The 440,415-nt window shown below is 58.9% G+C and carries 455 protein-coding genes, 7 tRNA genes, 3 pseudogenes and 1 riboswitch (2 of these 466 running past the window's edge); of the genes and pseudogenes, 292 read left to right on the top strand and 173 right to left on the bottom strand.

What is annotated here, in order from left to right:
• The 5 genes in view from murC to ftsZ are tightly spaced (at most 7 nt apart) and all read left to right on the top strand, a layout consistent with a single transcriptional unit that may run on beyond the window.
• On the top strand, positions 1–898 hold the 3' portion of the coding sequence (murC, locus tag FVE67_RS02635) for a UDP-N-acetylmuramate--L-alanine ligase (RefSeq protein ID WP_168719117.1). 500 nt of this gene lie to the left of the window's left edge; 898 of the gene's 1,398 nt are visible here — the last part of the coding sequence; the start codon falls outside the window, past its left edge; its stop codon occupies positions 896–898.
• Positions 895–1,788, top strand: coding sequence for a UDP-N-acetylmuramate dehydrogenase (murB, locus tag FVE67_RS02630; RefSeq protein WP_168719116.1), 894 nt, complete (start codon positions 895–897; stop codon positions 1,786–1,788). Before murC ends, murB begins: the two co-directional genes overlap by 4 nt.
• 7 nt (positions 1,789–1,795) lie before the next feature.
• Positions 1,796–2,509, top strand: a complete 714-nt coding sequence (locus tag FVE67_RS02625) for a cell division protein FtsQ/DivIB (RefSeq protein ID WP_168719115.1) — start codon at positions 1,796–1,798, stop codon at positions 2,507–2,509.
• Positions 2,506–3,720 (top strand): cell division protein FtsA, encoded by a 1,215-nt coding sequence (gene ftsA / locus FVE67_RS02620; protein ID WP_168719114.1) that lies wholly within the window; start codon positions 2,506–2,508, stop codon positions 3,718–3,720. Before FVE67_RS02625 ends, ftsA begins: the two co-directional genes overlap by 4 nt.
• Before the next feature lie 2 nt (positions 3,721–3,722).
• A complete protein-coding gene (gene ftsZ, locus FVE67_RS02615; RefSeq protein ID WP_168719113.1) occupies positions 3,723–4,853 on the top strand; it encodes a cell division protein FtsZ in 1,131 nt (376 codons plus the stop codon).
• Here the strand turns inward: ftsZ and FVE67_RS02610 are convergent.
• Positions 4,850–5,683, bottom strand: a complete 834-nt coding sequence (locus FVE67_RS02610) for a fumarate hydratase (RefSeq protein ID WP_168719112.1) — start codon at positions 5,681–5,683, stop codon at positions 4,850–4,852. The genes ftsZ and FVE67_RS02610 overlap by 4 nt on opposite strands.
• A gap of 266 nt (positions 5,684–5,949) precedes the next feature.
• Between FVE67_RS02610 and ftsH the strand changes: the two genes are divergently transcribed.
• Both ftsH and FVE67_RS02600 read left to right on the top strand, forming a co-directional pair.
• Entirely contained in the window at positions 5,950–7,827 is a 1,878-nt protein-coding gene (ftsH, locus tag FVE67_RS02605; RefSeq protein WP_168719111.1) for an ATP-dependent zinc metalloprotease FtsH, read from the top strand.
• 185 nt (positions 7,828–8,012) lie between these two features.
• Positions 8,013–8,171, top strand: a complete 159-nt coding sequence (locus FVE67_RS02600; RefSeq protein ID WP_168719110.1) for a cytochrome c3 family protein — start codon at positions 8,013–8,015, stop codon at positions 8,169–8,171.
• Here the strand turns inward: FVE67_RS02600 and FVE67_RS02595 are convergent.
• From FVE67_RS02595 to FVE67_RS02580, 5 genes are all read right to left on the bottom strand, one after another.
• On the bottom strand, positions 8,168–9,133 hold the full coding sequence (locus FVE67_RS02595; protein WP_168719109.1) for a tRNA dihydrouridine synthase: 966 nt from the start codon (positions 9,131–9,133) through the stop codon (positions 8,168–8,170). The genes FVE67_RS02600 and FVE67_RS02595 overlap by 4 nt on opposite strands.
• Positions 9,130–10,365, bottom strand: a complete 1,236-nt coding sequence (locus FVE67_RS02590; RefSeq protein ID WP_246167915.1) for a replication-associated recombination protein A — start codon at positions 10,363–10,365, stop codon at positions 9,130–9,132. Before FVE67_RS02590 ends, FVE67_RS02595 begins: the two co-directional genes overlap by 4 nt.
• Positions 10,366–10,436: 71 nt before the next feature.
• A complete protein-coding gene (locus FVE67_RS02585) occupies positions 10,437–10,733 on the bottom strand; it encodes a hypothetical protein (protein WP_168719108.1) in 297 nt (98 codons plus the stop codon).
• A 79-nt stretch (positions 10,734–10,812) separates the two neighbouring features.
• On the bottom strand, positions 10,813–10,941 hold the full coding sequence (locus tag FVE67_RS09440; RefSeq protein WP_281347179.1) for a hypothetical protein: 129 nt from the start codon (positions 10,939–10,941) through the stop codon (positions 10,813–10,815).
• Positions 10,938–12,461 carry a sodium-dependent transporter gene (locus FVE67_RS02580; RefSeq protein WP_168719107.1) on the bottom strand — a complete coding sequence of 508 codons (1,524 nt, stop codon included), beginning with the start codon at positions 12,459–12,461 and terminating at the stop codon, positions 10,938–10,940. The genes FVE67_RS09440 and FVE67_RS02580 overlap by 4 nt, the downstream gene beginning before the upstream one ends.
• A 74-nt stretch (positions 12,462–12,535) precedes the next feature.
• Here FVE67_RS02580 and FVE67_RS02575 point away from each other — a divergent pair, with 74 nt between their 5' ends.
• The 36 genes from FVE67_RS02575 (at position 12,536) to rplQ (ending at position 32,630) form a co-directional block, all read left to right on the top strand.
• Positions 12,536–12,937 carry a CBS domain-containing protein gene (locus FVE67_RS02575; RefSeq protein ID WP_168719106.1) on the top strand — a complete coding sequence of 134 codons (402 nt, stop codon included), beginning with the start codon at positions 12,536–12,538 and terminating at the stop codon, positions 12,935–12,937.
• Positions 12,938–13,035: 98 nt separating this feature from the next.
• Complete coding sequence (gene rpsL, locus FVE67_RS02570) at positions 13,036–13,407, top strand: 30S ribosomal protein S12 (protein ID WP_168719105.1); 372 nt, start codon at positions 13,036–13,038, stop codon at positions 13,405–13,407.
• 23 nt (positions 13,408–13,430) lie between these two features.
• Positions 13,431–13,904: a 30S ribosomal protein S7 gene (gene rpsG, locus FVE67_RS02565; protein WP_168719104.1), complete on the top strand. Its 474-nt coding sequence runs from the start codon at positions 13,431–13,433 to the stop codon at positions 13,902–13,904.
• Between the two features lie 87 nt (positions 13,905–13,991).
• Complete coding sequence (gene fusA, locus FVE67_RS02560; RefSeq protein ID WP_168719103.1) at positions 13,992–16,076, top strand: elongation factor G; 2,085 nt, start codon at positions 13,992–13,994, stop codon at positions 16,074–16,076.
• An 11-nt stretch (positions 16,077–16,087) separates the two neighbouring features.
• Positions 16,088–17,287, top strand: a complete 1,200-nt coding sequence (tuf, locus tag FVE67_RS02555) for an elongation factor Tu (RefSeq protein ID WP_168719102.1) — start codon at positions 16,088–16,090, stop codon at positions 17,285–17,287.
• A gap of 31 nt (positions 17,288–17,318) precedes the next feature.
• Positions 17,319–17,630 carry a 30S ribosomal protein S10 gene (gene rpsJ, locus FVE67_RS02550; protein WP_168719101.1) on the top strand — a complete coding sequence of 104 codons (312 nt, stop codon included), beginning with the start codon at positions 17,319–17,321 and terminating at the stop codon, positions 17,628–17,630.
• Positions 17,631–17,648: 18 nt separating this feature from the next.
• The gene (rplC, locus tag FVE67_RS02545; protein ID WP_246167930.1) at positions 17,649–18,278 is read left to right on the top strand and encodes a 50S ribosomal protein L3; all 630 of its coding nucleotides are present in this window, start codon (positions 17,649–17,651) and stop codon (positions 18,276–18,278) included.
• Positions 18,279–18,291: 13 nt separating this feature from the next.
• On the top strand, positions 18,292–18,924 hold the full coding sequence (gene rplD, locus FVE67_RS02540; protein WP_168719100.1) for a 50S ribosomal protein L4: 633 nt from the start codon (positions 18,292–18,294) through the stop codon (positions 18,922–18,924).
• Positions 18,921–19,214, top strand: a complete 294-nt coding sequence (gene rplW / locus FVE67_RS02535) for a 50S ribosomal protein L23 (RefSeq protein WP_168719099.1) — start codon at positions 18,921–18,923, stop codon at positions 19,212–19,214. The genes rplD and rplW overlap by 4 nt, the downstream gene beginning before the upstream one ends.
• A 10-nt stretch (positions 19,215–19,224) precedes the next feature.
• Positions 19,225–20,049: a 50S ribosomal protein L2 gene (gene rplB / locus FVE67_RS02530; protein WP_168719098.1), complete on the top strand. Its 825-nt coding sequence runs from the start codon at positions 19,225–19,227 to the stop codon at positions 20,047–20,049.
• A gap of 14 nt (positions 20,050–20,063) precedes the next feature.
• The gene (gene rpsS / locus FVE67_RS02525) at positions 20,064–20,351 is read left to right on the top strand and encodes a 30S ribosomal protein S19 (RefSeq protein ID WP_168719097.1); all 288 of its coding nucleotides are present in this window, start codon (positions 20,064–20,066) and stop codon (positions 20,349–20,351) included.
• 13 nt (positions 20,352–20,364) lie between these two features.
• Positions 20,365–20,700 (top strand): 50S ribosomal protein L22, encoded by a 336-nt coding sequence (rplV, locus tag FVE67_RS02520; protein WP_168719096.1) that lies wholly within the window; start codon positions 20,365–20,367, stop codon positions 20,698–20,700.
• A 13-nt stretch (positions 20,701–20,713) separates the two neighbouring features.
• Positions 20,714–21,376, top strand: coding sequence for a 30S ribosomal protein S3 (gene rpsC / locus FVE67_RS02515; RefSeq protein ID WP_168719095.1), 663 nt, complete (start codon positions 20,714–20,716; stop codon positions 21,374–21,376).
• A 15-nt stretch (positions 21,377–21,391) separates the two neighbouring features.
• Positions 21,392–21,811, top strand: coding sequence for a 50S ribosomal protein L16 (gene rplP, locus FVE67_RS02510; protein WP_168719094.1), 420 nt, complete (start codon positions 21,392–21,394; stop codon positions 21,809–21,811).
• On the top strand, positions 21,808–22,005 hold the full coding sequence (gene rpmC, locus FVE67_RS02505) for a 50S ribosomal protein L29 (protein ID WP_168719093.1): 198 nt from the start codon (positions 21,808–21,810) through the stop codon (positions 22,003–22,005). Before rplP ends, rpmC begins: the two co-directional genes overlap by 4 nt.
• Before the next feature lie 13 nt (positions 22,006–22,018).
• The gene (gene rpsQ, locus FVE67_RS02500; RefSeq protein ID WP_168719092.1) at positions 22,019–22,312 is read left to right on the top strand and encodes a 30S ribosomal protein S17; all 294 of its coding nucleotides are present in this window, start codon (positions 22,019–22,021) and stop codon (positions 22,310–22,312) included.
• A gap of 2 nt (positions 22,313–22,314) precedes the next feature.
• Entirely contained in the window at positions 22,315–22,683 is a 369-nt protein-coding gene (gene rplN, locus FVE67_RS02495) for a 50S ribosomal protein L14 (RefSeq protein WP_168719091.1), read from the top strand.
• Between the two features lie 12 nt (positions 22,684–22,695).
• Entirely contained in the window at positions 22,696–23,064 is a 369-nt protein-coding gene (rplX, locus tag FVE67_RS02490) for a 50S ribosomal protein L24 (protein WP_168719090.1), read from the top strand.
• A 4-nt stretch (positions 23,065–23,068) separates the two neighbouring features.
• Entirely contained in the window at positions 23,069–23,608 is a 540-nt protein-coding gene (rplE, locus tag FVE67_RS02485; RefSeq protein WP_168719089.1) for a 50S ribosomal protein L5, read from the top strand.
• A 2-nt stretch (positions 23,609–23,610) separates the two neighbouring features.
• Complete coding sequence (locus FVE67_RS02480) at positions 23,611–23,787, top strand: type Z 30S ribosomal protein S14 (protein ID WP_168719088.1); 177 nt, start codon at positions 23,611–23,613, stop codon at positions 23,785–23,787.
• A 13-nt stretch (positions 23,788–23,800) separates the two neighbouring features.
• A complete protein-coding gene (gene rpsH / locus FVE67_RS02475) occupies positions 23,801–24,196 on the top strand; it encodes a 30S ribosomal protein S8 (protein ID WP_210534635.1) in 396 nt (131 codons plus the stop codon).
• 13 nt (positions 24,197–24,209) lie between these two features.
• Positions 24,210–24,794, top strand: coding sequence for a 50S ribosomal protein L6 (gene rplF, locus FVE67_RS02470; protein WP_168719087.1), 585 nt, complete (start codon positions 24,210–24,212; stop codon positions 24,792–24,794).
• Positions 24,795–24,837: 43 nt separating this feature from the next.
• On the top strand, positions 24,838–25,224 hold the full coding sequence (gene rplR / locus FVE67_RS02465; RefSeq protein WP_168719086.1) for a 50S ribosomal protein L18: 387 nt from the start codon (positions 24,838–24,840) through the stop codon (positions 25,222–25,224).
• Between the two features lie 15 nt (positions 25,225–25,239).
• The gene (rpsE, locus tag FVE67_RS02460) at positions 25,240–25,761 is read left to right on the top strand and encodes a 30S ribosomal protein S5 (RefSeq protein ID WP_168719085.1); all 522 of its coding nucleotides are present in this window, start codon (positions 25,240–25,242) and stop codon (positions 25,759–25,761) included.
• Positions 25,745–25,933: a 50S ribosomal protein L30 gene (gene rpmD, locus FVE67_RS02455; RefSeq protein ID WP_168719084.1), complete on the top strand. Its 189-nt coding sequence runs from the start codon at positions 25,745–25,747 to the stop codon at positions 25,931–25,933. Before rpsE ends, rpmD begins: the two co-directional genes overlap by 17 nt.
• Complete coding sequence (gene rplO / locus FVE67_RS02450) at positions 25,926–26,390, top strand: 50S ribosomal protein L15 (protein ID WP_210534634.1); 465 nt, start codon at positions 25,926–25,928, stop codon at positions 26,388–26,390. Before rpmD ends, rplO begins: the two co-directional genes overlap by 8 nt.
• A gap of 3 nt (positions 26,391–26,393) precedes the next feature.
• Complete coding sequence (gene secY / locus FVE67_RS02445; protein WP_168719083.1) at positions 26,394–27,707, top strand: preprotein translocase subunit SecY; 1,314 nt, start codon at positions 26,394–26,396, stop codon at positions 27,705–27,707.
• A gap of 21 nt (positions 27,708–27,728) precedes the next feature.
• Complete coding sequence (locus FVE67_RS02440; RefSeq protein WP_168719082.1) at positions 27,729–28,370, top strand: adenylate kinase; 642 nt, start codon at positions 27,729–27,731, stop codon at positions 28,368–28,370.
• 3 nt (positions 28,371–28,373) lie between these two features.
• Positions 28,374–29,159 (top strand): type I methionyl aminopeptidase, encoded by a 786-nt coding sequence (gene map / locus FVE67_RS02435; protein WP_425505380.1) that lies wholly within the window; start codon positions 28,374–28,376, stop codon positions 29,157–29,159.
• Between the two features lie 12 nt (positions 29,160–29,171).
• Positions 29,172–29,414: a translation initiation factor IF-1 gene (gene infA, locus FVE67_RS02430; protein ID WP_168719080.1), complete on the top strand. Its 243-nt coding sequence runs from the start codon at positions 29,172–29,174 to the stop codon at positions 29,412–29,414.
• The gene (rpmJ, locus tag FVE67_RS02425) at positions 29,411–29,524 is read left to right on the top strand and encodes a 50S ribosomal protein L36 (RefSeq protein WP_168719079.1); all 114 of its coding nucleotides are present in this window, start codon (positions 29,411–29,413) and stop codon (positions 29,522–29,524) included. The genes infA and rpmJ overlap by 4 nt, the downstream gene beginning before the upstream one ends.
• A gap of 11 nt (positions 29,525–29,535) precedes the next feature.
• Positions 29,536–29,910: a 30S ribosomal protein S13 gene (rpsM, locus tag FVE67_RS02420; RefSeq protein ID WP_168719078.1), complete on the top strand. Its 375-nt coding sequence runs from the start codon at positions 29,536–29,538 to the stop codon at positions 29,908–29,910.
• Between the two features lie 13 nt (positions 29,911–29,923).
• Positions 29,924–30,310, top strand: coding sequence for a 30S ribosomal protein S11 (gene rpsK, locus FVE67_RS02415; protein ID WP_168719077.1), 387 nt, complete (start codon positions 29,924–29,926; stop codon positions 30,308–30,310).
• 23 nt (positions 30,311–30,333) lie between these two features.
• Positions 30,334–30,966 (top strand): 30S ribosomal protein S4, encoded by a 633-nt coding sequence (rpsD, locus tag FVE67_RS02410; protein ID WP_168719076.1) that lies wholly within the window; start codon positions 30,334–30,336, stop codon positions 30,964–30,966.
• Positions 30,967–31,000: 34 nt separating this feature from the next.
• The gene (locus FVE67_RS02405) at positions 31,001–31,981 is read left to right on the top strand and encodes a DNA-directed RNA polymerase subunit alpha (protein ID WP_246167913.1); all 981 of its coding nucleotides are present in this window, start codon (positions 31,001–31,003) and stop codon (positions 31,979–31,981) included.
• A 19-nt stretch (positions 31,982–32,000) separates the two neighbouring features.
• Entirely contained in the window at positions 32,001–32,630 is a 630-nt protein-coding gene (gene rplQ / locus FVE67_RS09535; protein ID WP_168719074.1) for a 50S ribosomal protein L17, read from the top strand.
• Positions 32,631–32,664: 34 nt separating this feature from the next.
• Here rplQ and FVE67_RS02395 read toward each other — a convergent pair.
• Together FVE67_RS02395 and FVE67_RS02390 are read right to left on the bottom strand one after the other, a co-directional pair.
• Positions 32,665–32,758, bottom strand: a tRNA-Ser gene (locus tag FVE67_RS02395).
• Positions 32,759–32,802: 44 nt separating this feature from the next.
• Positions 32,803–33,105, bottom strand: a complete 303-nt coding sequence (locus FVE67_RS02390) for an EscU/YscU/HrcU family type III secretion system export apparatus switch protein (RefSeq protein WP_168719073.1) — start codon at positions 33,103–33,105, stop codon at positions 32,803–32,805.
• Between the two features lie 87 nt (positions 33,106–33,192).
• On the opposite strand from FVE67_RS02390, the gene fbp reads away from it, so the two are divergent.
• The 13 genes from fbp to selB all read left to right on the top strand — a co-directional run bounded on the left by fbp (position 33,193) and on the right by selB (position 45,439).
• Positions 33,193–34,338, top strand: coding sequence for a fructose-1,6-bisphosphate aldolase/phosphatase (gene fbp, locus FVE67_RS02385; RefSeq protein ID WP_168719072.1), 1,146 nt, complete (start codon positions 33,193–33,195; stop codon positions 34,336–34,338).
• A gap of 69 nt (positions 34,339–34,407) precedes the next feature.
• The gene (gene cysS / locus FVE67_RS02380) at positions 34,408–35,874 is read left to right on the top strand and encodes a cysteine--tRNA ligase (protein WP_168719071.1); all 1,467 of its coding nucleotides are present in this window, start codon (positions 34,408–34,410) and stop codon (positions 35,872–35,874) included.
• Entirely contained in the window at positions 35,871–36,404 is a 534-nt protein-coding gene (locus FVE67_RS02375) for a CvpA family protein (protein ID WP_168719070.1), read from the top strand. The genes cysS and FVE67_RS02375 overlap by 4 nt, the downstream gene beginning before the upstream one ends.
• A 1-nt stretch (position 36,405) precedes the next feature.
• The gene (mazG, locus tag FVE67_RS02370; protein WP_168719069.1) at positions 36,406–37,191 is read left to right on the top strand and encodes a nucleoside triphosphate pyrophosphohydrolase; all 786 of its coding nucleotides are present in this window, start codon (positions 36,406–36,408) and stop codon (positions 37,189–37,191) included.
• The gene (locus FVE67_RS02365) at positions 37,188–37,925 is read left to right on the top strand and encodes a metal ABC transporter ATP-binding protein (protein ID WP_168719068.1); all 738 of its coding nucleotides are present in this window, start codon (positions 37,188–37,190) and stop codon (positions 37,923–37,925) included. Before mazG ends, FVE67_RS02365 begins: the two co-directional genes overlap by 4 nt.
• 23 nt (positions 37,926–37,948) lie before the next feature.
• On the top strand, positions 37,949–38,722 hold the full coding sequence (locus FVE67_RS02360; RefSeq protein ID WP_168719067.1) for a metal ABC transporter permease: 774 nt from the start codon (positions 37,949–37,951) through the stop codon (positions 38,720–38,722).
• A 6-nt stretch (positions 38,723–38,728) separates the two neighbouring features.
• Positions 38,729–39,496: a TatD family hydrolase gene (locus FVE67_RS02355; protein ID WP_168719066.1), complete on the top strand. Its 768-nt coding sequence runs from the start codon at positions 38,729–38,731 to the stop codon at positions 39,494–39,496.
• Positions 39,445–40,086 (top strand): Maf family protein, encoded by a 642-nt coding sequence (locus tag FVE67_RS02350; RefSeq protein ID WP_168720313.1) that lies wholly within the window; start codon positions 39,445–39,447, stop codon positions 40,084–40,086. The genes FVE67_RS02355 and FVE67_RS02350 overlap by 52 nt, the downstream gene beginning before the upstream one ends.
• Before the next feature lie 30 nt (positions 40,087–40,116).
• Entirely contained in the window at positions 40,117–41,160 is a 1,044-nt protein-coding gene (cobT, locus tag FVE67_RS02345; protein WP_168719065.1) for a nicotinate-nucleotide--dimethylbenzimidazole phosphoribosyltransferase, read from the top strand.
• Positions 41,150–41,869, top strand: coding sequence for an adenosylcobinamide-GDP ribazoletransferase (locus tag FVE67_RS02340; RefSeq protein ID WP_168719064.1), 720 nt, complete (start codon positions 41,150–41,152; stop codon positions 41,867–41,869). The genes cobT and FVE67_RS02340 overlap by 11 nt, the downstream gene beginning before the upstream one ends.
• A 302-nt stretch (positions 41,870–42,171) precedes the next feature.
• The gene (locus FVE67_RS02335; protein WP_168719063.1) at positions 42,172–42,726 is read left to right on the top strand and encodes a hypothetical protein; all 555 of its coding nucleotides are present in this window, start codon (positions 42,172–42,174) and stop codon (positions 42,724–42,726) included.
• Positions 42,723–43,514 (top strand): glutamate racemase, encoded by a 792-nt coding sequence (gene murI / locus FVE67_RS02330; protein ID WP_168719062.1) that lies wholly within the window; start codon positions 42,723–42,725, stop codon positions 43,512–43,514. The genes FVE67_RS02335 and murI overlap by 4 nt, the downstream gene beginning before the upstream one ends.
• The gene (selB, locus tag FVE67_RS02325) at positions 43,511–45,439 is read left to right on the top strand and encodes a selenocysteine-specific translation elongation factor (protein ID WP_168719061.1); all 1,929 of its coding nucleotides are present in this window, start codon (positions 43,511–43,513) and stop codon (positions 45,437–45,439) included. The genes murI and selB overlap by 4 nt, the downstream gene beginning before the upstream one ends.
• On the opposite strand, the gene FVE67_RS02320 is transcribed toward selB, so the two are convergent.
• Complete coding sequence (locus FVE67_RS02320) at positions 45,427–45,999, bottom strand: hypothetical protein (protein WP_168719060.1); 573 nt, start codon at positions 45,997–45,999, stop codon at positions 45,427–45,429. The two genes, selB and FVE67_RS02320, sit on opposite strands and share 13 nt — an antisense overlap.
• A 49-nt stretch (positions 46,000–46,048) precedes the next feature.
• On the opposite strand from FVE67_RS02320, the gene FVE67_RS02315 reads away from it, so the two are divergent.
• Positions 46,049–47,395 carry a M23 family metallopeptidase gene (locus tag FVE67_RS02315; protein ID WP_168719059.1) on the top strand — a complete coding sequence of 449 codons (1,347 nt, stop codon included), beginning with the start codon at positions 46,049–46,051 and terminating at the stop codon, positions 47,393–47,395.
• Here the strand turns inward: FVE67_RS02315 and FVE67_RS02310 are convergent.
• Genes FVE67_RS02310 through FVE67_RS02300 form a run of 3 tightly spaced genes read right to left on the bottom strand, consistent with a single transcriptional unit; the run spans position 47,392 to position 50,117 of the window.
• Positions 47,392–48,612, bottom strand: a complete 1,221-nt coding sequence (locus FVE67_RS02310; RefSeq protein ID WP_168719058.1) for a phenylacetate--CoA ligase family protein — start codon at positions 48,610–48,612, stop codon at positions 47,392–47,394. The genes FVE67_RS02315 and FVE67_RS02310 overlap by 4 nt on opposite strands.
• Before the next feature lie 9 nt (positions 48,613–48,621).
• A complete protein-coding gene (locus FVE67_RS02305) occupies positions 48,622–49,356 on the bottom strand; it encodes an ABC transporter ATP-binding protein (RefSeq protein ID WP_168719057.1) in 735 nt (244 codons plus the stop codon).
• Positions 49,350–50,117, bottom strand: a complete 768-nt coding sequence (locus FVE67_RS02300) for an ABC transporter ATP-binding protein (protein WP_168720312.1) — start codon at positions 50,115–50,117, stop codon at positions 49,350–49,352. The genes FVE67_RS02305 and FVE67_RS02300 overlap by 7 nt, the downstream gene beginning before the upstream one ends.
• A 241-nt stretch (positions 50,118–50,358) precedes the next feature.
• Between FVE67_RS02300 and FVE67_RS02295 the strand changes: the two genes are divergently transcribed.
• From FVE67_RS02295 to FVE67_RS02200, 17 genes and pseudogenes are all read left to right on the top strand, one after another.
• Positions 50,359–50,916 (top strand): TorD/DmsD family molecular chaperone, encoded by a 558-nt coding sequence (locus FVE67_RS02295; protein ID WP_168719056.1) that lies wholly within the window; start codon positions 50,359–50,361, stop codon positions 50,914–50,916.
• A complete protein-coding gene (locus FVE67_RS02290) occupies positions 50,894–53,281 on the top strand; it encodes a molybdopterin-containing oxidoreductase family protein (protein ID WP_168719055.1) in 2,388 nt (795 codons plus the stop codon). The genes FVE67_RS02295 and FVE67_RS02290 overlap by 23 nt, the downstream gene beginning before the upstream one ends.
• 25 nt (positions 53,282–53,306) lie before the next feature.
• Positions 53,307–54,137, top strand: a complete 831-nt coding sequence (locus FVE67_RS02285; protein WP_168719054.1) for a 4Fe-4S dicluster domain-containing protein — start codon at positions 53,307–53,309, stop codon at positions 54,135–54,137.
• Positions 54,138–54,287: 150 nt separating this feature from the next.
• Positions 54,288–59,090 carry a ribonucleoside triphosphate reductase gene (locus FVE67_RS09335; RefSeq protein WP_246167912.1) on the top strand — a complete coding sequence of 1,601 codons (4,803 nt, stop codon included), beginning with the start codon at positions 54,288–54,290 and terminating at the stop codon, positions 59,088–59,090.
• A 16-nt stretch (positions 59,091–59,106) separates the two neighbouring features.
• Positions 59,107–59,247 (top strand): annotated as a pseudogene (gene nrdD, locus FVE67_RS02260) (anaerobic ribonucleoside-triphosphate reductase); the annotation flags it as partial.
• Positions 59,248–59,946, top strand: a complete 699-nt coding sequence (locus tag FVE67_RS02255) for an anaerobic ribonucleoside-triphosphate reductase activating protein (RefSeq protein ID WP_168719052.1) — start codon at positions 59,248–59,250, stop codon at positions 59,944–59,946.
• 100 nt (positions 59,947–60,046) lie between these two features.
• A complete protein-coding gene (locus tag FVE67_RS02250; protein ID WP_168719051.1) occupies positions 60,047–60,622 on the top strand; it encodes a cytochrome c3 family protein in 576 nt (191 codons plus the stop codon).
• Complete coding sequence (locus FVE67_RS02245; RefSeq protein ID WP_210534632.1) at positions 60,615–61,382, top strand: 4Fe-4S dicluster domain-containing protein; 768 nt, start codon at positions 60,615–60,617, stop codon at positions 61,380–61,382. The genes FVE67_RS02250 and FVE67_RS02245 overlap by 8 nt, the downstream gene beginning before the upstream one ends.
• Positions 61,382–62,566, top strand: a complete 1,185-nt coding sequence (nrfD, locus tag FVE67_RS02240; RefSeq protein ID WP_168719050.1) for an NrfD/PsrC family molybdoenzyme membrane anchor subunit — start codon at positions 61,382–61,384, stop codon at positions 62,564–62,566. The genes FVE67_RS02245 and nrfD overlap by 1 nt, the downstream gene beginning before the upstream one ends.
• A gap of 12 nt (positions 62,567–62,578) precedes the next feature.
• A complete protein-coding gene (locus FVE67_RS02235) occupies positions 62,579–64,207 on the top strand; it encodes a multiheme c-type cytochrome (protein ID WP_168719049.1) in 1,629 nt (542 codons plus the stop codon).
• 42 nt (positions 64,208–64,249) lie between these two features.
• Entirely contained in the window at positions 64,250–64,804 is a 555-nt protein-coding gene (locus FVE67_RS02230; RefSeq protein ID WP_168719048.1) for a hypothetical protein, read from the top strand.
• Positions 64,805–64,821: 17 nt separating this feature from the next.
• On the top strand, positions 64,822–66,327 hold the full coding sequence (locus FVE67_RS02225) for an alginate export family protein (RefSeq protein ID WP_168719047.1): 1,506 nt from the start codon (positions 64,822–64,824) through the stop codon (positions 66,325–66,327).
• Positions 66,328–66,384: 57 nt separating this feature from the next.
• Positions 66,385–66,759, top strand: a complete 375-nt coding sequence (locus FVE67_RS02220) for a cytochrome c3 family protein (RefSeq protein WP_168719046.1) — start codon at positions 66,385–66,387, stop codon at positions 66,757–66,759.
• A gap of 17 nt (positions 66,760–66,776) precedes the next feature.
• Positions 66,777–69,206, top strand: a complete 2,430-nt coding sequence (locus FVE67_RS02215; protein WP_168719045.1) for a molybdopterin oxidoreductase family protein — start codon at positions 66,777–66,779, stop codon at positions 69,204–69,206.
• A 77-nt stretch (positions 69,207–69,283) separates the two neighbouring features.
• A complete protein-coding gene (locus FVE67_RS02210) occupies positions 69,284–69,574 on the top strand; it encodes a chaperone NapD (protein WP_168719044.1) in 291 nt (96 codons plus the stop codon).
• Entirely contained in the window at positions 69,571–70,146 is a 576-nt protein-coding gene (locus FVE67_RS02205) for a 4Fe-4S dicluster domain-containing protein (protein ID WP_168719043.1), read from the top strand. Before FVE67_RS02210 ends, FVE67_RS02205 begins: the two co-directional genes overlap by 4 nt.
• A 36-nt stretch (positions 70,147–70,182) precedes the next feature.
• Complete coding sequence (locus tag FVE67_RS02200) at positions 70,183–71,046, top strand: 4Fe-4S binding protein (RefSeq protein ID WP_168719042.1); 864 nt, start codon at positions 70,183–70,185, stop codon at positions 71,044–71,046.
• Here the strand turns inward: FVE67_RS02200 and FVE67_RS02195 are convergent.
• Entirely contained in the window at positions 71,009–71,698 is a 690-nt protein-coding gene (locus FVE67_RS02195) for a response regulator transcription factor (protein ID WP_168719041.1), read from the bottom strand. The genes FVE67_RS02200 and FVE67_RS02195 overlap by 38 nt on opposite strands.
• The gene (locus tag FVE67_RS02190) at positions 71,688–73,208 is read right to left on the bottom strand and encodes an ATP-binding protein (protein WP_168719040.1); all 1,521 of its coding nucleotides are present in this window, start codon (positions 73,206–73,208) and stop codon (positions 71,688–71,690) included. The genes FVE67_RS02195 and FVE67_RS02190 overlap by 11 nt, the downstream gene beginning before the upstream one ends.
• A 381-nt stretch (positions 73,209–73,589) precedes the next feature.
• Between FVE67_RS02190 and FVE67_RS02185 the strand changes: the two genes are divergently transcribed.
• The 9 genes and pseudogenes from FVE67_RS02185 to mobB all read left to right on the top strand — a co-directional run bounded on the left by FVE67_RS02185 (position 73,590) and on the right by mobB (position 79,690).
• Complete coding sequence (locus FVE67_RS02185; protein ID WP_425505379.1) at positions 73,590–74,738, top strand: IS256 family transposase; 1,149 nt, start codon at positions 73,590–73,592, stop codon at positions 74,736–74,738.
• A gap of 79 nt (positions 74,739–74,817) precedes the next feature.
• Positions 74,818–75,369: a pyruvate ferredoxin oxidoreductase subunit gamma gene (locus FVE67_RS02180; protein WP_168719038.1), complete on the top strand. Its 552-nt coding sequence runs from the start codon at positions 74,818–74,820 to the stop codon at positions 75,367–75,369.
• A gap of 14 nt (positions 75,370–75,383) precedes the next feature.
• On the top strand, positions 75,384–75,683 hold the full coding sequence (gene porD / locus FVE67_RS02175) for a pyruvate synthase subunit PorD (RefSeq protein WP_168719037.1): 300 nt from the start codon (positions 75,384–75,386) through the stop codon (positions 75,681–75,683).
• Between the two features lie 2 nt (positions 75,684–75,685).
• The gene (gene porA / locus FVE67_RS02170; RefSeq protein ID WP_168719036.1) at positions 75,686–76,861 is read left to right on the top strand and encodes a pyruvate ferredoxin oxidoreductase; all 1,176 of its coding nucleotides are present in this window, start codon (positions 75,686–75,688) and stop codon (positions 76,859–76,861) included.
• Between the two features lie 4 nt (positions 76,862–76,865).
• A complete protein-coding gene (gene porB, locus FVE67_RS02165) occupies positions 76,866–77,807 on the top strand; it encodes a pyruvate synthase subunit PorB (protein WP_168719035.1) in 942 nt (313 codons plus the stop codon).
• 48 nt (positions 77,808–77,855) lie between these two features.
• Positions 77,856–77,931, top strand: a tRNA-Gly gene (locus FVE67_RS02160).
• 23 nt (positions 77,932–77,954) lie between these two features.
• Positions 77,955–78,327, top strand: a pseudogene (locus FVE67_RS09530) (pepsin/retropepsin-like aspartic protease family protein).
• A 9-nt stretch (positions 78,328–78,336) separates the two neighbouring features.
• On the top strand, positions 78,337–79,017 hold the full coding sequence (locus FVE67_RS02150; RefSeq protein ID WP_168719034.1) for a metal-dependent hydrolase: 681 nt from the start codon (positions 78,337–78,339) through the stop codon (positions 79,015–79,017).
• A 10-nt stretch (positions 79,018–79,027) separates the two neighbouring features.
• Entirely contained in the window at positions 79,028–79,690 is a 663-nt protein-coding gene (gene mobB, locus FVE67_RS02145) for a molybdopterin-guanine dinucleotide biosynthesis protein B (protein ID WP_168719033.1), read from the top strand.
• On the opposite strand, the gene FVE67_RS02140 is transcribed toward mobB, so the two are convergent.
• Entirely contained in the window at positions 79,665–81,026 is a 1,362-nt protein-coding gene (locus FVE67_RS02140) for a 4Fe-4S binding protein (protein ID WP_168719032.1), read from the bottom strand. The two genes, mobB and FVE67_RS02140, sit on opposite strands and share 26 nt — an antisense overlap.
• A 116-nt stretch (positions 81,027–81,142) precedes the next feature.
• Here FVE67_RS02140 and FVE67_RS02135 point away from each other — a divergent pair, with 116 nt between their 5' ends.
• Genes FVE67_RS02135 through FVE67_RS02120 form a run of 4 tightly spaced genes read left to right on the top strand, consistent with a single transcriptional unit; the run spans position 81,143 to position 85,684 of the window.
• Positions 81,143–81,988, top strand: a complete 846-nt coding sequence (locus tag FVE67_RS02135; protein ID WP_168719031.1) for a PSP1 domain-containing protein — start codon at positions 81,143–81,145, stop codon at positions 81,986–81,988.
• Positions 81,989–83,878, top strand: coding sequence for a methionine--tRNA ligase (gene metG, locus FVE67_RS02130; RefSeq protein ID WP_168719030.1), 1,890 nt, complete (start codon positions 81,989–81,991; stop codon positions 83,876–83,878). It abuts the gene before it with no gap.
• A 1-nt stretch (position 83,879) separates the two neighbouring features.
• Positions 83,880–84,620, top strand: coding sequence for a DUF169 domain-containing protein (locus tag FVE67_RS02125; protein ID WP_168719029.1), 741 nt, complete (start codon positions 83,880–83,882; stop codon positions 84,618–84,620).
• Entirely contained in the window at positions 84,617–85,684 is a 1,068-nt protein-coding gene (locus tag FVE67_RS02120) for a M20 family metallopeptidase (protein WP_168719028.1), read from the top strand. The genes FVE67_RS02125 and FVE67_RS02120 overlap by 4 nt, the downstream gene beginning before the upstream one ends.
• Here FVE67_RS02120 and FVE67_RS02115 read toward each other — a convergent pair.
• Positions 85,600–86,127 carry a GNAT family N-acetyltransferase gene (locus FVE67_RS02115; protein WP_168719027.1) on the bottom strand — a complete coding sequence of 176 codons (528 nt, stop codon included), beginning with the start codon at positions 86,125–86,127 and terminating at the stop codon, positions 85,600–85,602. The two genes, FVE67_RS02120 and FVE67_RS02115, sit on opposite strands and share 85 nt — an antisense overlap.
• A gap of 47 nt (positions 86,128–86,174) precedes the next feature.
• On the opposite strand from FVE67_RS02115, the gene FVE67_RS02110 reads away from it, so the two are divergent.
• The 4 genes from FVE67_RS02110 (at position 86,175) to FVE67_RS02095 (ending at position 89,025) form a co-directional block, all read left to right on the top strand.
• Positions 86,175–86,262: transfer RNA gene (locus FVE67_RS02110), tRNA-Leu, on the top strand.
• Between the two features lie 89 nt (positions 86,263–86,351).
• The gene (locus FVE67_RS02105) at positions 86,352–86,813 is read left to right on the top strand and encodes a hypothetical protein (RefSeq protein WP_168719026.1); all 462 of its coding nucleotides are present in this window, start codon (positions 86,352–86,354) and stop codon (positions 86,811–86,813) included.
• Positions 86,814–88,010, top strand: coding sequence for a bifunctional phosphopantothenoylcysteine decarboxylase/phosphopantothenate--cysteine ligase CoaBC (gene coaBC / locus FVE67_RS02100; RefSeq protein WP_168719025.1), 1,197 nt, complete (start codon positions 86,814–86,816; stop codon positions 88,008–88,010). It begins immediately after the preceding gene.
• On the top strand, positions 87,988–89,025 hold the full coding sequence (locus tag FVE67_RS02095; RefSeq protein ID WP_168719024.1) for a M24 family metallopeptidase: 1,038 nt from the start codon (positions 87,988–87,990) through the stop codon (positions 89,023–89,025). Before coaBC ends, FVE67_RS02095 begins: the two co-directional genes overlap by 23 nt.
• Here FVE67_RS02095 and FVE67_RS02090 read toward each other — a convergent pair.
• Entirely contained in the window at positions 89,022–89,945 is a 924-nt protein-coding gene (locus FVE67_RS02090) for an HDOD domain-containing protein (RefSeq protein WP_168719023.1), read from the bottom strand. The genes FVE67_RS02095 and FVE67_RS02090 overlap by 4 nt on opposite strands.
• Before the next feature lie 56 nt (positions 89,946–90,001).
• On the opposite strand from FVE67_RS02090, the gene FVE67_RS02085 reads away from it, so the two are divergent.
• The gene (locus FVE67_RS02085; RefSeq protein ID WP_168719022.1) at positions 90,002–90,685 is read left to right on the top strand and encodes an HPP family protein; all 684 of its coding nucleotides are present in this window, start codon (positions 90,002–90,004) and stop codon (positions 90,683–90,685) included.
• A gap of 2 nt (positions 90,686–90,687) precedes the next feature.
• Here the strand turns inward: FVE67_RS02085 and dnaK are convergent, their stop codons facing one another.
• Genes dnaK through hrcA form a run of 3 tightly spaced genes read right to left on the bottom strand, consistent with a single transcriptional unit; the run spans position 90,688 to position 94,317 of the window.
• A complete protein-coding gene (gene dnaK / locus FVE67_RS02080) occupies positions 90,688–92,622 on the bottom strand; it encodes a molecular chaperone DnaK (protein WP_168719021.1) in 1,935 nt (644 codons plus the stop codon).
• A gap of 13 nt (positions 92,623–92,635) precedes the next feature.
• Entirely contained in the window at positions 92,636–93,235 is a 600-nt protein-coding gene (grpE, locus tag FVE67_RS02075; RefSeq protein ID WP_168719020.1) for a nucleotide exchange factor GrpE, read from the bottom strand.
• Between the two features lie 59 nt (positions 93,236–93,294).
• Positions 93,295–94,317 (bottom strand): heat-inducible transcriptional repressor HrcA, encoded by a 1,023-nt coding sequence (gene hrcA / locus FVE67_RS02070; RefSeq protein ID WP_168719019.1) that lies wholly within the window; start codon positions 94,315–94,317, stop codon positions 93,295–93,297.
• Positions 94,318–94,423: 106 nt separating this feature from the next.
• Between hrcA and FVE67_RS02065 the strand changes: the two genes are divergently transcribed.
• Genes FVE67_RS02065 through FVE67_RS02055 form a run of 3 tightly spaced genes read left to right on the top strand, consistent with a single transcriptional unit; the run spans position 94,424 to position 98,011 of the window.
• On the top strand, positions 94,424–95,281 hold the full coding sequence (locus tag FVE67_RS02065) for a zinc metalloprotease HtpX (protein ID WP_168719018.1): 858 nt from the start codon (positions 94,424–94,426) through the stop codon (positions 95,279–95,281).
• A 1-nt stretch (position 95,282) separates the two neighbouring features.
• The gene (locus FVE67_RS02060; protein ID WP_168719017.1) at positions 95,283–96,269 is read left to right on the top strand and encodes a M48 family metallopeptidase; all 987 of its coding nucleotides are present in this window, start codon (positions 95,283–95,285) and stop codon (positions 96,267–96,269) included.
• 2 nt (positions 96,270–96,271) lie between these two features.
• Positions 96,272–98,011 carry an ABC transporter ATP-binding protein gene (locus FVE67_RS02055; RefSeq protein WP_168719016.1) on the top strand — a complete coding sequence of 580 codons (1,740 nt, stop codon included), beginning with the start codon at positions 96,272–96,274 and terminating at the stop codon, positions 98,009–98,011.
• Here the strand turns inward: FVE67_RS02055 and FVE67_RS02050 are convergent.
• The 7 genes from FVE67_RS02050 to speD all read right to left on the bottom strand — a co-directional run bounded on the left by FVE67_RS02050 (position 97,978) and on the right by speD (position 103,002).
• Entirely contained in the window at positions 97,978–98,706 is a 729-nt protein-coding gene (locus FVE67_RS02050; protein ID WP_168719015.1) for an RsmE family RNA methyltransferase, read from the bottom strand. The two genes, FVE67_RS02055 and FVE67_RS02050, sit on opposite strands and share 34 nt — an antisense overlap.
• The gene (locus FVE67_RS02045) at positions 98,703–99,443 is read right to left on the bottom strand and encodes a DUF364 domain-containing protein (RefSeq protein ID WP_168719014.1); all 741 of its coding nucleotides are present in this window, start codon (positions 99,441–99,443) and stop codon (positions 98,703–98,705) included. The genes FVE67_RS02050 and FVE67_RS02045 overlap by 4 nt, the downstream gene beginning before the upstream one ends.
• Positions 99,433–100,488 (bottom strand): Mrp/NBP35 family ATP-binding protein, encoded by a 1,056-nt coding sequence (locus tag FVE67_RS02040; RefSeq protein ID WP_168719013.1) that lies wholly within the window; start codon positions 100,486–100,488, stop codon positions 99,433–99,435. Before FVE67_RS02040 ends, FVE67_RS02045 begins: the two co-directional genes overlap by 11 nt.
• 109 nt (positions 100,489–100,597) lie before the next feature.
• Positions 100,598–100,828: a HEPN domain-containing protein gene (locus FVE67_RS02035; RefSeq protein WP_168719012.1), complete on the bottom strand. Its 231-nt coding sequence runs from the start codon at positions 100,826–100,828 to the stop codon at positions 100,598–100,600.
• Positions 100,828–101,634, bottom strand: a complete 807-nt coding sequence (gene dapB, locus FVE67_RS02030) for a 4-hydroxy-tetrahydrodipicolinate reductase (RefSeq protein ID WP_168719011.1) — start codon at positions 101,632–101,634, stop codon at positions 100,828–100,830. Before dapB ends, FVE67_RS02035 begins: the two co-directional genes overlap by 1 nt.
• A gap of 51 nt (positions 101,635–101,685) precedes the next feature.
• Complete coding sequence (gene speB, locus FVE67_RS02025) at positions 101,686–102,543, bottom strand: agmatinase (protein WP_168719010.1); 858 nt, start codon at positions 102,541–102,543, stop codon at positions 101,686–101,688.
• Positions 102,544–103,002, bottom strand: a complete 459-nt coding sequence (speD, locus tag FVE67_RS02020; RefSeq protein ID WP_168719009.1) for an adenosylmethionine decarboxylase — start codon at positions 103,000–103,002, stop codon at positions 102,544–102,546. It lies immediately after the preceding gene.
• A gap of 275 nt (positions 103,003–103,277) precedes the next feature.
• Between speD and lgt the strand changes: the two genes are divergently transcribed.
• Positions 103,278–104,078 (top strand): prolipoprotein diacylglyceryl transferase, encoded by an 801-nt coding sequence (gene lgt, locus FVE67_RS02015; protein WP_168719008.1) that lies wholly within the window; start codon positions 103,278–103,280, stop codon positions 104,076–104,078.
• On the opposite strand, the gene FVE67_RS02010 is transcribed toward lgt, so the two are convergent.
• Both FVE67_RS02010 and FVE67_RS02005 read right to left on the bottom strand, forming a co-directional pair.
• Positions 103,959–104,798 (bottom strand): prephenate dehydrogenase/arogenate dehydrogenase family protein, encoded by an 840-nt coding sequence (locus tag FVE67_RS02010; protein ID WP_168719007.1) that lies wholly within the window; start codon positions 104,796–104,798, stop codon positions 103,959–103,961. The two genes, lgt and FVE67_RS02010, sit on opposite strands and share 120 nt — an antisense overlap.
• A gap of 38 nt (positions 104,799–104,836) precedes the next feature.
• Entirely contained in the window at positions 104,837–105,148 is a 312-nt protein-coding gene (locus FVE67_RS02005) for a hypothetical protein (protein ID WP_168719006.1), read from the bottom strand.
• A gap of 58 nt (positions 105,149–105,206) precedes the next feature.
• On the opposite strand from FVE67_RS02005, the gene FVE67_RS02000 reads away from it, so the two are divergent.
• The gene (locus tag FVE67_RS02000) at positions 105,207–105,914 is read left to right on the top strand and encodes a biotin--[acetyl-CoA-carboxylase] ligase (RefSeq protein ID WP_168719005.1); all 708 of its coding nucleotides are present in this window, start codon (positions 105,207–105,209) and stop codon (positions 105,912–105,914) included.
• On the opposite strand, the gene FVE67_RS01995 is transcribed toward FVE67_RS02000, so the two are convergent.
• Complete coding sequence (locus FVE67_RS01995; protein ID WP_168719004.1) at positions 105,911–107,716, bottom strand: adenosylcobalamin-dependent ribonucleoside-diphosphate reductase; 1,806 nt, start codon at positions 107,714–107,716, stop codon at positions 105,911–105,913. The two genes, FVE67_RS02000 and FVE67_RS01995, sit on opposite strands and share 4 nt — an antisense overlap.
• A gap of 72 nt (positions 107,717–107,788) precedes the next feature.
• Here FVE67_RS01995 and FVE67_RS01990 point away from each other — a divergent pair, with 72 nt between their 5' ends.
• The 10 genes from FVE67_RS01990 (at position 107,789) to FVE67_RS01945 (ending at position 115,674) form a co-directional block, all read left to right on the top strand.
• Entirely contained in the window at positions 107,789–108,763 is a 975-nt protein-coding gene (locus FVE67_RS01990; RefSeq protein WP_168719003.1) for a calcium/sodium antiporter, read from the top strand.
• A 30-nt stretch (positions 108,764–108,793) separates the two neighbouring features.
• Positions 108,794–110,125, top strand: coding sequence for a signal recognition particle protein (ffh, locus tag FVE67_RS01985; RefSeq protein ID WP_168719002.1), 1,332 nt, complete (start codon positions 108,794–108,796; stop codon positions 110,123–110,125).
• A gap of 72 nt (positions 110,126–110,197) precedes the next feature.
• A complete protein-coding gene (gene rpsP, locus FVE67_RS01980) occupies positions 110,198–110,464 on the top strand; it encodes a 30S ribosomal protein S16 (protein WP_168719001.1) in 267 nt (88 codons plus the stop codon).
• Between the two features lie 39 nt (positions 110,465–110,503).
• Positions 110,504–110,743, top strand: a complete 240-nt coding sequence (locus FVE67_RS01975; protein WP_068670175.1) for a KH domain-containing protein — start codon at positions 110,504–110,506, stop codon at positions 110,741–110,743.
• Positions 110,744–110,765: 22 nt separating this feature from the next.
• The gene (rimM, locus tag FVE67_RS01970; protein WP_168719000.1) at positions 110,766–111,284 is read left to right on the top strand and encodes a ribosome maturation factor RimM; all 519 of its coding nucleotides are present in this window, start codon (positions 110,766–110,768) and stop codon (positions 111,282–111,284) included.
• Positions 111,281–112,597 carry a tRNA (guanosine(37)-N1)-methyltransferase TrmD gene (gene trmD / locus FVE67_RS09330; protein ID WP_168718999.1) on the top strand — a complete coding sequence of 439 codons (1,317 nt, stop codon included), beginning with the start codon at positions 111,281–111,283 and terminating at the stop codon, positions 112,595–112,597. The genes rimM and trmD overlap by 4 nt, the downstream gene beginning before the upstream one ends.
• Positions 112,572–112,919: a 50S ribosomal protein L19 gene (gene rplS, locus FVE67_RS01960; RefSeq protein WP_168718998.1), complete on the top strand. Its 348-nt coding sequence runs from the start codon at positions 112,572–112,574 to the stop codon at positions 112,917–112,919. The genes trmD and rplS overlap by 26 nt, the downstream gene beginning before the upstream one ends.
• Positions 112,919–113,557, top strand: coding sequence for a ribonuclease HII (locus FVE67_RS01955; protein ID WP_168718997.1), 639 nt, complete (start codon positions 112,919–112,921; stop codon positions 113,555–113,557). The genes rplS and FVE67_RS01955 overlap by 1 nt, the downstream gene beginning before the upstream one ends.
• Complete coding sequence (locus tag FVE67_RS01950) at positions 113,496–113,906, top strand: YraN family protein (RefSeq protein ID WP_168718996.1); 411 nt, start codon at positions 113,496–113,498, stop codon at positions 113,904–113,906. The genes FVE67_RS01955 and FVE67_RS01950 overlap by 62 nt, the downstream gene beginning before the upstream one ends.
• Positions 113,899–115,674 carry a DUF6178 family protein gene (locus FVE67_RS01945; RefSeq protein WP_168718995.1) on the top strand — a complete coding sequence of 592 codons (1,776 nt, stop codon included), beginning with the start codon at positions 113,899–113,901 and terminating at the stop codon, positions 115,672–115,674. Before FVE67_RS01950 ends, FVE67_RS01945 begins: the two co-directional genes overlap by 8 nt.
• Here the strand turns inward: FVE67_RS01945 and FVE67_RS01940 are convergent.
• The 8 genes from FVE67_RS01940 to FVE67_RS01905 all read right to left on the bottom strand — a co-directional run bounded on the left by FVE67_RS01940 (position 115,654) and on the right by FVE67_RS01905 (position 124,329).
• Complete coding sequence (locus FVE67_RS01940; RefSeq protein ID WP_168718994.1) at positions 115,654–116,577, bottom strand: radical SAM protein; 924 nt, start codon at positions 116,575–116,577, stop codon at positions 115,654–115,656. The two genes, FVE67_RS01945 and FVE67_RS01940, sit on opposite strands and share 21 nt — an antisense overlap.
• 57 nt (positions 116,578–116,634) lie before the next feature.
• Positions 116,635–117,753: a 3-deoxy-7-phosphoheptulonate synthase gene (locus FVE67_RS01935; protein WP_168718993.1), complete on the bottom strand. Its 1,119-nt coding sequence runs from the start codon at positions 117,751–117,753 to the stop codon at positions 116,635–116,637.
• Between the two features lie 39 nt (positions 117,754–117,792).
• Positions 117,793–117,993 (bottom strand): hypothetical protein, encoded by a 201-nt coding sequence (locus FVE67_RS01930; protein ID WP_168718992.1) that lies wholly within the window; start codon positions 117,991–117,993, stop codon positions 117,793–117,795.
• A gap of 73 nt (positions 117,994–118,066) precedes the next feature.
• On the bottom strand, positions 118,067–118,687 hold the full coding sequence (locus FVE67_RS01925; protein WP_168718991.1) for a hypothetical protein: 621 nt from the start codon (positions 118,685–118,687) through the stop codon (positions 118,067–118,069).
• Positions 118,688–118,702: 15 nt separating this feature from the next.
• Complete coding sequence (locus FVE67_RS01920; RefSeq protein WP_168718990.1) at positions 118,703–119,752, bottom strand: PilW family protein; 1,050 nt, start codon at positions 119,750–119,752, stop codon at positions 118,703–118,705.
• On the bottom strand, positions 119,749–120,117 hold the full coding sequence (locus FVE67_RS01915) for a prepilin-type N-terminal cleavage/methylation domain-containing protein (RefSeq protein WP_168718989.1): 369 nt from the start codon (positions 120,115–120,117) through the stop codon (positions 119,749–119,751). Before FVE67_RS01915 ends, FVE67_RS01920 begins: the two co-directional genes overlap by 4 nt.
• Positions 120,117–120,659, bottom strand: a complete 543-nt coding sequence (locus FVE67_RS01910) for a prepilin-type N-terminal cleavage/methylation domain-containing protein (protein WP_168718988.1) — start codon at positions 120,657–120,659, stop codon at positions 120,117–120,119. The genes FVE67_RS01915 and FVE67_RS01910 overlap by 1 nt, the downstream gene beginning before the upstream one ends.
• Positions 120,643–124,329 carry a pilus assembly protein gene (locus FVE67_RS01905; RefSeq protein WP_210534630.1) on the bottom strand — a complete coding sequence of 1,229 codons (3,687 nt, stop codon included), beginning with the start codon at positions 124,327–124,329 and terminating at the stop codon, positions 120,643–120,645. The genes FVE67_RS01910 and FVE67_RS01905 overlap by 17 nt, the downstream gene beginning before the upstream one ends.
• A 13-nt stretch (positions 124,330–124,342) precedes the next feature.
• Between FVE67_RS01905 and FVE67_RS01900 the strand changes: the two genes are divergently transcribed.
• The 3 genes from FVE67_RS01900 (at position 124,343) to FVE67_RS09525 (ending at position 128,995) form a co-directional block, all read left to right on the top strand.
• Entirely contained in the window at positions 124,343–124,738 is a 396-nt protein-coding gene (locus tag FVE67_RS01900) for a hypothetical protein (RefSeq protein WP_168718986.1), read from the top strand.
• On the top strand, positions 124,735–126,102 hold the full coding sequence (locus FVE67_RS09325) for a cobyrinic acid a,c-diamide synthase CobB (RefSeq protein WP_246167911.1): 1,368 nt from the start codon (positions 124,735–124,737) through the stop codon (positions 126,100–126,102). The genes FVE67_RS01900 and FVE67_RS09325 overlap by 4 nt, the downstream gene beginning before the upstream one ends.
• 100 nt (positions 126,103–126,202) lie before the next feature.
• The gene (locus FVE67_RS09525) at positions 126,203–128,995 is read left to right on the top strand and encodes a ChaN family lipoprotein (RefSeq protein ID WP_343036320.1); all 2,793 of its coding nucleotides are present in this window, start codon (positions 126,203–126,205) and stop codon (positions 128,993–128,995) included.
• 31 nt (positions 128,996–129,026) lie between these two features.
• Here FVE67_RS09525 and FVE67_RS01890 read toward each other — a convergent pair whose 3' ends face one another.
• Complete coding sequence (locus FVE67_RS01890) at positions 129,027–129,329, bottom strand: HU family DNA-binding protein (protein ID WP_484600332.1); 303 nt, start codon at positions 129,327–129,329, stop codon at positions 129,027–129,029.
• 114 nt (positions 129,330–129,443) lie between these two features.
• Positions 129,444–129,860, bottom strand: a complete 417-nt coding sequence (locus tag FVE67_RS01885; protein WP_168718983.1) for a Fur family transcriptional regulator — start codon at positions 129,858–129,860, stop codon at positions 129,444–129,446.
• Positions 129,861–130,031: 171 nt separating this feature from the next.
• Between FVE67_RS01885 and FVE67_RS01880 the strand changes: the two genes are divergently transcribed.
• The 7 genes from FVE67_RS01880 (at position 130,032) to FVE67_RS01850 (ending at position 138,700) form a co-directional block, all read left to right on the top strand.
• On the top strand, positions 130,032–131,306 hold the full coding sequence (locus FVE67_RS01880) for an OmpP1/FadL family transporter (protein WP_168718982.1): 1,275 nt from the start codon (positions 130,032–130,034) through the stop codon (positions 131,304–131,306).
• Between the two features lies 1 nt (position 131,307).
• A complete protein-coding gene (locus FVE67_RS01875) occupies positions 131,308–133,050 on the top strand; it encodes an AMP-dependent synthetase/ligase (protein ID WP_168718981.1) in 1,743 nt (580 codons plus the stop codon).
• A 76-nt stretch (positions 133,051–133,126) separates the two neighbouring features.
• Complete coding sequence (locus FVE67_RS01870) at positions 133,127–134,152, top strand: aspartate-semialdehyde dehydrogenase (RefSeq protein WP_168718980.1); 1,026 nt, start codon at positions 133,127–133,129, stop codon at positions 134,150–134,152.
• A 12-nt stretch (positions 134,153–134,164) separates the two neighbouring features.
• On the top strand, positions 134,165–135,064 hold the full coding sequence (locus tag FVE67_RS01865) for a Wzz/FepE/Etk N-terminal domain-containing protein (protein ID WP_168718979.1): 900 nt from the start codon (positions 134,165–134,167) through the stop codon (positions 135,062–135,064).
• A complete protein-coding gene (locus FVE67_RS01860; protein WP_168718978.1) occupies positions 135,061–136,179 on the top strand; it encodes a spore photoproduct lyase family protein in 1,119 nt (372 codons plus the stop codon). Before FVE67_RS01865 ends, FVE67_RS01860 begins: the two co-directional genes overlap by 4 nt.
• An 80-nt stretch (positions 136,180–136,259) precedes the next feature.
• Positions 136,260–137,564, top strand: coding sequence for a cytochrome c3 family protein (locus FVE67_RS01855; RefSeq protein WP_168718977.1), 1,305 nt, complete (start codon positions 136,260–136,262; stop codon positions 137,562–137,564).
• Positions 137,543–138,700, top strand: a complete 1,158-nt coding sequence (locus FVE67_RS01850) for a class I SAM-dependent rRNA methyltransferase (RefSeq protein WP_168718976.1) — start codon at positions 137,543–137,545, stop codon at positions 138,698–138,700. Before FVE67_RS01855 ends, FVE67_RS01850 begins: the two co-directional genes overlap by 22 nt.
• On the opposite strand, the gene FVE67_RS01845 is transcribed toward FVE67_RS01850, so the two are convergent.
• Both FVE67_RS01845 and FVE67_RS01840 read right to left on the bottom strand, forming a co-directional pair.
• On the bottom strand, positions 138,690–139,853 hold the full coding sequence (locus tag FVE67_RS01845) for a P-loop NTPase (protein ID WP_168718975.1): 1,164 nt from the start codon (positions 139,851–139,853) through the stop codon (positions 138,690–138,692). The genes FVE67_RS01850 and FVE67_RS01845 overlap by 11 nt on opposite strands.
• A gap of 30 nt (positions 139,854–139,883) precedes the next feature.
• On the bottom strand, positions 139,884–140,222 hold the full coding sequence (locus FVE67_RS01840; RefSeq protein ID WP_168718974.1) for a DsrE family protein: 339 nt from the start codon (positions 140,220–140,222) through the stop codon (positions 139,884–139,886).
• An 81-nt stretch (positions 140,223–140,303) separates the two neighbouring features.
• Between FVE67_RS01840 and holA the strand changes: the two genes are divergently transcribed.
• A complete protein-coding gene (gene holA / locus FVE67_RS01835; protein ID WP_168718973.1) occupies positions 140,304–141,428 on the top strand; it encodes a DNA polymerase III subunit delta in 1,125 nt (374 codons plus the stop codon).
• On the opposite strand, the gene FVE67_RS01830 is transcribed toward holA, so the two are convergent.
• The 3 genes from FVE67_RS01830 to FVE67_RS01820 form a co-directional block, all read right to left on the bottom strand.
• Complete coding sequence (locus FVE67_RS01830; protein ID WP_168718972.1) at positions 141,340–142,248, bottom strand: ParB/RepB/Spo0J family partition protein; 909 nt, start codon at positions 142,246–142,248, stop codon at positions 141,340–141,342. The two genes, holA and FVE67_RS01830, sit on opposite strands and share 89 nt — an antisense overlap.
• 43 nt (positions 142,249–142,291) lie before the next feature.
• On the bottom strand, positions 142,292–143,185 hold the full coding sequence (locus FVE67_RS01825; RefSeq protein ID WP_168718971.1) for a phosphoribosylaminoimidazolesuccinocarboxamide synthase: 894 nt from the start codon (positions 143,183–143,185) through the stop codon (positions 142,292–142,294).
• A 309-nt stretch (positions 143,186–143,494) separates the two neighbouring features.
• The gene (locus tag FVE67_RS01820) at positions 143,495–143,875 is read right to left on the bottom strand and encodes a Rho termination factor N-terminal domain-containing protein (RefSeq protein ID WP_168718970.1); all 381 of its coding nucleotides are present in this window, start codon (positions 143,873–143,875) and stop codon (positions 143,495–143,497) included.
• 77 nt (positions 143,876–143,952) lie between these two features.
• Here FVE67_RS01820 and FVE67_RS01815 point away from each other — a divergent pair, with 77 nt between their 5' ends.
• Complete coding sequence (locus FVE67_RS01815) at positions 143,953–144,255, top strand: DUF2250 domain-containing protein (RefSeq protein ID WP_168718969.1); 303 nt, start codon at positions 143,953–143,955, stop codon at positions 144,253–144,255.
• On the top strand, positions 144,252–146,642 hold the full coding sequence (gene lon, locus FVE67_RS01810) for an endopeptidase La (protein ID WP_168718968.1): 2,391 nt from the start codon (positions 144,252–144,254) through the stop codon (positions 146,640–146,642). Before FVE67_RS01815 ends, lon begins: the two co-directional genes overlap by 4 nt.
• A 12-nt stretch (positions 146,643–146,654) precedes the next feature.
• On the opposite strand, the gene hemB is transcribed toward lon, so the two are convergent.
• Entirely contained in the window at positions 146,655–147,629 is a 975-nt protein-coding gene (hemB, locus tag FVE67_RS01805; RefSeq protein ID WP_168718967.1) for a porphobilinogen synthase, read from the bottom strand.
• A 79-nt stretch (positions 147,630–147,708) separates the two neighbouring features.
• Here hemB and FVE67_RS01800 point away from each other — a divergent pair, with 79 nt between their 5' ends.
• The 7 genes from FVE67_RS01800 to FVE67_RS01770 all read left to right on the top strand — a co-directional run bounded on the left by FVE67_RS01800 (position 147,709) and on the right by FVE67_RS01770 (position 156,290).
• On the top strand, positions 147,709–148,356 hold the full coding sequence (locus FVE67_RS01800; RefSeq protein ID WP_168718966.1) for a type II secretion system protein: 648 nt from the start codon (positions 147,709–147,711) through the stop codon (positions 148,354–148,356).
• A gap of 163 nt (positions 148,357–148,519) precedes the next feature.
• The gene (locus FVE67_RS01795; protein ID WP_210534629.1) at positions 148,520–148,840 is read left to right on the top strand and encodes a hypothetical protein; all 321 of its coding nucleotides are present in this window, start codon (positions 148,520–148,522) and stop codon (positions 148,838–148,840) included.
• A gap of 124 nt (positions 148,841–148,964) precedes the next feature.
• On the top strand, positions 148,965–149,591 hold the full coding sequence (locus FVE67_RS01790; protein ID WP_168718965.1) for a hypothetical protein: 627 nt from the start codon (positions 148,965–148,967) through the stop codon (positions 149,589–149,591).
• Positions 149,592–149,602: 11 nt separating this feature from the next.
• Positions 149,603–151,540, top strand: coding sequence for an aconitate hydratase (locus FVE67_RS01785; protein WP_210534628.1), 1,938 nt, complete (start codon positions 149,603–149,605; stop codon positions 151,538–151,540).
• A gap of 31 nt (positions 151,541–151,571) precedes the next feature.
• Positions 151,572–154,250, top strand: coding sequence for a UPF0182 family membrane protein (locus FVE67_RS01780; protein ID WP_168718963.1), 2,679 nt, complete (start codon positions 151,572–151,574; stop codon positions 154,248–154,250).
• Entirely contained in the window at positions 154,247–155,143 is an 897-nt protein-coding gene (locus tag FVE67_RS01775; RefSeq protein WP_168718962.1) for a lytic murein transglycosylase, read from the top strand. The genes FVE67_RS01780 and FVE67_RS01775 overlap by 4 nt, the downstream gene beginning before the upstream one ends.
• Positions 155,109–156,290, top strand: a complete 1,182-nt coding sequence (locus tag FVE67_RS01770; protein ID WP_168718961.1) for a M24 family metallopeptidase — start codon at positions 155,109–155,111, stop codon at positions 156,288–156,290. Before FVE67_RS01775 ends, FVE67_RS01770 begins: the two co-directional genes overlap by 35 nt.
• A gap of 75 nt (positions 156,291–156,365) precedes the next feature.
• On the opposite strand, the gene def is transcribed toward FVE67_RS01770, so the two are convergent.
• Genes def through FVE67_RS01750 form a run of 4 tightly spaced genes read right to left on the bottom strand, consistent with a single transcriptional unit; the run spans position 156,366 to position 159,805 of the window.
• Positions 156,366–156,881: a peptide deformylase gene (gene def / locus FVE67_RS01765; protein ID WP_168718960.1), complete on the bottom strand. Its 516-nt coding sequence runs from the start codon at positions 156,879–156,881 to the stop codon at positions 156,366–156,368.
• Positions 156,809–157,798 carry a branched-chain amino acid ABC transporter permease gene (locus FVE67_RS01760; RefSeq protein ID WP_168718959.1) on the bottom strand — a complete coding sequence of 330 codons (990 nt, stop codon included), beginning with the start codon at positions 157,796–157,798 and terminating at the stop codon, positions 156,809–156,811. Before FVE67_RS01760 ends, def begins: the two co-directional genes overlap by 73 nt.
• Position 157,799: 1 nt before the next feature.
• Positions 157,800–158,666 (bottom strand): branched-chain amino acid ABC transporter permease, encoded by an 867-nt coding sequence (locus tag FVE67_RS01755; protein ID WP_168718958.1) that lies wholly within the window; start codon positions 158,664–158,666, stop codon positions 157,800–157,802.
• A complete protein-coding gene (locus FVE67_RS01750; protein ID WP_168718957.1) occupies positions 158,663–159,805 on the bottom strand; it encodes an ABC transporter substrate-binding protein in 1,143 nt (380 codons plus the stop codon). The genes FVE67_RS01755 and FVE67_RS01750 overlap by 4 nt, the downstream gene beginning before the upstream one ends.
• A 108-nt stretch (positions 159,806–159,913) precedes the next feature.
• On the opposite strand from FVE67_RS01750, the gene iorA reads away from it, so the two are divergent.
• Both iorA and FVE67_RS01740 read left to right on the top strand, forming a co-directional pair.
• Positions 159,914–161,596 (top strand): indolepyruvate ferredoxin oxidoreductase subunit alpha, encoded by a 1,683-nt coding sequence (gene iorA / locus FVE67_RS01745; RefSeq protein WP_168718956.1) that lies wholly within the window; start codon positions 159,914–159,916, stop codon positions 161,594–161,596.
• Positions 161,597–161,606: 10 nt separating this feature from the next.
• On the top strand, positions 161,607–162,203 hold the full coding sequence (locus FVE67_RS01740) for an indolepyruvate oxidoreductase subunit beta (RefSeq protein ID WP_168718955.1): 597 nt from the start codon (positions 161,607–161,609) through the stop codon (positions 162,201–162,203).
• Here the strand turns inward: FVE67_RS01740 and FVE67_RS01735 are convergent.
• The 8 genes from FVE67_RS01735 to FVE67_RS01700 all read right to left on the bottom strand — a co-directional run bounded on the left by FVE67_RS01735 (position 162,200) and on the right by FVE67_RS01700 (position 169,049).
• Complete coding sequence (locus tag FVE67_RS01735; protein ID WP_168718954.1) at positions 162,200–162,862, bottom strand: pentapeptide repeat-containing protein; 663 nt, start codon at positions 162,860–162,862, stop codon at positions 162,200–162,202. The genes FVE67_RS01740 and FVE67_RS01735 overlap by 4 nt on opposite strands.
• Positions 162,859–164,103, bottom strand: coding sequence for a D-glycero-beta-D-manno-heptose 1-phosphate adenylyltransferase (gene rfaE2, locus FVE67_RS01730; protein ID WP_168718953.1), 1,245 nt, complete (start codon positions 164,101–164,103; stop codon positions 162,859–162,861). Before rfaE2 ends, FVE67_RS01735 begins: the two co-directional genes overlap by 4 nt.
• Positions 164,104–164,107: 4 nt before the next feature.
• On the bottom strand, positions 164,108–164,806 hold the full coding sequence (locus FVE67_RS01725) for a ComF family protein (RefSeq protein WP_168718952.1): 699 nt from the start codon (positions 164,804–164,806) through the stop codon (positions 164,108–164,110).
• The gene (locus FVE67_RS01720; RefSeq protein WP_168718951.1) at positions 164,760–165,902 is read right to left on the bottom strand and encodes a M20/M25/M40 family metallo-hydrolase; all 1,143 of its coding nucleotides are present in this window, start codon (positions 165,900–165,902) and stop codon (positions 164,760–164,762) included. The genes FVE67_RS01725 and FVE67_RS01720 overlap by 47 nt, the downstream gene beginning before the upstream one ends.
• Positions 165,903–165,906: 4 nt before the next feature.
• Complete coding sequence (locus FVE67_RS01715; RefSeq protein ID WP_168718950.1) at positions 165,907–166,182, bottom strand: acylphosphatase; 276 nt, start codon at positions 166,180–166,182, stop codon at positions 165,907–165,909.
• A 165-nt stretch (positions 166,183–166,347) separates the two neighbouring features.
• Positions 166,348–168,069: a DNA polymerase/3'-5' exonuclease PolX gene (gene polX / locus FVE67_RS01710; protein WP_168718949.1), complete on the bottom strand. Its 1,722-nt coding sequence runs from the start codon at positions 168,067–168,069 to the stop codon at positions 166,348–166,350.
• Between the two features lie 4 nt (positions 168,070–168,073).
• Positions 168,074–168,502: an EamA family transporter gene (locus FVE67_RS01705; RefSeq protein ID WP_168718948.1), complete on the bottom strand. Its 429-nt coding sequence runs from the start codon at positions 168,500–168,502 to the stop codon at positions 168,074–168,076.
• 1 nt (position 168,503) lies between these two features.
• Positions 168,504–169,049: a ferredoxin domain-containing protein gene (locus tag FVE67_RS01700; RefSeq protein ID WP_168718947.1), complete on the bottom strand. Its 546-nt coding sequence runs from the start codon at positions 169,047–169,049 to the stop codon at positions 168,504–168,506.
• 84 nt (positions 169,050–169,133) lie between these two features.
• On the opposite strand from FVE67_RS01700, the gene FVE67_RS01695 reads away from it, so the two are divergent.
• Together FVE67_RS01695 and FVE67_RS01690 are read left to right on the top strand one after the other, a co-directional pair.
• Positions 169,134–170,357, top strand: a complete 1,224-nt coding sequence (locus FVE67_RS01695) for an MFS transporter (RefSeq protein ID WP_168718946.1) — start codon at positions 169,134–169,136, stop codon at positions 170,355–170,357.
• Positions 170,347–170,997 (top strand): HD domain-containing protein, encoded by a 651-nt coding sequence (locus FVE67_RS01690; RefSeq protein ID WP_168718945.1) that lies wholly within the window; start codon positions 170,347–170,349, stop codon positions 170,995–170,997. The genes FVE67_RS01695 and FVE67_RS01690 overlap by 11 nt, the downstream gene beginning before the upstream one ends.
• Positions 170,998–171,002: 5 nt before the next feature.
• Here FVE67_RS01690 and FVE67_RS01685 read toward each other — a convergent pair.
• The 5 genes from FVE67_RS01685 to radC all read right to left on the bottom strand — a co-directional run bounded on the left by FVE67_RS01685 (position 171,003) and on the right by radC (position 174,190).
• Positions 171,003–171,079: transfer RNA gene (locus FVE67_RS01685), tRNA-Met, on the bottom strand.
• Between the two features lie 44 nt (positions 171,080–171,123).
• A complete protein-coding gene (locus FVE67_RS01680) occupies positions 171,124–171,345 on the bottom strand; it encodes a PEP-CTERM sorting domain-containing protein (RefSeq protein ID WP_168718944.1) in 222 nt (73 codons plus the stop codon).
• Between the two features lie 27 nt (positions 171,346–171,372).
• Positions 171,373–171,828, bottom strand: a complete 456-nt coding sequence (tadA, locus tag FVE67_RS01675; RefSeq protein WP_246167910.1) for a tRNA adenosine(34) deaminase TadA — start codon at positions 171,826–171,828, stop codon at positions 171,373–171,375.
• Positions 171,825–173,471, bottom strand: a complete 1,647-nt coding sequence (ispH, locus tag FVE67_RS09220) for a 4-hydroxy-3-methylbut-2-enyl diphosphate reductase (RefSeq protein ID WP_210534627.1) — start codon at positions 173,469–173,471, stop codon at positions 171,825–171,827. The genes tadA and ispH overlap by 4 nt, the downstream gene beginning before the upstream one ends.
• A complete protein-coding gene (radC, locus tag FVE67_RS01665; RefSeq protein WP_168718943.1) occupies positions 173,468–174,190 on the bottom strand; it encodes a RadC family protein in 723 nt (240 codons plus the stop codon). The genes ispH and radC overlap by 4 nt, the downstream gene beginning before the upstream one ends.
• A 20-nt stretch (positions 174,191–174,210) precedes the next feature.
• Here radC and tsaD point away from each other — a divergent pair, with 20 nt between their 5' ends.
• Positions 174,211–175,224 (top strand): tRNA (adenosine(37)-N6)-threonylcarbamoyltransferase complex transferase subunit TsaD, encoded by a 1,014-nt coding sequence (tsaD, locus tag FVE67_RS01660; protein WP_168718942.1) that lies wholly within the window; start codon positions 174,211–174,213, stop codon positions 175,222–175,224.
• Entirely contained in the window at positions 175,181–176,035 is an 855-nt protein-coding gene (gene rsmA, locus FVE67_RS01655) for a 16S rRNA (adenine(1518)-N(6)/adenine(1519)-N(6))-dimethyltransferase RsmA (RefSeq protein WP_168718941.1), read from the top strand. The genes tsaD and rsmA overlap by 44 nt, the downstream gene beginning before the upstream one ends.
• On the opposite strand, the gene FVE67_RS01650 is transcribed toward rsmA, so the two are convergent.
• The gene (locus FVE67_RS01650; RefSeq protein WP_168718940.1) at positions 176,003–176,701 is read right to left on the bottom strand and encodes a type 1 glutamine amidotransferase; all 699 of its coding nucleotides are present in this window, start codon (positions 176,699–176,701) and stop codon (positions 176,003–176,005) included. The genes rsmA and FVE67_RS01650 overlap by 33 nt on opposite strands.
• A complete protein-coding gene (locus FVE67_RS01645) occupies positions 176,667–177,836 on the bottom strand; it encodes a 3-deoxy-7-phosphoheptulonate synthase (RefSeq protein WP_168718939.1) in 1,170 nt (389 codons plus the stop codon). Before FVE67_RS01645 ends, FVE67_RS01650 begins: the two co-directional genes overlap by 35 nt.
• 37 nt (positions 177,837–177,873) lie before the next feature.
• Here FVE67_RS01645 and FVE67_RS01640 point away from each other — a divergent pair, with 37 nt between their 5' ends.
• Positions 177,874–179,118: a PD40 domain-containing protein gene (locus tag FVE67_RS01640; protein ID WP_168718938.1), complete on the top strand. Its 1,245-nt coding sequence runs from the start codon at positions 177,874–177,876 to the stop codon at positions 179,116–179,118.
• Here FVE67_RS01640 and lepB read toward each other — a convergent pair.
• Together lepB and lepA are read right to left on the bottom strand one after the other, a co-directional pair.
• Positions 179,112–179,765: a signal peptidase I gene (gene lepB / locus FVE67_RS01635; RefSeq protein WP_168718937.1), complete on the bottom strand. Its 654-nt coding sequence runs from the start codon at positions 179,763–179,765 to the stop codon at positions 179,112–179,114. The two genes, FVE67_RS01640 and lepB, sit on opposite strands and share 7 nt — an antisense overlap.
• A 14-nt stretch (positions 179,766–179,779) precedes the next feature.
• On the bottom strand, positions 179,780–181,579 hold the full coding sequence (gene lepA / locus FVE67_RS01630; RefSeq protein WP_168718936.1) for a translation elongation factor 4: 1,800 nt from the start codon (positions 181,577–181,579) through the stop codon (positions 179,780–179,782).
• 104 nt (positions 181,580–181,683) lie between these two features.
• Between lepA and pilM the strand changes: the two genes are divergently transcribed.
• From pilM to trmFO, 9 genes are read left to right on the top strand one after another with little or no spacing between them, the layout of a single operon-like run.
• A complete protein-coding gene (pilM, locus tag FVE67_RS01625) occupies positions 181,684–182,727 on the top strand; it encodes a pilus assembly protein PilM (protein ID WP_168718935.1) in 1,044 nt (347 codons plus the stop codon).
• Positions 182,724–183,260 (top strand): PilN domain-containing protein, encoded by a 537-nt coding sequence (locus FVE67_RS01620; protein ID WP_168718934.1) that lies wholly within the window; start codon positions 182,724–182,726, stop codon positions 183,258–183,260. The genes pilM and FVE67_RS01620 overlap by 4 nt, the downstream gene beginning before the upstream one ends.
• 1 nt (position 183,261) lies before the next feature.
• On the top strand, positions 183,262–183,924 hold the full coding sequence (locus tag FVE67_RS01615; protein ID WP_168718933.1) for a type IV pilus inner membrane component PilO: 663 nt from the start codon (positions 183,262–183,264) through the stop codon (positions 183,922–183,924).
• Positions 183,921–184,439 carry a pilus assembly protein PilP gene (locus tag FVE67_RS01610; protein ID WP_168718932.1) on the top strand — a complete coding sequence of 173 codons (519 nt, stop codon included), beginning with the start codon at positions 183,921–183,923 and terminating at the stop codon, positions 184,437–184,439. The genes FVE67_RS01615 and FVE67_RS01610 overlap by 4 nt, the downstream gene beginning before the upstream one ends.
• Positions 184,426–186,225 (top strand): type IV pilus secretin PilQ, encoded by a 1,800-nt coding sequence (locus FVE67_RS01605; protein WP_168718931.1) that lies wholly within the window; start codon positions 184,426–184,428, stop codon positions 186,223–186,225. Before FVE67_RS01610 ends, FVE67_RS01605 begins: the two co-directional genes overlap by 14 nt.
• Positions 186,226–186,234: 9 nt before the next feature.
• The gene (locus FVE67_RS01600) at positions 186,235–187,389 is read left to right on the top strand and encodes a M20 metallopeptidase family protein (RefSeq protein WP_168718930.1); all 1,155 of its coding nucleotides are present in this window, start codon (positions 186,235–186,237) and stop codon (positions 187,387–187,389) included.
• Positions 187,386–188,492 carry a carboxylate-amine ligase gene (locus FVE67_RS01595; RefSeq protein ID WP_168718929.1) on the top strand — a complete coding sequence of 369 codons (1,107 nt, stop codon included), beginning with the start codon at positions 187,386–187,388 and terminating at the stop codon, positions 188,490–188,492. The genes FVE67_RS01600 and FVE67_RS01595 overlap by 4 nt, the downstream gene beginning before the upstream one ends.
• On the top strand, positions 188,489–189,943 hold the full coding sequence (locus tag FVE67_RS01590; protein ID WP_168718928.1) for a gamma-glutamyltransferase: 1,455 nt from the start codon (positions 188,489–188,491) through the stop codon (positions 189,941–189,943). Before FVE67_RS01595 ends, FVE67_RS01590 begins: the two co-directional genes overlap by 4 nt.
• The gene (gene trmFO / locus FVE67_RS01585; protein ID WP_168718927.1) at positions 189,936–191,267 is read left to right on the top strand and encodes a methylenetetrahydrofolate--tRNA-(uracil(54)-C(5))-methyltransferase (FADH(2)-oxidizing) TrmFO; all 1,332 of its coding nucleotides are present in this window, start codon (positions 189,936–189,938) and stop codon (positions 191,265–191,267) included. The genes FVE67_RS01590 and trmFO overlap by 8 nt, the downstream gene beginning before the upstream one ends.
• Here the strand turns inward: trmFO and yajC are convergent.
• The 3 genes from yajC to FVE67_RS01570 are packed head-to-tail and all read right to left on the bottom strand — an operon-like array spanning position 191,264 to position 193,796.
• Complete coding sequence (yajC, locus tag FVE67_RS01580) at positions 191,264–191,575, bottom strand: preprotein translocase subunit YajC (protein WP_168718926.1); 312 nt, start codon at positions 191,573–191,575, stop codon at positions 191,264–191,266. The two genes, trmFO and yajC, sit on opposite strands and share 4 nt — an antisense overlap.
• Entirely contained in the window at positions 191,563–192,696 is a 1,134-nt protein-coding gene (tgt, locus tag FVE67_RS01575) for a tRNA guanosine(34) transglycosylase Tgt (protein ID WP_168718925.1), read from the bottom strand. Before tgt ends, yajC begins: the two co-directional genes overlap by 13 nt.
• Before the next feature lie 8 nt (positions 192,697–192,704).
• A complete protein-coding gene (locus FVE67_RS01570; protein WP_168718924.1) occupies positions 192,705–193,796 on the bottom strand; it encodes a class I SAM-dependent methyltransferase in 1,092 nt (363 codons plus the stop codon).
• A 58-nt stretch (positions 193,797–193,854) separates the two neighbouring features.
• Here FVE67_RS01570 and FVE67_RS01565 point away from each other — a divergent pair, with 58 nt between their 5' ends.
• Positions 193,855–194,961 (top strand): DegT/DnrJ/EryC1/StrS family aminotransferase, encoded by a 1,107-nt coding sequence (locus FVE67_RS01565; protein WP_168718923.1) that lies wholly within the window; start codon positions 193,855–193,857, stop codon positions 194,959–194,961.
• Complete coding sequence (locus FVE67_RS01560; protein ID WP_168718922.1) at positions 194,958–195,743, top strand: sugar phosphate isomerase/epimerase family protein; 786 nt, start codon at positions 194,958–194,960, stop codon at positions 195,741–195,743. The genes FVE67_RS01565 and FVE67_RS01560 overlap by 4 nt, the downstream gene beginning before the upstream one ends.
• A 4-nt stretch (positions 195,744–195,747) precedes the next feature.
• Here FVE67_RS01560 and FVE67_RS01555 read toward each other — a convergent pair whose 3' ends face one another.
• From FVE67_RS01555 to miaB, 4 genes are read right to left on the bottom strand one after another with little or no spacing between them, the layout of a single operon-like run.
• The gene (locus FVE67_RS01555; protein ID WP_168718921.1) at positions 195,748–196,173 is read right to left on the bottom strand and encodes a hypothetical protein; all 426 of its coding nucleotides are present in this window, start codon (positions 196,171–196,173) and stop codon (positions 195,748–195,750) included.
• Positions 196,163–196,810, bottom strand: a complete 648-nt coding sequence (locus FVE67_RS01550; RefSeq protein WP_168718920.1) for a histidinol phosphate phosphatase domain-containing protein — start codon at positions 196,808–196,810, stop codon at positions 196,163–196,165. Before FVE67_RS01550 ends, FVE67_RS01555 begins: the two co-directional genes overlap by 11 nt.
• A 2-nt stretch (positions 196,811–196,812) precedes the next feature.
• Positions 196,813–197,331, bottom strand: a complete 519-nt coding sequence (locus FVE67_RS01545; protein ID WP_168718919.1) for a bifunctional nuclease family protein — start codon at positions 197,329–197,331, stop codon at positions 196,813–196,815.
• 11 nt (positions 197,332–197,342) lie between these two features.
• Positions 197,343–198,677, bottom strand: a complete 1,335-nt coding sequence (gene miaB, locus FVE67_RS01540; RefSeq protein WP_168718918.1) for a tRNA (N6-isopentenyl adenosine(37)-C2)-methylthiotransferase MiaB — start codon at positions 198,675–198,677, stop codon at positions 197,343–197,345.
• A gap of 69 nt (positions 198,678–198,746) precedes the next feature.
• Here miaB and FVE67_RS01535 point away from each other — a divergent pair, with 69 nt between their 5' ends.
• Both FVE67_RS01535 and FVE67_RS01530 read left to right on the top strand, forming a co-directional pair.
• Positions 198,747–199,478, top strand: coding sequence for a creatininase family protein (locus FVE67_RS01535; RefSeq protein WP_168718917.1), 732 nt, complete (start codon positions 198,747–198,749; stop codon positions 199,476–199,478).
• Positions 199,463–199,948, top strand: a complete 486-nt coding sequence (locus FVE67_RS01530; protein ID WP_168718916.1) for a TlpA family protein disulfide reductase — start codon at positions 199,463–199,465, stop codon at positions 199,946–199,948. Before FVE67_RS01535 ends, FVE67_RS01530 begins: the two co-directional genes overlap by 16 nt.
• Here FVE67_RS01530 and selD read toward each other — a convergent pair.
• From selD to xseA, 8 genes are all read right to left on the bottom strand, one after another.
• Complete coding sequence (gene selD / locus FVE67_RS01525; protein ID WP_210534625.1) at positions 199,945–200,991, bottom strand: selenide, water dikinase SelD; 1,047 nt, start codon at positions 200,989–200,991, stop codon at positions 199,945–199,947. The genes FVE67_RS01530 and selD overlap by 4 nt on opposite strands.
• Complete coding sequence (locus tag FVE67_RS01520) at positions 200,978–201,466, bottom strand: MogA/MoaB family molybdenum cofactor biosynthesis protein (RefSeq protein ID WP_168718915.1); 489 nt, start codon at positions 201,464–201,466, stop codon at positions 200,978–200,980. Before FVE67_RS01520 ends, selD begins: the two co-directional genes overlap by 14 nt.
• Positions 201,463–203,472: an elongation factor G gene (locus FVE67_RS01515; protein ID WP_168718914.1), complete on the bottom strand. Its 2,010-nt coding sequence runs from the start codon at positions 203,470–203,472 to the stop codon at positions 201,463–201,465. Before FVE67_RS01515 ends, FVE67_RS01520 begins: the two co-directional genes overlap by 4 nt.
• A 63-nt stretch (positions 203,473–203,535) precedes the next feature.
• Entirely contained in the window at positions 203,536–205,401 is a 1,866-nt protein-coding gene (gene dxs / locus FVE67_RS01510) for a 1-deoxy-D-xylulose-5-phosphate synthase (RefSeq protein WP_168718913.1), read from the bottom strand.
• 5 nt (positions 205,402–205,406) lie between these two features.
• A complete protein-coding gene (locus FVE67_RS01505; RefSeq protein ID WP_168718912.1) occupies positions 205,407–206,306 on the bottom strand; it encodes a polyprenyl synthetase family protein in 900 nt (299 codons plus the stop codon).
• Positions 206,287–206,454 (bottom strand): exodeoxyribonuclease VII small subunit, encoded by a 168-nt coding sequence (gene xseB, locus FVE67_RS01500; protein ID WP_246167909.1) that lies wholly within the window; start codon positions 206,452–206,454, stop codon positions 206,287–206,289. Before xseB ends, FVE67_RS01505 begins: the two co-directional genes overlap by 20 nt.
• Complete coding sequence (locus tag FVE67_RS01495; protein ID WP_168718910.1) at positions 206,423–207,340, bottom strand: M23 family metallopeptidase; 918 nt, start codon at positions 207,338–207,340, stop codon at positions 206,423–206,425. Before FVE67_RS01495 ends, xseB begins: the two co-directional genes overlap by 32 nt.
• Positions 207,303–208,532 carry an exodeoxyribonuclease VII large subunit gene (gene xseA / locus FVE67_RS01490; protein ID WP_210534624.1) on the bottom strand — a complete coding sequence of 410 codons (1,230 nt, stop codon included), beginning with the start codon at positions 208,530–208,532 and terminating at the stop codon, positions 207,303–207,305. The genes FVE67_RS01495 and xseA overlap by 38 nt, the downstream gene beginning before the upstream one ends.
• Positions 208,533–208,586: 54 nt before the next feature.
• Between xseA and dnaJ the strand changes: the two genes are divergently transcribed.
• From dnaJ to FVE67_RS01425, 13 genes are all read left to right on the top strand, one after another.
• Positions 208,587–209,648, top strand: a complete 1,062-nt coding sequence (gene dnaJ / locus FVE67_RS01485; protein WP_168718909.1) for a molecular chaperone DnaJ — start codon at positions 208,587–208,589, stop codon at positions 209,646–209,648.
• A gap of 147 nt (positions 209,649–209,795) precedes the next feature.
• A complete protein-coding gene (gene nrdR / locus FVE67_RS01480) occupies positions 209,796–210,275 on the top strand; it encodes a transcriptional regulator NrdR (protein ID WP_168718908.1) in 480 nt (159 codons plus the stop codon).
• Complete coding sequence (gene pyrF / locus FVE67_RS01475; RefSeq protein ID WP_246167908.1) at positions 210,253–210,990, top strand: orotidine-5'-phosphate decarboxylase; 738 nt, start codon at positions 210,253–210,255, stop codon at positions 210,988–210,990. The genes nrdR and pyrF overlap by 23 nt, the downstream gene beginning before the upstream one ends.
• On the top strand, positions 210,987–212,066 hold the full coding sequence (locus tag FVE67_RS01470) for a DUF763 domain-containing protein (RefSeq protein ID WP_168718907.1): 1,080 nt from the start codon (positions 210,987–210,989) through the stop codon (positions 212,064–212,066). Before pyrF ends, FVE67_RS01470 begins: the two co-directional genes overlap by 4 nt.
• A gap of 128 nt (positions 212,067–212,194) precedes the next feature.
• Positions 212,195–212,764, top strand: a complete 570-nt coding sequence (locus FVE67_RS01465; RefSeq protein WP_168718906.1) for an RsbRD N-terminal domain-containing protein — start codon at positions 212,195–212,197, stop codon at positions 212,762–212,764.
• Positions 212,765–212,776: 12 nt separating this feature from the next.
• On the top strand, positions 212,777–213,793 hold the full coding sequence (gene dsrM, locus FVE67_RS01460) for a sulfate reduction electron transfer complex DsrMKJOP subunit DsrM (protein WP_168718905.1): 1,017 nt from the start codon (positions 212,777–212,779) through the stop codon (positions 213,791–213,793).
• A 15-nt stretch (positions 213,794–213,808) separates the two neighbouring features.
• Positions 213,809–215,431, top strand: coding sequence for a sulfate reduction electron transfer complex DsrMKJOP subunit DsrK (gene dsrK, locus FVE67_RS01455; protein ID WP_168718904.1), 1,623 nt, complete (start codon positions 213,809–213,811; stop codon positions 215,429–215,431).
• The gene (dsrJ, locus tag FVE67_RS01450) at positions 215,424–215,888 is read left to right on the top strand and encodes a sulfate reduction electron transfer complex DsrMKJOP subunit DsrJ (RefSeq protein WP_168718903.1); all 465 of its coding nucleotides are present in this window, start codon (positions 215,424–215,426) and stop codon (positions 215,886–215,888) included. The genes dsrK and dsrJ overlap by 8 nt, the downstream gene beginning before the upstream one ends.
• A gap of 21 nt (positions 215,889–215,909) precedes the next feature.
• Positions 215,910–216,677: a sulfate reduction electron transfer complex DsrMKJOP subunit DsrO gene (gene dsrO / locus FVE67_RS01445; protein ID WP_168718902.1), complete on the top strand. Its 768-nt coding sequence runs from the start codon at positions 215,910–215,912 to the stop codon at positions 216,675–216,677.
• A 23-nt stretch (positions 216,678–216,700) separates the two neighbouring features.
• Positions 216,701–217,858, top strand: a complete 1,158-nt coding sequence (dsrP, locus tag FVE67_RS01440) for a sulfate reduction electron transfer complex DsrMKJOP subunit DsrP (RefSeq protein ID WP_168718901.1) — start codon at positions 216,701–216,703, stop codon at positions 217,856–217,858.
• A gap of 107 nt (positions 217,859–217,965) precedes the next feature.
• A complete protein-coding gene (locus FVE67_RS01435; RefSeq protein ID WP_168718900.1) occupies positions 217,966–219,405 on the top strand; it encodes a cobyrinic acid a,c-diamide synthase CobB in 1,440 nt (479 codons plus the stop codon).
• A 14-nt stretch (positions 219,406–219,419) separates the two neighbouring features.
• Positions 219,420–219,608 carry a 4Fe-4S dicluster domain-containing protein gene (locus FVE67_RS01430; protein WP_168718899.1) on the top strand — a complete coding sequence of 63 codons (189 nt, stop codon included), beginning with the start codon at positions 219,420–219,422 and terminating at the stop codon, positions 219,606–219,608.
• A 41-nt stretch (positions 219,609–219,649) separates the two neighbouring features.
• Complete coding sequence (locus FVE67_RS01425) at positions 219,650–220,633, top strand: hypothetical protein (RefSeq protein ID WP_168718898.1); 984 nt, start codon at positions 219,650–219,652, stop codon at positions 220,631–220,633.
• Here the strand turns inward: FVE67_RS01425 and FVE67_RS01420 are convergent.
• Complete coding sequence (locus FVE67_RS01420; protein ID WP_168718897.1) at positions 220,630–221,196, bottom strand: macro domain-containing protein; 567 nt, start codon at positions 221,194–221,196, stop codon at positions 220,630–220,632. The two genes, FVE67_RS01425 and FVE67_RS01420, sit on opposite strands and share 4 nt — an antisense overlap.
• A 34-nt stretch (positions 221,197–221,230) precedes the next feature.
• Between FVE67_RS01420 and FVE67_RS01415 the strand changes: the two genes are divergently transcribed.
• The 25 genes from FVE67_RS01415 (at position 221,231) to FVE67_RS01295 (ending at position 240,843) form a co-directional block, all read left to right on the top strand.
• Positions 221,231–221,725 carry a methylated-DNA--[protein]-cysteine S-methyltransferase gene (locus FVE67_RS01415; protein WP_168718896.1) on the top strand — a complete coding sequence of 165 codons (495 nt, stop codon included), beginning with the start codon at positions 221,231–221,233 and terminating at the stop codon, positions 221,723–221,725.
• A 77-nt stretch (positions 221,726–221,802) separates the two neighbouring features.
• Positions 221,803–222,276, top strand: a complete 474-nt coding sequence (locus FVE67_RS01410) for a flagellar basal body-associated FliL family protein (RefSeq protein ID WP_168718895.1) — start codon at positions 221,803–221,805, stop codon at positions 222,274–222,276.
• A 2-nt stretch (positions 222,277–222,278) separates the two neighbouring features.
• Positions 222,279–223,253: a flagellar motor switch protein FliM gene (gene fliM, locus FVE67_RS01405; protein ID WP_168718894.1), complete on the top strand. Its 975-nt coding sequence runs from the start codon at positions 222,279–222,281 to the stop codon at positions 223,251–223,253.
• A gap of 9 nt (positions 223,254–223,262) precedes the next feature.
• Positions 223,263–223,796 (top strand): flagellar motor switch protein FliN, encoded by a 534-nt coding sequence (fliN, locus tag FVE67_RS01400; protein ID WP_168718893.1) that lies wholly within the window; start codon positions 223,263–223,265, stop codon positions 223,794–223,796.
• Positions 223,796–224,053 carry a flagellar biosynthetic protein FliO gene (locus FVE67_RS01395; protein WP_168718892.1) on the top strand — a complete coding sequence of 86 codons (258 nt, stop codon included), beginning with the start codon at positions 223,796–223,798 and terminating at the stop codon, positions 224,051–224,053. The genes fliN and FVE67_RS01395 overlap by 1 nt, the downstream gene beginning before the upstream one ends.
• Positions 224,040–224,783: a flagellar type III secretion system pore protein FliP gene (fliP, locus tag FVE67_RS01390; protein WP_168718891.1), complete on the top strand. Its 744-nt coding sequence runs from the start codon at positions 224,040–224,042 to the stop codon at positions 224,781–224,783. Before FVE67_RS01395 ends, fliP begins: the two co-directional genes overlap by 14 nt.
• An 11-nt stretch (positions 224,784–224,794) precedes the next feature.
• A complete protein-coding gene (gene fliQ, locus FVE67_RS01385; protein WP_168718890.1) occupies positions 224,795–225,064 on the top strand; it encodes a flagellar biosynthesis protein FliQ in 270 nt (89 codons plus the stop codon).
• A complete protein-coding gene (locus tag FVE67_RS01380) occupies positions 225,061–225,843 on the top strand; it encodes a flagellar biosynthetic protein FliR (protein ID WP_168718889.1) in 783 nt (260 codons plus the stop codon). Before fliQ ends, FVE67_RS01380 begins: the two co-directional genes overlap by 4 nt.
• A 1-nt stretch (position 225,844) precedes the next feature.
• Positions 225,845–226,912, top strand: a complete 1,068-nt coding sequence (gene flhB, locus FVE67_RS01375) for a flagellar biosynthesis protein FlhB (RefSeq protein ID WP_168718888.1) — start codon at positions 225,845–225,847, stop codon at positions 226,910–226,912.
• Complete coding sequence (flhA, locus tag FVE67_RS01370; protein WP_168718887.1) at positions 226,912–228,987, top strand: flagellar biosynthesis protein FlhA; 2,076 nt, start codon at positions 226,912–226,914, stop codon at positions 228,985–228,987. Before flhB ends, flhA begins: the two co-directional genes overlap by 1 nt.
• Positions 228,977–229,927, top strand: a complete 951-nt coding sequence (locus FVE67_RS01365) for a flagellar biosynthesis protein FlhF (protein WP_168718886.1) — start codon at positions 228,977–228,979, stop codon at positions 229,925–229,927. Before flhA ends, FVE67_RS01365 begins: the two co-directional genes overlap by 11 nt.
• Positions 229,928–229,942: 15 nt before the next feature.
• On the top strand, positions 229,943–230,740 hold the full coding sequence (locus FVE67_RS01360) for a MinD/ParA family protein (RefSeq protein WP_168718885.1): 798 nt from the start codon (positions 229,943–229,945) through the stop codon (positions 230,738–230,740).
• Positions 230,737–231,483: a FliA/WhiG family RNA polymerase sigma factor gene (locus tag FVE67_RS01355; RefSeq protein ID WP_168720305.1), complete on the top strand. Its 747-nt coding sequence runs from the start codon at positions 230,737–230,739 to the stop codon at positions 231,481–231,483. Before FVE67_RS01360 ends, FVE67_RS01355 begins: the two co-directional genes overlap by 4 nt.
• 10 nt (positions 231,484–231,493) lie before the next feature.
• On the top strand, positions 231,494–231,877 hold the full coding sequence (locus FVE67_RS01350; RefSeq protein ID WP_168718884.1) for a chemotaxis response regulator CheY: 384 nt from the start codon (positions 231,494–231,496) through the stop codon (positions 231,875–231,877).
• A gap of 44 nt (positions 231,878–231,921) precedes the next feature.
• Positions 231,922–232,599 (top strand): hypothetical protein, encoded by a 678-nt coding sequence (locus FVE67_RS01345; RefSeq protein WP_168718883.1) that lies wholly within the window; start codon positions 231,922–231,924, stop codon positions 232,597–232,599.
• Positions 232,600–232,616: 17 nt separating this feature from the next.
• On the top strand, positions 232,617–232,799 hold the full coding sequence (locus tag FVE67_RS01340; protein ID WP_168718882.1) for a hypothetical protein: 183 nt from the start codon (positions 232,617–232,619) through the stop codon (positions 232,797–232,799).
• Positions 232,786–233,184: a DUF6115 domain-containing protein gene (locus FVE67_RS01335; protein WP_168718881.1), complete on the top strand. Its 399-nt coding sequence runs from the start codon at positions 232,786–232,788 to the stop codon at positions 233,182–233,184. The genes FVE67_RS01340 and FVE67_RS01335 overlap by 14 nt, the downstream gene beginning before the upstream one ends.
• Positions 233,181–233,996, top strand: coding sequence for a flagellar hook-length control protein FliK (fliK, locus tag FVE67_RS01330; RefSeq protein ID WP_168718880.1), 816 nt, complete (start codon positions 233,181–233,183; stop codon positions 233,994–233,996). The genes FVE67_RS01335 and fliK overlap by 4 nt, the downstream gene beginning before the upstream one ends.
• A gap of 2 nt (positions 233,997–233,998) precedes the next feature.
• Complete coding sequence (locus FVE67_RS01325; RefSeq protein WP_168718879.1) at positions 233,999–234,553, top strand: pyruvate kinase alpha/beta domain-containing protein; 555 nt, start codon at positions 233,999–234,001, stop codon at positions 234,551–234,553.
• A 9-nt stretch (positions 234,554–234,562) separates the two neighbouring features.
• Positions 234,563–234,934 (top strand): response regulator, encoded by a 372-nt coding sequence (locus FVE67_RS01320; RefSeq protein ID WP_168718878.1) that lies wholly within the window; start codon positions 234,563–234,565, stop codon positions 234,932–234,934.
• Complete coding sequence (locus FVE67_RS01315; RefSeq protein ID WP_168718877.1) at positions 234,931–235,977, top strand: protein-glutamate methylesterase/protein-glutamine glutaminase; 1,047 nt, start codon at positions 234,931–234,933, stop codon at positions 235,975–235,977. The genes FVE67_RS01320 and FVE67_RS01315 overlap by 4 nt, the downstream gene beginning before the upstream one ends.
• A complete protein-coding gene (locus FVE67_RS01310) occupies positions 235,974–236,792 on the top strand; it encodes a CheR family methyltransferase (protein WP_168718876.1) in 819 nt (272 codons plus the stop codon). The genes FVE67_RS01315 and FVE67_RS01310 overlap by 4 nt, the downstream gene beginning before the upstream one ends.
• Positions 236,793–236,802: 10 nt before the next feature.
• On the top strand, positions 236,803–239,466 hold the full coding sequence (locus tag FVE67_RS01305; protein ID WP_168718875.1) for a hybrid sensor histidine kinase/response regulator: 2,664 nt from the start codon (positions 236,803–236,805) through the stop codon (positions 239,464–239,466).
• Positions 239,463–240,398: a DnaJ C-terminal domain-containing protein gene (locus FVE67_RS01300; protein ID WP_168718874.1), complete on the top strand. Its 936-nt coding sequence runs from the start codon at positions 239,463–239,465 to the stop codon at positions 240,396–240,398. Before FVE67_RS01305 ends, FVE67_RS01300 begins: the two co-directional genes overlap by 4 nt.
• A complete protein-coding gene (locus FVE67_RS01295) occupies positions 240,373–240,843 on the top strand; it encodes a chemotaxis protein CheW (RefSeq protein WP_168718873.1) in 471 nt (156 codons plus the stop codon). The genes FVE67_RS01300 and FVE67_RS01295 overlap by 26 nt, the downstream gene beginning before the upstream one ends.
• On the opposite strand, the gene FVE67_RS01290 is transcribed toward FVE67_RS01295, so the two are convergent.
• Complete coding sequence (locus tag FVE67_RS01290) at positions 240,828–241,430, bottom strand: HNH endonuclease (RefSeq protein WP_168718872.1); 603 nt, start codon at positions 241,428–241,430, stop codon at positions 240,828–240,830. The genes FVE67_RS01295 and FVE67_RS01290 overlap by 16 nt on opposite strands.
• A gap of 78 nt (positions 241,431–241,508) precedes the next feature.
• Between FVE67_RS01290 and ychF the strand changes: the two genes are divergently transcribed.
• The 5 genes from ychF to FVE67_RS01265 all read left to right on the top strand — a co-directional run bounded on the left by ychF (position 241,509) and on the right by FVE67_RS01265 (position 248,850).
• Positions 241,509–242,621 (top strand): redox-regulated ATPase YchF, encoded by a 1,113-nt coding sequence (gene ychF / locus FVE67_RS01285; RefSeq protein ID WP_168718871.1) that lies wholly within the window; start codon positions 241,509–241,511, stop codon positions 242,619–242,621.
• Between the two features lie 205 nt (positions 242,622–242,826).
• Positions 242,827–245,253: a phosphoenolpyruvate synthase gene (gene ppsA, locus FVE67_RS01280; protein ID WP_168718870.1), complete on the top strand. Its 2,427-nt coding sequence runs from the start codon at positions 242,827–242,829 to the stop codon at positions 245,251–245,253.
• A 38-nt stretch (positions 245,254–245,291) separates the two neighbouring features.
• Positions 245,292–245,593: riboswitch (cobalamin riboswitch) on the top strand.
• An 88-nt stretch (positions 245,594–245,681) separates the two neighbouring features.
• The gene (locus tag FVE67_RS01275; protein WP_168718869.1) at positions 245,682–246,623 is read left to right on the top strand and encodes a sirohydrochlorin cobaltochelatase; all 942 of its coding nucleotides are present in this window, start codon (positions 245,682–245,684) and stop codon (positions 246,621–246,623) included.
• 10 nt (positions 246,624–246,633) lie between these two features.
• Positions 246,634–247,344, top strand: a complete 711-nt coding sequence (gene cobI, locus FVE67_RS01270; RefSeq protein ID WP_168718868.1) for a precorrin-2 C(20)-methyltransferase — start codon at positions 246,634–246,636, stop codon at positions 247,342–247,344.
• 48 nt (positions 247,345–247,392) lie between these two features.
• Complete coding sequence (locus FVE67_RS01265; protein WP_168718867.1) at positions 247,393–248,850, top strand: carbohydrate porin; 1,458 nt, start codon at positions 247,393–247,395, stop codon at positions 248,848–248,850.
• A 27-nt stretch (positions 248,851–248,877) separates the two neighbouring features.
• On the opposite strand, the gene FVE67_RS01260 is transcribed toward FVE67_RS01265, so the two are convergent.
• Positions 248,878–249,528, bottom strand: coding sequence for a MarC family protein (locus FVE67_RS01260; RefSeq protein WP_168718866.1), 651 nt, complete (start codon positions 249,526–249,528; stop codon positions 248,878–248,880).
• Positions 249,529–249,626: 98 nt separating this feature from the next.
• Here FVE67_RS01260 and FVE67_RS01255 point away from each other — a divergent pair, with 98 nt between their 5' ends.
• Together FVE67_RS01255 and FVE67_RS01250 are read left to right on the top strand one after the other, a co-directional pair.
• The gene (locus FVE67_RS01255; RefSeq protein WP_168718865.1) at positions 249,627–251,084 is read left to right on the top strand and encodes an acetyl-CoA carboxylase biotin carboxylase subunit; all 1,458 of its coding nucleotides are present in this window, start codon (positions 249,627–249,629) and stop codon (positions 251,082–251,084) included.
• A 361-nt stretch (positions 251,085–251,445) separates the two neighbouring features.
• Positions 251,446–253,515 carry a biotin/lipoyl-containing protein gene (locus FVE67_RS01250; protein WP_168718864.1) on the top strand — a complete coding sequence of 690 codons (2,070 nt, stop codon included), beginning with the start codon at positions 251,446–251,448 and terminating at the stop codon, positions 253,513–253,515.
• A gap of 3 nt (positions 253,516–253,518) precedes the next feature.
• Here FVE67_RS01250 and flgM read toward each other — a convergent pair whose 3' ends face one another.
• Positions 253,519–253,830, bottom strand: coding sequence for a flagellar biosynthesis anti-sigma factor FlgM (gene flgM, locus FVE67_RS01245; protein ID WP_168718863.1), 312 nt, complete (start codon positions 253,828–253,830; stop codon positions 253,519–253,521).
• Positions 253,831–253,949: 119 nt separating this feature from the next.
• Between flgM and FVE67_RS01240 the strand changes: the two genes are divergently transcribed.
• The 4 genes from FVE67_RS01240 to FVE67_RS01225 are packed head-to-tail and all read left to right on the top strand — an operon-like array spanning position 253,950 to position 256,889.
• A complete protein-coding gene (locus tag FVE67_RS01240; protein ID WP_168718862.1) occupies positions 253,950–254,180 on the top strand; it encodes a hypothetical protein in 231 nt (76 codons plus the stop codon).
• 14 nt (positions 254,181–254,194) lie between these two features.
• A complete protein-coding gene (locus FVE67_RS01235) occupies positions 254,195–254,977 on the top strand; it encodes a ParB/RepB/Spo0J family partition protein (RefSeq protein WP_168718861.1) in 783 nt (260 codons plus the stop codon).
• Complete coding sequence (gene amrB, locus FVE67_RS01230; protein WP_168718860.1) at positions 254,974–256,164, top strand: AmmeMemoRadiSam system protein B; 1,191 nt, start codon at positions 254,974–254,976, stop codon at positions 256,162–256,164. The genes FVE67_RS01235 and amrB overlap by 4 nt, the downstream gene beginning before the upstream one ends.
• A gap of 2 nt (positions 256,165–256,166) precedes the next feature.
• Positions 256,167–256,889, top strand: a complete 723-nt coding sequence (locus FVE67_RS01225; RefSeq protein ID WP_168718859.1) for a pseudouridine synthase — start codon at positions 256,167–256,169, stop codon at positions 256,887–256,889.
• Here the strand turns inward: FVE67_RS01225 and FVE67_RS01220 are convergent.
• The 6 genes from FVE67_RS01220 to FVE67_RS01195 are packed head-to-tail and all read right to left on the bottom strand — an operon-like array spanning position 256,858 to position 261,220.
• On the bottom strand, positions 256,858–257,847 hold the full coding sequence (locus FVE67_RS01220; protein WP_168718858.1) for a beta-ketoacyl-ACP synthase III: 990 nt from the start codon (positions 257,845–257,847) through the stop codon (positions 256,858–256,860). The two genes, FVE67_RS01225 and FVE67_RS01220, sit on opposite strands and share 32 nt — an antisense overlap.
• Positions 257,844–258,848 carry a phosphate acyltransferase PlsX gene (gene plsX / locus FVE67_RS01215; RefSeq protein WP_168720304.1) on the bottom strand — a complete coding sequence of 335 codons (1,005 nt, stop codon included), beginning with the start codon at positions 258,846–258,848 and terminating at the stop codon, positions 257,844–257,846. The genes FVE67_RS01220 and plsX overlap by 4 nt, the downstream gene beginning before the upstream one ends.
• A 6-nt stretch (positions 258,849–258,854) precedes the next feature.
• Positions 258,855–259,037, bottom strand: a complete 183-nt coding sequence (gene rpmF, locus FVE67_RS01210; protein WP_168718857.1) for a 50S ribosomal protein L32 — start codon at positions 259,035–259,037, stop codon at positions 258,855–258,857.
• Between the two features lie 11 nt (positions 259,038–259,048).
• The gene (locus FVE67_RS01205) at positions 259,049–259,579 is read right to left on the bottom strand and encodes a YceD family protein (RefSeq protein WP_168718856.1); all 531 of its coding nucleotides are present in this window, start codon (positions 259,577–259,579) and stop codon (positions 259,049–259,051) included.
• Positions 259,580–259,610: 31 nt separating this feature from the next.
• Positions 259,611–260,249 (bottom strand): HAD family hydrolase, encoded by a 639-nt coding sequence (locus tag FVE67_RS01200; RefSeq protein WP_168718855.1) that lies wholly within the window; start codon positions 260,247–260,249, stop codon positions 259,611–259,613.
• Positions 260,246–261,220 (bottom strand): polyprenyl synthetase family protein, encoded by a 975-nt coding sequence (locus FVE67_RS01195; protein ID WP_168718854.1) that lies wholly within the window; start codon positions 261,218–261,220, stop codon positions 260,246–260,248. The genes FVE67_RS01200 and FVE67_RS01195 overlap by 4 nt, the downstream gene beginning before the upstream one ends.
• A 58-nt stretch (positions 261,221–261,278) precedes the next feature.
• Between FVE67_RS01195 and FVE67_RS01190 the strand changes: the two genes are divergently transcribed.
• From FVE67_RS01190 to FVE67_RS01110, 17 genes are all read left to right on the top strand, one after another.
• Complete coding sequence (locus FVE67_RS01190) at positions 261,279–262,478, top strand: argininosuccinate synthase (RefSeq protein WP_168718853.1); 1,200 nt, start codon at positions 261,279–261,281, stop codon at positions 262,476–262,478.
• 31 nt (positions 262,479–262,509) lie between these two features.
• Entirely contained in the window at positions 262,510–263,163 is a 654-nt protein-coding gene (gene fsa, locus FVE67_RS01185) for a fructose-6-phosphate aldolase (protein WP_168718852.1), read from the top strand.
• A complete protein-coding gene (locus tag FVE67_RS01180; protein ID WP_168718851.1) occupies positions 263,160–263,705 on the top strand; it encodes a phosphatase PAP2 family protein in 546 nt (181 codons plus the stop codon). The genes fsa and FVE67_RS01180 overlap by 4 nt, the downstream gene beginning before the upstream one ends.
• A complete protein-coding gene (locus FVE67_RS01175) occupies positions 263,672–265,162 on the top strand; it encodes an ArnT family glycosyltransferase (RefSeq protein ID WP_168718850.1) in 1,491 nt (496 codons plus the stop codon). Before FVE67_RS01180 ends, FVE67_RS01175 begins: the two co-directional genes overlap by 34 nt.
• 77 nt (positions 265,163–265,239) lie before the next feature.
• The gene (locus FVE67_RS01170) at positions 265,240–265,578 is read left to right on the top strand and encodes a hypothetical protein (protein WP_210534622.1); all 339 of its coding nucleotides are present in this window, start codon (positions 265,240–265,242) and stop codon (positions 265,576–265,578) included.
• A 190-nt stretch (positions 265,579–265,768) separates the two neighbouring features.
• Positions 265,769–267,124: a two-component system sensor histidine kinase NtrB gene (locus FVE67_RS01165; RefSeq protein ID WP_210534621.1), complete on the top strand. Its 1,356-nt coding sequence runs from the start codon at positions 265,769–265,771 to the stop codon at positions 267,122–267,124.
• On the top strand, positions 267,096–268,496 hold the full coding sequence (locus tag FVE67_RS01160; RefSeq protein WP_168718847.1) for a sigma-54-dependent transcriptional regulator: 1,401 nt from the start codon (positions 267,096–267,098) through the stop codon (positions 268,494–268,496). The genes FVE67_RS01165 and FVE67_RS01160 overlap by 29 nt, the downstream gene beginning before the upstream one ends.
• 241 nt (positions 268,497–268,737) lie before the next feature.
• Positions 268,738–271,197, top strand: a complete 2,460-nt coding sequence (locus FVE67_RS01155; protein WP_168718846.1) for a molybdopterin-containing oxidoreductase family protein — start codon at positions 268,738–268,740, stop codon at positions 271,195–271,197.
• A gap of 2 nt (positions 271,198–271,199) precedes the next feature.
• Positions 271,200–271,976, top strand: a complete 777-nt coding sequence (locus FVE67_RS01150) for a 4Fe-4S dicluster domain-containing protein (RefSeq protein WP_168718845.1) — start codon at positions 271,200–271,202, stop codon at positions 271,974–271,976.
• 23 nt (positions 271,977–271,999) lie between these two features.
• A complete protein-coding gene (locus FVE67_RS01145; protein ID WP_168718844.1) occupies positions 272,000–272,668 on the top strand; it encodes a cytochrome b/b6 domain-containing protein in 669 nt (222 codons plus the stop codon).
• A gap of 86 nt (positions 272,669–272,754) precedes the next feature.
• Positions 272,755–273,312, top strand: a complete 558-nt coding sequence (locus FVE67_RS01140) for a hypothetical protein (RefSeq protein ID WP_168718843.1) — start codon at positions 272,755–272,757, stop codon at positions 273,310–273,312.
• 171 nt (positions 273,313–273,483) lie between these two features.
• Positions 273,484–275,061: a hypothetical protein gene (locus FVE67_RS01135; RefSeq protein ID WP_168718842.1), complete on the top strand. Its 1,578-nt coding sequence runs from the start codon at positions 273,484–273,486 to the stop codon at positions 275,059–275,061.
• An 84-nt stretch (positions 275,062–275,145) separates the two neighbouring features.
• The gene (locus FVE67_RS01130) at positions 275,146–275,517 is read left to right on the top strand and encodes a PilZ domain-containing protein (RefSeq protein WP_168718841.1); all 372 of its coding nucleotides are present in this window, start codon (positions 275,146–275,148) and stop codon (positions 275,515–275,517) included.
• Between the two features lie 4 nt (positions 275,518–275,521).
• The gene (radA, locus tag FVE67_RS01125) at positions 275,522–276,823 is read left to right on the top strand and encodes a DNA repair protein RadA (RefSeq protein WP_168718840.1); all 1,302 of its coding nucleotides are present in this window, start codon (positions 275,522–275,524) and stop codon (positions 276,821–276,823) included.
• A gap of 70 nt (positions 276,824–276,893) precedes the next feature.
• Entirely contained in the window at positions 276,894–277,220 is a 327-nt protein-coding gene (trxA, locus tag FVE67_RS01120) for a thioredoxin (RefSeq protein ID WP_168718839.1), read from the top strand.
• Positions 277,221–278,153, top strand: a complete 933-nt coding sequence (trxB, locus tag FVE67_RS01115; RefSeq protein WP_168718838.1) for a thioredoxin-disulfide reductase — start codon at positions 277,221–277,223, stop codon at positions 278,151–278,153.
• Positions 278,150–278,893, top strand: coding sequence for an outer membrane protein assembly factor BamD (locus FVE67_RS01110; protein WP_168718837.1), 744 nt, complete (start codon positions 278,150–278,152; stop codon positions 278,891–278,893). Before trxB ends, FVE67_RS01110 begins: the two co-directional genes overlap by 4 nt.
• Here the strand turns inward: FVE67_RS01110 and FVE67_RS01105 are convergent.
• A complete protein-coding gene (locus FVE67_RS01105; protein WP_168718836.1) occupies positions 278,890–279,234 on the bottom strand; it encodes a hypothetical protein in 345 nt (114 codons plus the stop codon). The two genes, FVE67_RS01110 and FVE67_RS01105, sit on opposite strands and share 4 nt — an antisense overlap.
• 61 nt (positions 279,235–279,295) lie before the next feature.
• Here FVE67_RS01105 and FVE67_RS01100 point away from each other — a divergent pair, with 61 nt between their 5' ends.
• From FVE67_RS01100 to FVE67_RS01085, 4 genes are all read left to right on the top strand, one after another.
• Positions 279,296–279,625 carry a hypothetical protein gene (locus FVE67_RS01100; protein ID WP_168718835.1) on the top strand — a complete coding sequence of 110 codons (330 nt, stop codon included), beginning with the start codon at positions 279,296–279,298 and terminating at the stop codon, positions 279,623–279,625.
• Complete coding sequence (locus tag FVE67_RS01095; RefSeq protein ID WP_168718834.1) at positions 279,622–280,287, top strand: protein-L-isoaspartate(D-aspartate) O-methyltransferase; 666 nt, start codon at positions 279,622–279,624, stop codon at positions 280,285–280,287. Before FVE67_RS01100 ends, FVE67_RS01095 begins: the two co-directional genes overlap by 4 nt.
• Positions 280,271–280,744: a TIGR00725 family protein gene (locus FVE67_RS01090; RefSeq protein WP_168718833.1), complete on the top strand. Its 474-nt coding sequence runs from the start codon at positions 280,271–280,273 to the stop codon at positions 280,742–280,744. Before FVE67_RS01095 ends, FVE67_RS01090 begins: the two co-directional genes overlap by 17 nt.
• Before the next feature lie 191 nt (positions 280,745–280,935).
• On the top strand, positions 280,936–281,208 hold the full coding sequence (locus tag FVE67_RS01085; RefSeq protein ID WP_168718832.1) for a nucleotidyltransferase domain-containing protein: 273 nt from the start codon (positions 280,936–280,938) through the stop codon (positions 281,206–281,208).
• Here FVE67_RS01085 and FVE67_RS01080 read toward each other — a convergent pair.
• From FVE67_RS01080 to FVE67_RS01060, 5 genes are read right to left on the bottom strand one after another with little or no spacing between them, the layout of a single operon-like run.
• Complete coding sequence (locus FVE67_RS01080) at positions 281,205–281,978, bottom strand: biotin--[acetyl-CoA-carboxylase] ligase (protein ID WP_168718831.1); 774 nt, start codon at positions 281,976–281,978, stop codon at positions 281,205–281,207. The genes FVE67_RS01085 and FVE67_RS01080 overlap by 4 nt on opposite strands.
• Entirely contained in the window at positions 281,963–282,589 is a 627-nt protein-coding gene (locus FVE67_RS01075) for a biotin/lipoyl attachment domain-containing protein (protein WP_168718830.1), read from the bottom strand. The genes FVE67_RS01080 and FVE67_RS01075 overlap by 16 nt, the downstream gene beginning before the upstream one ends.
• 6 nt (positions 282,590–282,595) lie before the next feature.
• On the bottom strand, positions 282,596–284,830 hold the full coding sequence (locus FVE67_RS01070; RefSeq protein WP_168718829.1) for an acetyl-CoA carboxylase carboxyl transferase subunit alpha/beta: 2,235 nt from the start codon (positions 284,828–284,830) through the stop codon (positions 282,596–282,598).
• The gene (locus FVE67_RS01065) at positions 284,827–286,218 is read right to left on the bottom strand and encodes a biotin carboxylase N-terminal domain-containing protein (RefSeq protein WP_168718828.1); all 1,392 of its coding nucleotides are present in this window, start codon (positions 286,216–286,218) and stop codon (positions 284,827–284,829) included. The genes FVE67_RS01070 and FVE67_RS01065 overlap by 4 nt, the downstream gene beginning before the upstream one ends.
• Before the next feature lie 12 nt (positions 286,219–286,230).
• Positions 286,231–287,526, bottom strand: coding sequence for an adenylosuccinate synthase (locus tag FVE67_RS01060; protein WP_168718827.1), 1,296 nt, complete (start codon positions 287,524–287,526; stop codon positions 286,231–286,233).
• A gap of 155 nt (positions 287,527–287,681) precedes the next feature.
• Here FVE67_RS01060 and FVE67_RS01055 point away from each other — a divergent pair, with 155 nt between their 5' ends.
• Both FVE67_RS01055 and FVE67_RS01050 read left to right on the top strand, forming a co-directional pair.
• Positions 287,682–288,335, top strand: a complete 654-nt coding sequence (locus tag FVE67_RS01055) for an MBL fold metallo-hydrolase (protein WP_168718826.1) — start codon at positions 287,682–287,684, stop codon at positions 288,333–288,335.
• A gap of 41 nt (positions 288,336–288,376) precedes the next feature.
• Entirely contained in the window at positions 288,377–289,600 is a 1,224-nt protein-coding gene (locus FVE67_RS01050; protein WP_168718825.1) for an ATP-binding protein, read from the top strand.
• On the opposite strand, the gene FVE67_RS01045 is transcribed toward FVE67_RS01050, so the two are convergent.
• A complete protein-coding gene (locus FVE67_RS01045) occupies positions 289,601–290,908 on the bottom strand; it encodes a UDP-glucose dehydrogenase family protein (RefSeq protein WP_168718824.1) in 1,308 nt (435 codons plus the stop codon).
• Positions 290,909–290,962: 54 nt separating this feature from the next.
• Here FVE67_RS01045 and FVE67_RS01040 point away from each other — a divergent pair, with 54 nt between their 5' ends.
• Positions 290,963–291,607: an RNA methyltransferase gene (locus FVE67_RS01040; protein WP_168718823.1), complete on the top strand. Its 645-nt coding sequence runs from the start codon at positions 290,963–290,965 to the stop codon at positions 291,605–291,607.
• Here the strand turns inward: FVE67_RS01040 and glmS are convergent.
• Together glmS and FVE67_RS01030 are read right to left on the bottom strand one after the other, a co-directional pair.
• On the bottom strand, positions 291,594–293,441 hold the full coding sequence (gene glmS / locus FVE67_RS01035) for a glutamine--fructose-6-phosphate transaminase (isomerizing) (RefSeq protein WP_168718822.1): 1,848 nt from the start codon (positions 293,439–293,441) through the stop codon (positions 291,594–291,596). The genes FVE67_RS01040 and glmS overlap by 14 nt on opposite strands.
• Positions 293,402–293,773 carry an HNH endonuclease gene (locus FVE67_RS01030; RefSeq protein WP_168718821.1) on the bottom strand — a complete coding sequence of 124 codons (372 nt, stop codon included), beginning with the start codon at positions 293,771–293,773 and terminating at the stop codon, positions 293,402–293,404. Before FVE67_RS01030 ends, glmS begins: the two co-directional genes overlap by 40 nt.
• Positions 293,774–293,788: 15 nt before the next feature.
• Between FVE67_RS01030 and mqnE the strand changes: the two genes are divergently transcribed.
• Positions 293,789–294,874: an aminofutalosine synthase MqnE gene (mqnE, locus tag FVE67_RS01025; RefSeq protein WP_168718820.1), complete on the top strand. Its 1,086-nt coding sequence runs from the start codon at positions 293,789–293,791 to the stop codon at positions 294,872–294,874.
• On the opposite strand, the gene gyrA is transcribed toward mqnE, so the two are convergent.
• A complete protein-coding gene (gyrA, locus tag FVE67_RS01020) occupies positions 294,871–297,291 on the bottom strand; it encodes a DNA gyrase subunit A (RefSeq protein WP_168718819.1) in 2,421 nt (806 codons plus the stop codon). The genes mqnE and gyrA overlap by 4 nt on opposite strands.
• 91 nt (positions 297,292–297,382) lie before the next feature.
• Here gyrA and FVE67_RS01015 point away from each other — a divergent pair, with 91 nt between their 5' ends.
• The 4 genes from FVE67_RS01015 (at position 297,383) to bioB (ending at position 304,396) form a co-directional block, all read left to right on the top strand.
• A complete protein-coding gene (locus FVE67_RS01015; RefSeq protein WP_168718818.1) occupies positions 297,383–298,030 on the top strand; it encodes a histidine phosphatase family protein in 648 nt (215 codons plus the stop codon).
• On the top strand, positions 298,027–301,527 hold the full coding sequence (locus tag FVE67_RS01010; RefSeq protein WP_168718817.1) for an AsmA family protein: 3,501 nt from the start codon (positions 298,027–298,029) through the stop codon (positions 301,525–301,527). Before FVE67_RS01015 ends, FVE67_RS01010 begins: the two co-directional genes overlap by 4 nt.
• A gap of 172 nt (positions 301,528–301,699) precedes the next feature.
• Positions 301,700–303,358: a putative porin gene (locus FVE67_RS01005; RefSeq protein ID WP_168718816.1), complete on the top strand. Its 1,659-nt coding sequence runs from the start codon at positions 301,700–301,702 to the stop codon at positions 303,356–303,358.
• Positions 303,359–303,466: 108 nt separating this feature from the next.
• Positions 303,467–304,396, top strand: coding sequence for a biotin synthase BioB (gene bioB, locus FVE67_RS01000; protein ID WP_168718815.1), 930 nt, complete (start codon positions 303,467–303,469; stop codon positions 304,394–304,396).
• Here bioB and bioD read toward each other — a convergent pair.
• Genes bioD through FVE67_RS00955 form a run of 9 tightly spaced genes read right to left on the bottom strand, consistent with a single transcriptional unit; the run spans position 304,386 to position 313,182 of the window.
• Positions 304,386–305,084: a dethiobiotin synthase gene (gene bioD, locus FVE67_RS00995; protein ID WP_168718814.1), complete on the bottom strand. Its 699-nt coding sequence runs from the start codon at positions 305,082–305,084 to the stop codon at positions 304,386–304,388. The genes bioB and bioD overlap by 11 nt on opposite strands.
• Positions 305,066–305,779, bottom strand: coding sequence for a methyltransferase domain-containing protein (locus FVE67_RS00990; protein WP_246167948.1), 714 nt, complete (start codon positions 305,777–305,779; stop codon positions 305,066–305,068). The genes bioD and FVE67_RS00990 overlap by 19 nt, the downstream gene beginning before the upstream one ends.
• Positions 305,780–305,813: 34 nt before the next feature.
• Complete coding sequence (locus tag FVE67_RS00985) at positions 305,814–306,500, bottom strand: alpha/beta fold hydrolase (RefSeq protein WP_168718812.1); 687 nt, start codon at positions 306,498–306,500, stop codon at positions 305,814–305,816.
• Entirely contained in the window at positions 306,497–307,642 is a 1,146-nt protein-coding gene (locus FVE67_RS00980) for an aminotransferase class I/II-fold pyridoxal phosphate-dependent enzyme (RefSeq protein ID WP_168718811.1), read from the bottom strand. The genes FVE67_RS00985 and FVE67_RS00980 overlap by 4 nt, the downstream gene beginning before the upstream one ends.
• Entirely contained in the window at positions 307,642–309,027 is a 1,386-nt protein-coding gene (gene bioA, locus FVE67_RS00975; RefSeq protein ID WP_168718810.1) for an adenosylmethionine--8-amino-7-oxononanoate transaminase, read from the bottom strand. The genes FVE67_RS00980 and bioA overlap by 1 nt, the downstream gene beginning before the upstream one ends.
• A 45-nt stretch (positions 309,028–309,072) precedes the next feature.
• Positions 309,073–310,137 (bottom strand): ABC transporter ATP-binding protein, encoded by a 1,065-nt coding sequence (locus FVE67_RS00970; RefSeq protein ID WP_168718809.1) that lies wholly within the window; start codon positions 310,135–310,137, stop codon positions 309,073–309,075.
• Positions 310,130–310,885 (bottom strand): ABC transporter permease, encoded by a 756-nt coding sequence (locus FVE67_RS00965; protein ID WP_168718808.1) that lies wholly within the window; start codon positions 310,883–310,885, stop codon positions 310,130–310,132. The genes FVE67_RS00970 and FVE67_RS00965 overlap by 8 nt, the downstream gene beginning before the upstream one ends.
• Positions 310,875–311,732 (bottom strand): molybdate ABC transporter substrate-binding protein, encoded by an 858-nt coding sequence (gene modA / locus FVE67_RS00960; RefSeq protein ID WP_168718807.1) that lies wholly within the window; start codon positions 311,730–311,732, stop codon positions 310,875–310,877. Before modA ends, FVE67_RS00965 begins: the two co-directional genes overlap by 11 nt.
• Positions 311,725–313,182, bottom strand: a complete 1,458-nt coding sequence (locus tag FVE67_RS00955) for a CCA tRNA nucleotidyltransferase (RefSeq protein WP_168718806.1) — start codon at positions 313,180–313,182, stop codon at positions 311,725–311,727. Before FVE67_RS00955 ends, modA begins: the two co-directional genes overlap by 8 nt.
• Before the next feature lie 87 nt (positions 313,183–313,269).
• Between FVE67_RS00955 and FVE67_RS00950 the strand changes: the two genes are divergently transcribed.
• The 4 genes from FVE67_RS00950 (at position 313,270) to FVE67_RS00935 (ending at position 318,823) form a co-directional block, all read left to right on the top strand.
• The gene (locus FVE67_RS00950) at positions 313,270–314,352 is read left to right on the top strand and encodes a 3-isopropylmalate dehydrogenase (RefSeq protein WP_168718805.1); all 1,083 of its coding nucleotides are present in this window, start codon (positions 313,270–313,272) and stop codon (positions 314,350–314,352) included.
• The gene (gene thiC, locus FVE67_RS00945) at positions 314,349–315,653 is read left to right on the top strand and encodes a phosphomethylpyrimidine synthase ThiC (protein WP_168720303.1); all 1,305 of its coding nucleotides are present in this window, start codon (positions 314,349–314,351) and stop codon (positions 315,651–315,653) included. The genes FVE67_RS00950 and thiC overlap by 4 nt, the downstream gene beginning before the upstream one ends.
• 104 nt (positions 315,654–315,757) lie before the next feature.
• Complete coding sequence (gene topA, locus FVE67_RS00940) at positions 315,758–317,980, top strand: type I DNA topoisomerase (RefSeq protein WP_168718804.1); 2,223 nt, start codon at positions 315,758–315,760, stop codon at positions 317,978–317,980.
• Positions 317,981–318,124: 144 nt separating this feature from the next.
• Complete coding sequence (locus FVE67_RS00935; RefSeq protein WP_168718803.1) at positions 318,125–318,823, top strand: nucleoside phosphorylase; 699 nt, start codon at positions 318,125–318,127, stop codon at positions 318,821–318,823.
• Between the two features lie 37 nt (positions 318,824–318,860).
• Here the strand turns inward: FVE67_RS00935 and glnA are convergent, their stop codons facing one another.
• The 6 genes from glnA to FVE67_RS00905 all read right to left on the bottom strand — a co-directional run bounded on the left by glnA (position 318,861) and on the right by FVE67_RS00905 (position 325,661).
• Entirely contained in the window at positions 318,861–320,273 is a 1,413-nt protein-coding gene (glnA, locus tag FVE67_RS00930; RefSeq protein ID WP_168718802.1) for a type I glutamate--ammonia ligase, read from the bottom strand.
• Positions 320,270–322,663, bottom strand: coding sequence for a [protein-PII] uridylyltransferase family protein (locus tag FVE67_RS00925; RefSeq protein ID WP_168718801.1), 2,394 nt, complete (start codon positions 322,661–322,663; stop codon positions 320,270–320,272). The genes glnA and FVE67_RS00925 overlap by 4 nt, the downstream gene beginning before the upstream one ends.
• 4 nt (positions 322,664–322,667) lie before the next feature.
• On the bottom strand, positions 322,668–323,006 hold the full coding sequence (locus tag FVE67_RS00920) for a P-II family nitrogen regulator (RefSeq protein WP_168718800.1): 339 nt from the start codon (positions 323,004–323,006) through the stop codon (positions 322,668–322,670).
• A gap of 80 nt (positions 323,007–323,086) precedes the next feature.
• Positions 323,087–323,971, bottom strand: coding sequence for a J domain-containing protein (locus FVE67_RS00915; RefSeq protein WP_168718799.1), 885 nt, complete (start codon positions 323,969–323,971; stop codon positions 323,087–323,089).
• A gap of 35 nt (positions 323,972–324,006) precedes the next feature.
• On the bottom strand, positions 324,007–324,348 hold the full coding sequence (locus FVE67_RS00910; RefSeq protein WP_168718798.1) for a response regulator: 342 nt from the start codon (positions 324,346–324,348) through the stop codon (positions 324,007–324,009).
• Positions 324,345–325,661, bottom strand: a complete 1,317-nt coding sequence (locus FVE67_RS00905) for an ATP-binding protein (protein ID WP_168718797.1) — start codon at positions 325,659–325,661, stop codon at positions 324,345–324,347. The genes FVE67_RS00910 and FVE67_RS00905 overlap by 4 nt, the downstream gene beginning before the upstream one ends.
• A gap of 96 nt (positions 325,662–325,757) precedes the next feature.
• Here FVE67_RS00905 and ndk point away from each other — a divergent pair, with 96 nt between their 5' ends.
• Both ndk and thiL read left to right on the top strand, forming a co-directional pair.
• Entirely contained in the window at positions 325,758–326,183 is a 426-nt protein-coding gene (gene ndk, locus FVE67_RS00900) for a nucleoside-diphosphate kinase (RefSeq protein WP_168718796.1), read from the top strand.
• Entirely contained in the window at positions 326,180–327,076 is an 897-nt protein-coding gene (gene thiL / locus FVE67_RS00895) for a thiamine-phosphate kinase (RefSeq protein WP_168718795.1), read from the top strand. The genes ndk and thiL overlap by 4 nt, the downstream gene beginning before the upstream one ends.
• Here thiL and FVE67_RS00890 read toward each other — a convergent pair.
• Together FVE67_RS00890 and FVE67_RS00885 are read right to left on the bottom strand one after the other, a co-directional pair.
• Positions 327,073–327,414, bottom strand: a complete 342-nt coding sequence (locus tag FVE67_RS00890; protein WP_168718794.1) for a cupin domain-containing protein — start codon at positions 327,412–327,414, stop codon at positions 327,073–327,075. The two genes, thiL and FVE67_RS00890, sit on opposite strands and share 4 nt — an antisense overlap.
• 316 nt (positions 327,415–327,730) lie before the next feature.
• Complete coding sequence (locus FVE67_RS00885; RefSeq protein WP_246167906.1) at positions 327,731–330,796, bottom strand: phosphoribosylformylglycinamidine synthase subunit PurS; 3,066 nt, start codon at positions 330,794–330,796, stop codon at positions 327,731–327,733.
• On the opposite strand from FVE67_RS00885, the gene FVE67_RS00880 reads away from it, so the two are divergent.
• Entirely contained in the window at positions 330,777–331,373 is a 597-nt protein-coding gene (locus FVE67_RS00880; protein ID WP_168718636.1) for a diacylglycerol/polyprenol kinase family protein, read from the top strand. The two genes, FVE67_RS00885 and FVE67_RS00880, sit on opposite strands and share 20 nt — an antisense overlap.
• Here FVE67_RS00880 and FVE67_RS00875 read toward each other — a convergent pair.
• Both FVE67_RS00875 and trmB read right to left on the bottom strand, forming a co-directional pair.
• Positions 331,333–332,070 (bottom strand): DUF429 domain-containing protein, encoded by a 738-nt coding sequence (locus tag FVE67_RS00875; RefSeq protein WP_168718792.1) that lies wholly within the window; start codon positions 332,068–332,070, stop codon positions 331,333–331,335. The genes FVE67_RS00880 and FVE67_RS00875 overlap by 41 nt on opposite strands.
• Positions 332,067–332,963, bottom strand: a complete 897-nt coding sequence (gene trmB, locus FVE67_RS00870) for a tRNA (guanosine(46)-N7)-methyltransferase TrmB (RefSeq protein ID WP_168718791.1) — start codon at positions 332,961–332,963, stop codon at positions 332,067–332,069. The genes FVE67_RS00875 and trmB overlap by 4 nt, the downstream gene beginning before the upstream one ends.
• A gap of 42 nt (positions 332,964–333,005) precedes the next feature.
• Here trmB and FVE67_RS00865 point away from each other — a divergent pair, with 42 nt between their 5' ends.
• From FVE67_RS00865 to FVE67_RS00820, 10 genes are all read left to right on the top strand, one after another.
• Complete coding sequence (locus FVE67_RS00865) at positions 333,006–335,441, top strand: TIGR03960 family B12-binding radical SAM protein (RefSeq protein WP_168718790.1); 2,436 nt, start codon at positions 333,006–333,008, stop codon at positions 335,439–335,441.
• 30 nt (positions 335,442–335,471) lie between these two features.
• Positions 335,472–337,112 carry a GspE/PulE family protein gene (locus FVE67_RS00860; protein ID WP_168718789.1) on the top strand — a complete coding sequence of 547 codons (1,641 nt, stop codon included), beginning with the start codon at positions 335,472–335,474 and terminating at the stop codon, positions 337,110–337,112.
• A gap of 1 nt (position 337,113) precedes the next feature.
• Positions 337,114–338,319, top strand: a complete 1,206-nt coding sequence (locus FVE67_RS00855) for a type II secretion system F family protein (RefSeq protein WP_168718788.1) — start codon at positions 337,114–337,116, stop codon at positions 338,317–338,319.
• A 106-nt stretch (positions 338,320–338,425) separates the two neighbouring features.
• Positions 338,426–339,229, top strand: a complete 804-nt coding sequence (locus tag FVE67_RS00850; RefSeq protein ID WP_210534619.1) for an ExeA family protein — start codon at positions 338,426–338,428, stop codon at positions 339,227–339,229.
• Entirely contained in the window at positions 339,207–340,511 is a 1,305-nt protein-coding gene (locus FVE67_RS00845) for a hypothetical protein (RefSeq protein WP_168718786.1), read from the top strand. Before FVE67_RS00850 ends, FVE67_RS00845 begins: the two co-directional genes overlap by 23 nt.
• Positions 340,508–340,930 carry a hypothetical protein gene (locus FVE67_RS00840; protein ID WP_168718785.1) on the top strand — a complete coding sequence of 141 codons (423 nt, stop codon included), beginning with the start codon at positions 340,508–340,510 and terminating at the stop codon, positions 340,928–340,930. The genes FVE67_RS00845 and FVE67_RS00840 overlap by 4 nt, the downstream gene beginning before the upstream one ends.
• The gene (locus FVE67_RS00835; protein WP_168718784.1) at positions 340,930–341,367 is read left to right on the top strand and encodes a hypothetical protein; all 438 of its coding nucleotides are present in this window, start codon (positions 340,930–340,932) and stop codon (positions 341,365–341,367) included. Before FVE67_RS00840 ends, FVE67_RS00835 begins: the two co-directional genes overlap by 1 nt.
• Before the next feature lie 127 nt (positions 341,368–341,494).
• Entirely contained in the window at positions 341,495–342,859 is a 1,365-nt protein-coding gene (locus FVE67_RS00830) for a hypothetical protein (RefSeq protein ID WP_168718783.1), read from the top strand.
• Positions 342,860–343,285: 426 nt separating this feature from the next.
• Positions 343,286–343,687 (top strand): tetratricopeptide repeat protein, encoded by a 402-nt coding sequence (locus FVE67_RS00825; protein WP_168718782.1) that lies wholly within the window; start codon positions 343,286–343,288, stop codon positions 343,685–343,687.
• On the top strand, positions 343,684–344,691 hold the full coding sequence (locus FVE67_RS00820; RefSeq protein ID WP_168718781.1) for an NAD(P)H-dependent glycerol-3-phosphate dehydrogenase: 1,008 nt from the start codon (positions 343,684–343,686) through the stop codon (positions 344,689–344,691). The genes FVE67_RS00825 and FVE67_RS00820 overlap by 4 nt, the downstream gene beginning before the upstream one ends.
• Here FVE67_RS00820 and FVE67_RS00815 read toward each other — a convergent pair.
• The 9 genes from FVE67_RS00815 to FVE67_RS00775 form a co-directional block, all read right to left on the bottom strand.
• Positions 344,633–345,010, bottom strand: coding sequence for a bactofilin family protein (locus FVE67_RS00815; protein WP_168718780.1), 378 nt, complete (start codon positions 345,008–345,010; stop codon positions 344,633–344,635). The genes FVE67_RS00820 and FVE67_RS00815 overlap by 59 nt on opposite strands.
• 4 nt (positions 345,011–345,014) lie before the next feature.
• Positions 345,015–345,956 carry a M23 family metallopeptidase gene (locus tag FVE67_RS00810; protein ID WP_168718779.1) on the bottom strand — a complete coding sequence of 314 codons (942 nt, stop codon included), beginning with the start codon at positions 345,954–345,956 and terminating at the stop codon, positions 345,015–345,017.
• Between the two features lie 21 nt (positions 345,957–345,977).
• A complete protein-coding gene (amrA, locus tag FVE67_RS00805; RefSeq protein WP_168718778.1) occupies positions 345,978–346,544 on the bottom strand; it encodes an AmmeMemoRadiSam system protein A in 567 nt (188 codons plus the stop codon).
• A complete protein-coding gene (locus tag FVE67_RS00800; protein ID WP_168718777.1) occupies positions 346,541–347,305 on the bottom strand; it encodes a DsbC family protein in 765 nt (254 codons plus the stop codon). Before FVE67_RS00800 ends, amrA begins: the two co-directional genes overlap by 4 nt.
• A gap of 66 nt (positions 347,306–347,371) precedes the next feature.
• Positions 347,372–348,301 (bottom strand): cysteine synthase A, encoded by a 930-nt coding sequence (gene cysK, locus FVE67_RS00795; protein WP_168718776.1) that lies wholly within the window; start codon positions 348,299–348,301, stop codon positions 347,372–347,374.
• On the bottom strand, positions 348,298–349,242 hold the full coding sequence (gene epsC / locus FVE67_RS00790; RefSeq protein WP_168718775.1) for a serine O-acetyltransferase EpsC: 945 nt from the start codon (positions 349,240–349,242) through the stop codon (positions 348,298–348,300). Before epsC ends, cysK begins: the two co-directional genes overlap by 4 nt.
• Entirely contained in the window at positions 349,226–349,840 is a 615-nt protein-coding gene (gene metW, locus FVE67_RS00785; protein ID WP_168720302.1) for a methionine biosynthesis protein MetW, read from the bottom strand. Before metW ends, epsC begins: the two co-directional genes overlap by 17 nt.
• Positions 349,841–349,844: 4 nt before the next feature.
• Complete coding sequence (gene metX / locus FVE67_RS00780; RefSeq protein ID WP_168718774.1) at positions 349,845–351,017, bottom strand: homoserine O-acetyltransferase MetX; 1,173 nt, start codon at positions 351,015–351,017, stop codon at positions 349,845–349,847.
• Entirely contained in the window at positions 351,014–352,267 is a 1,254-nt protein-coding gene (locus tag FVE67_RS00775; protein WP_168718773.1) for an O-acetylhomoserine aminocarboxypropyltransferase/cysteine synthase family protein, read from the bottom strand. Before FVE67_RS00775 ends, metX begins: the two co-directional genes overlap by 4 nt.
• 106 nt (positions 352,268–352,373) lie before the next feature.
• Here FVE67_RS00775 and FVE67_RS00770 point away from each other — a divergent pair, with 106 nt between their 5' ends.
• The 4 genes from FVE67_RS00770 to rlmN are packed head-to-tail and all read left to right on the top strand — an operon-like array spanning position 352,374 to position 356,704.
• On the top strand, positions 352,374–352,832 hold the full coding sequence (locus FVE67_RS00770) for an RrF2 family transcriptional regulator (protein WP_168718772.1): 459 nt from the start codon (positions 352,374–352,376) through the stop codon (positions 352,830–352,832).
• 55 nt (positions 352,833–352,887) lie between these two features.
• The gene (locus tag FVE67_RS00765; RefSeq protein ID WP_168718771.1) at positions 352,888–354,045 is read left to right on the top strand and encodes a pyridoxal-phosphate-dependent aminotransferase family protein; all 1,158 of its coding nucleotides are present in this window, start codon (positions 352,888–352,890) and stop codon (positions 354,043–354,045) included.
• Positions 354,042–355,622, top strand: coding sequence for a phosphoglycerate dehydrogenase (serA, locus tag FVE67_RS00760; RefSeq protein ID WP_168718770.1), 1,581 nt, complete (start codon positions 354,042–354,044; stop codon positions 355,620–355,622). The genes FVE67_RS00765 and serA overlap by 4 nt, the downstream gene beginning before the upstream one ends.
• A 29-nt stretch (positions 355,623–355,651) precedes the next feature.
• On the top strand, positions 355,652–356,704 hold the full coding sequence (rlmN, locus tag FVE67_RS00755; protein WP_168718769.1) for a dual-specificity RNA methyltransferase RlmN: 1,053 nt from the start codon (positions 355,652–355,654) through the stop codon (positions 356,702–356,704).
• Here rlmN and dnaB read toward each other — a convergent pair.
• The 8 genes from dnaB to purB form a co-directional block, all read right to left on the bottom strand.
• A complete protein-coding gene (dnaB, locus tag FVE67_RS00750) occupies positions 356,701–358,065 on the bottom strand; it encodes a replicative DNA helicase (RefSeq protein WP_168718768.1) in 1,365 nt (454 codons plus the stop codon). The genes rlmN and dnaB overlap by 4 nt on opposite strands.
• A gap of 1 nt (position 358,066) precedes the next feature.
• Positions 358,067–358,516, bottom strand: coding sequence for a 50S ribosomal protein L9 (rplI, locus tag FVE67_RS00745; protein WP_168718767.1), 450 nt, complete (start codon positions 358,514–358,516; stop codon positions 358,067–358,069).
• 2 nt (positions 358,517–358,518) lie between these two features.
• Entirely contained in the window at positions 358,519–358,794 is a 276-nt protein-coding gene (gene rpsR, locus FVE67_RS00740; RefSeq protein WP_168718766.1) for a 30S ribosomal protein S18, read from the bottom strand.
• A gap of 15 nt (positions 358,795–358,809) precedes the next feature.
• Positions 358,810–359,133 (bottom strand): 30S ribosomal protein S6, encoded by a 324-nt coding sequence (rpsF, locus tag FVE67_RS00735; RefSeq protein WP_168720301.1) that lies wholly within the window; start codon positions 359,131–359,133, stop codon positions 358,810–358,812.
• Between the two features lie 97 nt (positions 359,134–359,230).
• Positions 359,231–359,305: transfer RNA gene (locus FVE67_RS00730), tRNA-Val, on the bottom strand.
• 42 nt (positions 359,306–359,347) lie between these two features.
• Positions 359,348–359,923 carry a Yip1 family protein gene (locus FVE67_RS00725; RefSeq protein WP_168718765.1) on the bottom strand — a complete coding sequence of 192 codons (576 nt, stop codon included), beginning with the start codon at positions 359,921–359,923 and terminating at the stop codon, positions 359,348–359,350.
• Between the two features lie 33 nt (positions 359,924–359,956).
• Positions 359,957–360,331, bottom strand: coding sequence for a (deoxy)nucleoside triphosphate pyrophosphohydrolase (locus tag FVE67_RS00720; RefSeq protein ID WP_210534616.1), 375 nt, complete (start codon positions 360,329–360,331; stop codon positions 359,957–359,959).
• A 10-nt stretch (positions 360,332–360,341) separates the two neighbouring features.
• On the bottom strand, positions 360,342–361,667 hold the full coding sequence (gene purB, locus FVE67_RS00715; protein WP_168718763.1) for an adenylosuccinate lyase: 1,326 nt from the start codon (positions 361,665–361,667) through the stop codon (positions 360,342–360,344).
• A 127-nt stretch (positions 361,668–361,794) separates the two neighbouring features.
• Here purB and FVE67_RS00710 point away from each other — a divergent pair.
• Positions 361,795–361,871 (top strand) — tRNA-His (locus FVE67_RS00710).
• Between the two features lie 125 nt (positions 361,872–361,996).
• On the opposite strand, the gene FVE67_RS00705 is transcribed toward FVE67_RS00710, so the two are convergent.
• Positions 361,997–362,085, bottom strand: a tRNA-Leu gene (locus tag FVE67_RS00705).
• Between the two features lie 62 nt (positions 362,086–362,147).
• Here FVE67_RS00705 and FVE67_RS09580 point away from each other — a divergent pair.
• A pseudogene (locus FVE67_RS09580) lies at positions 362,148–362,770 on the top strand (transposase); the annotation flags it as partial.
• A gap of 144 nt (positions 362,771–362,914) precedes the next feature.
• Here the strand turns inward: FVE67_RS09580 and FVE67_RS00690 are convergent.
• The gene (locus tag FVE67_RS00690) at positions 362,915–364,003 is read right to left on the bottom strand and encodes a mechanosensitive ion channel family protein (RefSeq protein ID WP_168718761.1); all 1,089 of its coding nucleotides are present in this window, start codon (positions 364,001–364,003) and stop codon (positions 362,915–362,917) included.
• A gap of 146 nt (positions 364,004–364,149) precedes the next feature.
• Here FVE67_RS00690 and FVE67_RS00685 point away from each other — a divergent pair, with 146 nt between their 5' ends.
• The 15 genes from FVE67_RS00685 to sfsA all read left to right on the top strand — a co-directional run bounded on the left by FVE67_RS00685 (position 364,150) and on the right by sfsA (position 375,838).
• A complete protein-coding gene (locus FVE67_RS00685; RefSeq protein ID WP_168718760.1) occupies positions 364,150–364,359 on the top strand; it encodes a heavy-metal-associated domain-containing protein in 210 nt (69 codons plus the stop codon).
• Positions 364,359–366,584 (top strand): heavy metal translocating P-type ATPase, encoded by a 2,226-nt coding sequence (locus FVE67_RS00680; RefSeq protein ID WP_168718759.1) that lies wholly within the window; start codon positions 364,359–364,361, stop codon positions 366,582–366,584. The genes FVE67_RS00685 and FVE67_RS00680 overlap by 1 nt, the downstream gene beginning before the upstream one ends.
• Before the next feature lie 18 nt (positions 366,585–366,602).
• Positions 366,603–367,385, top strand: a complete 783-nt coding sequence (locus tag FVE67_RS00675; RefSeq protein ID WP_168718758.1) for an HDOD domain-containing protein — start codon at positions 366,603–366,605, stop codon at positions 367,383–367,385.
• Between the two features lie 26 nt (positions 367,386–367,411).
• Positions 367,412–368,899, top strand: a complete 1,488-nt coding sequence (gene ppcA, locus FVE67_RS00670; RefSeq protein ID WP_168718757.1) for a phosphoenolpyruvate carboxylase — start codon at positions 367,412–367,414, stop codon at positions 368,897–368,899.
• Positions 368,896–369,048, top strand: coding sequence for a hypothetical protein (locus tag FVE67_RS00665; protein WP_168718756.1), 153 nt, complete (start codon positions 368,896–368,898; stop codon positions 369,046–369,048). The genes ppcA and FVE67_RS00665 overlap by 4 nt, the downstream gene beginning before the upstream one ends.
• A gap of 92 nt (positions 369,049–369,140) precedes the next feature.
• Entirely contained in the window at positions 369,141–370,301 is a 1,161-nt protein-coding gene (metK, locus tag FVE67_RS00660; protein WP_168718755.1) for a methionine adenosyltransferase, read from the top strand.
• Positions 370,302–370,314: 13 nt separating this feature from the next.
• Positions 370,315–371,568: an adenosylhomocysteinase gene (gene ahcY / locus FVE67_RS00655; protein WP_168718754.1), complete on the top strand. Its 1,254-nt coding sequence runs from the start codon at positions 370,315–370,317 to the stop codon at positions 371,566–371,568.
• Entirely contained in the window at positions 371,568–371,798 is a 231-nt protein-coding gene (locus FVE67_RS00650) for a type II toxin-antitoxin system HicB family antitoxin (RefSeq protein WP_168718753.1), read from the top strand. The genes ahcY and FVE67_RS00650 overlap by 1 nt, the downstream gene beginning before the upstream one ends.
• Positions 371,791–372,000, top strand: a complete 210-nt coding sequence (locus FVE67_RS00645; protein WP_168718752.1) for a type II toxin-antitoxin system HicA family toxin — start codon at positions 371,791–371,793, stop codon at positions 371,998–372,000. Before FVE67_RS00650 ends, FVE67_RS00645 begins: the two co-directional genes overlap by 8 nt.
• Complete coding sequence (gene queC, locus FVE67_RS00640) at positions 371,997–372,671, top strand: 7-cyano-7-deazaguanine synthase QueC (protein ID WP_168718751.1); 675 nt, start codon at positions 371,997–371,999, stop codon at positions 372,669–372,671. The genes FVE67_RS00645 and queC overlap by 4 nt, the downstream gene beginning before the upstream one ends.
• Entirely contained in the window at positions 372,655–373,038 is a 384-nt protein-coding gene (locus FVE67_RS00635; protein ID WP_168718750.1) for a YkgJ family cysteine cluster protein, read from the top strand. Before queC ends, FVE67_RS00635 begins: the two co-directional genes overlap by 17 nt.
• The gene (locus tag FVE67_RS00630; RefSeq protein ID WP_168718749.1) at positions 373,022–373,495 is read left to right on the top strand and encodes a chemotaxis protein CheX; all 474 of its coding nucleotides are present in this window, start codon (positions 373,022–373,024) and stop codon (positions 373,493–373,495) included. The genes FVE67_RS00635 and FVE67_RS00630 overlap by 17 nt, the downstream gene beginning before the upstream one ends.
• A gap of 33 nt (positions 373,496–373,528) precedes the next feature.
• Positions 373,529–374,155: a hypothetical protein gene (locus tag FVE67_RS00625; RefSeq protein WP_168718748.1), complete on the top strand. Its 627-nt coding sequence runs from the start codon at positions 373,529–373,531 to the stop codon at positions 374,153–374,155.
• The gene (gene dprA / locus FVE67_RS00620; protein WP_168718747.1) at positions 374,142–375,146 is read left to right on the top strand and encodes a DNA-processing protein DprA; all 1,005 of its coding nucleotides are present in this window, start codon (positions 374,142–374,144) and stop codon (positions 375,144–375,146) included. Before FVE67_RS00625 ends, dprA begins: the two co-directional genes overlap by 14 nt.
• 2 nt (positions 375,147–375,148) lie before the next feature.
• Entirely contained in the window at positions 375,149–375,838 is a 690-nt protein-coding gene (gene sfsA, locus FVE67_RS00615) for a DNA/RNA nuclease SfsA (protein ID WP_168718746.1), read from the top strand.
• Here sfsA and trpS read toward each other — a convergent pair.
• From trpS to FVE67_RS00565, 10 genes are all read right to left on the bottom strand, one after another.
• Positions 375,835–376,836 (bottom strand): tryptophan--tRNA ligase, encoded by a 1,002-nt coding sequence (gene trpS / locus FVE67_RS00610; protein WP_168718745.1) that lies wholly within the window; start codon positions 376,834–376,836, stop codon positions 375,835–375,837. The two genes, sfsA and trpS, sit on opposite strands and share 4 nt — an antisense overlap.
• A 5-nt stretch (positions 376,837–376,841) precedes the next feature.
• Entirely contained in the window at positions 376,842–377,447 is a 606-nt protein-coding gene (locus tag FVE67_RS00605) for a site-2 protease family protein (protein WP_168718744.1), read from the bottom strand.
• On the bottom strand, positions 377,444–378,685 hold the full coding sequence (locus FVE67_RS00600; RefSeq protein WP_168718743.1) for a CCA tRNA nucleotidyltransferase: 1,242 nt from the start codon (positions 378,683–378,685) through the stop codon (positions 377,444–377,446). The genes FVE67_RS00605 and FVE67_RS00600 overlap by 4 nt, the downstream gene beginning before the upstream one ends.
• The gene (gene xerD, locus FVE67_RS00595) at positions 378,660–379,544 is read right to left on the bottom strand and encodes a site-specific tyrosine recombinase XerD (RefSeq protein WP_168718742.1); all 885 of its coding nucleotides are present in this window, start codon (positions 379,542–379,544) and stop codon (positions 378,660–378,662) included. Before xerD ends, FVE67_RS00600 begins: the two co-directional genes overlap by 26 nt.
• On the bottom strand, positions 379,541–380,065 hold the full coding sequence (locus tag FVE67_RS00590) for a hypothetical protein (RefSeq protein WP_168718741.1): 525 nt from the start codon (positions 380,063–380,065) through the stop codon (positions 379,541–379,543). Before FVE67_RS00590 ends, xerD begins: the two co-directional genes overlap by 4 nt.
• Positions 380,062–380,706 (bottom strand): metallophosphoesterase family protein, encoded by a 645-nt coding sequence (locus FVE67_RS00585; protein WP_168718740.1) that lies wholly within the window; start codon positions 380,704–380,706, stop codon positions 380,062–380,064. The genes FVE67_RS00590 and FVE67_RS00585 overlap by 4 nt, the downstream gene beginning before the upstream one ends.
• Entirely contained in the window at positions 380,703–381,632 is a 930-nt protein-coding gene (locus FVE67_RS00580; RefSeq protein WP_168718739.1) for a radical SAM protein, read from the bottom strand. Before FVE67_RS00580 ends, FVE67_RS00585 begins: the two co-directional genes overlap by 4 nt.
• A complete protein-coding gene (locus tag FVE67_RS00575; protein WP_168718738.1) occupies positions 381,625–382,560 on the bottom strand; it encodes a (Fe-S)-binding protein in 936 nt (311 codons plus the stop codon). The genes FVE67_RS00580 and FVE67_RS00575 overlap by 8 nt, the downstream gene beginning before the upstream one ends.
• The gene (locus FVE67_RS00570) at positions 382,547–383,122 is read right to left on the bottom strand and encodes an HD domain-containing protein (protein WP_168718737.1); all 576 of its coding nucleotides are present in this window, start codon (positions 383,120–383,122) and stop codon (positions 382,547–382,549) included. Before FVE67_RS00570 ends, FVE67_RS00575 begins: the two co-directional genes overlap by 14 nt.
• A 162-nt stretch (positions 383,123–383,284) precedes the next feature.
• Complete coding sequence (locus tag FVE67_RS00565) at positions 383,285–384,970, bottom strand: thioredoxin domain-containing protein (RefSeq protein WP_168718736.1); 1,686 nt, start codon at positions 384,968–384,970, stop codon at positions 383,285–383,287.
• A gap of 96 nt (positions 384,971–385,066) precedes the next feature.
• On the opposite strand from FVE67_RS00565, the gene FVE67_RS00560 reads away from it, so the two are divergent.
• Positions 385,067–386,380 carry a phenylacetate--CoA ligase family protein gene (locus tag FVE67_RS00560; RefSeq protein WP_168718735.1) on the top strand — a complete coding sequence of 438 codons (1,314 nt, stop codon included), beginning with the start codon at positions 385,067–385,069 and terminating at the stop codon, positions 386,378–386,380.
• A gap of 6 nt (positions 386,381–386,386) precedes the next feature.
• Positions 386,387–386,833 (top strand): ACT domain-containing protein, encoded by a 447-nt coding sequence (locus FVE67_RS00555; protein WP_168718734.1) that lies wholly within the window; start codon positions 386,387–386,389, stop codon positions 386,831–386,833.
• On the opposite strand, the gene ligA is transcribed toward FVE67_RS00555, so the two are convergent.
• Together ligA and FVE67_RS00545 are read right to left on the bottom strand one after the other, a co-directional pair.
• Positions 386,830–388,875: an NAD-dependent DNA ligase LigA gene (gene ligA, locus FVE67_RS00550; protein ID WP_168718733.1), complete on the bottom strand. Its 2,046-nt coding sequence runs from the start codon at positions 388,873–388,875 to the stop codon at positions 386,830–386,832. The genes FVE67_RS00555 and ligA overlap by 4 nt on opposite strands.
• A 61-nt stretch (positions 388,876–388,936) precedes the next feature.
• Positions 388,937–390,151, bottom strand: a complete 1,215-nt coding sequence (locus tag FVE67_RS00545) for an ATP-binding protein (RefSeq protein ID WP_168718732.1) — start codon at positions 390,149–390,151, stop codon at positions 388,937–388,939.
• Positions 390,152–390,252: 101 nt separating this feature from the next.
• Between FVE67_RS00545 and FVE67_RS00540 the strand changes: the two genes are divergently transcribed.
• Positions 390,253–391,455 (top strand): 3-deoxy-D-manno-octulosonic acid transferase, encoded by a 1,203-nt coding sequence (locus FVE67_RS00540; protein WP_168718731.1) that lies wholly within the window; start codon positions 390,253–390,255, stop codon positions 391,453–391,455.
• Positions 391,456–391,465: 10 nt separating this feature from the next.
• The gene (gene paaI / locus FVE67_RS00535; RefSeq protein WP_168718730.1) at positions 391,466–391,888 is read left to right on the top strand and encodes a hydroxyphenylacetyl-CoA thioesterase PaaI; all 423 of its coding nucleotides are present in this window, start codon (positions 391,466–391,468) and stop codon (positions 391,886–391,888) included.
• On the opposite strand, the gene FVE67_RS00530 is transcribed toward paaI, so the two are convergent.
• Positions 391,885–393,654, bottom strand: coding sequence for a RiPP maturation radical SAM C-methyltransferase (locus FVE67_RS00530; protein WP_168718729.1), 1,770 nt, complete (start codon positions 393,652–393,654; stop codon positions 391,885–391,887). The two genes, paaI and FVE67_RS00530, sit on opposite strands and share 4 nt — an antisense overlap.
• A 66-nt stretch (positions 393,655–393,720) precedes the next feature.
• On the opposite strand from FVE67_RS00530, the gene FVE67_RS00525 reads away from it, so the two are divergent.
• Positions 393,721–396,135: a Lon protease family protein gene (locus FVE67_RS00525; protein ID WP_168718728.1), complete on the top strand. Its 2,415-nt coding sequence runs from the start codon at positions 393,721–393,723 to the stop codon at positions 396,133–396,135.
• Between the two features lie 2 nt (positions 396,136–396,137).
• On the opposite strand, the gene secD is transcribed toward FVE67_RS00525, so the two are convergent.
• The 14 genes from secD to FVE67_RS00455 all read right to left on the bottom strand — a co-directional run bounded on the left by secD (position 396,138) and on the right by FVE67_RS00455 (position 413,391).
• Complete coding sequence (gene secD, locus FVE67_RS00520) at positions 396,138–398,717, bottom strand: protein translocase subunit SecD (RefSeq protein ID WP_168718727.1); 2,580 nt, start codon at positions 398,715–398,717, stop codon at positions 396,138–396,140.
• Between the two features lie 62 nt (positions 398,718–398,779).
• Positions 398,780–399,589: a metal ABC transporter substrate-binding protein gene (locus FVE67_RS00515; protein WP_168718726.1), complete on the bottom strand. Its 810-nt coding sequence runs from the start codon at positions 399,587–399,589 to the stop codon at positions 398,780–398,782.
• Positions 399,590–399,604: 15 nt separating this feature from the next.
• Complete coding sequence (locus FVE67_RS00510) at positions 399,605–400,891, bottom strand: lytic transglycosylase domain-containing protein (protein ID WP_168718725.1); 1,287 nt, start codon at positions 400,889–400,891, stop codon at positions 399,605–399,607.
• Positions 400,892–400,939: 48 nt separating this feature from the next.
• Positions 400,940–403,024 (bottom strand): STT3 domain-containing protein, encoded by a 2,085-nt coding sequence (locus FVE67_RS00505; RefSeq protein ID WP_168718724.1) that lies wholly within the window; start codon positions 403,022–403,024, stop codon positions 400,940–400,942.
• Complete coding sequence (locus FVE67_RS00500; RefSeq protein WP_168718723.1) at positions 403,002–403,298, bottom strand: ferredoxin family protein; 297 nt, start codon at positions 403,296–403,298, stop codon at positions 403,002–403,004. Before FVE67_RS00500 ends, FVE67_RS00505 begins: the two co-directional genes overlap by 23 nt.
• Entirely contained in the window at positions 403,264–403,710 is a 447-nt protein-coding gene (locus tag FVE67_RS00495; RefSeq protein WP_210534615.1) for an HI0074 family nucleotidyltransferase substrate-binding subunit, read from the bottom strand. Before FVE67_RS00495 ends, FVE67_RS00500 begins: the two co-directional genes overlap by 35 nt.
• Positions 403,698–404,003, bottom strand: a complete 306-nt coding sequence (locus FVE67_RS00490; RefSeq protein ID WP_168718722.1) for a nucleotidyltransferase family protein — start codon at positions 404,001–404,003, stop codon at positions 403,698–403,700. Before FVE67_RS00490 ends, FVE67_RS00495 begins: the two co-directional genes overlap by 13 nt.
• Positions 403,997–405,334, bottom strand: a complete 1,338-nt coding sequence (locus FVE67_RS00485) for an FAD-dependent oxidoreductase (RefSeq protein ID WP_168718721.1) — start codon at positions 405,332–405,334, stop codon at positions 403,997–403,999. The genes FVE67_RS00490 and FVE67_RS00485 overlap by 7 nt, the downstream gene beginning before the upstream one ends.
• Positions 405,324–406,322: an electron transfer flavoprotein subunit alpha/FixB family protein gene (locus FVE67_RS00480; protein WP_168718720.1), complete on the bottom strand. Its 999-nt coding sequence runs from the start codon at positions 406,320–406,322 to the stop codon at positions 405,324–405,326. The genes FVE67_RS00485 and FVE67_RS00480 overlap by 11 nt, the downstream gene beginning before the upstream one ends.
• Positions 406,319–407,128: an electron transfer flavoprotein subunit beta/FixA family protein gene (locus tag FVE67_RS00475; RefSeq protein WP_168718719.1), complete on the bottom strand. Its 810-nt coding sequence runs from the start codon at positions 407,126–407,128 to the stop codon at positions 406,319–406,321. Before FVE67_RS00475 ends, FVE67_RS00480 begins: the two co-directional genes overlap by 4 nt.
• Positions 407,125–410,217 carry an efflux RND transporter permease subunit gene (locus FVE67_RS00470; RefSeq protein WP_168718718.1) on the bottom strand — a complete coding sequence of 1,031 codons (3,093 nt, stop codon included), beginning with the start codon at positions 410,215–410,217 and terminating at the stop codon, positions 407,125–407,127. Before FVE67_RS00470 ends, FVE67_RS00475 begins: the two co-directional genes overlap by 4 nt.
• Complete coding sequence (locus FVE67_RS00465; RefSeq protein WP_168718717.1) at positions 410,214–411,353, bottom strand: efflux RND transporter periplasmic adaptor subunit; 1,140 nt, start codon at positions 411,351–411,353, stop codon at positions 410,214–410,216. The genes FVE67_RS00470 and FVE67_RS00465 overlap by 4 nt, the downstream gene beginning before the upstream one ends.
• Positions 411,350–412,774 (bottom strand): efflux transporter outer membrane subunit, encoded by a 1,425-nt coding sequence (locus FVE67_RS00460; protein ID WP_168718716.1) that lies wholly within the window; start codon positions 412,772–412,774, stop codon positions 411,350–411,352. Before FVE67_RS00460 ends, FVE67_RS00465 begins: the two co-directional genes overlap by 4 nt.
• Entirely contained in the window at positions 412,759–413,391 is a 633-nt protein-coding gene (locus tag FVE67_RS00455) for a CerR family C-terminal domain-containing protein (protein ID WP_168718715.1), read from the bottom strand. The genes FVE67_RS00460 and FVE67_RS00455 overlap by 16 nt, the downstream gene beginning before the upstream one ends.
• 165 nt (positions 413,392–413,556) lie before the next feature.
• Here FVE67_RS00455 and rpsB point away from each other — a divergent pair, with 165 nt between their 5' ends.
• From rpsB to FVE67_RS00395, 12 genes are all read left to right on the top strand, one after another.
• The gene (rpsB, locus tag FVE67_RS00450; protein WP_168718714.1) at positions 413,557–414,399 is read left to right on the top strand and encodes a 30S ribosomal protein S2; all 843 of its coding nucleotides are present in this window, start codon (positions 413,557–413,559) and stop codon (positions 414,397–414,399) included.
• Between the two features lie 3 nt (positions 414,400–414,402).
• Positions 414,403–415,002: a translation elongation factor Ts gene (tsf, locus tag FVE67_RS00445; protein ID WP_168718713.1), complete on the top strand. Its 600-nt coding sequence runs from the start codon at positions 414,403–414,405 to the stop codon at positions 415,000–415,002.
• On the top strand, positions 415,002–415,703 hold the full coding sequence (pyrH, locus tag FVE67_RS00440; RefSeq protein ID WP_168718712.1) for a UMP kinase: 702 nt from the start codon (positions 415,002–415,004) through the stop codon (positions 415,701–415,703). Before tsf ends, pyrH begins: the two co-directional genes overlap by 1 nt.
• Before the next feature lie 4 nt (positions 415,704–415,707).
• Positions 415,708–416,262: a ribosome recycling factor gene (gene frr, locus FVE67_RS00435; RefSeq protein WP_168718711.1), complete on the top strand. Its 555-nt coding sequence runs from the start codon at positions 415,708–415,710 to the stop codon at positions 416,260–416,262.
• A gap of 4 nt (positions 416,263–416,266) precedes the next feature.
• Positions 416,267–416,983: an undecaprenyl pyrophosphate synthase gene (gene uppS / locus FVE67_RS00430; RefSeq protein ID WP_168718710.1), complete on the top strand. Its 717-nt coding sequence runs from the start codon at positions 416,267–416,269 to the stop codon at positions 416,981–416,983.
• A 5-nt stretch (positions 416,984–416,988) separates the two neighbouring features.
• On the top strand, positions 416,989–417,771 hold the full coding sequence (locus FVE67_RS00425) for a phosphatidate cytidylyltransferase (protein ID WP_168718709.1): 783 nt from the start codon (positions 416,989–416,991) through the stop codon (positions 417,769–417,771).
• Positions 417,768–418,934 (top strand): 1-deoxy-D-xylulose-5-phosphate reductoisomerase, encoded by a 1,167-nt coding sequence (locus FVE67_RS00420; protein ID WP_168718708.1) that lies wholly within the window; start codon positions 417,768–417,770, stop codon positions 418,932–418,934. The genes FVE67_RS00425 and FVE67_RS00420 overlap by 4 nt, the downstream gene beginning before the upstream one ends.
• Positions 418,922–420,004: an RIP metalloprotease RseP gene (gene rseP, locus FVE67_RS00415; RefSeq protein ID WP_168718707.1), complete on the top strand. Its 1,083-nt coding sequence runs from the start codon at positions 418,922–418,924 to the stop codon at positions 420,002–420,004. The genes FVE67_RS00420 and rseP overlap by 13 nt, the downstream gene beginning before the upstream one ends.
• Positions 419,983–420,687, top strand: coding sequence for a tRNA (adenosine(37)-N6)-threonylcarbamoyltransferase complex dimerization subunit type 1 TsaB (tsaB, locus tag FVE67_RS00410; protein ID WP_168718706.1), 705 nt, complete (start codon positions 419,983–419,985; stop codon positions 420,685–420,687). The genes rseP and tsaB overlap by 22 nt, the downstream gene beginning before the upstream one ends.
• Complete coding sequence (locus tag FVE67_RS00405) at positions 420,680–421,666, top strand: ABC transporter permease (RefSeq protein ID WP_168718705.1); 987 nt, start codon at positions 420,680–420,682, stop codon at positions 421,664–421,666. The genes tsaB and FVE67_RS00405 overlap by 8 nt, the downstream gene beginning before the upstream one ends.
• Positions 421,667–421,668: 2 nt before the next feature.
• Entirely contained in the window at positions 421,669–422,511 is an 843-nt protein-coding gene (locus FVE67_RS00400; protein ID WP_168718704.1) for an ABC transporter permease, read from the top strand.
• 69 nt (positions 422,512–422,580) lie between these two features.
• The gene (locus FVE67_RS00395) at positions 422,581–423,024 is read left to right on the top strand and encodes an Hsp20/alpha crystallin family protein (protein WP_168718703.1); all 444 of its coding nucleotides are present in this window, start codon (positions 422,581–422,583) and stop codon (positions 423,022–423,024) included.
• 63 nt (positions 423,025–423,087) lie between these two features.
• On the opposite strand, the gene FVE67_RS00390 is transcribed toward FVE67_RS00395, so the two are convergent.
• Genes FVE67_RS00390 through ftsE form a run of 6 tightly spaced genes read right to left on the bottom strand, consistent with a single transcriptional unit; the run spans position 423,088 to position 428,040 of the window.
• Positions 423,088–423,228: a hypothetical protein gene (locus tag FVE67_RS00390; RefSeq protein ID WP_168718702.1), complete on the bottom strand. Its 141-nt coding sequence runs from the start codon at positions 423,226–423,228 to the stop codon at positions 423,088–423,090.
• Positions 423,228–424,055: a divergent polysaccharide deacetylase family protein gene (locus FVE67_RS00385; RefSeq protein WP_281347178.1), complete on the bottom strand. Its 828-nt coding sequence runs from the start codon at positions 424,053–424,055 to the stop codon at positions 423,228–423,230. The genes FVE67_RS00390 and FVE67_RS00385 overlap by 1 nt, the downstream gene beginning before the upstream one ends.
• Before the next feature lie 52 nt (positions 424,056–424,107).
• Positions 424,108–425,373 carry a S41 family peptidase gene (locus FVE67_RS00380; protein WP_168718700.1) on the bottom strand — a complete coding sequence of 422 codons (1,266 nt, stop codon included), beginning with the start codon at positions 425,371–425,373 and terminating at the stop codon, positions 424,108–424,110.
• A 3-nt stretch (positions 425,374–425,376) separates the two neighbouring features.
• Positions 425,377–426,621: a murein hydrolase activator EnvC family protein gene (locus FVE67_RS00375; RefSeq protein ID WP_168718699.1), complete on the bottom strand. Its 1,245-nt coding sequence runs from the start codon at positions 426,619–426,621 to the stop codon at positions 425,377–425,379.
• On the bottom strand, positions 426,507–427,373 hold the full coding sequence (locus FVE67_RS00370) for a cell division protein FtsX (protein WP_168718698.1): 867 nt from the start codon (positions 427,371–427,373) through the stop codon (positions 426,507–426,509). Before FVE67_RS00370 ends, FVE67_RS00375 begins: the two co-directional genes overlap by 115 nt.
• Positions 427,366–428,040 (bottom strand): cell division ATP-binding protein FtsE, encoded by a 675-nt coding sequence (gene ftsE / locus FVE67_RS00365; RefSeq protein ID WP_168718697.1) that lies wholly within the window; start codon positions 428,038–428,040, stop codon positions 427,366–427,368. Before ftsE ends, FVE67_RS00370 begins: the two co-directional genes overlap by 8 nt.
• A 65-nt stretch (positions 428,041–428,105) precedes the next feature.
• Between ftsE and FVE67_RS00360 the strand changes: the two genes are divergently transcribed.
• The 12 genes in view from FVE67_RS00360 to aroA are tightly spaced (at most 12 nt apart) and all read left to right on the top strand, a layout consistent with a single transcriptional unit that may run on beyond the window.
• Positions 428,106–429,197, top strand: coding sequence for a type IV pilus twitching motility protein PilT (locus FVE67_RS00360; RefSeq protein ID WP_168718696.1), 1,092 nt, complete (start codon positions 428,106–428,108; stop codon positions 429,195–429,197).
• Positions 429,198–429,207: 10 nt separating this feature from the next.
• Positions 429,208–430,395: a type IV pilus twitching motility protein PilT gene (locus tag FVE67_RS00355; RefSeq protein ID WP_168718695.1), complete on the top strand. Its 1,188-nt coding sequence runs from the start codon at positions 429,208–429,210 to the stop codon at positions 430,393–430,395.
• Positions 430,377–430,985: a hypothetical protein gene (locus FVE67_RS00350; protein ID WP_168718694.1), complete on the top strand. Its 609-nt coding sequence runs from the start codon at positions 430,377–430,379 to the stop codon at positions 430,983–430,985. Before FVE67_RS00355 ends, FVE67_RS00350 begins: the two co-directional genes overlap by 19 nt.
• A complete protein-coding gene (gene galU / locus FVE67_RS00345) occupies positions 430,982–431,845 on the top strand; it encodes a UTP--glucose-1-phosphate uridylyltransferase GalU (protein ID WP_168718693.1) in 864 nt (287 codons plus the stop codon). The genes FVE67_RS00350 and galU overlap by 4 nt, the downstream gene beginning before the upstream one ends.
• Positions 431,846–431,848: 3 nt before the next feature.
• Complete coding sequence (gene priA, locus FVE67_RS00340; RefSeq protein ID WP_168718692.1) at positions 431,849–434,149, top strand: replication restart helicase PriA; 2,301 nt, start codon at positions 431,849–431,851, stop codon at positions 434,147–434,149.
• A gap of 9 nt (positions 434,150–434,158) precedes the next feature.
• Entirely contained in the window at positions 434,159–435,799 is a 1,641-nt protein-coding gene (locus FVE67_RS00335) for an AAA family ATPase (RefSeq protein ID WP_168718691.1), read from the top strand.
• Positions 435,800–435,801: 2 nt separating this feature from the next.
• Positions 435,802–436,173, top strand: a complete 372-nt coding sequence (locus tag FVE67_RS00330) for a response regulator (RefSeq protein WP_168718690.1) — start codon at positions 435,802–435,804, stop codon at positions 436,171–436,173.
• A gap of 4 nt (positions 436,174–436,177) precedes the next feature.
• The gene (gene ahbC, locus FVE67_RS00325; protein WP_168718689.1) at positions 436,178–437,362 is read left to right on the top strand and encodes a 12,18-didecarboxysiroheme deacetylase; all 1,185 of its coding nucleotides are present in this window, start codon (positions 436,178–436,180) and stop codon (positions 437,360–437,362) included.
• 12 nt (positions 437,363–437,374) lie between these two features.
• Entirely contained in the window at positions 437,375–437,977 is a 603-nt protein-coding gene (locus FVE67_RS00320; RefSeq protein WP_168718688.1) for an IMP cyclohydrolase, read from the top strand.
• On the top strand, positions 437,978–438,643 hold the full coding sequence (locus FVE67_RS00315; RefSeq protein ID WP_168718687.1) for a type I 3-dehydroquinate dehydratase: 666 nt from the start codon (positions 437,978–437,980) through the stop codon (positions 438,641–438,643).
• A complete protein-coding gene (locus FVE67_RS00310; RefSeq protein ID WP_168718686.1) occupies positions 438,644–439,462 on the top strand; it encodes a shikimate dehydrogenase in 819 nt (272 codons plus the stop codon). It abuts the gene before it with no gap.
• On the top strand, positions 439,443–440,415 hold the 5' portion of the coding sequence (gene aroA, locus FVE67_RS00305; RefSeq protein ID WP_168718685.1) for a 3-phosphoshikimate 1-carboxyvinyltransferase. The gene runs 302 nt beyond the window's last position; the window shows 973 of its 1,275 coding nt (coding positions 1–973); it begins with the start codon at positions 439,443–439,445; its stop codon lies off the right edge, out of view. Before FVE67_RS00310 ends, aroA begins: the two co-directional genes overlap by 20 nt.

Genomic DNA, 440,415 nt, shown 5'->3' with positions numbered 1-440,415 from the left:
CTTTCTCTATCTTCAACCCTATCTTGCGGTTATCACCAATGTGGATCGGGAGCACCTGGATTTTTACGCCGACTTCCGGGCGGTGAAGCGGGCCTTTGTGAAGTTCGCCCGCCGGGTCTCTCCGGAGGGGGCCCTGGTGGTCTGTGGGGACGATCCCGGGGTAAGGACCATTCTGCCCGAGCTTTCCGGGCGCTTGGTGACCTACGGCTTTTCCGAGGGGGCCGAGGTGCGGGGGGAGATCCTGGCGGAGGCCCCGCTTCCGCGGGTGCGGGTCTGGTGGAGGGGCCAGGCCCTGGGGGAGTTCTCCCTCCGGGTTCCGGGCCGACACAATGCGGAAAACGCCCTGGCCGCGGTGGCCGTAGGGCTTACGCTGGGGCTCCCGAGTGCGGTCATTCTTTCCGCCCTTTCGGGCTTTTCCGGGGTGGGCCGGAGGTTAGAGTTTAAGGGAGAGGTCCTCGGGGCCTTTATTTACGACGACTATGCCCACCATCCCCGGGAAATTGCGGCCACTTTGGCGGCGATAAGGGCCCTTCACCCGGAAAGGCGACTGCTGGCCGTATTCCAGCCCCATCGTTACAGCCGCACCCGGGCCCTCTGGCAGGAATTTGTCCGGGTTCTGGCCGAGCCGGAGGTGCTCTTTCTTACGGAAATCTATCCCGCGGCCGAAAGCCCCCTCCCCGGGGTCTCGGGAGAGAAATTCTTTCAGGCGGTCCGGAGGGTGCGGGGAGGAAAACCCACCCTTTTTGCCCCGGATCTCGAGACCCTTCGGGCCCAGGTGGAATTCTTTCTCTCTCCCGGGGATCTGCTCCTTACCCTGGGGGCTGGGGATGTCTATCAGTTGGGGGAAGCCTTGGTCCGCCAAATTAGTCCTTCCCGAAAGGAAAAAGTGGTGGGATGAAGGCCCTCTCGCGCGACCTGAAAAAGAAAGGGCTTAAGGTCCGGCTGGAAGAGCCGCTTTGGCGGTATACCACGGTGCGGGTGGGAGGCCCGGCGGACCTTATGGCCTATCCCGAGACCCTAGAGGAAGTACTCGAACTCTGGGAGTTTTCCCGGCGCCAAGGCTTAAGGATCTTCTGGCTTTCCGGAGGGAGCAAGGTCCTCTTTGCGGATGCGGGTTTTCGAGGGGTGGTGGTCAATCTCCGGGGCCTCAAGGGGGTGGTGGAGCTTTCTTCCGGGCACTTGGGGGTCATGTGCGGGACCCCGGTGGCGGTGCTTACGGCCTACGGGCTTAAACGGGGTTTTTCCGGCACAGAGTTTCTGGCCGGGGTCCCGGCCACGGTAGGCGGGGCCATAATGATGAACGCCGGGGCCTTCGGAGAGGAGTTCGGGGACCTGGTGGAATCCGTGACCATGCTCACCCCGGAGGGCCTGCGGGAATATTCCGGGAAGGACCTTTTCGGCTACCGGACCTTTCGGGGGCCTTCGGGGGTGGTCCTTTCGGCCCGACTGAGGCTTCGGCCCCGGGACCCGGAGGAGGTGCGGGCCCGGGTGAGGGATTTTCTAGCCCGCCGCCGGGCTACCCAGCCCTTGGGGAGACCCTCTTTCGGTTGCGCCTTCAAGAACCCCCCGGAGGGCCCTGCGGCGGGAGAACTTCTGGAGGCGGCCGGTCTCAAGGGATTCCGTCGGGGAGAGGCCATGATCAGCTCCAAACACGCCAACTTCATCCTGAATCTGGGTCGGGCCCGGGCCGAGGACATCCGGGCCCTCATGGAGGAGGCCCGGGAGCGGGTGCAGGCCCGCTTCGGGGTGGAACTCGAGCCGGAGGTGAGGATCGTTGCCGAGACTTAAGGCTTTTATGTTGATCCTGGCCCTTATTTCGGTGGGGCTTTCCGGGGTAGGGCTCTGGCGGCTTCTTCCCCATCTTTCCGTCTTCCGGCTGGAGACGGTGCGTATAGAAGGCCTCAAGCGTCTTTCCGAGGCCGAAGTGCGAGCCCTCCTTCCGGCTGCCCCGGGGGAGAATCTCTTTGTCCTCGATCTTGAGGCCCTGCGGCGGACCCTCGAGGCCCACCCCTGGGTGGCCCGGGCCCAGGTCTCTCGGGATCTTCCGCACACCCTGGTGGTGAGGATCCGAGAGGAAAGGCCCGTGGCCCTTACGAAGATCAAGGAAAAGCTTTATTACCTCAACGAAAAGGGGGAGGCCTTTGCCGAGGCCCCCAACGAGGCCCTCTTTCACTATCCGGTGGTAAGTTACGCCTCTTCGGAGCTTCTCCAGAAAGAGGCCTCCTTTTTCCGGCTCCTTTCCTGGTTGGACCGCACCGACCGCTACCTTCCCTGTTACGAGAGTCTCTCTCAAATCTATCTCGCCCCGGACCGCATCCTGGTCTACACCCGTGAGGGGCTCAAGATTCGTTTTGAGCCCGGGGATTTTTCCTCGCTCAAGGAGGCCTACCGCAGGCTCGATCGGGTGATGAGCTATCTCTACGACGAAAGACTTCTGCACCGGGCCCGTCTGGTGCGCCTGGATTATCCCGAGGGGCGGGCCCTGGTGGCCTATCGGGAGGGAAAATGAGCACCCGGCGCCTTATCGGAGCCCTGGATGTGGGAACCAGCAAGATCTGTTTTCTCCTGGGAGAGAAGAAGGATTCCACGCTTGCGGCCCTGGGGTTGGGGATGGTTCCCGCCCAAGGTTTGCGCAAGGGGCTTATCGTGAACATCGAAGAGGCCGCCCGGGGGATTCGCGAGGCCCGGCGCGAGGCCGAGGCCCAGGCCTACGAGGAGGTCTCCGGGGTGATCACCGGGGTGGCGGGCTCCCACATCGAAAGCCAGCTCAGCACCGGGGTGATTGCCCTTAAGGAGGGCGAGGTGCGGGAAGAAGAGGTGGAGCGGGTGCTGGAGGCCGCTCGGGCGGTGACCCTCCCCCCGGACCGGATCATCCTCCACGTCCTTCCCCAGGAATACAGTGTGGATCATCAGACCGGGATCCTTCAGCCCTTGGGGATGACCGGGGTACGGCTTGAGGTCAAGGCCCTTCTGGTCAAGGCCTCGGGGTCGGCGGTGCAGAACCTGGTCAAGACCATCGAGACCGCAGGGCTTTCCGTTTTCGGGGTGGTGCTTCAGGTGTTGGCCTCCGCGGAGGCGGTGCTCACCGAGGAGGAAAAGGAATTGGGGGTGGCCCTTATCGACTTCGGGGGCGGGACTACGGATCTAGCAGTCTTTCTGGAAGGGTCCCTGCGCTACACCTCCTCCATCCCGGTGGGCGGAGACCTTCTCACTACGGATCTCACCGTGGGTCTGCGGACCCCTCGTCGGGAGGCCGAAATCCTTAAAGAAAAATATGGGGTCTGTCTTCCGGAGCTGGTCTCTCCGGACGAGGAGATAGAGGTCCCCTCTCTTGGGGATCGGGCCCCGCGGCGGCTTTCCCGCAGGGTGCTGGCCGAGATTTTGGAGCCCCGGGTCCAGGAACTCCTGGAAATCATCAATACCAACCTGGAACATTCGGGCTACAAGCGTCGGCTATCTTCGGGCGTAGTGTTTACCGGGGGCTCTTCGCTCCTTTCCGGCCTTCCGGAGCTGGCGGAGCAGATCCTGGAGCTTCCGGTGCGGGTAGGCTATCCCGCGAGGCTTTCCGGCCTTTCCGAGGAGGTCAATCATCCCCGGCTGGCCACTGCCGTGGGGCTTTTTCTTTATGCCGCTCGCTATCTAGACCTTCCCCCGGAGGAGCCCTCGGAGGAGGCGGGGCTTCTCCGGAGACTCAAAAAATTCCTGGGATTAGGGGGGTAGCCATGACCTTTGAGCTGGTGGAAAACGAGCATCAGGCCCGTATCAAGGTGGTGGGGGTGGGCGGTGGTGGAGGCAACGCCGTGCGCAACATGATCCTTAAAGGACTGCGCGGGGTGGAATTTATCGCCGCCAATACCGACTACCGGGTGCTGGACCTTAATCCTGCTCCGGAAAAGATCCAGCTGGGAAAGGACCTTACCAAGGGACTGGGGGCCGGGGGCAATCCGGATATCGGCCGGGAGGCGGCTCTGGAGGCCGAGGAGGAGATCCGTCGGGCCTTATCCGGGGCGGACATGGTCTTTATCACCGCCGGTCTGGGAGGGGGTACGGGTACCGGGGCGGCCCCGGTCTTCGCCCGCATTTCCAAGGAACTGGGGGCCCTTACCGTGGCTGTGGTCACCAAGCCCTTTCGTTTCGAAGGCCGGCAGCGCATGGCTGTGGCCATGAAAGGGCTCGAGGAACTCCGCAAATATGTGGACACCATCATCACCATCCCCAACGATCGTCTTCTGGCCCTGGCCTCTCCCCAGACCAAACTCTACGAGATGTTTCAGAAGGCCGACGATGTGCTCTACTACGCCGTGCGGGGTATCTCGGATCTCATCCTCTTTCCGGGCTATATCAACCTGGACTTTGCCGACGTGCGGGCGGTGATGACCGACATGGGGGGGTTGGCCCTCATGGGCACCGGGATCGCCAGCGGGGACAACCGGGCCGAGGCCGCGGTCCAGAGCGCGGTCTCGAGCCCCCTCCTCGAGGACATCTCCATCGCCGGAGCCCGGGGGGTGCTCCTCAATATTACCGCTCACCAGGACACCCTTACCATGGAAGAGATTCAGCTCATCTCTGACCGGGTGGCCCGGGAGGCCCACGAGGACGCCCGCATCTTCTGGGGGGTGGTCTTCGACGAGGATCTGGGAGACGAATTGCGGGTCACGGTCATTGCCACGGGAATTGGCCAAGAACGGGAGAAAAAGCCCGAAAAGAAGGAACAGAAGGTCCTTCCCTTTGAAAAACCCAAGGAAGAGAAGGCCGAGGAGCCTCCGCGCCGGCGGGTAAGCCGCATTCTGGAGAGTCTGCCTACCGAGGAGGAGCTTGAGATTCCCACTTTCCTGCGGCGCAAGGCCGACTAAAGGCGTAGGTGCACCAGGCGGTGGGCGTGACACTGGAGATTGACGGCCACCGGGAGACTGGCGATGTGGGAGGGCTGGGTCTCGATATGGACCGCCAGAGCCGTAGTCCGACCCCCGAGGCCCAGGGGCCCGAGTCCCAAGGCGTTGATTTCTGCGAGCCACTCCTCCTCCAGGGAGGCCACTTCTGGCTGGGGATGCCGGTTTCCCAGAGGGCGCAGCAGGGCCTTTTTGGCCAGATAGGCCGCGGCCTCGAAATCTCCCCCGATGCCTACGCCCACCACCACCGGGGGGCAGGGATTGGCCCCGGCTCTCTCCACGGTCTCCACCACGAAACGTTTGAGTCCGGAAAGCCCCGCTGCAGGGGGAAGCATGGAAAGACGGCTCATGTTTTCACTCCCACACCCCTTGGGGAGGAGGAAGATCTCCAGCCGGTCTCCAGGGATCATCTCCAGGTGTATCACCCCAGGGGTGTTAGTGCCGGTGTTGCGCCGGGAAAGGACTTCGCAGACCGAGGCCCGGAGGTAGCCCTCCCGGGCTCCCCGGCGTAAGCCCTCCTCAAGGGCCCCGTAAAGGTCGCACACCCGGACCTCCTCTCCCAAGCGCACAAAGACCACCGGGATTCCGGTATCCTGACACAGAGGCAGTCCGGTTTCCCGGGCTAGGCGGGCGTTTTCTAGGAGGACAGAAAGGGCCGTCCGGGCCAGGGGTTCGGTCTCCTCTTCCCGGGCCCGAGCCAGGGCCTCCTCCACCCCCGGGGCCAGCTCCCGCACCGCTTGGGCCAGCCCCCGGGCCACGGCCTCCACTAAATCTTCCCGCCGGATCTCCCTCATCCTTCAAACTATTAAACCACAAAATCCCCCTTCTCCCAAAATAGGATCCGATCCTATTTTTATTCCTTTGATCCCTTGAAAATCAAAAGGAATAGACATTTTAAACCTTTCTATGGTCTAGCTTTTAAAGAGGTTTTGTAGCATAACTATTGATATTATCGTAAAAATTTTCAAAATTATAAGGATCAGATCCTATTTTATGGGGGATGGTATGGTTGGGGGAGGGATTGTTGACCGGGTTTTGAAAAGAGACTAATTTCTAGAAGATGGCGCAGCCCAGAAAACCGAAACCCCTTTTCGAAGAAAAGAATAACCGGTATCTTCCCTGGCTTCTCCTGGGGGGCCTTCTTTTAATCTTCTTCCTCTGGCCCTTCCTTTTTTCCTATCCCCGTTTCGAGTTGGCCTATAGCGAATTCAAGGCCCTAGCCCGTCAGGGACTGGTGGACAATCTCCTTATCGGCCGCGACTATATCGAGGGGGAGTTCAAGCCCGGGGCGGCGGAGGTCCTTTCCCGTCTGCGGGGTGCCCCTCAGAAGCCGGAAAAATACTTCCGCACCGGAAAGGTGGAGGATCCTGAACTGGTAAAGATCCTGGAAGAGCAGGGAATCCGTTTTAAGGCCCGTCCCGAGGCCGGCTGGTTCTCCTCCCTCCTTTCCTGGATGCTTCCCTTTTTCCTCCTTCTAGGACTCTGGATGCTCTTTTTCCGGCGCTTCGGTCCTCCGGAAGGGGGCATTATGGGCATTGCCAAGAGCAAGGCCCGCATTTACGTCCAGGAGGAAGTGGGGGTTACCTTCAAGGATGTGGCCGGGGTAGAGGAGGCCGTGGAGGAGCTCAAGGAGATCATTGAATTTCTTAAAAATCCCCAGCGTTTTACCGCCCTGGGCGGAAAGATCCCCAAGGGGGTCCTCCTGGTGGGCCCTCCGGGCACCGGTAAGACCCTGCTGGCCCGGGCGGTGGCCGGGGAGGCTGGAGTGCCTTTCATCTCCATTTCCGGCTCCTCATTTGTGGAGATGTTCGTGGGGGTGGGGGCGGCCCGGGTGCGGGATCTCTTTGCCACGGCCGAAAGCAAGGCCCCCTGTATTATCTTCATCGACGAAATAGATGCCCTGGGCAAGGTCCGCGGAGTCTCCCCCATGGCCGGGGTGGACGAGCGCGAGCAGACCCTGACCCAGCTCCTTACGGAGATGGACGGTTTTGATCCCAAAAAGGGGATCATCATCATTGCGGCCACCAACCGGCCGGAGATCCTGGATCCGGCCCTCCTGCGTCCCGGCCGTTTCGACCGGCACATTGTGGTGGATCGCCCGGATCTCAAAGGCCGGGAGGCCATCCTCCGGGTCCATACCCGGAACGTGAAACTGGCCCCGGATGTAGACCTTAAAGTCATTGCCGCCCGCACTCCGGGGATGGTGGGGGCGGATCTGGCCAACATTGTGAATGAGGCCTGTCTCTTGGCGGCCCGCAAGGGGAAGAATCAGGTGGAGATGGAGGACTTTGAGGAGGCGGTGGACCGGGTGATCGCCGGGCTAGAGCGCAAGAACCGCTATCTTTCGGCGGAGGAAAAGCGGCGGGTGGCCTACCATGAGACCGGTCACGCCCTGGTGGCGGCCTCGGTCCCCGGGGCGGACAAGGTCCATCGCATTTCCATCATTCCCCGGGGCATCGGAGCCCTGGGCTACACCCTACAACTTCCCACCGAGGATCGCTACCTTCTCACCCGGAGCGAGCTCCTGGATCGTCTGGCGGTCCTTCTGGGAGGGCGGGCCGCAGAGGAGCTCATCTTCGGAGAGATCTCCACCGGGGCCCAGAACGACCTGGAGAAGGCCACGGAGATCGCCCGGGCCATGGTCATGGACTACGGGATGAGCGAGCGCCTGGGGCCTCAGACCTTCCGCCGCCGGGAGCATCTTTTCCTGGAGGTCCCTTTCCGGGAGAGGGAACTTCTTTCTGAAGAGACGGCCCGGGCCATCGACGAGGAGGTCTCCCGGCTCCTGCGGGAGGCCTACCGCCGGGCTCAGGAGATCTTGGAAAGGAACCGGGAAAGGGTCTCGGAGATCGCCGAACTCCTCCTCGAAAGGGAGGTCCTCGAAGGCGAAGAACTGGAGAGGCTCCTTTATACCTCGGCAGGCCAAGATGGTAATTAAAAGGTCTATTTTCGGATTTTGGCCCGGGCTCTGCCCTTTTCCGGAAACAGAGCCCTTGACAGAAATTTGTCAAAGGTTTGATTTTTAGTTAAAAGGGGTCTCCCGGAAGGGAAGAAGGAGGGCCGGATTTAAAATCAGTTTTTAGAGGAAGTGAAGGGTTATGAAGGGATCAAGGGTATGGTTCGGTGACCCCGGGAAGCGACGCGGTGATGTGTCTTTCCTGTCACTATGCCCATGCGGGTCCCTATCCGGACATGTTGCGCTGGGACTATAGGACTTGTGTGGCCGGAGGGGGCGAGAACCCCAAGTGCGGCTGTTTCGTGTGTCATACGACGAAAGACTAACGGTGAAGGCGGGGGTGAGCCGGATAAGGGGGGAAGGCCTCCGAGGAAAGGAGTGCAGAGAGGGTCTTGAGCTTGGCTGAGAGACCGGAGATCTTCTTTACCTTTCCGAAATAGTAAAGGCCGTAAGGGAAGTTCTGGAGATACCAGAAAAGCCAGAGTTCGAGGCGCTTTTCCTGTAAACCTTCGGGAAGAAGCTTTAACTCCTCCGCGAAGAGCCGGGGCGGTTCAAGTGGTGGGGGAGGCTCTGGTATTCCCCGGCCTTCCAGGAAGGCCCGGAGATCCCGGAAGATAAAGGGACGCAAGAGGGCGACCCGGCCGAGCATGATCCCGTCGCAGCCGGTCTCTTCCAGCCTGCGGCGGGCCTCCTCCGGCGAGAAGATATCTCCGTTTCCGATGACCCGCGCCCCGGTTTTCTCTTTGAGTTCCCGGACCTCTTCCCAGCGGGGTGGCCTCCGGAAGCCCTCCTCCGGGGCCCGAGGGTGAAGGATTAGGGTGTCCACCCCTTCTTCCAGAAGGATTTCCGCCAAGCGAAAAAGTTTTCGCCGGTCATGTCCCGGGGGTGAGCGCAGCTTGGCCGAGAGGGGTTTGGCCGTGGCCCTGCGGGCGGCCCGGGCAATGGCCCGCACCAGATCGGGCTCCAAAAGGAGGGCCGCTCCCCAGCCCTGGCGCCGGGCCCTTCCCCGGGTGCAGCCGAGATTGAGATCGTAGCCGTAAAAATTGAAGCGCTCCTCCAGGCGCCTTAGGGCCTCCTCGAAGAGATCCGGTTCGCGGCCGGCCAGCTGGACCACCAAAGGTCGGTCGAGATCGGTGTGCCAGAGGTAGGGGTCACGCTCCGGGGGCTGAAAGACTACCGCCCGCACACTGACCATCTCCGTGTAAAAGAGATCCGGCGGCCCATAACGGGCCACCACCCTTCGGAAGGCCACATGCGTGAGCCCGTCCATAGGGGCGAGGAGAATCACCCCTTCTTCCCCCGCCACCACTTAAGGAGCCTTTCCCGGAGGGTGGACTCGAGGCCGCGGTCCGTAGGGCGATAGTAGCGGCGGTCCCGGAGCTGGTCGGGAAGATATTGCTGCTCTACAAAGCCCCCGGGATAATCATGGGCGTATTTGTAGCCCTGGCCGTAGCCCAGGGCCCGCATCAGGGTGGTCACCGGATTGCGCAGATGAAGGGGCACGGGGAGGGATCCGTGGCGCCGTACATCCTCTTTGGCCGCCGAAAGTCCCCGATAAGCAGCGTTACTCTTAGGGGCGCAGGCTATGTAGACCGTGGCCTGCGCCAGGGCCAGTTCTCCCTCCGGAAGTCCCAGAAATTCATAGGCCTCTTTGGCGGCCACCGCCACGAGGAGGGCCAGAGGATCGGCGTTTCCCACATCTTCCGAGGCTGCGGCTATAAGGCGACGAAGGATGACCCGCGGGTCCTCCCCGGCCTCAAGGAGCCGGGCCAGCCAGTAAAGGGCCGCGTCCGGATCGCTTCCCCGCAGGCTCTTATGAAAGGCCGAAAGGAGGTTGTAGTGCTCCTCCCCGTCCCGGTCGTGTCGCAGGGGTCTTTCGAGAAGGACCCGCTCCAGATCTTTAAGGCCCAGATGCCTTTTTCCGTGGGCCCCTGGGGAAGCACTTTCTACCAGCGTCTCCAGGAGATTTAAGGCCACCCGGGCGTCCCCTTCGGCGGCCTCGGCAAGGGCCGCAAGCACTTCGGGCTCCACTTCCAGGGCCTCCCGGCCATAGCCCCTTTCGGGGTCCGTAAGGGCCCGCTCCAGAAGACGCCGAAGATCTTCGGCCGAAAGGGGTTTCAGGACTAGGGTCTTACAGCGGGAAAGAAGGGGGGCGATGACCGAAAAGGAGGGGTTTTCCGTAGTGGCCCCGATGAGGGTGACCGTACCGTCTTCCACATAGGGAAGGAGGAAGTCCTGCTGGGCCTTGTTAAAGCGATGGATCTCGTCAATAAAAAGGACGGTCCTTTGACCCTGCTTTCGGGCCCGGCGGGCCTCCTCCACCACTTGCCGCAGATCTTTGACCCCGGAGTCCACTGCCGAAAGGGTTACCAGCCGGGCCCCGGTCTCCTGGGCTAGAAGCCGGGCCAGGGTGGTCTTGCCGCAGCCCGGAGGTCCCCAGAGGATGAGGGAGGAGAGCTTGCGGCTTTCCAGCATGCGCCGCAGGAGCCTTCCCTCTCCTAGGAGGTGCTCCTGGCCCAAGAATTCGGAGAAGTTGCGGGGCCTCAGTCTTTCGGCCAGCGGTGGACGGGGAGCAAAGAGTCCGGGCAGGGCTACCTCCGGCAGGGAGATTTTAAAGCAATCCGAAGGAGCGCAGGACCCGGGCCCGCCGGATGATGGTCCGCCGGTCCCACAGGGCGAACCCGATCACCACCGCGACAAGGGAGGTGAATTCCGGTGATGATCCAGAGGAAGGTATAAAGCTGTTCAAAGCGTTTGTCCATCTGTTGGAGCTTTCCTTTGATTTCTCCCAGGATCTCGAAGAGCCTTTTTTCCTCTGCCGGGGTCATTCCCCAGCCCCTTCCCACCAGGGTCCCTAAAAGGAGCAAAAAGAGCAGGAGTTTTTTCATGACCACCTCCGGACGTTTCCTTAAAGCTATTTTACCATAACCCTGGGCCCCCTTCGCTAAGGATTGGTTCGAGTCGGGGCTACCTCCGGCGGCGGGATTTGGGTGCGTTCTTTGGACCGGCGGCAAACATGCGGGTGAAACAGAAGGTGCAGAGCCCGGTGATGATATTCCAGGAGATGAGCATAAAAAGGAGGGCGCTGCCTTTCATCGGTTCCTCCTTCCACTGAGATAGACCAAAAGGCAAAGGGCCAGAAAGATCAAGATCAGGACTCCCCGGGTGATCCAGACATTAAAGGCCGTCTGTCGGAGATAACTCGGAAGTTCCTGGAAGAACCACCAGCCCATGATAAGGGCCAGGAAAAAGGGGGTCACATAGCGCATAATGAAGAAAAAGACCCGGGGAAGTTTGATCAGCCCCCCGCGGTTGATCTCCCTCCAGGCCGCCGAAGGATTAAACCCCCAGAAAAAGATGAGGACCTCCCCGAGGGCAAAGACCACTACCAGAAAGGTCCCGGCCCAGAAGTCCATCTCGTCCAGGGCCTTGGGAAGAAAGATGGGCAGATGGGCCGCCATAAAGAGGGCCAGCATGGTGGCCGTGACCGCCCGGGGCCGGGAAAGGCCGAATTCGTCCTCCAGGAAGGCGATCACCGGCTGGGTGATGGCCACCGAGGAGGTGATCCCGGCAAAAAAGAGGAGGATGAACCAGGCAAAGCCCAAAAGGTGCCCGAAAGGAAGGTTGGCGAAGATGGCCGGGAGACTCACGAAGGCCAGATTGAAGGCCCCGCTGGCGGCGATTACTTGGGCGGCCGCTACCCCGAAAAAGGCTGCGGCCGCGGGAATGGCGATGGAGCCTCCCAGGACCACCTCGGCAAATTCATTGAGGGAAGAAGCGGTAAGGGCCGAAAGGGTAATATCGTCGTTGCGCCGGAGATAGGAGGCGTAGGTGATGATGGCCCCAAAGCCCAGACTCAGGGTAAAAAAGACCTGCCCCGCTGCCGCCAGCCACACCCTGGGATTGCCCAGTTCATGCCACTTGGGCTCCCAGAGGAAGTTGAGCCCGGCCACCGCCGACCCGTAGGGAGTCTCCAGGGTCATGACCCGCATCATAAGGAGGATGGCCAGCCCGAAAAGGATGGGCATGGCCACCTTGGCGAAGCGCTCGATTCCTCCGGAAATGCCCCGCACCAGGATGAGATAATTGAGGACCATGGTAAGGAGGAAAAAGAGATAGGCCGCAAGGGAGGGCCGGTAGAGGGCCCCCCCACCCATACCCGTATAGTGGGTGAGAAAATCCCGAAAAGGACGCAGGTATTCCTCGGGAGAGGTTCCGGCGGTGGCCTTTACCTGAGGGAGTTTTCCGAAAAGGGCAAAGAGGGCGTAGCCCAGGGTCCAGCTCTCGATATAGACATAGTAGCAGGCCACCACGAAGGGCACGAAAAGTCCCAGCACTCCCACATAGCGGGAGAGGGGATGGCGCCAAAGGAGGCCAAAGATGGCCGGGGTGGTCCCGTGTCCGCGCACTCCTCCGTAGCGGCCGATCCCCCATTCCACCCACATGAGGGGAATGGCGATAAGAAGAAGGGAGATCATGTAAGGGATCATGAAGACCCCGCCTCCGTTTTGGGCGGCCTGGGTAGGGAAGCGCAAAAAGTTCCCCAGTCCTACCGCGTTTCCGGCCATGGCCAGGATGAGCCCGATGCGGGTGCCCCAGTGCTCTCGCTGAGCCATAAACCCCTCCGGAAGGTGTTTCCATTTTTATATTAAAGAGCTATAATCTTCGCAAGCACGAAAGGAGGCCTCTTATGGATTTTACCCAGACCAAAGTAAGAGAGGTCATGAGCCGGGAGGTCTTTCGGGTTCCTCTAGAGGCTAGCCTGGAGGAGATTCTGCGGGAGCTCCTGGAGCATCGCATCCACGCCGTTTTGGTAAGCGGGCCTGGCGGAGAGTTCATGGGGGTGGTGAGCCATTCGGATATTATTGAAGCCCTGGCCAAGCACGGCCCCCGCATCTTTGAGATGAAGGCCGAGGATCTTATGTGTCCCAAGCCCTATACCATCGAGGCCGAAGCCACCCTCAAGGAGGCGGCGGCCAAGATGATCGCCCATAGAGTGCACCGCCTTCTGGTGGTCACCTCCCACGGAGGGAAGTTCATTCCCGTAGGGGTCCTTTCGGCCACGGACCTGGTGCGCGCCGCCAGCCTTTAGCGCTTGACAAGGCCCGGAAGGGCCGTTATATAAAAGCCCGTCCCTGCGGGAAGCTTTCCCGAAGGGGGTCTTTTAGACTTTGAGTGAGCGAGGCGGAGATGCCGACTTTTAATCAGTTAGTAAGGTACGGGCGTAAAAAGCGAAAAAGCAAATCCAAGTCCCCGGCGCTGGAGGGGTGTCCCCAAAAGCGGGGGGTGTGTGTGCGGGTTTACACCACGACTCCCAAGAAGCCCAATTCCGCCCTGCGAAAGGTGGCTCGCGTGCGGCTTACTAACGGGATTGAGGTCACGGCTTATATTCCCGGGATTGGGCATAATCTTCAGGAACACTCCGTGGTCCTGGTGCGGGGAGGACGAGTAAAGGATCTTCCGGGAGTGCGTTACAAGATCATCCGTGGGGCCCTGGATGCGGCCGGGGTGCAGGATCGGCGGAAGTCTCGTTCCAAATACGGGGCTCCCAGACCTAAATAAAGGAATAAAGGAGCGGGTGAGTCATGCCGCGGCGAGGACCGGTTCCTAAACGTGAAGTTCTGCCGGACCCTAAGTACGGCACTGTGCTGGTGGCGAAATTCATCAACTGTCTCATGCGGGACGGGAAAAAGAGCGTGGCCCGCAAGATCTTTTACGGGGCCATGGATCTTTTGGCGAAGAAGTCCGGAGGGGAGGACCCTCTCCAGATCTTCGAGAAGGCGGTGGAAAACGTAAAGCCCTTGATGGAGACCCGTTCTCGGCGGGTGGGGGGGGCTACCTATCAGGTTCCTATGGAGGTGCGGCCGGAGCGGCAGCAGTCGCTGGCTATCCGGTGGATCATTCAGGCCGCCCGGGCCCGTTCGGAAAAGACCATGGTGGAGCGGTTGGCCAATGAGCTCTGGGATGCCTATAATGAGCGCGGGGCAGCCATAAAAAAGAAAGAAGATACGCACCGGATGGCGGAGTCCAACCGGGCCTTCGCCCATTACCGCTGGTAAGACCCGGCGGATTCGGATAATCAGCCCCCTCATAAGATGGAAGGGGGCCTTTATTTTGATGTTTGAAAAAGGAGGCGGGAAGGCGTTATGGATGCGGAATCTCTGAAAACTTTGAAGCTCACGCGAAATATAGGGTTCGTCGCCCACATCGACGCCGGAAAGACCACCACCACCGAGCGCGTCCTTTACTACACCGGCCGGACCCATAAGATCGGTGAGGTGCACGAGGGGACGGCCACCATGGACTTCCTGCCCCAGGAGCAGGAACGAGGCATTACCATCACTTCGGCGGCCACCACCTGCTTCTGGAAGGGACATAAGATCAACATCATCGATACCCCGGGGCACGTGGACTTCACCATCGAAGTGGAGCGGGCCCTGAGGGTGCTTGATGGGGCGGTGGTCATCTTCTGCGCGGTGGGGGGAGTGGAGCCCCAGTCGGAGACCGTCTGGCGTCAGGCCAACAAGTATAAGGTTCCCCGGATAGCCTTTGTGAACAAGATGGATCGTCTGGGGGCCAACTTCGAGCGGGTGGTGGAGGAGATCAAGACCCGCCTGGGGGCCACCCCGCTTCCTCTCCAGATCCCCATTGGGGCCGAGGACAGTTTTGTGGGGGTGGTGGACCTTATCGACATGAAGGCCATCGTCTGGGAAGAGGAAACCCTGGGGGCCAAGTACCATTTCGAGGAGATCCCGGCTGACCTCCGGGACAAGGCCGAGGAATACCGGACCAACCTCCTGGAGACCCTGGCGGACATCAACGATGAAATTATGGAAAAGTACCTCGAGGGAGAGGAGATCTCCCCGGAGGAGATCAAAAGGGCCGTCCGGGAAGGCACCCTGGCCTTTAAAATTGTGCCGGTGCTCTGTGGTTCGGCCTTCAAGAACAAAGGGGTGCAACCCCTTCTCGACGCCATCGTGGATTATCTTCCCTCTCCTCTGGATATTCCTCCGGTCAAGGGCTACAATCCCGAGACCGGGGAGGTGGAGGAGCGGACTACCGATCCCGAAGGTCCGCTGGCGGCCCTGGCCTTCAAGATCATGACCGATCCCTACGTGGGTACCCTCACCTTTCTGCGTATCTATTCCGGAAGGATTGAGTCCGGAATGACCGTATATAATTCCACCAAGCGCAAGCGGGAGCGGATCGGGCGCCTGGTGCGCATGCACGCCAAGCACCGGGAGGAGATCACCAGTGCCGAGGCCGGAGACATCGTGGCCGCCCTGGGTCTGCGGGTGACCACTACCGGAGATACCCTCTGTGACGAGACCAAGCCCATCGAGCTCGAAAAGCTGGAGATCCCCGAGCCGGTGATCTCCGTGGCTGTAGAGCCCAAGACCAAGGCTGATCAGGAAAAGCTGGCCAATGCTCTGCAGAAGATCGCCCTGGAAGACCCCTCCTTCCGGGTGCAGACCGATCCGGAGACCGGCCAGACCCTTATCTGGGGTATGGGGGAACTTCATCTGGAGATCATCGTGGACCGGCTGGTGCGGGAATTTAAGGTAGGGGTGAATGTAGGCCGTCCGGAGGTGGCTTACAAGGAGACCATTACCACGGTGGCCGAGGCCGAGGGGAAATACATCAAGCAGACCGGCGGTCGCGGGCAGTACGGACACGTGAAACTGGTGCTGGAGCCTGCCCCGGGCAAGGGCTTTGAGTTCGTCTCCGAGATTGTAGGGGGAGCCATTCCCAAGGAGTTTATCCCGGCGGTGGAAAAAGGGGTCCGGGAGGCCATGGAGCAGGGGGTGCTGGCGGGCTATCCGATGATCGACGTAAAGGTGCGGCTGGTGGATGGAAGTTATCACGAGGTGGACTCCTCGGAGCTGGCCTTTGCCATTGCCGGCTCTCTGGGCTTTAAGGAGGCGGCCAAAAAGGCCAATCCGGTGCTTCTCGAGCCCATCATGCGGCTCGAGGTAGTCACCCCTGAAGAATACCTGGGGGATGTCCTGGGAGATATTTCCTCCCGGCGGGGCAAGGTGGAGGGCATGGATACCCGAGGGAGTGTGAAGGTCATTCGGGCCTTCGTCCCCCTTGCGGAAATGTTTGGATATGCTACACAGTTGCGGTCCCTCACGCAGGGACGGGCCAATTTCACTATGCAGTTTTCGCATTACGAGAAGGTGCCGGCCCATTTGGCCGAAGAGATCATAAAGAAAGCCAAGGGAATGTAAGGAGGTAGGAGATGTCGAAGCCGAAGTTTGAGCGGAAGAAGCCGCATTTGAATGTAGGGACGATAGGGCATATTGACCATGGGAAGTCGACGTTGACGAGTGCGATTACCAAGGTGTTATCCACGAAGGGTTTGGCGGAGTATATTCCGTTTGAGAACATAGACAAGGCGCCGGAGGAGAGGCAGAGGGGGATCACGATTCAGCTGGCGCATGTGGAGTATGAGACGGAGAAGAGGCATTATGCGCATGTAGACTGTCCGGGTCATGCGGACTACATCAAGAACATGATTACGGGGGCGGCGCAGATGGACGGGGCGATATTGGTGGTGGCGGCCACGGATGGGCCGATGCCGCAGACCCGGGAGCACATATTGTTGGCGCGGCAGGTGAACGTGCCGGCGATTGTGGTGTTTATGAACAAGGTGGACATGGTGGACGATGAGGAGTTATTGGACTTGGTGGAGTTAGAGGTGAGGGAGTTGCTTTCGAAGTATGGGTATGATGGGGACAACACGCCGGTGATTAGGGGGAGTGCGTTGAAGGCGTTGGAGTGTGGGTGTGGGAAGGAGGATTGTCAGTGGTGTGGTCCGATATGGGAGTTGATGAGGGCGGTGGATGAGTACATACCGGAGCCGGTGAGGGAGGTAGACAAGCCGTTTTTGATGCCGATAGAGGATGTTTTTTCGATAAGTGGGCGAGGGACGGTGGTGACGGGGAAGGTAGAGAGGGGGGTGTTGAGGCCTGGGGATGAGGTAGAGATTGTGGGTTTGAGGCCGACGGTAAAGACGGTGGCCACCAGCGTGGAGATGTTTCGGAAGATCTTGGATGAGGCGTTACCTGGGGACAACATTGGGGTGTTGTTGAGGGGTATAGGCAAGGATGAGGTAGAGAGGGGGCAGGTGTTGGCGAAGCCTGGGAGCATAACGCCGCACAGGAAGTTCAAGGCGGAGGTATATGTATTGAAGAAGGAGGAGGGGGGGAGGCACACGCCGTTTTTCAATGGGTATAGGCCGCAGTTTTATTTTCGGACGACGGATGTGACGGGGGTGGTGAAGTTACCGGAGGGGGTGGAGATGGTGATGCCTGGGGACAATGTGGAGTTGGAGGTGGAGTTGATCAAGCCGGTGGCCATGGAGGAGGGATTGAGGTTTGCGATACGGGAGGGAGGCCGGACGGTAGGAGCCGGTGTGGTGACCAAGATCCTGGAATAAATAAAGTTATTGAGGGTGGGCGAGGCAAACCATGGTACCAGCGCAAAAGATACGCATAAAGCTTAAGGCTTATGATCATAAGGTTCTGGATCGCTCGGTGGCGGAGATCGTGCGGACGGCTCGGGATACCGGGGCCCGGGTGGTGGGGCCCATTCCCCTTCCCACCAAGATCAGCCGGTGGACCGTGTTGCGTTCGCCCCACATTGACAAGAATTCCCGGGAACAGTTCGAGATCCGCACGCACAAGCGGTTGCTCGACATCCTCGAGCCCACCCAACAGACCATCGACGCCCTGATGCAGCTCGAGCTTCCGGCCGGGGTGGAAGTGGAGATCAAGCTTTAAGGAGTTCGAGCCATGATGGTGGAAGGTCTCATCGGAAGAAAGTTGGGCATGACCCGGATCTTTAACGAGGCCGGCGAGGTGGTGCCGGTGACGGTGCTGGAGGTGGGGCCGTGTACCGTGGTTCAGGTAAAGACGGTGGAGACCGACGGCTACAACGCGGTGCAGCTGGGCTTTGCCCCGAAAAAACTCACCAAGTTTAACAAGCCCATGCGGGGCCACTTCCTCAGGGCGGGCCTTGATCACGGCTTTTATATCCTGCGGGAGTTTCGGGTGGAGGATCCTTCGCAGTTTCATCCCGGGCAGGTCCTGACCCTGGAGAGCCTGGGGGTGGAGAAGGGCCTTCGGGTAGATGTTACGGGAAAGAGCAAGGGGCGCGGCTTTACGGGAGCCATCAAGCGCTGGGGTTTCAGCCGCCAGCCCATGAGCCACGGAGCCAAACAAGTACACCGCAAGCCCGGATCCTCCGGGGCCAGCACCTTTCCGGGGCGGGTCATTAAGGGCAAAAAGATGCCTGGCCACTACGGGAATGAGACGGTGACCGTGAAGAATCTCTTGGTGGCCGAAGTGGTCCCGGAAAAGAATCTCCTCCTGGTCAAGGGGGCCGTTCCGGGCTGGCCCAACGGCTGGGTGATGGTGTATTTCAAGTAAGAGGTAAGGAGCCATGCCGGTGGTGGACCTTTATAACAGTCAGAGAGAAAAGGTGGGCGAGGTGGAGCTTCCGGACGACCTCTATGCTGTGCCGGTGAAGGTGGGCCTGTTGCACGAGGTGGTACGCTGGCAGAGGGCACGCTGGCGGGCGGGTACGGCCTGCACCAAGACCCGGGGAGAGGTTCGGGGCGGAGGGCGCAAACCCTGGCCCCAGAAGCACACCGGTCGGGCCCGGCAGGGATCCATTCGGGCCCCGCACTGGGTGGGGGGCGGGACGGTCTTTGGTCCCAAACCCCGGAGCTATGAATTCAAGCTCAACAAGAAGGTGCGTCGTCTGGCCCTGAAGATGGCCCTTTCTAACCGGGTCTCTGTGGGACACTGTTTTGTGGTTACCGACTTCGGACTTCAGGAAAGGCCGCGCACCAAGGACATGCTGGCCTTTCTGGAACGCTTCGGGACGCAGAACGCCCTTCTGGTGGTCCCGGAGAGGGATCTGGTGGCCGAGGCCAGTGCCCGCAATCTTCCCAAGGTGAAGGTGCTGGCGGTGGAGGGGCTCAACGTTTACGATATTCTGGATCACGAATACTTGATCCTTCGACAGGACGCCCTTCCCAAAATTGAAGAAAGACTGAGGAGAACGCGATGAGCAAGGATCCTCGGGAAATCATTCTGGCCCCGGTGATTACGGAAAAGTCTATGTGGCTTAAAGAAAAGTACAATCAGGTGACCTTCTGGGTACATCCGGAGGCCAACAAGATCGAGATCCGCAAGGCGGTGGAAGATCTTTTTAAGGTGAAGGTGGAGAAGGTGCAGACCGTAAGGGTGAAGGGTAAGCCCAAGGGGCGTTGGCCGCGCGAGGGGCGGAGATCGCTCCGCAAAAAGGCCATTGTGCGGCTGGCCCCGGGGCACAGCATAGAATTTTTCGAGACGGTATAAGGGGTGAGCCATGCCGATTAAGACCTGTAAACCTACTTCTCCGGGAAGGCGGTTTCAGACCTATCTGGTCAACCCGGAGCTTTCGGACAAGGAGCCGGAAAAGTCGCTGGTGGAGCCCCTTAAAAAGACCGGGGGCCGCAACTGTTACGGACGGATTACCGTGCGGCACCGGGGAGGCGGTCACAAGCGCCTTTACCGGATCATCGATTTCAAGCGGGACAAAGACGGGGTCCCGGCCAAGGTGGTGGCCCTGGAATATGACCCCAATCGTTCGGCCAACATTGCCCTCCTTCAGTATGCTGACGGAGAGAAACGTTACATCCTGGCCCCGGAAGGCCTCAAGGTGGGCGATGTGGTCATGAGCGGGGAAAGTGTAGAGGTTAAGGTGGGCAACTGCATGCCCCTCAAGAATATTCCCGTGGGCACGGTGGTCCATAACGTGGAGTTGCGTCCGGGCAAGGGAGGGCAGTTGGCCCGGGCCGCCGGGGCCTTTGCCCAGGTCCTGGGAAAGGATGGACATTATGTGCATCTGCGGCTGCCTTCGGGGGAGATCCGTATGGTGCACGAGCGTTGCCGGGCCACCATCGGTCAGGTGGGCAACCTGGACTGGGAGAACATCACCTGGGGCAAGGCCGGACGGAAGCGCTGGCTGGGGCGCCGGCCCCGGGTGCGTGGGGTGGCCATGAACCCCGTGGATCATCCCATGGGCGGTGGAGAGGGGCGCACCCACGGTGGGCGGCACCCCTGCTCGCCCTGGGGACAGTTGGCCAAGGGGCTTAAGACCCGAGGCAAGAAACCCTCGGACAAATTCATCATTCGGCGGCGTAAAGGCTAGGGGGTGAGGCGGAGATGCCCAGATCCAAGAAGAAAGGACCCTTTGTAGATGAGCACCTCCTGAAAAAGGTGCTCAAGGCCAAGGAGACCGGAGATAAAAAACCCATCAAGACTTGGAGCCGGCGCTCTACAATTGTGCCGGAGATGGTGGGGCTTACCTTTGCCGTGCACAATGGACATAAGTTCATTCCGGTCTATGTGACCGAGAACATGGTGGGCCACAAGTTGGGAGAGTTTGCCCCCACCCGGACCTATCGGGGGCACGCCGGAGACAAGGGCAAGGTTAAGGGCAAGAAAAAGTAGAGGGGTTTGAGCTATGGAGGCGAGGGCCACGGCCAGATACGTGCGGATTTCGCCCTACAAGGCGCGGCCGGTGATCGATCTCATTCGGGGAAAGCCGGTGCAGGAGGCCTTACAGATCCTGGAATTTACTCCCAAAAAGGCGGCGCGCATCATCAAAAAGGTGCTCGAGAGCGCCATTGCCAACGCGGAGCACAACTACAACATGGATCCGGATCGACTTTATGTGAAGCGGGCCTATGTGGATGAGGGGCCCCGTTGGAAGAGGATCTGGCCGCGGGCCTGGGGAAGAGCCAGCCGGATCCTCAAGCGTACCAGCCACATCACGGTGGTGGTGGAGGAAAAGTCTTAAAGGAGGGGAGGCCTTGGGTCAGAAGGTAAATCCCATAGGGCTTAGGATCGGGATCACCCGTACCTGGGATTCCCGCTGGTTTGGCAAGGGTAAAGAGTTTGCGGAGGCGGTTAAGGAAGACTATGAGATCCGCCGCCACATCAAAGAGCGGCTGAAGCACGCGGGGATCCCCCGCATAGAGATCGAAAGGGCCCCGGGGCGGGTGCGGATCATCATTCACGCCGCCCGGCCGGGGATCGTCATCGGGAAGAAAGGGGCGGAGATCGAGCGCTTGAAACAGGAACTTTCCCGGATCGTGGGGCAGAAAGAGATTGCCATCGACATTCAGGAGGTGCGGCGGCCGGAGCTTGAGGCCCAGCTGGTGGCGGAAAATATTGCCGTACAGCTTGAGCGTCGGGTGAGTTTCCGGCGGGCCATGAAACGCGCCGTGGCCCTGGCCCTGCGTTTCGGGGCCCAGGGAATTCGGGTACAATGTAAAGGCCGTCTGGGAGGAGCGGAGATCGCCCGCAAGGAGTGGTACCGGGAGGGGCGGGTGCCTCTCCACACCCTGCGGGCGGACATCGACTATGGCTTTGCCGAGGCCCTGACCAAATATGGGGTTATCGGGGTCAAGGTGTGGATCTTCAAGGGTGAGGTCCTGCCGGAAAAGGGCGGGGCCGAGGCCTTAACTATTTAAAAAGGGGTTTGAGCCATGCTTTTGCAGCCGCGAAAGGTCAAACACCGGAAGATGCAGAAGGGCCGGGTGCGGGGTAAGGCCACCCGGGGTTGTGCGGTGGAGTTCGGGGAGTTTGGGCTCAAGGCCCTGGAGGGCGGGTGGCTTACTTCCCAGCAGATTGAGGCCGGGCGAGTGGCCATCGTCCGGTGCGCCCGCAAAGGGGCCAAGATCTGGATCCGGGTCTTCCCGGACAAGCCCATAACCAAGAAGCCGGCCGAGACCCGTATGGGTAAGGGAAAGGGTTCGGTGGAAGGCTGGGTGGCGGTGATAAAACCGGGACGGATCATTTACGAGATCGAGGGGGTGCCGGAGGAGGTGGCGCGCGAGGCCCTGAGGCTTGCGGCGGACAAGTTGCCCTTTAAGTGCAAAATCGTCTCCCGGGAGGACCGGCTATGAAGGCCCGTGAACTGCGCGAGCTCTCCCTCCCGGAGCTCAAGGAGAAGCTGCGGGAGTTGCGGGAGGAGCTTTTTAACCTCCGCTTTCAGAAGACCATTCACCAGCTGGAGAATCCCATGCGCATCCGGCAGGTGAAGCGGGACATCGCGCGGGTGCTTACGGTCATCCGGGAGAAAGAACTCCATATTGGTTAAAGGGTTGGGAGCCATGGGCAGGAGAAAGGAATACATCGGCACGGTGGTGAGCAACAAGATGGACAAAACGGTGGTCGTGGTGGTGGAGCGCCTGGTGCAGCATCCGCTTTATAAGAAATACATCCGGCGGCGCAAGAAGTTCATGGCCCATGACGAGCGCAACGAATGCGAGATCGGGGACCGGGTCCTGATTGAGGAGACCCGTCCCCTTTCCCGGCACAAGCGCTGGCGGGTGAAAAAGATCCTGGAGAGGGCTCCCAAGCTTGAGGTGGTGGCCGAGGAAACCTCCTCGGGGGAGGTTAGCTAGCCATGATTCAGCAGGAGACCATGCTCAATGTGGCTGACAATTCCGGGGCCAAGCGGATCATGTGCATCCGGGTGCTGGGAGGTTCGGGAAGGCGCTATGCCCGGATCGGGGACGTGATCGTGGCCTCGGTGAAGGAGGCCCTTCCCAACTCCAAGGTCAAGGAAGGAGACGTGGTGCGGGCGGTGGTGGTGCGTACCCGGAAGGAGCAGCCCCGCCCGGACGGCACCACCATCCGTTTTGAAGAGAATGCGGCGGTGCTCATCAACCAGTACGGAGAGCCCATTGGGACGCGAATCTTCGGCCCGGTGGGCCGGGAGCTACGGGCCAGGAATTTCATGAAGATCATTTCACTGGCGCCGGAAGTCCTTTAAGGGAGAGGAGCCATGTTCTTTAAGAGGGCCAAGAGAAAACTCCCCAAGCCCCACGAGGCCAAGTGCCATATCCGCAAAGGGGACAAGGTGGTGGTGATTGCCGGCAGAGACCGGGGCAAGATCGGCAAGGTCCTGCAGGTCTTTCCCCGCCGGCAGCGGGCCATCGTGGAGGGGGTGAATATTGTCAAGAGGCACCTGCGTCCCACCCCTTATAGCGAAGGGGGTATTGTGGAAAAGCCCGCCCCCATCCACGTGTCCAATCTCATGCTCTTCTGTCCCAAGTGTAACCGGGGTGTGCGTATCGGACGCAAGTTTTTGGAAGATGGGACCAAGGTCCGCGTTTGCAAAAAGTGCGGTGAGATCATAGAGGCTGAGGAGTAGGGCTATGGCCTGGCTCAAGGAATACTATCAGGAGACGGTGGTGCCCAAACTCAAAGAGAAATTCGGTTATCGGAATCCCTTTGAAGTGCCGCGCCTGGAGAAGATCTGTGTGAACATGGGTCTGGGGGCGGCCACCCAGGAGCCTAAGTTGATTGACGAGGCTTTGAAGGAGCTGGCCATCATCACCGGACAGAAGCCCAAGGTCTGCCGGGCCCGCAAATCCATTGCGGCCTTTAAATTGCGGGCCGGGATGCCCATCGGGGTGATGGTTACCCTGCGCAAGGACCGCATGTACGATTTTCTGGCCCGACTGATTCATGTGGCTCTCCCCCGAGTACGGGACTTCCGGGGTCTTCCCCCTCGGGGTTTTGACGGCCGGGGTAATTACACCATAGGACTTGAGGATCACACCATCTTTCCCGAGCTCGATCCCAACGAGGTGGGACGGGTCAAGGGGATGAATATTACCATTGTGACCTCGGCGGAGACCGACGAAGAGGCCTACGAGCTTTTGAAACTCTTGGGAGTGCCTTTTAGGAGGTAGGGATGCCGCGGAAAGCGCAACTTTTCAAAAAGCCCAAGTTCAGGGTGCGCCATCGGAACCGTTGTTCCGTCTGTGGAAGGCCGCGGGGCTATATCCGGCGTTTCGGACTCTGCCGGATGTGTTTCCGGAAGCTGGCCTCGGAGGGAAAGATCCCCGGGGTCAGGAAAGCCAGCTGGTAGGAGGCGAGAGGAGATGATGACCGATCCCATTGCGGATATGCTGGCCCGTATTCGCAACGCGCTCATGGCCAGACACAAGACGGTGGAGATTCCGGCCTCCCGTATGAAGCGGGAGATTGCGCGCATCCTCAAGGAAGAGGGCTATATCGAGGACTATGAGTGGGTGGCCGAAGGGCCCCAGGGCAAGATCGTCATCACCTTAAAGTATGACGAGGGCCGCCGGCCGGTGATTTCCGGGCTCAAGCGGGTAAGCAAGCCCGGCCGGAGGGTCTATGCCGGAGCGAAGAAGCTTCCCCGGGTCCTGGGTGGGCTCGGGATTGCTATCATTTCTACTTCACAGGGGATCATGACCGACCACGAGGCCCGGCGTCGGGGCGTGGGCGGAGAGATCCTCTGTGAAGTCTGGTAAGGGGTGAGAGGCCATGGCAACGGAGTCCCGCATCGGCAGAAGACCGGTGCCCCTGCCCAAGGGGGTAAAGGTGGAGATAAAGGATGGACGGATCGTGGTGGAGGGTCCCAAGGGGCGCCTGGAAAAGCCCCTTCCGCCCATGGTGGACGTAGTTATTGAGGGCGAGGCCGTGAGGGTCAAGCCCCAGGAGGTGCGCAAGAAGCTCCAGCGCAAGGCCAAGGCCTTTCAGGGGCTGGCGCGGTCCCTGATCAACAACATGGTCCTGGGGGTGAGCCAGGGATTTACCCGGTCGCTGGACATTGTGGGGCTGGGTTATCGGGCGGAGCTTAAAGGGGAGGCCATCGAGTTTCACCTGGGCTACTCTCATCCCATTCTTTTTAGACTCCCCGAGGGCATAAAGGCCAAGGTGGAAAAGGGCTCTGGAGACGTTCAGGCCCGGGTAATCCTGGAAGGGATCGACAAGGAGCTCCTGGGGGAGACCGCGGCCCGCATTCGCCGTTTGCGTCCGCCCGAGCCTTACAAGGGCAAGGGTATTCGCTATACGGGTGAGCAGATCATTCGCAAGGCGGGCAAGGCCGGAAAGGCCGGCAAGAAATAAAACGCGTCGGGGGGAATAGGACCTCCCCGAAGGAGGAAAGGACATGTTGCGGAGGGAAAGGCTCAAGAAGTTGGAAAGGCGCCTGCGGCGCAAGAGGCGGGTGCGCAAAAAGGTCTTCGGCACCCCGGAGCGTCCGCGGCTTTCCGTTTACCGGAGTGTGAAGCACATCTACGCCCAGATTATTGACGATACTCGGGGACATACCCTGGTGGCGGCCTCTTCCCTTTCTCCGGAGATTCGGGCGCGCTGGGAGGAGCTCAAAAAGGAAGGGGGCAAGACGGCGGTGGCGCGGGCGGTAGGAGAGCTTCTGGGTAAGCGGGCGGTGGAGGCCGGGATCAAGAAGGTGGTTTTTGACCGCGGCGGTTTCAAATATCACGGTCGGGTGAAGGCCCTGGCCGAAGGGGCCCGGGCCGCGGGCCTAGAATTTTAATTAGGAGGCGCATAGGTGGCCACGGCGAAGCCAGGCGAGGAACTTATCGAAAAGATTATTTTCATCAATCGGGTGGCCAAGGTCCACAAGGGGGGGCGGCGTTTCCGGTTCTCGGCCATTGTGGTGGTGGGCGACGGCCAGGGCCGGGTGGGCTACGGCCTGGGCAAGGCCCCGGAGGTGCCGGAGGCCATCCGCAAGGCCCTGGACAAGGCCCGCCGCAACATGATCCAGGTTCCGGTGATCAACGGGACCATCCCCCACGAGATCACGGTGGATTTCGGGGCGGCCAAGGTGCTCCTTAAGCCGGGTCGTCCGGGAACCGGAGTGATCGCCGGCTCCACCATCCGGGCCATTATGGATGCCGCGGGCATCCGGGACGTGGTGACCAAGTGTATCGGAAGCACCAATCCCCACAACGTAGTCAAGGCCACCTTCAAGGCCCTGGAGAGCCTCCAGAGCCCGGAATATGTGGCTAAAAAGCGGGGATTTAGTCTGGAAGAACTGATGGAGAGGATGGGCCATGGGCAGAAAGCTTAAGATCACTCTGGTAAGAAGCAAATACGGCTGGTCCAAGAAGCAGCGGGCTACCATCGCGGGACTGGGCCTGCGCAAGATCGGGCACACAGTGGTGCGCCCGGACAATCCTTGCATCCGAGGGATGGTGGAGAAGGTCAAACACCTGGTAAGGGTGGAGGAAATCGATGAGTGAGGGGCTGATTACCCTTTCCAATCTCAAGCCTTTTGCGGGCTCCAAGCACAGGGAAAAGCGTGTAGGTCGAGGGCCGGGCTCCGGCCACGGTAAGACCTCCTGTCGGGGACAGAAGGGGCAGCGGTCCCGCAGCGGAGGCGGGGTGCCGCCCTGGTTCGAGGGCGGGCAGATGCCCCTCATTCGGCGGCTTCCCAAGCGGGGATTTAAGAACCCCTTCCGTGTAGAGTACGCGGTGGTCAATGTGCGGGATCTCGCCCGGCGGTTTTCCGCGGGGGCGGTCATAGATGTGGAGGCCCTGCGCCAGGCCGGTCTGGTCAAGGGCCGTGCGGTGCGGGTGAAACTTCTCGGTGACGGGGAGATCGACTTTGCGGTGACCGTGCGGGTGCACGCCGCCTCGAAAAGTGCTCGGGAGAAGATCGAACGGGCCGGGGGCTCGGTGGAGATCGTCGAGGCCTAAGGGATGCTGCGCGCCTCAGGGGTAGAGAGCCTGGCCAATATTCCGGAGCTTAGGCGCCGGATTTTCTTTTTGCTAGCGGCGCTGGCCATCTACCGGATCGCGGTCCACATTCCCACCCCGGGGATCAATGCCGAGGCCCTGGTGGCCCTTTTCAACCGGGCCGGGGGGACCATTTTCGGTTTTATTGACATGTTCTCCGGAGGGGCCCTGCGGCGCCTTTCGGTCTGTGCCCTGGGGGTGATGCCCTACATTAGTGCCTCCATTATCCTGGAGCTCCTTACCGTGGTCTATCCCTCGCTCAAGGAGTTACGGAAGGAGGGCCCGGAAGGGCGGCGCAAGATGGCTTACTACACCCGTTATCTCACGGTGGCCATCTGCCTTATCCAGGGTTTCGGGATTGCGGTGGGCCTGGAGAGGATGACCGCGCCCAACGGCGATCCCGTGGTCATGTTTCCGGGGTGGGGCTTTCGCTTCCTTACCATGCTCACCCTGACCACCGGGTCCATGTTTCTGGTATGGCTGGGAGAGCAAATTACGGAGCACGGGATCGGAAACGGGATTTCTATTCTCATCTTTGCGGGAATCGTGGCCCGACTCCCCTCGGCCCTCATCAACACCTTCCGCTTTGTAAAGACCGGGGAGCTTTCCGGGGCGGTGCTTCTTTTTATTCTGGTTCTGGTGGTGGCGGTCTTCGCCTTTACCTGTTTCATGGAGATGGCCCAGCGGCGCATCCCGGTGCATTACGCCCGGCGTATGGTGGGCCGCCAGATGGTGGGCGGCCAGAGCACCTATCTGCCCATCAAGGTGAACACCGCCGGGGTGATTCCACCCATCTTCGCCTCTTCGGTCCTCATGTTCCCGGCCACCATTTCCACCTTTGTGCCCTTGGCCTTCTTCCAGACCCTTTCCACCTATCTGCGTCCGGGGCACTGGCTTTACGAGATCCTTTATGTGATTTTGATCATTTTTTTCTGCTACTTCTATACGGCCATTATCTTCGATCCCAAGGATGTGGCGGAGAACCTCAAAAAATGGGGGGGTTTTATCCCGGGGATTCGGCCGGGCCGGGCCACGGAGGAGTTTCTGGACCGGGTCCTCAACCGAGTGACCCTGATCGGAGCCCTTTATGTGGCGGCCATTTGTGTGCTGCCCACGCTGCTCATTGTAAAATTCAACGTGCCCTTTTATTTCGGGGGTACAGCCCTTTTGATCGTAGTTGGGGTGGCCATGGACACCATGGCCCAACTGGAGGCCCATCTCCTTACCAGGCGTTACGACAGTCTGGTGCGGGAGGGGCGTCTTAGGCGTCGGCGTTAATTTCCAAAAGGAGGGGGTGTCATGAACATCGTCTTTTTAGGACCGCCAGGGGCAGGCAAGGGGACGCAGGCCAAGCGCATTACCGAAAGGTACGGCATTCCCCAGATTTCTACGGGGGACATGTTTCGGGAGCACCTTTCCAAGGGCACGGAGCTGGGCAAGAAGGCCAAAGAGTATATGGAAAAGGGGCAACTGGTGCCAGACGAGATTGTGCTCTCCATGGTGGAGGAGCGCCTCAAGCAGCCCGATTGTGAGAAGGGTTTTATTCTCGACGGTTTTCCGCGGACGGTGCCCCAGGCCGAGGCCCTAGACGAGATGCTTGCCCGTTGGGGAAAGAAGATCGATTATGCCATCGCCATCGAGGTCCCGGACGAGGAGTTGGTCAAGCGGCTTACCGGACGGCGCACTTGCAAAAACTGCGGCATGATGTATCATGTGATTTTCAAGCCCCCCAAGGTGGAGGGCAAGTGCGACGCCTGTGGAGGCGAGCTTTATCAGCGCCCGGACGACAACGAGGAGACGGTACGCAACCGCCTCAAGGTATATCATGAGTCTACAGCTCCCCTGCTGGACTACTATGAGAAGAAGGGCGTCCTTCATCGGGTGGACGGCCTGGGGAGCATAGACGAGATTTTTGAGCGGATCGTAAAGATCCTGGGGTAGTTGATTTTAGTGCGTAGAGTAGGCCGTTCGACTTCGCCGAAAATAAAAATCAAGGCCCCCTGGGAGATAGAGCTTCTCAGGCGGGCCAATGCTATTGTTATGGAGGTACTTTTGCGTTTGGCCGAGGAGGCTAAGCCCGGGGTCTCCACCTGGGACCTGGAGGTGCTGGCCGAAAGCCTCTGCCGGCGACGCGGGGGCCGGCCGGCCTTCAAGGGCTATAGGGGGTACCCCTACGCCCTCTGTATCTCGGTGAATGAGGAGATCATTCACGGGATGCCTCGGGAGGACAAGGTCCTCCAGGAAGGGGACCTGGTGAGTTTTGATTTCGGGGTGGAATACGAAGGTTACATCGGAGATGCGGCGTTGACCGTAGGGGTGGGGCAGGTCTCGGAGCTTGCCGAAAGACTGATGAAGGTCACGGAGGAAGCCCTTTATCGGGGGATTGAAAAGGCCCGGGTGGGAAACCGGGTGGGGGACATCTCCGCGGCCATTCAGCAACACGTAGAGGCCCACGGCTTTTCTGTGGTGCGGGACTTTGTGGGGCACGGGGTGGGGCGGAGTTTACACGAGCCCCCGGAGGTGCCCAATTTCGGGCGTCCGGGCAAGGGGCCGCGCCTTCAGGCAGGGATGGTGTTGGCCATAGAGCCCATGGTGGTTTCCGGGAGTCCCCGGGTGAAGGTCCTAGAGGACGGCTGGACGGCGGTAGCGGAAGATGGAGGACTGGCGGCCCACTTTGAACACTCGGTAGCCATTACGGCGCGGGGGCCAGAGATTCTTTCGAGGCTGTAGCGAGGAGGTCTTATGCCCAAGGAGGATCATATCGAGGTCGAGGGCACGGTGGTAGAGGCCCTGCCCAACGCCATGTTTCGGGTGGAACTGGAGACCGGGCACAAGGTGTTGGCCCATGTTTCGGGTAAGATGCGCATGCACTATATCCGCATTCTTCCCGGGGATAAGGTGGTGGTGGAGCTTTCGCCTTACGATCTCACCCGGGGCAGAATTGTCTATCGGGGATCTAAAAAAGATCGAGGAGGCCGGTCATGAAGGTTTCGGCTTCGGTGAAGCGTCGTTGTCGGAAGTGTCGCATTATTCGGCGCAAGGGTGTAGTGCGGGTGATCTGTGAAAATCCCCGCCACAAACAGCGTCAGGGTTAGGAGGTGAGAAGGTGGCGCGCGTAGCCGGTGTAGAGATTCCGGATCACAAACCCATCGAGATCGCCCTGACTTATATTTACGGGATCGGGCGGACCTCGGCCCAAAAGATCCTGGTCAAGGCCGGGGTGGACTGGTTCAAGAAGACGCGGGATCTTACGGAGGAGGAGCTTACCCGCATCCGACAGATCATCGAGAAGGAGTACAAGGTAGAGGGTGATCTGCGGCGCGAGGTGGCCCAGAACATTCGGCGGCTCATGGATATCGGATGTTACCGGGGGCTGCGCCACAAGATGGGGCTTCCCGTACGGGGGCAGCGCACCCGTTCCAATGCCCGCACCCGTAAGGGTCCTCGTCCGTCCTCGTTGCGGGGGCGCAAGAAAAAGTAAGGGGTGAGGCAAGATGGCGCGCAAGGCTCGTAGAAAGAAAAAGGTTAAAAAGAACGTTCCTGAGGGCATTGCCCACATTCACGCTACTTTTAATAACACCATCGTGACCATTACCGATCGGCAGGGCAATACCATTGCCTGGGCCAGCGGGGGGACGGTGGGTTTTAAGGGTACCCGTAAGGGCACTCCCTATGCCGCCCAGCTTGCGGCTCAGGACGCGGCCAAGAAGGCCATGGACCAGGGGATGAAGAAGGTCTGGGTCTATATCAAGGGACCTGGTCCGGGGCGGGAGGCCGCCCTGCGGGCCCTTCAGGCCTCGGGCCTCAAGATCACCTTTATTCGGGATGTGACCCCCATTCCCCACGACGGTTGCCGCCCACCCAAGCGGCGCCGGGTATAAAAACCTTTCGGGAGGGATAAGCCTTGGCCAGATATACCGGACCCAGATGTCGTTTGTGTCGCCGGGAAGGGATGAAGCTCTTCCTCAAGGGGGAGCGCTGTTATACGGACAAGTGTGCCTTTGAGCGTCGGAGCTATCCTCCGGGCCAGCACGGTCAGGCCCAGCTTCGGGTGAAGCTTTCGGACTACGGTATCCGTCTGCGCGAGAAGCAGAAGGTCAAACGGATCTATGGGGTCTCCGAGAAGCAGTTCCGGCGCTATTTTGAAAGGGCCACCCGCATGAAGGGACAGGCCGGACACAACCTCCTCCAGCTCCTCGAGCGTCGTCTGGACAATGTGGTCTATCGGTTAGGTTTTGCGGCCTCCCGTTCGCAGGCCCGGCAGATGGTGGCCCACGGATGGTTCAAGGTCAACGGGCGCACGGTGGACATTCCCTCCTATCTCGTGGATCCGGGGGAGGTCATTGAACTTAAGGAGAAGTACCGGAACAATCCTCAGATTCAGGAAAACCTTGAGGCCGTGGTGCGGCGGGGAGTTCCGCAGTGGCTGGAACTGGATGCGGAAAACTTCCGCGGGACGGTCAAGGCCCTGCCCACGCGGGAGGATATTACCATGCCTATCCAGGAGAGCCTCATCGTGGAGTTCTACTCCCGTTAAACCTATTTCCAAAAGCGGGGTGGAGAAAATGGAAATGCTTAGACCGCGGGTTGGTAATGTAAATCTCATTCGGCCGGAAGGCATCCGGACCCACAAGGATTCCCGACCGCCCTACTACGGCAAGTTTGTGATCGAACCTTTCGAGCGAGGCTTCGGGGTGACCATTGGCAATGCCCTGCGGCGAATTTTACTCTCCTCCATCCCAGGGGCGGCCATTACCGCGGTGAGGATTGAGGGGGCCCCGCATGAATTTACCAGTCTTCCCGGGGTCCTGGAGGACGTGACGGACATTATCCTCAATCTCAAAGGGGTGCGGTTTCGCCTTCAGGGAGACGGTCCCTATATTTTTCGTCTGGAAAGACGGGGCGAAGGCGAGGTCAAGGCCGGGGATATCGACACCCAGGGGCAGGCGAAGGTGGCCAATCCCGAACATCATATCGCCACCCTCACCAAAGACGGGCAGCTGGTGATGGAACTTCAGGTGGAAAGAGGTCGAGGGTATGTGCCGGCAGAGTTTTCTAAGGAAGCACACCAGATCGGGGTCATTCCTGTAGACGCGGTCTTCTCTCCCATTACCCGGGTCAATTTCTCCGTGACCCAGACCCGGGTGGGCAAAAGCAGCGAATTCGATCGTCTGGTGCTCGAGATCTGGACCGATGGGACCATCGATCCCGAAGAGGCTATGCTCTATGCCGCGGGGATCCTCCGGGACCAGCTGGTAGTCTTTGGAAGCGAACCTCTAGCGCTTGAGGCCTCGGAGGAGGAAAAGAAAGGGGGGGATCTCGCCGGGGTCCTCAACAAGAGTCTTGAGGAGTTGGACATATCCTCCCGGACCCTCAATTGCCTTCTCAGCGCCGGTCTTAAGTATGTGGGAGATCTGGTGGTGCGGAGCGAGCCGGAGATGCTCCGACTCAAGAACTTCGGCAAGAAGTCCTTGGAGGAGGTACGGGCCCGGCTTCGGGAGTTGGGCCTCGATTTCGGCATGAGCGTAGAGTGGCAGCCTCCGCAATCTTAGAGGTCAAAGGAGTAGAGCCATGAGACACCGGAAAAGGAGCCGTCGGCTGGTCACCAAGTGGGAGCATAGGGTTTCTCTCATGCGCAATCAAGTTACAGATCTTCTGCGCCACGGGCGCATCACCACCACCCTGGCCAAGGCCAAGGAGCTGCGTCGGGTGGCGGACCGGATGATCACCCTGGCCAAGCGGGGGGACTTGGCCTCTCGGCGCCGGGCCCTGGCCTTTATCCGGGACAAGGCTGTGGTGCGCAAACTCTTTACCGAATTGCGGGAGAAGTATATGGATCGGCCCGGGGGCTACACCCGGATCGTGAAGATCGGTCCTCGGCGGGGGGATGCGGCCATGATGGCCATCGTGGAGCTGGTGGAAGAAAAGCTCCAGCACAAGCGCTCCCGCAGGAAGATCGAGGCGGAAAGAAAGGCCGAAAAAGAGATAGAAAGGGCCCTGGGCCGTGGGAAGGAGGCCGAGGAGGTTTCGACCTCCGGAGAAGGAGAGGCCTCCGGGGTTGCGGAAGGTCCGGAGAGCCCTCCGGCCCAGGAGGCTTCAGGGGAGGTTGAGGCTCAGGAGGTCTCTTCTGCAGGGGGCCCTGAAGCCGCGGAGGAAAAAGAGCCCCCTTCGGAGAGTCCACCCGAAGAAAAATCCTCTTAAGGATTGCCTTTTTTGTTTAAAGGTGGGTTCTTACTGGCGGAGGGGGAGGGATTCGAACCCCCGGTGCGGGCTTTTACCCGCACAGCCGATTTCGAGTCGGCCCCCTTCGACCACTCGGGCACCCCTCCTAGCCCTGAATTATAAAGTCCTTTTTTTAACTGACAAGACGGGGTTAGTCTTTTCTTCCTCCGGCCCGCGGGCCGCTCGGAGAGGAGGCCTTGCGGTTTAGGCGATAGGCCCAGGCCAGAATGACCGCCACGGCCTCGTAAAGCTCCGGAGGAATTTCGGCCTCGATCTCCAGGTGATAGAGTTTTTCCAAGAGTTCGGTATCCCTCCGGATGGGAATCCCGTGCTCCCGGGCCACCTCCAGGATAAGCTCGGCCAGATAGCCCCGTCCCTTGGCCACCACCCGGGGGGCCCGGTCCTCCTCCGGCTCGTATTTCAGGGCCACCGCCCGCTTTTCTTCCTCTGGCATCTCGGTCGAGTCTTTTTATCTTTTATGTTAGACTTTTTCGGCAATCTGGGCTATCTAGTAAAATAACCAAAAGGAGGGAGGTGCAGGATGAAAATTACGCTTTCGGTAATCAAGGCCGACATCGGGGGTTATGTGGGACATTCCTCCACGCATCCCGAAGTAGTGGCCAAGGTAAGAGAGGTGGCGGAGGCGGGAAAGGAAAAGGGGACCATTCTGGACGTCTCCGTCATTACCTGTGGGGACGATATCGCTATGGTTATGACCCACACCCACGGGGTGGACGCCGAGCCGGTGCACAAGCTGGCCTGGGAGGCCTTCCTGGCCGGGACAGAGGTAGCCCGCAAGCTCAAGCTTTATGGCGCCGGGCAGGATCTCCTCTCGGACGCCTTTTCCGGGAACGTTAAGGGTATGGGCCCCGGGGTGGCGGAGATGGAATTTGAGGAGCGCAAGAGCGAGCCGGTAATCGTCTTCTTTGCCGACAAGACCGCCCCCAGTGCTTGGAATCTACCCCTTTACGAGATGTTCGCCGACCCCATGAATACCGCGGGTCTGGTTATCGATCCCTCCATGCACGATGGTTTTACCTTCGAGGTCATGGATGTCTATTCCGGAAAGGCCATCCGCCTTAAGACTCCGGCCGAACTTTACGATCTTCTGGTCTTCATCGGGGCCACCAGCCGTTACGTGGTAAGGGCGGTTTACCGGAATTCTGACGGAGAGATCGCTGCGACGGCCTCCACCCAGAAACTTTCCCTTATGGCCGGCCGTTATGTGGGCAAAGACGATCCGGTCCTTATCGTCCGGGCCCAGAGCGGATTCCCTGCGGTGGGAGAAATCCTCGAGCCCTTCGGTCGGCCCTGGTTGGTGGAGGGCTGGATGCGGGGCTCCCACACCGGACCTCTTATGCCGGTCTCCTTTGCCCAGGCCAAGCCCACCCGCTTTGACGGGCCACCACGGGTTATCGCCGCCGGGTATCAGATCTGTGAAGGGCGCCTTATCGGACCTAACGATCTTTTTGATGATCCGGCCTTTGATGTGGCCCGGGAACGGGCGGCGCATCTGGCCAACTTCCTGCGCCGTCAGGGGATCTTTGAGCCGCACCGACTGCCCCCGGAGGAGATGGAGTACACCACCCTGCCCAAGGTGCTCGAAAAACTCAAGGACCGCTTTAGGGATATCGGAGAACCCAAGGCCAAGGCCCCGGGCTCCGGAGAGGGCGAGATCCACGAATAATGACCGATTGTTCGGGCCCGGGCCTTTAAGGCCTGGGCCCCGGTGTGGTCTTGGGGAAAGGAGGCGTCCTTGCCCAGGGTTTTCCGGATCTATAACACCCTTACCCGGAGGAAGGAGGACTTCGAGCCCCTCAATCCTCCCCGGGTGACCATGTATGTGTGTGGAATTACGGCCTACGATGAGGCCCATCTGGGACACGCTCGGGCAGCGGTGATCTTTGACGTGCTCTATCGCTTCCTGCAGTACCTGGGCTATCAGGTGACCTACGTGCGTAACTACACGGATATCGACGACAAAATCATCAACCGGGCCTTCAGGGAGGGGCGTCCCTGGTATGAGATCGCCGAACAATATATCCGGGAGTATCAGGAGGAGACCGCGGCCCTAGGGGTGCGGCCTCCCACTTACGAGCCCCGGGCCACGGAGCACATCCCGGAAATGATTGCCCTGGTAAAAAAGCTCCTTGCGCGAGGGGTGGCCTATGTGGTCGACGGAGAGGTCTACTTTGCGGTGGAGAAATTTCCGGGCTACGGAAAGCTTTCCGGACGCAGGTTAGAAGACATGCTGGCCGGGGCCCGGGTGGAGGTCTCGGAGAAGAAACGCAACCCCCTGGACTTTGCCCTCTGGAAGGCGGCCAAGCCCGGGGAACCCTTCTGGGAGAGTCCCTGGGGGCCGGGGCGGCCGGGCTGGCACCTGGAATGTTCGGCCATGAGCCTCAAGTACTGCGGAGAGACCCTGGACCTTCACGGAGGAGGGCTGGACCTCATCTTTCCCCATCACGAAAATGAGATCGCCCAGAGCGAGGCCGCTACCGGAAAACCCTTCGTGCGCTACTTCGTGCACAACGGCCTCATCACCGTAAACGGGGAAAAGATGGCCAAGAGCCTGGGCAACTATGTGAGTCTGAAAAGCCTGCTTTCCCGCTATCATCCGGAGGTCATCCGCCTCTTTCTCCTTACCAAACACTATCGGAGCCCTTTGGACTACACCGAACAGGCCCTGAGCGAGGCCGAAAAGGCCCTTTACGGGCTTTACGGAAGCCTTTACTTCCTGAAGAAGGCCGAGCCGGTGGAAGAGGGGGGGCTGCGTAAGGCGGCTCGGAGGCTCGCCGAGGCCCTTTCCCGCTTTCGGGAAGAATTTGTAGCGGCCCTGGCCGACGACCTCAACACTGCCGAGGCCATCGGGGCGCTTTTTAGACTTCTTTCCGAGGTCAACCGCTTTCTGCCCGGGGCCCGCAGGGCCACCGGGGAAGAGGTCCGGCTGGCCGAGGAGGTGCTGGCCACGGTCAGGGATCTTTCCGGAGAAATCCTGGGCCTGGGCGGAAGTGAGCCGGAAGACTTTGTGGAGAAGGAAAGAAGACGTAAACTAGAACTCAAAGGCCTGGATCCCCGGGAGGTGGAGGAGCGTCTTTCGGCCCGAGAGGAGGCCCGGCGAGCCAAGGATTTTGCCCGGGCAGATGCCCTGCGGGAGGAACTTTTGGCCCTAGGGGTAGAGGTGCGGGATACCCCCTGGGGGCCCTTTTGGATGGTCCTATGAAGCTTCCCTGGTTTGATCTGGTGGCTCTGGCGGTGATGGCCTGGTTTGTGGTGCGCACGGCCTGGATCGGCTTCTTTCGGGGTCTTTCCTCCCTGGTAGGCCTTCTTTTGGCCTTTTTTACCGCCGGGGACCTGGAGCCTCATGTGAGAAACATCCTGGCCCCCTGGTTCCGGGGTTATGCCTGGTTTGAGCCGGTATCCTGGTTGATTTCCTTCATTTTGATCTTCCTTGCGGTTTTCATCCTGGCGGAGGTCTTTACCCGTATCTTTGAGGCCGCTCAGCTTTCGGCCCTGAATCGCCTCCTGGGGGCCCTTCTGGGCTTTGTCAAGGCCTGCGTCTTTCTTTCGGTCTTTTTGTTCTTCCTGGTAACCTTTTTCCCGGGCTCTCGGGACTGGGTCAACCGCTCCCGCGTGGCTCCCCTGATCTTTCGCACCACCCGGATGCTCATCGAATTCGTCCCTCCGGAGATCAAGCACCGCTTCAACTACCAGTGGCGGCGCTATTTCGGGGCCCCTTCCCGGGAGACCTGAGATGGGAAAGGAGGGGGAACTTTTTGAAAGCCTGCTTCAGATTGTGGCCCGCCTGCGGGGTCCCGAGGGCTGTCCCTGGGATCGCCAGCAGACCCCGGAGAGCCTGCGGAAATATCTGGTGGAAGAGGCCTATGAGGCTTACGAGGCCGTAGGGGAAGGGCGACCGGAGGAGGTGCGCGAGGAGCTGGGAGATCTTCTCTTCCTTATCTTGATGGTGGCCTACATCTATCAGGAAAAGGGTCTCTTTCGGGTGGCGGAGATGTTGGAGCTCTGTGCGGAAAAGATGATTCGCCGGCACCCTCATGTCTTTGGGGAAGAGCGGGCCCGGGATGCGGAGGAGGTGCTGGCGCGCTGGCAGGCGGTAAAGGCCCGGGAGGCCCGGGAGAAGGCCGAGGAGCACAGCGTGCTCGGCAACCTTCCCCGAAGCCTTCCGGCCCTCCAGAGGGCCTATCGCCTGGGAGAGCGGGCTTCCCGGGTGGGTTTCGACTGGGCTTCGGCCGAGGAGGTCCTCCCCAAACTGGAGGAGGAGCGGCGGGAGTTGGAGGAGGCCCTGCGGGAGGGCCACCGGGAGCGGATAGCCGAAGAGATCGGGGACCTCCTCTTTACCGTGGCCAACCTGGCTCGCAAGCTGGGAGTGAATCCGGAAGAAGCCCTTAAAAAGACCCTTATCAAGTTCGAGAGTCGCTTTCGGACCATGGAAAGGAGCTTCCGGGAGCAAGGCCGGGAATTGGCCGAGGTCCCTCTTTCGGAAATGGACGCCCTCTGGGAGGAATTGAAAAAAAGATGACCCCGGTGGTGGAAGCGGAGAAGGTCAGCTTCGCCTATGACGGAGAGCCGGTGCTCGAGGAGGTCACCCTTAAGCTCTTTCTTGGGGACTTCTGTGCCCTGATCGGGCCCAACGGTTCGGGAAAGTCCACCCTTCTCAAGATCCTGGTGGGGCTCCTTCGGCCTCAGGAGGGGCGGGTGCGCCTTTTCGGAAAGGATCTGGAAGAATTCCGGGAATGGCACCGGGTGGGCTATGTGCCCCAGAAGGTCACCGCCCTGGTGGACCGGGTGCTTCCCCTTACGGTGGCGGAGGCCGTGGCCCTGGGGCTGGTAGCCCGCAGGGGACTTTCCGCGAAGGAACGCCGGTTGCGGGTCGCCCGGGCCCTGGAAAGGGTAGGGCTTTCGGGGATGGAGGGCCGTCTTCTTCGGGAACTTTCCGGGGGACAGCAGCAGCGGGTCTTTCTGGCTCGGGCCCTGGTGGGAGAGCCGGAGCTTCTCCTCCTGGACGAGCCCACCACCGGGGTGGATTTCGCCTCTCAGGAGAGGTTTTACGAGCTTTTGGGAAATCTCAACCGTGAGGGAATAACCATCCTCATCGTAACCCACGACATCGGAGTGGTGGACCGGCACGTCAAGCAGGTGGCCTGTCTCAACCGGCGCCTGGTCTTCCACGGGGATCACCTGGAGTTTTGCCGGCATCCGGAGGTCTGCGGTTTCACCGGGGCCGGACACCACCTGGTGGGGCATCGCCATTGACCTGGTTGGCCGAGTACGCCTTTTTGTGGCCCGCCCTCTTAGGGGGGCTGGCCCTGGCCGTGGCCGGGGCCCTGGTGGGGCTTTTCCTCATTATCCGGCGCGACAGCCTTCTTCCTCACGCCTTAACCCACGTGGCCTTTGTGGGGGTGGCCCTGGGTTTTCTTACAGCCCGCTGGCCCCTCCTCTGGGCCCTGGGGGTTACGGTCCTGGCGGCCTTTGTGGTGCTCGAGATCCGGGAGCGGGCCGGCATCTACGAGGATACCGCGGTGGGGATCCTGGCCGGTCTGGGGATGGCCCTGGCCCTGGTGCTGGCCTCCTTGGCCGGAAGTTACGATGTGCGCCTCCTGAGCTACCTTTTCGGGAATATTCTGGCCCTTTCGACCTCCGAGGCCCTGCTGGCCGGGGGTCTGGCCCTTCTGGTGGTGGGGGTGGTGGCCTTCCGGGGGGAGGCCTTTTTTTTCGTGGCCTTCGACGAGGAGTCTGCAGCCACCTGTGGTCTTCCGGTAAGGGCCCTCAAATTCTGGCTTGCGGCCCTGGTGGCGGCCCTGGTAGTTCTGGGCATGCGCATGGTGGGGCTCCTTCTGGTCTCGGCCCTCATGGTTATTCCCGGGGCCGCCGCCCTGGAGGTCGCCCGGGGTCTGCGCCAGTGCTACCTCCTTTCGGCCCTTTTCGGGGCCCTTTCGGTGTTGGGAGGGCTGGCGGCGGCCGTGCTTTTCAACCTCCCTCCTTCCGGGGCCATCGTCCTCTTTTCCGGAGGACTTTTCCTTTTGAGTTTCGGCGCCCGAAGATTAAAATAGTCCGCCATGGAACTGGTGGACACCCACGCCCACCTAAACCTCCGGGAAAGTTATCGGGACCTTCCCGAGGTGGTGCAGAGGGCCCGAAAGACCGGCCTTTCGGCCATCGTGGTGGTGGGAATCGACCTCAAGACCTCCCGGGAGGCCCTTTCCCTGGCCGAGACCTATCCGGGGTTTATCTATCCCACCGCCGGGGTACATCCCCACGAGGTGCGCAAACTCACCGAGGAGGCTTATCGGGAACTGGAGGCCCTGGCCTCCCGGGCCGTGGCCCTGGGGGAGATCGGGCTAGACTACGCCAAGGAGTATTCGCCCCGCAAGCTTCAACAAGAACACTTCGAAAGACAGCTGGCCCTGGCCAAGAGCCTGGGACTTCCGGTAGTCCTCCATGTGCGTGAGGCCTATGCGGAGGCCCTGGAGATCCTCCGGAAATACCTTCCCCTCCCGGCGGTCTTTCACTGCTTTGCCGGAGGGATCCCCGAGGCTTGCAAGGCCCTCGACCTCGGGGCCTATATCTCCGTGACCGGGATAGTGACCTTTCCTAAGGCGGAAAATATTCGGGAGGTGGTGCGCTTCGTGCCCCTGGAACGCCTGCTTCTCGAGACCGACTGTCCCTTTCTTGCCCCGGTCCCTTATCGGGGAAAGCGCAACGAGCCGGCCTATGTCCGTTATGTCTGTGAAAAGGTGGCGGAGGTGAAGGGAATTCCGGTGGAGGAGTGCGCATGGCAGACCACGGAAAACGCCCGGCGCTTTTTCGGAATCGGGTCCCGCTAGTCCTGGCCTCTAAAAGCCCTCGGAGAAGGGAGCTTCTTTCCTCGGTGGGGCTTTCCTTTGAAGTCTTCCCGGCGGAAGTGGACGAAAGTCTTCCCCCGGGGGTTTCTCCGGAGGAGGCAGTAAAGGGGCTTGCCCGGCGTAAGGCGCAAGCGGTGGCCCAAAGGGCGGGGTCGGAGGCCGCGGTCCTGGCCGCAGACACCCTGGTGGTCCAGGCGGGACGTTTCCTGGGAAAGCCCCGGGATCTGGCCGAGGCCCGCAGGATGCTCAAGTCCCTTTCCGGCGCCTGGCACGAGGTCTTTACCGGGGTGGCCCTGGCCTTTCGGCAAAAGGAGAAGGTCTTTTTCACCTGCACCCGGGTGCGCTTCCGGGACCTGCTTCCGGAGGAGATCGAAGCCTATCTGGCCACCGGAGAGCCTCTGGGCAAGGCCGGAGCCTACGCCATTCAAGGATTGGCGGCGGCCTTTGTGGTCGAGGTGCAGGGCTCGGTCACCGGGGTGGTGGGGCTTCCCCTGGCCGAAACCCTGAAGCTCCTCCTGGAGGAGGCCTTAATAGAGCCCACCCCTTGTGAAGGATTTAAAGACGGGGCATAAAAATATCTAAAACCGGTCTCGGAGGTGGAGATGGAATATAAACTTCCCGAACTGGATAGCGGGCTCTACGAGGAGGCTACCCGAAGGCTCGACAACAAGACCAAACCCCGGGGGAGCCTGGGTTATCTTGAGGAGATCGCCCGGCGCTTCGTGACCATCACCGGGAATCTGGAGCCGGAACTCCCTCTCAAAAAGAGGGTTTACGTCTTTGCCGGAGACCACGGGGTGGTGGAGGAAGGGGTGAGCACCTATCCCCAGGAGGTCACCCGGCAGATGATCTATAACTTTCTTTCCGGTGGGGCGGGGATCAATGTTATCGCCCGGGCCGCGGGGGCGGAGGTCTTTGTGGTGGATGTGGGGGTGGCCGGAGAGGTGGAGGCCCCGGGTCTTGTCCGGCGCAAGGTGGTCTCCGGGACCCGAAATCTGGCCCGGGAGCCGGCTATGACCCGGGAGGAGGCCGAGGCCGCCTTGAAGGTGGGAATGGAACTGGCTGAGGAGGCCGCCCGGGAAGGCGCGCAACTCCTCATTCCCGGAGATATGGGGATCGGGAACACCACCCCTTCTGCCTGTCTCATCTGTCATTTTCTGGGAGAGCCTCCGGAGCGCATCGTAGGCCGGGGCACCGGGGTGGACGAAGAAGGCCTGAAGCGAAAGATCGAGGTGGTGCGGCGGGCCCTAGAGCTTCACCAGCCTACGGATCCGCTTTCGGCTCTGGCGGCCTTCGGCGGGGCGGAGATCGGGGCCATTGCCGGGCTCTTTCTAGGTGGGGCCCGGAATCGTATCCCGGTGGTCATGGACGGCTTCATTTCCCTGGCTGGCTTTTTGGTGGCCCGGGCCCTGGCTCCAGGCCTGGAGAATTATATCTTCTGTGGACACGTCTCTGCGGAAAACGGGGCCCGGCCGGCCTTTCAAAAGCTGGGCCTAAGGCCCATCCTGGACCTGGATATGCGTCTTGGAGAAGGGACCGGGGCGGCGCTGGCCAGCCAGATCATTGAGACCGCCCTGCGTATCTACCGGGAGATGGCCACCTTCGAGTCTGCCGGGGTCTCCAAAGGGAGGGAATTTGCCTCTTAAAGAGGAATGGTCCGCCCTCTGGGGGGCCTTTTCCTTTTTTACGCGCCTTCCCCTGCGCCCCCTGGCTTTTTCTCCGGACCGCTTCGTGCTCTATCTCCCTCTGGTGGGAGCCTTTCTCGGCGGGGTCAATTTCCTTTTAGGAAAGACCCTCCTTTCCCCTTACGGACCGGAGGCCCTGGCCTTCGGTCTCCTCTTGGTTCAGTACTTCCTGGCCAACTATTTTCACTTCGACGGTTTGCTGGACACCCTGGACGCCCTGGCCGCCCAAGGGGACCGGAGGCGGCGCCTGGAGATCCTCAAAGGGCCGGAGATCGGGGCCCTAGGCTTCCTTTTCGGTTTTTTTCACCTCCTGGGGCAATTTCTGGCCCTGAAGGCCCTCCTGGTCCGCGGCCTGGGACCGGTCTTTTTTAAGCCCCTCTTGGGCCGATGGTTTATCCTCTGGGGTCTGATTTTCGGAAGACCCGCCAAAGAGGAGGGCCTGGGGGCCCTCTTTTTCGGCAAAAGGGCCCTCTTTCGGGCCGGCCTGGCCCTGGTTCCTTTGAGCCTTTTCCTCTTCTGGTTCTACCCCTGGGAGACCGTAGTCCTCTGGTTTTTGGCCTACGGAATAACCAAATTCCTGGAGCGGGTCTTCGGAGGGCTTACCGGGGATCACCTCGGGGCCCTCTGTGAACTGGGGGAGGCCCTTTTCCTGTTAAGCCTCCTGCGATAGATTGTTTGGTAATGATCTGGTATGAAGTAGGCAAATTTTTCTTACACGCAACCTTGGTAATTTTTTGGGTCTTTGGTCCTTCAGCCGCTTTTGATGGATCGTCCGCGGCCAGAATTGATCCTGGGTGGCGTGGTATGGTTGTGGCCTTTTGTCTTTCGCTTTATTGTTTTAAAAGAGGGGAGGGGAAAGATGGATGCCGTTGAGGCTTACTTTATAGCTCTTTCTAGTTTGGTGCTGCTTTTAATTATCGCTTGGCTTTGGCTCTCTCATCGTCCCGAAAGCAAACCTTCTTAGGGTGGAAGATGCGACGGGTTCTGGTGGTGCCCATAGGGAGGGTCTTTGGGCCCTGGTTGGAAAGGTTCCTACAAGACCTTTCCAATTTCTGGCAGGCTCAGCTGGAACTGGCCCATCCGGTCACTCCTCCGCCGGCGGCCTTTCATCCCCGTCTGCGCAAATTTTTTGCCCCTTACCTGGTGGAATATCTGCGGACCCTTTCGCGAGAGGTGGATTTTGTCCTCGGGGTCTGTGGGGAGGAGCTTTACTCCCCTCGGGCTCCGGTGGTCTTCACCGAGGTGAGTTTTTCCTCCCGGTCGGCCCTGATTTCCGCCCGCCAGCTCCAGGAGTTTCTCTTCGGCCCTGAACCGGAGAGGGTCTTTGTGGAGCGTTTGCATAAGGAGGCCGTCCGGGCCCTGGGGCATCTTTTGGGCCTCGGTCCCTGCCCCAATCCCCGTTGCGTAATGCATCCTCCCTCCTCCCTTATGGAATTGGACCTTAAGGGTCCGGAGTTCTGTCCAGAGTGTCGTATGCGGCTCAGGCTCCTTCAGGTCCTGCGTGGAGAGCTTCGAGGGCTCGCTTGATCGGGGTTTTCGATTCCGGAATTGGGGGGCTGACGGTCCTTAAGGAGTTGTTGCGGCGTTTGCCCGGCTACCGTTTTATCTATTTTGGGGACACGGCCCGCACTCCTTACGGGACCAAGAGCCCCGAGACCATTATCCGTTATGCCTTAGAGGATACGGAGTTTCTCCTGCGCCACGGGGCCCGGGTGATCGTGGTGGCCTGCCATTCGGCCTCCTCCGTGGCCACCGAGGCCCTGAAGGCCCATTTTCCGGAGATTCCCATCTTTGAGGTGGTTACTCCCTCGGTGGAAAGGGCCCTGGCCGTTACCCGACGCAAGGTGATCGGGGTTATCGGGACCCGAGCCACCATCGAAAGCCGTGTTTACGAAAGACTCCTTACCGAAAGAGACCCGGGGGTGAAGGTCTATGGCCGGGCCTGTCCCCTCCTGGTCCCCCTGGTGGAGGAGGGCTGGCTTAACAAACCCGAGACCCGCATGATCGTGAAAAAGTGCCTTCTTCCCCTCAAGATGCGCGGAATAGATACCCTTATTTTGGGCTGCACCCATTATCCGGTCCTGAGAAAGGTCATCGCCGCCAAGGCCGGACGCCGGGTCACCATGGTGGACCCTGCAGAAGAGGTGGCCGAAAGGGTGCGGGCCTACGTGGAGGAGAATGCCCCGCCCCCTCTTGAAAAGGACGGGGAACCCCTTATTTTCGTTTCCGACTTCACTCCGGCCTTTGAGGAGGTGGCCCGTCTTTTCCTGGGACGCCGGGTAAAACTCCTCAAGGCCGAGGACGCTCCGGTATGAAACGGGTCATCCTGGGGACCGCGGGGCATGTAGATCACGGGAAGACCACCCTGGTCAAGGCCCTGACCGGGGTGGATACGGACCGTCTCAAAGAAGAAAAGGAGCGGGGAATCACCATCGAGTTAGGCTTTGCCCGGCTGGATCTTCCCTCCGGGGCCCGGGTGGGGATCGTGGATGTCCCGGGGCACGAGCGTTTTGTGCGCACCATGGTGGCCGGGGCCGCGGGGATCGATCTGGTGGCCCTGGTGGTGGCTGCCGACGAGGGGGTGCGCCCCCAGACCCGGGAACACCTTGAGATCTGTGAACTTCTGGGAGTGAAATCCGGTCTGGTGGTCCTCACCAAGAAGGATCTGGTGGATGAAGAATGGCTGGAGCTGGTGGCCGAGGAGGTGCGGGAGGCCCTGCGGGGAAGCTTTTTGGAGGGGGCGCCCCTGGTAGCCGTCTCTGCGGTCACCGGGGAGGGCCTGGCCGAGCTGGTGCGGGTGCTGGATGAGTTGGTGCAGAAGGTCCCCGACCGCTCGGTGGAGGGCCCCTTCCGGCTTCCGGTAGACCGGGTCTTTACCGTCAAGGGTTTTGGCACCGTGGTAACCGGGACCGCCCTTTCGGGGCGCCTCCGGGTGGGGGAAGAGGTGGAGATCCATCCCGGAGGGCTCACGGCCCGGGTGCGGCGCATCCAGAGTCACGGAGAGGATCGAGAGGAGGCCCTGGCCGGGATGCGCACGGCCCTAAATCTCCAGGGGGTGGAAAAGGAGGCCCTTTCCCGGGGAGCGGTGGTCTTTGAACCCGGGACCCTCAAACCCTCCCGGATCCTGGACGTGGAACTGCAGTATCTCTCGAGCGCTCCGCGCCCTCTCAAAAACTTAGAAAAAGTCCATTTCCATCTGGGCACCGCCGAACTCATGGCCGAGGTGGTCCTCTTTGGTAAGGATAAGCTGGAGCCGGGAAGAAGGGATGTGGCCCAGCTGCGCCTCGCGGAGCCGGTGGTCTGCCTGCGGGGAGATCGTTTTGTCATCCGGGCGGGCTCCCCTCTGGTCACCGTGGGAGGCGGGCGAGTGCTCAACCCCCTGGCCCACCGCCGCAAGCGGACCAAGCCCTGGGAGCGGGAGGAACTGGAAGGCCTGGCGGCGGCCGGGCCGGAAGAAACTCTGCGTTACCACCTTCAGAGGGCCGGAATTTCCGGCCTCAAGACCTCTACCCTGCGCCCCCGCCTCCCGGCCTATGGTCCGCAATGGGAGGCCTTGGTGCGGAAATTTTCTTCCGCGCTAGTCCGGGTCCCCGGAGAGGGAGAAGACCTCTGGCTCCTGCGTGAGAGATTCGAGGCCTTCAAGGAAGAAATTTTGACCGCGCTGAGAAAATTCCACGAGCGCTTCCCCCTTAAGCCCGGACTTGGCCGGGAGGAGCTCCGGGCCCGGGTCTCTTCCTCCGCCCATCCCCGGACCTTTGAATTGGCCCTCTCCGATCTCCTTTCCGAGGGCCGAGTGGTGGCCGAAAAAGAGTATCTGCGGCTTGCCGAACACCGTCCGGTCCTTCCGGAAGAGGCCGAGGCCTTAAAAAGAGAGATCGAAAAGATATTCCTGAAAGGAGGGTTCACCCCGCCGGAGCCGGACGAGGCCCTTTCCCGCTTTCGGGAAAAGCCCCGTCTGGCGCTCGATATGTTTCAGGTTCTGGTCCAGGAGGGGACCCTGGTGCGGCTTTCAGAAAAACTTTACTTCCACCGGAAGATCCTGGAGCGGGCCAAGGAATTGGTCCGGAAACATTTCGAGACTCATCCCGAACTTTCGGTGGCCGATTTTCGGGAGATGACCGGAGGGGCCTCCCGGAAATACCTCATTCCCCTATTGGAGTATCTGGATCGGGAAAAGATCACCCTCCGAGTGGGGGACAAGCGGGTCCTCCGGAAGGGACTGCGTCCTCAGAGGGGATAGTTCTTCTCGAAGGCCTTGATCTCTCTTTCAAATTCTTCAAAACGTTCGAGTTCGATTAGAAGTTCCAGGCGCCATAGAGCCAAAGAGAGGCGAACCCGTTTCTCCAGAGGAAGGTCCTTCTTGCGGGCCTGGAGACGCCGACGCAGTTTGCGCAGTTTCTGGTAAGCCCTGGCCTTTCTTTCCTGGCGGACCTTTTGGGCCTGCTTCAGGGCCTCCTGGGCCAGCTCCTGAATCTTCCGGAAATATTCTTCGGCCCAGTCGTAATGGCCGCTCTGGTAAAAAGAACGAGCCCTTTCCCACTTTTTCTGGATCTCCGCGTAGAGATCAGGGGCGTAGAGATCGGCCCGGGCCTCGTAAAGCTCCTTGACCAGCTTTTCGGTTTCCAAATAGGCCTTTTCCGGAGGGGTGGGGGGAGTGATGAAACGTCCGAGAAGGGGAAGTTTGGAGAGTTGATAGCGCGCATAGGGAGAAAGTTCAAGCTTAGGCCAGCTAAAACCCAGGACCAAAACGGCCGCTAGAGCCAGAAGGAGAGGTCTCCGGGGCCCTTTGGGAATCTTCATGAGTCCTGTTATAGTAAAAAATTCAAACCTGTGGTAGGGGTCCTCAAAGATGGGCAAATTCTTCAAGACCTTGCTTTGGCTACTGCTTCTGGGAGGGTTGCTGGCCGGAGGAGGGCTCTTCTTTTATCGCTACGAAAGCAGCCCTCCGGAGGTGAAAATCTCCGGTATTTCCGAACTCCTCGGCCGGGAATTCAAAGTCCGGGTGGAGGTGCGGGATCCCCGTTCCGGTCTGCGCTCGGTAAGGATCGCTTTAAGACAAAAGGACCGCGCGGCGGTCCTCAGGGAGGAGACCTTCCCGGTTTCTTTTTTGAAGGGCTCGCCGGTAAAAGAAAAGGTCTATGAGTTTGCGGTAAGGCCCCTTGAGGTCGGTCTTTCCGAAGGGCCGGTGGAGCTGGTGGTCCAGGCCCGGGATGGGTCCTGGCAGCAGGCCTTTAGGGGAAATCTTCGGCAGAAGGTCCTTAAGGCCCGGCTCGATCTTACCCCGCCGGCGGTGGCCCTCCTTTCGGCCCGGGTCTATCTGGCCCGAGGGGGCTCGGCCCTGGTGCTTTATCGGGTGGGAGAACCCGTGGCCCGGACCGGGGTCTACCTGAACGAGCACTTTTTCCGGGGCTATCCGGTCAAGGATCACCTCTACGCGGCCCTGGTGGGACTTCCGGTGACCGAAAAGGGTATTTCCCGCTTTGTGGTCCTGGCCCAGGACGAGGCCGGAAACCGTCTGGAGATCCCGGTAAATTATTTCTACCAGCGCCGGAAGTATCCGGTCTATCGCCTGCGGATAAGTGAGGCCTTTCTTTCCCGCAAGATGCCCGAATTTTTGAGCCGTTATCCCGAGGCCCAGAAGGGAAGCCTTCTTGAGACCTTTGTCTGGGTGAACGAGACCCTGCGGCAGCGGAACAACCAAAAGATTGCCGAGATCACTTCTCAGGTCTCGCAGGAGCCCTTCCGCATTAAGGGGGCCCTTAGGGCCCTTCCGCGGGCAGCCAAGCGCTCGGATTTCGGGGAATATCGCCTCTACTACTACAAGGGGCGCAAGGTCTCCGAGTCCTGGCATCTGGGGCTGGACCTGGCCTCGGTGGCCGGGGCGGAGGTGCCGGCGGCGGCCGCCGGAAAGGTGGTCTTTGCGGGCTATCTGGGCATTTACGGCAACACGGTAATCCTGGACCACGGTCTGGGGCTCTACACCGTTTACGCCCATCTTGCAGGAATTGAGGTCTCCGTGGGCCAGGAGGTGGAGGCCGGGCAGACCATCGGCCATACGGACACCACGGGACTGGCCGGTGGAGATCACTTACATTTTTCGGTCCTGGTCCAGGGGGTCTTTGTTCAGCCGCTGGAGTGGCTAGACCCTCACTGGGTGAGGGTCCGGATCCTGGGCCCCCTTTCGGCCCTGCCTTAGGCTTCTACCCACTTCACCCGGCAGGGCAGCCCAAAGAATTCCCGAAAGGCCCGTTCAAAGCGATGGGCCTCCTCATGAAGGGCCACGATGCTCGGCCGGAAAAGGTCTTCGTTCATCCGGATTTCCAGCAGGGGCTCTTCCTCCGGATCTTCGGCCGTCCGAAAGCGGTACTCCGGTAAATGTCCGTAGGTCTCCCGGAGGAGACCCTCCAGGGCCTGGCGGTAGATCTTGACTCCGCGGAAGGACCAGCGTTCTTCATAGCCCGGCTCAAGGATCTCCAGCCGCGGGGTGGTGCGCCCGCAGGGGCATTTTTCCCGCAAGAGGCGCACGCGGTCCCCGGTGCGGAAACGCAGCAGGGGATTGGCCCTTACCCGGAGGGTGGTGAGGAGGAGCTCCCCTTCCGGGGCGGTCCTTCCGGTCTCCGGGTCCACCACTTCGGGATAGAGGTGGTCTGCGGCCAGATGCAACCCCTGACGCCTCTCACATTCATAGGCCATCCCCGGCCCTAGAATTTCGGCAATTCCGTAGGCCACAAGGGTTTGGACCCCGAAGACCTCCTCCAGAAGGGCGCGGTCCCGAGGGGAGACGGGCTCTCCCAGGAGAAGGAGAAGACGCAGACTCCGGGGAAGGGGCAGTCCTAACCTTTCCGAAACCCGGAGAAATCTCCGGGCCAGAGAGGGGGTGGTGGCCAGGACCGAGGCCCGAAAATCTTTCATGATCCGGAGGTCGGTCTCCGGTCGGCGGGGCGAAGGGGGGATGACCGTGGCCCCCAGGACCTCGGCCCCCTCCTTGAGGTCCTCGATCCAGACCGCCATCCCCGGCTCCAGGGCGATATAAAGGATATCGTCGCTTCGGAGACCCGCCGCCGAAAGAAAGCGCACGGTAAGCCCCCTCAGGGCCTCCAGATCCTGACGGGTATAGCCCTTGACGATGGGATTAGGATGCCAGGGAAAAACATGTAGGCGCACGATCTCTCTCAGGGGCACGGCAAAGAGTTCATAGGGGTAATGTTCGGCAAGGTCTTTTCGGGTGGTGGGGGGAAAGCGCGAGAGATCCTCGGGTACGGCGAGGTCTTCTGGAAGAAGTCCGGCGGCCTCCAGGCTCTCCCGGTAAAAGGGCACTCGCTGGTAAAGACGGGTTAGTGTGGCCTGAAGGAGCTCGATATGCCACTGTCTCCAGTCTTCCAAGGAGAGATATTCCAGATCCTTCTGTTCCATGGCCTCACCTCAGGCGGTGAATTCGCGGTAGTCCTTGCCCAAATAGGCCCGTTTGACCTCTTCGTCGTGAAGAAGCTCCCGGGCCGGACCCTCAAGCACGATGCGTCCGGTCTCAAGCACATAGGCCCGGTGGGCGATCTCCAGGGCCTTGCGGGCGTTCTGTTCTACCAGAAGGACCGTAAGCCCCTCCTGGTTGAGCCTCACGATGGTGCGCATGATGAGGTCCACAATCTTGGGGGCCAGTCCCAGGGAGGGTTCATCGAGGAGGAGAAGACGGGGGCGGGCCATGAAGGCCCGGGCCAGGGCCAGCATCTGCTGTTCCCCTCCGGAAAGGGTTCCGGCCTTCTGTCGGCGCCGCTCCTTGAGGCGGGGAAAGAGCGCATAGACCCTTTCGAGATCGGCCTGAACGGCCCTGCGCCCCTCCTGGCGCCAGCGATGATAGGCCCCGAGCTCTAGGTTTTCTTCCACGGTGAGGGGATAGAAGATCTGGCGCCCCTCAGGGACCAGGGCCACCCCCTTTCGGACCAGGTACTGGGGCGAGGCCCCGGTGATATCCTCTCCCTCAAAGAGGATCTGCCCCTTTAAGGGCCGGTTAAGCCCCATGATGGTAAGGAGGAGGCTGGTCTTTCCGGCTCCGTTGCTTCCCAGAAGACAGACGATTTCTCCCGGGGCCACATGGAGCGAGATCCCCCGCAGGACCACCAGCTTGCCGTAGGAGAGGTGGAGGTTGCGGATCTCTAGCATAGCTCCTCCCCCAAGTATACCCGAATGACCTCCGGATGCCGTTGAATGGCGTGCGGGTCCCCTTCGGCGATTTTGGTGCCCTGGTGGAGCACAATGACCCTTTCGGCAAGGCCCATGAGGAGATGAAGATCGTGTTCCACCCAGAAAAGGGTTATGCCTTCCGCGGGAAGGCCCTTTAAGGTCGCGGCCAGATCTTCCTTTTCCCGGGGGGAGAGTCCGGAAGCCACCTCGTCTAGAAGCAGGAGTTTGGGCCTCAGGGCCAGGGCCCGGGCCAATTCCAGATAACGGAGTTTTCCTAAGGGAAGATCCCGGGCCGATTTCCGGGCTTCCTCGGCCAGGGAACATTTTTCAAGATAACCGAAGGCCTCCTCCCGGGCCCTTTTTTCTTCCCGGAAAAAGCCCGGAGTTCGAGCCAGCGAGGCCCAGAGCCCCGGTCGGCGGCGCTGGTAGATGGCCAGAAGTACGTTTTCGAGCACGCTGAGGTGTCCAAAGATTTGCGGGGTCTGAAAGGTGCGGGCTATACCTAGGCGGGCAATGTTTTCCGGGGGCAGAGCCGAGAGGGGATGTCCCTCAAAGAGGACCTCGCCTTGGTCCGGAGACAGAAATCCGCAGATGAGGTTGAAAGTGGTGCTTTTTCCGGAGCCGTTGGGTCCGATGAGGGCGGTGAGGGAGCCGCGTTCCACGGAGAAGGAAAGATCCCGCACCGCCCACAGGGCCCCGAAGCGTTTGGAGAGATTTCGAACTTCCAGGATGCGCCCCATTTCGCTATACAAACCAGAAAAATTACACCTTTACAACCTTCGGGGGTTACTCTTTAGGTAATAGCATTTCCAAAAAAAATAGAAAAAATTATTTCCACCATAGCTCTTATCTTATAAATCATAAATTCTCTAATTTCGGCCCCAAACCCTTCAAGGAATCCTCCAAAATTTTATAATCCACTTTTATCGGAAGACATTAGATTTGCCAAAGAAAGGCTTCCATTGTAAAAAGTGATTCACCATGGTGCAAAGTAAGGATCTACGGGCAGTGGCGGAGGCCTTTCTTTACCCTGAGGATCCCTCTTTTCTAGGAATTGTTTCCTATCTGACCCATCTGGCCCGCTCCCTGGGGCTCAATCTCAACGGGGATTTTCAGGTCAAGGATCTCGAAGAACTCAAGGTGGAATACACCCGGCTTTTTGTTACTTCCCCCTATCGTACTCCGGCCCCGCCCTATGCCTCGGTCTATCTTTCCTCCGATCGGCGCCTCAAAGGGGAAGGTTATGATCAGGCCTTAGCCTTCTATCGGGAGGCCGGTCTGGAACCGGTGGAGGAGGGGGAACTGGCCGACCACGTGGCCTATGAGCTTTCTTTTATGGCCCTTCTCCTGGAGGAAGGAAGGCTCGATCTCCTGGAGCGCTTTCTTTCCGAACATTTTCTTCTTTGGTATCCCCGATTCCTGGTGGCCCTGAAGCAAGCCGATCCCCAGCCCTTTTACCGGGCTTTAGGGGATCTGGTACTGGCTATCACCAATAGATTGCGGGAGGAGGTATCTCATGAGAAGACGCGATTTTCTTAAACTTTCGGCCGGCGCCTCTTTGGCTCTGGCGGGGCTTAAGCTCCGCTCCGAGGGGCTTTTTCGGAAGGCCCACGCCCAGTGTCAAAGCGCCCAGGATCTCCCCGGGAGCCTGGGGGCCAAAGAAGTTCCCTCGGTCTGCGAGATGTGCTTCTGGCGCTGTCCCATCGTGGCCAAGGTCAAGGGCGGCAAGGTGGTCAAGATCGAAGGCAATCCCAAGAGCCCGACCAACGGCCGCGGGGACAAGGCCCGGGTCTGTGCCCGGGGCAACTCCGGGATAAAGCTTCTCTACGACCCGGACCGGGTGTTGCATCCTTTGAAGAGAGTGGGGGAACGCGGTGAGGGTAAGTTTGTGAAGATTTCCTGGGACGAAGCCTTAGACGAAGTGGCCGAAAATCTCAAAAGGGTGCGAGATAAATACGGACCGCACGCCATCGCCTATTTTGATCATGGGGCCTCGGCCGAAGCCCTGCGCGAGGTCTTTAAGGGGCTGGGTACGGAGAACTATTCTAACGAGCCGGCCTTTTTCCAGTGTGTAGGGCCGGTGGCCGTGGCCTATATTAACGCCATGGGCTACCTCGCTTCCGGGACCATGCAGTATACGGACATGGCCAACGCTAAGGCCATCCTCTTGGTGGGCTCCCACGTGGGAGAAAACGTCCACGTCTCTCACGTGATGGATTTTGTGGAGGGCCTTTCTAAAGGGGCTAAGTTGGTGGTAGTGGATCCCCGGTTTTCCGTGGCTGCGGCTAAGGCCGACATCTGGCTCCCCATCCGCCCCGGGACAGATACGGCCCTTCTTTTGGCCTGGATTAACTACGTGATCGAACACGGCCTTTACGACCGCGAGTTCGTCTCCAAGTACTGTGAGGGCTTTGAGGCCGTGAAAAAGGCGGTAAAAGACTGGACCCTGGAGCGGGCGGCCCGGATCTGCGATCTTCCCAAGGACAAGATGGAAGAGGCCATCAAGATCCTGGCCTCGGCGCGGCCGCATGTATGCATCCACCCAGGGCGGCATTCTACCTGGTACGGCAAAGGGGATGTCTATCGGCATCAGGCCCTGGCCGTTCTGGCCGCCCTTTTCGGCGGGATCGGCACCCCGGGAGGCCTTTACTTTCCCACCCATATCCCCTTAGGCCATCTGGGCCGTGTCAAGGAAATCAATCCCCAGCCCTCGGCCACTCCGCTTAAGGAAAAGTACCCCTTCAGCGGACCCTTCCCTGGTAGTCCGACTAACGAAATTATCCAGGCTACTCTTACCGGAAAGCCGTATCCTATTAAGGCCTGGGGGGTCTGCGGGGTGAACATCCTGCAGACCATTCCTAATCCTTATCAGACCATGGAGGCCATCAAGAAGCTCGATTTTATCTTTTCCTTCGAAATCTTGCCCACGGAGACCGCTATCTGGTCTGACATTGTCCTTCCCGATACGGTCTATCTGGAACGCTACGATGACGTCTATGTCTACGATGGCCTGCCTCAGTGCTATGTGACCGCGCGTCAGCCCGCGGTGGAACCCTTGGGCGAAGCCAAGTCTCCCCTCTGGGTGGCCAAAGAGTTGGCCCGTCGCCTGGGATTCGAGATCTTTTTCACCGAAAGCGAGCTAGACATTATTAATGACAAGCTTCGGGGGCTCAACCTTACCTTCGAGGAACTTCAAAAGGAAGGAGGACTGGTGGTCCTTCCGGCCAAGGGAGCCTATGATCGCGAAAACTTCAAGAACCTCTTTGGTGAGAAGGGGCTCAAGGTGAAGCTAGCCATTGAGGATTTCGAAGACGAAGATTTCTCTCCGGTCCCGGTCTTTGAACCCACTCCGGCTCCTCCCAAGGGTTTTGCCCGCCTCATCTATGGACGGGTGCCGGTCCACACCTTCAGCCGGACCATGAACAACGAATGGCTCCATCACGAGTGGCCCGAAAACCACGCCTGGATCAACGACGAGGTGGCCACCAAGCTGGGGATTCGGGACGGAGACGAGATCGTCCTGGAGAATCAGGACGGAAAGCGCTCTTTCCCGGTGAAGGCCAAGGTCACTCCTGGAATCCGTCCGGACTGCATTTATCTCCCCCACGGTTTCGGAAGCCGTTCGCCCAAGCTTTCCCGGGCCTACAAGAAGGGGGCCAGCGACCAATTCCTCATCACCCACTATGTGCAGGATCCCTTCATGGGGTCCTCGAGCCACCGGACCAGCTTTGTGCGCATTGTCAAGGATGGAAAGGTGCTGGATATTCCCGAGTTGCGTCCGGTGCCTCCGGAGATTCCCCGCTTTGAGCTTGCGGCGGGCTCGGCGGCCGGGTGCCGGATTGAAAAACACCTCAAGCACAAGAAGCGCCGGCACAAGAAAACTCACGCCATCGAGGGTTGTTAAAAAGATTGCTTAAGGAGGTTTAAAAATGAGACACCAATGGGCCATGGTCATAGATCTTGACCGGTGCGTGGGCTGCCACGCCTGTGCGGTGGCCTGCCGGGCGGAGTGGCAGGTCCCGGTAAATCACGACTATGATGGGTATTCCTTCATCAAGGATTATGATCAGTGGCTGGAAGTGGTCTCCCCGGAGGGAGGGGGAGACTATCGGCGCAACTGGGTCCTGCGCCTGGGCCCGGAGCGCACCAGCAAGGGGGAGATCGCCTTCACCTTCTTCCCCGGGCTCTGCAATCACTGCGATCAGCCGGTCTGTGTGGATGTCTGCCCTGTGGATCCGGAAGAGCGCGAATTCGTGGACTTTAAGACCGGGAAAAAGACCACCATGCAGATTAAGGCCACCTATAAAGAGCCCTTCTACGGGGCGGTCCTTATCGACAAGGAGCGCTGTATCGGCTGCGGAAACTGTGTGGCCGCCTGTCCCTACCGGGCCCGCTACCTCAACGACACCCTGGACGAGCCCAAGGCCGACAAGTGTACCTTCTGCTACGAGCGCATTGTCCACGGCGAGATCCCGGCCTGTGTGAAGACTTGTATCGCCGACGCCCGGATCTTTGGCGATCTGGCCGACCCCAACTCCGAGGTCTCCAAGCTGGTGCGCAGCGGTAAGGCCCGGCGCCTGGAGTCCGAAATGGTCAAAATCGGCCCCAACGTCTATTTCATGGGGAAGGAGAAGAATCTCGAGCTCCTTTTCAAACACTTCGCCCCGCGCAAGCGCACCTGGGAGGAGGTGGAGGTCCGGGCCCGCACCCGCCGCGGGGTCCTCAAGATGGCCCTCCGCAAGCTGCCCCATCTGGGTTGATTCTCCCTTCAGCCTGAATTTTTCGGGCGGGGCGCAAGCCCCGCCCTTTTTATTTGGAAATCTTAACTCCCCTATATATTGTGCCTTATTCACGCTTGACACCCATTATCCTGGGCATATAATGGAGGGAAAAACCGGGAGGAGGAAGGAATGGAGCCCCTGGTTCGTAAGAGGGATGGAAAGTTTCAGCCCTTTGATCGCCGGCGGATTGTGCGGGCGGTCTTTAAGGCCCTGAGGGCCGTGGGGCAGAAGGATCGGGCCGCGGCGGAAAGGGTGGCGGACGCGGTAGCGGTCCAGCTTTACCGCCAGTTTTTCAAGCACGGAGGGGTGCCCCATGTGGAGCAGATCCAGGACCTGGTGGAAAAGACCCTTATGGAACAGGGGCTTTCCGAGGCGGCCAAGGCCTACATCCTCTACCGGGAAAAGCGCCGTCAGGCACGGGAGCTGGGCCAGGCCCTTCTCGACGGAGTGAATCTCATTGAGGAGTATCTCGGCCGGCAGGACTGGCGGGTCCAGGAAAACTCCAACATGAATTACAGTCTCCAGGGGCTCAATTTCCACATTTCTTCCTCGGTGGTGGCCCGCTACTGGCTGAACAAGCTTTACCCGACCCGGGTGGGCGAGGCCCACTTTGAGGGCGACTTTCATATCCACGATCTGGGCATCCTTGGGCCTTACACTTATTACGGGAAAGAGGTGGTGGTGGCCCGTTACCGGGGGAGGCTTCTTCTGGTCTCCCTGGAGGATCTCTATGATCTCCTTCCGGAGGAGGAATATCTCCTTTCGGCCCGGGATGAGGCCTGGGCCAAGAGGCCCGAGGATCTCTGGGTGCTCGACCGGGAAGGATGGACCCGGGTCACCCGGGTGGTGAAAAAGAAGAGGCACCGCCCTATGCGCTTTCTCAAAAACCGGGGCGGCCGCAGCGTGGTGGTCACCGACGACCATCCCATGATTACCCAGAAGGGAGAAAAACCAGCCTCCGAGGTCTCCGAAGAGGATTCCCTTTTTACGGTGGATTTTTCCCGTCTTCTCTCCGGGGAAAGGCTCTTTTCCAAGGAGAGGTTGGATCTCCTTTCCGAGATCCTTCGGCTGGGCTGGCCCCATCGGGAAAGGCTTTACTTCAATGGCTATCCTCTGGAGGATCTAGAAATCCCGGTGGAAGAAGACGGGCTGATCCACACCCTGAGTTTCTCTGCCCCTCGGTTTTTGCCCCTGGATGCAGATTTCGGCTATTTCGTGGGCATGGTCCTTGCGGAAGGCTATCTCAGCTATGAAGAAGATCATCCCCGCTGTCTTTCCGTAGTCCAGAGCGAGCCGGAGATTCTCGAGCGTCTGAACGGTATCCTTCGGGAGCGGGGCTTCTGGGGGTGCATCGTCCCTAAAGGGAAGTTTTTCGAACTTCGGGTGCGCAATCCCTTCCTGCGGTTCGTCTTTGAGCGGGTCTTCGGAATCCGTCCCGGGGCCAGACACAAAGGGCTTCCCCGGGAGATCCTCACCTACAGTCTGGAGTTTGTGAAAGGGGTGCTGGGGGGTCTCCTTGATGGAGACGGAAGCGTCGACTCCTCCGGGACCTCCCTTTCCCTGCGCCTGGCCTCCCGTTCTTTGCTGGAGGAGGTGGCGGTGGTGCTTTCCCTTCTGGGATTTACTCCCCGGGATCGGGCCCTGGAAGGGCAGGGGCAGAGGCGGGAGATAGAGGGCCGTACGGTAATCCAGAGGTACCCCCTCTATGGACTCTCTTTCCGGAAGGTGGAAGGCCTGGATCTTCCCTCGGAAAAATATCGTGCGGCGCAGCCCTCCTCCCGGGCCTGGCACGATGAGGGAAGGGATGAGTGGCACCAGGTCCTAAACAACGATCCGGTGGAGATTCCCGATGAGTTTATCTACGATCTTACTACGGAAAGCGGCACCCTGGTGGTGAACGGAATGTGGAACCACAACTGCGTGGGGTGGGATCTTTATGATCTCCTGCGGCGGGGTTTCGGAGGGGTGCCCGGAAAGGTGGAAAGCGCCCCGCCCAAGCATTTTCGGAGCGCCTTGGGCCAGATCGTAAACTTCTTTTACACCCTGCAGGGGGAGGCCGCCGGGGCCCAGGCCTTCTCTAACTTCGACACCCTGCTGGCCCCCTTTGTGCGCTACGATAGGCTCTCCTACGAAGAGGTCAAGCAGTGCCTGCAGGAATTCATCTTCAATGTCAATGTGCCCACCCGGGTGGGCTTCCAGTCTCTGGCCTGGGAGGAGCCGGTGGTCGTGCGTCGGCGGGGGAAGATAGAGGTCCTGCCCATCGGGGAGCTGGTGGACGAGGCCTTTCGGGAGCGCCCCCATCAGGTGGTTCCCAATGTGGACGGCTACGGGCGGCCCTCCCGGGATTCCTTTCTGGTGCCGGGAGACGGAGATCTGGAGGTTTTGGGCTGGAAGGAGGGGCGGGCTACCTGGCTTAAAGTCAAAGGTCTGGTGCGTCATCGGGTGCCCCACGGGCGCTTTGTGCGGGTGCGCACCGGCCGCGGCGAGACCCTCATTTCTCCGGCCCATTCCCTCTTTGCCTTTAGTGACCAAGGGGGGATTCGCCCGGTAAAGCCTGCGGAGCTCCGTCCCACCGGTCCCAACGCCCGCCTCGGAAGGGGAAATCACGTGGTGGCCCTGGCCAGAGTCCCCTCGGAGGTTTTTCGCAACCTTACCGAACTGGATCTGGCCGAGATCATCGCCGATCTTCCCTGCGAGGCCCGCTCTCGCGTCTATGTCCATCTTACCGAGGAGGGGTTTCGGCGCCTGGAGGAACGTCTCCGGGCCAAGGGCCTTTCCTTGAAACAGGCCGTCTATGAGCTGGGCTTTCGGGATCGCACCCGGTACTATGAATGGCGGAGGAAGCGGTGTGTGCCCTTCAATTTCTGGTGGCGTCACGGGGATCTGGAGGACCCGGAGGTCTCCTTCAGCCTTCGCAACTATCCGGAAGCCCGCGAACCCCGGAAGCTATCCGGGGCCCGTCTGGAGGCCTTCCTGACCCTTCTGGCCTTCTATATCACCGAGGGCAAGGCCTCCGGATCCAACGTATGCCTGTCTCAGGCGGAGGCCTTTGCGGAGCCCCTCAGGCAGGCGGCCGAGGTTTTAGGAATACTGAGCGGAGAGACCGAGGAGCAGGGCTGGTCCTCCAAGACCGGACAAAAGACCGAGACCCGCGTCAAGGTCCTGCGTATTCGGGGCCTCCTTTCTTTTCTCATGAAGCATACCGCGGGCTTTTCCTCCCAAGACAAGCGTCTGCCCTCCTGGGTTTTCGATCTGGCCCCTTCGCTGAAGGAGAAGTTTTTAGGGGCCTTGATAGAAGGAGACGGATATTACGATCCCGGACATCGGCGATTCGGGTTTTTCACCCGCTCAAAGAGGCTCCTGGCCGGGGTGGGGCTCCTGCTGGCCAGTCTGGGCTACCACTTCGTTCTTTCCCGTAAAGACCCCCGCACCGGGGTTTACGGGCTCTTTTACTATCCCGAGCCCCGGAAGCCCTGGCCTCAAAAGGGAGACTTTGTGGCGGTACCGGTCTATGAAATTACCGAAGAGGATTATCCCCACGAATGGGAATACGATCTTTCCGTGGACTGCGAGACGGAAAACTTTGTGGGGGGACTGGGAGGGCTCCTTTTCCACAACACCCCCTTCACCAACCTCACCTTTGACCTCAAGTGTCCGGAGACCCTGCGGAACTACAAGGTGCTCCTCGGGGGGAAGGAGAGAGAAGAGACTTACGCCGAGTTTCAGGAAGAGATGAACCTCATCAACCGGGCCTTTTGTGAGCTGATGCTCGCCGGAGACGCCCGGGGCCGGATCTTTACCTTCCCTATACCCACTTACAATATCACCCGGGATTTCGATTACGAAAATCCGGAGCTTGAGCCCCTTTGGGAGATGACCCGCAAGTACGGCATTCCTTACTTTGCCAACTTCGTGAATTCGGACATGCGGCCTGAAGACGCCCGCTCCATGTGCTGCCGCCTGCGGCTAGACAACCGGGAGCTCGAACGCCGGGGCGGAGGGCTTTTCGGGGCCTCACCGCTTACAGGCTCCATCGGGGTGGTCACCATCAATCTGCCCCGACTGGCCTATCTTTCCACCTGTGAGGAGGAGTTTTTCGAAAGGCTCACGGAGCTCATGGAACTGGCCAAGACCTCTCTGGAGATCAAACGCAAGGTCATCGAGGACTTCACCGCCCGGGGCCTTTACCCTTACTCCCGGGTCTATCTCCAGCCGGTCAAAGAATGTACCGGCCAGTACTGGCGCAACCACTTCTCCACCATCGGTATCCTGGGGATGAACGAGGCCTGTCTCAACTTCCTGGGGGTGCCCATCTATCATCCGGAGGGCAAGGAATGGGCCATCAAGGTCTTGAAGTTCATGCGGGAAAAGCTCGCCGATTTTCAGGAAGAAACAGGCAATCTTTACAATCTCGAGGCCACGCCTGCCGAAGGGGCCAGTTATCGGCTGGCCCGGCTGGACAAGAAGAAATTTCCGCGGATCAAGACCGCCGGCACTCCCGAGGTGCCTTATTACACCAATTCCGTCCATCTTCCGGTGGGATACACCGACGACATCTTTGAGATCCTCTCTCACCAGGACGACCTCCAGGTACTCTTTACCGGAGGCACGGTGGTGCATCTTTTTGTGGGGGAGGAGATCCCGGACACGCGCATGGTCAAGGAGTTGGTGCGGGCGGTGGTCACCCACTTCCGTCTCCCCTACTTTTCCATTACCCCCACTTTTTCCGTCTGCCCGGTGCACGGCTACCTTCCGGGAAAACACGAGATTTGCCCCTATCCCCACAGCGAGGAGGAACTGGCCCGCTACGGGCGGGAGTTGGAACTCGCTCTGGAGGCCCTACGCGGGCTCCCTCCGGAGGCCTACCGGCTGGTAGAGCCCTCCGGGGAGTCCGAAAATCGAACCGAGGAGGTGCAGTATGAAAAGGTGTAAGGTTAAGGCGGTGCCCTGCGAGATTTATAGCCGGGTGGTGGGCTATTTCCGGCCGGTGCAGAACTGGAATGCCGGAAAGCAGCAGGAATTTTCCGAGCGCAAGACGGTGCGGATCGAATCCTTCCGGGAATTCGCTCGGCGCAGCTGCGGTTGCTAGATGATTAAAGGGCTCCGGGGCACCAGTCTGGTGGACTATCCCGGGAAGATAGCCGCGGTGGTCTTCTTGGGAGGATGTAATTTTCGCTGTCCTTACTGTTACAACGTGGACCTGGTGCTCCCGGAGCGCCTCCGCCGGCTTCCGGACCTTTCCGAAAAAGAGCTCCTTTCCGAACTTCGACGGCGGGAGGGATTTATTCGGGGGGTGGTCCTTACCGGAGGGGAGCCCACCCTCTGGGGGCGCCGTTTGATCGATCTTTGTGCCCGGATTCGGGAGGCTTTTTCCCTTTCCATCAAGCTGGACACCAACGGATCACATCCGGGATTGTTGGCCGAGCTCCTTTCCGGGGCCCTGGTGGACTACGTGGCCTTAGATTTCAAGACCGCCCCCTCCCGCTACCCCGAACTTTCGGCGGATTTTGCCCCGGTGGCCGAGACCCTGGAGATCCTGAAGGGTCTCAATGGGCGGGCCGAGGTGCGGATTACCCTGGCCCCTGCCCTGGTGGGCCCCAAAGAGATAGAAGAGATGCTTCCCTACCTTCAGGGGCTTCCCCGTCTCGCCCTCCAGAAATTCGTGGGGGAAGTGGAGCTTCTAGATCCGGACTTCCCTTCCCAACCCTACTCTCGGGAAGAATTGCTCTCCCTCAAGGAGATCTTTCGCCAGAATCTCCCCTCCACCGAAATTTTAACCCGTTTTTAACTTTTGTTGCTAGAAATTAACAAATTAAAGCCGGATTTGTCTTGTTTTTGCCCTTGCCTCTTGATATCCCGAAAGAAAACGGGCTTTTGCGGGACGGGTTATGTCAGAGAGACCCAATCGCACGCACGCCAAGCGTATAGTCCTGGGGTTGATCCTCTTGATCGTGTTGGGAGCGGTAGTCCGGAGCCTTCTGGTCCCTGACGATTTCGGAAATCACGGGAGCCTCTTTTACAAGTTTTATCGCAAAGGGGCCATTCAGGACGAGCTTTCCCGCAGTCCCCGGCATCTGACCAATGCCTCCTGTGAGAGTTGTCACCCCTGGGAATATCAGTTGCAGAGCCACAGCAAGCACCGAACCCTTTCCTGTGAATTCTGTCATGGTCCCTGGGCCGATCACGTGAACGCCCAGGGGCAGGTGATCGGGGCCCTTCCCAATCCCACGGACAAGCAGGCCATTAAAGCCCTCTGTCTGCGGTGTCACAATAGGGCTATCCGGGCCCGTCCTCGAGACCCCAAGGTCATCAAGACCGTACTTCTGCCGGACCATTTGCGCCAAAAGCACGTAAGAGAAGACCACGCCTGCGATCAGTGCCATCTGGTGCACGCGCCGCTTTATTACATCAATCAGATGAAGGCCATCTGGCAGAATCTCCTCAAGGGGGCCACCGGTGAATAAAGGGCGTCGGAAGTTTCTGGGATATCTCCTCAAGGGTACGGCAGGGTCCCTCTACTGGATGCTTCCTCTGCCCATCAAGGTTCCTCTGCAGATTCCCGGTCTGGGGGAGGAAGAAAAATATGATCCCGAGGCCCATGAGTTTGTTTTTATGGTGGATATCAACCGTTGTATTGGATGTGGCTCTTGCTGCGTAGCCGACAAGCGCGAGTATCAGGTGCCCGACGGTCAGTATCGCACCTGGGTGGAAAGATATCTTATCACCGTGGACGGAGAGGTCTTCGTGGATTCCCCTAAGGGGGCCTTGGAGGGCTATCCCGAGCCTCGCAAGGTGGAAAAGCCCGTGCGGGACGCCTTTTTTGTGCCCAAGCTCTGCAATATGTGCGAGGAGCCGGCCTGTGTCCAGGTCTGCCCGGTAGGAGCCACCTTTAAGACCGACGACGGGTTCGTCCTTATCGATTACAAGCGCTGTATCGGTTGTGCTTACTGTGTGCAGGCCTGTCCCTATGGGGTGCGTTATATCCACAAAAAGAAACGCACTGCGGACAAGTGTACCTGGTGCTATCACCGGGTGCGGCGAGGGCTCCTTCCGGCTTGCGTGAATGCCTGTCCCACCGGGGCCCGTAAGTTTGGAGATCTCCGGGATCCGGACTCGGAGGTCTCTAAGATCCTCCGGTCCAGCGAACCCCTCTTCGTCCTCAAGCCGGATATGGGGACCTTCCCCCGGCTCAAATACCTCCATCTGAGACAGGAGGTCATTTAATGGCTGATGTAGTGGGTTATGTCTTCCCCAACGAGCATCACATTCACTGGAGTTTGATGATCGTCACTTATCCCTATATTACGGGAATTATTGCCGGAGCCTTTATCGTTTCCTCTCTTTATCATGTCTTTCACGTGAAGGCTTTAAAGCCGGTTTCCCGTTTTGCCCTGATCTTCGCCCTCTCCTTTGGTATCTGCTGTACTTGGCCCCTCCTCAACCACCTGGGGCATCCCGAGCGCTGCTTCAACATTATGCTTACCCCGCATCCCACCTCGGCCATGGCGGGCTTCGGTTACGTTTACAGCACCTATATGATCATCCTCCTTCTCGAGATCCTTTTCATCTATCGGGCGGTCTTTGCCCGTCTTCTTCCCCAGACCACGGGTTTTAAGGCCACCCTTTATCGGGCCCTTACCTTCGGAAACACGGATCTTTCTCCGGCCACCCTCAGGTTCGACCACAAGGTCACCAGCTGGCTGGCCCTCATCGGGATCCCTATGGCCTGTGTACTTCACGGTTATGTAGGGTTTATTTTCGGGGGGGTCAAGGCCGTACACTGGTGGCTCACCCCCCTTATGCCGGTGATCTTTCTCCTTTCGGCCTGTGTCTCGGGGATTGCGGGGATCATCCTGGGTTATCTTCTGGTCCAGTGGTGGAAAAGGCGTCCGGTGGATGAGGAATGTCTCTCCACTCTGGTCAAGTATCTCTGGGGATTTCTCATCCTGGATGTGGTTCTGGAATTGCTCGACCTCGGGGTGCACGCTTACCTGCGGGTGGAAAGCTGGCACGTCCTGGAGCACCTCATCTCCGGCCCCCTCTTTACCAGCTTTATCGTGATGCAGATCCTCATCTTTTCTTTCATTCCTCTGGTGATCCTGGGGGTGCTTACCCTGGCCAATGTGCGCGGGAAGGCCTTGCAAATTCTGGCCACCCTCTCGGCGGTAATGCTCCTTATCCAGGTCTACTGCATGCGCTGGAACGTGGTTATCGGGGGGCAGATGGTCTCCAAGAGTGGCCGGGGCTACACCTTCTATCATCCGGGCTTTTTCGAAAAGGAGGGCATTCTCCCTACCATTCTCATCCTCCTGGCCCCGGTAATTATCCTTTTCTTCCTGGCCAAGGTTTTTCCTCTCTGGATGACCGAGGAGGGGCAAAATCCTCAACCCATAAAAAATTTCAATTAGGAGGTGTAGAGGATGAAATGGAAAGGTTTTTGGTTGTTTTGGTTAGCGGTCCTTTTCCTGGGAGGGACCTCGGGGTGGTCAGTCACCCAGCTTTCTAAGGATGTGACCAACCCGAAGGTCCGGGAACTGAACAAGAAGTGTATGATGTGCCATTTGAAAGAGAATAAGTCCCTGGTCTTTCAGTGGCAGGAGTCGCCGCATGCCGCGGCCAAAGAGGGGCCGGTGGGCTGTTACACCTGCCATGCGGCCGACCCCGGGGACCCTCTGGGCTACACCCACGAGGGGGCCTTCATCAAGACCCTCATCACGCCTAAGGACTGTTCTTACTGTCACCAGCGTGAGTACACCGAATTCGAAAATTCCCACCACGCTACCGCCGGACAGATCATGGCCTCGCTGGACAACCTCCTGGGGGAGGTGGTCTGCAGTGCCCCGGCCGAGGCGGTGAAGAAGTGGGGGCTTCCGGCTTATGCGGCCAAGGCCGACGCCCAGAACGCCTGCTGGCAGTGTCACGGCTCGGTGGTCAAGGTCCTGAAGGACTCCAAGGGGAATATCATCCGCACCAAGGAGGGGGCCCCGCGGTTTGATCCCTCCACCTGGCCCAACAGCGGTATGGGGCGGATTAATCCCGACGGGACCAAGGGGGCCTGTAACGCCTGTCATTCGAAGCACGCCTTTCGGGCCAGCGTAGCCCGGCAGCCCTTTGCCTGTGGAAAGTGCCACCTGGGCCCGGACCACCCCCAGAAGGAGGTGTACGAAGAGTCCAAACACGGAATCGCCTATCTCTCTGCGGTGCGGCAGTACGGGCTCATGGGGATGAACATCCTGAAGACCGGGGCCTGGGTCCTGGGCAAGGACTACTATTTCGCCCCCACCTGTTCCACCTGTCACATGGGGGCTTACGTGAAGCCCAACGGCTCCATCGCCCGGAATACCCACAACGTGGGGGATCGCATCTCCTGGAACCTACGTCCCCCTATTTCCGTCCATCTCAATCGGGTGATCACTACGGACGGAAAGGTCTATGACGTCCCCGGGGACATTCCGCCGCTTCCCGGACAGTTTGTGGAGGTCTATGACTATGTGCGCAAAGGGGACAAGATGGTCAAGGTACGCACCAAGAAGCAGGTAAAGGAGGTCATGAGCTGGAAACAGCGCCGGGAGGCCATGAAGGAGGTCTGTAAGAGCTGCCACGGGATGCAGCAGGTAGAAAACTTCTACGAGCAGTTCGATGCCCTGGTGGTGACCTACAATGAGAAGTTCGCCAAGCCGGCCAAGCGCCTCTTCGAGGAGCTGGTCAAGGACGGGCTGGTGCCCAAGTCGCCCTTCATGTCCAAAGCGGGCTGGATCTGGTTCGAGATCTGGCACCATGAGGGGCGTCGCGCCCGTCATGGTGCGGCTATGCTGGGGCCGGACTACACCCACTGGCACGGTCTCTACGAGATAGCCAGGCACTTCTACTACAAGTACCTGCCCGAGGTCCTCAAGCTGGCCAAGGAGCACGGAAAGCTGGAGAAGTACCAGAAGCTCATCGCGGAGGTCCTGAATACCCCCGAACACCAGTGGAAGCTTAAGGGCTTTGGCGAAATGATGAAGGCCATCGAGAAGGAATACAAGGAACGCTACGGCAAGGAGCAATAAAGGTCCGGGGAGGGGAGCCCCCTCCCCTTTTTCGAGGACGAGATGATCAGAAAAGTGGTCCTTTTCTTGATAGCCGGGCTTTGGGGGGTCGGGGTCTCCTTTAGTGCCGATCTCCAGAAGCTCCGCTTGGGCTATCAGGGCTTCATTCTGGGGAAAAGCCCGACCTCCCTTGAAGGCTTCCTTCCGGACCGGGAGGCCTTTCCCGGAACCCTCCGCTATCGTAAGGGCCATTTGGTGGTGGTCCTGGAGGAGAAAGAAAGGCAGGTGCTGGCCCTTTACGAAGAGTTTCCCCGGCTTTCCCCGGAGGAACTGCGGAAGCGGGTGGGCTATCTCTTCGGTCTCTTCGGGGAGCCCACCTTTGAGGCCCATGGGCGGATGCTTTTCTGGTATTTCACCCCTCAGGGGAAACTCTCGGCGGAAGAATTCCGAAAATTGCGGGAGGAGGGCCGGAGCCCGGAGGTCCTGGCCATCGGAAAATTTTACTGCGACCACCGGATTATGGAGTTTGGAAAGGGCGCAAAGAAGAAGGAGAAGGCCCGGGCCTATTTTACCTTGTATGCCCCGGAGCCTCTCAGAAGAATCGTTAAAAACCAATAAAAGGAGGAGGTGTGATGATGAGAAAATGGGTGTGGTTAGTTTTGCTGGGGTTTTTGGTGTGGGCCTCGGGGGCCTTGGCCTACACCGTAGAGGGCAAGATTAAGGCCAAGCTGAATTTCAAAGAGGAGGTCCGCTACGAGTACTGGAACACCTTTGACAATGGAGCTTCCGGAAAAGACGATTCCTATTCCTTTGTCTCCAGCAAGATGCGTTTCGGGGCCGGGTTCACCTCTTCGGTGGTGGACGCCTACGCCCAGCTTCACTGGACCCAGTTTTTTAACCTTCCGGATGACGGACAGTTTGGGCTGGGGACCCTGTACTATACTTTCAACGGGGCTTTTGGAGGGCAAAAGGGTAAGGCCACGGACATCGGCTACGGGGCCATCTCTCAGGCCTGGGTGCGGGTCAAGCCCCCCATGGTGCCGGGGCTGAGCCTGAAGCTCGGGCGTTTCTTTTACCTTTCCGGCCTTGAGGGAGGGCTTCCTAAGAACGGGACCCTCAAGTGGGTAAAGAAGGTGCGCATCTCCCAGCGCATGATCGGACCCTTCGACTGGTCCCGGGTGGGGCGGGCCTTTGACGGCGGTCTCCTCTCCTATGACTTCGCCCCCTGGAATTTCACCCTCTCCTACATGCACCCCACTCCGGGCGGTTTCTATCTCCGTCGGGACGATCCGGAGCTAAACGGCGAGTCGACCCACGACATCGATATCGCCACTGCGGTCCTGAGCCTTAAAGATACCAACCCCTGGGTGCCCAACCTGGATGCCCAGCTCTTCTATTACTACTACAACGACGAGCGGCAGCTCGGGGCGGCACCTACCGATCCCCAGAAAAACGGTCTGGGGGACTGCGAAGTGCACATGATCGGCGGCCATGCCATCTACGCCTACGATATCGGCCCGGGCACCCTGGACTTTCTCCTCTGGGGCGGCTACCAGTGGGGGGTCTGGGGGCGCAATCCCACTTTGGACCATAAGGCCTATGCCCTCGCCGTGGAGGCCGGCTACAAGTTCAAGAATCTGCCCTGGCAGCCCTGGTTCCGGGTGGGCTATTTCTACGGAACCGGTGATGATGATCCCAACGACAAGGACCATGAGACCTTCTTCATGATGATCCCCACCCTGCGGATCTATTCCCTGACCCCCTCCTACACTTTTATGAATACCAATTACTGGATGGCTCAGGTCATCTTAAAGCCCCTCAAGAACGTGGTGGTGCGTTCCGATGTCCACTTCGTGGACCTCACCGAGGATGAGGATTACTGGTACCTCGGCTCGGGCATGATGCGCCCGGATGTTTTTAGTTACAAGCCGGTGGGGGCTCATATCGCTAAAAACGATGACGATCTTCTCACCATGTGGGACCTTTCGGTCTTCATCAAAAACCTCTATCAGTACAACGGGGTGAAGGTGGGGCTCGATCTCTACCTGAGCCACATCTGGGGCGGAGATGTGGTGGAGGATGCCTTCCCGAAGGACGACGACCTTACCTTCTTCTACGCAGAGTTCCGTTTCACCTTCTAGGGGATAGCCGGGGGAGGGGAAACCCTCCCCTTTAATTTTTGGAAAGGAGGGAGAGCGATGAAGATGAGATTAGGCCTCTTGGCCGTAGGTCTTTTGGCCCTGGTCTTTTCCTGTGCGCCGCAGAAGACCCCGGGGCCCCAGGTGGGAAAGAAGCCCGCAGTAGCCCATCCCGAGCTTTCCCCTCAGGAAAAGCTCATTGCCTGCAGCGACTGTCACCGGACCGAAACCCCGGAAATTTACCGGGAATGGTACCAGTCCCGTCACGGAATTGCCATGGTCAAGTGCTTCCAGTGTCACGGGACCTTTGAGACCTTCCATCAGCCCACGCGGGAGACCTGCCGGACCTGTCACGCCAAGGCTTACGACAACTGTCCCAAAGACAAAGTGTGCTGGGAGTGCCATACTCCCCACGCTTTTAAAAGGCACCAATAAGAAGGAGGTGAGAGACCATGGGCATGACCAGAAGGCAATTTATTAAAAGGACGGCGGCCCTTACCGCAGCCTCTTTGGTAGGGGTGGAGCTTCCCAAAATAGAAAAGGCGGCCCAGGCCGCAGACGTGGAGGAGTGGCATCCGGGAGTGTGCCGGTTCTGCGGGGTGGGCTGTAGGGTGTATTTGGGACTCAAGAAGGGCAAGCCGGTAGCCATTAAGGGTATTCCGGAATCAGCCACAAACAAAGGTTATCTGTGCATGAAGGGGATGCTCTTTTACCGGATTATCCACCATCCGGAGCGGCTCACCAAACCCCTTTACCGCGAGCGGAAGGATCAGCCCTTTCGGGAGATTTCCTGGGAGGAGGCCCTGCGGATCGCCGCCCGCAAATTTGCGGAGACGGTGGTCAAATACGGCCCGGATGCTACAGCCTATTATGGATCCGGTCAGGCCCTTACCGAAGAAACCTACCTCTTTCAAAAGATCATGCGCGGGGGGCTGGGAACCAACAATGTGGAGGGCAACCCCCGGCTTTGCATGGCCAGTGCGGTGGGCGGCTATCTGACCTCCTTCGGGGCCGATGAGCCCATCGGGTCTTACGCGGACATCGAAAAGGCCTACTGCTTTTTCATCATTGGAAGTAACATGGCCGAGTGCCATCCGGTGATCTTCCGTCGGGTGATGAACCGTAAGTTTGCCAAACCGAACGAAGTCAAGGTTATCAATGCCGACCCCCGGGTCTCTCCCACCTCCCGTATTGCCGACCTTCACCTGCAATTCCGTCCGGGAACGGATCTGGCGCTCCTTAACGCCATGGCCTATGTGATTATAGAAGAAGGCCTTTACGACCAAGAGTTCATCCAGAAGTACTGCAAGTTCAAGATCGGAAAGCCCCCCAAAGATGTGACCTTTGAGGAATACAAGGAATTCCTCAAGCAATACACCCCGGAGCGGGCCGCGGAGATCTGCGGCGGAAACATTACCCCGGAGAAGATCCGCACCGCCGCCCGCTGGTTTGCCACCTCTAAGGCCACCATGTCCCTTTGGACCATGGGGATCAACCAGCGCAGCCGGGGCGTATGGGCCAACAATCTGATCCACAATCTCCACCTCCTCACCGGCCAGCTCTGCAAGCCCGGGGCAGACAGTTTCTCCCTTACCGGGCAACCCAACGCCTGCGGCGGGGTGCGCGAGGGCGGAGGGCTCTGCCATATCCTTCCGGCCCACCGTCCGGTGAAGATCGACAAACTCCGGCACCAGGTGGAGGACCTCTGGGGTATCCCCCGGGGGACCATTCCGCCCAAACCCGGCTACCACACCATAGCCATGTTCCGGGCGGTCAACCAGGGCAAGATCAAGGCCCTTTGGGTCAATTGTACCAGTCCGGCCCAGAGTCTTCCCAACTGCGATTTTTATCGCAAGGGCCTGGCCCGCGAGGATCTTTTCCTGGTGGTGACCGACATTTTCCCCACCAAGACCACGGAGCTGGCCAATCTGGTCCTGCCCACGGCCTTCCACTTCGAGAAGACCGGGGTTTACGGCTGCACCGAGCGGCGCAGCCAGCTTACGGTCAAGGTGGTGGACCCTCCGAGAGAGGCCAAGCCCGAGGTCTGGATCGTGCGGGAATGGGCTCTGCGCATGGCCGAAGAGTTTGAGCGCTTAGGGGACCGGCGACGGGCGGAGAACCTGCGCATCTGTGTGAAACCCTTCCTGGGCAAGGAAGAGGGCTACGAGCTTCCCAAGGCCATCTGGGAGGAATACACCCAGAAGCTCACCAAGGGGCGGGACAACGATCTTTCCGGGGCCACCTATGAGGTCCTCAAGCAACGTCCGGATGGGGTACAGTGGCCGGCGCCCACCAAGGAACACGCCCTCAAGGGAGGAACTTACAAGAAGTTTGTGCGCGGCATCGATCCCTTGGCCGAGGAGGAGGGCCGCAAGCTGGGTATCTCCGGACCCTATGTCTTCTACGGCCCGGCCCACAAGGATCACAAACTCTACCTCTGGCTCAGGCCCTACAAGGGAGCAGCCGAAGAGCCGGATGCCGAATATCCCTTCTATCTTTCCACCGGTCGGGTCATTGACCACTGGCATACTTCCAGTATGACCGGCCGCATTCCCGAACTTCTGCGGGCCAACCCCTATGCCTATGTGGAAATCAATCCCAAGGACGCGGCCCGGCTGGGGATTAAGCCCAACGATATGGTGGAGATCGAGACCCGGCGCGGGAAGATCGTCCTTCCCGCCAAAGTCTATGAGGGGCCCATTCAGGGCATGGTCTTCATCTACTGGCACGACATGGCCGAAGAACGCATGGCCAACCGGGTAACCAAAGACGCCTTTGACCCCGGCTCCAAGGAGCCGGAATTCAAGATCTGTGCCTGCCGGATCCGCAAGGTCTCCGGCCCGCGGCCGCTTAAGCCCTACGTGGTGGGGCACAAAATCTAAAACTCTAGGGGGCGGGCCTTCCGCCCCCTTAATATTTACCGGGCCTTGAGCCCGGTTTTTTGGGGAGGGAGGCGGAAATGCCCATTGCCGGATTAGTGGTCTGTTTTCTGCCGGAAAAATTAAAAGAGGTAAGGACCTTTCTGGAAGGGGTCCCCGGGGTGGAAATCTACGGCTGGAACGAGCAGGGAGAGATGGTGGTGGTCTACGAGGGAGATACGGTAGAGCGGATGGAAAAGGAGCTTGAGGATTGGCCTCGCCTGGAGGAGGGGATCCTTTCGGTTAATGTGGCCTATTTCAACCTGGAAGATGTGGTGGAAAGGATGGCCCGGGGAGAATACGTACCGGAAAGGCCCTGGAAGGAGAGATGAAGCGCCGGGAATTTCTCGCCGCCCTGGCCCTGACCTTAGCCGCTGGATGTGCCCCGGGAGAGCTGGCCTCCTCTCCCATTAAGACCAATGTCTTGCGTCCCCCCGGGGCCATTCCCGAGGATTTTTTCGCCTCCCGTTGCATTCGTTGTGGGCGCTGTGCCGAAAGTTGTCCCTATCGGAGTATTCGGATCTTGGACATCCGTCACGGTTTTTATGCCGGGACCCCGGTCATTTATGTGGAAAAGATCCCCTGTTATCTATGTATGCGCTGTGTGAAGGTCTGTCCCACCGGGACCCTTCAGAAGATCTCCCAAAAAGAGGTCCGCATGGGCCTGGCCCGGGTAAACCGCAGGGCCTGCGTGACCTGGAACGGAACCGGTATCTGTCGCTCCTGCTACAACGCCTGTCCTTTCCGGGAAAAAGCCATCAAGCTCGACCGCCTGCGCCCGGTGGTTATAGAGGAACACTGTGTGGGCTGCGGGATCTGTACGCACGCCTGTCCGGTAAATCCTAAGGCCATTGTGGTGGAGCCGGTCTACGCCTTTAGTCTTTCTTCCCAGAGGGCCTCCTAGAATTCAGGATGGTGGGAGAGAAATTCGGGAGATAAGATGAAAAGAAGGTATGCGGGCTGGCGTTATAGAATCCTCACCCTGGCCTTTCTTTTCATCCTTTTCCCTCCCATTCTCAATCTCTATTTTCATTTCACCTTCGTTCAGGGGTGGTATCAGTCCTTGGGTATAGGTCGTCTCTGGATCGTTTCTCCTCTTGAGGGTTTGGAAAGCCTTCTTATTTCCAAATATATCTATCTTCCCTCCCTCATAGGCATGTTGGTCCCGGTGCTGGTGGCCCTTTATCTGGGAAGGGTCTTTTGCGCCTGGGTCTGTCCGGTGAGCTTTCTCCACGAGACCGTGGACCGCCTCCGACGGAGGCTTTTCGGTTACAATCCGGTGACCTGGAAGGACCGCCTGGTCTTCAGTCTGCGTCTCCTCTGGGTGGCCCTGATCGGAGAATTCCTTCTTTCCATGATCCTGGGCTTTCCCATTTTCGTCTTTGTTTCCCCCCCGGGGCTGGTAGGCCGGGAGATTATGCTGGGTATCCTCTTTCACACCCTAGCCCTTGAGGGACTGATCCTTCCGCTTATCCTTATCCTCCACCTTTTTACCCGGCGCTTTTATTGTCGGTACTTCTGTCCCCTGGGGGGACTTTTGGCCTTTTTAGGGCAGAAGAGGCGTCTTAAGGTGCGGCTCCGCAAGAAGCACTGCACGGGCTGCGGGCTTTGTGAAAGGGTTTGTCCCTTAGGGCTTCCGGTCTCCCGGGGAGGTTCTTACAGTCCCTACTGCTGGAATTGCGGGGAATGTGTGGATCACTGTCCCACCGGGGCCCTCAAATTTTACTGGAAGCGGCCCTACTACTTGAAACCCACGGCCGAAGGGCTCAGGGCTCAAAGCGGTAGCCCACCCCGGGGTGAGTAATGATGTAGCGGGGGTTTTCCGGGTCGGGTTCGATCTTTTCCCGCAGACGCTTGATGTGTACGTCCAGCGTCCGACTCCAAGGATAGATCTCCTTGTTGGGCCAGATTTCCTGCTTGATGAAATCCCGGGTGAGGACCTCTCCGGGATGGGTAATGAAAAGTTCCAGGAGGTCGTACTCCTTGCGGGTGAGGTGAATCTTTTGGCCCTTCACCCAGACCTCCCTTTTGGCGGGAATGACCCGGAAATGACCGAAGTCCAGCTCCTCTTTTTCCGGAGAGATGAGGCGGGCCCTACGCAGGCAGGCCCGTACCCGGGCCTCGAGCTCCAGATACTCAAAGGGCTTGGTGAGATAGTCGTCGGCCCCCATCTCAAAGCCTTTCAACTTGTCCGAAAGATTGTCCCGCACGGTGAGGATAATGATAGGCGTCCGCGTAAGGTTGCGAATCTCCCGGCAGAGTTTCAACCCATCGGTATCCGGGAGGTTGAGGTCTAAGATAATGACTTCCGGTTGAAACTTCTTGATCTTTTCCAGGGCCTCGGCCCCGCTTCCCGCGGTCTCCACCCGGTAGCCGTCGAGCTCAAATTGGGACTGCAGGACCTTCTGCAGATCCGGATCGTCTTCTACTACCAGCAGTCTTTCTTTAGTTCCCATGGGCCAGTTTGAGCCTTACCACGAAAAGACTTCCCGGAAGGACTCTAGCCTTCCGGACTTCAATCTCTCCTCCGTGAGCTTGAATAACATTATAACTTATGGCCAGGCCTAGACCAAGGCCTCCGGAATTTTTGTGGTAGAACTTGTGGAAAATTTGATTTTTTTCGGCCTCTTCTACGCCCGGCCCGGAATCCTCTATTTCCACCTGGGCCCATCCGTTTTCGGAAAGGACCCGGACCCGCACCTGAGAGCCCTCGGGAGAGAACTTAAGAGCGTTGTCCAGGAGGTTGGCCAGGGCCCGGTAGAGAAAATCGGGGTCCGCTTCCACCCAGAGGGGGTGCTCCGGGAGGGCCCATTGAAAATCCAGAGATTTCTCCCAGGCCAGGGGTTGGTGAGCCAGGGAGACTTCCTCCACCAGGCTGCCGAGGTCCACCAGGGTCTTCTGAAATTCTATCTGCCCATGCTCCAGCCGGGTGAGGTCCAGGATGCCTTCGATCATGCGCAGGAGCTTGTGCACGTTCTTTTCCGCGATACGAAGATGGGCGTTTTCGGGGTCTTGGCGTAGGAGGAAGTCTAAGGTCCCCTTGATGGCGCTGAGCGGGGTTTTGAGATCGTGAGAGATGTGAGAGAAGAATTCGCTTTTGAAGCGATCGGTCTCCTTCAGTTTCTCATAGGCCTCCTTGAGTTCGCGGGTGGCCTGGGCCACCTGTTCTTCAAGCTCTTTCTGATGGTTTTCCAGTCTTTCGCTCATGGCGTTAAAGGCCTGGGCCAGGGCCTGCCATTCGTCCCGGCTACCGAGGTGGACCCGGGCGAAATGTCCTTCCCAGATCCTCTGGGTGGCCTCCTTAAATTTACTCAAGGGGACGAGGACCGTCTTTCGCAGAAGAAAGGAAAGACTGAGGGCTACGGCCCCAAACATGAGGCCGAAGAAGAGGGTCAGAAGCCGCTTTCTTTTTTTTAGATACCCTTCGATAGAGGTAGTCTTGAGGGAAAGACTGATGCAGCCGGCCATGGAAGGGACCTCAAGCTCCCGGTGGCAGCTGCGGCACTCGGGCTTAAAGGTCAGGGGAGCGGCATAGCGGTATAGCCCCTCCTCCAGGCGGGCGTATTCCCTTTTTCCCTGGGCCAGGGCTTGCAGGGCTTCCTTCTCGAAGGCATCCGGAGCGTGAGCCGGGTTTTTGGGGCTCTTTACCGCTACCTTGATGTGGTAGGGGAGCTTGTCTTTAGAGAAAGTCAGGAGATCCTTTACGAAATGGGAGGGGGTGACCAGCCGGTATCTTCCCTCTTCGTCTTGGATATAGATACCTCCGTGCCAGGCGATCCATTGGCGGGTGGTGGTCACGAAGTGGTAGATGGCCCGGGCCTGGGAGCGGAGCTCCCTTTCCATCCACCGCTGGTCATCGTAATGGACAAAGACCATGAATCCCAGAAAGGGGATCAAAAGGGCCAAGAGGCTTCCCAGAATGATGCGACAGGCTAATCCTCGACAGGGCAGGTCCGGAAAACCCATCAATTCAAATATACTCCCCTCGTGAGGAGAGAAAAATTCCCCCTGTCTGTTACTGCAGAGCAAAAATGTTACCCTTTCCTGAACCTGTTTTTAATCCGAAGTTCTTTACCTTCACCCCGGAAAGCCTCAGGGTAAGCCCGGATTTGAGCTGTAAGACCTTCCCATAGGCTCGACCTCCTTTACGGGGATTCGAGCCTATGGTTTTGCCGGAGGGGGTGACCTTTTGGCTTTGCAGTTAAGGGTGACCAAATCGCCTTGCAGTAACAAGTTGAAAATACGACGGTGGTAGTGTTTCACAAATTGTGTCCGAGGGGGTAAATAAAGAGGCCTTCCTCCTTGCGATAATAAGTGGGAGTCAAACCAAAGGGAAGGAGGAAGGCCATGCAGGGCAGAGAAATTATAGAAAAGCTGGAGGACCTCATCAAGGAGGCCATTAAAAGCGTGATTGAGCGACTGGCTATTGAGGAAAGAAGCCTTTACCTTGAGGAACACCCTGAAACCAAAGGCAATGGTTTCTACTCTCGCTCCCTTCTCACCAAATACGGGCCTATTGAAGGCCTTATGGTTCCCAGAACTCGAGATGGAAACTTTAGAGCTCAGATTCTACCTCCTCCAAGGAGAAGAGCCGGTCTCGACTTGGGAGAAGCTGTATTGGCCTTGTACGCTTCGGGAGCCAGTACCAGGGCGGTTTCAAGATTTATCGAGACCATTTACGGGGCTTACTATTCGCCAGCCAGTATAAGCAGACTAACGGAGGTAGCCGAGGACCAAATTGAGTCCTGGAGAAAGCGAAGGCTTTCGGAGGAATACTTTGCCCTTTATCTGGATGCTACTTTTCTGCCGGTGAGGAGAGGAACTGTGGCCAGGGAGCCGGTGTATCTGGCTTTGGGGATAAGGCGAGATGGGACCAGAGAGATTGTGGGCTTTTGGACCAGTGGAGGGGAAGGTGAGAGCGCTCTGGTTTATCAGGAAATTTTCAACGAACTGCGCGAAAGAGGTCTCAAGAGGATTGAGGTGGTCATAGGGGACGGGCTATCAGGCTTGAAGGAGGCGGTTCTCAGGGTTTATCCTGGGGCCAGGTTTCAGAGATGCGTTCTTCACAGTCTCAAGTATAGCCTGAGGAAGGTTCGGAGGTCTCACCGAGAGGCGCTGGCTCAGGATTTGAGGAAAATTTATCGGGCTGGGAGGAGGTCCGAGGCCCTGGAGGCCTTCAGGGCTTTCAAGGCCCGGTGGCAAGGGAAGTATCCGGAAGTAGTGAAGCACTGGGAGGAGAACCTCGAGGATCTCTTGGTTTTTCTGGAATATCCGGAGCCTATTCGGAATTATATTTACACCACGAATCAGCTTGAAAGGCTGATTAAAGAGGTCAAGCGCAGGACCAAGGTGATAGAGGTTTTCTGTGAGCCTGGGGCACTTTACAAGGTAGTCTATCTGGTGCTTAGGGGTCTAGAGGAGAAATACCGTTCGCGAAAACTGAGAGGTTTTGAGGATCTTATGGAGGAAGGCCTCTTATCCTGCGGACACAGTTGACGAAACACTATGACGACGGTTGACAAGGGGGGGGATGTGTGTAAATAAGGGGGTAACTCCCAGGCAAAGGAGAAAGGCCATGATCGAAGTGAGGCTTCATGGGCGAGGGGGACAGGGAGCGGTTACTTCGGCGGAACTTATTGCGGTGGCGGCCATCCGCGGGGGCAAGTATGCCCAGGCCTTCCCCAGCTTCGGTCCGGAAAGACGGGGGGCCCCGGTGCAGGCCTTTGTAAGGGTCAGCGAGACCCCCATCCGCACCCGGGAAAAGATTTACTTTCCGGATGTAGTGGTGGTCCTTGATCCCTCTCTTCCCTCCATCGTGAAGGTCACAGCAGGGCTCAAAGAAGACGGAATCGTCATCCTCAACTCCCACAAGAGCGAAAAAGAGCTGCGGGAGATGCTTGGAGGCTGGAAGGGGCGCTTGGCCGTGGTGGATGCCACCAAGATCGCTTTGGAAGAACTGGGGCTTCCCATCACCAACACCACCATGCTGGGGGCCTTTCTCGCGGCCACGGGCTTGGTAGATCGTCAACACTTAGAGGAGGCCCTGGAGGAAAGGTTCGGGCGCCTGGCCGAAAAAAACAAGAAGGCCCTGGCCCGCGCCCTCAAAGAGACCAAGATCTATCAGTAAAAAGGAGAGGAACCATGCCCAAGGGAAAAGACACCGCGCTCATGAGCTGGAAGGAGGTCCCCTTCGGGTGTTACATCCTTGAGCCCGGAAATTCGGTCAAATTTAAGACCGGGGACTGGCGTTCCTTTCGCCCGGTGCTGGACAAGGAAAAGTGCATCAAGTGTGGGCAGTGCTACATCATGTGTCCGGACATGGCCTATTCCCCGGATGAAGAGGGCTACTACATCGTAAATCTCGACTACTGCAAGGGCTGTGGGATTTGCGCCAGTGTATGTCCCAAGGGGGCCATCACCATGGTCATAGAGGAGGTTTAATCATGGGCAAGCGCATCGCCAAAGAAGTTTCCATCGCCGTAGCCGAGGCCGTAAAGCAGTGCAAGGTAGATGTCATTGCGGCCTATCCCATCACCCCGCAAACCCATATTGTGGAGCACCTGAGTGAGCTGGTAGCTAACGGAGAACTGGATGCGGAATACATCACCGTGGAGTCCGAACACTCGGCCATGAGTGCCTGTCTGGGATCGGTAGCCACCGGAGCCCGCACCTTTACCTCCACTTCCTCCCAAGGGCTAGCCCTGATGCACGAAATCCTCTTTATTGCTCCGGCTCTGCGGCTTCCTGTAGTCATGGTGGTGGCCAACCGGGCCCTTTCGGCCCCCATCAGCATCTGGAACGACCACGGGGATATTATGGCGGAGCGGGACATCGGCTGGATCCAGACCTTTGCCGAAAACGGCCAGGAGGCCGTGGATCTGGTCTATCACGCCTTCCGGGTGGCCGAGGATCGCCGGGTAATGTTCCCGGCCATCGTAAATATCGATGGCTTCACCCTGAGCCACATGATCGAACCCATCGAGCTTCCGGACCAGGAACAGGTGGATCAGTATCTCCCTCCCTTCAAACCCCGCTACAAGCTTGATCCCCGCAAGCCCATCTCCATGGGTCCGGTGGGGATTCCGGAGATCTACATGGAGGCCAAGAAGGCCCAGGATGAGGCCTTCAAAAATGCCTATAAAGTCATCGTCAAGGCCTGGGATGAGTTTGAAAAGGTCTTTGGTCGCCGGTACCATCCCATTGAGACCTACCGGATGGAAGACGCGGAGGTGGCCCTTCTCATTATGGGTTCTCTTGCGGAAACGGCCATGACCGCCGTGGATCGTATGCGGGAGGCCGGAAAAAGGGTGGGACTGGTGCGTATCCGACTCTGGCGGCCCTTCCCCCTGAGGGATTTTGTGCGGGCGGTCAAGGGCGTAAAGATGCTTGCGGTAATCGACCGGGCCCTTTCTCCTGGAGCCACCGGAGGTCCGGTAGCTACCGAGGTGCGTTCGGCCCTTTATCAGGTACCCGGCCGTCCTCGGGTGGTGAACTTCATTGCCGGGCTCGGCGGCCGCGATGTGACCGTGGAGGACTTCGAGGAGATGGCCGACAAGGCCTACTTTTACATGAAAAAGAAACCCAAAGAACCCTATGAGATGTTCGGGGTAAAGGAGTAGAGCCATGCGGAAAGAATGGGCCAAATTCAAGGGGTTTAGCGCCAAGAATCTCCCGAAAGAGGAGCCTCTTGCTCCCGGACACCGGGCCTGTCAAGGTTGCGGAGAGGTCCTGGCCCTGAGGCTGGCCCTAAAGGCCCTGGGTCTGAACGTTATCGCCGTGAGCGCCACCGGTTGCATGGAGATCATCTCTAGTCCCTTTCCCTATACCTCCTGGCGGGTACCCTGGCTCCATGTAGCCTTTGAGAACGCGGCTGCCGTGGCCTCGGGGGTGGAAGCCGCCCTTAAGGCCTTGAAGCGCAAAGGGCGTTTCCCCAAAAATCGCCGGGTAGATGTGGTGGCCTTTGCTGGAGACGGAGGCACGGCGGACATCGGGCTTCAGGCCCTCTCCGGCGCCCTGGAGCGGGGGCACGACTTTGTCTATATCTGCCTGGATAACGAGGCTTACATGAATACCGGGGTCCAGCGTTCGAGCTGCACTCCTTACGGGGCCATGACCACCACCAGCCCTCCGGGGGCCAGGTCCTTCGGCCAGATGACCTGGAAGAAGAACGTCCCGGCCATTGCGGCGGCCCACAATATTCCTTATGTGGCCACGGCCACCCCGGCCTACTTCTTGGACCTCATGAATAAGGTCAAGAAGGCCGCTCTGGTGGACGGGCCGGCCTATGTGCACATCTATTCCCCCTGTCCTACCGGTTGGGGAACCAAGGGAGAAGATTCCATTACCCTGGCCAAACTTGCGGTGGAGACCCGGATCTTTCCCCTCTACGAGGTTATCGACGGGAAATATTACCTCACCCGGAAGGTGACCAAGCCTAAGCCCGTAGAGGAGTATCTCAAGCGCCAGCGCCGGTTCCGTCACCTCACCGAAGCCCAGATTCGGGAAATCCAGGAGCGGGTGGATGCGGAATACGAGCGGCTTCTCAAGCTAGCCGAGTGCCTCTAGAGGGCCTTGACAGGATCTTAGAGAGCCCTTTAAGTTTTAAATAACGGAGCGGGAATAGCTCAGGTGGTAGAGCGCCACCTTGCCAAGGTGGAGGTCGCGGGTTCGAGTCCCGTTTCCCGCTCCAATTTTCTTTTTAGGACTTAATTCATGGGAGTTGTCCGGGCAGAGGTTATCCTTTCCAATCCTCGAAGGTCTGATATTTCCCCTTTGAAAGTAAAGGCCTTGGTGGATACCGGAGCCCTCCATCTTTGCATCCCCGAACATGTTTGCCTCCAATTGGGGCTGGAGGAGCTGGAAAAGAGCGAGGTGATACTGGCTACGGGAGAAAGACGCCTGGTTTCTTATGTAGGACCGATAGAGGTCTCCTTCAAAAAGAGGCGTTCTTTCTGTGGGGCCTTGGTTATGGGCGATGAGGTCCTCTTTTCCCCTTGAGGATATGGATTTGGTAATCCTACCCGGGAGACGGAAGCTAGAGGTAAATCCGGAAAGTCCTAATGTTCCGGTAAGTATAGCCAAATAGGAGGGGGGTATGGAGATTACTTTTTACGGGCATGCGACCTTCAAGATAGTCACCCCCAAGGGAGTGAAGATCCTTATCGACCCTTGGCTTACCAACCCCCAGGCCCCCAAGGAGATCGACCGTGGCCCCTACGATCTCATCCTCATCACCCACGCCCATGGGGATCACCTGGGAGAGGCCCTGGAGGTGGCCGAAGGAGCCGAGGTGGTGGCCATTCATGAGATTCAGCAGTGGCTGGCCGCCCGCGGGGTTCAAAAGGCCACCGGCATGAATATCGGCGGGACCTACGCCACCCGGGGCCTTAAGATCACCATGGTGCCGGCCCTTCACAGCTCCTCTTTTCCGGACGGCACTTATGGGGGGGAACCCTGCGGCTTCGTGATCGAAATGGAAGACGGCCAACGGATCTATCACGCCGGAGACACCGGCCTTTTTGCCGAAATGGCCTTCATCGGGGAGCTCTACCGTCCGGAGGTAGCCCTCCTTCCCATCGGGAGTCACTACGTGATGGGGCCCCGGGAGGCGGCTAAGGCCTGCGAACTTCTCCAGCCGAAAATGGTGGTCCCCATGCACTACGGGACCTTCCCCGTGCTCTCCGGGACCCCGGAGGAGCTGGAAGAAGCCCTAGCCGCCCGGGGCCTTTCGGTGGAAGTAAAAGTGCTCTCCCCGGGAGAGACTCTCCGGATCTGAGGCTTCGGCCGTGCCCCCGGTGATCACCCTGGTGGGACCGCATGCGGTGGGAAAGACCACCGTGGGGGAAGCTCTGGTGCGGATTCTCACCTTCCGGGGGCTTTCTGTAGGAGTCCTCAAGTCCACCAAGGAGGCCTCCGGCGAGACCGATCGACCGGGGACGGATACCACCCGCTACCGGGCCGCCGGGGCCCAAAAAGTGGCCCTCTGGGGAAGAGAAATCCTCGTAAGCTATCAAGAGGCTCCGGAGCGGGAGGCCTTCTTCGAGGTCCTCTTTCGGCACTATTCCGACTGTGATCTGGTGCTGGCCGAGGGCTTCAAGGGGCTTTCTTTTCTTCCCAAAATCGAGGTGGCCCGCAAGGAGATTTCCGAAAAACTTCTCGAACTTCCCGGGACTATAGCCGTGGTGGCGGACTTCCGCCCGGAGACCAGACTTCCGGTCTTCGAGTTCGAGGAAAAGGAGGCCCTGGCGGACTTCATTTCCGAGCGTTTGGGTCGCGGGCTGGAACCCCAGGTGGAGCTCCTGGTAGACGGCCGGCCGGTGGGGCTAAAACGGTTCGTCCGCGAGGCTCTTGCCGGAACCCTCCTTGGGTTTCTGTCTAGCCTCCGAGGAGTGTCCCCCCAAAGGCAGACCATAGAGATTCGTCTCAACTTACCAGAAAAACGTAAATAAAAACGAAAATAGCCAGAATAAGCTGAATCAGGAAAAAATTTGCTCGTGGAACCAATCCTTCGAATTCTTTGCGATAAAAATAAAAAGATACGTAAATTCCTCCAGCATACCCCAGGGCCAACAAAAAGAGATTGAGGGCCACCAGAACCGTTTCCGGGACCGCAAAATGAAAACCGACAAAGGCGGAGATCCCCAGCTGACGGCCCAAGGTGGGCAAAAAGTCTCCCACATTCTGAAGAAAGTAACGCAGGCGGTAAATAAGCTCTCCGGTAAAGGCCAGGGGCATAACCACGGGGATCATGGGAGAGAAACGACCGAAAAGCTCGTCTTCGTAATAGACAAAAAGGATGGAACCCAGGCGAATGAGCTGGATAAAGACCAGGGTGGTCAGGGCGAAAAGGAGGGTAAAGCCCGCGGTTTTCCCTAAGCCTAGAGGACTCACTATCTGTGAAAAGTAAGGGCCTTCGTAGATAAAGCGGGCCACCTGAGAGCCCATAAGAAGGGGGATCACGTAGCTGCAGGTGATATAACGCCCCTTGTTGATGATCTGCTCCCGAAAGGGATGGCGCAAGTAGAGGGCCGGCGAGTCGTGTTCGCAGAGGATGAGACAGTGTCCGCAGACCAGACAGACCAGATTGTTCTTGGCGTGATAGGCCCCGAGGAAGACCGGACAGGGTTTAAGTCCGTTGCGCCCGCGCCGACAGGCAAAGGTCTTGCACTGGGAACACTTCTTAAGGTCGGCCCGGAATTCGGTAAGGGCCATGGTGGAGGCCGAACCGATGATCTTGCCCAAGGGACAGAGATAGCGGCACCAGGTGTAGCCCCGAAAGAGGATCCCGCAGACCGTAGCCCCGCCCACGATGGCCAGAAGAAGAAGGGCCGTAAGAAAAGGGGATTCTTTCATGCCCGTTACCGTTTCGGCCCAGATGATGAAAAAGAAACCGGCGGTGGCCAGGTGCAGGCCTTTACAGGTCAGCCATTTTGGAGGATTTTTCAATCGGGAGAGACCCAGATGCTGTAAAAGCCGGGCCAGCCCCGGGAAGGGGCAGAAGGCACACCACATACGCCCTACAAAAAACCAAGAGAGCACTACACTGGTCCACCAAATCCCCCAGGCCACAAAAAGCATGGCGTTGCGCCGGGGATCCTGAGGCCCAAAAAGCCCCAAAAGGATAAGAATCAAGAAAACTAAATCCCCAAAGCCCCGAATATAGGCAAAATAGCGCCGATTATAAAAAAATCTTTTGAGCGCAGGAAATTCTTCAAAGAGATTCAAGCGTCCGTTCGTGAGATCCAGGACAAAGAGGGTCTTAATAATCCTCTTCCAGCGCCTCATGCCCTCATTCTAACCACCAATTTTTAAGAGGGCTTGCCATTGAGAAATATTTCACAAAACTGGGGCCGGGGGTCCGGGCCTTAACAAAGGTCGGCCTTGAGGGTAAGCTTTGCGGCGTGTCGGAGGAGCGTCAGAAAACCTCAGAAAGGATCTTTGTAACCGAAGTGGTCTTGCGGGAAGGCTGGCCCGGGATCCATGTGGAGTCCGAGGGGGCTTTCCCCCTGCACACTTTAGTTCTCGTGGAATTTCCTGAAGGGCGCCGGGAGGTGGCCCGAACGGTCTCCCGCAGTGTGCCCCTTCCGCTGCCCGCCGGCCGTCTCCCCAGGGCTCTGCGTAAGGCTAATCGGAGTGAGATCCGACGATGGCAGGAAAATATTAAGTTTGAGGAAAAGGCCGAGGAGCTTTGCCGGAAGTTCGCCGCGGAGCTGGGGCTAGAGATGAAACTGACCCGGGTGGAAAGACTTTTTGATCGGAGCAAGATCATCTTCTACTACACCGCCGAGGGGCGCATCGATTTTCGGGAGCTCGTGCGGCAGCTGGTTCGGGCCCTGCGCACCCGAATCGAGATGCGCCAGATCGGGGTGCGCAACGAGGCCGCCCTGCACGGGGGGCTGGCCTGTTGTGGCCGGGAGCTGTGCTGTGCGGCCTTCCTCAAAGAGTTTGCCCCGGTGTCCATCCGCATGGCCAAGGAACAGAGCCTCCCCTTGGACCCGGAAAAGATCTCCGGGGTCTGCGGACGGCTCCTCTGTTGCCTTCTTTACGAACACCATGTCTATCAGGAACTTTCCCGGAGCCTTCCCAAGCTGGGTAAAAGGATCCGCACCCCGGTGGGGCCCTGCCGGGTGGTGCGTTACAATATCTTTCGTCAGACGGTGGTCCTGGAAAACCAAGAGGGCCGGGAGGTGGAAATCCCGGCTGAGGAATTGCGCCAGATCCTGTCCGAAAACCAGGAGGGGGCGTAGATGGCCTTTTATATCACCACGCCCATCTACTACGTAAACGCCGAACCCCACCTGGGGCACGCCTACACCACGGTGGTGGCCGATGTGGTGGCCCGTCTCAAGCGTCTTAAAGGGGAGGAGGTCTTTTTTCTTACCGGGACCGACGAACACGGAGACAAGATCGTACGGGCGGCGGAGGCTGCCGGGCTTTCCCCTCAAGAATATGTGGATCGTATCGCGGAAAAATTCCGCCGAACCTGGCCTCTTCTCCACATCGAATATTCCCGTTTCATCCGCACTACGGACCCGGCCCACAAACGGGTGGTCCAGCGGGTGCTGGACGAACTTTACCAAAAGGGAGAGCTCTCCTTCGGAGAATATGAGGGGCTTTATTGCTTCGGTTGCGAGCGTTTTCTCACCCCGAAGGAATTGGTGGATGGGGTGTGTCCGGACCACCGCACCCCTCCCACCCCCCTTAAGGAAGCCAACTATTTTTTTGACCTGGCCCGCCATCAGGAATGGCTTCTCGACCACCTCAAAGGCCATCCGGATTTCATCCAACCCCCGGGCTATCGGGAAGAGGTCCTGGGTCTTCTGCGGGAACCTTTAGAGCCCCTTTGCATCTCCCGCCCCAAGAGTCGTCTTTCCTGGGGGATCGAATTTCCCTTCGACCCCCGTTTTGTTACCTACGTCTGGTTTGACGCCCTTCTTAATTATCTTTCGGGCATCGGCTATCCCGAAGATCCCTCCTGGCCCAAGTGGTGGGCCGCCGCGGAGCACGTGATCGCCAAGGACATCCTCAAGCCACACGCGGTTTACTGGCCCATCATGCTCCGGGCCATGGGGCTTCCTCCCTACCGCAGGCTCCACGTCCACGGCTACTGGAATCTCAATCAGGCCAAGATGTCTAAGAGCCTGGGGAATGTGGTGCGGCCGGAGGATCTGGTGGCTCGCTACGGGGCGGACCGAGTTCGTTATTTCCTCCTGCGGGAGATGGCCTTTGGCCAGGACGCGGAATTCAGCGAGGAGGCCCTGGTGGTGCGCACCAATGCCGAGCTGGCCAATGACTTCGGGAACCTGGTCTTCCGCACCCTCTCCATGGTGAAAAAGTACTTCGGAGGGGAAGTCCCCTCCCCCGGAGAGGAGGCCCCGGAAGATCGCGAGCTGGCCGAAGGGGTCCTTTCTCGGGTGCAGGCCTATCTAGAGGAGATGGAGGCCTTCCGGTTCCACCGAGGGTTAGCTCTGCTCAACGAGGCCGTTAATCTGGCCAATCGCTATGTGGATCGCGTCGCCCCTTGGGAGCTCCACAAGAAGGGGGTGCAGGCCCGACTTTCCCGGGTGCTCTATCAGCTTCTCGAAGGCCTGCGGGTCCTGGCGGTGGCCCTTTCCCCGGTCATGCCGCGATCCTCGGAAATCCTTTTGCAAAATTTGGGACTTTCCCCGGCGGAAGAACTTTCGGCAGAGGCGGCCCTCAGCTGGGGACGCCTCAAGCCTGGGGGGCGAGTGGAACGAGGTCCGGTGCTTTTTCCACGGCTGGAAAAGCCCCTCTTTGAGGAGGAAAAGCCTTCGGAGGAGGAAAAGATGGCCGAAAATCTCTACCCCCTTGAAGAATTCAAGAAGTGGGATCTGCGGGTGGCAGAGGTGGTGGCTGCCGAAAGGGTCCCGGGGACGGATCGCCTCCTCAAACTCACCGTGCGCTGTCCGGAGGAACGCACGGTGGTGGCCGGTATTGCCGAACATTACCGGCCGGAAGAATTGGTGGGCAAGAAGGTGGTCCTGGTGGCCAACCTCAAACCGGCCAAGATCCGGGGCGTCCTCTCTCAGGGGATGATTCTTGCAGCCAAAGACTCCTCGGGCCTTAAACTCCTGGTGCCCGAAGGGGAAGTGGAGCCCGGAGCGGAGGTGGGTTAGGATGGAAGGCCGCAGAATAGCCTCCCTTCTTCTTTCCACCTTGAGACTTTATCACGATCCGGTGGCCGTAACCTTCCTTACCGGGGACTCTCCTTCCGGACTTCCGCGCCCTAAAAATCGCCTCTCCCTGTGTCAGGTGTTGGCCCATGTGCGGGAGGTGGGAGAGCCTGTGTTGGTCCTTCCGGAGGATCTGCACTGCCAGACCGCGGCCTTTGTGTGCGGCTGGCCCTTCAAAGAAGAAAAGGTCCGTAAGACGCTTTCTAAGTTCCTCAAACCCGAGCCTGCCGAGAACCTTTACCGGAAAAGGCCTCGCCTTCCGGAAGGGGCCTTCCGGGGTTTTCTCTTTGAACCCTTGGCCCGGGTAGAGGGTCAGCCCCAGGCCGTCCTCCTGGTGGTGGATGCCCTTCAGGCCGCCCATCTCTTAGACTTTTATCTTTATGCCGAAGGGCTTCCGGAGCTCCCCCTTACTCACTATCCCAATGCGGCCGTCTGCGGGACCATGGTCAAGGCCTATCTCGAAGACCGGCCGGTACTTTCGCTCCCTTGTCCCGGGGCCTTCTCCTCCGGGAAGATGGACCGGGGAGAACTGGTTTTGGGCTTTTCCACCCGGGCCTTCCTCCAAGTGGTCTCCGTGCTGGAAGAGAAGGCCTCCCAGGGGAAGGTTTCATTTTTGGGCGGGGCCCATCTCGTGGGAGAGGATATTTGCCGCAACTGTCCCCTCATCGCCTTCAAGGAAAAATGAAAGAGAGGCTGCGCGATCTCATCCTGAAGCTGGCCAGCATCCGCAGCGAAAGCGGAAGGGAGGCGGAAATCCTGGCCTTTATCGAAGGCTGGCTTTCGGCCCGGGGGCTTCCTACCCTGCGCCAGGAGGTCCCCGGCTGTGCGCCCAACCTCCTGGTCTTCTTTTCCCAAGACCCCGAACTCCTCCTCACCACCCATGTGGACACCGTGCCCCCGGAGCTGGGCCTTTATCCTCCTCGGGCCGAAGGAGATCAGCTCTACGGCCTGGGAGTCTGTGATGCCAAGGCGGGGGTAGCCCTTCTCATGCTTTTAGCGGAAGAATTCGCGGGAAGAAGTCTCCCTTTGGCCCTGGCCTTTCTGGTGGACGAAGAAAACGAGGGCCGAGGTTCGGCCCGGCTGGCCGAGGAGTATCGCTTTCCCTCCGCGGTGGTCCTGGAGCCCACCCATCTCACCGTGGCCATTGCCGAGGGCGGGTCCATAGAATACGAAGTGGAGGTGAGGGGGCGGGCGGTGCACGGGAGTCTCGCCTTCCGGGGAGAAAACGCCATCGAGCGGGCTATGGAGGTGGTAAGCGGGCTCAAGCGCCTTCCCTTTCTTTACGAGGAGCATCCCATGCTGGGGCCTTCGGGATTCAACGTGGAGAAATTCATGGGAGGCGATGGACAGCTCCGGGTCCCCGACCGGGTAGAGCTAGAGATCGAATTCCGGATCCTTCCGGGACAGAATTTGGCAACCATTCGGCAGGAGATCGAAAATTACTTCCGTCAATTCTCTTGGGTGAGCTTTCGGGTAAAGGATATCTCGGAGGCCTACAGTCTTTCCCGAGAGGCCCGGGTGGTGAAGCTTCTTTCCGAAGCCTTTGAGCGGGCCACCGGACGGGAGGCCGTCCTTTCCGGAATGCCTAGCTGGACCGACGCCGCCCATCTGGCCGCGGCGGGTACGGAAGCCGTGGTCTTCGGTCCGGGGGATCTCGCCCTCTGTCACACCCCGGAGGAGACCCTTTCGCTTTCCGAGGCGGAGACCGCCTGGCGAGTCCTTAAGGAACTGGCCCTTTCCCTCTCCTGAAGCTCTTTTTCCATGCGCAACCAGACTCCGGCCTTCTCCGTAATCTGAAACCCCATTTTTTCGTAGAAATGCCGGGCCCGCTGGTTGTGTTCTCCCACCCAGAGGGCCACCCGGGAAAAACCCCGACGGGAAAGATAGTCCAGGGCCTCCTGCATGAGTTTTTCCGCAAGGCTTCTGCCCCGCCACTCCGGGGAAACCACGATCTCGTGGATCTCAGGCACCGGTCCCATTTCCTCTAGGGCCACGAACCCCACCGGTTCCTCTCCCTCGAAGGCCACCCAGAAGGCTCCCCGGGCGTGTTTGAAAAGCCACTTGAGATAGCGCTTGATCCTCCGACGGCCAATTTCCGCGTAGCGCAGATCCTCCTGGTAGGCCCGTTCGTAAAGCTCCACCAGCTTTTCCAGAAGTTCGGGATGGGGACGATCTATTTTTTTAAGGTGCATAGTTCAGACCTTGCAGGGTTGGGGCTTCCTTATAAAATAAACCCTAAGCCGAGGTGGCGGAACTGGCAGACGCGGTGGACTCAAAATCCACTGGGCCTCGCGCCCGTGCGGGTTCGACTCCCGCCCTCGGCACCACCTCCTCCGATCTCCTTTCCCTCAATCCGGTCTTCCCTGGAGAGGGAGGCTTGGGTTAGAATAATTGAAAAATCCTGTGGGGGTAAGGCATGCGTAAATGGGGACTCTTGATGCTGGTCTTTTTTCTTGCAGCCTGTACGGCCAGAAGCCAAGGAACCGGGGGAAAGGCCCCGGTGAGCCCGGCGACCCCGCCGACGCCGGTTCTCCAACCTACGGAGCTCCCAGATCTAGTCCTGCCGAGTGAGATGAAAATCGACCGGGACCGCACCCTTATTGTAAAGACTCCCACTTACGTGGGAGGTCTCCTGGTAGCCCGGGGGCGGGTGACCGTAGATTCCCTGGTAAAGTTCTTTGAGCGCCAGATGCTGGCCCGGGGATGGGAGGAGATGGGCCGCATCCAGTACAAGAACATGCTCCTGGCCTTCAAACGTCCCAACGGAAGCTGTTTCATTTACATCAGCGAGACCTCCTTTGGCAACGTGGAGGTGAAGATCTGGGCCAGCGAAACCCTGGGAGCCCCTCCGCAGGGTCCTTCCCCTACAGGCTACTAGATGCTTGAAGGCCGTCAGATCCTTCTGGGAATCTGTGGGGGGATCGCCGCTTACAAGAGTGCGGAGCTGTGCCGGGCCCTGGTGCGTCAGGGGGCCCGGGTACGGACCGTGCTCACCACCGGGGCCGAGGCCTTTGTCTCCCCCCTCCTTTTTGAGACCTTAAGCCGGGACCGGGCCTTTCGTCAGAGAGACTTTCTGGCCCCTCAAGGAGGTCTTATCCCTCATACGGATCTTGCGGCCTGGGCCGAGGCGGTGGTGGTGGCCCCGGCCACGGCCAGTTTTTTGGCCAAGCTCTCCCGGGGGGAACCCTCGGACCTTCTTACGGCCATCATTATGGCCTTTTCCGGACCGGTGCTCCTGGCCCCGGCCATGAACGTGAACATGTGGCGGCATCCGGCCACCCAGGAAAACGTGGCCCGGCTGCGGGAATTCGGCTATCGGGTAGTGGAGCCCGGAGAAGGGGCCCTGGCCTGTGGCCTTAGCGGCCCGGGGAGACTACCCCCCCTCGAAGACTTGCTTTTCGAGATCGAAAGCCTCCTTTCCGAAAAGCCCCTTTCCGGAAAGCGCGTTCTCATCACCGGTGGGCCTACTCGGGAACCCATTGATGCCGTGCGCTTTATCTCTAACCCCTCCTCCGGAAGGATGGCCGTAGCCCTGGCCCGGGCGGCCCTTCTCCTAGGGGCCGAGGTCCATCTGGTACACGGACCCCTTTCGGTGGCCCCCCCTAAAGGGGTGCGGACCTATCCGGTCGGCAGGGCCGAAGAGATGCTGGCCCAGGCCCGCCGGCTCTTTCCAGAATGCGAAATAGCCATCCTGGCCGCCGCGGTCTGCGATCTGGCTCCGGAAAGGGGTCTTCCCGGGAAGACCCCCAAAGAAGACCTTCCGCGAGAGCTCCGGCTGCGGCCTACCCCGGATATCGCCCGGGAGCTTGCGGCCATAAGGCGTCCGGGACAGATCCTGGTAGGTTTTGCCCTAGAAGAGAGGGAAAGGCTCCCGGAGCGGGCCTTAAAAAAACTCTCCGAAAAGGGCTTCGACTTTCTGGCGGCCAATCCCCTGGAAAGTTTCGAAGCCGAAGATACAGAAGTGCTTTTCTTTTCCTCCCAGAGGCCTTCTCCGCAAGTCTTCAAGGGTTCAAAGGAAAGGGTGGCCCTGGACCTTTTAAGGGAGGTGGCCCGTGCCCTATGCGGCCAGACTTAAAAAGGTCCAGCGTTGGCTTCGCCGGCGCGGGGGTGGGGCCCTCTTGGTATCCTCTCCGGAAAATCGGCGCTACCTTGCCGGGTTTTCTCCGGAAGATGTAAGCCTCAAGGAATCGGCCGGGTTTCTCCTGATCACCCCTCAGGAGGCCTTCCTCCTTACCGACCCCCGCTATCGGGAAGAGGCCGCGGAAAATCCCTTCTTTGAGCCCGTGATTTATCACCGAGGCCTGGCCGAGGCCCTGGCCCCCCTCATTCGTAAGCTGGGCCTTCGGCGGCTTTTTTACGAGGAAATCTACCTCTCCTGTGCCCGCCTTAAGGCCCTCAGGCGCAAACTTCCCCGAGTAAAAATGGAAGGGGTCTCCGGAGTAGTGGAAAGGTTGCGGGAGACCAAGGATCCCGAGGAAATCCGTCTTCTTAAAGAGGCCGAGGCCCGGGCCCGGGAGATTTTGAAGATTCTGGACCAAGAAATCCGTCCGGGGCGCACGGAACGGGAGATGGCCTGGCGCATCCTGGAGTTGAGTTATCGTCTGGGAGAAGGCCCCTCCTTCCCGCCCATTGTAGCCAGCGGTCCGCTGGCCGCCCGCCCGCATGCCGAACCCACCGAGCGCGTTCTCCAGGAGGGAGAGGCGGTGATTGTGGATCTGGGGGTGCGTTACCGGGGCTATTGTTCGGACCTCACCCGGACCTTTTTCCTGGGAAAGGTCCCCGAAAGGCTCCGGGAGGCCTTTTACTTAGTAAAGGAGGCCCAAAGGCTGGCCCGGCCGCTTATGCAACCGGGCCGAAAAGTGGCGGAGGCCGATCGAGCCGTGCGGTCCCTTTTCCGCAAGCACGGGGTCCTCCAAAACTACCTCCATTCTCTGGGACACGGACTGGGGCTCGAGGTGCATGAAACCCCACCGGTCTCCTACCGGAGCCGGCGCCGGTTCCGCAAGGGTCAGGTGGTAACTCTGGAGCCCGGTCTCTATTTTCCCGGGCTCGGTGGGGTACGGGAAGAAGAGATGGTCTATCTCCTTTAGGCTGCGGAAAGGGCCTCCACCACCTGCAGGGGAGGATGTAACTCTAGGCCCAGACAGGCGGCAATTTCCTCAAAGTTTTCCAGGCTCTTTTCAGCCAGGGCCTTTACCGTATCCGGAGAAAGCTTAAGGAGCGGGGCCTCGGAGAGGACCTTCCGGGGATTGAGGTCTCCACTTACCGAAGGGAGCTTGGCCGCCAGGGCCACCACCCCGATGGGAGTCTCCAGAAAACCGATCTCCGCCACCTCCGCCAGGGACTGAGTATGAAGCCCCACACAACAGACCAGGACATCCGGGAGCTTCCAGTGCCGGAGGACCCAGGCCCCGGCCTGGGCATGATCCCAGGAGAGCATTTCCCTTTCCACCTCATGCAAGGTTCGCCGGCGGTCGTCCTGCCAGGTCTCGTAAACCTTGCGGTAGCCCTCGTACCAACTAGTCATAAGGACCGGAAGGGCTACATCTTCAAGGAGGGCCCCGGCAAAGGCCTCCTCCGGGTCAAGATCAAGATGCCGGGCGGTCTCCCGGGCAAAAAGGGCCCGAAAGAGGGAATCCTCCCAGAAGACGCGGAGGTCAAAACCCTCCACTTCGGGGTCTTCCAGGGTTTTGACCACCCCGTAGGAAAGGACCAGGGTCTCGATCTCTTTGAGACCGAGAAGGGTCACCGCCTCGCGAATGCGACTTACCTTGCGCGGGAGACCGAAATAGGCCGAATTGACCAGCTTGAGGACCCGGGAGGCCAGGGCGGGGTCCTTTTCGATAAGAGGGGCCAGCTCCGCCGGAGTGGTCTCGGGCTGGGCGATACGCTCCAGGATCTGGAGGACCACCTGAGGCAGGGGCGGCGGGGAAAAGTCCTTAAAGATTTTCGCGAAATCTCCGGTCACCAGGGTGGCATACTGGGAGACTTTCTTCAGGAACTTGAGCATCCCACCGACCTCTAAGGCTGTGGTATGATACACAAAAATCTCCGGGGTGTCCATCTGTGAGCCGACTTTCCTGGGAGATAGCCAAGCTTTTCCGGTGGCGCTTTTTTTATCAGGCCACCCGGTGGGATGTCCGCAAACTTACGGCCCTCTATGTGCTTTCCGGAAGTTTTTTGAGTCTTTCCACCCTGGGCTTTGCGGCCTACTTTCTCAACTGGCCCCTTATCTTTCCGGCCCTGGGGCCTACGGCCTTTCTTATCTTCTATTCCCCGGCCCGCTCCATATCCTGGCCCCGGAACTCCCTCCTGGGACATCTCCTGGCCCTGGCCTGCGGCCTCGGGGCCTACTTCCTCCTGGTCTGGCTGTTCCCGGAGGCCTTGAAGGCCGAAAGCTTTACCCTCACGGAGATCTTCTTGGTCTGTGGGGCTGTGGCTCTAACGGGACTCCTCCTGGTGCTTTTCAATCTTCAACACCCTCCGGCCGCGGCCACGGCTATGCTGGCCGCCGCGGGCTACTTCTCCTCCCCGGAAAACATTCTGGGTTTCCTCCTGGCCCTGATCCTTCTTCTCTTGGAAGGGCTCTTCCTTCACCGCCTCTCCGGGGTGGTCTACCCCCTGTGGACCATTCCGGGAGAGAAGGAAGAACCTCCCATCCGGACTAAATTAGGAGAGGTGGGCGAAGGCGGGCATCTTTCCGATCCTTACGCCCGCCTCGCCCACCGGCTGACCACGCGGAGAGGCTAAGGTTACTTCATCTCCTCGAAATCGGCGTCGATGACCTCGTCGCCGCCCTTCTTTTCCTCCGAGGTCCCTCCAGCCTCGCCGGCCCCGGAGGTTCCCCCGGTCTGGGCCCCGCCGGCCTGTTTGTAAACCATTTCCGCCAGCCGGTAGGAGACCCGGGTGAGTTCGTCGGTGGCCCGGCGAATGGCCTCTACATCTGTGCCCTCCATGGCCTTGCGCAACTCGGCAATCTTCTCCTCCACCTCCTTGCGCAGGTCCTCGGGCACCTTGTCCCCGAGATCGCGCAGGGATTTCTCGGTGGAGTAGATGAGGCTGTCGGCCTGGTTGCGGGCCTCGGCCAGCTCCCGCCGCTTGCGGTCCTCCTCGGCGTGGGCCTCCGCCTCTTTAATCATGCGCTGGATCTCCTCCTCGGAAAGGCCGGAGGAGGGCTTGACCACGATGGATTGCTCCTTTCCGGTGCCCAGATCTTTGGCCGTTACGTGAAGGATTCCGTCGGCGTCAATGTCAAAGGTTACTTCGATCTGGGGCACTCCCCGCGGGGCCGGGGGAATGCCCACCAGCTCGAAGCGGGCAATGCTCTTATTGTCCGCAGCCATGGGGCGTTCGCCCTGAAGGACATGGATGGTCACCGAGGTCTGGTTGTCGGCCGCGGTGGTAAAGATCTGGCTCTTGCGGGTAGGGATGGTGGTGCCTCGGGGAATGATCACCGTAAAGACTCCGCCCAAGGTCTCGATACCCAAGGAAAGGGGGGTCACATCCAGGAGGAGCACGTCTTTGACCTCTCCCTTGAGGACCCCGGCCTGGATGGCCGCCCCCATGGCCACCACCTCGTCCGGGTTCACCCCCTTGACCGGATCCTTCCCGAAGATCTCCTTGACCTTCTGCTGTACCCGGGGCATGCGGGTCATACCCCCTACCAGGATGACCTCGTCTATATCCTGGGGGGTGATCCCGGCGTCCTTCATAGCGATACGGCAGGGCTCCTCCAGGCGCTGGATGAGATCCTCCACCAGAGACTCGAGCTTGGCTCGGGTGAGCTTCATCACCAGGTGTTTGGGGCCGGAGGCATCTGCAGTAATAAAGGGCAGGTTGATCTCCGTTTCCGTTACCGTAGAGAGCTCGATCTTGGCCTTTTCCGCGGCCTCCTTGAGCCGCTGGAGGGCCATCCGGTCCTGCCGCAGATCAATCCCGTGCTCCTTCTTAAACTCCTCGGCGATATAGTCCACGATGCGCATGTCAAAGTCCTCACCGCCGAGGAAGGTATCTCCGGATGTGGCCTTGACCTCGAAGACCCCCTCGCCAATCTCTAGGATAGAGATGTCGAAGGTCCCGCCTCCCAGGTCGAAGACCGCCACCGTACCTTCTTTTTTCTTGTCTAGCCCGTAGGCCAGACAGGCCGCGGTGGGCTCATTGATAATCCGTAGGACATTGAGCCCGGCGATGCGTCCGGCGTCCTTCGTGGCCTGGCGCTGGGTATCGTCGAAATAGGCCGGAACCGTAATGACCACGTCCTTGACCGGCTGCCCCAGATACTCCTCCAAGTCCTCCTTGATCTTGCGCAGGATCATGGCCGAGATTTCCGGGGGACTGTAACGTTTGCCCCGGACCTCCACATGCGCGTCTCCGTTGGGGGCCTTGACGATCTTGTAGGGCACCCGCTTGGCCCATTCCTGGACCACCGGGTCATCAAACTTGCGCCCCATCAGGCGCTTGATCCCGAAGATGGTGTTTTCGGCGTTGGTGATGGCCTGTCGCTTGGCTAGAAGACCTACCAGGATCTCCCCACTTTCCTGAAAGGCCACCACCGAGGGCGTGGTGCGCGTGCCTTCCCGGTTGGGGATGACCTCCGGTTCCCCACCTTTGAGAATGGCCGCACAGGAGTTGGTCGTCCCCAGGTCGATACCCACAATGGGACCGGTAGCCTTTTCTTTTTCCGCCATCTTCCCTTACCTCCTAGGTTTCGGATTTGTGGGAGTGCCCCTCCGAGGGCGTTTCTTTCTCCTCTTTGGCCGGACGCTTGGCCACCGCCACCAGCGCCGGCCGAATCACCCGATCGTGTAACCGATAACCCTTCTGATAGACCCGCACCACCGTGCCTTCGGGATGCTCCTCGGTCTCTTCAAGGTGCAGGGCCTCGTGGTGGTGCGGATTAAAATTCTCCCCTAGGACCGCCTCAAACTGCTGGAGCCCAAATTTTTCCATAGACTGGATGAGGCCCTTGAGGGTAAGGGCCACCCCCTCGATAAGGACCTTCACGTCCTGAGACTTCTCGGCGGCCTCGAGGGCCCGTTCCAGATTGTCAATGGAGGGAAGGAGCTCCCGGAAGACCTGCTCCAGGGCGTATTTATAAAACTCTTCCTTCTCGCGCTTTACCGCCTTTTTGAGGTTTTCCACCTCCGCGGCAAAGCGCAGGGCCCTCTCCTGCCACAGCCGACACTCCTCCTGAAGCCGCTCCCATTCGGCCCGCGGAACCTCCACCTTTTCTTCCTCCTTCGGGGCCTCGGCCTCGCGGGCCTCTCGGGTCTCCTTTTCGTCTTTTTCCACCGGGATCATAAAGAAACTCCCCGCCTTGAGTTTTTGAGGATTTCCTTGCGGCTAGAGAGAAGTTAAGTTCAGGAGGAGAGCTTGTCCAGTCTCCGGGAAAGCTCCCGGGCGGCGAATTCCACTAGGGGAACCAGGCGGGCGTAGGCCATGCGCATGGGACCGATGACCGCCAGTCCCCCCACCGGGACCTCCCGCCAGGTGTAGGAGGCCACCACCGCCCCACACTGTCGGAAAGGACAGCGGGCCTCGGGATGGCCGATGAGAACCTGAGGGGTGCGGGCAGCCAGACACCGGTCGATGAGTTGCACGAGAAGACGCTTCTCCTCAAAGGCCCGCAGAATCTCCCTCAGGCGAGAAAGGTCTTGAAATTCAGGAAGATCAAGCAGGCGGTTGAGACCCTCCACCACCGGTTCTCCCTCTCCCTGAGAGAGGGTCCGAAAAATTTCCTCGAGAAGCTCCCTTTCGTTTTCAAGCTCTAAAGAGAGGAGACGGCGCAATTCCTCTAGAGTGAGACCCGGCAGTCGCTCGTTGAGGATCCGGGCTAGGCGTTCCAGTTCCTCCCCGGAAAGGTCTTCCGGGGCTTGAAAGAGGCGATGGATGACCAGGCCGGAGGCACTCACGGCCACGGCCAGGACGACCCCCCGGGAGAGGGGCACGAAATCCAGCTTGACCAACTTTTCAAACTCCAGTTTGGGAGCGGTCACGATGACCGGGAAGCCCGAAAGCCCGGAAAGGATATGGGTGACCGAACGGAGGAGTTCCCCCCAGCCCCCGGAGGGCTCCTCTGGAAGGGAGGTCTCGATGAGGTGTCGCGTTTTTTCCGGAAGGGGTTCCGGTTCCATGAGATGTTCCACGTAATAACGGAAACCCTCCTCCGTGGGCACCCGACCGGCCGAGGTATGGGGCTGGGCCAGAAGGCCCAGGTCTTCGAGATCGGCCATCACATTGCGGATGGTGGCCGGAGAGAGCGGGGGACGAAAACGTTTGGCTACCGTGCGCGAGCCCACCGGGGCCGCGGTCTCAATATATTCTTCAGTGACCAGCGAAAGGACCCTTTCGTGCCTTTCGCTGAGTCCGTAAAACTCCCGCATCCCTTCCACTATCTTCTCCTCTTTAGCCCCTGTCAAGCGCTGGCCAGGGTCTAAAAGTCACTTATAATTTTAAACACGAGATCGGACTAGAGGGAGGTGAGCGAATATGTCCCACACCCTGAGGACCTTCCTTCTCCTGGCGGCCCTTACGGCCCTTTTCCTGATCGTGGGGGACCTTATCGGGGGGCGCTCCGGGGCTATGGTGGCCCTCATTATGGCCCTCTTTATGAATCTTTTCGCCTACTGGTTCTCGGACAAGCTGGCTCTGGCCATGAGCGGGGCCCGGCCGGTGGCCGAACATGAAGACCCCGAACTCCACGCCCTGGTAGCCGACCTGGCTCGCCGGGCCGGTCTTCCTAAGCCCCGGGTCTATATGATTCCCACCGAGACCCCCAATGCCTTTGCCACCGGGCGCAATCCCCAAAACGCCGCCGTGGCGGTGACCGCAGGGATTCGGCGTCTTCTCACCCGGGAAGAACTGGAAGGGGTGCTGGCCCACGAGCTGGCCCACATTAAAAATCGGGATATCCTGATCTCCTCCATGGCCGCGGTGATCGCCGGGGCTATCTCCTACCTGGCCTACATGGGACAGTGGGCCCTTTTTTGGGGCGGCTTCGGAGACGACGATGATCGGGGAAATCCCCTAGCCCTCCTCGGGATCCTTCTGGCGGTCATCCTGGCCCCCATTGCGGCCACCCTTATCCAGCTGGCCATAAGCCGCAGCCGGGAATACCTAGCCGATGCCACCGGGGCCCGCATCTGTCGTTGTCCGCTGGCCCTGGCCCAGGCCTTGGAGAAACTGGAGGCCTGGAATCGTCAACTTCCCATGAAGGTCAATCCGGCCCAGGCTCAGATGTTCATCGTTAATCCCCTCTCCGGGGACACCCTGATGCGTCTCTTCTCCACCCACCCCCCCATCGAAGATCGCATCGCCCGGCTGCTAGAGATGGCCCGGAGGTTTTGATTTGCGCAAACTTTCCCTGCTTCTTCTCCTCCTGGTCCTTTCCGCCTGCGCGGTGGAGACCGGGCCCCCGGTGTCCCCGGAAGAGCTCTCCCGGGCCCAGACCGAAATCTGGGAGATCAAACTCCGGGAATATCTGCACTGCGAGGACCGGGTGGGCCGGGTCCTGGTACGTATCCTTCCGGTCACCGAGCATGACGAACCTCATCCCTGGTTTCTGGTTAAAATCATAGACCTTTCCCGAACCCCTCCGGAGGTAGATCGGGCCCTTTCCCGGATCTTTGCCGAAAGCCTTCCGGAAAAGGGCTATCTGGTGACTTTCGTTCACCCGGCCCTAAAGAGGCAGGGTCTTTCCCCGGGAGAGGTTATCCAGCACCTTGAGACCCAGCGCCTTCGCCTGGGGGCTCCGGTAAGGCTGACCCTTGCGGACGGAAGGCTCCTTTCTCTCAAACCCCCGGTGATCTACACCGAGCCTGTGGATTTCCGGATCGTGGATAGCCCGGAGCCCAACGCCTGGGTCACCCCGGAAAACCGCATGTATGTCACTCTGGCCCTCTGCCGGACGCTGCCTGACGACCACGAGCTGGCCGCGGTGGTGGGCCACGAACTGGCCCACCTCAAGCGGGGGCATCTTAAAAAACAGATGACCCTCCTCACCCTGCGGGACCTTCTGGGAATCGGGGTCTATGCCCTCGGAGGGCAGACGGCTCAAGATCTCTATCGCCTGGGAGCCAACTTCGCCCTCCTTAAGTTCTCTCGGGACCAGGAACGAGAGGCCGATTTTTACGGTCTCTGGTACACCTATCGTGCGGGTTACAATCTGGAAAAGGCGGCCCAGGTGTGGGTCCATCTGGCGGCGGTACTTCCCCCCGGAGGGCCTTCTCTCCTTTCTACCCACCCCCCTACCGCCGAGCGCCTGGCCCGTATCCGCAAGATCGTAGCCGCCATCCGGTCCGGAAAGACCTTTGAAGAACTCCGCGGGGGGAATTGAGCGTGCTTCCCGCGGAAGTCCTTTTTCTCCGGCGCCTCCTGCGTTTTCTGCGTCCCTACTGGCCTCTGGTAGTCCTGGCCATCTTCTTTTCCCTCCTGGCCTCCCTTACCTCCGGAGGGATCGCCTGGATGGTCAAACCGGTGATGGACCGGGTCTTTCTCTCCCGCAATTATGCTTATCTCCGTCTTCTCCCCCCGGCCATCCTCCTCTTTTTTAGCCTGCGGGGGGTGGCCTCCCTCCTTCAGGCCTATTTCATGCGCAAGGCCTCGCTTTCCATGGTCAACGACCTCCGGGCCCTCCTTTTCCGCAAGCTGGTCCATTTGCCTCTTCTGCGTTTTGAAGAAGAGGGCAGCGGGCGCAACCTTTCTCGGGTGCTCAACGACACCCTGGTAATTGAGCCCGTCCTGAGCACGGTCTTTCAGGTCTTTCTCCTGGAAGGCTTCAATGTGCTCGTGCTCACCGGGGTGGCGCTTTCCCGCAGCCCTGGACTCACCCTTCTTTCCCTGGTGGTCCTTCCGGGGATCGCTTATGGGGGCCAACATCTGGCCCGCAGGGTGCGTCGACACCGACGCCGGGCCCAGCAGACCATCGGGGAGCTTACCCACCACCTTACCGAGACCTTCCAGGGCCTGAGGGAAATCAAGCTTTACGGACGCACCGAGGGGGTCCTGCGCCTTTTTCGCCGGGGAATCGACCGCTACGCTGAGCTTCTTCTCAAGATCACCAAGTACCGGGAGGGATCCAAAAGCCTGGTGGATGTGATGACCGGAGTGGGCGGGGCACTCATCGTGGCCGCAGGAAGTTATCTCATTGCCCGGGGAGAGATCACCCCCGGGACCTTCTTTTCCGTGCTTACGGCCATCCTTATGCTCTTTACCCCTATCCGGAAACTGGCCCGCTCCTACACCGGGCTTTCCGACGCCCGGGCCGCCTGGGAGCGCCTGGAGGAGATCCTGCGCCTTCCGGAAGAAACCGGAGGTCGCCTTCCGGCCCCGGACCTCAGAGAAGGAATACGCCTGGAGGGGGTCTCCTTCCGCTATCCTGAGGCCGAAGATTGGGCCTTGCGGGATATAGAGCTGGAGATCCCCGCCGGCAAAGTGACCGCCCTGGTGGGCCCCAGCGGGGCCGGAAAATCCACCCTGGCCGCCCTTCTTCCCCGGTTTTTCGACCCCACCGAAGGACGCCTCTTCTGGGACGGGATGGACCTCCGGGAGCTTGACCTTTCCTCCCTCCGAGAGCACATCGGGCTGGTCTCTCAGGAGATCGTGGTCTTCAACGCCACCGTGGCCGAAAATATTGCCCTGGGCCGTCCCGGGGCCAGCCGAAGAGAAATAGAAGAAGCCGCCCGACTGGCCAACGCCCACGAATTCATCGTGCGTCTGCCTCAGGGCTACGACACCCTGCTCGGCGAGGGAGGGCTCTCCCTTTCCGGGGGGCAAAAACAGCGCTTGGCCATCGCCCGGGCCCTCTTGCGCAACCCCTCCCTCCTCATTCTGGACGAGGCTACCAGTCATCTGGATCCGCTCTCCGAAAAGCTGGTCCAGGAGGCCCTCTCCCGCCTCATGCAGGGGCGGACTACCCTGGTCATCGCCCACCGCCTTTCCACCATCCGCCATGCGGACAAGATCGTAGTCCTCGAAGGGGGACGCAAGGTGGCCGAAGGGGCGCACGAGGAGCTTCTGGCTTCCTGCGAACTCTATCGCCAGCTCTACCGACTCTTTGAGCCCTCAAGCGTTTCGTAGCGCCAGGCCACCATGAGAAAAAGGGCCGCCGTCTCCGCGCGCAGGATATAGGGTCCCAGGGAAAGGGGCCGGAATCCGGCCTCCCGCAGGAGGGCGGCCTCCTCCGCCGAAAAACCCCCCTCCGAGCCGGAGGCCAGGGCCATCTCTCGGGGAAATTCCTTGAGAAAGAGCCGTAAACTTTCTCCCCCGCCCTCATAGGCAAAGCCCCGGTGCCCGGCCGAAATCCGGGAAAGCACCTCCGGAAGCTCCCCCGGAGGGTGGATCTCCGGCAACCGAAGACGTCCGCTCTGTTTGAGGGCCTGAACCGCCCGGCGACGCAGTCTCTCCAGGGTCCTTTCCGAAGGCCGCACCACCGCCCGCAGAGAAACAAAGGGAAAAATGTGGGTCACCCCGAGTTCGGTGGCCTTTTCCACCAGAAATTCCGTGCGCCCTCCCTTGAGAAGGGGCAGCAGGAACTCCAGCCGGAAGACAGGCTCGGGCTCGGTGCGCAAGAGGGTTTCCGGGAGCACGGCCACCTCTCTCCGGCTCACCCGCAGGATGCGGGCGGCAAACTCCCGCCCCTGGCCATCGATCAAACGGACCTCCTCTCCGGGGGAGAGCCGGCGCACTTCGCGTAGGTGATGGGCCTCCTCCGGGTCCAGGACCAGCTCCTTACCCTCCCGGATCTGTGAGGCGAAAAAGCGGGGAAGGCTCATACCCTTAGATTGACCTTCTCTAAGGCCTCCTTTAGGCCCCGAAACCCCCGGGCCTCGGCTACCCCGGAAAAGAGGGCTTCCGCATCCTTCACCCTCACTCCGGAAAGGAGGCTCATCGGAAAATCGCAAAAGACCTCCGGGGCCAGAGGGGTGCTCGGTCCGAGGAGGACTACCTCCCGGGCCCTTTGAATTTGCTCCAGAATGTCTTCCAGGGTCCGGTTGAGGATGGTCACCGCGGTCACGAAGACCAAAGTGGCCCGGGGCAGGAAAACGGGCATCTCGGTCTCTGGAAGGAGCCCCGGGCCCAGACGCTCGCCCTTTTCAAAGATCCAGAGATGCTTAACCTTGCGGGAAAGTTTGCGCGCCAGGGGCTCGAAATGCCCGACCATGGCCACCTCGTCTTCGGGCCGAGGGCGTACCAGCTCCAGAACGTCCCCTTCCAGCAGAGGAAGCTTTCGGCTATTGAAAAGGGCATTGACCGTAGCCAGGGCTACGGAGCGCTCGAGAGGATGGGTCGAAAGGAGATGGCGCAGGGCCAGATCCGCCGGCCGCCCCCGAAAGGAGACCTCCGGGGGGAGATAGTCGCAACAGCCGGGTTCAAAGAGGGTGTAGGCCAGCCCGCACCGTCCATCCGAAAGCTCCACCGCAGTATAGCCCAAGCCGATGAAAACCCGCCTGAGGATCCTTCCCCGGGCCAGGGGAGTAGCGGCCTCGACTAAGGCCTCCTCAAGCCTCATGTCCAAAGATCCGGTTAACAAGCTTTTCGGCAAGCTCCCGGAAGACCCGCCCGGCCTCCAGACTTTCGTCCAAGGCCACGGGCTCCCGCCGGCGATTGACCTCGGGCTCGAGAGGCACCCGGGCCAGAAGCGGCACCCCCAGCTCCCGGGCCAGACGCGCCCCTCCTCCTTCCCCAAAGACCGGCACCTCTCGGCCCTCCACCCGGAGATAGGCCATGTTTTCCACCAGCCCCAGGATGGGTACCTTGAGATCCTCGAACATACGGGCACAGCGCCGCACATCGGCCACCGAAAGCTCCTGAGGGGTGGTCACCAGGATCACCCCCCGGGGTTGATAGGTATGGCAGACCGAAAGGGGAGCATCCCCCGTGCCCGGAGGGAGATCCACCAGAAGGAAATCCAGCGGACCCCATTCCACCACCTCGGCCAGTTCCCGCAGGGCCTTTCCCACCAGCGGACCCCGCCAGATGAAGGGCTGGCCCGGAGGGGCCAGGAAGGCAAAACTCATGACCTTGACCCCGTGACGCACCAGGGGCTGGATCTTACCCCCTACCACCTCCGGGCGTTCCTCTGCCTCAAAGCCCAGAAGAAGGGGAATATTAGGACCGTAAAGGTCGGCATCGAGGATTCCGCTCTTAAAACCCCGAAGCGAAAGGGCCACGGCCAGGTTCACCGTAACCGTACTTTTTCCCACCCCGCCCTTTCCGCTGGCCACCGCCAGCACAAAACGCACATCCCGAATGCCCAGGTGTTCCTTTTTCGGGGGGCCACCAAAGATTTGCGCCCTTTCCTCCGGGGTCATCACCGAAAGTTCCACCTCCACCTCTGAGACCCCGGGCACCGAAGCCACCGCCTGGCGCACCTCCTCGGCAATGCGCCGCTTAAGGGGGCAGCCCCCGGTAGTCAGGGCCACGGTGACCTTTACCCGGCCCCCTTCCGAGACCTCCACCTCCCGGATCATCCCCAGAGAGACCAGGTCCCGGTTGAGTTCCGGATCCTTAACCGTTTTGAGGATCTCTAGGATCTTTTCTCGCAGATCCGCCATTTAGGCACTCCTTAGCCTTCAGAGTCTCCACGAAGATATATCCATTCCACCTTCCATTTCTTCCGGGCCGGAAGGTCCTGCCACTCCTCCGGCGAGTATATCAGAAGATCTACCGGAACCGGGAGACCTCGGCCAGGGATCCAAAATAGCCCACCCTCAGGACCCGGGGGTCCCTTTTTCCCAAATCCTTCGCCCAGGCCTTAAGAGCCCGGAGAACCTCTTCCGCGGCTTGGTGGGCCGAAAAACAGGCCCACTCATAATAGCCGTCTCCCAGGTCCTTTTCGGCGTGGGCCAGATCCCATTCGGCCTGACGGAACCAGTCCCGGCTGCGGTCCGGCATCACTTAAGCCCCAATACATCCTGCATATCGTAGACCCCGGGGGCCCGGCCCACCACCCAGAGGGCCGCCCGCACCGCGCCCCGGGCGAAGGTGTCCCGGCTGGCCGCCCGGTGGGTAAGTTCCAGCCGCTCTCCCGGACCGGCAAAGAGTACGGTGTGTTCGCCCACGATCTCCCCGGCCCGCAGGGTCTGGATCCCGATCTCCCTCCGGGGACGCTCCCCGACAAGGCCCTCCCGACAGAACCGAAAGGAGGAATCGTCCCAGCCTCGGGCCCGGGCCGCCACCTGGGCCAGAGCCAGGGCGGTGCCGCTCGGGGCGTCCTTTTTCAGGCGATGATGGGCCTCTACGATCTCAATGTCGAAATCCTCCCCCAGGACCCGGGTGGCCAGCTCCACCAGCCGATAAAGGAGATTGATCCCCAGACTCATATTGTAGGCCTGTACCAGAGGAAAATGCTTGCGAGCCAGGTCGTGGATCTCCGCAAGCTCCTCTTTGGTAAAGCCGGTGGTCCCGATGACCATGGCCTTGCCATAGCGGGCGTTGAGTCGAGCGTGGGCCAGGGAGGCCTCATGAAAGGTGAAGTCGATGATCACCTCCCCCCGCTCGATAACCTTCTCCAGGGAATCCTCCACCACCACCCCGGTCCTTTCCGAAAGCCCCAGGACCTCGGCCACGTCTTGGCCCACCGCCGGGCTTCCGGGCCGCTCAAAGGCCGCGGCCAGTTCTATCCCTTCGGTCTGCAAGATATTCCGGATGATGGTGGAGCCCATGCGTCCTGCCGCTCCAGCCACAATGGCTCTGACCATAAGCCCCTCCTTCGGATTTTGGTCTCATCTTACGCTTGTCGGCCTTAAGACTCAAGGCCTAGCCGCGGAAAGATAGGCCAGGAATTTAAAGAGAAGGCGGGCGGCCAGATATTCCGTGCGGGGGTCCCCCGGAAGGGGAAGGAGTTCCACCAGGTCAAAACCCAAGACCGGGGCTCTAGCGGCCTGACGGAGGATCCCCAGGACTTCATACCAGGAAAGACCCCCGGGCTCCGGAGTGCCCACCCCCGGGGCCTCAGCCGGGTCAAAGACATCCAGATCTAGGCTTACATAAAGGGGGCCTCTGAGGAACTCTTCCAGGCGCTGGCGAACCCTCTCCGGGGTTTCGCGAAACTCCCGGGCCCAGAGGACGGGGATCTCCGCCTTTTTTAAAAAGTGAAATTCTTCCTCAGAAAGGCTTCGGGCCCCTACTACCAGGGGCTCCAGCCCGAGCTCCACGGCTCGGCGCAGGACACAGGCGTGACTCCAAGGGGTTTCCTGATAGCTCTCCCGCAAGTCTAGATGGGCATCGAGATAGAGGAGCCGGAAGGGCCCGTGGGCCCGACGCAAGACCCGAAGGGCCGCCAGACTGACCGTGTGCTCCCCTCCCAAAAGGACCGGAAGCTTTCCGGCCGAAAGGACCTCCTCCACCCGGCCCGAAAGCACCTCCAGGGCCTTTTCGGGTTCGGCCGGAAGCTCCGGCTCTTCCAGGGTATAAAAGCCCAGGGTCTCCTGGGGTTTCTCCCCGGTCTCTTCGTCGAAAAACTCCATATAAGGGCTCACTTCCAGCAGGGCCCGGGGGCCAAAACGGGTACCCGGACGAAAGGAGGTGGTAGCATCGTAAGGGGCGGGGATAAGGGCTACCCGAGCCCTCTCGGGGGCTTCGGGCAGCCCTAAAAAGGTCCTCCGCATTTAGACCGCAAGTTGGTTGCGCTCGGCTCGGATGAAACGCTCCACCGCCCGAATGGAGCGGGGGAATTCGTGGCCCCGGTCTAGCAACCGGATCTCGCTCTTCTGGATCTCGAACATCCGGGTGATGTCCTCGATGGCCTTGTCTACGTCAAAGGGTTTGCAGGAGAAGATGTCCACACTCAGGTAAAGCTTTTCCGGGAAGGTATGGATGCTGATATGGCTTTCGGCAATAATCACGAATCCGGAGATCCCCCAGTCCTCAGGCACCGGGGCATAGTACTTGAACACATAAGGCGGCATGATCTTGGTCATGTTGATTTGCGCCGGGTATTCACTGAGAAAATTGTAGATGTAGTCCAAATCCATAAGTTTTTCGCGGTTGCACCCGTAACCGTCCAGAATAAGGTGCTGTCCGAAGCCGTACTCAACCTTTTCCGTCTCGCAGAATTTCTTTTCCATGGCGGCCCTCCTGTCCTTGGTTCCTCATAGGGCGCCACCCCCGGCGCCTAAGCCCCCTAAAAAATTAAGGGCAGCCACGGCACATGGCCACCCTTGGCGCCAAAAACATACTCGCCATTTTGGATTTGTCAAGCACCGGTGTTACTGTGTGTTACTGCAAGGCGATTTGGTCACCCTTAACTGCAAAGCCAAAAGGTCACCCCCGGGGACTCTTCCGGTTGCAGGACCTTCCGAAAAGGCTTTGCCTGCGCGGAGGTCTCCTTTAGAATAGAGCCATGCTTCCTTATCCCCAGATCAATCCGGAGATTGTACGCATCGGGCCGCTGGCCATTCGGTGGTATGGTCTCATGTATCTTCTGGGTTTTCTCGCGGCCTATTTTCTGGCCCGGCACCAGCTCCGAGAAAGAGGCCTTCCGGAATTGATCCCCCGCCTGGAGGACCTCCTTTTTTGGGCCGGGGTGGGCCTCATTGTAGGGGCCCGACTGGGACACGTCCTCTTTTACTATCCGGAATACTATCTCCGAAGGCCGCTAGAGATCTTGGCCCTCTGGCACGGAGGGATGTCTTTTCACGGGGGCCTTTTGGGAGCGGTCCTTTCCGGCTGGCTTTATGCCCGCAGGCACCGACTCCACTTTTGGTGGTGGGCGGACCTTTTGGTGGTCACCGCTCCCATAGGGCTGGGCCTCGGACGGATCGGAAACTTTATCAACGGGGAACTCTACGGCCGGCCCACCCAGGTTCCCTGGGCCATGGTCTTTCCCGCCGGGGGGCCGGTACCCCGGCATCCCTCCCAGCTCTATGAAGCCCTAGGAGAGGGACTTCTCCTTTTCTTAATCCTCTGGTCTCTGAGAAGGCGCCCCTGGGCCCCGGGACTCAAGCTGGCCCTCTTTCTGGTGCTTTACGGGGCCATACGGTTTTTCCTGGAATTCTTCCGGGAGCCGGACCCGGGAGTAGGGCTATTTTTCGGCTGGATGACCCGGGGACAGTTTTTCTGTCTCTTGATGGTTCTGGCCGGTCTGGGGCTCTTTTTCCTCCGGCGCGGAAAGCCCGAGGAGGGACCCTATCTCGCGGGCTAGGGCCTGGACCTCCTTGAAGGTCTGGAGGTAAGTTTGACGCTCTTTGCGGGCCAGGACCTCCGAGAGCTCGCGGGCGATCTGCCAGAAGAGCCGACGGGTCTCCTCTCCCAAGGGGTTTTCGAACTGGATGGTAGTGTAAAGTTCCGGGTCTTGAAGGGCCAGGCGGGAAAGAATTTCAAGCTGCCGGCGAAAACTCGGCGTGGCCAGCGCCACCACCCGGTCCACCGGTAGACCGCTTTCGGCAAGGGTTCGTCCCAGGACCACCAGCCAGAAGTGGTTGAGGACCTGGACCAGGCTCATGATCCGGTCGTGCTCCTCCGGAGAGAGGACTACCGTCCTGGCCCCCCGGACTTCAAGAAACTCTCTGAACCAGGAAAGCCAGCGCTCGCCCCTTCCCGGGCAGAGGGCTACCGTCTGTCCGGAAAGCCCCCTTTCGTAGGGTCCGAAAAGGGGATGGGCCCCCACCACCTCACCGCGTGTATGTTCCAGCATGAGGGCCACCTCTCGGGCCTTGAGCGAGCAGAGATCGATGAGCCCCTTTTCCGGGGAGATTTCCGGACCAATCTCTTGTACTACCTCCGGGAAGACCTCCATGGGGACGGCCACGATCACCACCTCGGCCTGCCGGGCCACCTCCCGGTTAGTGAGGGGGGTGTCCCGATCAGAAACCAGGACCTTAAGACCGGCCTCCTCAAAGAGGCGTCCGAACCAGGAGCCCATCTTGCCCCGGCCCCCTATGAGGCCGACTGTGGAGGGGTTCATCGGGTCGAGGAGGTCCGTTGCGGACAGGGCAGCTTGAGGTCCTGACAGGCAGAGGCGGTGGTCAGGGGATACCAGTGACGTTTGCGGGGTCCCAAAAAGTACCACCGCCGGCCTTCACGCTTTACGGCGTAGGCTCCGTGATATTGCTTGAGAAGCTGGACTTCTTCCAGAGTGAGATCCCCGGAAGGGGTGCTTTCAATCTCTACGCGAGAGGAAACCGTGGAGACCAGGAGATAGCCGGTGCCCACCACCAGGGCCGCACAGAGCCAACACCAGTTTTTTCGGAAAATGTTAAATAAGCTTTTCATTTTTGGTCTTCGGCTTGCCTCCTGCCGCTGGCTTATATCATAATAATCTGGAGCGGAGATGTCAAAGATCTTCTGGTACGAGGTTCTGGAAAGCACGCAGGAGGAGGCCCGGCGCTTGGCGGAGGCCGGGGAAAAGGGGGTGGTGGTGGCCCGCCGGCAGACCGCCGGGCGCGGCCGTCGGGGGCGTCCCTGGCTTTCTCCCGAAGGGGGCCTCTACGCTACTTTCATCCTCCCCGGAGAAGAGCTGGCCTTTCCTCCGGAGCTCCTGCCCCTGGCCGCGGGAGTGGCTGTGGTAAAGGCCCTGAAGGCCCTCTACGGGATCTCTTTGGGGCTCAAGTGGCCCAACGATGTCCTTTATCAGGGACGAAAACTTTGCGGCCTTCTGGTGGAAAGCCTTTTTCGAGAAGGGCACCCGGTCTGCTTTCTGGTGGGGGTAGGAATCAATCTTAACCGCCCGGTCCCGGAGGCCCCCCAAGCGGTTTCCCTTGGCGAGATTCTGGGCCGGGAAGTGCCGCTTGAGGAGGTGCTTTCGGGATTGATGGCCGCCTTTAAAGAGGTAGGGCACCTGAAACCGGAAGAGGTCCTTTCTTCCTGGAGGGCCTTTTCGGAGACTCTGGGCCGCCGGGTCCGGATCCTGCACCCGGAGGGCTCCCTGGAGGGAATAGCCTTAGAGGTCTCTCCTTACGGAAACCTCATCCTGAAGACCGAGGAGGGCCTCCGGGAGGTGGCCTTCGGGGACTGTATTCACTTGCGTCCCGCAGGCTAACCGCAGCCGGCAGAATAGCCGCAGCCCGCACAGAAAAGGCATTGCTCGCGAGGCTCGAGGGGCTCCCCGCATTCGGGGCAACTCTCCTCCCGGGCCAGCCGTAGCGGGGCCTCCGGACGCGAACCGTAGCGATAGATCGTGACCCCTTTAAGGCCTAACTCATAGGCCTTAAGATAGATACGTCCGATCTCCTCCTTAGGGGTGTCCTCCGGGAGGTTGATGGTCTTAGAGACCGCGTTGTGGGTGTGGCGCTGAAAGGCCGCCTGGATAGCCAAATGTCTTTCCGGCGAGACCTCAAAGGCGGTCACGAAGAGCCTTTTGAGATCCTCCGGCACCCCTTTTATCCCCGAAAGACCTCCCCTTTCGAGCACTTCGGCTACAATATCTTCCACCGGGAGTTTCCTTTCTTCCAGGGCTTTGAGGAATTCCGGGTGGATCTCCGTCCATTCCACGCCCTCGAGAGCCCGGCGCCGGTAAGCTAGGGCAAAGAGGGGCTCAATACCCGAAGAAGTTCCGGCGATGAGGGAGAGGGTGCCGGTGGGGGCCACGGTGGTGGTGGTGGCGTTGCGCATGGCCGGAAATCCCTTTTCATCCCAGAGGCTTCCCGGAAAGGCCGGAAAACTTCCCCGAATCTCTCCCAGCCTCTGGCTTTCGGCTACGGATTCCCGCTCAATGAAGGCCATGATCTCTTCGGCCAACTTTACGGCCTCCGCAGAATCGTAAGGAATCCCCAGCCGGATAAGAAGATCGGCAAAGCCCATTACTCCCAGACCGATCTTGCGATTAAGGCGGGTAATGCGGGCAATCTGAGGCAGGGGAAAGCGGTTGACCTCGATTACGTCGTCCAGGAAACGTACCGCCAGCCGTACCGTCTTCCCCAGGCGGGGATAGTCCACCTGCCTGTCTTTTACAAACCGGGAAAGATTGATAGAGCCCAGGTTGCAGGACTCGTAGGGAAGCAGGGGCTGTTCCCCACAGGGGTTGGTGCTTTCGATCGGGCCGAGGAGGGGAGTGGGGTTGGCCCGATTGATGGTGTCGAGGAAGATTACCCCGGGGTCTCCGGTCATCCAGGCACTTTCGGTGAGAAGATCAAAGAGATGCCGGGCTTTGACCCGGCGGGTCTCCTGCCCGGTGCGGGGATTGATCAGGGGAAAATCTGCCCCCTGCTTCAGGGCCTTAATGAAATCCTCGGTCACCGCCACAGAAATGTTGAAGTTGCGGAGTTCCCGGGGATCGCGCTTTATGAGGATGAATTCTTCGATATCCGGGTGATCGACCCGCAGGATGCCCATATTGGCCCCGCGGCGCTTGCCTCCCTGTTTGATGGCCTCGGTGGCCGCGTCAAAGACCCGCATGAAAGAGACCGGGCCACTGGCTACTCCCTGAGTGGTCCGCACCACATCTCCTTTGGGCCGCAGGCGAGAGAAGGAAAAGCCCGTCCCCCCTCCAGATTTGTGAATAAGGGCTGCGGCCTTCAGGGCCTCGAAAATGGCCTCCAGGGAGTCCTCCACCGGCAGCACAAAACAGGCCGAAAGCTGACCCAGAGGAAGCCCGGCGTTCATGAGGGTGGGGGAGTTGGGCAGAAAATCGAGGGAGGCCATTAGTTGATAGAAACGTTCGGCCCAGAATTCAGGGTCCTCCCCGAACTCCCTTTCGGCCTCGGCCACGGCCCGGGCCACCCGCCAGAACATCTCCTCCGGGGTTTCTACCGGGTCTCCCTTTTCGTCCCGCACCAGATAACGGTAGGCCAGGACCAAGAGGGCTGGCCGAGAAAGCGGAAGATCCGTCCGCGGAAGCTTCATCCTCCATATTATACCCGGAGAAAGGCTTTACCCGAACTTTTGGGAATCGGGAACAAAGGATAGAATAGGGGCATGCCGTCTCTTCTGGGCTATCTCCTTTTGACCCTTTTGGGGCTGGCCATCCTCCTTGCGGGAGGGGATTTGCTAGTGCGGGGGGCGGCCGGGCTTTCCCGCCGGCTGGGGATCTCCCCTACGGTCATCGGGCTTACCGTAGTGGCCTTCGGGACCAGCGCCCCGGAGCTGGCGGTAAATGTGGCCGCGGCCCTGAGAGCCGGGGAGATCTCTTTCGGAAACATCGTGGGCTCGAATCTGGCCAATATCGGCCTGGGGATCGGGCTTGCGGCCCTGGTAAGGCCCCTCGTCATTCGGAGTGTGGTGGTCCGCCGAGAGATCCCCATGATGCTTCTGGCCACGGCGGCGGTCCTGGCCGCAGCCCTGGATCCCTGGCTTACCGGAGGGCCCGCCCTTTACAGTCGCTCCGAGGGCCTTCTTTTTCTCCTCATTTTTCTAGTCTTTATCTACTACAACCTCTTAGAGATCTTCCTTAACCGGAAAAACGGACTCGCGGCCCAGGCGGCGGCCGAGGCCCCTCGGGCCCTCCCCGTCCCCCTGGCCCTTCTTTTTTTCTTCCTGGGGCTTGCGGGGCTGGTGGGGGGCTCGGAGATCACCGTGCGCTACGCGGTCCTCCTTTCGGAAGGGCTGGGGGTCCCCAAGGCCTTTATCGGCTTCACCCTCATCGCCCTGGGGACCAGTCTTCCGGAGATCGCCACCTCTCTGGTGGCGGTTTATCGGGGGGAGACCGATCTCCTGGTAGGAAATATCGTGGGCTCTAATATCTTTAATTTCCTTTTTATCTTGGGGATTACCGCTTGTATCCGGCCGGTGCCGGTTCCGGCCCAGGGCTTTAGCGATCTTGCGGCCACCACCTTTCTTTCCGTGGGGCTCCTGGCCGCGGCCTTCGACCGTCGGATCAAACGCTACGAAGGGGCCCTCTTTCTGGTCTTTTATCTTACCTATCTGGGCTACAAGGTCCTTTATCTTCCTTGACACCCTATGGCCCCCCGGTATCCTTGAGACATGTTTGAGAATCTTTCCGAGCGTCTTGAAGGGGTCTTTCAGAAGCTCCGGGGCAAGGGCAAGCTCACCAAAGAAGACGTGGAGCGGGGCCTGCGGGAGGTGCGTCTGGCCCTCCTGGAGGCCGATGTCCACTACCGGGTGGTCAAGAATTTTGTGGAAAGAGTACGGGAGCGGGCCCTGGGAGCCGAGGTCCTGGAGAGCCTTACCCCGGCCCAGCAACTTATCAAGATCGTCCACGAGGAACTCATCCGCACCCTGGGAGAGACCCCGGTGCCTCTGGATCTGGGAGGCCCCCGGCCGGTACCCATTCTTCTGGTAGGTCTTCAGGGTTCGGGCAAGACCACCACCGCGGCCAAGCTGGCCCTCTTTTTACGGAAAAAAGGGCACCAGCCCTATCTGGTCCCCGCCGACGTCTATCGCCCGGCAGCCATTGACCAGCTTCAGACCCTTGCCGAAAAGGTGGGGGTCCCCTGTTTCCCTACCGAGCCCACCCAGAAACCGGTGGAGATCGCCCGGGCGGCCCTGGCCGAGGCCAAGGCCCGGGGCCGGGATGTGGTCCTTATCGATACCGCGGGGCGTCTCCATGTGGATGAAGAAATGATGGCTGAGGCCGCGGCCATCAAGGAAGCCGTCTCTCCTCGAGAGGTCCTTCTGGTGGCCGACGCCATGACCGGTCAAGATGCGGTGAATATGGCCAAGAGCTTTCAGGACCGGGTGGGAATTACCGGGGTGATTCTTACCAAGGTGGAGGGAGACGCCCGGGGCGGGGCCGCCCTTTCCATTCGGGAGGTCACCGGGGTGCCCATCAAGTTTCTGGGTACCGGGGAAAAGCTGGAGGCCCTGGAGGTTTTTCATCCCGACCGTCTGGCTTCCCGCATCCTGGGCATGGGAGATGTGCTCACCCTGATCGAGAAGGCTCAGGAGGCCTTCGACCTCAAGAAGGCCCAGGAACTTCAGGAAAAGCTGCGCCGGCGGGAATTCACCCTGGAGGACCTCCGGGAGCAGATCCGCCAGATGCGTCGGCTGGGTTCGGTAAAGGAGGTCTTCGAGATGCTCCCGGGAATCGGGAAAAAGCTCAAGGATATGCCCTTTGATGAGCGGGAACTCGTACGCATGGAGGCTATCATCAATTCCATGACCCGGCAGGAACGTCTCAACCCCAAGATCATTAACGCCAGCCGCAAGCGGCGTATTGCCCGGGGCTCGGGGACCACGGTCCAGGACGTAAATCGGCTCCTCAAGAGCTATGAGGAGATGCGCAAACTCCTGCGTAAGGCTCGTGGTCCCCGCGGGTTGGAAAGACTGGCCCTGCGGCTTTTGCGGGCCTTTTGAGGGGGTGTCTTGCTTTTCCCGGAGAATAGTTTAATTTATGGGCGCTGGAAATCCTTTCGGAGGTGAGGAGTCGTGGCGGTAAGGATCAGACTCATGCGCATGGGGCGGCGGAACCGGCCCTTCTATCGGGTGGTAGCGGCCGAGGCCTCTGCTCCGCGGGACGGAAAATTCCTCGAGATTTTAGGGTATTACGATCCTCTGAAAGAGCCCTTTGAATTCAAGGTGGATCCCGAGAAGGTCAAGAAATGGCTGGAGAGGGGGGCTGAGCCCACGGAGACGGTGCGGGCCCTCCTGAAACGCACCGGAATCCTCAAGCAGATTGGGGGGCAACTCTCCTAGCGCCTACGGCAAAAACACCCGAGGGTGAGGAGGTAGAAGATGGGCAAGCTCAAAGAACTGGTGGAGCAGATGGCTAAGGCTTTGGTGGACAATCCGGATGCGGTGCAGGTGAACGAGATCGAGGGCGAGCAGACTTCGGTGATCGAGCTCCGTGTGGCCAAGGAAGATTTAGGCAAGGTGATCGGCAAGCAGGGGCGTACGGCCCGGGCCATGCGGACCATCCTCTCGGCGGCTTCTACCAAATTGCGCAAGCGGGCGGTTCTCGAGATTATTGAATAGCCAAAAGGGTGGGCGGGTGGCCGTGGGCCGGGTCGCCCGCCCCCACGGTCTTAAAGGCGAGGTTCGGGTTCAACCTTTCCTCTCCAATCGTGATCTTCTGCGTCATATCCCCCGATTTTTTCTCTCCAGAGAGGGTCCAGAAAGGCTTATCCCCGAAAGAGTGAGAGAGGCCCCCGGGGGTCGGGATCTCCTCTTTTTCTTTCAAGGGGTAACCTCCTATGAGGAGGCCGAGGCCCTGCGCGGGCGGGTGCTCTATGCGGAGACCGCCGACTTTCCGCCTCCGGAAGAGGGAGAGTTCTATTATTTCCAGCTCGAAGGGCTTCCGGTGCGAGAGGAGTCCGGTCGGCTTTTAGGGCGGGTGGTAGGGGTTATGCCTGTAGGCCCTTATGACCTTCTCGAGGTGGAGACTCCGGAGGGCCGCAGCTTCTATCTTCCCCTGGTGGAAGAGGTGGTCCTTTCCGTGAACCTCCAGGAGGGATATCTCCTGGTACGCCCCAGCCCCGGCCTCATCGAGGTGCAACTTGGGGAAGACCGAGAATGATCTTTGACATCCTCACCATATTTCCCGAATACTTTGAGTCTCCTCTCCGGGTAGGGCTTTTGGGCAAGGCCCTTGAGCGAGGGCTTCTTAAGGTAAGGGTCCACAATCTCCGGGACTTTGCCACCGACAAACATCGCACCGTGGACGACAAGCCCTTCGGGGGAGGGGAGGGCATGCTCTTTAAGCCCGAGCCCCTCTATCGGGCCCTAGAGGCCTTGAGGGCCGAGCCCCCTTCCCCTTGGGTGATTTATCTTTCCCCTCAAGGACGCCGCTTCAACCACCGCCTGGCCCGGGAGCTTTCCCGGAAGGAACGCCTGGTCCTCCTCTGTGGCCGTTACGAGGGAATTGACGAGCGCATTCGGGCCCATTTTGTAGACGAGGAACTTTCCATCGGAGATTATGTCCTTTTCGGGGGGGAGGTGGCGGCGCTGGTGGTCTTGGAGGCCGTGGCCCGATGGGTGCCGGGAGTGGTGGGCTGCGAGGACTCCGTGAAAAGAGACTCCTTTGCCGAAGGCCTTCTTAAACATCCGCAATACACCCGTCCGCGGGAATTCCTGGGCTACCGGGTTCCGGAGGTGCTGCTTTCCGGAGATCATGCCCGGGTGGAACGCTGGCGCCGGGAGAGATCTCTGGAGATTACTTTTGAGCGTCGTCCGGATCTCCTGCGTGAGGCCCGGCTTTCGCCGGAAGACCGGGCCTTCTTGCGGGAGCTTTTCCGCAAGCGGGTCCGGCTCTATCTGGCCCTGGTACACTATCCGGTAATCAACAAGGAGGGACGCAAGATCGCCTCTTCTTTTACCAATCTCGACCTTCACGATATAGCGCGTCTGGCCCGCACTTACGGGGTCCGCATCTACTATTTGGTGCAACCCCTGGCGGATCAGCGGGCCATCGTGGAGGAGCTTCTTCGTTTCTGGCTTTCCGGCCCGGGGGCCCGCCACAATCCCGACCGGGTGGAGGCCTTAAAACTGGTAAAGCTGGTGCGGGGTCTCGAGGAGGCCCTTGCGGATATTGAGGCTGCCGAAGGAGAGCGTCCTCTTCTCCTGGCCACCGACGCCCAGGTCAAACGGCCCCCTCTCTCCTGGGAGGAGGCGGCGTGTTTGGTGCGCTCCGGGCGTCCGGTCCTCCTCCTTCTGGGGACCGCCTGGGGGCTTGCCCCGGAGGTCCTCTCCCGGGCCGACTATTTTCTGGAACCCATCTTCGGGCCCCTTGACGAATACAATCATTTGTCGGTAAGATCAGCAGCAAGCATTATTCTGGACCGTCTTTTAAGGGAGGTTGTGGGACATGTTTCCGGTCATACGCGAGATTGAAGAACGTTATATGCGGAAGGATCTTCCGGATTTCCGTCCCGGAGACACGGTAAGGGTGCACTATCGCATCCAAGAGGGTGAGGAGAAGGAGCGGGTTCAGGTCTTTGAAGGGGTGGTCATGCGCAAACGGGGCTCCGGCACCGGGGCCACCTTCACCGTGCGGAAGGTTTCCTTCGGGATCGGAGTGGAACGGACCTTTCCTTTGCACTCTCCGCGCATCGAGAAGATTGAGGTTGTCCGACGGGGCAAGGTGCGGCGGGCCCGGCTTTATTATCTCCGCGGCCGTTACGGCAAGGCGGCCCGCATCAAGGAGCGTCGTTGATGTGGCTTGCGGGTCTTGAGGTCCCGGCCGAGCGCTGGGGGCGCGAGAGACGCTTCCGCCAGGCGGGTTACCGGTTGATCGCCGGGGTGGATGAAGTCGGGCGGGGGGCGCTGGCCGGGCCGGTGGTGGCCGCGGCGGTCATCCTCCCGGAAGACTTCGATCACGAAGATCTGGCGGACTCCAAGGCCCTTACTCCGGAAAAGCGGGAGGCCCTCTATGAGATTATTGTGCAGGAGGCCGTGAGTTGGTCCCTGGGAGAGGCCTCTCACGAAGAGGTGGACGCCCTGGGGATCCTTCAGGCCAGTCTTCTGGCTATGGCCCGAGCCGTAGGGGGTCTTTCCATTACCCCGGAACTTCTCCTGGTGGACGGGCGGTTCACCATTCCCGGCCTAAGGGCCCCCCAGAAGGCTATCGTGGATGGGGACGCCCTGTGTGCCTCCATTGCTGCGGCCTCCATCCTGGCCAAAGTCCACCGGGATCGTCTCATGGAGAAATTGCATCCCCAGTATCCGGCCTACGGTTTTGCCCGACACAAGGGCTACGGTACCCGGGAGCACCTTGAGGCCCTGCGTCTTCATGGACCCAGCCCGATACATCGTCGAACTTTTCGCCCGCTTTGCCAAGACCACCGATCCTAAGGCCTTCGGTCGCCTGGCCGAGGATCTTTCCGCGCGTTATCTCCGTCTCAAGGGGTATCGTCTGCGGGAGCGCAACTGGCGTTGCCGCTACGGGGAGATTGATCTGGTGGCGGAAAAAGGAGACCTTCTGGTCTTCGTAGAGGTTAAGGCCCGTAAAGGAAAAGAAAAGGGCCGCCCGGAAGAGGCCCTCACCCCTCAAAAACAGGAAAAACTCTTAACTTTGGCCCGACACTACCTATCTTTGTATAAGGGGTCGGCCGGTAGGGTACGTTTTGACCTCCTGGCCTGGGATCTTTCGGGGCCGAGGCCTCAGCTGCGGCACTTAAAGGGGGTGATCGAAGATGGCTGAAAGGACTCTCCGGCTCTCTCCTCAGGACCTCCTTTCCCGTCCGGCCGAAGAGGCCGAACGTCTTCTGGCGGAAATGCCCTTTCGGGAACAGCTGGAACTGGTCCTTTCCACCCCTTGGGAGTTGCGTCCCCGGGTTATTACCCTTTCCCCGGTGGCCGAAGGCCTGGTACGCCATCTCCCCCCGCAGGAACTCTTTCTTACCTTGAAGGCCGTCTCTCCGGATGAGGCCGTAGAACTTTTGGCTTACGTAAAGGGAGAACAGATTCAATTCCTCTTCGACCTTGACGCCTGGGTTAAAGATCGCCTGGCCCCGGAGCGTTTTCTGGCCTGGCTGGTTCTCCTTTTTGAGGTCTCCGAGGACAAGGTGGCCGACTGGCTCCGGGTGGCAGACTTCGATTTTCTGGTGGCGGTCCTTTTCCATTTCGTAAAGGTGGTCAAGCGCCCGGATGATGCGGACCTTACCGAGGCTCGGGACTGGCTCCCCCCTTACACCCTAGACGAGGTCTATTTCGTGGAATTCAAGAAGGAGAAATTTGAATTCTATTTCCGAAGGATCATCGAGATCCTCCGGGATATGGACGAGACTTATTATTACCAGCTTATGGAAGCCCTGATCTGGGAGCTCCCCTCGCAGGTGGAGGAGATGGCCTATCGCTGGCGCCGGGGGCGCCTTGCGGATCACGGGATTCCTGACTACTTCGAGGCCCTGGATATCTATGCCCCGGTGGTCCAGGATCTCCGGCGGGTGGACCCCCGGTATCTCCCCCCCTCCGAAGAGGCCCCTTCGAGCTCTTCGGGTTATCTTCCGGCCCTTTACTGGCCCGGGGCGGAACGTTTCACCGAGGCCCTCTCTCGGATTAGGGACCCGCATCAACTGGACCGCCTTAAGCGGGAGCTGGCCTGGATTACCAACAAAGTCCTTATAGTGGACCACGTGACCATTGATGAAATTTCTCAGGTAGAGGACTCCCTGCGCAAAGTCCTGGGGTATCTCAACCTTGGGGTGGAGTATTTGGCCGGTCCGGACCCGGAGGCCGGGGCCCGGGTCCTGGAGACCTATTTTCTGGAAGACATTTTCCGCATGGCCCACACCCTCATCGTGCGTCTGCGTAAAAAGGCCCGGGAGATTCAGACCCAGGAGGGGCTCGATTCCCGGGTGCTGCGACATCTGGACGAGCCCTTTGCCGGCTATCTTCGGGGGATTACCGCCCGGGAGGCCAACCGCCTCCGGTATTTCCAGCCCGAAAAGGCCGGGACCGACGAGGAATATCGCTGGTTTCGGGAGCTTTCCGAGGTGCGGAGGGTGGAGGAGATCCTGGAGATGGTGGGTTACTGGGCGGTCCTCATCCAGAAGGCCTTCGGCCCTCCGCCCCTTTGGGTGGCGGAAATAGTTACCCAAAAGACCAACTTCCTCGAGCCGGCAGATATCACCTGGAGTGCCCTCCTCTTTACCGCTCTGGCCAACTGGGTCCTTTCCGGAGAGTTTCGCTTCCGGCCTTTGCCGGAAGATAAGTGGCCGGAGGTCCTTTTTAAGCTCCTTGGCCCGGATGAAACCGGACGAAATCGCCTGCGGTCTGATTTGCGCGAGGCCCTTTTAGAGAGCTTTCGGACCCTGGCCCAAAAAGAATTCTACTACGCCCCGGAACTCACCCGGGCCTTTCTCGACTTTGCCGTGGCTCGCTTTGAGGAAGAATACGCCTTTGCCGAGCCGGAGGAGCCCCCGGACCCTCGCTATGTGCGCTATCTCTTAATTTCCCTTTCGAGCTGAAGGGGCCTCGTAAAAGGTCTGCCCCTGAAATTCCCGCCGCCTGAGGGCTCCCTTTTTTACCAAATCTTCAAGAAGGCCGCTCAGGGCTTCCGGAGGGCCTCCGAGCGCAGCGCTTAATTCTTCGGCCGGGGCCGGACGCCGGCGCAAATATTCCACGAGCTCTTCCGGAGAGGGGGGCTCTCCCGGGGCCCTTCTCCGGGGAGGACTCACCAGGACCTCTCCCCCAAGCTCCCAGGCTAAGGCCGCAAGCTCTGCGTAGGAGAGGGGGGCGGCCCAGGACTCGGCCGGAGGCCGGGCCACGGTGTTGAGTTGCACCCGGTGAGGACGGACGCGGGAGAGGGCCTCCTTGAGGGCCGCAAGATCCTCCGAAGAGTCGTTAAGGCCCCGCACAAAAAGGGTCTCCAGCCAGAGTTCTCCACGCATGGCCTTTCTCAGCCGGGCGAGATCCTCCACTATGCTCTCCGGGGAGAGCCCGGGGGCCGGTCGGTTGACCCGCCGAAAGCTCTCGATTCGTGCGGCATCCAGGGAGGCCAGGACGTAGTCTACCTCCGAAAGGGCCTCAAAGACCTCGGGAGAGGAAAGGAGGGTGCTGTTGGTAAGCACCGCTATAGGACCCTTCCAGAGCCGGCGCACCAGGGCCACGGCCTCGGCAAAGAGGCTATTCAGGGTGGGCTCTCCGGAGCCGGTAAGAGTTACCACCTGGCATTCCCTTTCGGAAAGGGCCCGACGGAGGGCCTCCTCTATAACCTCAAGGGGCACATAGGGTTTTCTTTCCAGGGTGAGCCGGGTGGTGCGCCCCACCTCGCAATAGACACAATCCATGGAACAGATCTTCGGGGGGACCAGGTCCACCCCCAAGGAGAGCCCCAGCCTTCGGGAATAGACCGGCCCGAAAACCGGCATCACTTAACCTCTACCAGTTCTTTGGCCAGGGGCCGGAACCATTCCTCCAGGAGAAAATCAAACTTGCCCACGCTGTCTCTCGGCAAGATTTTTCATGGCCAGATAGGCCTCGCGGGCCAGGCGCATATGTTCCAGGAACCAGGGGAGTTCTTCAAGATAAAGGGCCTGAGGCCCATCGCAGAGGGCGGTCTCTGGATGCGGATGAAACTCTACTAGCACCATGTTGGTCCCGGCGATAACTCCCTGAGCGGCCACGTGATAGATGTCCTTGATCCCGTCCGGGGCCTCCACCCGGGAGCCGATGGGGTGGGAGGGGTCCACGCAGACCGGAAGCCGGGTCAAACGCTTGATCACCGGCACGTGTCCGAAATCGGTGAGGTTGCGGTGGGGGTCGCCCAGATGGGTGCGCACCCCCCGCAGGCAGAAGATGATCCTGCGGTTGCCCTCGCTGGCGATGTACTCGCAGGCGTTGAGGGATTCCTCTAAGGAAAGGCCCATGCCTCGCTTGTAAAGAATGGGAAATTCGGTCTGGGAACCCACGGCCCTCAGGAGTTCAAAATTCTGGGCGTTACGGGTGCCGATCTGGAGCATGACTCCGGTGGGGTGCCCGGTCTTCTCCAGGGCCTCCCAGATCTCCTCGATGTGGTGCGGGGCCAGGACCTCCATGGCGATCACCCGGATGCCGTACTTTCCGGCTAGTTCAAAAAGCCAGGGGAGACATTCCTTGCCGTGGCCCTGAAAATCGTAAGGAGAGGTCCGGGGCTTGTAGGCTCCCATACGGGCGGTTACGACCCCGTGCTCGGAAAGGGCCTTGAAGATGGTCTCGGCGTTTTCCCGGGTATCCACCGCACACAGTCCGGCAAAGATATGGAAGGAATCCTGGTCGAAACGCAGCCCCTGATATTCAAAACCGATGGGCTCCAGGGCCCCGTGCCGGCCGATCTGGCGGTACTTGGCGGAGACGCGGATGGCCCGTTCCACTCCCGGCAGGGCCTGGACCTCCTCGAGCGGCACCCGGGCCGTGTCTCCGATGAGGTGGATTTCCGTGACCTGGCGCGAAACTCCTTCGTACTGGGCCACATGCAAACGAATCCCCTCAAAGCGCGCCAGATAGTCCTTGATCTTTTGAAATTCCGGACTTTCCGGAGTGACCTCCGGCTTGAGGATGAGGATCATCTCTTCTTTTAACCTCCCTTCGGATTTTGTCTTTCATACTTACGCGTTTTTCAGAAAAGACAAGGGGTAGCCCTTCTTCCCCTGTATTCCATAAATCCTCTCCTCCACCCTCTGGAGGATAGATTTCCCGTCGAAAAAGACCGCGGCAAGAGCCGCGGAAGGGGGCGTGCTAATTCCTCTTTTGGCTCGGAGAGGCTCCTTCTCGGCGAGGTTTCTCGAAGAGGTCTTTTTATTAGACATAGCAATTTGGATACCAAGGAAGCCGCAAGGGGTATATCAGGAGTTCGGGAAGATAGCCAAACTTTAGATCTCTTCAGTAAAGGTAAAGGGCCGAAAGGTGGGCCTTTTCTGAAGAGCGGCCATAGATCTCTAATTGATAAAGATAGGGAATAGATTTTACGGTTATCATTCCCGTTGCTCTTTGGGCCACTCCCCCCGTGATGAGATCGTTTCCGGAGATATCCGTATTGCCTTTTTTGCGATTAGCGATCAAAAAATAGATCTGATAAGGATCCATCTGGATAGAAAAATCGGCCTTAGTTTCGATATCCGTAAGACTGGGAGGATTAACCGTAAAGAGCGGACAATTGGTGGCGTTGTCCAGAAGGCCTAAACGGTGCTTTAGGCAGGTGTCGCTCGAAAGTTGATTAAGGATGACCCCGGTACTATTCAGACTTTGGACCAACTGGTTCCAGTCGTCCGTAACCCCGGAATAGTAACGGTAGAAAAGGAGATCGAACATCTGTTGAGAGCTGAGGTCTAGCACCCCCTGGGTGGCTTCCAGGACCGAATGGTAGCGTCCCAGAAAGCCGGTCACCCTCTGCCCCTGGGTAAGGAGGGCCACGAGAGCGTAGGCCAGGATGAGACCTACCAGCATGAATACCAGCACCCAGATGAGGGCAAAGCCCTGGAAACGAGATCTGGCCCCTTTCATGTCCACCAATTCTCCTTATCTTAGATTCTGAAAGACCACGGAAAAGTGTAAGGCCTCCCAGCGATAACGTTGATAGTTGCTAATTCCGGAAAGATCAAAAGAATAAGTCCCCAGGTCTACGGTGCTGCGGGGATAGGTGAAGTTGGGGTCTGGCCCCCCTTCGTGATAGACCAGAAAGACCTCGGCCAGACGGAGGTGGTCCCGCTCGAAGCGGGCGTCATAGGCCTGGTCCAGGATTTCTCCCAGCCCGGTGCGGGTCTCCGCCGTGCCATCTCCGTCGAGGTCCCACCAGAGAAAGACCTGAAAGTCGGCCACGCATTCGAGCACTGAGACGGGGTTGCGGGTCCCGTCCGCCTTAAGCAGGGCCCGCACCAGGACTCCGGTGCCGGGGGCGCAGCGGGCCGGCACCTCATTCGGATCGGTATCGAGATAATAATCCACGCGGTTGAAGGGCCGGGTAAAATTGGCGCTGGCCGTAAGACCATAGATCAAATAGGTCTCATCGGCACTTGGAGGGCAGAAACTTCCACCGCCGGGACAGAAGAGCTGATTCCCTGCTACCGGGAAGGCTTTGAATTCTTGAGAGACCGGCTCCAGGATCAGGACGTAGTCCTCGGTGGTGAAGATATCCGGTTCCGGGTAAGCGATGTTGTCGCTAGTACCTCCAGAAAGGATCCCCCACTTTTGGGAGGCCTCGCTCCAGCCCAAAATGCTTCCTTTAAGGACCAGATAGTCCGAACCGTTGGGGCCCACACCGTCGTCGCCTACCACCGGGCGAGGAGGATCGGAGGGAGCATCGTTGTAAGGACTGGCCTCAGCATCGGTGGCCTCGGTGTATTCGTAATTTTCGGGAAATTTCCAGGGCAAACCGAAGCCTGCGTATTGGAGGTCCCTTCGCAGGAGATCCACTCCCAGGGGAAGCTGGATCTGGGTCTCGGCAATTTTGACCTTTTTCAGATAAGTGGTGCGGTAAAGGCTCATTACGGAAAAGAGGGCCCCGGCCATGAGGAGAAGGATCACCAGCGTTACCATGAGCTCCACGAGGGTCATTCCCCGGTCTTTCATAGGTTTTCCACCGTAAGAGTGGCTAGGGTGTAGGTATAATTTTTCGTCCGGTACTGCCAGGTGACGGTAATCTCCACCCGATAGGTGCGATCCTTTTTGGAAGCGTAAAGCAGGGTCCTCTGGCAATCCAGATGGAACTTCAGGGGCTGAGAAAAACCTCGGGGGTAATAATCCACTTCCTCTGCGGTGCAATTTCCCAGATGGGCCTGGGAAGCCTTTTTGAGGGCCAGCTCCGTGGCGGTATGTCGCAGAAGATTCTTGACCTGAAGGCGATTGTAGGTGCTGAAGGCGTAAAGGAGGCCCAAAGAGACCACAAGGAAAAGGAGGAGGGAGATGATCATTTCTACCAGAGTGAAGCCTTTCATTATTTCCCTTGACAATTGTCTTTATTGCAGACCCCTGCCGGATCCTGGAGCTTTCCCGGGCGAACCTGGACAAAGGAAATGTAGAGGCAATCGGTAGAGGGACGGGCCCGGGCTAAAGAGGGGTTTTCTACCGTGCGCCAGCAGAGGGTCTTTCCTCCCGGGGCTCCGGCTCCGTAAAGATCAAAGGTCCCCCTTTCGGTTACCGGAAGGACCCCATTTCCTCCATTCCAGGTGATCTCATATTTGAGGTTGAGGGTTTCTGCTTTTTGATCTGTTGCGGCATCAAAGGAGCCGTCCTGGTCGGTGTCCTCATAAAGAGTGAGGGTCCGAGATCCAAAGGCCACGAAGAACTTTTTTTTCTCCTGTAAGGCCCTAAGGCGTGCCTGGGAGAGGAAAGATAGCACTACCTTGGTCTCTCTTTCCGCCTGATAGGCTGCCAGCCAGCTTTTTACCGAAGAAAAGGAGAGGACGGCCAGGAGGGCCAGAAGGGCCATCACTACCGCCAGTTCCACCAGGGTGAGGCCCTTATTTTTCCTGGACATGGATGACCCGCCTTTGAGGACGCGGCCGACCTATGACCGCCATCCCCTGAAGTTGTGGAGGAACACCGATATAGCCCCCCGTGCGGCGGCCCCCCCGTTCGGTAAGGGCCTCGGGAAGAGAAATCTCCTCGATGGCTGCAGTGGAAAGCTGGATCAAGACCTTGACCCCGCTCACCAGGGACGTGGCCGCTCCCCCGGTATTGTACTTAACGGTCCAGACGTGGGTCTTTCCGCCTAGACTACAGATGTCGCTTTCCGGAGCAAAGGTGGTGAAATAGACCACCCCGCTAAAGGTGGCGTTGGGGTTGGTGATTAACCTTTCGGCATCGCTAGTGCTGTTTGCGGGATCAAGGTTAATGTACCAGCCGTGGGTGGGCTCATTCCAAGGAGAAGGGGCGTTGTCCGCGCTGCGGTCTTCAAGATCCTTGAGGGTAAGGGTGGGATTGGTGCAGTTTTCGGAAAAGTCATTGAGGTTGGGGTCGTAGCAGGGGTCCTTTACCCCGTAGAGGGCCTGCTGGTCATCAGGGGTGTCCTGTTTGTGGAAGTAGCGCCCGGTGCCGAAGTAGATCCAGAGTTTTCCGTGGCGTCGATCCTGAAGTTTGGCCACCGAGGTGGTCACAGGCCCTATATCCTGGATCAAGGGTTTTACCTCCCAGTGCGAGGGATCGGGGTCGTCTTTGATAAGGAGCCGCAGGACCCCGCCTTTCCACTCTACCTGATCCCCCTTGCTGATCTTCTGGGTGTAGCCCACATAGACTGCGTCATCGCTATAAAAACCCGAGGCCCCCGGCCGATGACGATCGGTATCTATAGAGGCGTTGATAAGGGAGCCGGCAAAGGCCTCGGAAATTTCGGTATCTATAGGCTTACAGTTCCCCAGGTTGTCCTTGAGGACGCACTCTCCGGTCTTGAGATCCAGAACAAAGAGCTTAAGGTCCTGGGAGGACTCTCCGGTGAAGCTCCGGTCCTCTTGATTGACCCTTCCGGTGGGGCCACTGGCCAGGACGACGAACCACCGTCCGTTGCGCCCCGCATCCCCCACCCGCACCACCGCCGGGCCGGAGGTGCTAAAGCCCAATTCCGGATGGGTAAATTCCCAGAGGAATTTGGGGTGCAGGGGGTCAGTGACGTCCAGGGCGAAGTAGGAGGAGAATCCCAGGCCGGACATAGGGGTGGGGACACAGGTGCCGTTTGCGGTACAGTTTTCCGAAGTAGCCCCTCCAAGGCCCATGCCCCCAATAAGGATGGTCCGCCAACTGCTATCGGTACGTAGGCATTCCCAGTAATTTCCGGTGCAGTTGTCCCCGGCAATACTCGCATCCACCACCACCGGAGGGGCGTCCACCAGGTAGAGATGGCAATAATCCTTACGGGTCAAATACTGAAGATAGGGAAGAACATTTTGGGGGATGAAGGCCCAGGCCTCCTCCCCCAATCCCAGGCCGCTGGTGTCGTTCAGGCTGATCTCCGCCTTTTTATGGCGCCCGGAAAGTTCTTTGAGTATCCCCAGGTGAAAGGCATGTAGCATGCCGTCGTTGGCCCCGACAAAGATATAGCCCCGGTTTTTATAAAGGTCACTCTGAATATACCGGGCATAGGTGCCATCTAAGTAGCCTAGCGGAGGGGTCTCGTCGTAGGGTTCGAGTTTGAAGGAGGAAAGCACCACGGGGGTGGAGGAGATAATGTCTCCGAGCTTCCACACCCCACAGGGGACGGTCCGGGAGCGGAATTCCGAAAATTCTTCTCCCCTTACCCAGCGGATATACCTTTCGGCAAGGGTAGAATTGGTGCAGGAGCCTTGAAGAAGATACGGGCAGAGCTGGCTGACCTCAGCCGGGGTAAATTCCACCAGGGTCCCGTTGACCTGGGTATAGATAGTGCGTTCTGAAGGGGCCTTGGCACAGAGTTCTTCTCCGGCCCGAAAGAGGCTGTGGGCCTCTTCGAATTTTACGGAGTTTACGTAGGAGTCGGCCACTCCGTCGCCATCGGTGTCACACCAGCGGTCGATGAGGGTGTTGGTTCCGTCAAAACGGAAATGGATCACGCAATCCCTAGAAAGGTCCAGGATGAGGTCCCGAGGGGGAGTCTCTTCCAAAATGTTGGCATTTTTGAGCCAGGGATCGAGATAGTACCAGAAGGTCTGGAGTTCGCCCACCCAGTCGATCTCCGTGCCGCTGAAATCGCGCCGCGGATAAAAGGCCGCCTGGGCTAGGAGGGCCCCGCTGCCCTTCGAGGCCAGCATGGCCGCCGCGGTCCCGGAACTGGCCCGCCGAAGGATATCTTGAATGGCGTTCCAGATGGCCTCCCGGATCTCTTGGGCATCTTTAGCGGAAAAGAAGGTGTCCGGGACGCCGTTCCCGTCTTGGTCCCAGTCGGTACTCGAGGAGGGAAGGGGAGTACAGGCACTGCCTTTTCCACAATTATCACTATCGCAACAATCGTCCATCCGGCAGGTGTCTCGGGGATAATCCGAAAGCCCGTCGGGCCAGGTCTTTCCTCCCGCAAGATCAAAGGACCCGTACATAGCTACATTTTTCAGGGACTGCTCCCCGGTTCCCCCCAGAAAGAGCCCGATGGCGTATAGGGCCTCCACCCGGCTTTTTTGGCCGGTGGGCTTGTTGGTAAAACCCTTGGCGTGCAACCAGTAGGCCGGGACTACCGGATCCGCAGAATGCTCTTCAAATCCTGTATCGATAGTACAGGTCCAATCCGCTGGCGCCCCCCCTACATTCCACTGCCCGTCAGAAAGGAGAATGACAAAATTCTTGGCGCAGGGGACGAGCTTAAGTTCGTTTCCCTGACAATTGCCGTTGTTGTCCTCGTCAAAGCACTGGTAGAGAGGATTTTTCCATTCATCCCCTTGGCCTGACTGGGGCTGAAAACCTCCGTATTCGGGCTGGTTCTGGGCAAAGTAGTTATAGGCATCCCAGAGGGCCGGGGCCGTGGGGGTAGCCCCATAGGGAGAGATGGCGTTGAGATGGGTGATGGTGTTCTTGTAGGGGTTTACTGCATCGAAATTGGCACTGGAGGTAAAATCACCGATATAGACCTTGTCCACCACCCCCGTCCCACTATAAAAAAGGACTCCAAGGCGGGGACGGAAGGGCAAATCTTTCAGTTGAAAGGCCAGACCCTGGTAGATGCGCTCCCAGGGAACCTTGACCTTTTCTCCATTGTACGTTTCAAGCACGCATCCCGAGGCGTCACAGGAAAGCTGGGCGTCGGGCTGGCCGTAAAGTTCGGGGTCGCACCTTTGAATTTGGGGATTGCCTGCAGGACAGGAATCCGGCTTGCCTCCGGTGATGGCCCAGCGCAGAAGGTCGATCCGGGTCATGTAAACGTAGTTGAGACAGGAGCCGGTATAGGAGTTGCTTTCAGAAAGACCACATTGCCAATATCCTCCCCACGAAGACCAGATCCAAGAACAACTGGGCTGGCAGGAGTCCGCCGGGCTGCTACTTTCTTCCCAGGTATTGGAAGAACTATTATAAGTGTAAACCTTGTGCGGGATAAAATAGCCTTCATAGGTCCGGGTGGCGTTATAGGTCGTGGCGGGGTTGGTGTTAGAATCCCATATATCCCAGTATGCCGGCCAGCTCATGGAGCCGCTCACATCTACCACTAAAAGCACATTGGGGGGAATAGACTTGGAAATAAAAGGGGGGACCATACAATAATCTTCCATGTTCGCCGCTCGGAGGGGGGAAAGGCCCCAGAGGAAGAAGAAAAGTAAAAGAGAAAGCCTTAGCGCCCAGGAAGGAAAAGGTGCAGTTCCTCCTGGCAGGTACTTTCTTGCACCAGGAAACATCGCTTCTCTCCTTTTTGGGAAAGCAGGGCCTCCAGGGCCTTGCGGGAAGGGGGGAGAAGATAATGTCGTCCGGGGCAAGATTCACTCTGGACCTCGAAAATCAGCTTTCCTCGGGAAACTCCGAGGATCCTGCCACAGAGACGGAGGGAATCCTGCGCCTGAACCACCCCTCCCCACAGACCTCCTAATAGAACCATTAAAAGAAAAAACCAGAACTTTAAGACTGGAAAAATTTTCATATTTTTATTTATTACCTTTGAGAGTTTTATGAGTCAAGTCGAAAAAAACCCCCGAGGATTATTGGTGGCCGCCCCCTGGAGTGGAGGGGGGAAGACCGTCCTTACCTGTGCCCTCATTCGGGCCCTGGTGCGGCGGGGCCTTTCCGTAGCCCCTTACAAGGTGGGGCCGGACTATATTGATCCCGCCTATCTCGCGGCGGCGGCCGGGCGCCCCTGTTACAACCTGGACCCCTGGATGACTCCGGGCAGAGCCCTTCGGCGAAGCTGGGCCCGGGGGCTTCGGGGGGCGCGGGTGGCGGTGGTAGAGGGGGTCATGGGGCTTTACGACGGGGTGGGGGGGAGTGCCCGGGGGTCCACCGCCGAGGTGGCCCGGGCCCTGGGGCTTCCGGTGGTCCTGGTGCTTCCCGTCCGGGGTTTTGCGGCCACCGCCGCGGCCCTGGTGAAGGGACTGGCCGCCTACGACCCCCGAATCTCTCTGGCGGGGGTAATCCTCAACCAGGTGGGCAGCCTGCGGCATGAAAATCTTTTAAGGAAGCTCTTGGAGGCCGAAGGCTTTACGGTTCTGGGCGCTGTGCCCCGGGAGGAAGACTTTAAGCTCCCTTCCCGTCACCTGGGCCTCGTCCAGGCGGCAGAGCTTCCCCTTTCGGAAAGGCTGGAGGTCTGGGCGGAAAGGCTCGAAAGGTACGTGGATCTGGAGGGGCTCCTTTCTCTTGCCGCAAAGGCCAGGGTCCCTCAGGAGGACCTTCCGGAAAGCCTCCCCCGGCCCCGCTTTCGGCTGGCCGTGGCCCGGGACGAGGCTTTTTCCTTCTATTATCAGGAAAATCTGGATCTCCTGGTCGAGGCCGGGGCGGAGGTCCTCTATTTTTCCCCTCTGCGGGACCCCTTTCCGGAGGAGGCCGAGGCCCTTTATCTCGGAGGAGGCTATCCCGAACTTTATGCGGAAAGGCTTGCGGCTCGGCGGGCCTTTTGCGCGGACCTCAAAAGGAGGCTTGAAGCCGGGCTTCCGGTCCTGGCCGAATGCGGGGGCTTCATGTTCCTGCTCGAGGGCCTGGAGGTGGAGGGCCGAAGATTTCCCCTGGTGGGGTTTTTGCCCGGGGTGGCCCGCCTGGAGAAGGGACTGCGGGCCCTGGGCTATCGGGAGGTCCGGATCAGGGAGGCCAACCCCTTCTTTTCCGAAGGCACGCTGGCCCGGGGTCATGAATTCCGTTATAGTAGGGTCCTAAACGGCGGGCTTTCCGGTTTAGAGGTGCGCGATGCGGAAGGAAACGAGGTGGTCACCTTCGGGGTCTCTAAGGGCTCGGTTCTGGCAAGCTATATCCATTTCCACTTCGGGGCCCTGGAGGAAGTGGTGCGTTCTCGTCTGGCTTCTACTCTTTTTTCTGGCCGGCTTTCCTGAGGGGGGGACGGCCTCCGGCAGGAAGGTTTTAGAGTATCCCCGGGTCTGGGCCGACCTTTCCCTGGATCCCCGGTCCCGGACCCTTTCCGGCCGGGTGCGGATGGAGCTTCCCCGGGGCAAGGTGGTCTGGGTGCGCACCGGAGGGATGGTCCTGGGGAGGGTGCTTCTCGGAGGAAGGCCCATCCGGCCCGAAATTGAAAAGGACCGCTTCCGGGTCCTTACCGTGGGGCGCACCGAGACCCTAGAGATCCATTTCCGGGCCTCGCTTTCGGCCCTGAAGGGGGTGGTTCGAGAACGGGCCGGGGTGCTTCTTCCCCCCTGGTTTCCGGCCCCCGAGGGCCTGGCCTCTTATGATCTCCACCTGACCCTTCCCCAGGGTTTTCGAGCGGTGACCGCCGCCGAAAAGATCGAGGCCCGTTCTCGGGGGCGCTCCCGATCCTATCGCTTTGTCCTCGGGCATCCCGTCCCTGCGGCCCCCCTTATTTTCGGCCGTTACGAATATTACTATCGCAAGTGGGGTTCCCGGATCGTCTCCCTTTATCTCCTTTCTCCGGATCCGGATCTGGCCCGTACCTATCTCGATCGGGCCTTAGAGGTGCTGGCGGAATATCAAAGGCTCCTTGGCCCTTATCCCTACCGCCGGCTTTCCATGGTGGAGGTCCCGGAGGAGGTGGGCGAGGCCTATCCGACCATGATTCTTCTGGGAAGTCGGGTCCTGCGTCTGCCTTTCATTCCGGAGGTTTCCCTTCCCCACGAGATACTCCACCAGTGGTTCGGCTGTGGGGTCTTTCCGGCGGAATCTAACTGGACGGAGGGTCTGGTTACCTATCTGGCCGACTGGCACCAGGCGGAAAAGAAGGGGCGCGGGCTTGCTTATCGTAAAAATCTGCAACTGGCCCACGAGAGCTGGTGTCAGGGGGAAGATCCCTTTCCTCTGGCCCAATTTCAGGGACGGAAGGACCGCTGCACCCAGGCCCTGGGATACGGCAAGGGGGCCTACGTCTTTTATATGCTGGTCCAGCGCTTGGGGGAGGAGGCCTTCTCCGGGGCCCTTAAAGAGCTGGCTCAGACCCGCGTCTTTCAGGAGGTCTCCTGGCGGGATCTGGCGGCCCTCTTTTCCAAATGGGCCGGGGAGGATCTTTCGGGCTTTTTCGAAGAATGGGTCTTTCGCCGGGGCAAGCCCCGTCTGGGAATTACGCGGAACTTCCTGTGGGAGAAAGAGGGGCGTTACCATCTGGGGCTCACCCTCTATCAGGAACCTCCTTTTTATCATCTCCGGGTACCGGTAGTGGTCCGGGGCCCGGACTTCGCCAAGACCTTCTACGTGGAACTTTCCGGCCCCAAGAAGGTGCTCACCCTGGAGCTGGAGCACCGCCCCGAGGAGGTTCTGGTGGATCCGGAATACCGCCTCTGGCGCAAGCTTGCAGAATACGAGATTCCTCCGCATCTGGGGCTCCTCTGGAGCGCCCCGGGGCGAGTCTACCTTCCTCGGGAGGACTGGCCCCTCTATCAGCCGCTCATCCACTTCTTTCGGCATCTGGGCTATCAGGTCTTTCCCCGGGAAGACCAGAAGTTTCCCCTGGGTCCGGAAAATCTAGTCCTCATGGGTCTCAAGCCCTCCGGCTTGGCCTTTGCCATACCGGAAAAGACCCCGGCCGAGGGGCTTTACCTGCGGGTGATCAAGAATCCGGCCCGTCCCCGCCGGGTGCTGGTCTGGTTGAAAACCAGCCGAAAGGAGGAGGTGCAGACTCTGGCCGCCAAGCTCGAACATTACTGGCGAAGCGACCGCCTTTTCGTGCGGGATGGCCGGGTGGTGGAAGCCCATCTTTCAGAGGGGCGCAAGGGTTTACATCTGGACCTTCAGGCAGAGGTAACCGGTCTTCCGGTAAGGGATCTTCTCCCCTTTGAGGAGATCCTGCGACGGGTGGCCCTTTATCGGGTGATCCTGGTGGGAGAGGAACACGACCGCTACGAACACCATCTGACCCAACTGCGCCTTATCCAGGCCCTGGTGGAACAGGGACATCGGGTGGCCCTGGGGCTAGAGATGTTCCAGCGGCCCTTCCAAAAGGCCCTGGACGATTTTCTGGCAGGCCGTATCGACGAAAGGACCCTCTTGCGCCGGACGGAATATTTCAAACGCTGGCGCTTTGACTGGAAACTTTACCGGCCCCTTCTTCTTTATGCCCGCAAGGAGGGTCTTCCGGTGGTGGCCCTCAACGCCCCTTCGGAGTTGGTGAAGAAGGTCTCCCGGAAGGGGCTTTCCGCCCTGAGTGTGGAAGAAAAAGGGGGGCTTCCCCAGATGGATCTCGACCAGGAGGCCTACCGGGCCTTTCTCTGGAAGATCTATCAGGACCACCGGGAAAGCTTCCGGGATTTTCCCCGGTTCGAGAACTTCTACCAGGCCCAGGTCCTCTGGGACGAGACCATGGCCGAGACCGCCTGGAGGTGGCTCAAAGAGCGTCCGGACTATCAGATGGTCATCCTCTGCGGAAAGGGGCACGTAGCCTTCGGCTACGGTATCCCCTCCCGCCTCCGGCGACGGGGCCTCTCTTCCGTGGTCTCTTTGGTGTTGGCCTCCCGGGACCGTCTGCGTCCGGGATACGCGGACTTTGTCCTCTATCCGGAGCCGGTTTCCCCTCCCTTCTCTGCAAGGCTCGGGGTCTGGCTAGAGGAGACCGCTCAGGGACTCAAGGTGGTGCGGGTGGAAAAGGGGACGGTGGCCGAAAAGTACGGACTTAAGGCCGGAGATTATCTCCTGGCCGCCGACGGGGAAAAGCTTTCCACCGTATCCGATCTGAGGCTTATCCTAACCTTTAAGGAACAGGGAGACGAACTTACGCTTCTTCTTCGCCGAGGCCCACAACAAAAAGAGATAAAGGTGAAATTTTAAGCGGCGGGGGCCTGGCCCCCGCCGGATTAGCCTACTTTTTCTTGCCTACCGCCGCTTCCAGATTGCTTCCGGGCTTGAACTTCACCACCTTGCGGGCCGGGATCTTGATCTCCTGGCCGGTCCTGGGATTACGCCCTTTCCGGGCCGCCCGTTTGGTAACCATGAAAGTTCCAAAGCCCACCAAAGTAACCTTGTCGTCCTTTTTCAAGGCCTCGGTGACGGCCTCCATGAAGGCATTCAGGGCCTTTTCCGCGTTGGCCTTGGTCAAGCCGGAAAGGGCCGCCATCTTGGATACCAATTCTGCCTTATTCATTCCCGACCTCCTTACAAATATTGGTTTTTAGGGACCCTGTCTCTCTTTTAGATAAGGCCTCAAGAAAAGTCAAGAGGTTTTGAGATAGAAGGGATTATTTCCAAAAATCTCTAAAGATCCTTTCCAGGATTTACTTTAGGACTTGTGCAGGCACTTTGAGCAGGTACCGGTAAAAAGTATGGTATATTCTTCTATTACCGCCTTTTTTTGTAATTTTTGGGGAATTTTTAGGGGTATTTCTTCGTGAACATCCAGAATGCTTCCGCAGGAGGTACAGTAGAAGTGGTGATGGGGACGAGGGTTGGGGTCGAAGCGCTTCTTGGTGCCCTCCACATAGAGTTCGCGCACCAGGCCCTTTTCCTTTAAGGCCTCCAGGGTGTTATAGACCGTGGCAAAGGAAATGCTGGGAAAGTTCTTCTGCACGTGACGATAGATGTCTTCCGCGGTGGGGTGGGAGAGGTTCCCTTCCAGATATTCCAGGATGGCCAAACGCTGAGGAGTGATCTTAAGGCCCAGGTGCCGAATTTCTTCGATCTTTTCCTTAGAGATCATCTTTAACCTCTTTTAAGAAGTTTCTTCAAAGAATAAAAAATTTAAAGTCTCTGTCAAGAGGAAGAGGTAAATTTCTGATCTTCTAAAGAGGGGGGCGGAGAAAGGCTAGAAAGGCTTGTCAAAAAAGAGTCCTTTGGGTATGAGGGTAAAAACTCTGGCAGGAGGAAAATTATGCGAATTTGGCTCTGGGCAATGTGGGCCTTCTTTTTGGGGGTTAGTCAGGTCTTTTCCGCGGGGTTTCAGCTTCTCAATGAGGGTTCTGCCCGGGTGATGGGGCTTGGGGCCGCGGTCACCGCCCGGACTGATCTGGTGGAGGCCGCTTGGTACAATCCTTCGGCCACCAGTTTCTTGGAGGTGCCGGAGGCCCTGGCCGGGCTGGCCCTGGTTTATCCCTCGGTGGAGTTCGACCAACGGGCCGGAAAGGACTACGAAATGACCGAGATGCTTCACCCCTTGCCTTTCTTTTATGCGAGCTATCCGCTACAGGAACGGTTCACCCTCAATTTTTCCTTCAATGTGCCCTACGGGCTTACTACTGACTGGCCCGGAGACTGGGCAGGACGTTATGATGCGGTCTACACCCGCCTTCGGTGTTACTTCTTTACCCCTTCGGTGGCGGTGAAGCTTTCGGACCGGCTTTCGCTAGGTCTGGGGGCCCAGGTGGTCTATGCCGACGCAGAAATGCGCAAATCCGTAGCTCCCACCACCTCGGGGACGGATGTAACCACCAAGCTCACCGGAGACGACTGGGACGGGGGCTTTGTGGTGGCCCTGACCTATCGCCTGTTTCCCCACACCACCCTAGGGCTCACCTATCGCTCTCAGATTGCCCTGGATCTGGAAGGCGATGCCAAATACTACAACACGGCCGGAACCCAGGTGCCGGTGCCCGTTTCAGGGCCGGTTCCCGCAGGCTTCCTTTTTCGTCCGGGAGAGGGAGAGGTCTTTCTGGATCTTCCGGACACCCTGGCCCTGGGGGTGACCACCCACTATTTTTCTCGCTGGACCTTGAGTCTGGACCTCCTCTGGACCGGCTGGAGCACTTACGAGGAGTTGAAGTTCAAGTACGAGCACCGGCCCGGAGATCCTGCCGGGGACCCGGGGACGGTCTCTCAGCCCAAGGACTGGGACGATGTCTGGGCCGTGCGTTTCGGGGCGGAATACGCCCTGAATGAGGCCTGGACCCTGCGCTTCGGATACGTCTTTGATCCCTCGCCCATCGACGATCGCTACCGGGGCCCGGAGCTTCCTACCAATGATCGGCACCTCTTCAATTTAGGCCTGGGTTATCGCCAAGGGGCCCTTTCTCTTGACCTCGCCTACACTTACCTGATGATGGAAGACTCCAAGCCCGGGACCTCCCCGGAGGCTAACCGTTCCGGACTTTCGGGTACCTACGAGGGCTCAGCCCATATCCTGGCCTTTGATCTGGGTTATCGGTTTTAGGATGAAGCGCGCCTTAAGGGCTTTCAGGCCGGATCGAGGGCAGGGGTCCATCCCGGAAGTCTTTTTCCGTGCGGTAAAAGACTTTGGCCCCCGGCCGGCCCTTTCCATCTTTCGGGAGGGGACTTACCAGCACCTGACCTACGCCGAGCTGGGAGAGCGGGTGCGCCTTTTGGCCTCCGGGCTTCGGGCTCTGGGATTCTCCCGGGGAGAAAAGTGTGCCCTCCTGGGGCCGAATTCTCCGGAATGGGCCCAGGCCTATCTGGCCATTCTGGCCGCCGGAGGGGTATGTGTGCCGATAGATTCCCTCCTTAAGCCTTACGAATTCCGGCATATCTTCGAGGAGGCCCGGGTCCGTTTTATCTTCGTGGCCCGGCGATTTCTGGAAACCGTGCTCGAGATCGAAGAAGAACGGCCACACTTTAGAAAGATCATCGCTCTGGAGTCCCTTCCGGAAAGATCTTCCAAGCTTCTCGATCTCCCGGAGCTTCTGGAAAAAGGCCGAAAAAGGCCCCGGGAGCCCCTTTTTCCAGATCCCGAAGAGTTGGCGGTCCTTATTTACACTTCTGGAACTACGGGGCGGGCCAAGGGGGTAATGCTCACCCACCGCAACCTCGTCTCCGACGTGGTGGCCTGTTATCGGAGTCTTCCGGTGGACGAAAACGATCGTTTTCTCTCCGTACTTCCTCTGCATCACACCTTTGAATGTACGGGAGGCTTTCTCCTCCCCCTTTACTCCGGGGCCCACATTACCTTTGCCCGCAGTCTCAAAAGTCGGGACATACTGGCGGATCTTCGGGCCTCTAAGGCCACCATCATGCTGGGCGTTCCTCTCCTTTTTCAGAAACTCTACGAGGGACTGGAGCGGGCCGTAAGAAAGGCCTCTTTGCCTCGGAGGACCCTTTTCCAGGCCCTCCTTCGGGTCAGTGGGGCGGCGGAGAGATGGGGAAAGGAGGAGACCGCCGGCCGGCTTCTCTTCCGGGGCCTGCGGGAAAAGGCCGGACTTTCCCACTTGCGCTTTTTTGTCTCCGGAGGAGCCCCTCTTCCTCCGCACCTTCCCCGGGCCTTTCGTCGCCTGGGAATCAAACTTTTCCAGGGTTACGGTCTTACGGAGGCCAGTCCGGTCTTGGCGGTAAATCCTCCGGAGGCCCCTAAAGACGAAAGCGTGGGGCTTCCGCTTCCCGGGGTGGAGGTCAAGGTGCGGGATCCCGATTCCCAGGGGGTGGGAGAGCTCTGTTTCCGGGGCCCTATGGTCATGAAGGGTTATTTTGAGAATCCGGAGGCCACCCGGGCGGCCTTTGACGAGGAGGGTTTCCTGCGCACCGGAGACCTGGGGTATGTGGATGAGGAAGGCTATATCTATGTGTGTGGACGGGCCAAAAATCTCATCGTGACCCCGGCCGGGAAAAACGTCTATCCCGAAGAAATCGAGGCCGAGCTGGACAAGAGCCCTTATATCCTGGAGAGTATGGTCTTTGGTTTTCCCCGAGAAGGAGGAGAAGAGGTCTGGGCGGTCATCGTTCCAGACTACGAGGCCATAGAGCGAGATTTTCATGGACGGCACCTCTCGGAAAAGGACGTAGAGGCTTTGATTTCCCGGGAGGTCAAAGCCCGGATGGCCCCTCTGGCGGATTACAAAAGGGTCAAACGTTTTCTCCTTCGGGAAGAGGAATTTCCCAAGACCTCCACCCGCAAGATTAAGCGCCATCTGGTGGTTCCCAAACTTATCGCCGAGCTTCAGAAATAAACTTTTTCCTTGCTTGACCGCTCCCAGGCCCTGCAATAGGATTATGCGGACCGAAAGATTTTCCGGGAGGAGGACTATGGCCAGGGAATTCAATGTGGCCGTGGTGGGGGCCACCGGGGCTGTGGGGCGGATGATGATCCGGGTCCTGGAGGAGCGGAACTTTCCGGTGAAAAACCTGCGGCTTTTTGCCTCGGAACGCTCCCGGGGGCTGAAACTTCCATTCCGAGGGGAGGAAATCCCGGTGGAGGTCCTTTCGGAGACCCGGAGCTTTTCCGGGATCGATATCGCCCTTTTTTCCGCCGGGGGCTCCCGCAGTCTGGAATACGCCCCGCGATTTGCCGCCGACGGGGCGGTGGTGGTGGATAATTCCAGCGCCTGGCGCATGGACCCGGAGGTGCCCCTGGTGGTCCCGGAGGTCAATCCCCACGCCGTGGCCGGCTACAAAAACAAGGGCATCATTGCCAATCCCAATTGTTCTACCATCCAGATGGTGGTTCCCCTGAAACCGCTTCACGATTATGGACGCATAAAGCGGATCGTGGTGGCCACCTATCAGGCGGTCTCCGGGGCCGGACAGAAGGCCATCGAGGAGCTTTCCGCCCAGACCCGGGCCTGGTGCGCCGGGGAGGAGCTCCCTCCCGCCCAGGTCATCGCCCACCAGATCGCCTTCAACTGCGTGCCCCATATTGATGTCTTTCTGGAAAACGCCTACACCCGCGAGGAAATGAAGATGGTCAACGAGACCCGGAAGATCATGGAGGACGACTCCATCCGGGTTACGGCCACCTGCGTGCGGGTTCCGGTCTTTTACGGGCACGCGGAGGCGGTGAACCTGGAGACCGAGCGCAAGATCACTCCGGAGAAGGCCCGGGAGCTTCTTTCGAATTTTCCCGGGGTGGTGGTGCGGGACGATCCGGAAAATCGGGTCTATCCCTTGCAGATAGAAGTGGCCGGCCGCGACGAAGTCTTTGTAGGACGCATCCGGGAGGACGAATCTGTAGAATGCGGGCTCAATCTCTGGATTGTGGCGGACAATTTGCGCAAGGGGGCGGCCACCAACGCCGTGCAGATCGCTGAAATCCTGGCCCGGGAGTATCTTTAGGGGGGTGAAAAGATGGCCGAGGAGAAACGGGAGACTCCGGTCTGCCCGGCAGCAGGGCCCTTTTATACCGCGGAAGATGAGATAGATCTTTACGAACTCTTTCTGGTCCTCTGGCGGCGGAAAGGGGTGGTGGTTTTTACCTTCCTGATTTTCGTCCTTGCCGCCGCCCTCTACGCCTTCCTGAGCCCCCCGGTTTATCGCCAGACGGTTCTCATCAAATTGCCTCTCAATAATATGCCTCTCAATAATATGCCTCTTCTTTCTGCCAACGAGGCTAAAGAGATTGTTCTTTCTTTGGAAAATTTACTGAAAGAGCACGATTATAATAGATTGGCGCGTTTTTTGAAAATAAAGGAAGATGAAGCCCGGGAGATTGTGGAAATATCCCCGCAGACTCTTCGAAAATCGGAAAATCTTCTTAAGGTGTCTATTGAAACCCGGAACCGGGAACTTCTTCCCAAAATTTCTACGCAGTTAGTGGCCTTTATCAATGAAAATCCTTATCTGCGGGAAAAGATTCGGGTCTGGGAGCAGACTCTGGATCAGAAAGAACATGCCATCTCCTCTAGATTGGCCAGTCTGGAACACCTCAAAAACTATATCCTTTCCGAAATACAGAAGGGTAAATTGCGGCTTTTGGGATTTAATCCCCTGGATCTTGAGGGCTTTATCCTGGACCTCAAGCAGCAGTTAGAGATCATTAAGGCCCAGCGGGAGCTTATTTCCGGAGCGGAGTTGGTGGTCTCCGGGGCCCTTCCTCGCCGGCCGGCCAAACCCAAACGGGCCCTGATTCTGGCCGTGGCCGGGGTCTCAGGACTCTTCGTGGGGGTCTTCTTGGCTTTTTTTAGGGAGTGGTGGGAAGAGGCCCGGAGGAGATACCAGGAGGAGGCCCGGGAGAAGAGTATTCGGTGATCCAGGAGATCCTGGTAGAGGAGAGGGCCCTCGGCCGGAGACTCTCGGAGGAGGTCCTCCGGCGGGCCGAGGCCCAGGGCCTTCCCGTAAGGGTCATCCCCTCCTACAAGGAATATCCCTTTCCTTTTCGGCCCTGGCCGGAGCTTCTGGATTGGGGCAAGCGCCGGCTCTTCCTTCTCCGGTATTCCGGGCGCTTTTTCCGTCCCTGCCCCGGGACCCTCCGCTATCTTTGCTGCGGCTACCGAATCTTCCATTTCGGGGAGGGTTGCCCTCTTGACTGCTCCTACTGCATCCTTCAGGCCTACTTTAACCGGCCGGGGCTCAAGCTCTGGGCCAATCTCTGGGAGGAGGGCTGGCCGGAGCTGGAGGCGGCTCTCCGGGAGGCCCGCCTGAGGGTCCGCCTATTGCGTCTGGGCACCGGGGAGTTTGCCGACAGCCTGGCCCTGGAGCCCCTCTGCGGAGTGGCCGAGGAGCTTGCCCGAAGGTTTGTGGAAATAGAAGCCCCGGCGGTGCTGGAGTTCAAGACCAAGGTGGCCCTTTCCGAGGAGGGGCTTTCCCGCCTTCCCGCAAACCCCCGGATCATCCTGGCCTGGTCTTTAAACACCGAAAGGATGAGCCGGGAGGAGGAGCGAGGGGCGGCCTCCCTTTCCGCAAGGCTTGCTTCCGCGGCGCAGGCCGCCCGCCGAGGCTTTTCCGTGGCCTTTCACTTCGATCCCCTGATCCTTTTTCCCGAGGCCCCGGAGGCCTACCTTTCCGTGGTGGACCGGATCTTTGAGGCTGTACCCGCCGAGCGCATCGTCTGGATCAGCCTGGGGGCCCTGCGCTTTATCCCGGACCTCAAGGAGATCGCCGAAGAGCGCTTTCCGGAAACACGCATTTTATGCGGGGAATTTATCACCGGGCTTGACGGGAAACGCCGTTACTTTCGGCCGCTGCGCACGGGGATCTTCCGGCTCCTTTACCGGCGCATCCGGGAACACGCCCCGGAGGTTTGCGTCTATCTCTGTATGGAAAGTCCGGAGGTCTGGCAGGAGGCCTTCGGCTTCCACCCGGCTGAAAAGGGAGGGCTTTCTTCCATGCTCGATGAGGCCGCCCGCCGGGTCTGTGGCCTCTAGTCTTCTCCGATCCGGGAGGGAGATTTTCCGTAAGAAGCAGGCCCCGGGGCCAGAATTTCATGATATTATGGGCCTCGGCCATGAGGAAAGTCGTTCTGCTGGTGATATTTTGGGTCTTCCTTTGGGTGGCTTCGGGGCAGGCCACCTGTAAAGATTGCCATCCGGTAAAGCTCGACTCCAAGCACGCCTTTTCCTGCGAGAAGTGTCATGCCGGAGACCCGAGATCTTCCAAGGAAAAAGAGGCCCACCAGGGGTTGATCGCCCGTCCGGCCCATCCCCGAAACTGGGAGAGGGCCTGTGGAAGGTGCCACGCCCGGGAGCTTTCCGCTCTCCGCCGGGCCCCGCACTACACCCTGGCCCCGGCCCTGAACACGGTCCTTTCGGCCTTTGGTCTTCCTCCGGTGAAAGATCTCCAAGAGCTTCCGGAGCCCTCTTCGGTGCGCTCCCGGGCCGATCTCCTTTACGACCTTTTGCGCCGGCGCTGTCTCAAGTGCCATCTCTTTTCCTCCGGGGAGGCCTATTCCGAGGCCCGAAGGGGCACGGGCTGTGCGGCCTGCCATCTCCTTTATGCCGGAGGAAAGCTTGCGGACCACCGCTTCCAGAAACCCTCCCCCCGCAATTGCCTCCACTGCCATTACGGAAACCGGGTGGGCTGGGACTACTACGGCTTTTTCGCCCACGATCTACCCCACGCCTTCCGCACCCCTTTGGTGGAAGGCCAATTTCCGGCCCGGCCCTGGGGGATCGAGTTTCACGAGATGACCCCGGACCTTCACGCGCAAAGGGGCCTTTCCTGCACAGACTGCCACGGCCGCCGGGAGCTCATGGAGTCCGGCCCGGGGAAGACCTGCCTTTCCTGCCACGAGAAGGTCCGGGGACGCAAGCCCTTCCATACCCCAAAGGTCCTTCAACGGGTGCGCTGCGAGAGCTGTCACGCGGTGTGGATGGCCCGGGACGAGGGCCTCTATTTTACCCTTTACGAAAACCCGGACTGGGAGGAATGGCAGGAGCTCTGGGTGCAGGAGGATGCGGAGATCGAGGCCCTTTTCCGGGAATTCTTTTCCGGAAAGACCCCGAGACCCTTTACCACGGACAAACTCTCCGGGAAGGCCCGGCGAGGGGTGTGGTTTCTCACCCTTAAGCGTCGAAGGTATGAGGAGGTGACCCTGGGCCGGGATGCTCGGGGAAGGATAAGCCCGGTGCGGCCTCTTCTCGATCTCCACCTCTCCTGGGTGGACGCCGAAGAGGAGATTCGCCTTGAGGACTGGCATCCGCAGGGGGCCCGGGAGCTTCCGGTCACCCCGCATACCATCGGTCCCGGAGACACCCTACGGGCCCTCCGGATCCTGAGGGACTTCGGGCTATGGGAAAACCCCCGGAAATAAGGGTGCGGGCCGAGGCGGCCCGCCGGGTGGCCTCCGGAAGGCTCTGGCTTACCCGGCGCGACCTCCTGAAGGTCCCGGAGATAGGGCCAGGCGAAGAGGTGCGCCTCCTTTCTCCGGAGGGCTTTTTCCTCGCCCGGGGCTATTTCAACCCCCAAAGCCGCATCCCGGTAAGGATTTATAGCCGCGAGGACCATCCCCTTGACCGGCATTTTCTCTCCGGGGCCCTGCGCCGGGCTCTGGCCCTCCGGCAGAGGCTCTATGCCGGAGAGGAGGCCTTCCGACTGGTTCACGCCGAAGGGGACGGCCTTCCGGGCCTTACGGTGGATGTTTACGGCCGGGCGGCGGTGGTCCAGATCTCTACCGCGGGTATGGAGCGGGTGCGGGAGGAGGTCCTCTGGGCTCTGAAGGAAGTGCTGGCCCCGGAGGCGGTGATCCTGCGCAACGACCTTCCGGTGCGCAAGGAAGAGGGCCTTTCTCTTTATACCGAGGTGGCTTACGGAAGGCTTTCCGGACCGTTAGAAGTGCGCCTGGACGGCTTGCGTTTCCTGGTAGACCCCCTGCGAGGCCAGAAGACAGGTTTTTTCCTGGATCAGCGGGAAAACCGGCGCTTTATCGCGCGCCTTTCCCGAGATCTGGTGGTGCTGGACCTTTTTGCCTATACCGGGGCCTTCGGCCTTTACGCCCTTTCCGGCGGGGCCCGAAGGGTCTTTGCCGTGGAGCGTTCGGCCGAGGCCCTGGCCCTGGCCGAAGAAAATGCCCGTCTGAACGGCTATAGCCAGCGCTTTTTCCCTATCCAGGGTCGGGTAGAGGAATTTCTGCGGGAGGCCCCGGATGCCCAACTGGTGATCCTGGACCCTCCGGCCTTCATCAAGAGCGAAAGGGCCCGGGAGGCCGGCCGCCGCAAATACGCCGAGGTAAACCGCCTGGCCCTTTCGGCCCTGCGGGAAGGGTTTTTCTTTACCTCTTCCTGTTCACGCTTTCTTTCCGCCGAAGACCTTCTTTCCCTGGTCCGGCGGGCGGCTCGCGGACGGCCTTTGAGGCTCCTTTTCCGCCACTTCCAGGCCCCAGATCATCCGGAAAACCCGGCCCATCCCGAAACCCTTTATCTCAAGGGCTTTACTTTTGTTAGCGGATGATTCCCGCCAAGAAGTCCTGCATCAGGGTATCCGGCCCCATTTCGGGAGAGCCCCCGGTGACCACCCGGATACGGGCCTCTTCCAGGCGCTGTCTCCATTCCGGAGAGACCTCCGGGGTCAGAAGATGGGTGGCCACCTGCTCCTTCAGGAAGGCCTCGAGATCCTGGTCTTCCGGACGCTTGATCACGTCTTTGACCCGGATCTTTCCTCCCTCCACATCATAGACCGCAAAAAGATCGGCCGCCGCTGGGTCCCGGGCCACCCGAGCTCCCTCCAGAGGAACGGCCACCCGCATGTAGCGCCCTTCCTCCACCTCCCGCCACATCTCCTCCGTGGCCGCTACCACGTTGCGCACCAACTCCTCGAAGGCCCGGGCCGTGACCGACTCCGGATAGGCCCCCACGACTGGCTTTCCGGCATCTCCGGCGGCCACCACCCGGGGATCCACCGGGATGCGTCCCAGAAAGCGGATGCCCAGCTCCTCGGCCAGCCGCTCCCCGCCTCCCCGCTTGAAGATATCCAGTTCCTTTCCGCAGTGGGGACAGATGAAACCGCTCAGGTTTTCTACCAGCCCCAGGATGCGCATCTTTACCTTGCGGCAGAAGTTGATGGATTTCTGGACGTCAATAAGGGAGACCTCCTGGGGAGTGGTTACCACCAGGGCGTAGGCGTCGGGAATGGTCTTGGCCACGGTAAGGGGTTCGTCCCCGGTGCCCGGCGGGGCGTCGATGACCAGATAGTCAAGTTTCCCCCAATCGATGTCTCCGATGAACTGTTTGATGGCCGAGATCTTGAGGGGCCCGCGCCAGATGACCGCCGTGTCCTCTTTGGGAAGGAGGGGTTCGATGGAAAGGACCTTGAGATTGGGAGAATAGACGATGGCCCCCAGGCGCCCGTCCGGCCGCCGGGGGAGTTTCTCCTTCCGGATCCCCAGCATTTTAGGGATATTGGGGCCGTGAAGGTCCACATCGAGAAGCCCCACCATGAAGTCCTGTAAGGAAAGGCCCACGGCCAGATTTACGGCCACGGTGCTTTTACCCACGCCGCCTTTACCGGACATGACCATGATCTTGTGCCGGATGCGCGAGAGTTGCTCCCGCACCCGGCGATCTTGCTGATCCAAAAGGACACTTTTGGTCTGCCTTTCGGCCATTCCTGCCTCCCTTAAGAATTTTTAGGCTTTTTAGGCTCTAACGTAGGCCATTCCCTGATTTTGCCACTCCACCAGGGCCTTGATCCCTGCGGGCACGGTCCGGGCCCCTTCGGGAAGGAGCTCGCGAGGAATATCAAAGGCCCGCATAGCATTTTCGCAGAAATAGACCTCCACGCCCTCCTTACGGGCCTCCCGATAAAGGTCTTCCACCTCGGAGAAACGCTTGAGGATGGTGATGCCCTCGGCGTTGACCAGGATTCTGGCCGTGTGGGGCTCTCCGGCCATGGCCTTTACGAAATTACGGGCCACCTTGAGGGCCACCTCAAAGCGCTGGGATTCCGGAACATGCAGGACCAGACGGTATTCCATGGCCTCCCTCCGTTGCGAGATTCCGCCAAGGTATTTAATCACGATCTGGCCCGTGGGCAACCGGGAAAGTAAAATGGAGACATGCCCGTTTTTGCCGGTCCCCACCTTCGGCGGCTCCTGGAGTTGGCCCGGAAGGGTCGCGTGGCTCCGCTTTATCTCTTTTGCGGGGAGGCGGCCGAGGCCCGGGAAAAGGCCGCTCCCCTCCTGGAGATCCTCTCTCCGGAGGCCCCGCTGGAAAAGTTGGACCTTTCCGAGGCCCCTCTGGAGGCCTTCTGGGAGGCCCTTTCCTCGGGGACCCTTTTTGGTCCCCGAAAGGTCCTCTGGGTTGAGGGCGGAGAAAGGTTTCCCGAAAAGGAGATCCCCCGTCTGCGAGAGGCCCTTTCTTCGGGACTGGTCACCCTGGTCCTTCAGGCCCGGGAGCTTTCGGAGGAGGCTCCCCTTTACCGGCTGGCTGACGAGATCGGGGCCGTGGTCCCCTTGGTCCTCCGGAAGGGTCCGGGGCGTTTTCTGGATCTTTTGAGCGAAAGACTTTCGGCCGAGGGCCGACACATGGACCGGGCCACCGCGGAATACTTCCTGGCCCTGGTGGGCGAGGATTATCTCCATTTCCGCCAGGAACTGGAGAAACTCCTCCTTTATACCGCGGGGCGCAAGACCATTGAGCGCGAGGACGTGGAGGCGGTGGTGGTCCCTCCCGAGGAGGCGGAGATCTTTCGGCTGGCCGAAACGGCCCTTCTCAAGGGCCCGGAGGACGCCCGGAGGCTTTTAAGGAGGCTTCTTGATCGAGGAGAATCTCCGGTCCTTATTTTGGGACATCTGGCCGCCTACTTCAAGCGGCTCTGGCTCCTGAATTTTTTGGCCCAGGAAGTCCCGGAGCTCGGTGCCCTTCGACGGTACGAAGATTTTCGCCAGAGACTGGAAAAGGCGGTGCGTGATCGCTGGGAACACCCTCCCCGGGTCCTTCGGGTGCACCCCTACGCCCTCTTTCGGATGCGCGCCCTGGCCCGAAAGCTTCCTCGCGAGTTCTTCCCCGCGGCCTTTTCCGCCCTTTATGCCCTGGATCTGGCCATAAAGCGTGATTTTCAGGCCCCGGAAAGGGCCTTTTTCCAGTTCTTCCTCACCCTCTATCGCCTGCGGCCCGGGACTCCTTTTCCAGAAAGTCGGCCAGGCGCCGGAGTCTTCGGGAAAGCTCGCTCCGGTCCTTGAAGGGGATTATCAGGTGGTGTTCGTCCCTTTCAAAGGCTGGAGGGCTTTCCAGTCGGGCTCCTTGAGAAAGCAGGGCCTCTCGCAGTCGGCGAGTCTCTTCTTCCCTGCGGAAAAGATGGGGTCTCAACCTTCCCCGAAAGGCCTTTAGGAAGGCGTCCCTGGAAGAAAAGGCCTCAAATTCTTCCAGCAATTCCGTAAGAGGCCGATCCTCTTTTCGAGAGAGATCAAGCAGCCCTTCGGTCACCTCCCGGGCCTCGGAGACCGTAAACCTCAGCCTTTCCAGAAGGCCCAGGGTCCGGACCAGGGCTTCCGGGGGAAAGCGCAGGAGGCGTTCGGCCACCTTGAGGGGGAGCCCTCGTTGGGCCACGGCTTCCTTTAACTCCCGCGGGGCCTCGGAAAGCCGCAGAAGGAGAAAGTACCACCGGGCCTCGGCGGAAAAGCCGAGACGCGGGAGGACCTTGCTTGCAGCCTCCTCCGGGGAAAGATAGCGGGAAAATCGGGCCAGGGCCTCGGCCTTTTCTACGGGATTGAGGTCCCGAAAGAGGTTGCTCTCCAGGGCCTGCTCCTGGGCCTTGAGAGGGGAAAGTCCTCGGGCTAAAAGAACCGGGGCCCTTTCCGCCCCCAGGTCCCTCAGGGCCAGGAGGCGCCCTTCGCCCGCCACCGGAAGAAATCGCCCTTCATGTTCGGTTATCACCGGGGGCTCGATGAGCCCCACCCGCCGGAGGCTTTCCCGAAGGAGATCCCCCCGGGGAGGAAAAGAAAAGACGAAGGTTCGGGAGGAAAGATCGATTTCCGAAAGCTTAACTTGCAAGAGTTCCATGGCCTTATTTTTTAGCACTTGAGTTCCTGGGGAGGGAAGGCCTTTATTCCAGGGTCTTTCCGGTAAGGCGTCGTAGGGCTTCCAGGTATCTTTCCCGGGTCTTTTCTACGATCTCTGGCGGGATTTCCGGGGCCGGGGGTCTTTGGTCCCAACCGATCTCCTTAAGCCAGTCCCGGATAAATTGCTTGTCAAAGCTTTTTTGCGGACGCCCGGGCTCGTACTCTTCTTTAGGCCAGAAACGGGAAGAATCGGGGGTCAGGACCTCGTCCACTAGGATAAGCTCTCCGTCCACCAGCCCGAATTCGAATTTGGTGTCCGCAATGATGATCCCCCGGCCTTCGGCGTATTCCGCCGCCTTCCGGTAGAGGAAAAGGGAGATCTCTTTAACTTTTTGGGCCAAGTCTTCGCCGATGATCCGGGCGCATTCCTCAAAGGTAATGTTCACATCGTGTTCTCCCTGCTCGGCCTTGGTGGAAGGGGTAAAGAGGGGCTCCGGGAGCCGGTCGGCCTCGCGCAGACCCGGGGGGAGGGGGAGGCCACAGACCCGGCCGGTCTCCTGGTATTCCTTCAGGGCCGAGCCGGTGAGGTAACCCCGCACGATGCACTCCACCGGAAGCACCCGGGCCTTGCGTACCAGCATGCTGCGTCCGGCCAGGATCTCCCGATAAGGCTTTAAGATTTCCGGGAATTCTTCCGGATCCGCGGTAAGGAGGTGGTTAGGAACTATTTCTTTCAGGAAATCAAACCAAAAAAGAGACATCTGGGTGAGGATACGCCCCTTGTCGGGAATGGGGGTGGGAAGGACCACATCGAAGGCCGAAATGCGGTCGGTGGCCACGATGAGGAGCCGGTCTCCCAGGTCGTAAATATCCCGGACCTTGCCCCGGGAGGCCAGAGGAAGATCCTGGAAATCCGTTTTATAGAGGGCGGTTGACATGACTATTCTACCTAAACATAATGGAATTATGGAGTATGAATTGGTGAATTGGGAAAGCACCTCTTAAACCTAGCTCTGGCAGTGGCCTTAACCGGTATTGTTCAGCCTCTGGTTTAGGAAAAGCCGAAGTGGGCCGTTCTTTTAACCTGTTGCTTTCTTTATTTGCTTTTGGCCTCCCTGGGCCTTTATTTTTTGAGGGAGAAGAAGAATGATTGAAGCTTATATCCTGATCGGAATTTCGGCCCTTTTGCTGGTACTCATAGCCTCTTATTTGGAAAAAAAGACCAGACCCTCTCACAAGTCGGCCTCCTAGGCTGCGGCGCGGGCCAGCTTGCGGGTGCGCTTTTTGAAACGGGAGGCTAGCCGCCGATAACGTTCGTACCGCTCCCAGTCCTTTTCCGCCCGGGCCTTTTCCGCCAATTCCTTGAACTTCCGGATCTTGGCCTTGAGCTCTCGCATGGACCCCCCTACCCGGCGCGGGGCCTCCTCGATCCCGTAGACCTTCTTGAGGGCGGAAATAAGCTCCTCCTTGTTCATGCCGTGGACCCCGGTAATTTCCGGGATCTGGAGGGCCAGCTCCCGCAACTCCTTGATGGTCATCTTTTCGAGCTTTTTGGGAAGAGGGGGAAGACCACCCTCCTGGGCTTCTGGGGCCTCGGCTTGCCTCTCCTCCTTCACCTCTTCGGCCATGACACTCCTCCCGGAAGTTTTTCCCAGAAGATAAACGAATTGTGGCCGGGCTTCAAGATTGTAGTTAAAATTAGGCCATGCTCCCTTGGGGCCTTCTCGAGGAGGAGGACTGGCGCATTCTCCGCGACCTTTACGCCCTGGCCCCGGACTGCGCCAAGTTCCTCTCCCGCAGATTGGGGCTGGATTTGGCCGAGACCATGCGGCGCTTGAGGCGCCTGGAGGCCCTGGGCTTTCTGGAGAGGGTCCAGGGAAGATTCCTTAAAAAGAAGGGGTTGCGCAAGGCCAAACACATGAACCACACTTATTATGAACTTTCACGCCCGGCGCGGATCTTTCTGCGAGGCGCGCTCTTTGAGGAAAGGAGGAAAGAGAGCCCATGATGGAAGAGGCGTCCTTTGTCAGTCCGGAATTGCGAGAGGGGGAGAGCATCGAGGTCCCGGAGGTCCTGCCCCTCATGGCCATCCGGGACATCGTCCTTTTTCCCGGGATGGTCATTCCCCTTTTTGTAGGCCGGGAGAAGAGTCTGGCCGCGGTCTCCGAGGCCCTCTCCGGGGAGAAACTTCTGGTTTTGGTCTCCCAGAAGGACCCCATGGAGGAGGATCCCACCCCGGAAAAGCTCTACCGGGTGGGGGTGGTGGGGCTCATCATCCGCACCTTCAATCTCCCGGAGAATCGTCTCAAGGTCCTGGTCCAGGTCCTGGCCCGGGTGGAGATCCGGGACTTCCTCCAGACCGACCCCTTTTTCAAGGTGCGCATTGAGCCGGTACGGGAAAAGGAGCCCGAGACCCTTTCCGTGGCCGCCGAGGCCCTTATGCGCTCGGCCCGAGAGACCGCGGAAAAGGTCCTGGCCCTGCGAGGCCTTCTCAATCCCGATCTTTCGGCCCTTCTGGCCTCGGTGGAGGAGCCAGGAAAACTGGCCGACCTCATCGCCGCTCACGTGCGCTTCCGGATCTCCGAGGCCCAGGATCTTCTCGAGACCTACGATGGTCTGCCCCGGCTGGAGAAGATCAATCGCTATCTTCAGCGGGAGTTCGAGATCGCCAGCCTCCAGGCCAAGATCCAGACCGAGGCCCAGGAGGAGATGGCCCGCTCCCAGCGGGAGTACTTTTTGCGGGAGCAACTCCGGGCCATCAAGCGGGAGCTAGGGGAGACCGATGAACTGGAGGCGGAGATCGAAGAGCTGCGGGAGAAGATCAAAAAGGCCCGCATGCCCAAGGAGGTGGAAAAGGAGGCCCTGAAACAGCTCTCACGCCTGGAGATGATGCATCCGGATACGGCGGAGGCTACGGTCATCCGTACCTATCTGGATTGGCTCATAGAGCTTCCCTGGAAAAAGAGCACCAGGGATCGCCTGGACCTCAAGGAGGCCCAGCGCATTTTGGACGAGGACCATTACGACCTCGATAAGGTCAAGGAAAGGCTTCTTGAGTATCTGGCGGTAAAGAAGCTCAATCCCCAGGCCAAGGGGCCTATTCTCTGTTTTGTAGGACCTCCGGGGGTGGGAAAGACCAGCCTGGGGCGTTCCATCGCCCGGGCCCTGGGGCGGAAGTTCGTGCGGGTCTCCCTGGGCGGGGTGCGGGACGAGGCCGAGATCCGGGGACACCGGCGCACTTACGTGGGGGCCCTGCCGGGCCGCATCATTCAGGGACTCAAGCAAGCCGGGGTCAACAACCCGGTTTTCATGATCGACGAGGTGGACAAACTTTGCTCAGACTTTCAGGGCGATCCCTCAGCAGCCCTCCTTGAGGTCCTGGATCCCGAACAGAACAAGGAGTTTGTGGACCATTATCTAGGGGTGCCCTTTGATCTTTCCCGGGTCTTATTCATCGCCACGGCCAACATGACCGACCCCATCCCTCCGGCCCTTCTCGATCGCATGGAGGTCATCTACCTTTCCGGCTACACCCCGGAGGAAAAACTGGTCATCGCCCGGCGCTATCTCCTGCCCCGCCAGTTAAAGGAACACGGCCTTTCCGAGGATCATCTCCGGCTTTCCGACCGCACCATCTTCAAGGTCATCTCGGAGTACACCTCCGAGGCCGGGGTGCGGGAGCTAGAAAGAAAATTGGCCGCCCTCTGCCGCAAGGTGGCCCGCAGGATTGCCGAGGGTGAGAAGGGACCCTTTCGCATCACCCCGGCCAACCTGGACAAATACCTGGGGCCCCCGGAGTATGTGGAGGATCTCCGCCAGGAAGAAGACGAAATCGGGGTGGCCACCGGCCTGGCCTGGACCCCCTACGGAGGGGAGGTCCTTTATATTGAAGTCACGGTCATGGAGGGCAAGGGCCATCTTATTCTCACCGGACAACTGGGAGAGGTCATGAAAGAAAGTGCCCAGGCCGCCCTTTCTTACATCCGGGCCCGGGCCCGGGAGCTGGGGATTCCCCCCAAATTTTACGAAAAATACGATTTACACATCCACATCCCTTCCGGGGCCATTCCCAAGGACGGGCCGAGTGCGGGGGTGACCATGGCCGTGGCCATGATCTCCGCCCTCTCCAAACGGCCGGTCCGCAAGGATGTGGCCATGACCGGGGAGATCACCCTGCGCGGAAAGATTCTTCCCGTGGGGGGCATTAAGGAGAAATCTCTGGCCGCCCTGCGCAAGGGGATCAAAAAGGTCCTTCTTCCGGAGAAGAACCTGAAGGATCTGGAGGACATCCCCCCGGAGCTTCGGCGAAAGCTGGAATTCGTTCCGGTAAAACACCTGGATGAGGTGCTCCCCCTTGCCCTCCTCCGGGCGCGCCGGGCCCGGAGGAGGGCCTAGCCTTTTCGGGTCTTATCTTCCCAGCTTGCGGGCCACCTCCTTGGCAAAGTAAGTGATGATAATGTCCGCCCCGGCCCGGCGGATGGAAAGGAGGCTTTCCAGCATCACCCGTTCCTCATCGAGCCAGCCCAGGCGGGCCGCGGCCTTGATCATGGCGTATTCTCCGCTTACCTGATAGGCGGCGATGGGGTGGTTGAACTCCTCCCGCAGGGCCCGGATGATGTCCAGATAGGGCAGGGCGGGTTTGACCATGAGGATGTCCGCCCCTTCTTCGATATCCAGCGCCGCCTCGCGCAGGGCTTCCCGGGCGTTGGCCGGATCCATCTGATAGCTGCGCCGATCGCCGAACTGCGGGGCGGAGTCCGCCGCCTCGCGGAAAGGCCCGTAAAAACTGGAGCAGTATTTAACGGCGTAAGAGAGGATGGGCACGTGGCTGAAGCCCGCCTCATCCAGGGCCTCGCGGATGCGGGCCACTCGTCCGTCCATCATGTCCGAAGGGGCCACCATATCCGCTCCGGCCCGGGCGTGCGAGACCGCGATGCGGGCCAGCTGCTCAAGGGTGGCGTCGTTGTCCACCTCGCTGTCCTTGATGATTCCGCAGTGGCCGTGGCTGGTGTACTCGCAGAGACAGACATCGGTGACCACGAGGAGTTCCGGAACCTCCTTTTTGATGGCCGAGATGGCCCGCTGGACGATCCCGCGCTTGGCGTAAGCCTCGGAGCCCACTTCGTCCTTTTTCTCCGGGATGCCGAAAAGGATTACCGCCGGGACCCCCAGCTCAAAGACTTCCCGGGCCTCGCGTACGGCTTCATCCACCGAAAGCCGAAAGACCCCGGGCATGGAGGAGACCTCCTCCCGCACCCCCTTCCCCGGACAGACGAAAAGGGGGTAGATGAGGTGCTTTACCGAAAGTTCCGTTTCTCTGACCATGGCCCGCAGGGCCTCGGTGCGCCTGAGCCTGCGGGGGCGATATTCCGGAAAGAACATACCTCACCTCCTCTTAAAAACTTGACAAAATTCGTTTATCATTATACGATCTTTTCAAAAAGGTGGGAAGGAGGTTTTTATGTCCTGCCGCATTCATGAGAAGGGTTTTACTCTGGTGGAGTTGGCCATTGTTTTGGTGATCATTGGTATCCTTTTGGGGGCGGTTTTGAAAGGACAGGAGTTGATCAATAATGCTCGGATCCGGAGGGTCCAGAGTGATCTCAAGGGGATCGAGGCCCTGGTCTGGAGCTTTTTCGATCGCTATGGCCGCATGCCCGGGGACTGTAACAAGGACGGGATAATAGACGCCCGGGTGAACAATAGCGTTAGTGACCTGGATAACGATCCAGATACTGGCTTCTGTGCCAGTACTGCTCCTGACGGTGATCGCGATCGTCCCTGGGCGGAGCTCAAGCAGGCTCAACTTCTTCCCCCCGACGCGGACAATCGGGATCTTTCTCGGCATGTCTTCAATGGGAGGTTTTTCATCGGCCGAGCCAATACCGGAGGAACCACTTACGTAAACGCTATCTCAGTAGTTGATCTGCCTTGTTTTGCGGCCAAGGCCATTGACGCCAGTATCGACGGCAATATCGACGCAGGCAAAGGAAGGGTAAGGCGCCTGACCGGGGCTTATACCGCCTCTACCACTTCGGATCCTACTTGGGGGTGTGCCTCGGAAGAGGATCTGGTCGATCTGGTCTATTTCTTTGACAAGCTACCCTAAAGTTTTTTGACGTTCTGCGGTGGGCCGCAAAAATGCGGCCCGCCGCGGCTTTCTTTGTTTTCGAAAAAGTCCTCCGCATTTGTCCTGTTTCCCTTCAGTCGGTAAAATCGGCTTGGAGGGTAATTCTTTCGGATCCGGGTTTTTTGGAAAAAGGAGGGTTTTGATGCGGAGACTTTGGGTCTTGTTTTTCCTCCTTTGGTATGGGTTTGCGGTTTCCGCATTAGCGGGCGGGGAAGGATTTACCCGGGAGGACCGGGAGCGCCTCCTTCGCCTCGAGGCCACGCTCAGGGTTTTCATGGAGCAGGTGGACAAGCGGTTTGAGCAGGTGAATCAGCAGTTTGAGCAGCTTTTCACTTTTCTCTGGATCATTACGGGGATATTCACGGCTCTGGTGGTGGCGGTGATTGGCTTTGCGTATTGGGACCGTCGGACGATTATTCGGCGGGCGCGGGAGGAGGCGGTGGAGGAGGTGGAGAGGATGTAGGGGGTAAGTCGGTTGAGGGAGTTGTTGCGGGCTTTGAGGGAGCTGGCCAAGGAGGATGCGCGGCTGGCCGAGGTCCTGAGGTCCTTCGGTTTGCTTTGAGGGCGGAGGGGATTAAAATGCAGGCGTGGCCAAGGCGCGGCTTTCTCTTGTTTCGGAGAAGGAACTTCCGGAGGGGCTTCGGCCCCTGGTAGTGGAGGTTGCGGCCGGAAGCGAGACCCCGCTTTTCAAGTTCTTTGAGCGTCTTCCGCGGGATCTCGCCGCCGACCGCCTTGACCGGCGCCGGTTTCTTCTTTCGGGCCCTCTTTGCGCCTTCCGCGACCTCCTTCGGGAGCACCTGGACCTCAAGTTCAGCAAGGGTCTTCTGGTCTATCTGGAGGGTTTTCGTCTGGATTGGGTGCGGGATCTCCGCCCCCGGCACGGGGTCATCCCCCCGCAGGATCTTTCCTTCATCCTCCTTCCCCGGGAGGAGGTCTTACAGCTTTCTCCGGCCCTTAAGGCCCGCCACCTTTATTTCGGGGTGGAGTTCGTAGGGCCGGAGACTCTGGCCTTGGAGGTGGTAAAAAGCCGTCTTCCCCTGGAGCTTGAAGGGGAGCCCGGGGGAGAAAGACGGGTCCTCCTTTGCGCCAGCCTTGCCGATCTCCTGGTTCATCTGGTAAAACCTCTGCTGGCTTTCCCTGAACTTAAGGGGGCTGCCGAGGGCCTCCTTGAGGCCCTGAGGGCCGAGGCCCCGGAATGCCTGGGAGAAATCTAGGAGGTTTGCAAATGGGACTTACGGTGGCGGAAAAGATCCTCGAGCGCCATCTGGTAAAGGGTTCTCTTAGGCGGGGAGAGCCCATAGCCATCCGTATCGATCAGACCTTGACCCAGGATGCCACGGGGACCATGGCCTATCTCGAATTCGAGGCCATAGGGCTTGACCGGGTGCGCACCGAGCTTTCGGTCTCCTATGTGGACCACAATCTTTTGCAGACGGACTTTCGCAACGCTGACGACCATCGTTTTCTCCAGACCGTGGCCGCCCGTTACGGGATCTGGTTTTCGCGTCCGGGAAACGGGATCTGTCACCAGGTTCACCTGGAACGCTTTGCCCGGCCGGGGAAGACCCTTCTCGGCTCAGACAGTCACACCCCCACCGCTGGGGGCTGCGGGATGATAGCCATCGGGGCCGGGGGGCTTGATGTGGCTATGGCCATGGCCGGAGAGCCTTTTCACCTGATCATGCCCCGCATCGTAGGGGTCTATCTCACCGGAAAGCTCCCTCCCTGGGTCTCGGCCCGGGATGTGGCCCTGTGGCTGCTGCGCCGGCTTACGGTCAAGGGCGGCCTGGGAAAGATCCTAGAGTATTGCGGTCCGGGGGTAAAGGAGCTTTCCGTTCCGGACCGGGCCACCATCGCCAATCTGGGCACGGAGATGGGGGCCACTACCAGTGTCTTTCCCTCCGACGAGGTCACCCGGGCCTGGCTTTATGCTCAGGGTAGGGAAGGGGACTTTGAGGAGATCCTTCCGGATGAAGGGGCTCACTATGATGAGGTGATCGAGCTTGATCTCTCCACCCTCGAGCCCCTTGCGGCCTGCCCTTCCTCTCCGGACAACGTAAAGCCCGTGGCCGAGATCGCCGGCCGTCCCGTGGCCCAGGTTATCATCGGCTCCTGTGCCAACTCCTCCCTTCGGGACCTTTTGGTGGTGGCCGAGGTCCTTTCGCGCCATCCGGTGCACCGGGACACTTGTCTGGAGATCAATCCCGGATCCCTTCAGGTGGTGGAGAACCTTGAGGCCCTTTCGGCCTTTCGCAAGCTGGTCCACGGCGGGGCCCGCATCCACCAGTGCGGGTGTCTGGGTTGTATCGGCATGGGACAGGCCCCCCCTACGGAGGCCATCTCCCTGCGAACCTTCACCCGCAACTTTCCCGGCCGCTCGGGCACCCGTCCGGACTATGTCTACCTGGTCTCACCGGAGACCGCGGTGGCCTCGGCCGTGCGCGGGGTGATCACCGATCCGCGAGAGCTCGGAGAATATCCGGAGATCCGCCTCCCAGAGCGTTTCATCCTCAACGACACCCTTCTCGTTCCTCCTCTTCCGGAAGAAGAAGCCCGGAAGGTGGAGATCATCCGGGGGCCGAACATCGTGCCCCTTCCCAAGTTTGATCCCCTGCCCGAGGACCTGGAGGGGGAGATCCTTCTCAAGGTGGGGGACAACATTACCACCGACCATATCATGCCCGCGGGGGCCAAGATCCTTCCCCTGCGTAGCAACCTTCCGGCCATAAGTGAATATGTCTTTTCGGCGGTGGACCCGGAATTTTCTCAAAAGGCCCTGGCCCTTAAGGAGAGGGGGCGGGCGGTGGTGATCCTCGGAGGCGAAAACTACGGTCAGGGTTCCTCCCGGGAGCATGCGGCCTTGGCCCCCCGCTATCTCGGGGTGCGCCTCAAGATCGCCAAGAGCTTTGCCCGCATCCACAAGGCCAATCTCATTAATTTTGGCATTCTTCCGGCGGTGCTGGCCAACCCTGCGGACTACGAGCGGCTTTCTGCGGGCGATCGGGTGCGCCTCAAGGGGATCCGCGAGGCCCTCTCTCAAGGAGCTACGGAGGTCCCCCTGGAGGTAGAGGGCAAGGGGGAGATCCCCTTAAGGCTTGACCTTACCGAGAGAGACCGGGAGATCATCCTTGCGGGCGGCCTCCTCAATGTGGTGAAGAAATGAACCGGGAAAGGCGGCGGGAACTGGGGGGTCCGTGAAAATCCGTCTATTTATCCTCATTATTGCTCTGGCCGGGCTTCTCCTCCTTTCCTTGCGACCCCTGGCCGGCTTTTATACCGAATATCTCTGGTACCAGGACCTGGGGTATCTGGGGGTCTTTCTTCTGCGGTTCAAGGTGGAGGCCCTTCTCTTTCTGGCCGCGGCCCTGGTCTGCGGGGGGCTCTTTTTCCTCCATGGCTGGCTGGTGCATCGTTTGGCTTCGCGGGAGGCCTTCTGGTCCCGGTATTTTGATCCGCGCCTGCGGACTTTTCTTTCGGAAAAATTCCGCGGGGCCTTTCGGCTGCTTTCCCTGTTGGTGGCCCTGGCCTTTGGGTTTTCGGCTCGCCCCCTGTGGTCCGAGGCCCTTCTGGCCCTAAAAGGAGAGACCTTCGGCCTCAAAGATCCCCTTCTCCATCTGGATGTAGGCTTTTACCTCTTCCGGCTTCCTTTTATGCGCTATCTCGGGGATCTGGCCCTGGCGCTCTGGACTCTGGCCTTTCTTTTCGGGGTCCTCCTCTTTCTCGCCTTTGGCCACCTGGAGGCCGGAGGGCGCCTGGGCCTGAGGCTCTCCCTTCCTTTTCGGAAATATCTGGCGGTGATGTTCGCCCTCTTTTTCCTGCGCCTGGCCTACGACCTCTTTCTGGACCGGGCGGACCTTCTTTTTGATTCCCGGGGGGTGGTCTTCGGGGCCGGCTATACCGAGGCCCGGGTGGTCCTTCCAGCCCTGAATGCCCTGGTGGTCCTTTCCCTGGTTGCCGCCGTACTTTCGGCGGCCTTTGTCCTTAAGCCCCGGCGGGAGATCCTCTTCGGCCTGGTCGGGGGCTATGCCCTGATCTATTTTCTGGGTCTCAAGTTCCTCCCCGGCCTGGTGCATCGCTATGTGGTCCAGCCCAACGAACTGGACAAGGAAAAACCCTATATCGCCCGAGAGATCCGTTTCACCCGTCTGGCCTATGGGCTGGAACGGGTTACGGAAAAGCCCTTCCGTTTCGGTCCTCCTCTTACCCACAAGGATCTTGAAGAAGAGGCCGCCACGGTTCGGAACATCCGTCTCTGGGATCACCAGCCGCTCCTGGAGACCTACAGTCAAATCCAGGAGATCCGCACCTACTATCGTTTCGTCTCCGTAGATAACGACCGTTATCTCTTGAACGGGGAGTTGCGGCAGGTCATGCTCTCGGCCCGCGAACTCTCCTATCCCGACCTTCCCAGCCGTTCCTGGATCAACCTCCACCTCATCTATACCCACGGTTACGGGCTCACCCTAGGGGTGGTCAACCAGGTTTCTCCGGAGGGACTTCCGGTCCTCCTTATCAAGGACATTCCTCCTCGCTCTCTGGTGGATCTTCGAGTCCTTCGTCCAGAGATCTATTTCGGGGAACTCACGGAGACCTACGCCGTGGTCAATACCCGTCTCAAGGAGTTTGACTATCCGGCCGGAGAAAAAAACGTCTATACTACCTACCGGGGAAAGACCGGGGTGCGGGTGGGGGGTCTCCTGCGGCGTCTCCTCTTTGCCTATCATTTCGGGACCAGCAAGTTCCTTTTTTCCCAGGACATCCTTTCTGACTCCCGCATTCTTTATCATCGAGAGATCCGGGAGCGGGTGAAGAGGGTAGTGCCTTTTATGCTGGTGGACCAGGACCCTTACCTGGTGATCGGCCGTGACGGGCGGCTTTTCTGGTTCGTGGACCTCTACACGGTCTCCGACCGTTTCCCTTATTCTCGCCCGGTAAAGGGTCTGGGCAACTACGTGCGCAATTCGGGGCTTGCCGTGGTGGACGCCTACCACGGTACGGTGGAGCTTTACCTCAAGGATCCGCAGGACCCTCTGGTGCGCACCTATCAGAAGATCTTCGGTATCTTTCGCCCCCTTTCGGCCCTGCGCGAGGATCTGCGGGCCCACCTCCGCTACCCTCACCGTCTCTTTTCCCTTCAGGCCCAGCTTTACGCCCGCTATCACATGACCGATCCCCGGGTCTTTTACAATCAGGAAGATCTCTGGGAGATCCCTAAAAGTCCCAAAGATCCGCGGCGCTACATCCGGGCTTACTACACTATTATGCGCCTTCCCGGGGAGAGGCGTCCGGAATTCATCCTCATGGTGCCCTTCACCCCGGCCAAAAAGAGTAATCTTTCGGCCTGGATGTGTGCACGCTGTGATCCCGCGCACTACGGCCAGATGCTGGTCTACCGTTTCCCCAAACAGACCCTGGTTTATGGGCCACAGCAGATCGAGTCCCGCATCAACCAGGATCCGGAGATCTCTCGCCAGATCTCCCTCTGGGACCAGCGGGGAAGCCGGGTGATCCTGGGGACCCTTCTGGTCATTCCGGTCAAGGGCAACCTCCTTTATGTGCAACCCCTTTATCTTAAGTCCGAAAGCGGGCAGATTCCGGAGCTTAAGCGGGTGATCGTGGCTTACCGCAACCGTATTGTGATGGCCGAAACCCTGGAAAAGGCTCTGGAAAGGCTCTTTGCTCCTTCTCCCAAGGAGAAGGCCCAAGAGGCCCTTGAAGAGGGGGTGCAGGCCCTTAAGGAGGGGGCCCGGGCCGGATGGGAATATCTCCGGGAGCTTTATCGTCGGGCCGAGGAGGCCCTGCGTCGGGGTAATCTGGAGGAGTTTGGAAGGCTCTGGAAGGAAATCGGACAAAGCCTGGAGAAGAGGCCATGAAAAGGAAGTTCCTGGTTTGGGCTTTGGGGGTCTCTTTCTGGGCCTCCCTGGCCTTGGCCGGCTCTTCCCCTTTTGAACCCGTGAAAGAAAGGCTGGTGCGCGAGGGGTTTTCTCGGGAGAAGGTGGAGGCCCTCTTTTCCGATCCCCGGGTGCGCTTTCTTCCGGAGATTATGCCCCGTAAGCTCACCTGGGACGAGACCAAACTCCCCTACCAGCAATTTTTGCGGCCGGAGCGCTTGGCCCGGGCCCGGGCCTTTCTTGAGGCCTGGAGGCCCTTTCTTTCGGAGATCGAGGCCCGGTTCGGGGTGGAAAAGGAGGTCCTGGTGGCCCTTCTTCTGGTGGAGTCCGACCTCGGCCGCCATCACGGCCATTACGAGGTCTTCAATGTCTTGGCCAGCATGGCGGCTTCCTCCGACTGGGAGCGGGTGAAACCCTACCTTCCGCAGGAACTCTCCCCGGAAGAAGAAGCCCGTTTAAAGGAGATTATGGCCCGCCGTTCGCGCTGGGCCTATAGGGAACTCCGGGTGCTCCTTGAGATCTCCGAAAAGTACGGCTTGGATCCTCTGGCCCTTAAGGGTTCTATTTTTGGGGCCTTTGGCTACCCCCAGTTCGTGCCCTCGAGTTTTCGCGACTATGCCGTGGACGGCGACGGGGACGGCCGGGTGGACCTTTACACCTTGACCGACGCCCTGGCCAGCGCAGCCAATTATCTTCGGCGCCACGGCTGGCGCCCGGGGCTCTCCCGCGAAGAAAAAAAGCGGGTCCTTCTCACCTACAATCACAGCGAACCCTATGCGGAGACCGTGCTCGCCATCGCCGAGCGTCTCAAGCCTCTGAAGGATACAGAAGGAAGGAAAGGTGGTTCCGGAAAGACCGCCGCGCCCGGAACTTGAGGCCCGGCTTTTTTCCCTGAGGGAGGCCTTACGAGACTCGGGCCTTGAGGGGGCCCTTCTTACGCATCCCCTGAGTATTTTTTATTTCACCGGGGCCTTTGCCCGGGCCCATCTCCTGGTCACGGAAAGGCAGCTGCGTTTTCTGGTCTTTCGGCCCCTGGAGAGGGTGCGCCGGGAAAGCCCCTTTCCGGCGGAGCCCTTCCGGTCGCTCAAGGGGCTTCCCGGACTCCTGCGGGAGGCCGGACTGCGCCGGGTGGGGCTGGAGTTCGCCAGCCTCTCCCACCGGGACTTCCTGCGTTACCAGGATCTCCTGCAGGACTTTGAACTTTCAGACCTTTCCGGAATCATTTCCTCCCTGCGCCAGATCAAATCCCCTTACGAGAGGGCCTGTCTGCGCGAGGCCGGACGCCGGCTGGCCGAGGCCCTCTCTGCGGCCCTCCCACGCCTTAAACCCGGAATGACCGAGCTTGAGGCCCTGGCGGAAATCGAGACCGAGCTCCGACGCAGGGGGCACCCGGGGCTGGTGCGTTCGGCCCGGGGAAACGAATTCGCCACCGGACTTCTGGTCTCCGGCCCCGAGGCCGTGGAACCCACCTATATGGTGGCCGGGGAGGGAGGACGCGGGGTGCCGGGTTTCCCTTCCGGGGCCAGCCTCAAGGAGATCCGACCCGGAGAGCCCGTCCTGGTGGATGTGGCGGGCTATTTTGCCGGCTACTATGTGGACCAGACCCGGATGCTGGTCTTCGGCAAGCCCTCCAGGGAAGTCCAGGAGTATCTGGAGATCGCCGAGGCCTTAATGGCCACCGGAAAGAGGCTTTTGCGCCCGGGGGTCTCTGCCGAAGAGGTCTATTACGCTCTTTTCGGGGAGGCCGAACGCCTAGGGGTCTCGGAGTTTTTCATGCGCCACGGGGAGGAGGGAGTGAACTTCGTGGGACACGGGGTGGGGCTCTGCGTGGACGAGGACCCGCCGCTGGCCCCGGGGGTGAAAACCCCCCTCCGTGCGGGTATGTGCCTGGCCCTGGAGCCCAAGCTCCATATCCCCGGTCTCGGGGTGATCGGTTTTGAGGATACCTGGAGCCTAGAGGAAGACTCTGCGGAAAAATTAACTGTGTTTTTGCCAAAATTTAAAATAATTTCTTGCCAATAGGACTTTTCGGATTTGCCAATAAGATTTTCTAATGATAAAAAATTAAAAAATCGTTTGAGGGTAGAGACGACCCTTTCATTTGGTAGAAGGTGCGTGTTTTTTCCACCAGCGCAGGAAGAGCTTGCGTTTGAGTGGGGAGAGGTGATCCACGTAGAGGACACCGTTTAAGTGGTCCAATTCGTGTTGGACGGCGCGGGCTCTTAAGCCTTCCAATTCCATCTCGAAGGGTTTTCCTTCGCGATCCAGGGCGCGGACCAACACCCGGGAAAACCGTTTCACTTTGGCGGAATATCCCGGGATACTGAGACAACCTTCTTCTTCGTAGAGTTCTCCCTCGGCTTCCACGATCTCCGGGTTGAGGAAAAAGAGGGGGCTTCGGGGGGCCTTTTCCTCCCGCTGGGCCAGATCCAACACGAAGATCCGCTGGAGTTCTCCCACCTGATTGGCGGCCAGCCCCAGACCCTTGGCGGCGTACATGGTCTCCAGCATGTCCTCCAGGAGGTCCTGGAGCTTCCCGTCTATTTCGCGGACTTCCTGGGCCCTCTCCCGGAGAAGGGGATGGCCGTAGACCAGGATCTTACGTATGGCCATAGTTTCCTCTCCAGTGCAGTGATCAGTCCTTCGGGACTGTAAATCATAACTAATATAAGAATAATTCCGAAAATAGCCACCTCATAGTCCTCAAAGTGGGTGAGGACTTCGGGAAGAAGGGCCAGGAACACCGCTCCGGCCACCGCGCCCCAAAGGCTGGCGATGCCTCCCACCACTACCATGGTCACAAACTTCACCGAGTGAAGGAAGGTAAAACTGTAAGGGCTGATAAAAGTCACGAAGTGGGCGTAGAGGGAGCCGGCAAGGGTAGCCAGGGAGACCGAAAAAAGGAAGACCCCCATCTTCAGACGCTGAATGCTGTAGCCTAGGGAGCGCAGAGCAGGTTCGCTGTCGTGGAGGGCCAGCAAGGCCCGGCCCCAGGGGGAATGAATAAGATGGAGGCTTAGGAGAAGGGCTAGAAGGACCAGGATCCAGGTGAGAAGAAAGGTCTGGCGAAAGGAAAGGAAGATCAGGCCGCCGGCCGAGAGGGGCGGTATGCCTACCAGGCCGGAGGGTCCCCCGGTAAGTTCCACCGCCTCTTTGAAAAAGATCTCCACGATCACCCCCAGTCCCAGGGTGGCCAGAGCCAGGTAATGGCCCCGCAGGCGCAGGGTGGGGACCCCTATTACCAGGGCCAGGGAGAGGGTGAAAAGCTGGGCCAGAAGGATTCCGGCCAGGGGAGAGACCCCGTAGCGGGTGGTGAGGATGCCTGAGGCGTAGGCTCCTAAGCCGTAAAAGGCTGCGTGTCCCAGGGAGACCTGGCCGGCGTAGCCCATGAGAAGGGAAAGCCCGATGACCACCAACACCTGAAGACCCACCATGGTCAGCACGTTAAAGAGGTATTCGTTCCGGAGGCCGGAAAAAATTCCCAGGACCAACCCCCCTAGAGCGGCTATCTTGAGATATTCCCGCAGCATCTTAGAGCTTTTCCACCCTTTCCGGACTGAAAAGCCCCTCCGGCCGCACGAAAAGGACCGCCAGGAGAAGGACAAAGGCCAGGGCATCCTTGTAAGCCGAAGAGATATATCCTGCGGCCAGGGCCTCAAGCACCCCCAGGGTGAATCCCCCCAGAAGGGCTCCTCCGGCCGAGCCTAGGCCTCCGAAGACCGCAGCGCTGAAGCCTTTGAGTCCCAGCATGGTTCCCATGTCATAGGTGGCAAAGGTCAGAGGGGCAATAACGATCCCGGCCAGACCCGAAAGGGCTGCACTGAGGGCAAAAGAAAGGCAGGTGAGCCCGGAGAGATTGATCCCCAGGATGCGGGCCCCGAAACGATTATAGGCACAGGCCCGCATGGCCTTGCCCCAGAGGGTGTAGCGAAAAAAGACCGCCACCGCGGCAAAGGCCAGGGTCGAGGACGAAAGGACCAGAAGGCCCTGACGGGGAAGGGCCGCTTTAAAAAAAGTAAAGGGGGGCCCGGAAAGAAAAGGGGAGACCGGAAGGGGCTCCTTTCCCCAGAGGAACATGGAGACCCCTTTAAGAAGGATGGAGACCCCGATGGTGATGATGATCAGGGTAAGGGGGGAGGCCTCCCGGGCCGGACGGATGGTGAGTCTTTCGGTGAGCACTCCCACCAGAGTGGCCCCGGTGAGGGCCAGGGGCAGGACGGCCGCCAGGGGCCAGCCTCGGCCGCTCAACCAGGCCGTAAGCATGGCCCCCAGCATCACGAATTCCCCCTGGGCAAAGTTGATCACCCCGGTGGCGCTGTAAATGATCATAAACCCCAGGGCGACCAGGGCGTAAATGGCCCCGTTTACCAGTCCGGAAAAAAGGAGCTCCAGGATCATTCTTTAAGCAGGTGAAAATCTCCTCCCCGAATCTCCACCAGCACGAAGGCCTCCCGCTCGGAAAGCCCGTTGTGGTCCTGGGGGCTCAGGTTGAAGATCCCGTGGATCCCTTTGATTCCCTTGAGGCTTTCCAAGGCGTCTCGGAGGGCCTTGCGGTCTGCTCCGGCTTTGGCCAGGGCCTCCTTGAGGAGAAGAAAGGCGTCGTAGGCGTGGCCCCCGAAAGAGGAGGGTTCCACCCCGTAGCGCGCCTTGTAACGTTTGATATAGCTCAGAAGAAGGGGCTTCTGGGGGTCGGAATCCGGAAGTTCGTGGGCCACGATGAGTTTGCCGGCAGGGAGGATGATCCCTTCGGCGGCCTTTCCCGCCAGCTCAATGAAACGCCGGGAGGCCACCCCATGGCTCATGATGAGTTTCTGGGTCATACCCAGCTCCCGCATGTTGCGGGCCACAATGGCCGGGCCCGGGTTGGTCCCCCAGCAGATCACCGCCTGGGCCCCGGCCTTGCGGATGCGGATGAGCTGGGGCTTCATGTCCGTGTCCTTAGGACCGTAAAGTTCATCGGCCACCAAGGTGATCCCGTATTGGGGGGCCAATCGCTTGAGTTCCTGACGCCCGCTCTGACCGAAGCCGTTGGAGACGGTAAGGATCCCCACCCGGGTGAGTCCCTGGGTCTTCAGATAGGCGTAGATCTTTTTTACGGCGAGACGGTCGCTCTGGGCCACTTTAAAGACATAGGGGCGCACCGGCTCCACGATTTTGATCCCCGCAGCACAGGATATGAGGGGCACGCGGAAGCGTTCCGCCAAGGGGGCCACAGCCAGGCTGGTCCCGGTGCGGCTCGGCCCGATGACCGCCAGCACCCGATCCTGGGTCACCAGACGCATGAACTTCTGGACAGCCAGGGTCTCTTCTCCCTGGGTATCGTAGATGATGGCCTCTACCGGGTGCCCGTTTATGCCCCCGGCCCGGTTGATCTCCTCCACCAGCATCTCCAGGGTCTTCTTTTCCGGATCCCCGATAAAGGAGGTGGGGCCGGTCACCGAAAAGAGGGCCCCGATCCGGTAGGGCTCCTTGGCTAGGGAAAGAGAACTCCAGAGGAAGAGAAGGCTCCCTAAGAAGACGGCCAAACAGTTGCGCATCTCGGGCCTCCTTTGTTTAGGTTTGCAGGGATAATGCCAGGAAGCTTTTCTATTGTCAAATTGAGAGGGGCCCGGTAAAAAGGGGCAAACTCCGGAAAGGAGGGCGGCATGCACCCTCTTCTGGCGGCAGAAGGCGAGCGGAGGCTCCTTCTGGGAAACGAGGCCATTGTGCGCGGGGCCCTGGAGGCGGGTCTGCGGGTGGGGGCGGCCTATCCCGGAACCCCTTCCTCAGAGATCGGAAACAACCTCTTTGCTCTCTCCCAGGAGCTCCCGGGTCTTTACTTTGAATTTTCGGTAAATGAAAAGGTGGCTATGGAGGTGGCTGCCGCGGCGGCGGCCTGTGGTCTGCGTTCCCTCACCTGTATGAAACATGTGGGCCTTAATGTGGCCGCCGATCCCTTTCTTACCTTGGCCTATGTGGGGGTGAAAGGGGGGATGGTGGTGGTGACCGCGGACGATCCCTCCTGTCATTCCAGCCAGAACGAGCAGGACAATCGCTATTATGCCCGACTTTCCGGACTCCCCATGCTCGAGCCGGCCACCCCGGAAGAGGCCCGCCAGTATACCGCCTACGCCTTTGAACTTTCCGAAAGACTGGAGGTCCCGGTCCTCCTGCGCACCACCACCCGGGTCTCCCACGCCCGGGGGGTGGTCGCCTGCGGAAGGCTGGCCGACTACCGTGCCTTTCCCAAAGGGCGTTTTGAAAAGGACCCCGGGCGCTGGATTCCGGTGCCCGCGGTGGCCCGTAAGCGCCATCAGATCCTTCTTGAGAAGCTCCGGCTGGCCGAAGAGGAGGCGGCCCGCTCTCCTTTCAATCGAATGCTTAAAGGCGGGCCCCTGGGGGTGGTGGCCTCCGGGGTCTCGGTGCTTTATGTGGAAGATGCTTTAAGGGAGCTGGGCCTTGAAGGAAAGGTTTCGGTCCTTTTCTTAGGCTTTACCCACCCCTTTCCCAAGGCCCTGGCCCGGGAGTTCCTTTCCGGGCTGGAAAGGTGTCTGGTGGTAGAAGAACTTGAGCCCTATTTGGAAGAGGCCCTCAAGGTTACCGCTCAGGAGGCCGGGCTTGCGGTGAAGATCCTGGGCAAGGCCGAGGGATATTTTCCGCGTTATCACGAATTTCATCCCGGGATGGTCAAGGCCGCCCTGGCCCGGGCCTTTGAGCTTGACTGGCAGCCGCCGGAGGCCCCGGACACCTCCTGGGTGCCGGAACTGCCTCCGCGTCCGCCTACCCTCTGTCCGGGCTGTCCCCACCGGGAAACCTACAAGGTGGTCAAAGAAGTCCTTCAGGAGTTGGGGGAGGAAGAAAATACGGTCTATCCCACGGATATCGGCTGCTACACCCTGGGGCTTTTACCTCCTTTGCGCATGGCCGACTACCTCCTCTGTATGGGCTCGAGCGTGGGGTCGGCTTGCGGCTTTTCGGTAGCCACGGATCAGCGCCTGGTCTCTTTCATTGGGGACTCCACTTTCTTTCATGCCGGCATCCCCCCTCTCATAAATGCCCTCTATCAGGGACACCACTTTACTCTGGTGGTCCTGGACAACGAGACCACGGCCATGACCGGGCACCAGCCTGTGCCCTCGCAGGAATTGCGCCCCGAAGTCCTGAAAGACCGGCCGGTGATCTCCATCGCCCGCCTCTGTGAATCCCTGGGGATCCCGGCCGTGGAGATCAACCCTTACAAGAAGACAGAGGCCAAGGAGGCGGTAAGACCCGTCCTTTCTTCAAAGAAACTTGCGGTGATCGTGGCCAAGGCCCCGTGCGTGCTTTATCGGGCCAAGTTCAAGAAATAGGAGGCCGGCGATGGCGGAAGGGTACCGGATTCTTGCCGTGGGTGTAGGTGGTCAGGGAATTCTTCTTTTCAGTCGAGTCCTGGGCGAGGCCGCTCTCCGGGAGGGTCTACCCGTGGCCATGAGCGAGGTCCATGGGATGGCCCAGCGGGGTGGGGTGGTGGAAACCAACATCGTTCTGGGGGCGGTAAAGAGTCCCTACATTTCCGAAGGGGAGGCCGACATCCTGGTGGCCCTCGAGCCGGTGGAGGCCTTACGGGCCTTGGGGCGTTGCCGGCGGGAGGCCACGGCGGTGGTGAGCACTAATCCGGTCTTCCCCCAAATCGTCAAGGATGGTTTGGCCACCTATCCGGAACTTCCGCACCTCCTTGAACGACTTAAAAAGGCCCTTCCCCGGGTCTATCTCCTTTCCGGGGAAAAGCTGGCTCGCGAGGCCGGATCTTCCCGGGCCTTGAATGTGGTCATGCTCGGAGCCCTTGCAGCCACGGAGCTTCTTCCCCTCTCCCGGCAGACCCTGCTTGAGGCCTTGAAGGCGGTGGTGAAACCGGCCTACCTTGACCTCAATTTGCGGGCCTTTGAACTGGGTTTTGAGGCGGTGGCCGGCCGTTAAGGCAGGCCTAGGGTTTTTTCGAAAAAGGCGTCTCTAAAGCGGGCGCCTTCGAGGTTGCTTCCTCTAAAATCCGCCCCTCTGAGATAGGCTTCGATGAGGTCGGCCTGTGTAAGGTCGGCCTCTCTTAACTGGGCTCCGGTAAGGTCGGTCTGGATAAGGTTGGCCTTACGCAAAATGGCCCGGTTGAAATTGGCCAGTTGGAAGCTACTTCCCCGGAGGTTAGCTTCTTCTAGGTTAGCCCCTTCAAAATTGGCTAGCTGTCCGTCTACGGCCTCAATCCGGGCTTTCCGCAGATCCGCCCCCTGGAAGTTGGCCAGACTGAGGTCCCCGGCCGCGAGATCCGCTTCCCGAAGATCGGCTCCGGATAGCTGAGCCCCCTTGAGAGAGGCGTTTCCCAGGTCGGCCTTACGAAAGATGGCTCCCCGAAGATTGGCCCCCAGAAAATTGGTGACCGCCACATAGGCCCCTTCAAAATTAGCCCCTTCCAGATCGGCTCCCGCAAAATTGACCCCGTAGAGATGGGCCCCCGAAAAATTTACCCCCCGAAGTTTTAAAAGGCTCAAATTGAAGTTTTCTAACTTAAAGCCCGAAAGATCGCCTCCAGAAAGGTCTTCCATATTTCGGATTTTGGCCAGAACTTCCTGATAGGAAAGTCTCACCGGTGTCCCTCCTTAAAATATTTTTCGGGCCGGCGCAGGCGTTCGATAAGGAAGGTGGTAGAGACCCGATAGCGGAAGGGAATGCGGACCACTTTTCCCCCGTAGCTTTTTACCCAGGCGGCCCCTACAATCTTTTCTTCCGGCCAGTCCTCCCCTTTGACCAGGACCTCGGGTCTCAAGGCCCGAATGAGGGCCTCCGGGGTATCCTCCTCGAAAAGGACCACATAGTCCACGCAGGAAAGCGAGGCCAGGACCAGGGCCCGGTGATTTTCGGGGTTTACCGGACGCTCGGGCCCTTTGAGGCGCCGGACCGAAGCGTCGGAGTTGAGTCCCACTACCAGGAAGTCTCCTTGAGCCCGGGCCTCGTAAAGGTAGCTCACATGTCCCGCATGCAGGAGATCAAAACAGCCGTTGGTAAAAACCAGACGATGCCCCAGGGCCCGGCGACGGGCCACCTCGTTGAGGAGTTCCGGAAGCGGCAGGATCTTTCTTTCCGGAAGAAGGGGGGGTGGAGAGACCGAGGTATTGAAAAGTCTTCGGGCTTGAGAGAGGGCCTCCGGCCGAAGTTCCACTTCTAGAGGGGCTTCCTCATCCAGGACTTCTCCCAGAAGTTCTCCCTCGGGGGAGAAGGCCAGAGCCACCCCGGAAAGAGGAATCCCTTGGGCCTCCCCGGAGGCCCCTGCCACCAATACGAAGACCTGGTTTTCGAGGGCTCGGGCCCGGGCCAGGGCCCGAAGGTGGGCCCTCCGGGCCGCAGGCCACTGGGCCAGGACAAAGATCACGTTGGCTCCCCGAGACACAAGCCTTCGAGCAAACTCCGGAAAGCGGATCTCGTAACACAGCAGCACCCCGCCCCAAAGACCTTCCCCCAGCTCAAAGATCTCCCGCCGCCTTCCGGGGCTAAAACCACACTCCGCATCAAGCCCGGGAAAGAGGGCTTCCTTTTCGGCCACTAATCTTTTTTCCCGGGGCGTTAAAAGCCAGGCCCCATTGGTAAGCCCCTCTCCTTCAAAGACCGGATGTCCCAGAAGGAGGCCGGTTTCTCTTTCTCGGACCAGGGATTCCACCTGGGAAAGGGCTTCAAGACCTGGTCCTTCCTCCGGGGGGGCGTATCCGGTGAGACTCAGCTCCGGGGCCACGGAAAGGTCGACCGAAGTCCGGGAAAGGAGATCTTTGAGGCCTTGGAGATTCTGAGAGATCTTTCCGGGGACTACTCGCAGGGGAAGAAGGGCTATTTTCATGGCTTCAGGCCCGGGCCACCACCGCCACGGTCACCCGTAAGGCCCCGGCCCGCTTGAGGACCCGGGCACACTCTTCGGCCGTGGCTCCGGTGGTGAAGATATCGTCCACCAGAAGAATATGTTTTCCCGAAAGGTCCTGCGGCTTTCGGAGCCCAAAGGCCCCGCGCACATTGCGCCGTCTTTCTCGGGCCGGAAGTTCGCTCTGGGGTAGGGTCTCCCTGCGGCGGGCGAGAATTTCCTCAAAGCCCCCGAAGGCCCAGCGGGCCAATAAGGCCGCCTGATTAAACCCCCGAGTCCGTCTTCTTTTCGGGGAAAGGGGCACCGGGATCACCAGGTCAAAGGGCCCTTCTTTCGCCAGGGCCTCTTTTAAAAGGACTGCCAGGTCTCTGGCCAGCACAAAGTCCTCCCGAAATTTGAGCCCCTGGAGCCATTCCGACACCGGAGGCTCGTAACGCAAGGGGGCTATCACCCGGTCAAAGGCCCGGGGTTGGAGGCAGTCCCCGCAGGGGTGGGGAGGGACCTCTGGGGGATAGGGCCGGGCGCACACCGGACAGCTTTTCCGATTCCAGGGAAGTTTTTCATAGCAGTCCTTACATACCGGGCCTTTTTCGGTCCATTGGCCACAGGCCAGGCAGCGGACCGGGAAAAAGAAGGCCTCAACGGCCCGCCGAAGGGTTTTGAGCCACCAGAGCCAGGAATTCATAGACCAGACGGGCGCAGAGGAAAAAGTCTTCCAGAAGGAGGTACTCCTCCGGGGAATGCACCCGCCGCATCCCGGTCCCCAGGATTACGCAGGCCACCCCGTGGCGGTTAAAAAGATTGGCGTCCGAGCCTCCTTCACTTTTCGTAAATTCAAGCTCAAGTCCTATCCTCCGACCGGCTTCCTGGAGAACTCCGAGGAGGGGATGATCCTCGGGCACATGGAAATGAGGGAACATCTCCTCCCGCCGGGCTTCAAATTCCGGGCGTCCGTCCGGCCCTTTTTCCCGGGTGACCTCCGCAAAGACCCCCGCGATCCTCTCCCAAAGCTCTTCGAGCCTTTCCAGACGGTGACTCCGGATTTCACCCTCAAGCACCACCTCTTCGGGAACGATGTTGGTGGCCTTCCCTCCTTTTATGGTGCCGAAGTTAAGGGTGGTCTCGGGGTCTATGCGGCCGGAGGGGAGCCTTGAAAGGGCTTCGGCGGCGATTTTAATGGCGTTAAGGCCTTTTTCCGGCTCAAGCCCCGCATGGGCCGCCCTTCCCAGGACCCGAATTTGAAATTTTATGGCCTCCGGGGCCCGCACTACCACCCGCCGAGGGTCTTCGGAGTCCAGGACCAGGCCCCAGCGGGCCTTGAGGAGCTTGTAATCCAGATAGCGGGCCCCCAGAAGGCCGATCTCTTCACAGGTGGTGAAGACCAACTCCAGAGGAGGGTAGGGCAGACCGCTTTCCCGCAGGGCGCGCACTACCTCGATGATAATGGCGATCCCGCTCTTGTCGTCGGCTCCTATCAGGCCGGGCTTTTCGTTGCGCAGGAGGCCGTTTTCCTCCAGGGGCCTTACCTGCGGGGTGGGTTCAATGGTGTCTAGGTGGGCCGAAAGGAGGACCGGGGGAGCTTCGGCGGTCCCCGGGAGCTTTACGATGAGGTTTCCGGTCTCTGATTCCGTGTAGACCGCGGAGTGGTCAAAAAAGCATTCTCCCCCCAGGGCCTCAAAAAGGGCTACCAGGTGCTGGGCCAGAGGCTTTTCCTTGCGGGAAGGGCTATCGATCTGGGCCAGGGTGAGGAATTCCAGTTTAAGTCTTTCGGGATCGAGCATCTCACTATCTTATGGAAAAGTCCCGGAATTCCCCGGTATAGGGTTCCTCTTTTACCTCTACGCCGGTGACCTGGGAGAGCGGAGAGCCTACATGGCACCAGCGCACCATAGCCTCCACGGCCTCCTCCTCTCCTTCAAATACGGCCTCCACCCGGCCGTCCGGGAGGTTGCGCACCCAGCCCTTGATCCCCAGCCGGTCGGCCTCCTTTTTGGTGTAGGAGCGGAACCATACTCCCTGGACCCTTCCGGAGATCCAGACGTGGACCCGTTTTTTAGCCATGTTCGCCTCCTAGGCCCATTCAAAACTCTGGACCAGAATACCCGCCTCAAAGTCCCGTTTGGTGAGGCGTTCCCCGATCTCTTTTTCCACCCATTCCGCAAAGCGGATTAAAATCCTGCGGACTTCCGGAGGAGCCTCTTCTATTAAGACGCAGAAGCTCGACGTTCATTTTCCTCTGGCCCGCCTCAACCAGGCCAAAAATTCCTCGTACGATAGAGTATTTAGCACATCTTCCTTTTCACACCAAGCCCGGCGGGCCACGGCGGTCCCCAGATGGATCTGGGCCATCTGGTCGGCCAGATGGGCGTCGGTCCCGATAAGAAGCTTTACCCCGGCCTCCTTGGCGGCCCGAGCGTTCACATCGTTCAGGTCCAGGCGATTGTAAAAGGCGTTGATCTCCAGGGCCTTGCCGTGGCGGGCCGCGGTCTCAATGACCTTTTTGAGATCCAGGGCGTAGGGTTCCCGCTCTCCCAGGAGTCTTCCCGTAGGGTGGGCCAGGGCGTGGACCAGGGGGTGGGAAAGGGCGGCCACCGCCCGGGAGGTGAGCTGCTCTTCGGATTGTTGAAAACCCGTATGGATGGCCGCGATCACCAGGTCAATCTCCGCCAGGACCTCGTCCGGGTAGTCCAGAGTGCCGTCGGAACGGATGTCCACCTCCGCCCCGAAGATCAGTTTCACCCGCTTGGAGCGGCGATTGAATTCCTCAATGGCCCGTTTCTTTTCCATGAGGGCCTCCACCGGTACTCCTCCGGCTACCTTGAGCCCCTGAGAATGATCGCAGATCCCCACCCAGGAAAGCCCCAGGGATTCCGCAAAGGCGGCTATCTCCTCGAGACTCGAGTGCCCATCGCTATATTTGGAATGCACGTGGGCGTCTCCCCGGATCTCTTCGTATTCCACCAGACGGGGAAGACGGCCCTCCTGGGCGGCCTCGATCTCTCCCCGGTCTTCCCGGAGTTCCGGAGGGATCCAGGGAAGGCCTACCGCGGCAAAGACTTCCTCTTCCTCTTTCCCGCCGATCCTTTCGTTTCCTCGGAAGATGCCGTATTCGTTAATCTTGAGGCCTCGCTGGACTCCGAGCTCTCGGATACGGATATTGTGGGCCTTGGAGCCGGTAAAGTAGGCCAGAGCCGCCCCCCAGCATTCCGGGTCCACCACCCTTACGTCCACCTGGATACCCGGTTTCACCCGGACGCTGGTCTTGGTCTCCCCGTGGGCCAGCACTTCTATGACCCGGGGATACCTTACGAAGACCTCCATCACCTCGTGGGGGCGCTTGGAGGTCACCAGGATATCGATATCCTTGACCGTTTCCCGACGCCGGCGGATACTTCCGGCCACAGAGATCCTTTCCACCGGGCCCTTTTTCCGTAGATACTCCAGAAGGTCTTCGGCCAGGGGGAGCACTTCCCCGAGGGGCCTCCGGCCCACCTTTTCCTTGAGGAATTGCAGCCCTTTAAGGATATTTTCTTCGGTCTTGTAGCCCATGCCCGGAAGCCGGGCGATTTTGTGCTCCCGACAGGCCCTCTCCAACTCCTCGAGGGTCTTAATCCCCAGGGTTTCATAGATGAGTTTGGCCTTTTTGGGCCCCAGGCCCGGAATCTCCAGAAATTTGAGGAGCTCCGGGGGGACCTCCCGCTTTAATTCTTCATAGAGGGAAAGGGTTCCGGTCTCCAGGATTTCCTTGATCTTTCCGGCCAGATCGGCCCCGATTCCCGGAATGCGGGTGAGCTGTCCCCTGCGGGCCAGTTCCTCCACGTCCTGGGTAAGGGCCTCAATGTTCTGGGCCGCCCGCTGATAGGCCCGTACCCGGTAAGGGTTTTCTCCCTTGATTTCCAGGAGGGCGGCCACCCGGCGAAAGATCTCGGCCACTTCTTGATTGCGCATGGCCTCAACTCCTCTGCAATATGATAAGACCGCTTACCGTAAGGAGAATCCCTAAGAGACGGGCCGGGGTCAGTTCCTCCCGCAGGAAAAGGAGGGCCAGGAGCGCGGTCACCAGAGGATAGGCCGCGGTAAGGGGGACGATTTTCGAGGCCGCTCCGCTTTTAAGGAGCATGAAGTAGGTGAGCATACCCAGGAAGCCCGCCAGAAGGCCGCTTCCGGCCAGCACCAGGAAATCGCGCAGGCGTAATTCGGCCAGCTGGCCCGCCTCCCCGGTCAGGATCACCGCCAGGGCCAGGGCCAGGGCGGCCACCCCGGTGCGCACCGCCAGGGCCAGAAGCGGGGGCACCGCCTGCAGGGCTACCTTTTCGAGGAGGGGAGAGGTCCCCCAGAAAAGGAGGGTAAGGATCCAGAGGAGGAAGATCCTTCCGTCCATCTCAGGCCTTGCGGTCAAAGAAGATATTCTTGCCCTTGATGCTGAGAGGCACCCCCAGGATCACCTGGGCCGCAAGCCAGCCCAGGCGCCGGGCCGCCACCCCGATGGTGTACATCACGCGGTTGTCCACACAGAGGTCCTTGGCCACCGAGACCGCCGAGCCCACGGCAATCCCCAGATCCACCAGGCGGAGGGCGCAAAGCGGGCCTTCATAGTCTCCGGAGACCTTTTCGGCCTTCAGGATGCGCTCGCAGTCCAGGCCGCAGGCCCGGCAATTCACCCCTACCGGACGCTCAAATTTGAGCCCGATGAGGACTACGGCCTCGGCCTGGCGCACATTTTCGGCGTCTCTTTTGAAAAAGGCAAAGGCTTTACCCCGTTCAGCAATTTTTTCCATCTCCCGAGCCAGGGCTTCCTTTTCCTCTGGCTCGGTGACGAGCGCGGTCAGGATTTCGTCCTGTCCCCGGGCCTTAGGGGCCGTGCGGGCCGCCGTCAACATGAGACGCCCCGCAAGCTCCGCCACTTCCTTTTCGGGATTAAGCTGCATAACCTCCCCCTCCTTATAGTTTTGCCAAAATCTTATCATAGGACCCTTTCCGAGATAACCGGCCAAAGGTAATCTGGGAAGGTCATGGCCTTCTGGTTGGAATGGGCCCAGGGTTTGGTGCTCCCTCTGCGGCGCAAATATTTTCGTTACTTCATTCTGGCCCAGGGGCTTTCTCTCTTGGGCCGCTGGGTGCACACCACCGCCCAGCGCTGGCTCCTTTATGAACTCACCGGCTCTCCGGCCTATCTGGGACTTTTGGGGGCCTTAGGAAGCCTTCCGGTCCTCCTTTTTGCCCTGCCGGCCGGGGTGCTGGCCGACCATTTTCCCAAAAGGCGGGTCCTGGCCCTGGCCCAGCTCACCGCAGCCCTTTCGGCCTTCCTCCTCTTTCTCCTCACCTGGGCCCATCTGGTGCGCCCCTGGCAGGTCCTGGCCCTGGCCTTCCTTATGGGGCTGGGGGTGGCCCTGGAATTTCCGGTCCGCAACGCCTTTATCTACGACCTGGTGGGAAAGGAAGATCTGGTTTCGGCCCTTTCTCTACATTCCCTGGCCTTCAATCTTTCGCGGTTTGCCGGCCCGGCCCTGGCCGGGGCCCTCATGAGCACGGTGGGCCTGGCTTTCTGTTTCCTCTTTAACGCCCTTTCCTATCTTCCGGTAACCCTGGCGGTGCTGGTCACCGAACTTCCCGAAAATCACCTCCCCTCGCGGGGCAATCTTTTCCAGGCCCTAAGGGAGGGGCTAGGGTATGCCCTTCGGCGGCCGGCTATCCGGGGGGTGCTCCTCCTGGTGGCCCTGGTGAGTGTGGGCCTTTTCCCCTACGCCGTGCTCCTTCCGGCCCTGGTGCGCGAGCTTTACGCCGGCGGAGGCCGGGAATTCAGTATCTTCATGGCCGCCAACGGCTTGGGAGCCCTTCTGGGGGCCCTCTTTGCGGGCACCGCGGGACGCCGCCTGCCCTCCTTTCTCCTTATTCGGGTCTCGGCCCTCCTGCTCCCCCCTGCGGTTTACCTCCTGGCCCTGGGTCCCGGACTCAAGGCCTCCTGGGCCCTTCTGGCCTTGATCGGCTTTCTCATGGTAAATGTGATTATGAACGGCAACGCCCGGGTGCAGAGCCTCTGCGGAGACGAAATGCGGGGGCGGGTGTTGGGGCTTTTCAGTTGGTGTTTTTTCGGGCTCTTTCCGGTGGGCTCTCTTTTTTGGGGGGCGGTAGCCGAAAGATGGGGGTCGGCCGGGGCCCTCAAGGCCGCGGCCCTCTTTTCCCTGGGGGCCATAATCGTCCTTTTTTGGAGCTCCGGAGGACGCCATGAGGATTGATCCGGAGACCTGGAAGCGCCTTTATGAAAGGGCCCGTCTCCTTTATGAGGAGAACGGGACCTCGCACCGCCTGGATCATGTGGAAAGGGTGATGGCCCTGGCCGAGCGCCTGGCCCGGGAGGAGGGGGCCGACCCGGAAGTGGTGCGCGTGGCGGCCCTCCTTCACGATATCGGTCGGGCCGAGGAGGCCCGCACCCGGGGCCGGGTCTGCCATGCGGCCTACGGGGCGGAACTGGCCCGCAAGATCCTGGAAGAGTTCCGGTTCCCTCCGGATTTCATAGAAAGGGTGGTCCGGGCCATTCGCCGGCATCGCTTCCGGGGTTCCGAGCGGCCCGAAACCCTGGAGGAAAAAGTCCTCTTTGATGCCGACAAACTGGACAGCCTCGGAGCCGTCGGGATCGGTCGGGCCTTTCTCTTTGCCGGAGAGGTGGGGGCCCGTCTGCACAATCCGGAGGTAGACCTGGAAAAGACCGAGCCCTATTCCCGGGAGGATACCGCCTGGCGGGAATTCAAACTAAAGCTTTCCCGGATCAAGGATCGTCTCCTTACTCCCTCCGGCCGCCGTCTGGCCGAAGAACGCCACCGCTTCATGGAGGAGTTTTTCGAAAGGCTCCACCGCGAAGTCCGAGGAGAGCTTTAGGAAATTGGGTGCGGGGGTGGGATTTGAACCCACGACCTCCGGGTTATGAGCCCGACGAGCTACCAGGCTGCTCTACCCCGCGTCCCGCCCATAAATGTAAAACCCTTCCCCGGAAAGTCAAGCCCCTTAAGTAATTTCCCTTTTTCTGCGCCAGCAGGCCACCCCCAAAAGACCGCTTCCGAAAAGGAAAAGGGCCGAGGGCAAAGGCACCACAGAGGCCTCGGCATAAGCACCCACCTCGCCTTCGAAATACCCCGTCTCTCCGTCGGTGAAAAATAAAGCAGCCACCAGAACCCCATCCTCAGACCAGGAACCGAGCCCATCGAAATCTTTGTCAAGGGAAGCCATGCTATCACTATAGCGTCCAGAGGGGCCTTACCGGCGCTGGCGAAAGAATTCCTTAAGAAGGGCCGCACAGTCTTCGGCCAGTACCCCTTCGGTGATCTCCAGACGGTGGTTGAGGCGGGGGTCGGTGACCAGGCGGTAGAGGCTTACGCAGGCCCCGAAGCGGGGGTCGCGGGCCCCGAAGACCAGGCGGGCCACCCGGGCATAGACCAGGGCCCCGGCGCACATGGGGCAGGGCTCAAGGGTGACATAAAGGGTGGTGCCGAGGAGGCGGTAGTTGCCCAACTTCCGGGCTCCCTCCCGCAGGGCCAGGATCTCCGCATGGGCCGTGGGGTCACAAAGGGCGATGGGCCGATTGTGGGCCCGGGCCAGGATTTCTCCCTCGGCGGAGACCAGGACCGCCCCCACCGGAACTTCTCCTTCCTCGGCCGCCTGCCGGGCCTCGGCTAGGGCCATCTCCATAAAGATCCGGTCTTCCGGTCTCAAGAAAGTCCCCTTGCCAGAAGGGCCAGTCCGAAAAAGACAAGCCCCGGACTGGTCCCCAGATACTCCAGAAAGAGCCTGCGTCCCAAGGGGCGGCGCTGGAGATAGAGAGTAAGCCCTAGAAGATAGGCCCAGAGAGGGAAGAGGACCAGAAGGTTCAGCTCCAGGCCCAGGGCCAAAAACAGATGGACAAAGGCCCCGAGGGCGATAAGGATTTTCAGGAGCCGGAAGGCCCGTTTTTCTCCCAGGAGGGCCGCCAGAGATTCCTTGCCCACGAAGCCGTCTTCAAAGAGGTCCAGAAGATCCAGATAGAGGGCTTGCCAGAAGGCAAGGGGCAGAAGGAGAAGGAGAGGGACCGGGTTTTCCCAGGGAAGACTCAGGATGGCGGCCAGGACCACCCAGTAGGCCGAGATAAAGAGGGTGCGATTTCCCGGAAAGAGGCTCCTCAGCCGGGTGAGACTGTAAAGGGCGGAAAGCCCTCCGAGAAGGGCCAGGGTTACGAAGGTCAAGGGGTCTAACTTCAGGGCCAGAAGGAGGGCCAGGAGGAAACTCCCCACCACCGTCCCTACCAGGACTCTTTCGTGGCGGGCGTAAAAGGCGGCCTTGTAAGGCTGGCACAGGGAGAGAAATCCCCGGGCCCCGAGGAGATTCCAGGTGTGGGCGAAGAAGGTGAGGAGAAAGGCCACCAGGGGCTCTACCGGAAAAAGAGATCTTCCGGTCAGAAGGTCCGCCCCGGCCGTAAGGCCGGCTACAGATAGAAAAAGAGGAATATGGAGATAGAGGGCCAGAAGGAGGACTCTGCGCCAGGGGTTGCGGTAGGCCTTGAGGCGCTCCACCACCCCGTTGATGAGCCAGTTAGGGGTGGAGGCCCCGGCGGAAACACCGAGGCGCCTAAAAGAGGCCAGTTTTTCCAGGGGCAATTCCTCGGGGGTTTCCACCAGGAAGACCTCCCGGCCTTCTTCCCGGGCGATCTGGGCCAGGCGGTTGGTATTGGCACTCCCCCGACCCCCCACCACCACCAGGGCCTCGCAACGGGCGGCGAGCTCCCGGATGCTTTCCTGCCGCACATGGGTGGCATGACAGATGGTGTTGATGACCTGGCCTCCGGGAAAGCGCGAAAGAATCTCCTGGGAGAGGACCTCAAAGACCTCTTCGTCCTGGGTGGTCTGGGAAAGGATTACGTACTTTTCGAGAGGGGGAAGCCTTTCCAGGTCTCCAAAATTGCTCACCACCAGGCCGCGGCCCTCGGTATAGGCCAGGATACCTTTTACTTCGGCATGTTCCTGGTCGCCGATGATGATTACCTGATAGCCTTCCCGGGCGTATTTGCGGGCCAGGGCCTGGACCCGGGCCACCCGAGGACAGGTGCCGTCCACCACTTCAAAACCCTGGCGCAGGAGGTTTTCCTTTTCTTCCGGAGGGACTCCGTGGGCCCGAATGATCACCACTCCTTCGCGGGCCTCCAGATGCTTTCGCAGATCTTCCACCCCCAGTTTTTGGAGAAGCTCCAGGGCTTGGGGATTGTGGATAAGGGGGCCGTAGGTGTAGACCGGCTTTTCCGCGGTCTCTGCGGCCCGGAGGGCCAGGCGCATGGCCCTCCGCACCCCCATACAGAATCCGGCCCGACGGGCGATCTCGATCTTCATAGCCGGGCGACTTCCTCCTCCAGGCGGGCGAGCAGTCCCTTTTCCGCAAAACTGAAGTACCCTTCCCGAGCCAGAATGAGGTGATCCAGAAGCCGGGTCTCCAGGAGACGGCCCGCAAGAAGGAGTCTTCGGGTGAGGGCGATGTCCGCCGAGGAGGGAGAAGGGTCTCCGCTCGGGTGATTGTGGGCCAGAATCAAGGCCGCGGCCCGATGGGCAAAGGCCAGACGGAAGACCTCCCGGGGATAGACCGCGGCCTCGGTGAGGGTTCCCCGGAAGAGTTCCTCCAGGGCCAGTACTCGACTCCGGGCATCGAGAAAGAGGGCCAGCACCACCTCCTGGGGGCGATCGGCCAGTTCGTGGGCCAGATACTCGTAGACCTCGCGGGCCCGGGTGAGACGAGGGCGGGTCTCCAGGCGACGACGGAGATAGCGCCGGGCCACCTCGTGGACGAATTTCAGGGGGAGCACGTTGCGCGGACCCACTCCGGCCACCCGGGTAAGTTCCTCCACCGGGGCCTCGAGCACCTCCGGAAGGGAGCCGAATTGCCGCAAGAGCTCCCGGGCCGTGCCCCGAGTGTCCCGGCGAGGGGTGCCGAAGGCCAGAAGCATCTCCAGGATGTCCTCGTCGGTAAAGGCCGAAAGGCCGTATTCCAGGAAACGCCGCCGCAGGCGCTCCCGGTGCCCGGAGACCTCGCGCCGAAAGACCGCGGTCTTTTCCATTTCCTGCTATTATATACGGCATGCGGGTGCTGGCCATAGAGAGTTCCTGTGACGAGACGGCGGTGGCCCTGGTCTCCTGCGGGCCGGAGGACTTTCGGGTGGAGGCTTCCTTAGTGTCCTCCCAGGTGGAGCTCCACCGGCCCTTCGGGGGGGTGGTGCCGGAGGTGGCCTCCCGCCGCCATCTGGAGGTCCTTTACCCCCTCACGGAAGAGGTCTTTCGGAGACATCGGCCGGAAGAACTGGATCTGGTAGCGGTGACCGCCGGGCCGGGTCTTCCGGGCTCCCTGGTGGTGGGGGTCTCCTTTGCCAAGGCCCTGGCCTATGCCCTGGGAAAGCCGCTGGCCGCTGCGGATCATGTGAAGGCCCACACCCTGGCCATCTTTCTGGAAGAGACCCCGGATTTTCCCTTTCTGAGTCTGGTGGTCTCCGGGGGGCACACCGCCCTTTTTCTGGTAAAGAGCCCTACGGAACACCTCCTCCTGGGCCATACCCGGGATGACGCTGCCGGGGAGGCCTTTGACAAGGTGGCCCGCCTTCTGGGGTTGGGGTATCCCGGAGGGCCGGTGATCAGCCGCCTGGCCGAAAGGGGAGATCCCCGGAAAATAGCCCTTCCCCGGCCCATGCTGGAAAGCCCGGATTTGGATTTCAGTTTCTCGGGACTCAAGACCGCGGTCCTGAACCTGGTCCGTTCCGGAAGATCCTTTGAGACCGCGGATCTTTGCGCTTCCTTCGAGGAGGCGGTCTGCGAAGTCCTGGTGGAAAAGGCCCGACGGGCCTTGAAGGCCCTGGGGCTTTCCACCCTGGTGGTCTCCGGCGGGGTGGCCGCCAACCGTCGCCTGCGGCAGAAATTCCTGGAGATGGGAAAGGAGGAGGGAGTACGGGTCCTTTTTCCCTCCCCGGAATACTGTACGGACAATGCGGCCATGGTGGCGGTGGCCGGATACTTCGCCTATCAAGACTCCGGCCCGGCCGGTCTGGATCTGGACATCCATGCCCGAAGTCTCTTTCCGCGCCTTGAGCTATCCCTCACCTAGGGAAATCCTTTCCGCCTTCGGCCTTTCGGCCCGCAAGTCCCTGGGGCAGCACTTTCTGCGGCGTCCGGAAACCGCTTTGCGCCTGGTGGAGGCGGCCGGAGTCTCCGGGGAAAGACCGGTGGTGGAACTCGGGGCCGGGCTGGGGCTTCTCACCTGGGCCCTGGCCCGGCGTTTCCCCCGGGTCATCGCCTACGAACTCGACGAAAGACTCCTGGCCCTCCTTCCCCGGGTCTACCCCTGGCCCGAAGGGGTGGAATTCCGCAAAGGGGACATCCTGCGCCTGGATTACGCCGCCCTTTTCCGGGAACTCTCCGGGCCCCTCCGGCTCTTCGGAAACCTGCCTTACTATCTTTCAAGCCGCCTTCTTTTCCGCCTCTACCAGGAGGCCCCTCTCTTTGAAGTCTGTGTCTTCATGTTTCAAAAGGAGGTGGTGGATCGCCTGCTGGCCCCTCCCGGAGGCCGGACCTACGGTATCCTTTCGGTACTTACCGCCCTTCTTACCCGGGCCGAAAGACTCCTGGTCCTTCCTCCCGCGGAGTTTTATCCCCCTCCGGAGGTCTCCTCGGCGGTGGTGAAACTGGAATTTTTGGGAAAGGAGGTGCCCTCCGGTCTTTTTCGGCTTCTTAAGGCGGCCTTTGGCCGCCGGCGCAAGAAGCTCCTGCGCAACCTGGAGACCCTCTACCCCCGCGAGAGGATAATCCGGGCCTTTGAGGAACTCGGCCTTTCCGAAAAGGTGCGGGCCGAGGCCGTGGCCCCGGAGATCTTCCTGGAGTTGGCCCTAAGGCTTGAGGCCGGAAAGACGATCCAGTAGCCGGAAGAGGATCCGGCGGGTTTCCTCATAATATTCCGGACGCCCGCGCACCCCTTCGGCCTCCTGCACAAAGGGCCCCGGCGGGGTCAGATCCTCCGGGCAGTATCGGAGGAGATCCTCGGCCCCCTCCGGGGTCATCTCCAAGTGAAACTGCAGGGCCAGCACCCGGTCTTCCCAGAGGAAGGCCTGGTTAAGACAGCCCTCGGAACGGGCCACATGGAGAGAGCCCTCCGGAAGGTCAAAGGTCTCTCCGTGCCAGTGGAAGGCCGGGAAATGCCGCGGGAGACCGTGAAAGAGCGGATGGGCTTCCGCCTCCTCCGTAAGCTCTACCGGGAACCAGCCGATCTCCCGGTAAGGTCCTTTATAGACCCGGGCCCCCAGGGCCTCGGCCAGAAGCTGGGCCCCGAGACAGACCCCGAGGATAGGAAGGCCCCGGGAGAGGGCTTCTTTGATGAAGGACTTTTCCTCCCTGAGCCAGGGGTACTGATCCTCGTCGTGGACGCTCATGGGGCCTCCCATGACCACCAGGAAATCGGGGAGCTCCTCCGGGAGAGGGTCTCCGGCGAAAAACCGGGTGGCCGAAAGGGAAAGGCCCCTCTGGCGGGCCCAGTCAAGGATGGCCCGCGGGGTCTCAAAGGGCACATGCTGAAGATAATGTAACTTCATGGGGAGCCTCCGAGGGTTGTCTGCGGGCATACTTCTGGGCCAGGGCCTTGCGCGCCAGATAGGCCTCGCGCACTATCCGCATGTCCTCTACAAAGTGGGGGAGTTCCTCTAGGGTTAAGGCCTGGGGCCCGTCGCAGAGGGCCTCCTCCGGCCGGGGATGGAACTCCACCAGGATGGCGTTGGCCCCGGAGATGACTCCCTGGGCGGCGATATGGAAGATCTCCTGTAGGCCGTCCGGGGCCTGCTGGCGACGTCCCACGGAGTGGGTGGGATCCACACAGACCGGAAGCCGGGTAAGCCCCTTGACCACCGGCACATGGGCGAAGTCCACCAGGTTGCGGTGGGGATCTCCCAGATTGGTCTTGACCCCGCGCAGACAGAAGATGATCTTGCGATTGCCCTCGCTGGCAATGTATTCGCAGGCGTTGAGGGATTCTTCCAGGGTGATCCCCATTCCCCGCTTATAAAGTACGGGAAACTCCTGCTGGCTCCCTACAGCCTTAAGCAATTCGAAGTTCTGGGCGTTGCGGGTGCCGATCTGGAGCATCACCCCGGTAGGCCGGCCCGCCCGCTCCAGCTCTTCATAAATCTCCTCGATGTGGATCTCTTTGGTGACCTCCATGGCGATCACCCGGATGCCGTATTTTCCGGCCAACTCGAAGAGCCAGGGCAGACACTTTCGGCCGTGGCCCTGAAAGGAATAGGGGTTGGTCCGGGGTTTATAGGCCCCCATGCGGGAGGTGGTGATCCCCACCTGGCGCAGGGCCTGGAACATGGCTTCTACGTTTTCCGGGGTGTCCACTGCGCATAGCCCGGCAAAGATATGGAAGGAATCCTGATCGAAGTAAAGACCGTTGTACTCAAAGCCCAGGGCCTCGAGGTCCTCGCGGTGGCGTCCGATGAGACGATATTTTTTGGAAACCCGGACCACCCTTTCCACCCCGGGCAGAGAGGCTATTTCTTCGTCGGGAATGCGGGAGGTGTCTCCGATGACATAGATCTCCACCACCCGGCGTTCCCGGCCGGTAACTCCGGAAATACGGGTCTGGATACCCTGGTAGTAGTGCAGGGTATCCAGGATGCGGCGGACTTCCGGCCCCGCCGGATCCACCTCGGGTTTGAGAATGACAATCATTGCCCTGGCCCCTCCTTTCAGGCTATATTGCTTTTAAATGGTACTCCTGTGCCGGTGGGCTGTCAAAAAGGGATGGGCCCTGGCCCTGATCCTGGTTGTCCTTTTTCTCGGGACCCCGGGGACTCTTTCGGGGGCGGACCTCACCATCGTGGTGGATCAACCCACCTTTACTCCGGTGGTGGTCCGGGTGCCCGGATTACCCGGAGCCCCGGAGCTCACCCCCCTCCTGCGGGAAGATCTTGAGGCCCATCTGGTCTTCCGGGTTCTCACCGAGCCTCCCCTTCCCGGGACCCATCTTCAGGAATACCTCGTTACGGGGAAGGTCCTTTCTTCGGGACCTCTTTTCAAGCTTTACTTGGAACTTCAGGACCTCTTTTCCGAAAAGATCCTTTTGAGGAAGGTCTTTTCCGGTTCTCCCTCCGCGGCCCCCTACATGGTGCACCGCTTTGTGGATCTGGCGGTAAAGGAGATGGCCGGCTTTCCGGGAGTGGCTTCCACCTGGGTGGCCTTTGTGCGCCGGACCCCTTCCGGAGACGAACTCTGTCTTAAGGATTTTTCGGGAAAGAGGGTGCGGGTGCTTCTTAAGGCCCCCATCATCCTTTCGCCCAGATTTTCCCCGGAGGGTCGGCGCCTGGCCTTTGTGGCCTACAGACAGGGACACCCGGAGATCCGGATCCTGGATCTGGCCACCGGAAAGATCCGCACCGTGGCCGCCTTTCCGGGACTCAATGCCTCTCCGGTGTGGTCTCCTGACGGCCGGCACCTGGTGGCCACCCTCAGCAAGGACGGCAATCCGGACCTCTATCTCCTGGATCTTTCCGGGAGGATCCTCCGGCGCCTTACCTTTGGCCAGGGGGTGAATACCGGGGGGAGTTTCTCCCCGGATGGCCGCTATCTGGCCTTTGTCTCCGACCGCACAGGCTCCCCCCAGATCTATCTTTACGATTTCGAGACCGGGGGCACCCGCCGTCTCACCTATGAGGGGCGCTACAATGTAGCTCCCCGCTGGTCGCCGCGGGGGGATCGTCTGGTCTTTGCCGGTCAGCGTCAGGGGCGGTTCCTTCTCTTTACCGTGGACCCGGAGGGTGGGAGACCGCTGGCCATAAGCGGGGAGGGCTCCTATGAGGCCCCGGCGGTGGCCCCTAACGGCTATTTCGTGCTCGCTCGGGGAAAGGGCCCGGAAGGGGAGGGCCTCTACCTCTTTCTCATCAACGGGGCGGCCCGGAGGCTCTATCTTCCGGGCCCCATCTTGGAGGCCACCTGGGGGCCCTGGCCTCAGTGAATGAGTTTTCCGAAGCGGCTCCACCGGATGTGGTAGGTCCGGGGGTCCCAGGAAAAATAGATGATCATGGCCTTGCCCTTTACATCCTTGAGGGGAACGAAACCCCAGAAGCGGCTGTCGTAGCTTTCATCCCGATTGTCTCCCATAACAAAAATGTGTCCGGGAGGGACGCGTACCGGACCGAAGTTGTCCCGGCAGAGGGTCCCGGATACGGCAAAGGGGTTTTCTACGCATTCGGGGACCAGGGGGTAGATGCGGGGATCGATGTGCTGTACATAGGGTTCTACCAGGGGTCTTCCGTTTACATAAACCCTCTTGTTCCGAATAGTGATGACATCTCCGGGAAGGCCGATGACCCGCTTGATAAAGTCCATGTGGTGATTTTGGGGATAGACGAAGACCACCACCTCCCCCCTTCGGGGGGGTCGACCGTGGTAGAGGACCCTCTTTCCGGAGTAGGGGATCCGAATTCCGTAAACTATCTTGTTGACCAGAAGGTGATCTCCCACCAGAAGGGTGGGGATCATAGACCCGGAGGGGATCTTGTAGGCCTGCACGAAGAAGGTGCGCACAAAAAGGGCCAGCACCAGAGCGATGAGGATACTCTTCACCCAATCCCAGACCTTCTCCCAGGTTTCGGTGGACATAGGACCTCCTTTTTTTAGATCTTGAGGACCGCCAGAAAGGCCTCTTGGGGAATTTCCACCTGTCCCAGGGCCTTCATGCGCTTTTTGCCTTCTTTCTGCTTTTCAAGCAGCTTTTTCTTACGGGTCACATCCCCTCCGTAGCACTTGGCCAGCACATCCTTGCGCAGGGGAGGTATGCGCTCCCGGGCCACAATCTTCGAACCGATGGCTGCCTGAATCACCACTTCGAAAAGCTGCCGGGGAATGACCTCCTTGAGGCGGGAGACCAGTTCCCGGCCGCGATAATAGGCCTTTTCCCGGTGGACGATTACCGAGAGGGCATCCACCGGCTGTTTATTGATGAGGATATCCATCTTGACCAGGTCCCCGGGTCGATAATCCAGAAATTGATAGTCTAGAGAGGCATACCCTCGGGAGACGGACTTCAGGCGGTCGAAGAAGTCCAGAACCACTTCCGCAAAGGGGAGTTCGTAGACGATGAGGACCCTTTCCGGGGTGAGGTACCGGATCTCCTTCTGGATCCCCCTTTTTTCTTCACAAAGGGTAAGGATGGGCCCAATGTATTCCTTGGGGGTATAAATTTCGGCCCGGATGTAGGGTTCCTTGACCCTCAGGATCTTTCCGGGATCCGGCCATTCAGCAGGGTTTTCGATCTCTATCTCCCGTCCGCCGGTAAGTTCGATCCGGTAACGCACCGAAGGAGCGGTGGTAATAAGGTTAAGGCCGAACTCCCGCTCCAGTCGTTCCTGGACGATCTCCATGTGCAGAAGCCCCTGGAAACCGCACCGGAAGCCGAATCCTAGGGCGGCCGAGGTTTCCGGCTCGTAAGAGAAGGCCGGATCGTTCAGCCAGAGCTTTTCGATGGCCTCCCGCAGGTCCTCGTAATCATCGCTTATTACCGGAAAGATCCCGGCAAAGACCATGGGCTTGATCTCCCGAAAGCCCGGAAGAGGCTCCACCCGGGCCTCGGCTTCGGTGACCGTGTCGCCGATACGGGTCTCCCGCACCTCTTTGATGCCGGCGGCAAAAAAGCCCACCTCTCCAGCATAAAGGACATCCACCGAGGTAGGATGCGGGGTAAAGACCCCCACCTTGGTGACCTCGTAAGTCTTTCCGGTGGAAAGAAGGCGAATCCGCTGGCCCACATGAATCTTCCCCTCCACCACCCGGATGAGGACCACCACTCCCAGGTAGGGATCGTACCAGGAATCAAAGATCAGGGCCCGGAGGGGGGCCTGGCGTTCTCCCCGGGGAGGGGGGATCTTCTTGACGATGGCCTCGAGGATCTCCTCCGTCCCGATCCCCAGCTTGGCACTGGCTAAAATGGCTTCGCTCGCCTCTAGCCCGAGGATTTCTTCGATCTCCCGGCGGACCCTCTCTGGGTCGGCCTGCGGAAGATCGATCTTGTTGAGGACCGGGATGATCTCCAGATCGTTTTCCAGGGCCAGGTAGACATTGGCCAGGGTCTGGGCCTCCACCCCCTGAGAGGCATCTACCACCAGCAGGGCCCCCTCACAGGCCGAAAGGGCCCGGGAGACCTCGTAGGAGAAGTCCACGTGCCCCGGGGTATCGATGAGGTTTAGCTGATAGAGTTCACCGTCTTTGGCCCGGTAGTAAAGGCGCACGGCCTGGGCCTTGATGGTGATCCCCCGCTCCCTCTCGAGATCCAGCTTGTCCAGGAACTGTTCGCGCATTTCCCTTTCGGAGACCGCCCCCGTGGCCTCGAGTAGACGATCAGCCAGCGTGGACTTTCCGTGGTCCACGTGGGCAATGATAGAAAAGTTACGTATGCGCTCCTGAGGAAAGGCCTTCATCGCTACGAGACACCTCCTTGCCGGCGCTCATAAAGGTAAAAATAAAATCCCAGCTTGACAAGGAGATTTTTTTTTGAGATAAGAACTCATACGAGGTTAGAGAGATGGATTTCTTGCAGCGGATATTTAAAAGGCCCGGCTTTTTAGGATTGGATATAGGTAGTTATTCTCTCAAGTTGGCGGAGGCTTATCAGAAAGGCTCACAGATTGTCATTAGCAATTTCGGTCAAATAAGATTACCCTCCGGAGCGGTCACTGCCGGAATTGTCAAGGACGAGGAGGCCTTCCTAGAGGCTTTCAACACCTTATACATGCATCTTAAGCCTCGATCTTCTTTTCTTAATCTAGGTTTGTATGCCTATACCGTCTTTTACGATCGCATACCGGTTGGGTTTACGGAAGGAGAAGACTTTAATCAGGCCGTCCTTTCCGAGATCGAAAGTTTCATTCCTTTTAATATAGATGACATCTACTATGACTATGTCCCTCTTTTACAAAAAGAAGAGAATAACATTGAAATAATTTTTGCTACAGTTCAAAAAGAGTATGTTGATAAACTTATGGAACTGTTTGCCAAACTAAAAGTAGAATTGAATGCTATAGATGTAGATATCTTTGCTCTTTCTAACTTGTGGGAATATTTATATGGCCCGGGCAAACGACTTATTTTAGATATAGGATACGGCCGCTCTTTGGCGGTCTTTTTGGATGAAAATGGTCCTCTTTTTTCTCGAGAAATAGATCTGGGTACTTCTAAGATCATCCGTAACATTGTGCAAGAGTTAGAAGTGAGCTGGGAGGAAGGGGAGAAGCTTCATCTGCAGATCCCTGAGGGAGAAGCCGGTTATACTATTCGCGAAATTTATTCCGAATTTTTTAGAAATCTTCTTGAGGAAATAGAAAACAGTCTTAATATTTTTAAGGCCAAGTATTATTTTTCTCCTGAAGAAGTCTATGTAATAGGAGGAGGGTCTTTAATTCCGGGATTAGAGGAATTTCTTGCCGAAAATTTGAAATTTAACTTTCGTTCTTTTTCTTTGCAGGATAAATTGTCTTTTTCTAAAGATTTCGATCCGGAGTATATTGACTATATAAACAAGGCCGGAGTTTTGGCTGTAGCCCAAGCTATTAGAGAGTTTTTGGTATGATTATTAAAATAAATTTTTTACCTAAAGAAAAGAAAAAGCCTTTCCTTGTTTTAGATTGGGGTAAAATTTATATTTTTTCTTTGGTTGTTGTTTTGTTAAGCATAGTTTTTTCTTTTTTGTGGTTGCATCGCCAGGTGCAAAATTTAGAAGCTCGTCAAATTCGTCTTCAACAAGAAAAAAAGAAATACGCCTTGATTATTGCTAAAATAAATGAACTTAAAAAGAAAGAATCTGAATTAAGCCAGATAATAACTACGGTTTTAAAGCTCAACAAGAAAAGAGGAGAGAATTTAAAAGTTTTTGATGAGGTGATGCTTTCTTTACCTCAAGAAAAGATGTATTTAACTAAGTTTTCCCTGAAAGATCGTAAAGTTTTCTTGCAAGGCTTTTCTTTAGATTATGATAGTGTGGCCCGATTTTTGACAAATTTAAAAAGGCGAAAAATCTTTTCTCAGGTTAATCTGAATTATGCTAAGAAAAAGAAAGTTCAGGATTACGAACTGGTAGAATTCAGTATAAATTTGGGTTACTAATATGCAAAAATTCAAGAAAATCTTTCAAAAAATTGAATACCGTATAAGAGAAAAAATAGAACCTCTACCTAAAAATCAGAAAATTGTTTTAGCTATCCTTAGTTTAGTAGTGCCTATCCTTCTTTATTTCTATTTCTTTGTCCGTCCAACCTATTATAAAATTAATTCTTTAAAAACGGAGATTGTAAAATTAGAAAAAGAGGTAGAAAAATATCGCAAGATGGCTCAAGAGCGGCCTCTCTTAGAGAAAAAATTGGCCGCTCGGGAACTTTTTCTCAAGCGTCTAGTAGCCACTCTTCCTACAGAAAAGGAGATCCCCGGGCTCCTGCAGAGTGTTTCTGCCGAGGCTCAGAATTCCAAACTGAACGTCATCTCCTTTTCTCCTCATCCCCAAGAGACTCCCCAGAACTATTACAATAAGATCGATTTTACCGTGGAAGTGGAAGGAGAATTTCCGGCTTTGGTCTCTTTTTTGGACAAAGTCTTGCATTTGTCGAGGATAATTCATATTGAGGCCCTAGATATCAATTTGAGGCAAAAAAAGGGAGAAAAAGAAGGAACGTTTCAGCCGGTACTTTATGCCCGCTGCGATTTTGCTACCTATCGGTATACGGGTAAATCCTTAAACACCGAATCCGAAAAAAGACGACGCCGAAGAAGATGAGAACCTTAGTGGGATTACTGATATTGTTGTGTCTGGTTAGTGCCTGTAAGAAGGAGGCTCCTCCGGCCAAGAGGGGAGCCCGAAAGGCTCCACCTCCTGCGCCAAAACTGGTAGATCGGGAGCTCCAGGAATGGGAAAAGGTGCTTGGCCAAGGAGTCTACCATACTCAACTCCGCGGGGCCTTTGATCCCTTTAAGCCCTTCTTCCGGGAGACCACTCCTGAGGTTTCTCGCAAGCCCTTATCTCCTTTGGAGAAATGGAGTCTGGCGGAGCTCAAACTTACCGGTATCGTCAAGAAGGGGAGGCACCGCTGGGCCCTGATCGAGGACCCCACGGGAAAGGGATACATGGTGAAGGTGGGGACCCGGATAGGAAACCGTGGGGGCTATGTGGCCGAAATTGGAGATTCTTACATCCTTGTTAAAGAAAAAACGGTAGATTTTTTGGGAAAAGAAAGGATAATTACCTCAAAAATACCTTTAAGGCCCACGGAGGGAGAACATGAGATTCCTTAGAGTGTGGGGGATTTGGATAGTTTTAGCCGCGGCGGCCCTAGGGTGGGGGCTCGCCCAAGCGGCTGACTATCATCTTCTACAGGATGTAGAGATTACCGGATCCCCGGACCAGGCTTCGGTGGTTTTTCTTTTTGAGGATCAATTGCCCCCTTATACGGTTTCCGCCAAAGAAGGTGGCCAGGGAGTGGTCCTTAATTTTCAGAAGGCCCGCATTGGCAAGACAGACTGGATACGCAAACTCAACAAACGCACCCTTATTCATAGCATCGATGTGGGGACTGAGGGGGAAGGCCTGCGGATCGAATTTTCCACCCGGCAGCCGGTAACTTATCGGGTAAAGGAAGAAGGCAAGGGGTTAATTCTGGTTCTCCAGCGCCAGTCCCCTGAGGAAAGCGCTCAGAAGGTTCAGAAGAAGGGTGCGGCCTGGTACGAAAAGGTCAAGATCCCGGAGATTTCAGAAGAAAACATTGAGGTTCCCCTCACCCGGGGGAAATATACCGGGACTCCTATTTCCGTAGACTTTCAAAACGCGGATATCCACGCCGTCCTCAGGCTTCTGGCCAAGGTGGGCGGAGTCAATATTGTGGCCAGCGATACGGTGAAGGGGACGGTGACCCTGCGCATGGAAAACGTTCCCTGGGACCAGGTGCTGGATATGGTCCTGGCCAGCAAAGGCCTGGGGATGATCCGGGTGGGCAACGTCATCCGGGTGGCCCCTCTGGAGGAATTGCGGGAGCAAGCCCGGCGAATCCGAGAAATCAAAGAAGAGCAGGGCCGGGAAGAGGAGGTGGCTCCTCTCAAGACCGTCTATTTTCAGATCAACTATGCCAAGGCTGAGGATGTGGCCGAGCAACTCAAAAAGATCCTTTCGGATCGCGGGGATGTGACCGCAGAGCCGCGTACCAATCAGGTCATCCTCAAGGACGTCCCCAAGGTCATTCGGGAGGCCCGGGAGCTTATCGAAAAGATCGATCAGCCCACCAAACAGGTCCTTATAGAGGCCCGGATTGTGGAAGTGCAGGATAGCTACGAACATAAACTGGGTATCCGCTGGTCCGGAGCAGGGTGGCGCCTTTCCCAGCATACCTTTACCGGGGTATCCCCTCAGACCTCCCTCTCTCTTGAAGATAATCTCGCCGCCGCTCAGGATACGGGGGTGGGTACCGGGACCGTGAACATAGGGATAGATCCCGGAGCTATCGTGGATTTAGGTGTGGCCGGAACCTCCCGTTTGGGCTTTACTTTTGGGCATGTGAGCCGAGAATCGGCGCTCTTTCTGGATACTCAGCTTTCGGCCTTGGAAAGTGAAGGGGTGGCGCGCATCATTTCGGCCCCCAGAGTTTTGACCGAGGACAACCAGGAGGCCGAAATCAAACAGGGATTCCGTATCCCCTATCTCCGGCAGACTCAGGACGGTATTTCCACCGAATTCGTGGATGCGGCCCTGCGTCTTAAAGTTACCCCTCATGTGACCCCGGACAACCGCATCACCCTGGAGGTAGAAATTGAAAAGAACGCTCCGGATTTTGGGCGCCAGGTCAACGGGGTCCCTTCCATCGTCACCCGGTATGCCAAGAGCCGGGTTATTGTTTCCAACGGGGATACCTTAGTTATTGGCGGGATTATCGAGCGGAATCTTTCCAACTCTCAAGGTAAAGTGCCGGGTCTTTCGAAGATTCCCGGAGCCGGAAATCTCTTCAAAAACCGGCAACGTTCTTTCTCTAAGAACGAACTCATGGTATTTATCACCCCCCGGATTGTCTCTGCCGACATTGAGGGGTTATAATCCGGGTTAATGACCTCGGAGGAAAGAGATTTTGCGCGGTGGCTGGTGGCCCTGCGGCGCCACCTCCACCGCTTTCCCGAACTGGCCTTTCAGGAGCACCGCACCGCGGCCTTTATTGAGAGGGAACTCGCCGCCCTCGGTCTTTCTCCCCATCGGGTGGCCGGAACCGGGGTGATCTGTGAAATCGGCTCCGGGCCTCCCTGGGTGGCCCTGCGGGCGGACATGGATGCCCTTCCCCTGAACGAGGAGACCGGCCTTCCTTTTGCCTCGGTGGAGCCCGGGGTCATGCATGCCTGTGGACATGATGGACACGTGGCCATGCTCCTGGGGGCCGCGGCCCTCCTAGTCCGAAGGCCTCCATCCCGGGGCGGAGTGCGGCTTATCTTCCAGCCCGCCGAGGAGATCGGGGGCGGGGCCCGGGCCATGATCGAGGTCGGGGTGCTTGAGGGGGTAGCGGCTATCTTTGGGGGCCACATTGACCGGCACTTTCGGGTGGGGGAGATTGCAGTAAACGAGGGGCTTATCTGTGCCTTTACCGACCGCTTTTTGGTCAAGCTTCACGGAAGGGGGGGACATGCGGCCTGGCCCCACGAGGCGGTGGACACGGTGGTGGCTGCGGCCTATCTGATTACGGCCATCCAGAGCCTGGTCTCCCGGGAGGTCCACCCCGCCTATCCTACGGTAATCACCGTGGGTAAGGTCCGGGCCGGCACCGCCCACAACGTAATCGCCGAAGAGGCCCTGTTGGAGGGGACCATCCGGGCCACGGAGGCCGAGATCCGCCTCAGGCTTCATGAGGGCCTGCGCCGCCAGGTGGAAGCCCTGAAGGGGCTCTTTCGTATCCAGGGAGAGATAGAGATCGTGGAAGGGTACCCGCCGGTGGTCAATACCCCCCGGGAGGCCGAGGTGGCCCGTCGGGCGGTCCTCCGGATCCTGGGTCCGGAGGGACTGGTTCGTCAGCCGCATCCCAGCCTGGGAGGCGAGGATTTTTCCTTTTATCTCCAGCAGGTTCCGGGCTGTTTCGTGCGTTTCGGGGCCCAGAAAAAGGGACACGAGCACGTTCCGGCCCACAGTCCGCGCTTTGACTTCGACGAAAGGGTGCTTCCCATCGGGGCCAGATTTCTGGCCGAGGTGGCCCGAATCTATCTCGAGGAGGAGGCATGATCGCCTTTCGCGAAAGCCCGGCCCTCACCCTGGGAATGGAGATTGAATTCCAGGTTTTGCGGGCGGAGGATCTTTCCCTGGCCCCCGGCGGGCCGCTGCTTTTGGCCGAGGCCCGGAAGGTGCCGGAGCTTGCGGAGTGGGTCCGTCCGGAATTCATCCGTTCCATGCTGGAGATCGTGACCCCGGTCTGCCAGGGGGTGGCCGAGGCTGAGGCCTGGTTGCGCGAAAATCTCTCACGGCTCTTTAAGATGGCCGAGGTCCGGGGGTATCGACTCCTGGCCGCAAGCCTCCATCCCTTCTCCCGGGCCGCGGAACAGAGGGTCTGGGAGGATCCCCGCTACGAGTCCCTGCGGGAAGAACTCCAGCTCGTGGGTCGCCGCTTCATCTCTCAGGGGCTCCATATCCATCTCGGCATGCCCTCGGCCGAGGAGGCCTTAAGGGCCTACCGCTGGTTTCGGCTCTATACCCCGGTCTTTCTGGCGCTCACCACCTCCTCTCCCTTCTACGAGGGGGAGTTCACCGGCTTCTATTCCTATCGCAGCAAACTCTTTGAGGCCCTGCCTCTAGCGGGCTACCCGCGGGATTTTCCCTCCTATGCGGACTTTTCGGCCCTGGTGGAAGAACTCCTGGGCCTCGGAATCATCAACCATCCCCGTGATCTCTGGTGGGATGTGCGGCCGCATCCCCTTTTCGGAACCCTGGAGCTCCGGGTCTGCGATCTTCCTTCCCGGTTTTCGGAGATCCTGGCCGTGGCCGCCCTGGCCCGAGCCCTGGCCCGCACGGTCCTTTCGGAAAAGGCGGAGCCTCCGGAGGTCCCCATGGAGATCCTGCGCTACAACAAGTGGCAGGCCGCCCGTCACGGCCTCGAGGGCTTTTTCGTGGATCCCCTCACCCGGCGTAAAAACACCTTCCGGGAATTTTTCCGGGAATTCCTTTTCCGCTGCGCCGGGGCCCTGGCCGAGACCGGAGAAAGGCCTTATGTGCTGGCCCTGGAAAGGGTGGTGGAAGAGGGGACCTCGGCCCACCGACAAATCAATCTCTACGCCGAAACCCAGGATTTCCGCCGGGTCATCGAAAGCCTCCTTGAGGGGTTCTGGTCGTGAAGGGGGTGGTGGCCTGTGGAAATCGGGAGACGGCCCGGGCCGCGGTAGAGATCCTTTCTAAAGGGGGAAACGCCTTTGACGCCGCGGTGGGGGCGGCCCTAGCCGCGGCCGTGGCCGAATGCGGGCTTACGGGGCTGGCCGGAGGGGGATACGCCCTGGCCCACCAGGGACTCCTGGCCCGGACCACCATCTACGACTTTTTTGTAAATAGTCCCGGCCTTGGGGGCTCCGGAATCCCGAATTCTTTAGATTTTCACCGGGTGACCCTCCACTTTACCTCCTCCAGTCAGGACTTTTTTGTAGGGGCGGCCTCGGTGGCGGTCCCGGGGACCCCTCTGGGATTAAAGGTCCTCAAGGAGGATCTGGGAAGGCTCCCCTGGGAGGAGGTGGTAGCCCCGGCGGTGCGGCTGGCCCGGGAGGGTTTTGTGGTGGACGAGCTCCAGGCGGCCTGTTTTCGGATCCTCGCGCCCATCTTTATCCGGGATCCCCTGGCCCGGGAGATGTTTTACCCTGAGGGCGGGCCTCCGGAGCCGGGAGTGCGTCTTCGGAATCCGCTTCTGGCCGACTTTTTGGAGGCTTACCCCCAAAAGGTGGAAAGCCTCTATCGGGGAGAATTGGCCCGGCGCCTGGTAGAGTTTCTTAAGGCCCGGGGAGGGCTCCTTACCCTGGAGGATTTGGCCTTTTATCACGTCTATCGCCGGCGGCCTTTGAAGTATGCCTTCTCCCGGGGGCACCTTTTTACCGGCCCCCCTCCCTCTTTCGGGGGGTCTTTGGTGACCCTGGGGCTTAAGGTCTTTGAGGAAGCCTTTGAGGGAGGCCCTTTGGGCTCTTTCGGCCATCTTCAGGCCCTTTCCCGGGCCCTTAAGGCCCAGGCAGAGTGGCGCAATATCCTTCTGGAGCACCCGGAAAAGATCTATACCCTGGTGGGGTCCACCGCAGGGACCACCCACCTGAGTGTGGCCGATAACGAGGGGAACCTTTGCGGGATCACCCTTACCTTCGGAGAGGGGGCCGGATTGGTCTTTCCCGAGACCGGCCTCATGCTGAATAACATTCTGGGGGAGGAAGATCTCCACCCCCGCGGGTTTTTCTCCTATCCTCCGGGCCGTCGTATTCCCTCCATGATGGCCCCCAGTCTTCTCTTTTCCCGCGGGCGCCGTTATGTCTTTGGCTCCGGGGGAAGCAAGCGCATTCGTTCGGCCCTCCTTCAGGTGGCGGTAAATCTGGCCTTTCTGGGGCTCTCCCCCGCGGAGGCCGTCTCCGCCCCTCGTCTTCACTACGAAGAGGGCCTCTATCACGCCGAACCCGGTCTGGGGCCTTTCCCGGAGGAGATCTCTCCGATTAAACTTTGGTCAGAGCGCAATCTCTTTTTCGGCGGGGTGCACCTGGTGGCTGACGATCTTTCAGCGACGGGTGACCCTCGCCGGGTGGGGGTAGTCCTTTATGCCTGAGAGGGTGACCATTATCGGGGGAGGGCTTGCGGGCTCCGAGGCGGCCTGGCAGCTGGCCCGCCGTGGAGTCCCGGTGCGTCTTTACGAGATGCGGCCCCGCAAGCTCACCCCGGCCCACCGCACCGGGAAACTGGGAGAGTTGGTCTGCTCCAACTCTTTGCGCTCCAAAGAGATCACCAGCGCGGTGGGGCTTCTCAAGGAGGAGATGCGCCGTCTGGGTTCGCTCGTTATGGAAGCAGCACTTGCCAGCGAGGTCCCGGCCGGAAAGGCGCTCGCGGTGGATCGGGAGCGCTTTGCCGAATACATCACCCGGCGCCTTTCGGAACATCCTTTGGTGGAGATTGTGCGGGAGGAGGTGCGGGAGATACCTCGGGAGGGCCTGGTCATCGTGGCCACCGGCCCTCTTACCTCCGAGGCCTTAGCCGAAGACCTCAAACGCTTGACCGGCGAAGATTATTTTCACTTCTACGACGCCATCGCCCCCATTGTCTATGCAGACTCCCTGGACTGGGAAAAGGTCTTCCGGGCCGATCGCTACGGGGAGGGGGAGGGGGCCTATGTGAACTGTCCCCTGACCAAGGAAGAATACGAACGTTTTGTGGAGGCCTTACTTTCCGCGGAAAAGGTGCCCCTTCATCCCTTCGAAGAACCTCGCTATTTCGAGGGATGTCTTCCCATAGAGGTTATGGCCGAGCGGGGACGAGATACTTTACGCTACGGGCCCATGAAGCCCGTGGGCCTGGTGGATCCCCGCACCGGGCGTGAGCCCTACGCCGTGGTCCAACTGCGTCCGGAAAATCGGGAGGGCACCCTTTACAATCTCGTGGGCTTTCAGACCAAGCTCAAGTATCACGAGCAGGAGCGGGTCTTTCGGATGATCCCGGGGCTGGAGCGGGCGGAGTTTGCCCGCTACGGTTCCATCCATCGCAACTCTTTCGTCTGCGCCCCCCGGGTCCTGAGGCCCACCCTTCAGCTCAAGGCCGAGCCCCGGGTCTTTCTGGCCGGACAGATCACCGGAGTGGAAGGCTATGTGGAATCTACGGCCATGGGACTTCTGGCCGGAATGAACGCCGCGCGTATTTTTCGAGGGAAGGACCCCGTGGTGCCCCCTCCGGAGACCGCTCACGGGGCCCTGGTGCGCTACCTTATGGAGGCCGATCCCCGCCACTTCCAGCCCATGAATGTGAATTGGGGACTCTTTCCTCCGCTTTCTCTTCCGCCCAAAGAGCGCAAGCGTCTTCCCAAAAGGGAACGTTACCGGCTTATGGCCGAGAGGGCGCTCCTGCGCCTTGAGGAATGGCTGCGCGAGATCGGGGAGGCCTAGGCCGGCCCGGCAATGTAATTTTTGAGAACCCGAACCTTGACCTCCGGAGAGACCTCAAGCACTACTTCATCCCCTTCCACCTTTACCACATGCCCCACAAGCCCTCCGGCGGTGACCACCTTTTGGCCGTGCTTGAGACTTTCCACAAATTTCTGGTGTTCCCGGGCCCGCTTCTGCTGAGGCCGAATGAGAAGGAAATAAAAGACCACAAAGATGAGGATCAGGGGTAGGAAGGCCGCAATCAGGCTCCCTCCTCCCTGGGCCCCTTCCGCTGGCGGAGCTCCCATGGCATAGACTACATCCCACATGCTCTTTCCTCCTTTTGGGCATAGAATTCCTGGCGAAAGGCAGAAAACCTCCCCTCGCGCAGGGCCTTCCTTATTTCCCGTAGGAAACGCAGGTAGAAGGCCAGGTTATGCACCGTGAGGAGATAATATACCAGAAGTTCTCCGGCCTGAAAGAGATGTCGGAGATAGGCCCGGCTGTAGTGGCGACAGGTATAGCAGGAGCAGGCCGGATCCAAGGGCCGGAAGTCCTCTTTGTAGGCCGCGTTGCGAATATGAAAGGAGCCCTGGGAGGTGAAGACCGTTCCCCGACGGGCGTTGCGGGTGGGGAGCACACAGTCGAACATATCTACCCCCCGGGCTACGGCCTCCAGGATGTCCTCCGGAGTCCCCACCCCCATAAGGTATCGGGGGCAGTCTGCGGGAAGCTCCGCCACACTCACCTCGAGCATGCGGAAGAGGAGTTCCTTGGGTTCGCCCACGGAAAGACCCCCCACGGCGTAACCGTCAAAGGAGAGAGAGACCAGGGTGCGGGCGGAGGCCCGCCGGAGATCCTCAAACATTCCTCCCTGAACGATCCCGAAAAGAAGGGCCCCCTGGGGATCCTGCCTTTTCCACCAGGAAAGAGAGCGCTCGGCCCAGGCATGAGTGAGGTCGGTGAGGCGTTGGGTCTCCTGCCGGGGACAGGGATAAGGGATACACACGTCAAGGACCATCCGGATGTCGGAGCCCAGGGCCTCCTGAATGGCCAGGGACTCCTCCGGGGTGAGAAAGAGTTCGGCCCCGTCGAGGTGGGAGCGGAAGCGTACCCCTTCTTCGAGGATCTCCCGCAAGGGGGCCAGACTGAAGACTTGGAAGCCTCCGCTGTCGGTGAGGATGGTTCGGGGCCAATTCATGAAGCGGTGAAGCCCTCCGGCCCGGCGGATGACCTCCGGCCCGGGACGTAGCCAGAGATGATAGGTGTTGGCCAGGATTACCCGGGCCGAAAGTCCGGCCACTACCTCCGGGGGCACGGCCTTGACCGAGCCTGCGGTGGCCACGGGCATGAAGACCGGGGTCTCCACCACCCCGCGCCGGGTGGTGAGAAGCCCCAACCGGGCCGAGGTTTGAGAGTCCTCCTTGAGGAGGCGAAAATTACCGCTCATGGGCGGCTTCAGTATAGCAGGTTGATCCGGTTGGCCAATCGCAGGCCCGAAAGAGGGGCCTCCTCGGCCAGCCCCCGACCCTGGATGAGGACCCAGTGACTGTGTCCCAGTCCTTCGGGAAGGACCAGGAGTTTCAGGGCCTCCCGGTCGCGAAAGGTGTTTTCCGAGACTTCTGCCAGAACCTCTTCCACCCTCAGTCCCACCAGAAAGGGGCCCTGCTGGATGAAACCCAGGTTCAGAAAGCCGTACTTCTCCCCCAGCTCCCGCAGGGCGGTGAAATCCACGTGGGCGGTGAGATCCTGGTGCCCGGGCCGGGCATAAGGGTTTTCCGAGGCCCGATGGCGAAAATAGGCCAAAAGCGTTCCCCGGCTCCTTTGGGGATGATAATAGTCCGGCCGGGGAAAGCCGTAGTCCAGGGTAAGAATAGCCCCGCGCACCAGTTTTTTGGATAGCTCCTTGTAGAGGGGCTCGTAGGCCAGGCAGACCTCCGTGCGGTAGCCCTCCGGCCAGTAAAGGGCGTAAGGGAGCACCCGTTTTAGGATCTCCGGCTGGCTGATTTCCGAAAGCACTTCTCTGATCTCGCCCCCGGAGACCTCCACATAGACTTCCTTGAGGTCCTCCGGGGTCTTCTCCAAGAGATGCACCGGGAGGCTGTCGAAAAGTTCGTTGGAAAGGAAGACCCCGGTGAAGGGGGGTATCTCCGAAAGATCTTTCACCCAGCGCACCCTAGAAGCATGGGGTCGCAGGGTTTCCTCCTGTAGGCTTTTTAAGTTGGGGAGGGGCTCCACGATGAGGTAGGGGAAGGGGCGTCCCTTTCGTTCCAGATAATCCAAAAGGTCCCGGGCCAGCCAACCCTCTCCGGCTCCGGCCTCCACTAGGAGAAATTCCTCCGGGGCCCCCAGAAGTTCGTATATTTCTAGGATCTGGCGGGCCAGGGTGGCCCCGAAGACCCGGTGGACGGTGGGAGAGGTGAAGTAGTCTCCTTCTCGGCCCAGGCGTGGCCCTCGGGCATAATAGCCGTAGCGCTCGTGGTAGAGGCAGAGCTCCATGTAACGGGCGAAGGTCATGGGGGATTCGGCCTCTAGGATCTCCAGCAACATGCCCTCATTATAACCAGAGGGGCTTTTCTCGCCGAAGAACCCGGGATATGTTTGGGCCATGCGCTTCATTGACTTGGCCCGCGGCTACGCCCGCTACGGAAAAGAGATTGAAGAAGCCGTCCTGCGCGTCCTGCGGAGTACCCAATACATCCTGGGGCCGGAGGTGGCGGCCCTGGAGGAGGAGTTGGCCCGCTGGGTAGGGGTGCGTTATGCCATCGGGGTCTCCTCCGGCACCGACGCCCTCTACCTCATCCTCAAGGCCTTGGACCTTCCGGCCGGCTCCCGGGTTCTTCTTCCCTCCTTCACTTTTGTGGCCACCGCCGAGGTGGTACGCCGGGCCGGTCTGGTCCCCCACTTTGTAGACCTTGATCCGGAGACCTTTAATCTTTCGGTGGAGGCGGTGGCCGAGGCCTTGGAGAAGCTGGGCTCTGAGGTCTCGGCGGTGGTGGCGGTGAGCCTTTTTGGGCTTCCGGCGGATTTCCTTCGCCTGGAACCCCTCTGTGAAAAACACGGGGTAGTCCTGATCGAAGATGCCTGCCAATCCCTGGGGGCGGAGCTTTTTGGTCGGCGCTCCGGGAGCTTTGGCCGGGCCGCGGCCACCTCCTTTTTTCCGGCCAAACCCCTCGGCGGGGCCGGAGACGGGGGGATGGTCTTTACCAACGATGCGGAGCTAGCCGAACGCATAAGGGCCCTGCGGGTCCATGGCCAGACCCGGACCTACTTTTACGAGTATTCCGGAATCAACGGCCGGCTGGATGAGATCCAGGCAGCCATCCTGCGGGTAAAGTTGCGCTACTTTGAGGAGGAGTTGCGCCTACGAGAGGGGGTGGCCCGGAGATATTTTCGCGAGCTTTCCGGGATTCCGGAGGTGAGGCTCCCGGTGGTTCCGGAAGGGGTACGCTCCTCCTGGGCTCAGTTCACCCTGCGGGTAAAGGATCGGGACCGAGTCCGGAAATTCCTCTCGGAAAAAGGAATCCCCACCGCGGTCTATTATCCCCTGCCGCTTCACCTCCAGCCGGTCTTTCGGGACCTGGGTTTTTCCGAAGGAAGCCTTCCGGAGACGGAAAGGGCGGCCCGGGAGGTCCTGAGCCTCCCCATGCATCCCTATCTCCAGGCCGAAGAGCAGGCCCTCATCGCCCATCTCCTAAGGGAGTTTTATCGATGAAGACCTGGGCGGTCTTTGTTTCCGTACCCTTCGATCTCCTGCGGGAAAAGTACCTTTCTCTGGTCCTGGAGCGCCGCCTTCCGGTGGAAGTCTCCCTGGACCGGGAGGCCTTGGACCAGTTTTCCTTTCAGGATTTTGCGCAGGTGGCTCAAGGGTTACAGGAGGCCGGACTCCCCTGCACCGTACACGCCCCCTTCTGTGACCTTTCCCCCGGGGCGCTTGATGCCCTGGTGCGCCAGGCCAGCCTGCGCCGGTTGCGGGAGGCCCTGCGGGTGGCCGCCCTTTTTGCCCCCCAGGCGGTGGTCCTCCACAGCGGCTATCATCCGGGCTATCACCGGGAGATCCTAGACCGCTGGCGGAATCGGCTCTATGAATCTTTGGAAGTGCTGCTTTCGGAGGCCGAGGAACTGGGGCTAAAAATCCTCCTGGAAAATGTCTTTGAGCCCTCGGCCGAGGTCCTGCGTCCTATCTTTGAAAGATTCCCGCCGCTCGGCTGGTGCTTTGATCCCGGCCACGCCTATGCCTTTGCCCGGACCACCTGGAGGGACTGGCTTCCGGTGCTCCACCCTTATCTGGGAGAGATCCATCTTCACGACAACCGCGGAGACTGGGACGAGCACCTGGCCCTGGGAAAGGGAAAGATTCCTTTTCCGGAGATCTTCGGCTTTCTCAAGGAAAAGGGCCGGCTTCCCCTCCTCACCCTTGAGGCCCACCGGGAAGAGGATGTGGAGCCGGGACTTGCCTATCTCAGGGGTTTGCTCGGCAGGGACCCTGCCGCTTAGGGGGTCAGCCCCCGGTAGAGTGGATAAAGAGTACGCGCTCCTCCACCGGAATCCTTCGGCGCTCCACCGGAGGAGGGCTGGGACGGGCCTTTAATTCCTCAAAGGAAGGCAGGACCTCCGGCCCCCCAAAGGCGATCTCCTTTCCCGAGGTCACCTCCGCCAAGACGAATTCCCTTCCGTTGGTCTGGAGGACCAGGGGAGGGGGTGTACGGGGGAAGGCCAGGCGGGCGTAGGCCAGAAGGGCCCGCAGGCGGGACCTCACCGCCCCCGGAGCATAGTCCGCCACCATAAGAGGCCGGCCTTCAGAGACCACCACGAAAGCCGCCCGCACCCGTTGAGGAGAAAGCCCCAGATTGAGGAGGACCTCCGGAGGCTCCTTTAGGGTGTCCTCCGGAAAGCCACGGGCCAGGAAGAATTCTCTAAGCTCCACGGAGGAACCTCCCTCGGGCCTGGCGCCAGAGGGCCTCCACTTCTTCGCGCCGGAGTCCGGCCCCTAGTCCCACGGCCAGGGCCTCTTCCCGGGTCATAAAGTCCCCGGGGGCGTGCCCGTCGGAGTTGATTACCAGGGGGGCCCGGTATTTCAAGGCCAGCCGGGCTACGTGTCCGTTGGCCAGGCAGTGTCCCTTGCGTCCGGAGATCTCCAGGAAGACCCCCTTTTCCGCGGCCAGACGCACCTCTTCTTCGGAGATGAGCCCCGGATGGGCCAGGATGTCCGCCCCGGCCTCCAGGGCCGCCCGGTTGGTCCCCGGAGCCACAGGCTCGGCTAGGGTCTCCCCGTGGACCACCACGATTTCTGCCCCTAACTGCCGGGCCCGTCTCACCAGCTCCGGAATGAGCGGCGGGGGGACATGGGTGATCTCGATTCCCGCAAGGAGGCGGCAGGGGCTGGCCGCGTTGAGCTCTGCGGCGGCCTTTTTGAGGCGAGGAAGAATGAGGTCCAAGTTGGAAGAGTCCGCATGATCCGTGATGGCTACCGCCTCATAGCCCAGCACCGCCACCCGCCGCAGGAGTTCGGCCGGAATAAGCTCCCCATCACTAAAGATAGAATGGCAATGGAGGTCGAACATCTTTACATCTTGTATTTGAAGGCCTTGGGGTCGAGCTGTTCCAGAAGCTCCTTGAGTTTTTCCTTTTCCTCTTCGGTGCCGGCGGTGGCCATCTCTTCTTCGGCCTGGCGGCGGGCCTCCTCGGCCAGGGCCTGACTCTTGGCCAGGACTTCTTCATAAACGTAGATCTCGGCTCCGGTGCGCAGGGCCAGAGCCACCGCATCGCTGGGTCGGGCGTCGATCTGGATCTCCCGTCCCCCCAGATCCAGGGTGATGAGGGCGTAGTAGGTGTTTTCCCGGAGATCACAGATCTCGATACGCGGGACCCGGATCTGGAGTTGGTCCAAGATATTTTTGAGGAGATCATGGGTCATGGGCCGCGGAAACTCGATATTTTCCAGTTTGCTGGCGATGGCCGTGGCCTCGAGCAGCCCGATCCAGATGGGAAGCCCCCGCTCCCCATCCTCTTCCCGGAGGATCATCACCGGGCTGTTGGTTACCGGATCCATGGCCACGGCCTGAATCCTCATTTTGACCTTCATGGTGGCCTCCTTTACGGGCCCTTCAGGGTTCTTACGTATTCCCCACGGAGGGAGTGTTTCCCCGTATCTTTAATCAAAACATGAACCAGGGCCCCTTTCAAATCCAGGCCCTCCGGAGCAGAAAAGTTCACCACCAGGTTGGTGCGCGTGCGTCCGGTCCACAGGAGAGGATTGCGCTCGCTGCGTCCTTCTACCAGGATCTCCTCTTTCCGGCCGATATAACTACGATAGATCTCTTCAGTGATACGGGCCTGGAGCCTATGGACCTCTTCGAGACGCGCGGCCTTGACCTCCTCCGGGACCTTTTCTGGGAAATCCCGGGCCCGGGCGAAGGGCCGATCGGAGTACTTAAAGGAGAAGATCTCCTGATAGCGGACCTCCTCAAGGAGCGTGAGGGTCTGGCGGAAGTCCTCTTCCGTCTCTCCGGGAAAGCCCACGATGATGTCCGTGGTCAGGGCCACCTCCGGGGCCATCTCCCGCAGGCGCCGGACCTTTTCCAGATACTCCTCCCGGGTGTATTTGCGGTTCATGAGGTGCAGGATGCGGCTTGAGCCCGACTGGACTGGAAGGTGTAGGTGCTCACAGAGCTTTTCAAGCTCCGCAAAGGCCCGCATCAGATCTTCGGAAAGGTCCTTGGGATGGCTGGTGGTGAAACGCAGGCGCCAGAGGCCCTCGATTTCGGAGATCAGGCGCAGGAGTTCCGCAAAGGTGGGAAACCCTCGCTCTTTACGTCCGTAAGAGTTTACATTCTGTCCCAGAAGGGTAATCTCCCGCACCCCTTGGGCCACCAGGCACTCCACCTCACGCAGGATTTCCTCCGGGGGACGGCTCACTTCCCGGCCCCGCACATAGGGCACTACGCAGTAAGAGCAGAAATTGTCGCAGCCCTGCATGATGGTCACGAAGGCCTTGACCGGTCGGCCGTTTTCGGAGGGGGTCGGAAGGGGAGGGGACCAGTCGGTATCCAGTTCTACCCAGACCACCGGTCCCCGGCCGGCCTCGATCTCCTGCAGGGCCTCGCGGATCCGAAAGACCGTGCGCGGCCCCAGGACCAGATCCACATGGGGGAGGCGTTTTACCAGGCGTTCTCCCTCCTGCTGAGCCACACAGCCACAGACCCCCACCACCACCTCAGGCCTGCGGCTTTTCAAGTGCTTGAAACGCCCCACCAGGCTGTAAACCTTCTCTTCGGCCTTTTTTCTTACCGAACAGGTGTTCACCAGGATGAGGTCGGCCTCCTCCGGCTGCGCGCAGGGTACATATTCCTCCCTTAGGAGCGCCAGCATGCGCTCCGAATCGTACTCGTTCATCTGGCAACCGAAGGTCTTGAGATAGACGCGTTTCATGGTCTTTAAATTTTAATCCCAAAAGGAAGACCTTGCAGGCCCTGCTCCAGGACCTTAGACTTTAAACCCATGCGCATGGAAGAGTTGACCTATCCGGAGGTGGAGGCCCTTTCCCGGGAGGGGGTCCCGGTGATCCTCCCTCTGGGTTCGGTGGAGGAGCACGGGCCGCACCTTCCCCTGGCCACGGATCTTTATACCGCCTATCGGGTGGCGGAGATGGCCGCCCGGAGGGTTCAGGCCCTGGTGGCCCCTCCGGTCTACTACGGACTTTGTCGGAGCACGGCAGAACACCCCGGGACCATTTCCCTGCGGGGGGAGACTCTGCGGGCCCTGGTGCTTGACCTCCTTGCGGGGTTTTTCCAGCACGGTTTTCGGGCTTTTCTCCTCCTTTCCGGGCATGCCGGGGGGACCCACATGGCCTTCATTGTGGATGCCGCCGAGGAATTTCTCTCCCGGCATCCCGAAACAGCCCTGGCCGTGGTCTCCCTCCTGGACCTCCTGCGGGAGCGGGCTGGAGATCTCCTCCAGACCCCCGGAGATTCCCATGCCGGAGAGTGGGAAACTTCTCTTATCCAATATTTTCATCCCCAGCTCGTCCGGGGTTCGGCCCCGGAGGAATATCCCCGCTTTCCCCGCTACCGGATCGTGTCCTCTAAGCGGGCCTTCTGGCCTGGAGGAGTGTGGGGGGACCCCGGCCGGGCCAGCCCGGAGAAGGGGCGCCTCCTTGCCGAACGCCTGGCGGAAGGATTAGAATATTTATTAAGAGAACTGCGGGAGGAAGTAAGATGCGCGAAAGGTTAGTCTTTCTGGTTCTGTTTGTCGCCCTAGCGGTGGCGGGCATGGGTTTTTCCTCTCCCAAGAAGTCCCCGGATATTGCCTTTTCGGATCTCGACGGACACCGCTATCATCTTTCGGACTTTCGGGGAAAGGTGGTGGTGGTCAACTTTTTCAAGAGCGATTGTCCCCCCTGCATGGTGGAGCTGCGGGAACTGGCCAAGCTTTATCGGAAATATGAAAAAGACGGGCTCATGATCGTGAGCCTCATGATAGACGAAGAGGGTCTTCCCCTCCTGCCCCGGATAGTGGAGGGCAAGGGCATCACTTATCCGGTGGGATTGGCCAGTGAGGAGGCCCTGCAGGCCTTTGGCGGGGTCTACATCACCCCCACGACCTTCATCATCGACCGTGAGGGAGAGGTGGTCAAACGCCTCATTGGTTACGCCGGCCGGGAGTATCTGGAAAAGAAGATCCGGGAATATCTAGGCCGTTAGGGATAGATCTCGATTCCCGGCTCTCCGGAGATTACTTCCCCTACGCAGGTCGCTTCTACCACGCCCTTCTCTAGGAGCCGGGTAAAAAGGGCCTCGGCCCGGGCTTCAGGGACGGCGATGAGGAGTCCGCCGGAGGTCTGGGCGTCGTAAAGGACCGAAAGGAGGAGGGGGTCCACCCCTTTGGCAATCTTCACCTTCTTTTCGCAGAAGATCTGATTGGCCAGATCCCCTTCCGGGGCCATGCCCAGCTTTAGGAAATCCAGGGTGCGGGGAAGGAGAGGCACCCGGGAGGCATAGATCCGGAGGCGCACTCCGCTGGCCTCGGCCATCTCTAGAGCGTGTCCCAGAAGGCCAAAGCCGGTAATGTCTGTGGCCGCATGCACGCCTACTTCGGTCATGGACTCCCCTGCGGCCCGGTTGAGGGTGGCCATGGTCTCCACGAGACGGGTGTAGGCGGGGTCCTCAGGGGTAAGGAGCCCCCCTTTGAGGGCCGTAGTGAGGATTCCCGTGCCCAGGGGTTTGGTAAGAAAAAGGCGGTCTCCGGGACGCGCCCCGGTGTTGGTGATGAGTCTTTCCGGGTGCACCAGTCCCAGGGCGCAAAGCCCGTACTTGATCTCCGGGTCATCCAGGCTGTGGCCCCCGCCCAAGGCGGCCCCGGCCTCGGCCACCTTGTCTGCCCCTCCCTGGAGGATCTTCCGCAGGATCTCCAGATCGAGCCCCTTTTTGGGGAAACCCACCACGTTCAGGGCCAGGATGGGGCGGGCCCCCATGGTGTAAAGATCTGAAAGGGCGTTGGCCGCAGCGATCTGCCCGAAGGTGTAGGGTTCGTCCACCACCGGGGTAAAAAAATCCACCGTGGCCACCAGGGCCAGATCCTCGGTCAGGCGGTAGACTGCGGCATCGGAGCCGTGCTCCGCCCCTAGGAGGAGCTCCGGCACCCTCGGCAAGTGCAGGCTTTTGAGGAGGGCCGCCAGCTCCGCCGGCGGCAGTTTAGCCGCTCAGCCCGCGGCCTTGACCTTCTGGGTTAGTCTAACCTCGGGCACACTCGGCCTCCGAGCCCTGGATTTTCTCGATGGCGTGCCTTAAGACCGGGGAGAGCACCTCCCAGGCCTCCTCCACCGCCCTCGGGGACCCGGGCAGGTTAATGATGAGACTTTTGCGCCTTATGCCGGCCAGCCCCCGGGAAAGCATGGAGTAGGGCGTATGCTCCAGCCCTTTAGCCCGCAGAGTTTCGGCAATTCCGGGGATCTCCTTTTCCAGGACCGCTCGGGTGGCCTCCGGGGTGACGTCCCGGGGGGAAAGACCGGTGCCCCCGGTGGTGAGAATGAGAGGCAATTGCAAACGGTCGGCCCAATCCACCAGAAGGGCTACGATTTCTTCGTATTCGTCCGGGACGATCTCGTAGGCCGCTACCTCAAAGCCTGCCTCGGAAAGCTTCTCCATCAGGATTTTCCCGGAAAGGTCCTCCCTCTCTCCTCGGGCCCCTTTATCGCTTACCGTAAGAACACCGGCTTTCATGCCGCCGCTTTCTCCGCGCGGGCACTTTCGATGATCTTCTGGGCCAGAGGACCCGGGACCTCCTCATAATGCGAAAAGCGCATGCGGAAGGTGCCCCGCCCTCCGGTAAGACTGTTGAGATCCAGGGCGTAACGCTGGACCTCGGCCAAAGGCACCTGGGCCTTGACCACCTGGACCTTGCCCCGGGGTTCCATCCCCAGGACTCGCCCCCGGCGGGCGTTGAGATCTCCGATGACCTCCCCCATGTATTTTTCCGGGACCTCGACCTCCAGCTCCATCACCGGCTCAAGAAGGACCGGCTGGCACTGTTCCATGGCTTTCTTAAAACAGTGGAAGGCCGCGATCTTGAAGGCCATGTCCGAGGAGTCCACCTCGTGGGATTTTCCGTCGTAGAACTGCACTTTGACATCCACTACCGGGTAGCCCGCAAGGGGGCCCTTTTCCATGGCCTCCCGCACTCCTTTTTCCACCGCGGGAACGAAATTGCGGGGCACATTCATGCCCGTAAGGGTCTCTACGAATTCAAAGCCCTGTCCCCGGGGAAGGGGAAAGACGTGGAAATGGACTTCGGCAAACTGCCCCCGTCCTCCGGTCTGCTTCTTGTGGCGGTAGATCACTCCCTGGGCCGGTTTTTTGATGGTCTCCCGGTAGGGGATCTTGGGAAGACTCATGCGGGCGCGCACTCCGTAACGCTCGCGCAGTTTTTCCACGGACTTTTCGAGGTGGATCTGTCCCAGACCGGAGAGAAGAAGTTCCCGGGTCTCCTCGTCGCGGCTCACCCGCAGGGTGGGATCCTCCTCCAGAAGCTTGGCCAGGGCCGGGCCGATCTTGTCTTCATCCGCCCGGCTTTCCGGATGCAGGGCGTAGGTGAGGACCGGAGAGGGGAGTTCCGGAGGGGGAATCCGTAGATTCAGGCCCGGGGAGACCAGGGTGTCCCCGGTGCGGGTCTCCGAAAGCTTGGGGAGCACCACCAAGGCCCCGGGGCCAGCCTCAGCCACCTCCCGCAACTCCTCCCCCTGGGCCAGGGAGAGGTGGGCGTATTTCTCCGTGGTCTCGCGCAAGGGGTTATAGAGTTCTCCCTCCCGGGAAATCTTTCCGGAAAGCACCCGGGCAAAGGAGAGGCGTCCGGCATAAGGGTCCACCAGGGTCTTGAAGACCGCAAGGACCGCCGGCCCCTCGGCCGAAGGGGAGACCTCCACGGTGCCCTCTCCCTCGGCCAGACGGGGCCCCCGGGCCTCGGGGCTTGGCCCGAGTTCAGCCACCGCATCAAGCAGCCGGGCTACTCCGATAAAACGGGCCACCGAGCCCACCACCACCGGGGCGATCTTTCCGGAAAGGATTCCTCCTTTAAGACCCCGCATGATCTCCTCCGGGGTGAGCTCTCCCTCCTCCAGATACTTCTCCAGGAGCTCGTCTTCGCCTTCGGCCGCAAATTCCACCATATTCTTGCGTAGGCCCTCGGCTAGGGCCTTTAATTCTTCGGGAAGATTTTCCACCCGCACCTTACGGCCCTCGGGGATATAAACCTTGAGTTTGAGAAGATCGATGATTCCCCGGAGCGTCTCTTCTTCTCCCAGAGGATAGGCCACGGGGACCGGACAGATCTCCAGTTTTTCCTGGAGGTCACAGAGGGCGTCTTCCAGGCGGGCCTTTTCCTGGTCGAGCTTATTCACGAAGACCAGAAGGGGAAGGCCTTCCTCTTGGGCGGCGGCGTAAGCCTTCTCCAGCTGGACCTTGACCGGAGAGGTGGCGTCCACCACCAGGACGGCGAAATCTGCGGCCCAGGCCGCAAGCCGCGTTTCTCCTAAGAAGTTGTCGTCTCCAGGGGTGTCCAGGAAGAAGTAGGGGATTTTCTGCCAGGTGAGATGATGGACCCGGGCCGCCTGCGTGGGCCCCTCCGGAGGGCGTTTGATGTTCTCCCCGGCCAGCTCTAACATGGCCTGGGCCAGGGCCGTCTTCCCCGCCCCGCTTTGGCCTAAAAGGACAAAAGTGCGTATTTCCCCCATGGCCTCCTCCAGCTCTTTTTGAAAAGGCTAGCCCAGGAAATTTCTTCTTGTCAATGAGCGGGCTCAGGAAAGGAGGGAGCGGGCGGCTTCGGCGATGGAGGCCGGGACCAGGCCGTATTTTTCCCGCAGCAGGACCGGGGCCCCGTGTTCGATAAAGCGATCCGGAAGACCGAGGCGTTTAAGACGCGCCGAGACCCTATGGTCGGCCAGACACTCGGCCACCGCGGAACCGAAGCCCCCAAGGAGGGTATTTTCCTCCACGGTGAGCACTCGCCCGGTCTGACTGGCCAGATCACAGATCAACTCCGCGTCCAGGGGCTTTACAAAGCGGGCGTTGACCACCGTGACGGAAAGGCCCTCTTTTTCCAAGATCTCTGCCGCGGCCAAAGCCGGATGGACCATGTTCCCTATAGCCAGGAGGGCTAGATCCCGGCCCTCCCGGAGGACCTCGGCCTTTCCGTAAGGGATCTTACGAAATTCCACTTCGAGAGGTATCCCCACCCCGGATCCCCGCGGGTAGCGGAGGGCTACCGGGCCGGGAAGTTCGAGGGCGGTGTAGAGCATGTGTTGCAGCTCGTTTTCGTCTGCCGGGGCCATTACCGTGAAGTTAGGAATGAGGCGCAGGTAGGTGAGGTCGAACTGGCCCTGGTGGGTGGGGCCGTCCTCTCCTACAATTCCTCCCCGATCCAGGGCAAAGATTACGTGGAGATTGGGAAGGGCCACGTCATGGATAAGCTGGTCAAAGGCCCGCTGGAGAAAGGTGGAATAGATGGCACAGACCGGGATGAGCCCCTCCAGGGCCAGGCCCGCGGCAAAGGTTACCGCGTGCTGCTCGCAGATCCCCACATCAAAGAAGCGCTCCGGAAAGCGTTCTCCGAAGGCCTTAAGCCCGGTCCCCGTGGGCATGGCCGCGGTGATGGCCACTAACCGGGGCTCTATCTCCGCCAGCCTCAACATGGTCCGGGAAAAGACCGCGGTGTAGGAGGGAGGCCCCTCTTCCTTAAGGGGGCGGCCGCTTGTGGGGTCAAAGGGCCCGATTCCGTGAAAGGTCTCCGGATCGGCCTCCGCCGGCGGATAGCCTTTGCCCTTTTTGGTAAGGACGTGCACCAGGAGGGGCCCGCGTATCTCTCTAAGGTTCTGGAAAAGTTTGATGAGCCCCTCCAGGTTATGGCCGTCCACCGGACCGATGTACTCAAAACCCAGGGCCTCAAAGAGCATGCCCGGGGTAAGGGCACTCTTAAGAAGACCCTCACTTTTGCGCAGGAGCTGGAGGAGTTGTTCGCCTCGGGGGAGCCTTTCGGCCAGATGCTCGATGTCCTTTTTCAGACGCCGGGCCAGGCGTCCGGTCATGCGCCGGGAAAGGAAGGAAGACAAGGCCCCCACGTTGGGAGAAATGGACATTTCGTTGTCGTTCAGGATGACGATGAGGTCCTCCCGGAGATGTCCGGCATTGTTGAGCCCCTCAAAGGCCAGACCTGCGGTCATGGAGCCGTCGCCGATGATGGCGATGGTCCGCCCCTCTTTTTGGAGAAGCCGGAGCCCTACGGCCAGCCCCAAACCGTAGGAGATGGAGGTGCTGGAGTGGCCGGTCTCTACGATATCGTGAGGGCTTTCGGCTCGCTTAGGGAAACCGGCAATCCCTCCGTACTGGCGCAGGGTGTGGAACCGCTCCTTCCGACCGGTAATCAGCTTGTGGGTATAGCATTGGTGCCCCACATCCCAGACCAGACGGTCCTTGGGAGAGTCAAAGACATAATGCAGGGCCAGGGTCAGTTCCACCACTCCCAGATTGGGGGCCAGGTGCCCTCCATTGCGGGCTACGGTCTCCACAATGACTTCCCGGATTTCTGCGGCCAGTTTGCGGAGTTCTTTGGGAGAGAGGGCCTTAAGATCCCGGGGATCATTTACGCGGTCGAGGATGCGGCTCATGGAGATCAATTTTTACGGGTAAGCACGAAAAGGGCAAGGGCCCGCAAGGGCTCAGCCGGGGGGCCTAGTGGGGAAAGGGCCGAAAGGGCCCTTTCTACCAGATCCCGGGCCTTTTCCCGGGCCGCGGAAAGGCCTACCAGGGCCGGGTAGGTGGCCTTACCCCGGCGCTCATCGGAGCCTACGGGTTTGCCCAACTCCTCCTCGTTTCCGGTCACATCCAGGAGGTCGTCCACGATCTGGAAAGCGAGCCCCAGGGAGGCCCCGTAGGTCTGCAGGGAGGCCAGCACAGACTCCTCCGCCCCGGCCAGAAGCCCTCCGCTTACCACCGAGGCCTCAATGAGGGCCGCGGTCTTGTGCCGGTGGATATACTGCAGCTCTTCCAGGGAAATGCGCCGGCCTTCGGCTAAAAGGTCGGCCATCTGACCCACCACCATGCCGTGGATACCTGCGGCCCGGGCCACGAGATGGATCGCTGCGACCAGACGCTCGGCCGGGACCCGGGCTCTAAGGTCCGGATGGGTAAAACATTCGAAGGCCAGGGCCTGAAGTCCGTCTCCGGCCAGGATGGCCGTGGCCTCGTCAAAGGCCCGGTGACAGGTGGGCCGGCCCCGGCGCAGATCATCGTCGTCCATGGCCGGAAGGTCGTCGTGGATCAGGGAGTAGGTATGGAGACACTCCAGTCCGCAGGCGAAGGTCAGGAGGTCTTCGGCGGGCCCTCCTGCCGCCTCGGCGGCAAGCAGAAAGAGGATGGGTCGCAGGCGCTTGCCCCCGGCAAAGAGGCTGTAACGCATGGCGGAAATGACCCGGGCCCCGGGTTCTTTTCTTTCCGGAAGGAGCTCTTCCAGCCGGCGGTCGATTTTTTTCCGCAAGCGGCCGAGGAGTTCCTTAAGTTCCCTCTCCTCCATGGCTCTCCTCCAAGGGTACCCGGGTTAAACCTTCGCCGGTCTTGACCAGGACTTCCACCCGGAGGCGGGCCTCCCGGAGAAAGGCTTCGCAGTCCCGGACCAGCCTTATTCCTTCTTCATAGAGTTCCAGGGCCTCTTCCAGAGGCACCGCCGGGTCTTCCAGTCGGCGGGCGATGGCCTCGAGCCGTTGCAATTTCTCCTCGAAAGCGCTCATAGTAATCCTCCAGGGAGCGAATTACAAAAAGGGGGTCTACCCTTTCTCCAGCTACATAAAGTCCGAAGTGCAGATGGGCCCCGGTGGCCCTCCCCGTGGCCCCGGAAAGGGCAATCACTTCCCCTTGAGACACCTCTTGGCCTTTTTTTACCTTGATGCGGGAAAGATGGGCATAATAGGTATAGATACCGCAGCCGTGGGAGAGGATAATCACCTTTCCGGGAAGGTAGAAGTCCCCGGTAAGAACCACCCGACCGCTTTGGGCCGCCCGTACCGGAGTACCTGCGGGCACCGCAAAGTCCACCCCGGAATGGGGACTCCGGGGCCGGCCGTTGAGGATACGCCGCAGGCCGAAGGGGCTGGAGACCCGGCCCTTGACCGGAGGAACCATGGGCCCAGGCCAGCGGCAGGCCCCTTCGGTGCGAGAGACCGTCCGGAGGATGAGGGCCACTTCTTTTTTTATGCGGGCCAAAACCTTGGGGGGAAAGATGACCATCCTTTCCGGAAGTTTTAAGCGTTCTTCGGGATAGGCCTTGGGGAGGACGGAAACTTCCCGGCGGAGGACCACCGGGCCCCGGACGAGAGTCAAAGGGTATCCCCCCGGGGTCAGCTTTAGGGGGATAGGCAAAAGGAAAAGGCGCAGGTCGCCTATTTCCACCGGAAAGTAGGTCCTTCCGAGAAAACGGGCCCTTTGAAAGTTTTCGGCGGAAAGGATTAGGGCCTCTCCGGGATGGGCCCTAAGGGTCTGGGCTCGGGCCCCCGGGGAGAGGCCGAGAAGTAGGCTAAGCAGGAGAAGAAGTTTTTTCCACTCGGGCGGCAATTTTTCCCTCTGCCAGAAGGATTTCCAGAAGGTCTCCGGGTTTGACCTCCGAGGCCTTGCAGACTACCGGCCCTTGCGGACCCTTACGGACCACGCTGTAGCCCCGGGAAAGCACCGCCAGCGGCGAGAGGGCCTCCAAATGGCGGACCAGGGCGGAAAACCGGCCTTCCTCCCGCAGGAGTCGTTCGGCCACCTTTCGGTGAATTTCCCGGCCGAGGCGCCTGACCAAGGCTTCTCTTTCTTGAAGAAGGGCCAAGGGGTCGCGCAGCCGACGCCGGAGGTGGTGGATCTCTCTTTCGGCCAGAGCCAGCCGTCGGGAAAGGTTCTCTTCCAGCCGACGCCGGAGGCCGGCTAACTTTTCAAGAAGGGCCGTGCGATCCGGAAAGACGAGGGCCGCGGCCGCCGTGGGGGTAGGGGCCCGGTGGTCGGCCACGAAATCGCAGATGGTGTAGTCCACCTCGTGGCCCACGGCGGAGACCACCGGCACCCGCGAGCGATAAACCGCCTCCGCCACGGCCCTTTCGTTAAAGGTCCAGAGGTCTTCCAGCGAGCCTCCGCCCCGGGTGATGACGATGAGGTCAAGATCCGGAAGGAGGTTGAGCCCTTCCAGGGCCTCTACGATTTCTTGGGCCGCCCCTTCCCCTTGGACCCTTACGGGATAGATCAGGAGGTGGGCTGCCCAGCGGCTCCGGGCCACCCGCAGAAAATCATGAAGGGCCGCGCCGGAAAGGGAGGTCACCACCGCCACCCGGCGGGGAAAGGCCGGAAGGGGCCTTTTCCTTTCCGGATCAAAGTAGCCCCGGCGACGCAACTCCTCCTTGAGGGCCTCAAAGGCCGCCTGCAAGGCCCCCAAACCCCGGGGCTCAATCCTCTGAGCGATGAGCCGGTACTCTCCCCGGGGGGCATAAACGGAGATCCGGCCAAAACAGAGGACCCGGAGACCCTCCTTCAAAGGAAAGCCCACCCGCCGGGCCTCCTCCCGAAAGAGGACCACCTTAAGCAGGGCCCCTTCATCCTTGAGAGAAAAAAAGATGTGTCCAGAGTCGTGGTTTTTGAGCTGCGAGATCTCTCCCTCCACCCAGACCAGAAGAAAGCGTTCCTCAAGGAGGTCTCGAATCTTCTGCGTGAGCTCCCTTACGGTAAAGACCGTCCTTTCCGGGGGGCGCTCGGCGGCTCTGGAAATTTCGTGCACGCGACTTATCTTCCAGGATGGAATTCGATAAAAAATTTAGCCGGAAAGGGTTCCATGGTAAAGAAGGATCTTTACGAGATCTTGGGGGTTTCTCCAGACGCCAGCCAGGAGGAGATCAAGCGGGCTTACCGGCGCCTGGCCCGCAAGTATCATCCGGACCTCAACCCCGGAGATAAGGAGGCCGCGGAGAGGTTCAAGGAGATCAACGAGGCCTACGAGATCCTTTCCGATCCCCAAAAGAGGGCCGAATACGACCGTCTGCGGCAGGCGGCCCAGGCCTATCGCTTCACCACCCCCGGAGGCGAATCGGCCTACGACTTTGGGCTTTTTATGGAAAGGGACCCCTTTAAGGGGTTCGCTGATCTCTTTGCCGATCTGTTTGGCTGGGAGAGGGAAGAGGCCCCGGAGCCCGGGGCCGATGTGCTCTATCGGGTGGAGGTGGATTTGGCCGATCTGGTCTCTGGAAAGCCTTTGACCTTGGAGATTCCCTTTGAGGAGCCCTGTTCCTCCTGTCATGGGGGAGGCTACGACCTTTCTTCGGCTGAAAGATGTCCAGCCTGCGGCGGGAGGGGACGTAAAGAGAGCCGCCGGGGTCCGGTGAGGATTATTGAGGTCTGTCCGGTCTGCGGGGGCTTTGGAAGCCGTTATACCCGGAATTGTCCCACCTGCGGAGGCCGGGGCACGGTGGTCCGTCGCGAAAGGGTCTCGGTGACCCTGCCTCCGGGGGCCGACGATGGGACCCGGGTGCGCATTCCAGGCAAGGGCCGGCCTGGGAGACACGGAGGCCCTCCCGGAGATCTCTATTTGGAGATCCGGGTCCGCCCTGATCCCCGATTTGAAAGAAAGGGCTATGACCTTTACCTGAAACACCCGGTAGATCTCTTTACCGCGGTCCTGGGCGGAGAGGTCATTGTGCCCACCCTCACCGGGAAGGTCAAGCTGCGTATTCCTCCCGGCACTCAGAGCGGACAGAAGTTCCGCCTGCGGGGGCAGGGTCTGCCGCGTCCGGATGGTTCCCGGGGAGATCTTTACGTAGAGGTCCAGATCACCGTACCTACCAGGCTTTCTCCGGAGGCCCGCCGCAAGTTCGAAGAATTGCGCGCCCTCCTAAAATAGGATCAGATCCCATTTTTGTTTTCCGACCTTTTGGTCTTGTACCCCTGGGTTTTCGGGAAATTTTGAGAGACTAGGGCTTCGTCCCCTCCAAAAATAGGATCGGATCCCATTTTTGGAAGGGGAGGGAAATTGGGGTAAGATGGAGGGGTGCGGTGTCCTTCTTGCCAGAAGGAAGATACCAAAGTGGTGGATTCCCGGAGCACCGGAGAGGGGTTTGTTATCCGGAGACGCCGGGAGTGTCCTCATTGTGGATTTCGTTTCACCACTTATGAAAGATTGGAACTCACCCTTCCCTATGTGATAAAAAAAGACGGCCGGCGGGAGCCCTTTTCTCGGGAAAAACTCATCTCGGGTATTCGTAAGGCCTGTCATAAACGCCCTGTAAGTCAAGAAGAAATAGAAAATTTTGTTTCGCAACTGGAAAGAGAGCTTTTTGAAAGTGGAGAAAAGGAAATCCCTTCCAGCTATCTGGGAGAGCGGGTCATGGAAAAACTCCGGGAGTGGGACGAGGTGGCTTATGTGCGGTTTGCCTCGGTCTATCGGGAATTTCAGGATGTGAACGAGTTTGTAGAACAGGTGGCTCAGCTCCTCAGAGGGAGGCGCCGTGGGAATCGATCCCGCAAGTAGGCTCATCTTTCCCCTGGACGTGCCCTCTCTTTCTGAGGCCCGGCGCTGGGTAAAACTCCTGGCCGGGCTAGTGGGGGTCTTCAAGGTGGGACTCGAGCTTTTTACCGCGGAAGGGCCGGCGGCGGTGGAGATGGTCCGGGAAGAGGCCGGGGCGGAGATCTTTTTAGATCTCAAGCTCCATGATATTCCGGCTACGGTGGCTGGGGCGGTGCGGGCTGCTTCGCGTCTGGGGGTGGATATGCTCACTGTGCATGTGAGTGCCGGAAGAGGGGCCCTCAAAGAGGCTGTACGGGCGGCCGAAGGAGGGCTCAAGATCCTGGCGGTGACCCTCCTTACTTCTCTTACCCGGGCCGATCTCATGGAGGTGGGCTGGTCTCCGGAGTTGGCCCGGGATATGCGCGAGGCCGCCCTTCGGCTTTCTCATCTGGCCTATCGCTGTGGGGTCCACGGGGTGGTCTGTTCAGCCAAGGAGGTTTCTACCATAAAGGAGGCCTTCCCCCATCTGCTCACCGTGGTCCCGGGGGTGCGCCCGGATTGGCTGGAGGAGAATCTGGCCGATGATCAACGTCGTATCGCTTCTCCCAAAGAAGCGGTGCGGGCCGGGGCGGACTATCTGGTGGTGGGGCGCCCCATTCGGGAGGCCCGGGACCCCCGGGCCGTGGCCCAGCGTATCCTGGAGGAGATGGCCCAGGCCTTTTCCGAGCGAGAGAAATGAGACGCACCGGGGTGGCGGATCTTCCCCTGCACGGCGGACGGGCCCCGCGCTGGCTCTTTGAGCGCATGGTGCGCCTGGCCCGGGCCCTCTCTTTGGTGATTCTTGAGGAGTTCGGAAGGCGGGAATTCCTGAGGCGCCTTTCCGATCCCTTCTGGTTTCAGGCCCTGGGCTGTCTTCTGGGCTTTGATTGGCATTCTTCCGGGCTTACCACCACCGTTTGCGGGGCCTTGAAAGAGGCCTTAAGGCCCCTTTCTCTAGAGGTCGGGGTCTTCGTCTGTGGAGGGAAGGCCCGGGCCAGTCTGCGGACCCCGGAAGAGATCCTTTCGGCGGCGGAGCGGGCCGGACTCCCGGAAGACTTTCGGGACTTTGTGGATCTTTCGCGTCTTACGGCTAAGGTAGATAACACCGCCCTTCAGGACGGCTATCAACTCTATCACCATGTCTTCATCTTTACCGTAGAGGGGGACTGGACCGTCATCCAGCAGGGCTTGAACGAGGCCTCCGGTTTTGCCCGCCGTTACCACTGGTTCTCCGGAGGGCTTTCGGACCTGGTAGAGGCCCCGCACAGCGGAATCGTGGCCGCCCGCAAAGAGGCCGAGGTCCTGGATCTTACGGCCCGCAAGAGCAGAGCGGTGCGCGAGGGCCTTTGTGCCCTCCTGCGGGAGCCCCCGGAAAAGCTCCTGCGCGAAATGGAAAGACTTCCCCGTTTGGGCCTTCCCTCCCGTCACTCCCTTACCGAAAGAGACCTTCACCCCCGGGGGCTAGAAAAGGTGCTCCTTAAGGCCTACGAGAAACCCCCTCGGGACTTTCGGGAACTTCTTCTCCTAAAGGGGATGGGCCCCCGGAGCCTGCGGGCCTTAACCCTTACCGCCGAGCTTCTTTACAATGTAAGGGCCTCCCGGGAGGACCCTGCCCGATACGCCTTTGCCCACGGAGGAAAGGACGGACACCCCTTTCCGGTAGATCGCCGGACCTACGAGGACACCGTGGCCTTTCTGGAGGAGACCCTGCGGCGGGCTCGCCTTGGAGAAAGGGAGCGCCTTTCAGCCTTGAAAAGGCTTGCAAGTCTTAAATAGTGATTGCTGCTGAAACAAATATTTAGATAATTACGATAGAAATAGAACTAATCACCTCTTATTTTGTTTTAATCGTCCTTAAATACGCTTGACATTTGGGGAGGTTTTTGATTTTAAAAGGAGAAGCTATGTTTGTCCGAGCCTGTAAGATCCTAAGAAGCCGAGAGCGGGAGATTTTTGACACGTTGAGGGAGAAGGTTTATACCACTTTTCCCAAGGAGACCGTGGCTTTTCTCAAGCGGGAGCTTGACCGTTTTGAAAATCCTCTGGCCCATCGTCTGGAGGAGGGCTTGAAGGGACTGGTAGCTCTTTTCGGAGAGGAGGAATTCTCCTGGGAAAAGGCGGATTATTATTTGGATCGCCTTATCAAGATTGAGGCGGTGCAGAGCCGTAAGCCCTCGGAGGGGCTGGCCTTTCTTTTCTTTCTTAAGTCGGCCATTCGGGAGGTGGCCGGAGAGGAGATCCTGGCGCGCTTCGGGCCGGAGGGGCTCCTAGAAGTGGAAGATTATGTGGATGCCCTTACCCTGCGGGCCTTTAATCATTACCTGGCCGCCCGGGAGAAGCTCAACGAACTCAAATTTCAGGAGTGGAAGTCGCGCCTTTTCCTTCTTCTGAAAAGGGCGGGCTATCTTTACGATGAAAGGGAGGGTAGTCTCGCGCCCGAGACTGCCCTCGACCATAACGAAAATCCACATTAGGGGTTGGGGCTTATGAATGTGGTTGCCGCTTTGCTTGCCGTGATCGGAATGGTGATTGTAGTCTGGTTGGGCGTGGGGGTTCTTAAGCTCTACACCCTTTTCGGGGTGGTGATCCCCTATGCGGCCTTTCTCACCTTGGTGATCGGTCTCATCTGGCGGATGGTGAACTGGGCCAAATCTCCGGTGCCTTTCAAGATCACCACCACCTGTGGACAGCAGAAGAGCCTTCCCTGGATCAAGCACAGCCGGCTGGAAAGCCCGGCCAACAACTTTGAGGTGGTCCTGCGCATGGCCCTGGAAGTCCTGGCCTTCCGGAGCCTTTTCCGGAATCTGCGGGCCGATCTCCGGGGGCGCAAGCTCTATTTCGGCTCCAGTAAGTGGCTCTGGTTGGGAGCCATCCTCTTTCACTGGTCCTTTCTCATTATCCTTCTGCGGCACATGCGCCTCTTTTCTTATCCCGTACCCGGCTTCATCCAGACCTTAGATGCCGTAGATAGCTTCTTCCACATCGGGCTCCCCCATCTTTATCTGACCGATGTGGCTATCCTGGCGGGCCTTACCTTTCTTCTCCTTCGGCGTTTGGTGGATGCCAAGGTCAACTACATCTCGCACGCCTCGGACTACTTTCCCCTCTTTCTCATTCTGGGGTTGGTCACTTCCGGGATGCTTATGCGTTATTTCCTGCGGGTGGATATCGCCTCGGTGAAGGAGCTTACCCTGGGGTTGGCCACCCTCCATCCTAAGGTACCCAAAGGGATTGGGGTTATCTTTTATGTGCATGTCTTTTTCGTGAGTGTACTTGCGGCTTACTTTCCCTTCAGCAAGCTGGTCCATATGGTGGGGGTCTTTTTCAGCCCCACCCGAAATCTTCCCAACGACAACCGCCGGGTGCGGCATATCAATCCTTGGTGGGAGGGCGTGCCGCCTAAGTTCCTTACCTATTGTGAGTGGCAGGAAAAATTCAAAGAACAGCTGGAAAGTGCAGGTCAGCCTATAGACGAAGACTGTTATGAAAAGAAAGAATCCTAAGTGAGGGGTTGAGCCATGGCCTTACCTAAAAGAGACGAGCTTCTAAAGGATGTGCATTATGATCGGATGCCGGAAAAGCACTGGATGGATACCAAGCCGGAGTTCCGCCCCGGAACCTACTGTTATGCTGGCGATCCGGAGGTGGTCAAGGATCTCGGGCTTCCCAATCCTCGGAAGTGGCAACCTTACGACGAGGACTGGAAGCTCCCGGAGAACTGGAAGGAGATTGTGCTCAACGCTATCAGGGACCGCATGGACCGGTTTCGATCCTTCAAGCTCTTTATGGATATCTGTGTGCGCTGCGGGGCCTGCGCGGATAAATGCCATTTCTTCCTGGGCACGGGGGACCCCAAGAACATGCCGGTCCTGCGGGCCGAGCTCCTGCGGTCGGTGGTCAAAGGGGAATTCACCCGGAGTGGAAAGATCTTTGGTCGTCTGGCCGGGGCTAGACCTTTAACCTACGACGTAATCAAAGAATGGTTCTATTACTACTATCAGTGTACGGAGTGTCGCCGGTGTTCGGTCTTCTGTCCTTACGGGATTGACACCGCGGAGATCACCATTTTGGCCCGGGAGATCCTCCACGAGATCGGAGTAAATATCGACTGGATCCTTAAGCCGGTGCGCTTTTCGGCGGAGATCGGAAATCACATCGGTCTTCAACCCCATACCATTCAGGAGAATATCGAGTTTCTTCTGGACGACATCGAAGAAATTACCGGGGTTCGGCCGGAAGTACCCATCAACAAGAAGGGGGCGGAGATCCTCTTCGTGACTCCCTCGGCGGACTTTTTCGCCGATCCCGGGATTTATACCTTTATGGGCTATGTGCTTCTTTTCCACTATCTGGGGCTCGACTGGACCTTAAGCACCTACGCCTCGGAGGGAGGAAACTTTGGCTTCTTCACCTCGCACGAAATGATGCGCAAGCTTCACGCTAAGATTTACCATGAGGCCGAACGCCTTAAGGTGAAATGGATCCTGGGAGGGGAGTGCGGGCACATGTGGCGGGTGGTACACCAGTACGAGGACACCATGCTGGGTCCGGCCCCCAAAAATCTCGAGGTCCCCAAGTGCCCCATTACGGGTACAGTCTTTGAGCATGCCAAAAGCACCAAGATCGTACATATTTGTGAGTTTACGGCTAATCTTATTGCCCACGGTAAACTCAACCTGGATCCCAGCCGCAACGACCACTTGGTGGTCACCTTCCACGATTCCTGCAATACCTCCCGGGGTATGGGAATTTTCGAGGAGCCGCGCTTTATCCTCAGGAACGTCTGCAACAACTTTTACGAGATGCCGGAAAATACCATTCGGGAAAAGACTTTCTGCTGCGGAAGCGGTTCGGGACTTAACACTGACGAGTACATGGAGATGCGCATGCGGGGAGGCTTTCCGCGGGCCAACGCTGTGGAGTATGTGCACGAAAAGCACGGGGTCAACCATCTGGCCTGTATCTGCGCCATCGACCGGGCGGTGCTTCCTCCCCTTATGAATTACTGGGTACCCGGGGTGAGTGTGGGGGGAGTACACGAACTGGTGGGCAACGCCCTGGTCATCCCGGGCGAAAAGAAGCGCACCACAGACCTTCGCTTCCAGCCTTTAAAAGGGGTAGAGGAGGAGGAAAATGTATAACCGCGACAAAGTCATCCCCGGTATCATCATCTTCGTCCTTTTTGCGGCCTTTCCCATTTGGTGGGGGCATGGAAAGAGCGTGCCTCCGCCTAAGCCGGAGCTTCCCAAGGGCAAGTGTGTGGAGTCCAAGGAGTATATGCGGGCTCACCACATGCAGCTTCTAAATATCTGGCGAAACAAGGCCATCCGGGAGGGGATGCGGGTTTACGTGTCCTCGGACGGGTCCCGGTACTGGATCGGTTTACAGAATGGCTGCATGAAATGCCATCATGACAAGAGCAAATTCTGCGATCGGTGCCACACCTATGCGGCGGTCAAGCCCTATTGCTGGAATTGCCACATTCCTCCGGAGACGAAGGAGTTCAAACCGCCCAAGCGGTCGGCTCTTCTCAAACTTTTTGGCATTCCGGAGAGACTTACGGGAAATTCAAGCCATCACGAGTACGAAGAGCATTAATCCTCAAGGAGGCCAGGAGGGATGAAAAGGAGAGACCTTCTTAAGCTCGCAGGGCTTTCGGCGGTGGTAGCCGGGGGAGTTCCGGGTTTCCTGAACAAGGAAGTCAAGGCCCGGGAATACACTCCTCCTCCGGGGGCCCTTACGGCCAAACGTTGGGGTATGGCCATTGACATCCGGAAATGTTGGGAGCATCCGGAGTGTCGAGACTGTATTAAGGCCTGTCATCATATCCACAATGTCCCGGAGATCCCGGAGAAGAAAAAGGAAATCAAGTGGATCTGGAAGGATGAATTTGAGCACGCCTTTCCGGATCAACCCAATGAATTCAATGATGTCCTTCTGCAGGGCAAACCCTTTCTCCTCCTCTGCAATCACTGCGAGCATCCTCCCTGTGTGCGGGTCTGCCCCACGGAGGCCACCTTTAAGCGCGAAGACGGGATCGTGATGATGGATTATCACCGCTGTATCGGTTGTCGTTTCTGTATGGCGGCCTGTCCCTTTGGGGCCCGAAGTTTCAACTGGGTAGATCCCCGGCCCTATATTAGGGAATTCAATCCGGAGTTTCCCACGCGGATGAAGGGTGTGGTGGAAAAGTGTCTATTCTGTTACGAGCGGCTGGAGAAGGGCCAGATTCCGGCCTGTGTAGAGGCCTGCAAGCACAAGGCCCTTATCTTCGGGGATCTCGAGGATGAGAACTCGGAGATCTCTCGGGTCCTCAGGAGCCGGTTTTCCATCCGGCGGAAGGCCGAACTGGGGACCGGGCCTTCGGTCTTTTATCTCATCGGCTAAAAACCGTGCGAGGGGTGTGAGCCATGTTTGAAAAGGCCTTGGTAGGGAGTCGCAAATACTGGTTGTGGGTGTTTTTCCTCTTGGTCCTCATCGGAATCGGTTTCCTGGCCTTCCTGGCCCAGCTGGAGTACGGCTTGGGGATTACCGGAATGAGCCGGGATGTCTCCTGGGGGTTCTATGTGGCGCAGTTTACCTTTCTGGTGGGGGTGGCCGCCTCGGGAGTGATGGTGGTCCTTCCCTATTATCTGCACAACCACAAGGTCTTCGGGCCGGTGACCGTCTTCGGGGAATTCCTGGCCATTGCCGCGGTGATCATGTGCCTTCTATTCATCATCGTGGATATCGGACAAACGCACCGGCTCTTTAATGTGCTGCTCCACCCCACTCCGCATTCCATGCTCTTTTACGACATGATCGTCTTGAATGGCTATCTGGCCCTCAATCTCATTTGTGGCTGGGCGGCCCTTCACGGGGAATACAAGGGCACCAAATATCCCAAATGGGTGGTGCCTTTTATCTATATCTCCATCCCCTGGGCCTTTAGCATCCACACTGTGACGGCCTTTCTCTACGCCGGTCTTCCGGGAAGGCACTTCTGGCTTACGGCCATTATGGCCCCCCGTTTTCTGGCCTCGGCTTTCTGTTCCGGGCCGGCGTTTCTTTTGATCGCTCTTCTTATCGCCCAGAAGGTCTCCCGTTTACGTATAGAGCCCAAGGCCATCGATACCCTGAGCAAGATCATCACCTATGCCCTCCTGGCCAACATCTTCTTTTTCGGTTGTGAGCTCTTTACCGCTTTTTACAGCCAGATCCCGGGGCACATGTACCCGGTGATGTACCTCTTTAAGGGACTTCACGGACATACCGAATGGGTGATCTTCATGTGGACGGCGTGGATCTTTATGGCTCTGGCGGCCCTCCTCCTGGTTATTCCTCATACCCGGCGCAATCTTAATACCCTGGTCCTGGCCTGTGTGCTCCTTTTTATCGGCGCCTGGATCGACAAGGGTATCGGGCTCCTTACCGGTGGTTTCACTCCCACCCCCTTTGAGACGATTACTCCCTACCGGCCCACGGTGCCGGAGCTCCTTATTTCTCTCGGGATCTGGGCCACAGGGTTTCTCATCATGACCGTACTCTTTAAGATCGCTGTAGCGGTCAAAGAGGCCCGCGCGGCCTAAAAGAAAATCGCTAATCATGTCTCGAAGCCCATCCTGCCCGGGGATCTTGGATCTCCGGGCTTTTTTCTTTTTGCCAAATTCCTAAAGAGGGTCTAAACTCGAGAGATATGGAGCCCCGGCGTCTTTCCCGGATAGTGATTGCGGCTCAGCGCGGGGGGGCGGGCAAGACCCTTTTCACCCTGGGCCTCATTCGCCGCCTTTTGCGAGAAGGTTTGCGGGTGGCCCCCTTCAAGAAGGGGCCGGATTATATCGATGCCGGCTGGCTCTCCCGGGCGGCAGAGCGCCCCTGCCGCAATCTGGACCCCTTTCTCATGGAGGAAAAAGCCCTTCTCAAGGTCTTTCGGGAAGGGGCCTCTGGGGCAGACATAGCCGTGGTGGAAGGTAATCGGGGGCTTTTTGACGGGGTAGATCTTGAGGGGACCTGTTCTACGGCCCGTCTGGCCCGTCTTCTTCAGGCTCCGGTGATCCTGGTTTTAGACTGTACCAAGGTTACCCGGACTCTAGCCGCGGTGGTCAAGGGCTTTCAGGCCTTTGACCCGGGAGTCCATCTGGCCGGGGTGGTCCTCAACCGGGTGGCTCGGGCCCGGCATGAAAATATCGTCACCCGGGCCATTGAACATTACACCGGGGTGCCCGTGCTGGGGGCCGTTCCCCGCCTACGTATCCCTTTTCCGGAAAGGCATTTGGGACTCATCCCCTGGCAGGAATACGGGGGAAAGGAGCGCCTTTTTGAGGCCCTAGAAGAGGCCCTGGCTGGAGTGGAGGTACATCGTCTCCTTGAGGTAGCGGCTCAGGCCCCGCCACTTTTACTGCCCGAGGAGCCGCTTTGGTCCTCCTCGGGGAGCCTTTCCGGAGTGCGGATCGGGGTCTTTCGGGACCAGGCCTTTCAGTTCTATTATCCCGAAAATCTGGAGATCCTGGCCCTGGCCGGAGCGGAGTTGGTCTTCATAGATGCCCTGCGGGAAAAGCGCCTTCCCTCGGTCTCGGCCCTTTATCTCGGGGGCGGCTTCCCGGAGACTCAGGCCGAGGCCCTGGCGGAAAATTCCTCCCTTATGAAGGATTTAAAGGAGGCCGCCGAGGACGGGCTTCCCGTCTATGCCGAATGCGGCGGGATCCTTTATCTTGGCCGCGAACTCTCCTGGAAGGGCCGGACCTATCCCATGTGCGGGGTGCTTCCGGTGGACTTCGAGGTTCGGGAAAGGCCCGCAGGACATGGTTATAGCCTGGTGGGGGTGGTGGCCCCCAATCCCTACTATCCGGAAGGTCTTCTCCTCCAGGGGCACGAGTTTCACTATTCAGTGCCCACCCGGGTGGGGGAAGGGCCTTCCTTCGTTCTGAAGGTGGAGCGCGGCTTCGGTTTTGACGGCCTTCGGGACGGGATCCTTTACAAAAGGGTCTTTGGTACCTATACTCATGTGCACGCGGTAAGTACGCCAGCCTGGCTGGAAGGCTGGTTGAGGGCCCTGGAAGGGGCCGAAAAGGGTCCGAGATGGGGCGAATCCCTCTCTGAGGAGAGAGGGTTGACCAAAGACCATTTAAAAATCTAAAAAAGGAGGGTGCTATGTTCGAGATCACCATCAACTACGACACCTGTGATGCTGACCAGGAGTGCATCAACGCTTGCCCTGCACAGGTCTATGACGAGGGCGAGGACGGCAAGCCCGTGGTGGCCCGTCCGGAGGACTGCCTGGGCTGTGAGACTTGCGTGGAGGTCTGTCCCACCGGCTCCATCACGGTCCAGGAGGTCTAAATTCGAGAAAGACCGGGGGGCTCAGGCCCCCCACTTTTTCCGTGTATTTAGCCCGTAAACGCACCCCGAGAGGTTTCCGCTATTCTCTTCGGGTCTCCGAAAAGGGGGACCGATTCTGGCGTTCCCGGGAAATCTTCGATCTAGGAGAGGATCCTGCCCGATATATCCGTTACCCGGGTGGAGTGACTTTTTATGTGGATCCAGAGCTGGAGGAGGAACTCCATCGCCGGGGAGTAGAGACCGACCAGTGGGAACTCGAGAGGCTCTTTTTGCGCTTTGTAAGCCCGGAGATCCGGGAGAAACTCTGGCCTTACATCACTCGTTCGGAAAAAAAGGCAGCCCGTCCTTCGCGACGGGAGCAGATGCGCCTCCAGGAGACCTTTCATCCCTTTGACAAGCGGCGTCTGATCTTCCTTAAGTTCGGGGGTTTCAACCCCCGGCTGCTGGAACGTCCCCTCTGGTTTCTCAACCGCTTGAGGGACAAGAGTCGGGACGAGATCGAACAGCTTCTTTGGGAAATGGAGGATCGACTGCGTCCCCGGGAGGTGGTTTCCTATATCTATGCTGCCTTTGCCCTCTGGGACTATTTTCCCGAACGTCTTACCCGCTTTATCCCTGAGGCCCGACTCCAGCGGGAGCTCGACCAGGCCTTTCTGACGGCCCTCTGTGAGCTGGCCCGGGACGAGGCCTTTCGGATGGGGCTTTCGGAAGAAGAGGTCCTGCGGGAATATCTTTCCCGTTATGTGATCCTTTACTTTGACACTACAGAGGGGGCCCGGCGGATGTTTGAGGAGCGCCGGGCCGGTCGCTGGGCCCGGGCTGAGGCCCTTCATCGCGCGGCCCGCTACTTCGGTCTTTCCCCGGAGACCCTTTCCCGACTTTCCCGGAAAGAGCTTCTGAGGCTCTTTCGGGAGCGGGCCAAAGTCCTTCATCCGGATCGGGGAGGGAATAAAGAGGCCTTCGTGGAGCTCCGGGCCATTTTCGAGGAACTCATGGAGGCCCTGGGCTATCGCCGTCGCCTTTAATCTTCCTCTAGCGGGAGCCCCCTCTCCTTAGCCAGTCTTTTTAAGGTCTCAGCATAGGCCTGGTAGGCCTTCTCTCCCCAGAGGACCATGCGCACCAGGGAAGGTTTTTCGTGCTCTTTGAGGTAATCCAGAATAGTGGTCAGGGCTATCGGGGCGGCCTCCTCCAAAGGATAGCCATAGGCTCCGGTAGAAAGGGAGGGAAAGGCCACCGAAGAAAGACCCAACTCCGTGGCCCGTTTAAGGGACTCCCGGTAGGCGCTGGCCAGAAGTTCGGCCTCTCCGCTCTTTCCGTCCCGGTAGATGGGCCCTACGGCATGGATAACATAGCGGGCCTTGAGGCGCCCGGCCCCGGTGACCACCGCCGAGCCGGTGGGACAGTGACCGATCTTGTGGGCCTCTTCGGCGATGGAAGGTCCTCCCTTACGATGGATGGCTCCATCTACTCCGCCGCCAGGGATGAGCCTTTCGTTAGCGGCATTTACGATGGCCTCGGTCTCCTGCTCGGTAATGTCTCCGGAGACCAACTCCAGAGTTTTTCCGTCAATCTTCACCCTAAGAGGCATTCTCTCCCTCCTCCATAAGATTTATCTTTAGATTATGCCCAGAGGATGGACCACGACAAGTTTGCCCTTTCTGGGAGAAAGACTTTACTTTCTCCTTAAGGGAGGGCGGCTGGTGCGGGTGAGCTTTGGGGCCCTGGAGGAGTGGAGGAGATTTCCCGAGGCCCCGCAGGGGGTGCGGGAAGGCCTGGCCCGGGAGATGGAGGCCTATCTTTCCGGCCGAAAGCCCTACCCGGACTGGCCCTACCTCTTCGAAGGTCTCTCCCCCTTTGCCGAACGGGTACTTTTTGTCCTGCGGGAGATCCCCCGGGGCCAAGTGCGCACTTATGGTTGGCTGGCCGCCAGAGTAGGTCGTCCCCGAGCTGCCCGGGCCGTAGGTCAGGCCCTGCGAAAAAATCCCCTCCCTCTCTTTTTTCCTTGCCACCGGGTGGTGGGAAGAAGGGACCTCGGGGGCTTTTCCGCAGGACTTTCCTGGAAAATCCGCCTCCTTTCTTTGGAAGGCTCCTTTGACGGAAGATTGTCGCAAATTTGACGAAAGGCGACCCTTCCGCCTCTTGGGAGGCCCTGAAAGATGGTATGATGATTGCAAAGACCTAGGAGGAGGGAGATATGGCCGAAGAAAAGGAAAAGAAGGGTGGAAAGGGCAAGCTCCTCATCTTTTTGATTCTGGGGCTGGTCCTGGTGGCCGGGGCCGGGGTAGCGGCTTATTTTCTCCTCTTTGCCAAGAAGGCCCCGCCGCCGGAGGAGACCAAACCTGCAGTCCCCAAGGAGGAAAACAAACCCGGCCCCTTTTTGCAGCTCAATCCCTTTGTGGTCAACCTGGCTGATCCTACCGGGCGAAGGTATCTGCGGGTAAAGATTGCCTTAGAGCTCAAGGACGATCAGGCCCTCACCGAGGCCAACGACCGTATTCCCCAGATCAACGATACCATCATTATGGTCCTTTCTTCCAAGACCGTCGAAGAGGTTTTGGCCCCGGAGGGCAAGGCCGAGCTGCGTTTTGAGATCATGAATAAACTCAACCAGCTCCTCGGCCCGGGTAAGGTCCGAGGGGTCTATTTCACTCAATTTGTGGTGCAATAGCCATGGAGAAGGTGCTTTCTCAGGAAGAAATTGATGCCCTTTTGGCCAGTATGGGTGGGGGGGAGCTTGATCTCACCCCCGAGCCCGAAGAGGTGGAGGGGGTCAAGCCCTTTGACTTCCGGAACTACGCCATCTCCACCCGCATCAAGATCCCGGGCTTTGAGGTTATCAACGAGCACCTGGCTCGGGGCCTGCGCATGGGCTTTTCCACTCTCCTGCGGGAGATCGTGGAAGTGACCGCTCTTCCCATTCAAATGGAGCGCTTTCGGGACTTTTTGAATCGCATTCCGGTCCCCACCTCCATCCACATCTTTCGTTTGGAACCCTTGCGGGGCCAGGCCCTTTTGGTCATTGATGCCCCTCTGGTCTTCGCCTTTGTGGAGCGTTTTCTGGGAGGAGGGGAAAGAAAGCTCATCAAGGTGGAGGGGCGGGAATTTACCCCCATCGAGCAACGGCTCATCCGGCGGGTGGTCACCCATATCTTTCAGGAGCTGGAAAGGGCCTGGAAGGGCATTCAGCCGGTAAAGGCCAAGTACGTGCGGGGGGAGGTCAATCCTCAGTTTGCCCGGGTCCTCCAGCCCGAAGAAACGGTGGTGGTGTGTAATTTTGAGGTGGATATTGAGGGACTCCAGGGCAAGATCGCCTTCTGTTACTCCCTGGGTATGCTTCAGCCCATAAAGAGTAAGCTTTATGCCCCCTACCAGACGGAGGAGGCCACCGATCCTTACTGGCGCAAACAACTGGAGGAAATCCTCTTTTCCGCGGAGGTCACCCTGCGGGCCTTCCTGGGACAGGCCCGTATCCGCATCCGGGATCTCCTTTCCCTAGAGCCCGGAGATGTGCTGGTCCTGGAAAGCAAGGTGGAGGACCCCGTGGTGGTCACCGTAGAGGGCCGGCCCAAGATCCTGGGGGATCTCGGAGTTTTTAAGGGATATAAGGCGGTAAGAGTCAAAGAATTTGTAAAAGTGGAGGCTTAGGAGGAAGAGATGGCTGAAGAGCTCCAAGAAAAAGAAAAAATCGAAGAAATTCAGGACAATCAGGGACCGGTGGAAGAGACTCCGGAGGCCGCTCCGGCGGAAGAGAAAAAGGAAGGCCTGGGAGGAGAGGACGATCTCATGGCCATGTGGGAGGAGGCCCTTAAGGAGGCCGGAGTGGAGGGGGGTGGGGAGGAGGCCCCTTCCGAGGCCTCCAAGGCCCCGGCGGCCGAGCCCGCCAAGCTTGAGGAATTTCGGGAGGCCCCGGCCACCGGAGCCCATCCGGAGCTGGAACTCATCCTGGATATTCCCCTGGAGGTCTCGGTGGAGATCGGACGCACCAAGATGATCCTCAATGACCTTCTCAAGCTCACCCAGGGCTCCATCATCGAGCTCAACAAGATGGCCGGGGAGCCGGTAGAAATCTACGTGAACGGACGCCTGATGGCCCGGGGAGAGGTGGTGGTGGTGAACGACCGTTTTGGGGTGCGGCTTACGGAGATCATCAGCCCTCAGGAAAGGGTCAAGAAGCTGGGAGAGGAGTGATGGGCCCAGAGGTCTATTTGCGGGTCCTGGGGATAACTCTTCTTTTGGTGGGGCTGGTGGTGCTTGCGGCCTATCTCCTGCGGCGCGGACGCTGGGGACTTTCCGAAAAAGGGAGGGAGATAAGAGTGGAGGAAATGCGGCCTCTGGGGCTCAAGCATCGTTTGGCCCTGGTGCGGGTGAGGGGGCGGGTCCTTCTTCTGGGGCTTTCCGAAAAGGGGATCACCCTTCTGCGGGACTGGGAGGATGAGAAGGATTAGGGTCTTGAGTTTCCTTCTGGTGGGGCTGGCTCTGGCCTCTTCGGCCGCGGCCCTGACCCTTCCCGCGGTGCGGCTGAGCCTCGAGCCCGCTAAGGGGCCGGAACAGGTGGCCCCGGTGCTCCAGGTGCTCCTCCTTCTTACCATCCTTTCTGTAGCCCCGGCCCTCCTTCTTATGCTGACCTCCTTTACCCGCCTGGTGGTGGTCTTTAGCCTCCTGCGACACGCCCTGGGAACCCAGCAGACCCCACCCAATCAGGTCCTGGTGGCCCTGGCCCTCTTTTTGACCTTTTTCATCATGGCCCCGGTCTTTCGCCAGAGCTATCAGCGGGCCCTCTTGCCGTATCTGGATCATCAGCTTACCGAGGAGGAGATGTTGCGCGAGGCCTTGAAGCCCTTTCGGGCCTTCATGCTCCGAAATACCCGGGAAAAGGATTTGGCCCTTTTCGTAAAACTGCGGGGGGAGCCCCGCCCGGCCCGCCCGGAGGAGGTCTCTACCCTCTCCCTGATTCCGGCCTTTATGATTAGCGAACTGCGTACGGCCTTTGAGATCGGCTTTTTGCTCTATCTCCCCTTTCTCATCATCGACATGGTGGTCTCCAGCGTCCTCCTTTCCATGGGGATGCTCATGTTACCTCCCATGATGGTCTCCCTTCCCCTCAAGCTCCTCCTTTTCGTGCTGGTGGACGGCTGGAACCTTCTGGTGGGCTCGCTGGCCCGGAGTTTCTTCTAGGGAGGTCCGAGATGACGGAGGCTACGGTGGTCCATCTGGCGCGTCAGGCCGTGGAGCTCACCCTCCTTATTTCGGCGCCCATGCTGGTGGCCGGTCTGGTGGTGGGCTTGGTGATCAGCATCTTTCAGGCCGTGACCCAGATCCAGGAAATGACCCTTACCTTTGTGCCTAAGATCGTGGCCGTCTTCCTGGCCCTCCTTTTGAGTTTTCCCTGGATCATGCACAAGCTCCTCCATTTCACCGAAAATCTCTTCGGGAACCTTCCCCAGTTCATCAAATGAAGCCCTACGACCTTCTCGATCTCTGGCCCTGGGCCTTCACGCTGACTCTGGTCTTTCTGCGGGTCTCCTTTTTTCTCTTTTTCATGCCCCTTATCGGGAGTGTGGTCCCGGCCACGGTGCGGGCCGCCCTTTCCCTGGTGTTGGCCCTTTCCCTGGTCTTTGTGGTTCCGGAGCCTTTGAGGCCTCCGGCCTCGGTGCTGGCCGCCGGGGGGATGATGGCCACCGAGGCCCTTTTCGGGGCGGCCCTGGCCTTCCTCCTCCGGGTCATCTTTGCCGGGATCCAGCTCGGGGGGGAACTGGTGGGCATGCAGATCGGTTTCGGGGTGGCCCAGGTCATTGACCCCGTAAGTGGGGTTCAGGCCCCCATTCTGGCCCAGCTCACCTATCTTCTGGCCTTTCTTCTTTTCCTGGCCTTTGATCTGCACCATCCCTTTCTTTGGGCTTTGGGCGAGGGCTTGCGCCTTCTTCCCCCAGGAAGTCTCAAGCCCCGCCCGGAACTTTTTCAGTATTTGGTGGGGGAGGGAAGGGTCCTCTTTGAGGTCTCTCTCAAGATCCTGGCCCCGCTTCTGGCCTTCATGCTCCTTTTACAGCTGGCCCTGGGAGTGGTCTCCCGTTTTGTGCCCCAGATCAATATCATGATCGTAAGCTTCCCCCTAACCGTGGGCCTGGGGCTTTTTTTCTTCGGGCTCACCCTGGCCCTGGTCCCCAAATTGCTTTCTCCAGCCTTTGAGAGGGCCCTCCTGGGTTTTCGGGTAGTGGTGAGGGCCCTGGGAGGCTAGGGTGCCGGAAGAACCCCTTCAGGAAAGGACCGAAGAGCCTACTCCCAAAAGGCGGGAAGAGGCCCGTAAGCGGGGCCAGGTGGCCCGGAGCCGGGAGCTGGCCTCGGTAGCCGTAATGGGAAGTGGGGCCCTGGCTTTCGCCCTGGCCGGAGGTTTTATGCTCGCCCAGGTCTTAGCCGCCTACCGTTACTTTCTGGGTCTGCCTTTTCGCAGTCTGGCCTTCCCCGAGACCCTTCTGGCGGCCAAGCAAGCCCTGCGCTTTACCGGCCTGGCCCTCCTTCCGATCTTCATCCTGGTCTCTTTGGCGGCCTTTTTGGCCCATTTTCTCCAGACCGGAGGGGTGGCCGCCTGGGAGGCCCTGAGTCCCAAACTGGAAAGGATTCACCCCGTGGAGGGTTTCAAGAGGCTCTTTTCTCTTCCGGCCCTGGTGGAACTCGCCAAGGCCCTGGCCAAGATCGTCATCATTTCGACGGTGGCCTGGCTGGTGATCCGCAAGCACCGCGAGGAGATGCTGTCCCTCCTGGGAGAGGACCTGTGGACCGTAGCCCGGGAACTTTATTTTCTCTCCCGGGATCTGGTCCTGAAATTGCTTATGGCTTTAGCGGCGCTGGCGGTGCTTGACTTTTTCTTTCAGCGCTGGGATCTGGAGAGAAAGTTACGGATGACCCGGGAGGAGTTAAAGGAAGAGCTCAAGCAGACCGAGGGGGATCCTTTGGTCCGGGCCCGGATCCGGCAGCTTCAGCGGGAGATGGCCCGGCGGCGAATGATGGCCGAGGTCCCCCGGGCGGACGTGGTCATCACCAACCCGGAACACGTGGCCGTGGCCCTGAAATACGAACTTAAGGAGATGCCCGCTCCCCAGGTGGTGGCCAAGGGGCGGGGAGTTCTGGCCCAAAAGATCAAAGAGATCGCCCGGGAGCACGGGGTGCCGATAGTGGAAGATCCCCCGCTGGCCCGGGTCCTTTATGCTCGGGTGGAGGTAGGGGAATTCATTCCCGAAGACCTCTACCGGGCGGTGGCCGAGATCCTGGCCTATGTGTATCGCCTCAAGGGTAAGAGGGTGTCCTGATGGCCGAGGCCGGAGTCCCTCTGAGACGCTACATCGATCCCAGCAACGCCGTAGTAGCCGCCGGGGTGGTGGGGCTTCTCACCATCATGGTCTTTCCCGTGCCCCGGGGCCTCATGGACATCCTTCTGGCCTTGAGTTTTACCATCTCCCTTACCGTACTTCTTATGTCCATGTATATCGTGAAACCTCTTGATTTTACGGCCTTTCCGGCCATTCTTCTGGTAACCACCCTCTATCGCCTCTCCCTCAACATCGCCACCACCCGGCTTATCCTGCTCCACGGCCACGAAGGCCCCTGGGCGGCGGGCAAGGTGATTATGAGTTTCGGTCAATTTGTGGTGGGCGGAAATTACGTGGTGGGGGCCATCGTCTTTGCCATCCTGGTGATCATCAACTTCGTGGTCATCACCAAGGGGGCCGGACGGATTGCCGAGGTGGCCGCCCGTTTCACCCTGGACGCCATGCCCGGAAAACAGATGGCCATCGACGCCGACCTCAACGCCGGGCTTATTGACGAGGCCGAGGCCCGTCGCCGTCGGGAGGAGATCCGCAAAGAGGCCGAATTCTACGGGGCCATGGACGGGGCCAGCAAGTTCGTGCGCGGGGAGGCCGTGGCCGGCCTGGTTATTACCAGCATCAACATTGTGGCCGGTCTGATTATCGGGATGGTCCAGAAGGGTCTCCCCCTTTCGGAGGCGGCCCGTTCCTACACCCTCCTTACCATCGGTGACGGACTGGTCTCCCAGATTCCGGCCCTGATTGTCTCCACTTCGGCGGGAATTATCGTAAGCCGGGCGGCTTCGGAGTCCGGTATGGGCCGGGATTTCGCCCGCCAGTTTGCCGCCCGTCCGGAGGCCTTGGCCATGGCCGCGGTGGCCATCTTTTTCATCGGTCTCCTTCCGGGGCTGCCCACTCTACCCTTCACCGTACTGGCCTTCGGAGTGGGAGGGCTGGCCTATCTTTCTTACCGGATGACCCGGGAGGTTCCGGAGGAAAAGCCCCCCGAAGAGGCTCCAGCCCCTCCCCCGGAGGAGGTCACCCAGTATCTTCCTTTAGATCTTTTGAGCCTGGAGATCGGCTATGCCCTCATTCCTCTGGTGGATGAGGCCCAGGGTGGGGACCTTCTAGAAAGGATTCGCAATCTTCGCAAGCAGTTTGCCCTGGACATGGGCCTGGTTATTCCTCCCATCCATGTGCGGGACAACCTCCAGCTCAAACCCGCGGAATACGCCATCCTCATCAAGGGGGTAGAAGTGGCCCGGGGAGAGGTCCTCCCCGGATACTTTCTGGCCATGGGGCCGGAGGACAAGCCCCCGCCGGTAGAAGGGGCCATTCCCACCCGGGAGCCGGCCTTTGGTCTTACCGCCTGGTGGATCCCGGAAAAGGAGAAGGATAAGGCCGAGGCGGCAGGCTATACCGTGGTCAATCTTTCCACGGTGATCGTGACCCATTTTGCCGAAGTGATCAAACGCCACGCCGACGAGCTTCTCACCCGTCAGGAGGTCCAGAAACTTCTCGACGGGCTTTCGCGCCAGTATCCCAAAGTGGTGGAGGAGGCCCTCAATGTGGTCAACCTGGGGACCATTCAGAAGGTTTTACAGAATCTGGTGCGGGAGGGAGTCTCCATTCGGGATCTCTTGACCATCGTGGAAACGGTGGCCGACTACGGAGAGCGGATCAAGGATCCAGACACCCTTACCGAATATGTAAGACAGCGCCTGGCCCGACTCATCGTAAGACCCTATCTTGAGGCCGGGCGCCTCTATGTGATGGCCGTGGGGGAGGACATCGAGGAGGCCATCCGGAGGTCCCTCCAGCGGACGGCCGAGGGCACCTATCTCATGATTGATCCCAAGGTGGGCAGCCGCATCGTGGCCATTCTGGCCCAGGCTGCCGAGCGCATGACCCGGGCCGGACATCATCCGGTCTTTCTGGCCACGCCCACGGTTCGACGGCACCTGCGCCGCCTGGTGGAAAGGACCCTGCCTCAGGTGGTGGTGCTTTCGCACGCCGAGATGCCCCCGGAGATTACGGTGGAGATCCTGGAGACGGTGAGGTTGGGCCGTGAGGATTAAGCGCTTCTGTGGAGAAAATCCTCTGGAGGTGCTGGCGGAGGTCAAGAGGGTCCTGGGGGAGGAGGCCCTCATTCTTTCTTCTCGCAAGCGGGAGGAGGCCGGGCGCGTACTTTACGAAATCATGGCCGCCGTAGATCGCGAGGAAGTTCCGGAAAGGGGAAACGGGAAGGCGGGAAAGAGTCCGGAAATTCTTGCGGAACTTGCGGAGATTAAAAGACTCCTTCAGGAGGCCCTTTCGGAAAAACTCCTCCGTGGCCGTTATCTCCGCCTGCTAGAGGCCGGAGTCCCAGCCTTCTGGGCCTCAAGATTTTCCGACCCCCTGGCCCGTCTGCGGGAAAGGATTCGGGCCCATCAACCCGGGCCGGCCTCGCGGGTGCAGATTCTGGTGGGCCTTCCGGGGGTGGGCAAGACCTCTTCGGCCTTTAAACTGGCCGCCTGGTGGCGCTATCGTAAGGGGAGACCGGTGGCGGTGCTGGCTCTAGATCGCTACCGCATCGGGGCCAAGGCCGAGGCCCGGCGTCTGGGGGAACTTCTGGACCTTCCGGTCCTGGCCGAAGGAGATCTCCCTCCGGAAGGGGCCTTGCTGGTGGTGGATACCCCGGCCTGGGGGCCCAACTTCCGGGAAGAAGAATTGGCGGACCTAGTGGGCCGCTTTCCCGAGGCCCGGATTTACCCCGTGCTGCGGACTACGGAAAGTCCGGAGGTGCTGGTGGCTTTTCTTAAGGGGCTACGGGATTTTCCCCTGGCGGGTTCCATTCTTACTTATACGGATCGTTTGCCCTTTGGGCCGGCTCTAGGCTTTCTCCTTGAGCCGGAGAGCCCTCCCCCGGCCTTTGTGAGCGGAGGCCCGCGGGTGCCTGAAGACTGGGAGGAAGGGACCCGGTCCGTTCTGGAAAGGGTCTTTCTCCGTGGCCTAAATCGGATTTTTACTATAGAATAAGGGCAGGAGGCGGACATGCGCATTTTGGCGGTCTCAAGCGGCAAGGGCGGAGTAGGGAAGACCAATGTGGTGGCCAATCTCGCGGCCGCTCTGGAGAAAAAGGGTTTGCACACCGTGGTCTTTGATGCCGATCTGGGACTGGCCAACATCGATGTCCTTTTAGGTCTTTCCCCTAAACGGGATATTCGCCATGTCTTTGCCGGGGAGTGTCGTCTGCGAGACATCATGATCAAAACGCCCTACGGTTTCGAAGTTATCCCGGCCAGCTCCGGAGTCTCCGAATTTACCCGCCTGGATCCTTCGGAAAAGCTCCTTCTCAAGGAACAATTCGAAGAGGTCACTCAAGGGGTGGACTTTTTTCTTTTTGATCTGGGGGCCGGGATCTCGGACAACGTCCTCTTTTTCAACTTGGTAGCCCAGGAAAGGATAGTAATCACTGTGCCTGAGCCCACGGCCATGGCCGACGCTTACGCCCTGATCAAGCTTCTTTATACCCGACACGGGCTCAAGAGGATCTACCTTTTGGTCAACCTGGTGAAGGACCCTCGGGAGGGCAAGCAGGTCTACCAACAGATTGTCCAGGTGGCCGAGCGCTTTTTAGGGCCGGTAGGCCTTACCTATCTAGGGGCGATTAGGGAGGATCCTTCGGTTTCCCGGGCGGTAAGGAGGCAGGAGCCCTTCGTGGTGGCCTTTCCGCAAAGCCCGGCCTCAGAGGATCTCCTGCGCATCCGGGACAAACTCCTCAAGTTGAAACCCGAAGAAGAGGGAGGTCTGGAGGCTTTGTGGTCGCAAAACCTCTCCAGTCTCTCATGAAATATCTTTCGCGCTCTCCGGAAGAGCTCATCTTTGAGCATTTACCTCTGGTGAAGTATCTGGCCCAGCGGTTGGCCGGCCGCCTCCCTCCGGCCCTGGACTCTGAAGATCTCGTTTCTGCAGGCATTTTGGGCCTGATCGAGGCGGCCCGCCGGTTTGATCCCTCCCGGAAGATCCAGTTTAAGACCTTTGCCGAATTCCGCATCCGGGGGGCCATGCTGGATGAGCTCCGGCAGCTGGACTGGACCCCCCGTTCCGTAAAAGAAAAGGCCGCCCATCTGGAAAAGGTCATTACCCGACTGGAGCAGCGTTTGGGCCGGCCTCCGGAGGACGAGGAGGTGGCCCGGGAGTTGGGGCTTTCTCTGGATGACTATTACCGGCTTCTGGACGAGGTGCGGGGTCTTTCCCTGGTGGACCTCGAGGCCCTGCGAAAGAAATTGGAGGATCAAGAAGGGCTGGACCTTGAGGATCTTTTGGCCGCTGAGGATCAAGAGGATCCCTTTGAGAAGCTAGGCCTTAAAGAGCTGGCGGAGGCCCTGGCTCAGGCTATTTCGGAATTGCCCGAGAGGGAAAGATTAGTTATAACCCTTTATTATTACGAAGGTCTGACCATGAAAGAGATCGGCCGGGTGATGGGTTATACGGAGAGCCGGATTTCTCAGATCCACAGTAAGGCCCTGCTCCATCTGCGGGGCAAATTAAGGGAAAGATTGGGGGAGAGCTATCGAGAATTTTTGAGCTAGGAGGGAAGAGATGGCGCTAGATACCAATATGCGGGTGCTGGTAGTGGATGATTTTGCCACCATGCGGAAGATCATCAAAAATATTCTCACGCAACTGGGATTTAAGAATATCCTTGAGGCTGACGATGGGACCACGGCCTGGGAAATCCTTCAGAAAGAGCCGGTGGATCTCATTATTTCCGACTGGAACATGCCTAAAATGAGCGGGCTTGAGCTTTTGAAAAAGGTCCGGGCAGATGAAAAACTCAAGGATACCCCCTTTCTCATGGTCACCGCCGAGGCCCAGAAGGAAAATATCATCGAGGCGGCCAAGTACCGGGTGAGTCAATACATCGTAAAGCCCTTTACTCCGGAAACCCTTAAAGAAAAACTGAAAAAGATCTTTGGGTCCTGATCATGGACGAAGAAAAACTTTCTCCGCCTGAGAAAAAAGAAGAGATGCCGGGGGAGACTTTCGAAGAAACCGAGGTCCCCTCTGCCCCGGAGGCTTCCTCCACAGAGGAGACCCCTCCCCCGCCGGAAGAGGGACCGGAGAGCGAAGAGGATTCTCCGGAAAAACTTATTCGAGCCCTGGAAAGGGAGGAAGAAGAGGCCCCTTCCGAGAAAGAGCCTTCCCGGTTTTCGGCGGGAAACCTTTTTTTCTTGGTGGGTATCGGTCTCTCCTTGGTAGGTATCCTCTTGGGAGGCTTTTTTCTCTGGAAATTGCTTCATCCTTTCCCGAAAACCCCTTCTTCTCCCAAGTCTCCGCCACCTTCTCCGGAAAAACCGGTCTCTAAGGCCTCTCCTTCCAGCATTCCCTTGGTAAAGACTGAGTTTTCTCTGGTCCTAAAACATTTTCTCATCCCTTTAGAAACCGAGGGCGGGGCCCCGGTCTTTGTCAAGGCCTCGGTGATCCTCTATTTTGAGAGTCAGCGGGAGGTCCTCCGGGCCAAGCGCATAGAAAAGGCCCTTCGTGGTTTGATCTACGATACCTTTCGGGGGATTCCCTTCTATTATTGGCGGTCTCCAGAGGGGGTGGCCAAGATCCGGGAGGCCCTCTTTGAGGTCTTTCGAACCCGGGCCCCGGAAGGGCTGGTCCCCAAAGAGATCGAGGTCCGGGGTTACATCCTGAAATAAAATTTTAAGGAGGGCCCATGCCCGATCGGGTGGAGAAGCCTTCCCATATCCGGCCCCTTCTTCCACCGGCGGAATTCGAAGAACGTCCCCCGCGGGAAAGGGATTCCGGAAGGAGACCTCCCTCTAAGCCGAAAAAAGAAGGCCCCGAGGAGAGGCCTCCGGAAAACGGCAAGGGCCAGGTGGTCGATGTTACGGTTTGAGTCCGGAATGGAGATCTATCTCTGGGGGCAGGTTTTCCTGGATCTCCTCATGTTAATTCTTATCGGGCTCCTTTTTTACCGCCTGCGACCGGTGGAAACCTCCCCGAGGCTTGCGGAAAAACTTTCCCTCCTTGAGGGCTTGATCGAGGATCTTTCCCGCTATCTGGAGGAGGAAAAGAAGATCTTTCGGCGCCTGGAAAGAGCCCTTGCGGCCGGGGCCGAGGCCTGGGAGCGCTCCGGTGAGGGGCGAAAGGATTTGCGGAAGGAGGTGGTAAGGCTTTATCGGGAGGGGGTTTCCCCCGCGGAGATTGCTCGTCGCCTTTCCCTCTCGGAAGGGGAAGTGGAGCTTCTGATCTCGCTCGAAAGATTTAAGGAGGGGCTGTGAGGGTCATCACTCCGGCTCCGGTAACCTATCTTCCCGAAAATCTGGTCCCTCTCTTTTCCCAGCCCGGAAGGGAGCTTACGGTGCGGGTGATCGAGGTAGAAGGCAAGACCCTGACCTTAGAGACCGGAGGGGAGCGCTTTCAGGCCCGCCTGGCCGGAAGTCTCTTTCCGGAGGCCTTTCGTCCGGGAGAAAGCCTGCGGGTAAGAGTGGTCTCTACCGGGCCTCCGCTTCTTCTTCATCTGGTAGAGGGGCGGGAAGGGGGGCGGCCGCTCTCTCGGCTGAAATATCTTCTGGCCCTCTTGCCTCAGGCTGCGGCTGAATTTCCCTCCGAACTTCCGGCGGTCTCGGAAAAAGAAGGCCTGGCCCCTCTGGTGGCCTTGCTGGTGGAGGCCCTAAAGGAAGAAAAAAGAGAGATCCTCCGGGAAAAAAGCGAAGCTTTCCATTCTCAGAAAGACCTCGTTCAATTTTTTCGGCATCTTTTTTCCGAGGGGGCCTTGGTGCTTCCCTTTGTCTTTGCCGATCGTCTTTCCTGGGGTCTCCTTGAGGCCGAGGGGCAAAAGGAAGGACGGAAAGAGCGCTATTTTTACCTCCGCCTTTTCCTTTCGGAGCTGGGGCTGGTAGAGGTCCTTCTGCAGGCTCAGGATCAGCACCTGGGATTGCATTTTTATTTTTCAAGGGAGGAGACCCTGAAGTTGGCCCGAGAGGCCCTTTCTGAACTGCGAGGGGCCTTGCTGGAGAGAGGCTTTGTACCGGAGATCACCCTGGAAAAAGGCTATTATGAGCCGGGAGTAATCCTGGCTAGGGAGGGATAGCCATGTTGATTTTGGAGAAGGCCGGAAAACACAATACCGAGGCCGTAATCCAACTGGTCAAGGAAGAGGCCCCCAAGAGGGGCCTGCGGCATGTGGTGGTGGCCTCTACTTTCGGGGACACAGGGCTTCTGGCGGCCCGCGAACTCTGTCCCCTGGGGCTTAAAGTGGTGGTGGTGACCCACAACGTAGGTTTCCGGGAGCCGGGGACCCTGGAGATGACTCCGGAGACTCGCCGAGAGATTGAATCCCTTGGCGCGGTGGTATATACCGGAACCATGGTCTTTCGAAACCTGGGAACCGCCATCCGAGAGCTCCTGCACTATTCCCAGCAGGACCTGGTGGCCAACACCCTGAGGATTTTCGGCCAGGGTCTTAAGGTCTGTGTAGAAATTGTACTTATGGCCTGTGATGCCGGACTTATTCCTCCCGAAGATGTAGTGGCCGTGGCCGGGACGGCCCGGGGGGCGGATACCGCGGCCCTGATTCGGGCTATGCCTTCCAATCGATTTTTTCACCTCAAGGTCCGGGAGATCTGGGCCAAACCGCGCGACTGGTAGGAGGCTTTCATGAAAGCCCTGGTGGTGGACGACTCCAAGCCCATCCGCCAGATCGAAAGAAAGTATCTGGAGGAGCTGGGCTTTGAGGTGGTGGAGGCCGAAAACGGAAAGGAGGCCCTGGAAAGGCTCAAGGAACACCCAGACGTGCGCCTCATTCTTCTGGACTGGCACATGCCGGTAATGAACGGCTACGAGTTCCTTAAGGCCGTACGGGCCAATCCGGACTGGAAGGAGATCAAGATCATGATGGTCACCACCGAAAATCAGCAACAGAGTGTTATTGAGGCCATCATGGCCGGGGCCAACGAATACCTCATGAAACCCTTTGACAAGGATATGCTCGAGGCCAAGATCCGTTTTCTCCTGGAGGAGGCCCTGTGATTCGAGTCCTCATCGTGGATGACTCTCCGGTCATCCGGAGGCTTCTCAAAGAGGTCCTTTCCAAGGAGCCGGATATCGAGGTAGTGGGCGAGGCCCGGGACGGGAGGGAAGCCGTGGAGCTGGCCCAGGCCCTGCGTCCAGATGTGATCACCCTGGACATCGAGATGCCGGTGATGGATGGCCTTTCGGCCCTGCGGGAGATCTGCCGTCTGGTGCCCCGGGCCAAGGTAATCATGTTTTCCACCCTTACGGAAAAGGGGGCCCGGGAAACCTTAGAGGCCCTATCTCTCGGGGCCTTCGATTTCGTGACCAAGCCCAAAGGGGCCAACCTTTTCGATAGTTTAACCCGCATAAAGTCCGAACTCCTTCCCAAGATCCGGGCCGCGGTGCCTGCGGTCCGCAAGCCGATTCTTCCCCGCCGGCCGGCCCCTCCGAGGCCCCGGGTGCTCTCCCCTGGGGTTTATTCCGTGGTGGGAATCGGGGTTTCCACCGGAGGCCCTAGGGCCCTCATGGAGATCATGCCCCGGCTTCCGGCGAACTTCCCGGCCCCGATACTCCTGGTCCAGCATATGCCCCCGCTTTTTACCGCCCAGTTGGCCCAGAGCCTGGATCAGCGTTCGGCCCTGCGGGTAAAAGAGGCCCGCTCCGGGGAGCCGGTGGTGAAGGGCACGGTCTATGTGGCCCCGGGCGACTATCACATGGAGGTGCGGGGTTCGGGGAGGACTAAAACCATCTATCTCCACCAGGGCCCCCCGGAAAACGGTTGTCGTCCGGCGGTGGATCCCCTCTTTCGGTCCCTGGCCAAGGTCTATAACGGCACTGCGGTGGCTGTGGTTCTCACCGGAATGGGCCAGGACGGCCGTGAGGGGGCCCGCAAGATTAAAGAGAAGGGAGGACTGGTTATCGCCCAAGACGAGAAAACCTCCACCGTTTACGGGATGCCCCGGGCGGTGGTCGAAGCGGGGCTGGCGGACCTGATTCTGCCCCTTTCGGAGATACCTATTAAGCTCCAGGAGATCTTTTTAGGAAAGGGAAGAGCATGAGGCCGGAGATCTTCGATTTTTTCACTCTACTGGTGGAAAAGGTCAGCGGTATCTCTCTCAAAACCGGCAAGGAATATCTGGTGGAAAACCGCCTGAACGAGCTGGCCCGCTCCCTGGGCTACCGGGATCATGAAGAGCTCTATCAGGTGGCTCGCAGCAAGCTCACGCGCCAGCTTCTGGAGCAGATCGTGGACGCCCTTACTACCAACGAGACCTACTTTTTTCGGGATCAACACCCCTTTGAGTCCCTGAGAAAACACATTATTCCGGAATTAAAGGAAAAGAGGTCCGGCCTTAAAAGGCTCACCTTCTGGTCGGCGGCCTGCTCCACTGGTCAGGAGCCTTATAGCCTGGCCATTCTCCTCAAGGAATATTTTCCGGATCTGGTGAGCTCCTGGCGGGTAGAGATCCTGGCCTCGGACATCTCGGAAAGTGCGCTCAAGAAGGCCCGGGAGGGAGTCTATACCCAGATCGAGGTCAACCGGGGTCTTCCGGTGACCTTTCTGGTAAAATATTTCAAACAGACGGGATCGCACTGGAAGGTCGCCGAAGAGTTGAAAAATCTGGTAAAATTTCGGAAAATAAACCTAGTGGAGCCCCTGCGGGGCGTGGGGAGCTTTGATGTGATCCTCTGCCGCTATGTGCTGATCTACTTTGCCCCGGCGATGAAAAAGCGCGTCTGGGAAAACCTCTGCCGGGTATTGAATCCGGGGGGATACCTCATCTTGGGGGCCACGGAGTTCCCTCCCGGCCTCCCCCCGGATATGGAAAAGAAGATTTTGGGAAAGACGGTCTGTTTCCGCAGAAAGGACTAAGGAGGAGGCCATGTCCTTTGAAGAAGAGGTCCTTAAAGATTTTCTCACCGAGGCCAAGGAGAGCCTGGAGAAGCTTGATGAAGAATTTGTGGAGCTTGAGCAGGATCCCCAGAATACGGAGATCCTCAAGAGCATCTTTCGGACCATGCACACCCTTAAGGGGACGGCGGGCTTTTTCGGCTTCAAGACCCTGGAGGGGATCGCCCATTTTGCCGAAGATATCCTTTCCAAACTGCGGGACGGGCTGGTGGTGGCCGACGAGGAGATCATCGACATGTTGCTCCGGGCGGTAGATCACATCAAGGCCATCATCGCCCATCTTGAGGACCACAAGCAGGAGCCGGTGGACGAGACCTATTTGGATTTTCTGGTAGAGCTCAGCAACTTTGCGGAAAAGATCGCCCGGCGGGCCCAGGGGGAGGCCCCAAAGGAAGAGGCTCCGAAGGAGGAGACCCAGCCCCCCTCCGAGGAGGTTCCTTCTGAGGAAGCCCCCCCGGAACCCTCTGCGGAGGCCAAAGGGCCTGAGGAGGCCCCTCCGGCGGAAGAACCCGTCCGGGAAGAAAAGCCTTCCGAAGAAAGGCCTCCGGCCCCCTCGGAGGCCCGGCCCGAGGAACCTAAGACCCCCAAGGCCCCGCCTCAGGTCTCCTTTGCCGAGACCCACATTCGGGTGGATGTGAAACTCCTGGATCATCTCATGAATCTGGCCGGAGAGCTGGTCCTGGCGCGAAATCGCTTGGTGCAGCTAGCCGGAGAGAAGGCCGACCCCGAGCTCCTGCGGGCTACCCAGAACCTCTCCCTGGTGACCACGGAGATGCAGGAAACCATCATGAAGACCCGCATGCAGCCCATCGGGAATCTTTTCAATAAGTTCCCGAGGATCGTGCGGGATCTGGCCCGCTCTACCGGCAAAAAGATCAATCTCCATATTGAAGGGGCCGATACCGAACTGGATCGTTCCATTATTGAGGCCATCAAGGATCCTTTGACCCACCTGGTCCGCAATTCCGTGGATCACGGGATCGAGTCCCCGGAAGAAAGGGCCCAGGTGGGGAAACCCCAGGTGGGGACCTTGGTCCTGCGGGCCTATCATGAGGGCGGTCAGGTGGTGGTGGAGATCGAAGATGACGGCCGGGGAATAGATGTAGAAAAGATCAAACGCAAGGCCGTGGAAAGAGGCCTCATCTCCCCGGAAGAGGCCTCGCGGATGGGGGAAAGGGAGGCCCTGAATCTCATTTTCCGTCCCGGCTTTTCCACCGCGGAGAAGGTCACCAACATCTCCGGCCGCGGGGTGGGCATGGATGTGGTCAAGACCAACATCGAGCGCCTGGGGGGAAGTGTGGAGATCCAGACCGTCAAAGGGGCCGGGACCACGGTGCGCATCAAGATCCCACTCACCCTGGCCATCGTTCCGGCTCTGATCGTGCTTTCCGGAGGGGAGCGCTACGCCATCCCCCAGGTGGGCCTCAAAGAACTGGTGAATCTCGAGAGCCAGGAGGAAATCCACCGCATCGGGGATTCGGAATTCTATCGCCTCCGCGGAGAAATCATCCCCATTGTGCGGCTGGCCAAAATCCTGGGGCTTCCAGACGGAGAGGCCCGGAGTCTGGCCATTCTTACCACCGGAACCATAGATTTTGGGCTCCTGGTGGACGAGGTGCGGGACTCGGAGGAGATTGTGGTCAAACCCCTGGGGAGACTTCTCAAAGGGATTCCGGTCTATGCCGGGGCCACCATCATGGGGGACGGAAAGGTGGCCCTGATTCTCGATGTGGTGGGGCTTTCGCGGTATGTGGGCTTTAAGGCCGAGGAGGCCCGCCGTCTCCTGGAAGAAGAGGGGGTCCGCAGGGTCACTGAAGAAAAACAATTCGTACTTCTTTTCAAGGTCCATCCCCAGGAACAATTTGCCCTTCCGCTCTCCCTGGTCTCCCGGCTGGACAAGGTCAAGGCGGAAGATCTGGAATTTGTGGGAGGAAAGGAAGTGGTCCAGTACAAGGGGCGCTCGGTCCCGGTGATCCGGCTGGAGAATTATCTCCCTATTCAGCCCCTTCCGGAGCAGGAGGAGTACAACCTTCTTCTCTTCGAGGAGGGAGAGAAGCGGGTGGCGGTTCTGGTCTCGGAGATCGTGGACAGCCTCGAGACCGACCTTGAGCTGGACGAGGACATTTACCACACGGAGGGGATTCTCGGCAATCGCATCCTGAACGGCCGCACGACCATCTTTGTGGACATTTATAAGATCATCGAGATGTACGACCCTGAGTGGTTCCAGCGCCGGGAGGTGGCTGAGCCGCGGCGGATCCTTTACGCCGAGGATTCCACCTTCTATGCCGGACTGGTCAGGAATTATCTGGAGGCCGCGGGCTTTGAGGTGGACCTGGCCTCAAACGGTCGGGAGGCCTGGGAAAAGCTCCAGCAGGAGTCCTACGACCTCCTCATCACGGATATAGAGATGCCGGAGATGGACGGGATCGAACTTGCCAAAAAGGTCCGATCGGACGAGAGGTTCCGGAATCTTCCCGTTATGGTTCTTACCAGTCTTTCCGGGGAGGAGATTTACCGCAAGGCCCGGGAAGCCGGGGCCGACGAATTTCAGATTAAGCTTGACCGGCAGGCGGTGATTTCCGCGGTGGAGCGGCTCCTGGAGGAATCCCGGCTTAAGGAGGCCGCAGCTTGAGGGAGGGGGAACTTCTCAGGATCCTGGGGCTTTCCCCCGGGGCCGGCTGGGAGGAGATTCGCCGGGCCTATCTCCGGCGGGTCAAGGAGTGGCATCCGGACCGGGGAGGAGATCCGGAGCGCTATCTTCGGCTCCAGGAGGCCTATCAAGAACTGCGACAGCGCTACGGGGAGGGAGAGCGGGTTCAGATCCTAAGGGAGCGACCTGGCCGGGGAGACTATTTTCTTTCTTTTATAGAGCTTACCATTCGGGAGGCGGCCCTGGGCACGGAAAAGAGGGTCAGGGTGCCGGAAGAGCCAGTCCCCTGCAGTCACTGCGGAGGCGGAGGCCGTGATCCCTGGGGAAAGAAGGTGCGCTGTGAGGTCTGTAAAGGCCGGGGGCTGGTCCTTGAGGAAGGCCCTTACCGGAGTCTCTGCCCCCGATGCCGGGGGGAAGGGGAGATCTGGCTTTCCCCCTGCCCCCAGTGTCGGGGAAAGGGTGAGATCCGTGGGGAAAAGGAGGTCCTGGTCCATATCCCTCCCGGAGTGCGGGAGGGGGATCTGCTTTTCGTGCCCCGGAGACCCGGGGGGCCGGGGCTGGATGTATATCTGGAGGTCCTCCTGCGTCGGGAGGAGGATCTGTATTTTGAAGGAGAAGACCTGGTGCTGAGGGTAAGGGTCCCCTTCTGGAAGGCGGCCCTGGGAGGGAAGGTCCAGGTGGAGACCCTGGAAGGCCCGGAAGAGATCGAACTTCCCCGGGGCCTTCCCTCGGGGGCCCGGCTGGTACTTTCTCATCGCGGGCCCTTCGGAAGCGATGGCCGCCGAGGGAACCTCATTCTACAGTTCGAGGTCTGGTTCCCGGAGGCCTATCCCCCGAAGGCCCAGGAACTTTTGCAAGAATTCTATCACCTGATGGAGGAGGCTTATGGTGGAGCTGCCGGTACCCAGCAGTGAGAGGACTCTGGCCCTAGGAGAAAAGACGGAGACCTTCGTGACTTTCTGGCTGGGAGAATTCTATTTTGGGCTTCCGATCTCGGAGGTGGTGGAGATTAACCGGAAGCTGGAGATCACACCCGTTCCCCTGGCCCCGGCTTATATCCGGGGGATCGTGAACCTGCGGGGGCAGGTCCTTACGGCCATCGATCTGGCCCGGAGGATCGGTCTGGATGGGGAAAACGCCGCGGAATACAACCTCATTGTGCGAGATGAGGACGAGGATAAGGTGAGCCTCCTGGTGGAAAGGATCGGGGACATCTTGGAGGTGCCGGTGGAGAGCATAGAAGAGCCTCCGGAAAAGATCGAGGGGATGGAAAGGCGTTTTGTGCGCTGGGTGTGTCAGCTTCCGGAAAGGCTCCTGGTGATCCTCCATACCCGGGAACTCTTTCAGGAGTCCGGATAGAGTCCGGCAAAGTTCAGGAAGGGTTCCCAGACCCGGCGTTTTTCCTCGGGAAATTTCTCCCAGAAAAGACTCTGCCACTTGGGGGCCTCGGGCTTTTTGAGAAGACGCATCCCGGCCTCTTCCGGGGTCCGATCTCCTTTTTTGAGATTGCACTTCCGGCAGCAGAGGACCACGTTGGTCCACACCGTCTTTCCTCCCCGAGATCGGGGGAGGACATGATCGATGGTGCGATCTTTGGGGTTCTTGACGGATTTTCCGCAGTACTGGCAGGTATATTGGTCGCGCATGAAAAGATTGGCCCGGTTGAAGACCACCTCCATCTTGGGAAGACGGTCGTAGGTGGTAAGATAGATGGCATCCGGGGCTACCAGGGAGAGGGAAGGGCTGCGGATGAGGCGGCCGTTGTCGTAAAAGCGGCTGGCCTCGATCCACTCCTCCAGGGTGTGGGTGGTCCAGTCCGGGGTAATGACCTTGGCTGTGCCCTTGACCAGGTGGCAGATGGCCCGCAGGACGGTGGTAATCTGGATGGCCTGGTAGTAGCGATTGAGAACCAGGACCTTATCCTGAAGGATGCTTTCGGCACTCATTTCCCGAAAGTTTAGACGGAATTCAAAACTTTGGCAAAACCGGAAGGCCTTCAAGGGCCGGGAAGGAGGGAAAACAAAGTGGGAGTTCGGGTGGGGATCGTAGGCCTGCCCAATGTGGGAAAGTCCACCCTTTTTAATGCCCTGGTGGAGGGGAGCCGGGCGGAGGTGGCCAATTATCCCTTCTGCACCATAGATCCCAATATAGGGGTGGTGGAGGTCCCGGACGAGAGGGTAAAGATCCTGGCCGAGCGGGAGGGGGCGGCCCAGGCGGTGCCGGCCACGGTGGAGTTCGTGGATATTGCCGGTCTGGTGCGCCACGCCAGCCGGGGAGAGGGGCTGGGCAATCAGTTTCTGGCCCATATCCGGGAGGTGGAGGCTCTGGCGGTGGTCTTAAGGTGCTTTGAGGACCCGGAGGTGGTTCACGTGGAGGGGGCGGTGGATCCGGTGCGGGATCTCGAGATCCTGGAAGTGGAACTCATCGCCAAGGATCTGGAGACGGTGGAAAGGAGACTTTCCAAGGTGGAAAAGGCCGCCCGAAGCGGTGATCGGGCCGCAGGAGAGGAATACCGGCATCTAGAGATCCTCCGGCGGATCCTTTCCGAGGTGGAGCCCCTGCGCAAGCATCGGGAAAAGATTCCTCCCGAGACCCTGGAGTATGCCTTTCGGACCCTCTTTCTGCTTACGCTTAAACCGGTCCTCTGGGTGGCCAATCTGGGAGAGGGGGACCTTCCGGAGGGGAGGGAAAATCCTCATTTGGTGCGTCTTGCGGAGCGGGCCCGGAACGAAGGAGTGCCCCTTATTCCTCTCTGTGCGGAACTCGAGGCCCAGCTGGCGGAGCTTTCTCCGGAAGAACGTAGGGAGATGCTTGCGGCCTACGGCCTTGCGGAGCCCGGACTTTGGCGGGTCATCCGGGAGGCCTACGGGCTTTTAAACCTGATCACCTTTTACACCGTGAACGAAAAGGAGGCCCGGGCCCGGACCCTTCGCCGGGGAGCTACAGCCCTGGAGGCCGCAGCCGAAATTCATACCGATATGGCCCGAGGTTTTATCGCTGCCGAAGTGATCAACTTTGAGGACTATCGGGCCCTTTCCGGCCTTTCCGAGGCCCGCAAGAAGGGCCTGGTGCGCCTTGAAGGCCGGGACTACCCCGTAAAAGACGGGGACATCCTTTACATCCGCTTCAAAGTTTGATCCCGAGGTCCTCATTTCCTAAACTTGACACCATAGCGGACAACTTGTTATGGTGTCTCACAACTTGAAAAATACCAGTTTTGGCCGATTGGGATGGCCGAAAACGCCGAAGTAAGCAAGACGGAGCCTCTTATTCTTCCTTCAAATCCCCTTTCTTTTTGGAAATTTCCAAAGTTTTTCAAAAATTTTTAAGGAGGTCTTTTCCATGGCCGAAGCCCCGCTTATTCTCTGGTTTGAGGAGATAGGGATCAAGGATGTGCCGCTAGTAGGAGGGAAGAACGCTTCCCTGGGGGAGATGTATCGCAACCTTACCCCCAAGGGGGTCCGGGTCCCGGAGGGTTTTGCGGTCACCGCCGAGGCCTATCGGTATTTTATCCGGGAAAACCATCTGGACGACAAAATCCGTAAGGCCTTAGAAGGGCTGGATACCCATAATGTAAAGGATCTTCAGCAGCGCGGGCGCAGGGTTCGGGAGCTTATTCTCAAGGCCAAGATGCCCGCCCGGCTGGCGGAGGAAATCGAGAAGGCCTATCGGAAGCTTGAGGAAAAATACGGGCCCAATGTGGATGTGGCCGTAAGGTCCTCGGCCACAGCCGAAGACCTTCCCGATGCCTCTTTTGCCGGGCAGCAGGAGACCTATCTCAATGTGCGCGGGGCCGAAAGGGTTATTGAATATGTCAAGAGATGTTTTGCTTCGCTCTTTACCGACCGGGCCATCTCCTACCGGGAAGATAAGGGCTTTGACCATTTCAATGTCTATCTTTCGGTAGCCGTCCAGAAGATGGTCCGCAGCGACAAGGCCTGCTCCGGGGTGATGTTTACTCTGGATACCGAAAGCGGTTTCCGGGATGTAGTTTACATTACCGGGGCCTGGGGCCTGGGGGAAAATGTGGTTCAGGGAAAGGTAAACCCCGATGAATTTTATGTCTTTAAACCCACCCTTAAGAAGGGTTTTCGTCCCATACTCTCCAAAAAGCTGGGCTCCAAACACATCAAGATGGTCTATAGCCGGGATCCGGAGCATCCGGTGCGGGACGTGAAGACCACCCGGCGGGAGCGGGAGTCCTTCGTGCTTTCGGACGAGGAGATTTTGAAGCTGGCCGAATGGGCCATAATCATCGAGGAGCATTACGGCCGGCCTATGGACATCGAGTGGGCCAAGGACGGTGACGGGAAGACCGTGGGCACCGGGGAGCTTTTCATCGTCCAGGCCCGCCCGGAGACGGTCCACGGGGCCAAGCGGGAGCGTTATTACGAGGTTTACAAGCTCAAAGGCGAGGGCCGGGTGCTTACCGTGGGCAAGGCCGTGGGGAGCAAGATCGGTCAGGGCCGGGCCCGGGTCATCATGGAGGTCTCTCAGATCCATGAGTTTCAGCCCGGAGAGGTCCTGGTGACGGATATGACCGACCCGGACTGGGAGCCCATCATGAAGGTGGCGGCGGCCATCGTGACCAACCGGGGCGGACGGACCTGTCATGCAGCCATCGTCTCGCGGGAGCTGGGCATCCCCTGTATTGTGGGCACGGGAAACGCTACGGAGGTAGTAAAGACCGGCCAGGAGATCACCGTAGACTGCTCTCAGGGAGAGGAAGGCCGGGTGCTGGAAGGCTTAGTGCCCTACGAGGTGGAGCGTATCGATCTGGAAAGCCTTCCGCGCACCAAGACCAAGATCATGATGAATGTAGGCATTCCGGAGCAGGCCTTCAGCCAGGCCCAGATCCCCAACGACGGGGTGGGACTGGCCCGGCTGGAATTCATCATCGGCTCCCATATCGGGATCCATCCTCTGGCCCTTCTTCATTACCAGGAACTGAAAAAGCAGGCCGAAAAGGATTCCCGGCTGCGTAAACTGGTGCGGGAGATCGAAAAACGCACCCCGGGCTACGAGAACAAGGCCGACTTTTTTGTGGACAAGTTGGCCCAAGGGGTGGGGATGATCGCCGCGGCCTTCTACCCCAACGACGTCATCGTGCGGCTTTCGGACTTCAAGAGCAACGAGTACGCCAATCTCCTGGGAGGGTGGCTCTACGAGCCGGTGGAGCACAATCCCATGATCGGCTGGCGCGGGGCCTCCCGTTACTATGATCCCAAATTTGAGCCGGCCTTCGGCCTGGAGTGCAAGGCCCTCAAGCGGGTGCGGGACGAGATGGGGCTTACCAACGTGAAGATCATGATTCCCTTCTGCCGCACCCCGGAGGAGGGCCAGAAGGTCATCGGAGTCATGGAAAAGTATGGTCTTAAGCAGGGAGAAAATGGACTGGAAATCTATGTGATGTGTGAGATCCCCAGCAACGTGGTCCTGGCGGACCAATTTGCGGACATCTTTGACGGTTTTTCCATTGGCTCCAACGACCTCACCCAGCTCACCCTAGGGCTGGATCGGGACTCGGAACTGGTGGCCCATCTCTATGACGAGCGCAACGAGGCGGTCAAGCGCCTGGTACGCCAGGTGATTCAGACGGCCAAGGCCCGGGGGCGGAAGATCGGGATCTGTGGCCAGGCCCCGAGCGACTTTCCAGACTTCGCCGAGTTCCTGGTAGAGTGTGGGATCGACTCCATGAGCCTTACTCCGGACACCGTGGTCCGCACCCGGCTCCTGGTGGCCGAAAAGGAAAAGGCCTTGGGTAAGTGATCCGGGTGTTTTCTTGACACGAAACTAAAATTCGTGCTATGAAATTAACGGCCCTGGGTGCCCCGCCGGCGGCGGGGTGAAACGGGAAGCCGGTGAGAATCCGGCGCTGGCCCGCAACCGTGACCGGGGACGAAAGCCGCTGGGGACCTCTGGAGCCGGTCCCCCGCCCGAGGGCTCGAGGGTAAGTCCGAGGGTTCCTCGGGTGGGCCTGAAGGGCGCACCGCCTTTCAGGCGACAGGCCACTGGGTGGGCCTGCGGGAGGGCCCGCAGGCCGCCTGGGAAGGCGCGGCGAGTAGGACGATCCGGAAGCCGGGAGACCGGCCCGGGGCCGAAAAGGCGGTGGGGTGCGGCGAGGACTCCGACCCGACCGCAAGGCTTTGCGGTCCCGCCTCGCTAGCCCCCGAAAAATTTCCCAAGGGGGTGAGTTTATGCGTAGAAGTTGGGCCTTATGGGTAGGGTTCTTTCTGTTGGGTTTTTCGGGTATGGCCCGGGCGGGGGCCCTCTCCTATCTCCCCCTGAAACATCCACCCCTTAAGGAGAGGCCGGCCCTGGTGCTTTGTGCCTTTGGGACCTCCACCCGGGCCCGGGTGACCTTCGATTATCTCGAGCAGAAGGTGCGGGAGGCCTTCCCGGGCTACGAGATCCGCTGGGCCTTCACCTCGAGTATCATTCGGGAAAAAATGAACCGGATTTACGCCCGCAAGGGCCTCCCTCAAAGGCTTTACAGCCTGCACGAGGTCCTGGCCCAGCTTTACGCCGCGGGCTACCGGAAGGTAGTGGTGCAGCCCCTACACGTCTTTCCCGGCCTGGAGTACGAGGCTGTGGTGGAGGTGGCCCGAAGGTTTCCCGATCTCCGCATCGTGGTGGGAGAGCCCCTTCTTTTCCGCTGGGAATACGTGCGGGAGGTCCTTGCGGTGGTGGAAAAGGAATTCCTCCCTCCTGAAGAAGGTCTGAACATCCTGGTGGCCCATGGGACAGACGTGACCGCTCAGGGGGCTAATCTAACCTATCTGGGTCTCGACTGGCTGGTGCGCCACCGCTACTCCAATGTCCTTTTGGGCACGGTGGAGGGTATCCCCGGAGGGGAGGAGGTGCTGGAGGAGGCCAAGAGGTATCCCGGAAAGCGGGTGCGTTTTATTCCCTTTATGCTTGTGGCCGGAGACCATATCATGCACGACATCATGGGAAAGGACCAGGGGGAGGAGAAGAGCTGGCGGGAGATACTTGAGGAGGCGGGAAAAGAGGTGGACTGTGTGACGGCCCGGATAAACGGCAGGGTCTATTATCGAGGGCTGGGGCTCTATCCGGAGACCGCAGACTTTTTTGTAAAGCAGATCCGGCGCGCGCTGGAGATCCTGAAAAATTACTGAGGAGGGGGCCTTGCGTCTTTACGGAGTGGGAGTGGGCCCCGGGGATCCGGAGCTTCTTACCCTCAAAGCCTTGAGGGTGTTGCAAGAGGCGGTCCATATCTTCGTGGCCTCCTCCAGTAAGAACGATTACTCTCTGGCCCTGCGGGTGGTGGAAGGATATCTTCCGGCCGGGGTCCCGGTGGAAAGGCTTTCCTTTCCCATGACCCGGGAGCGGGCCCGGCTGGAGGAGGCCTGGGAGAAAAACGCCCGCCGGGTGGCGGAAGTCCTGCGGGAAAAAGGTTCGGCGGTCTTTCTCACTTTGGGGGATCCGGCCCTCTTTTCCACCTTTGGACACCTGGCCCGAGCGGTGCGGGAGAGGGTCCCGGAGGTGGAGATCGAGATGGTTCCGGGGATAACCGCGGCCCAGGCCGCCGCCGCCCGTCTGGGGGTGATCCTGGCCGAAGGGGAGGGGGCCTTCCTTATTGCCAGTGCCCTGGCCGCGGAAGGGGTACTCCGCAAGCTGCTCCGGGAGACCTCCTCGCTCGCCCTCTATAAGGTCTATCGTCGGACTCCGGAGATCCTTCGTCTTCTTGAGGAGGAAGGCCGCCTTAGCGAGACCCGGGCGGTTTCCCTCTGCGGCCTCCCGGAGGAAAAAGTTTACCAAGATCCTCGGGACCTTTCCCACTCCAGACCCCCTTATTTCACCCTTCTTCTGGTGGGGGGAAAGTCCTTGACTGAATAGCACTAATTTTATAAAAATAGCATAAAATCCAGTTTGGGGAGGGCGAGGATGAGAAGGCTGCTCTTCTGCTGTTTGATAGGGTTTCTCTTTTTTGGGGCCTGGGGGGCCTCCTGGGCGGCGGATCCGGAGGTGGAGGAGCTGAAGCGCATGCTTCGGCAGGTGATGGAGGAGAACCGGAGGCTGGCCCAGCGAGTGGAAGAGCTTGAACGGCGCCTGGCGGACTACGAAAAACGTTCTGCAAAGGAGGCTCGGGTCGAAGTTCCTTCCGAAAAGCGGCCCTGGTATGAAAGGGTGGAGGTGGGGCTTTCGGCCGCGGGTCTGGTTCAGGGTCTGGTGGGAGCGGACAAGGAGCTGGCCAACCTTCATGCCCACGGGGGCCGGGAGCCCGCCGGGGCCTCGGATCTGGTCCTGACCGACGAAGACAAGGCCTACGGGGCGGCCTCGGTGGATCTTTCCTTCTCCGCGGAGTTTTCTCCCCGGGATCGGGCCTATGTGCTCTTGGAGATGGGCTCCGGCAAGAACCCCGAGGCCGAGGTGCCGAGCTTTTCGGGGATCGTGGACGAGGGGCTTTCTATGGTCCCGGTGGAGACCGAGGACGGGGACGTGCGGGTGAGTGAGGCCTGGTATGAAAGGGACTGGCGGCTTTCTTGGGGAAAGCTACGTCTTCGGGCCGGGAAGATAGACGTGACTACCGAGGTGGACCAGAACGAGTATGCCAACGACGAGCTTGGGCAGTTTATGAGCCCGGTTTTCGTAAATAACGCTGCTGTGGAGTGGGCCTCTTACAGCTTCGGGGTGGTGGCGGCCCTGGAGGCCGAGAGGTGGAGTTTTACGCTGGGCTACGAGGACGCGAATTCGGATTGGGACAACCTTTTTGACTATCCCTTCCTGGTGGCCCAGCTTGCGGTAAGTCCCCGGCTCTGGGGCCGGCCGGGAAACTACCGCTTTTACCTGTGGTATCAGGGGGAAAAGCACCTGGAGTGGGACGATCTTGAGGATTATTTTGCCAAAGGGATCGAGCCGGAAAATGACGAGCCGGCCTGGGGTTTTGGGGTTTCTTTTGACCAGGAGGTGGCCGAAGGGATGGGGATCTTTTTCCGTTACGGCTGGCGGGGGGACGAGCTGGTGGGTTACTGGAACACGGGGCTTGAGGATCTGGATTTTTCTTACGGTTTTGAGCAGAGTGCGAGTCTGGGGGTTTCGATCTCCGGGGCCCGGTGGGGCCGGGGGGAGGACCGGCTGGGTTTGGGCCTGGCCTGGTTCGGGATAAGTGACGCTTACGAGGACTACTGGGAGGGCCAGGGGGTGTATGCCCGGCGTTTGGTCCTGGATCCTCACATGCACCGACACGAGGCCCGGGACGAATGGCATCTGGAGGTTTATTATCGGTTTCAGGCCAGCGATCACCTGGCCCTCACCCCGGACTTTCAGTACACCTGGAATCCGGCGGGGCTTGAGGACGACGGCTTCTGGGTCTTCAGCCTCCGCGGAGTCTGGGAATATTAGATGGGAGGGGGCCGCACGGCCCCCTTTTTATTTGATAAACATCTGCGGAAGGACCTCGCTCAACCCCTCAAGAACCATCTGGACGGCGATTACCGCCAGGATCAGACCCATGAGCCGGGTCATGACCCCTACCCAGTAGGGCCGTAGGCGCTTGGTGAGGGCCTCTCCGTAAACAAAGCAGAGGTAGGTAAGGAGACAGACCAGGCCAAAGACTCCGATCACCGTGAGGATCTTTACCGGGTCGGTCTTACGGCCCACCAGGGATAGGGCGGTAGTGATGGTCCCGGGGCCGGCGAGAATGGGAGTGGCCAAGGGGGTCACCGCAATGTCTTCCGGGGACTCTTCTTCCTCTTCCTCCGTAGGGTGGTGCTGGTGGGAACGACGGGCCCGCACCAGGTGATAGGCGATCATGAAAAGGAGGATACCCCCGGCGATTCGGAAGGCCGGGAGGGTAATGCCGAAGAGGCGAAAGATGAGGTTCCCCCCGAGGGTGAAGACGGTCACGATGAAAAAGGCCCAGAGGACCGCGGTACGGGCTACGCGCAGTCTCTCGGCCTCGGAAAAGTCCTCCACCAGCGAAAGATAAATGGGGGTATTTCCGATAGGATTCATAATGGCCACGAAGCCTACGAAGACCTGAAGGAGAAAGCCGAGGTAGGCCAAGGTTTCGGGGCGCATACCTAAATGATAGGCGAGCTTAAGGGAGACGCAAGAAGGTCTTGAGGATCCTCTGGAAATGTGGTAAGGGACCTCAAATCTTTCCCAGGGGTCGTCCTATGTCCGGAAAGATCCGCAAGATCCTCGTGGCCAACCGTGGAGTGCCGGCGGTGCGTATCATGCAGACCTGCCGGGATCTTAAGATCCCTACGGTGGCGGTTTACAGCACCCCGGACCGGCTGAGTCTCCATGTCTTTATGGCCGATGAGGCCGTGCACATCGGGGAGGGGCCGCCGCTTAAGTCCTATCTCAACATGGACCGCATCATCGAGGCCGCCCTCCAGACCGGGGCCGATGCTATCCATCCCGGCTGGGGGTTTCTTGCGGAAAATGCGGAGTTCGCCCAGCGGGTGATCGACGCCGGTCTTACCTGGATCGGCCCGAGTCCCCGGATCATCTCCCTCATGGGAGACAAGAAGGCCGCCAAGGAGCTGGCCAAGCGAGCCAATTTGCCCACCATTCCGGGGATAGAAGATCCGCAGAGCCCCGAGGCGGTTCTGGAGTGGATGGAGCGTGAAAGGGTGGAGTTTCCCATCATGCTCAAGGCGGCCCTGGGCGGGGGCGGAAAGGGTATGGTCAAGGTGGAAAGCGCCGAGGAGCTGCCCCAGAAGTTCTCCCACGCCCAGTCTGAGGCCTACAAGGCCTTTGGGGACTCCAGCCTCATTGCCGAAAAATATATCCAGCGCGGCCGACATGTGGAGGTCCAGGTTGTGGCCGACCGGCACGGCCACGTGGTGCACCTTTTTGAGCGCGAGTGCACCATCCAGCGCCGCAACCAGAAGATCATCGAGGAGACTCCGGCCCCTTCTCTGGACGATGATCTGCGCCAGGAGATCTGTTTCACCGCGGTGCGGCTCATGCGGGAGATCGGCTACGATTCCGCGGGCACAGTGGAGTTCCTGCTGGACTCCGAAACCCGGAAGTTCTATTTCCTGGAGGTCAATACCCGTCTTCAGGTGGAACATGGGGTCACCGAACTGGCCACCGGACTGGACATCGTGGACCTCATGATCCAGATTGCCGAGGGCAAACCCCTCCCCTTTCATCAGCGCGATATCCAGAGCAACCGCTGGGCCATAGAGTGCCGGCTCACCGCCGAAGACCCGCGCACCTTTACCCCCTCCTTCGGGACCATCACCCGGCTTCAAATCCCGGACGGGCCCAACATCCGCATCTCCACCGGGGTCTATGAGGGGGCGGAGATTCCTCCTTACTACGATTCCATGTTTATGCTCATCATGAGTGCCGGGGCCGATCGCGATCAGGCCATCCGGGTCATGGACCGGGCCCTTTCCCGGGGTCTGCGGGTGGAGGGAGTGAAGACTATCGCCCCTCTTCTCATCAGCATCATCCGGCACCCCAAATTCCGGGCCGGAGAGTTTTCCACCCGCTTCATTGAGGAGCACCTGGAGGAACTGGTTTCGGCCTTCAAGGAGTTTGACCCGGACGAGGAGGTCCTCAAGATCGCCCGCTATGTGGCCGAGATCTCGGCCCTCGGGCCCCAGAGCTGGATGTAAAGGAGGTCAGGCGTGGCGCGCCCCGGTTCGGGCCTTTTTTCTCTCCCGGTCATACTTGATCCCAAAGAAGAAGGCGATGGCCGTTCCCAAAAGGGCCGCGATATAGACCCAAATCATATTTTCCATCTCTTCCCCCTTACACCGTATCTCTTAGCCTCCGTTTCAGGGCCAAAAATCCCGCTATTACGGTCAGGGTATAACAAAAGACCCCCAAAAGAAAGATCAAGATGGAGGTATGCGGTTGAACCAGCAGAGGAAGCACTAAAGTGGCCAACAGAACTAGACTTACCTTTAAGAGGTAATCGCCGATCCTCTCCCACATATCTATCACGGGATACAGTTCAAAGTAAAGGAGGTCGTTATGGAACTGGTGCGCCTTAAGCCGGGGATGAAACCGGCAGAGATCGTAAAGACCCTCCGGGAATCTGATCGGGTCTTTTTCACCTCCACCTCCCTGCGGGATGCCGGGCAATCCGATTACAAGAACCGACACCGCCTTATCGACCTCAAGACCCTCTGTCCCCTCTACAACGAGATGGGGCTTTTCAGCGTGGAGTGTCACGGAGGGGCCCGCTGGCACGTGGGTATTCTGAACCGCCGCGAGAGCCCCTTTGAGGAACTGCGCACCTACCGGCGCCTCATGCCCAACGTCATGCTCCAGACCCTTATTCGGGAGACCAACCTCTGGGGCTACCGGCCTTATCCCCGGAACGTGATCGAGTATGTGGTCTCCCGGGTGGACATCGACCTCTGGCGCTGCTTTTCCTTCCTCAACGATATCCGGAACATGCGCACCGTGGCCGAGGTGGTCATGGAGCGGGAGAGGCTCTTTGAGCCGGCCATCTCTTTCACCGATGCGGACTGGGCGGATAACGCTTACTACCTTCGGGTGGTGGACGAGATCGTGGCCCTGTGCGGGGGGACCGAGGAGATCATCCTTTGCATCAAGGACATGGCCGGGGTGGGGAGCCCGGAGCGTATCCGCAGTCTGGTCTCGGCCATCAAGGACAAGTATCCGGAACTGGTCATCCATTACCACCGGCACGCCACCGACGGTCTGGCCCTTCCGGCTTACAAGGCCGCGGTGGAGGCCGGAGTGAAGATCATCGATGTGGAGGAGGACTCCCTGGCCCGCTTTTACGGCCAGCCCCCCATGCTTTCGGCCTACGCCTATCTCACCGAGGCCGGCTTCAAGGTGAACCTCAATGTGCGCCTGGCGGAGCTTGCCGTCCAGAAGGTTCGGGAGTGGATCAACTACTACGACTGGGCCGAAAGCCCCTTCAAGGGTTTTGATTACATGGTGGTCAAACACCGCATGCCCGGTGGGGCCTTCCCCTCCTCCTTTGAACAGGCGGAAAAGAACGGCTTTCTCCACCTCATGCCCTATATCCTGGAGCTCATGAGCTACTACAACCGAATCGTGAAATACTTCGACGTGACCCCGGGCTCCCAGATCACCTGGGTGACCTGCTCCGGCATCGTAAACCGCTACTCCAAGGAGCACGGAGAGGCTGGGGTGCGGCACATCCTGGACCTCCTGCGGCGTTTCGTGGAGGAGAAAAACTGCGACTTCGAGGCCATGAGCGAGGAGGAAAAGGAGGAGCTTCTGGAACTCTTCAAGACCGCGCCCGGGGACTTCAAGAACCTCATCCTGGGGAAATACGGGCGTCTTCCGGCAGGCTGGCCGGACGAATGGGTCTATCGCAGCGCCTTCGGAGAGGAGTGGCAGGAGAAACTCAAGGAGCGCACGGAGGCCAGTCCTCTGGAGACCGTGCCGGAGCTGGACCTTGAGGCCGCCCGGGCGGAGTTGCGCCGAGAGCTAGGCCGCGAACCCACAGAGGAGGAATTCATCATCTACCTCATGCACCCCAAGGACGCCCTGGCCTTTTTCGAATTCTTCGAAAAGTACGGCGAGGCCTCCTATGTGCTTCCCACCCCGGTCTTCCGCTACGGGCTGCGCAAGCCGGGAGACAAGGTGGAGTTCTACTTTATGGGCAAACCCTACACCATTGAGCTGGTCTCCGTGGGGGCCGAACACGACGGGATCATGCACGTGGTGGTCAAGGTGAACAACAAGACCCGGGTCTTTGAGGTGGCCACTCCCCGGGTCAAGAAAAAGGAAGTGCGCATGGCCAAGGGCCCCAACGAGATCGGCTCCCCCATCAAGGGCAACGTCTGGCGCCTGGGCAACCCCAAGCGCGGGGAACTTAAAGTGGGCGATATCTACCACAAGGGAGAGGAGATGGCCAATCTTGAGGCCATGAAGATGGAGACCCCCATCTACGCCCCCTTCGAGTGCGTGGTGGAGGAGATCTGTGTGAAGGTGAACGAAAGCGTGGTGGAGGGGCAGCTCCTTTTTGTGGTCAAGCCTCTCGAGGAATATCGCCCCAAGGAGGTCCCGGCCAATCTAGGCGAGGAGGTCAAGGACTGAGGTTTAATAAATGTCCTTGAGAAGGTCGGCCAGCATGGCCCGGGCCACCCGTTCGGGCTCCACCCGGTAGGTCCCGGCCTCAATCTCGCGCCGCAGGGCCTCCACCCGTTCCTCCCGCACCTCAGGAAGCTCCCGCATCCTCTCCCGGGCCTCGGCCACCACGGCCCGCCCGTTGAGCTCCACCCGATCCTCGCGAGGGGGACCTTCGGCCCTCTCGCCCCTTACGCGTACCGCCTCTGCCTTTCCCCCTCGGCCGGGCCTTTCCACTCCCTTGGCCGGACCCTGAAGATAAGGAAGGATATCTTTAACCTTCATGGCCACTCTCCTATTTTATAAATTCGGGCCACCAGGCTGGCCTCTGCTCTCGGGACCTTCATCTCACACTACCTCTTTATTATAATCGGTAAGAGACCCCAAAAACTTTAATCTCGGCCATGGCTTCCTTTATCACCATTTTCCATCTGGCCCTTTCCGCCCCTCTTTACATAAATAGCGGAATGTTTATCCCTTTTAAAGGGCCTCCCAGGGAGAGCCGAGGACCGGAGGTGCGGGGTGCGGAGCCCCCGGAGTTCTCTCTTGTGGGAGGAGGGGGCCTTAAGCGGTATCGGCTCCTGGCCGAGCCGGAGAAATTCTACCGGGGATTGATCCTGGATCGAAATCTTTGAGAGGGGGTGAGAGGATGCGGGAGCTGGCCCGTTTCGAGGATCCGGTAAAAAAGATGCCCCTTATTCTGGCGGTCTTTGACCTGGAGGAGGTGGAGGTTCCCCCCTTTCAGCGCGATCTTTCCGAGGGGCTCAAAAAGCACCTGGAGCTGGCCATCGAGAAGCTGGGGTTCGTGACCCCTATTGTGGTCTGTCCCCACGACGGCCGCTATTACGTGGTGGACGGGCGCCATCGGCTGGAGGCCATGCGGGACCTCGGGGCCTGGGAGATTGTGGCCGTGGTGGCCCCGGAGGATCTTTATCTCCATATCCTGGAGTTCAACACCGAAAAGCCCCCCAATGTCAAGGAGAAGTCCAAACAGGCCTACCGGCTCTTTCAGGAGTTCCTGCGGGAAAGCCCGGAGGCCATCGAGGCCGATCTTTACACCTACTTTAAGGAGCCCCAGTTCATTACCTTTGGTTTTGTCCTGGAGGAGTTTGAGCCCCGCTTTCCGGCCAGTTTTTACGAGAGTCTTCTTTCCAAGATCGACCGCTTTCTGGAGGAGCCCCTTTCCGAGGCCGCCGAGGAACGCCGACGCCGGGCCCAGAAGCTCCTTGAGGTCAACCAGGAGGTGAACGCCAAATACGGGGAGCTCGGCTGGACCAACGCCCTTCTTAAGGGAGAGATCGTGCGCAAGGCCATCCAGAGGGCCTATGGAGTGCGGGTGCGGACTATTGAGGACGAGTACTACGACGCCCTGGAGAAGGTGAAGGCTGCGGTGCGAGAGTTGGGGCCGGAGGATTTCGGAGGGATAGAATGAGTCCGGATTTTACCCCGGTTTTGCGGCCGCTCGACATCTTTCCCTTTGAGTGGCGGGGTCGGCCTTCCCTTCTCCTGCGCGACCCCCTGGGCTATACTGAGAATTTTCTAGTCCTGCCCCAGGAGGTAGCCCCGCTTCTGGCCTCCATGGACGGAAGACACAGCCTGCGGGATCTCCAGGTGGTGGCCACCCGGACCCTGGGCCGTCTGGTGATGCTTGAAGAGGTGGCTTCCCTGGTCCAAAAACTTGAGGCTCATGGTTTTCTGGACGGGGAGACCTTTAAGCGTCGCAAGGCTGAAGTCGAGGCTGCCTGGAGGAAGGCCCCCTCCAGGGCCCCGGCCTGTGCCGGTCGCTCCTATCCCGCCGAACCCGAGGCCCTGCAGAAATTTCTTTCCGGGATCCTGGAGGCGGCCTCTCCCTCCCGCAGATCCCCACGGGTCCTTCTGGCCCCCCATCTGGATCTCTCCTCCGCGGCCCGGACCTACGCCGAGGCCTACCGGAGTCTCCGGCTTCCCCAAGGGGCCCGGGTGATCCTCCTCGGGACCGGGCACCAGCTCGAGCGCCCCTTTTCCCTCCTTACCAAGGACTTCGAGACCCCCTTGGGCCGTGTTCCCGTGGATCGGGCCTTGGTGCAGGCCCTGGCCCGGAGGGTGCCGGAGCTTTTCCCCGATGAGTTCGCCCACCGCAACGAACATTCTCTGGAATTTCAGGTCCTCTTTTTAAGGTACCTCTTTGGAGAGGTGCCGGTGGTGCCCTTTCTTTTCGGCCCGGTGGAGCCTTATCTGGCCTCCGGGCTCGATCCCTTTGAGGCCGAGCCCCGATATCAGGCCCTCCTTGAGGGGTTGCGCGCCCTCTGGGACGAGAACACCTATCTCGTCTTGGGGATAGACTTTGCCCATCTGGGTCTGCGCTACGGGGACCCCCAGCCTGCAGGCCCGGCCGAGGGTCTCCAGGCCGTGGCTCGGGACCGGGCCCTGCTTGAGGCCCTCTTTTCCGGAGACTATGGCCGTTTTCTCGCCGAGGCCCGGGCCAGCCTTCCCTTTAAGATCTGCGGCCTTTCCTGTCTCACCTTTTTGGCCCGCTTCCTTGAGGGAGCCCCCCGGCAAGGGGAGATCTACCACCAGGAGGCCGTGCCCTTTGGCCCGGGCTCCCTGGTCTCCGTGGCCGCGGCCGGGATAATCTTTTAGCCATGCGGCTTGACCGGTATCTGGCCGAGGCCGGCTACGGTACCCGCCGGGAGACCAAAAGGCTCATCCTCAAAAGGCATGTAACGGTAAACGGCCGGCTGGTGCGGGATCCGGCCTATCAGGTAGGGCCCGGTGAGGAGGTCCGGGTAGACGGAAAGCCGGTCTCCCCTCCGGCCAGGAAGCGCTACTTTCTTTTTTACAAGCCTGCCGGTTACGTCACTTCCACTGCCGACAAGCTTCCTACGGTCATGGAATTTTTCCGGGAGATCCCCCGGCACGAGCGGCTCTTTCCCGTAGGGCGCCTTGACCGCGACGCCGAGGGACTTCTCCTGGTGACCGATGACGGGGAGTTGGCCCATCGCCTGCTCCATCCCAAATATGCCGTGCCCCGGGTCTATCGGGTGCGGGTCTCAGGGGAGGTCTCCGAGAAGGCCCTGGAGCCTCTGCGCCGGGGAATGGAAATCGCCGGGGAGCGCTTTCGGCCGGCCGAGGTGCGTATTCTCGAAAGGGGAAAAGGGGAGGCCCTCCTGGAGATTACCCTTACCGAGGGGCGATATCACGAGGTCAAGAGGCTCCTTTCTGCGGTGGGACTAAAGGTAAAGCACCTCCTCCGGATGCGCTTTGGGCCGCTTGCGCTAGGGAATCTCCGTCCCGGAGAATATCGGGAGCTTACCGAAGAAGAAATCCAAAGACTTACCACCTCAGGACCACGGCCGCCCAGGTAAAGCCCCCGCCGAAGGAGACCATGAGGACCAGATCCCCCTCCTTAAGGCGTCCTTCCTCCAGGGCTTCGTCCAGGGCGATGGGGATACTGGCGGCGGAGGTGTTGCCGTACTTGTGGATGTTTACGAAGACCCGTTCTTCGGGGAGCTCCAAACGCTCGCGCAGGTACTCAATGATGCGGATGTTGGCCTGGTGGGGAATGAGGAGGGCGATATCCGAGGGGGAAAGGCCGTTGGCCCTGAGGGCCTCAAAGGCCACGGATTCCATGGCCCGGACCGCGTTTTTGAAGACCTCCCGGCCCTGCATGCGGATGAAATAGTCCTCTCGGGGGATGCGGGGGTCGCAGGGAGGATAGAGGGAGCCACAGCCTTTGAGGGTAAGGAGGTGCCAGAGGCAGCCGTCGGCGTGAAGATGGGTGGAAAGGACTCCTCTCCGGCCGTCTGGGGAGCCGGTGACCACCGCGGCGCCGGCCCCGTCCCCGAAAAGGACGCAGGTGGTTCGGTCCTCCCAGTTGGTCTTGTTAGAAAGGACCTCGCTTCCGATGACCAGGATCTTGCGGGCCGGATCCTCACGCACGAATTTGTCGGCGATGGAGAGGGCGTAAAGAAAGCCCGAGCAGGTGGCCGAGAGATCGAAGGCCCCGGCCCGGTGGGCCCCCAGGGCCTCCTGCACCAGGATGGCCACCGAAGGCATGGGATAGTCCGGGGTGAGGGTGGCCACGATAATGAGGTCCAGTTCTTCCGGGGCCACCCCGGCCTTCTCAAGGGCCTTACGGGACGCGGAAATGGCCAGCTTACTGTTGGACTCTCCTTCGGCCACAATGCGGCGTTCCTTGATCCCCGTGCGCTGGGTGATCCATTCGTCGGAGGTGTCCACCATTTTTTCCAGATCTCGGTTGGTGAGGACCCGCGAAGGCAGGGCCCGTCCGGTACCCAGGATGAAGGCTCCAGCCTTGCTCATGATACGACCTGAAGATCGTCGGGTCTTTCTGCAGAAAGGGAAAGGCGGAGTTTTTCCACCAGACCGGTCTTTACAAAGCGGCTGGCGGTAAAAAGGGCGTTTTTTATGGCCCGGGCATCCGAGCGCCCGTGACCGATGATGACCACCCCGTTGACCCCGAGGAGGGGGGCCCCGCCATACTCCCGCCAGTCTACCTTATGTCGAAAGCGGGAAAGGGCTCTTCGGGCCAGGGAAAAGCCCAGAAGGGCCAAGGGATCGCGACGCACCTCCCGCTTAAGCATCTCCCCCAGGGCCTCGGCCACCCCTTCGGAGACCTTGAGACAGATATTGCCCACAAAACCGTCACAGACGATGACTTCGGCCTCCCCGGAATAAATATGTCGCCCCTCCACGTTACCCACGAAGTTGAGGGGACTTTCGGAAAGGAGGGCGTGGGCCCTTTTGACCAGGAAGTTGCCCTTGCCCCCTTCTTCTCCGATGGAAAGTAGTCCCACCCGGGGGCGCTTAATCCCCAGAATCCTTTCGGAAAAGAGGGCGCCCATGAGGGCAAACTGGAAAAGGTGTACCGGCTTACAGTCCACATTGGCCCCGGCATCGATGAGGACCGCCGGTCGGCCCAAGGTGGGGAGCACGGTAGCGATGGCCGGGCGCAGGACTCCGGGAAGCCTCCCCAGGGTCAGAAGGGCCGCCCCGAAAGTGGCCCCGGAATTGCCGGCACTTACTACCGCCTGGGCCTGCCCTTCTTTTATCAGCTCCAAGGCCACCCGGATGGAGGCCCGGGGTTTCTTGCGCAGGGCTTCGGCCGGGGCTTCCTCCATCTCTACCCATTCCGGGGCCGGGACCTTCTCCACCCGTTCGTGGGAAGGAAATTTCTCCAGGACCTCCTCCGGGCCCACCAGAAGGAGAAAAAGATCGGAATTTTCCTTTAGGGCTTTCCTGGCCCCGGAAAGTATTTCTCGGGGGGCGTAATCTCCCCCCATGACGTCCAAGGCGACCCGGATCACTCCTTAGGCTTCCTCGGAAGGCAGAAACTCCTTGCCCCGATAGGTGCCACAGCTGGGGCATACCCGATGAGGCAACTTGGGGGCCTTGCACCGGGGACAGACCGAGACCGAAGGAGCGGTCAGGTGTTTGTGCGCCCGGCGCATGCCTCGGCGGGAGCGCGAAGTCTTTCGCTTGGGAACGGCCATGATCAACCTCCTTAACCGGTTTGGGCCTTGCGGGCCATCAATTCCCTAAGCACGGCAAAGGGGCTCTGGGCCCGCCGTGGGCATCCACATTCTCCGGTGTTGAGATTCTTTCCGCACACCGGACACAGTCCGCGACAGTCCTCCCGGCAGAGACGTTTGTCCGGTACGGAGAGGATAACCTGCTCCCGCACCAATTCCCCCACCGGGACCTCGTCGCCTTCAAAAAAGATCACTTCCAGGTCCTCCCGGGTAAGCTGCGTCTCCTCCCGAAGGGGCGCGGAGGCCTGCGGACGAAATTCCACCTCAAAATCTTCATCCACCTGCCAGACAAATTCTTCCAGGCAGCGGTCGCAGGCTAGACGCACCTCCGCCTTCACGTGTCCCCTGGCTTTAACATCAATTCCGGATTTTTTCAAGAAGACCCGGGCGGCCACCGGCCCCTGGGCGGGAAAACAGTCGGCCAGGAGCTCCGGGCCCTCTTCAAATTCTAGGCGCAACCCCTCAGGGGGGATGTCTTCTAGGCGCACTTTAAGACCGCTCATGTCAAAGACCTCCTTCGGCCCTCACCTTACTTTACCCCTTTTTCGGGAGGGCAGAAAGGAAACGGCGCAGATCTTCGTAGCTTTGGAGATGGAGATCCGCAGGGAGGGAGGGATTCTTGTAGGCCGCAAGGGGGACCCCTACACTCCGGCAGAGCTGGAGATCTACCTCCGAGTCTCCAATGTAGAGGGTCTCCTCCGGGGCCACACCGAAGTGCTCCAGAATAACGGTGAGGGCCTCCGGGTGGGGCTTGGGTTTAGGGCTCTTTAAGGCGGTCATCACCAGATCGAAAAAGGGCTCCAGGCCATAGATTTCCAGCAGGCGTCCCATGGTGGTGGTGCGGTTGGTAGAGATGGCCAGATGAAATCGGCCTCGGGCCCATTCCAGGAACTCTTTGAGGCCGGGTTCTAGTTTCATGTAGCACAGGAATTTTTCGTAGGGGAGGGTTCGTTGATAGGCCAGGGCCTCTTCCAGTTTTTCCGGAAGGTCCCGGAAAAGATAGCGCACGGACTCTTCGGCGGTGTGCATATGGACGTAACGGAGCTCTTCCTCGGTGAGGGGAGGGCGCCCCAGGGCCCGACAGATGTCCTCGTAATAGGCCCGGTTGGCCTCCCGAGAGTCAAAAAGGACCCCGTCACAGTCGAAGACCAGGAGTTGGGGACAATTTTTCATCGGCGGCGCACCAGGATATAACGGGTGAGGTCTTCGAGGAGCCTGCGGGTGGGATTTTCGGGAAACCGGGAAAGGGCCGAAAGGGCGGCCTCCACCTCTCTTTCCGCCCGCCGGCGGGTCTTCTCGAAGCCTCCCAGACGCGCGATGATCTCCCGGGCCTCGTGGAAGCTTTCCGGGGTGGACTCGGGGTCGCGCAGGAGGGCCAGAAGCCGGGAGCGGTCTCCGTCCCCGGCCACCTCCAAGGCGTAGATCAGGGGGAGAGTGACCTTGCCCTCCTTGAAGTCCGTACCCAGGTCCTTTCCGGTCTCCGCGGAGACTCCCAGGTAGTCCAGAAGATCGTCGGTGATCTGAAAGGCCAGCCCCAGGTGACGCCCAAAGCGATAAAGTTCTCGCCGTTCCTCAGGGCCGGCCCCGGCCATGATCCCTCCGCATTCACAGGCCGCAGCCATAAGGGCCGCGGTCTTCCGGAAGATGACCTCCTCGTATTCGGCTTCGGTAAGCCCGGTATTGTCCACATTTAAGAGCTGGAGCACCTCCCCTTCACTCATAAGAAGGGTGGTCTGGGTGACTACCTTGAGGACCTCGAAGTTTCCCTTCTCTACGGCAATCCTCAGGGCCCGGGCATAAAGGTAGTCTCCCACCAGGATGGTGGCCTGGTTGCCCCAGAGGTTGTGGGCCGCTTTGCGTCCCCGCCGAAATTCTGCTCCGTCCACCACATCGTCGTGAAGGAGAGTGGCCGCATGCAGATATTCGAAAAGGACGGAAAGGTGGTAAATATCGGGATCCTCATAGCCCAGAAGGCGCGCGCAGAGCACGGTAAGGAGGGGCCGGAGGCGCTTTCCCCCGGCAAAGAGGATGTAGTGGCTCACTTCATTGATAAAGGGCACCTGGGAGGCCTGGACCGCCGAAAGGGCAGACTCAATCCGTTCCAGGTCTTCGGCCAGCGCGGCAAGGAGTCTTTCTTTCTCCATGTTCGAGCTTTATAATGCCCCAAGATAAGGGAAAAGGAAAGAGTGCGGAGGGTGCTTGATGCCTAAGAAGATCGTTCTGGCCTACTCCGGAGGACTGGACACCTCGGTTATCTTAAAATGGCTCCTTGAAAAATATGGCTGTCCGGTGGTGGCCTTTTGTGCGGATGTGGGGCAGGAGGAAGATTGGGAGGAGGTGCGTCGGCGGGCCCTGGCCGTGGGGGCCGAAGAGGTGATCATTCGGGACCTGCGGGAGGAATTCGTCTCCGAATTTGTCTTCACGGCCTTAAAGGCCAACGCCGCCTATGAAGGCTGGTATCTCATGGGTACCTCCCTGGCCCGTCCGCTTATCGCTCGAGAGCAGGTGCGCGTGGCCCGGGAGGTGGGGGCCGACGCCGTAGCCCACGGGGCCACGGGCAAGGGAAACGACCAGGTGCGTTTTGAGCTTACCTACGCGGCCCTGGCCCCGGAGCTAGAGGTCATCGCTCCCTGGAGGCAGTGGGAGTTCGAGGGCCGGGAGGACCTTATCCGTTTTGCGGAAGAACACGGTATTCCGGTACCGGTTACCCGGGAAAAGCCTTACAGTATCGATGCCAATCTCTTTCATATAAGCTACGAGGGCGGAATTCTTGAAGATCCTTGGGCTGAGCCTCCGGAAGATATGTTCCGGATGACGGTTTCTCCGGAGGCGGCCCCGGACGAGCCGGAATACCTGGAGATCGATTTTGAGCGCGGGGTTCCGGTGGCGGTAAATGGCCAGAGGCTTTCTCCGGTGGAACTCCTTTCCCTTCTCAACGAGATGGGCGGCCGTCACGGGGTAGGGCGGGTGGATATGGTGGAAAACCGCTTTGTGGGGCTTAAAAGCCGGGGAATTTACGAGACCCCCGGAGGAACCATCCTCCATACGGCCCATCGGGCCCTGGAGCACCTCACCCTGGATCGGGAAGTTATGCACCTCCGGGATAGCCTCATTCCCAGATTTTCAGAGTTGATCTATTACGGTTTCTGGTTCTCTCCGGAGATGGAGGCCCTGAGGGCCTTCATTGAAGAGACCCAGAAGAATGTTACCGGTACGGTGCGCCTAAAACTTTACAAAGGCCAGGCCATGGTGGTGGGCCGGAAGTCCCCGGTGAGTCTCTATCGGGAGGATCTGGCCAGCTTTGACCGGGCCGAAGGCTATGACCAGAAGGACGCCGAGGGCTTTATTCGTCTCCAGGCCCTGCGTCTGAAGCTCTGGTCCGCGCGGAAGGGCCGGGCCTGATCCCAGACCAGATCTCAAAGGAGGTTCGGCGATGAAGATCTTTATCGACACGGCAGACATTAACGAAATTCGTGAGATTAAAGAACTGGGGATCCTTGACGGGGTGACGACCAATCCCTCCCTGGTCAAGAAGACGGGCCGACCGTGGAAGGAGGCCGTAAGCGAAATCCTCAAGGAATGTGCCGGGCTTCCGGTCTCCGTGGAGGTGGTGGCCACGGATACCGAGGGCATGGTGCGGGAGGCCCGGGAACTGGCCAAGCTGGGAGACAACGCGGTAATCAAGATCCCCTGTACCGAGGCCGGTATCCGGGCGGTAAGGACCCTTTCGGCCGAGGGGATCAAGACCAACGTCACCCTGGTCTTTTCTCCTTTACAGGCTTTACTTGCGGCCAAGGTGGGGGCCACCTATGTCTCCCCCTTTATTGGGCGCATCGACGATATCGGCTATGACGGAATGATGGTCATCGAAGAAGTGGTAAACCTTTATGAGGTCTATGGGGTGGAGACCGAGATTATTGCCGCCAGCATCCGCCACGTGGACCATGTGCGGCGCTGTGCGGAGTTAGGGGTAGACATCGCCACCATCCCTTACAAGGTCATCAAACAGATGTTCCGCCATCCGCTCACCGATGTGGGCCTGGAGCGCTTTCTCCGGGATGCAGAGGAGGCGGGGATTAAAATTTGAAAGCCCTCTTTTTTCTCCTCAATCAGGATCTGGGACCGGTGGTGGATCGGCTCATGATCGGGGTGAGCGAGCCCCGGGTGATTTATGCCTTTTTCATCCTCCTTTCCCTGGGGCTCCTTTGGCACAGGGGCCGCCGGGTGTTGGCGGTGCCCTTTCTGGCCCTGGCACTGGTGCTTTTGGCCGACGCCTTCTGTGCCCGGGTGCTCAAGCCGGCCTTTCATTTCCCTCGTCCTTATGCCGCCCTCTCCGGGGTAAGGGTCTATAAAGGAGGGCATTTTCGGAGAACTGAAAGGGCCCTTTCGGCCGAAAGCTACGGATTTCCCTCCTGTCACGCCACCAACACCGCGGCGGCCACGGCCTTTTTCGGGATGGTGGAGCCCTGGACCCTTCTGGCTGCGGCTCCCTTCACCCTTCTGGTAGGGATCTCCCGGGTCTATTTGGGGCATCATTTCCCCCGGGATGTGCTTTTCGGGTGGTTGGTGGGAGGGACTGTGGGCCTTAGCGGAGGATGGCTTTGGAGAAGGGCGAAAAGGGCCTCCTAGACCTTCTTTTTTCGGCCGAAGGACTTTTCCTCCTGGTGATCTTCGCCTTCCGTCTGGGGTTTCTCCGGGAGGTCCATCTGGAGCTTTCCCCGGATGAGGCCTATTACTGGGACTGGTCGCGACATCTGGCCTTCGGCTACTATAGCAAACCTCCCCTGGTGGCCTGGCTTATTGCCGCCTCCACCCATCTTCTGGGAATCTCGGAATATGCGGTGCGGCTTCCGGCCTTACTTTGCGGGATGGGCTTTTTGGTCTTTTTCTATCTCCTGGTCTATCGCCTTTTTGGGCGTCTTCCCGCCCGCTGGGCCCTCTTTGCTGCGGCGCTCACGCCCATCTTTACCGTCTTTGGCCTTCTCATGACCATTGATCCCCCGCTTCTTTTCTTTTGGGCCGGGGCCCTTTATTTTGGCTGGCAGGCGGCGGAGGAAAATAGCCTGCGGTATTGGTTTCTTCTTGGCCTTTTTTGTGGCCTGGGTCTTCTCACCAAGCAGACCATGTTGGCCTTTGGGGCCTTCTACGGCCTTTGGCTTTTCTTTTATCGGCGGGAGCTTCTCCGCCGGCCCGGACCCTGGATTACCCTGGCGGTGGCCCTTCTCCTCTGGGCCCCCAACCTCCACTGGATGGCCACCCATAACTGGATCACCCTCAGGCATACCGAGCATCATTTCAAAGAAGAAGAAGGGACCTATCTCCTGGGGCCGGGGCGCTTTCTTGCGGAACAGGCCGGGGTATTTTCTCCCCTCCTTTTCGGTCTTTTCGCTTGGGGAGCCTTTATGCTTTTTAGGCGGCGAGACTGGCGGGAAAGGCCCGAGCTTTCCTATCTTTGGGTCCTTTCGGCCTGGCCCTATCTGGCGGTGCTTCCTCTTTCCTTTTTACGCAAGGTGAACGCCAACTGGCCCATGCCCTTCTTTGTGGCCGGGCTGGCCCTTGCGTCGGGCATAGTCTTTTCTTTAAAAGGAGGAAGGAAGGCCCGTCTTCTTCGGGGGATCTATCTTGCGGGGCTGCTCCTGGCCCTGCTGGGTACGGCCCTTCTTTATCAACTCCCCCGCTTTCCGGAGAAATTCCCTCGCCCGGTGGCCGGGCTCCTTTTTCGTTTTTACGGCTGGCGGAAGATGGCCCGGACGGTAGAGAGGTATCGCCGGCCCGGGGAGCCTCTGGTGGCCAATCATCGCTATCTGGCCTCAGAGCTGGCCTTTTACCTTCCGGACCACCCGCAGGTCTATCAGCTTCCGGCGCCCCGCCCGAAAAGCCAATATCATCTCTGGGGTATCCCCCAGGGTCTCTGCGGGAGGAAGATCCTCTGGGCCTTGAAAGAAGGGGGGCCTCCACCTTCTCCCGAAGCCATCCCTCTTTTTAGGGGAAGCTTTCCTCTTCCCGGAGGCCGGAAGAGGACCCTTTCCCTTTGGCGGGGGTATTTTATAATAAATACGTGCTTTTCGGAAGAATTTTCCTTGTAAGCCTTTTGGGGCTTTTAATTTCCCCGGCCTGGGCTACCCAGCCTCATTTTTGTCCTGAAGGTCTCTATATTCATCTTATGGCCCACGTAATTTTCGGCGGGGCCCTCCTTTTGATGTTCTATTGGTCGCGTCGTCTGCCCGGAAAAGAGGCTCGCCCTTGGTTCTACCTGCGTTTGACCTTTTTTTTCTTCTTCCTTTGGAATATAGACGCCTTGGCCGTTCATCTTTTGGAACTTTACCTCTCTACGAACACTTATTATTCGGCATCCTTTCAAAGCACAATATCCGGACCGCTAAACTGGAAGTATCTTCTTTATTATTTTCTACGATTTGATCATCTCTTTTGTGTGCCGGCCATGTATTTTCTTTGGAAATCTTTGCAGAGTTTTGTTCAAGAAGAATATGCTGAATTTTAGTCTTCCCCTCTTTCCTCTCTATGCCGCGGATTTCTTAGGAGCTTTTTTAATGATCCTTTTTTCTTTTGCGGCCCTTTACCGAGCCTTTTCCCTTCTTCGCAGGGCTCCGGGGAATCTTCTTTTTGTTTATCTTTTTGGTCTTTCTTTTTCTTTTGCAGCTTTCTCTCTTTCCCGTAGTATGGGTCATATAGTGCGCTTTTTCTTGGCCGGGATTCACCGTCCACAGCTCTGGCTTTTCCTAGCCCCCGTCTCTGGGGCCTTCAACACCCTTTTTATCCTCCTGGCGGCCTTTTTTACCCTGATCTTTCTCCGGGTGCACCGGACCTTTCGCTTATTGGAAGAGGAAACCCAAGAGCTTCGGCGGACCAAGTCGGATCTGGAAAAGGCCCAGTGGCGATTATTAGATTTGACCCGTACCTTAGAACAAAGGGTGGAGGAGCGCACCCAAGAGCTGGCCCTTTCTGAGCAGAAATTTCGCCAGCTATTTGAGTGTTCGGGAGACGCCATCTTTTTCTGCGACCAGGAAGGACATCTGGTAGATCTCAATCCCGCTGGGGTCCAACTTCTGGGTTTTGCGCGCAAGGAGGAGGTCTTGGGACGATCTTTAGGAGAATTTTTTGTATGCACTAAGGAATGGCAAAAATACAAAGAAATCCTCTGCACCGAGGGAGGCATTAAAAATTTCGAAACCTGGCTTTTTACCGCCCGGGGAGAGGAGCGGTATGTGGTGATCACCGCCAACGCTATCGAAAACGCCGAAGGCTGTCGTCTGGGCTGTCAGGGAATTATGAAGGACTTAACCCGCCTTAAGGAAATGACCGAGCACTTTATTTATTCAGAGAAGATGGCCGCCTTGGGTCAGTTGGCCGCAGGGGTGGCCCATGAAATCAATACCCCTCTGGGCATCATTCTAGGCTATACCCAGCTTCTCCGAGAGACCCTGGAGGATCCTCCGGAGGAACTAAAAATAGTGGAAGAGCAGGTGCGAGCTTGCCAACGCTTAATCTCGGACCTTCTTATTTTTTCCCGTTCTTCGCTATCCTTAGAACAGGAAGTGAAGCTCCACGAAATTGTAGAACAAGTGGTGGAGATGGTGCGCCCTACTTACCAAAAAGATGGACTGCAGATTCATCTCCACCTTTTTCCGGTGCCTTCTATTCAAGGGGATCCTGACCGCTTGCGGCAGATCATTCTCAATCTTTTAAATAATGCCCGAGACGCCCTTCTTCAGCATAAAGGGAGTATCCATCTTTGGCTCCGGCCGGGGGACAACGGAACCGTTATTCTAGAAGTGGGCGATACCGGAGAGGGAATTCCCCGGGAAATTCTTTCCCACATTTTTGAGCCCTTTTTTACCACCAAGCCTCAAGGAACGGGTTTAGGGCTCTTTGTAACCTACGGCCTGGTTAAAGAACACGGAGGAGAGATAATCGTTTTTTCTCCTCCTAGAGAAACGCTTTACCAAGAATTAGGTATAAGGACGCTTTTTCGGGTCATTCTTCCCAAGGAGGCCCAAAATGCAGCCGAAGGTCCTTCTGGTAGATGATGAACCCCAGATGGTACGCCTCTTAGAAAGGCTCCTTTCTCCTCTAGAGGTAAGTTTTGAAAGAGCCTATAGCGGAGAAGAGGCTCTGGAGAAGGTCTATCGTTTTCTTCCTGAGGTGGTGGTGGCGGACATAAAGATGCCGGGCATGGACGGCTTAGAACTCCTTCGGCGGATTCGCGAAAGGGACAATACTATTTCGGTAATTCTTATTACAGGTTACGGCACCATTGAGATGGCCGTGCAGGCCATCAAAGAGGGGGCTTACGATTTTCTCCCCAAGCCTTTCGAAAAGGACCACTTACGACATTTGGTCAAACGGGCCCTGGAAAGAAGTCTTCTTTTACGGGAAAACCTCTTTCTTAAGGCGCAGGAGAAGTGGTGGGAGCCCCTGGGAATAGTGGGAGAATCTCCTGTCTTTCGAGAACTTATGAGACTGGTGGAGCGAGTGGCCCGCACGGATGCTACGGTCCTTATTCTAGGGGAGTCGGGAACCGGAAAAGAATTGATTGCTCGGGCCATTCACCATTTAAGTGAACGCTCTTCTCGGAAGATGGTCACGGTGAACTGTGCCGCTCTTCCGGAGTCCATTCTCGAAGCGGAACTTTTTGGTTATGTAAAGGGGGCTTTTACCGGGGCGGAAAGAAATAAAGAGGGGCTCTTTTCCCAGGCCCATGGATCTACCATTTTTCTTGACGAGATTGGAGATATGCCTTCTTCCCTCCAAGTAAAACTCCTAAGGGTTCTTCAAGAAAAAGAAATTCGCCCCCTGGGTAGCACCCAGGTCCTTAAGGTAGATGTGAGAGTGATAGCTTCTACGAATCAGGATCTGGAGGCCAAAATAGCCGCCGGGGAATTCCGTGAGGATCTCTATTATCGTTTGAACGAGGTGATCTTGCGGGTGCCTCCTCTTCGAGAAAGAGGAGAGGACATCCTTCTTCTAGCTCAACATTTTTTGCGGGAATACGCCCATCAGTACGGAAAAGAGGGCCTTAATTTTTCTCCTTCGGCCCTGGAATTTCTTTTAGAGCAGCCCTGGAAAGGAAATGTGAGAGAACTCAAAAATACCATCAAAAGGGCGGTCCTTTTAACCTCTGGGTCGCAGATTACCCCTGAGGACCTGAAGGGTGCCCCTTTTTCCTCCTATCGAGAGGAAACAAACGCCTCTTCTTTGGGTTTCAAAACCTATCATCAGGCCAAAAGAGAGGCCCTGGATAGATTTGCCCGGGAGTATCTGGAAAGGCTTCTTCGTTCCACCCAGGGAAACATTTCTCAGGCTGCCCGTTTGGCGGGCCTCAAGAGGCAGAGCCTGCAGCGGATGCTCCGCCGCTACGGGCTCCAAGAGTTTTCTGAAGAAGACCCCACCGTATCCTAAAGTTGCACCCTGCAACCTTTAGGTTGCGGGGAATAATTTTTTCCCGAGTAACTTCGGAGAAAAATCTATGGCAGACCCCTCTTTTTTTCTTGTTTTCGAAGAGAGGATTTTGGCATAGACTTTGCATAATCAAGATTAAAAAGGGATTTGGGGATATTTTCAGGGAGGAGGGCTTATGGGAACGAAAATTTCACGAAGAAAATTTCTAAAATTGGGAAGTATTGCGGCTTTTTCTCCTTTTGTGCGTCTTGGAGATACGGTTAAGGTTTCGCAAAAGGCCCCCGATCCGGTGGACTATGGGGTGGAGCGGCGGGTGCCGCTGCGGTGTCGGATGTGTGCTCAGCAGTGTCCAGCGATTGGGGTGGTCAAGGATGGACGACTCATAAAGTTGGAGGCCAATCCCCATCTCCCCTATTCCGGGATCTGTGGGCGCAGTCGTTCGACCCCGGCGGCGCTTTATAATCCGGACCGTCTGAAGTACCCCCTCTTGCGGGTGGGAAAGCGCGGAGAAGGAAAATTTAAACGTATAAGTTGGGACGAGGCCCTAGAGCGTATTGCCTCCGTGCTCCGCAAGTATCGCGAGCGCGGGGAGCCCGAGAAGGTGGTCTATTTTCCGCGTTTTACCTCTGCGGCCGGGCTCGACAAACCCTTTTGGCACCTCTACGGCACACCCAACATCCTAAGTTATGCCGATACCTGTCATTCCGCAGGGCACGACTGGGGTCTTGGGGCCTATTTCGGGCATCCCATGACCCCAGGGGCCTTCTGGATGGACTACCCCAACGCCCGCTTCGGGGTTCTGGCCATGCGCAACCCTGCAGGGGGGCTCTGCGTTTACCAGTTCGGTACCCTTTTCGGAGAGGGCCGGCGCAATGGGGTAAGGCTGGTGGCCGTGGATGTGCGGTTTCCCAATGAGGCCGTGGAGGGAGCGGGCCGCAAATGGCTTCCCATCCGTCCTGGGACAGACGGGGCCTTTCATCTGGCCCTGGCCCACGAAATCGTAAAACGTCGGGGGTATGACCAGGAATATCTTATAAAGGAAACCAATGCCTGCATGCTTATTGATCCCGAGACCCTGGAGCCTTATGCCCCCGAAATTCAGGAAAAGGTAGATCCCAAGACCAAGAAGAAAAAGAAACATGTGCGTTATCGGGTGTGGGACCAGGCTCAAAATAGGGCCGTCTTCAAAGATGAGGCTCAAAAGCCAGCTTTGAGAGGAGAGTTCACTGTAGAAGGGCGAAAGGTCATTACGGCCTTTGAGGCCATCGTTCAAGCCCTGGAGAAGTACACCCCGGAATGGGCCGAGAAGATTACCACGATTCCGGCTAACGAGATCCGCGCCGTGGCCGAAGAATTGATCAAGGGTAAGCCCCGGGTCTTCGTGGACACCGGCTGGTACTCCGAACGTTACGGGAATGTCATGCGCCAGTTCCACTCTTTGGGCCTGGTGAACACCCTCCTTGGGGTCTGGGAAAAGAAGGGTGGGGTAGGGGGCATTCCCAAGGTGAAACTCCATGGCCCTCTCCCCAAGGTGCCCAAACCCAAGGCCCTCCAAATCACCAAGTATTACCAAAAGAAAAAGGGTTATCCTTTTCTCAATCCCAAGGCCGGCAGGCGCTTTGCTTTTGAGGCCCTGCGTACCGGGGAGCCCTACGAACCCAAAGTCATTTTCGCCATGGGCCAAAACTTCATCGGGGGCTCGGCCGGTTCTCCCGAAATGACCAAGCTCCTGGACAAGGTGGAACTCATCGTCTGTATGACCCCTTTCATGGATGAAAGCTGCCTTTATGCAGATATCATTCTCCCAGACACCCTCTTTCCTGAAAGGGATGAAGCCCTGCATTTTAAGTTCAAGCAGTCTATGCCCACGGTGGCTATGCATATGAAGGCTGTGGAACCGCCCTTCGAGGCGCGTCCGGGCTCTTGGGTCATCTTGGAGCTGGCCCGAAGGGTCCTTCAGCCCGAGGAGTTTGAGAAGTATTTCGGGGAGTTTGCCCGCGGGGGATGGGAGGTGGGCTGGCGCCGGCAGCTGGAGGGTCTAGAAAAGAAACACCCCGGGCTCACCTTGGAACGTTTAAAAAGAGAAGGAGTTTGGTACGGCAAACAGAGCTATAAGATTAAGAAGAAGACTTACACCGGGGAGGTGGAGATCTTCAGTCTCCTCTTCCTTGAAAAATGGAAAAAACTCAAGGCCGAAGGACATCCTCATGCGGACCATGCCCATCCTCTTCCCCTTTGGGTCCCGCCTTTCTGGTGGGAGGAGGCCCAAGGGAAGCTCAAGGAGGACGAATTTATCCTCTGTACAGGCTTTTCTCCGCTCAATTCCTTTACGGGAGGGCAGACCCGGAACAATCCCCTGCTTCTCGAGATCTGGAAAGAGATCGGGGTGGACCGGGTGTGGATACATCCGGAAAAGGCCCAGAAGCTGGGAATTTCGGATGGAGATGTGGTGGAGGTCTTTCCGGCGCATAACCCTCGGGCTGTAGCTCGGGCTCGAGTCTGGGTTACCCCTCTGGTGCATCCAGAGGTCCTGTTCTCCTACTACGGGGTGGCCCCGGGGATCTATCCCCAGCTTAAACGCTATTTGGCCTTTATGCCCGAATATGGAGTGAACATAAACCACTTTTCAAAGTTTCACTTTGCCCCTCTTCAGGGAGGGCATGCCACCCAGGATGTCATTATTAAGGTGAGGAGGGTTTAGCCATGAAAGTAAGTATGCTCTACGATATGCAGGCCTGTGTACGGTGTTATGCCTGTTCGGTGCAGTGCGGGATTGAAAATCGGGCCCGCCTGAGTCGAGATGGAAGAGGCACCTCGGAAAGAGTCCTTGAAGAACAGCGTCCAGAGCTGCGCTACATCTTTCCGGTCTTTCGTTACATAGGTCCTTATCCTGGGCGGGCGGTCTCCTATGTGCATCACTGCATGCATTGCGAAAATGCCCCGTGTGCCCGAAGGTGTCCGGCTGCGGCCATTGAGGTTAAGCCTTATGGGCCGGTGGTCATCCACGAGGAGCGCTGTATTGGCTGCCGGGCCTGTATAGAGGCCTGTCCCTATGGGGTGCCTCATTTCAATCCTCGCATGGGCAAGACTTATAAATGCTTTATGTGTTACGACCGGGTGGAGGCTGGTCTTTCGCCGGCCTGTGTGGAGGCTTGTCTGGCCAAGGCCCTTTATTTTGGAAGTCGCGAGGAGGTCTTGGCCGAAGCCCGGCGTCGGGCGGCCAATTACGAAAGGCGGCTAGGAGAAAAGTTCATGGTTTACGGGGCCGAGCCCGTAGGGGAGGCCACGGGATACCTCCATTGGGTGACCGTGGGACCGGAAAAGTTCCTTAAGGAATACACTCTGCGTCCAGAGGCCGCGCAGAAACCTATTGAGGCCTTGGATGCGGTCCGGACCATTGGTTGGGTCCTCTTCGGGACTTCGGCCGCAGGGATCATTGGGCATTTCCTTTACAGCCTCGGCAAAGAGGCCGAGGAATAATTTCTCGTTAAAGGAGGAAAGTCATGCGAGAAATTCAAGCCTTCAATAAGTTTCAAAGGAGCATGCACTTACATTACATCCATTTCATGGTGGTCTTTTTCCTCACCGGGCTTCCTCAGGTAGCCCCACACACCTTTCGCTGGCTACTTTACTTTTTCTGGATTCCCTTTGCCTGGTTTTCCCCGGAGACCACTTATCTCTCTGGAGGCATGAAAGTGGCTATGGTATTGCATCGGTTGGCCGCGGTAGGGCTCTTACTTTGGCTCCCTCTTTTCGTCCTGCGCGAGATCAAGAATGCTCCCCGCTGGCAGATCTGGCCCGAAGGAGGGCCTATAGCGGGAATAGCCGAGCTCCTTAAACACTATTTTACTTTTAAACCCGGGCGCTTTGGAAAATACAACTTTGGTCAGAAGTGTCTGGCCTGGTTCACCATCCTAGGCACCGGTATCATGGTGGTCTCCGGTTGCGTCCTTCTTTTTAAAGACGCCTTTAGTCCCGGGGCTTGGCGCTGGGCCCGGTTTTTCCACGATGTGGGCTTTGTGATTTTTCTGGTGATTCTTCCCGTCCATATCTACATGGCACTTCATCCCCTGAATCGTAAAGGCTTCCGGGCTATGTTCGAGACGGGGACCCTTCCCGAAGATTATGTAAAGGCCCACCACCCCTTGTGGTGGGAAAAAATAAAGACTTAAGGGAGGTGGAAAAATGAGGTGAGGAGTTTGAGGGCGGAGGCAAACTTTGATTTGCAATTTCAAATCTTTAAAAAAGGAGGGAAAAGATGGCCGATCCTACAGTAGGAAAATGGATAGCTCCCATTATCTACTTAGGTGCGGCGGTTCTTCTAGCCAACGGACTTCTCCATCTGGATCCCGAACGCAAGAAATCCAATGAGCGGGTGGTGGGAGTGGTAACCTTCACGGTGGGTGTGATGTGGTGGCCCTTCCTCATCGCTATGATGGTGGTCCAGGGCTTGGGGCCGCTTACCAATTTTGTGACCGGTTTGGCGGGGATGTACGCCTTTGCCTTTACTGCGCTTGGGGCCTGTGAGATCTGGGACATAAAGCCTCGGCGCCAATTGGGAGCGGTATTCATCCTCATTGGCTGGCTCACCTTGGCCTACGGGGTCTATTGGCTGGTCTATCCCACGCCTAAATGGGTCTATCACTTTTCCATTGCCTTTGTGTGGTTTGTGGCTATGAATTTGGCGGGCTTTTTCATGAACGGCAAGGTGAGCGAAAAGGTCCTAGGGTATGTGGTGACCTTTGCCGCCCTTTACACCTTTGCCATTCCGGCCATCCTTTGGTCCATGCCCCCTGGACACCAGGGGCCTTTTTAATTTAAAAAGGAGGTGTAGATCATGATTCCTTGGGGCTTGGTAGTCTTAGTTATAATTGGTTGGATAGTGGCCTTGATTGCCTGGTCCGGAGAATAAAGGGAATGGAGGGGAGGGGGGGCCCCCTCCCCTAAGAAATTTCAGAAATATACTAATACTTTTAGGAGGTGAGGGATGAGAGGCAAAAGTTGGTGGGGAGGAGTGATCCTTATTCTTCTCTTTGCTCTGGTCTGGGTGGGCCCGGCCCGGGCCATGACCCAGGAGGAGGAGATCCGCCAGCTCAAGGCCCAGGTGCAGATGCTCCTTAAGCGGATCGAGGAGTTGGAAAAGCGCCAGGCTCAGACGGAAAAGGCTGTGGAGAAGAAGGCCCCGGTGAACTGGAGAGCTTACTGGAAAAATGGTTTCCGGATCGATTACAAAGATCCGGAAAAGAATCGGGAGTATCGTTTTCGTTTCCGCACCGGAATCCAGTTCCGTTACACCTATATGTCCCGCGATGAGGATTTTTCCGGGGGAAACGAAAATTATAGCTCCTTTACCATGCGGCGTCTGAGGTTCTTTGTGGACGGGACGGCCCCTAACCGGGACTGGAAGTACTTCGTGCATGTACAACTTGAGCCCAAGAGTAAGGTCAACGTGCACGACGCCTTTGTGATCTGGAAAAAGTATGCCCCCTTTTTTAAGGTGCAGTTCGGGCGGATGAAGATCCCGGCCATGAGTGTGGAGTACTGGCAGAGCGGTTTCAAGCAGAACGGAACCGACCGGACCATCTTCACCGACGATTCGGAAAACTACTGGCCTTATTCCGGAACGAAAAAACTCAGAGTAGGAGGGCACCTTCTCGACAACGGTTTTCCTATTGGAGGCATGCTCCTTTACCGCTCGCAGGGGGTAAATGTGAACGGGGCGCTTGATCTATTCGGGAAGAAACAGTTTCTGGCCTACTGGTTCGGCTGGTACAACGGGCGGGACACCCAGGGAAAGACTAACTCCGCCAGCGACGATCACCTCTATTCCTGGCGTCTGGCCTTTAACCTTCTTCCGGGCTCCGACCCGCGTGGACCTCTAGGCCCGGGCACCTTCAACAACTACTTCATGCAGGGAGATTACGGCTACAACACTAAGCCGGCCCTGGCCCTCCTCCTTTCCGGATTCTGGGCCAAAGATCGAAGGACCACCTATTATGCTTACAATGGCACGGCTATGAACGGAGCTCACGACATCAAGAATTACGGGTTCGATGTAGCCCTCCTCTTCCGCTACAAGGGCTTTTCCGCGGACGTGGAGGGGGCCTGGGAGGAGTTCATCCAGGATCCAGACAAGGGAGGAAATGCTTATAACCTTGTTCCTGTAGGAACCCACGATGAGGAAACTTGGGATCGCTGGGGCCTTAGGGTTAATCTGGGTTATTTCCTAGTGCCGCGCAAGTGGGAGGTCACCTTTAAGTACGCCTATCTAGTCCGTCTCGACGACAATACTCCTCTTGATTCCCGCAAAAGTGGACTCGGACTGGTCAAGTTTGATGACGGGAAACTGGGGGTGGAAGACTATCTTCAGCAATTTGTCCTCGGAGTTAACTACTATCTTCACGGATTCAATCAATACATAACCTGTGATCTCTCTCTTCTTCAACTTCACGCCGAGGACGCTTCGCCCTCAGAAGCTGCGGCCATCGGAAAGGCGGCCACAGATTTTGATTCCGGTACCCAGGACGACTGGCGCTTCCGGGTGATGTACCAGCACTGGTTCTAAAAGGGGGCTTCTCGATCTTCTAAAAGGGGGCGGGGTCTTCCCGCCCCCTTTTGGTGTTCTTTCTTCTCTGCTAAAAGGGAGGGGATGGAGCGGCGCAAGTTCTACCGGGTCCTTTTTCCGGCTGAGGTTACGGTCCTTTCTCAAGGGGAGTCCTTTCCGGCCCGCCTTAAAGATATCGCCTATGGTGGGGCCTATCTCCTTTCCGAGAGGCGCCCCCCTGTAGGTTCTCGCCTGGAACTGATCGTCCGCCTGGAGGGTATGCAGCCGCCTCCGGAAATTCGTTTTTTGGCCGAGGTGGTGCGTCACGGGGAGGACGGCTTTGGGGTGAAGCTCGTGGCCATCGATCTCGAAAGCCTTACCCACCTCCGGCGGCTTCTTTATTTCAATCTTCCGGATGCCGACCAGGCCGAACGAGAATTGCGGGACCTCCTGGGAGAGGCCGTGCTCGAATTTTGAGGCCATGGCTTATCGCTGTCAGGAATGTGGCTATCGCTCGGTGAAGTGGCTTGGGCGCTGTCCGGGCTGCGGGGCCTGGGAGAGCTTCGCTGAGGAAAGGGAGGAAAAGACTCCCCGCGTCTCTCGCTCTTCCCCGGCCCGTATCCTGCGGCTTTCCGAGGTCTCCGGAGAAGGCTTCAAACGCTACGCTTCGGGACTTTCCGAGTTTGATCGGGTCCTGGGGGGAGGGCTGGTCCCCGGGGCCCTGGTCCTCATCGGGGGAGATCCCGGTATCGGAAAATCCACCCTTCTTCTTCAGGTGGCCGGAAGATATCTTTCCCAGGGTCTTTCGGTGATCTATCTCTGCGGAGAGGAATCCCCGGGGCAGGTGCGCCTGCGGGCGGAAAGGCTAAAGATTCCGGGAGAGCTGGAGCTCCTTCCAGAAACCGACCTTTCGGCGGCCCTGCCCGCGGTGCGCGAGCGGCATCCGGCCATCCTCATGGTGGATTCCATCCAGACCGTCTATCTTCCGGAGCTTTCCTCGGCTCCGGGTTCGGTCTCCCAGGTCCGGGAGGCCACCGCGGCCCTCCTGCGGCTGGCCAAGGAGGAGGGGGTGGCTATTTTCCTGGTGGGACACGTGACCAAAGAAGGGGTGATCGCCGGTCCCCGGGTGCTCGAACATCTAGTGGACGTGGTCCTCTACTTTGAAGGGGAAAGGTCCGGGCCCTACCGGCTCCTGCGCGCGGTGAAGAATCGCTTTGGACCGGTGGACGAGATCGGGGTCTTTGAGATGCGGGAGGCCGGCCTCTTTCCGGTGGAAAATCCCTCCCGGTTTTTTCTCTCCGGAGGCGGGGGAGCGGTCTTTCCGGCCCTGGAGGGGACGCGCCCCCTTCTGGTAGAGATCCAGGCCCTGGTGGTCAAGAGCTATCTGGCCTCCCCCCGGCGCACCGCGGTGGGTTTTGATCCCTGGCGGCTTTCCATGCTGCTGGCCATTCTGGAAAAACACCTGGGGGTTTCTTTTTATGACCGGGACGTCTTTCTCAACGTGGCCGGGGGGCTGCGCCTTCGGGAAACCGGGGCGGATCTTGCGGTCTGTGCGGCCCTTCTGGGAAGCCGCCTGGAAAAAGATCTTCCGGAAAAGACCGTATTTTGCGGGGAAGTGGGGCTTTCCGGGGAGGTGCGTCCGGTTCTGGCCCTAGAGACCCGTCTTAAGGAGGCCCGGAGGCTGGGCTTTTCCCAGGCGGTTTTGCCTTGGGGTCAGGAAATTCGGGATTTTCCTCAAGTACGCCCCCTCCGGCAGGTGCGGGAACTCCTGGATCTCCTTTGAGTGCTTGTCTTGTCTGGAAGAGACGGTTATGGTTTAAAGAAATTTTAAAATCCGAGGTAAGGAGGAGAGTATGGCCGTTTGTCAGGTGACCGATCAGACCTTTGAGGAGGAGGTGCTCAAGTCCGATATTCCGGTACTGGTGGACTTCTGGGCGGCCTGGTGTGGGCCCTGTCGGGCTATCGCCCCGGTTATTGAGGAGCTGGCCGAGGAGTATCAGGGCCGGCTCAAGGTCTGTAAACTCAATGTGGACGAAAACCCGGTAACTCCCGGAAAATACGGTATCCGGGCCATTCCCACCCTGATCTTTTTCAAAGACGGGCAGCCGGTGGAAAGTATCACCGGCGCGGTGGCCAAGAGCACCATTGAGGCGGTAATCGCCAAGGTCCTCGGGAGTTAAATGCAACCGGATGCGGATCTGGTCATCGTAGGAGGCGGGCCGGCGGGGCTTACGGCCTATATCTATGCCGCGCGGGCCCGCCTGCGCACCCTTCTCGTGGAAAAACTGGCCCCCGGGGGGCAGGTCCTGGTCACGGATTTTGTGGAAAACTATCCGGGATTTCCGGAGGGGATCTCTGGGGCCGAGCTTATGGAGAGGTTTACGGCCCACGCCCGGGCCCTGGGGTTGGAACCCTTACAGGACGAAGCGGTAGGGCTCTCGATCGAGGGGGAGTATCGGGTGGTCCATCTGGCCAGCGGGCGTAATCTGGCGACCCTCACGGTAATTGTGGCCACCGGAGCCCGTCCTCGCAAGCTCGGGGTTCCCGGGGAGGCGGAACTTACGGGAAAGGGGGTCTCTTATTGCGCCACCTGTGACGGTCCCTTTTTCCGGGACCAGGTCATCGCCGTGGTGGGCGGGGGAAACACCGCCGTCCAGGAAAGTCTTTTTCTTACCCGTTTTGCCCGCAAGATCTATCTCATTCATCGGCGGGACAAGCTCCGGGCCACCAAGATCCTCCAAGAGCGGGCCTTTGCCCATCCCAAGATCGAGATCCTTTGGGACACCGTGGTCACCCGGATCCTGGGGAAGGAGGGGGTGGAGGGGGTGCGGCTTAAGAACGTTAAGACCGGAGAGGAAAGGGAACTTCCGGTAGGAGGAGTCTTTATCTTTATCGGGATTGAACCAGCCACCTCCTGGCTAGGAAGCACTTTGGCCTTGGACGAAGGGGGTTTTATTATCACCGATTCCGAAATGCGCACCTCGGTGCCCGGGGTCTTTGCGGCCGGTGATGTACGGGCCAAGGCCTGTCGGCAGATCGTAACCGCTGCCGGAGATGGGGCCACCGCGGCCTATATGGCCGAACAGTACCTGGCCGAGAGGGAAAAACCATGAGAAGACTGCTGATCTTCGGGATCCTCCTCCTTTTCTTTCTTCCGGCCTGTGGGCCGCGGGAGAAAGGGACAGGGGGGCTTCTTTCCTGGTTTGCCAAGAAGCCTCAACCGGCGGAGGCCAAGCTCCGGGAGCTGGTGGAAAGGGCCCAGAGGCACTTCGAGAGGGGTTATTACGAGCTTGCCGAAAAGGATTTCGAGGAGATCCGGGATCGCTATCCAGACTCTCCCTATGCCCTCTGGGCGGAGCTCAAGTTGGCGGATTGCAAATTCTTTGCCGGTAAGTACCTGGAGGCCGTGGTCCTTTATCAGGAATTCGAAAAACTCCATCCCACCAACGAGGCCGTGCCCTACGTGATCTTTCAGATCGGGACCTGTTACTATCGCCTGATGCTTTCGCCCGACCGGGATCAGACCAACACCCGCAAGGCCATCGAGGCTTACGAAAGGTTGATCAAGACCTATCCGGATGCCCCCTACGTTTATGAAGCCCGTCGGCGGATTGCCCGGGCCCGGGAAAGGCTAGCCGAACACGAACTATATGTGGCCCGCTTCTACTACCGCACCGGAGGGTATCGGGCGGCCTACTATCGCCTGCTTTATCTCCTGGACAATTATCCGGAGACCCGGGCCGCGGCCAAGGCCCGGCGGCTGGTCTACACTTATTATCGCAAGGCCCAGGAGGAGACCCGGGCCCTGGCTGAAGGACGCCTCAAGGACTTCTGGGGCCAACCCTATCCCTAAGGCCCTTCCCCCTTGGTTTCCTCCTCTAAGGCCTCCTCGAGCTCTTTGAAAAACTCGTCTTTTCCCGGGGCCGGGAGACTCTCGGGGGAAGAAGCCTCTTCTGTCTTAAGGGAGGGTGCGGTTTCAAGGGCTTCCGGTTCAAAGCCCGGAGGAGGTGGCATCTCCGGGGTGCCGATAAAAGAGGGCGGGGGAAGGATGGTGTCCTTGAGGATGAGGTCTTCGGGCAGACGGGGTTCATAAAAAGGGCCCAGAGTTTCCGAAAGGGCCGAGAGGTCTTCTCCGCAGCGGGGACAACTCTTACGGCCTTCAAAGGTGATAAAACGGCACTTGGGACAACGCATACAACCCCTCCTCAAGCCTGGTTTATGATACTATATTAGGCCAGAGAGGAGGAAAAGTAAAATGCGCAGGTTGCTTTTAATAGGATTATTGATGGGGATGGTGGCCTGTACCCCTAAACCGGGGGTTAATCTGGCCTCCAAGGCCTGTATGGTCAAAAAGCAGGTCTCTGCCGAGGAGGTGCGTCGCTATCTGGGGCCTCCTCAGCGGGTGGAAAGGCTTCCTGACGGAAGGGTGGTCTGGTTTTACTATAATCTTCAAAAAGATGCCCTGGCGGCCGTACCCTTTCTGGGAGAAAAATTCGGGCGCCAAGAGATTGAGGTCCTCAGGATCACCTTTTCTGCGGGCCGGGTGGTGGACTGCCTTTATTATGTGACCGAGCCCCGCTCATGAAGGCCGTCTTCCAGGAGCCGGATATTTATCGCCGGGCCCGGGAACGCATGGTGGAGACCCAGATTGCGGCCCGGGGGATTACCGACGAGCGGGTCCTGGCGGCCATGCGCAAGGTCCCCCGGCACCTTTTCGTGGACGAGGCCCTGCGGGATCAGGCCTACGCCGATCATCCCCTTCCTATCGGAGAGGGACAGACCATATCCCAGCCCTATATTGTGGCCCTTATGACCGAGGCCCTGGAACTTAAAGGGGATGAAAAGGTCCTGGAGGTGGGCACCGGCTCCGGGTATCAGACGGCCATTCTAGCGGAGCTGGCCCGCTGGGTTTATTCCATCGAACGTTATCCCCGGCTTCTGGAACGGGCCCGTCGAATTCTGGAGGCCCTGGGCTATACCAATGTGATTCTCCGCCTGGGGGATGGGACCAAGGGCTGGCCGGAGGTGGCTCCCTTTGAGGCCATCATCGTGACCGCCGCCGGCCCCAAGATCCCCGAGCCCCTTCTGGAACAGCTGGCCGAGGGAGGGCGGCTGGTTATGCCCGTAGGAGATGAGTGGTCGCAATATCTGGTCAAGGTGGTCAAGAAGGGAGGAAAGTTCTACCGGCAAACTCTGGAGCCGGTGAGATTCGTAAAACTGGTGGGGGAGTATGGTTTTAAGGAATAGGCGTCGGGTGGCGGTCATCGGGACGGGCATTGCCGGAAAAGAGGTCTATGAAGCGGCTTACAGGGTGGGAAGGCTTCTGGCCGAAAGAGGGGCCATCGTCTACACCGGGGGGCTGGGAGGGGTCATGGAGGCCGCAAGCCGGGGGGCCTTGGAGGCCGGGGGCCTTACGGTGGGCATCCTCCCCGGGAACAAGGTCGAAGAGGCCAATCCTTATGTAGAGATCCCCATAGTCACGGACATGGGGCATGCCCGAAACGTGATCCTTATTCGTTCGGTGGAGGGGGTGATTGCCGTCTCCGGGGGTTACGGAACCCTTTCGGAGATCGCTTTGGCCCTCAAGATGTGGAAGCCGGTCTTTGGTCTGCGGACCTGGCCGGGCATTGAAGGGGTGACCTATGTGGAAACCCCCGAAGAGGCCGTAGAAAAGCTTTTCCGGCTCCTAGAGGGGGATATGTAGGTTTAAGAACCGGATGTATATGCTTGGGGAGCTCCGGTGGATTATTACACGGAAAAAGATGCCCCGGCGCCACCTGGATTGTGCTCGAAAGATACTGGAATTTGTAGTCCGGCAGGCCGAGGGAAGATGAGGGGCTGGCAGGCCTTTCGAGAAGGACTGCGCCAGAAGGCCCTGGAGGAGGCCCCCGATATTTGAGGGCCCTGGGACTTCGGAATTATCAGGCTATACTCTTCGGATCCTTTGCTCGCGGAGATTTCGGAGAAACCAGTGACGTGGATCTTCTCATCATCTCTGAGGAACTTCCCCGGGATCTGCGGGAAAGGATGGAGGTTCTTTCCCGGGCCCGTCTGGTGGCCCCTAGGGTGGAGCCGGTGGGCTGGCGCCCTGAGGAGTGGGAGGCCCGTAAAGAAAGGGGCGATCCCTTTATAAAGATTCTGGAGGAAGAAGGAATTCCTTTGTCTTAAAAGAGATAAATGACCTCCCCCGTCTCTAGGGGGAGGGTCTTCCCCTCTACCTCTAAAAGCAGGGTGCCGTCAGGTTCCAGTTCTCGGGCCCAACCCACCAGGGGTTCCTCTTTTTCCAGATCCGTGGCCCAGGCCACACAGCGTCCCAGGGTGTCGGAAAGGCGCCGGAATTCTTCGGCAAGAAAATTGGGGGGGACCTCTTCGTAAGGGGCAAGCTCTGCCTCCAGGGCCCGCAGCCTTCCGTAATAGAGTCGGAGTCCTTCCAAAAAGAGTTCTTCCAGCTTTTCAAGATTCAAAGGCCGGCCCCGAAGACGGGCCAGGCTTTCGGCCGGGAGTCCTTTCGGAGGGGGATTATTCACGTTGATCCCCACTCCGGCCAAAAGCCATTCGTTCCGTTTCTCAAGGAGTACTCCGGCGATCTTGTGTCCCCGGTAGTGGAGGTCGTTTAGCCAGCGCACCCGGGCCGGGATCTCCAACCTTTCGGCCATCCAGCCCAGGGCCAGGCCGAAGATCAGGGAAAGGAGGCCTCGGGTCTGAGGAAGGTGGTCGTCGTAGAGACTCAGGGCCAGCCACAGTCCCCCAAAAGGGGCATACCAGGTACGGCCGTGCCGACCCCGGGCGGAAAGGACCTCTCCGGCCCGCAGGACCCGGCCATGGGCGGTCCGGGGCTCGGAGAGGGCCAGCTCATAAGCCAGGGGCATGAGGCGCTCTGCCCGGGGAAAGTACCGCCGGTCGGCTCCGATCTCCCGGGCCCTCAACTCTCCGGCCATTCCTCCTCGATGCGGGCGATTACCCGCTCCAGATAGGGGACCTCTTCCGGGGCACAGAGACCGAGGAGGGGCTCCCCGGCCGGGACCACCTCGTGGGGGGAGAAGAAGACCTTGAAGATCACCATGGGAGGGCCTTCGTGCCGGATGGGGGTTTCTCTTTTCATAAAGGTCATGATGAGGAGTTCTTCCCCGGGCCGCACCAGAGGCCGGCCTTCCTTACGCAAACGGGCCTCCATTTCCGGGGGCAGGAGATAACGGGCGGTCTCCGGAGCCCTTACCAGAGAGAGAGTCTCCCGCAGGACCTCGGCCACAGCCTCCTCCCGGGAAAGGGGATGCCAGATCTCCAGCACCTTTTCTCCGGCCTCCAGGAATCTTCCGCGGAGCTCCTCCCGCAGGTGGCGTACGCGGCCGCTTACCCGCGCCCGGATGGTCTTGGGGTTGCGCTCTCTTTCCAGCACGAAAAGGCCTTCTCCGGGCCGCACTTCCTGATCCTCGGCCACCAAGATCTCCTGGAGATAGCCCGTATGGGGGGTTTCCACCGGATACACGCAATAGGGATGGCTGCGGAGTTTTTGCAAAAGTTGGTTTATGCGGGCGTGGTCTATAGCCATGGTCCTTTACCGGTAGTAGAGGTTTCGTCCTCCCATGGTGAGGAGGGCTTCGTAGAGTTTGAGGCGGAGTTCTCGGCGATCCCAAATCCCTTGAATGTGTCCCCGGCGGAGGGCGTTTTCCGCACTGTGATAGTCCGGGGGTACGGGTTTTCCGGTGGTCTCGTAGATCACCCGGGGGCCGGCAAAGCCCAGGCGGGTGGAACGCAGGGCAAACTGGTAGGGAGCCGCTCCCAGGAAACTGGCCACCGGCCCGGCATAGGAATTGTTGTCGTAAACCACGAGATAGAGCCCCCCGGAATCCACATATTCCCTTACGGCCATGGTGCAGCGGGGCATCTGAATTACCCCGAGGGTGCCCTCGTGGATACGGATGCCCCCGGTGGTGTGCACCAGGGCAATGAGGGGCCGACGGGTAACGCGGGCCCGGTCGCAAGCCCGGATGAATTTTTCTCCCTCAGCCACGCCCACCGTCCCCTGCCGGAAATCGGCGATGAGCATGGCCACGATTACCGAAATCCCCCCGATACGGGCCTCAAAGGTCAACATAGCGGAATTGCGCCCGGTGCGCCGGCGGGCCTCGGCCAGCTTCTCCGCATAGCCTTCAAAATTTAAGGGGTTGCCCGAAGAGAGCCCCTCGTTGAATTCCCGGACGCTTTCCCGATCGAAAAGGTTGTTGAGGTACCACTGGTATTCCAGAGGAAAATGGTGACCGCAGTTGGGGCAGACCCCACAGAATTCCCCATAGAGATCCGGGACCCAGAGGTCCGGACATCCATGGGTTTCGGCATTGGGACAGGTGACCGTGCGATCCTCGAGGGCCAGAGGACTTACGTAAAGCTCTTCCGGACCTTCCAGGCGTTCCACCGGAGAGACCACCCGAGGGGCCCGGCGTTTCTTTCCGGAAATGAGGTTGTAGACGGATTTTACCGGGTCGGTCACCGGCTTAAGAAAGGCCGAGCTCTCTTCGCGCAACTCCTCAAACATGCGCCGTACCGCCCGCTGACTGTGCCGGAAGACTCCGTAACGCAGGCCGTGAAAGACCTTGGTCCCCAGATCCTGGCCCTTTTCGAAAAAGGTTTTGAGGCGGGAGGCTTCGCCGCAGACCGCCCAGCGGCCCATCTCCCGATATTTGCGGGAACGGTTCTCCAGGAGGATTTCCTTCTCGTCTTCGGAAAGCTCCCAGTTGACGTAGATTTCAAAGTCTTCCGGGACTTCTTCCTGTCCGTTTTTTCGGGAAAGGAGATACTTGCGGAAGGTGCGGAGGCTGCGGGTCTGGAGGACCACCTCGTCTGTGGCCCGGATCATCTCGTAGCGCAGACGCCGGAAAAAGGCGTAGTCTCGCCGCCGGGCCCCGAGAGGGGGTTCGAGCACGATCCGATCAATGGTCCCCAGGCGCAGATTGTCCTCGGCGGTGAGCCGGAGATTGCGGGCACAGCGTTCCACCAGTTCCCGAGGAGGACGGCCCTCCCGCAGCTTGGCCTCGATGGCCGCAGCCCCCTCGGGACTAATCACCGAATAATATCCCCGAGAGGCCATGAGCCTTAGGTCCGTAAGCCCTATGGCCTCCGCCCCTCCCGATCCCCCCTCGGAAATAAAGGAGACCGTGGGGACCTTGAGTTTGGCCATGGCGTAAAGATTGCGGGCGATCTGTTGGGCCGCCCCTGGATAGTCCTCGATGGGATAAGCCCCGGGGGTGAAGATGTAAAAGTGGATGGGGATGCCTTCGGTCTCCGCGATGCGCATGTAACGCAGGGCCTTTTCGTTGCCCCAGGGCTTGGCGCTTCCTCCCTCCCGAAATTCCTCCCCGTGTCCCTTCTCGTGCCCGATGACCATTACCTGATGAAGATAGACCCGGTCGCCTACCCGGCGGGAGATCATGGCCCGGGCCACCACCACCGCAGGATCAATGTTGATTTCCCCCTCACCTCCCAATTCGGTATAGCTGTCATAGACGTTTTCCAGGATGTCGAGCAGGGTGAAGCGCTGGGGGTGCCGGACGATCTTTACGATTTCGTAAGGGGTGAGGGTACGGGCGGCGAGGTCCTCCAGTTCTTCCAGCTTGGAACGTAAGGAAAGCAGACGCTCCCGCAGGACCCCTGAAGGCTCCTCGTAGAAACGGTTTCGCAGGTCTTCTAGATGGGCCATGACCTCCGCCAGGCTCTCAAAATCTTCTCCCTTGATGTCCCGGAGATAGAGGGCCCGCTCCCAGAGATCGGTGAGTTCCCGATAAAGTTCACTCATGATACGAACTCGTAGACCTCGGAGAGTTTGGCCCGGAGATAGGGCACATTGGTTACCAGAGGCTCTCCCCGGGCGGTGCGCCCTTCAATGGTCACCTGATCCAGGAATTCCCGGGCCCGGGAAAGGGCTTCCGGGGTGTCCTTTCCCCAGACGATGGCCAGGGCCAGGTTGGGGTCGTATTCCGTGGGGATTTGGTAAGGCCGATTGCGGGGCACATGGGTGCGTACCGTAAGCCAGGGGGCCTCCGGAAAATGGAAACCTTCGATCACCCCGGAAAGGGGACGGAAGCCCCGCTCCGGATCTTCGGCTACCAGACGCAATTCGATAGCCGTGCCCTCAAAGGTGATGTCCTTTTGAGCATACCCCAGGGAGTCTCCCAGGGCCACCCGGATCTGCTCCCGGATGAGGTTTACCGCCTTTCCTTTGATGCGGGCGATGCGGGCCGAGATCTCGTTTTCCACCTGGATCCGGGTATTGACCTCCATGAGATAGGCCTTTCCTTCAGGGGTGACCAACCACTCCCAGGTGCCCACATTATCGTAACCCACCGCTTCGGCGAGCTTTAAGGAATGGGAAAGGATTTCTTCCTCTAGGGCCTGGGCCTCGAAGTCATAGTTTTTGAAGCGGGGGTCAAAGCCCGGGGCCAGTTCCACCCGTTTCTGGCGCCCTGGGCTCTGAATGGTGCAATTGCGGGTCCCGAAATGTACCAATTCTCCCTTTGGGGTGCCCAGAAGTTGGACCTCCAGGTGCTGGAAGCGCCGCAGTCGGACTTCGATCACCACTCCTTCGTCTCCGAAAAGTCTCTTGGCGTAAGCGCGAACGCGCCGGAAGACCGGTCGCACCTCGTCCAGCTCCCGCACCTCCTCGATGCCCATACCCCCACCGCCGGCTGCAGCCTTGATGAGCAGCCGCGGGTCCTCTTCCCCGTTTTCGGAAAGCCAGTCAAAGAGTTCTTCGGCCCGGGCCTCAGCCTCGATTTCGTTATAGAGGGGCTCCGAAGTCCCGGGGATAACCGGTATTTCCAGTTCCCGAGCCAGGCGTTTTACATGGAGCTTGTTTCCCAGATCCCGAATAACCTCCCAGCGGGGGCCGATAAAGATCAAAGGCCGCGAGCGCTTGACCGCCCGGCGGGCAAACCGGAAGTCCTCGGCCAGGAAGCCGTAGCCCGGATGGATGGCCGTACAGCCGGCTTCGTCAGCCACAGCCAGGATCTCGTTGGGATCGCGGTAGTCCGAAATGCGGTATTTCCGGGGGGCCCGGGTCACGTGCAGACTTTCCTCGTCGGACCGGGTATAGACCGCTACATACTCCAGGCCCAGTTCCTCGCAGGCCTCCATAATGCGCAGGGCAATCTCGCCACGGTTGGCAATGAGGATGCGGTGTTTCATGAGGGCCCTCGCTTAGGGGGCAAAGGGGTCGCGCAGGAGGATGTGGGCCTCGCGGGCCGGACCGGTGGAGATCATCACGATGGGGACCCCCAGAAAGTTTTCCACAAAGGAAAGATACTCCCGGGCCGCCTGCGGAAGGTCCTCGAAATTTTTCACCCCCTCCAGACTCTCCGGCCAGCCCCGAAAGGTCCGGTAAAGGGGTTTGAGTTTCTGGAAATCGGCCATCCTTACCGGGGTCTGTTCCAGGCGTCGGCCCTCGATTTCATAGGCCTCACAAAAGAGGATCTCCGGAAGGCCGGAAAGGACGTCCAGTTTGGTGATGGCCAGCCCGGTAAGACCGTTGAGTCTGGCCGCCTCCTTCAGGATAACCCCGTCTAGCCACCCACAGCGTCGGGGCCGGCCGGTGGTGGCTCCGTACTCGCCACCGCACTCCCGCAGGCGCTCCCCGGTTTCGTCTCGGAGTTCGGTGGGGAAGGGGCCCTCGCCCACGCGTGTGGTATAGGCCTTGGCCACTCCCAGGACGAAGTCAATGCGGGTGGGACCAAGGCCCGCTCCGGCACAGGCGTTCCCGGCCACGGTGTTGGAAGAGGTCACGAAGGGGTAGGTTCCGTGATCGATATCCAGCTGGGTGCCCTGGGCCCCTTCAAAAAGGATGTTGCGCCCTTCTCGATGGGCCCGGTCCAGAATTTCCGAAACATTGGTCACGTAAGGGGCCAGGCGTTCGCCGTAACGAAGATAGGTTTCATAGATTTCTTCAAAGGAAAGGGGCTCGCGGCCCAGGTATTTTTCCAGATAGAAGTTCTTTTCTTCCAGGACCTCCCGGAGCTTGCTGGCAAAGGTTTCGGGGTCCAGGAGTTCCCCCACGCGGATTCCCCGGCGGGCCACTTTGTCTTCATAGCAAGGGCCGATGCCCCGGCCGGTGGTCCCGATGCGGGTCTTGCCCTTCAGGGCCTCGCGGCCGAGATCAATGGCCTTGTGATAGGGCATGATAAGATGGGCCCTTTCGCTCACATAAAGCCTTCCCGGAGGCACGGGAAGACCGGATTTTTCCAGTTCCTCTATTTCCTGAAGGAGGACCGCTGGATCCACCACTACTCCATTTCCGATCAGACAGACCTTGTCCTCATGAAAGATGCCCGAAGGGATGAGGTGCAGAATATGTTTGCGTCCGTTGATGACCAGGGTGTGCCCGGCGTTGTTCCCTCCCTGAAAGCGCACCACATAATCGGCCCGCTCGGCCAGAAGATCCACGATCTTGCCCTTGCCTTCGTCTCCCCATTGCGTGCCTACCACCACTACCGAGGGCATAGCTACCTCCTGCTTGAGTTCCAGAAGCCAAAATACTTAAAATGGCCCCCGGCGTCAAACCCCAATTTTAAGATTCTAGGGTTGGGGAAGACCCGGAGATCCGGAGATGTGGTAAGCTATCCGGGATAGATCGTCCGATAGGCAAGGAGGAGAAGATGAGGTATCCAGAGGTGGAAACCTTAGTGGTGGGGCCCTTGGCCGTGTGTTGCTATCTGGTCTATGATCCCGAGACCCGAGAGGGGGTGGTCATTGATCCCGGGGGAGACCCGGAAAAGATCCTGGCCCGCATCCGGGCCCTGGACCTCAAGATCCTCTATATTCTCGGCACCCACGGACATGCGGATCATGTGGCTGCCGCCGGCGATTTGCGCAAGGCCCTCGGGGCCCCCTACGCCCTTCACCGGGCCGACGAGGAGTTTTTTACCTCCGGAGAAGGGGCCTCGGTCTTTGTCTCCTGGGGCTTTCCCCCTAATCCCCCGGCAGACCAAACCTTTGAGGACGGAGACCGCTTTTCCTTCGGAGACTTCACCCTCACGGTGATCCATACCCCGGGGCACTCTCCGGGCTCGGTCTGCTTTTATGACGGAAACCGGCTGCTTTTTACTGGGGATACCCTTTTTGTAGGGGCCGTGGGGCGGGGGGATCTGCCCGGAGGGGACTACTTCCAGATGATGCGCTCCATCCGCGAAAAACTCTTTGCCCTCCCGGAAGACACCATCGTCTTTCCCGGACACGACTACGGAGACCGCCCCACCTCCACCCTAGGCCGGGAAAAGAGAGAAAACCCCTTCCTCCAGGAGGGCCTCTGACTTTCCTTGAAAATCCACAAAGACTTTGTTAAATTTCCAGTATGTATCGGAAGCGGTGGCTTGCGGAAAAGATCAGGAAGGCCCTCGAGTTTTTTCCGGTGGTGGCGGTGGTGGGGGCCCGGCAGACGGGAAAGTCCACCCTGGTCCAGCAGGAGTTCCCGGAGCGCACCTATTTTACTCTGGATTCTCCCGAAGTAAGGTCCGTCCTGGAAGAAGATCCTTACGGGTTTCTTTCCGCGCAGAAGGGGCCTTTGACTCTGGACGAAGTGCAAAAGGTTCCGGCCCTCTTTGAGGCCCTAAAGCTCCTGGTGGACCGAAACCGCGAGCCAGGACGTTTCCTCCTCACTGGTTCGGCCAATTTCCTTCTCTTAAAAAGGGTCTCCGAAAGCCTTGCCGGAAGGATTGCCATCTTTGAACTTCCGGGATTCATGGTCTCCGAGGCCGAGGGCTATCCCCCTCCAGGGTTTCTCAAAGATTGTCTGCAGGGGTTTCCCTCTTTTCCCGAAAAGATTCCTTCCAGACCGCCCTTGGAGACCCTGATTGCCCGCGGGGGTTTCCCTCCGGCGGTCCTGGCCCCGGACGAGGAAACGCGGCGCTGGTGGTTTGAAAACTACCTGGCCACTTATCTCGAAAGGGATCTTCGGGATCTTTCGCAGGTAGCCTCTCTGGGAGACTTTCGCCGGCTCATGGGGCTTGCGGCTTTGAGGACTGCCCAGGTCCTCAACCTGGCAGAGTTGGCCCGGGACGCCGGTCTTTCTCCCTCCACGGCCCGAAATTATCTCCAGCTTTTAGAGATCTCCTACCAGGTGAGAAGGCTTGCCCCCTTTTTTGCCCACCTGGGAAAGCGTCTAACCAAGGCCCCGAAGCTTTATTTTCGGGACACCGGTCTGGCCCTGGTCCTTGCGGGAATTGCTGTCCGCGCCCCGGAATTGATTTTTCATCCCTTTTATCCCGCCCTGGTGGAGAGTTTTTTGGTGGAGGAGATCATCAAGCTTCTTTCTTTTTTAGAGCCCCGAGCCCGAATCTATTACTTTCGTACTCATGCTGGGGCCGAGGTGGACCTGGTGGTGGAGCTGGGAGAGAGACTCCTTCCTATAGAAATCAAGGCCTCCACCCAAATTTCTCCCCGCAAGTTGGCGGGGCTTAAACAATTCCTCAAGGATTTTTCCCACCGGGCCCCTTTTGGTCTGGTGGTCTATCTAGGGGAGGAGGTCCTGGCCCTCTCTCCCGGCATCTACCTCGTGCCTTGGAGGGCCCTTATCTGACTAAGAGCGGCCTATACCGGTGTAGCGGAAGCCCAGGGCCTTTACCATCTCCGGTTCGTAGATGTTGCGTAGGTCGATGAGGTTGGGTTCGGCCATGAGCTTTTTGATCTCGGCAAGATCCAGGAAACGAAACTCGTTCCACTCCGTAAGGATGATCAGGGCGTGGGCCCCCCGGGCGGCCTCGAGAGGACTCGGGGCGTAGTCCACCTTGAGGTCCGGCAGCCAGCGCCGGAATTCCTCCTGGGCCACTGGATCGTAAACCCGCACGCTGGCCCCTCGACGGACCAGCTCCGGGACCACGGTAAGGGCCGGAGACTCCCGCACATCGCTGGTGTTGGGCTTGAAAGAAAGCCCGAGCACGGCCACCTTCTTTCCGGAAAGCTTCCCGAGGAGGGCCTCGGCCTTCTCCACCGCCCGCAGTTTCTGTCTTTCGTTGCTTTCAATCACTGCCTCGAGGATCCTTATCGGCTCGCCCACTTCGCGTCCCTGATGGATAAGGGCCTTGACGTCCTTGGGGAAGCAGGAGCCCCCAAAGCCCGGGCCGGGGTTGAGGAACTTCCGGCCGATCCGCGGATCAAACCCCATGGCCCGGGCCACCACGGTAACGTCCGCCCCTAATTTTTCGCAGAGATTGGCGATCTCGTTGATGAAGGCCACCTTGGTGGCCAAAAAGGCGTTGGAGGCGTACTTTATGAGCTCGGCTGTCTCCAGGTTGGTGATAATGAAAGGGGTTTCGGCCAGATAGAGGGGCCGGTAGATGTCTTTTACGATAGCGATGGCGTAGGCGCTCTCGCCCCCGATGACCACCCGGTCCGGATGCATGAAATCTTCCACCGCCGAGCCTTCCCGCAGGAATTCCGGGTTGGAAATCACGTCCACCGCCACCTTGTTTTTCTTGTGCTCATCGATAAGGCGTTTTAACCAGCGGTTGGTCCCTACAGGTACGGTGCTCTTGGTGACGATGACTTTGTAATCGTCCAGGGCCTCGGCCAGAGAAAGGGCCACTTCTTTGATCTGGGAGAGATCCGCCGAGCCGTCCGGATTGGGAGGAGTGCCTACACAGATAAAGACCACCAGGGCCTGCTTGACCGCGGCCTTGAGATCGGTGGTGAAGGAGAGCCGTCCGGCTTCCATATTCTTGCGCACCAGGTCCTCAAGCCCCGGCTCATAGAAGGGAATACGGCCCTTCTGAAGCTGCTTGATCTTTTCCTTGTCCTTGTCCACGCAGATGACCTTCATGCCGAAGTCGGCCATACCCGCCCCGGAGACCAGCCCTACATATCCGGTGCCGATTACCGCGATGTGCATTTGGTCCTCCCGAAAAGAGGGCTTAATTTTGGCTGTATAATACTGGCTGGTCTTATGATGGAAAAGACCCCGGGGTGCTCCGAGGCCCTCTACTATACTTGCGAGAGCTGTAGGCTGCGCTTTCCCTCGCTGGAGAGTCTTAAAAGGTGTCCGGCCTGTGGGGGAGGGCTTCGATTTTTCTTGAGCCGACCCCTGGAGAAAGATGGCCCCAAAGAAAGGAAACTTCTCGAGCCCTCGTGTGTAGGGGTCCTGGAGAACCTGCGCAGCGCCTGGAATGTGGGCTCGATCTTCCGGACCGCCGAGGCCGCCGGTCTGTCCCATCTTTATCTCTGTGGGATTACCCCGGCCGGGGATCATCCCGCGGTGGCCAAGACCGCCCTGGGGGCCGAGGAGGTGCTCCCCTGGTCCCACCATCCGAATGCCCTGGAGTTGACCCGAAGGCTCCAAAAAGAGGGCTTTTTTCTCCTGGCCCTGGAGACGGAGGGGAGCCGGCCCTGGCATCCCGGGCTTGAACTTCCGGAGCAGCCTCTGGCCCTGGTGGTGGGAAACGAGCTCTGTGGAGTGGACCCGGAGGTGCTCTCTTTGTGCGACCTGGTTCTGCAACTTCCCATGCGGGGTTACAAGCGTTCCCTCAATGTAGCCGTGGCCTTTGGGGTGCTAGCCCTCTGGCTTTCTGCCCGCCGCTCTATTCCACGGTAACACTCTTGGCCAGATTCCGCGGCTGGTCCACGTCGCAGCCCCGGCGCACGGCCATCTCGTAGGCGAAAAGCTGAAGGGGTACGGTGTAAAGGAGGGGGGAGATCTCCCAGGACACCGGAGGCAGCCCCACGAAATCTGTGGAAAGCCCGGCCAGATGTTCGTCTCCCTGGGTGCCGAAGGCGAGGACCGGCCCTCTTCGGGAGCGCACCTCTTCGATGTTGGAGACCATCTTTTCGTAAACCACCCCGGACTCCCTGGGGGCGAGGGCCACCGTGGGCACGCTCTCTTCGATGAGGGCGATGGGGCCGTGTTTCATTTCTCCGGCGGCATAGCCCTCGGCGTGAATGTAGGAGATCTCCTTGAGCTTGAGGGCCCCTTCCAGGGCTACGGGAAAGAGGATGTTCCGGCCCAGGTAGAGGAAATTTTCTTGTCGAAAATAATGCTCCGAAAGCTCCTTGAGTAAGGGATGTACCTTGGGAATCAATTTTTGAAGAAGTCCGGGGAATTCCACCAGCTCCCGGGCCAGGAGCCGGGCCCTCTCCGGAGAGAGCCTTCCGGAAAGCCCTCCCAGATAGAGGGCCAGAAGGAGGATCACCGTGAGCTGGGAGGTGAAGGCCTTGGTGGAGGCCACCCCAATCTCTGGGCCCGCGTGAGTGTAGATGACCCTGTGGGCCTCGCGGGCAATGGTGCTCCCCAGGACGTTCACGATACCCAGCACCCGGGCCCCTTTATCCCGGGCCAGACGCAGGCCGGCCAGGGTGTCCGCCGTCTCCCCGGACTGCGAGATTACCACGGCGAGGGTCCCTTCGTCCACCAGGGGGTCGCGATAGCGGAACTCGGAGGCCAGATCCACCTCCACCGGGATCCCGGCCAGGGCCTCCAGGAGGTATTTTCCCACCAGCCCCGCGTGGTAGGAGGTGCCACAGGCCACAAAGAAGATCTTCCGAAGGCCCTCAAAAAATTCCGGCGAGAGGGCGGCGTCGGAAAGATCCACCCGCCCGCTTTCCGGGTCCAGCCGTCCTCTCAGGGTGTCGCGGATGGCCTCGGGCTGCTCGTAGATCTCCTTGAGCATAAAATGGGGAAAGCCCCCCTTTTCGGCCTGGGAGGCGTCCCAGGTGATCTCCTGAAGGGGCCGCCGGACCGGAGAGCCGTCGAGCCGGAAAAGGCGCACCCCCTGTCGGGAGAGTTCCCCGAGATCCCCGTCCTCTAGGAAGATCACCCTCCGGGTCCAGGGAAGGAGGGCCGGGACATCCGAGGCCAGGAAGACCTCGGCTTCTCCCAGCCCCAGGACCAGGGGGCTCTGCTCTCGGGCACAGACGATGCGCTCCGGATCTTTTCGCCAAATGACCGCCAGGGCGTAGGCCCCTTTTACGCGCTGAAGGGCCCGTCTCACCGCTTCGGCCAGATCCCCGCTTTCGGCCAGGGCCTCTTCCACCAGGTGGGCCAGGACCTCGGTGTCGGTCTCGGAGACGAAGCGGTGTCCCCGGGAGGCCAGTTCCCGGCGCAGACTCTGGTAGTTTTCGATGATCCCGTTGTGGACTACGGCGATCTCTGCCCGGCAGTCCAGGTGAGGATGGGCATTTCTTTCCGAGGGCTCCCCGTGGGTGGCCCACCGGGTATGTCCCAGCCCCGGGGCCCTTCCGGAAACCTCGATCCGGGCTAGACTTTCGTCAAGGTCCAGGATCTTACCCTTTACCCGATGCACGAAAAGTCCGTTTTCCGTGAAAAAGGCCACGCCGGCGGAGTCATAGCCCCGGTATTCAAGGCGCCTCAAACCCTCAAGGAGGACACTCCTTACCGGGCGCTCTCCGAGATATCCGATGATGCCACACATTCTTTTTCTCCTCGTAGTTTTCGCAAATAATCTTCCCATTCCCAGGGAAGGAGGTATTTCTTCTTGTTGTTGCACTCCTTACAGGCCGGGACCAGGTTCCACTTCTCCGAGCTCCCCCCCTGGGCCAGGGGGATCTTGTGGTCCATGGTGAGTTCCTGCGGGGGAACCCTACGGCCGCAATAATAGCACACTCCGCGGGCACACTTCTTGCGCCACCAGCGGGTCTTTCTCAAACGCCGGGCCTTTTCCTTCTCCCGACGGATCCTTTCCTCCGGGCTGAACCAGTCTCCTTTCACCTTACCCACCGAGCTTGCCAGCCTTTTACAACCCATTTAGTATAGCTGAGGATGCGCAGCGAAACAATTAAAAGGGCAGGGCTTGCGGAAATTTACGAAAAGATTGAGGCCGGGGAAAGGCTTTCCCGGGAAGACGGACTTAAACTTTTTCAAACCCGGGATCTCCTGGCCCTGGGCTGGCTGGCCCGTAGGGTGCGGGAGCGCCTGCACGGTCGCCGCGTTTATTATGTGCTCAACCGGCACCTCAACTACACCAATATTTGTGAGAACCGCTGTCGTTTTTGTGCCTACTGGAGGCCTCCCGGAGATCCCGAGGGCTATGTGATTTCTCCGGAGGAGGCGGTGCGCCGTCTTTCCGAAGGACCCCCTCCCCGGGAGATCCACATTGTGGGAGGAGTGCATCCCGAACTCCCCTACACTTATTATCTGGAGCTTCTTTCCGCGGTCCATGAGGCCTTTCCCCAGGCGGCCCTTAAGGCCTTCACCTGTGTGGAGATCGACCACCTCAGCCGGATCTCCGGGAAATCGGTAGAGGAGGTCCTTCAGGATCTCAAGGCCGCCGGGCTTTCCTGTCTCCCCGGAGGAGGAGCGGAGGTCTTCTCCGAGAGGGTGCGGGAGAGGCTCTTTCCTCGCAAGATCTCCGCCGAGCGCTGGCTGGAGATCGCCAAGACCGCCCACCGCCTGGGGCTTCCCACCAATGCCACCATGCTCTACGGGCATCTAGAGACCCTGGAAGAGCGCGTGGATCACCTCTTGCGTCTGCGTGAGGTCCAGGACGAGACCGGAGGGTTCCTCTGTTTCGTGCCCCTTCCTTTTCTCCCGGAAAAGACCCCTTTACGCGAGGAGATCAAGCCCACCACCGGTTTTGAGGATCTGCGAACCCTGGCCGTGGCCCGCCTTCTGCTCGACAACATCCCCCACCTTAAGGCCTACTGGGTCTTCTTGGGGGTGAAGCTGGCCCAGCTGGCCCTCCACTTCGGGGCCGACGACCTTCACGGGACGGTGGTGGAGGAAAGAATCAGCGAGGCCTCCGGGGGACGGGAGGCCGAAGCCCTTTCGCGAGAGGAATTGGAGCGCCTCATCCGGGAGGCCGGTTTCGAGCCTGTGGAACGGGACGCCTTTTATCGGCCGGTCTAAACCTCGCGCACCACAGCCAGACTCACGATCCGCTCCTGGCCGTTCAGGAAAAAGAGCTTTACCCCCCGGGTGGGTCTGCCCTTGAAGGGAATCTCTTTTACGCGCAGACGGATGATCCTTCCGGTATCGGAGACCAGGAGGATTTCGTCCTCTTCGGAGACCAGGAGACCCCCGGCGAGTCCTCCGCTCTTTCCGTTGACCTTGGCCGCGATGAGCCCCTTGCCCCCCCGGCTCTGGAGCCGAAATTCCGCAAGACGCATCCTCTTTCCATAGCCGTACTCGGTTACCGTGAGGAGGTCCCGCTTTTCCTCCGGAGGGATTACCAGGAGGCTTATTACCTCGTCTCCTTCGGAAAGCTCTATACCCTTTACTCCCGTGGCTGCCCGTCCCATAGGGCGTACTTGTTCCTCGGGAAAGCGTATGGCCTGTCCTTTCCGGGTAAGAAGCAAGACCTCTTTCTTTCCGTCCGTAAGCCCCGCGGCGACCACTTCGTCGCCTTCGTGGAGTTTAATGGCCAGGATCCCGGTGGAGCGGGGATGGCCGAATTCCGAAAGCTCCGTCTTTTTGACCAGACCTTTCCGGGTGGCAAAGAACACGAATTTCCCGGGCTCGAAGGCCTTGACCGGAAGGACCGTGGCCACCCTCTCGTTTTCGGAAAGCTGTAGAAGATTGGAAAGGGCCGTGCCCCGAGCCTGGCGACCGGCCTGCGGGATATCGAGCACCCGCAACCAGTAAGCCCGCCCCTGATTGGTAAGGCAGAGGAAGGTCTCGTGGGTGGTGGCCACAAAGAGATCCCGTACCGAGTCCTCATCTCTTATAGCCAGCCCGCTCACGCCCTTTCCGCCGCGACGTTGCTGGCGATAGGTGGAAAGGGGCAGCCGTTTTACATAGCCCTGGTGGGTCAGGGTCACCACCATGGCTTCCTCCACCACCAGGTCCTCCCAGGAGACCTCGCCCTCGGCGGGGACGATCTGGGTGCGGCGTTCGTCGGCGAACTTTTCCTGGAGCTCCCGCAACTCGGCCTCGATGACCTCCTTGAGGGTTTCCTCTTCGTTCAGGATCTTTTCGAACCAGGCGATCTGACGCAAGAGTTCTCGGTGTTCGGAGACCAGCTTTTCGCGCTCCAGGGCCGTAAGCCGCTGGAGTCGCATCTCCAGGATGGCCTGGGCCTGGGCCTCGGAGAAGGCGAAACGCCGGATAAGCTTTTCCTTGGCCTCCGCAGGGGTCCGGGAGCCCCGGATGAGGGCGATGACCTCGTCGAGATGCTCCAAGGCCTTGAGTAACCCTTCCACGATATGGGCCCGTTCCCGGGCCTTGCGCAGGTCGTAGCGGGTGCGCCGCAGGACCACTTCCCGACGGTGGGCCAGAAAATGGGCCAGGGCTTCGCGCAGGGAAAGGAGCTCCGGACGACCCCGCACCAGGGCCAGGAGAATGATCCCGAAGGTGCTCTCCAGCGGAGTGTGTTTGTAAAGTTGGTTGAGGATGATCTGGGCCTGGTCGGCCTTTTCGCGCTTGAGTTCCACCACCACCCGGATGCCGTCCCGGTCGGACTCGTCCCGTACCTCGGCCACCCCTTCAAGCTTGCGCTCCCGGGCCAGCTCGGCGATGCGTTCCACCAGCTTGGCCTTGTTGACCTGGTAGGGGATTTCGGTAATGACGATGGCCGTTCGGCCCCGTTCCCTTTCTACGAAGGCCCGCCCCCGCATTTTGATGAGGCCCTTTCCGGTGGCGTAGGCCTCGCGGATCCCCTCGGTGCCCACGATGAGGCCCCCGGTGGGAAAGTCCGGGCCCTTAATGTGTTGCAGGAGTTCGTCCAGGGTGATTTCCGGGTTGTGGAGCATGGCGATGAGGGCCTCTACCACCTCTCCCAGGTTGTGGGGCGGGATGTTGGTAGCCATGCCCACGGCGATTCCCGAGGCCCCGTTGACCAGGAGATTGGGGAGCCGGGACGGAAGGACCGCAGGTTCCATCAGGGTGTTGTCGTAGTTGGGGACGAAATCTACGGTCTCCTTTTCGAGATCGGCCAGCATCTCCCCGGCGATGCGGGAAAGGCGCACCTCCGTATAACGCATAGCCGCCGGGGCGTCTCCGTCCACGGAGCCAAAGTTCCCCTGACCGTCCACCAAGGGGTAGCGCATGGTAAAGTCCTGGGCCAGGCGCACCAGGGTGTCATAGACCGCGGCGTCTCCGTGGGGATGATATTTACCGATAACCTCTCCCACCACCCGGGCGCTTTTTTTGTGGGGCGAGCGCCAGTCGTTTTTCATTTCGTACATGGCGTAGAGGATGCGGCGCTGGACGGGCTTTAAACCGTCGCGCACGTCCGGAAGGGCCCGCCCCACGATCACACTCATGGCGTAATCCAGGTAGGAGCGCTTGAGCTCTTCTTCCAAGGGAATCTGCAGGATCTCGCCCATGAGACACCTCCCGGCTAACATATACCTCCGATCCCCCGGACCTTCAATGAAGGTTTCTTTCGTGTTATCCATAAGGGCCGGGAGGAGGGTCATGGAGACGCGCATTTTCGTTATGCGGCATGGACAGACTTACGCCAATGCCGAAGGGCGTTTCGCCGGGCGCACCGCCGAGCCCCTGACCCCCGAAGGGGAGGCCCAGGCCGCTCAGGTGGGAAAGTATCTGGCTGCCGAAGACCTTTCGGCCATTTACGTAAGCCCTCTCCACCGCACCCGGCGCACCGCGGAGATCCTGGCCGAGAACCTCCGCCGGAGGCCTCCCATCTACGAGGCCCCGGGTTTTCTGGAGATCAGCATCCCTCCCTGGGAGGGACGGACTAAGGCCGAGTTGCGGGCCGATCCGGCCATGCAGTACGAGGTCTGGTCTCAGAAACCCCATCGTTTTTATCTTCCGGGCTGCGAGACCCTGGCCGAGGTTTACGGTCGGGCGGTGCGGGCCCTGGAGGATCTCTTCCATCAAGAGGAGGGGCGCGCCCTTCTCGTGGTGACCCATATGGTGGTGGTCCGGGTCCTCCTCCTTCACTATCTGGAAAAGCCCCTTTCTTTTTATCGGCGGGTGCCGGTCCCGAACGCGCTTCCGGTCTGTTTCCGGCGCCGGGGGCTGGAGGTGGCCCTGGAGGTCCCTTACGGTGAGGGGCCGGAGGCCGAGGAAATGCGCCGCTTTCTTAAGGGGGAGGCATGAAAAAGTTTCTGAAAATAAGCGCCCTTGTCCTGGGGATATTGCTCCTCCTTCTGGTGGCCTTAAGTCTTTCTCTTCCCTATCTGGTCAATCTTTCGGCCATTAAAGATCGGGTGGCCCGGCGCCTTTCGCACACCCTACGGGCGGAGGTTTCGGTAAAGACCCTGCGCCTTAAGGTCTTTTTGCGTCCGGGCCTTTCGGCCGAAGGGGTACGGATCAAAGCCCCGCGCTATCTCCTCACGGTAAAAAGCCTCAAGCTCTACCCCGAGATTCTCCCCCTTTTCCATCGCCAGGTGCTGGTGCGGGACTTCTCTCTGGAGGCCCCGCAACTCAAGGTTTATCTCTCCCGGGGAGGCAAACCCTTTCGTTGGCAAGAATTCTTGAAGAAGATCCCGCCCCTTCCCACCCTTTCGGCCCGCCTTTCCCAGGGGCAAATCCAGGTCTTCCGGGAGGAAGTCCTTCTTCTCGATCTTTCTGACCTTGCCGCGGAGGTGAGCACCCAGCCGGAACAGGTCCTCCTTGAGGCCTCGGCCAGGGCGCCTTTTTTAGAAAGGATTCAGCTCAAGGCTCGTCTTAATACGCGGGAGCCGGGACTTGAGGGGCGTCTTGAGGCCTCCCATGTGGATCTTTCCCGGTTTAGGTGGCCGGGGCTCACCTGGCCCCTCCCCCTGGAAAAGACCGATCTTTCCCTTTCAGTGGCCTACACCTACGAGGAAGGGGGGCTGGTGGCGGGTTTTCTCCTTACCGCCCCCTGTGTAAAGCCGGAGGGCCTGCGCCTCATTTCCTGTGCCAAACTGGAGGGCCAGCTCACTTACGGGCCTGCGAACTGGGAGATTCTTCTTAAGGATTTCGATTTCCGGGAGCCTCTATTCCGGGGGGAGGGGCGTCTGGCCTGGGAGAAAGGCTTCTACAGTCTGGATCTAAAGGCGGAGGAGGTGGATTTTTCGGGCCTTCGGGAAAGATTGCTCCCTTTTTCCGAAAAAAGCCGAGGCCTTTCCCGGTTTTTGGCCCGGGTTAAAGGGGGCCGTTTTGAAGAAGTGGACCTCAAGGCCCGGGCCCGCAGTCTTTCCGCCTGTTTTCGTCCGGAAAACCTGATCCTTTCGGCCCGGGTGAGGGAGGGGGCCCTTTCCCTTTCCCGTCCCCGGCTGGAGGTCTCCGGGGCCAGGGGGATCCTTTCCCTGGTGGCCGGAGACCTTACCTTCAAGGGGGCGGCCAGGCTCCGGAAGACCCGCATCTCTTCGGCGGCGGTAAGGGTCCATCTTAAGGACCGGAAGGCCCCGCTTTCCGTAAAGGCCCGTTTCGAGGGAGAGGCCGCGGAGCTTCTCCCGGTGGCCCGGTCGGCCTCGAAGAAGGTGCAGAAAGCCCTTGCGGGGCTTGAGGCCGCTGGCCCTCTGGCCGGAGAGGTCCTCATTTCCGGTACCCGGGCCGCCCCCCGGGTGTCCCTGAGCCTGCGCCCCAAAGGGGTCCTGGTAAAAGATCCGCGTCTTCCTTTTCCCTTGAAGGCTTCCGGAGGGATCTTCCGTTTTTCAGGAAAGAGGGTCAGCCTTTCCGGTCTTTCTCTTTCCGGGTCTTTTGGAGAGGTGGTCACCTCGCTTAGCTACGATTTTTCGGTCCGTCCCGCCCGAATAGAGATCCGCGAGGCCCGGGGGAGACTGAAATTTCCCGCCCTGCAGCCCCTTTTCCTCCGTTTTTCCTCAGCCCGCAGGCTCCTTGAGACCTATCGCCTCTCCCTTTCCGAGGTGGATCTTGAGGCCCTCTCCTTTAAAGGGCCTCTTTCGGGAAAGGCCCTCCGTTCGGGGCTTATCCTTTCGGCCAGGTTGGCCTCCGGGGCCCTCTACCTTCCCTCCCTCGACCTTTCGGCCTCTTTTTCCGGGCTTCCCGTGCGCTACCAGAAGGAGACCCTGGGCTTTGGCCCCGGGAGTTTCGTCCTCAAGGAAAGCAGGCTTCAGCTTTCCGGGGATCTGGATCTGGCCGGGGGAGGGCTTTCTCTCCGGGGCTCAGGGACCCTCTCTTCCGCCCTCCTGGAGCACTTCTATCGTCGCTACAAGGTGGACCCACGCTTCCGGCTTAAGGCCCCGCTTGAAGTGCACCGTTTTGAACTTTCGCGCCGGGACCAAGGCCTTACGGCGGCCTTTTCCGCGGTTTCCTCCGGGGGAGCCCTCCTTGAAGGCCGCCTCCTGCGGGCTCCCGGCCTTTTCCAACTCCAAGAAGGACACCTGGCCTACGCCGGAGAGGACCTGCATTTTTCTTACGAGAAGACCCCCGAAGGCTTCCGCACCATCCTCAAGGGCCGTCTTTCGGGAAAGACCCTTGCGGCCCTTTTCGTAAAGAATCCCGGGCTTTCGGGAGATTTCCAGGCGGACCTTCAGCTAGATTTCCGTACGGAGCATCCCCTTCTCAGTCGCTTTGAGGGCCGTCTTTCCGGGGGCCCTCTTCAGGTGCCCTATAACGGATGGCCGGAGATAGAACACTTTGCCCTGCGGGGCCGGGGCCGCAGCCTGGAGGTGTCTGATCTTAAGGGGCGTCTTGGGGCTTCGGATTTTAAGCTCTCGGGCCAGCTGGAGGTGGCTCCCCGGAATTTCCGCTTCGAGGCCCGCCTGATCTCCCGACATCTCGACCTTTCCGACCTCCGCAAACGCCTGAAAAAAGAAAAATCCTCTTCCAGGGGTCCGGTCTTTGTGGGCCACGCCACTTTTTCCGTGGCTGATCTCCGTCTCGGACCGAAATACGGTCTTTCCCGGGTGGAGGGAGAGCTCTTTTATCGCCCGGGCCGGGGGCGGGTGGTGCTTAAAAGAGGTACCTTCTGCGACCTTCCCCTGCGCGGGGAATATCTTTTTGGAAAGGCCAAAGCCCTTGAACTCTCCGTCCTCAAGTCGCAGGGGGAATTCGAAAGACTTTTGACCTGTCTTTCTCCGGAAAAAGAGGCCCTTATCCGGGGGTCTTACCGGCTCCGAGCCGAGGTGCGCTTTTCCGGAACCCGGTCCCTCTTTGAGTCCGGCGAAGGGGAGATCCTTCTCGTCTCCCCTTCGGGAAGGATCGAGCGCTTCGGCCTTCTGGCCAAGCTCCTGGGCTTTCTAAGCCCCATCGATCTTTTCCGGGGCCAGGTGCCTTCTCTCGAGGAAGAGGGCTTTCCCTACCAAGGGCTTTCAGTAAAGGCCCGGCTGGAAGGCCCGAAGATCCATGTGCAAGACGCCCATCTTGAGGGCCCGGGTCTGAGGCTCTTTGCCTCCGGAGACATCTATCTTCCCAACGGACGCCTAGATCTCACCGTCATGGCCTCGCCTTTCAAGACCGTGGACACGATTACCAGCAACATCCCTCTGGTGGGCTTTCTCCTTACGGGAAAGGACAAGATGCTGGTCTCTTTTCCGGTAGGGGTGCGCGGGACCTATCGGGACCCCAAGTTTGTGCCCCTGGATCCCAAAGCTATAGGGCAGGAAATTTTCGGCCTATTTAAGCGAGTTTTTCAATTACCCGCACAGATTGTCACACCAAAATAAAAGAAAAGAAACGTTACCTGCTCTTTTTGTATAGTTAATTTTTATAATCACACTTTTTATAAATTTTTATTGTTTTAGCATTCTACACAAGGATTATTGGGACTTTACAGGCTCGAGCTTTGGAGGTATTAAGGATGAAAATAACGGATAAAACCGATTAGGAGGTGTGGATATGAAGCGGCTAATGGGTTTGTTGGTGGCGGTCTTTTTGATGGTGCCCGGTGGGCTCTGGGCCTACGGGGCCTCGCAGGAGGAGCTCCTGCAGCGGATCCAACAACTGGAGCAGGAGCTTCAGGCCTTAAAGCAGCAACTTCAGGAGGTCAAGCAGGCCCAGGAGGAGACTTCGGAGTCCGTGGAGGAGATGAGCGATTTTGTGGACAAACTCAAGGACAACGCGGGCAAATTCCAGATCTGGGGAGACATTCGCACCCGCATCGACTCCACCCGGGCCTATGTGCCGGAAAGTTATTGGAGCTATTTTAATGGATTTACTTATTCAAATGAGGTGCACGCGATGGTACCTTTTATTGATAAAACTGATAAGGAGCATTGGACTCCCGTAAAAGGGCACCGGGAGAATGACACGGTGTGGACCAACCGGATGCGGATCAACTTCAAGGTCAATCCCACGGAAAACACCAATGTGAAGGTGCGCCTGGCCTATTACAAGATCTGGGGGATGAGCGACGATTATGTTTCTCCCGAAATCTTCCCGGGCATGAGCAACAATTTTAGCTTCGGGGTGCGTCCTTCGGACAGCCGCCTCTATGTGGACCGGGCCTACTTTAACTGGGTGAATGTGGGGGGCTATCCTATCTGGATCTCCTTCGGTCGCCGGCCCACCACCCACGGGTCCCCGCAGCACCTGCGGGAGGGGCTGGACAAGAAGGAGGCCTCGCCTAGCGGGATCAACATTGATGTGCCCTTTGACGGGGCCACCATCGGTTTTCAGTATCGCTGGCCCTGGCCCGGGCGCATCCGCTTCTGCTACGGCCGTGGCTTTGAGTCCGGCTTCAAGATGCCCATCGACCGGGCCAAAGACGATGTGGACTTCTACGGCTTCGTCTGGGACGTGATCGATGATCCCGACCGCAACATGATGCTCATCGTCCAGGCCTTCAAGGCCGAAGGGGTGATGGACTTTCCGGAGGGGACCTGGTTCATGTCCAAGCTCGGTCCCACATACGTGACCACCCGGAACAACCTGGGCGATATCTACGAGCTCGGGGCCACCTGGATCCACAAGGTGGATATCCCCTACCTGGGTCTTGAGGGAGTGGACTACTTCCTCTCCGTGGGGGCCTCTATTACCGATCCGGACGCGATAGGAAGCATGCCTATTGCTTATTATAATGGTACAGGCTTTAGTTTCGCTAAAATGTATTACACCTTGCTTGGCGGATTTGCTAATGCAGTTAATGCAGTTAACACCGACACCCACACGGGCTGGGCGGTGTATGTGGGAGCGCGGATACCGCTTCCCTGGGTGCCCGGGGCCAAGCTCGGCCTGGAGTATAACTACGGCTCCAAGTGGTGGATGCCCTTCATGGTGGCTACCGACGACGTTTACATCAACAAGCTGACCACCCGCGGGCATGTGGCCGAGGTTTACTGGATCCAGGATCTGCCCGCCGGAGAGGCCCTCTCCAAGTACGCCAAGGTCTTCCTGCGCCTAGGATTCCAGTACTTCTGGTTCAACTACAGCGGAAGCGGAATGTGGCTGGGTGAACCGCATGAGATCCATGAACTTGATGATCTTGCCAATACGCAGATGTTCATGCCCATCGATCACATGTATAACCTCTACGCCTCCTTTGAGATCTACTTCTAAGGGGCCTTACCGAGGGGCTCTCAGGGGCGGGGCGAAGGCCCCCGCCCTTTTTTTATTTTTAAGACCCGGGTTAAATAGAGCTTTCGAAAAAACTCCGGACCCTCGAGGATGGAAAAAGAGACCCTGCGCGGGATCCTTTCCGGGAAGGTGCCCCTCTGGCCCTATCTGGAGGAGGCCCGGCGGCTGCGGGAGGAGGTCTTCGGCTCCCGGGTGGAGACCTGCGCCATCGTGAACGCCAAAAGCGGCCGCTGCCCCTCCGACTGTCGCTTTTGCGCCCAGTCGGCCCACTGGCAGACCGAGGCCCCGGTCTATCCCCTCCTTTCCGAAGATCGGCTCCTGCGGGCCGTAGAAGAGGCGGCCCGGGCCGGAGTGGATCGCTTCAGCTTCGTGACCAGTGGGGTGCGCCTTTCGGGCCGGGAGCTTGAGCGCCTTCTCCGGGTGATCGCACGCTGCCGCCGGGAATTTCCTGGGCTCAAGCTCTGCGCTTCCCTGGGGACCCTGGGACGGGAGGAACTCCAGGCCCTCAAAGAGGCCGGCCTTTCCCGCTATCACCACAATCTGGAGACCGCCGAAAGCTTCTACCCCCGGATCTGCACCACCCAGCGCTGGCGCGACCGCTACGAGACGGCCTTAAGGGTCAAGGAGGTGGGCCTTTCCCTCTGCTGCGGGGGGATCTTCGGGCTGGGGGAGGGGCCGGAGGAGGTCCTGGAGTTTGCCGAGACCCTGGCGGAGCTTTCCCCGGACTCCGTGCCCGTAAATTTTCTCCACCCCATCCCCGGGACCCCGCTTGCGGGAGCGAACTTCCTTACCCCGCTTAAGTGTTTGGCCATCCTGGTGGTCCTGCGCCTTTCTCTCCCCCGGACCCAGATCCGGGTCTGTGGGGGGCGGGAATTCAACCTGCGCGAACTTCAGGCCCTGGTGCCTCTCGTCTGTGACGCCCTCATGGTGGGAAATTACCTTACCACCCGCGGACGCCGCCTCTCCGACGACCGCAGGCTTATAGAAGACCTGGGCTACACCTGCGGCCTTAAGGTCTGAGCCCCGGAGTCTCTTTCAGAAACTCTTTGAGGGCCTCGGTGATCTCCACCAGATTTTTTTCGGAAAGGGAGGGCATCTCGAAGACCGCAAGCGGGCCTGCCCGGCGCTGAATCTCCCGCAGGCTTTCGGAAGCCAGATAAGGCTCGGTTTCAAAAAAACGATTGTAAAAGAGGGCCGGAACCACCAGGCCCCGGGAGCGCAAGGCCTCCAGGGTAAGCAGGGTATGGTTGATGGTGCCCAACCGGGCCGCAGAGACCACCACCACCGGGGCCATAAAATACTGGATGAGGTCCAGAAAGGTAGCCTCTTCCGTGTAAGGCACATAAAGCCCCCCGGCCCCTTCCACCAGGACCATCTCGTAGCGGAAAAGAAGGGCCTTTAAAGACTCAAGGAGGACTTTTAAGTCCACTTTTTTTCCTTCTCGGGCGGCCGCGGTGATGGGGGCCGCGGGATAGGAGAAGAGATAAGGGCAGGTGAGGGAAAGGAGTTCCGGAGGATCCGGGGGAAGGTCCATGAGACGCCGATGGAGAAGGAGGTCCTCGGGCTCGCGGGCCCCGGTCTGTACGGGTTTGGCGGTGATCACCTTAAGGCCCAGCTTGCGGTAGGCCCGGGCCAGGAGCCCGCAGGCTACAGTCTTTCCCACTCCGGTGTCCGTTCCGGCTACAAAGATCAGACGACCCGTTGCCATAGAAAGGTCTCCAGTTCAAAGGTGAGGTGAAAGGGCCCCGGTCCGGAAAGCCATCGGCGCAGGGGCCCCAGCTCCCCCGGGGGAAGGCCTCCGGCCACCCCGGTCTCTTTGAGATAGCGGAGAAGTTCCCCCGGGCTCTCCCAGGAGATCCTTCGAAGGGCCCTTTCGGCCGCAAGAAGCCGAAAGGAAGGGGGCTTGAAAGAGAGCCAGGTCTCCAGGGAGAGAAGCCCCGGGGGTCTGCGTCTTCCGGGCATTTCCTTTAAGGTCTCCGGGCCGAAGGTGGATACCGCCAGGACCCCTCCGGGAGCGAGGGCCCGGGCCAGAGCCAAAAGCCCTTCTCGGGGCCGCCGGAACCACTGAATGACCGAGGAGGACACCACCAGGTGGAAGGCCTCCGGGGACACCGGGGGGGCCTCTCCGTCGGCCACCACGAAGAAGACCCCCCGGGGGAGTTTGGAGCGGCACTCGGGAAGGAGATCACAGGCCAAATAGATTTCAAACTCTAGCCGCTCACAGGCCGGGCGGGTAAAAAGCCCCGGGCCGCAGCCCACCTCCAGGATTCGGGGCCAGGAGGAGGAAATCCCGCATACGGCCTCAAGGAGTCTTGCGGCGGCTTCGGCCTGAATCCGGGCCTGTTTTTCGTATCCCGGAAGGGCCCGACGAAAACGCCGCCGAAGAAGCTCTCGAGAAAGCACGGCCTTCAAAAACCCCTAGGATTTGCTTCGTCCTTCAAGGCTTAAACATATCATGAGTGTAAGTCCTCCAGAATTCCCGGAGATCCCGCAGGGCATAGAAGGGGAAATGGCCCCGGTCGAGGAAGATAAAAGGAATTCCTTCGGCGGTCCAGAATCTTTGCTGGGCCTGGGGAGGGAAAATGCGGTCTTTTTCCGGAATAAGGGCCATCATGGGGATTTTGCGGGGAAGATTTCGGGGAAAGAGGGGAGGAAGGGTCAGGGCCCTTTCCAGTTCTTCTATGACCTCGGGAAGTTGGCGTGCCGGCCGCCCTTTGAAAAATCTTTCGCACTCTTGTCTTTGGGCAAACATCCTTTCAAAAAAACGCGTCCGGACTCCTTCGCCTTCCCTTTTTAGGCCCTCTAAAGTAAGGCGCACCAGACGGGGGTCTATCCCCCACCGAGGGTGGGCGAAGGCCCCGGTGCCGGCCACCAGGAGGGCGGCCTCTGCCGAAATTTGCGCCAGGCACTCCAGGGCCATCCGCACTCCCAGGGACCAGGCCAAAACCTTGATCCGCCGAGCCCTCGGAAGGGGGGGAAGCTCCGGATGGCGATAGTCAAAAAGGAGGGCCACCCGCAGGCCCTCGGGCACCAGGGCCTCGAAGGGCCGGGCGTCCATTCCCCAGCCTACAAAAAAGACCAGGAGTTCTTCCGCCCCCGGATCTCCCAGAAGCTCGAGCTTCATGAGGTCTCCCGGAGGAGGGGCGGTAGTCTTTCCAGATCTTTCCCGTCCATGGAGGCCGAAAGGGAAAGCCTCAGTCGGGCGGTGCCCTCGGGCACGGTGGGGGGGCGGATGGCCGGGGCCAGAAAGCCGGCCGCAAAAAGCCTTTCGGAAAGTTCGAGCGCTCGGCGGTCCTCCCCTACCACTACGGGCACAATGGGTACTTCATCGGCTAGCCCTCCCTGGTCAAGACCCAGGGCCCGGCGCAGGCGGCGGGCGAGCTTGCGCACCCTCCTTCGGCGCTCTCCAGCCTCCACCGCGCGCTCGAGGCCCGCCAGGGCTCCGGCCACCACCACCGCCGGAAGGGCGGTGGTGAAGATAAAACTCCGGGCCCGATGGATGAGGTAACGGCGCACCTCTTCTGCGGAAACCACGAAGGCCCCGTAGGCCCCGAAGGCCTTGCCGAAGGTACCCAAAATGAGATCTACCTCCTGGAGGGTGCCGGTCTCTTCGGCAAGACCCAGCCCCCGCCTTCCGAAGACCCCCACCGCGTGGGCCTCATCAAGCACCAGAAAGGCCCCGTAGCGTTCCTTGATTTCCACCAGAGCGGGAAGATCCGGAAAATCTCCGTCCATACTGAAGACCGATTCGGTGACGATGAGGGCCCGGCGGTGCCGCCCGCGCTTGCGGCGCAGGAGGTCCTCGAGGGCCTCGAGATCCCCATGGGGATAACGGTAAAAGGTGGCTCCAGAAAGACGCATTCCGTCAATGAGGCTGGCGTGGACCAGTTTGTCGGCAAAGATGGCGTCTCTGCGGCCACAGAGCCCGGAGAGCACTCCCAGATTGGCCAGATAACCGCTTCCGAAGATGAGGGCCGGGCGTCCGTAAAGTTCGTAAAGGCGGCCCTCCAAGGCCTCATAAAGAGCGTGGTTTCCGGAAAGGAGCCGGGCGGCCCCGGCTCCCAGTCCGAAAAGAGAGAGCTTCTCCGCAAGTTCTCCGAGGGAGATTTCCGTGGAAAGCCCCAAATAGTCGTTAGAGGAAAGATTGAGGAGCCAGCGCCCCTCGATTTTGACCCAGGCCCCGCGCCGCTCCTCGATGGTGCGCAGGGTGCGTAAGCGCCCCCGCTGACCGATTTCGGAAAGCTCCCGGTGCAGATCTTCGAGCATTACCGAAGGTTCTCCTTGACCACCCGGTCTATTACCCGCAGGCTGCGGGTCAAAATATCCTCCAGTTCCTCCTCGGTCACGCACAGGGGTAGAAACCAGTAAATCACATCCCCCAGAGGCCTTAGGACCAGACCTTCCTCCAGAGAGGCCATATAGATCTGGAATCCGAGACGCCTTTCGGCCGGGAAGGGCTCGGCCGTTTCCCGGTCCCGCACCAGTTCCAGGGCCCCTACGTAGCCCAGGTAGCGAATGTCCCCCACATAGGGCCGTTCGGAAAAGAGTTCCCGCAGTCGGCGGTGGAAAAATTCCCGCACTTTTCGGCCCTTCTCCAGGGGTCTTTCCTCCTCGAAAAGGCGCAGGTTGGCTGCCGCCACCGCACAGGCCAGGGGATTGGCGGTGAAGGTGTGTCCGTGATAGAAGGTCTTGCCCTCGCGCCAGTCGGCGTAAAAGGCCTGGAAGACCTCCTCGGTGGTTACCGTAAGGGCCAGGGGGAGGTAGCCTGCGGTAAGCCCCTTGGAGAGACAGAGGAGGTCCGGGACCACTCCGGCGCTCTCGAAGGCAAACATGTAGCCGGTACGACCAAAGCCTGTGGCTACCTCGTCAAAGATAAGGAGCACCCGATAGCGGTCGCAGAGTTCCCTCAGGCCCCGTAGATACTCCGCGGGATAGACCAGCATGCCTCCGGCGGCCAAAAGCCGGGGCTCTACGATCACCGCGCAGAGTTCTTCGGCGTGGGCGGAAAGGATTTCTTCCAGGGCCGAAAGGCAGGAAAGGCCGCAGGAAGGCTCGGAGGCCTCCAGGGTGAAACGGTGTTTCGGGTTTTCCGGGCAGCGATAACAGTAGGGAGCGGGGGCCCGCAGGGCCTCGAAGGTAAGCGGCCGGTAGAGCCGGAAAAAGAGATCCACCCCGCCCACGCTCACTGCCCCCAGGGTATCCCCGTGATAGGCCTCTCGGAGGGCCAGAAAGCGCGTGCGCCGGGTCTCGCCCAGGTTCTGCCAGAACTGAAAGGCCATCTTCAGGGCCACCTCCACCGCGGTGGAACCGTTGTCGGAGAAGAAAAAGCGGGAGAGTTCCGGGGGTAAAAATCTGAGCAGCCGTTCCACCACCTCCGCGGCGTAAGGGTGGGTGAATCCTGCGAAATTCACGTGCTCCAGGCGTTGGAGCTGTTCAATGAGGGCCTGATTTAAGGCCGGATGGAGGTGTCCGTGGAGGTTACACCACCAGGAGGAGATGGTGTCGTAAAATTCGCGACCATCGGCGGCGTAAAGCTTGAGACCTCGGGCGCGGGTGATCACCGGGGGATGGCGATCTTCATAATCCTTCATCTGAGTGTAAGGGTGCCAGAGGTGCCGGCGATCAATTTCCAGGACACGTTTGGGGTCCATAGCCACCTCCTACTTTTTGGAAAACTACCACAAAAGCCCTTCCGGTCAGAGGGGCCGGAGCAGGAGGAGTTTTTCCGCAGGCAAAATTATAAGGGCCTTGCACCCTGGAAAAAGGCCGAGCTTGTGCAGGGCAAAATCCGGAAGGCGGGCCTCAAGCCGGGCCCCTCTTTCGGCCTCCAGCACCACCCACCAGCTTTCCCGGACGGAAAAGAGATCCTTGACCCGAACCCGGAAGAGATTTTCCTGCTCCTTTTTCAGGCGTTCTTCCCGTAGGAAGATGATCTCTTCGGGACGGATCCCGATCATGATTTCTCCCTCGTGGGGTCCTTTCCGGCCCCAGATGGTCAAGGATCCGAGTCCCGGGACTTCCACGAAAAGACGCTGGTCTTTCCGCTGGAGGACCCCGCAAAAGAGGTTGCGCACTCCGAGAAAGCGGGCTACTTCCGGATGTCGGGGGTCGCGCCAGATTTCCTCCGCGGGCCCCTCCCGCAGGAGTCTTCCCCCCATCAGGACTCCTACCCGATGGCCCAGAAAGAAGGCCTCTTCGAGGTCGTGGGTTACCAGGAGATAGGTGAGACCGTAGCGCTGCTGCATTTCACGCAGAAGGAGCCAGAGCTCGCGCCGAAGGGCCTCGTGCAGGGCCGAGAGGGGTTCGTCCAGGAGAAGGACCCGGGCCCCGGCAGCCAGGGCCCGGGCCAGGGCTACCCGCTGACGCTCCCCGCCGGAAAGGCCATCCACTTTGCGGTGAAGAAGATCCCGAAGACCGAGCACTTCCAGAATCTCTTCCATTTCCGGAGGGGGCCGTCGTTGGGAAACCCGGGGTCCGTAAAAGATATTTTCTTCCACGGAAAGATGGGGAAAGAGGGCCAAATCCTGGGGAAGATAGGCCAGCCTTCGCTGTTCTACCGGAAGCCCTTCCACTCGACGCTCCTCCACCCGGATGGTCCCCGCCAGCCGGGGTCTCAAGCCGAGAAGGGTCTCCAGAAGAAGGGTCTTTCCCGCCCCGGTAGGACCTACTATGGCCAGGGTTTGTCCCCGGTCAAGGGCGAAGGAGACCCTCTCGAGGAAGAAGCTTCCGGCCCGGGCCGAAAGATCCCTGACTTCAAGCACGCCCCAGAACCCTTACCAGATAGAGGATTCCCAGGCCGGTGATTACCAGGACCAGGGTGAGAAGGGCCGCGGCCTGAAGATCTGCGCTGGAAAGATGGAGGTAGATGGCGATGGGGAGGGTCTCCGTGCGGAAGGGCATGGAACCGGCTACGGTAAAGGTGGCTCCAAACTCCCCCAGGGCCTTGGCCCAGGTGAGGACCAGGGCCGAAAGGAGCCCCCGCCGACAGAGGGGAAGGGTCACGGTAAGAAAGGCCCTGAGCGGCGTGGCCCCTAGGCTGCGGGCTACTTCTTCATAGCGGGTCGGAATTTCGTCCAGGGCGGCCTTAAGGAGTCTCACACAGAGCCCGGCCACGGTGGCAAACTGGGCCAGCACAATGCCCGGAAGGGCCAGCACAAAAAGGGCCTTCCACTTTTCCGCAAGGGGGGTGTTGAAAAAGATGAGGATCATGGCTCCCAGGGCCGCCGGAGAGACCACCAGGGGGAGTTCAAGGAGGGTGTCCACCAGTCTTCGGCCGGGGAAGCGGTGGCGGGAAAGGGCGTAGGCCGCCGGAAGACCCAGGAGAAGGGAAAAAAGGCTGGCCCCGCTGGCACAGAGGAGGCTCAGGCGCAGGCTATAGAGCACCCGTGCGGAAAGGAGGGTGCCCAGGGCTTCGGACCCCTGGAGAAAATAGAGGAGGGAAAGGATCAGGAGGAGGTAAAAACCCGCAAGGCTCAGAAGGGCCGTAAGGGTCAGGCGCCTAAGGTTCATGAGCCCCTTCAAGCCAGCTCCGGGGGACCTCAAAGCGGCCCCCCACCGGTTTTTTCTCCCCCAGCCAGGCAAAGGCCTCCTCCGGGCTCATAAAATAGCCGTGGCGCCGAAAGATGGCCCGGCCTTCTTCGGAAAGGAGAAAACGAATGAAATCTTCGGCCAGTTTCCGGTTTTGGCTGAAGCGGGAAACCGCAATGGGGATATAGCCCACCCGGGCTACCTCCTGGGGCTTGAGTTTTACCACCTCCAGATGCTCTGGATCCCAGAGGGCAAAGACCCGCCAGCCGAGGACCGCGTCCACCGCTCCCAAGGCCACCACCGCGGCGGTCTTGGCACAGCTTCCGGTATAGTTGACCAATTTTTTCCGAAAAAGGCGCACTTCTTCCGGCGAAAGACTTTTTTCAAGGACCTCCACTGCATAAGCTCCCAGGCAGACCCCTTCCGGATTGGCTATGGCCACGCGCACCTCGGGGCGCAGGAGGTCCCGGAGCCCCCGGATGTGTTTGGGATTTCCCCGGGCGACGATGATGGCCGGGACCAGATAGACCACCCGCCTTTCGGTTTCCGAAAGGACCGCTCCCTTTTCTTTGGCTAGCTCCATGTAGTCTGAAGAACCCGGGAAATAGAGGTCCCCTTTGTGGCTGAGGAGCATCTGGGAGAGGACGAAGCCTGAACCCCCGAAAACCAGATCCACCTTGGTGCCCGTGCGCCGTTCAAAGACCCGGGCGGCCTCTTCGGTGGCGGGTTTGGAAGCCGAGCCCGCAAAGATTAGAAGCCTCTTTTCCGCCCCGGCCACCGCCACCCAAAGCCCCAGCAGGGCCCAGAAAAGGAGGACTTTTTTAACCATTTCTTTCTCCCAGGTTCATTTTTTCTCTAACATATTCTTGCACAAAGGCCAGGGCCTCCTCCCGGTCTCTCACCCTCCCTTCTACCCGGGCCTCCTCTACGGCCTCCAGGATCTCCCGGAAAAAGGGGCCCGGCTTGAGGCCCAGGGCGATGAGGTCGTGCCCGGTGAGAAGGCGTTCCCGTTCTGCCGGGGCCAGGACCTCCTCTTCGAAGCGACGGAGGTCTTCAAGGAGGGCCGCGAGCCTTTCGGCGGTGTCCGGTTCGGAGGCCGGACCCCGGGCGGAAAGGGCATCGGCCAGGGCCAGGAGAAAAAGGAGGGGATAGTCCGGGACGTCTCTTATCAGCCTCCGCTTGGCCCGGGGAGTGAGACGGTCCTTTTCGGCAAGCTCCAAGAGGAAGAAAGGTCGCATGTGGTGGCGGATAAGCCGCAGGGTTCGCTTGACCAAATTCCGGGGAAGGCGCAGACGCTCCGCCCAGGTCTGAAACATCTCGGCCGAGGCCCGTTCGTGCTCATAAAAGGTAATCCGGGGGGCCCGAACTCCGGCCGGAGCAAAGGTGCGACTCTTTCCGGCGTCATGAAAGAGGGCCGCAAGTTTTACGGCCGGAAGGACCCCTTCTTCGGAAAGGGCCTCTTTTATGGGTTCGGGCAATACGGGACTCTCAAGGATTTTTTCAAGCTCTCCCAGGGTCTCCAGACTGTGGCCCAGGACATCCAGGTGATGATAGTCCGGCTGAGGAATGCCCCGCCCTTCTTCAAGCTCCGGAAAGAGGACCGCAAAGACGCGGTCGGCCTCCATGAGGCGCAAGGTTTCGGCTGCCTGCGGGGTCTCCAGGATCAAAAGCAGTTCAGCGGACACCCTTTCGGCGGCCACCTCCGAAAGCTTGGGAGCCACCTCCGAGAGCCATTTTCGGGTCTCGGACTCGATCTCTCCGTAGCCCTGGGCAAAAAAGCGATAGGCCCGCAGGATGCGCAAGGGGTCTTCCAGGAGATTCTCCCGGGCCGGAGTTCGGAGACGCCCGGCGCGGAGGTCGGCCAGACCTCCGCAGGGATCAAGGAGGGGCCAGCTCTCCGGAGGACTTTTCAGGGCCTCCCGAAGGGGAACCGCTAGCGCATTCACGGTAAAATCCCGGCGGCGGAGATCTTCCTCCAGGCTCCGGGCCCCGGGCCTCAGACCGGAAAGGTCTAAGGTATAGCCCCCTCGGGTCACCCGAAAGACCCCCAACTCCTCATGAAGGGGGACCAGGGCCCAAGAAAGGGCCCGGGCAAGCTCCTGGCCTAGGGCCTCCGGAGGCGAGGAGAGAACGGTAAGATCCAGATCCTTAACCGGTCTTCGCAGGAGGATATCCCTTACCGCTCCCCCGGTAAGATAGATTTCTTCCCTCCGGGCCATCTCCGCCAGGACCTTTTCTACCGGCCCGGGCCATTCCTTAAGGAGTTTCGCCCTTCTCATGGAGGGGAATTTTATCCTTTACGCCTTGAAAGGAAAGGGTAGGCGTAGTAAAAAGGCCTTTCAGACAAAAAGTGTGGGAGGTCTCTTATGGGCGAAGGGCGCACTTATAAGATTGCGGTCATTCCAGGAGACGGGACAGGACCAGAGGTCATTCGGGAAGGGGTGAAGGTCCTTCAGGCGGCAGCCGAACGGTTTGGTTTTAAGCTGGACCTCCATTACTTCGACTGGGGCGGGGAGCGTTATTTGCGCACCGGGGAGACCATCCCGGAGGGAGGAATCGAAGAGCTCAAAAAACACGACGCCATCTACCTGGGGGCCATCGGACACCCGGAGGTCAAACCGGGTATTCTGGAGAAGGAGATCCTCTTGCGAATTCGTTTTGAACTTGACCAGTACATCAACCTTCGTCCGGTCAAGCTCTACCCCGGGGTCTGGACCCCCATTAAGGATAAAGGGCCGGAGGACATAGATTTTGTAGTGGTGCGCGAGAACACCGAAGGACTTTATGCCGGAGGCGGAGGATTCCTGCGTAAGGGGACCCCCCAGGAGGTGGCCATTCAGGAATCCATCAATACCCGTTTCGGCGTGGAACGCTGCATCCGCTTTGCCTTTGAATACTGCCGTAAGCGCAACAAAAAAAAGAAGCTCACCTTGGTAGGCAAAACCAATGTCCTTACTTATGCCTGGGACCTCTGGGAGAGGACCTTTTATGAGGTGGCTAAGGAGTATCCGGACATTGAGACCGATTACGCCCATGTGGACGCCACCTGCATGTGGTTTGTGAAAAATCCCGAGTGGTTCGATGTTATTGTTACCGACAACATGTTCGGGGACATTATCACCGATCTCGGGGCCATGATCCAAGGGGGGATGGGGATCGCGGCCGGGGGGAACATCAACCCTCAGGGGGTCTCCATGTTTGAGCCCATCGGAGGGTCGGCCCCCAAGTACACCGGCAAGAACGTGATCAATCCTTTGGCGGCCATCTGTGCGGGGATGATGATGCTTGAGCACCTGGGAGAGGAGGAGGCGGCCCAGGCCATCGAAAAGGCGGTCATTAAGGTCTGCCGGGATCATTTGAAAAGCCTTTCGGCGGGGAAGATGGGTTATACCACCAGTGAGGTGGGAGATCTCGTGGCTAATTACACGGCCAAAGGGGTGGAACTCTGATGACCGAGCTTGAGGCTGCGCAGGCGGGAAAGATCACGAAGGCCATGCTCCAGGCCGCAGAGGCCGAGGGGGTCTCCCCGGAATTTATCCGAGAGGGAGTGTCCCGGGGGACCCTGGTTCTCATCAAGGCCCGTCAGAGCGGACGGGTGGTGGCCGTAGGAGAGGGCGTGCGCACCAAGGTCAATGCCTCCATCGGCACTTCGAGCCATCTCTGTGATCTAGAGCTGGAAAAACGCAAGGCCCGCCTGGCCGAGGCCCACGGAGCCGATACCCTCATGGAGCTTTCCGCCGCCGGGGATCTCGACCGGATCCGGCGTGAGGTCATCGAGAGTGTGGGGCTTCCGGTGGGCAACGTCCCCCTTTATCAGGCCTTTTGTGAGACGTTGCGGGAGTATGGAGATCCGGCCCGACTGGATCCGGAATACCTTTTTGAACTCATCGAAAGACAGTGTGCCGATGGCATTGCTTTCATGGCCATCCACTGCGGGATCAACCTTTTTACCCTGGAGCGTCTCCGGGCCCAGGGATACCGCTACGGGGGCCTGGTCTCTAAGGGCGGGGCCCTCATGGCCCAATGGATGGTCAAAAACGGCCGGGAAAATCCCCTCTACGAGCAGTTTGATCGGCTGCTCGAGATCCTCAAGCGCTATGACACGGTGCTTTCTCTGGGAAACGGGATGCGGGCCGGAGCCATTCATGATTCCCTGGACCGGGCCCAGGTGGCCGAACTTTTGATCAATTGTGAGCTGGCCGAAAGGGCCCGGGAGGCCGGCTGTCAAGTGATGGTGGAAGGGCCGGGACACGTTCCCTTGGACGAGATTGAGACTTCGGTGCGGTTGGCTAAAAAGATGAGCGGTGGGGCCCCGCACTATATGCTGGGTCCGCTCCCCTGTGACGTGGGGGCCAGTCAGGACCATATCACCGCCGCGGTGGGAGCGGCTCTTTCGGCGGCCTACGGGGCGGACCTCATCTGCTACGTTACCCCGGCCGAGCACCTGGGGCTTCCCAACGAGGAGGATGTGGTGGCCGGAGTGAGGGCGGCCCGTCTGGCGGCCCACATTGGGGACACGGTGAAACTCCGGGGGAGGGCCGATGGGAGGGACCGGGCCGTAAGCAAGGCCCGGCGGGACCTCAACTGGTCCGAACACCTCCGGCATCTCCTCTTTCCCGAAGAGGCCCGGCGGTTTGTAGAGGAGAGGAAATCCGTAAGAGGCAAGCGCTGTTCCATGTGCGGGGACCTCTGTGCCCTGGACCAGGCGCAAGTGGTCTTTCGGGACTTTCTCTCCGAGGAGAAGCGCTAACTCTCGGCCCCGCCCCAGAAATCCCTCAAGGCTTCTCGTCTCCTTGTATCTATAGGTTCCAAGGGGCCTTGCCGGGACAAGGATCGGGGGCTAAAAGATAGGCCATGGGCAAGCAGGGATTGATTGTGGTGGAATCCCCCACCAAGGTGCGGACCATCAAAAAGGTGGTGGGGAAGGATTATGAGGTCTGTGCCTCCGTGGGGCACGTGAAAGACCTCCCTAAGAATCGTCTGGGGGTGGATGTCGAAGACGGCTTTGAGCCGGAATACGAGACCCTTCGGGGCAAGAAGAAGGTCCTTTCAGAAATTAAGCGGCTGGCCCGGGCCGTGGATCAGATATATCTGGCCCCGGATCCGGATCGGGAGGGCGAGGCCATCGCCTGGCACATCGCTGAAGAGCTGCGCCCGCTTAAAAAACCCGTAAAGAGACTCCTCCTTTACGAGCTCACCCCCCGAGGGATCCGGGAGGCCTTGAAGAAACCCGCAGAACTTGATCCTTTGAAATACGAGGCCCAGAAAGCCCGGAGGGTGCTGGACCGCCTGGTGGGCTATCACCTTTCGCCGCTGCTCTGGGAGAAGGTGAAACGCGGGCTTTCGGCCGGACGGGTGCAGTCGGTAGCCTTAAGATTGATATGTGAACGAGAGGCCGAGATCCGGGCCTTTCGTCCGGAAGAATACTGGACCATCGAAGCCGAGTTCCTCCTCCCCTCTGGAGAGTCCTTCCGGGCGACCCTCCAGGCCAAGGAGGGAAAAAGACTTCGGCCCCAGAGTGAGGCCGAAGCCCGGGCCCTTCTGGAGGACCTGCGTCGAGTCCTGAAGGAGAGGGCTCCGCGGGTTTCCAAGATCCTGCGTCGGGAGGTCCAGCGCAAACCCCCGGCTCCCTTTATTACCAGTACCTTGCAGCAGGAAGCCTTTCGGCGGTTTCGCTTTCCGGCCAAAAAGACCATGTATCTCGCCCAGAGGCTTTACGAGGGAATAGAACTCCCCGGAGAGGGGCCGGTGGGACTCATTACCTACATGCGCACCGATTCGGTAAGACTGGCCCCGGAGGCCCAAAAGGCCGCCCGGGAACTCATCTCTCAATTCTTCGGCCCGGATTTTGTGCCGGAAAGACCCCCGCAGCATCGCACGCGAGGGCCCTCGGCCCAGGAAGCCCATGAGGCCATTCGTCCCACCCGCTTCGATCTTTCCCCCGAGGCCCTCTCTGGGGTGCTTCCCCCGGAGGAGCACCGGCTTTATACCCTTATCTGGCGCCGGTTCCTGGCCTCGCAAATGGTCCCGGCCCGCTTTGAAGCCACCAACGCGGAAATCGCCCTCGGTCCTTATACCTTTGTCGCCCGCGGACGCCGCCTGCTTCATCCCGGATTCCTTGCCGCTTACGAGGTGGAGGAAGACCAGACCAGAGAATTGCCTCCCCTTAAAGAAAAAGGACCCCTGCGTCTTGCCGAGATTCTCCCCGAGCAGCATTTTACCCGTCCCCCGGCCCGTTACACCGAGGCCACTTTGATTCGCACCTTAGAGGAAAAGGGTATCGGGCGTCCCTCTACCTACGCCCAGATTGTTTCCACTATTCGGGAGCGGGGATATGTAGAAAGCGTGTCCGGAAGCCTTCGTCCCACCGAGCTGGGACTTTTGGTCAACGAGCTCCTGGTGACCTCCTTTGAGGATCTCATCCATCCGGAGTTTACGGCCCGCATGGAGAACTTTCTGGACGAAATTTCCGCAGGCCGGGCCGATCGCCGGAAGGTGCTGGCCGAATTTTACGAAGAACTTATCCGGGCCCTCAAAAAGGCCGAAGCCGAGATGGCCTCCTTTAAGGCCGGAGTTCCGGTGGGCCTCCGGTGTCCGGAGTGTGGAGAGGACCTCCTTTTGCGGGTGGGAAAGGCGGGCCCCTTTTTAGCCTGCGTCCGGTGGCCCGACTGCCGATTCACCGCGGACTACGAACGGGACGAAGAAGGGAATTTCCGGATCAAGGAACGGGAGAATCAAGGGGTTTGTCCCGAGTGTGGAGGAGCCCTGGTCCTCCGTCGGGGCCGTTTCGGGGAATTCTTGGCCTGTGCTAATTATCCGGATTGCCGCTATACCCGTCCGGTGGGCACCGGGGTGGCCTGCCCTCGGGAGGGCTGTGGAGGGGAAATCGTCAAGCGCCGCTCCCGACGGGGAAAGACCTATTACGCCTGTTCCCGGGCCCCGGAGTGCGATTTCGTTCTCTGGGAGGAGCCCCTGCCCGAGAAGTGTCCGGCCTGTGGGGCCCCCTTCCTGGTGATAAAACAGGGCCGACAGGGGGGGAAATATTGTCCCCAGTGCAAGGAGAGGTTTCCGGCATGAGGGTGCCCTGTCCGGTCTGCGGGAAAGAGGCGGAGCTTCGGGGCCGGTGAGCGCAGGCCCGGGTGAGGTGCCTCGCCTGCGGAAGGGACTGGCCGGCCCGCCTGCTCTCCGAAGAGGTCCTGGAGAAGGCCCGGGAGGCCCTCTGTGAAATCCCTGACCGAAAGCCTTTTCCGTCCCGAGCCCGGGTTTGAGTGCGGGCCCCGGGGCCTTTTGGTCTTGACCGCTCCGGACTTTCAATTTTTCAGGGACCGCTTAGCCTTTCCTTATCGACGATCTCTCTTTCTTTCTCAAGTGCTCTTTGGGGAAAAAGGGGCCCTGTGTGGCCCGGCCCTGGGAGCCCCGCAGGCGGTGATGCTTCTAGAAAATCTTGTCGCAGCCGGGGGCAGGGAGTTTCTGGTCCTGGGCTGGGCCGGGACCCTGGCCCCGGAGCGTCTTCCCCTGGGGGGACTTTTTCTTCCGCAAAGGGCCTATTCCCTGGAAGGGACCTCCCGGCATTATCTTCCCCGGAAGAAGGTTTTTCGGCCGGCTCCTCTTATGCTTCAAAGAGTCCGCGGGCTCCTTCAGGCTTTCGGACTTTATCCTTTCTCCGGGGCGGTGGTCTCCACCGACGCCCCCTACCGGGAGGATCAGGCCTTCTTCAAGAGATGGTCTCCAAAGGCCCAGGCCGTGGACATGGAGACCTCGGCCCTTCTGGCGGCTGCCGAGGCCTTAGGGGTGAAACTTGCGGTCTTACTGCTGCTCTCCGATGCCCTCGGACCCCGGGGCCGCAAGAAGATACCGGCTTCTCAACTTAAGCCCCTCCGACAAAGACTCCTTCCCGCCCTAGAGGCCTATTTTGACTAGGCAGGGGAGGCCCCCCGCGGGGCCTCCCCTGAGATTTTTAGATGTCGAAGTAGAGGTAGAACTCGTAGGGGTGCGGACGCAGACGCACCTGATCGGCCTCGTTTTCGCGTTTGTACTTGATCCAGGTCTCAATAAGGTCTTCGGTGAAGACCCCGCCTTTCATGAGGAACTCGTGGTCCTCCTCCAGGGCCGCCAGGGCCTCCTCCAGGGTGGCCGGAGTAGTGGGGATGTTCTTGAGCTCCTCTGGAGGAAGGCTATAGAGGTCCTTGTCCATGGGTTCCCCGGGATCAATGCGGTTCTCGATCCCGTCCAGGGCGGCCATGAGCATAGCCGCAAAGGCCAGATACCCGTTACAGGAGGGGTCCGGGGTGCGGAACTCGATGCGCCGGGCCTTGGGGTTGGGACTATACATGGGAATGCGAATGGCCGCCGAACGGTTTCGACTGGAATAACAGAGGTTCACCGGGGCCTCAAAACCAGGGGTAAGCCGCTTGTACGAATTGGTGGTGGGATTGGTGAAGGCACAAACCGCCCGGCAGTGCTTGAGGATCCCCCCAATGGCGTAAAGGGCTATTTCCGAAAGCCCGGCGTAACGATCTCCCGCAAAGACGTTGGTGTCCCCCTTCCAGATGCTCAGGTGCGTGTGCATCCCCGAACCATTATCTCCGAAAATAGGCTTAGGCATAAAAGTTACGGTTTTACCGTGCTTATAGGCAACATTCTTAATAACATACTTGAACCACATGAGGTTATCCCCCATCTTGACCAGGGGAGCAAAGCGCATATCGATTTCCGCCTGGCCGGCGGTGGCCACCTCGTGGTGATGGCACTCCACCTGGATACCCACCTTTTGGAGATAGAGGGTCATCTCGGTGCGGAGATCCTGGAACTTGTCTGAAGGAGGCACCGGGAAATAGCCTTCTTTGTGACGGGGTTTGTAGCCCAGGTTGGGGCCTTCCTCTCGGCCGGAGTTCCAGATGCCCTCAATGGAGTCCACGAAATAGTAACTGTAATTGGCCGCAGTGTCGTAACGGATGTCATCGAAGATAAAGAATTCCGCTTCCGGTCCGAAATAGGCCGTGTCTCCGATTCCGGTGCTCTTGAGATAGGCCTCGGCCTTCTGGGCCACATAGCGGGGGTCCCGGCTATAGGGCTCCCGCGTAATGGGATCCACCACGTTGCAGATGAGAGAAAGCGTAGGAACCTCAAAGAAGGGATCCATCACCGCCGTAGTGGGATCCGGGACCACCAGCATGTCGCTCTCGTGGATCTCCTGCCAGCCCCGGATGGAGGAACCGTCGAAGCCGAAGCCGGCCTCGAAGGCCTCCTCCGAGAACTCCTCAATGGGTACCGTAAAGTGCTGCCAGATGCCGGGAAGATCCAGAAATTTGAGATCCACCATCTTGGCCCCGTTTTTCCGGGCGAACTCCATAACTTCCTTGGGTGTCATGACCTAACCTCCTTTAGTTGGTTTTGGATTTTTTGGCGCAACTCTTCGGCCTCCTGGGCCGAAAGCTTTTCCCCTTCTTTGGTTTGAAGGTAAAGGATGAAAGCTGCTCGATCCTCCTTTTCCGAGACCAGGGCCTTGCCGATGGTCAGTCCATGGTGGGTGATTGTCGTGGCGATCTCGTAAAGAAGAAAGGGAGCTTCGGCGGTGTAAATTTCTAAAATAGTATAAAAAGGAGAACTTTCCTGGTCTATTTGGATCTCTGAAGGAGATTCCCATTTAATTTTGGGACCTAACTTCCAAATACTTTCACTTTTGTGCGAAAGAAGGGAGGCCAGATCTACCTCTTGATCAAAGATCCTGGCCAGGAGTCCTTTCCATTCTTCGAGGTTAGCCCCGGGCCAAAAGGGCTCCACTACGAATTCATCCACCGCCAGGCCCTGGGGCCAGGTGAAGGCCCGTACGCGCCGGAGACGGAATCCTGCAGCCAGAAGGCTCCCGCAAAGATCGGCCAGCAGTCCCGGGCGATCGGGGCAGACCACGAAAAGACTGTATCCTTCGGGGCGAGGAGAAATTTCCGCAAGGAAGGCCCTTTCGGAAGATAAAAAGCTCTTTACCAGAAGGCAGATCCGTTTGAGGGTGGGGAGATCGTAGTGTTCTAGCTGGGGAAGAGGCACACTTTCGGCAAGCAAAGGCGAAATTTCCTTAAGAAGGGCCTTTCTCTTCTGGGCCAGGTCTGGAGTCCCTTTCCGGGCCTGAAGGAGTTTGCGGACCTTCTGATAAAGATCTTCCAGGAGTTCGGCCTTCCAGGAGGTGAAGGCCCGGGGACCGGTGGCCCGGGCATCGGCCAGGGTTAAAAGGTAAAGAGAGGCGAGCCGGGAAGGGGTCTTGACCTTCAGGGCTACCTCTTCCACCACCTTTTCTTCTTCGAGATCCCGGCGCAGGGCCGTGTCCATGAGAAGGAGGTGATGGCGCACTAGGAAAACCACCTCCTCCAAGGCCTGGCCTGAAAAACCGAACCGCGGCGCGATTTCGCGCACCCTCTGGGCGCCCACTTCGGCGTGTCCCGGCTGTCCCTTGGCTACATCGTGAAGCAGGGCGGCGAAAAAGAGTTCTTTCGGCAGGCCACCGGGGAGTTCTTTCCAGAGGTCTGGACGCTCGGAACGGAGTCTGTGAAGGGCCTCTACGGTGAGAAAAAGGTGTTCGTCCAGGGCATAGAGGTGATAAAGGTCGTACTGCACTTTTCCCTGCAGGGGGCGAAATTCCGGAAGAATCTGATAGAGGACTTCCGTGGTTCGCAAACTCCGGAGCATAAGAAGACTATAGGGTTCGGTGAGGAGGGAGGGAAAGGCCTTGCGCAATTCTTCCAATTCTTCGGGGCAGAAAAAGCGCCCGCGGAGATACTTTTTGAGGTGCCGGTCCAAGGGACGTCCCTCATGGGCCTGGATCTCAAAGATGCGCCGCAGGAAGGCCCCGGTGGGGCTGGGGACCTCGAAGCGTATCTTGGGCGAGGCTTCCGGGAAAAAGAGCTCTTCCACGGTTTCCATCAGATCTTCCACGGCTTCCTTGAGCGTGGAGAAGGCCCGGAAAAGCTCGGTCATAAAGGTTTCCGTACCCCGCCGGTCGGGAGGGTACCCCAGCCGGCGGGCGATCTCCGGTTGATATTCCATAAAAAGCCGGTCTTCCTTGCGCTCGCAAAAACGATGGAGGGTTTCCCGCACCCGGCGAATGAAACTTACCGCCCCGGAGATCTCTCTTTCTTCTTCCGGAGTGAGAAGCCCGGTACGCACAAAATCTTCCAGCCCTTCCAGGCCGAAGACGATCCTCCCCGCCCAGATAAGGAACTGAAAATCCCTCAGGCCCCCGGGACCCTCCTTGAGGTGGGGTTCCAGGAAATAGACCTCCTCTCCCAATCGGGCCAGACGGGCCTCTCGATATTTCTTGAGACGCAGGTAAAGCTCTTTGGCCCGGCCGGAGACCAGCTTGCGGAGCCCTCGGAGGAGTTCCGCAAAGAGGGCTTCCGAACCGTAGACCAGGCGTGCGGAAAATAGGGCGGTGAGGAAGGTAGGCTCCTCTAAGGCGAAGCGCAGGGCCTCTTCAGGGGTGAAGATGCGATAGGAGACCTCAAAATGGTAGTCCCACAGGGGGTAGATGAGGCGCTCTACAAAGCTGGCTAGAGTTCCTTCGGAAAGCCCGGCGTGGAGAAAGAGGAGGTCCACATCGGAGCCGGCGCAGAGATACCCCTCTCCGTAGCCCCCTAAGGCCACCAAGGCCACCCGTTCTCTGCTTTCTGGGTTTTCTCGGAAAAGGGGCTCCCAGAGACCCCTGACAAATTTGTCAAAGTAGAAACAGCGCTCGCGAGACCCCTTTTCGGAATGCCCTTCGGTCAGCACCTCTTTAAATAGCCTCCCTCCCTTTTTCACCGGTACGGATCCGGATGGCTTCCTCTACAGGATAAATAAAGATCTTTCCGTCCCCGATCTTTCCGGTGCGGGCGCTCTTGAGGATGGCCTCCACCACCCGCTCCACCATTTCCTCTGGGACCACAATTTCCAGCTTTATTTTGGGTAAAAAGTCCACCACGTACTCCGCGCCCCGATAGATTTCCTGGTGCCCCTTTTGGCGCCCGAATCCCTTGACCTCGGTAAGGGTCATCCCCTGAACCCCGATCTCCGTAAGGGCCTCTTTAACCTCTTCCAGCTTAAAGGGTTTAATGATGGCCTCCACCTTTTTCATGATCGCCTCCTTATTAAGGTTTAACTATCAAACTTTGTGCCACCGGGAATCTTTAAAGACCGCTCCGCGAATCGAAGCTCTCAGTAAACCCAGGGAAGATCTTTTTCCGGAGAGGAGTCTTCAGACTCTTGACAAAATTGTAAAGGGGATAGGTCTTTGGTGACAATTTTGAAATCCGGCGGGAGGGGAGTGATTTCCAGGAGGAGGCCTTCGAGGTAAAGGCGGGAGGATTCCTCCGGGCGCAGGGAGAAGAGGTAGAGGTTGGGGCGTATTTCGTGTCTCAGATAAGGCAAACAGGCCCGCTTAAAGGTCTCGGCCTGCAGGAAGTTTTCCGGAAGCAGGCCCCCTTCGGAAGGGGTCTTTTCCAAAAGCAGCCAGGGCTCGATCTTTTCCCGGGGGACCCCTCCGAGGAGGCGGAGACTCTGCCCGGCCCGGAGGTCCGAGGCCCCAGGAAGCCTTATCCAGAGGCGTCCTTTCTCATCGAAGAGGAATTCCTTGAAGGGAGCTCGGCGCCCAAAGACGGGATAGGGCAGGCGATACTGGAGACCGATGTCGTAGATTTTGAGGCGCAGCCGTTGAGGGGGAGGGGAAAGAAGATGCCCCTGCCGGGCCCGAGAAAGGAGGCTCTGCCAAAAGGTCTCGGCCAGGTTTTCCCTTTCCCTTTCGTTCCGCCCCAGCTGGAGATGAAGTTCTTCCAAACGCCTCTGCAGGGTCTTTCGGGAAAGGCGTCGGAGGTAGGCCCGACGCCAGTGACGAAAAGACTCCGGATTTTTGCGGAGATTAAGGGCCTCAAAGGCCAGATTGATTTCCAGGGCCTTCTCCCCGGAGCCGGAAGAAAGATCCGGATGATAGACCTGCTGTAGAGTGCGATAGCAGGCCTTTACCAGACGGAAAAGACTTTCTTCGTCAAGTTCTTTTACGATCCGGGGAGAAAGCCCCAGGACCTCAAAGGGATTCTTGCGCATGTCCTTATTTTACCGCAGAGAGCCTCAAAGAAAAACTAAAGGAGGTGGGGACGCAGGTCCGAAAGACTGAAGGGCTTAAAAAGAACGGGTACTCCGGCCCCACAGGGCTCAGGTTCCACCATAGGGGTGTACCCGGTGATGCAGATGACTTTGATGTGGGGATAGGTTTCCTTTATCCAGCGGGCCAGTTCCGGACCGCTTATTTCGGGCAGGATAACGTCGATGATGGCCAGTCCGATCTCCTGGGCTCTTTCTTTAAGGATTTCCTTAGCCTCCTTCGGGTGCGAGGTATAGAGCACCTCGTAGCCCAGGGTCACCAGTAACTCCTTCAGGGTTTCTCCTAAGAGGACTTCGTCGTCCACCAGGAGGATCTTCATTTTTGGTTATCCTCCGAGAGGGGGAGGTAGACCTTTACGCTGGTCCCTTTTTCTGGAGAGGAAAAGAGAGAAAGACAACCATCGTGGGCCCAGATAATGTTCCTTACCGCCGCTAGCCCCAGCCCCCGGCCCAGGCCCTTGGTAGAATAAAAGGGTTCGGCCACCCGGGGCAGAAGTTCCGGGGGGATGCCCCGGCCCTGATCCTTTACCTCCACCACAATCCATTGTTTGGCGGGAATACCGCTACAGAAGCGCACCCGGTAAGGGGTACGGCTGGTGCGGAGATGGTGGTGCCGAGAGGTGAGGTCCACCCGAACCAGGATGGAGCCTTCCTTTTCCGAATAGGCCTCCGCCGCATTGACTACCAGATTGACCAGGATCTGTTCCAAGGCTACCGGATCCACCCGTACCGGAGGAAGCTTTTTCTTGACCCGGGTGCGGAGTTCTATCTGGGGAGGGAGGAGGGAGCGCAGAAATTCAGTCACCCGGGGGATAAATTCCTCAAGATGGATAAGCTTTTTTCCCAACACCTCCCCGCGGGCGTAAAGGAGGAGTTGCCGCACTAGGCCCGAGAGTTCCTGGGAGGCCCTTTCGGCCTTTTCCAAAAAGGGTTCAAACGGGCGATGTTCTGGACGGAATTTGGCGAACTCCAGGGAGGCCCAGATGACGTTAAGGAGGTTGTTAAATTTATGGGCTAGGTTCCCTACCAGGAGATTGAGGGTACGGGCCCGCTGGGTGTCAAGAAGAGGGTCCCCATTCAGATTTCGCGGAGAAGCTACCCCTTCTTTCATTTGCAGTAAAAATCCGTAAAAGGAGCCCAGTTTTTCTACAATTTCTCGTTCGCGAGCCCCGTAGCGACGTGGGGCGTTGGCTACCATCATGAGGCCCTTTATGCGGTCTTTTACTACCACGGGGTGGATAAGGACCCGTTTTATGGGAACGTGGCCCTCGGGGAGACCCCGATGGTGGGGATCCCGGGAAAGGGCGTTGCTTACGTAAGGACGCTTTTCCCGAAAGACCTTTTCAAAGACCCCTCCCAGACGGGACACCGCAAAATAACTCTTGAGGCCACAATTATTAAGACCAACAAAGTTCGGGAAATACCAGCGTTTTTTAGTTTCGCTATAGACACCTACTGCGGCCAACTGGCTTCCGGTAAGTTCCTTGAGATCCCGCACCAGCTCCCGGGAAATCTCCTCCAGGGTCTTTTCCGGGGCCTCGCAGGAGAGTTTGCAGAGCCGGTTTTCTAGTTTCCGGCGGAGGGAAAGCTCTTCTTTGAGCCGAGAAATCTCCTTAATGGCCCCCCTCCTCATCAAAAAATCCTTATGTGTGTATACCAAACCTCCTTCCAGATGACAAGATTTCCGGGAGATGGTAATAAAGCCCTCAAAAATCAAGGAGGGAGGATTATGGAACGCACGCTTTCCCTGATAAAGCCCGATGGGGTGGCCCGGAACCTTATCGGAGAGGTGATCCGCTCTTTCGAAAAGGCCGGTCTGCGGGTGGTAGCCCTGAAGATGTTGCGGCTCACCAAAGAGGAGGCCAAGGAATTTTACATTGTTCACAAGGAAAGGCCCTTTTACGAAAGCCTTACAGACTATATGTCTTCCGGGCCCATCGTGGCCCTGGTCCTTGAAGGGGAAAAGGCCATTGCCCGCTGTCGAGAGATCATGGGGGCTACCGATCCCGCGGAGGCGGCCGAGGGGACCATCCGCAAGACCTTTGGTCTGGACAAAGAGAAGAACACCGTGCACGGCTCGGACAGCCCGGAGTCTGCGGCCCGGGAGATCGCCTTTTTCTTCAGTGAGCGGGAACTCCTGGCCGGTACCCGATGACCGAAGAGGAGTTTCTCAGATTCCTTGTCCGTCATCTCTCCTCCGGCCCGGAGGTGCTCCGGGCCGCAGAGGAGGACTGTGCGGTGGTGGCCGAAGGGGACGTCTCTCGTCTCTATACCGCGGACGCCCTGGTAGAAGGGGTGCACTTTGAGCGAAAATACTTCTCCTCGGAGGCCCTGGGGTGGAAGCTTGCGGCGGTCAACCTGAGCGATGTAGCGGCCATGGGAGGGGCCCCGGAAGGGGCCCTTTTAATTTTGGGGGCCCCTTCGTTAGAGGAGGAATTCCTGGAGGCCTTTTATCGGGGGCTGCGCCAGGGCCTTGAAAAATACGGGGCCGGGCTTTTGGGAGGGGATACCGTCAGGGCCCCGGTCCTCTTTCTAGGACTTTTTCTTTTCGCTCGAGCCGCAAGTCCGGTTTTTCGTTCCGGGGCCCGGCCGGGAGACCTCCTTTTCGTCTCCCGGCCCTTGGGGGCCTCCGCTGCGGCCCTGCGGTTTCTGAAAGAGGGCCGCAGGCCTCCGGAGCCCCTTCTTCAGGCCCATCTTTTCCCGGAGCCGGAAGTCGAGCTCGGCCAGGAGGTGGCCCGCCGGGCCCTGGCCTCGGCCATGATGGATATCTCCGACGGGCTACTTCTGGATCTCTCCCGGCTCTGCCGGGCCAGCGGGGTCCCGGGGGCCGAGCTGGAGGAGGTCCCGGTGGCTGAAGGGGCCACGGAGGAGGAGGCCCTCTCCGGAGGAGAGGACTTTGCCCTGCTTCTGGCCGTGCCCCCGGAGAAGGCCCCCCTTCTCGGAGGGCTAAAGCGTCCCCTTTTCCGGATAGGAAAACTCGTGGAAACCCCCGGCCTGCGCCTTAAAGGCCGCCCGCTTTCCCCTCAAGGATTCGATCACTTTGCCTAGAAAAGCGGCGGGGCGTGCACGATGAAAAGCCGGAGGGGCTCCCTTCCGGTGTTGCGTACTCCGTGTTCCTCTCCCGGGGGAATCAGGAGATAGTCCCCGGGACGAATTTTCTGCCAGGATCCCTCCACATAGGCCTCTCCTTCTCCGGAAAGCACATAGATGGAGTCGGCTTGGGTCTCGTGGGTGTGGACCGGGATCTCCACCCCCGGGGCGATCTCCAGCAGGGAAACACTGAGCCGGGGATCCTTGGTGTGGTCAATGAGAAGGGCCAGGCCCACGCCTTCAAACTTGGGATGAGGGCCAAACTTTATTTCCTCTTTGCGGTAAAAATAGGCCATTTTTTACCTCCTCCAGAGATATTTTAAAGTTCGGGCCGAAGATTTTGGGAGGAAGGCCCATGCGTCGGGAATTCGGGAAACACTTTTTGAATGCCGGCCTACTGTTTCTGGGAGGGACTCTGATCCAACCCTGGGCTCAGGGACACTTCGATGGTAGAGTGGCTGTTTTAGGCGGGGTCCTTTATGTGGTATCTTTGAGTATCGGTGGGTAAAATGCTGGAATCCATGATGATAGCAGGGATAGCCTTGCTTTTTGGGGCCCTTATAGCCTTTTATTTTATGCGCAAGGAAAAAGTCCAGGCCCACTGAGACCCTCCTAGATCTCGGCCAGGGGGGCCTTCCAGGCCGCCTTGAGTTCGGAAAGGGACTCCTTAAGAAGGTCCCTCCCCAAGCCGTCGCGAACGATAAGTTCCGGTTCGGCGATAACCTCCCCGATGAGGGCGAAAGTCGTTCCTTCCATAAGTTTTTCGAAGTCCCGCTGGCGGTCCCGGGGTACGGTAACCAGGATGCGGCTTGCGCTCTCGGAAAAGAGGATAAAATCCGGCCGCCCGCAACCCTCATAAGGCACGGCCGAAAGATCCACGAAAAGTCCGTAGCCCCCGGAGAAGGCCTTTTCGGCTAAGGCCACGGCCAGCCCTCCGTCGGAGGCGTCGTGGGCCGAGGCCACTAGACCGTAATAGATGGCCTCCCGGAGTCTTAGATATCGTTCCCGGGCCTCCTGGGCCTGCACCCGGGGTACCGAGGTCCCCACAAATCCCCGGCTGGCATAATACTCCGAGCCCCCGAGTTCATCCCGGGTCATCCCCAGGAGGTAGAGGAGGTCTCCCGGGCGTTTCACCTCTAGGGTACAGGCCCGGGTCACGTCCGGCACCCGGGCCACCACGGAAAAAAGGAGCGTGGGAGGGACGGAAATCTTGAGGGAGCCGTCGGGAAGGATCTCTCCCACTCCGTAGGGGTTTTCTCCTTCGGGATCGAGGCCCAAGGCCATCAGGTAGTCGTTTTTCATGGAATCCTTTCCCGAGATACAGGGCACCCCGTAGGCCACGGTAAAATCGTGCACCGCTCGGGCGGCCCGGACCAACTGGGCCAGCTTGTAGCGGCCGTCGGGGGTCTTTTCGCTCTCGATGGGGTCACACCAGCAGAAGTTGTCCAGACCGGCCATGTGTTCGAGGTCTCCTCCCACACAGACCGCGTTACGGATGGCCTCATCGATGGCGTTGGCCGCCATCCAGTAGGTGTCCAGGTCTGAAAATTTGGGGCAAATTCCGTGGGCCACGGCGATACCGTCGGTGCGGGAAAGGTCCGGACGGAGGACCGCGGCATCACTGGGGCCGTCGTCCAGGACCCCGACTAACGGTTTGATTACCGAGCCCCCCTGTACTTCGTGGTCGTACTGCCGGACCACATATTCTTTGGAGCAGACATTGAGACGCCCCAGCATCTCTTTAAGCACGGCCCCCAGATCTTCGGGCTCCGGAAGGTCGGGATCTTCGGTTTTCGGTGGATGCCATTCGGCAAAAAGTTCCATCTGGGGCAGCCCCTCATGAAGGAACCGGAGGGGAAGGAGCCCTACGGTGCGCCCTTCATAACGCAGGTGAAAATAGCCCGAATCCGTAAAACGACCCACCACCGTGGCCTCCACATCCATTTTGCGGGCCAGCTCCAGAAAGCGATCGATTTTCTCCGGAGGCACGGCCACGGTCATGCGCTCCTGGCTTTCGGAAAGGAGGATCTCCCAGGGACGAAGTCCCGGGTACTTCAGGGGCGGTTTTTCCAGATCCAGTTCCGCCCCGCCGGCCTCCCGGGCCATCTCCCCCACCGAGGAAGAGAGTCCCCCGGCCCCGTTGTCGGTGATGGAGGTATAGAGGCATTCGTCCCGGGCCCGAAGGAGAAAGTCGGTCATTTTTTTCTGGGTGATGGGGTCGCCAATCTGGACCGCGGTGGCCGGACTTCCTTCGTGCAAGGCCTCAGAGGAGAAGGTGGCCCCGTGGATTCCGTCCTTTCCGATCCTACCCCCTACCATGACCACCAGGTCTCCGGGCCGGGCCCCCTTCTTCCAGGAGGGCTCCCCGCAGACCTCTAGAGGAAGGATACCTCCTGTTCCGCAGTAAACCAGGGGTTTTCCTAGATAGCGGGGGTCGAAGACGATGGAGCCGTTGACCGTAGGGATACCGCTCTGGTTGCCTCCGTGCTCCACGCCCTCCCGCACCCCTTCGAAGATGCGCCGGGGGTGGAGGAGCCGTGGGGGAAGGGGTTTGTCCCAGTGGGGTGGGGCAAAACAGAAGACGTCGGTGTTGAAGACCAGGAGGGCCCCTTTTCCGGTGCCGAAGGGATCGCGATTCACCCCCACGATCCCGGTTAGGGCCCCGCCGTAGGGATCAAGGGCCGAAGGGCTGTTGTGGGTCTCCACCTTAAAGGCCAGGGCCCAGGCCTCGTTGAGCTTGATGACCCCGGCATTGTCCACAAAGACCGAAAGGCAGAAGTCCCGTGGACCCTTGCTCCTGCGGATCTTTTCCGTGGCCCCGCGGATATAAGTCTTAAAGAGGCTGTCCACGGTAAATTCTTCTCCGGTCTCCAGATCCCGGTAGTGGATGCGGGCGTTAAAGATCTTGTGTTTGCAGTGCTCGGACCAGGTCTGGGCCAGACACTCTAGCTCCACGTCGGTGATCTCCGGGCCGAGGCCGTATTTGAGGCGTTCCTCAAGGAAGTCCTTCCGGGCGAAAAAGTCCCGAATAGTGCGCATTTCCGAAAGGGAAAGGGCCAGAAGTCTTTCCCGCGAGAGCCGAAGCAGTTCCTCCTCGGAAAGACGGGAAAGATCCCAGGTCTCCACCGTGGCTTCGGCGGTTTCCGTGACCCGGGGGGCGGGGTAGGAGAGCCCTCGGGCCTCGTATTCCTTTCGGGAAAGGATCCACCAGCGCTCAATAAGTTCGTTGGCCAGGAGCTCCCGGGCCAGGCGCTCGCAGTCTTCGCGGGCCAGGGGGCCTTTTACTAGGTATTGGATGGCGGAGTAGACTCCTTCGGTCTCCCGCCTTAAGGGTCTTTCCAGGAGAAGGGCCAAGGCTTCCGCGGCCACCCGGCCCTCGTTGTCTGTGACCCCGGGGCGGAAGCCCACCTCAATTACCCAATCGTAGGCCAAACCGAGCTCCGGGGCCAGATTCTTTCCGAGAGAAAAGAACTGGATCACCGGATCACAGAGGGCCTCCTGGGCCAAGGTCTCCAGGATCTCCCGGGAAAAGTCCCCCTCCACCAGGTAGACCCGCACCGTGCGCACATCTTCTACCGGAAGGCCCAGAAAATCCCGGGCCCTTCGGGCCACTTTCTCGCCCCGGGCATCTCGAAGACCGGGCTTGAAGGCCACTTCAATGCGCTGGACTTCGGCCACCGCAGACCTCCTCTTGGAACTTTTTCTAAGCGAGTATACCATCCTTGAAGGATTTGCGGAGAAGGCCCTTGGGGTGAAAAGAAGAATTGCCCGGCGTCTCTTTCATGTAAGCGGTCTTTTCCTTTATCCCCTCTCTCAGGCAGGGGGCCCCTTTTTCTGGTGGGGTCTTCTTTTCGGGGTAAGCGTACTGGAATTTTTGAGACTTTCAGGGAGGTTCTCCCGGTTTTTTGACTATTTTCAACCTCTTATGCGTCCAGAGGAAAAAAGACGGCCCTCGGGGACCTTCTGGTATATCTGGGGAGTGGGGCTTTCCTTTTTACTCCTTCCGGAAAGGGCCGCTTTTTCCGGCCTTTTGGTGCTGGCCCTGGCCGATGGCCTGGCCGGGCTTTTCGAAAGGGGAAGGCTTCACTCCCTGGTCTTTTTTGGGGTAAGTCTTGGTGTGGCTCATTTCCTGAAAGGAACCTTCTCCTGGGAGCTGATCTTAAAGGCGGGGCTCTGGACCCTGGTAGAGGGGCTTCCCCGGGCAAACGACAATTTTACCCTTCCCCTGGCGGTGGGCTTAACTTGGGAACTTTAAAGAGGACCACGAAGGGGCCGAAGCCGCGGGAGGAGGGAGGTAAAAAACAAAGACCTTCGGGAAAGAGGTGGTAGGTGGCGGCGGTAAGGGCGCAGGCTAGGGCGTCCACCAGACCGTCAGAAGGCTCCGGAGGTTCGGGAAAGGGCGGGTCCTTGGGCGAGGCCGGGGCGCACTTTTTCCGGAGATCGGCGGCCATTTTTCCCAAGGCCCTCCAAAGGATCCTACAGCTTTGCCTTTTTTCCTCTTGGGAAAGCTTGCGGACTTTATATTTCCGGACTTCTTCCCGGAGCCCGGGCAGACTCAGAAAGAGCCCGGCTCGAGGATGGGTCTCCAGGATGGTCCCCACCATGGGGCTTAAAGCCTCGGCCAGAAGAAGAGCCCTTAAAGGAAGACCCATGAGGGCACTGTAGGACATGACCCAGCCAGGATCCCCTCCGGTCTCCCGGAGGATCTCCCGCAGCTTGCGATCCGCCGGCCGCAGTCCCTTCTGATCTTCCAGAGAAAAAGCAAGGGGGGCGTCCAGGGCTGCGGCCAGGACTATATTTCCCTCGGCAAATTCCCGGACCTCCGAAAGGCTCACCGGGCGTCCTTTCAGAAAAGAAAGGGCCTCAAGGGGCTGCAGGGTGGCACGGTCCAGGGCCAGGGCCCAAGTGTTCTCTTCGCCTCCGAGGTCCACTCCCAGAAAGCAAAAACTCATTTCGAAAGCTCTTTTCCCAGGAATTCCAGGGCCTCCTGAAGCCCCCGGGTCTTCAGGACTTCGCTAAAAGGGGACACATCCATGAGGTAGTCCCCTTGCCGGCGCTTACGGATGAAGATCATGAATTGCTGGGTATAGTCCTCTTCGGCCAGCAGGGCCTCAAGCAGGCGATCCTCTCCGTGCTCCCAGGCCCGAAAGATTTTGAGGACCAGACCTTCCCTGAGGCGAAAGACCCGTTGGAGGACCTCTGGGAGCCGTTCAAGGTGGGCTACTCTTACCGGAAACAATTCTTTCACCTCCTCGATTTCGGGATGGGGGACCTCGGCCGGGGGACGAACTTTTTTGAGGGAGAGGGCGTAAAGGGTCTTGCCCTCCGAAAGCCACTTGGCCTCATATTTGGTGAGCGGGGCCTCGGGACGGATCTCCGTAAGCCGGATCTCAAAGGCCCCGAGGCTCTCGGCCACCTCTAGGGTATAGTCCAAAAAGGGCCGATCGTCGGTGCGTAGGCGGATTTCCCCTCCGGTCCTCAGCCTCCGGGCCAAGAGCCAGAGGCGGTCCGGTCGGGTAAGCCGCCTCCGGTGGTGGCGCTTTTTGAACCAGGGATCCGGGTAATTCAGGTAGATGGTCTCCACGGACTCGTCGGAAAGGAGAAACCAGAAGGCCCAGTAGGCATCAAGACGCACGCAAAAAAGGTTAGTAAGCCCTAAATCCCGGATACGTTTGAGGAGTTTTTCAATGGAGATTCCCGAAAGCTCGATCCCCAGAAAATAGTGCTCCGGGTGCTCTCGGGCCAGGCGGACCAGAAATTCTCCGTTCCCGAAGCCGATCTCCACCGAAAGGGGCCAAAGCCTCAAGGGTTTTTCTATGCGTTTATAATTGAGGTATCCCTGCAAAGGCCCTCCTTTAGCCCGGGGAAGTGGGTTAAAGTATACCAGATGTATCCCTTGGAGATCCTGCTTAAGGTCAAGAAGCCGGTCCGTTATCTGGGAGGGGAGGTCAACGCCGCCTGCAAGCCCTGGGAGGAGGCTGAGGTCCGCTTCTGTCTGGTCTATCCCGACCTTTACGAAATCGGGATGTCCCACGTAGGTCTTCTCCTCCTCTATCTCATCCTGAATAGCCGGGAGGGATTCCTTGCGGATCGGGCCTTTGCCCCGGGTCGGGATCTGGAGGCCGAGCTCCGGGCTCGGGGACTCCCCCTCCTTTCTCTGGAGCACGGCCGTCCCCTTCGGGACTTCGATGTGGTGGGTATCTCTTACCCTTACGAACTCTGTGCGGCCAACATTGTGACCGTACTTGAGCTTTCGGGGATCCCGCCCCTTTCCAAGGATCGCCGGGAGGGAGACCCCTTGATCCTGGGTGGGGGCTCGGCCATGGCCAACCCCGAGCCGGTGGCCGATTTTTACGACGCCATCCTTTTCGGAGACGGAGAGGAGGCCCTTTTGGAGATTGCTCAGGTGGTGCGAGATTGGAAGACGGCCGGAGGAACCCGGGCCGAGCTCCTGGAGGCCCTCTCGAAGATTCCGGGTCTTTATGTGCCTTCTTTTTTCCGGCCCATCTACGAGAAAGGAGTCTTTAAAGGCCTTGAACCCCTAAGGCCGGGCTATGAAAGGATTCGTCGCCGGGTGATCCCCGACTTGGACTCCGTCCCTTATCCCTATCGCCCTCCGGTACCCTGGCTGGCCACCCACGACCGGCTTTCCCTGGAGATCTCCCGGGGTTGCACTCGGGGTTGCCGTTTCTGTCAGGCCAGCTCCCTCTATCGTCCGGTGCGGGAGCGCTCCGTGGAACGGCTCTGTGAGCTGGCCGAAGAGGGGCTGCGCTCTACGGGCTACGAGGAGGTCTCTCTCCTTTCCCTTTCGGCAGGAGACTACACCGCCCTGGAGGCTTTGGTGCGGGAGCTCTACCGGCGCTTTTCCGCAGAGAGGGTGGCCGTGAGTCTCCCTTCCATCCGTGTGGGAAGTCTCACGGAGGGGATCCTGGAGGTCCTCTCCCGCCTCCGACGCACCGGGCTCACCCTGGCCCCGGAGGCAGGTACCGAACGCCTGCGCCGGGTGATCAACAAAGACATCTCGGAGGAAGAGCTTTTTCGGGGGGCGGAGCTGGCCCGGGTCCTGGGCTGGCGCGATCTCAAACTCTATTTCATGATCGGTCTTCCCACGGAAACCGATGAAGATCTCCGGGCCATTGCCGATCTGGTCCATCGCCTACGGCGCCAGGTGCGGGATCTATTCGTGACCGCCTCGGTCTCCACCTTCGTGCCCAAGCCCCATACCCCCTTCCAGTGGGAGGCCCAGATCGGCCTTTCGGAGACCCGAAGACGTCTTCAACTCCTGCGGGGTCTCCTCCGCTCCCGGGGCACGCGTCTTAAGTGGCACAAGCCGGAGATGAGTTTTCTCGAGGGGGTACTTTCCCGGGGAGATCGGCGTCTTTGCCGGGTAATCCTTGAGGCCCACGCCTTGGGGGCCAGGCTCGACGGCTGGACGGAAGAGTTTCGTTTTGAGGCCTGGCTTTCGGCGGCGAGCAAGGTAGGGCTGGATCTGGAGGCCTTCCTTTCCGCCCGGAGCCCGGAAACCCCCCTTCCCTGGGATCACCTGGATTGCGGACTTTCCCGGGAGTTTTTGCTGGCCGAAAGGGCCCGGGCCCTGGCCCAGGAGAGCTCTCCAGACTGCCGCTTCGCAAGGTGTCTTAAGTGTGGGGTCTGCGGAAAGGAGGTTAAAAACCTTCTGAGACCCCAGGAACCCTCCCCTGAGCCCCTTCCCGAACTTCCTCCGGCGGAAGTGGCCGCCTGGTACCGGGTGGGCTATCGCAAGGTGGGCCCGGCCCGGTTTTTTTCTCAGCTTGAGCTTTCCCGTATCTTTGAGCGGGCCGCCCGGAGGGCCGCCTTGCCTCTGGCCTTCACCCGGGGCTTTCATCCCCATCCCCGTTTTTCCTTTGGAAGGGCCCTTCCGGTGGGGATAGCCTCGGAGGCGGAGGTGATGTATCTGGCCTTGAGGGAAACTTTGCCTCCGGAGGAGGTGGGCGTAAGGCTGGATAAGGAACTTCCCGAGGGGCTTTCCGTGCGCGAGGTGCAGCAGGTAGAGGCCCCGGAGGAAGCCCCCCTGGAGGCCCTTTTTGAGGTGAGGCTTTCGGGAAAATCCCTCCCCAAAGACCTTAGGGCCCGCCTGGAGAGCCCTTTAAAGGTCTTTCGCAAGGGAAGGGAAAGGGAGGTGCGGCCTGCGGAATGGGTAAGACAGGTGGAGGTGCGGGAAGGAACTCTGCGCTTCTTTCTGCGCCTTGAGCCCGGGGGTCCGCGTCCGGCGGAGGTGGTGGCCTACCTTTTGGGGCTTTCCGTGGAGGAGGCCGCAACCTACGAGATGCGCCGGCTTGCCTAGGGGCCTGAATTTTTCTATAAAGGACCCAGGATGACCGAAAAGAAGCCCATAGGCCAGATTCTCAAAGAAAGGGGCCTTATCTCCGAAGAGGAAATACGCTTTGCCCTCCTCGAACAGAAGGCCACCGGGGAGCGCCTGGGGGAGATCCTCATTCGGCTGGGGCTGGTGACCGAGGTGGAGGTGGCCCGGGTGCTTGCGGAACAAACGGGCTACCCCTTCGACGACCTTTCGGCCACCTTTCCCCAGCCGAACGCCCTTCTGAAACTTCCTCCGGCCTTTGCCCGTCAGAGGGAGGTCCTTCCCCTGAGAATCGAGGAAGGAGTCCTCTGGGTGGCCCTTCCCGATCCTTTTAATCTCCCGGTGCAGGAGGCGGTGGTCCGCACCTCCGGGATGCGCATTCAGCCCGTAGTGGCTCCCCGATCTCGGATTAATCGTTTGGCCGAAAGGTTCTATTACTTCCTGGAAAGTCCTCCGGAAAGAGAGCTTGAGCGCCTGACCGAACGCCTGCGCGAGAATCCTAATTTGGAAGTGAATATGGAGGACCTCATTGAAAAGATTCTGGTAGTGGCCACCGGTCGGCGGGCCACGGATGTGCATATCACTCCCTCGGAAAAGACCTCCCAGGTCTTTTTCCGGATCGACGGGGTCCTCGAGCCGGCCTTCGTCTTTCCCCGAACCCTTCATCAGCGTCTGATCGGGGCCATCAAGGTGCGCGCGGGGATGGATATCGCCGAGACTCGCCTGCCGCAGGAGGGCCGTATGCCCTTTTCCTTTCTCGGGGAATCTTATGACCTGAGGGTCTCTACCGTAAGGACCCCTGCGGGAGAGAACCTGGTGATGCGTATTTTGCCCCTGGGGGAGGCGGTATATCATCTCTCCACTCTGGGCTTTACCGAAGAAGAGGTGCGTCTTCTGCGAGAGGTCTTTGAGGCCCCGCAGGGGATGTTCCTGGTAACCGGCCCCACGGGCTCGGGAAAGACCACCACCCTTTTTGCCGGCTTGCGGCTCCTTAATCTTCTGGAAAAAAACGTCCTCACGGCGGAGGACCCCATCGAGTACCGTTTACCTCTTACCCGCCAGACGCAGGTGAACGAGGAGGCCGGCTACACCTTTGCCCGGGCTATTCGACATTTTCTGCGTCAGGACCCGGATGTCATCCTGGTGGGAGAGGTGCGGGACGAAGAGACGGCGGAGATGGCCGTAAGGGCTGCCCTCACCGGACATCTTTTTCTTTCTACCCTGCACACCAACGACGCCCTCTCCACGGTGCACCGCCTGAAGGACCTGGGGGTGAATCCCGACCTCCTGGCGGCCACCCTGCTGGCGGTCCTGGCCCAACGGCTGGTAAGAAGAATTTGTCCCCACTGTCGGGAGGAGTACCGTCCCCCGGAGGAGTTCCTGCGTTACTATAATCTGCCGCTCGAGCACCCCTACTATCGGGGCCGAGGCTGTGACCAGTGCGGAGGCCGGGGATACCTGGGGCGCACGGTGGTGGCGGAAATCTTTCGGGTGAACGAACCCATCAAGGATTTGCTGGTAGCGAACGCTCCCTTAGTAAAGGTGGCGGAGGAGGCGCGCCACCAGGGGATGCGCACCCTGAGGGAGGCCGCCCGGGAGAAGGTCCTTCAGGGGATCACTACCGTGGAGGAGATCCGGAGGGTGGTGGGTTGAGATGCCGGTATACCGGTACCAGGCCCTCTCCCGTGATGGTCGTCTCGTGGAGGATGAAATTGAGCTTTCCGACCTCCGAGCCCTCTACCGCTACTTGCGGGAAGAAGGGCTGACCCTCGTCAAATATTCCACCAAAACGGTTTTTCCATGGGAAAGGGTCGCTCTAAGTAAACTTTCTCGTCCAGAATTGGCCGAGTTTTGTCACAACCTGGCTCTTATGGTACGGGGTGGGGTTCCGCTTTTACAGGCCCTTAAAGATCTGCGGGCTTCGACTACCAATCCTCGCCTGCGTCGGGCCTTGGGGACCCTTCTTCAGGAGATCCAAGGCGGTCGGCCCCTTTCCCAGGGAATGGAGCGGGAAAAGGGGATCTTTCCCGGGATCGTGCGTTCCCTCACGGCCTTAGGGGAAGAGACCGGGCGCCTCGATCAGACCCTGGAAGAAGCCGCTCAGCACCTCCAGCGTATCCACACCATCATCACCCAGACCAAGAGGGCCATGCTCTATCCGGTTTTGGTCTTGGTAGCTATGACCGGGGCCCTCCTTTTTTGGTTGCTCTTCGTCCTTCCCAAAATCCTGGACATCTTTACCCAGATGCAAATAAGTCTCCCCTGGCCCACCCGTATGCTCCTGATCTTCACTTTTTACTTTAAACACTACTTTGGTTATGTAGCCCTTCTGCTGGCCGGAGCCATAGTGGTTTTCGTACTGGCCTATCGCTCTTCTTCTTTAGTCAGATATACTTTTGAAAAACTTCTCCTCCGTCTTCCTTTGCTTTCTCGCATTAAAAGAAGTTCGCTTTTAGCTTTTATCTTCGAATATCTTGCTCTGCTATTGGGAGCAGGGATTGATATTCTAAAAAGTTTTGATATTATGTTTGTAAATTTACAGAGCGAAGTAGGGAAGAGAATTGTTAAGGAGTTGCGTGAGGGGGTCTTGAGAGGCGAGAGCTTACGGCAAGTTTCAGAGAAGATCCCCCTTTTTAATCCTTTGGATCTTCGTATGATAGGTGTGGGCGAGGAAACCGGCCGTTTGGTAGAGCAATTGCGTTATCTTGCCCGTTACTATTATGAAGTGGTCCAAGGGATGGTGGAAACTCTCAGCAAGATCCTCGAGCCGGTCTTGATCGTCATTACCGGTTTAATCTTTCTTTTGATTGCCATTTCTCTCATAGGGCCGATTTATGAACTCATCTCCCAGATTCGATAGCCTAGATTATTTGGCTTTTTTTGGTCTGAAGGATCATCCCTTCAGGATTACCCCGGATACGGAGTATTTTTATCCTTCACGGGCCCACAAGGCAGCCTTAGAGGCCTTGCGGTACGCTATTCTGCGGCGGGAAGGTTTTTTGGTACTTACCGGAGAACCCGGGCTGGGAAAGACCCTCCTCATTCGGCTGCTCTTTCGGGAGCTCCCTCCGGAGGTGGAGACCGCGGTGATTCTTACTCCGGCCTTGGGGCCGGAGGAGTTGCTAGAGGCCATTTTGGAGGACCTGGAGCTTCCGCACACCGGTCCCAAAGAGAATCTCCTGCGAGGATTCCGGGACTATCTTCTTCGGCTGGCCGAAGGCGGAAGGACCCTCCTTCTGGTGGTGGACGAGGCCCAGAATCTTCCGGCCGAAAGTCTGGAGGAACTGCGGCTCCTTTCCAATTTCGAGACCGAAAAGGGAAAGCTCCTCCAGATCCTACTTTCCGGGCAGCCCCTTCTTGAGGAAAAGCTTCGCCGTCCAGAACTTTCTCAATTGGCCCAGCGCATTACCCTCTGGGAAAGGCTCGAACCCCTGAGTCCGGAGGAGACCCTGGATTATGTGCGTTTTCGTTTAGCCCGGGCCGGAGGGGCCGGGATCACCTTTGAAAAAAGGGCCGAAAAGGAACTTTACCGCCTCAGCCGGGGTATTCCCCGAGTGATCAATAAACTCATGGACCGGACCCTTTTGGTGGCCTATGCTTACGGCCGCCCGCGGATTTCCGCGCCGATGCTGCGGGAGGCCGCCGAGGCCGCGGCCCTGACCCTGGAAATTCCTTTAGAGGGAAAAAGGAAATATTTTTACCTGATTTTACTTCTTTTTGTCTTAATTCTTCTAGGAATGGCCGGTTATGTCTACTTTTTGGGTGGTTAAATTCGAAAACGAAGAACTTCTGGGTTTTAAGGCCACGAAGTCGGGAAAGATCTGGCGTTTTTCCGGCCCGGAACATCTACGTCCTGAGGATTTGCGTGGCCGGCGAGTAATTGCCTTAGAGGGATCTTCCCGGATTTATTTTTCCCGGGAGATCCTTACCAAGGGCCCTCGGGAGGTCCTTGCTTTTCAGGCTGAAGACAAGGTAAGAGAGTCGGGATTCTTTCCGCGGGCCTTTCGGGTGGTCTATTATCCACTGGCCGAGGCCGGAGCCACCTTGGAGGCGGCTCTTTTGGCGGTGGAACCCGAGGGGGTGGAGAAGGTCCTCAGAGTCTTGGGAGGGGCGCAGGCCCGGCTTCAGGGAATTTATCACCAAGCGCTGTCCCTGGCCTATTTGGGGGCTCACCTTGACCCTGGCCCTCTCTTGGTGGCTCGAATTTCGGAAAAGGATCTCTGGTTGGTGGTGGTGGATGGGGCCCAGCCCGCCTATGTGCGCTATGTGGAGGTGGATGAGTTTGTAGGCCTTGAGGGTTTTCCCATAGAAGAAAATGTGCTTGCGGTCTTGGAATATTATGAAAGGTTTTTTGGTAAAAAAATTGCCAAAGTCTTGGCTTGTGGGCCCCGACGGGAGATCTTTCCCGAGATCCCTTATCTGGAAAGGCTCTCACTTGCTGAGACAGACTGGGCGGCGGAGGAAGAAGTAGTCCTTACCTGGCCGGAGGTGGCGGGCGCGGTCCTGGTGCCTGCGGACTTCAATCTCCTTCCCGAAGAGCAGCGTCTTTTCCTTACCCAGCTAGAGTGGGTAAGGAGGGTGGCCTTTATCTTTTTCTTTTTGGTAATTTTGAATTACTTGGCTGCAGCTTATTTTTATCGGGCCGAAAAGCGCCTTGTCGGAGAGGTGGCTTCTTTAAGGTCGCAAACCCTAAGAGAGATCTCCTTTCTCCAGGAAAAATTTCCTCCGGAGGAGGTGGAAGGTCTCCGGAATTATTTAAACCTCAAACAACAGTTTGAAAGACAACCCCGGCTCGATGCCCTTCTTTGGTGGTTGGTCAACGAACTTCCCCAGGAAGTCCAGGTAGCCGGTCTTCGGGCGGCAAAGGACAAGAGCGGGACCTATCGTTTGGAAATGCGCTTGGTTTATGAGGGAGATTTGGGATCTGCACGAAAAATATTTCACTTTCTCCTTAAAGCTTTGGAAGAGCGGGCCAAAATCTTAGAAAGCCGCTTCTCTTATGAAGAAGCTTCTCAAAAGGCCCGCTTTGAGATGGAGGTGGAGCCCCGATGAAAGACCTCTGGAGGATCTATCTGAGAGAGTGGCTGGGGCTTCTCTTTTTGGGCCTCCTTTTGGTTTCCAGCACCTATCTAGCTGCCCGCTACTATTATGCCTACCGTTATCACCAGAAACAGGTCCGGGCTTTAAAGACCTTCTTACAGGAAAGTTTGCGGGTGGAAAAACGCCTTGAGCCTTATGCTCATTATTCCTTCTGGCGCACCCTGGGAGTTCCGCAAGAGGTCTATGTTCTCGAAAAAGTGGGGCTGGAGCCCTTGAGAGAATCTCTGAAAAAGCTCTCTCGGCTCTATGTGGAAAAGGGCCTCTTTTTTCTGGAGGAATTTCGTCTAGAAACCTGTGTAGAAAAAAGGCCCGGGCAAGAAGGGACCTGTGTGCCCTATCTAGAGATCAAGGGAAAGAAGGTGGTTTTCTGATGGGTGAGAGTTACAAAATCTATCTTTTCTGGTGGGGGCCGGTGGGGCTGGCTCTGGTTCTGAGTCTTTGGTTCTGGTGGAGCCTGCGCCCGGACTGGCGCCGGATGCCCCTTCCGGAGATTCCCCAGGTCTATCGGGAGATCCCGGAGGTCTCTCCGGAGGTAGTCCGTTACGCAATTCCGGAAAGCTCTGCAAGGGGGCCGACCCTTTCTTTCGGGGAAAAGAGGAAGTCCTCGGCCAAACCCAAGCGTTTCCTAGAACTTACGGCGGTCTTAAAAATGGGGGAACATCGGGTATGCCGGATCAATAAACACCTTTATCGGGTAGGGGAAAAGGTGGACCAATTTATAATAAAGGATATCGGAGAAAATTATGTGGTATTGGCGACTCAGGAGCGAGTTTACAAAGTTTATTTGGGGGAGAGGCTTATTTATTAGCCTGGTTTTGGTCTTTTTGTGGGGATGCGCCGCTAAGGGCCCGGCCCCTTCGGAGGGACTTTCGAAAGAATATCGCCAATATTTGGAGCATAATTCTCCGCCGGCAAAAAAGGAAAACCCTGAGGGGTTGCCTGGTCCGGTCTTCAAGACCATCTCTCCTTTGGACACCAGAAGACTTACCCTTTCGCTTCATCAGGAAGACGCCCTTTCGGTCTTTTATCTGATTGCCCGGGAGGCCGGCCTCAATTTGGTCATAGATCGCGAAGTTCCGCAGTATCTTTCTCCGGAGGCCCGTAAGGTTACGGCCGAGTTTCACGAATACACCCTGCGAGAGATCCTGGAGGCCCTGTGCCAGACTTTAGATCTTTCTTATGAGATCCGGGGAGGAATTATCTTTATTCGGGCCTTTGAGGAAAAGATTTTCGATCTTTCTTTTCTCCAAACCCTGCGTGCTTCCAAGTTTCAGCTCGGAGGAGATGTCCTAGGCGGCATAGGAGGGCAAGGGGCCGGAGGGGGTGGAGCTGGAGCCACTGGAGGAACATCTCAGGAAATTGTTTCTCCTCTCAAAGGCCAGTATGAGGTGGCCGGGGAGACCACGCAAAAGAGCACGGATATCTATGCGCAGCTTGAGGCCTCCATCAAGGCCCTGCTTTCCAAGGACGGCACCTATACCTTCAATCAGCTCACCGGGAATCTTTTCGTACGGGATCATCCCTCGGCGGTCAGGCGGGTGGCGGACTTAATCTCCCGACTTAAGGCCCGTTACGGACGCCAGGTCTTGATCGAGGCCAAGATTGTGGAGGTGGCCCTTTCTCAGGGTCACGAACTAGGCATAGATTGGATGACGGTGCGCGATTCTCGTCTGGCCGCGGTTTCTTCGGCTACCCTGGATTTCCGCTCGGGGATGCCCACCCTGACCTTTACTTATCAGCACAAGCCCTCCTTTGAGGGGGTGCTGCGCCTTTTAGAAAACTATGGACAGGTGCATATCCTCTCTAATCCTCGGGTACGGGTGATGCATGGGCAGCCAGCCATCATTAGTGTAGGGCGCTCGGTGGGTTATGTGAGGGAGATCAACCGGGAGGTGGTCTCTTCAGACAATATCTCCCAGACCCAAACTACTGTGGAAACTAGTGCCATCTTTGATGGACTTCTCCTGGGGGTCACTCCCCACATTACAGATTCGGGAGAGATCATTCTCCACATTGTTCCCATCAAGAGCGATTTGGTGGAACTGCGCCGGGAGGAGTTCGGCACCGATACCGCGGTCACCCTCCCCCAGGTCAATCTCCGGGAAATGAGCACGGTGATTAAAGTGACCCCCCACGATCTGGTAATCATCGGAGGGCTTATTCTGAACCGCAAGGACCGAGAGATTCGTCAGATCTGGGGATTGGGCCGCCTGCCGGGGATTGGGCCCCTTTTTGGACAACGCACTCGTGGGGAGCAAAAGGTGGAATTGGTAATCCTTTTGCGGATTTCTTTGGTTTAGAAGATGAGCAAACTTTATGAAATCTTAGAGAGGCTGGAATCGCGGAGGGCCCCTCGGACAGAAGCTCGGTCCCAAGAAGAAAAAAGGGGAGGGCCTGCCCGTCGGTGGCTCATCCCTTGGCTACTTTTTCTTTTTCTAGGAGGTTCTGGGCTGGGATTTTACCTTTTTACGCGCCTTTGGCCCTCTTCTCTCCTTACCTCTTCTCCCAGGCTAATCCAAAGGGCTCCCCAGAGAAAAGAAACCCCAGAAAGGCGCAACCCTTCCCTATCTCCGAAGCCTTCTACGGAGTCTAAGGCGGTAAAGGTTGAGACCCCTTCCCAGATCCTCTCCCAAAAAGAAAATCCTTTCCCTCAAAAGGTGGTAGTCCTTCCCCAGCCCTCTAGGGCTTCAGGGAGAAAGGTTGGTCCTGCCAAAGAGGAGAGAGAGGTGGAAAAGGAGGCCTCCAGTCCTCCTCCACTCAGCCCCGAGGAACGCCTGCGGGGTCTCCTTACCCGGGCCGAGGCACTGCGGACCCAGGGGCGCTGTGAGGAGGCTCTGGATCTCTACCGGCAATACTTGGAAAAGCGTCCGGTTCCCGAGGTGATGAATAACTATGCGGCCTGTCTCTGGCTGGCCGGGAAGACCAAGGAAGCCGAAGAGTGGTTCCGGAAGTCCCTTTCCCTTAAAGAAGATGCGGAGGTGAGACTCAATCTGGTGCTTCTAGCCTTGGCCCGGGGGGATGAGAAGGGGGCCTGTCAGGAACTGAAACTTCTCGATCCAGAAAAACTTTCTGCCTCGCCTCGCGAGATCTACCGGCGGGTCAAAAATCGGGTAATTTGTCCGCCATGAGGATCACCGTGGTCGGGGCCGGAAGCTGGGGTACGGCCCTGGGTAAGGTCTGGGCCGAAAAGGGGCATGAGGTAAGGCTTCTGGCCCGCCGTCCGGCGCTGGCGGAGGCCATCAATTCGCGTAAGCTTAATCCAGACTACCTTCCGGAGATAGAGCTTCCCGAAAACCTTAAGGCCTTCATCGATCCGGGGCAGGCTCTCACGAAGACCGAGGTGGTGGTCTGGGCTGTCCCCTGTCAACATCTGCGGGAGGTGGCCCAGGGGGTTAGAGACATTTTGCCCCGAAAGATTCCTCTGATTTCAGCCATCAAAGGGCTGGAGATAGCCACCTTTAAGACCCCGGTCGAGATCCTAGGGGAAATCTTTCCGGAGAATCCCCGGGGGGTCCTTTCTGGTCCCAGTTTTGCCCTGGAAGTGGCCCGAGGGCTTCCTACGGCCGTGGTTCTGGCCTTTGAGGAGGAATCCCTGGCGCGGGAACTCCAGGAAGCCCTTTCTACCTCCTTCTTTCGGTTATACCGGAGCCAGGATGTGCGGGGGGTGGAAATCTGTGGAGCGGTCAAAAACGTGATGGCCATCGCCGCAGGCATTTCTGACGGACTCGAGCTGGGACTCAATGCCCGGGCGGCCCTTATCACCCGGGGGCTGGCGGAGATGATGCGTCTAGGTTTGACCCGGGGGGCGGAACCTTTTACTTTTTCTGGCCTGGCCGGTCTGGGAGATTTAGTCCTTACCTGTACGGGAAGGCTCTCTCGAAACTATACCGTGGGTTATCGGCTAGGCCGGGGAGAAGAGCTGGAGGAGATCCTGGGCTCCCTCCATCAGGTGGCCGAAGGGGTCTACACGGTAAAGGCCCTTTACCGGTTTGCTCAGGGGGCCGGCCTAGAGCTTCCCATTACCGAGGGGGTCTATCAAGTGCTTTACGAAAAAGAAGATCCGCGGAACGTGCTCAGGAGGCTCCTTTCTCGGCCTCTGAAGGCGGAGTTCGAGCCCCCTCTCCGGCCCTGATCTGTCCCTCGAGACGGGCCCCTTCCTCCACGGAAAGCCTTTCGGTAAAGATCTCTCCTTTGATTCGGGCGGTTTTTTTGAGATTCAGATTTTTACAGACGAGCTTGCCCTCCACCTGGCCGGCACAAAGGATCTCTTCGGCCTCCACCTCCCCGACGATCTTTCCCCCCTCTCCGATAATAAGGCTTTCTCCCCGTAGCTCTCCCTGGAGTTCTCCTTCAAAACGAACTTTCCCCGGAAAGAAGAGTTTACCCTCCAGTTTGAGGCTAGAGCCAATATAACCGTTTAGATCTCCCGAAGTCTCCTTTTTGAAGGCCACCAGATCACCTTTTGGAGAATTTTACCTTGAGGTAGCGATAGGGATTGAGGTAGCGGCCGTAGCGTCGGACCTCGTAATGGAGATGGGGACCAGTGCTTCGTCCGGTACTGCCCAGGTACCCGATGACTTCACCCCTTTTTACTTTCTGTCCGGCCCGGACGGTAATCTTTTTGAGATGGCCATAAAGGGTGGAATAACCATAACGGTGTCTTATGACCACCACCTTTCCGTAACCTGCGTGGCGGCCCGCATAGATGACCCGACCGTCGGCCGTGGCCCTTACTGGAGTGCCCATATAGCTGACAATGTCAATCCCGGAATGGAAGGCCGGCTTTCCGGTGAAGGGATCCTTGCGGCGTCCGAAGCCGGAAGAGATATACCCTCTGCAGGGGCGGCCCAGGGGGACTCCAGAGAGCACCTCTAGGTAAGCATCCACACTCTGGAGGAGAGATTGGTAGGAGGACCAGAGGTCCTTTTCCGAAGAGGAGGAAAGGAGAGGGTCTTTTCCCAAGGGGTCCGGGATATAAATTCCGCCTTCGGGTCCCGGATGGTCTTTAGGAGGTTCAAAAGGGCCGCCCTGGTAAGACTTAGGGGTTTTGACATATTTTTCCAGACCGAAGTTGGCCACTAATTCCTGGATGATCTCGGAACGGTTTTTCAATTCTTTAACGGCACCGGCCAAAAGCTCCCGCTTTTCTTTTTCCAGAGAGGCCACCCGTTTTTCTAGGGCTTGATTCTTAACGCGGGCGGCCTCCAGCTCCCGTTTTAGGGAGACCATTTCCATCTCTAGGTGGGCGCTCCGGAAAAAGAAAAAGGCCCCTGCACCGCTTAGAAAAAGAAGAAAGATCAGGAGGAGGGGACAGAGCTTTATATAAAGAGGTTTGAGTTTTAGTTGAAAGGAAGGGCCATCCTCGGTGAAGAATAATACATAGAGGTGCTTTTTCATGGCCCTATCCTATACTTAAACTCACTCTTTTGGCAAGTCCTCATTTTCTTCGAATACTTCAGCAGTAAAGAGATAGATCTCCGTGCGGGGGTCCTGCCAGCAGCGGGGAGGAAGTCCGGCCTTAAGGCAGACGTGATCCAGGAAGGTCTCCCGATCCCAGCCGTATTCTACGGCTACCTGGGGCAGAAGCACGCCCCGAAAGGCTCCCCGGATGAGGTAGACCCCATGACGGCCCACTTCTACCTCCTCCGGGCGGCCGGGACGAAGGGGGGAAAGGACCGAAATCTCTATTTCCACTTCGTCAAGTTCCTCCGGGCTTAAAGGGGAAAAGCGGGGATCATTGAAGGCCGCGGCCAGGGCCATCTCCTCTACCACCCGGTAGAGGGGTGAGGCAGCCTCAAAGGTCCCGATGCAGCCCCGGAGATGCCCATGCCTCTTAAGGGTTACGAAGGCTCCTCGCGGCTCATGCAAGCGCTCGAAAGGGGGAGGGTAGGGCAAGGAATAGTCCTCCCTCAGGCCAAAGGCCTTCTCCAGGCTCTCCCGGGCCAGTCGCAGAAGATAGGCCCTCTCCGGGGGAGAAAGACTCATTTTTTAACCATTTCGAGGAGCCTTTCCGCCGGAAGCACCCCGGAATGGGTCTCCCCGGAAGGAAAGATATAGGTGGGCGTACCCCTTATTCCTAAAGAAAGGAGGAATTTTTGCCCCTGGGTTACCTTGTTTTCTCCTTCGGGACAGGTGGCGTTTCCGCTGTAGCCGGCCACCAGATCCTCAAAGCCTTTTTTCTCACAGATAAGGGCTACCGCCTTGCGATGGGCCTCGGGGTGAAGGCGGTCCAGGGGAAAAAAGACCACGTTTACCCGGATCTTCTTCTTTTGAACCAGGGGCCAGAGGATATCTTCGGCCTTTCTACAGAAGGGACAGTCCGGATCGGTGATCAAGAAGATCTCCGGGCCCTGACCCGCGGAAAAGGCCACATATTTGCGGAGTTCTTTTATTTTTTCCGGAGAAAGAACAATCTTGTTGAGCTCTTGGATACGGGCTCCGGTCAGATCCTTCTTGGTAGAGATCTCGATGAGGCGTCCCAGCACCAGGAACTTTCCGGTAAGGTCTACATAAGTGACCCCTTTGCGTCCGTTCTGCTGGACCACTACCTCACAGAGCCCCTTTACCGGAGAGGGCCTGACCGAAAGCACTTGAACTTCTTGAGAGGAAAGCTGGTGGAGGAGGCCACTTACCGTTTTTACCCCGGGGCAGTCCGTCTTTTCCTTGGAGGCATAAAGGGGGGACCCTCCCAGAAGAACGATCACCAGAAGAAACCCTAGTTCCTTAAAAGAAAAGAATTTACGCATAAGGAAACCTCGCCCTTTTGGAAGAAAGATAGCATCCGGAAGAGGTCCTGTAAAGGCAGTCCCAAGTTAATCGGAAGAAGGATTGAAGAGTTCGGTACTGAGATAGCGCTCGCCGGTGTCTGGAAGGATAACCACCATTACTTTTCCTTTATTTTCCGGCCTCCGGGCCACCTGCAAGGCCGCCCAGACCGCCGCTCCGGAGGAGATCCCGCAGAGGAGGGCCTCCTCCCGGGCCAACCTCCGGGCAGTCTCTATAGCCTCTTCAGATTTCACCCGAACGATCTCGTCGATGACCTTTAGATTAAGAATGGGGGGCACAAAGCCCGCCCCGATTCCCTGAATTTTGTGAGGTCCGGGCGGCCCTCCGGACAGAACCGGCGACTCTGCGGGTTCCACCGCTATAGCCTTAAAGGAGGGTCTGCGGGCCTTGAGGACCTCCGAGACCCCGGTAATGGTCCCTCCAGTGCCTACCCCGGCCACCAGGAGGTCCACCCGGCCCTGGGTGTCTTGCCAGATCTCCTCGGCCGTGGTCCGCCGATGGATTTCCGGATTAGCCGGATTGGAGAATTGGTCCGGCATGTAAGCTCCCGGGATTTCTTGGAGCAGTTCCCGGGCCCTTTCTACCGCTCCCCGCATCCCCAGTTTCCCGGGAGTGAGGACCAGCCGGGCCCCAAAGTGTTTGAGGATGGCCCGCCTTTCGAGGCTCATGGTCTCCGGCATGGTGAGCACCAGAGGATATCCCTTTTCGGCACACACGAAGGCCAAAGCGATACCTGTGTTGCCGCTGGTGGGCTCCACGATGGTGGTCCCTGGTCCGATAAGGCCTTGCCTTTCGGCGGCCTCAATCATGGCCCAGCCGATGCGGTCTTTTACGCTGGAGAGGGGATTCTGGGATTCGAGTTTACCGTATATTTCCACATCCAGGTTTTCCGCCAGGCGCTTGAGGCGCACTAGAGGGGTTTTTCCGATAAGCTGAGTGACACCTTCGTAAATCATCCGCTCCTCCTAGGGGGCTTTTTCGTCCGGCGAGGCAGGACATGCAATTCGGGTTTTTTGAGAAAGACCTTGGTATCCGGGGGCACACTTTCGGTAAGCCAGACGTTCCCTCCGATGACCGATCGGGCTCCGATGACCGTTTCTCCTCCCAGGATGGTGGCGTTGGCGTAGATGATGACGTCGTCTTCAATGGTGGGGTGGCGCTTGCGGAAACGCAGTTCTTCCGCCGCCTCCTTGGGCACGGAAAGGGCCCCCAGGGTCACCCCCTGATAAAGGCGTACCCGGTTGCCGATTATCGTGGTCTCTCCGATGACCACCCCGGTCCCGTGGTCAATAAAAAAGCTTTCCCCAATGGTGGCTCCGGGGTGGATATCGATCCCGGTAAGGCTATGGGCCTGTTCGGTCATCATCCGGGGAAGATAGGGTACCCCTAGACGGTAAAGTTCATGGGCTATGCGGTAGATGGTGATGGCCAAGAAGCCCGGATAGCAAAAGATGACCTCCTGGGGACTTTTGGCCGCAGGATCTCCCATGTAGGCTGCTTCCACGTCCGTGAGGAGAAGTCTTTTCACCTCTGGAAGCCGTTTGATGAATCGGAGGGCCAATTCTTCCCCCTGGAGAGGCCTCTCAAGAGGATCTTTTTGGCGGGTCAGGGCCTGGTAACGAAAGGCCAGATTAATTTGCTGGGACAGTTCTTCAAAAAGGCGGCTAAGCTCCTCTCCTAGATAATACTGGAGATTTTCAGAGTTGAGGTTGGCGGTCGAGAAGTATTCCGGAAAAAGGATCCTTCGGGTGCGGTAGAGAATACGGATTACTTCTTCTTGGCGGGGGATGGGCAGCGGCCCCGGGTCCTCCCGGCAATTTTCCTCCCAAGTAGAGGCCAAGGTCTGGACCACGGAATGGAGTTCTCCGTACCAGCTCACTTTAAGTCTTTCCGGCATCTCTTTTCCCCACCATAAAAATTCCGTAAGTGGCCCGGAGATTGGCCCATCTCCGGACCATCTTTCCCTGGCGGTCTCGGTTATAAGTGCTTACCGGGGCCTCTTTCAGGACCTGATAGCCCAGGTCTTCGATGAATTTTCGGAAGTCCCGGATGGTGATTACCCGGATGTTAGGGGTGTCGTACCATTCATAAGGCAGCTGAGGATTCTTGGGGGCCCGACCGTGAAGGAGGAGATCCAGGCGAATGGTCCAATGGGCAAAATTGGGAAAGCTCACGATGACCCGGCGGCCGATGCGCAGGAGTTCTTTGAGGAGGGTATGCGGCTCATAAATCTGCTGGAGGGTCTGGCTGAGGATTACGTAATCGAAACTCTGGTCAGGATAATCCCGGACCTCCTCATTGAGGTCTCCCTGGATGACCGTGAGGCCCTTCCGGATGGCCTCCCGGACTTCGGCCTCGTCCTTTTCAATGCCAATTCCCCGGACTCCTTTGGTTTCTTTGAGATGGAGCAGGAGATCCCCGGAGCCACAGCCCAGATCGATGACCCGGGCCCCGGGTTCGATCCAGGAGGCGATGATCTGGAGGTCATAGCGCAGATCCTTAAGGTTCGAATTCACGGCTTACCCTCTCCAGAAAAGCGGCCACCAGGTTTTCGAATTTTTCGTTGGGAATGAGGAAGGCGTCGTGCCCCCAGTCCGCCTCGATCTCACAGAAACTCACGTCAAGACCGTTTTTCTTCATGGCCTTGACCATCTCCCGGGACTGGTAGGTAGGATAGAGCCAGTCTGAGGAAAAGGAGATCACCAGAAAACGGGCTCGGGCCTTGGAAAAGGCCTTCACCAGGGAGCCTTCCCCGTGCTGGCGCTTGACGTCGAAGTAGTCCGCGGCCTTGGTAATGTAAAGGAAGGAGTTGGCGTCGAAGCGTTCCACAAACTTGCGACCCTGATAGCGGAGGTAGCTTTCCACCTGAAAATCCACGTCGAAGCCAAAAGAGAACTGGCTCTTGTTCTGGAGGCGCCGGCCGAACTTGCGCCGCAGGGCCCGATCCGAAAGATAGGTGATGTGGCCGATCATGCGGGCTACGGCCAAGCCCATCTCCGGCCGAGGTCCGTCATAATAATTTCCCCCACGCCAGTTGGGGTCGGCCATGATGGCCTGTCGAGCCACCTCGTTGAAGGCGATAGCCAGGGCCGAGTGCCGGGTAGTGGTGGCGATGGGGATAGCCGCATGCACCATCTCCGGGTAGCGCAGGGCCCATTCGAGGACCTGCATGCCTCCAAGAGATCCCCCGATAACCGCGAGCAATTTCCGGATACCCAGATGCTCGATGAGGACCTTCTGGGCCCTTACCATGTCTCCAATGGTCACGAAGGGAAAGTCCAGGGCGTAGGGCTTTCCGGTGCGCGGGTTGATGGAGGAGGGGCCGGTGCTTCCGGCGCAGCCCCCCAGGATGTTGGAGCAGATCACGAAATACTTGTTGGTGTCGATGGCCTTTCCCGGCCCCACCATGAAGTCCCACCAGCCGGGCTTGGGGTCGTCCTTGGAGTAGTAGCCCGCCACGTGGGAGTCCCCGGAGAGGGCATGCAGGATGAGGATGGCGTTGCTGCGGTCGGCGTTGAGTTGGCCGTAAGTTTCGTAGGCCAGGGTGATGGGCCCCAGTTTGGCCCCGCACTCCAGCGGAAAGAGATCCGGAGGGTAGGCGAAGGTGAAGTACTTTTTCTGGACGATTCCTACGGACCGTCCGCGCTGATCGTGGGTGATATACTCGCTCATTTTACCTTGTCCAAGGCCTGTCGAAGGTCTTCGCAGATGTCCTCCACGTCCTCGAGGCCTACCGAAAGCCGCAAGAGATCCGGAGTAATAGAAAGGGAGCGTTTGAGATCTTCCGGAAAGGCCAGATACTGGCTGGAGTAAGGATGAATAATCAGGGTCTTGCAGTCCCCAAGATTGGCCAGATGGTAAACCAGACGAAGATTCCGGATGAAGCGAAAGCAGGTCTCCTGATCCTTGAGGCCGAAGGTGAGGAGCCCTCCGAATCCCTTTCCCTGGAACTGCCTTTCCGCCACCTCTCGGTGGGGATGGTCTGGAAGACCCGGGTAACGTACCCATTGCACCTCGGGTTGTTCACTCAGGAATTGGGCCACCTTGAGGGCGTTTTCGCAATGGCGCTCCATGCGCAGGGCCAGAGTGTCGAGACCCAGGGCGGTGAGATAGGCGTGGAAGGGGGCCTGAGTGGTCCCGAAATTGATGTGATATTCCCGCCAGACCTTATCGAGATAAGCCAGAGGCCCTCTGCGGTCGACAAAGGGCTTGAAGTCCTCGGCAAACCGGGATTGGGTCCAGTCGAAGCGGCCGCTGTCGATGATAACCCCGCCGGTGGCGCAGCCGTGGCCGCTGAGATACTTGGTGGTGGAGTGGATCACGATATCTGCCCCCAGTTCTATGGGGCGGCAGAGGTAAGGGGTGGCTAGGGTGTTGTCCACGATGAGGGGGAGGCCGTTTTCGTGGGCGATCTCCGCGAGGGCCGCCAGATCTGGAACATCCATTTTGGGATTGCCGATGGTCTCCACGAAGATAAACCGGGTTCGGGGAGAGAGGGCCGCTTTTAGGGCCTCCAGGTCCGTGGGCTCCACGAAGCGGGCGGTAATACCGTATTTGGGAAAGATGTTGGCGAAGAGCACGTAGGTGGACATAAAAAGGGAATTTCCGGCCACGAATTCGTCTCCCGGGCGCAGGAGGGCCAGGCAGGCGTTGGCGATGGCCGCCATGCCGGAGGAAGTCAGGATGGCTCCGGCCCCTCCCTCTAAGGCCGCCAGCTTTTCTTCTAGGAAGCGGTTGGTAGGGTTGCTTAGACGCAGGTAGATGTGGTCCGCACTCTGGCCCCCGAAGGCCGCACTTAGGCTTTCGGCCGTAGGATGACGGTGGGAGGCCGTCTGGTAGATGGGCGGGAGGGTAGCGCCTTCCCAGTCCTCGGGACGTAAACCTTCATGAATAACCCGGGTGTGAAACCGCCAATTTTTCATCTTGGATCTCCTTGCGAAAAAATCTATTTTGTGAATATATACCGGCTTGGTATAGATTGCAAGGGTAGATATTGAAAGGCTAGACATTGAAGTTTATAAAAAAGCTATGAGGATTACCACGCGAAGCAGGTATGCCACCCGTATGTTGGTCGAGTTGGCCTTACACCACGACCTGGGACCGGTTCAGCTGGGAGAAATTGCCAAAAAACAGAAGCTTTCGGTCAAGTATCTGGAGCAACTCATCATCCCTCTCAAAAAGGCGGGACTGATCAAAAGCCACCGAGGAGCCAAAGGGGGCTACTTCCTGGCCCGTCCCCCGGAGGAGATCACCGTTTGGGAGGTGGTCTCTCTTCTTGAAGGAGATGAGGCCGTGACCCCCTGCGTTAGCTATCCCGACCTCTGTGAGATGAGCCCGGTTTGTCCCACCCGGGACGTCTGGGATCTCCTTACCGAGGTCATTCGGGACACCCTTTCCCGGATTACCATTGCCGATCTGGCTCGGAAATATCAGGAAAGACTGGCCCGTATGGACTCCTCTTCCGCATCCGCAAGCCCTTCGGGGTAGTCAAGCCCTGATTTTGGATTAAAGTAGCCCCTAAGCTCTAGAAGGAGGCTGCGGAATGTTCCAGAAGTGGCACCTTTTTACTCCCGGGCCGGTACCGGTGGCCCCAGAGGTGTTGTTGGCTGGAGCTCGTCCTACGCCCCATCACCGTCTCCCGGAGTTTTCCGCCGTTCTTTCCGAAATCCGCGAAGACCTCCAGTATCTCTTCCAGACCCGGCGGCCTGTCTTCTTCTTCGCCTCTTCGGGCACCGGGGCCATGGAGGCGGCGGTGGCCAATCTCTTTTCTCCAGGAGAGCGGGTCCTGGTAGTCCGGGGAGGGAAATTTGGAGAACGTTGGGGGGAGATTGCCGAGGCCTACGGACTCCAGCCCGTGTATCTGGATATTCCTTGGGGGGAGGCTGTCTCTCCAGAGGCGGTGGAAAGGGCCCTTTCGGAGAACCCCGGTGTTGCGGCCATCCTCCTTCAGGCCCACGAGACCTCTACGGGGGTGAAGCACCCGGTGCGGGAGGTGGCCGAAGTGGCTCATCGGGCCGGAGCCCTAGTGGTGGTGGACGCCATCTCCGCCCTAGGGGTCTATCCTCTTCCCATGGACGAATGGGGGCTCGATGTGGTGGTGGCCGGGAGCCAGAAGAGTCTGGCCCTTCCGCCGGGGCTTTCTTTTGTGGCCCTTTCGGAGCGGGCCTGGGAGCGGGTCGAAAAGGCCGAAAGCCCCAGATATTATTTTGATCTGCGTCGGGAATGGAAGGCTTATCAAAAGGAAACCACGGCCTACACCCCGGCGGTCTCTCTTCTTCTTTCTTTACGAGAGTCCCTGCAGCTCATACGCAAGATCGGGCTTGAGAGACTCTTTGCCCATTACGCCTTGGTCTCCCGGGCTTGTAGGGAAGGAGTTTTGGCCTTGGGGCTGGAGATCTTCCCTCGGGTGCCCTGTGAGGCCCTTACCATGGTCAAACTCCCGGAAGGGGTGGACGGAGGGGCCCTCACCAGGCTCCTGCGGAAGCGCTACGGGGTGGTGCTCGCCGGAGGGCAGGGCCAGCTCAAGGGAAAGGTGGTGCGCATCACCCACATGGGACACCAGAGCCCGCTCGAGGGAGTGCTCGCCCTTTCTGCTCTAGAGGTGGGCCTTTCGGAGCTGGGCTGGCCGGTTAAAATAGGGGCCGGGGTGGCCCGAGCCTTGGAGATTATTCGAGAGCACGCGGAGGAGGTCTACGCATGAAGGTCCTGGTAACCGATCCTCTTCTTCCTGAAGGTCTGGAAATTCTGAAAAAGGCCGGATTGGAGGTGGAAGAACGGGTGGGTCTTTCCCCGGAGGAACTCAAGGAGGCCATCCGGGAGGCCGACGGCATCATTATCCGTAGCGGCACCAAGCTTACGGCCGAAATTATCGAGGCCGCCGAAAGGCTCAAGGTTATTGCCCGGGCGGGTACGGGGCTGGACAACGTGGATCTGGAGGCGGCCAGCCGCCGGGGCATCGTGGTCATGAACTGTCCCGGGGGCAACACCAATTCCGCGGCCGAACATACCCTGGCCCTCATGTTCGCCATGGCCCGCAACGTCCCTCAAGCCATGGCCTCCCTTAAGGCCGGTCGCTGGGAGCGCAAGAAGTTCCTGGGCCGCGAGCTCATGGGAAAGACCCTGGGGATCATCGGGCTGGGACGCATCGGCTCGGTGGTGGCGGAAAGGGCCCAGGGGCTCAAGATGAAGGTCATCGCCTATGATCCTTACGTGACCCCGGAGCGGGCCTCGGAGATGGGGGTGGAGCTGGTCTCCCTGGACGAACTTTACGCCCGCTCGGATATCATTACCGTCCATGTTCCCCTGATGAAAGAGACCTACCACCTGCTTAATGCCGAAAGCTTCGCCAAGATGAAAGACGGGGTGCTCGTTATCAACTGCGCCCGCGGGGGGATCGTGGACGAGAGGGCCCTTTACGAGGCCATGAAAAGCGGAAAGGTGGCGGGGGCGGCCCTGGATGTTTTCGAGAAGGAACCGCCGGATCCCGATCACCCCCTTTTCTCTTTAGAAAACTTCGTCTGCACCCCTCATCTGGGGGCCTCCACCCTAGAGGCCCAGAAGAATGTGGCTGTGGCCGCGGCCAGCCAGGTGGTGGACTTTTTGGTGCACGGAGTGGTGCGCAATGCGGTGAATATGCCTTCGGTCTCCGCCGAGGCCCTGAAGGTTTTGAAGCCCTATCTGGTACTGGCCGAAAAACTGGGGGCTATGCAGGCTCAGTTGGCCGAAGGTCCCATCACCGAAGTCTCCATCGTCTATCAGGGAGAGGTCTCCCGTCTGGATACCGCCCCCCTTACCATGGCCCTTCTTAAAGGCCTTCTTTCTCGGGCCCTGCGCGAGGATGTGAACTACGTCAACGCCCTCTATCGGGCCCGGGAGAGGGGGATCAAGATTTTGGAATCCAAGACCGAGACCGCCGAGGACTTTTTGAATCTCATCGGCGTTACCGTTAAATTTAAAGGAGGAGAAAATTATCTTGCGGGGACCATCTTCGGAAAGATGGAGCCGCGTATCGTACGCATCAATGATTTTCAGCTGGACGCCCTCCCTCAGGGGCACATGCTTTATATCCACAACGACGACCGACCCGGAGTGATCGGTCTCATCGGGGTCACTCTGGGAGAGGCCGGTCTAAACATTTCTCGTATGCATGTAGGACAGGAGCCGGAAAAGCGCCGCAATGTAATCCTTCTTTCCGTAGATCAAGCCCCCTCAGAGGAGGTCCTTTCCGCTCTCCGAAATCTCCCGCACGTCCACTCGGTGAAGGCTTTGGAGTTGTAAGGGTTTAAAGGGGGGAGTTGGGAGCAAGAATGAAAAAAGAACGTGTAAACCTGAGAGATCTGACGCTAGAAGAGCTCGAGGCCTTTTTTGAGGGGCTCGGGGAGCCCTCTTTTCGGGGCCGGCAGGTCTTCCGCTGGCTGGTAAGGCCGGAGGTGGAGGACTTCTCCCGGATGACCGATCTCCCTAAGGCCCTGCGGGAAAAGCTTTCCCAGGAAGCCACCATTGCCCTTCCCCGTCTCCTGGAACGCAAGCTCTCCACCGACGGCACGGCAAAGTTGGCGGTAGGCCTTCTTGACGGAGAGGTGGTGGAGTGCGTGCTCATCCCCGAGAGGGATCACTACACCCTTTGTCTTTCCACTCAGGTGGGCTGCGCCATGGGGTGTCGTTTCTGCCTTACGGGGCGCATGGGCTTCCGGCGCAATCTCAGTCCCGGGGAGATCGTCTCCCAGGTGCTCCTGGCCCGGCGTTTTATGGAGGAGGCCGGGATCCAGGACAAGCCCCTGCGCAATCTGGTCTTTATGGGTATGGGGGAACCCCTAGCCAATTATCGGAATCTGGTAAAGGCCTTGAAGATCCTTACCCACCCTCAAGGTTTCCATTTCGCCCGCAAGCGCACCACGGTCTCCACGGTGGGTCTGGTGCCCCAGATGCGGGCCCTGGCCGAGGAGTATCCGGTGGCCCTGGCTATTTCTCTTCATGCCCCGGAAAATGAACTCCGGGCCCGGCTCATTCCGGCCACCCGCCGCTACCCCTTGGAAGAGATCCTGGCTGCCTGTCGCAGCTATCCTCTAAGGCGTGGAGCGCGCCTTACCGTAGAATATGTGCTCCTGGAAGGGATTAACGATCATCCCTGGCAGGCCCGCAAGCTGGTGGAGATCCTGCGGGGGATTCCGGTCAAGGTCAATCTCATTCCCTTCAATCCTCATCCGGAACTCCCCTTCAAGCGGCCTTCGGAGGCCCGGGTGCGTCGCTTCCAGGAGGCCATCCTTTCCGAAGGTGTGGTGGCCACCGTCCGCAAAAGCAAAGGCCTGGACATCGGAGCGGCCTGTGGACAACTCCGGGCCGAACTGGCCCTCTCTTAAAATTCCGGCTGCTCTTCTGCGAGATTGGCGAAGGAAGAATAAGGGGCCTGGAAGGCCAGTTTGACCACTCCGGTGGGGCCGTTTCTCTGTTTGCCGATGATGACCTCGGCCACCCCTTTGTGGGGAGTGTCGCGGTTATAAACCTCATCCCGATAGAGAAAGACGATCAGGTCGGCATCCTGTTCGATAGCCCCGGACTCTCGTAGATCCGAAAGCTGGGGGCGTTTGTCCGGCCGCTCCTCCACCTTACGGTTGAGCTGGGAGAGGGCCACCACCGGCACGTTGAACTCCTTGGCCATGGCCTTGAGAGAGGAGGAAATCTCCGAGATTTCCTGTTCCCGGCGCTCGCGACGTTCCCGGCTCTGGAGGAGCTGGAGGTAGTCGATGATGATGAGGCCCAGGCCGTGTTCGCTCATGAGCCGCCGGGCCTTGGCCCGGAGATCCAGGATGGAAAGGGCCGGAGTGTCATCCACGAAGATGGGGGCCCGGGAGAGCTTGTTGGCCGCAAAGGTGAGGCGCTGCCATTCAGACTCGGAGATGCGTCCCGTGCGCAGATGTTGAAGGTTGACCCGGGCCTCGGCGCAGAGCATCCGGGCCGCCAGCTGTTCCCGGCTCATCTCTAGCGAAAAGATTCCCACCGGGATCCCGGCCTCTCCTGCAGCGTAGCAGGCGATATTCAGAGCAAAAGAGGTCTTACCCATGCTGGGACGTCCGGCCACGATGATAAGGTCTCCCGGTTGAAGGCCTGCGGTGAGGTGGTCGAACTCCGTAAAACCCGTGGGAACCCCGGTGATGAGTTCCGGGCGCTGATGCAAGCGCTCAATCTCCCGGATGGTGTCCTTGATGAGTTCTTTGAGACTGCGGAAGCCTTCCCTTTCGGAATAAGAGCGCAGCTCAAAGATGGTCTTTTCTGCGGCCTCAAGGAGATCTTCCACCGGCTCGGCGGCCTCGTAGGCCCGGGCAGCGATCTCTGTGGCAGCCCGAATAAGGCGCCGCAGAAGGGCCTTTTCCTTTACGATCTGGGCATAATGGACGGCATGGGCCGAGGTGGGAAGGAGCCCGGCCAACTCCGCCAGATAGGCCGCCCCGCCCACCTCCTCCAGTCGCCCCCGCTGCGAAAGCTCGTCATGGACGGTGACCAGATCTATGGGTTCGTGGCGCTCGAAAAGAGAAAGCATGGCCCGATAAATTTCCGCATGGGCCTCCCGGTAGAAATCCTCCGGAGAGAGGATCTCTACCACTTTAAGGATGACCGAGGGCTCAAGGAAGACGCTTCCCAGGACCCCCCTTTCCGCCTCCAGATTATGGGGCGGAATCCTTCCGAGGAGTTCCGGGACCTGGGCCTCTCGCCTACGGGCCAAGCTACTCTTCCAAAGGAACCACTTGGATTTTTAAGGTGGCGGTCACCTCCGGAGAAATCCGGATGGGGACCTCATATTCCCCCAGGGTCTTGATGGGGGCCTCCAGGAGTACCTGTTTGCGGGAGATCTGGATCCCCTGTTTTTCAAGCTCCGCCACGATATCCTGAGCCGAGACTGAACCGTAGAGGCGGTCTTCTTCGATCACCCGCTGGGGGATGGTGAGAGTCAGGGCCTCAATCTTTTCGGCCACACTCATATGTTTCTTGCGTTCCCGTTCGGCCTTGGCCAAGATGATCCGGCGCTCTCGCTCCATGGCCGCGAGATTTTTACGATTGGCCGGGATGGCCAGACCCTTGGGGAGGAGATAATTGCGGGCATAACCGTCCTTGACCCGCACCACATCTCCAGGTTTCCCCAGTTTAGGCACGTGGGTGCGCAGGATGACCTCCATGGCTAGCCTCCCATGCGGACGATTTCTTCAGGCTCAAGTTCGGCCACAAAGGGCAGAAGGGCCATGATGCGGGCCCGCTTGATGGCCGTGGTAAGCTGCCGTTGATGATAGGCGCAGGTGCCCGTCTGGCGCCGGTGAATGATCTTGCCTCGTTCGGTGAGAAAGGCCTTGAGGACCTCGGGTTCCTTATAATCGATCTTGAGATTGGGATCCGCACAGAAGCGGCAGACCTTCTTGCGCGGGACAAAACGCCTTCTTACGTTGGGATTGTTGGCCATGGTCTCCCTCCTTTCCTAAGCCGCCTCGGCCACAACTTCGGCCTCGGGCTGGTAACGGTCTTCCAGCTTGACCACGATGAAACGGATCACCCGTTCGTCCACCCGAAAGAGATATTCCAGCTTCGGGGGAAGTTCGGCATTGCCGTAAAATTCCATCAGAATGTAGTAACCCTGCCTTTTCTTCTCGATCGGGTAGGCCAGTTTGCGCATTCCCCATTCGTCCACCTTGAGCACACCCCCATCGTTTTCTTCGATAAGCCGGGTGAGCTTGTCCAGAACTTCTTGTCTTTCTTCTACCCGATCGGGATGAACGATGAAGAGGGTTTCATACTTACGGATACGCTTGGGTCTTTCGTAGGTCAACATCTCTTACCTCCCCTTGGTCTTTCGGCCCCCGGTCTTCGCCGGGAGCAAGGAGTTTTGGTTTTAAAATTATTGGTGGGCGGTGCTGGATTCGAACCAGCGACTTCCACCGTGTGAGGATGACGCTCTACCACTGAGCTAACCGCCCACCGGGTGTTAATATAGCCCGCTTTTGGCGACACGCAAGCCCTCAGAAATGCGTAGGATGGAAGGGCATCAGGAGGAGACCGATCACGAAAAAGAGGGCCAAAAGGACCACGAGACAAATCGCTAGGAAAAGGCCTTTTTTCTCGGGGGAAATCTTAAGAATCACCGGAGCCCCGAGATAAAATAGATAAAGACCGTAAAGGCCAAAAAGCCATTCGAAGATTCTTAAGGGAGGAAAGATCCCCAGGAGCCCTCCCAACCAGCCCGGGGTAGAAGAAAAGACCACCAGCTTGTTGGCCGCTAGGAAGTCGGACTCTCCTCCAAAATGAGGAGCAAGATAATGGACCACCAGGGAGGCTAGGAGGAGATTGGCGGTCTGAACGAGGACCTCAAAGAGGGCCTGTCCCACGAGGAGAGGTCCGGGGAGGTTTACTCCCATATGTCCCATGGGAAACCCGAAAAGAAAGAGGCCTAGAGCCTTGGCCAGAGAAGAGGCCCCGATGAGGATGAGGGCGTAACGCCCATAGAGATCGCTCAGGGAAAGGTCTTCGGATTCGATGACCGGCCATTCCTCTCGGGGAGAAAAAACAATCCTTTTTACCCGCTGAAAAAAGTCCACTTTTTTTCTCCTGAGTTTTTTTCAGTTTTAATATCACAAAGAATTTTTGTAGAGAAGTTGCCAGAGTCTGCGGTCAGCCGGAGCCAAGGGCACCTTTTCTATTTCTTCGGGCCGAAACCAGCCCCATTCCTGTCCCTCAAGGGCCTGGGGGTAGTTTTCGGCAAAGGCCTCCAGGAGGATGAGTTCGATGGTAAGGTCTGGATAGACGTGGATAAGACGGGCTAGTTCCTGGCCGACGGAGGCCTCGAGTCCCAGTTCTTCCCGGAGCTCTCGGCGCAGAGCCTCTGCCGGGCTTTCTCCGGGCTTTACCTTTCCTCCGGGGAATTCCCAGAGCCCGGCCCGGGCCTTTCCCGGAGGTCTTCGGGAAAGAAGGATGCGGCCCGAGGCCTCTCGCAGGAAGGCGGCCACTACCGGGACCTTATTCTCCGAAGACCCGCCGGAAGATGGTGTCCACATGCCGCAGATAGTGCCGAAGATCGAAGAGCCCCTCGATCTCTTCCGGGCTTAAATGCTTTCGGATTTCCGCGTCTGCGAGGACCAATTCCTTGAAGGTCTTGGTCTCGTCCTGCCAAACGATCATGGCGTTGCGCTGAACCAGAGCGTAGGCCTTTTCTCGGGGAAGGCCCTTTTCGGTCAAGGCTAAAAGCAGGGGTTGAGAGAAGATTAGTCCCCGCAAAAGTTCAAGATTCTTGCGCATTCTTTCGGGATAGACCACCAGGCCCCGCAAAAGTCCTTCAAGACGTTTGAGCATGAAATCCGCGGCGGTAGTGGCATCCGGTACGATGACCCGTTCCACCGAGGAGTGACTGATGTCCCTTTCGTGCCAGAGGGCCATGTTTTCGAGCGCCGGGGTGAGGTAGCCCCGCACCAGCCGGGCCAGTCCGCAGAGGTTTTCCGAGAGAATGGGGTTGCGCTTGTGGGGCATGGCCGAAGAGCCTTTCTGTCCTTTGCCAAAGGGTTCTTCCGCCTCGAGGACCTCCGTCCGCTGGAGGTGCCGGATCTCGGTAGCTATTTTTTCCACGGTTCCGGCCAGAAGGGCCAACGCCGCCATATATTCCGCATAGCGGTCTCGCTGAATGACCTGATTGGAGATGGGAGCGGGCTTGAGGCCGAGTTTCTCGCACACATAGGCCTCCACCTCTGGTTCCACGTGGGCAAAGGTTCCCACCGCCCCGGAGATCTTGCCGTAGGAGATGGTCTCGAGTGCGGTCTCAAGGCGCTTGAGATTTCGGCGCATCTCCTCATACCAGAGGGCCAGCTTGAGCCCGAAGGTGATAGGCTCGGCATGAATGCCGTGGGTGCGCCCGATCATTACCGTGTTTTTGTGTTCGAAGGCCCGTTCCCGGAGGACTTCAAGGACGGCCTTTACGTCTTTGATGATGAGCTCCAGAGCCCGCTTCATAAGCCAGGCCATAGCGGTGTCCAGCATGTCCGAGGAGGTCATTCCTAGGTGGAGGAAACGGCCCTCCGGGCCGATGATTCGTTCCATGTAAGTGAGAAAGGCAATAACGTCGTGTCGGGTCTCCCGTTCGATCTCCTCCACCCGGGCTACGTCCTCAGCGCTAAAGCCCCTTTCGATGAAGGGACGGGTCTTTTCCTGAATTGCCTGCAGGGCCTCTTTGGGCACTTTGCCCAGCTTGGCCCAGGCCTCACAGGCCAGAACTTCCACCAGAAGCCAGGCCCGGAGCTTTTCTTCCGGGCTCCACAGGCGGGCCATTTCCGGCCGGGTGTAACGGGGTATCATGAACAAACCTCCCTTAAAGTTTGCTTGTTTGGCCGAAACATAAACGAAAACTTCCAGTATGGCCAGTCCGCAGGAGCAGGGTTGCGGAAGATGGGGTTGACGGTTATTTTTAAGAACGTCTGCGGTGGTGACCGTAGCTCAGGTGGTCAGAGCGCCGGGCTGTGGCCCCGGAGATCGTGGGTTCGAGTCCCACCGGTCACCCCATTTATAGGAGTCTCCATTTTCCTTCCTTAGGAAGATCCATCTAATTTTCTCTAGCGTCTCCTTTCCTGCAGGGGTTCTTATCCTGAGAGGATCAAGGGATCGAGGAGGTAGAGCTTCGGGAGGCTTGGTGCCCGGGGCCGGACTCGAACCGGCACGGGGTGGGAACCCCAGAGGATTTTAAGTCCCCAGCGTCTACCTGTTCCGCCACCCGGGCCAAGGGTTAACTCCTTTTATTTTCATTTTCAAAAATTTTACCCGGCTTATTTTTGGTCGCAAGGAAGGGATACCTTCGAAGGTCAGGAAAGCAAAGAAAATTGGAAAAAAGTTCTTGAGAAGCTTATCCAGAGGGGCTTAAGAAGAGTCCTTATTGTGGTTCATGATGATTTTCCCGGCCTATCTTCTCTTACCGAAGCCTTCTTCCCCAGGGCAGATATTCAGCTCTGTACCGTACATCTTCTGCGCAACGCCAGACGGCACCTCAGCCGAGAGCACTATCGAACTTTCAGAGACTATTTCCAGAGTATCAAGAACAGCTCAACTATGAGGAAGGCTTGAGGCTTTTTGAATCCCTGTTGGAGAAGCTACCGCAGGAGATGGATTTTGTGAGAAGGGTTGCCAGGCGAAAGGAGCGTTATCTGGCTTTCTTGAAATATCCAAGGGAGCTTAGACCGCTATTTTCTTCGACGAATTTGGCCGAAGGCCTTAATCGGAAAATAGAGGAGGCAGAGAGGGCTTGTGGAGGATATTTTCATTCGGAAAGGGATCGGAATTTTCGGTACGGGCTATTGGCCAAAGAACTTTTAGAGGGTCGCTGGAGGCGTCCTAACTGGAAGTATCGGGAAGTAGCTCATCTCCTGAGGTACCTTTTTGAGGAGAGGTTTTCTAAAGATGACCACTAAGTCCAGACACAGAAAACTTGACAAGCGCCTACAAAATTTCCCTCTGCTTCAGGAATTCATAAAACGCTCCCCTCCTGCGGGGGCATCACACGGCCTCTACCTAAATAATTTGCTCGTGAGGTGTTAGGATACCCGATGAGAGCCCTAAGCCTTTTTCCCGGCAAGCGTGCCCGGATTTAGAGGGATCTTCTCCAGCTCGGCCCTTACCCTGGGTAGACTCTGCGGATAGTTTCGCTGGATGAAGTCTATGAGCTTCTCTCTGACCTCGCACCTCAAATTCCAGGCCGTCGAAGAATCCGGAGCGCTCATAAGGGCCCTGAGTTCTACGGTCTGAGGGGTGGCCTCCGTTACCTGAAGGGCCCAGACCTTCCCATCCCAGAGGGGAGACTCCTTGAGAATTCTCCCCAGTTCCTCCCGGACCGCCTGGACGGGGATAGTGTAATCGGTGTAGAGATAAACGGTCCCCAAAATGGCGGCCTCCGTCCGGGTCCAGTTCTGAAAGGGTTTCTCAAGGAAATAGCTTATGGGGAGGATGAGCCGCCGCAGGTCCCAGATGCGCACCACTACATAGGTGAGGGTGATCTCCTCTATCCGACCCCATTCGCCCTCCACGACCACCACGTCATCGATCCTTATGGGTTGGGTGATGGCTATCTGGATTCCGGCAATGAGGGTGGCAATGGTGCGCTGAGCAGCTAAACCGAGAACCAGACCGGCTAGCCCTGCGGAGGCCAGCAGGCTGAGGCCCAACTTTCTCAACTCCTCGAAACTCATAAGGATGCAAGCCAGAGACAGAACGAATATGAGACTGATGGTGATCTTCTTTAAAACGTTCACCTGGGTATAAATCTTTCGGGCCTGGAGGTTGTCTTTGGCCGTCAGATCGTAGTGACTCATCACCAGATCTTCCGCCACATAGGTGCCCCTTATCCCCAGCCAGGCCAGAGAGAAGATGATCAGGAGTTCGATCAGGTGTTTCAAAAGGGAGAGCAGTTCTCCCGGAAGCTGAAGGGCGGGAAGAGAAAGCCACAGGCCAAGGAGGGGGAAAAAGAGCTTCAGAGGGGCGCGGCTGTGTTTTACCAGGGAGTCGTCAAGCTTACTGCTGGTCTTTGAAGCCCAGGATCTCAGGACTTTGAAAAGGAGGAGATAGACGAAAAAGGCCGTCCCCGAAGAGAGCAATAGAATTCCCGCGGCCCAGAGCGCCTCCTGCAGATTCCAGGAAAGGGCTTTCATCCCGGCCTCCTGTTTTTCTTTTTACAGGTACCATGTTTCGGGACAGCGGGCACACCGTAAAGGGCCCCATCTTCGGAAACGCTCTTTACGGTAAGGGGAAGAGGGATTATCTTAGTAAAATAAATCCAAATTTATGGGAGGAAGAGATGGCGGAAACCAAAGTGAAGATTAGCGGGATGAGTTGTGAGCACTGTGTGCGGAGGGTAACCAAGGCCCTGGAAGGGCTTCCCGGGGTAAAGAATGTGCGGGTAGATCTGACCAGTGGTACGGCCACCTTCGAGAAACCGGAAGATCTTTCTCTTTCGGAGATTGCGCGGGCTATCGAAGAGGCGGGCTACCGGGTGGAGGGGGCCTGATGGCCGGAGGTCCCTCTCGTACCGAAGGGCTTTTTCGGGTAGGGGGCATGAGTTGTGCGGCCTGTGCGGCCCGCATCGAAAAGGCCCTTTCCCGTCTTCCCGGAGTCTCCGAGGCCGCGGTGAACTTTGCCGCAGGGACGGTACGGGTGGTCTATGATCCCACACGCACCGGGCCGGAGGATTTCCAGAGAGCCATAGAAGAAGAGGGATACCAATTCTTAGGGGCCGTAGAGGAGGGAAGGGCCGCGAAAGAAGACCAAAGGCTTTCGGAATTGCGCCGACGCCTTCTGGTGGCCTGGGTCCTTGCCCCACCCATTTTTATCCTTTCCATGGAACGACTTTTTCCTTGGGTACGGAACTTTCCCCTCGAAGGGCGACACCTTGTCCTTTTCTTTCTGGCTACCCCGGTGGAATTTTTTGCCGGCTGGGAGTTTTTGCGCGGGGCGGCCAAAGCTCTGGCCCATCGAGCTGCGGACATGAATACCCTGGTAGCCTTAGGGACGCTTGCGGCCTACCTCTACTCCGCGGCGGTGACCTTCTTTCCCGGGGCCTTCCGGGCTGCGGGGCTCCCCCTTCACGTTTACTTCGACTCGGCGGCCATGATTGTGGCTTTTGTGCTCCTGGGCCGCTATCTGGAAGTGCGGGCCCGGGGCCGGGCCAGCGAAGCCGTAAAACGACTCCTTTCCCTCGCTCCCCCTACGGCGCGGGTGGTGCGGGAAGGGAAGGAGCAGGAGATTCCGGCCGAGGAACTCGTGCCCGGGGACGTGGTGGTGGTGCGACCCGGAGAGAGGATTCCCGCCGACGGGATAATCCTTGAAGGTCACACTACCGTGGACGAATCCATGCTTACGGGCGAGAGTCTGCCGGTGGAAAAGGGGCCCGGAGCGTGGGTGATCGGCGGAACCCTCAATCAGTACGGAGTTTTTCGTTTCCGGGTGGAAAAGGTGGGTCGGGATACGGTATTGGCCACCATTGCCCGGTTGGTGGAAGAGGCCCAGGGTTCCAAGGCCCGCATTCAGCGCCTGGCCGATCGGGTGGCCGGGATCTTCGTACCCGTAGTGCTGGTGCTTGCGGGAATCACCTTGGGGGTCTGGTACTTCTTGGGGCCGGAACCCCGCCTAGTCAACGCCCTGGTAAGTTTTGTTTCCGTCCTGGTGATCGCCTGTCCCTGTGCCATGGGGCTGGCCACTCCGGCAGCGGTGATGGTGGCCACCGGGCGGGCCGCGGAGCTGGGAGTCCTTATCAAAAACGCTCTGGCCCTTGAGGAAGGGGCCCGGGTTACCACCTGTGTCTTCGATAAAACCGGAACCCTCACCGTGGGGAAACCCCGGGTACAGACCCCCTTTGCGGCTTCGGGGGAGAGTCCGGAGGCCGTCCTGGTCTTGGCCGCGGCCCTCGAGCGGCACTCCGAACACCCCCTTTCCCAGGCGGTGGTCTCTGCGGTTGAAGGGAAAACCCTTCCCGAGGCCCGGGAGGTGCAGGCCGAACCCGGCCGGGGGCTTACAGGATTGGTGGAGGGAGCGCGGATCCGCGTGGGACGTCCGGAATGGATAAGGCTGGAAGCCGAGGTCCCTTCAGAGGTGGAGGCCCGCTTGGCGGAGGAAGCCCGGGCCGGGCGCACGGTGATCCTAGTGGCTAGGGATCAACAGGTGATTGGGGGCCTTTCCCTGGCCGATACCCTTCGGCCGGAGGCCAGGGAGGTGGTGCAGGAGTTGCGGAACCTGGGACTTCGGGTCCTCATGCTCACCGGGGACAACCAGGCCACCGCCCAGACCATGGCCCAGGAGCTGGCCCTGGATGATTTCCTGGCCCAGGTTCTTCCGGAAGAAAAGGCCGGGAAGATTGCCGAGCTCCAGGCCCGGGGGGAGAGGGTCCTCATGGTGGGCGATGGAGTGAACGACGCCCCGGCGCTGGCCCGGGCCGATCTGGGGGTGGCCCTTTCGAGCGGCACAGACATCGCCCTGGAGTCCGCAGATGCGGCCCTCATGCGGCCGGATCTGCGCTTGGTCCCCCTCACGGTAAGACTCTGTCGGGCGACCCTGAGGGTCATCAAGCAAAACCTCTTCTGGGCCTTTGCCTACAATGTGTTGGCCATACCCGTGGCCGCCGGGGTCTTTTATCCCTTTTTCGGGCTGCGACTCAACCCGGCCATTGCTGCTGCAGCCATGGCCTTCTCTTCGGTCTCCGTGGTCACCAACGCCCTGAGATTGAAAAAATTTTCCTAAAGGGTGTATGATAGACCTATGGAGCTTGATTGTACTCGTTATGAGGAGTGCTTTCGTAAACTCAGTGCAAGCTACGAGGTGGTGGCCGAGCTAGAAGAGGCCATCCGCTCGGAGAGGACCAATCTCGATCATCTGGCCCGGATCATAGAAAAAGACCCGGCCCTTACCGCTGAGATCCTCCGGGTGGTGAATTCCCCTTATTACGGATTTCCCCGGAAGATCTCCTCCGTGGCGCATGCCGTGGTCCTTCTGGGGCTGGTGAATCTGCGCCTCTTGGTGCTTACCGTTTCCTTTTTTAAAAGTCACCCCCGGCTAAATCCCCTTTGGGCCCATTCGCAATGGGTGGCCTACTTGGCCAAGGAACTTTACAAAAACATCCTCAAGAGCACGCCTCAGCCCTCGGCCCAACTCCTAGCCCTTGAGCCTACGGTTTTGGCCACGGCCGGAGTCCTACATGACGTGGGCAAGATTCCCCAATTTCTCTGTCAAGAAGTGGATCTTCCCGAAGACCATACCGAGGTGGGCCTTTTAGTGGCCAAATGTTTTGATTTTCCGGAGGAACTCTTTCAGGCCATTGTCTATCACCATGTCCCCAGGGAGTCTAAAACCGACACGGCCCTGGTGTACTGTATCTATTTTGCTAACGAGATGGTGAATCGGAGGGAATTTCCGGAAGAGGAATTGGTCCGAGGGGCGGCCTATATGGGCCTTTCTACAGACACCCTATGGGGGGCCCTCAAGGTAACCCAGGAGCATTTCGAGAAGGTCCTGGAAAAGCTCGCTCAACCCCGTCGTCGCTAAAATTTGTCGTCGTTTAGGAGGAGGGTATGCGCAAGATACCTCGGGTGATGTCTACCCAGCACCCTGACAATGTCTCCCTGCCCTTTTTTGCAGAAACCCCGGATATGTCCGGGGAAGACGAAATTCAGGAGGCCTACTACGCCTTTTCCCATCTGGGTTGCGACGAACAGATGTGGGATAGCGAGGGCAAAGAGGTGGATGACTTCGTGGTCAAGAAACTTCTTACCCGGTATTCCCATTTCTTTAAGGAACGCCGTCTGGGGGAGGACTGTTTCCTGACCCTGCGGGTGCCCAACCCTTCTGTAGAAAGGGAGGAGGCCAAGATCCTGGTGGAGGCCCTGGAGAGCATTCCCCGTTCCATGGATGCGGCCTGTCTCTTTTACGGAGAGGGTTGCAAGCCCCCTATCTTTGAGGTCATCCTCCCCATGACCACCTGCGCCCGGGAATTAAACCGGGTCTATTACTTTTACCGTCATTTCATCTCCGAAAAACAGTATCAACCTATTTATGAGGGGGACATCACCCTTGCGGAGTGGGTGGGGGAGTTCCGTCCGGAAAGTATACAGGTGATTCCCCTCTTTGAGGACATCCCGAGCATGCTCCGGGCGCAAGAGATCCTGGAAGAGTATCTGCAGGATAAAGACTTTCCTTATTTACGGGTCTTTCTGGCCCGCTCGGACCCGGCTCTGAACTATGGCTCCGTGGCGGCGGTGCTGGCCAATAAATTAGCTCTGAGACGGCTTCAGGATCTGGCCTCGCGTTTGGGGATCGAGATTTATCCTATCCTGGGGGCCGGCTCGCCCCCCTTCCGGGGCAATCTCTCCCCGGCCACCGTGGAACAGGTCCTGCGGGAATACCCCTGCGTAGAGACCTTCACGGTGCAGTCGGCCTTCAAATACGATCATCCTATCGAGGAGGTCATTTCCGCCATAAAGAAGATTCACAACTTTGTACGCTATCCCCTTGAAGAATTCGATGAAAATTTGGCTACGATGACTATCGAAAAGACCTCCGAGGAGTATCAGCGCCTTATTGAGGGCCTGGCCCCTCTGGTGAATCGCGTGGCCCGGGACATCCCTCGGCGCCGGATGCGGAAACTCCACGTAGGGCTTTTTGGGTACTCGCGGAGTCTGGGCCGGGTGACCCTTCCGCGGGCTATCGGTTTTTGCGGGGCCTGCTATTCCCTAGGGCTTCCTCCGGAGATCCTGGGACTCAATGCGCTTGAGCCTGCAGAGCTTTCCGATCTCCGTCATCTTTACCGGGGGCTGGAGGCCGATCTTTCGCGGGCCCTGCAATACTTCAACTTCCGGGTATTGGAGCTTTTGCCGCAGGAGGTCCGCCAGGCGGTGATTCAGGCCCTGGAGGTGGTGAATACCCTCCCCCTAGAGGTACAGCCGGATCCGGTCCACCAAGAGGTTACCTCCCGGATTCTCAGCCGGCTTAGGCAGAAGGACCCCGGGAACCTCTCGGATCTCATTGTAGAGGCCGCCTACCGGCGGAGATTTTTAGGATGAGATTCCCGGGAAAAGACCCCAAGACCTGGGCGGAGTACCTCTGGGATTATCTTCTGCGGGGTTTTCGGGGGCAGAGGCTTCCTTCCTGTGAGATCTGTGGAAGGCCTATTTATGAACGCTCCGAGGCCTATCTTGGGCGGAAGGGTTGAAGAAGGGTTTTGGCGTGCCGGGAGTGCGCCCAACCTTGACAATTTCTAGAAACTTGGCTTTCTTTAGCCCTGAATTCGGAAGGAGGTTAGAAATGGGGCTCTCCAATTTTCTTTTTACTTCGGAGTCGGTGACCGAAGGGCATCCCGACAAGGTGGCCGATCAGATCTCGGACGCCATTCTGGACGCCATTATTGAAAAAGATCCTTACGCCCGGGTGGCTTGCGAGACCCTGGTCAACACAGGCATGATCCTTATTGCCGGAGAGATCACCACCGAGGCCCGGGTGGACTATGCCACAATCGCCCGGGGGGTGGTGAAAGAGATCGGTTATAATCATTCGGACCTGGGATTTGACTGGCAGACCTGCGCGGTGCTCACCAGTATCGATCGTCAGAGCCCGGATATTGCCATGGGGGTGGACCGGGGCGAGGAGATTGGGGCTGGCGACCAGGGTCTGATGTTTGGCTACGCCTGTGACGAAACCCCGGATTTCATGCCCATGCCCATCTGGTACGCCCACCGACTGGCCATGCGTTTGGCGGAGGTGCGGAAAAAGGGCATCTTGCCTTTTCTACGGCCGGACGGAAAAACCCAAGTGACGGTAGCTTACGAAGACAAGCGTCCGGTATATGTGCATACGGTAGTAGTGGCGGCCCAGCACGAGCCCTGGGTGGAGTACAAGGAGCTCCAAGAGGCCATTGTGGAGGAGGTTATCAAGAAGGTCATTTCTCCGGAGCACCTGCGCCCGGAGACCAAGTTTCTCATCAATACCACGGGAAGATTCGTGATCGGGGGGCCGCTGGCCGACTGCGGGATGACCGGGCGGAAGATCATTGTGGACACCTATGGTGGCCGGGGGCACCATGGAGGCGGGGCCTTTTCCGGAAAGGACCCCACCAAGGTGGACCGCACGCCTTCCTATTATGCCCGTTATGTGGCCAAGAACATGGTGGCCGCCGGGGTGGCCCGGGAACTCGAGGTCCAGGTGGCTTACTCCATCGGAGTGCCGGAACCCATCGCTATCAATGTCCAAACTTACGGGACCAACAATATTCCGGTGGAGCGGATCGTGGAGATCATCAAGGAGCTCTTTGATTTCCGTCCGCGACACATGATCGAATATCTCGATCTCCGGCGGCCTATCTTTCGCAAGACCGCCTGCTACGGACACTTCGGCCGTCAGGATCCGGACTTCACCTGGGAGCGGCTGGATCTGGTAGAAAAGATCAAAGAGTTGGCCGGTCTGGACTAAAGAGGAGGCCGAGATGGAGTTTCACATCAAGGATCCGGGACTTGCAGAGAAGGGGAGGCTACGCATCGAATGGGCGGCCATGGACATGCCGGTGCTGGCCCGCATTCGGGAGGAATTTGCCCGGGAAAGGCCCCTTTCGGGGATCCGTATCGGGGCCTGCCTGCACGTGACCACGGAAACCGCTAACCTGGCCCTGACCCTTAAGGCCGGAGGGGCCTCAGTGGCCCTTTGTGCCTCTAATCCCCTTTCCACTCAGGACGATGTAGCGGCGGCTTTGGTAGCGGAAGGGATACCGGTCTTTGCTATCCGGGGCGAAGACCGGGAGACCTACTATGCTCATATCAAGGCTGTGCTGGACACCCGACCCCACCTTACCATGGACGATGGAGCGGACCTCATTTCTACCTTACATGCGGAGCGGCCGGAGCAGGCCGCCGAGGTGCTCGCCGGCACCGAAGAGACCACCACGGGGGTTATTCGTCTGCGGGCCATGGCCCGGGATGGGGCCCTGCGCTACCCGGTAATCGCGGTAAACGACGCCCTTACCAAGCACCTTTTTGACAACCGTTACGGCACCGGACAATCCACCATTGATGGAATTCTTCGGGCCACCAACCGGTTGTTGGCGGGCTCCATCTTCGTCGTGGCGGGCTATGGGTGGTGTGGCCGGGGACTGGCCCTGAGGGCCCGGGGCATGGGGGCCCGGGTAATCGTGACCGAGGTGGATCCCCTAAAGGCCCTGGAGGCGGTGATGGACGGCTTTGAGGTCATGCCCATGGAAGAGGCCGCCGAAAGGGGAGACTTCTTTTGTACCGTCACGGGAGACCTTGCGGTGATCCGGAAGGAACATTTCCTGCGCATGAAAGACGGGGCCATAGTGGCCAACTCCGGACACTTCAATGTGGAGCTGGATCTGGAAGGCCTGCGGGAAATTTCGGAGCGGGTGCGGCGCATCCGGGATCATGTAGAGGAATATACTCTGAAAAATGGTCGCCGGATTTATGTGCTCGCCGAAGGAAGACTGGTGAATCTGGCGGCAGCGGAGGGACACCCTTCGGCGGTCATGGATATGAGCTTTGCTAACCAGGCTCTCTGTTGTGCCTGGCTAGTAAAACATGCCTCTGAGCTGGAAAAGAAGGTCTATCCTGTGCCGGAGGAGATTGATCGGCGGGTGGCGGAAATGAAACTCAACGCCATGGGTATCCGCATCGATCGCCTCACCCCGGAACAGGAAAAATATCTTTCTTCCTGGGAGATGGGAACGTAATGGAAGGAAAAGTGAAAGTCACGGTGGTGATCGAAAAAGATGAATTTGGTTATTACGCCTATTGTCCAGAATTGAAAGGTTGCCATAGTCAGGGAGATACTTTAGAAGAAGTTTTAAAAAACATCAAAGAAGCTATAGAACTTTATTTGGAAACGTTAGATGAAGAAGAAAGGAAACTTTTGTTAAATAAAGAGATTTTGGCTACATCTTTAGAAATAAACCTTGCCTAAACTACCAAGATTAACTGCTGTTGAAGCGGAAAAGTTGCTATTACAGGCAGGATTTGAATTGATTAGATTTAAAGGGAGTCATAAAATTTACAAAAAGAAAGAAAAACGGTTTGTTTTGCCCTTTCATAGCGGTAAAAATTTGCATCCTAAAATTGTAAAACAATTACTGGAAATAGTTAGTGAAGAAGGGTCTTCAAGTTGAAGCCGTTGGCGGTGGTGCTTCTTTCCGGGGGGTTGGATTCCTGTGTAACCGCGGCGGTGGCGGCCCAGAGGTACGAGCTGGCCTTCCTGCACCTCAAATACGGCCAGCGCACCGAGGTCCGAGAGGAGAAGGCCTTTCGGGATCTCTGTGAGTTTTTTCGGCCCCGCCATCGGCTGATCACGGAAGTTCCGGCCCTCAAAGCCATTGGAGGCTCGGCCCTTACGGATTCCCGGATCCCTGTGCCTGAAGAGGAGCCAGACCCCTCCCGCATTCCGGTCACTTATGTGCCCTTTCGGAACGGCCACTTTCTGGCTATTGCCGCCTCCTGGGCCGAGGTCTTGGGGGCGGAGGCCATTTTCATCGGGGCCAATCAGGTGGACTTTTCCGGTTATCCGGACTGCCGGCGCCGTTTTTTCGAAGCCTTTGAGCGGGCCATTGAAGAGGGCACCCGGCCGGAGACCCACATCCGCATCGAGACCCCGCTTATTGACCTCACCAAGGCGGAGATTGTGCGCCTGGGGGCCCGGCTCGGAGCTCCCTTTCACCTGACCTGGTCTTGCTACCAGGCAGAGGTGGTGGCCTGCGGACGCTGCGAATCCTGTCGCTTGCGCCTTAAGGCCTTTGCCGAGGCGGGACTGAAGGATCCCCTCCCTTATGAAAGCACTCTTTGAATGCCGCCGTTGCGGATACTGTTGCCAGGGAGAGAGCACGGTCTCCCTCTCTCCCCAAGAAAGGGAACGGATAGCGGCCTTCCTCGGTCTCTCCCTAGAGGAACTTTTCCAGAGATATCTGGTGAAAAAGGGAAAAAGGGTGGAGATGCGTACGGTAGAGGGCCATTGCATCTTTTACGACCCTCAAGAGGGGCTCTGCCGGATCCATCCGGTCAAGCCGGATCGCTGTCGGCAATGGCCGCTCCATCCCAGTATCTTGAAGGATCCCGAAAACTTTGAGATAATCCGGGCCAGTTGTCCGGGCTTTCGGGAAGACGTGCGCTGGGAAGATCTTTGTAAGGCCCTGAAAAGTGAGCAAACTAGTTAATTTTATCAAAGAGGCGGTGGAGGAGGTCATCGGGACCTATACCGGAAAGATTCCCCGGCTTACGCGCAATTTCCTTAAGGATCATCGGGTGGCCTTCGGAGAGATCTCGGCCATCTCGGGACTTACCGCGGAGAAGGCCTCCGGGGCCTTCGTGGTTTCCTTTTCTCGGGAGGCCCTCTTTGAGATCCTGGCCAGCCTTTTCGGGACGGCCCCCAGCGAGATTACCCCAGAGGTGGAAGACGCCGCTGGAGAGATGGCCAACATGATCTGTGGGGCCTTTCGCCGACGCTTTGAAAAGGAAGGGATCTCCCTTTCGGCCTCCACTCCCTCCATCGTTACCGGAAAAGACCACACCATTCATCCCCTCTGCCGATCCTCGGTCTTAGCGGTGGAATTTCAGCTAGAAGGGCATCCCATTATCGTAGAATTTTGCCTCGACAAATCCACCAACTCTTGACTTTTCCCTTCATCCCGCATACAACAAACGGAAATGGAAGTGAAAGAGCTTTTGCGTCCGGCGGCTTTGGGGTTACTTTTCAAGGGTTATTTGCACAATCTGCGCGGGCCTTTGCAGGCCGCCCTCATGCAGGTAGAACTTCTGGCAGGTCGCTTGCAGAATCTTTCCCTCCCGGAAAAAGCTCGCCAGGTGCTTGCCGAAGATCTCGAGCGCCTTAAGCGCCAACACTACCGTCTGATTAATCTCCTGGTAGCCGCCGAAGAGGACCTTTCCTCCGAGGAAGAGGGCCCCTGGCCCCTCCATGAGTTTCTGGAAAGGGAGATCCTTTTTTGGGAGGCGGATCTGGCCTTCAAACACCGGGTAAAAAAGGAGATCCACCTGGAAGAGGCGCATATTTCTCTTCCCCGGCAGAGGTTGCGGGCGGGACTCTGTGCCCTTTTCTGGGCCATGGTGGAGGAACTCGGTCAAGTGGAGGGGGAACTGGCGGTGACCTTAAAGTCTCAAGAAGGCCGGGCCGAACTTGAAATGCATTGGTGCCCGGAGGATCTGGCCCCGCGAAAGACTCCCCTGGCGGCAGCCCGGGAGATCCTTTCTCCGGAGGCCGAAGTCTCTGGAGGACCGGGGGAGATCCGGGTGGTCTTCCTTCATGGAGTTTCCTGAAGAGCGACTGGCCCTTCTGGGGCTGGCTGCGGAAAAAGGTCTGGCCCCGGGCTTTGGGGTTCCCGCTCCTCGGGCTCTGGCCCCTCGGGGTCGGGAGATATTGAAGATCCTAGAGCGTCTGGGGGCCGAGCCCCTCTTTTTTGAGGATCAGACCTATCCTTCCCTTCTGCGAGAGATCCCGGATCCTCCGGCCTTTCTTCTGGTGAAAGGACGGTTGCGGACGGAGGTCCCCTTGGTGGCCGTGGTGGGGGCCCGGAAGGCTACGGCCTACGGCCGTCGGGTGGCCTTTGAATGGAGTGCCCGGCTGGCGGACTCCGGAGTGGGGATCGTTTCCGGACTGGCCCTGGGGGTGGACACCGAGGCCCACCGCGGGGCCCTTTCTGCGGGAGGATATACGGTGGCCGTCTTGGGCACCGGTCCCGACCTTGTTTATCCTCGAGACAACCGCCGCTTAGCCGAGGAGATTTTAGCGGCCGGAGGGGCCCTGATCTCGGAATATCCTCCGGGGGCTCGGCCAGAAAGATGGCGCTTCCCTCGGCGCAATCGCCTTATCTCCGGACTCTCCCTGGGGGTTCTGGTGGTGGAGGCCGCAGAAAGGAGCGGAGCCCTCATTACTGCCCGCTTGGCCCTGGATCAGGGTCGGGAGGTTATGGCCGTGCCCGGAAGCATCTTCTCTCCCCAGAGTGTCGGCGTGCATCAACTTCTAAAGCTGGGGGCCCATCCGGTGACTTCTCCGGAAGAGGTCCTAGAGATCCTGGGGCTCTCTCGTCCGGCGGCCCCTACTCCCCAAGGCCCGGACGAGCCTTTATCCGTAGAGGTTTCTTCCTTGGCCCAGCGGGTTTTGGCGGTCCTGGGGGCTTATCCCAGACACTTCGACGAGATCCTTGCCGAAACCGGCCTTTCGGTTTCTGAACTCTCGGAGGCCCTGCTGGAATTGGAAATGGAGGGTTTGATTCAGAGCCTTCCGGGAAAATTCTATCAGAGGTATTGAGCTTGCATCTTCTGGATATTCCCTACGATGAAGAGGGAGAGTTTCTTTCCCGCCCCAATCGGTTTCTGGTGCGGGTCCTCCTTAAGGGGCGGGAGGAAGAGGCCCACCTGCATGATCCGGGAAGGCTTCCCGATCTAGTCCAGCCTGGAAGGCCTCTAGCCCTGCGCTATGCCGCTCGGCCGGGAAGGCGCACCCGCTGGGATGTGCTTGCGGTGCGGATTTGCGGTTATTGGTGTTTCTGCCATTCCGGCTATCATCGCCGGGTGGCAGCCAACCTTCTTTTCTTGAAAAGACCTTTTGGAGAATTTTCGGATTTCGAGGCCGAGCCCCGGGCAGGGCAGGGGAGACTGGATTTTAAGTTGGAGACTTTCGGTGGCCCTCTGTGGCTTGAAGTCAAAGGGGTGACCTGGGCTCGAGGGAGAACGGCCCTTTTTCCCGACGCCCCTACCGAGCGCGGTCTGCGACACCTTCAAACCTTGAGAAGTTTCCTGCGAGAGGGCCAACGCGCCGGGCTCCTTTTTCTGGTCTTTCGGAAGGAGGCCGAAGAGGTCCGTCCGGCCGAAGAGATTCAGCCAGCCTTTGCCCAAGCCCTCCGGGAGGCCCTTTCGGAAGGGCTTGAAGCCCGGGCCTTCGTCCTCACCTATGACGGCCGAGGAATCTTTTTGGCTCGGGAGATCCCGGTAAGGGCCTAAAAATAGGGTCTTCCCCAGAGGGTCTCCCGCACCTCGGCTAGGGTTTGCGAAGCCACTTCCCGGGCCCGGCGGTTCCCTTCGGTCATGATCTCCTCGAGCAGGCCCTTTCGGGACTCTAGCCTAGCCCGTCTTTCCCGAATAGGACGTAAGGCCTCTAGCACCCGCTCGGCCAGTTCCTGCTTACAGTCCTTACAGCCTAGGAGGGCCCTTTTACAGTCGGCTATGATCTCGGCCAGGCGTTCCGGCGGGGTGTAAAGCCGGATGAGCTGAAAGGCCACACAGCGGTTTTCCGGATCTCCGGGATCGCTTTTACGGGGCCGGGCCGTATCCGTAACCATAGAAAGGACTTTGCGGCGGACCTCCTCTTCGGAATCATTTAAAAAGATGGCGTTGCCGTAGCTTTTGCTCATCTTGCGCCCATCGATTCCCGGAACCTTGGCCGCTTCTTGGGAAAGAAGGGGCTCCGGCAAAGCGAAAAAGTCCTCCCCGTAGAAATAATTGAAACGCCGGGCAATCTCCCGGGTGAGTTCCAGATGGGGCAATTGATCCACTCCCACGGGGACCTTGCGGGCCCGGTAGATGAGAATGTCTGCAGCCTGAAGGACCGGATACCCCAGAAAACCGTAAGTGGAAAGGTCCTTGTGCTCGAGATTCTGAAGCATGTCTTTGTAGGTGGGATTGCGCTCCAGCCAGGAGACCGGAACGATCATCCCGAAAAGGAGGTAGAGCTCAGCGTGTTCCTTGATGGCTGATTGGACAAAAAGGACACTCTTTTGAGGATCGAGGCCTACGGAAAGCCACTCCAGGAGAAGTTCCCGGGTGAAATCCGGGATACGTCGCGGATTCTCGTACTCTGTGGTCAGGGCGTGCCAGTCGGCTACGAAGTAAAAACATTCGTATTTTTCCTGAAGTTCAAGCCAGTTGCGCAAGACTCCGTGGAGATGTCCCAGATGGAGAGGACCGGTGGGTCGCATCCCACTTAAGACCCTTTCGCGCATGACTGCTAACCTCCCAGAAGAACGTGTGAGAGTCCGAAGATCAGGGGGAGTATAATTTTCCCCACTACGCCTGTAAAGATGAGAAGGACCAGGAGGAAAAGTCCCACAAATTCGTAGCGCAAGTAAGGGTAGGCTAGGGAAGGGGGAAGGATCCCGGCGAGCACCCGGCTTCCGTCGAGCGGGGGCACGGGAAGGAGATTAAAAAGACCGAGCCCCAGGTTGATCCTCACTCCCAGGACCAGCATGATCTCCAGGCTTCGGGGAAGAAGCGGAGCCAGGGCCCGATAGAGGAGGGCCAGGGCCAGGGCCAGGAGAAAGTTGGCCAGGGGACCGGCCAGCCCTACCCACATCATGTCCCGCCGGGGATGGCGAAAATAATAAGGATTCACCGGGACAGGTCGGGCCCAGCCGATGGCCTGGGTAAAAATGAGAACCAGGGTCCCTAGGGGATCCAGGTGTTTCAAGGGGTTCAAGGTTAGGCGTCCGGCGGCCTTGGCCGTGGGATCCCCCAGGCGCCAGGCCACCCATCCGTGGGCCACTTCGTGAAAGACGATGGCCGCAAGAAGGGGAGGAGCGATAATCAAAAGCCCTAAAAGATCCGGAAACCTCATCTCTCTTGAGCCTCTTTAAGGAGCTGGTGGACCAGATTCAGCTCATCATCCCGGGTTTTGACCCTTCCGTCAAGGCGGGCTAAAAGCAGGGCCTCCAACAGGCGCCCCACCAAGGGGCCCGGAGAAAGGCCCCACTCCTGCAGAAGGTCTTTTCCGGAAAGGAAGGGGCGTATCTTGCGCTGCCGAAGGTGTTCGAGGGCCAAGGCCGTCTTTCCGGTCTCCCAGGCCGCCGCAACCAGGACCTCGGCCGAGAAGGCCCGTAGACGGAGAAAGATCTCCGAGGGAGAAAGCCCGGGGGGCATTTGGGAAAGGGTGCTTCTGGCCCGAGTAAATTCCTCGGCATAACGGTGGGCCTCTTCCGGAGAAAGTCCCAGGCGAGAGGCCTTCTCGGGGTTTCCGTGGGTGAGGGTCAGGATGAGGGCCTTGAGGGCCCTTTCCGGAGAGAGTTCTCCCAGAAGATCCCGGGGGAAGGCCGCCGGAGGGGGTGGAAGTTCCAGGCTGAGCCAGAGACCGGCTTCTTCGAGACACCCCAGGACTTGCCCCGGAGAGGGCTCGGAAAGGAGTCGCGCCAGTTCGGCCCGGATGCGGGCCGGAGTGAGAAGAAGGGGGCTTTCCCGAAGATAGGCCTGGCCCAGGGCTTCCGAGGTCTGGCGGTGGAAGCGCCATCCGAAACGTACCGCGTAACGGGCTCCGCGAAAGATCCGCGTAGGGTCGTCCACGAAGGAATTCCGATGAAGCACCCGCAGGAACCCCGCCCGGAGATCGGCCAGGCCTTCAAAGGGGTCGAGCAATTTTCCTTGCCAAGGGCCAGAGAGCCCTACGGCCAGAGCGTTGGCCGTAAAATCGCGCCGGGAAAGGTCTTCGAGAATTCCTGCCGGGCTCACCTGGGGAAGGGCCGCCGGGGCCGGATAAACCTCCCGGCGAGCCAGGGCCACGTCCACCTCTCCGCCAGCATAGCGGATCTTATAAGTGTTGAAGGGCGTGGGGCCGGTAAGTTTTCCCCGGAGGCTCCGGCTTAGGCGACGGGCCAACGGTCCCGGGTCTCCCTCCACCACCAGGTCCAGGTCCTTGAGGGGACGTCCGAGGAAGAAGTCCCTTACCGGTCCTCCTACGAGATACACGGAAAGCCCTAGGGCCCTTCCGATCTCTCCGGCTAGGAGCAGAACTTCCGCCTTATCCGTAGCTAGGAGCAGCTTTTTGAAGGGAAAGGGTTTAACCGCGGGGGTGATGTCTTTCATGGATGCGCCGGAGGTTCTGGAGGTCCAAGTGGGTGTAGATCTGGGTGGTGGCCAGGCTGGCGTGTCCCAGCATGAGTTGCACGGCCCGGAGATCGGCCCCCCCTTCCAGAAGATGGGTGGCAAAGGAGTGACGGAGCACATGGGGAGAGATAGGGGTCTTAAGGCCGGCCTGGCGGGCGTATTCCCGGATGATTTGCCAGAAGCGCTGTCGGGTGAGGGGGCGTCCCTGCCGATTGAGGAAGACGTAAGGGCTCTCCCGGCCGGAAAGGAGTCGGGGCCGCGCCTCCCGGAGATATCTTTCGAGCCAGTCCCGGGCCACCTCTCCCAGAGGAACCACCCTTTCCCGGGCCCCTTTGCCCGTAACCCGCACGAAACCCACCTCCAGGTTGAGCTGGGCCAGGGTGAGGCCCACCAGTTCCGAGACCCTCAGTCCCGTGGCGTAAAGGGTCTCCAGCATGGCCCGATCCCGGAGCCCCTGAGGGGTGGAAGGGTCCGGGGCGGCGAGCAGGCGCTCTACCTCCTCGGCGGTAAGGACCTTGGGAAGATCCCTTCCGGTCTTAGGCCCCTCTACCAGGAAAAGAGGGTTTTTCTTGACCAGCCCTTCGAGTTCCAGGAAGCGATAAAAGGTCCTCAAGGCCGAAAGCTTGCGAGCTACACTCCGGGGAGAAAGCCCCCGGTGATAAAGCTCTTCCAAAAAAAGACGCACCACCTCCGGACCAATCTCCCGGGGGTCAAGTCCTTTCTGGTGAAGGAAGGTCTCGAAGTCTTGCAGATCCCGAGCATAGGCGGCCAGCGTGTTTTCGGAAAGGCCCTTTTCCAGGGCCAGATGGGAAAGGAAGCCTTCAAGCAGGGTCTTCACGTCCCCATCTCCGAGAGGATTTTTTCGGCACAGGTCTTAATGCGCGGGCTTTCGGAGATCAGGGTAAGGCTGCGCACCTTGGCTATAAAACCCTGCCTCTCCAGGGGTGACTTTTCTCCAGCCTGAGCCTTCAGGTCCTCCAAGGCCTGACACACCAGCTCCTCATCTTCGGCCTCCAGGAGAAGGAGTAGGGTGTTCCAGTCTTCCGGGAGACCGTAATTTTCCACATACTCCCGGGCCACCCGGGTAAAGCGTTTGGTACCGTAAGCATTTTTGAGCTTTTTCAAGGCCTTTTCGTGCTCCGGGGAGCCCTTTTTCCCGGAAAAGAGCTTCTCCACTTCCTTGAGATACTTTCCCTTAAGCCAGCTGGAGCGCTCGATGGTCTTTCCCGGACTTTCTTTTTCCTGCTTTTCCCTTACTCGGGCGTAGCCGCTTCGGTCCCGCCGGCGATCCAGCTCGCGCCAGGAAGGCCGCCGGCGATCGTAAAGCTCGTCGTCATAATCGTCAAAGGCTACACTCATGGCCACCTCCTAAGGCAGTCCACCTGATAGATTTTTTCGGCTGGAAGTTCTATGGCCGTAAGTTTTCCCCCATAGACACAGCCGGTATCTATCCCCAGGCGGTCGGAGAGGATCAGGGGTTCCGGGAAAGGAGTGTGCCCAAAAACGATCTTTTTGGGAAAGGTCCCGGGATAATAATAGAAGCCCTCCCGGATCCAGAGGAGGTCTTCTTCCTCCTGAGCGGAGAGCGGTCGCTCCGGACGCACCCCGGCATGGACAAAAAAATAGTCCTCGGTTTCATAGAAGAGGGGACGTTTTTCCATGAAAATCCGGTATTTTTCCGGGACCTCAAGCCGCCCCTTGCGGAAAAAGTCGCGCAGGGTGCGGTCTCCACCATTGTAAAGGAAGACCTCGGGCTCTATGCCCTGGAGATACCGCAGGAACATCCATTCGTGGTTGCCCATGAGGGCGATGACTCGCTCGGGATACCTTTCACAAAGCTCCATCACCATCTCTAGGGCCCGCCGAGGCTCTGGTCCTCGGTCTATGTAGTCTCCCAAAAAGATCAGGCGATCGCTTTCCCAATCGAGGGGAAGCTTTTCCAGCAGTTTTTTCAGGGCCTCGGCACAGCCGTGAATATCGCCTACGGCAAAAATCCTCATCGTATAAAGGGCCAGCGCGCTCGCCGATCGTCAAGTCTTTTAAGACCCACTTCCTCGGCTATGCGCAGGGCCTCCTCGTACTCCTCCGGCCGAAGTCTCCGGTCCAGGGGAGGATACTTCCACGCGTCTCCGCAAGGATGATATTGATCCATGATGTTTACATAGGTGTTAGGGGAGATCTCCCGGGCAATGAAGGAAAGGACCCCCCGGGTGCCGGAAAGGCCCCCGGGAAGGACCAGGTGTCGCACCAGGAGTCCGCGCACGGCAATCCCGTCACGGATCACCAAGTCTCCCACCTGACGGTGCATTTCTTTGAGGGCCGCCTTGGCCACCTCCGGGTAATTGGTAACTTTGGAAAGCCTCAGAGCCACCTTGGCGTCGGCATATTTGAAATCCGGCATGTAGATGTCTATAAGGCCCTCAAGAAGCCGCAGGGTCTCCACACTCTCGTAACCCCCACAGTTATAGACCAGGGGGAGGCGCAGCCCCTGCTCCGCGGCGATCTTTAAGGCCTCCACGATGAAAGGGACCTGGTGGGTGGGGGTCACCAGATTGATATTGTGACACCCCCGGGCCTGGAGGAGGAGCATGATCCGGGCCAGTTCCTCTACGGAGATCTCCTCCCCCTCTCCGAGGTGGCTTATTTCCCAGTTCTGGCAGTAGACGCAGGCCATATTACAGTAGGTAAAAAAGATGGTCCCTGAGCCTCCGAAGCCCACCAGCGGGGCCTCCTCTCCAAAATGAGGACCGAAACTGGAGACCATGGGACGGTCTCCCACCCGACAGATCCCCCTTTCCCCACCCAGGCGGTCCACTCCGCATTCGTTAGGACAGAGCCGGCAGGGGCTCAAGCGATCGTAAAGGGCCCGGATACGCTCTTCGATTTCTCCGGAATCTACCAGTTTGAGATAAGAGGGCTCAAACACCTAAAAACTCCGCCCAGTGCCGGATTTCCGGAGGGGCCTTAAGGGCACGCTTGAGTTTAAGATAGCAACCGGTACAGGCCGTGGCAAGGGTAAGGGGTCTAATTTCCGCAAGGGCCTTCCGGAAGGGCCGGGGAAGCTCGGCGCGGAGGAGCTCTTCGGGGCTTGCGGCTCCGCAACAGGCCGAAATTTGGGGAAGGTCCGGAACCGCCAGCGGCTCCTCCATATGACAGGGAAGATGCAGGGCCCCGGCAGAAGGGCCCCTTAAAAGGGGCCGGTTGTCGGAGACAAATTGCCAGGCTTCGGTCACTCTTTGGGAGAGTTTTTCGGCGGTTTCCTCCAGCTCGGTATCCGCAAAAAGGAGGGGATAGAGTTTCTTGAGGGTCCAGAAGCAGGAGGCACAGAGGGTGACCAGAGGCCCGGGGATATCTTTAAGGGCCTCTAAGGTCTTGCGCGCCCGGAAGAAAAAGGTCTCTAGTCCCCCCAGGGAAAGATAGGGCAGTCCGCAGCAGAGGGCCGGACTGATTCCCGGCGAAAATCCCCGGCCTTCAAGGAAGGTCTGATAGCGGGCCAAGGCCTCCGGATAGAGAAAGGCAGCCCCGCAGGAGAGAAAGAGGACAGGGTCTCCCGGTCGGGGGAAAAAGCGGGAGGGTGAGGGAAGGGAAAGGAAAGACAGGAGTTTTCCCAGAAGGGGAAAGCCTTTTTCCTCCAAGGCCACGGTCCGGGCCAGAGGGACCTCGTTGGGGCAGATCCTTTCACATCTTCCGCAGCGCAGGCAGCGTTTAAGGGATTTCCGGTCCGGGAGCCCGGCCTCCAATAGGGCTACCCGGCCTCGGGGAGAAAATCTTTCCAGCCGGGTTTCCAGATAGGTGGGGCAGACGGAAAGACAGCGTCCGCAGCGACTGCAGAGGGAAAGCTCAGGCTTTTTCATCCTGGGAGACGAACTGATCCAGCCACCAGGAGGCCCAGTCGGTCTCCAGCAGGGCCTCTGCCAGCCGGCGGCCTTCTTCGGTTTTGAGTCTTCTTTTGGCGTAGGCCAGCCAGCGCGGAGCGTAGGGGTTTCCCAGGTCTCGCTGTTCCTTGAGCATGACCATGAGGTCCAGTTGATCGGCATCGTGGGCCAGACGGGCCTCAAGGCTCTCCTGGGCCAGGTATTCCTCGATCAGGGCCAGGGCTTCCTTTTCAAAAGGAAGGCCGGAGAGGGCCTCTCTGAAGGCCCGGACCTCGTCCACTTGATCGTAAAGCTTGTTTACTGAATTGAGGTCTCCGATACGGGCCTCCGCTAGGTCATGGAGGATGGCCATACGGATGACCTTATCCGAGTTGGCCTCCGGGACCAGGCTGGCCAAGAGCCAGGCGCAGAAGACCACCCCGAAGCTATGCTCCGCCACGCTTTCGGAGCCTGTACCCAGATAGGCATAACCCGTACGCTTGAGGCGTTTGAGCATGGCGGCTTCAAAGAGGGCTTTAGCCAGACGGTGATAGGCACCCATGGTCTTCCCTCTTTAACTCCCTTTCCCACTTTGACAAGCCCTCCTTCAAAAATTAGGATCCGATCCTATTTTTGAAGAGCCTTTCAAGGAGGCAAAAAGGGCCTATTTAGCCCTAAACTAAGGTTTATTCCGCATAGACTAAAAAGAAAATGGGATCCGATCCTATTTTTTGAGGGGGCGGAGGAAGTAGGGGTGGGCGGAGGGGGCTTGGGAGAGGGCCCCTCCGAAGGCCCAGGCCTGGGACTCGAAAAGGTCTCGGAAATCCGGGCCCAGGCCTCCCAAGACCTCCAAAGCCAGGCTGTTGGCCGAAGGCCAGGCCCGATCCAGGCTTTCCTTAGGACGAACAAAAAGAAGATCCGTTTCCTCACAGGAAAAGAAACCACCGCTTTCCGGATCCCAGAACCGCCTGTGGGAAAGCTCCATCAGGGCTCGGGCCTCTCCCAGATAAGAGTCTTCCCTGGTGATTTCGTAAAGGACAAGGGCGGCCCGGGCCAGACGTACGTAGTCTTCAAGGTGTCCGGGATGGCCCCGGCGCCCCTCAAAGAGGACCCGCGAGAGGCTCTCCGGGCCCCAAAAGACTTCCCGAAGTCTCCGGTAAAGATCTCGGGCCCGAGAAAGGATTTCCGGGGCCTCAAGCTCTTGGCCTATGCGGGCCAGAGCGGCGACGGCCAAGGCGTTTTCTCCACAGAGGATCTTGGTATCCACCCGGGGTCGGGGACGCCTTTGCCTGTATTCTCGAAGGGCCTTTTTGATGGGCTCGAGGTCTTTTTGAGGGAATTCCCTTAACTGGGGAAGGGAGGGCTCGGAGCGGAGGCCAAAGGTTTCCACCAGGAGAGGACCTTTTTCAGGAAGGGCGGAAAGGATCTCCGGGGCGCGAAAAAGATAGTAAGCCCCTTCTCCTTCCGGGCTTTCGGCGTCCTGAGCCGTGTAAAAAAGACCCTCCGGGGAGGAAAGTTCTCCAAAGAGGTAGTCCAGGGTCTCCCGGGCTACGGTCTCGAAGAAAGGATTTTCGAAGAGCCGGGAGGCCTCGGCGTAAATTTCGGCCAGCTGCACCTGATCGTAGAGCATCTTCTCGTAATGCGGGTTCTGCCAGGCCCGATCTGTGGTGTAGCGGAAAAAGCCCCCTCCCACATGGTCGTAAAGCCCGTAAAGGGACATGGCCTCAAGGGTTTTGGTCAGCATGGCCCGGGCCTCCGGGGAACTCTCCCGAGCCAGATCCAGAAGAAAATAAAGCACCGGGGCACTGGGGAACTTGGCCCCTTTCCCGAAGCCTCCGTATTGGGGATCGAAACTTTCCTTGAGTTCGTGAAGGGCTCTGGCGGTAAGGCCTTCAGGTTCCACCTCCCCCGGAAGATTCCGCAAGGCCCTCCGGGTAAGGGCGGCCACCTCCCGAGCCGCCTCCTCAAGCCTCTGAGGGCACTCCCGCCAGAGGCGAGCTATCTTTTCCACCAGATCCAGAAAGATCGGCCGCGGGGCATAGGTGAGAAAATAAAAGGGGAGTCCTTCCGGGGTGGCGAAAAGATTGAGGGGCCAGCCCCCGGAGCCGTGAACCAGGGTGCAGGCCGTAAGATAAACCTCGTCTACCGCAGGATCAAGCTCCCGGTCTACCTTGACCGGGACAAAGTAGCGGTTTAAGGCCTCCCCCACCTCCTCGGAAACAAAATTTTCCCGGGACATCTCGTGACACCAGTGGCAGGTGGCGTAGCCGATGGAGATAAAAAGGGGCTTTCCTTCCTTTTGGGCCCGCAAAAAGGCCTCCTGGCCCCAGGGATACCATTCTACCGGCTGGGAGGCATGGTCCCGGAGATAAGGAGAAAGGGCTTTTCGCAGACGATAACCTTTTTCCATTAAAAACTATCTTAATTCCTTTCTTGCCAGGAGCCAATCCTTTATGGTATGAGGAAAAACATCTAAGGCGAAGACATTCTGGTTGGGGAGGAAAGGATGAAGCCCAATGCGGCCGATTATTACGCGCGGGAAGATCTGGAGGCTCTTCAACTCCGGCGGTTGAAGGAGACGGTAGCCCGGGTCTATCATCTGGTCACCTTTTATCGGCACAAATTCGAGGAGGCCGGAATCAAGCCCGAGGACATACGCTCTCTGGAAGATCTGAGGCGCCTTCCCTTTACCGTAAAGCAGGATCTCCGGGATCACTATCCTTTCGGGCTGCTGGCGGTGCCTCTGGAGCAGGTGGTGCGTATCCATTCCTCCTCCGGAACCACGGGAAAGCCCACGGTGGTGGCCTATACCGAGCACGACATGCGGGTCTGGACCGAGGTCATGATGCGCACCCTGCTTATGGGCCGGGTGGGTCCCGGAGATGTGGTGCACAACGCCTACGGTTACGGGCTTTTTACCGGGGGACTCGGCTTTCACTACGGGGCAGAGGCCCTGGGAGCGGCCGTAGTCCCCTCCAGTGTGGGCTTTACCAAGCGACAGCTCATGCTTATGCGCGACTTTAGGGCCACCGTCCTCTGCTGCACCCCTTCTTATGCCCTGCATTTGGCCGAGGTAGCCCAGGAAGAGGGGCTGGACCCCCAGAAGGATTTTCGTCTCCGAGCAGGGTTCTTCGGGGCCGAGCCGGCCTCCCCCGGCCTGCGTCAGGCGGTCTCCGAGGTGTGGGGCCTCAAATATTTTGAATGTTATGGCCTTTCGGAGATTATCGGGCCCGGAGTGGCCGCCTCCTGCGAATACGGAGAACTCCACATCTTTGAGGATCATTTTCTCCCGGAGATCATCCATCCGGAGACCGGGGAGGTGCTTCCTGAAGGGGAGGAGGGAGAGCTGGTCTTTACCACCCTCACCAAGCAGGCTCTGCCTCTCATTCGCTATCGGACCCGGGATATTTCCCGACTCTACCGCGAACCTTGCCGTTGCGGACGTACCATCCTGCGCATGGGTAGGGTGGTGGGACGCACCGACGATATGCTCATTGTCTCCGGAGTAAATGTCTTCCCTTCCCAGGTGGAGCACGTACTCACCAAGGTGGAAGGCCTTACTCCCAATTACGTGATCGTGGTGGACAAGAAGGGGGTACTTGATGTGCTGGAGGTTTGGGTGGAGGTGGACGAGCGGATCTTCACCGGGGACCTGGGATCTCTGGAAAACCTAAAACACAAACTGGAAGAAGAGTTGGCCAACCACCTCTTCCTGCGGGCCCGGGTCAAGCTGGTGGAGCCCAAGACCCTAGAGCGCTCCATGGGTAAGGCCAAGCGGGTGATTGATCGGAGGGAACTTGAAGAAAAACTGGGGAGGTAAAAACCCATGCGTAGTCAATACGCCATAAAACAGCTTTCCGTTTTTCTAGAAAACCGCAAGGGTCGCCTCAAAGAACTTACGGAAATTCTCTATCAGGCAGGGGTAAACATCCGGGCCCTGGCCCTGGCCGAGAGCGCGGAGTTCGGAATCCTGCGCCTGGTGGTGGACAATCCGGAAAAGGCCCGCAGTGTCCTTTCCAAGGCCGGCTTTACCGTAAAGGAACAGGAAGTCTTCGCCGTGGAAGTGGAGGATCGCCCCGGAGGCTTTTATCAGGTGGTAAAACTCTTGGCCGAAGCGGATATCAATATCGACTATACTTATGCCTTTGTGGGGGGAGGGGAGAAGGCCATCCTTATTTTCAAGGTGCCGGACGAAGATCTGGAACGGGCCATGGAGGTGGTGGCCCGGGGAGGGATCCGGCTGGTGGAACCCATCTTTTTCTATTCCTCTTAAGGCTTCTGCCCGATCAGCTTCAGGAATTCCTCCTCGTTGATCATCTTGAGCCCCAGGGCTCGGGCTCGATCGTACTTGGAGCCCGGGTTCTCCCCCACCACTACATAGTCCACGTTCCGGGAAACCGAAGAGGCTACCCGGCCTCCCAGGGCTTGCACGCGCCGTTTGGCTTCCTCCCGGGTCATACTCTTCAAGGCCCCGGTGAAGACGAAGGTTTTGCCCTCCAAGGGTTTTTCGGCCGGGGCCTCTTCGGCCTCCTCTTCGAAGGTAATTCCAGCCTGAAGGAGCTTTTCCAGGGTCTTGAGATTCCTCTCGTTGCGGAACCACTCCCAGACCGAACGAGCCGCCTCTGGGCCGATCCCCGGGACACTTAGAAGATCGGCCATAGAAGCCTTTTTGATGGCCTCCAGGCTCTTGAAGTGCTTGGCCAGGAGTTGGGCGGCCACTTCTCCCACATGCCGGATGCCCAGGGCGTAGAGAAAGCGGGCCAAGGTGGTCTTTTTAGAACGCTGAATAGCCTCGTAAAGGTTGCGGGCCTTTTTCAGGGCAAAGCCCGGAAGCTGCAAGAGGTCTTCCACTTTGAGATAATAGAGATCCCCCACATCCTGGACCAGACCGCGGTCCACCAGGGCCTCGGCCACCTTGGTGCCCAGCCCTTCGATATCCATGGCCCCCCGGCTGGCAAAGTGTAAGATATGGCGGACGAGCTGGCCGTAACAGCCCCGGTTGGGGCAGCGCCAGACCGCCTCTCCAGGCTTGCGCACCAGCTTGGTTCCACAGACCGGACAGACCTCCGGCATCTTGAAGGGTTTTTCGTTTCCGGTCCGGCGTTCCTTGATGACCATGACAATCTCGGGAATGACCTCGCCGGCCCGCTGCACCAGGACCCAGTCTCCAATACGCACGTCCTTGCGCCGGATCTCGTCCTCGTTATGGAGGGTGGCCCGGGAGACGATCACCCCGCCCACCTGCACGGGCTTGAGGATGGCCACCGGGGTTACCGCCCCGGTACGCCCTACCTGGACAATAATATCCAGCACCTGGGTGGTCACCTGAGTGGGGGGGAACTTATAGGCCAGGGCGTAGCGGGGGCTGCGGGCCTTGGTCCCCAGCTTTTCCCAGAGGGAAAGATCGTTGACTTTGATCACGATACCGTCGATCTCATAGGGAAGGCTTTCCCGGATCTTTTCCATCTCGTGGTGATAAGCGATGGCCTCCCGAATGTTTTTGACCAGCCGTACATAGGGGTTGACCTTGAGCCCCCATTTAGGAAGGGTCTGCAGAATCTCCCACTGGGTCTTGAATTCGTAACCCTCCACCCGACCTACGCCGTAAAAGTAAATGTCCAGCGGGCGCTGAGCCGTCACATTGGGGTCGAGCTGGCGCAGGGAGCCTGCGGCTGCGTTGCGAGGGTTGGCGAAAGGAGGCTCTCCCCGGGAAAGCCTTTCTTCGTTAAGCTTTTTAAAGTCCTCTTTTTTCATGAAGACCTCCCCCCGGGCCTCGAGAAGCCGCGGGATGGGGAGCCCGTCGGTGGAAAAAAGCCTCAAGGGGATGCTCTTGATGGTCTTGAGGTTGTTGGTCACATCCTCTCCCTGGTAGCCGTCGCCCCGAGTGGAGCCCACGGTGAATTTTCCGTCCTCATAGACCAGCTCTACCGCAAGCCCGTCCATTTTAGGCTCTACGGTGTACTCGATATCCTGATCTTCCGGAAGATTGAGAAATCGTTTCACCCGCCGGTCGAAATCCAGGACCTCTTCCTCACTGAAGGCGTCGTCCAGGGAAAGCATGGGGATGGCGTGGGGCACCGTTCGGAACTCTTTGGCCGGAGGATAACCCACCCGCTGGGTGGGAGAGTCCGGGGTGACCAGCTCCGGATATTTCGCTTCCAGTTCTTTGAGCTCTCGCATGAGGGCATCATATTCCGCATCCGAAATGACCGGGGAATCCAGTACGTAGTAGCGATAATTGTGGTATTCTATCTCTTCCCGAAGCTTTTTGACCCTTTCGATGACCTCCGGCGGGATCTCTCGTTTTTCGGCCATAGCCCCCCTCCCTTTGTAGCTCCTCGACTAAATTATAAGTCTTTTTCGGGCCGAAGAACCTCTAAAGATAAAACCAGGGGCATACCGTTACCCCTTCCCGCTCCAGGGACCTTTCGCCGGCGTAAATGAAGAGGCTCCGGGGGACTTTTCTTCCGGCCAGTTTGCAGTAATAGAGAAGGTTTCGGAGATGTTCCCGGGTTATGGTTTGAGAGTATTTGACCTCCGCCGGAAGAAGCCTTGTTCCCAAATCCAGGAGAAAGTCCACCTCATGTCCTGTTCGGTCGCGCCAGAAATAAAGGGGAGGCTCTTCTCCCCGATGGGCAAAAGCCTTATACAGTTCGGCAAAGACAAAATTTTCAAAAATAGCTCCTCGGAGGGGATGGAGGTGGAGATCCTCCGGAGTCCGGATCCCCAGGAGATAACAGAGCAGTCCGGTGTCGTAAAAATAGAGTTTGGGAGACTTGATAAGCCTTTTAGAAAAATTCTCGTGGTGGGGAGGGAGGAGATAGACTACGAAGGCGGCCTGGAGTACCGAAAGCCACCTGCGGGCGGTGGTGTGAGAAATCCCGGCCTCCGAGGCCAGGGAAGAGAGGTTCAGGATTTGTCCGGCTCGACCGGCACAAAGGCGCACGAACTTCTGAAAGGCCTCGAGGTTTCCCAGGTTGAGGAGTTCGCGCACGTCTCGTTCCACATAGGCCACATAATAGGAGGCCAGCCATTGCCGGGCCGGGACTTCCCGGACATGCACCGGTGGATAAAACCCTTTAAAAAGGATTTCTTCCAAGGAAAAGGGGGGAGCGGAGAGCTTTAGGGCTTCTTTTCCTAGGTTTTCTGGATCAAGGGGTGGCAACTCTCGAAGTTCGCGAAGACTGAAGGGCAGAAGGGTCAAAAAAACGGTCCTTCCGGCCAGGCTTTGCGTAATATTTTTCAGAAGCTGGAAGCGGCCCGAACCGGTAAAAACAAAACGTCCCGGAGAGGGATCTTCATCCAAGAGGGGTTGAAGATAGGAAAGGAGCTCCGGGACCCTCTGAACCTCATCAAAGATCACCTTTTCAGGATAAAGGGCCAGGAATCCCCGGGGATCCTCCCGGGCAAAGGTCCGATTTTCGGGATCTTCCAGGTTGACATAAGTATAATCTGGAAGGGTCTTGCGGACCAAAGTGGTCTTTCCAGACTGGCGCGGACCGATGACCGTGACCGAAGGGAAATATTTTAAGGATTCCCGTAACTTTTCTTCCAAAAAACGCCTTTTAAAAGGATAGGATTCCGGGACCATTTGGACTATTTGAACATATTATATTCAATCTGTCAAATAATGAAATTTTGATGCTTCCGGGGGTGGTCCAACCGTGGTAGCTTGGGGCGCTGAGGGATACGGTGAATAGGGTCATCTTTTCTCTTTTATGTCTGGCCAGTTTTTTGGGGGAGCTTCGCTCCCGGAGGCGGAGGCTTTTCTGGAAAAAGACCGGGCGAGGGCTTCCTCGAGGAGGGCCTTCCTCCGTATGGTTCCATACCCTTTCGGTGGGAGAGGTGTCCGGAGCCGGGGCCCTGGCCCTGGCGGTCAAGGAACAGTTCCCCCACTTGCGGGTAGTGCTTACCGTGGCTACTTCTGCGGGCTACGAGGCGGCCCGGGAGCGGTTGGGAGGACGCCTGGAGGTCTATCCCGGGCCTCTTCTCTGTTCGCGGGTCCTTGAGCGTTATTTTCAGGCCCTCTCTCCTCGACTTTTCGTGCTGGTGGAAAGCGACCTCTGGCCCAACTTTCTTTACTATCTAAGGGACAAGGGGGTGCCCCTTCTCTTGGTCAACGCCGCCCTTTCGGAGCGCTCCCGCCGGCGTCTGGCGCGCCTGCCGCGTCTGGCTCGCTGGCTTTACCGGCCTTTCAGGGTTCTGGCCGCGGCCAGCCCTGAGGACCAGGCTCGCCTGAGCAGTCTCCTTCCGGAGGCCTCTGTTCTTTACCTGGGAAACCTAAAATACGATTTTCCGCCCCCGAGGGCGGAGGAGGTGGAGGGCCTGAGGCAGGAACTTTCCCCTTATCTCCGCCCTCCAACAGTAGTGGCCGGCTCCACCCATCCCGGGGAAGAGATCCTTCTTCTTGAGGCCTTTCGCCTTTTAGGCCGGGGCACTCTTATCCTCTGTCCTCGGCATCCCGAAAGGGCCGAAGAGCTCTTGGCCCTGGCCCGGGCCGCCGGGTTTTCGGCGGCCCGGCGTTCTCGTCCCTTTCCGGCCCCGGTTATAGTGGTGGATACTTTGGGAGAGTTGCGGGCCCTTTACGGCTTGGCCGAGGTGGCTTTAGTGGGGGGGACCCTGGTTCCGGTGGGCGGACACAACCTCCTTGAGCCTGCAGCCTTAGGGGTTCCGTTGGTCTTCGGGCCCTATGTAGAGAGTGTGGCCTCGGTGGCTCGGGAGCTTGTGGCCTCCGGGGGCGGTCTTCCGGCCCCTCCAGAACCTGCAGCCCTGGCCCGGGCCCTAGAGAAGGCGCTTTCCGAAAGACAGTCCCGGGGAGAGGCCGCCCGAGCGGTCTATCAAACCCATCAGGGAGCCGTAGAACGTTACCTGAGACTCTTTGCCCAATTTTTGTAAGGAGGAAGGGATGTCCGAAAAAGAGGCTTTGAGGATTGCGGAGTTTATGCGCCAGCACGATCAGGTAGCCGTCTGGCTGGGGGTGGAGATCCTGGAGGTCCGGCCGGGGTATGCCCGCCTGGCCATGACCGTGCGGGAGGATATGCTGAACGCCGCCGGAGTGTGTCAGGGAGGGGTGACCTTTTCTCTGGCCGATTTTGCCTTCGCTGTGGCCGCAAACAGCCACGGGCGTGTGGCCCTGGCGGTTTCGGCTCAGATCTATTATCCGTCTGCGGCTCGACTTGGCGATCGGCTGGTGGCCGAAGCCCGGGAGATCAATCTTACCGAAAAGGCCGGTATCTATGAAGTGGAGGTCCGGCGGGAGGAGGGTCCCCTGGTGGCCTTCTTCACCGGGCAGGTGGTCCGGAGGCCGGATTCCTTCCCCCTTCCTTAAGGGTGTCGTACGGCCAAGGCCAAAAAGCGGTCTCCTTCCCGAAAAAGGAGCCGCTTTCTTTCCAGGTCTTCCAGAAAGGACCGGAGTCTTTCGGCTGGAAGGTGGGAGAAGCGACTTTGTAGGGCCTCGAAAGGGCGGGGTTCGGTGAGGAAAAGATAGATCTCTCGGGAGGGGCCGCGCAGGCGATGGTGCAGAACGCGTCCCTGGGGAAGGACCTGGCGCAGGAGGAGGAAATCCCCTCCCTCCCGGTAGGTGAGAAGGGGCCCGTGCCTGGCCCGCAATTCTTCCCAGGTCTTCTTCCAGGCCCGGACCTTCTCGACCACCGGACGCCAGAGGGCCAGTTGCCGGCGCCGATCTCCCTCATAACCCAGGGCCAGCACCCGGAGACTTTTCAGGATCTCCGAAGGAAAGAGATACCGGTAGTATGGGTGGGGATAGATCCGACGTAGTCCAAAATCCTGGGGCCTTTGGGCTACCGGACTTCCGTAGCCTAGCCAGAAGGAGACCGTGGTGAGGGGGCGGAAGGGAAAGACATAGTCCAGATTTCTCAGGGTCTCTTCCACCTCTTCGGGGGTAGAACCCGGAAAGTGGCAGATGAGATTGGCCGAAAGCTCCAGGCCGGCTTCTTCGCAGTGTCTCATGGCCGCCACATTGTCTATGGCCGTGGTGCCCTTGCCTAAGCGCTTGAGGAGGCTGGTGGAAAGGGCCTCCACCCCGATCTGTACCCAATAAAGGCCCCCACGGCGCATACGTCGGTATTCCTCGGCGGTGTATATGGCCCGCAATTCGGCAAAGATGCGGTAATCTCGTCCGTCTTTGGCCAGCTCTTCAAAGAGGGTCAGAGCCTGACGACGGTCCAGACAGTTGTCCATAAAGGCCAGATCCAGGAGCCCGGCCCGGGCGTGCCGCCGAATATCGGAAAGGACCGCCGCCAGGGGACGCAGGCGGTAGCCGCACCACTGAAGATTCAGATTGCAGAAGTGGCACTTTCCCCACCAGCACCCCCGGGAGGCCTCAAGAGGGATCACCGGGAAAAATCGGGCCTCCGGAGGAAGATTCTGCAGTTCCGCAAAATAGTCATCGTAAACGGGAGAGGGGATCTCCTCCGGGGAAAGTTCTTCCTGACCTTCCCCCACCACCTTTCCCCCCCGGCGCAGGAAGATCCCCGGTCCTTCCGGGGAGCGTCCCGCAGAAAGGGCGGCCAGAAGACGGGCCAGGGGCCTTTCTCCTTCCCCCTGGATCACAAAATCCAGAAATTCGAAGTTTTCGAGGAGAGAACGGCCCAGGTTCCCCGCACAAAGGGCCCCTCCCAGGACGATCCTCAGATGGGGAAAGTATTCCTTGAGAAGACGGGCCGCCCAGAGAGAAAGGGTAAGCTGGTTGAGACAGACGGAAAAACCCACTACTTGATATTCCTTCCAGGGGATAGCCAGGAGGTATTCCCTAAGGGTTTCTTCAAGAAGGCCAAGACCCTCGTTATAGTTTAGGGAAAGGCCCTCCTTCCGGGCCAGGCGTCTGAAGAGTCTTTCGGCCTCCTTTTGCTTTTCAGGAAAGAGAAGCCCTGCCCCCAGGGCTTCACAGAGCCAGGAGGAGTCACAGAGTGCGTGATAGACCTCGTAGCCCAGGTGATAGGCTACCTGCAGGTAAGGATAGAAGGTGCGGACCTCGATCCCAGAAATCCTGCGGAGATAGCCCTTGAGGACCCCCAGCTGGATGGCCGGGCGGTTAAAAAGTGGCCAGGGAAGGGCGATGAGGGCTACTTTCATCGGCGAAACCCCTTGTTTCCCCAAAGGAGATGACCTATGTTAGGCTAAGTATAAAGGAGGAGGGCTATGGCCGAAAGAAGGGAACTTTCTCCGCAGGAGTTACGGCTTACGGTACGTCCGGAAGAACTGGGGGTAAAGTCTTCGGAGGATCTATTGACCGAGGAACCGGCCCCCATCATGGCCCAGGAGCGGGCTATTTCGGCCCTTTCTCTGGGGCTGCGTCTGGAAGACCCCGATGTGCATATCTATGTGGCTGGAGAGGTGGAACAGGGGGTGACCTATCTCACCCGGGTCCTTACCGAGGAGGAGGCCCGACGCCGGCCCCGGCCTTCGGACTGGTGCTATGTCTACAATTTTGAGGACCCGGATCGGCCCCTTCCCCTGGAGCTTCCTGCAGGCCGGGGGCGGGAATTCAAGAAGGATATGGAAAATCTCATTCGGATCCTGCGGGAGCGCCTGCCCGAGGCCTTTGAGGATGAACGTTACGTCCAGAAAAAAGAGGCCATCCTCAAAGAATTCAATAAACAGCGGGCCCAGATCTTTGAGGCCCTAGAGCAGAAGGTCAAGGCCGAGGGATTCATCCTCAATGTGGAGCCCATGGGAATGATGATCATCCCGGCCAAACCCGACGGCACCCCCATGACTCCGCAGGACGTCCAAAACCTCCCCGAGGAGGAGAAGGAACGCCTCAAGGCCAAGAGCCGGGAGCTCCAGCAGGAGATGAACGCTACCGTGCGGCAGATTCAAAAGCTGGAGAAGGATCTCCATGAGGCCCTGAAAAATCTCGACCGGGAAGTGGCCTCCCAGGTCATTGAGACCCATCTCCAGGACCTCCGGCACAAGTACGCGGCCTATACTCCGGTGGTGGAGTATCTGGAGGCCGTGGCCCGGGACATCCTGGAACACCTAGACGAATTTCGTCAGGCCCAGGCCGGACCTCAGCCTCCCTTCTCCATGCCCATGCCCCCGCGGGAGCCCATCTTCCTGCGCTACGAGGTCAACCTCTTTGTGGATCATTCCGAGACCCAGGGGGCCCCGGTGGTCTTCGAGTCCAATCCCACCTATCCCCGGCTTTTCGGGGCCATTGAGCGTAAGGCCCAGTTTGGGGCCCTTCTTACCGATTTCACCATGCTTCGGGCCGGAAGTCTTCACCGGGCCAATGACGGATTTCTTATTGTCCGAGCCCTGGACCTCTTGCGAAACTTTTACTGTTGGGAAACTCTCAAGCGCATCATCAAGAGCCGCAAGATCTTCCTGGAGGATCTCGGGGAACAGTTGGGGCTCTTTACCACCAAGACTCTGCGTCCCAAACCCATCCCTTTTCGAGCCAAGGTCATTCTCATCGGAGATCTCTTTCTCTATCACCTCCTTTACACCTATGACGAGGGTTTTCGGGAACTTTTCAAGATTAAGGCCCCGCTTGAGGAGTGGGTGGATCGCACCGAGGAACGCACCCGGGAATTTCTACGTACGGTGGCCCTTATGGTCAAACGCAAAGGGCTTCTTCCGGTCTCGGCCGACGGACTGGCCTGGCTGGTAGAGTATTCCTGCGAGCTTGCGGGCCGCAAGGACAAACTTACCCTTAAACTTCCGGAGATCTTTGATACCCTCCGGGAGGCAGACTTCTGGGCCCGGCAAGCTGGCTCCCTCTATATCACCGCCGAACACCTGGAAAAGGCCAAGGAAGAAAGACGGCGTCGGCTCTCCCTTCTCGAGGACCGCATCCAGGAGTTCATTCTTAAGGATCTCATCCGGATCCGGACCACGGGAGAGGAGGTGGGAAGCATTAACGGTCTTTCCGTTTACGATCTGGGGGATTACCGCTTCGGCCGCCCCACGCGCATCACGGTCAATGTCTCTCTGGGCAAGGAAGGGGTGATCAATATCGAAAGAGAGGCCGAACTTTCGGGAAAGATCCACACCAAGGGCGTGATGATTCTTTCGGGTTTTCTCCGGGAACGCTTCGTGCAGGACAAACCCCTTACCCTTTCGGCCACCCTGTGTTTCGAGCAGAGCTACGGCATGGTGGAGGGGGATTCGGCCTCCAGTGCGGAACTCTTTGCTCTTCTTTCGGCCCTCTCCGGGGTACCCATCAAACAGGGCATTGCGGTTACCGGTTCCGTAAGTCAGAAAGGGGAGATCCAGCCGGTGGGGGGAGTGAACGAAAAGATCGAGGGCTTTTTCCGGGTCTGTGCCGAGCGGGGGCTCACCGGGCAGCAGGGGGTTATCATCCCCGAGGCCAACGTAGACGACCTCATGTTACCGAAAGAAGTGGTGGAGGCCGTGGAAAAGGACCTCTTTCACATCTGGCCCATCCGCCGGGTGGAAGAAGGAATAGAGATCCTTACCGGAAGGCCCGCCGGGGAGCCCGGCCCGGACGGCCGCTACCCGGAGGGTACGGTCTTTTATCTGGTGGACCAGCGCCTGCGGGAGCTGGCCGAACGGGCCCGGGAATTTGCCAAGGAAAAGGAAAAAAGCTAGACCTACTCTCCCAGCTTGGGGGTTTTGCCCTTGTGCCAGGCGTAGACAATGGGGCTGGCCACAAAAACCGAACTGTAAGTCCCTACGATCACCCCCAGGAAAAGGGCCAGGGCAAAGTCCCTCAGGACCACCCCTCCGAAAAGGAGAATGGCCAGAATGGCCAGGAGGGTGGTCAGGCTGGTGATAATGGTCCGGGCCAGCATCTCGTTTACACTACGATTGATGATTCCATGAAAAGGCGTTCTTTCGCCGAGTTTGCGGATGTTTTCCCGGATGCGGTCGAAGATAACCACGGTATCGGTGAGGGAGTATCCCGCTAGCGTAAGGAGCGCGGTCACCAGAAGGAGGGAGATCTCCCGGTTCAGAAGATAAAAGATTCCCAGCACCGCCAGCACATCGTGAAAGGTGGCCGCAGCTGCGGCTACCCCGAAGCTGAGCTTGAAGCGGAAGGCCAGATAGAGGATGAAACCGGCCAGAGAGATCAGGATGGCGACTATGGCCTTGCGTTTGAGTTCCCGGCTGATGGCGGACCCGATTTCCTCCTTGCCCACCAGTTTGAAACCGGCCTGAGGGAATTTGGAAGAAAGGATCTGGGAAATGGTCTTCTCCGTGGCCCCTACGGTTTCGGACTTCTTCCGGACCCGCACCAGGAGGAGATTTTGTCCTTTGACGTCCTGGAGCTGGACCTTGAGGCCGGCCTCGGAAAGGGCCTGGCGCACTTCGTCCAGCTTGAAGGGTTTTTCGGCCTTATAGTAGGCCAAAAGCCCTCCGGCGAAATCCACCCCCAGGTTGGCCGCGCCCCTGGAGATCTGGACGAAGGCTACCAGCCCCAGTAGCACCAACACCCCGGAAAGAGCAAAGCAAAAGCGCCGCACCCCCATGAAATCGAGGTTAGGCTGGCCCACGATCTGGAGGAAGTTGAGGGAGGGCACCCGTCCCCGGCTGATAAGGGCATCGTAGACCAGGCGGGTGCCAAAGATGGCGGTAAAGAGATTGATTACGATACCGGCCGAAAGGGTTACGGCAAAACCCTTGATGGGCCCGGTTCCGAAAAGAAAGAGGGCCAGGGCCGTAATGAGGGTGGTTACGTGGGCGTCCACAATGGTCCAGAAGGCCCGATCGTAGCCGGCATTGATAGCCCCCCGCGGGGGACGTCCCAGGAGGAGTTCCTCACGCATACGTTCGAAGATGAGGACATTGGAGTCCACGCCCATGCCCATGGTGAGGATAATTCCGGCAATGCCCGGGAGGGTAAGGGTGGCCCGAAAGAGGCTCAGGACCGCAAGGAGGTAGAGCACGTTGAGGATGAGGGCTACGTCCGCCACCAGTCCCGAAAATCGGTAATAGATGATCATGAAAAGGAGAACCGCCGCCCCGCCGATGAGGCTGGCCATCAGGCCCCGCCGGATGGAATCCCGGCCCAAGGTGGGCCCCACGGTGATATTCTGGATAACCTTCACCGGGGCGGGAAGGGCTCCGGCCCGCAGGACGATGGCCAGGTCCGAGGCCTCCTCGTAAGTAAAGCCTCCGGTAATCTGGGCCTGACCGCCCGGGATGCGTTCCCGAATTACCGGAGCCGAACGCACCACGTTATCCAACACGATGGCCAACCGCCGTCCCACGTTCTCCGCGGTTACCCGCTCAAAGATCCGAGCCCCCCTGGAATTCAAGGTCAGGGAGACATAAGGCTCGTTGTAAGGCCCTCCAATGCGTACATGAGCGGTCTTGACCATATCTCCGGTAAGAAGGGCTCGTCTTTTGAGGATAATAAGGCGTTTTATGGTCCGTCCCGTCTCTCGGTCACGAGTCACCCAGAAATAGACCTCGTCTCCGGGAGGAAGATAGGGACGGAGGAGCCGGTTGAGGTCTTCCCGGGTGTAGTCGGGCTTGAGGCGCCCCTCGGCCAGGGCCTTGTCGATCAGCCGATAATAAAAATCCAGCTTGCGCATGGCCTCTTCGTCCACCAGCTTGAACTCCAGTTGGGCGGTCTGACCGATGAGTTTGAGGGCCCTTTGAGGATCCTTTACCCCTGGCAACTCCACCACGATCTGGTCCTTGCCCTGGCGCACAATTACCGGTTCGGTGACTCCGAACTGGTCCACCCGGTTACGGATGACCTCCAGACTCTGCTCCACCGCATGTTCGCGGATGAAACGCACCCGGTCCGGGGCCAGGGTCACGGTAAGGGTCTTGGAGGCTTCATCCTGGGCGGAAAGCTTGAGTTCCGGATATTCCCGTTCAATAAGGTCCCGGGCCCGAACCAGATCCTTGACCGAGGCGAATTTCAGGACAAAGCCCTGGGGAGTCTCCTGCAGGACCACGCGAAGGCCCCGCTTTCCTAAGGCCTCCCGCAGATCCTGGACCGAGGCGTTGAGGGCGTTGCGGATGGCCTTGTCCACATCCACCTTAAGGACCACATGCATCCCGCCCTGAAGGTCAAGTCCTAGCTTGAGCCGAGCCCCGTAGACATAGCGTTTGAACCAGGCCGGAAGACCGGAATAAAAGGAAGGAAGCACCAGAATGACCGAAAAGACCGTAAGGAGAACCACCAGCGCGATCTTGAGTTTGAGAGCCCGGGGCATGCTGAACCTCCTCTCCCAAAAAGTCTTTTCTCTCCTAGCTCAAAAAGTCTCCCTTGGCAAGTTTAGGAAAGGCAGAGACCATTTTTCAGGGTCAGGAGATCTTTCTGGAGGAGATCCAAAAAGGAAAGCCCTCGATCTTCCGGCCACACCGGAAGACCGGGATTTATTTTGAGAACCCGGATCCCTTCTTTCCGGAAAAGAGGGACGTAGCGCTGGAAGGCCGGGTCCAGCAAAAAGACCGCGGGAAGTCGTTTTCGACGCGCCAGAGTCAGAGCCCGGGAAAGGTCCCCGGGCAGGACTTCGCTTTCCGGATGCGGGCCGGCCAGAGAGACCACCTTCAACGAGGTCCCCTTTAAGAGTTCCTCCAGGGCCGCATGCCCCAGGACCAGGACCGTACGGGATCTACAAAGGGAAAGCTCCTTTTTAAGGGCCTCAAGCCTTGCCATCCGCGCCAGGAGTTTTCTCTTGCGGGATTCAATTTCGCCCTTCCGGGCGGGACAAAGGAGAGAAAGCCTTGCGGAAAGCCTTTCGATGAAGTTTCGAAGGCGCGCCAGGTCTAGCCAGAGGTGGGGATTTTTAAAGGGACCCTCGGCCAGAAGAAGTTTTTTTTCCGGAGATAGACTTCGGGGAAGCCAGGTCTCATAACCCACGGCGAGCACCAGATCGCTCTCTCGGAGAGTCCTCAAGGCCTCCCAGCGAGGTTCAAAGTGATGAGGATCGGCCCCAGGGGGGAGGAGAAGCCTTATATCTTCCTCTGGGGCCAACTCTCGAGCCAGATCGTAAAGGGGATAGATGGTGGCCGTAAGACGCAAGGCTGCGGCGGAAGAGACCAGGTTCCAGAAAAGAAAAAGTAGAAAGAACGTCCGAGGCATGACTGTAACGGTATCTCAGGCTTCAGGCCAGATGACTAAAACCTGTCCGGGACGGATGACGTTTGAGTCCAGGCTGTTCCAACGCTTGAGTTTTTCTATGGGAACCCCGAAACGGCGCGAGATCTTCCAGAGGGTATCCCCCCGGCGTACGCGATAATAGGTGGCGGAAGAGACCCCTTTTCGGGACTGGGCTACATAGAAGCTGGCCTGTTCCCGATAAGGGATGACCAGGACCTGGCCGGCCCGGAGAAAACTCCCCCGCAGATCGTTGGCCCGTCGGAGGACCCGCAGGGGAACCTTGTAGTAGGAAGCTATTTTGAGGAGGGTGTCTCCCCGGCGCACGCGATAGCGCAGGGCCCGACGATGATAGACAAAGCGGACCCGGGAGAGGTATTCCCGGGCCATTCGGGCGGTGCCAAAGGGGACCCTTACGGGATAAGAAGAATAGGGCGGGGTTTTGGCCCGGCGCAGTTCCGGATTGAGCCAGCGGATGGTCTCGAAATCCACCCCGGCCGCCAGGGCCACCATGCGTAAATCCGTCCCCCCGGGGACCTTCACCACCTCGTAGTCGAGTGGGGGGTCCGGGGTGATGTAAAAGCCAAACTTTTCGGGATTCTTCACAATAATCAGGGCCGCCAACCATTTGGGAAGATAATTCTTGGTCTCCCGGCGTAGATAGCGATAGCGGCAGAGTTCCCAATAGTCACGGGTGCGGTAGCGGAGGATGGCCCGGGTGATCTTGCCTTCTCCGGCGTTATAGGCCGCACAGGCCAGACGCCAGTCTCCAAAGATGCTGTAAAGGTCGGAAAGATAAAGGGCTGCGGCCCGAGTGGCCTTTTCCGGATCGCGCCTTTCATCTATCCAGTAGTCGATGCGCAGTCCGTATTTGCGGGCCGTACTTCTCATGAATTGCCAAATACCGCAGGCCCCGGCCCGAGAATAGGCAAAGGGATTGAAGCCGCTTTCGATCATGGCCAGATAGGCCAAGTCTTCCGGTAAACCTTCCTGGCGAAAGGTGGCCTTGATTAAAGGGAGATAACGCCCGGAGCGTTTAAGCCAGAGCTCAAACATATCCCGTCTTTTGACCGAAAAATACTTTACGAAGTATTTGACCTGCTCGTTCAAGTTGGAGGGAAAATTTTCCGAGACGATTTCTTCAGGAAGAAGATCCAGATGTTCTTCTATAATATTTTCGTCATTAAAATCTTCCCCTAGAGAAAAGCTCTTCTGCTCGAAGGCCTTGGATAAACCAGAGAAACAAAAAGTAAAGATTAATAAAAGGAGAGTAATCGTCCTGATCATATCGATGACTTGGATAGCAGATCTCCTTTCCTTTGTCAAGACTTAAAGCTATTTGGTGCGATAGACCACCATAAAGGGGAAATCGTCCAGCACCAGCTCAAAATAGGAAGGGTTATATCGACGTAAAACATACATTTGGTTGAAATTGCTTTGATAAGTGAGGAGATCGGTCAAAAAGAAAATCGGGCCGTATCTCGAGTGGACTTCTTCGAGGATCAGACCGTGGGCTTGGAGAGAAAATTCCCGGATTCGCTCGGGGGTCTTTTGCACGATTCCTGCCAGAGGCATTTCGTGATTTCCTAAAAAGACCTTACGGGCAGCCAGATTAATGCGTACTCCCCGGCTGCAGGCCAAAATCTCCGGGCTTTCCCGGCGACAGGCCCCGACCTCTAAAATAAAGCCGAAGCGGCCCTCATGCTTTTCGAAATTCCAGCTTCCGAAATATCCGATCCAGCCGTACTTGGGAAAAAGGTCCGGGGTAAAGACCCAGTAAACCGGATGCTGCGGGGGCGGGAAAAGGGGCCCCATTAGGACCCTCCGGGTGAGGCCCTCCGCAGTCTGATTATCCAGATGGAGGGCCCGATAGATCCCCATCAAACCCTTTGAGGCCAGGAAGTGGGTGACCCGATGGGCTGTTTCCGGAGAAGGAGAGGTCCAGGAAAGGGCCACATAATAGCTCTTGGGGGTTACCTGAAGACCTCCTCCGTCGATAAAGGTGGCCCTTCGAGCGTAATATTGAAAGGCATAGCCGTAGTCCCACCAGGTCCAGATCCAGGCCCCTTGAGGGAGGATCCGGGAGAGTTTTTCCATGTCCCGGGCTATTGGGGCTAGGGCCTTGGGAGTGGCCACGAAATTTTTACTGGCCTTCTGAGAGGAAAGGATACCTGCTCCTAGGATCAAGACCGCTAAGAGGACCAGCAGGGTGCGCAGGGTTTCGGAAAGAGGGATCTCAAAATAGGAGGAGGCCCTGCGGGAGAGCCAGTCCACCCAGAAGCCAAGCCCCATTCCCAAAAAGGGGGCCAGATACATCCCGAAGCGGTTCCCGGAATGAAAGACCAGAAGCCCGATCAAAAAATAGGGCCAGAGATAGAGGAGGGCCTTTCTTTCCCGCCAAAGAAGGATTAGGGCCCCCACAAGGCCGGCAGAAAAAAGAAAACGGTTTGGGAGGGTAAAAAGGGCCGCCTGACGAAGACCGAGGATCTTCTGAAGTTCGGAAATGGATTGCTGAACATTGGGATAGCCCGGAAAGAGCCCTTTGGCCTCCGGGCTTACGATCTGAAGAAGGTAGGTGTAAAGCTGATGTCCCAAATTCCAGGGGGCCTGCCAGAGAAACCAGGCGTTGGGAAGGAAGAGGAGGGCCAGAGCCGTCCACTCTTTCCGGCCAAATTTTCTCCTCTCATACCAGAGAAGAAAGACAAAAAGAAGGTAAGGGACCAGGACCAGGTGGGGGTGTTGATACCACCAGTAAAAGAGAAAGCCGAAAAAGGAGGCCAGGGCCACCCAAAGGAGGGATCTTGGGCTTCTAAAGGAAAACCACAGGCACATCCCCAGGACCACCGGGAAGAAGAGATTGAGGGAGTCGGTATCAAAGCGGGCGATACTGGTGCGCATGAGGTAGATATAAGCGGTGGCTCCCACCAGGCCTCCCAAAAGTCCCGCGGCCGTATATCCCAGGGATTCCAAATAAAAAAAGAGCGGGATCACGAAAAGGACGGCGGTAATAGGGGTGTAATAAAGGGCTACATTTTCCAGGGGAGTTTTTAACCAATCGGAAAGTTTGGCCGCCGACCAACTCATCAAGGGGACCGGAAAGGGATAACGAGGCTGGAACTTTTTCTCCTTTTTGTTTTGAGGCTCGAGATAGGTGTCCGGAGCCCCTCGAAAGAGGTCTGCCCTTCCGGAACGGTAGCGGCCCTCCTGCCAGTCGCGGGCCAGGCGGGCGAAATAGAAGGCGTCGTAAGAGGCAAAGATGGGCCGCTTCGGGGCCACAAAATAGAGATTCTGTCGGGCCTTCCAGACCTTGAGATCATCCAATCTCAGGGAAAGCCCTACGGCTAGGATCGCCAGGAGCAGAAGCCCTTTCAGGGCCCAGAGGGCCCAAACCTTCCCCTTAGCCGAATTTGTAGGCCACACCGTATCCCCCCCGGGGATAGTCCCACTCGATGTTCAGATAGGGGCAGGCCACCCGGCAGGAACCACATTCCACACAGGCCTGATAACTTACCGTGATTCCTCCTTCGCGCTCGGCCCGATAGACTCCGGCGGGACAGAAGACCAGACAGGGCTTTTCCGCGCAACTACGGCAGACCTGGGGATCCCGGATTTTTAAATGGGCATATTCCTCGTCTACATAGTATTTGAGGGTAAAGATCTTATCGTCGAGATTTACCCGGGGAAGGGGCTTCATCTTTTTTCACCTCCTCGCGCATGCGTTCCAGGGCTTTACGCATGAGCCTCCCGTAACCTGTCAATCGGCGAAAAACTTCTTCCGCCGTTTCTTCCTGGTAAGTGTGGACCGTGAGGTTTCTGAAAGTAACCATTTCCAGCAATTCCCGAGCCTCTTCTTCCTCCACATACCCTAAAGAAAAAAATTCTCTTATACAAGCTCGAGGAGAAGAACAGATCCGTCCTTCTCTAGCCAAAAAGAGTTTTAAGGCCTTCCAAAAAAGTTCAAAGGTAAATTCAAACCGCTGAATGGCCGAATCTCGGAAAAATTCATATTCCCAGCGACCGCGACGTCTTTGAGCTTCCTCACAGGCTCCTTCCATTTTCTGCAGGGCACGCTCTAGATTGTAAAAAGCCGTCTCTAGGGAGCCCACAGTATCCCCTCTTTTCTGACTCGCTGCCTAAAGGACTCTTCTACCAGGTTGAGATCCACGAGATCCACTTTCTGAGGGAGGCAGGACTCTTCGCAGATCTCCGAAAGCTCCACCAGAAGGCGCCGGACCTCCTCCGGGGGGCCTTCCAGAGCCAGATCCACGTCTGAGGTCTCCGTGGAGTCTCCCCGAGCTCTAGAGCCGAAAAGATAAATGCGCACCCTGCGACCCAAAACAAACCGGCGCAGGAATTCTCTCAAGTCCTCCACGTTTTGGATCTCCCGTGGAGCTACCATCCCTTAAAAAACCGGAAGGTTCGGGTGAAATCCCGGAGAAGGCCGGAGATTCCCCGACGGCGCCTCACGAGGGTGAAAATCTCGAGGAAGACCTCTTCCTTGGCTCGGCCCTGTGCGGTGAGATAGAGGTGGAGGGCCTGATTCAAAAGGCCGGGATAGGTATCAAAAAGGGAGCGGTTTTCCCGAAGGAATTTTTTGAGTTTTCGAAAATACTTCAAGTCTCGATAGATATAGGACTGCCGGAAGGCCTCTTCATAAAGGGAAAGCCCCTTACGGGAAAAATCTCCCTTTTGGTGGGCGGCCACCGCGGCCCGGCCGGCCATGATTCCCGAATAGAGGGCCAGATTGGTCCCTTCCCGGAAGAGGGGATTGACCAGTCCTGCGGCATCTCCTACCGCCAGGACCCCATCCCCGCAGAGCTGCGGCAACCCCTCCAGGCCCCATTCCGGAATAAGGTGCGCCCCGTACTCCAAGGTCTCGCCTCCTTCAAGGAGAGGGGCCAAGGCTGGATGCCGCTTGAGATGTTCCAGAAGTTCGTAAGGTTTGATCCCCTTTTCGGCAAAATCAGAAAGGAAAAGCCCTACACCTAGGGAGATCGAAGTGGTGTTGGTATAGAGAAATCCGCTTCCCGGAAGGCCCAGGGTGGCCTCGCCCAGGACTTCTACCGCGAGCCCCTCGCCTTCCGAAAGTCCGAACCGGGCCTCCAAGGCCCCCTTAGGGAGCTGAATGACCTCCTTTACCGAAAGGGCCACTTCCTCGGGCTGAAAATCTCGGGGAAAAAGCCCGGCCTTTACCGTAAGAAGGCGGTTGACCCCCTCGGCCAGGATGGTCACCGGGGCTCGCACTACCGCCGGCCTTTCGCTTCCCCAGTCCGCCGGCCGATCGGTAACTACCCCCGCAATGCGCCCCCCTTCGCGCAGAAGATCCCTGACCCGCACCTTGGGGACCACCAGGACTCCGGCCTCCCGGGCCTTTTCCGCCAGCCAGGGATCGAACCGGGCCCGGAAGGCCGTAAAGGCCCGGGGAGGTTTTTCCCAGTGAGCCCGGGAGGTATGGGTGAGGCGCACCACCCCGTCCTCGGAAAGAATCCACCAGCCCTCTTCGGTGACCGGCCGCTCAAAGGGAAGACGCTTTTCGGAAAAAAGGTCCGGGACCACGGAAAGGACGGATTCCGTATAAACCACCCCTCCGAAAAGGTTTTTGGCCCCGGAAAAGCGTCCCCGCTCGAGCACTATGACCGAAAGGCCCTCCCGGGCGCAGGTCATGGCCGCAGCCAGCCCTGCCGGGCCCCCTCCTACCACGATTACCTCGTAAGAGAGCTCACTGGCCATGGCTTTTGGCCTTCCTTACCGCCTCTATAAGGGCCGGAATTACCTGATGCAGGTCTCCTACAATCCCTAGGTCTGCAATACGAAAGATGGGGGCCTGCGGGTCGGTATTGATGGCGATGATAAAATCCGCATTCTGCATCCCCACCCGATGCTGAATAGCCCCGGAAATTCCGCAGGCTATATAGACCTTGGGTCTTACGGTCTTTCCGGTCTGTCCTACCTGGTGCTCATAGGAGATCCAGCCCGCATCTACCACCGCCCGGCTGGCCCCTACCTCTCCTCCGAGGAGCCGGGCCAATTCCCGGAGCATCTCAAATTTTTCCGGGGCCCCCAGACCCCGGCCTCCAGAAACAATCACCTCCGCGTATTCCAGATTGACCGTCTTCTCCTTGGCAATGAAATCTACGCGTTTGACCGCTACCTCTTCCTCGGATAGCCCCAATTCCTCCCGCACAATTTCTCCTTGACGCGAGGGATCAGACTCTGGGAGGGGAAAGGTACGCGGGCGCACAGTAGACATCTGGGGGCGATGGTCCGGGCAGAGAATACTGGCCATAATGTTTCCGCCGAAGGCCGGCCGGGTCATGATGAGATTCTTGGTCTCGGGATCGATCTCCAGCCCGGTCACATCGGCCGTAAGCCCGGTCTCCAACGCCGTGGCGATGGAGCCGGCCAGATCCCTTCCCAGGGTGGTGGCCCCGAGGAGAAGGATCTCCGGCTGGTATTTACGGCAGAGCTTCACCACCCCGTGGGCATAAGGCTGGTTACGATAGTAGGAAAGGACGGGATCGTCTATGAGGTAGACTCTTTCGGCCCCGTAGGCGAAGGCTTCCCGGGCGAGGGATTCCACCTCATGGCCCAGGACCAAGGCCTCCACCGTTCCCGAAAGATCCCGGGCCAGCTCCTGGGCCTTTCCCAGAAGTTCCCAGGAGACCGGATGGGCCTGACCCTCTTCCTGTTCCACAAAGACCCAGACCCGCGGCTTCACAGGACCCCCTTCTCGGAAAGGGCGTTTAGAATGCGGCTTACGGCCTCTTCCAGGCCCACCTCCGAGACAAAAATCCGTTCCCCGGGGCTTTTGAGTTCCGGAGTAAAGACCCGGTGGACCCGGGTAGGGGAACCCTTGAGGCCCAGTTTTTCCCTCACAAAAGAGACCGGCCCCGAGGCGGTAAAGACCTCTGGTTCGGTTTTTACCGCTTGAATGAGGGCCGAAAGGGGCGAAAAGGGCGGCTCCGCCACCTCCCGATCGCAGGTCACCAGGACCGGAAGCGGAGCTTCCAGGACCTCAAGCCCCCTTTCGGTCTTGCGGTGTACCCGAATCTTTTTCTCCTCCGGAAAGACTTCCACCTTTACAGCGTAGGTGATGAGCGGAACCCCTAAGCGACAGGCCACCCCCGGCCCTACCTGGGCCGTATCCCCGTCGATGGCCTGTTTGCCGAAAAGAAAGAGGTCGAAGGGTTCCTCTTGGGCTAGATATTTTATGGTCTCGGCCAGGGTATAGCTGGTGGCCAGGGTGTCGGCCCCGGCAAATTTGCGGTCCGAAAGGAGGATCACCCGATCGGCCCCGTATTCTACGGCCTCTCGCAGGGCCTCGGCGGCCTGCGGAGGCCCCATAGTAATGACCGTAAGGTGTCCTCCGTGGCGGCGTTTAAGCTCCGAGGCCAGGGCCAGGGCATGGACGTCGTAAGGATTCACGATGGAAGGGACCCCCTCCCGCACCAGGGTGCCGGTTTCCGGATTGATCCGGATGTTGGTGGTGTCTGGGACCTGTTTGATGGAGACCAGAATCTTCATGACCTTCTTATCATGGCACGGAGATCTTCAAGAATCAAGTATCCGCAGGGAATGAGAAGGAGGGTGATGGCGGTGGCAAAGAGTACCCCGAAGGCCAGACTCAAGGCCATGGGGATGAGAAAACGGGCCTGAAGGCTCTTTTCAAAGATCATGGGAAGCAGCCCGAAGAAGGTGGTGAGGGTGGTCAGGATCACCGGGCGGAAACGGCGCAGCGTGGCCTTTTCTACTACGGCCCGCAGGGGTTTTCCTTCGGCCCGCAGGCGATTGGCCAGATCGACCAGGATGAGGGCATCGTTGACCACCACCCCGGCCAGCCCCACAATCCCGAAAAAGCTCAGGATGGAAAGTTGGTAGCCCAGGAGGAGATGCCCCAGGAAGGCCCCTACAATACCAAAGGGAATGGCCAGCATGATGAGGAGGGGTTGTCCGAAAGAACGCAAGGGAATGGCCAAAAGAATGTAGATAAAAATCAGGGCCAGGAGGAATTCCTTTTTGAGGGCCCGCATGGTACGGGCCTCTTCCCGGCCTTCTCCCTCAAAGGACCAGGAAAGTCCCGGATAGCGGAGGCTCAATTCCGGAAGGACTTTCTGTTTGAGGAGTTTGCGGGCCTCGCTTCCGGTGAGCACCCTCTCGTCCACCTCCGCCCTTACGTAGATCACTCGCCGGCGATTGAGGCGCTCGAGTTTTATATATCCGGGAGCAAAATAGGGCTCGGCCACCTCAAGAAGAGGGACCTCCAGCCCTTGAGTGTTGCGCACTCGGAGATGCTTCAGGGTCTCCAGAGTACTCCTTTCTTTCCGCGGAAGGCGCACCAGGACGGAGATCTCGTCTTCTCCCCTCTGAAAACGCAGGGCCTCCGCCCCATAGAAGGCGGCCCGCACGGTACGGGCTACGTCGAGAAGGCCTATTCCCAGAGCTTGGGCCTCGGGCTTCAGGCGAAAGCGCAATTCCTCCTTGCCTTCTTCCAGGCTGTCTTCCACATCGTGAAGCCCCTGAATCTTGCGCAGGCGACTTTTCAAATCCTCTACGGCGGCCCTGAGGAGCCCCTCGTCGTGATGGGAAAGGGCCACGGAGATCGCCTTTCCCATGGAAAACAGTTCCCCGGAAAAGGTCAGGGACTCGGCCTCCGGGAGATCCCCTACCTCCTTTCGCCAAGCCGAAACCAGATCTCTGGTGCTTATTCCCGGGCGTTTTTCTAGAGGGACCAGCCGCATCTCCACCGCAGCGATATGACTTCCGAGCTCTGGAGGCCCCCCGTGAGGTCCTACAATGGTAGAGCCCGCCGAAATCACGCTGTACTGAAGGAGGGGTCTTCCGTAACGCCTTTCCGCCGCCCGGACCACCTCAATCCCCGCGGCCTCCACTTTACGGATGGTCTGGAGGGTCCTTTCGATAGGGGTCCCGGGAGGCATGCGCAGGGTGGCCACCATGCGATTGCCTTCCACTTTGGGAAAAAAAGTGAAGCGCAGTCTCCCGCCGAGCCACAGGGAAAAGACCACAAGCAAAAGGGCCGTAAGCGTGGCGGCCGTAAACCATCGTAGATCCAAAGCCCGAAGGAGGAAGCCCTTGAAGGGTCCGTAAACAAAGGCCTCAAGTGGCCGGGAGAGGGGAGGGGCTTTGCGGGGAAGGCGGGCTTCATAAAGGTGGGCGGGAAGGATGAAAAGGGCCTCCAGGAGGGAGCCCGCCAGCACCAGGATGACCACCGCGGGGATAACCCGGATGAATCGCCCCATGGCTCCTACCCCGTAAAACAGGGGCCAGAAGGCCGCCATGGTGGTGAGCACCGAGAAGGTCACCGGAAGGGCTACCTCCAGGGTGCCTTCCACCGCGGCCGCCAGGCGTCCGGCCCCCCGCTCCCGGCGATGAAAGACGTTCTCTCCCACCACGATGGCGTCGTCCACCACGATCCCCAGGACCAGGATGAAGGCGAAAAGGGAGATCATGTTCAGGGAAAGTCCCAGATGGGGCATGACCCACAGGGCAAAAGCAAAGGAGAGGGGAATTCCCAGAATCACCCAGAAGGCCAAATTTAGGTGTAGAAAGAAGGAAAGAAGCACGGTAACCAGGATCATCCCGAAGAGCATGTTTTTGACCAGGAGTTTGATCCGAGAGACGAGGATCTCCGTGCGATCCCGCATGATTTCCAGATGAAGACCCTCGGGAAGTTCGGCCCGGATCCGGGGAAGATTTTCCTTTACCGTGCGGGCCAGGCGCAGGACATTCTGGTCGCCCACCCGGAAGACCTCGATTACCGCCGCGGGCTTTCCCTGATAATAAATGGCGTAGTCCCGACTGTCCCGCAGTTCCTCGCGCACCTCTCCCAGAGCGGAAAGGTGCACGGTCCCTCCCTGCCTTCCCCCAAAGAGCCGGAGGCGGCGGTATTCGTCGGCGAAATAACGCCGCCCGCGGATGTGGACCAGGAATTCCTCCCGGGGGTTCTTGAGCCGTCCGGCGGCCACATCCAGACTCTCCCGGGAGATCAGTTCCGCTATCTGGTCCAGGGAAAGACCGTATTTGCGGAGGCTCTTTTCCGGGATCTCGATGTGGATCTCCCGGGGGAGAACCCCGTAGTAGTCCACCTCGGTGATCCCCGGAAGATCGAGCAGGCGGTCCTTGACCCTTTCGGTCCAGTATTTGAGGGTCTCCCGGTCCGTGTCTCCGTACAGAGCCAGATTCAGGACTTCCTGCCGGAGAACCACCCGCTTGACGATGGGCCTTTCGGCCTCCCGGGGCAGGGTGGTGAGCCCATCCACCTCGGTCTTGATGTCGTTAAAGAGTTCGTGGACATCCCAGCCCTCCAGGACCTCTACCAGAATGCTCCCCTGGCCCTCTCGGGCTACGGAAACTATGCGGTCTATGCCCGAAAGGGAGGCGATGCGTTCTTCAATGGGCCGAATAACTGATTCCTCGATCTCCTGAGGGGAGGCCCCCCGGTACTCCACCGAGATCTGGATCTGATCCGGGGAAACCTCCGGAAAGAGCTCCACCTTCATGGTCAGGAGGGAAAGGAGTCCTCCGGCCAGGATCAGGAGGAGAAGGAGATTGGCCGCCACCTGATTTTTGATGAACCAGGTAATGATGCTTCTCATGGCCTTTCCGTAACCAGGGTTCCGGGAAGGGCCCCGAGGAGTCTCTGGATCACCACGTGTTCCCCTCCGGAAAGCCCTCCCAGGATCACCACCTCTTTTTCGGTTTCCTGAAGAACTTTAACCGGTCTCCGGGAAAGCCTTCCCTTTTCCACCACCCACACGAAGGTCTGCCCCCGGGAGCGGTGGAGGGCCACCGCCGGAAGCCGAAAGGCGGAAGGGTAAGTCCTCCCCCAAAGGTGTATGGTGACAAAGACCCCCGGAAGAAGGGGAGGAGAGGGGGGCTTGGTAAACCTCAGATAGAGAGGAATGAGGCGGGTCTTTTCCTCTACTTTCCCTCCGAGACGGGCTATTTGGGCCGGGTAGCGGTAAACCTTTTTTCCGGCCTCCCAGAGGACCGCGGCCCGCGAACCCGGCCCCCGGGTATTGAAACCGGGGACCCTAAGATAGGGTAGAAAATGATCGGCCACCGGGGCGTAAACCTCAAGGCCTTCCAAGGGATAGAGGGTGGCCACCGCCCTTCCGGGGACGAGATAACTTCCCCTTTCTACGGAGACCGAAAGCACTCGGCCGGCAAAGGGGGCCCGAATCTCTGTGCGGTGGAGATCGGCCCGGGCCTTTTGGAGATTTTTCCGGGCCGCAGAGACCCGAGCCCGGGCGGCGGAGAGTTCCGGCTCCTTGACCGCAAGCGGCGGGGGAGGGACTTGGGGATGCAGGCTCTCCCATTCGGCCCGCGCCCTTTGGGCCTCGGCGGAGAGTTCGGCCAGGGCCCTTTCGGCCTCCCGCAGTTCGGCTTCGGCCCGGGCCACCGCGGCCTGATAATCGGTGGGGTCAAGTCTTACCAAGATCTCTCCGGCCCGAACCACCCTTCCGGGAAGGAGTCGGGGAGAGACCCAGAGGACCTTCCCCGAGACCTCCGCGGCCAGTTCCGCCACCCGAGAGGCCACCACCTCTCCGGTGGTCTCTACGGTGTAGGTATAAGGCTGGGGTTTGGCCACCATCGTGCGGACCACCAGGGCCGGGCGTCTTTGGGGTCTTTCCGGGGGGCGTTTCCGGGTATGGATCAGGTACCAGGAAAGGCCTATTCCCAGGATCAGGACCAGGAGGGCGGCCAGAGCCTGTCTCCAGACCTTTTTCATGGACGAGACTCCTCCAAGGATAATTTTCCAAAGCCTCCGGCCAGGGCCCGGTAAAGGAAGATGCGGTTTTCAAGAAGGGTCCGGCGCTGTCGCAAGACCTCCCGTTGGGCCTCACAGAGGGCCAGCCGGGCGGCCAGATACTCGGGGGCGGGAAGGAGCCCCACTTTTTCTCTTTCGGCAAGAAAGCCCACCCGCCGCCGAGCCTCCTCGAGAGCCCCCTCTTTGCGTCTCAGGTTTTCCCGAAGGCGCCTTTCCGAAGAAAGGGCCCTTTCCACCTCGGAAAAGGCGGTAAGAACCGTTTGGGCATAATCCTCCCGGGCCTCAAGCAGGGCGGCCCGGGCCGCAGCCTCTTCCGAGGAGAGCTTTCCGGCATCAAAGACGGTCTGGGTGGTCGAAAAGAGAAGGGTCCAGAAGCGGTGGCGGTGGGCCAGGAGGTCTTTGAGGGCGTTTGAGACCCGTCCTTCCTCGGCAGTGAGGACCAGGTGGGGGAAACGGGCGGCCCGGGCCGCTTTCACCCTCTCGGCTGCGGCCCGAAGGCGGGCCTCGGCGGCCCGAACATCGGGTCGCCGGCGCAGAAGTTCTGCGGGAAGTCCCGCTGGCGGAGGGGAAAGCCTTAGGCGGCAAAGGCCTCGGGAGGCCTCGGAAAGAAAGAGCCTTCCGCCGGGGTAGCGGCCGGTGAGGATTTCCAGACGCTGTTTGGCCTCGGTAAGCTCCTGCCGGAGGAGGGAGACCTGGGCGCTCAAAAGGAGGTGCTTGCGTTTTTCGGAAAGCCATTCCGGGGCGGAAAGGAGCCCTTCCCGAAAGCGGGCCTTAAGGAGATCTAGCCTCTTCTGCGAAAGGGAAACCTCCTCCTTGAGGACCTGCAGTTCGCACTCCGCAAAGACCGCCTGGGTGTAAGCCGTAGCGGTCTCCGCTACCAGGGCCAGAGCCAGGGCCCACCGGTCCTCCTCGGCGGCCAGCGTTTCCAGTCGAGCGGCCCGCTCTGCGGCCGAAAGGCGCCGGAAAAGATCCACCTCGTAAGAGGCCCTCAGGGTCCCCTGCCATTGACCGTAGATAAACCCTCCGGGAAGCCCTCCGAGGCGGCCCCCAAAATTCTGAAGGGCCCGCTCTCCGGAAAGCTCGGCCGAAAGTTGAGGGGATCTTTCCGCGCGGCTTTCCCGGGCCCGAGCCGCAAGTTCGGTCACCCGGGCCGCGGCCTTCTGGAGCTCATGGTTATTTTTCAAGGTCTCGGAGATGAGCCTTTCCAGCTCCGGGGAGCCCAGGCTCCTCCACCAGGGATCCGGGATCTCGGGGAGGGTCTTTTCCGGGGCCTGGACAAAGTGTCCCGGGATGGGGGGAAGCGAGGGTTTGAGGGCCAGCCGGGGGGCACAGGCGCAAAGGAGCCATATTCCCAAGAGCCCAAATCCTAGGAGGCGCACCATCCCCCAAACCCTTTTAGAGAAAAACCCTTGAGGTGTTCCAGCAATTCCTCCAGGGAAAGCTCCCTCCCCAGGAGTTCTTTCAACAGGGGTCTTATCAGACCGAAATGAAGGATTTGGGCCAGAAGGCTAAAGACACAGAGGCGGATCCTTTCGGAACCCACCTCCTTTCCCAGGGCCTGGCTCAAGGCCTTTTCCACTTGGTGATAAAGGGGGAAAAGACCCTCTTCCAGCATGAGCGGAAGACCCTCTCCGGGCTGAGCCATTTCCTGAAAAAGGAGACGCCGATGCAGCCAGCGCTCCTTTTCCGGGATAGGGGCTAGCCAGAAGGCCTCGGCCAGGGCCACTACTACCCCCTCCGGGGTGGGGGGCTGGAGAAGCCTGCGGGCAAATTCTTCTCTAACCTTCTGGGCCCGGGGAAGCCACCTCTCTTTAATCACCGCCAGATAAAGCCCCTGTTTGCTTCCGAAATGGTAGTTGACCGCCGCCACGTTGCAGCCCGCCCGACGGGTAATCTCCCGGACGCTTACCTGCCGAAATCCCTTCAGGGCGAAGAGCTCTTCGGCTATCCGCAAAAGCCGTCCTCGGACCCCCTCCATGAGAAGAAGACTATCAAACATCTGTTTGAAACGCAAGTTTGAAAATTTTTCCCTTGCGCGGAAGAAAAGAAGGTGTTAAAAAGCCCCCAAAAAACACACGCCCGGTTTATGGGGCCTCCGGGGTGTCCGCCTCTGGCGGATGGGAGGTCCCGGGGCGGAGGAAAAACCCAAAAGGAGGTTCAATCCATGTCCTACGTTACCATGAAGCAACTCCTTGAGGCCGGAGTGCATTTCGGCCATCAGACCAGTCGCTGGAACCCCAAGATGAAACCCTTCATCTTCGGGGAACGGAACGGCATCCACATCATCGATCTTCAGCAGACCCTCAAATATTTCGACCTCGCCTACGAGTTTGTGAGGGATACGGTGGCGGAGGGGGGCAAGGTCCTTTTTGTGGGTACCAAGCGCCAGGCCCAGGACACCATTCGGGAAGAGGCCACCCGCTGCGGCATGTACTATGTGGATCATCGGTGGTTGGGAGGCACGCTTACCAACTTTCGGACCATCCGCAAGAGTGTGGACAAGCTCAAGAGGATCGAGCAGTGGATGGAAGACGGCACCATTGAGCGCTTTCCCAAGAAGGAAAGACTCAAACTGGAGCGTCTGCGCCAGAAGTTAGAGCGCAACCTGGGGGGGATTAAAGATATGGAGGAGCTCCCCCAGGTCCTCTATGTGGTGGACCCTAAAAAGGAAGAGATTGCCGTCCTTGAGGCCCGCAAGCTGGGCATTCCGGTGGTGGCGATTACGGACACCAACTGCGATCCGGATCTCATTGACTATATCATTCCCGGAAACGACGACGCCATCCGGGCCATTCGGCTTTTGACCTCCCGCATCGCCGATGCGGTGCTCGAGGGACTGGAGATCTGGCGGGAGAAGATGGCGGCCGAGACCGACAAAGAGGTGGAAGGGGAAGAGGCCCTTTCCGAGGAAGAAAGGGCGGAGGCCATTATTGAAGAGGTCTTGAGAGAGGAAGAACGCGAGGCCGAACTGGAGGAAGAGGCCCAGAAAATTGAAGAGGAGGATTAGACCATGGCTGAGATTACCATGGAGATGATCAAGGAATTGCGGGCCCGTACCGCAGCCGGATTCATGGACTGTAAAAAGGCCCTGGAGGAGGCCGGAGGAGATCTGGAGAAGGCCGTGGACATCCTGCGCAAGCGGGGCCTAGCCATTGCCGCTAAGCGGGCCGGAAAGACCACCAGCGAAGGTATCGTCTCCGCCTATATCCACGCCAACGGAAAGATCGGGGTCCTGGTGGAGGTCAATTGCGAGACCGATTTCGTGGCCCGCACCGAAGAATTTAAAGAATTTGCCCATAATGTGGCCATGCAGATCGCGGCCACCAACCCCATCGCCGTACGGAGAGAGGATGTACCCCCGGAGGTCCTGGAAAGGGAAAGAAAACTCTACGAAGAACAGGCCCGGGAGAGCGGAAAACCGGAAAACGTGATCGAAAAGATCGTTCAAGGCAAGCTGGAGAAGTTCTACCAGGAAGCGGTACTCCTGGAGCAGCCCTATATTAAAAATCCGGATCTCACCATCCAGGACCTCCTGAACGAACTCATCGCCAAGACCGGAGAGAAGATCGTCATTCGGCGGTTTGCCCGCTTCCAAGTGGGCGAGGAATAATGCCCCGGTATCGCCGGATTCTCCTCAAGCTTTCCGGAGAGGCCCTGGGAGAGGGGGGACAGGGCCTCTCTTGGGAAAGGCTTTCGTCCCTGGGGGGAGAACTGGCCGAGGCCCGAAAAAGAGGAACGGAGTTGGCCCTGGTGGTGGGAGGGGGGAATATCCTGCGAGGGGCTTCGGCCAAGGCCTTAGATCGCGTGCGGGCGGACTACATGGGTATGCTGGCCACCTTCATTAATGCCCTGGCCCTGGAGGAGGTCCTTAAACAGGCCGGAGTCCCGGCTCGGGTCCTTTCGGCCCTTTCCGTAGAGGGGGTAGGGGAGCCCTTTCATCGGGAAAGGGCCCTGGAGTATCTGGCCCGGGGGGAGATACTTATCCTGGCCTGTGGCACGGGAAATCCCCTTTTTACCACCGACACGGCGGCGGTGCTCCGGGCCCTGGAGCTCCGGGCCGAAGTTCTCTTTAAAGGCACCAAAGTGGACGGAGTTTACGAAGAAGATCCGGTGAAAAATCCCGCGGCCCGCAAATATGATTATCTTTCCTATGAGGAGGTCCTGGAAAAGGGTCTGGGGGTGATGGATCTTACCGCGATTACCCTGGCTCGGGAACACCATCTCCCGGTCCTGGTCTTCAATATGTTAAAATCGGGAAATATAGTCCGGGCAGTCTCCGGAGAGACGGTGGGCACGCTTATAGGGGGGTGAGACCATGAAGGAACTTCTAGAGGATGGCCGAAGGCGGATGCAAAAAAGCCTCAAGACCTTCAAAGAGGAAATGGCCCGGGTGCGTACCGGGCGAGCCTCGGTCAGCCTCCTTGAGGGCATCAAAGTGGACTACTACGGGACCAAGATGCCCATTCCCCAGATGGCCACGGTTACGGTGCAGGAGGCCCGCTACATTGTCATTCAACCCTGGGATGCTTCTACGGTAAAGGCCATCGAGAAGGCTATCATGGAATCCGACCTGGGGCTGACCCCCACCACCGATGGTCAGGTTATCCGCATTACGGTGCCCCCCCTTACCGAGGAGCGGCGCCGGGATCTGGTCAAGCTGGTGCGCAAGATGGCCGAAGAGGCCCGGGTGGCCATTCGCCATATCCGCCGAGAACTCATGGACGACCTCAAAAAGAAAAAGAAAGAGGGTGAGATCTCCGAGGACGATTTTCATCGCTATCAGGATCAGGTCCAGAAACTCACCGATGAATTTATAAAAGAGATCGAAAAGGTCCTCGAGGAAAAGGAAAAGGAAATCCTTACGGTTTAGTGCGGTGGTCGAGCTTGATCCGCAAAGGCTACCCCGCCACGTGGCCATTATCATGGATGGCAACGGCCGCTGGGCCCGGCGGCGGGGGCTCCCCCGTTTTTGCGGACACCGAGAAGGGGTAAAGACCGCCCGGAGGATCATCACCAAGGCCTGCGAAATTCCCATCCCGGTCCTTACCCTCTACGCCTTCTCTCGAGAAAACTGGGAACGTCCTCCAGAAGAGATCGCCGTCCTCATGGAGCTCTTGCGGGCCTACCTCCGGGAAGAACTCCCTACCATGTTGGAGCGGGGAATCCGCTTCCGGGTGATCGGAGAGCGTGAGCGCTTTCCGGAAGATATCCAAGAGTGGATTGCCCGCTGCGAGAGGGAGACCGCGGAAGGGACCCGGATGACCCTGGTGCTTGCCCTGAGCTACGGGGCCCGGGCGGAGATTGCCCGGGCGGCCCGCCTTCTGGCCGAAGAGGTTTCTGTCGGACGCCTCTGCCCGCAGGACATCACCCCGGAGGTCTTCTCTCGTTATCTCTATACCGCCGATCTTCCGGACCCCGACCTTCTCATCCGTACCAGTGGCGAACAGCGCCTTTCCAATTTCCTTCTCTACCAATGTGCCTATACCGAGTTTTATTTCACCCCGGTCCTCTGGCCGGATTTCACCGAGGAGGAATTCTTAAAGGCCTTGGAAGAGTATCAAAGGCGGGAGAGGCGTTTTGGAAGGGTGTGAGGGTGGTGTCTAAGCCGATCCTAAGGATTCTTACGGCCTTAGTCCTGCTTCCCCCGCTTCTCTGGCTAGTCCTTCAGGGTCCGAGACCTCTCCTCTTTCTGGTAACCCTTCTTTGTGCTGGACACGCCTTCCGGGAGTGGTGGGAGATGACCGGTTTCCCCCGGGGGCTTTTCCTCTTTTCCACCGCGGCCCTCTTCGGGGGCTTCCTTCTCGCAGAAAAATCCCTCGCCGGAGGACTCTGGATCCTCCTTTTCGGCCCCACCCTCTATTTTTTGCGCTATTTCGAGCGGGAGACCTTCCTTCGGAACTTCGGTAGGGACCTTTCCGGGCTTTTTCTAATCTTTCTCGGTTTTTACGCCCTTTTTAAGCTTTCCGATTTCGGAAGATTTTTTCTCCTCTATCTCTTAGCCGTGGTCTTTTCTGCGGATACCGGAGCCTATTTCGGGGGGCGCCTCTGGGGGCACCGTCCCTTCTTTCCGGCCATAAGCCCTCGGAAGACCCTGGAGGGTTATATCTGCGGGGTGCTGGCTGGGACCCTTGGAGGGGGAGCCCTGGCCCTCTGGAAGGGTCTTTTTCCTTGGAGGGAGGGCCTGGCCCTTTCCCTGGCGCTTGCGGTCCTTTCTCCAGCCGGAGACCTTCTGGAGTCCATGGTCAAGAGGGCCTGCGGAGTCAAAGACTCTGGCCGGATTCTCCCGGGCCACGGAGGGCTTCTCGACCGGGTGGATGCTTTGATCTTTCTGGCCCCGGCCCTCTGGGCCTATCTTGAACTTCGGGGAGGGGGCTGGTGAGGCGCCTGGTCATCCTGGGTTCTACGGGCTCGGTGGGCCGACAGACCCTGGAGGTAGTCTCCCTCTTTCCGGAACGCTTCCAGGTGTTGGCCCTCACGGCTCGGCGCAACTGGCGCCTTTTGGCCGAGCAGGCCCGCCGCTTTCGGCCCCGGCTGGTCTGGATCGGGGAGGAGCCCCTCCGGGCCCCTTTAATGGAGGCCCTGCCCCGGGAAGTAGAGGTCGTCTCCGGTCCGGAGGCCCTTTCCGGACTTGCGGCGCATCCCGAGGCCGATCTGGTGGTCTCGGCCCTGGTGGGGGCCGCAGGACTGGCTCCTACGCTTGCGGCCCTTTCGGCCGGAAAGACTGTGGCCCTGGCGAACAAAGAGGTCCTGGTGGCCGGGGGAGAGCTGGCAGTCTCCCTTTTGCGGCGCAGGCGGGCCCGGGTCCTTCCGGTGGATAGCGAACACTCGGCTATCTTTCAGGCCCTTAAGGGCCACCGGCGCCGGGAGGTTTCCCGCCTGATCCTTACTGCCTCCGGAGGCCCCTTCCGGAAGACTCCCAAGGACAAGTTTTCCGAGATCACCCCGGAAGAGGCCTTGAGACATCCCCGCTGGCGCATGGGGCCCAAGATCACCGTGGACTCGGCCACTTTAATGAACAAAGGCCTGGAGGTCATTGAGGCCCACTATCTTTTCGGGATCCCCTACCGGAAGATAGAAGTGGTTATCCATCCGGAAAGTATCGTTCACTCTCTGGTGGAGTTCCGGGACGGGAGCTTACTGGCCCAGATGAGCCTTCCGGACATGCGTCTGCCCATCGCCTACGCCCTCTCTTACCCGGAGAGGCTGCCCCTTCCTTATCCTCGCTTGGACCTTCCGGCCCTGGCGGGCCTCCATTTCGAGCCCCCGGATCTGGAACGTTTTCCCTGCCTGCGTCTGGCCTACGAGGCCGGCCGCCGGGGGGGCTTCTGGCCGGTGGCCCTCAATGCGGCCAATGAGGTGGCGGTGGAGGCCTTCCTTTCCGGAAGACTTCGCTTCGTGGAGATACCCCTCCTCATCGAAGAGACCCTATCCCGTCTTTCCTTTTCCGGAAGACCCGGTAGTTTAGAGGAGATACTGGAGGCGGACCAACGGGCCCGGAAGACGGCCCAGGCCTGGATCGAGGAGAGAGGATGCTTACGTTAGCGGCGGCCCTTTTTGTGCTTTCGCTTCTTATCATCTTTCATGAATGGGGCCATTTTGTCCTGGCCCGGCTCTGTGGGGTGCGGGTCTTGCGCTTTTCCGTGGGGTTTGGGCCGGTCCTTCTTTCTCGCCAGCTAGGGGAGACCGAATTCTGTCTTTCCGCCGTTCCCCTGGGAGGTTATGTGAAGCTCCTGGGAGAAAATCCCGAAACCCCGTTAAGTCCGGAGGAGCGGCCCCGGTCCTTTTCGGAAAAACCCCTCTGGCAGAGGGCCCTCATTGTGGCTGCCGGCCCACTTTTTAATCTACTCCTGGCTTGGTTGGTCTTTGCCCTGTTTTTCGGGGTCAAGGGGAAGCCCCAGGTCCTTCCAGAGGTGGGGAAAGTCCTTTCCGGTTCCCCGGCTGAGGCCGCGGGATTGCGTCCCGGGGATCTCATCCTCTCGGTAAACGGCCGGCCGGTGCGTACCTGGGAGGAGCTCACCGAGCGGGTGAGAAAGGAAGGCCTGCGCCCCCTTCTCTTGGAGGTGCGCCGCCAAAAAGAGGTCCTCCAGATAAGGCTCGTGCCGCAATTACGGGAGGTGCGCAACCTTTTTGGAGAAAAAGAAAAGGTCCCGGTGATCGGCATCGTGGCCTCGGGTCGGGTCCTTACGGAAAAGGTCCCTCCCTGGAGGGCCTTTTGGGAAGCCCTGGTGCGGGTGGGGGAACTTACCCGTCTTACGGTGGTGGCCCTGGTAAAACTTCTCGAAAGGGCCCTTCCTCTTTCTTCTTTGGGAGGCCCGCTTCTTATCGCTCAGATGGCCGGCCAACAGGCCCGTCAGGGCCTGTTGGCCCTCCTTCTCTTTTCCGGAGTCCTTTCGGTGAATCTGGCGGTGATTAATCTTCTTCCCGTGCCCATGCTCGATGGAGGACACCTGGTCTTTTACGCGGTGGAGGCCCTGCGGGGGCGTCCCCTTTCTCCCCGCACCCAAGAGCGTATTCAGAAGGTGGGACTGGCCTTACTCATCGCTCTCATGGTCCTGGTCTTTTATAACGATCTGGCCCGGCTCTTTCCCCGATGGGTACCCAGGCACCCTTAATCCTGGCCTTCGAGACCTCGGGAGAGACCGGAGGGGTAGCCCTTTATCAGGGGAGAGTGCTGGCGGAGGTGACCCTTTCCGGGGCCCTTACTTATTCGCGGCGGCTTCTTCCGGCCCTAGATTTTCTTCTGGGCCAGTTAGGGCTTCGTCTTTCCCAAATTGAGGCCCTGGCTGTAGCTGTGGGGCCGGGGAGTTTCACCGGGTTGCGTATCGGTCTGGCCACGGTCAAGGCCCTGGCTTTGGTCCTCCAAAGACCGGTGGTGGGGGTGGAGACCTTGGCGGCACTGGCGGCTCAAGTCCCGGAAAGTCCGCTTCCGGTCTGTGCCGTGCTCGATGCCCGGCGGGGGGAACTTTATGCCGCCCTTTACCGTATGGTAGACGGCTACCCCCAAGTCTTCATGCGCCCGCGGATTATTTCCCCGGAAAGGCTCTGTGCGGAGATCTCCGGACCCACCCTTTTCGTAGGGGAGGGGCTGCGTCTTTTCAGAGAAGAATTGCGCAGGAGGCTAGGAGAACGCTTTCGGGAAGCCCCGGGGCACCTTAGGGAGGGCCGGGCCGCAGCGGTGGCCTATCTGGCCGAACGCCGGCTTCTTTCCGGCTCCACCGACGATCCCGCAACCCTCCTTCCTTTTTATCTCCGTCCCAGCGAAGCGGAGCGCAGCCGGGGGTTGGGCCGTGTTTAGATTTCTGGTTCGTCGGACGGCTTCCCTGCTTCTTACCTTTTTCGGGATCACCCTCCTTAGTTTTTCGGTGATCCATCTGGCCCCCGGAAGCCCGGTAAGTCCCATGGCGGAATTCAATCCCAAATTCACCCCGGAGATGCGGGAAAGATTACGACGGGAGTTCGGGCTGGATCAGCCCCTTCATGTCCAGTACCTCCGGTGGCTCAAAGGAGTGCTCACCCTGGATCTGGGCCGTTCCTTTTCTCCGGACCGCCGCCCGGTCTGGGAAAAGATCAAAGAAAGGCTCCCGGTAACCATTCTGATAAATGTTCTGGCTATGGGGTTGATTCTGGCGGTGGGGCTTCCTTTAGGAGTGGCCTCGGCGGTGCGGGCCGGGTCCCTATTTGATCGTTCCGTAACCGTGCTGGTCTTCATAGGCTATGCCCTGCCCGGTTTCTGGCTGGCCCTTCTTCTCATGCTCCTTTTCGGGATCAAGCTGGGATGGTTGCCCATCTCCGGGATCCACAGTCTTATGGGCTATGCCTCCATGAGCCCCTGGGAAAAGGTCCTGGACTGGGCCAAACACCTTCTCCTTCCGGTATTTGTAGCCGCCTTCGGAGGGCTAGCGGGAATTTCCCGTTATATGCGCTACAGTATGCTGGAGGTTCTCTCCCAGGACTACATCCTCACCGCCCGGGCCAAGGGGCTCCCGGAAAGGAAGGTGGTCTATAAGCACGCCCTGCGTAACGCCCTTCTTCCCATCATCACCATCCTCGGGCTTTCGGTCCCGGGGCTGGTGGGGGGAAGCGTGATCTTTGAATCCATCTTCGGCATTCCCGGAGTGGGGCAGCTCATGTGGCAGGCGGTCATGGCCCGAGACTATCCGGTGATCATGGGTAACCTGGTAATCGTCTCGGTGCTCACCCTGCTGGGGAATCTCCTAGCGGACCTAGGTTATGCCCTGGCCGACCCCCGTATTCGCCTTGAGGGGAGGTCCTGAGGATGGAGACCCTGGCCCTCCTCTGGAAACATACCTGGGGGAGACTTTCCCTTCTTGCGGTCCTGGTTTTGATATTTGTGGCCCTGCTGGCCCCCTATTTGGCCCCCTATGACCCTTTGGCCATTGATGTGCGCCATGTCCTGGAACCTCCCTCCAAGATCCATCCCTTGGGCACGGATCTCCTGGGCCGCGATGTTCTTTCCCGGATTATTTACGGGACCAGGATTTCACTTGAGGTGGGGGTGGTAGCGGTAGGGCTTTCTCTGGCGGTGGGAACGGTCTTGGGGGCCCTGGCCGGCTATTATGGAGGTTGGGTAGACGGCCTCATTTCCCGTTTCATTGACATCATGCTCTGCTTTCCCACTATCTTTCTTATACTGGCCGTGATCGCCTATCTTCAGCCCTCCATCCTCAACATCATGGTGGTCATCGGTCTTACGAGCTGGATGGGGGTGGCCCGTCTGGTGAGGGCGGAATTTCTGAGTCTGCGGGAGCGGGAGTTCGTACTTGCGGCACGGGTGGCCGGGGCTTCGGACCTGCGGATTATCTTCTCCCACCTCCTGCCCAATGCCCTTCCTCCCATCCTGGTGGCCGCCACTCTGGGGGTGGGGAACGCCATTCTTATCGAGTCGGCCCTTTCCTTTCTGGGACTGGGAGTCCAGCCTCCCATCCCCTCCTGGGGGAATATGCTCACCGAGGGGAAAAGCTGCCTGGAGGTAGCCTGGTGGCTTTCGGTCTTTCCGGGCCTGGCCATTCTCTTTACGGTTCTGGTCTTCAATCTCCTGGGTGAAAGTCTCCAGGAGGTGACCAATCCTCGCCTCCGGCCTCAAAGACCGCAGGCCTGAAAACCTTCTTGCCTTCTGGATCCGAAAACTTAACTTTTAGTTAGAAAATTCAAAAAGGGGGTGAGGATTATGGCTGAACTCATGGTATGGCGTCCGCTTCAGGAATTACGGCGGGAGATTGACCGGTTGTGGGAGGAATTTTTTGGCCGTACGCGTTTTCCCGAGCGCTGGGAGGGGTTGGAGTGGGTACCGGCGGTGGATGTCTCGGAGACGGAGGAGGCGGTAGTGGTGCGGGCCGATGTTCCGGGCCTTGATCCGGAGGACCTAGAGATTACCCTTTCGGGGAACACGCTGGTGATCAAGGGGGAAAAGAAAAAGGAGCAGGAGGAGAAAAAGGAAAACTTTTATCGGGTAGAGCGGGTTTACGGGAGCTTTATGCGTACGGTAGAGCTTCCGGCGGAGGTGGAGGCGGATAAGGTAGAAGCTACCTATAAGAACGGGGTCCTCAAAATAGTCCTTCCCAAGAAGGCCGAGGCCAAGGGCCGGACCATTAAGGTCAAGGTGGAAAAGTAGTTATCTCCCACAGGTGGCCCGCGAAGAGCCGAAGGCGTGCTCCCTGCACGCCAGGACGTTAAATCAGCCCTTGCGGCCTAGATAGGCCTCTTCCTGTCGTTCGATGGGTTCCCCGCAAAAGGCACAGCGGGGAACCCCGTTCCATTTTTTATAGGCCTTCCAGATTTCTTCGGCGAATTCTTTAGGACTTTTAGGTCTGGGCATCAGGGGGGTACCTCCACCAGGTCTTTAATGGAGACCAGCCGTACCTCTGAAAGAAGTTCCTGCCGGTGGCGCCGGAGAAGCTCCAAGGTTTGAGGATGAGGATGGGCAATGACCACCAGCCGACCTTTCTCCCGCGCCCTTTTTAACATGTGCTTGAACTCGTTCTCCAAAGCCTCCTTTTTAAAATTATTATCCAGGAAAACGTCCCGTTGGGCAAAGGGAATTTTCAAGTATTCCGCCACAAAAGGGGCTACAGAATGAGGTGTAGTCTTGCTATCCACAAAAAACATACCTTTATTTTTTATTTCTTGCATAACCCAATTCATACGTAAAGGATCCTGCGAAAAAAGGGATCCCATGTGTTGATTTACTCCTTCGGCAAATGGAACCAGGGCAATTAATTGTTGAGTCTTAAGGCGAATTTCCTTCTCCCCCATGGAGACCAGGAGGGCCTCCGGGCCGGGGTTGATTCCGTTTTCAGCCTCCATAGGGAGATGGACTAGAACCGTAAAACCCCGCTCATGGGCCTCTCGGGCCAGGCGAGCCGTAAAGGGAGCCTTGGGGAGGAAGGAAAAGTTTAGGCGGAGCCCCAGCTTAAAAAAGGCCCTTTCCAGCCGGGGCCTCTGGCCCATATCGTCTATGATGAGGGCTATGCGGGGTAGTATCTTGGGTTGAGGAGGAGCGGGCCGGGGAGAGGGAGTCGGGGAGGGAGGAGGAGTCGGGGAGGGAGGTGGCGGAGGAGAAGGAGGGTGCAGGACCTTGAGTAGGGCCAGAAAGGCCAAAAGAAAGACCAAAGAAAGTAGGGCCCAGGCTAAAGCCCTAGGCACAGGGGTCTTAGATCTTTTTGCGGTGCGTTTTTTTCTTCCTTTAGAGCCCAAATCAGTACTTGATCTTGGTAAGTTGCGGGAGACTCTTTAAGACTTTCAGAGCCTCATGCAACTGGAAGTCTTTAGCCAGAAGTTCCTCCGATTCTTTTTCTTCCTGAGTCTTTCCGTTGGGGTTTTCCAGGTGTCCGGTGAGGTCCTTTTCCCGGATCTCCGGATGTTTTTTCTGGAGACAGTCCGGTTTGATCTCCGGGACTTCCAGGTCTGGTTCTATGCCTTCGGCCTGGATGGAGCGTCCGCTGGGGGTGAAATATTCTGCGGTGGTAAGACGCACCGCCGAGCCGTCGGGGAGAGGGATGATCGTCTGGACCGAACCCTTACCGAAGGTTCGGGTCCCCACAATAACCGCCCGGTGATGATCCTGAAGGGCTCCGGCCACGATCTCCGAGGCCGAGGCCGTACCGGCGTTCACCAGGACCACCAGGGGATAGGGGTGTTTTTGGCGATTGGGATGGGCCTTAAATTGGAAATTTTGATCCTTGCGACGCCCCTTGGTGTAGACAATAAGTCCTTCGTCTAAAAATTCATCGGCCACCTCTACCGCCGCATCCAGAAGACCCCCGGGATTGTTCCGCAGATCCAGGATCAATCCTTTAAGAGGCTGATTTTCTTTTTCTAGTTTGGAAAGGGCCTGGTGTAATTCCTCTCCGGTCTTTTCCTGGAAACTCGAGATGCGAATATAGCCGTAGCCGGGCTCAAGAATCCGGGCCCTAACGCTCCGGATGGGAATCACATCCCGCACCAGGGTGATATCCTTGAGTTCCTTGGTGCTTTCCCGAAAGATGGTAATGGTGACCTTGGTACCTTTGGGCCCCCGAAGGCGTTTTACGGCCTCCATAAGGGACATCCCCTTGGTAGGCTGGCCGTTAATCTTCACGATCTTGTCGCCAGGCTTGAGACCGGCCTTCCAGGCCGGGGTGCCTTCAATGGGAGAGACCACGGTAAGGATTCCATCCTCCAGGGTGATTTCGATGCCGATCCCGGTGAAACTTCCCTTGGTCTCGATCTGCAATTCGTGAAATTCGTCTGGAGCAAGGAAGGAAGAGTGAGGGTCCAGCCCAGAAAGGAGCCCTTTTATGGCGTCATAAACCAACTCCTTGGTGGTCACGGGTTTCACATAGTTCTCTTCCACCAACTCCAGGACTTGGGAAAAAAGCTTTAAGGCTTCATAAGGGTCCTCGTCTTTCTTAGAGGACGAAAGGCCCGGAGAGACCCCCACCAGAAGGATCAACAGGACTGCCAGAAGACTTCCCTTTTTCATCTCTTACCTCACCAAGCGCAAAGTTTTAAGGTCGAGCCACTCCAGCGGATTGAGTGGCCGATTCCCTCTCCTGAGTTCGTAATATACCCCGCTTGGTCCAAAGGGGGAATCCGCTACCGTACCCAGGGGTTGACCGGTACGCACATACTCTCCAAGGGCTACGTTTACCTGATCTAACCCTCCAAGCATGGAGACAAAACCGTAGCCGTGATCCAGGACCAGGACCTGCCCCTGGCCCTCCACCCAGCGCAGCCGGGAGGCCCGGGCCAGAAAGGGGGCCACCACCGGAGTCCCCGGAGGGGCCCCGATATAGATACCGGGGCTAAAGGCGTACTTCCCGGTGAAGGGATCCCGATCCAGTCCAAAAAAACGAAGAAGCTTTCCCTTTACCGGGGCCACCAAGAGTCCTTTTACCTCAAAAAGCGGACGCAAATGCGGAAGCCCTTCTTTCGGTTCTCTCCTTTTTTCTTTTTTCAAGGCTTGCAATTGGCGACGGGTCTCGGCCATTTCTCGGGCCAGGGTTTCCATCTCTTCCTTGGCGGCCTCAAGGAGACTTAACATTTCCCGGTAGAGCCGCTTATTTCGGCGGACTTCTTCAAGCAGAGTCTCCTTTTCCTTTTTGAGAAGCCGGAGTTCGGCGACCTTTTTTCGGAGATCCTCCTGACGCTCGCGGTATTCCTGGATCTTTTTTTCTTTTTCTGCGCGGAGAAAGGCGATATCCTCCATGGTTTGGCGAAGGGTTTTTAGTTTCTCGCTTTCGTTCTGGATGATGAGATAGAGATAGTCCTCCCGGCGTAAAAATTCGTTTATTTCCCGGGGCTCAAAAAGGAGATTCATCCAGGTGGTCCGGGAAAGGGTGGCCAGAAGGGCCATTTCCTGACTCAAGCGCGCCTTGAGTCTCTTTTTCTTTTCTTCCAGATGAGAGATGGTCTGGGAAAGGGCCTCAATTTCTTTTTTCAATTCCCGAATTTGCCCCTCCAGGTTTTTGATCTCTCTACTGTAGCGGGAGATCTCCCGGGCCAGGTCCTGGAGCTCTTCAAGGATGGACTTCTCCTTGACGGTGGCCCTTTCAAGGAGGAGCCTTTTTTCCTGGATCTTTTTTTCCAGAGAAAGGCTCCCCGCGCGGGCCGGGCTCAGGAAAAGTAGCGCTGCACCGCAAGCCAGGATAAAAAGGCGCAGAAGAATCCCGTACCTCCTGTCCCCAAAAGGATATAGACCGTAGGCAAAAGGGTAAGCTTTAGCTCCCAAAAGGGGATTACTCCGGAAAAGGTCCCCTGAAGATAACCCTCAAGGAGCTTTAGTAACCCGAAGGCCGCCACAAAGGCCCCGGAGCCTATGAGAAAGGCCGCCACCATCTTCGGCCGTCCGATATACCCTGGAGAGGCCCCCAGCAGAGAAAGGATCTCAATCTCCTCCCGCTGTCTTTCCAGAGTGAGATTTACGGTGACCACCACCAGAAAGAAAAGGGAGGTCAGAAGCAGGGCCACGCTCAGATAAAGGAGTTTTTGAAGGAGTTGTGAAAGACGCCAGAGACGTCCCAGCCAACTCTGAGCATAGCGAATCCGGAGTATTCCGGGCTCTTTTTCCAATTCTCGCAGTCGGGGCTCCACCCGGGGAAGATCCCGCAAGGGATCTCCGAAGTGGACTTCTAGAAGAATGGGAAGTTTTGAAAGATCTAGATTTTCTAAAATTTCGGGGTCTTCCCGGAAAATTTGTTTTAGTTCCTGAAGAACTTGCTTTTTCCCTACTATATTTACCTCTTTTACCCCGGATAGGCTTCTAAATTTGTAAAGAATTTCTTCTCGGGTCTCCAGAGGGAGGTCCGGGGCTAGATAGACCGTAAAGGCCAGACTCCGGGCCGCCTGATGGGAAAAGAGATAAAGCTGGTAATACAGGGAGGAAAAGAAAAGGAAGAGACTTACGGCAAAGGTGATAATGAGAAAGGTCAACCCGTAAGACCCTCGATGATTTCTAAGCTCCAGGAAGACCCTCTTAAGCATTCACTATTCTCCCTTCCGGCAAGACCAGAATGCGGCGGTGATGGCCCCGGAGGAGGTTTTCATCGTGGGTGGCTAGGATGACCGTGATGCCCTCGGCGTTCAACTCTTCCAGAATACGGAGGATTTCTCGACTTCTTTCCGGATCGAGGTTCCCGGTGGGCTCATCGGCCAGGACAAGCTCAGGCTCCTTTACCACGGCCCGGGCGATGGCCACCCGCTGTTTCTCTCCTCCGGAAAGGGTCTCTACCCGCTGGTCTCGGCGGGCAGCCAGATCCAGTCTCCGGAGGATGCGTTCCACCCGTTCCCGGGCCACCGCTCCCCCGATTCCCAGGACCTCTAGACCTAGATAAACGTTTTCAAAGACCGTCTTTTCGGGAAGGAGTCGAAAATCCTGAAAGATAAAACCCATCCTTCGCCGAAGAGCAATGAGATCTCGGCGGCGGAGATGGGCATAGTCGAGGTCTCCATAAAGGATACGCCCCGAAGAAGGCCTCTCCAGCCCAAAGATCAGATTGAGGAGAGTGGATTTTCCGGCCCCGCTGGGCCCGGTCACGAAGAGAAGCTCTCCTCGCCGCACTTCAAAGGAGATATTCTCTAGGGCCCGGATAGAAGGGGGGTAAATCTTGGTCACCTTTTCCAGCTGGAGAAGAGGTTTCCCTAGGGCCATTTCCTTTTCCGGAAATTTTTGGCTATTATACTTAAGATCTCGGGCAAAGAAAGGGAGGAATTCTCATGGCCAAGATAGATGCCTTTCTTAAGCTCATGGTGGAGACCGGGGCCTCCGATCTTCATCTCTCTACAGGCAATCCCCCCATCCTCCGGGTCCATGGGGACCTTCAACGGGTGAAGTACAAGGTCCTGGAAAACGAAGAGCTCAAGGCCATGCTCTACGAGATCACCCCGGAGGAGAAGATCAAGCAATTTGAAGAGACCGGAGATGTGGATTTTGGCTTCGAACTTCCGGGGGTAGCCCGTTTCCGGGTGAACTTTTTCATGCATCATCGGGGAGTGGGGGCGGTCTTTCGGCTTATCCCCAGCCAAATCCGCACTGTGGAGGAACTGGGGCTCCCCCCTATTCTCAACAAACTGGCCCTCCTTCCCAAGGGTCTCATTCTGGTCACCGGGCCCACCGGATCTGGTAAATCTACCACCCTTGCGGCTATGGTGGACTACGCCAACCGCATGCGCAAGGACCACATTATTACTATTGAGGACCCCATCGAATTCGTACATCAGCCCAAGAACTGCCTGGTAAATCAGCGGGAGGTGGGGGTCCATACCCGCTCCTTCGCCGCAGCCCTGCGGGCGGCCCTGCGTGAGGACCCGGACATCGTCCTGGTGGGAGAAATGCGGGATCTGGAGACCATCTCCCTGGCCCTGGAGGCGGCCCTTACCGGCCATCTGGTCATGTCTACCCTGCACACTATCTCCGCCGCCCAAACCGTAGACCGGATCATCGAGATCTTTCCCCACGAACAGCAGCCCCAGATCCGGGCTTCTCTGGCGGACTCTTTGCGCGCGGTTATTTCCCAGACTATGTTCAAAAGGATCGATCGCCCGGGTCGAGTGGTGGCCCTGGAGATCCTCATTGCTACTCCGGCGGTTCGCAATCTTATCCGTGAAGGGAAGACCTACCAGATTCCTTCTATTATTCAAACCGGCCGAAAATATGGTATGATCTCCCTCGATGATTCCATTATGGATTACCTTCAGCGGGGAATCATCAGCCCGGAAGAAGCCTTGAACAAAGCCCTGGATAAGACCCGCTTTATGCCCTTTGTCAAAAAGGCAGAATTGGCAGACTTTACGGAGATCCCGGGATAGGGAGGGGGAGATGCTCAGCGAAATAGACCTCAGTGAGCTCATCTGGGACCTGGCCCGCAGTCACGAAAGGGCCACCGATATCCTTTTTATGGTGGGGCGGCCCTTTCAGGTCCTGGCCGACGGCCGTTTGCACCAGGTGAAGCTTTCCCACTGGCCAGTGGAAAGGCTTACCCCCCTTCAGACGGAGACCATCGCCTTTAACCTTCTGCGTAAAAATCCCCGGCTCTTTCAGGACCTGGTGAGACACGGTTCTGCCGATCTCTCCTATCGTCTCCCGGACGGGACCCGTTTCCGGGTAAACATCTATTCCCGGCAGAAAAACTACAACATCGTCATGCGTAAGCTCCCCTCGCAGGTGCCCTCCATTGCCGATCTAGGGCTTCCTCCGGCCTTTTATCGCATCGCCCAGGAAAAAAGTGGGATTGTGCTGGTCACCGGGGCCACCGGTCAGGGGAAAACCACCTCGCTTGCGGCGATCCTGAACGAAATCAACGAGCGCGAGGCCGTGCATGTGGTAACCCTCGAAGATCCGGTGGAATATGTGCACCGGCCCAAAAAGGCCACTTTTAGTCAACGGGAACTCGGCACAGACTTCGATACCTTTGCCAATGGTCTGCGGGCCGCCCTGCGCCAGGCCCCGCAGGTGATCCTGGTGGGAGAGATTCGGGATCGGGAGACCATGGAGATCGCCCTTATGGCGGCCGAGACCGGACATCTGGTTCTTTCCACCTTGCATACCGTAGGGGCCGGAAACACCATTAACCGTATTTTGGGCTTTTTCACCATCGAGGAGGAACACCAGATCCGCAACCGCTTGGCCGATACCCTCCGGTGGATTGTAGGACAAAAGCTTCTTCCCAAGGTAGGAGGAGGACGGGTGGCGGTCTTCGATATCCTTTACAATACCATTCGTACCAAGGAGACCATCATCAAGGGGGAAGAAGAGGGCCGGACCTTTTACGATATCATGCGTCAGGGCAGTCCCTATCACATGCAGACCTTCGATCAGCACATCGTGGAACTTTACCGGCAGGGCCTGATTACCGAAGATGTAGCCCTGGCTTACTGCGTGCGCCGCGACCTGGTGGGGCGGGAAATCGACCTTATCAAATCGGCCAAAGGGGAGAAGACCTCGGATCTTGAGGTGGAAAAGCTCAAATTAGAATTTGAGGAGGGGCCGTGGCGGAGGAAAGGGTAGAACTACAGTGTAGTGGTTGCGGCAAAAAGTTTCGTCTCCGGCGCCCCCCGGAGGAGATCCCGGAAGAGCTCCTCCTCTGCCCGGATTGTGGAGGGCGTCTGATTTTTCCGGGAAAAGGGGGCGGGGGACAGGAGGAATCCCGCATACCCTTGGAAGACTATCTCCTTACCGGTCCGGTAGCCCTCCTCTACTGGGACCTTCCGGTGCCGGAAGAGGTACTGGAGGAGTTCCTAGGCCGGGAGGGTTTTGCTGTGCGCCGCTTTGCCTCCCGAGAAGAGTTACGCCACTGGTTGAGGATCTTCATGCCCCAGGTGCTGGTTTACGGCACCGAAAAGCCGGAATTGGTAGCAGAATGTGAAGACTTCCTCCAAAATGATCTCCCGCCAGATGAGTATCGGCGGATCTTCCGTATTTGGGTGACCTCCCGGTACCGGACCCTGGAGCCCCGGGAGGTCTTTTTCTCCGGGATGCACCTGGTCTGTCATCCGGGGGACCTGGAGCGGTTTGAGAAGGTCTACGAAAAGGCTCGTACTTACTGGGATAACCTCTACGGGCCTTATTATAGAGTCCTTGAGGAGGTGAATCCATGATCCGCAAAGCCGTCCTTCCGGTAGCCGGTCTGGGCACCCGGATGCTCCCGGCAACCAAGGTCATCCCTAAAGAGATGCTCTGCGTGGTAGATCGTCCGGCCATTCAGTATGTGGTGGAAGAGGCGGTGGCGGCCGGACTCTCAGAGATCATCTTCGTCATCTCCCGGGGAAAAGAATCCATTCTGGATCACTTCGATCTCTCTCCGGAGTTAGAGGCCGAGCTTGAGGCCCGAGGCAAGACCGCGCTTCTGGAAAAAGTCCGCCGGGTCTCTTCTATGGTGGAAAGCCTTTCGGCGGTGCGTCAAAAGCGGGCCCTGGGTCTGGGGCAGGCCATCCTCACTGCGGCCCCCTTGGTGGGGAATGAACCCTTTGCCGTACTCTTGGGGGACGATCTGGTGCAGGCGGAGGTCCCCTGTATCCAGCAACTGGTAGAAAAGGCCGCGGAACTCCGGGCCCCGGTGATCGCCGTGGAAAGGCTTCCCCGGGAAAAAGTCTCCCTCTACGGGGTCATCGCCGGGGAGGATCTGGGAGGGGGGCTGTGGCGCCTTTCCGGGGTGGTGGAAAAGCCCCGACCGGAGGAGGCCCCTTCGGAGATAGCCATCATCGGCCGCTACGTCTTTTTCCCCGAGATCTTTGATTACTTAAGGCGCACCCCTTGGGGAGCCGGCGGAGAGCTCCAGCTCACGGATGCCGTAGCGGCCATGATTGCCGACGGACGTCCGGTCTACGCCCTAGAATTCAAGGGGACCCGCTATGATACCGGAAATAAAATCGGTTTTGTAAAGACCGTCCTGGCTTACGCCCTGAAAGATCCCGAAATAGGAGAAGAGTTGCGCCAATATCTCCAGACTCTCCTTTGAGCCTTGCGTTTTTATAATCTCGTTCTCCCGGTTCCCCTGCCGGGGGCCCTGGTTTACGCCTCCAAGGCCCCCCTTTTGCCGGGGGTGCGGGTCTTGGTCCCGGTGAAGACCCGGCGTATGGTGGGGGTAGTGTTGGAGGAGGTGCCCGAGCCCTCCGGCCCCTGGGAGATCCGGGAGGTAGAAGAGGTCCTGGACCAGGAACCCCTTATTCCGCAGGAACTTTTGAGGTTCCTCCTCTGGTGTCAGGGATATTATCTGGCCCCTCCGGGCGAGGTCTTCCGGTTGGCCTTTCCTCCGGGATTTTTCCGGGAGATCCGGAGGCGCTACCGGTTGACCCCGGCCGGGCGCCAGGCCCTGGCCGAGGGAAGGGCCCCGGAGGCCCTTTCCTGGTTCCGGAAGGCCCGCTCGTTAAGGGCTACCAGAAGCCGCTTTACGGAGGCGGAGCTTTCCGAATTTTTAGCCCGGGGCTGGCTTTCCGAGGAGGAGGACCTTTCCCGTCTCCGGCCTCCCGAAGAGCCCTGGCTGGAATTTGCGGGAGGCGAGCCCCTGGGAGAAGCAGAGAGATTTCTGGCCGAAAGAGGCCGCTGGCCAAGACGGTTTCTGGAAGAAATTTTCGGCCGTAAGGCGGTGGAAGACCTCCTCCGGGAGCGTCGGGCCCGGGTGGTGAGTCTCCCCCGCCTGCGTCGGGGGCCGGTGGTGGAAAGTGGGGAAAGGCCCCGGCCCAGTCCCGAACAGTTGAGCCTTATCCGGGAGATCGAAAGGTTCCTTCCTCAGGGTTTTACCGTCTTTCTCCTTCACGGGGTGACCGGAAGCGGAAAGACCCTGGTCTATCTCGAGGTGGCCGAAAGGGTCCTGGCCCAGGGGAAGTCCGTATTGGTCCTGGTCCCGGAGATTGCCCTTACCCCCTATGTGGAGACCCATTTTGTGGCGGCCTTTGGACGAGAAGTGGCCGTACTCCATAGTGCCCTGAGTCCTTCGGCCCGGGCCGCGGAATGGTTCCGGGTGGCCCGGGGGGAGGCCCGAGTGGTGGTGGGCACCCGGCTGGCCCTCTTTGCCCCGTTAAGAGACCTGGGGCTCATTGTGGTGGATGAGGAACATGATCCCTCCTACAAGCAGGCCGAAAGACTCCCTTATCAGGCCCGGGATCTAGCCCTCATGCGGGGACGGATGGCCGGGGTCCCAGTCATTCTGGGCTCTGCCACCCCTTCGGTCAAGAGTTTTTACTTCGCCCGCACCGGGCGCTATCGGTATTTGAGGCTCAAGAGCCGCCCTTCGGGAAGGAGGCTTCCGGAGGTGGAATTGGTAAGACTTTCCGGCCCGGAGCCCTTTTCTTCGCGGCTCCTTGAGGCCCTTTCCGAGACCCTTTCCCGAGGGGAGCAGGCCCTTTTATTCTTAAACCGGAGGGGATACGCTCCGGCGGTCTACTGTCGGGAATGCGGGGAGGTCCTCGGCTGTCCTAACTGTTCCCTCACCCTTACCTATCATCGAGCCCGAGGCCTTCTCCTTTGCCATTTCTGTGGCCACGAGGTTCGGGCCTTCCCCCTCTGTCCCCATTGCCAAGGGACGGCCTTCCGGCTTTCGGGAAGCGGTACCGAAAGAATAGAAGAGGAGTTGCGGAAATACTTTCCCGGGGCCGAGGTGGCCCGCCTGGACCGGGACACGGTGACCTCTGAAAAAAGACTTACGGATTTACTAAGGCGCCTCCGCCGGGGAGAGATCCAGATCCTGGTAGGGACCCAGATGGTGGCCCAGGGTCACGATCTCCCCGGGGTGACCCTGGTGGGGGTGCTTCTGGCCGAGGGAGGGCTTCATCTCCCGGACTATCGGGCGGCCGAACGGACCTTTCAACTTTTGGTACAGGTGGCGGGAAGGGCCGGACGGGGGAACCTTCCCGGACGAGTGATCCTCCAGACCCGCCTTCCCGAACACTATGTCCTTCAAGCGGCCTTGAAGCAGGACTATGAGGCCTTTTTTGAGGAAGACCTGGCCCGCAGACGGGCCTTTAGCTTCCCTCCTTTTAAGCGTCTCTGTCTCCTTCTGGTGACTTCCGTTCGTGAAGAGAAGGCCCGGGAGGGGGCGGAAAGGGCCGCGGAGTTTTTTCGCTCCTGGCCGGAATTGGAGGTGTTGGGCCCGGCCCCGGCTCCCCTGGCGCGCCTTGCCGGGCGGTTCCGCTGGCAGGTGCTTCTCCGGGCCCCGAGGGCCTCGGCTTTCGACCGACCCTTGCAGCGGTTTCTGGAAGAGGTCTCCCGCTGGCCTTCCGGTCTGCGGGTGACCCTTGATCGGGATCCCGAAGAGCTGCTATAATTTTATTCCATGGCTTCGAGGTTTGTTCCCCAACGCGCGGGCTGGGCGGAGAGAGAAAAAAACGCCCTCATCAATTTTGACCTCAAACCCGAAGAACTCGAGGCCTATCTGGACGAATATCTCATCGGGCAGCGGGAGGCCAAAGGGATCCTGGCCACCAAGATCTGTACCCATTTCCACCGGGTGAAGTATTTTCTGGAGCGCGGAGAGCGCTTCGACGAGGTAGGTTTTGTCAAGAACAACATCATCATTATCGGCCCCACCGGGGTGGGCAAGACCTTTATGATCAAGCTCATCGCCCGGAAGATCGGAGTGCCTTTTGTCAAGGGGGATGCCACCAAGTTCAGCGAAACCGGATATGTGGGCGGGGACGTGGAGGACCTCATTCGCGATCTGGTGCAGGAGGCCGACGGCAATGTAGAGCGGGCCCGTTTCGGAATCGTTTACCTGGACGAGATAGACAAGATTGCCTCGAGCGGCCACATCATCGGCCCGGATGTCTCCCGGACGGGAGTCCAGCGGGCCCTGCTTAAACCCTTGGAAGAGACCGAGGTAGAACTACGCACCCCCCATGACCCCATAAGCCAGATGGAGGCCGTGGAATATTATCGGCGCACCGGGCGCCGGAGGCGCAATACCATAAACACCCGCTACATCCTCTTTATCGCCAGCGGGGCCTTCGGGGGCCTGGAGGAGATTATCCGCAAGCGGCTCCACAAGCAAAAGCTGGGCTTTCTTTCAGAGATCGAGGCCCGGGAAGACACGCAGATCAATTACTTCAAGTTTGTGACCCCGGAAGACCTGATCGCCTATGGGTTTGAGTCAGAGTTTGTGGGGCGGTTCCCGGTGATCGCCGTCTTTGATCCCCTGACGGAGGAAGATCTTTACCACATTCTGGCCAACCCTAACAGCGTGATTGTGGTGAGTAAAAAGCGCGACTTTCGGGCCTACGGTATTGATTTGGCCTTTACCGATGAGGCCCTGCGGGAGCTGGCCCGCAGGGCCGCTCGGGAGAATACCGGGGCCCGGGCCCTTTCCCGGGTCCTCGAGCGGGTCCTTATTCCTTTTGAGAAGGCCCTTCCCAGTACCAAGCTCAATTTTTTGGGGGTTACCCGGGAGGTGGTTCTGGAGCCGGAGCGGGTCCTGGCCGAAATGCGGGCCCATCCGGAGTCCTCTCGGTGGAGGGAGTGGTTTGAGGCCGCCTGTGCGGATGAGGAACATCGCTTGAAGAGCTTTCTTAAAGAACGTAAGAAGGGCTTTTTTGAGCGTCACCGCTTCCCTCTTACCCCGGCCAAGCTGGATCTGGTCTTAGCCCTGCATCGCAAAGAAGATCTCGACCCTCAGCAGGCCCTGGAAGAAGTCCTCATGCTCTGGCGTCAGATCCAGAGCTTTGAAAAGAGTTATGAGAGGCGCCTTGGTTTTCGGGTCTATTTTTCCGAAGCGGCCCGGGACCTCATCCTCCAAGAGGTGGTCAAGCGGGACGAAGGGGTGTATGCCTTTTGCGATCGCCTGCTCAGCGTCCTGGAGTATGGCTTGCGCCTGGTACATGACCGCACGGGCAAAAGGGTCTTTGAACTTCCAGAAAAGGCCGTGACCTCTCCGGAGGAGTTCCTGAACCGTCTGGTGAGCACCTCTTATCGCCTGAGCTAAACATGGCTAAACCCCCTCTCATATATCTGGCCCTTTCCGATTCCGTGGCCGAGCGGGTAGAAGAGGAGTTGCAACCCTTAAAGGCCCGGATGGTAAGAGTTTCCGATGGAGAAGAGCTAATTCGTCTCTGCCGGGAGGTCCCTCCAGAGGTGGTCATTCTAGAGAAGGAAATTCCCAAGCTCGATGGATATGCCGCGGTTCTTCTTCTCAAGAGTAGTCCCCGAACAGCCAAGATTCCGGTAGTGGGAGTATGCAAGTGTCTTTCTTCAGAGGAGTTCGAAAAGGCCCGGGATGCTGGCTGCGACGATTATGTGTGTTATCCTTTTAATAAAGGGGAGTTGAAAGAAGTGGTAGAAAAAATTTTGAGAGGGTAGCCAAATGATAGGTATTTCCAAACTTTATTGCGGGACGGTTGAGCCTTCGGATCCTCTGCGCTACGGGCGCCGGGCCAAGGATCTTCCTTCCCATCTTTTACAGTTTTCGGCCGACAAAAGGCCGGTGGTGGTCTGGAATGTAACCAAGCGCTGCAACCTGCGTTGTGTGCACTGTTACGCCTCTGCAGACCCCAATCCCCATCCCGATGAACTCACCACTGAAGAAGGGATGGCCTTATTGGAGGACCTGGCCCGGTTCGGCTGTCCGGTGGTGCTTTTTTCCGGGGGGGAACCCCTCATGCGCCCGGACATTTTGGATCTCATCAAAAGGGCCGTAGATCTAGGCATGCGGGCGGTGATTTCCACTAACGGAGTCCTCATTGATCGGGCCCTGGCCCGGGAGCTCAAGAAACTGGGTCTTTCCTATGTGGGCATCAGTATGGACGGACTCCGGGAGGTCCACGACCGTTTTCGGGGAGTGAAGGGGGCCTTTGATAAGGCCATGGAGGCCGTAGAAAACTGCAAGGCCGAGGGGATCAAGGTGGGGCTCCGTTTCACCATCAACAAACTCAACGCCCAAGAAATTCCGGGAATTTTCGACCTGGTGGAAGAATACCAGATCCCCAGGATCTGTTTCTACCATCTAGTTTATGCCGGACGGGGTTCCCGCCTGAGGGAACAGGACCTCTCCCATGAGGAGACCAGACGCTGGGTGGATTATATTATTAACCGCACCAAGGAGCTCCACGACAAGGGCCTCAAGGTAGAGGTCCTCACTGTGGACAATCACGCCGACGGTCCCTATCTCTATCTGCGCATGAAACGAGAGGGCCATCCCCGGGCCGAAGAGGTCTACGAGCTTCTGCGTATGAACGGAGGCAACAATTCCGGGGTGGGGATCGGCTGTGTCTCTTGGGACGGCTCGGTACATGCCGATCAGTTCTGGCGGCATTATTCCTTTGGCAACGTGCGAGAGCGGCCCTTTAGTGAAATCTGGTTAGACACTTCGGATCCCCTTATGGCCAAACTCAAAGAAAAAAAGAAGTGGGTGAAGGGGCGTTGTGCCCGGTGCCGGTTTCTGGAGGTCTGTGCCGGAAATTTCCGGGTGCGGGCCGAGGCTGCCACCGGGGATGTCTGGGCCCCGGACCCGGCCTGCTATCTCACCGATGAAGAAATCGGTATCGCTTAAGGAGGGCAAAAAATGCCAAAAATCCAGAGGGCCCTTATCAGTGTGACCGACAAGACCGGGGTGGCGGAATTTGCTAAGGCTTTACATGAAATGGGGATAGAGATCATCTCCACCGGGGGTACGGCCCGGGTCATTCGGGAGGCCGGAGTCCCGGTGACGGATGTCTCCGAGGTTACCGGGTTTCCGGAGATGCTCGATGGCCGAGTAAAAACTTTGCACCCCAAGATCCACGGAGGTCTTCTTTATCTCCGGGACAAGGAGGAACATGTACGCCAGATTGAGGAACACGGGATCAAGCCCATCGATTTGGTGGCGGTAAACCTTTACGCCTTTGAAAAGGCCGTGGCCTCCGGGGCGGATCTGGAAACAGCCATCGAAAATATTGACATCGGGGGGCCTACACTTTTGCGGGCGGCGGCCAAAAATTTCAAATATGTCACGGTAATCGTGGATCCTGCGGACTACGAAAGGGTGCTTGCGGAAATGCGGGCCCACGGGGGGTCCACTACCTTGCGTACCAGGTTTGAGTTGGCCCGCAAGGTCTTTGAGACTACCTGGCGTTACGATCGGGCCATTGCGGAATACTTGGCCGGAGTAACCCCTCCTGAGGCCTAAATGATATGTATCTCCGTGGCCGCGCCCACGGTGGAGGAGGCTAAGCGAATCCTAGCCTCCGGACCAGAGGCCGATCTCTTTGAGATCCGTCTGGATGCCCTAAGGGAGCCGGCCGTAGCCCCCTTTTTCTCTCTTTCCAAGCCCCTTATCTTTACCTTTCGGGCACAAGAGGAAGGGGGTCTTCGCCCGGCCCCTTTAGAAGAACGCCTTTTCTGGCTCCGGGAGGCGGCCACCCACGGAGCCTCCTTCGTGGATCTGGAGTTAGCCTGCGGTCCGGAGGCCGTGGCCCAGCTGCGCTCCGGACTCCGGGAAACCCGCCTTATCCTTTCCTATCATAATTTTCAAAAAACTCCATCTAAAGCATACTTATGTGATAAAATTAAAGAAATGGTTGAGCTGAAGGCCGATGTGGGCAAGGTGGTTTGCATGGTGCGTAGGCCGGAGGAGGGGTTAGAGTTGCTTTCCCTCATCGTTTGGGCCCGGCGCAAATTTGATCTTCCGCTAGTGGCCTTTGGCATGGGGCCGGCAGGGCGCTGGACCCGGGCGGTCTCCCTTTTTCTCGGAGCTCCTTTTACCTTTGCCGCTTCCCGAACCGGAGCCGAGACTGCTCCGGGGCAGTTGGTAGCGGAAGATCTGCGTAAAGTCCTCAAAATTCTGGGGGTCTAAATGAGGGTCTTGGGGGTCCTGGGATATCCGGTGGCCCATTCTCTTTCTCCAGCGATGCACAACGCGGCCCTGCGGGCCTTGGGGATTCCTGCGGTCTATGGGGCCTTTGAGGTGCCCCCGGATCTTTTGCCCCAGGCTATGGTAGGGGTTCGAGCCCTGGGAATCGGCGGTCTTTCGGTAACCATCCCTCACAAAGAAACGGTGATGCTTTATCTCGAGGAGATCGATCCGGTGGCCCGGAAGATCGGGGCGGTAAATACCGTGGTCAACCGGGAAGGGCGCCTCTGGGGGACCAATACCGACTGGATTGGAGTCAAGCGCAGTCTGGAGGAGGCCGGTCTTAATCTGCGGGGCCGGCGGGCGGCGGTGGTAGGGGCTGGAGGAGCGGCCCGGGCGGTGGTCTTTGCCCTGAGGGAGGCCGGGGCCGAGGTGGAGGTTTACAATCGGACTCTGGAGCGGGCCCAAGCCTTGGTTCAGAGCCTGGGGGGACGGGCCTTTCCTCTTTCCGAGATCTCTCAGGCCTCAGGGGAAGTCATCATCCAGACCACCAGCGTAGGGCTTAAAAGCTGGGAGAGCCCGGTCCCAAAAGAAGTCTTTCATAATTTTCGGGCGGCCATGGATCTGGTCTATGTGCCTCTTAGGACGCGCTTTCTGGCCGAGGCCGAGGCTGCGGGGTGCCTTACCATTGACGGGCTCAAGATGCTGGTTTATCAAGGAGCGGAGCAGTTCCGCCTTTTTACGGGAAAAAATCCTCCCTTAGATCTTATGTATCAGGCGGCTCTGGAGAGACTTAAAAAGCATGGAGAAGAAAAAAATTAAACCTCTTGCCGGACCGGTGAATCTAAGCCTGCGTCTTCCGGGTTCCAAGAGTCTCACGCAGCGGGCCCTTCTTTGTGCGGCCTTGGCGGAGGGGGAAAGCCGGATCGAAAATCCCCTTCTCAGCGAGGATACCCAGCTTCTGGCCCGGGCCCTTTCCGCCTCCGGAGCGGAGGTGGTCCTTGAGGCAGGGGGGTTCCGGGTCCGGGGAGGGGGAGGGAGTCCGGCCTTTTCCGGGCAGATCAAGATCTTTTTTGGAAACAATGGGACCGGATCCCGTTTTTTCCTGGCCTATGCCGCCCTGGCCCGAAAGGGTAGAGCCGTCCTCTACGGGAAGCCCCGGTTACACGAGCGACCCATGGGGACCCTGCTTGAGGCCCTGCGGTCTTTGGGGGCGGAGATTCGGTGTTTGGAAAGGGAAGGTTTTTTGCCGGTGGAGGTTCGGCCCGGGAGGCTTCAGGGCGGTCGGGTAGAACTTTCGGCCGAAAAGAGCAGTCAGTTTGTTTCCGCCCTCCTTCTCCTCGGCCCCTATCTTCCGGGAGGGTTGGAAATCGCTATCCGGGGAGAGCTGGTCTCCACCCCTTATGTGGACCTGACTCTCGCGGTCATGCGGGCCTTTGGGGTAGAGGTGGAAAGGAGGGCCGAAGGTTTCAAAGTGCCTGAGGGGCGTTACACCTCCCGGACCTACGAGGTCGAAGGCGATGCCTCAAGCGCCGGATACTTTTTGATCCTTCCGGCCCTTCTTGGGGGGAAAGTCACGGTAGAAAACCTGTCTCCAGACTCTCCTCAGGCCGACACCCTCCTTCTGCACCTTCTTTCCGAGATCGGCGGGAGGGTGGAGCCCTCGGGCCCCGGGGTGAGGGTGGAGTTTTTCGGAAGACCTCGGGGCTTTGAGGTCAATCTCAAGGAGGCCCCGGATCTTTTTCCTACTCTATGTGTGCTAGCGGCGGTGGCGG

The organism is Thermosulfurimonas marina, from assembly GCF_012317585.1.
GTDB classification, from domain to species: domain Bacteria; phylum Desulfobacterota; class Thermodesulfobacteria; order Thermodesulfobacteriales; family Thermodesulfobacteriaceae; genus Thermosulfurimonas_A; species Thermosulfurimonas_A marina.
The sequence above is the reverse complement of the archived record's forward strand: the minus strand, read 5'-3'. Positions and strand labels throughout refer to the sequence as shown.

What these genes read in the sequence shown, in the direction of transcription:
- FVE67_RS01395 (WP_168718892.1), top strand. Translation starts at nt 223,796, where the DNA reads ATGGGCCCAGAGGTCTATTTGCGGGTCCTGGGGATAACTCTTCTTTTG.
- FVE67_RS01610 (WP_168718932.1), top strand. Translation starts at nt 183,921, where the DNA reads ATGAGAACCTTAGTGGGATTACTGATATTGTTGTGTCTGGTTAGTGCC.
- rplI (WP_168718767.1), bottom strand. Translation starts at nt 358,516, where the DNA reads ATGGAGGTCATCCTGCGCACCCACGTGCCTAAACTGGGGAAACCTGGA.
- FVE67_RS01615 (WP_168718933.1), top strand. Translation starts at nt 183,262, where the DNA reads ATGCAAAAATTCAAGAAAATCTTTCAAAAAATTGAATACCGTATAAGA.
- FVE67_RS01200 (WP_168718855.1), bottom strand. Translation starts at nt 260,249, where the DNA reads ATGAAAAATTGTCCCCAACTCCTGGTCTTCGACTGTGACGGGGTCCTT.
- secD (WP_168718727.1), bottom strand. Translation starts at nt 398,717, where the DNA reads ATGCCCCGGGCTCTCAAACTCAAGATCGCGCTGGTGGTTCTCCTTACG.
- flgM (WP_168718863.1), bottom strand. Translation starts at nt 253,830, where the DNA reads ATGAAGGTTAAAGATATCCTTCCTTATCTTCAGGGTCCGGCCAAGGGA.
- rpmJ (WP_168719079.1), top strand. Translation starts at nt 29,411, where the DNA reads ATGAAGGTTTCGGCTTCGGTGAAGCGTCGTTGTCGGAAGTGTCGCATT.
- dsrK (WP_168718904.1), top strand. Translation starts at nt 213,809, where the DNA reads ATGGCCTTACCTAAAAGAGACGAGCTTCTAAAGGATGTGCATTATGAT.
- FVE67_RS01925 (WP_168718991.1), bottom strand. Translation starts at nt 118,687, where the DNA reads ATGAAAGGGGCCAGATCTCGTTTCCAGGGCTTTGCCCTCATCTGGGTG.
- FVE67_RS01415 (WP_168718896.1), top strand. Translation starts at nt 221,231, where the DNA reads ATGCCCAGAGGATGGACCACGACAAGTTTGCCCTTTCTGGGAGAAAGA.
- rplQ (WP_168719074.1), top strand. Translation starts at nt 32,001, where the DNA reads ATGAGACACCGGAAAAGGAGCCGTCGGCTGGTCACCAAGTGGGAGCAT.
- epsC (WP_168718775.1), bottom strand. Translation starts at nt 349,242, where the DNA reads ATGCCGGAAAGACTTAAAGTGAGCTGGTACGGAGAACTCCATTCCGTG.
- FVE67_RS02180 (WP_168719038.1), top strand. Translation starts at nt 74,818, where the DNA reads ATGATCGAAGTGAGGCTTCATGGGCGAGGGGGACAGGGAGCGGTTACT.
- FVE67_RS01410 (WP_168718895.1), top strand. Translation starts at nt 221,803, where the DNA reads ATGGCCGAAGAAAAGGAAAAGAAGGGTGGAAAGGGCAAGCTCCTCATC.
- radA (WP_168718840.1), top strand. Translation starts at nt 275,522, where the DNA reads ATGGCTTATCGCTGTCAGGAATGTGGCTATCGCTCGGTGAAGTGGCTT.
- FVE67_RS01030 (WP_168718821.1), bottom strand. Translation starts at nt 293,773, where the DNA reads ATGGGTTGTAAAAGGCTGGCAAGCTCGGTGGGTAAGGTGAAAGGAGAC.
- trxB (WP_168718838.1), top strand. Translation starts at nt 277,221, where the DNA reads ATGCAACCGGATGCGGATCTGGTCATCGTAGGAGGCGGGCCGGCGGGG.
- rplS (WP_168718998.1), top strand. Translation starts at nt 112,572, where the DNA reads ATGTTTCCGGTCATACGCGAGATTGAAGAACGTTATATGCGGAAGGAT.
- ffh (WP_168719002.1), top strand. Translation starts at nt 108,794, where the DNA reads ATGTTTGAGAATCTTTCCGAGCGTCTTGAAGGGGTCTTTCAGAAGCTC.
- FVE67_RS01775 (WP_168718962.1), top strand. Translation starts at nt 154,247, where the DNA reads ATGAAAAGGAAGTTCCTGGTTTGGGCTTTGGGGGTCTCTTTCTGGGCC.
- FVE67_RS02255 (WP_168719052.1), top strand. Translation starts at nt 59,248, where the DNA reads ATGATTAAAGGGCTCCGGGGCACCAGTCTGGTGGACTATCCCGGGAAG.
- FVE67_RS02365 (WP_168719068.1), top strand. Translation starts at nt 37,188, where the DNA reads ATGACCCCGGTGGTGGAAGCGGAGAAGGTCAGCTTCGCCTATGACGGA.
- tgt (WP_168718925.1), bottom strand. Translation starts at nt 192,696, where the DNA reads ATGAGCGGTAATTTTCGCCTCCTCAAGGAGGACTCTCAAACCTCGGCC.
- FVE67_RS01905 (WP_210534630.1), bottom strand. Translation starts at nt 124,329, where the DNA reads ATGGTCCCCCCTTTTATTTCCAAGTCTATTCCCCCCAATGTGCTTTTA.
- FVE67_RS01620 (WP_168718934.1), top strand. Translation starts at nt 182,724, where the DNA reads ATGATTATTAAAATAAATTTTTTACCTAAAGAAAAGAAAAAGCCTTTC.
- FVE67_RS09325 (WP_246167911.1), top strand. Translation starts at nt 124,735, where the DNA reads ATGAGTCAAGTCGAAAAAAACCCCCGAGGATTATTGGTGGCCGCCCCC.
- murB (WP_168719116.1), top strand. Translation starts at nt 895, where the DNA reads ATGAAGGCCCTCTCGCGCGACCTGAAAAAGAAAGGGCTTAAGGTCCGG.
- FVE67_RS00490 (WP_168718722.1), bottom strand. Translation starts at nt 404,003, where the DNA reads ATGGTAGCTCCACGGGAGATCCAAAACGTGGAGGACTTGAGAGAATTC.
- glnA (WP_168718802.1), bottom strand. Translation starts at nt 320,273, where the DNA reads ATGACACCCAAGGAAGTTATGGAGTTCGCCCGGAAAAACGGGGCCAAG.
- rpmD (WP_168719084.1), top strand. Translation starts at nt 25,745, where the DNA reads ATGGGCAGAAAGCTTAAGATCACTCTGGTAAGAAGCAAATACGGCTGG.
- fliP (WP_168718891.1), top strand. Translation starts at nt 224,040, where the DNA reads ATGAGAAGGATTAGGGTCTTGAGTTTCCTTCTGGTGGGGCTGGCTCTG.
- FVE67_RS01335 (WP_168718881.1), top strand. Translation starts at nt 232,786, where the DNA reads ATGTTACGGTTTGAGTCCGGAATGGAGATCTATCTCTGGGGGCAGGTT.
- ftsE (WP_168718697.1), bottom strand. Translation starts at nt 428,040, where the DNA reads ATGGCCCTAGGGAAACCTCTTCTCCAGCTGGAAAAGGTGACCAAGATT.
- FVE67_RS01135 (WP_168718842.1), top strand. Translation starts at nt 273,484, where the DNA reads ATGAGAGGCAAAAGTTGGTGGGGAGGAGTGATCCTTATTCTTCTCTTT.
- FVE67_RS01435 (WP_168718900.1), top strand. Translation starts at nt 217,966, where the DNA reads ATGGAGCCCCGGCGTCTTTCCCGGATAGTGATTGCGGCTCAGCGCGGG.
- mqnE (WP_168718820.1), top strand. Translation starts at nt 293,789, where the DNA reads ATGCGCAGCGAAACAATTAAAAGGGCAGGGCTTGCGGAAATTTACGAA.
- ahbC (WP_168718689.1), top strand. Translation starts at nt 436,178, where the DNA reads ATGATAGGTATTTCCAAACTTTATTGCGGGACGGTTGAGCCTTCGGAT.
- tuf (WP_168719102.1), top strand. Translation starts at nt 16,088, where the DNA reads ATGTCGAAGCCGAAGTTTGAGCGGAAGAAGCCGCATTTGAATGTAGGG.
- hemB (WP_168718967.1), bottom strand. Translation starts at nt 147,629, where the DNA reads ATGTTCTTTCCGGAATATCGCCCCCGCAGGCTCAGGCGCACCGAGGCC.
- FVE67_RS01130 (WP_168718841.1), top strand. Translation starts at nt 275,146, where the DNA reads ATGGAGCGGCGCAAGTTCTACCGGGTCCTTTTTCCGGCTGAGGTTACG.
- FVE67_RS02000 (WP_168719005.1), top strand. Translation starts at nt 105,207, where the DNA reads ATGTCAAAGATCTTCTGGTACGAGGTTCTGGAAAGCACGCAGGAGGAG.
- FVE67_RS00475 (WP_168718719.1), bottom strand. Translation starts at nt 407,128, where the DNA reads ATGAAGATTCTGGTCTCCATCAAACAGGTCCCAGACACCACCAACATC.
- FVE67_RS02300 (WP_168720312.1), bottom strand. Translation starts at nt 50,117, where the DNA reads ATGGGGCGCATCCTGGAAGTTCGAAATCTCTCCAAACGCTTCGGGGCC.
- trpS (WP_168718745.1), bottom strand. Translation starts at nt 376,836, where the DNA reads ATGCGCGAAAGGGTCTTAAGTGGGATGCGACCCACCGGTCCTCTCCAT.
- FVE67_RS02215 (WP_168719045.1), top strand. Translation starts at nt 66,777, where the DNA reads ATGGGCATGACCAGAAGGCAATTTATTAAAAGGACGGCGGCCCTTACC.
- porD (WP_168719037.1), top strand. Translation starts at nt 75,384, where the DNA reads ATGCCCAAGGGAAAAGACACCGCGCTCATGAGCTGGAAGGAGGTCCCC.
- FVE67_RS00600 (WP_168718743.1), bottom strand. Translation starts at nt 378,685, where the DNA reads ATGAAAGACATCACCCCCGCGGTTAAACCCTTTCCCTTCAAAAAGCTG.
- thiL (WP_168718795.1), top strand. Translation starts at nt 326,180, where the DNA reads ATGACCGAAGAGGAGTTTCTCAGATTCCTTGTCCGTCATCTCTCCTCC.
- FVE67_RS01545 (WP_168718919.1), bottom strand. Translation starts at nt 197,331, where the DNA reads ATGAAGGTCAAAATGAGGATTCAGGCCGTGGCCATGGATCCGGTAACC.
- FVE67_RS01060 (WP_168718827.1), bottom strand. Translation starts at nt 287,526, where the DNA reads ATGCCCTCGGTAGTGGTGGTAGGCACGCAATGGGGAGACGAAGGCAAG.
- FVE67_RS01265 (WP_168718867.1), top strand. Translation starts at nt 247,393, where the DNA reads ATGAGAAGGCTGCTCTTCTGCTGTTTGATAGGGTTTCTCTTTTTTGGG.
- FVE67_RS00470 (WP_168718718.1), bottom strand. Translation starts at nt 410,217, where the DNA reads ATGAGAAGCATCATTACCTGGTTCATCAAAAATCAGGTGGCGGCCAAT.
- FVE67_RS01740 (WP_168718955.1), top strand. Translation starts at nt 161,607, where the DNA reads ATGGCGGAAGGGTACCGGATTCTTGCCGTGGGTGTAGGTGGTCAGGGA.
- FVE67_RS00625 (WP_168718748.1), top strand. Translation starts at nt 373,529, where the DNA reads ATGGAAGTGAAAGAGCTTTTGCGTCCGGCGGCTTTGGGGTTACTTTTC.
- mazG (WP_168719069.1), top strand. Translation starts at nt 36,406, where the DNA reads ATGGGAAAGGAGGGGGAACTTTTTGAAAGCCTGCTTCAGATTGTGGCC.
- FVE67_RS00920 (WP_168718800.1), bottom strand. Translation starts at nt 323,006, where the DNA reads ATGAAAAAGGTGGAGGCCATCATTAAACCCTTTAAGCTGGAAGAGGTT.
- FVE67_RS01785 (WP_210534628.1), top strand. Translation starts at nt 149,603, where the DNA reads ATGGGACTTACGGTGGCGGAAAAGATCCTCGAGCGCCATCTGGTAAAG.
- coaBC (WP_168719025.1), top strand. Translation starts at nt 86,814, where the DNA reads ATGCTTGAAGGCCGTCAGATCCTTCTGGGAATCTGTGGGGGGATCGCC.
- FVE67_RS01110 (WP_168718837.1), top strand. Translation starts at nt 278,150, where the DNA reads ATGAGAAGACTGCTGATCTTCGGGATCCTCCTCCTTTTCTTTCTTCCG.
- FVE67_RS01190 (WP_168718853.1), top strand. Translation starts at nt 261,279, where the DNA reads ATGCCTAAGAAGATCGTTCTGGCCTACTCCGGAGGACTGGACACCTCG.
- FVE67_RS01820 (WP_168718970.1), bottom strand. Translation starts at nt 143,875, where the DNA reads ATGGCCGAAGAGGTGAAGGAGGAGAGGCAAGCCGAGGCCCCAGAAGCC.
- iorA (WP_168718956.1), top strand. Translation starts at nt 159,914, where the DNA reads ATGCACCCTCTTCTGGCGGCAGAAGGCGAGCGGAGGCTCCTTCTGGGA.
- FVE67_RS00985 (WP_168718812.1), bottom strand. Translation starts at nt 306,500, where the DNA reads ATGAAGCTCGAGCTTCTGGGAGATCCGGGGGCGGAAGAACTCCTGGTC.
- FVE67_RS00865 (WP_168718790.1), top strand. Translation starts at nt 333,006, where the DNA reads ATGTATCCCTTGGAGATCCTGCTTAAGGTCAAGAAGCCGGTCCGTTAT.
- selB (WP_168719061.1), top strand. Translation starts at nt 43,511, where the DNA reads ATGAAACGGGTCATCCTGGGGACCGCGGGGCATGTAGATCACGGGAAG.
- FVE67_RS00915 (WP_168718799.1), bottom strand. Translation starts at nt 323,971, where the DNA reads ATGCGCAAGAATCCCTTTGAGGTCCTGGGGCTTTCTCCCCGGATCGTA.
- FVE67_RS00575 (WP_168718738.1), bottom strand. Translation starts at nt 382,560, where the DNA reads ATGAAAAAGCCTGAGCTTTCCCTCTGCAGTCGCTGCGGACGCTGTCTT.
- ispH (WP_210534627.1), bottom strand. Translation starts at nt 173,471, where the DNA reads ATGAAGATCGAGATCGCCCGTCGGGCCGGATTCTGTATGGGGGTGCGG.
- FVE67_RS01560 (WP_168718922.1), top strand. Translation starts at nt 194,958, where the DNA reads ATGAAGACCTGGGCGGTCTTTGTTTCCGTACCCTTCGATCTCCTGCGG.
- rpsQ (WP_168719092.1), top strand. Translation starts at nt 22,019, where the DNA reads ATGGGCAGGAGAAAGGAATACATCGGCACGGTGGTGAGCAACAAGATG.
- rpsL (WP_168719105.1), top strand. Translation starts at nt 13,036, where the DNA reads ATGCCGACTTTTAATCAGTTAGTAAGGTACGGGCGTAAAAAGCGAAAA.
- FVE67_RS00665 (WP_168718756.1), top strand. Translation starts at nt 368,896, where the DNA reads ATGAGATTCCCGGGAAAAGACCCCAAGACCTGGGCGGAGTACCTCTGG.
- rplW (WP_168719099.1), top strand. Translation starts at nt 18,921, where the DNA reads ATGAGCAAGGATCCTCGGGAAATCATTCTGGCCCCGGTGATTACGGAA.
- FVE67_RS01935 (WP_168718993.1), bottom strand. Translation starts at nt 117,753, where the DNA reads ATGATCCTCATCCTCAAGCCGGAGGTCACTCCGGAAAGTCCGGAATTT.
- FVE67_RS01715 (WP_168718950.1), bottom strand. Translation starts at nt 166,182, where the DNA reads ATGGCTAAAAAACGGGTCCACGTCTGGATCTCCGGAAGGGTCCAGGGA.
- modA (WP_168718807.1), bottom strand. Translation starts at nt 311,732, where the DNA reads ATGGTTAAAAAAGTCCTCCTTTTCTGGGCCCTGCTGGGGCTTTGGGTG.
- dnaJ (WP_168718909.1), top strand. Translation starts at nt 208,587, where the DNA reads ATGGTAAAGAAGGATCTTTACGAGATCTTGGGGGTTTCTCCAGACGCC.
- FVE67_RS01520 (WP_168718915.1), bottom strand. Translation starts at nt 201,466, where the DNA reads ATGAAAGCCGGTGTTCTTACGGTAAGCGATAAAGGGGCCCGAGGAGAG.
- FVE67_RS09525 (WP_343036320.1), top strand. Translation starts at nt 126,203, where the DNA reads ATGGAGCTTCCCCGGGGCAAGGTGGTCTGGGTGCGCACCGGAGGGATG.
- FVE67_RS01750 (WP_168718957.1), bottom strand. Translation starts at nt 159,805, where the DNA reads ATGCGCAACTGTTTGGCCGTCTTCTTAGGGAGCCTTCTCTTCCTCTGG.
- FVE67_RS01530 (WP_168718916.1), top strand. Translation starts at nt 199,463, where the DNA reads ATGCGCGAAAGGTTAGTCTTTCTGGTTCTGTTTGTCGCCCTAGCGGTG.
- dsrP (WP_168718901.1), top strand. Translation starts at nt 216,701, where the DNA reads ATGTTTGAAAAGGCCTTGGTAGGGAGTCGCAAATACTGGTTGTGGGTG.
- fliM (WP_168718894.1), top strand. Translation starts at nt 222,279, where the DNA reads ATGGAGAAGGTGCTTTCTCAGGAAGAAATTGATGCCCTTTTGGCCAGT.
- FVE67_RS01690 (WP_168718945.1), top strand. Translation starts at nt 170,347, where the DNA reads ATGAGGATTGATCCGGAGACCTGGAAGCGCCTTTATGAAAGGGCCCGT.
- bioA (WP_168718810.1), bottom strand. Translation starts at nt 309,027, where the DNA reads ATGGACCCCAAACGTGTCCTGGAAATTGATCGCCGGCACCTCTGGCAC.
- FVE67_RS01880 (WP_168718982.1), top strand. Translation starts at nt 130,032, where the DNA reads ATGCGAATTTGGCTCTGGGCAATGTGGGCCTTCTTTTTGGGGGTTAGT.
- FVE67_RS02225 (WP_168719047.1), top strand. Translation starts at nt 64,822, where the DNA reads ATGAGAAAATGGGTGTGGTTAGTTTTGCTGGGGTTTTTGGTGTGGGCC.
- FVE67_RS02375 (WP_168719070.1), top strand. Translation starts at nt 35,871, where the DNA reads ATGAAGCTTCCCTGGTTTGATCTGGTGGCTCTGGCGGTGATGGCCTGG.
- FVE67_RS02290 (WP_168719055.1), top strand. Translation starts at nt 50,894, where the DNA reads ATGAGAAGACGCGATTTTCTTAAACTTTCGGCCGGCGCCTCTTTGGCT.
- FVE67_RS02335 (WP_168719063.1), top strand. Translation starts at nt 42,172, where the DNA reads ATGCGACGGGTTCTGGTGGTGCCCATAGGGAGGGTCTTTGGGCCCTGG.
- FVE67_RS01275 (WP_168718869.1), top strand. Translation starts at nt 245,682, where the DNA reads ATGCGTAGAAGTTGGGCCTTATGGGTAGGGTTCTTTCTGTTGGGTTTT.
- FVE67_RS01260 (WP_168718866.1), bottom strand. Translation starts at nt 249,528, where the DNA reads ATGCGCCCCGAAACCTTGGCCTACCTCGGCTTTCTCCTTCAGGTCTTC.
- rplR (WP_168719086.1), top strand. Translation starts at nt 24,838, where the DNA reads ATGTTGCGGAGGGAAAGGCTCAAGAAGTTGGAAAGGCGCCTGCGGCGC.
- FVE67_RS00315 (WP_168718687.1), top strand. Translation starts at nt 437,978, where the DNA reads ATGATATGTATCTCCGTGGCCGCGCCCACGGTGGAGGAGGCTAAGCGA.
- dsrM (WP_168718905.1), top strand. Translation starts at nt 212,777, where the DNA reads ATGAATGTGGTTGCCGCTTTGCTTGCCGTGATCGGAATGGTGATTGTA.
- FVE67_RS09440 (WP_281347179.1), bottom strand. Translation starts at nt 10,941, where the DNA reads ATGAAAGGCAGCGCCCTCCTTTTTATGCTCATCTCCTGGAATATCATC.
- FVE67_RS02575 (WP_168719106.1), top strand. Translation starts at nt 12,536, where the DNA reads ATGGATTTTACCCAGACCAAAGTAAGAGAGGTCATGAGCCGGGAGGTC.
- rpsJ (WP_168719101.1), top strand. Translation starts at nt 17,319, where the DNA reads ATGGTACCAGCGCAAAAGATACGCATAAAGCTTAAGGCTTATGATCAT.
- speD (WP_168719009.1), bottom strand. Translation starts at nt 103,002, where the DNA reads ATGGAAAAGAAATTCTGCGAGACGGAAAAGGTTGAGTACGGCTTCGGA.
- FVE67_RS01170 (WP_210534622.1), top strand. Translation starts at nt 265,240, where the DNA reads ATGGCCCACGTAATTTTCGGCGGGGCCCTCCTTTTGATGTTCTATTGG.
- FVE67_RS01885 (WP_168718983.1), bottom strand. Translation starts at nt 129,860, where the DNA reads ATGATCTCTAAGGAAAAGATCGAAGAAATTCGGCACCTGGGCCTTAAG.
- FVE67_RS02195 (WP_168719041.1), bottom strand. Translation starts at nt 71,698, where the DNA reads ATGGGAACTAAAGAAAGACTGCTGGTAGTAGAAGACGATCCGGATCTG.
- FVE67_RS01900 (WP_168718986.1), top strand. Translation starts at nt 124,343, where the DNA reads ATGTTCGCCGCTCGGAGGGGGGAAAGGCCCCAGAGGAAGAAGAAAAGT.
- lgt (WP_168719008.1), top strand. Translation starts at nt 103,278, where the DNA reads ATGCTTCCTTATCCCCAGATCAATCCGGAGATTGTACGCATCGGGCCG.
- FVE67_RS01795 (WP_210534629.1), top strand. Translation starts at nt 148,520, where the DNA reads ATGCGGAGACTTTGGGTCTTGTTTTTCCTCCTTTGGTATGGGTTTGCG.
- FVE67_RS02120 (WP_168719028.1), top strand. Translation starts at nt 84,617, where the DNA reads ATGAAAGAGAGGCTGCGCGATCTCATCCTGAAGCTGGCCAGCATCCGC.
- FVE67_RS01565 (WP_168718923.1), top strand. Translation starts at nt 193,855, where the DNA reads ATGCGCTTCATTGACTTGGCCCGCGGCTACGCCCGCTACGGAAAAGAG.
- FVE67_RS01700 (WP_168718947.1), bottom strand. Translation starts at nt 169,049, where the DNA reads ATGCAGCTTAATCCCGAAAAGGAAGTGGCGGAGCTTGCGGGGCGTCTC.
- FVE67_RS00800 (WP_168718777.1), bottom strand. Translation starts at nt 347,305, where the DNA reads ATGCGTAAATTCTTTTCTTTTAAGGAACTAGGGTTTCTTCTGGTGATC.
- FVE67_RS01360 (WP_168718885.1), top strand. Translation starts at nt 229,943, where the DNA reads ATGCGCATTTTGGCGGTCTCAAGCGGCAAGGGCGGAGTAGGGAAGACC.
- FVE67_RS01325 (WP_168718879.1), top strand. Translation starts at nt 233,999, where the DNA reads ATGTTGATTTTGGAGAAGGCCGGAAAACACAATACCGAGGCCGTAATC.
- FVE67_RS02405 (WP_246167913.1), top strand. Translation starts at nt 31,001, where the DNA reads ATGCTTAGACCGCGGGTTGGTAATGTAAATCTCATTCGGCCGGAAGGC.
- ppsA (WP_168718870.1), top strand. Translation starts at nt 242,827, where the DNA reads ATGGCCGAAGCCCCGCTTATTCTCTGGTTTGAGGAGATAGGGATCAAG.
- rseP (WP_168718707.1), top strand. Translation starts at nt 418,922, where the DNA reads ATGCTTACGTTAGCGGCGGCCCTTTTTGTGCTTTCGCTTCTTATCATC.
- FVE67_RS01955 (WP_168718997.1), top strand. Translation starts at nt 112,919, where the DNA reads ATGTGGCTTGCGGGTCTTGAGGTCCCGGCCGAGCGCTGGGGGCGCGAG.
- FVE67_RS01945 (WP_168718995.1), top strand. Translation starts at nt 113,899, where the DNA reads ATGGCTGAAAGGACTCTCCGGCTCTCTCCTCAGGACCTCCTTTCCCGT.
- cysK (WP_168718776.1), bottom strand. Translation starts at nt 348,301, where the DNA reads ATGATTTACGAAGGTGTCACTCAGCTTATCGGAAAAACCCCTCTAGTG.
- ndk (WP_168718796.1), top strand. Translation starts at nt 325,758, where the DNA reads ATGGAACGCACGCTTTCCCTGATAAAGCCCGATGGGGTGGCCCGGAAC.
- hrcA (WP_168719019.1), bottom strand. Translation starts at nt 94,317, where the DNA reads ATGCGGGAGTTTTACGGACTCAGCGAAAGGCACGAAAGGGTCCTTTCG.
- FVE67_RS01310 (WP_168718876.1), top strand. Translation starts at nt 235,974, where the DNA reads ATGAGGCCGGAGATCTTCGATTTTTTCACTCTACTGGTGGAAAAGGTC.
- FVE67_RS01070 (WP_168718829.1), bottom strand. Translation starts at nt 284,830, where the DNA reads ATGAGTGAACTTTATCGGGAACTCACCGATCTCTGGGAGCGGGCCCTC.
- FVE67_RS00570 (WP_168718737.1), bottom strand. Translation starts at nt 383,122, where the DNA reads ATGGGTGCCTATCACCGTCTGGCTAAAGCCCTCTTTGAAGCCGCCATG.
- metX (WP_168718774.1), bottom strand. Translation starts at nt 351,017, where the DNA reads ATGAGCGAGTATATCACCCACGATCAGCGCGGACGGTCCGTAGGAATC.
- FVE67_RS00955 (WP_168718806.1), bottom strand. Translation starts at nt 313,182, where the DNA reads ATGAGAAGGGCGAAACTCCTTAAGGAATGGCCCGGGCCGGTAGAAAAG.
- FVE67_RS00965 (WP_168718808.1), bottom strand. Translation starts at nt 310,885, where the DNA reads ATGAACCTTAGGCGCCTGACCCTTACGGCCCTTCTGAGCCTTGCGGGT.
- dsrJ (WP_168718903.1), top strand. Translation starts at nt 215,424, where the DNA reads ATGTATAACCGCGACAAAGTCATCCCCGGTATCATCATCTTCGTCCTT.
- FVE67_RS02315 (WP_168719059.1), top strand. Translation starts at nt 46,049, where the DNA reads ATGGGCAAATTCTTCAAGACCTTGCTTTGGCTACTGCTTCTGGGAGGG.
- gyrA (WP_168718819.1), bottom strand. Translation starts at nt 297,291, where the DNA reads ATGGGCGAGATCCTGCAGATTCCCTTGGAAGAAGAGCTCAAGCGCTCC.
- FVE67_RS01875 (WP_168718981.1), top strand. Translation starts at nt 131,308, where the DNA reads ATGAAGCGCGCCTTAAGGGCTTTCAGGCCGGATCGAGGGCAGGGGTCC.
- FVE67_RS02610 (WP_168719112.1), bottom strand. Translation starts at nt 5,683, where the DNA reads ATGAGGGAGATCCGGCGGGAAGATTTAGTGGAGGCCGTGGCCCGGGGG.
- FVE67_RS01420 (WP_168718897.1), bottom strand. Translation starts at nt 221,196, where the DNA reads ATGCCTCTTAGGGTGAAGATTGACGGAAAAACTCTGGAGTTGGTCTCC.
- FVE67_RS01305 (WP_168718875.1), top strand. Translation starts at nt 236,803, where the DNA reads ATGTCCTTTGAAGAAGAGGTCCTTAAAGATTTTCTCACCGAGGCCAAG.
- lepA (WP_168718936.1), bottom strand. Translation starts at nt 181,579, where the DNA reads ATGAAGGCCTTTCCTCAGGAGCGCATACGTAACTTTTCTATCATTGCC.
- FVE67_RS00400 (WP_168718704.1), top strand. Translation starts at nt 421,669, where the DNA reads ATGGAGACCCTGGCCCTCCTCTGGAAACATACCTGGGGGAGACTTTCC.
- FVE67_RS01840 (WP_168718974.1), bottom strand. Translation starts at nt 140,222, where the DNA reads ATGGAATACCGTCTGGTCCTGCATGTTCCGGAATCCCAGCGCTTTGAG.
- FVE67_RS02285 (WP_168719054.1), top strand. Translation starts at nt 53,307, where the DNA reads ATGAGACACCAATGGGCCATGGTCATAGATCTTGACCGGTGCGTGGGC.
- FVE67_RS00590 (WP_168718741.1), bottom strand. Translation starts at nt 380,065, where the DNA reads ATGAGTGTAGCCTTTGACGATTATGACGACGAGCTTTACGATCGCCGG.
- FVE67_RS00835 (WP_168718784.1), top strand. Translation starts at nt 340,930, where the DNA reads ATGGGTGAGAGTTACAAAATCTATCTTTTCTGGTGGGGGCCGGTGGGG.
- FVE67_RS00370 (WP_168718698.1), bottom strand. Translation starts at nt 427,373, where the DNA reads ATGCTTAAGAGGGTCTTCCTGGAGCTTAGAAATCATCGAGGGTCTTAC.
- fusA (WP_168719103.1), top strand. Translation starts at nt 13,992, where the DNA reads ATGGATGCGGAATCTCTGAAAACTTTGAAGCTCACGCGAAATATAGGG.
- FVE67_RS00690 (WP_168718761.1), bottom strand. Translation starts at nt 364,003, where the DNA reads ATGAAAGCCCTTTCCTGGAATCTGCAGGAGGCGCTCTGGGCCGCGGGA.
- ahcY (WP_168718754.1), top strand. Translation starts at nt 370,315, where the DNA reads ATGGAGTTTCACATCAAGGATCCGGGACTTGCAGAGAAGGGGAGGCTA.
- ftsH (WP_168719111.1), top strand. Translation starts at nt 5,950, where the DNA reads ATGGCGCAGCCCAGAAAACCGAAACCCCTTTTCGAAGAAAAGAATAAC.
- fliQ (WP_168718890.1), top strand. Translation starts at nt 224,795, where the DNA reads ATGACGGAGGCTACGGTGGTCCATCTGGCGCGTCAGGCCGTGGAGCTC.
- metG (WP_168719030.1), top strand. Translation starts at nt 81,989, where the DNA reads ATGGCCTTTTATATCACCACGCCCATCTACTACGTAAACGCCGAACCC.
- FVE67_RS02125 (WP_168719029.1), top strand. Translation starts at nt 83,880, where the DNA reads ATGGAAGGCCGCAGAATAGCCTCCCTTCTTCTTTCCACCTTGAGACTT.
- amrB (WP_168718860.1), top strand. Translation starts at nt 254,974, where the DNA reads ATGAGTCCGGATTTTACCCCGGTTTTGCGGCCGCTCGACATCTTTCCC.
- FVE67_RS01040 (WP_168718823.1), top strand. Translation starts at nt 290,963, where the DNA reads ATGATGGAAAAGACCCCGGGGTGCTCCGAGGCCCTCTACTATACTTGC.
- FVE67_RS02305 (WP_168719057.1), bottom strand. Translation starts at nt 49,356, where the DNA reads ATGCTAGAGATCCGCAACCTCCACCTCTCCTACGGCAAGCTGGTGGTC.
- FVE67_RS01800 (WP_168718966.1), top strand. Translation starts at nt 147,709, where the DNA reads ATGTCCTGCCGCATTCATGAGAAGGGTTTTACTCTGGTGGAGTTGGCC.
- FVE67_RS00455 (WP_168718715.1), bottom strand. Translation starts at nt 413,391, where the DNA reads ATGTTTGATAGTCTTCTTCTCATGGAGGGGGTCCGAGGACGGCTTTTG.
- metK (WP_168718755.1), top strand. Translation starts at nt 369,141, where the DNA reads ATGGGGCTCTCCAATTTTCTTTTTACTTCGGAGTCGGTGACCGAAGGG.
- FVE67_RS02005 (WP_168719006.1), bottom strand. Translation starts at nt 105,148, where the DNA reads ATGAAAAGCTTATTTAACATTTTCCGAAAAAACTGGTGTTGGCTCTGT.
- FVE67_RS00810 (WP_168718779.1), bottom strand. Translation starts at nt 345,956, where the DNA reads ATGAAAAAGCACCTCTATGTATTATTCTTCACCGAGGATGGCCCTTCC.
- FVE67_RS01465 (WP_168718906.1), top strand. Translation starts at nt 212,195, where the DNA reads ATGTTTGTCCGAGCCTGTAAGATCCTAAGAAGCCGAGAGCGGGAGATT.
- FVE67_RS01505 (WP_168718912.1), bottom strand. Translation starts at nt 206,306, where the DNA reads ATGGAGGAGAGGGAACTTAAGGAACTCCTCGGCCGCTTGCGGAAAAAA.
- lon (WP_168718968.1), top strand. Translation starts at nt 144,252, where the DNA reads ATGATGGAAGAGGCGTCCTTTGTCAGTCCGGAATTGCGAGAGGGGGAG.
- FVE67_RS01755 (WP_168718958.1), bottom strand. Translation starts at nt 158,666, where the DNA reads ATGATCCTGGAGCTCCTTTTTTCCGGACTGGTAAACGGGGCCATTTAC.
- cobT (WP_168719065.1), top strand. Translation starts at nt 40,117, where the DNA reads ATGGAATATAAACTTCCCGAACTGGATAGCGGGCTCTACGAGGAGGCT.
- FVE67_RS01550 (WP_168718920.1), bottom strand. Translation starts at nt 196,810, where the DNA reads ATGTTCGACCTCCATTGCCATTCTATCTTTAGTGATGGGGAGCTTATT.
- FVE67_RS00845 (WP_168718786.1), top strand. Translation starts at nt 339,207, where the DNA reads ATGTCTACTTTTTGGGTGGTTAAATTCGAAAACGAAGAACTTCTGGGT.
- FVE67_RS01870 (WP_168718980.1), top strand. Translation starts at nt 133,127, where the DNA reads ATGGCCAGGGAATTCAATGTGGCCGTGGTGGGGGCCACCGGGGCTGTG.
- nrfD (WP_168719050.1), top strand. Translation starts at nt 61,382, where the DNA reads ATGGCTGATGTAGTGGGTTATGTCTTCCCCAACGAGCATCACATTCAC.
- FVE67_RS01940 (WP_168718994.1), bottom strand. Translation starts at nt 116,577, where the DNA reads ATGCCGGTTTTCGGGCCGGTCTATTCCCGAAGGCTGGGGCTCTCCTTG.
- FVE67_RS01855 (WP_168718977.1), top strand. Translation starts at nt 136,260, where the DNA reads ATGAGGAAAGTCGTTCTGCTGGTGATATTTTGGGTCTTCCTTTGGGTG.
- rplP (WP_168719094.1), top strand. Translation starts at nt 21,392, where the DNA reads ATGCTTTTGCAGCCGCGAAAGGTCAAACACCGGAAGATGCAGAAGGGC.
- FVE67_RS02250 (WP_168719051.1), top strand. Translation starts at nt 60,047, where the DNA reads ATGTCAGAGAGACCCAATCGCACGCACGCCAAGCGTATAGTCCTGGGG.
- FVE67_RS02310 (WP_168719058.1), bottom strand. Translation starts at nt 48,612, where the DNA reads ATGGAACAGAAGGATCTGGAATATCTCTCCTTGGAAGACTGGAGACAG.
- FVE67_RS01930 (WP_168718992.1), bottom strand. Translation starts at nt 117,993, where the DNA reads ATGTCTAATAAAAAGACCTCTTCGAGAAACCTCGCCGAGAAGGAGCCT.
- FVE67_RS01920 (WP_168718990.1), bottom strand. Translation starts at nt 119,752, where the DNA reads ATGAAAGACCGGGGAATGACCCTCGTGGAGCTCATGGTAACGCTGGTG.
- dnaK (WP_168719021.1), bottom strand. Translation starts at nt 92,622, where the DNA reads ATGGCGGAAAAAGAAAAGGCTACCGGTCCCATTGTGGGTATCGACCTG.
- FVE67_RS00560 (WP_168718735.1), top strand. Translation starts at nt 385,067, where the DNA reads ATGAAGCCCAATGCGGCCGATTATTACGCGCGGGAAGATCTGGAGGCT.
- ppcA (WP_168718757.1), top strand. Translation starts at nt 367,412, where the DNA reads ATGCGCAAGATACCTCGGGTGATGTCTACCCAGCACCCTGACAATGTC.
- FVE67_RS02185 (WP_425505379.1), top strand. Translation starts at nt 73,590, where the DNA reads ATGCAGGGCAGAGAAATTATAGAAAAGCTGGAGGACCTCATCAAGGAG.
- FVE67_RS00910 (WP_168718798.1), bottom strand. Translation starts at nt 324,348, where the DNA reads ATGAAGATCCTCCTGGTGGACGACGAAGTCCTCTTAGGAGAAACCCTG.
- bioB (WP_168718815.1), top strand. Translation starts at nt 303,467, where the DNA reads ATGGAAAAAGAGACCCTGCGCGGGATCCTTTCCGGGAAGGTGCCCCTC.
- dxs (WP_168718913.1), bottom strand. Translation starts at nt 205,401, where the DNA reads ATGAGCCGCATCCTCGACCGCGTAAATGATCCCCGGGATCTTAAGGCC.
- rlmN (WP_168718769.1), top strand. Translation starts at nt 355,652, where the DNA reads ATGAAAAAAGAACGTGTAAACCTGAGAGATCTGACGCTAGAAGAGCTC.
- miaB (WP_168718918.1), bottom strand. Translation starts at nt 198,677, where the DNA reads ATGAAACGCGTCTATCTCAAGACCTTCGGTTGCCAGATGAACGAGTAC.
- FVE67_RS00820 (WP_168718781.1), top strand. Translation starts at nt 343,684, where the DNA reads ATGAGGATCACCGTGGTCGGGGCCGGAAGCTGGGGTACGGCCCTGGGT.
- FVE67_RS01830 (WP_168718972.1), bottom strand. Translation starts at nt 142,248, where the DNA reads ATGGAACTCTTGCAAGTTAAGCTTTCGGAAATCGATCTTTCCTCCCGA.
- FVE67_RS00380 (WP_168718700.1), bottom strand. Translation starts at nt 425,373, where the DNA reads ATGAAAAAGGGAAGTCTTCTGGCAGTCCTGTTGATCCTTCTGGTGGGG.
- FVE67_RS01515 (WP_168718914.1), bottom strand. Translation starts at nt 203,472, where the DNA reads ATGGGGGAAATACGCACTTTTGTCCTTTTAGGCCAAAGCGGGGCGGGG.
- FVE67_RS02220 (WP_168719046.1), top strand. Translation starts at nt 66,385, where the DNA reads ATGAAGATGAGATTAGGCCTCTTGGCCGTAGGTCTTTTGGCCCTGGTC.
- FVE67_RS00880 (WP_168718636.1), top strand. Translation starts at nt 330,777, where the DNA reads ATGCGCTGGACTTCGGCCACCGCAGACCTCCTCTTGGAACTTTTTCTA.
- FVE67_RS00860 (WP_168718789.1), top strand. Translation starts at nt 335,472, where the DNA reads ATGACCGAAAAGAAGCCCATAGGCCAGATTCTCAAAGAAAGGGGCCTT.
- FVE67_RS01320 (WP_168718878.1), top strand. Translation starts at nt 234,563, where the DNA reads ATGAAAGCCCTGGTGGTGGACGACTCCAAGCCCATCCGCCAGATCGAA.
- FVE67_RS01065 (WP_168718828.1), bottom strand. Translation starts at nt 286,218, where the DNA reads ATGAAACACCGCATCCTCATTGCCAACCGTGGCGAGATTGCCCTGCGC.
- FVE67_RS01720 (WP_168718951.1), bottom strand. Translation starts at nt 165,902, where the DNA reads ATGCTCGATCCCGAAAGACTTAAACTGGAATTCCTCACCCTGGCCCAG.
- FVE67_RS02035 (WP_168719012.1), bottom strand. Translation starts at nt 100,828, where the DNA reads ATGCCGGACCGCAGCCGGGACTGGTTCCGTCAGGCCGAATGGGATCTG.
- dsrO (WP_168718902.1), top strand. Translation starts at nt 215,910, where the DNA reads ATGAAAAGGAGAGACCTTCTTAAGCTCGCAGGGCTTTCGGCGGTGGTA.
- FVE67_RS01950 (WP_168718996.1), top strand. Translation starts at nt 113,496, where the DNA reads ATGGACCCAGCCCGATACATCGTCGAACTTTTCGCCCGCTTTGCCAAG.
- FVE67_RS02140 (WP_168719032.1), bottom strand. Translation starts at nt 81,026, where the DNA reads ATGAGGCGCTGGAAGAGGATTATTAAGACCCTCTTTGTCCTGGATCTC.
- dapB (WP_168719011.1), bottom strand. Translation starts at nt 101,634, where the DNA reads ATGGTCAGAGCCATTGTGGCTGGAGCGGCAGGACGCATGGGCTCCACC.
- FVE67_RS01640 (WP_168718938.1), top strand. Translation starts at nt 177,874, where the DNA reads ATGGTACTCCTGTGCCGGTGGGCTGTCAAAAAGGGATGGGCCCTGGCC.
- FVE67_RS01570 (WP_168718924.1), bottom strand. Translation starts at nt 193,796, where the DNA reads ATGTTGCTGGAGATCCTAGAGGCCGAATCCCCCATGACCTTCGCCCGT.
- FVE67_RS01695 (WP_168718946.1), top strand. Translation starts at nt 169,134, where the DNA reads ATGGCCTTCTGGTTGGAATGGGCCCAGGGTTTGGTGCTCCCTCTGCGG.
- lepB (WP_168718937.1), bottom strand. Translation starts at nt 179,765, where the DNA reads ATGTCCACCGAAACCTGGGAGAAGGTCTGGGATTGGGTGAAGAGTATC.
- yajC (WP_168718926.1), bottom strand. Translation starts at nt 191,575, where the DNA reads ATGTGGGATGTAGTCTATGCCATGGGAGCTCCGCCAGCGGAAGGGGCC.
- FVE67_RS00310 (WP_168718686.1), top strand. Translation starts at nt 438,644, where the DNA reads ATGAGGGTCTTGGGGGTCCTGGGATATCCGGTGGCCCATTCTCTTTCT.
- FVE67_RS00680 (WP_168718759.1), top strand. Translation starts at nt 364,359, where the DNA reads ATGGCCGGAGGTCCCTCTCGTACCGAAGGGCTTTTTCGGGTAGGGGGC.
- FVE67_RS00335 (WP_168718691.1), top strand. Translation starts at nt 434,159, where the DNA reads ATGGCTTCGAGGTTTGTTCCCCAACGCGCGGGCTGGGCGGAGAGAGAA.
- FVE67_RS00390 (WP_168718702.1), bottom strand. Translation starts at nt 423,228, where the DNA reads ATGCCCAGACCTAAAAGTCCTAAAGAATTCGCCGAAGAAATCTGGAAG.
- FVE67_RS00395 (WP_168718703.1), top strand. Translation starts at nt 422,581, where the DNA reads ATGGCTGAACTCATGGTATGGCGTCCGCTTCAGGAATTACGGCGGGAG.
- pyrH (WP_168718712.1), top strand. Translation starts at nt 415,002, where the DNA reads ATGCCCCGGTATCGCCGGATTCTCCTCAAGCTTTCCGGAGAGGCCCTG.
- FVE67_RS01080 (WP_168718831.1), bottom strand. Translation starts at nt 281,978, where the DNA reads ATGGCCGGAGAGTTGAGGGCCCGGGAGATCGGAGCCGACCGGCGGTAC.
- FVE67_RS01240 (WP_168718862.1), top strand. Translation starts at nt 253,950, where the DNA reads ATGGCTTCCTTTATCACCATTTTCCATCTGGCCCTTTCCGCCCCTCTT.
- FVE67_RS01355 (WP_168720305.1), top strand. Translation starts at nt 230,737, where the DNA reads ATGAAATATCTTTCGCGCTCTCCGGAAGAGCTCATCTTTGAGCATTTA.
- FVE67_RS01915 (WP_168718989.1), bottom strand. Translation starts at nt 120,117, where the DNA reads ATGAAAGGCTTCACTCTGGTAGAAATGATCATCTCCCTCCTCCTTTTC.
- FVE67_RS01290 (WP_168718872.1), bottom strand. Translation starts at nt 241,430, where the DNA reads ATGAGTGCCGAAAGCATCCTTCAGGATAAGGTCCTGGTTCTCAATCGC.
- fbp (WP_168719072.1), top strand. Translation starts at nt 33,193, where the DNA reads ATGAAAATTACGCTTTCGGTAATCAAGGCCGACATCGGGGGTTATGTG.
- FVE67_RS02115 (WP_168719027.1), bottom strand. Translation starts at nt 86,127, where the DNA reads ATGCACCTTAAAAAAATAGATCGTCCCCATCCCGAACTTCTGGAAAAG.
- FVE67_RS00770 (WP_168718772.1), top strand. Translation starts at nt 352,374, where the DNA reads ATGAGGATTACCACGCGAAGCAGGTATGCCACCCGTATGTTGGTCGAG.
- FVE67_RS02200 (WP_168719042.1), top strand. Translation starts at nt 70,183, where the DNA reads ATGAAAAGAAGGTATGCGGGCTGGCGTTATAGAATCCTCACCCTGGCC.
- FVE67_RS01105 (WP_168718836.1), bottom strand. Translation starts at nt 279,234, where the DNA reads ATGCGTTGTCCCAAGTGCCGTTTTATCACCTTTGAAGGCCGTAAGAGT.
- FVE67_RS01250 (WP_168718864.1), top strand. Translation starts at nt 251,446, where the DNA reads ATGGAACTGGTGCGCCTTAAGCCGGGGATGAAACCGGCAGAGATCGTA.
- FVE67_RS02480 (WP_168719088.1), top strand. Translation starts at nt 23,611, where the DNA reads ATGCCGCGGAAAGCGCAACTTTTCAAAAAGCCCAAGTTCAGGGTGCGC.
- grpE (WP_168719020.1), bottom strand. Translation starts at nt 93,235, where the DNA reads ATGATCCCGGTGGAAAAAGACGAAAAGGAGACCCGAGAGGCCCGCGAG.
- FVE67_RS00525 (WP_168718728.1), top strand. Translation starts at nt 393,721, where the DNA reads ATGGCCGAAAGAAGGGAACTTTCTCCGCAGGAGTTACGGCTTACGGTA.
- FVE67_RS01605 (WP_168718931.1), top strand. Translation starts at nt 184,426, where the DNA reads ATGAGATTCCTTAGAGTGTGGGGGATTTGGATAGTTTTAGCCGCGGCG.
- pilM (WP_168718935.1), top strand. Translation starts at nt 181,684, where the DNA reads ATGGATTTCTTGCAGCGGATATTTAAAAGGCCCGGCTTTTTAGGATTG.
- FVE67_RS00485 (WP_168718721.1), bottom strand. Translation starts at nt 405,334, where the DNA reads ATGGCCAGTGAGCTCTCTTACGAGGTAATCGTGGTAGGAGGGGGCCCG.
- FVE67_RS02010 (WP_168719007.1), bottom strand. Translation starts at nt 104,798, where the DNA reads ATGGGCTCCTGGTTCGGACGCCTCTTTGAGGAGGCCGGTCTTAAGGTC.
- rfaE2 (WP_168718953.1), bottom strand. Translation starts at nt 164,103, where the DNA reads ATGAAAATAGCCCTTCTTCCCCTGCGAGTAGTCCCCGGAAAGATCTCT.
- speB (WP_168719010.1), bottom strand. Translation starts at nt 102,543, where the DNA reads ATGCGGAGGACCTTTTTAGGGCTGCCCGAAGCCCCCGAGAGGGCTCGG.
- FVE67_RS01055 (WP_168718826.1), top strand. Translation starts at nt 287,682, where the DNA reads ATGAGGTATCCAGAGGTGGAAACCTTAGTGGTGGGGCCCTTGGCCGTG.
- FVE67_RS01235 (WP_168718861.1), top strand. Translation starts at nt 254,195, where the DNA reads ATGCGGGAGCTGGCCCGTTTCGAGGATCCGGTAAAAAAGATGCCCCTT.
- FVE67_RS02190 (WP_168719040.1), bottom strand. Translation starts at nt 73,208, where the DNA reads ATGGGTTTTCCGGACCTGCCCTGTCGAGGATTAGCCTGTCGCATCATT.
- FVE67_RS00905 (WP_168718797.1), bottom strand. Translation starts at nt 325,661, where the DNA reads ATGAGGAGGGGGGCCATTAAGGAGATTTCTCGGCTCAAAGAAGAGCTT.
- tsf (WP_168718713.1), top strand. Translation starts at nt 414,403, where the DNA reads ATGGCTGAGATTACCATGGAGATGATCAAGGAATTGCGGGCCCGTACC.
- ligA (WP_168718733.1), bottom strand. Translation starts at nt 388,875, where the DNA reads ATGGCCGAAAAACGAGAGATCCCGCCGGAGGTCATCGAAAGGGTCAAA.
- tsaB (WP_168718706.1), top strand. Translation starts at nt 419,983, where the DNA reads ATGGGTACCCAGGCACCCTTAATCCTGGCCTTCGAGACCTCGGGAGAG.
- trxA (WP_168718839.1), top strand. Translation starts at nt 276,894, where the DNA reads ATGGCCGTTTGTCAGGTGACCGATCAGACCTTTGAGGAGGAGGTGCTC.
- FVE67_RS02625 (WP_168719115.1), top strand. Translation starts at nt 1,796, where the DNA reads ATGTTGATCCTGGCCCTTATTTCGGTGGGGCTTTCCGGGGTAGGGCTC.
- FVE67_RS02205 (WP_168719043.1), top strand. Translation starts at nt 69,571, where the DNA reads ATGAAGCGCCGGGAATTTCTCGCCGCCCTGGCCCTGACCTTAGCCGCT.
- polX (WP_168718949.1), bottom strand. Translation starts at nt 168,069, where the DNA reads ATGCGCAATCAAGAAGTGGCCGAGATCTTTCGCCGGGTGGCCGCCCTC.
- FVE67_RS02105 (WP_168719026.1), top strand. Translation starts at nt 86,352, where the DNA reads ATGCGTAAATGGGGACTCTTGATGCTGGTCTTTTTTCTTGCAGCCTGT.
- purB (WP_168718763.1), bottom strand. Translation starts at nt 361,667, where the DNA reads ATGATACCCCGTTACACCCGGCCGGAAATGGCCCGCCTGTGGAGCCCG.
- FVE67_RS01650 (WP_168718940.1), bottom strand. Translation starts at nt 176,701, where the DNA reads ATGAAGTTACATTATCTTCAGCATGTGCCCTTTGAGACCCCGCGGGCC.
- FVE67_RS01910 (WP_168718988.1), bottom strand. Translation starts at nt 120,659, where the DNA reads ATGTCCAGGAAAAATAAGGGCCTCACCCTGGTGGAACTGGCGGTAGTG.
- FVE67_RS01595 (WP_168718929.1), top strand. Translation starts at nt 187,386, where the DNA reads ATGATCGCCTTTCGCGAAAGCCCGGCCCTCACCCTGGGAATGGAGATT.
- FVE67_RS00650 (WP_168718753.1), top strand. Translation starts at nt 371,568, where the DNA reads ATGGAAGGAAAAGTGAAAGTCACGGTGGTGATCGAAAAAGATGAATTT.
- rpsB (WP_168718714.1), top strand. Translation starts at nt 413,557, where the DNA reads ATGTCCTACGTTACCATGAAGCAACTCCTTGAGGCCGGAGTGCATTTC.
- FVE67_RS00840 (WP_168718785.1), top strand. Translation starts at nt 340,508, where the DNA reads ATGAAAGACCTCTGGAGGATCTATCTGAGAGAGTGGCTGGGGCTTCTC.
- FVE67_RS01160 (WP_168718847.1), top strand. Translation starts at nt 267,096, where the DNA reads ATGCAGCCGAAGGTCCTTCTGGTAGATGATGAACCCCAGATGGTACGC.
- FVE67_RS00605 (WP_168718744.1), bottom strand. Translation starts at nt 377,447, where the DNA reads ATGAGGTTTCCGGATCTTTTAGGGCTTTTGATTATCGCTCCTCCCCTT.
- rsmA (WP_168718941.1), top strand. Translation starts at nt 175,181, where the DNA reads ATGCCCGAAGTCTCTTTCCGCGCCTTGAGCTATCCCTCACCTAGGGAA.
- FVE67_RS01255 (WP_168718865.1), top strand. Translation starts at nt 249,627, where the DNA reads ATGTCCGGAAAGATCCGCAAGATCCTCGTGGCCAACCGTGGAGTGCCG.
- FVE67_RS01145 (WP_168718844.1), top strand. Translation starts at nt 272,000, where the DNA reads ATGCGAGAAATTCAAGCCTTCAATAAGTTTCAAAGGAGCATGCACTTA.
- FVE67_RS01220 (WP_168718858.1), bottom strand. Translation starts at nt 257,847, where the DNA reads ATGAGCAAGGCTGGAGCCTTCATCCTGGGTACCGGACGGGCCCTGCCT.
- FVE67_RS00530 (WP_168718729.1), bottom strand. Translation starts at nt 393,654, where the DNA reads ATGAAAGTAGCCCTCATCGCCCTTCCCTGGCCACTTTTTAACCGCCCG.
- porA (WP_168719036.1), top strand. Translation starts at nt 75,686, where the DNA reads ATGGGCAAGCGCATCGCCAAAGAAGTTTCCATCGCCGTAGCCGAGGCC.
- paaI (WP_168718730.1), top strand. Translation starts at nt 391,466, where the DNA reads ATGTCCGAAAAAGAGGCTTTGAGGATTGCGGAGTTTATGCGCCAGCAC.
- glmS (WP_168718822.1), bottom strand. Translation starts at nt 293,441, where the DNA reads ATGTGTGGCATCATCGGATATCTCGGAGAGCGCCCGGTAAGGAGTGTC.
- FVE67_RS02050 (WP_168719015.1), bottom strand. Translation starts at nt 98,706, where the DNA reads ATGAGCCTTCCCCGCTTTTTCGCCTCACAGATCCGGGAGGGTAAGGAG.
- FVE67_RS00765 (WP_168718771.1), top strand. Translation starts at nt 352,888, where the DNA reads ATGTTCCAGAAGTGGCACCTTTTTACTCCCGGGCCGGTACCGGTGGCC.
- FVE67_RS00855 (WP_168718788.1), top strand. Translation starts at nt 337,114, where the DNA reads ATGCCGGTATACCGGTACCAGGCCCTCTCCCGTGATGGTCGTCTCGTG.
- FVE67_RS01865 (WP_168718979.1), top strand. Translation starts at nt 134,165, where the DNA reads ATGGCCGAGGAGAAACGGGAGACTCCGGTCTGCCCGGCAGCAGGGCCC.
- FVE67_RS01090 (WP_168718833.1), top strand. Translation starts at nt 280,271, where the DNA reads ATGGTTTTAAGGAATAGGCGTCGGGTGGCGGTCATCGGGACGGGCATT.
- rplD (WP_168719100.1), top strand. Translation starts at nt 18,292, where the DNA reads ATGCCGGTGGTGGACCTTTATAACAGTCAGAGAGAAAAGGTGGGCGAG.
- porB (WP_168719035.1), top strand. Translation starts at nt 76,866, where the DNA reads ATGCGGAAAGAATGGGCCAAATTCAAGGGGTTTAGCGCCAAGAATCTC.
- FVE67_RS00775 (WP_168718773.1), bottom strand. Translation starts at nt 352,267, where the DNA reads ATGAAAAATTGGCGGTTTCACACCCGGGTTATTCATGAAGGTTTACGT.
- FVE67_RS02230 (WP_168719048.1), top strand. Translation starts at nt 64,250, where the DNA reads ATGATCAGAAAAGTGGTCCTTTTCTTGATAGCCGGGCTTTGGGGGGTC.
- trmD (WP_168718999.1), top strand. Translation starts at nt 111,281, where the DNA reads ATGATCTTTGACATCCTCACCATATTTCCCGAATACTTTGAGTCTCCT.
- holA (WP_168718973.1), top strand. Translation starts at nt 140,304, where the DNA reads ATGCCCGTTTTTGCCGGTCCCCACCTTCGGCGGCTCCTGGAGTTGGCC.
- FVE67_RS02355 (WP_168719066.1), top strand. Translation starts at nt 38,729, where the DNA reads ATGGAACTGGTGGACACCCACGCCCACCTAAACCTCCGGGAAAGTTAT.
- topA (WP_168718804.1), top strand. Translation starts at nt 315,758, where the DNA reads ATGGGCAAGCAGGGATTGATTGTGGTGGAATCCCCCACCAAGGTGCGG.
- rplN (WP_168719091.1), top strand. Translation starts at nt 22,315, where the DNA reads ATGATTCAGCAGGAGACCATGCTCAATGTGGCTGACAATTCCGGGGCC.
- FVE67_RS02065 (WP_168719018.1), top strand. Translation starts at nt 94,424, where the DNA reads ATGTCCCACACCCTGAGGACCTTCCTTCTCCTGGCGGCCCTTACGGCC.
- FVE67_RS00545 (WP_168718732.1), bottom strand. Translation starts at nt 390,151, where the DNA reads ATGGTCCCGGAATCCTATCCTTTTAAAAGGCGTTTTTTGGAAGAAAAG.
- FVE67_RS00320 (WP_168718688.1), top strand. Translation starts at nt 437,375, where the DNA reads ATGCCAAAAATCCAGAGGGCCCTTATCAGTGTGACCGACAAGACCGGG.
- rpsR (WP_168718766.1), bottom strand. Translation starts at nt 358,794, where the DNA reads ATGGCCAACAATCCCAACGTAAGAAGGCGTTTTGTCCCGCGCAAGAAG.
- rplF (WP_168719087.1), top strand. Translation starts at nt 24,210, where the DNA reads ATGGCAACGGAGTCCCGCATCGGCAGAAGACCGGTGCCCCTGCCCAAG.
- rplV (WP_168719096.1), top strand. Translation starts at nt 20,365, where the DNA reads ATGGAGGCGAGGGCCACGGCCAGATACGTGCGGATTTCGCCCTACAAG.
- FVE67_RS00465 (WP_168718717.1), bottom strand. Translation starts at nt 411,353, where the DNA reads ATGAAAAAGGTCTGGAGACAGGCTCTGGCCGCCCTCCTGGTCCTGATC.
- FVE67_RS02045 (WP_168719014.1), bottom strand. Translation starts at nt 99,443, where the DNA reads ATGAGGCTTGAGGAGGCCTTAGTCGAGGCCGCTACTCCCCTGGCCCGG.
- FVE67_RS00360 (WP_168718696.1), top strand. Translation starts at nt 428,106, where the DNA reads ATGGCCAAGATAGATGCCTTTCTTAAGCTCATGGTGGAGACCGGGGCC.
- rpsG (WP_168719104.1), top strand. Translation starts at nt 13,431, where the DNA reads ATGCCGCGGCGAGGACCGGTTCCTAAACGTGAAGTTCTGCCGGACCCT.
- FVE67_RS02350 (WP_168720313.1), top strand. Translation starts at nt 39,445, where the DNA reads ATGGCAGACCACGGAAAACGCCCGGCGCTTTTTCGGAATCGGGTCCCG.
- FVE67_RS01705 (WP_168718948.1), bottom strand. Translation starts at nt 168,502, where the DNA reads ATGGACGGAAGGATCTTCCTCCTCTGGATCCTTACCCTCCTTTTCTGG.
- FVE67_RS02585 (WP_168719108.1), bottom strand. Translation starts at nt 10,733, where the DNA reads ATGAAAAAACTCCTGCTCTTTTTGCTCCTTTTAGGGACCCTGGTGGGA.
- FVE67_RS02440 (WP_168719082.1), top strand. Translation starts at nt 27,729, where the DNA reads ATGAACATCGTCTTTTTAGGACCGCCAGGGGCAGGCAAGGGGACGCAG.
- rpmF (WP_168718857.1), bottom strand. Translation starts at nt 259,037, where the DNA reads ATGGCCGTTCCCAAGCGAAAGACTTCGCGCTCCCGCCGAGGCATGCGC.
- FVE67_RS01760 (WP_168718959.1), bottom strand. Translation starts at nt 157,798, where the DNA reads ATGCTGCGGGAATATCTCAAGATAGCCGCTCTAGGGGGGTTGGTCCTG.
- FVE67_RS02390 (WP_168719073.1), bottom strand. Translation starts at nt 33,105, where the DNA reads ATGCCAGAGGAAGAAAAGCGGGCGGTGGCCCTGAAATACGAGCCGGAG.
- FVE67_RS00980 (WP_168718811.1), bottom strand. Translation starts at nt 307,642, where the DNA reads ATGCTCGAAGATCTGCACCGGGAGCTTTCCGAAATCGGTCAGCGGGGG.
- FVE67_RS00330 (WP_168718690.1), top strand. Translation starts at nt 435,802, where the DNA reads ATGGCTAAACCCCCTCTCATATATCTGGCCCTTTCCGATTCCGTGGCC.
- ftsA (WP_168719114.1), top strand. Translation starts at nt 2,506, where the DNA reads ATGAGCACCCGGCGCCTTATCGGAGCCCTGGATGTGGGAACCAGCAAG.
- FVE67_RS01050 (WP_168718825.1), top strand. Translation starts at nt 288,377, where the DNA reads ATGTATCGGAAGCGGTGGCTTGCGGAAAAGATCAGGAAGGCCCTCGAG.
- FVE67_RS01010 (WP_168718817.1), top strand. Translation starts at nt 298,027, where the DNA reads ATGAAAAAGTTTCTGAAAATAAGCGCCCTTGTCCTGGGGATATTGCTC.
- def (WP_168718960.1), bottom strand. Translation starts at nt 156,881, where the DNA reads ATGGCCATACGTAAGATCCTGGTCTACGGCCATCCCCTTCTCCGGGAG.
- FVE67_RS01350 (WP_168718884.1), top strand. Translation starts at nt 231,494, where the DNA reads ATGGCGCTAGATACCAATATGCGGGTGCTGGTAGTGGATGATTTTGCC.
- FVE67_RS09335 (WP_246167912.1), top strand. Translation starts at nt 54,288, where the DNA reads ATGGAGCCCCTGGTTCGTAAGAGGGATGGAAAGTTTCAGCCCTTTGAT.
- rpsK (WP_168719077.1), top strand. Translation starts at nt 29,924, where the DNA reads ATGGCGCGCAAGGCTCGTAGAAAGAAAAAGGTTAAAAAGAACGTTCCT.
- rplE (WP_168719089.1), top strand. Translation starts at nt 23,069, where the DNA reads ATGGCCTGGCTCAAGGAATACTATCAGGAGACGGTGGTGCCCAAACTC.
- FVE67_RS00500 (WP_168718723.1), bottom strand. Translation starts at nt 403,298, where the DNA reads ATGAAGCCCCTTCCCCGGGTAAATCTCGACGATAAGATCTTTACCCTC.
- fsa (WP_168718852.1), top strand. Translation starts at nt 262,510, where the DNA reads ATGAAGATCTTTATCGACACGGCAGACATTAACGAAATTCGTGAGATT.
- FVE67_RS01995 (WP_168719004.1), bottom strand. Translation starts at nt 107,716, where the DNA reads ATGAAGCTTCCGCGGACGGATCTTCCGCTTTCTCGGCCAGCCCTCTTG.
- FVE67_RS01140 (WP_168718843.1), top strand. Translation starts at nt 272,755, where the DNA reads ATGGCCGATCCTACAGTAGGAAAATGGATAGCTCCCATTATCTACTTA.
- FVE67_RS01600 (WP_168718930.1), top strand. Translation starts at nt 186,235, where the DNA reads ATGACCTCGGAGGAAAGAGATTTTGCGCGGTGGCTGGTGGCCCTGCGG.
- flhA (WP_168718887.1), top strand. Translation starts at nt 226,912, where the DNA reads ATGGCCGAGGCCGGAGTCCCTCTGAGACGCTACATCGATCCCAGCAAC.
- FVE67_RS02090 (WP_168719023.1), bottom strand. Translation starts at nt 89,945, where the DNA reads ATGCTCAAGTTCCTGAAGAAAGTCTCCCAGTATGCCACCCTGGTGACC.
- FVE67_RS01045 (WP_168718824.1), bottom strand. Translation starts at nt 290,908, where the DNA reads ATGCACATCGCGGTAATCGGCACCGGATATGTAGGGCTGGTCTCCGGG.
- FVE67_RS01430 (WP_168718899.1), top strand. Translation starts at nt 219,420, where the DNA reads ATGTTCGAGATCACCATCAACTACGACACCTGTGATGCTGACCAGGAG.
- rpmC (WP_168719093.1), top strand. Translation starts at nt 21,808, where the DNA reads ATGAAGGCCCGTGAACTGCGCGAGCTCTCCCTCCCGGAGCTCAAGGAG.
- FVE67_RS01150 (WP_168718845.1), top strand. Translation starts at nt 271,200, where the DNA reads ATGAAAGTAAGTATGCTCTACGATATGCAGGCCTGTGTACGGTGTTAT.
- FVE67_RS02040 (WP_168719013.1), bottom strand. Translation starts at nt 100,488, where the DNA reads ATGGCGGATCTGCGAGAAAAGATCCTAGAGATCCTCAAAACGGTTAAG.
- FVE67_RS01645 (WP_168718939.1), bottom strand. Translation starts at nt 177,836, where the DNA reads ATGATTGTCATTCTCAAACCCGAGGTGGATCCGGCGGGGCCGGAAGTC.
- dprA (WP_168718747.1), top strand. Translation starts at nt 374,142, where the DNA reads ATGGAGTTTCCTGAAGAGCGACTGGCCCTTCTGGGGCTGGCTGCGGAA.
- rplX (WP_168719090.1), top strand. Translation starts at nt 22,696, where the DNA reads ATGTTCTTTAAGAGGGCCAAGAGAAAACTCCCCAAGCCCCACGAGGCC.
- FVE67_RS01225 (WP_168718859.1), top strand. Translation starts at nt 256,167, where the DNA reads ATGCGGCTTGACCGGTATCTGGCCGAGGCCGGCTACGGTACCCGCCGG.
- FVE67_RS01205 (WP_168718856.1), bottom strand. Translation starts at nt 259,579, where the DNA reads ATGAGCGGTCTTAAAGTGCGCCTAGAAGACATCCCCCCTGAGGGGTTG.
- FVE67_RS01345 (WP_168718883.1), top strand. Translation starts at nt 231,922, where the DNA reads ATGCCGGGGGAGACTTTCGAAGAAACCGAGGTCCCCTCTGCCCCGGAG.
- FVE67_RS01005 (WP_168718816.1), top strand. Translation starts at nt 301,700, where the DNA reads ATGAAGCGGCTAATGGGTTTGTTGGTGGCGGTCTTTTTGATGGTGCCC.
- FVE67_RS02295 (WP_168719056.1), top strand. Translation starts at nt 50,359, where the DNA reads ATGGTGCAAAGTAAGGATCTACGGGCAGTGGCGGAGGCCTTTCTTTAC.
- FVE67_RS01095 (WP_168718834.1), top strand. Translation starts at nt 279,622, where the DNA reads ATGAAGGCCGTCTTCCAGGAGCCGGATATTTATCGCCGGGCCCGGGAA.
- FVE67_RS01825 (WP_168718971.1), bottom strand. Translation starts at nt 143,185, where the DNA reads ATGTCAACCGCCCTCTATAAAACGGATTTCCAGGATCTTCCTCTGGCC.
- FVE67_RS01535 (WP_168718917.1), top strand. Translation starts at nt 198,747, where the DNA reads ATGCGCATGGAAGAGTTGACCTATCCGGAGGTGGAGGCCCTTTCCCGG.
- FVE67_RS02320 (WP_168719060.1), bottom strand. Translation starts at nt 45,999, where the DNA reads ATGAAGATTCCCAAAGGGCCCCGGAGACCTCTCCTTCTGGCTCTAGCG.
- frr (WP_168718711.1), top strand. Translation starts at nt 415,708, where the DNA reads ATGAAGGAACTTCTAGAGGATGGCCGAAGGCGGATGCAAAAAAGCCTC.
- FVE67_RS00555 (WP_168718734.1), top strand. Translation starts at nt 386,387, where the DNA reads ATGCGTAGTCAATACGCCATAAAACAGCTTTCCGTTTTTCTAGAAAAC.
- serA (WP_168718770.1), top strand. Translation starts at nt 354,042, where the DNA reads ATGAAGGTCCTGGTAACCGATCCTCTTCTTCCTGAAGGTCTGGAAATT.
- FVE67_RS00585 (WP_168718740.1), bottom strand. Translation starts at nt 380,706, where the DNA reads ATGAGGATTTTTGCCGTAGGCGATATTCACGGCTGTGCCGAGGCCCTG.
- FVE67_RS01680 (WP_168718944.1), bottom strand. Translation starts at nt 171,345, where the DNA reads ATGGCTTCCCTTGACAAAGATTTCGATGGGCTCGGTTCCTGGTCTGAG.
- FVE67_RS02580 (WP_168719107.1), bottom strand. Translation starts at nt 12,461, where the DNA reads ATGGCTCAGCGAGAGCACTGGGGCACCCGCATCGGGCTCATCCTGGCC.
- rplO (WP_210534634.1), top strand. Translation starts at nt 25,926, where the DNA reads ATGAGTGAGGGGCTGATTACCCTTTCCAATCTCAAGCCTTTTGCGGGC.
- FVE67_RS02150 (WP_168719034.1), top strand. Translation starts at nt 78,337, where the DNA reads ATGGAGATTACTTTTTACGGGCATGCGACCTTCAAGATAGTCACCCCC.
- tsaD (WP_168718942.1), top strand. Translation starts at nt 174,211, where the DNA reads ATGCGGGTGCTGGCCATAGAGAGTTCCTGTGACGAGACGGCGGTGGCC.
- ftsZ (WP_168719113.1), top strand. Translation starts at nt 3,723, where the DNA reads ATGACCTTTGAGCTGGTGGAAAACGAGCATCAGGCCCGTATCAAGGTG.
- galU (WP_168718693.1), top strand. Translation starts at nt 430,982, where the DNA reads ATGATCCGCAAAGCCGTCCTTCCGGTAGCCGGTCTGGGCACCCGGATG.
- FVE67_RS00355 (WP_168718695.1), top strand. Translation starts at nt 429,208, where the DNA reads ATGCTCAGCGAAATAGACCTCAGTGAGCTCATCTGGGACCTGGCCCGC.
- FVE67_RS01195 (WP_168718854.1), bottom strand. Translation starts at nt 261,220, where the DNA reads ATGGAGAAAGAAAGACTCCTTGCCGCGCTGGCCGAAGACCTGGAACGG.
- rplB (WP_168719098.1), top strand. Translation starts at nt 19,225, where the DNA reads ATGCCGATTAAGACCTGTAAACCTACTTCTCCGGGAAGGCGGTTTCAG.
- FVE67_RS01725 (WP_168718952.1), bottom strand. Translation starts at nt 164,806, where the DNA reads ATGAATTCCTGGCTCTGGTGGCTCAAAACCCTTCGGCGGGCCGTTGAG.
- FVE67_RS00460 (WP_168718716.1), bottom strand. Translation starts at nt 412,774, where the DNA reads ATGGTGCGCCTCCTAGGATTTGGGCTCTTGGGAATATGGCTCCTTTGC.
- FVE67_RS00565 (WP_168718736.1), bottom strand. Translation starts at nt 384,970, where the DNA reads ATGGAAAAAGGTTATCGTCTGCGAAAAGCCCTTTCTCCTTATCTCCGG.
- FVE67_RS00510 (WP_168718725.1), bottom strand. Translation starts at nt 400,891, where the DNA reads ATGATCAGGACGATTACTCTCCTTTTATTAATCTTTACTTTTTGTTTC.
- fliN (WP_168718893.1), top strand. Translation starts at nt 223,263, where the DNA reads ATGGCTGAAGAGCTCCAAGAAAAAGAAAAAATCGAAGAAATTCAGGAC.
- FVE67_RS01850 (WP_168718976.1), top strand. Translation starts at nt 137,543, where the DNA reads ATGGGAAAACCCCCGGAAATAAGGGTGCGGGCCGAGGCGGCCCGCCGG.
- FVE67_RS01990 (WP_168719003.1), top strand. Translation starts at nt 107,789, where the DNA reads ATGCCGTCTCTTCTGGGCTATCTCCTTTTGACCCTTTTGGGGCTGGCC.
- FVE67_RS01340 (WP_168718882.1), top strand. Translation starts at nt 232,617, where the DNA reads ATGCCCGATCGGGTGGAGAAGCCTTCCCATATCCGGCCCCTTCTTCCA.
- FVE67_RS00875 (WP_168718792.1), bottom strand. Translation starts at nt 332,070, where the DNA reads ATGAGTTTTTGCTTTCTGGGAGTGGACCTCGGAGGCGAAGAGAACACT.
- FVE67_RS01845 (WP_168718975.1), bottom strand. Translation starts at nt 139,853, where the DNA reads ATGGCCGAAAGGCAGACCAAAAGTGTCCTTTTGGATCAGCAAGATCGC.
- infA (WP_168719080.1), top strand. Translation starts at nt 29,172, where the DNA reads ATGCCCAAGGAGGATCATATCGAGGTCGAGGGCACGGTGGTAGAGGCC.
- FVE67_RS01815 (WP_168718969.1), top strand. Translation starts at nt 143,953, where the DNA reads ATGCTCCCTTGGGGCCTTCTCGAGGAGGAGGACTGGCGCATTCTCCGC.
- FVE67_RS01470 (WP_168718907.1), top strand. Translation starts at nt 210,987, where the DNA reads ATGAGACGCACCGGGGTGGCGGATCTTCCCCTGCACGGCGGACGGGCC.
- FVE67_RS02235 (WP_168719049.1), top strand. Translation starts at nt 62,579, where the DNA reads ATGAAATGGAAAGGTTTTTGGTTGTTTTGGTTAGCGGTCCTTTTCCTG.
- FVE67_RS00685 (WP_168718760.1), top strand. Translation starts at nt 364,150, where the DNA reads ATGGCGGAAACCAAAGTGAAGATTAGCGGGATGAGTTGTGAGCACTGT.
- FVE67_RS01175 (WP_168718850.1), top strand. Translation starts at nt 263,672, where the DNA reads ATGGCTTTGGAGAAGGGCGAAAAGGGCCTCCTAGACCTTCTTTTTTCG.
- amrA (WP_168718778.1), bottom strand. Translation starts at nt 346,544, where the DNA reads ATGAGTCTTTCTCCCCCGGAGAGGGCCTATCTTCTGCGACTGGCCCGG.
- rpsS (WP_168719097.1), top strand. Translation starts at nt 20,064, where the DNA reads ATGCCCAGATCCAAGAAGAAAGGACCCTTTGTAGATGAGCACCTCCTG.
- FVE67_RS02210 (WP_168719044.1), top strand. Translation starts at nt 69,284, where the DNA reads ATGCCCATTGCCGGATTAGTGGTCTGTTTTCTGCCGGAAAAATTAAAA.
- trmFO (WP_168718927.1), top strand. Translation starts at nt 189,936, where the DNA reads ATGCCTGAGAGGGTGACCATTATCGGGGGAGGGCTTGCGGGCTCCGAG.
- FVE67_RS00635 (WP_168718750.1), top strand. Translation starts at nt 372,655, where the DNA reads ATGAAAGCACTCTTTGAATGCCGCCGTTGCGGATACTGTTGCCAGGGA.
- rpsH (WP_210534635.1), top strand. Translation starts at nt 23,801, where the DNA reads ATGATGACCGATCCCATTGCGGATATGCTGGCCCGTATTCGCAACGCG.
- FVE67_RS00675 (WP_168718758.1), top strand. Translation starts at nt 366,603, where the DNA reads ATGGAGCTTGATTGTACTCGTTATGAGGAGTGCTTTCGTAAACTCAGT.
- FVE67_RS00515 (WP_168718726.1), bottom strand. Translation starts at nt 399,589, where the DNA reads ATGCCTCGGACGTTCTTTCTACTTTTTCTTTTCTGGAACCTGGTCTCT.
- FVE67_RS01380 (WP_168718889.1), top strand. Translation starts at nt 225,061, where the DNA reads ATGAAGCCCTACGACCTTCTCGATCTCTGGCCCTGGGCCTTCACGCTG.
- secY (WP_168719083.1), top strand. Translation starts at nt 26,394, where the DNA reads ATGCTGCGCGCCTCAGGGGTAGAGAGCCTGGCCAATATTCCGGAGCTT.
- radC (WP_168718943.1), bottom strand. Translation starts at nt 174,190, where the DNA reads ATGGAAAAGACCGCGGTCTTTCGGCGCGAGGTCTCCGGGCACCGGGAG.
- bioD (WP_168718814.1), bottom strand. Translation starts at nt 305,084, where the DNA reads ATGGCAACGGGTCGTCTGATCTTTGTAGCCGGAACGGACACCGGAGTG.
- FVE67_RS01075 (WP_168718830.1), bottom strand. Translation starts at nt 282,589, where the DNA reads ATGGCTATAGACCACGCCCGCATAAACCAACTTTTGCAAAAACTCCGC.
- FVE67_RS01015 (WP_168718818.1), top strand. Translation starts at nt 297,383, where the DNA reads ATGGAGACGCGCATTTTCGTTATGCGGCATGGACAGACTTACGCCAAT.
- FVE67_RS00950 (WP_168718805.1), top strand. Translation starts at nt 313,270, where the DNA reads ATGGGCGAAGGGCGCACTTATAAGATTGCGGTCATTCCAGGAGACGGG.
- FVE67_RS00890 (WP_168718794.1), bottom strand. Translation starts at nt 327,414, where the DNA reads ATGGCCTATTTTTACCGCAAAGAGGAAATAAAGTTTGGCCCTCATCCC.
- FVE67_RS01975 (WP_068670175.1), top strand. Translation starts at nt 110,504, where the DNA reads ATGGGCAAGCTCAAAGAACTGGTGGAGCAGATGGCTAAGGCTTTGGTG.
- FVE67_RS01100 (WP_168718835.1), top strand. Translation starts at nt 279,296, where the DNA reads ATGCGCAGGTTGCTTTTAATAGGATTATTGATGGGGATGGTGGCCTGT.